This is a genomic window from Yersinia sp. FDAARGOS_228 (genome assembly GCF_002073315.2).
In the GTDB taxonomy this organism is placed as follows: domain Bacteria; phylum Pseudomonadota; class Gammaproteobacteria; order Enterobacterales; family Enterobacteriaceae; genus Yersinia; species Yersinia intermedia.
The window spans coordinates 1,614,803-2,076,175 of the sequence record NZ_CP020409.2 but is presented as its reverse complement, the minus strand read 5'-3'; the positions used below and the strand labels follow the sequence as shown (position 1 = coordinate 2,076,175).

Below are 461,373 nucleotides of genomic sequence, written 5' to 3'. Positions count from 1 at the left end.
GCCGAATAAAATAACCATTGCCCTGATTATCAATGCGATAACCTACCTGCCCTTGAATATCAACGCCAAGCACTGCCGTCGGCGCACTACGAGTGACAGCGAACTGATTATGCAAACTGATGGAGGCCGGTTTAAACAATGGCAATACGGCATACAATAAATAAACGAAAATCAGCATAAGTGTCAGCAACACGAACAAGCCGCTACCCGTCACCGCCATGTGTACCAAACGATCAATGACAGCCCGGCGCTTATCTCTCCCTGATGGTGTTGCTCTGCCTGCTCGCTGCATACTCTTCGATTGCCCCATGCCCCGTTTACTATTATCAATCCAAGCGTATATCTATACAGCCAGATGACCGAGCATCTTATGTCACTTTTGTGGCGTTTGCATGACAATGTTTTCTACTCACCATCTTTCAAACCCGTCGCTGACTGACCTGTCTGTTCCATATCGCCTTTGCGCAGTTAAAGTCTGTTAGATAGCGGTTTAACAAACAAAGTTAACTAATGATATCTGTTGGACTTTCTTGTCAATCTTTCGCAATAATGATTGAGGACACTAAATACTCCCACAATAATCTTACTGGAGTTGCAATGGGTCAGGAAAAGCTCTACATCGAAAAAGAACTTAGCTGGTTATCTTTTAATGAGCGGGTATTGCAGGAAGCAGCGGATAAGAGCAATCCACTCATCGAGCGGATGCGATTTCTTGGTATTTACTCCAATAATTTGGATGAGTTCTATAAAGTTCGCTTTGCCGATCTGAAACGGCGCATTTTGATCAGCGAGGAGCAAGGCTCTGCCGTCACCTCCCGCCATCTGCTGAAAAAAATTCAGAGCAAAGTGGTAAAAGCCGATCAAGAGTTTGACGGGTTATATAATGATCTTTTGCTGGAGATGGCACGTAATCAGATCTTCCTGATTAATGAGCGGCAAATTTCCGAAAATCAGCAAGCCTGGCTAAAGCTCTATTTTAAACAGCATCTGCGCCAACATATTACGCCGATCCTGATTAACCATGACACCAATCTGGTACAGTTCCTAAAAGACGATTACACCTATCTGGCTGTGGAAATTATCCGGGGTCAGGAAATTGCTTATGCCCTGTTGGAAATCCCATCAGATAAAGTTCCGCGCTTTGTCAATTTGCCACCAGAAGCACCTCGCCGCCGCAAGCCAATGATATTACTTGATAATATATTGAGATATTGCCTCGATGAGATTTTCAAAGGCTTCTTTGATTACGACGCGCTAAACGCCTACTCGATGAAGATGACCCGTGATGCCGAATATGATTTGGTCACAGAAATGGAATCCAGCCTGCTGGAGCTAATGTCGTCGAGCCTGAAACAGCGCCTAACGGCAGAACCGGTGCGTTTTGTTTACCAGCGCGATATGCCCAATGAGATGGTGGAGTTACTGCGCAACAAGCTGGGTATCTCGAATGATGACTCGGTTATTGCAGGTGGTCGTTACCATAATTTCAAAGATTTTATCAGCTTCCCAAATGTGGGCAAAAGCAATCTGGTTAACCGGCCAATGCCACGTCTGCGCCACATCTGGTTTGATAAATTCCGCAACGGCTTTGACGCTATCCGTGAACAGGATGTCCTGCTGTACTACCCTTATCACACCTTTGAACACGTATTGGAATTACTGCGTCAAGCCTCATTCGATCCCAGCGTATTGGCGATTAAAATCAATATTTATCGGGTCGCCAAGGATTCGCGCATTATCGAATCCATGATCCATGCCGCCCATAACGGTAAGAAAGTCACGGTAGTGGTGGAGTTACAGGCGCGCTTTGATGAAGAAGCCAATATCCATTGGGCCAAAAGCCTGACAGCCGCCGGTGTACACGTTATTTTCTCAGCACCTGGTCTGAAGATCCACGCCAAATTATTCCTGATTTCCCGCCTTGAAGGTGAGGAGATCGTGCGCTATGCCCATATTGGTACCGGTAACTTTAACGAGAAAACCGCCCGAATCTATACCGACTACTCATTACTGACCGCTGATGCCCGTATTACCAATGAAGTGCGGCGGGTATTTAACTTTATCGAAAATCCTTATCGCCCAGTCAAGTTTGATAATCTGATGGTGTCACCGCAGAACTCACGCTTAATGTTGTATCAATTGATTGATCAGGAAATTATTCATGCTCAGGCTGGAGAAAGCGCCGGTATCACCCTGAAGATAAATAATTTAGTAGATAAAGGTCTGGTAGATAGGTTATATAGCGCCTCCAGTGCTGGGGTAAAAATCCGATTATTGGTCCGTGGCATGTGCTCGTTAATCCCTAATATACCGGGGATCAGCGATAATATTCAGGTTACCAGCATTGTTGACCGTTTCTTAGAACATGACCGGGTCTACGTTTTCGAGAATAAAGGCGACAAATTGGTGTATCTCTCTTCCGCTGACTGGATGACCCGTAACATTGATTACCGTATTGAAGTCGCGGTCTCATTGCTGGACCCGAAATTAAAACAACGGGTGCTAGATATTTTAGAGCTGTTATTCAACGACACGGTAAAAGCCCGTTATATTGATAAAGAACTGAGTAATCGTTATGTACCGCGTGGTAATAGGCGCAAAGTACGTGCACAGATTGCCATCTATGATTATTTAAAAGCGCTGGAACAACCAGACGCATCGAGCTAAAACTATGCCGCTATCCAACAGTTCATCGACCGCAAAGCCGCAGGAAATTGCAGCTATTGATTTGGGTTCTAACAGTTTCCATATGGTCATTGCCCGGGTTGTTAACGGCGCGCTACAGGTTTTAGGTCGCCTAAAGCAGCGCGTACACCTGGCTGATGGTTTGGACCACAATAACATGCTTAGCGAAGAAGCCATCGAACGGGGTTTAGCCTGTTTGGCGCTGTTTGCAGAACGCTTGCAGGGTTTCTCACCAGACAATGTGTGTATTGTGGGCACCCATGCACTGCGACAAGCCGCTAACGCAGAGATTTTCCTTAAGCGGGCGGCAGCGGTTATTCCGTATCCAATAGAAATCATTTCCGGCCAGGAAGAGGCCCGTCTAATTTTTATGGGCGTCGAACACACTCAGCCAGAGAAAGGCCGTAAGCTGGTCATTGATATTGGTGGTGGTTCAACAGAGTTAGTTATTGGTGAAGATTTTGAGCCACTGTTGGTAGAGAGCCGCCGTATGGGGTGTGTGAGCTTTGCCCAGCAATTCTTCCCACACGGTGAGATAAGTAAGACCAATTTCAAACGTGCCCGTCTTGCGGCGGCACAGAAACTGGAAAACCTGGCATGGCAATACCGCATTCAGGGGTGGCAATACGCGCTGGGGGCATCCGGTACCATTAAGGCCACCTATGAAGTGTTGGTGGAGATGGGCGAAAAAGACGGTTTGATAACACCGGAGCGCCTCGAAATGCTGGTTGAGCAAGTTTTGCAATTCAAACACTTCTCAGCCCTGAGTCTGCCGGGATTATCAGAAGATCGTCAGTCGGTATTTTTACCCGGTCTGGCTATCTTGTGCGGTGTCTTTGATGCGTTAGCAGTCAAAGAGTTACGCTTATCCGATGGCGCGCTGCGTGAGGGCGTGCTGTATGAGATGGAAGGCCGTTTCCGCCATCAGGATATTCGTCAGCGCACGGCAAAAAGCCTGGCTGAGCACTACAATATTGACCGTGAACAAGCCCACCGAGTGCTGGAAACAACTGAACAACTTTATACTCAGTGGTTAGCGCAGAACACCAAGTTAGTGCAGCCGCAGCTTGAAGCGTTGTTGAAATGGGCGGCAATGTTACATGAAGTGGGTCTGAGTATTAATCACAGCGGGATGCACCGCCATTCTGCCTATATTCTGCAGAACACCAACTTGCCGGGCTTTAATCAGGAGCAACAACTGCTGTTGGCGACGTTGGTTCGCTTGCATCGTAAAGGCATTAAGTTGGATGAATTACCGCGTTTGAATTTATTCAAGAAAAAGTATTACTTACCGTTAATTCAGTTATTACGTCTGAGTACATTACTGAATAATCAGCGTCAGTCGACTACCACGCCGGAGAGTCTGCGGTTGATAACTGACGATAGCCATTGGATATTACGTTTCCCCGCTGGTTATTTGGCACAAAATAATCTGGTGCAACTGGATTTTGAGCGTGAGCAGGCATATTGGGATGATGTCGTCGGTTGGAAGTTGATTATTGACGAAGAAGAGCCAGAAGTGGTGGATGTGGTTGCCGCCAACGAGTGATCAGAATGAGTCCCGATGAGCTGACTCTCGTCAGTGATTCGGGTGACAAATCTGTTGGGAACAGATTTGAACGCTGCTTGCAGCGGCCTCAACGAGGCGAGGCCCATGGATGGGACGAGTAGTGAGAGCAGCTAACATTAATTGTGACAAACACTGCTGCAACGCCAAGAGCGAAGGGTAGGAAGGTAAATGATGAGAAGACGGCCAACAGCACAGCTAACAAAAATAATCCTACTGGTGAGCTTTCTCATTCTGTTTGGCCGTTTATTGTATGCGGCGATCGCGTCTATTTCCCATCACCAGGAGCGCAGGCAATCACAGCAGCTTGAACTCACGGTAGAGGGCGAACCACTGGGGCCACATGAGGACGATCTCAGCCCCTAGATGTTTTGTCGTTAATGTTTTAGTGCCTATCCCTACGACTTCAGGGGCAAAGGGTCGATTTCGAATTAAGGACACACTATGCCAGTGCCGATTATTCCTGTGCCAATTTCTGCCGTTATAAAGAATAAAACTAAAAATAATACGAAAAAACTGGCTGAAATACGCAACCGGATACTTTCTCTATTATTGAATAATAAGGCTTTGGTTGATGGCATTCTTGGCCGTCAGGAAGAGAAAGAAAAGCTCAGTGATGAACAACTGTCAGAGCAAACGTTAGAAATCAAAAGTCTGCTCAATGACCTGCATGCTGCGGACCTTGCGGACTTACTGGAGGCATTACCTCATGATGAACGTTTGGCACTGTGGCGGTTAGTCAAAAACGAGAAACGCGGCCAAACGCTGGTTGAAGTCTCTGAAACGGTGTGGGATACACTGATTAAAGAGATGAGTGATAAAGACCTGTTAAAAGCCATGCGCACCTTGCATGTTGATGAACAGGCTTATTTAGCTGAATACCTGCCGCGTAACTTAATGGGCCGCCTGCTCACCTCATTAGACCCGGACCAGCGCGCCCGAGTGCGGGAAGTTATCCAATATGGCCGCGATACTGTCGGTCAAATGATGGATTTCGAGCTGGTGACAGTACGTGCCGATATTACGCTGGCAACAGTGCAACGCTATTTGCGCTATCGGAAAAGTATCCCCGATGCCACGGATAAGATCTTTGTAGTTGACCGCAAGAATACCTTGCTTGGCGAGCTTCCACTGACGTCTATCCTGCTCAATGCGCCCGATGCTAAAGTATTTGAGGTGATGGATAGCAACCCGACCACGTTCCAACCCGAACAGAAAGCAGAAGATGCCGCCGGTGCTTTTGAACGTTATGACTTAATCAGTGCTGCAGTCATTGATGCCAAAGGCAAACTGATGGGTCGTTTGACCATCGAAGAGATTGTCGATGTGGTCAACGAAGAGAGCGATACCACCCTAAGACGCATGGGGGGCTTAAGCCCGGAAGAAGATGTGTTCTCCCCGGTAGGCCGTGCGGTGCGCACCCGTTGGTCATGGTTGGCAATCAACCTCTGTACGGCATTTGTTGCTTCACGCGTGATCGGCTTATTTGAAGATACCATCTCACAATTAGTGGCTCTGGCAGCGTTAATGCCGATTGTGGCGGGTATTGGCGGCAATACCGGTAATCAAACCATTACCATGATTGTGCGCGCGTTGGCATTACACCATATTCAACAGGGTAACGTGACCTTCCTAATGTTTAGAGAATTGGGCGTGGCGTTGATTAATGGTCTGGTCTGGGGCGGGATTATGGGGGTCGTGACCTATCTGCTTTATGGCGATCCAGCGATGGGTGGCGTGATGACATTAGCGATGATTCTGAACTTGCTGATGGCGGCACTCATGGGGGTTATTATCCCGATGACGATGGCCCGTATGGGGCGTGATCCTGCTATCGGATCGAGTGTGATGATCACTGCCATCACGGATACCGGTGGGTTTTTCATCTTTCTGGGACTGGCAACTATATTCTTGGTCTGACTATTGTGCTAATAAACAAATAATTAAGCACTGGGAAAGAGGAATAACACGCCACAGTGCTTAGCTATACTAAACTTTTTAACATGCCGTCTTGTCGCGGTGGCATACTCTTTATGTGATGGTTTTTTCTATCATACCTGAATATGTGCAAGCAAAATAAGGCGTTATATGGATCTTAGTGCGTCTGAAAAACCGGCACCTGACAATAAAACCATTCTCCACATTACTATCATCAGTATTGTCGTTTTTTTGTTCGCACTCTTTTGTATCCAGCTTTCTGAACGGTCAGAAAATCTCGCCCCACTATGGTTCCCGACGGCAGTCTTAATAGTCGCGCTATTCCACCACCCTGCACGCTATTGGTTATGGCAGTTATTAGCGGCAGGAATATGTATTGTTGCAGCTAATTTTATTTTATATGGTATCAGTTGGTTCCCACTCCCCCTGGTATTAATCAACCTGGTTGAAGCAACCGCCGGGGCTTGGTTACTGCGTAAATTCCTGCACGCCAAAGACCCGCTCAATAATCTGCTTAGTTGGCTCAAATTCTCGGTTTGTACCGTGATTATGGTCCCTCTGGTTAGTGGGCTGGCAGCGGCTTGGTATTTGTCCCCACAAAGCGGCAGCTTTACCCAAGTGCTCACGGTGTGGTTTATGTCCGAGGCGGTAGGGATGTTGGCCTTAGGGCCGGTCGGGTTACTTTACCGTCGGGGTTATTTCAATATCGCGACCAAATCCAAAGCACTGTTTGATATGATACTTATGATGGTAGTATCGTTATCCGCCTGCTATCTCGGACTGATTTATCTGCCGTTCCCCTTTACCTTTGTCATTATGGTGTTGATCTGGACCTCAATCCGCTTACCGCGTTTTGAGACATTTGCCATCTGCTTTATGGCAACATTACTGATCGCATTGATGCTTAATTTCAAGCTGTATACCATCCATTCCGATACAAGTCTGTCAATTCAGGCGTTCTCCTTTATCCCTTTATTAATGGTATTAATTCCACCCCATGCGATGGCGATGGTAATGCACTCCTTTCGCATGGAGAAAGAGCATATTATTGAAAGTGAAAACCGCTTTCGTAACGCGATGGAATATTCAGCCATCGGGATGGCTCTGGTGTCGCCGCAAGGCCAATGGATGCAGGTCAATAAGGCCTTATGCAAGTTATTGGGCTACAGCCAGGAGAGCTTACTGACCCTGACTTTCCAACAAATTACCCATCCAGACGATCTCTCTGCTGACTTGAAATTACTCGACGACCTCTATCACGGCCGTATCCCCAGCTATTCGATGGAAAAGCGCTATATCCGCAGCGATGGCGAAATCGTGTGGACACTACTGGTGGTCAGTGTGGTGCGGGATCACCAACAGCAACCGCTCTATTTCATCTCGCAGGTTGAAGATATTAATGAGCTGAAAAAGACCGAGATTGTTAACCGCCGCCTAATGGAGCGAATTACGCTGGCTAACGAGGCGGGGGGCATTGGTATCTGGGAATTGGATATCAAAACGCAGGTTCTCAGTTGGGATAAGCGGATGTATGAACTCTATCATATTCCGTTTAATACCCCGGTTGATGAGCGTGTTTGGCGGACACATGTTCACCCGGAAGATATCAATCGGGTTAATCGCGAATATAGCGCCGCCCTCAAGCAGCGCCAGCCATACCGTCTGGAATTCCGGCTGTTATTACCGGATGGTGAAATTGTTCATCTGCGTAATCAAGCCAATATGGTATGCGATAAAAATGGCAATATTTTGCGTCTGATTGGTACCACGCTGGATATGACGGAAATCAGAAACCTGACGGAAGCGCTGCACGAGGAAAAAGAACGGCTGCATATCACGCTGGACTCCATCGGTGAAGCGGTGGTTTGTGCCGATCAAGAGATGAAGATTACGTTTATGAACCCGGTAGCCGAGAAAATGACCGGCTGGGCAAATACCATCGCATTAGGCCAACCTGTCAACAATATCATCAAGTTGACTAACGGTGTAGACGGCGCGGAGATTGATAACCCGATAGAACATTGCCTGAATCATCGCCCCTACTCTTCACTCAATGAGTCAATGGTATTACATCATCGTGATGGCCAGTATTATGATATTCAAGAGTCGGTCGCACCGCTGAAAACATTGGAAGGTGACATTGTCGGAGCGGTACTGGTGTTTCAGGATGTCGGCGAATCGCGCGCAATGATGCGCAAACTCAGCCATAGTGCCTCTCACGATAATCTCACCGGGCTACCAAATCGCGCCAATTTTGAGAATAAATTGAAAGCGGCAATCCAAATTAGCGTCGAACTTAACCAGCAACATGCATTGGCCTTCCTTGATTTGGACTATTTCAAAGCCGTTAATGACACTGCCGGGCATCCGGCGGGAGATGCATTATTGAAAGAGTTGAGCCAGTTGATGCGCCAGCACTTACGCAACAGCGATTGTGTTGCACGCCTCGGTGGTGATGAGTTTGGCTTGCTAATGCTCAACTGCACCCTGCCCCATGCCAAAGCCATTACCCAAACTCTGGTATCACTGATTAATGGCTATCATTTCTACTGGGAAGATAAGCTCTATCGTATTGGGGCCAGCGCGGGTGTGACACAAATAAGCAGCAGTAACAATCAGCGCAGTGAAATTATGGCACAGGCCGATATCGCCTGTTATACCGCCAAACACAGTGGGCGCGGCCAGGTTTATCTCTATCAACCACGGCAAAAACAGCTATTGGCACGCCAACACGAGCTGCTAAGCAGGGAAGATGTTGAGAACATTCTCAATGATAACCAACTGGAGTTGCAACTCACCCCAACCGCGCCCCCCAGAACGCCGTTGTCTGTCTGTTTCTATCAAATCAGTTTCGAGGTTAATCGGCCACAGGGTCTTAACGTTAGTCAGGCTGATTTTCAGGAAGCCGCGCTACTCTATGGCTTGCTGCCGCAGATTGATAATTGGATCTGTGAGCAACTGTTAATGACACATGCCCAAGCTATCAAACATAAAGGGCTGGCGCTGGCTATCCCGCTGTCAGAGGTGGCGCTGCTCAAAGAAGAGTTCCGCCAATCATTGCTGACCTTGGTGCAGCAAACCGTACTGCCACCACAAAGTCTCTATTGGATGGTTGATGAATCCACATTACTGCAATACCCCTTTGCGATTGGCAATTTTCTCGCTAAATTGCAACAACTGGGCGGCAAACTTATCGTTAAAGAGTTTGGTCACAACCTGAATGATTTCGAGTTACTGGCGGATCACACTATCGATTATCTTAAATTTAACAGTGACTTAATTTCCCATATTCATATCAATCAGATGGATGAAGTACTGGTCTCTATCATTAACGGTACCGCTCAGCGGGCCAATATCGCCACTCTGGCTGGGCCAGCAGAACTCCCCCTGACGCTCAATAAACTGATAACCATCGGTGTCGATTTAGCTGACGGTCAAACCATCAGCCCGCCGCAGCCGTTGTCTGATTTACTCGACAGCGGATATTTTGCGATTAAATAGCCGGTTCATCATGTTGCGCCCTCAACCATGATTAAAAAATCACTAACATGACGATTGCCCCGCTGCCCACTATCGGGTAAAGTCGCCCCCCTTTATTTGGCCTGGGGGGCGATTATGTTCATTGGTTTTGACTACGGCACAGCAAACTGCTCAGTTGCCGTGATGCGGGATGATGCTCCCAACTTACTGGCACTGGAAAATAATGACGTCTATCTGCCCTCCATGTTGTGTGCGCCCACACGGGAAGCCGTCAGTGAATGCCTGCACCGCCACTGGCAGGTCCCCACCGGTAGCGACGAAAACCAGCAGCTATTACGCCGGGCCATGGCGTTCAATCGCGAAGAGGATATTCCGGTTGCCGCCGACAGTCTGACATTTGGCCTGTCGGCCCTCGCCCACTATATCGAAGACCCTGAAGACGTATACTTTGTAAAATCACCTAAATCCTTCCTGGGTGCCAATGGGTTGAAACCTCAGCAATTGGCGCTGTTTGAGGATTTGGTCTGCGCCATGATGTTCCATATCAAACGTCAGGCAGAATCTGTACTGGCATCAGAAATCAGTCAGACAGTGATTGGCCGTCCAGTCAACTTCCAAGGCTCTGGCGGTGAAGACGCTAACCGGCAAGCTGAAGGGATTTTACTGCGCGCCGCACAACGCGCCGGTTTTCGTGATATTGCTTTCCAGTTTGAACCGGTCGCCGCGGGGCTGGATTTTGAAGCGACGCTGACAGAAGAAAAAACCGTACTGGTGGTGGATATCGGTGGCGGTACCACTGACTGCTCGGTGCTGTTAATGGGGCCGAAGTGGCAAGGGCTGGCAGACCGCCAACAAAGCCTACTGGGCCACAGTGGTTGTCGCGTTGGCGGTAACGATCTGGATATTATGCTCGCGTTTAAACAACTGATGCCGCTGTTTGGCATGGGTGGCGAGACCGAGAAAGGGATTGCTCTGCCGTCACTGCCCTATTGGAATGCTGTTGCGACTAACGATGTTCCGGCACAAAGCGATTTCTACAGCACAGTTAATGGCCGCTTCCTGCGTGATCTGATCCGTGACGCGGCAAATCCACAGCAAGTAGAACGCCTGCTGAAAGTGTATCAACAGCGCCTGAGTTACCGTTTAGTCCGGGCGGCGGAAGAGAGCAAAATCGCACTGTCCGAACAAGCACAAGTGGCGACTACACTGCATTTTGTCGAGCCCGCGTTAGGCCAGATTATCAACCAGCAACAGCTTGCCGAAGCCATATCTCAGCCACTGCAACGGATTCAGGAACAAGTCAGTTTGGCGTTATCCACCAGCCATATCACTCCAGATGTCATCTATCTGACGGGCGGCAGCGCTCGCTCTCCGTTACTACGAGCGGCCCTGCAACAGCAACTACCGGGTATCCCGCTAGTGGGTGGCAATGACTTCGGCTCAGTGACCGCCGGTTTGGCCCGTTGGGCGCAGACCCTGTATCGCTAATGCTATTTTGATTACCCACTGCATTGTGGGTAATCAAAAAACAGAACGCATCACTTAATCGAATATCAACTGCAACCAAATCCTATCAATTTTGAATCCTAAAATTATAAAAACCAAAATCTCACATACCCTGACACTACTTTCATATTTCCTCCATTTTTATCCGGTAAATCCCCGCTAAACTAGTAACATATCGATACCCAATTGATTGCATCTATGTGCGCATAACAAAATAAACAAAAAGGACTACCGCCATCATGAAAGCTCAATCCAAACGCACTTCCAGGGTACTGATGGTACTCGGGGCGGTGGTGGCGATTATTGTTGCTGTCTTTGTCTGGCGCGACTTTAGTGCCGCCCCTGCCAGCACGCCGCCAGGTGCGCAGCCCACCGCTAACGGGACCACCACAGCCCGCGCCGGTGGGCGGCGGAATATGCCCATGTCACCGGTGCAGGCCGCCACAGCAACCGAACAAGCTGTACCACGCTATCTTACCGGCTTAGGTACCGTGCTTGCCGCCAACACGGTTACCGTGACCAGCCGAGTTGATGGCCAATTAATGGCAATCCACTTTACTGAAGGCCAGCAGGTCAACGCTGGTGACTTACTGGTGGAAATCGATCCGCGCCCTTATCAGGTACAACTGACCCAAGCACAGGGCCAATTGGCGAAGGATCAGGCCACGCTGGATAATGCCCGTCGTGATCTGGCCCGCTACCAAAAACTGGTGAAAACCGGTGTTATTTCACAACAAGAACTTGATACCCAAGCCTCGTTGGTGCGCCAAAGTGAAGGCAGTGTTAAAGCCGATCAAGGCGCTATCGACAGTGCCAAACTGCAACTGACTTATAGCCGTATTACCGCCCCCATCAGCGGTAAAGTGGGCCTAAAACAGGTTGATGTCGGTAATTACATTACCAGCGGTACCGCAACCCCCATTGTGGTGATCACTCAGACACATCCGGTTGATGTGGTCTTTACGCTGCCAGAAAGCGATATCCCCGCAATCATGCAAGCGCAGAAGAATGCAGCCCAAAATAACACTACCGTGCCAGTAGAGGCTTGGGATCGCACCAATAAACAGCGACTGGCACAGGGCTATCTGCTCAGTATTGATAATCAAATTGATACCACCACTGGCACCATTAAGCTGAAAGCACGCTTTGCCAATGACGATGACGCTCTGTTCCCAAACCAATTTGTTAATGCCCGTATCAAGGTAGATTTACTGCAAAATGCCGTGGTGGTGCCAACCGCAGCCGTACAAATGGGTAATGAAGGGAGCTTTGTCTGGATCTTAAATGACGAGAATAAAGTCAGTAAGCATCTGGTCACTACCGGTATTCAAGACAGCAAACAAGTGGTTATTAGCGCCGGATTGAGTGCGGGTCAACGCGTGGTTACTGACGGTATTGATCGCCTGACCGAAGGCTTGCAGGTCGAAGTGGTAACACCACGGGCGGCGGCGGCGAACCAGACGGGGGCCGCAGAGAAACCGACCACCGAGGAGAAAGCCACACATCGGGGCGGAAAAGCGGCGGGTAGCACTGTTCCTGCGGAGAAATCCTGATGCAAGTGATGCCTCCAACACCCGGTGGCGGGCCGTCACGGCTGTTTATTCTGCGCCCGGTTGCCACCACTTTATTTATGATTGCCATTCTGCTGGCCGGGATCCTCGGTTACCGCGCACTGCCCGTCTCTGCCCTGCCAGAGGTTGATTATCCGACGATTCAGGTGGTGACACTCTATCCTGGGGCCAGCCCAGACGTGGTGACATCATCCATTACCGCGCCGTTGGAGCGCCAGTTTGGTCAAATGTCTGGTCTCAAGCAGATGGCATCACAGAGTTCTGGTGGTGCGTCGGTGATTACGCTGCAATTCCAGCTTACGTTGCCACTGGATGTGGCAGAGCAAGAGGTGCAAGCTGCCATTAACTCTGCCACCAACCTGCTGCCCAATGATCTGCCTTATCCGCCGATTTACAGCAAAGTAAATCCGGCTGATCCGCCGATTATGACCTTGGCCGTGACCTCCACAGCCATCCCGATGACGCAAGTAGAAGATATGGTCGAAACCCGGATTGCGCAGAAAATATCGCAAGTCACCGGGGTCGGTCTGGTCACTATTTCTGGTGGGCAGCGCCCGGCGGTGCGGGTGAAACTGAATGCTCCGGCGGTCGCCGCATTGGGGCTGGACAGCGAAACCATTCGTACTGCCATCAGCAATGCTAACGTCAATTCCGCCAAAGGTAGCCTCGATGGCCCCACCCGTTCGGTGACATTGTCGGCTAATGACCAGATGAAATCTGCCGAGGATTACCGTGATCTGATCATTGCATACCAAAATGGAGCACCGATCCGCTTGCAGGATGTCGCTACCATCGAGCAGGGCGCGGAAAATAACAAACTGGCCGCGTGGGCCAATACCCAGCAGGCGATTGTGTTGAATATCCAGCGCCAGCCGGGGGTCAACGTCATTGCCACCGCAGACAGTATTCGCGAGATGCTGCCGGAGTTGATCAAAAGTTTGCCCAAGTCGGTTGATGTCAAGGTACTAACCGACCGCACCACCACCATCCGCGCCTCCGTCAGTGACGTGCAGTTTGAGTTACTGCTCGCCATTGTGCTGGTGGTGATGGTGATTTATCTGTTTCTGCGCAATGCCGCAGCCACCATTATCCCCAGTGTGGCAGTACCGCTGTCACTGATTGGGACTTTTGCCGCGATGTATTTTCTCGGTTTTTCAATCAATAACCTGACATTAATGGCACTGACCATTGCCACGGGTTTTGTGGTCGATGACGCCATCGTAGTGATAGAGAATATCTCCCGTTATATTGAAAAAGGCGAGAAACCGCTGGATGCGGCGCTAAAAGGTGCTGGTGAGATTGGCTTTACTATTATTTCACTCACCTTCTCATTAATTGCCGTATTGATTCCGTTGCTGTTTATGGGCGATATCGTGGGCCGGCTGTTCCGCGAATTTGCCGTAACACTGGCGGTGGCGATCCTGATTTCAGCGGTAGTTTCGCTGACGCTGACCCCAATGATGTGCGCGCGGATGCTCAGTTATGAGTCACTACGCAAGCAAAACCGCCTGTCACGTGCCAGTGAGAAATTCTTTGACTGGGTGATCGCCCATTATGCCGTAGCACTGAAAAAAGTACTTAACCATCAGTGGCTGACACTGGGTGTGGCACTCAGCACACTGGCGCTGACCGTGATCCTTTATCTGCTGATCCCCAAGGGCTTTTTCCCGTTGCAAGATAATGGGTTGATTCAGGGGACACTGGAAGCACCGCAATCCGTGTCATTCAGTAATATGGCGGAACGCCAGCAGCAAGTAGCCGCCATTATCCTGAAAGATCCGGCGGTAGAAAGCCTGACCTCATTTGTCGGGGTTGATGGCACTAATGCCACGCTGAACAATGGCCGGTTGCAAATTAACCTTAAGCCACTCAACAGCCGTGACGATCGCATCCCGCAGGTCATTACCCGCTTACAGGCAAGCGTCGCCGGTGTACCGGGGATTAAACTTTACTTACAGCCGGTACAGGATCTGACCATTGATACTCAACTGAGCCGGACGCAATATCAGTTTACCCTGCAAGGCACGACACTTGAGGAGTTGAGCACTTGGGTACCGAAGCTGGTTAGCCAGTTGCAGCAACAAGCCCCCTTCCAGGATGTCACCAGTGATTGGCAGGACAAGGGATTGGTGGCGTTTGTTAATGTCGATCGCGATAGTGCCAGCCGTTTAGGTATCACGATGGCAGCTATCGACAGCGCGCTATATAACGCCTTTGGTCAACGCCTGATTTCCACCATTTATACCCAAGCCAACCAATACCGCGTGGTGCTGGAACATGACGTGCAGGCCACGCCGGGGTTGGCGGCATTTAACGATATCCGCCTGACGGGTAGCGACGGTAAAGGGGTGCCACTGAGCAGTATTGCCTCCATTGAAGAGCGTTTCGGGCCGCTGTCTATCAACCATTTGAATCAATTCCCGTCGGCCACTATCTCTTTCAATCTGGCACCGGGCTATTCCCTGGGTGAAGCAGTAAACGCGGTGACACAAGCTGAGCAGGCAATTCAGCTACCGGCTGATATCACCACCCGCTTCCAAGGCTCTACGCTGGCATTTCAGGCCGCACTCGGTAGCACGCTGTGGCTGATTATCGCCGCGATTGTGGCGATGTATATCGTGCTCGGCGTATTGTATGAAAGCTTTATTCATCCGGTCACTATCTTGTCAACCCTGCCCACTGCCGGTGTCGGTGCCTTGCTGGCGCTAATGCTGACCGGCAATGAGCTGGATGTGATTGCCATTATCGGCATTATCTTGCTGATCGGGATTGTGAAGAAGAATGCCATCATGATGATCGACTTTGCGCTGGCCGCGGAGCGGGATCAGGGGATGACCCCGTATGATGCCATCTACCAAGCGTGCTTGTTACGTTTCCGCCCCATTCTGATGACCACATTGGCCGCGTTATTTGGTGCATTACCCTTGATGCTCAGCACCGGAGCCGGTGCCGAGCTACGCCAACCACTAGGTGTGTGTATGGTGGGCGGGCTGATTGTCAGTCAGGTACTGACCCTGTTTACCACGCCAGTTATCTATCTGTTGTTTGACAAACTGGCGCGCAACTCTCACGGCAAAAACCGCTATCGCCATCAGGATACTGCCGCATCTGAGTCACCCCATGGGCAGGAGCAACCGTGAAATTCTTCGCTCTGTTCATCCAGCGCCCGGTGGCTACCACCTTGCTGACAATGGCTATTACCCTCAGCGGTATTATTGGTTTTAGCTTATTACCCGTATCACCGCTGCCGCAGGTAGATTATCCGGTGATCTCGGTGAGTGCGTCTATGCCAGGGGCCGATCCTGAGACCATGGCGTCGTCAATTGCCACCCCGCTGGAACGCGCACTGGGCAGAATTGCAGGCGTCAATGAAATGACCTCTACCAGTTCATTGGGCAGCACACGGATCATTCTGCAATTTGATCTTAATCGAGATATCAACGGTGCGGCCCGTGATGTACAGGCAGCGCTTAATGCCGCACAAAGCCTGCTGCCCACTGGCATGCCAAACCGCCCGACCTATCGCAAGATGAACCCGTCGGATGCGCCCATCATGATAATGACGCTGACCTCGGATACCTTTACTCAAGGTCAGTTATATGATTTTGCCTCAACCAAACTGGCGCAGAAAATTGCTCAAACCGAGGGAGTCAGTGATGTCTCGGTGGGAGGCAGTTCCCTGCCTGCGGTGCGGGTTGAATTGAACCCCGGCGCATTGTTTAACCAAGGTGTCTCGCTGGATGCGGTGCGACAGGCAATCAGCGCCGCCAACGTCCGCCGCCCACAAGGTGCTATCGATTCCAGTCAGCAGCACTGGCAGGTGCAGGCCAATGACGAGATCAAAACCGCAGAGGGTTATCGCCCACTGGTGATTCATTACAACAATGGCTCAGCGGTACGGCTACAGGATGTCGCCACGGTGGTGGACTCGGTGCAAGATGTGCGTAACGCCGGGATGTCCGATGGTAAACCGGCGGTGCTGTTAGTGATCAGCCGCGAGCCGGGAGCAAATATTATCGCCACCGTCGACCGGATCCGGGCAGAGCTTCCGGCCCTGCGCGCCTCGATCCCCGCCTCGATTCAGTTGAATATTGCACAAGATCGCTCACCGACCATTCGTGCTTCGCTGGATGAAGTGGAGCGCTCACTGATGATCGCCGTGGCACTGGTGATCCTGGTAGTGTTCCTCTTTCTGCGCTCAGGGCGTGCCACGCTTATTCCTGCGGTTGCCGTACCGGTTTCGTTGATCGGAACATTTACCGCTATGTATCTGTGCGGTTTTAGCCTGAATAACTTGTCATTGATGGCATTGACTATCGCCACCGGCTTCGTGGTTGATGATGCCATTGTGGTGCTGGAGAATATTTCCCGCCATTTGGAAGCGGGGGTAAAACCGATGGCTGCCGCCCTGCGCGGGGTGCGTGAAGTGGGCTTTACCGTGTTGTCGATGAGTATTTCGCTGGTGGCCGTGTTTATTCCACTGCTGCTGATGGAGGGGTTACCGGGCCGTTTATTCCGCGAGTTTGCCGTAACACTGTCGGTGGCTATCGGTATTTCACTGGTCATTTCCCTCACCTTGACGCCAATGATGTGCGCTCATTTGCTACGATCACACCCGGTTGGTCAGCAACCCCGGATTCGCGGGTTTGGTAAAATGCTGCTGGCTATCCAGCAAGGTTATGGTCGCTCACTCAATTGGGTACTGGGTCATACACGTTGGGTTATGGTGGTACTGCTTTCCACTATTGCGCTCAATGTTTGGCTCTATATCAGTATCCCGAAAACCTTTTTCCCTGAGCAGGATACAGGCCGGATGATGGGCTTTATTCAAGCTGATCAAAGTATTTCGTTTCAGTCGATGCAGAAAAAGCTGAAAGACTTTATGAAGATTGTCAGTGCTGATCCGGCCGTCGACAATGTCACCGGCTTCACCGGTGGCTCGCGCACAAATAGCGGTTCGATGTTTATCTCGCTCAAACCCTTGAGTGAACGCAGTGAGAGCGCTCAGCAAATTATCACTCGTCTGCGTGCCAAGTTGGCCAAAGAGCCAGGAGCCAGCCTGTTCCTGGCACCGGTGCAGGATATTCGCGTCGGTGGCCGCCAAGCCAACGCCAGTTATCAATTTACGCTGTTAGCAGACGATTTAGCCGCACTACGTGAATGGGAGCCAAAAGTCCGCGCCGCGCTGGCTAAATTGCCAGAGCTGGCAGATGTCAACTCTGACCAGCAGGATAAAGGCTCGGAGATGGCACTGACTTATGATCGCGAAACCATGGCACGCTTGGGGATTGATGTGTCCACTGCCAATGCCCTGCTAAACAACGCCTTTGGTCAACGGCAGATCTCCACTATTTATCAGCCATTGAACCAATACAAAGTGGTGATGGAAGTCGCGCCTCAATACACTCAGGATGTCAGTTCGTTGGATAAAATGTTTGTGATTAATAGCAGCGGTCAGTCAATTCCACTGTCTTATTTCGCCAAGTGGCAACCGGCCAATGCGCCACTGTCAGTTAATCATCAAGGCTTATCTGCCGCCTCGACCATCTCATTTAACTTACCGGAAGCTGGCAGTTTATCTGCAGCAACCGCCGCCGTTGAGCGGGCAATGACCGAACTTGGGGTACCGGCCAGCGTGCGCGGCACCTTTACCGGTACTGCGCAGGTATTCCAGGAAACACTGAAATCGCAGTTGTGGCTGATTATGGCCGCTATCGCTACGGTGTATATCGTGCTCGGGATTTTGTATGAGAGCTATGTTCATCCACTGACCATTCTGTCCACACTGCCCTCTGCTGGCGTGGGCGCGCTACTGGCGCTGGAATTGTTCGACGCCCCCTTTAGCCTGATCGCACTTATTGGCATTATGCTGTTGATTGGTATCGTGAAGAAGAACGCTATCATGATGGTGGACTTTGCCCTCGACGCGCAACGTAATGGTAATCTCAGCGCCCGTGATGCTATTTTTCAGGCCAGTTTATTGCGCTTTAGGCCGATTCTAATGACCACATTGGCCGCCTTGTTCGGGGCGCTGCCACTGGTGCTAGGCAGCGGTGATGGGGCCGAATTGCGTCAACCACTGGGGATAACTATCGTCGGCGGGCTGGTAATGAGCCAGTTGCTGACGCTGTATACCACACCGGTGGTTTACCTCTATTTTGACCGATTACGCAACCGCTTTAGTAAGCAGCCGCTAATGAGGCTGGAGTAGCCTATGGCGATATACTCAGGCGGCAAGCGAGAGAACAGGTAAAAACATAATGAGAATCGGCATTACCGGAAAACTGTTTATGGCGATATTTGCTACCTGCATGCTGGTGTTGATCACGATGCACTGGGGGGTTAGAGCCAGTTTCGAGCGCGGTTTCATTGACTACATTAAACAGAGCAATGAGCAGCGCATCGCCATGTTGGGAGATGCGCTTGAGGTACAATATCAACGTTACGGTAACTGGGATTTCCTGCGTAATAATGATCAGGTGATTTATCAGATCATGCGATCTTTCGAGCAAAGCGGTGATAACAGCCGCAACCTGCCACCACGGGGCTGGCGCGCTCAGTTCTGGGTGGTCGATAATCACAATAATCTACTGGTCGGGCACACCGGTCAGGTTCCGAAAGAAGCCAGCCGTCGCGCCATCAAGGTGAATAAACTCGTGGTGGGCTGGGTGATGTCTACCCCTCCCGAAAAACTGACGCGCAATGCCGATATTAACTTTGACCAACAACAACGCCGTACCAGTTGGATTATTGTCGGTTTATCAACCCTGTTGGCGGCGGCGGTGACCTGGATTTTATCGCGCGGGATGTTGGCTCCGGTAAAACGGCTGGTGGAAGGCACACATCGGCTGGCTGCGGGTGATTTCAGCACTCGAGTGGCAGTCAGTAGCCGTGACGAACTGGGCCGGTTGGCGCAAGACTTTAACCAACTTGCCAGTTCGCTGGAGAAAAACGAGCAAATGCGGCGCGACTTTATGGCCGATGTCTCTCATGAGCTACGTACACCACTGGCAGTACTGCGTGGCGAGTTGGAGGCGCTACAGGATGGTGTGCGGCAACCAACACCTGAATCCTTGATTTCACTGCAAGCCGAGGTAGGGATTTTGACCAAACTGGTCAACGACCTGCATCAGTTATCGCTCTCGGATCGCGGTGCTCTGGCCTACCGTAAAACCCAACTGGATGCGGTGCGCTTGTTACAAATCGCCATCGCCAGCTTCCATGGCCGTTTCCAAAGTAAAAATATCACCATCACCGCCCATCTGTCTGAACAGGCGGTAATATTTGGTGACCCCGACCGATTGAATCAGCTATTTCATAATTTACTGGAAAACAGCCTGCGCTATACCAATGAGGGCGGGCAGCTTGAGATTATCGCGCAACCAGAGGAAGAGAGATTAATCTTACACTGGCAGGACAGTAAACCGGGCCTTAGCGATGAACAGCTCCAACGTATCTTTGAGCGTTTTTATCGCACCGAAAGTTCACGTAACCGCGCCAGCGGCGGCTCTGGGCTAGGGCTGGCGATATGTCACAATATTGTCGAGGCACACGATGGCAAAATCAGTGCTGAACATTCACCTTTGGGTGGCCTGCGGATTACGGTAATATTTCCGTTATTCCATTCCATAGGGTAATTCATTGTAATGCAAGAGCCACTTCAGTCTGCCAGCCAGTCTGGCTCCGTATTGATTGTTGAAGATGAACCGAAGCTCGGCCAGCTATTGGTCGATTACCTGCAAGCTGCGGGTTATCAGACCCAATGGCTAACCAGGGGAGACGAGGTAGTCGCGGCAGTCCGTCAGTCGCCACCGGCCATTATCTTGCTGGACTTAATGTTACCCGGCAGCGATGGCATTACCATTTGCCGAGAAATCCGCCGTTTCTCTGATGTGCCAATTATGATGGTGACGGCAAAAACCGAAGAGATTGATCGGTTGCTGGGGCTGGAAATTGGTGCTGACGACTATATCTGCAAACCCTATAGCCCGAGGGAAGTGGTGGCGCGGGTCAAAACCATTCTGCGCCGCTGCCGGCCGCTCCCGCAGCAGCCCAGTGAGACGGTGCCACTGCTGATTGATGAATCCCGCTTTCAGGCCAGTTATCAGGGCCACTCATTAGAATTAACCCCGGCAGAATTTCGTTTACTGAAAATACTGGCAACCCAACCGGGCCATGTGTTTAGCCGTGAACAACTGTTGAATAATCTGTATGACGATTACCGCGTGGTGACGGATCGCACCATCGATAGCCATATCAAAAATCTCCGGCGCAAGCTGGAATCACTCGATGGCGAAAAACCATTTATCCGCGCGGTATATGGGATGGGATATCGCTGGGAAGCAGAGATCTGCCGTTTACTGTAATTTCCTTATTACCCAGTCCGAATTATGCTGGAGTAAGGCGTATTAAGCTGACTTCCTATGAACGTTGACTACACTGTTAGAGGTATCAACCAATAGGAGAAACACTATGGCCATGGGTCACTATGAGATTAAGAAAGCAAAAAATGGGCAGTACCATTTCAATTTGAAAGCCAGCAATGGCGAAATTATTCTCTCCAGTGAGATGTACGCCAGTAAAGCCTCGGCTGAAAACGGCATATCATCAGTGCAAAGCAACTCTCCGCTGGAAAGCCAGTATGAACTGAAGCGTAACGTCAAAAACGAACCTTACTTCGTTTTGAAAGCAAAGAATCATCAGATTATTGGTATCAGTGAATCTTACAGTTCTGAAGCTGCCACCAAAAATGGCATTGCCTCTGTAACAAAAAATGGCCCGACCACCACAATTAAAGATTTGACGCTGTAATTTTTATTTATCTGATAGCGCTATTTTACCTACTTATCCTTATACCCAATAGATTTCAACGCGAAAATTTGCAATTTGAAAGATGATGGGAATACGCGCGGGGCAGTTGACCGCGCTTTTCTCTTTTTATATTGATCCAGATCATTTAAACCTTACAAAAATTGTGCGATGGCTGATTTTCCTGATTGGCAAGGTTACAATCCCCGGCTTTTAACCACCCCTTCGGGCGTGGTCCTGACTTGAACTCAGACTGAGAGCCGTTTATATGTCTTCATCTATCCCTTTTACCCCAGAATTATTATCGCCTGCCGGTACCCTTAAAAACATGCGTTATGCCTTTGCTTATGGCGCAGATGCGGTTTATGCCGGCCAACCGCGTTACAGTCTGCGGGTGCGTAATAATGAGTTTAATCACGAAAACCTAGCATTAGGTATTCAGGAAGCGCATGCACTTGGTAAGCGCTTCTATGTGGTCGTGAATATTGCCCCCCACAACTCCAAACTGAAAACCTTTTTGCGTGATTTAAAACCGGTGATCGATATGGGGCCAGATGCACTGATTATGTCAGACCCCGGCTTGATCATGATGGTACGCGAGGCGTTCCCGCAGATGGATATTCATCTGTCAGTACAAGCCAACGCCGTCAACTGGGCTACCGTCAAATTTTGGCAACAAATGGGTCTGACCCGCGTTATTCTCTCCCGCGAGTTATCACTGGAAGAAATTGCAGAAATACGCGCGCAAGTTCCTGATATGGAACTGGAGATTTTTGTTCACGGCGCACTGTGCATGGCCTATTCCGGCCGTTGCCTGCTGTCTGGTTATATCAATAAACGCGATCCGAACCAGGGAACCTGCACCAATGCTTGCCGCTGGGAATATAATGTTCAGGAAGGCAAAGAAGATGAAATCGGCAACATCGTGCATATTCACCAGCCGATCGCGGTAAAGAATATTGAACCAACATTGGGTATCGGCGCACCGACCGACAAAGTGTTTATGATTGAGGAAGCACAGCGCCCTGGTGAGTACATGACCGCCACCGAAGATGAGCACGGTACTTACATCATGAACTCAAAAGACCTACGCGCTATTCAACATGTGGAACGCCTGACTCAACTCGGGGTACATTCGCTGAAAATTGAAGGTCGGACTAAATCTTTCTACTATTGCGCCCGTACCGCACAGGTTTACCGCCGCGCTATCGATGATGCCGTTGCGGGCAAACCTTTTGATCCAACCTTGTTGACCACGCTGGAAGGCTTGGCTCACCGTGGTTATACCGAAGGCTTCCTGCGCCGTCATGTGCATGAAGAGCAACAAACTTACGATTACGGCTATTCAGTTTCTGAACGCCAGCAATTTGTCGGTGAGTTTACCGGTGTGCGCCGTGACGGCTTGGCGGAAGTGGTGGTCAAAAACAAATTCTCGGTCGGTGATAGCGTTGAGCTGATGACGCCAAACGGCAATATTCAGTTCATACTCGCCAGCATGCAAGATAAAAAAAGTCAGCCCGCTGATATTGCTCCGGGTAATGGCCATATCATGTATTTGCCGATCCCCGAGGACATTAATGTAGAATATGGCTTACTGGTACGTAATCTAAACGGGACAAATAGCCGAAATCCCCATGAAAAAGCGTAACATAAAGCAATAAAAAATAATGCCATCACCCAGATGGCATTTTTAGCAAATATTAGAAATAGATCACATCAATTATAATTACGCTGAGGTAACATAGCTCGAGTACAATCAAGAACTAAAAAAGTTTTAAAACAAGACTAGGAACCACCTCCTTGGCTAGCCCAATCTCCCTTGGGCTGGCCTTTTCTTTTTTACGTATCTATCCACCTGATTATTATTGAATTTACCTACTTTTTTATTATTGATGGTTCTTGTTAAGTTATTAACTAATAATAAGAAAACCGGTTTTCTGAATAACCTCACCATCAAATATTAATTATCTCCATTAAATAAACACCCTAACAAAAATAAAACCTCTTTTTATTAAACTTAACGATAATTGATATTTGCCATATTGTCGGAATAATCTCATATAGCTAAAGGCGTTAAACTCACCACCAGCAAGTGATTTGGGTGACATGTATGCCAGCCCGCAGGATGAGGCGCATTAATCCCGAATCACTTATTCAAGTAAGTGATTCGGGTGACAAATCTGTCGGGAGCAGATTTGAACACCGCTTGCGGTGGCCTCAACGAGGCGAGGCCCAAGGATGGGCCGAGTAACGAACGCCGCTAACCCCCCTACAGGTTCAAGTAAGAAGGGTATCCCCAAAGAACTTGGGCTTGCAGGTAGGCAGCAAATGAATGAATCCCGATGAGCTTACTCAAGTAAGTGATTCGGGTGAGTGAGTGCCGCTAACACCCCTGCAAGTTCAAGTAAGAAGGGGATAGGTAAAATAAACAGCAATGGGTTACTGTTACTCCTATCGCAGAAACGATTGGAGCACCTTATGACCTCAATGCCACGTACCCTTTTGATCTTGAATGGTAAGGAATCGGGTAATCTTGAAGTTCGCAATGCCGTTAAGAACTTACGTGAGGAAGGTATCACGCTTCACGTTCGAGTCACTTGGGAATATGGGGATGCGAAGCGTTATGTTGGCGAGGCAGCCGGTCTGGGGGTCGATACTGTAATTGCCGGTGGCGGAGACGGCACTATTAATGAGGTCGCCAGCGCACTGATGGGCTTACCCTCTTACAATCGGCCTAATTTGGGTATTGTGCCCTTAGGCACAGCCAACGATTTCGCTACCAGTTGTAATATTCCCCTGCACATAGAAAATGCGCTGCAATTAGCGGTCAAAGGCCGGGCTGTTACCGTTGATATCGCTCGGGTAAATGACGAACACTATTTTATCAATATGGCAACCGGTGGTTTTGGCACCCGCATTACCACTGAAACCCCCGAAAAACTCAAAGCCGTACTGGGGGGGGCTTCATATTTTCTTCATGGCCTGATGCGTATGGATACAATTAAAGCAGATAGCTGTGAAATACATGGCCCTGATTTCCAATGGGCGGGTGATGCTCTGGTGATAGGTATCGGCAACGGTCGGCAAGCCGGTGGTGGACAGCCTCTCTGCCCCGACGCACTGATTAATGATGGCTTGCTGCAATTGCGGTTGCTGACCGCAGAAGAATTGCTTCCTGCCCTACTGACCAGCGTGTTCAGTGGTGAGAAAAATAAAAATGTAGTGGAGGCCACCTTGCCTTGGCTGGAAATCACCGCCCCCCATGACATCACTTTTAATCTGGATGGCGAACCACTGGCAGGCAAACATTTCCGTATCGAGATAATCCCCAATGCAATTGGATGCCGCCTGCCACCTAATTGTGAACTGCTAGGTTAAATATTTATAAGTGGGCTTCCCAGCGGTTAGCCCATGATTCCTTTGGGCTTTATTACCCCTATCTCTCTGACAAACTTAACGCTAATCAGGCTTTAGTCTGATCCAACACATTTATTTCACGCCATAACCTTTCATTTCAATCCCATTTTCTTTTAACTTTAATTTTCACTTTGAAAGGTTTATCTTTCAAAGTGTGATCTATATGCAATAAATGAATCTGAAAAATGATTATGGTAGTTCACATGGCGACAGACAAGATGCTGAAGTTCATTCTGGTACCTCAGTATTTTGAATACCGTTTTATCACGCGGTTCCTGAAGTTTCTTTTCAAAACAAAAGTTTATAAAAACAGCCATAACCTCGATTACAGGAGAAAAAAATGATTGAACTTATAACCCATGGAGCCGAGTGGTTTATCGGACTCTTCCAAAAAGGGGGCGAAGTTTTTGTTGGCATGGTCACCGGGATTTTACCTTTATTAATCAGTTTGTTAGTAATTATGAATGCGCTAATCAAGTTTGTTGGTCAGGACAGGATTGAACGATTAGCACAGCGTTGTGCTGGTAACCCCGTTTCACGTTATCTGCTACTACCACTGATCGGCACTTTTGTGTTTTGTAACCCGATGACCTTGAGTCTTGGGCGCTTTATGCCTGAAAAATATAAACCAAGTTATTACGCGGCCGCTTCTTACAGTTGCCACTCGATGAATGGTTTGTTCCCACACATTAACCCAGGTGAGTTGTTCGTGTTCTTAGGTATTGCCAGTGGTTTAACCACATTAGGCTTACCACTCGGTCCGCTGGCTGTTAGCTACTTCCTGGTTGGATTGTTCACCAACTTCTTCCGTGGCTGGGTTACCGATCTGACGACCTCCATCTTTGAACGCAAAATGGGCATCCGTCTGGACCGTAACGTACAACTTTAATATGTAAATTAAATACATACTGTGTGGAGCAGATCATGAGTGAATTCATCAGGATTGAAAAAGGCGAAGGCGGCTGGGGTGGGCCATTAGTGTTGCCAATCGTCCCAGGTAAAAAAATTGTCTATATCACCGCAGGTACTCGACCAGCCATCATTGACCGCATCAGCGAACTGACTGGTTGGGAAGCGGTTGATGGCTTCAAAGAAGGTGAGCCGCCAGCCGAAGAGATCGCCGTGGCGATTATTGACTGTGGTGGCACCTTGCGCTGCGGCCTGTATCCGAAACGCCGTATTCCAACAGTTAATATCCATTCAACCGGTCAATCCGGGCCGATGGCGCAATACATACTGGAAGATATTTATGTTTCCGGTGTGCGTGAAAAAAATATCCATAAAGTCAGTGGAACCGATCACGCCACCGCAACGACTGCACCAGCAGAACCGGCGACAGCAACGTCAAAACCAGCGGAAACAACTACAAGCAAATCTGGCCGTGATTACGATACCAGCAAGAAAATCACCGAACAAAGTGACGGTTTGCTGGCAAAAGTTGGGATGGGAATGGGGTCGGTCGTGGCGGTGTTCTTCCAGTCAGGCCGCGACACCATCGATACCGTGCTGAAAACTATTCTGCCGTTTATGGCCTTCGTTTCAGCATTAATCGGCATCATCATGGCATCAGGTTTGGGCGACTTTATCGCCCACGGTTTAACACCTCTGGCCAGCAGCCCGATAGGGTTAGTGCTCTTGGCACTGATCTGCTCTTTCCCGCTGTTGTCACCATTCTTAGGCCCAGGGGCCGTTATCGCACAAGTTATCGGCGTATTGGTTGGGGTACAAATTGGTTTGGGGAATATTCCACCACAATTGGCCCTGCCAGCATTATTTGCGATTAATGCTCAGGCGGCATGTGACTTTATCCCGGTAGGTCTCTCTCTAGCCGAAGCCAAGCAAGATACCGTTCGTGTCGGTGTTCCATCGGTTCTGGTTGGCCGCTTCCTTACCGGCGCCCCAACAGTATTGATTGCCTGGGCAGTATCAGCCTTTATTTATCAGTAAGTATTAAATTATCGGTAATAAATTCAACGGTTAAGGATGTACGTATGAATACTATTTATCAGACAACTATTACCAATATCGGCGACAGCGCCCGCGAGGCGCTGCTTGATGACATGCTTATCACCTTCCGCGAAGGGGCGCCCAAAGATATTGAAGAGTTCTGTTTTATCCACCAGCACAGCGATACCGATGGGGAGTTACAGGCTGGCAATATTATGGAACTGGCTGACCTGCGCTATGTGATAACCGCAGTCGGCGAGGTGGCAACTCAGAACCTGCGTGAACTGGGCCATGTCACCATTCGTTTTAATGGTGATAAGCAGCCTGAGTTCCCCGGTTCTATCCATGTGATAGGGCCAACACCCAGTGATATTGCTATCGGTAGCTCACTGAAATTTATTCGTTAACTTATTTATTAATTTATACCCGATGTCATTAGCATCGTAGTTAACACTGCGGATGCTGCAAGAGCTAAGGGTATTAGCCGAAGTAATTGGAATTGCAGCAAGGCAGCAGACGAACAAATCCCGATGAGCTGACACTCGTCAGTGATTCGGGAGCATTCAACTAACACCGCTGCGGCTTCAAATACCAAGGATAATTTTGGAGGTAGTTATGTCACAAGTAGCAGTCGTTATTGGCGGTGGACAAACTCTGGGCGCATTCTTGTGTCATGGTCTTGCCGAAGCAGGGTATAAAGTTGCAGTTGCTGATTTGAATTCAGATAACGCACAGCTAGTCGCCGATCAGATTAATGCCGAATACGGCGCAGATAGCGCCCGTGGTTTTCAGGTTGATGCAACCAATGAAAGCAGCGTGCAGATGCTGGCAAAAGCAGTAGACCAAAGTTTCCATCAAACCAACCTGCTCGTTTACAGCGCAGGCATTGCCAAAGCTGCACCGATTACTGATTTCCCACTGGATGATTTTGACCGCTCACTACAGGTGAATCTGGTCGGTTACTTCTTATGTGCCCGTGAATTCTCCCGCCTGATGATCCGTGATGGCATTGCCGGGCGAATCATTCAGATCAATTCCAAATCAGGTAAAGTAGGCAGTAAACACAACTCGGGTTACAGTGCTGCCAAGTTTGGTGGTGTTGGTCTGACCCAATCACTGGCTCTGGACCTGGCTGACTACGGTATTACGGTACATTCCCTGATGTTAGGCAATTTATTGAAATCACCGATGTTCCAGTCACTTTTACCGCAGTACGCCGCAAAACTGGGCATTAAGCCGGAAGAAGTTGAAAAGTATTACACCGATAAAGTGCCACTAAAACGGGGTTGTGATTATCAGGATGTGCTTAACATGCTGTTGTTCTACGCCAGCGATAAAGCAGCCTATTGCACCGGGCAATCAATTAATATTACCGGCGGTCAGGTGATGTTTTAAGTTCGATGCTGTCTGAAAAAACAGTTTGTAGTCCCGGCGAGCGAAGGGTGACTGTTTCTAGCGGCCTCAACGAGGCAAGGCCCAAGGATGGGCTAAGCAACGAACGCCGCTAATATCGCTGCAACATCAAGTAAGAAGGATAAAATATGTCCCCCACATCCGCACTGATCAGTATTGTTATCATCGCCTGGGTACTGCAAATCATGCTCGGCTGGTGGCAAATCAATCAGTTTAACCGTGCTTTCGACCGCCTATGTCAGCACAGTAAATCAGTCGGTGTTGGCCGTTCTGGCGGGCGTTTTAAACCCCGCGTGGTGATAGCACTGGCTTTCGATGAAAATATGCGGGTCAGTGACAGCATGATGATGCGCGGCATTAGCGTGTTTGCCCGCCCACGCCCATTACCCCAGCTTCATGGCTTACATCAGCAGGATTTAATCCCGGATGTGATCTTCCCTACGGATAAAGCATGTCAAACTGCACTATTATTAGCGATTAAACCGAAATCATGATATTTTCACAATGAAAGTTATTCTTTTTCATGTGAAAGTTATGCCTGGAGAAGAGGCAATGGAAATACTTGAGCGGGGATCGTTATGAAACCAAAGCAGCGACAGGTTGCAATCTTGGAATATCTTCAACAACACGGAAAGACGGCCGTCGATCAACTCGCCGCGCATTTCTCAACCACCGGTACCACTATCCGTAAGGATTTAACCAGCCTTGAAAATGAAGGGGCGGTTATCCGTACCTACGGTGGGGTAGTATTAAATCGTGATGATATAGAACAACCCATTGACCGTAAAACCCACATTAATACGGATAAGAAAAAGCAAATTGCTCAAGCTGCCAGCAAACTGATTAAAGACGGTGATAGCCTGGTTTTTGATGCAGGTAGTACCGTGCTGCAAATGGTGCCCCACCTGACAAAATTCAACAATATCACGGTGATGACTAACAGCCTGCATATCGTCAATGAACTGGTTGAACTGGATAACGATCAGACTATCTTGATGCCAGGTGGCACTTACCGTAAAGGCTCAGCCTCTTTTCATGGTAGTCTGGCGGAGTCTGCATTTGATAATTTCAGTTTCGATAAGCTATTTATCGGTGCGGATGGGGTCGATCTAAAGGCGGGAGTCACTACGTTTAACGAAGTTTATCATGTCAGTACAGCTATGTGCCACGCCGCTAGCCGTATCATTTTGCTGGTCGACTCTTCCAAATTTGGCCGTAAAAGCCCAAATGTAGTGTGCCCGTTAAGTGCCGTTGATACCCTGATTACAGATAAAGGTATTAGCCCAGAATATTTGCAAGCACTACAGGACATGGGCATTAACATCATTCTGGTTGATAAAAATGACTAATCCGTTAATTACCTATGCCCGCGAAACACTTGAAATTGAACTGACCGAAGCGCACAAGTTGCTGTCACGTTTAGATGATAATTTTGTTCGGGCCTGTGAGTTATTGTTAGCCTGCACCGGTAAGGCTGTAGTGTCTGGGATTGGCAAATCTGGTCACATTGGTAAAAAGATTGCTGCATCGCTGGCCAGTACCGGCACCCCTTCTTTCTTTGTACACCCTGCTGAGGCATTGCACGGCGATTTGGGCATGATTGGCCCACAGGATGTGGTGATTTTTATCTCCTACTCTGGCCGTGCCAAAGAACTGGACCTGATTCTGCCATTGCTAGCGGATAGCAAAATTCCCGTGATTGCCATCACTGGCGGTAAAGAGTCCCCGCTGGCGCTAGGTGCTGCCTGTGTACTGGATATCAGTGTTGAGCACGAAGCTTGCCCGATGGGGTTGGCTCCCACTTCCAGCGCGGTTAATACCCTGATGATGGGGGACGCTCTGGCAATGGCATTAATGCGCCATCGCGGTTTCGGTGCAGAAGATTTTGCCCGCTCACATCCTGGCGGCAGCTTGGGCGCAAGGCTGCTTAATCGGGTCCATCATTTAATGAGAACCGGTGATCGCCTGCCGATGGTGCATGAATCCGACAGCGTAATGGAAGCCATGTTAGAACTGAGCCGTACAGGGCTAGGGCTGGTGGCCGTATGTGATCCAGAGCAACGGGTAGTCGGGGTATTTACTGACGGCGATTTACGCCGCTGGCTGGTAAAAGGCGGCACCTTACAACAACCATTGGGAAGCGCTATCACTCGGCCAGGCTACCGATTACCTGAGCAGTGGCGTGCAGGAGAAGCGCTGGAGGCACTGCATCAGCACCATCTCAGTGCTGCACCGGTGGTGAACCTGGACGGGAAACTGGTGGGAGCCATTAATCTGCACGACCTGCATCAAGCGGGCGTTGGCTGATATCTCCCGCGTTAGCTGTATTCACCACACAGGCCTCGCTGCTACGAGGCCGCTACAAACAGCATTCAAATCCGCCAGTAGCATTTATACTAATATAATCAATTGATTAATCTAGATAAATTCGCTTATTAGCGCCCTACCTGCATCGTTAACACTATTGAGTTTAGCATCTTTGATAAATACGCCTGAATCACCAACCATCAGTGCCAATTAGGATCTTGCTGTAACTGTTTTTTTAGCATGGCCTGGATACTGTCATCAGGGCGACCTAGCCATTGATAAGTCGCGAACTCACTTGGCTTATCAAGTGCTTGTGGCTTGTCGGCAACAGAGATACGCATTCCCCACGCCTGCCATACTTGTTTTTTATTCTGGCTAAACGCCACCCACATAAAGTTATTACTGCAATCATGAGGTTTACAAATTCGCCCCACCTTGTATTGCTGCCCTTGCCAATTTATCACCTCATAAGGTGCCGACGTCCCTGTCCCTTTGCGCGCCCATGCCGGGAGATTCTTTTGGCTTTTCACCATTTTTTGCCAGCTATTCTTATAAACCGGCTGTTGCAGCAAATCTGCCGTAGTCGTGCGGATTTGGGCGGGAGACATCTCAGCGGCTGACGTGACAGCGGCAGTTGTGGCGGCTGACTGCGCGAAGGCCCAAGAGCTGACACTGAACATCACCGCTGCAACAAGACAATGGCGGGTTTTGTTACCTCTCATTATCGAAATCCTTATTATCTGATTAATCTACTCGCCGAGCAGCGAACCTGGCTCTGTGCAACGGCTCAGCGGGCGTGGTATTGGTTTGCCTGTCTATGACCATCAACCGGCGAAAAAGTTGATCCATAGCACGAATTTTCATCCTAATTCCAGTTATACCATAATCTGTATGACAGCTTGAGTTAAGCTATGAACCAGATAGCTATTAGCCGATCACAACACGATAAAAGGCCATGCCATGTTAACCGTTGAGTTACCCGAAGAACCCGAGAAGCTGTATTACTCTGCCGGGGATGCCCACCCGCTGGCTAAGCTTGAAACGGATAAAATTATCCAGATGGTTGTCGATCTGGATGTTGCTAACTCCGACAGCGAACATTATGTTACCGGTTGGATGGGGCTAAACAGCGTGGTGGTGGTACGTAATTACCAGAATAAGCGCGGTACGGCCAACGGTTTTGTGGTGAATAAAGGCGATCGCTATCGTCTGAGCATTCAATCCATTGAATTCCGCATTCCTAAGGCTGTGTTGTGGATGAGCTTTCGCCGTAAACCTCGCACCATGGAGTTAATCACCTACGAAACATTGGGCGAGCAACCTAGCGGCATGCAGCAATACCGTAATATCCTCGATGAAGAGCTGCTACAGCAACTAGATGCTGATTGGTGCGAATTGAATGATTATCTTGGCGCAGCCTGCTGGCAACTTGAAAATGGCACGCCTTTGTGGCAGCAAACCCAGCAACAGATTACGCCGGAGGCTATCCGCCAGTTAGTCGATGCCCCTATTTTCCGCACCAAACATCTACAGGCTGATGGAGATTACGCTGGGTTCTGGGCCGGAGAGTACTTTTTTGCCGTTCGCCAACCTAGCGCAGGCAACCCCTTACCTGCGGTACAAATTTCCTGGCGTGAAGATGAAAAAGATATCGGCAGTTATCAATTTGATCTGATTAACGGTGCAGCAGGCGAGCCAAAACTCTCACTGTGTATTCGCCCGCGCAAGGGTGCGGACAGTTATCTGCTTAACCGTTTTGATGCCCATCATTTGCAACGAGCTATCGCGATGTTTGCAATGACTCAGCGCTATTTATTGGCATAAGAATCCCTGCTATTCCAATAAATAAGGCATGTACTTCATCATTGGAGTTGCAGGTAGGCGGCAAGTGAACACATCCCGATGAGCTGACTCAAGTCAGTGATTCTGGGAGTGAGCGCAGCTAACAACCCTGTAGCTTCAAAGGCGAAGGATCCCCAAAGTCATTGGAGTTGCAGGTAGGCGGCAAGTGAACACATCCCGATGAGCTGACTCAAGTCAGTGATTCGGGGGGGTGAGCGCAGCTAACAACCCTGCAGCTTCAAGGACGAAGGGGATTACCACCACTGGTGGAAATGATGCACCGGCCCTACCCCCTGCCCGACTTCAAGGGTATCGGCTTGTTCTAATGCACCTTGCAGATAGTGTTTGGCGGCATTCACCGTATCAGCCCAATCGCGGTGCCGTGGCCGCAAAGCCGCCAATGCTGCCGATAAGGTGCAGCCGGTGCCGTGAGTATGACGGGTCTTCACTCTGCGGGTAACAAAACGCTGTTCGCCTTGTGCCGTAAACAGCCAATCAGGGCTATCTTCACCACTCAGATGGCCCCCCTTCATCAATACCGCCTGGCAACCCTGTGCAAGTAGCGCCCGCCCTTGATCACACATTTGTTGCTCATCGCAAGCGGGTTGGCAATTGAGTAACGCCGCCGCTTCTGGCAGATTCGGGGTAATTAAAGCAACCTGCGGTAACAGCAATTGGCGTACTGCGTCCACGGCCTCTGGTGCCAGCAACGGATCACCGCTTTTGGCGACCATCACGGTATCCAGCACCACAAATGGGATGGGATAACGGCGCAGTTGCCTGGCAACGATATCGACAATGTCAGCGTTAGCCAGCATACCGATTTTAGCACTATCGATGCGCACATCACTGAGAACGGAATCGAGTTGAGCTGCGACAAACGCCGGTTCGATGGGATAAACTGACTGTACACCACGGGTATTTTGTGCCACCAGAGCGGTGATCACACTGGTGCCGTAAGCTTGCAAAGCAGAGAAAGTTTTCAAATCAGCCTGAATACCGGCCCCACCACTGGGGTCAGTTCCGGCAATCGTGAGCGCATTAATTCGCTTCATGAATGTCTCCCGTACTCATATCAATGGGAGTTCGAATAGCAGCAACAGCGAGAATAGCTAAAGAGAAAACGGCAGGTTGAACGAACATATTCCTCCTAACCGGCGGTCAAGAAGGCGGTACCCTAAGGTGCCGAGACTTCCCTACGCTGGCATAATCCAGATCAGGTAATACGGGTAATATCTCAGCCATGCCACTGTTTGTGGCAGGCACCCCGAGTCAGAATTGTTATTATCACGGGCAGGTGGTAGAAGATCAATCATGTATTGGTTAAACCAATGATCAATGTCGCGAAAATGCCCTGTCTGGGAGGTATAACCGTAGGATGAGCATCAAGATTCGTCAGTATCAGGAAAGTGACCGACCATTCCTGCGCACCTTGTATCTGGCATCACGTAAAGCAGCATTTACCTGGCTGGACGTTGAACGCTTTAGGCTGGAAGATTTTGATCGTTCAACGATAGGTGAAACGGTGCTGGTTGCCGTTGATGGCGATCAACACTTGGGTTTTGCCTCAATTTTTATGGAGGAGAGTTTCCTGCATAATCTGTTTATTGACCCCGTGGTGCAACAGGCCGGTACGGGGAAAGCGTTATTACAGGTAGCACAACAGCGATTTGCCAGCCACGGCTCACTCAAATGTTTGGCAAAAAACCAGCATGCGCTGGCGTTTTATCAAAAACAGGGGTGGGTGGCTATAGCTACCGGTATCAGTAATGATGGCGAATATATACTAATGCATTGGCATAATGAAAAGGTTAAATAAGGAAATATTGAATCAGAGTCAGGTAAAAACCTGATTAGCCAATTTAATCCTTTACCTAAAATAGGGGGAAAAGATAATCAACTTTCACCCAAGTTAATTAAGGATTATTTATGCAGACCATATCAAATGAATTGACTTTCACAACAACAAACCTCACACAAGAAAACATTCCATTTTCAGGTGAAAATAATAGCAGCCCAATATTAAATAGTAAAACAGAAGCCACAAACTATATTAAGTCATTAACCCAAGACCAATGCAGTAGTCAATTTAATACAGGAAACACCATTGGGGAGTTAAATGGTAGAATAAAAATACCACTTAACACGCTTGAATTTGGCAGTAGTGAAAAGCTATATTATGTTACTGCAAATATAGACTATAAAAATTTATTCTATCTCGAAAAAGGAGATGGCAATAGCTGGGATATCAATGTATTAGATATTAAAGACTATCATATTCGTCAGGTGGTTTTTATTATTGACACTGAGTTATCCTCAGCCACCTTGCCTGTTGATATGCAAATGGCGACTGAGAAAATAGAAGAGTTGAATGGAGTTAATTATGTACACTGCAATCCAATAATTAAGTTTTCTTTACATAAAGAAATATTTAACAATGATGAAATAAAGCAAAAGTCAGATTTAATAAACAATCTTAAATTCGATCCACAAAGAAAAGAAAAACTAATGGAGTTATTAGAAAATTGCTCAGAAAAGAATAGCAATTGTTCTAATAATGATGCGGTAGAACTCTGCAAAAATTTCCCTGATTTTTTTGACGATACCGATAAGATAACACCTCAAATGCAAAAAAATGCATTTGAACTGGTAAATGAGTTGGCAAAAATTTATTAATTTATAAGGGAGCCTTAGCTCCCTTATTTTAATACACTATTCCCCGCGCAGCGCCTTCACATCATCGGCTTTTATATTCAGTGCCAATTGTCCAAATTGCTGTGGCAAATAATGACTCAAACTAATAACCTGTGGCTGCGGTAATCTGCTTTTTTATCATTAATTTCTAACTTATAAACCACCGCTTGTGGGCGCACAACTGCACCAGTCTGTGCTGCTATTTCGACATGGATAATACCGTTATACATGGTACCAATCGGGCAAATAGACATGCCAGCGCAGTATTCATCCGTTGTATTTATAGAAGCAGATCATGTCTTCGCCTCCATCATTACCTCAATACGATTAAGGATATACGCCACTTGATGCCAAACTTGCTGATATTCGGTTGAGTTATAGGTATGCAAGAATTCCACCAAGAGTGCTTTAGTTTGTTGCCATATTGCCTCATCGATAGGATGGTCTTTATTTGTCTCAAAAAAGGTTTCCAGTGTTCCCACTTTTTGCAAGTAAGCATCTAATCCTGTAGTCCATTCGCTTGTATGTAACTTGTGAGAAATTTGCGCCAGCAGCCAGGGAATATAGTCACGGCTGAGACTAACATCCCATACACCAACACCTGTTGCGGACCATGTGGCATTCAGAGCACTGCAATGCATGCCTTTATCATCGGTAAGTCCATCCAGTGCACAAATGCTCTTTTCTACATCAAGCACATAGCCTAAAGCCGGACTATTAATGAATACTGCATCATGGGGGGTTCGCTCATTAAAGTTCACTGCTGCACCAATATATTCGCCTAATTTTGGCCCGGTCAGCACACCTCTGAAGTTAATATATTGTGGTTTGTCATTCATATAAAAATGTAAAATTTTATTTTTATATCCATTAACCAGATAATGATATTCCCAGTCAGCCATAAAGTACCATTTTTTGTTGTACATATTATAAGCAACACCATTATCACAACGGTATTCTAAACTATTATCACTGTAGTTGCTGCGGTGGTAGGTAAAACTAATAGCTGAAGGTTTGTCAGATCCATCATTCAATAATGAAAGGCATGAGGATTCTATTAATGCCTTACCTTCACTTAATTTATTATACGCCATCAAGTATTGAGTTTCTGCATTATAATAAATATGATTTAGGCCATCTTTATTGCCCAAATAGATATAGGTATCATCTGGTTGGTCCAAACGATGGGTAATTACCTCACGATGGTCATTTACGCCGTTTGATTCAAGCGTTTCTTTATATTGTAAAAAGGGTCTAACTGCGTTTTCCTTCCACGTATCAATAGTAGATTCATCAAACCATACCGTATTTTCATCAATGAACACACTCTGCGGAGAATGTTGATTCATCCCGCCATAAAGAATATTAGTTGGACCAGTATGTAACCTCACATAGAAGCCAATTTGATCCAATGATAAAGCGCTACCTGTTCCCAGATTAACTAATCGTAGTTTGTTTTCTACCATTTGGGGAAACCAATTTTGGCCAGAGTTATTAAAATCGCAATAGGTAAATGCCACATTTGCATCAAGATTATTACTACGCCGGTCCACCGGTGACAAGCAGTAGAGGTTACGATCAAACCCTTGCCCGATAAAGGCCGTCATTATCTGCCCTGCATGACTATAAAAGAGGTAAGAACTTTGTCCATTGGCATCAATAGGCTGACTTTGCTTAGTTAAAAGGATGCTATGACCATTGTTAACATAATAATCATAGCTGAAATATTTTTCAGGAAAAATATCTGAATGATAATTGAATATCACCCGATGGTTCTCAGAGTATAAATTTTTTGGTAATACACGATAAGAACTGATGTCTGCTGTTAATCCATACGTTGCTAACTCAGCCGCATTGGTGTTTTTATAAAATGAAGCCGCTTTTCCTAGAAAAGAATAATCACTGAACACATCAACCCGTAAATTAGAAGGGATCTTTATTGATGCAATATTGTTATTCCACTGACTAAATAGCCATTCATCTTCAGTATAATAAGGCACGCAAAATTTTGTACCATCCTCTTTTTCAGAATAATTATCTTTTGAATAAAAACAGACATTATCTTCATTACGATGGTCTGCTATTGATAGTATTGATATAAAAACACATAGGATAATTAAAATACTAATTTTAGCATTCATATTTCACCTGTTAATTATAAAGAAACCAAAGGTATCCTTTACATCACATGGGAAGGTAAGCATCACGGTTTTTATATTCACATACAGCAACCTGACTTAAAAGCGATACTCACAAAAATGCCGTTCGTTTTTTATTTATCCGTAAAGATAAAATATAAATGCTTATTTCATCGCAACCAAAGTAAAAAGCCCCCGAAAGATCGGAGGCTTAATTAATGTCACAACACTATCTTATCGACGAGTTAAGATACTTATTCCCACTCAATGGTAGCCGGTGGCTTGCCACTGATATCGTAAACTACACGGGAAATACCATTCACTTCATTGATAATGCGGTTTGAAACGCGGCCCAAGAAGTCGTATGGCAGATGCGCCCAATGTGCGGTCATAAAATCGATGGTTTCTACTGCGCGCAGTGAAACCACCCAATCGTATTTACGCCCATCCCCCATCACGCCAACAGAACGCACTGGCAGGAACACAGTAAAGGCTTGGCTCACTTTATTGTACAGATCGGCTTTATGCAGCTCTTCGATAAAGATGGCATCAGCGCGGCGCAGCAAATCACAATACTCTTTTTTTACTTCGCCCAGCACACGTACACCCAAGCCTGGGCCAGGGAACGGGTGGCGATATAGCATGTCGTACGGCAGACCTAATTCCAGGCCAATTTTGCGTACTTCATCTTTAAACAGCTCTTTCAGTGGCTCCACCAGCCCCAGTTTCATCTCTTTCGGCAAACCGCCCACATTGTGGTGAGATTTAATGACGTGTGCTTTACCAGTGGCAGACGCTGCTGATTCAATCACATCAGGATAGATGGTGCCTTGTGCCAACCACTTCACTTGATCTTGCTTACACGCTTCTTCATCAAACAATTCGACAAACACGCGGCCGATGATTTTACGCTTCGCTTCAGGCTCGTCGACACCGGCCAGCGCTGCAAGGAAACGGTCTTCGGCGGCAACATGAACAATATTCAGACCGAATTTATCACCGAACATTTCCAGCACTTGGTCGGCTTCGTTCAACCGTAATAATCCGTTATCGACAAATACGCACGTCAGACGGTTACCAATAGCACGATGCAGTAGCATTGCCGTCACAGAGGAGTCAACACCACCGGACAGGCCAAGAATCACATGATCTTCACCAATTTGCTCGCGCAGGCGAACAATGGCATCTTCGATAATCTTGGCCGGGGTCCACAATGCTTCGCAGCCGCAGATATCCAGCACGAAGCGTTCTAACAAGCGTTGGCCTTGCTTGGTATGCGTGACCTCTGGATGGAACTGCACACCATAAAAACGTTTCTCTTCGTTAGCCATAATGGCGAACGGACAGGTATCGGTGCTGGCAACCGTCACAAAATCAGCAGGGATGGCAGTGACCTTGTCACCATGACTCATCCATACATCCAATATTGCTTCGTTGGTTGGATTGATAGCATCTTTGATATCACGGATCAGTGCGCTGTCAGTTTTGATTTCAACCTGCGCATAACCAAACTCGCGCTGATTTGAACCTTCAACTTTGCCCCCTAATTGCATCGCCATAGTCTGCATGCCGTAGCACACACCTAATACCGGCACACCCGCAGTAAACACGTAATCAGGTGCGCGTGGGCTGTCGTGTTCAGTGGTGCTTTCAGGACCGCCAGAAAGAATGATGCCGCTTGGGTTAAATTCACGGATCTGAGCTTCGGTTACGTCCCACGCCCATAGTTCACAATAAACACCGATTTCACGAACGCGTCGCGCCACCAGTTGGGTGTATTGCGAGCCGAAATCAAGAATAAGGATGCGATGCTTATGAATATTTTTTGTCATGTGCGGCGTATTCCACAGAAAAATAATAAAATTAAATAGCTACCATAATTATTTATGAATCATTCCAGTCGGCGAAGCCAAGAAGTTGGTTAACGCCCGCAGCACGGCATGCGCAGTTGACACCAAGTCAATGAGCAATGCGAGCAGCGAACGATGACCAAATTCGCCGGTTTAAGCCCCTGGAATTAGCCCATGCGATAGTTAGGGGATTCTTTAGTGATAGTCACATCATGCACATGGCTTTCTTGAATCCCTGCACCACTGATACGCACAAACTCAGCTTTGGTGCGCAATTCATTGATAGTGGCACAACCGGTCAGACCCATGCAGGAGCGCAAGCCCCCCATCTGCTGATGCACAATCTCTTTCAACAAACCTTTGTATGCAACACGCCCTTCAATCCCTTCTGGTACCAGTTTATCGGCAGCATTATCAGTTTGGAAGTAACGGTCAGAAGAGCCTTTGGACATCGCGCCCAGTGACCCCATACCACGGTAAGATTTGAATGAACGGCCTTGGTAGAGTTCAATTTCGCCCGGAGACTCTTCAGTCCCTGCCAGCATAGAACCGACCATGACACAGGAAGCACCCGCCGCAATGGCTTTCGCAATATCGCCGGAGAAACGGATACCGCCATCGGCAATCACCGGAATACCGGTCCCTTCCAGTGCTTCGACCGCATCAGCAATCGCCGTAATCTGTGGCACACCAACCCCCGTAACAATACGGGTGGTACAGATTGAGCCTGGGCCAATCCCTACTTTTACGGCACTCACACCGGCATCCGCCAAGGCTTTTGCCCCTGCGCCCGTCGCAACGTTACCGCCAACGATTTGCAGGTTAGGGTATTTAGCACGGGTTTCACGGATACGTTGCAGAACGCCTTCAGAATGACCATGGGATGAGTCAATCAGTAAAACATCAACACCAGCGGTGACCAGCGCGTCGATACGCTCTTCATTACCCGCACCGGCACCCACGGCAGCCCCGACACGCAGACGGCCATGCTCGTCCTTACAGGCGTTAGGCTTGCGCTCTGCTTTCTGGAAGTCTTTTACGGTAATCATGCCGCGCAGGTGGAAGCTATCATCAACAACCAATGCTTTCTCGACACGTTTTTCATGCATTTTTTGCAAGACAACTTCGCGAGCCTCGCCTTCCTTGACGGTAACCAGACGCTCTTTCGGTGTCATCACCGCCGTCACGGGTTGGTCTAAGTCAGTCACAAAGCGCACATCACGGCCAGTGATAATGCCGACCAGCTCATAATCTTCGGTAACAACTGGGTAACCAGCGAAACCGTTACGGGCAGTCAATTCTTTCACTTGGCGCAGTGTGGTGGTTGGGGTAACAGTCTGCGGCTCGGTAACAACGCCACTTTCGTGTTTTTTCACGCGGCTAACTTCTTCAGCCTGGCGCTCAATGGACATATTTTTGTGAATGAAACCTAAACCGCCCTCTTGTGCTAGCGCAATGGCCAGACGAGCTTCGGTAACGGTATCCATGGCTGCGGACAGCATAGGGATATTTAGGCGGATAGTTGCGGTCAGTTGAGTGCCAAGTTCGGCCGTATTAGGCAAAACTGTGGAGTGGGCTGGAACCAGGAGAACGTCGTCAAATGTCAGAGCTTCTTTCTTGATACGTAGCATGGGCAATATCTCACCAAGGTGGATGTGAAAAGATAAAATATTGCCGTGGCATTATACAGAGCGTAATCGGTTGCCTCCAGCACTTTCTCATAATTTTTCTTGCCAACCGGTCTGAGGTAGGTAATATCGATCAATTAAGTGCTTGTTTTAAAATTTGATCCAGGTCACATGTCACAATCTTCCGCATCAACAATTTTTACTGTTAGCCGCCTTAATCAGACGGTACGACAACTGCTGGAAATGGAAATGGGCCAGATTTGGCTCACGGCCGAGATATCCAATTTCTCCCAACCATCATCCGGTCACTGGTATTTCACCCTAAAAGACGCCCAAGCGCAGGTGCGTTGTGCGATGTTTCGCAACACTAACCGCCGTACTACGTTTCGCCCACAAAATGGTCAACAAGTGTTGGTTAGGGCATCGATTACCCTGTACGAGCCGCGTGGCGATTATCAGTTAATTGCGGAAAGCATGCAGCCTGCCGGTGACGGATTGCTGCAACAACAGTTTGACCAACTCAAGCAACAACTGGCGGCGGAAGGGCTGTTTGATCAACATCATAAACAACCGCTGCCAAGTCCTGCCAGGCAAGTTGGTGTCATCACCTCTGCCAGTGGTGCGGCGCTGCATGATGTTCTACAGGTTTTGCAACGCCGTGACCCATCATTGCCAGTAATTATTTACCCAACAGCAGTGCAAGGTGTTGATGCTCCATTGCAGATAGTCCGTGCCATTCAGTTAGCTAACCTACGTGCCGAGTGCGATATATTAATCGTCGGGCGTGGCGGCGGGTCGCTGGAAGACCTGTGGAGTTTTAACGACGAACGGGTTGCCCGCGCTATTTTCAATAGCCACATCCCGATAGTCAGTGCGGTCGGCCATGAAACCGACATCACTATCGCTGATTTTGTCGCTGATTTACGGGCGCCAACACCTTCCGCTGCCGCAGAATTAGTAAGCCGTAACCAGATTGAGCTGGTCAGGCAAATTCAAGGGCAGCAGCAGCGGATGGAAATGGCGATGGATTATTATCTGGCGCAGCGCGGCCAGCAATTCACCCGCCTTGAACACCGTTTACAGCAACAACACCCACATTTGCGGTTGGCACGTCAGCAGACCCTGTTATTAAAGCTGCAACGCCGCCTGGAAGAGAGCGCGCAAAACCAAATTCGCGGGTTAAGCCGGCGCACCGAACGGCTCCAGCAGCGCCTCGCGCAAGTGCAACCGCAAGGGCAGATTCACCGTTACAGCCAGCAAGTGCAGCAGCAGGAATACCGCTTGCGCCAGGCATTAGAGCGCCAGCTTAATGGTTATCGGCAACGTTTTGGTATCGCCTGCTCGCAGTTAGAGGCTGTCAGCCCATTAGCAACGCTGGCCCGTGGCTACAGTGTCACGCAGACCTCAGCAGGGGTAGTGCTGAAAACCACGAAGCAGATACAGGCAGGCGATAAGCTGACGACCCGATTGCAGGACGGTTGGGTAGAAAGTGAAATCACCCAAATCAATGTGGCGAAAAAGGCTCGCCAACGGAAAGCGGCAAAAGAGTAATGCTACCCGGCTCAATTGCGGCTAGTCAAATCGTCGGCAAGTAACTAAAGTGAACGCGGCTTTTCGAAATGAGGCCGTGACCGTGCTGGCAGAAATAGTCAATTGCGCCACATGCCTTCAGTACCTGTAACGGTTTAGCGCAATCAGGGCACTCCGCCTGTGGCTGATAGTTGCCATGGCAGTTAGAGCAATGAAAGTGGCCACTTACTTCGGTCATCAGTTTTTGGCAAACCGGGCATAATGCATCCATCTATTTCTCCTTAAAAAACTACATCACCCCAAGTGATCGTAAGAAGTAAATCCCCAGCGCGGTGGTAAAAAATGAACCGACCGTGGTGATAGCAATGATATTCGCCGCCAGAGTGGCATTGCCCCCCATGGCGCGGGTCATAACATAACTGCCAGCCGCCGTTGGGGTGGCAGAGAACAGGAATATAATCCCTAATGTCGCCCCACGAAAGCCCATTAACAAGCCGCCAGCAGTCATCAATATTGGCACCACGAATAATTTAGCTGTTGAAGATAACGCTGCCACATTGGATGAACGGAACATCGCGTGCCAGTCAAGACTCGCACCGGTGCACAACAGAGCCAATGGCAATGCCAAAGCAGAGATATAACTCCCCGTTTGCACAATCACCTGAGGAAGGGGTAATTGAGTTTGTGCATAGAGTAAACCGCACAGTAGCCCAATTATCAGCGGGTTGGTCACAATGCTGCGTAGCAATGATAATTTACTGATTTTGCCGCCCTGCCCAGCTTGCAGGCTGCGAGTCAGGGTGATCACCGACAGCATATTAAATAAAATCACTGTCACCGTTAGATACATCGAGCCGAGTGCCACCCCTTCAGCACCATATGCCGTCATGGCAAAAGCCAACCCGACGATAGCGGTATTGGCTCTGAACCCTCCCTGCACGAATACACCACGCTCTTTTGGGTCTTTTACCAGCCACTTGGCGGCGACTTCCAACAGCAAGAAGGTCACTAACGTACCAATAGCGCCGTAGACAACCAAGGGTAGGTTATCCAATAAGCTGACATGATTGGTCGCGACACTGAAAAACAGCAGACAAGGGAGGGCGAGATTGAAGACCAGCTTGGTCGCACCATCACAGAAGCGATCATCCATCAAGCCAACGCGCCGTAACAGCACACCGAGTAACATCATCAGCAAGTTAGGCATCGTAACACTAAATGCAAAACTCCAGGTTTCCCAAGACATGACTGGCTTTCAACTCCCTTTGTTTACCGTTAAGCGGCCAAGGCTGCACTTTACTGACGGCGGTCATTAAATGTGCAAAAAGCGCGGAATGCCCGCGCTTTGCTGTTACTACTTACCTTTTTTCAGGTGCGACATCAAACGCTTACGTTTACGCATCTGATTTGGTGTTAATGGATTGCGCTTACCCGCAAATGGGTTCTCACCCTCTTTAAACTGGATGCGAATTGGCGTACCCATTACTTTTAGTGAACGACGGAAGTAATTCATTAGGTAGCGTTTATACGAATCCGACAGGTCAGTAACCTGGTTGCCGTGGATAACGACAATCGGCGGGTTATAACCCCCAGCATGGGCATACTTCAATTTGACACGACGGCCACGTACCAAAGGAGGCTGATGGTCTTCTTCTGCCATTTGCATAATGCGGGTCAGTAAGGATGTGCCCACACGTTTGGTTGAGCAGTCATAGGCTTCTTGAATAGATTCAAACAGATTACCCACGCCACTGCCATGTAAGGCTGAGATAAAGTGAATCCGCGCAAAATCGACAAAGCCAAGACGCAGATCCAGCATATCTTTAACCTGCGCACGCGCTTCTTCTGTCATGCCATCCCATTTGTTGACCGCAATAACAAGTGAGCGCCCACTATTGAGAATAAAGCCCAACAGCGACAGGTCTTGATCCGAAATACCATCACGAGCATCAATAACCAGCAAGACAACGTTGGAATCTTCGATTGCCTGCAAGGTTTTAATTACTGAGAATTTTTCAACTGTTTCAGTGATTTTGCCGCGTTTACGCACACCGGCAGTATCAATCAGGATATATTCACGCTCATCGCGGGTCATAGGAATATAAATGCTGTCACGCGTGGTGCCCGGCATATCATAAACCACCACACGATCTTCACCGAGAATGCGGTTTGTTAGTGTGGACTTACCTACGTTAGGACGCCCGACAATAGCCAGTTTGATTGGCAGAGTCCGTGGGTCAAAATCATCTTCTGCGTCATCTTCAGGAACAGCGTCGTCCTCAGCTTCCTGTGCAGCCCAATAAGCAGCATTCGCTTCTTCATCGGTCAATTCAACTTCAGGCTCTACAGCATCCATATAGGGTGCCATAACATCTTCAATCAACTGAGTCACACCACGGCCATGGGACGCCGCGATAGCATGAACTTCGCCTAAGCCCAATGAATAGAAATCTGCTGTAGCAGTATCTGGATCAATACCATCAGTTTTGTTGGCAACCAGGAAAGTCGCTTTTTCACGGCTGCGCAGATGCTGGGCAATACCCTGATCCGCAGGCATTAACCCCGCTCTGGCATCAACCATAAACAGGACAATATCGGCCTCTTCAATCGCCAATAACGATTGACCTGCCATCTTGGTTTCTACGCCATCTTCTGTGCCATCAATACCTCCGGTATCGATAACAATAAACTCATGACCCTCGACCTCGGCACGACCATATTTACGGTCACGCGTTAGCCCGGGAAAGTCCGCAACTAACGCATCACGAGTGTGCGTTAAGCGGTTAAATAGAGTGGATTTACCCACATTCGGGCGCCCGACCAGCGCGATGACAGGTATCATTGTTGAAGCCTCATTACTTAATTTTCAAATCATTACAGCGCTGTACCAAACCCGCAACAGCGCAGTTTTTAGAAGACAAACGGCCCCTGAATCTCAGGAGCCGCTTAAAACCCTTCGTTCTTGAACATTGCTGCGGTATTAGCGGCACTCACTAACCCGAATAACTGATGGTCTCAGTTCATCAGGGTTCATTTGTTTGCTGCCTTGCTGCAACACCAATAACGTTGGGTATTGACCTATTATTGGCCTGTTAAACAGGCACTAAATCAGGATTAACGGGTAAACGCGTATACCGTGCCGCCTCTCGCCTGAACCAGCAACTTATCGCTGGCAACCACTGGCGCACTCAGGAAGCCGGAGCTGTCTACGCTCTGTTGGGCCACAAAACGACCATCATCGGTATTCACCCAATGCAAATAACCTTCGGCATCACCTACAACCAGATACCCATTATACATCACTGGGGCAGTCAAGTTACGATGTAATAAATCGCTTTGACTCCAAAGGGTTATACCGCCATCTGTTTTCAGCGCAACAATACGGTCATTTTGATCGACCAAATAAATGCGGCCCGCGTCGACAATAATGTCATTTACTGACCCCATTTCACGCTTCCACAGGATCTGGCCGGAACGCAGATCTAATGCAGTCAAGTTACCATTGTATGCCAATGCATAAACCACACCATCGACGACCACAGGCGTGGTATCAACGTCGTTCAGGCGGTCAATTTCAGTGGTACCCGTCACTTGGGAAATACGCTGTTGCCAGATCAACTGGCCCTGTTCCATCATTACTGCACTGACGCGACCATTGTCACCACCGACAATCGCTGCACCGAATGCGACTGCTGGCGCAGATTCACCGCGCAGAGACAGCGCTGGTGTATCGAGGTTTAATGTCCACTTAATCGCACCATCTGATTCATTCAGTGCTTGCAGCATGCCATTTGATGTATGGATCAGTACCACCCCATCGCTGACAATCGGACGAGATAATGCTTCCCCCGCCACCACTGTCTGCCATGCAACCTGACCATCATCGGAATTAAGCGCATAAACTACCGCTTTCTCGCTGCCGACATACACATGCGCACCTGATGCGGTGACGCCACCAGATAGCATTGCAGAACGGTTGCTGGAAAGGAAGTTGGTTTTCTCAGACAAGTCGGTTTGCCAGATTTGCTTACCGCTGTCAGCGTCCATGGCCTTCACCAACCCTTTACGGTCAGCGGCAAAGACAGTTGTCCCCTGCCAGGCTGGGCGTAAATGGGAGTAATAATCACCGATACCGCCACCGACTGAGGTGCTCCACACTTTAGTTGGTGTGAATTGATTCTCAACTTTTGGCAGTGGTGACATGGTAACCACATCTTCTTCACTGTTAAACAGTGAACAACCGCTCAATAGGGCAACAGATACCAGTCCTACTAAGAGTGTTTTACGCAATTGCATGGGAATACCCCTTAGCTGGACAAATTATTCAATTTCATGCGCAGCAAAGCTTGCAGCGCCTGAGAAGCATTTGATTCGACGCCTTTGCTGTAAGCAGCCCGCGCACCTGCGGTGTCACCTTTGCTTAATAACGCATCGCCACGAACATCTTGGGCCATCGCAGTCCAACCATCACCCTGCACTGCATCCAGTGTTTTCAATGCGTCGTCTGGTTTCTTCAATTGCAATTGCAGACGTGCAAGGCGCAAATTAATCAGTGACAACAGATTTTCATCTTTGGTCTGACCCAGCGCCTGAGTAAGTTGTTGTGCCGCTTTATCAAACGCGTTTTGCTCAACAAAGTGATGAGCCAGCTCTAACCCGGCCAGTACGCCGTAGTTATTGTTATTGCCCTGAACAAATTTTTCAGCAAAGGCAACACCGTCGGCGCTATTCGCAGACAAAGCATTACTGGCTTGCTGATAGGCAGAGGAGGCTTCCGTCAAGACAGTGTTCTGATGACTCTGCCAGTAACGCCAACCCACTAATGCACCAATCCCGAGCACCACACCCACGGCCAGCGCTTTACCATTCTCACTAAAGAAACGGCGCACTGCATCAACCTGGTCATTTTCAGTGGTATAGACTTCCACGGTGTCTCTCTCCTTAACCCAACATCAAAGCCAGACGCGCAGCAACATCCGCTTGCGCCAGCGTTTCTTGTTCACCATTTCGCAAATCTTTTACGACCACTTGCTGTGCTGCTACTTCGCTTTCGCCAAGCATTAATGCAACACGGGCGCCCCACTTATCAGCGCGGGTAAATTGTTTTTTAACATTACCACCGCCGTAATTGGTCATTAATTTCAGCGTTGGCATAGCATCACGCAGGTTTTCAGCAAGTAGCATTGCGGCACTTTGCGTATCCTGACCAGACGAAATGACATAAACATCCACTGTCGCTGGTACCTGGAAGTCAGCATTGACGGCCTGCACCAACAGAACCAGACGCTCAAGGCCCATGGCAAAACCAACCGCAGGCGTTGCACGCCCACCGAGTTGTTCTACCAAGCCATCGTAACGCCCACCGGCACACACGGTGCCCTGTGCGCCCAGGCTATTGGTGACCCACTCGAATACCGTACGGTTATAATAATCTAAACCACGGACTAAACGCTCATTGACGGTATATGGGATGCTGGCCTGGTCTAAAAGTTCACACAGACCTGCAAAATGTTGTTTTGACTCTTCATCCAGATACTCAGATAGCTTAGGCGCATCATTAAGTAGCAATTGAACATCGGGATTTTTGGAATCCAATACTCGCAGCGGATTACTGTACATCCGACGCTTACAATCTTCGTCCAGCACCTCAACATGCTGTTCCAGGAAAGTCACCAACGCTTCACGATAATCAGCGCGTGCATCCAATGATCCAATGGAGTTCAGTTCAAGTTGCACATGCTCTGAGATACCTAAAGCACGCCACCAGCGAGCCGTCAGCAAAATCAATTCGGCATCAATATCCGGCCCTTGCAGACCAAAAACTTCTGCGCCCAACTGATGGAATTGACGATAGCGGCCCTTCTGCGGGCGCTCATAGCGGAACATCGGACCGATGTACCACAGACGCTGTTCCTGATTGTACAGCAGACCATGTTCAATACCCGCACGCACACACCCTGCGGTACCCTCAGGGCGCAGTGTCAGACTTTCGCCATTGCGATCATCAAAGGTATACATCTCTTTTTCAACCACGTCGGTGACTTCACCGATCGCGCGCTTGAATAACGGGGTCTGCTCTACAATCGGCATGCGAATTTCGCTATAACCGTAACCTGCAAGCACTTGCTTCAAGATGCTTTCAATACGCTGCCATATTGCCGTATCGGCTGGCAGGTAGTCGTTCATACCACGGATGGCTTGAATGTTCTTTGCCACGTCTGTTCTCTGTAGTTTTATACCCTGTTTACTTGAAGCAGCAACGCCGTTCGCAGCCACTCTAATTACTTTGGGCATGGTGCAAAAAATAAAGCCGATTATAGAGGCTTGCCACCCATATATTCAATGATGACAACTTGTTACCCCTACAGGCGCAATGTAAAGCGGGCTAAAACCCGCTTTTGTGCTGACCGACAACCCATGACCAGTGATGCTTACTTATCATCCAACTGATTGATTGTAATCCGATTACTTGCATCAAGCATGGATGCTTTCGCTCGAATTTTGGCTTCCAACTGGTCAATCATATCTTTGTTATCAAAGCGTTCTTTTTGGCGAACACCGTCTTCGTAGAAACCGCTTTTGTTATGGGCACCGGTCACACCGATAGTCGACACTAATGCTTCACCTGGCCCATTGACCACACAACCGATGATAGAGACATCCATAGGTGTAATCAGATCTTCTAACCGTTGCTCTAAAGCATTCACAGTACCGATAACATCAAACTCCTGGCGCGAGCAAGTTGGGCAAGCGATAAAGTTAATCCCACGGGCACGAATGCGCAAAGATTTAAGGATATCGAAACCAACTTTAACTTCTTCAACCGGATCAGCCGCCAACGAAATACGCAACGTATCGCCAATACCTTCAGACAACAACAGACCTAAACCAATGGCAGATTTAACTGAACCACTGCGCGCACCACCCGCTTCGGTGATACCCAAATGCAAAGGTTGATCGATTTTTTTGGCTAACAAACGATAGGAGTTTACTGCCAGAAACACATCGGAGGCTTTCACACTGACTTTAAACTGATCAAAATTGAGGCGGTCAAGAATGTCGACATGACGCATCGCGGATTCAAGCAGGGCTTCCGGCGTAGGTTCACCGTATTTCTCCTGAATATCTTTCTCCAGCGATCCACCATTGATACCGATACGGATGGGAATGTTGTAGTGGCGAGCGCTAGCAACTACGTCCCGAATACGGGCCTCGTTACCAATGTTACCGGGGTTAATGCGCAAGCAATCAACACCGTATTCAGCCACTTTCAGGGCGATACGGTAGTCAAAATGAATATCGGCAACCAGCGGCACAATGACATCTTTATGCTGCTTGATTAATTTAAACGCCTCAGCCGCTTCCATAGTGGGCACTGAGACTCGCACGATATCCACACCAACACGCTGTAATGCTACGATTTGGGCAACAGTCGCAGCAACATCTGTGGTTTTAGTATTGGTCATCGATTGCACTGCAATCGGCGCACCATCACCAATTGGCACTTTACCGACGTAAATCCGGGTAGATTTACGCCGGATAATTGGGGATTCGTTATGCATTACACACTCTCCTTTACAGTCGTGTAGTTTATACAACAAAGCAGTTTTTCAAAACTACAGTGGCTGTTTAGCTGAACCACTACATAGTTTGTCAAAACCACAATATTACTCTACACCGACGGTCAGGCGGGCTACGCGATTAGCCTTAATAAACTTACTCAAATCTACCGGATTACCCTGATACGTGATTGTCAGCGCACCAGGTGCACCAATAGTCAGCTTATAGGGTGACTTACCCGATAGGTTGAGGGTCGCGCCTCCTTTTTGGATGCCGCTAAACAATGTCTTCCCACTAGCATCAACAACCTGTAACCAGCAATCAGATTTAAAATTCATTACCAGTGAACCCGCAGACGCTGCGGCACCATTTACCCCAGCGTCTGCTGTGGGTAGTGGTGATTGCACAGTAGAAGCATCAGGCACATGTGCCTGACTCGGGGAAACGACCACAGACTCCGCCGGAGCCGCCCCCTGATTGGTTGCTGTTTCGACACGGTTATTTGCCGTATCTACAGGCGCTGCGCTGTTTGTTACAGGTGCAGCACCACTTGCCGTTGGTGTAGAGGCAGGCTGGCTAGTTGCCACCGGAGCCTGGGTATCTGTCGGCGCGTTAGGATCACTATTCTCATCAGACAGCGGCACAGATTGCCCGCCATTTTGCGACAACTGGGCAGAGGATTGATCAGCCATAGTGATTATCTCTGCTTGCTGCGCCTGATGATTTTGCCACCACCATGCTCCTGTCAACCCCAGCACAACCAACACAATAAGCCAGGTGAAACTCATCAACCAGCCATCACGTTTTTTATGCTTCTTCCCCAATGAAAAACTTTGCATTGGGGCCACTTTTGTTGCCCTGATTGGCGCTTGTTTTTCCAACATGGGTAACAGTTCATCTTCAGGGAGGTGAACCAATTTGGCGTAAGAACGAATGTAACCACGGTGGAATGTTGAGGCGAGATTAGCTTGCGCTTTATCCTCCTCAAGATCACGGATTGTGGATACCTTCAGACACAGACGTTCTGCAACCGTCTGCTGAGTTAGCCCTAGAGCTTCACGGGCTTGACGCAGGCGCACACCTGTCGTCTCTGTAACTGTTTGATCTTGGGAGGCTTCAGTATTCATTAGCTAGAAAATGCTGGTACTGTTTGGATTGTGGAAAACTTCGCGCAAGCTGCTTGCCATAGCGTTGAACACTATCTTGACGGCCTGCTAGCGCGGCGAAACGAATTTGTAACCATAAACTTTCAGCACTGGCCGGAAGCGTATGTTGGTAAACATCCAGTAATAGTTGCGCCTGAGCGCGATTCCCTTCTCCAAAATGCCTTTGAGCTTCTGCAAGCAGCGGCTCACCTTTATCCGGATCATACTTCAATGCCCGACTCAACAGTATCCGAGCCTGATCATTTTGATTGGCCCGTAAAAAGCAATATCCCGCGTTTTCCAGACTATCTGCAACCTGACCGTAGTCAGGCAACAACGCTGCTGCGCTAAACTGTTGTTGGGCCGGTACATACTGCCCTAAACCACACAGAAACGCACCGTAATTATTCAGTACCGTGCCATTTCCCGGCGCCAGTTTCATCGCTTGTTGATAACGCTGCTCTGCGGCACTGTTTTCACCGATACGTTGCTCGTAAAGCGCCATACCCAATTGAGCGCGATAATCCTGTGGATCAGCCTCTACAGCCTTCTCAAGATTCTGCCGCGCGGCATTAAGATCACCCTGCGCCAAATACTCTAAACCCAGTTGTAAACGCGTTTGCCCGGCGGTGGGTTGGCTAACCTTTTCCGGCGATGAGCCGGAGCAGCCAGCCAATACGGTCGCTATCAGGCAAACTCTCCACAGTCTTGTCAGCTTCATGCTTTCTCAATTGTCCTTATGTGTGAAGATACCCGCCATACTTCAAGCACATTAGCTACAGCAACGCTCACGACTTGAATTATTTAGGGTATAACTTTTTTAGTATTGAGCATCTAACAAATTATAAGTTAAATAACAATTAGTTATATAGAAGAAATCAATACTATCAATCAGACTGTCTTAATAGAGATAGGTTCACCGGCCATTTTCTTTTTCAAGGTGCGCTTGGTGCGGTCAATCACCTCACCCGCTAACTGGCCACATGCAGCATCTATATCGTCACCACGCGTTTTACGAACAATAGTGGTAAAACCATACTCCATCAATACCTTGGAGAAACGATCCACCCGGCTGTTTGAACTACGGCCATAAGGTGCGCCAGGGAACGGGTTCCATGGGATCAAGTTAATCTTACAGGGGGTGTCTTTCAGGCATTCCGCCAGTTGATGAGCTTGTTCTACACTGTCATTGATGTGATCCAGCATAACGTATTCAACAGTAACCCGCCCGCCATTGGCTTTGGATTTATCCAAATAACGCCGTACCGCAGCCAAAAAGGCTTCGATATTGTATTTACGGTTGATGGGCACGATTTCATCGCGGATATCATCCGTTGGGGCATGCAATGAGATAGCCAATGCCACATCAATCATATCACCCAATTTGTCCAACGCTGGAACTACCCCGGAAGTCGACAGGGTCACACGGCGTTTAGATAAGCCGAAACCAAAGTCGTCCATCATGATATCCATGGCCGGCACCACGTTATTCAGGTTGAGTAAAGGTTCACCCATCCCCATCATCACCACATTGGTGATTGGGCGGATACCCGTGGCTTTTACTGCGCCGATAATTTTGGCCGCACGCCATACCTGACCGATGATTTCCGATACCCGTAGGTTACGGTTAAAACCCTGTTGTGCCGTGGAGCAGAATTTACACTCCAGTGCGCAGCCTACCTGAGATGAGACACACAGCGTTGCGCGGTCACCTTCCGGGATATAGACAGTTTCAACTTGCTGATCGCCCACTTTGATGGCCCATTTAATGGTGCCATCCGTTGATCGCTGCTCTTCGGTTACTTCCGGTGCACGGATTTCTGCTACTCGCTGCAATTTGGCGCGTAGCACTTTATTGATGTCGGTCATTTGCTCGAAATCATCAAAGCAATAGTGATATATCCACTTCATGACCTGATCTGCACGGAAAGGCTTCTCGCCCATTTCAGCAAAGAATTGGCGCATTTGCTGGCGATTTAAATCGAGCAAATTAATTTTGCCAGTGACAGGCACGGCAATAGCGGGCGCGTTGTCTGTCGTAGGGACAGCATCAATTGGTGCTGATGAAGTTAATAATTGTTCAGACATGAGTTGTCGTGGCCTCGTTGTTACACTTTACGGCGCTGCGTGTTAAACCGGATAGGCTTTCGAAACGGCGATAAATAAATAATAGAACGCCCCGGGAGAGATGTCTCCACCGGGGCGCGGCATTGTACGAATTTTAGAGCATGGATTCCATGATTGGAAAGGTGTCGGGGCAACTTTATTGTTTCAGTTGATTAAATCCCGGCCATTTCTACACAGAATCAACTCATTAGCGACGGGTAAAAATCTCATCCGCAGCGAAGAAATAGGCAATTTCACGCTGAGCTGATTCAACCGCATCAGAACCGTGTACTGCGTTAGCGGTAAAACTGTCGGCAAAGTCAGCACGCAAAGTACCCGCCAGTGCGTTATCTGGGTTAGTAGCCCCCATGATATCGCGGTTGCGCTGAACGGCATTTTCGCCTTCCAGAACTTGCACCATAATTGGGCCAGAGGTCATAAATTCAACCAAACCATCGAAGAACGGGCGGCCTTTATGTTCTGCGTAAAAACCCTCTGCTTGTTCTTTGGTCAGGCGCAGCATTTTTGCAGCAATGATTTCGAAACCAGCACTTTCAAAACGCGCATAAATAGCACCAATGTCGTTATTGGCAACAGCATTGGGTTTGATAATGGAGAAAGTACGTTCTAAAGCCATGATAACCTCTATTGAATTTCTAATATTGACCGGACGTGGAACCCGCCCCGCTAACTACCCTAAATAAGGATATAAACTTGGCTGGCGAACGGTTCCTTTACTACAAAATTATGCCGACCCCTGTACAGTGGCCGCCGATTATAAGTGCGCGATTAACGCTTGCATACGGGAATCACAACATTTCATTAAAAAATATTTATCTTAATTACTCATTTTTGCGTACAACTCACACTTTGCATAAAAACCCATTTGCCATACTCGCAGTGCTTTGCAGGCAAAACGTTATTAATATCAAAGTTCATTGATAAATTGAAAGCCCACCTTTTTTTTCACAATGGCAGAGGGTTGGCTGATCACATCCGATACCAGTGCACGTTTCCCTTTTTTGGCCAAATAGCCGGCTAATGCTCTGATAGCCGCTGTACCTGCGCCTCTGATAACACCTTCAGCCGTTGGATGTAGTACATAAGCTGGATGAGTCAGCGAGCCGGCAACACCAGCATCAAACTCATTAATATCAACGGCCAGCGTGATGCTAATAACCTCTCCTGATAGACGAACGATCACATAGATATAATCGTCACGGGGTGTTATTAGCCAACTCTGCACCACGTCACTCACCAAATTCGAGGCAGAAATAACCACATCCATCCCCTCATACAGATTGGGATTGCCTATGTTTTCAATATTCGTTGCGCTTTTTAAAGTCTGCGCGGCCTCACGGTAGCGCCGTCGCCATTCTTCGATATCCGGGAGGACATGTTGCCTGGCAGCCAACGTGTCTTCGGTTGCGCCGCTAATGATTTCAATATCAAAGTGCATTTCAGGCTGTTCTAGCCATTGATTGTGTTGCCGTATTCTGGGGATGGTTTCGACAAACTCGAAATTTTGCAGTGCCAACTCATAGCGCCCTTGAGGTAGTAGCTGTGCTACTTGTGGTGTTTCGACATTAAAATCCAGATTATTGTGATGTAAATAAACAGAATAGCTAAGTTGTGAAAAATCAAATGCTGTCTTTAACAAGGCGATATTATCAATATTCTCCGCGATATAGGTTCGGACACTTTCAATAAACCGCGCATCAGTCGCTGTATCTAATGCCGCATAACCGGTATCACCTGAGCGGATAATCCGTGCAATAACCCGACCAAAATTTTCAGCGTTCCAACTATCAAGACTGTCACCAAAGAGCAGTGTAAAATCAGTCAAAATATTCAATGTCCAATCAATGCAGGGGGGAATAAGCTGGCGGCGAAAGCGTAAATGAGGGAGCACTTCATCTTTCATTGAAACTTTACAGGCCCGTGCACTGGCCGGTACTGTCAATGATTTACCGTTCATATCAGAATTAATTTGAGTCAATATACCGACCGGCTCAGTGGACAACTCAGTCAAAAACACGTCAGCAGACAACGCTTCATTCGTCATTAATTTAGGGAGGGGCTTCGAAGAACCAGATACTTGCAATATCTTATTGTTAGCGCCATTGAAAAAATCATAAGCATTAGTGACAAACCGGTCTACCTGATTACACTGCCCTTGGATAACATAATTATAAATATTAAGCAGGGGAACTAACCAACAAGCGGTTGTTCCAACCAGACTTCGCCCTTCCCTACTTTGATTTTTTTCAGCCGTCAGCACTATTTTATTTATAATTAATGGTTCAGTTACATTTGTATTGTTAATGAAAAACTTAACACTCGTTTTATCCGCATCAAACAAATAGGTAATCAGTGGATAGTAATAGACCACCTGTTCGCCAATAGACTCCATAAATTGAACTTCGAAATAGCCACCGTTAAATGTCGATAACATCGATAATGTATCGCTTTCGTTGCTCAATTTGAATATAGAACTATGACTTCTGCTTTCATGAATAAAAAAAGCCTCACGACCTATTATCTTAAATATACCACCGCCAATTATTTCTATAGAGTAATTACCTTTATCATTCAAATCAAAACTTACCAAGGTTTGTTTTTGACCTATTCGTTCATCACCCCAATATCGACCAAAGGCGTATTGTATCGGAATAATCATCCTATTCTTTACAACACAGTATTGGTCGCAAATAAAATATTCTTGCTGAGAAACCTGAATGCTGCTAATACTATAATCCATGCCTATTTTTTGCAAATCAAAAGCTGAGTAATCATCAGTCAAAGTAAAATAATCGCCACTGTAATTATCATTTTTATAAACGGTCACTTGGGTATTTTGCGGTAGTTTTATCGAACTAATTTGATCATTAAGTGGGTTTAAAACATGTGATTGTTTTCTACGGCGATCAGTATTATTGAACAGATCAATATATTCGTTACCAGAGAGGCAAATTGATTCACCTAAAAAGTTATCTTGCTCATAAAAACAGGCAGCGCTTCGAACTCTAAAGGAGCTAATTTCATTATTTAAATCAGCCCAACTGCGAGAGGAAAATAAATCAACATCATCTCTAAATGTCAATGCTTTGCCTGAGAAATCATTATTTTCGTAAACCGTGACAATCATACCTGAGGGAACAAAAATAGATGATATTTTGTCACTCCATTCATCCTTAAGATCACTTACTTCTTGCCCCTGCCCCGCACAAACTGATTTCCCCGTATAGTTATTATTAGCAAAGAAACACACTTTTTCCTCTTGAGCAGAAACGTTTTCAGTTAATATTAGCGTGAAAAATATCATTAAGTAGTTATGGTTCATCTAATAACCCCCAGAAATAAATAGCAGTGTTAAAAACCATGATATAATTACTTTATCTGGCTAATAAAAACATTGATATCATTTTATTTATCACAGGGGTGTTATTTTAATGATAAATACCAAAACCAATTAACCATTGTTATTAATTAGTTTTATCAGTATTACTATTCCATACGGAACATTATATTACCCACCTGACCACTTTCATCCAATACATTAAGCTGATAACCGCCCGGCACAGATAAGCTTTGTACCCATGACTGATTATTCTCGGTCACCGCCACCTGCTCCCCATTGAGGAACCACCAATGTTGACCTCTCCCGCCTTGCGCTACCAGGCGCAGATCAAGGTTATTATGGCCAGGTAAGCGCTTAACAACGGCACCGTCACGTATACCTAAAATCAGCAATGGGGCGGCACTGGCCTCCCTTTGTGGTGGGCATTGCTGGCTTGCTGCGGGTAACCGTTGATTGCGGCGCTCAGCCAGTGGCAACCAAGGCTCCAGTGGCAACGGCCACAGGGCCACTAGCGCTGGCTTGGCCCCTAAGCAATCCGCAGCAACCCGTTCGCCTTGCTGATTTAACCACACATTGAGTTGGCTACCCTGCATATTTTCCTGACCGGGTGCAGCCAGTGTGGGCGGTACGGTACCATCGAGCACCCAACTTTGACGCCGTTGTCGACAGTTGCTATCGCCAACCGCCAACGGTTGCCCACCCGGCCAACAAATCTCTTCCCGACTGACTGACGATGGCCTTGGATCTGACGGTAACCTGCGAATGCTTTGCTGTAACCCTGCCATCAACAGGTTATTGACCTGATTAAGTATCGGTATCGCAGTAGCATAACCAAACTGCCCGGCAACCGGAGTGCCATCTGGACGCCCCACCCACACGCCTATTGTATAACGCGCATTGATGCCAATAGCCCAAGCATCACGATAGCCGTAGCTGGTACCGGTTTTCCATGCCAGTGGTACGCTGGCTGGCAAAATGTCATCCGGTAATGGTCTGGCTTCACCGGCCATAATGCGCCGGGTAATCCATGCCGCTCCCGGCGAGAATAGCCGCCGCTCTTGTATTTGTTGCTGCGGTTCAAAGCGTAGTGTTGCCGCCACTCCGCCACGGGCAAAAGCGCTATACGCGGCAACCAATTGATCCAACCGTGAACCGGTTCCGCCTAAAATTACCGCCAGACTGGGTTCACTGTGAGAGGGGAAACGTAAGTTCAGACCACCATTGCGCAAATTGGCGGTAAAACGTTTTGGGCCATAGGCTTCCAGTAATTGAACCGCCGGTAAATTCAGCGAACGCACCAGAGCTTCACTGGCACTGACCGGCCCATGGAATCCGGTATCAAAATTGCCGGGCCGGTAATCACCAAAGCGGCGCGGCACGTCCTGAAGCAGAGATTCAGCATGGATCAGGCCGTCATCTAGTGCCATGGCATACAGGAACGGTTTGAGTGTCGATCCCGGAGAGCGCCATGCACTGACCATATCCACATGACCAAAGCGGCTATTATCCTGAAAATCCACCGACCCAAGATAAGCGCGCACCTTCATAGTGGTATGGTCAACCACCAGCAAGCCTAATGAGGTTTTCTCTGGTAGTTGGTGACGCCAGCCGGTAGCCATATCCTCCAATTGGCGCTGTAATCCGGTATCCAGCGTGGTGTGGATCACTTCGCGCTGATTACCACTGGTTAAACGGCGAGCCAGTAAAGGAGCCAATTGTGGCATCTGACGTGGTGCCAGCCAGACGTCCTCTTGTTTGATATCAGCCACATTCTTTGCGGTCCAAACCTGATAGTCCGCCAGCCGGGTTAACACTTTGTCTCGGGCAGCCTTTGCCCGTAGGGGATAGCGATCGGGGCGTAGCCGGCTGGGAGCTTGCGGTAATGCTGCCAGCAGCGCGGCTTCTGCCGCTGTTAATTGAGAGGGCGGCTTACCTAAATAGGTCCAACTGGCAGCACCAATCCCTTGCAGGGTGCCACCAAATGGAGCGCGATTAAGGTAGATCTCGAGGATTCTTTCTTTAGAAAAATGCCATTCCAACTGAAAAGTACGCCAGACTTGACGCAATTTGCCAGCTAACGTGCGCGGATGAGGGTCGATCAAGCGGGCAACCTGCATCGATAACGTGCTGCCACCTGAAAGTATCTTACCGGCGCGCAGATCCTGCCAGGCGGCACGAGCCAGCGCCAATGGGTTCACCCCAGGATGGGAGTAAAACCAGCGGTCTTCAAAAGTGAGCAGTGCTTGCAAATAATACGGCGAAACTTGATTCAACGTCACCGGATAACGCCATACGCCGTCAGCATCAGCAAAACGCCATAACGGTGTGCCATCTTCGCCTACCACTACCCGCGCTACCTGAACCTCAGCCAGAGGCAATGGCCAAAGCCTATCCGCCAGCCAAAGAGTGGCCGGAAACAACACCATAATAAGCGCTAACGCCCAGCCCATACGCCGATAGCGGGAATAGATTTTTTTGCGCATTAACCGTATTACTCCCCCTGACAGCTATTTCGCCGCTCAGGGGAAGTAAATATTCACTTAACGATTTCAAGCTGCGCCGGAGTACTCCCCAGCGCACGCCAATCGGGTACATACATCGATTCTACTTGTGGCGCAGGTACCTGGTAGATGCCTGGCGTGACCGCCCGCGCCAGATAAAGCAGCGTGGTGTGACGGTAGCCATCGACACTGACGGCAGCGACATAACGATCATCACGGAACTCCTGATGCTTGATATCGGATTGCTGCATATCCTGTAGTAGCTCAGTCACGCTGCTGGCGCTCTCCCCCAAACTGGCGCTGCTATCGCCCAGATTCTGGTTTTCCAGTTCCAGACCAGCAGGCAGCAAATCAACCACCAGCGCATCCGGCACCCGTTTATCGGCCCAAACATCCAGATGCACCAAGACTAACTCACCACTTTTCAGTTGTGATAATTGCAACGGATTGCCATCAAGCCCAATGTAACTACGGGTGATATGTAAATTATTACTGAATGGTGCCGGGGTTTGCTGCGGATATCCCACTACTGCAACGCGGCTATACAATGGTGTATCCCCCCGATTTTGCAGTTGCATCCCCGCAGCCAGTTGTGATGCCGACCAGTTTTGGTTTAACGCGGTACTTTGGGTCAGCGTCACGCTATCCGCAATTGGCTCAGCTTGTGGCGCGATAGCAACCTGCCACGGTGTTTCAGCGCCGTTCATCAAGGTGCGCCCCGCAAGGAATATAGCATTGCTCTCCTGCGTTGACAGGTAGTTGCGGCTGGTCAAGGCATCAGACAGGGCCAGCAGACGACTATCACGTGCTTGTGGCAGTAGATTGTTGTCGGTTAACAGTGCCAGAATAAGGGCATCATCGCGTATCGGGCTACCGTAATCCTCCAGCCAGTAGTCCTTATCACTGCGTGTGGTATTTAGCCCCTGAGTGATGGCTTCTTTGGCACGCGGCATGTCGCCCATCAATTTCAATGCTACCCCCAACTGCACCAAGGGTAAGCCAGAACGCGCTTCACTGTTGCGGCTATATAACTGCCGTAATGCGCCGAGCGAAGCCTGCTGCTGCTGCGCCAATACCAGCCCTGCATAGGCTTGCACCGCAAAGCGGGTATGCTTGGTTTGCTCGCTGTAACGAATTTCAACCTGATTAGGATCCTGTAAATAACGCTGTAAGCGGGTATTCGCCGCCGTCAGTGCCGCCGTTGGTACGCTGTAACCTTGTTGGCTGGCACGATACAGGAAGTCGGTGGCATAGGCGGTGAGCCAGAACTCTTCCGGGCTGTCGTTGCTCCACAAACCAAAACCACCGTTGTAGCGCTGCATACTCAGTAGGTGTTCAATCCCGACATCAATTGTCTGCCGCCGTTTTTCATCGCTATCGGCCTTGATGCCCAGCGCGGTCAACTGTGCATGGTTACTGTACAGTGAGGGATACAATCCACTGACTGTTTGCTCCAGACAGCCATAAGGATAGGCGTATAACTCACTGATATAACGAGCCAAATTAAGAGGTGGACGGCTGGTTATTAGCAGTTGGCCTTGCAATGTTTCAGCACTCAATCCCGCCGTAGCCTGCGCAGGCAAACTCCAGCTTTCACCACTGCGCAGCACATTAGCGAAATGGCGCGTTTGGGCCGGATAGGCTGGCCGCACGCCGATCTTCCAATGATGCTGGTAATCTGGCAGTTCTTCGTTTGGCAGTACCATGCCACTGATCGTCAGACCAAGATCACCCTGCCCAAACCCGTTCAGCGCCCGAACTGGGATCAGCACCGTTTTACGCTCACCGTTCGCCAGCGTAACGGACTGAGTTTGCGCGCCATTTAGCGCCAGCAAATCACTGGCGGCCAATTTCAGCGCTAAGGTTTGCGCCTGACCGGATAAATTACTTAAGTCCAGAGCCAGTTGAGTACTGTCGCCACCGGCCAGAAAACGTGGCGCTGCCAGTTGCGCAATCAATGGTGCAGCCACCACCACTTTCGACTCTGCTTTGCCGAACTCTTCATCACTCCAGGCCTGGGCCATTAAACGTAGCTCACCGTTAAAGTCTGGAATCGCCAGCTCAACGGTGCCTTCACCCTGTGCGTTTAATGTCACCGGTTGGGCTTGCTGCGCCACTATGGTCACTTCGGTAATGGGTTTCTTGCCCCCACGGGACAGCGCATCTTCCTCATCACCATCACCACCAAAACGTAAGCTGGCTAAGCGCCCTTGCCCTTCTATCAATTGCCCATAGACATCATAGCGATCGGCGCTGTAGCGCTTACGGCCAAAAAAGGCATCGTAAGGATCTGGTGTGGCGTAATCCGTAATATTCAAGATCCCGCTGTCAACGGCTGACAGTAAAACTTGCACTTTTTCCGGTAACGGCGCGCCACTGCGGCTGGCCTTCACTTTTACCGTTAAAGTTTGATTGGGCCGGATACGCTCAGGAGCATCCAATTGCAATGCCAACTTGCGGGTTTCATCCACCAACGGCAGATGCAATAAACCAATCGCTCGTTTTGGCGTCGCCTGTTGTGATTTATCACCGGGGCGAATCACTGTGGCACTGAGATACAGGTCATGCCGATTCCACTCTTTGTTAATCGGCACGTCGACCTCTGCACCACCCGCAGGAATAGTCACTTCCTGCCACCACAGCGGGCCATCGCTGGATTCCACCAGCAGATAGCCATTACCGGCAGCCGGTGCTTCAATATGTAACTTCACTTTTTCGCCCGGACGGTAAGCGGGTTTATCCAATGTTAATTTGACCTGGTCAGGACGCACCGCTCCACTGCCAGCAGTATTATCCTGCCAACTGTAACCGGCCCAAAAGCGAGAACTGCTGATCAATTCATTATCTGGGTTACTCACCTCAATGCGGTATGCGCCCCACTCCACCGGAAAACTGACTTTAGCGCTCCCGTTGGCGGTGATATTCACACTTTGCTCTGCCAGAGTCAGATCTTTTTTATCAAACAACGACTGCCAGCCGTCACTTTCTGACCACTGCCAGTAGTAATCACGCCGCTCACGTACCAACTTCACTTTAATGCCATTGGCGGCCAGTTTTTCGCCGCTGGCATTCGCATAGATAATTTCAAAATCAGCCTGCGTATCTTGATCTACCATCGCCTGCGATTTATAGCTGTCACTGCGGTAATCATAAACCTGCTGTTTATTGAACAGCGGGCGAATCCCCACCAACGCATCAGCAGGCCACACCGCTTGCTCCGCACGGCGAGTGACTGGCCGACCACCCGACTCCAACAAGCTGGCCTGTAAAATCAATTTCAGTGGCGATTGGGCATGCTGCCAACTGTTATCCACCGCAATATCTGTCTGCCCCTCGTTATCTAAGGTGGTATCAAACTCATCTAAAGTGCGGGAGAGGTTCTCTTCGATAATCGAACCAAATTCAAAACCGGGCAGTGTGGCAACAGCTTCACGCAGTGGGCGCAGGAATAATTGGCCTTGCAGACGGTTGCCCGAGGCCGGGGCACCGTATAAGTAACGGCCAGTGACGGCAAAGCTAGCTTCACTGTCAGTGGCGATCGGTTCTTTATTGGTGGCAATATCGAGCGCCATACGTTCTGGCAGAAAATCCTCTACCTTGAATTTGTACAACCGTGGTTGGTTATCACCCAAATTCAGGCGCAGTGACCACTCGCCAGTTGGGCCACCTTCAGGTAAAGCATATTGGTATTGATACAAGCCATCCTGTGGTTGCCAGGTAAAGCTGCGCACCACTTGATTATCCGGTTTGAGGATATCGACTTTAACTGGTTGGGTTGTTAGGGGTTTACCATCAGCATCGCGCAGTAACCCATTAACAATTACGGTTTCACCTGGCCGATACAGATCACGGGGGCCAAAGACAAAGAACTGCTTCTGGAAACCCTCTGGACCGGCAATATCAAACTCGGCCAGATCTAAAGCGGGTGCATTAAGGTCGATCAGACTGGTCTGCCCATTTTGCGCGGCGAGTAGCAATTTGGCGTTAGCGTTTTTTTCCAACTGCGCATGGCCCTTGCCGTCGGTTTCGGCCTGAGCCAACACCTGGCCTTTATCATCTAACAGTTGCAGTGACACGCCTTTCAACGCCGCTCCACCGGCCAATGCCTGGGTGAACACATCCATCTGGTTATGGTAGCTATGCAGCGAAACACCGATATCACTCAGGGTAAATAAGGTGGCAGCATTGGTATAGCTATAGTGACCGGCTTGCTGCATAACGGCCAGATAGACGCCGGATTCTTGTAACGGCTTGATATCGGCTAAGGGCAGCAACAGCTTTTCACGGGTATTAACCGCAGGGTTGAGATCAAAACGGCCGGTATAGACTAAATCAGCCATTTTCAGTAGTTCGTCCGATTCCCAGTTAGAGAGCGCACTGCGGTTTTGCCAGTTAGCGAGGAAGTTAGCCAGACTGCTTTGCTTAATGCGGAAGAAGTTAACATCGACGTTATCAACATTGAGCGCCATCACCGGCAATCCCTGCGCCAGTTTGCCCGGCAGCAAAGAGCCTTTGCTGGCAAAACCGACACTCGGTTTAATATCACGGGTGGTGATTTGCTGCTGTTGCTGTGCACCCAGTTGCGCGCCACCGACGCCTTTCAGCGTGCTGTCGACAGTTAACAGCAATTTACGCTCCGGTTTGAGGTGGCGTAAACGCAGCTCCATTAGATTATCGGATAGCTCCCAGGCACCGTCGATGTTGCCACTGACAGTATCAACCAAATGCACCTGCGCGGCGAAGTCCTGCTTGGGATCCAGTGGCTGCGAGAAGGTCAGTACCATGGCACTGGCCCCGTCAAGTTGCAGCTCAGAGGCATCCAGCAAGGTGAGCGGCTGGCCAGCATGGCGTTTTGCCAACTCTGCCAGTACCACTGTATCTGTGGGTTTACTCGCCGGTGTTTTTGCCGCCGAGGTACTGGCTTGAGCCGCAGGCGGTGTGACCACACCCTTATTATTGCTGTCATCACAAGCGGCTAATAACAACGCCGCAGCGATCAATATAGCCGCCCGACTCCCTTTAATTCCTGACATTAACCGACGCAAACCATTGTGATTCATATCTTGCTCCCTGGCTGATAGCAAGATTATAGCATCGGTATGAAAGGGAATATAGGGAGGGAGGAATCAAGTCATTCTCTTCATAAAAAAATGCGCATTGGCTCGCATTTATATCGCCATTTCTAAACAACGCACACCAAAAACCTATTTAATATTTTTTTAATAAAAATTAAATTATTCAGTCCACCAATGAAAGAAAAGACAGCATCCAAGATAAAAACCAATAAAATCAACACAAAAACAAGCCATCCCTCACAGAAAAATAAAATTAAAAATCAAATTAATATAAACCACCTGAATTAATATTTTAATAAATAGGAATGAGCGGCTTACCTATTTATATTTCATCCAACATTTTGTCGTTATTACCCCTTTTGAGTATTTCGTCTTTTAAACTCATCTATAAATAGGAATGTATAAAACCATGGGTCATCGCAACACATTAAATACACGTTTATTGCCGTTATCTATTTTGGTCTCATCATTGATATCTGGTGGTGCAATGGCAGTTATGCCAATTCTTACAGAACAATCTACGCTCCCGAGCATCAAACACACACCACTTTTTGCTAATGGTTCAGGCACTACTGTTATGGCGAATGCTGGCAGCGTTCTCATGCCCGCTAACACCCCCGTGATTAACACCAAAGCCCCTGAAGATATCTTGCTGGAAAGCATCTTTCCTGAAAGCCAAACAATTACACCAAAGATGATTGCCGAGGCTGAGTCGCAAATTACAACAATGCGACAGGATCACCAGCAGCAGATTAAGGATTATGAAACCAACATTGCTGCATTAGCACCGGCACAACAAAAACAAGCGAACAAAGAACTAGACTCATTTAAAGGTGTATTTGAAAAAAATATCGCGCAGTTAGAAGCCGTTGTTGCTTATGCAAAAGACAAGACCGAAGACAACAAGAACAAACTCAATGCAGCAGCAAAAGATGCTTTTACAGCCTCGCTCAATAACAAAGCGCCGGGGCAGTTCACCGCTGAAGAAGCCAACTCACTGTTTACTGCGTCATTAACCAACGATAATTCAACTATTTCGCCAGAACATGAGCAAAAAGTCACCGTAATCAAACAGCAGCAACAAGCAAGCCAAAATACTCTGACTAAGGTACAAAATTACCTGACTCAAGGTGTGATTAGCCAGGAACAAAAGGAAAAACTGGCGGCTTATTTTGCCGATAAACAAGTTAAGTTCAACGAGCTGGCTGTTGCTGAACAGGCGCATAAAAAAGCAGAAGAAGCAGAAAAAAAAGCAAGTGTTGATGTCGTACGTCTGACTCCTCAATTAAAATTTAATCAAGCAAAGCTCAAACTCGCTGAGAAAGAAAAAACTCAAGCTGAAGATAACTTAAAACAACTTGATACTGAAAAAATCTCTGCGATTAAAACTGTCGATGGAAATTGGGATGAAAATACAATAAATCTCGAACAACAACTTCAGGATTTGATTGATGATCCAAACACGCCTGTGGACAAAAAAACCAAGGCTGAAGACGCGCAAAAGGCCATCAAGGATGCAGCAGCAGCAAAACTGTTAGCTGATGCCGCAACCAAGAAACATCAGTCTGCCGACGTTGCTTTTAATGATATTGAGTTTAAGGTTACTGCTGCCAATAAGATTAAAACTGACGCTGCGGATAAGCTCGCAACCAGCACGACAGAAATGCACAATGCGACAGCAGAATTAGCTAATTTAGAGAAAGTAACGACTACGACTATTGATATACCTGCATTTGAGCAAAGAATTGCCAGCACCGAGCAACAAACTGTCGCTACAGGAACCTTTGCACTCGATACCCAAGTATCGGGCGGCACGCAAAATGTGGAAAAAGACGGCGAAATCATTGGCAGCATTGTTAGCGAAGATGGCACCGTAAAGTTGGCGCTTGGCGCATTGGCAAATAGCACTGTTATCACCAAAGGCATTATGGAAAATAACGGTGGTACGGATAAAAATACCAATGTTGGTGCAGAAGGTCAGTTGAGCCTTAAAGGGATAAGTGAGACTGAACGAGCCAAATCAGAAGGTGCGGTGATTGCTAAAGGTGGCAAGGTTACAGCCGGAGAGTATTCTTATATCAATGAGATAGTTAGCGAAGGTGATATTACCGCAACAGAGATTACTATTATTTCTAAAGCAAATATCAACGGCGGGAGCTTAACTCTACAAAATAAAGCACTCGCCATGAATACTGTACTCAATGATGGTGTTTTCACTGCTGAAACGGGTGCAGGAGCCACTGGGACGACGGTTAATGGTGGTACTTTCACGGTTAAAGATGATGCGATTGCCAACGATACCAAAGTAAGAGGCGGTATCTTTGAACTTAAATCGCGCATGCAGGCAATGAAGCTGGAAGTTGACGATGGCTTAGCACTGATTGGCGGTAAGTTAGAAGACATGCAATTAAATGGTGGCACCACGGTGTTTAATAAAGATGCCACTATCACGGGTACCATCAAGGCTAATAAAGGCAGTTTCCTGAGCGTCCATGACGGTGCAGTAACCCAAAATGCAGACCTGAATTTAGCCGGTAACATGGTGCTGGTGGCCGAAGATGCACCTTATGTCAGGCTACACCCAACTTCCCATGCGGCCTTTAGCGCCATGAATGGCAAACCCGCTAAATTCGCCTTTAAAGATGTCACGCTAGCGGGTGGCTCTATCGATATGAGCCAAACGAAAGCGCAACTGACCATGAGCTCATTGGCAGGTAACGGTAGCTTTAACCTGGGTTCAGCCCTGCACAGCCATACCACGGCACCACTGAATGTAACGGGTGATGCCAATGGTGATTTCAACGTTCAGATCGATGCCAGCGGTGTTGCTCCGGCTAACCTGAATGTCGTTGATGTGGCAGGCACCAATAACGCACGCTTTGCACTGGCTAATGGCCCGGTAGATCTGGGTAACTATAAGCACAACCTGGTCAGTGATGGTCAAGGTGGCTTCAAACTGGTAGCTGATAAAACAACCCTGACACCAAGCACTGCGGGTGTGCTGGCTGTCGCCAATACCATGCCGGTTATCTTTAATGCTGAATTGAGTTCGATTCAGAATCGTTTGGATAAGCAAAGCTCGTCGGCTAACGAAAGCGGCGTGTGGCTCACTTACCTGAACGACAGCTATAACGTGAAAGGCACCGCGACCAACTTCAACCAGAAGTTGAATGGTATGACTTTAGGTGGCGATAAAGCCATTGATTTAGGTAATGCCGTATTCAGTATCGGTAGCTTCGCCAGCTACAGCAGCTCAAATATCAAATCTGATTACCAGAGCAGCGGCAGTGTGGAAAGCAACTCATTGGGTGCTTACGCGCAATATTTGGCTAATAGCGGTTATTACATTAATGGTGTGCTGAAAACTAACCAGTTTAAACAGAACCTCAATGTGACAGCTAAAGGCGGCAGCGCCACCGGCAATACTAACTTCTCCGGTCTTGGTCTGGCCATGAAGGCGGGTAAACATATCAATATCAATGATATGTATATCTCTCCTTATGTCGCACTGAACACCTTTAGCTCCGGTAAGAGCCAGTACCAACTGTCTAACGGCATGGAAGCACAGAGCCAAGGCGCACGTTCTACCACTGGTACTCTGGGGATGAACACCGGTTATCGCTTTGTGTTGAACGCTGGTACTGAAATTAAGCCTTACGCTATCTTCTCAGTGGATCATGACCTGATGGCCAGTAACAAGGTGATGGTTAACAACGAAATGTTTGATAACAGCCTGAAAGGGACTCGTGCTAACGCGGGCGTGGGTGTCAATGTAAACCTGACCTCTAACCTGTCAATCGGTTCTGAAGTTAAAGTCTCTAAAGGTAAAAACATTGCGACCCCAATGACCATTAATATGGGCGTTGCTTACACCTTCTAAATAACACGTTAAGTTCTTCATGTAGCAATGAGAATGGTGTGTCAAAAAAGGGAGCCAGTTACGGCTCCCTTTCCTATATCGGCCTAACCTGACCCACCAACAGCGAATTAATGGCTGGTCGAGGGAATAACATTTCTCAGCCAACTGCCCCAGCGGCGCTGATAAAACGCCTGCGTATGAGTCATCAGATAGTGGCTTACCCCACGCTCTTTCTCGTTAACCAGACAGAAATCGACCGGGCGATCATCTGGTGCATGGTCACTGGCCACATTACCCGCTTCCTGAATCAGTTGATCTATTTCCTCAGGCGAGGCATCTACTTCCAAGCCAATCAGTAAGTTAGGCTGCTCATCCACACTTTTATCATGCATCAATGCCAGGAAAGCACGCCGCACCGGTTTGCGCTGGCTGAACAGTTTGATCAGGGCATCAACCATCACCGCCGGATACTCTTCCGGCTGGCCCAATAAGATTTGGCTCTCTTTATCCACACTCATTTCAGCCGGTTGGGCTAAACCGCCATTTTCCAATAGCATCGCCACTTCCTGCGGCCAAAACTCTTTACCATGTTCTGATTTCGGGTTCAGGAACAGGTGCGCACCCTGCGTCATTTCAAATAACACTCGCACTGGCATTGCAATAAAGGGCTGTTTTTCACTGTCAATCTGTTGATCTTCGGCGATATCCAGCGCCTGCTGCAACACTTCTATCGAGGTAAAGAATGGAATGACCGATTCACCATCCTGCTTTTCCCAATGCAGAATATTCACCCCATTGCCCGCAGTGAAGGTCATCTCGCTATCCTCACCGCCCGGTTCTGAGCCGGCCACCAGCACTAACACCGTGGCATCCAATAGTGTGCGGAAAAAGGCAGTACGATAAATTGACTCCGTCGCCGCCAGTTTTAACAACGACTCCAGACTCTGATCCTCATCATGGTGATGGTGATCGTGGTTATCATCGGCAGGTGGTTGTAGCAAACTCATCTTGTACTCCGAAAAACGTCGAGCAGATCGAACAAAGGGACGTCAATGCGCCCCATTGGTAGCTTACAAAGCCAAACGTAGGGGAAGCGCACCGTTCGGGTCGTAGCGGCGTGAGCTGCCGGAGTGCCCTTAGGTGTGCTAGCCCCTTCATTCACCAAACTTACTGTTTAGCTTTCGCCAACAACAGATTAGCAATGGTACGAACGCCTAAACCTGTAGCACCGGCAGACCATTGTTCAACTGCACTTTTACGGTAAGTAGCAGAGCAGTCAATATGGAGCCAACCTTGTTGGTAGTTTTTCACAAAATGCGACAGGAAAGCAGCGGCAGTGCTGGCACCTGCACTGTAAGCCGCGCCCGCTACATTATTCAATTCAGCAAAGTTAGACGGTAACTGGCTGCGATGGAATTCCGCCAGCGGTAAACGCCAGAAAGGTTCATGTTCACTTTGCGCGCTGTTCAGCAGCGCTTGTGCCAGTTCATCATCAAAGCTGAACAGTGCATGGTAGTCGTTACCCAATGCTGTTTTGGCCGCGCCGGTTAAAGTGGCAGCATCTATAATCAGCGGTGCGTTTTGTTCAGCGGCATCAATCAGGCCATCAGCCAGTACCAGACGCCCTTCAGCATCGGTATTCATGATTTCTACAGTTTTACCATTGCGGTAACGGATAATATCACCCAGTTTAAAGGCATTACCGCTAACCATATTGTCGGCACAACACAGATACAACTTCACGCGCTGTTTCAAGCCACGCGCCGCCGCCAAGGCCAAGGCACCCGTCACGGTGGCTGCACCGCCCATATCAGATTTCATCGAGTCCATGAACGCGCTCTGCTTCAGGCTGTAACCGCCGGAATCAAACGTAATCCCTTTACCTACCAGACAGGCCATTACCGGCGCATCAGGATTACCGGTTGGGTTATAATCCAATGCCAGCAATACCGGTGCACGATCAGATCCACGCCCCACGGTATAGATCCCAGCATAGCCCTGCTCACGCAGATCTTCGCCTTTAGTAATACGGTAACTGACCGCATCACACGAGACGGCACACATCAAATCAATGGCATTTTTGGCCAATTGCTCTGGACCTAAGTCTTCCGCCGGTGCGTTGATCGTGTCGCGCACCCAGTCGATAATTTTTATGCGTTGTTCCAGTTCAGTTTTTTCGTTCTCTGGCAGTTCTGCCCACTCCACACTGCGCTGACCTTTTGGCCCACGGAACCCTTGCCAGAATGCCCAACTTTGCTCCAGCCCCCAGCCCTCTCCGGCCAGTTTTATGCGTTTGATTCCCTGACCATCTATTTTGCGCGCGGCACGTTGAATCGCACCTAATTTACCGTTGCCCGTCAGGTGGATAGTCATCCCCTCGGCATCGCTACTCAACAGCGCTTTCTCGCCCCAACGGGCATCTGCCGGATTATGCGACAGGGATACTTGCATCAATTCTGTTGTCATGACAACCTCTTCATTATTATTTTTTGCTGTTATTCAGCTAGTTATACGCAGCCCTGTGTTGACTGCGGCGGACCCAATAATATTTCTTTGTATAAGGTATCAGATCAGGTAGAAAAAAGGCCGCTTTCGCGACCCTACAATACTTATTCAAACTCATCCAACCACACTAATAGAATGGCCTCTAGCACTTTTTCATTCGATTTCTGCGGATCGTCGTCAAAGTCGTCCAAAGAGCAAATCCATTGATGCATATCGGTAAAACGCACGGTTTTCGGATCGGTATCAGGGAATTTGTCGTAAAGTGCTTCGCCGATTTCTTGGGTATCTTGCCATGTTAAGCTCATATCAATGTTCCCGAGCATGGTTAATGGTATAACGCGGGATCTCAACCACCAAGTCTTCGTCGGTCACTCTGGCTTGGCAGCTCAGGCGGCTCTCCGGCTCCAGACCCCAGGCTTTATCCAACATATCATCTTCCAACTCACTGCTTTCTGGTAAGGAATCGAACCCTTCACGCACCACGCAGTGACAGGTGGTGCAGGCACAGGATTTCTCACAGGCATGCTCAATATCGATCCCATTGCGCAAGGCAACGTCGAGTATAGTCTCACCTTGGGTTGCTTCCAGTACTGCACCATCCGGGCAAAGGTCTTTATGGGGCAGAAATACTATTTTGGGCATGATTAAACCTCATCCACTGAATGACCCGCCAACGCTCGGCGAATGGAAGCATCCATCCGGCGCGCGGCAAAATCTTGCGTTTGCGTATCTAACGCTTTGATCGCAGCTTCGATTGCATGTGGGTCGTTGCCCTGCATCTGCTGCTGTAATAAGGCCATCGCCTGTGCGATAGCAGTACTCTCTTGCTCACTGAGTAATGCTGCGTCTTCTGCCAATGCGCCTTGTAAACTCTCCAGCACACGGGATGCTTCGACCTGTTGCTCCGCTAACTTACGCGCACTGACATCACTTTGCGCATTTGCCATCGAATCTTTAATCATATTGGCAATTTCATCATCAGACAGCCCATAGGATGGCTTAACCTGAATCGATGCCTCAACGCCGGTGGATTTCTCCATCGCAGTGACACTCAATAAACCGTCAGCATCTACCTGGAAAGTAACACGAATATGCGCGCCACCAGCGGGCAGTGGCGGTAGGCCACGCAAGGTAAAGCGGGCTAATGAACGACAATCTTGCACCAATTCACGTTCGCCTTGCAGCACATGGATGTTCATCCCGCTCTGACCATCTTTAAAGGTGGTGAACTCCTGCGCACGGGCCACTGGAATGGTGGTATTGCGCGGAATAACTTTCTCCACCAGGCCACCCATGGTTTCCAGCCCCAATGAGAGCGGGATAACGTCAAGCAGCAGCATGTCACTATCGGGCTTATTACCCACTAAAATATCGGCCTGGATGGCGGCACCGATTGCCACAACTTTATCGGGATCAATCGAGGTGAGCGGCGTGCGACCAAAGAATTGCCCGACTTGCTCACGCACCAGCGGCACACGGGTTGAGCCACCAACCATCACCACTTCCAGCACCTCATCAGGGGCCACTGCGGCATCTTTCAACGCACGGCGACAAGACATTAATGTGCGTTTGATTAACGCGGTGATCAGCGATTCAAACTGCCCACGAGTTATCTGCCCCTGCCAGCCAGCAACGGACACCTCTGCAACCTCAGCGTCACTCAACGCGATTTTAGCCGCGATCGCTGCATCAAGTAATTGCCGCTGAATGCCATGATCATCACGGGAGTCAATACCTGCTTGTTCACGCAGCCAATCGGCTAATAGATGGTCAAAGTCATCGCCCCCCAGGGCAGAATCACCACCGGTTGCCAACACTTCGAACACGCCGCGGCTCAAACGCAGAATAGAGATATCAAAGGTGCCACCGCCAAGATCATAAACGGCGATCACCCCTTCCTGACCTGAATCCAGGCCATAGGCAATGGCCGCTGCGGTCGGTTCATTAAGCAGACGTAATACATGTAGCCCCGCCAGACGTGCCGCATCTTTGGTACCCTGACGCTGAGCATCATCAAAATACGCCGGCACGGTGATCACGACACCATCCAGATCACCGCTCAGTGCCGCCTGGGCGCGAGCAGACAATGCTTTAAGAATATCCGCAGACACTTGGATCGGATTCACCAACCCGCTGGCAGTCTGGATCATCGGCAAGCCATTTTCACTGGGCTGGAATTGGTAAGGCAGATTAGGATAGCGCTGTACGATATCCACCAAAGAGCGGCCCATCATACGTTTAATTGAACTGATGGTATTGACCGGGTCCAATGCCGCCAGATTGCGGGCATTCCAACCAACATCAATACTATTTGCTTGATAATGAACCACTGAGGGCAAAAGATCCCGCTGCTGCTCATCAACCAGCGTTTGCGCTTTACCACTACGCACGGTGGCGACCAATGAATTGGTCGTACCTAAGTCTATGCCTGCGGCCAGCCGACGTTGATGCGGCTGCGCAGTTAAACCAGGCTCACTAATTTGTAATAAGGCCATGTTGAGCTTCCATCAATCTATACTCGTCATACTTCAAGCTGCATGTATGTTGGCTGCCATCACTCACCCAAGGCGTTATCTCAACGCCTTGGGTTCATTCACTTGCCGCCTTCCTGCAACTCGAATTATTTAGAGCATATAAAAACGTTAGTGACGCGCCCTAATAAGAAGTAGCTGGGCATTGCAGTCATCAATAAATTGATCTTTATTTATTTTTATCAATTAGATACAACTTTTCACTTCACTAAACTATCGAGATAAATCATCAAACAGGCGCTCTTCAAGTTGTTCAACCTGCTGTTGTAACTTATCCAAGAAACGCAATTTACGCACGGTATCAGCCGCCAGCTCCCACTGTTGCTTATCCAGTTGTTCCACCATTTGCTGACTGCGCGTTTGCGTCATCAACGCTAAGCGGCTACTGAATGCAGCAAGCTGTGTTTCAGCATCGGGTTTGCGCTCAATCTCATCAAGCTCTTCACGCAGTTCCAACTGCTCCATCAAAAACGCAGTATCACGCATGGTGTGCTGTTCATTACCTAAATCAAAACCCTGCAAAGATAACATATACTCGGCACGTTTTAACGGATGCTTGAGGGTTTGGTAAGCGTCATTGATGGTGGCGGCTTGTTGCAACGAGGCTAAACGCTCGCGTTCAGGCTGGTTAGCAAAACGGTCAGGGTGGAATTGACGTTGTAATTCCTGATAGCGGGTAGTGAGTTGGTTGCCGTCAACCAGATAGCGAGGCGGCAGCCCGAACAATGTGAAGTAATCCATAGCATGCTCTGGAATATAGTGATGGCTTAGCAAATATTATACAGCCCTCTTGTTATGCAAGAGAGCTGTATGAAGCACAAGTACCTGAGGTAGAAACAAAAACAGGCGTCAGACGTTAAAGCTTTCACCACATCCGCACTCACTTGAGACATTCGGATTGTTAAACTTAAAGCCTTCGTTCAGCCCTTCCTTGACGAAATCCAATTCGGTGCCATCAAGATAGACCATGCTTTTGCCGTCGATGATCACTTTCACACCTTTGTCTTCAAAAATGACGTCATCGTCGTTCATTTCATCAACAAATTCGAGTACATATGCCATACCTGAGCAGCCCGATGTTCTTACGCCCAAGCGCAGACCCAAGCCTTTACCACGGTGATTTAAAAAGGCACTGACCCGTTGTGCAGCACTGTCGCTGATTGATATCGACATACACCTTCCTCAACTCTGCTAACAATTGATAACCTATGTTACAACTACTTGGCAGTATGTTTGCTTTTGTAGTCGGCGATAGCTGCTTTAATGGCATCTTCTGCCAGAATCGAGCAGTGAATTTTGACTGGCGGTAACTCCAGTTCTTCGGCGATCTGAGTATTTTTGATCGCTTCAGCCTGATCGAGAGATTTACCCTTCATCCATTCAGTTACCAGAGAGCTGGAAGCAATGGCTGAACCGCAACCATAAGTCTTGAAACGAGCATCTTCAATAATACCGGCTTCGTTGACTTTGATCTGCAATTTCATGACATCACCACAAGCGGGTGCGCCAACCATGCCACTACCAATAGTAGGATCTGCGTTGTCGAATGAACCGACGTTGCGTGGATTTTCGTAATGATCGATTACTTTTTCGCTGTAAGCCATGTGATTACTCCTGAGTCTTAAAGTCTGGAATTAATGGTGAGACCATTCAATGCTACTGATATCCACGCCCTGTTTGAACATATCCCACAACGGGGACAAGTCACGCAGACGGCCAATGGATTTACGCACCAGCGCAATGGCGTAGTCGATCTCTTCTTGAGTGGTGAAACGCCCCAGAGAGAAACGAATTGAACTGTGAGCCAGTTCGTCGTTCATCCCTAACGCACGCAACACATAAGAAGGTTCCAAACTCGCGGAGGTACAGGCTGAACCCGATGAAACAGCCAGATCTTTCAGCGCCATGATCAGCGACTCACCTTCAACATAGTTGAAGCTGATGTTCAGAATGCCAGGTGCGCCATTCTCTAAATCGCCATTCAGGTAAACTTCTTCGATATCTTTCAAACCATTCCACAAACGCAGGCGCAATGCGCGCAGACGCGCAGCTTCGCTTTCCATCTCTTCTTTGGCGATACGGTAAGCTTCACCCATACCGGCTATCTGATGGACTGGTAAGGTGCCTGAACGCATACCACGCTCATGACCACCACCGTGCTGTTGTGCTTCGATGCGAATGCGTGGTTTACGGCGAACAAACAGTGCGCCAATGCCCATCGGACCATAAACTTTATGGGCAGAGAAGGACATCAAATCAACTTTCAATTTGCTGAGATCAATTGGTAATTTACCGACACTTTGCGTCGCATCGACGTGGAAAATGATCCCGCGACTGCGGCACATTTCGCCGATTTCAGCGATATCCTGCACCACACCGATTTCATTATTCACGTGCATGATAGAGACCAAAATAGTGTCTTCACGCATGGCCGCTTCAAGCTGTTTCAGGTCGATAATACCGTTAGACTGGGGTGCCAGATAAGTCACGTCGAAGCCTTCACGCTCCAGTTGACGACAGGTATCCAACACCGCTTTATGTTCGGTTTTACAGGTGATGATGTGCTTGCCTTTCTTTTGATAGAAATTAGCCGCACCTTTTATTGCGAGGTTATCAGACTCAGTTGCACCGGAGGTGAAGACAATCTCGCGAGGGTCAGCACCTACCAGAGCAGCAATATCATTACGTGCAATATCAACGGCTTCTTCTGCCTGCCAGCCGAACTTGTGAGAACGCGAGGCGGGATTACCGAAAATACCGTCCAGAGTCAGATACTGCATCATTTTTTCAGCGACACGAGGGTCTACCGGGGTAGTTGCTGCATAATCCAGATAGATCGGTGTCTTTATTTTTGATTCGGTCATTGCTCTTATGCTCCGTACATCACTTCCAAAACGTAAAATTCCGCAGATTCTGCTTATGCGCGCAGATTAACGTTAATCGTCTCTTGCGGTCGGCCATTAGCCGTACGGCGCGTATCGTTATTCTGACGATCCGCAACCTCTAGGATATCTTGGTTATTTACCAGCTCTGCCAGCGTGATATTGTTGAGGAAGCTGCTGATGCGCTCACTCAGATCACGCCATAAGGTGTGAGTCAGGCAACGATCACCGCCCTGACAGCCTTCTTTACCCTGACAACGGGTAGCATCGACAGATTCGTCTACAGCGGTGATTACTGCACCTACTGCGATTGCTGATGCATCTTTACCCAGCAGGTAACCGCCACCTGGACCACGAACGCTGGCAACTAAGCCATTTTTGCGTAACCGTGAGAACAGTTGTTCTAAATAGGATAATGAGATCCCTTGGCGTTCAGAAATATCTGCCAGAGGAACTGGCCCGTCCTGGGAATGTAATGCCACATCAAGCATGGCGGTCACGGCATAACGGCCTTTGGATGTCAGTCTCATAGCTAAAATTACCTGTTGGTGAAAACAAGCCAGAATTTTGACATTCTTGAGTGTTTTAGTCAACTATTTAACCTAGTAATTCACTCAAGTATTATTAACTCATTCCATTTTGAATAATATGGCAGAATTTTAATAATAACCAATTGATATAAAGCCTTATTTTTTGTTATCTAGCGCACTATTAGCCGCATCATGCTGTGGGTATTTATCCTGTTTTTCAATGGATGTCAGCATACCGCGCAAGATATTTAGCTCTTGAGCCTCTGGGCGTGCACGGGTAAACAGACGGCGCAATTTACTCATAATCTGGCCTGGATGAGCCTGTCGGATAAAACCAGTATGGGATAACACCTGCTCCAGATGCAGATAAAAACGCTCCAGATCATCCACCAAAGGATAAGGGGCTTCCTCTTCTTCTATTGCCGGTGCCGTAGCCTGCTGGCGATCAAGGAATGCTACCCGCACTTCATAGGCTAAAATTTGCACGGCCATTGCCAAATTCAATGAACTGTATTCGGGGTTTGCCGGAATCGCCACATGATAGTGGCACTTTTGTAGTTCATCATTTGTTAGCCCCACCCGTTCGCGGCCAAATACCAAGGCAACCGGAGCATGTTCTGCTTCGTGGGCGCTACGCACACCACATTCACGCGGCTCTAACATTGGCCAAGGTAAGGTGCGTGAACGAGCACTGGTACCGACAACCAGACTACACCCAGCCAATGCTTCATCTAAAGTATCGACAATAGTAGCATTACCAATGACATCGCTGGCACCAGCGGAGAGTGCAATCGCCTGAGAATCGGGTTTGACTAAAGGATTGACCAGATACAAATTGGTTAATCCCATGGTTTTCATAGCCCTGGCTGTCGAGCCCATATTACCAGTGTGTGAGGTCTCGACCAAAACGATACGAATATTGTGTAGCATACAAACTCTGAAGATAACGGGGAATCGCCATATCTTAACACAGACATATACCCAAGCTACTTCGAGTTGCAGGCAGGCGGCAACCGAGTGAGTCCCTGGGAGCTTAGATAACTAAGTGACCAGGGCAAATAAGGGCAGCCAACACCTCTGCATCTTGAAGGGTGACGGGTATAGGCATTTATCAGAACCCCTGCTATACTACGCGCCGTTTCTCGTTCTTTAACATCCTAGTGGAAGATACCCATGCATCCGATGCTGACTATCGCCATACGCGCTGCGCGTAAGGCCGGTAACCTGATTGCCAAAAATTATGAAACCCCGGACGCTGTCGAAGCGAGCCAGAAAGGGACTAACGACTTTGTTACTAATGTAGACCGTGATGCAGAACGCCTGATTGTCGAGGTTATCCGTAAATCTTACCCAAAACACACCATTATTGGTGAAGAATGCGGTGAGTTGGTTGGCGAAGACGATGATGTACAATGGGTTATTGATCCACTGGATGGCACTACCAACTTCATCAAACGCCTCCCTCACTTCGCTGTATCTATCGCTGTTCGTATCAAAGGCCGTACCGAAGTTGCGGTGGTTTATGACCCAATGCGTAACGAACTGTTTACAGCCACCCGTGGTCAGGGCGCTCAATTAAATGGCTATCGTCTGCGTGGCACCAATGCGAAAGATTTAGACGGTACTATTCTGGCGACCGGTTTCCCATTCAAAGTAAAACAACATGCGCCGGCTTATCTGCGCGTTGTGGGTAAACTGTTTGAGCAGTGTGCAGACTTCCGTCGCACCGGTTCAGCGGCACTGGATCTGGCTTATGTAGCCGCAGGCCGTGTTGACGGTTTCTTTGAGATTGGTCTGAAGCCATGGGATTTTGCTGGTGGCGAACTGTTGGTACGTGAGTCAGGCGGCATCGTGACTGACTTTGCTGGCGGTCATAACCATTTCAGTTCTGGCAATATCGTAGCCGGTAATCCACGAATTGTTAAATCTATCGTTCAAGCGATGAGCGATGAGATTAGTGATGCATTGAAACGTTAATATCATATACCCGTCATCTTTCAAATTGCAGGTGTGTTGGCCGCTCTCGTTCACCCGAATCACTTACTCGTGTAAGCTCATCGGGGTTCTCTTGTTTGCCGCCTTCCTACACCTTGAAATCTATAGGGTATATACGTTTCCAGCCATATAAAAAAGCCAGTCGGCTAATCCTGACTGGCTTTTTTCATTGTTAACTTTAGCGGCCAAAGGGCCGTATGCCGCCGATAAACTCCGGCTGGCTGGAAAGATAGAGCAGCACACCGGCAAACAGCAGAATAATCCCACCGGTTAATGCCAGCGTAGACCACGCAATTGCTCCCCAGGCCGCAGGGGCACGATTACGGCTTAAATGCACCGCCAAACGCCGCGCATAATGAACGAATAGCGCCAGTAGTGAAATGGTCAGGGATGTCCCAATTGCCATTGCTATCGCTGACAAAATTCCCCACCAGTAGACGCCGATCACTTTGGCAAATAACAACACCATAATCGCACCAGAACAGGGCCGCATCCCCATGGCCAGAACAATCGCCAGACGGGTGCGCCAGTCATTGCCAGCTTGCAACTCTTGAGCGCTGGGGAGATGGCGATGCCCACAGCCACAATGGTCACTATGAATATGGTTCGCAGGCAAAGGTTGTATACGCTGGATACTGATTTTTTGCGGTTTCACTGCTTTTATTTGCTGATAAAGACGCTTTAATGCCCGCAAACACAGCAAAATCCCCAGTGCGATAACCAGTAAAAAACTGCCCTTCTCCAACCAGAAGCTGCTTTGATGCAGATACCGTGATGAAAGCTGTAAAACACCAAGCAGTAACGTTACCAGCAAGATTGCTACACCACCTTGCAATATTGAGGCGGCAAAGGTCAGCTTCAGGCTACTTTTTAATTGTGCCGGATGGGTCGCCAGATAAGTGACAATCACCACTTTGCCATGCCCTGGCCCCATAGCATGCAATACGCCATAAATCAGGCTAAACATCATCAATGTCAAACCGGTCTGATGGGGATTGGCTTTAACCTGTTGCAGTAATTGGGCCATCTGCTGATGCATGTTCTTCTGCCAAACCACTGTTTTGAACAGCAACTCAGGCCAGTAGAGCCATGCGACCTGGGCTGCACCGGCTAAGACCAGTAAAAACAGCAATAGTGGCCATAAATTTATCAGCCAGTGCCGAGGCCGTGAAACTGCCGTGATACCTACTGACATTGTACGGTGATCCGCTGTGCAAATTGTTTTCCTAGTTCCATGTCATCTCCCGGAGAATCACTTTTATCCAACGATAATGCATACGCCTGTAACGAAGCATTGGGATTTGGGGTAAATAAGGTTAACTGGCAACGTTGCTCCATTTCGGTTGATAACCTTACCATCTTGTTACTGGCATAAGTCATATCAACAAAATAGGTCGGGTCATAAGTGGAGATAATGAACGGCTTACCTGCCAACGGTTGCGGTTCCGCCAGGGGTAACACAAATTCTAAAACTGCCTGATGCCCCTTGCGGGACAACTGATACTCTCTTGGTAAGTTTTTATATTTCACCGGCTTACCGTCGCGATAAATATCAGTAAAATAGTGCTGCCCCAGCACATTGGCCATCACTTCAGCAGCCAGTTTTTTCCAGATTTCGGAGTCACTTTTAGCATTTTCCGCATCATATAACAGATCAGCAGACGTGATTTCATCCATAGTCCATACCATTTTCATGCCCACCAGCATCTGTTTATCACTGACGAAAGTGGCGTCCATATCAATAAAACTATGGGGATGAGCCTGTGCCAACTGGCTATAAACAAAAATCCCACCCGCCAACAGCAAGGCTATCGGCCGCTTAATCACCCACAAATAGTTATGATATAACATATCAAACATTAATCAATCCTTAGATATTCTACGATATGCTCAAAATCATGGGAGCACCGGTGCCCTGTAGCATCAAACACGAAGGGAAAAACTGTGATGCAAGTTGTAAGTCGATATAAAAGCCCATTACCCCACCAAACCGAATAGAATCTCTTTTGCTATGCTTAAGCCTGATAAATAACAACACATCCATCACGGAAGGTTATATGAGCTTGGACACTACCCCTGTGCCCCAGTTATCCGATCAACCGCTATCCGGTCAACAGCGACGCTGTCATATGGTGCTGATGTTGTTCATGCCTGCGCATAAAGTACAACTGGAGGCTATCAGCCAATTCAATGGCGTTGGGCTAGCGACTACTCGGCAAGATATAACCGAGGTTGCTAATGAAATCCAGCGTTTCTACCATTTGCAACTCAATGCCGATAGCGACAATAGTTGTCTGATTCAGGGCAGCCACCTGGATAAAAGACTGTGCCTAATTCATTGGTTACGGCGTGGGCTACGCTATTGCCCACATTTCGTGGAAAATCAGTTTGCTCCCCACCTGTATCAGGCATTGTCATGGGATAACACGGTGTTATCACAGCATCTGCCACAGATAGTTAGCCAATGTGAACCCCATCTCAGTCGGCAGTTAAATGAAAAAGATCGTCAGTTTTTACAACTGTATCTGGCTTATTGTGCTTGGGAAAACCAGCAGCAGGTGTTGCCCGAGTTATCACTGACCCAGCAGCAATGGTTAGAATGCAAGCCCGCACTGGCAGCGGCTGACAGTTTGTTTGATTCATTTAATCCATTGTTAGGTCATTCGCTGAATAGAGTTGAACGGGATATGCTGATTCTGATGTTGACGATGATTAAAGCGCACAGTTATCACAGTACTCAATCGGCAGAAGATACCCGCCTAATCAACGCTATTGACCAATTGATCACGCATTTTCAGCAACTTTCTGGTATGACACTCAGTAGCAATGAAGCACTGATCAGCCAGCTTTTCGCCCATCTTGCTCCCGCTATTGAGCGCTGTTATTTCAATATCGGAATTGATAATTCCTTGCTAGAGGACGTTATCCGAAAATACCCGCTACTGTTACAAACCACGCGACAGGCGCTGGTTACTTTCGAACAGGAATATCAGATTCAATTTTCTGCTGATGAAGTGGGTCTGATTGCCATTAGCTTTGGTGCCTGGTTGATGCAGGAAAATGCATTACAGGAAAAGCAGATTTTACTGCTGACGCGGAATAACCCCGAATTGGAAGAGCAAGTGGAACAACAAGTACGTGAACTAACGTTACTGCCACTACATATTAAATATTTGCCCCACGACGTTTATCTGCAATCAGGTGCCCCGACCGGTACCACCTTGGTGCTGACACCGTATGCCGTAAGGCAACCTGAATCAACGCCCCCGCTGATTCAGGTACAATTACCGCTCACTGAGCAACAAAACAAACAGTTACGCAGTGTATTGGAATTGCCTTAACTGGCAGACTGATTGGGCACAACCTGAGGCCGGATAAACAGCACAGGGATCACAATCAATGCCATCACCCAGAACACCCCGCCCTGATAATGCTCAAACAGGAAACCGGATATCACCGTCATGACCGCAATTCCACCGCCCATCGCCAGTGCAGAATAAACTGACTGTAAACGGATCACATCCGGCCCACGCCGTGCGGCAATAAAACGCATCGCCGCCAAGTGGCAAACAGTAAACGAGCCACAATGTAAAATCTGAATCAAAATTAGCCACGGCAAGTCGGTGGTCGATGCCATCAGGCTCCAGCGGATAATCCCAGTTATCGCGGAAAGCAGTAATAAGCTGCGGGCGGTCCAGCGGCGAAACAGCACATTGCTAAATGCGAACACCAGGATTTCAGCGACCACGCCCAATGACCATAAATAACCAATGGTGGCGGCCGAATACCCCGCATCTTGCCAATAAATAGAGCTGAAGCTGTAATAACCAGCATGTGCGCCTTGTAACAGGGTCACGCAGAGTAAAAAGCGCCAGACCTGTGGTTCCGACAGCAATACCCTCCACTGGGTAGCAGCAACATTACGGTGTTTAACCTCGCCTTGCGGCATAATACTGGGCTTTAACAACGCCCCCAGTAGCATGGCGGCAATACCGAAAGTCAGGCTATAGAGAATAGCGGTGTGGCCCCAAACAGAGACCAATTTACCGGTCAATGCCGAACCGATAACAAAAGCCAGTGACCCCCACAGCCGGACCTTGCCGTAATCCATGGTTATCTGTTTCTGCCAGGTGGCCGCCAGCGCATCGGTTAGTGGCACTAATGGGCCAAAAAACAGGTTAAAGCCCGCGATCACTACCATCAACCAGGCCCAACCGTTACCAAACCAAAAACCGACGGCGAAGGCCAATGCCAGTAGTGCCAAAATTCGGATTGCTGTAACCAAATGGGAAGGATCTTTGACGCCGGGGGCAATAATCAGACTACCGAGGAAACGGGAGATTAAGCCTGCGCCCAACAAGATACCGATGGTTTCAGGTGGAATGCCTTCCCCTTGTAACCAGATGCCCCAAAAAGGCAGGAAAATGCCATAAGAAAAAAAATAAGTGAAATAGCTGAGCGACAGCCAACGTGTTGATTGCAATACCATGAATCCCTCCAGGCTCAGCCCGACACTGTGACAGAGGCCTCGCCTGCTGGCAACTTTGTCATTAGGTAAACATAGAGTTTGAGATAATCCTCACATTTAAACATTATGTTTTACAAAATAGCCACAAATTGCGCGGCCGCTATCGCATCGTTACCTTCACGCCACAGATATCAATATCAGATGTAAAAAAACCCGCATTCGCGGGTTTTTATTACAGCTATAGATCCAGCAATATTATGCGTAAACCGGTAAGCGGGCGCAGATAGCCAGCACTTTCTGTTTCACACGCTCAATGACTGCTTCATCATTGATGTTATCCAACACATCACACATCCAGCCAGCCAGTTCGCGAGATTCCGCTTCTTTGAAGCCACGGCGGGTAATTGCCGGGCTACCGATACGCACGCCTGAAGTCACAAACGGGCTTCTCGGATCGTTAGGTACGCTGTTTTTGTTCACGGTAATATTTGCACGGCCCAAGGCGGCATCGGCGTCTTTACCGGTGATATCTTTATCCACCAGATCCAACAGGAACAGGTGGTTCTCAGTACCGCCAGAAACCACTTTATAGCCGCGATCCTGGAACACTGACACCATCGCTTTGGCGTTTTTAACTACCTGATGCTGGTAAATTTTGAACTCTGGTTCCATGGCTTCTTTCAATGCTACTGCTTTACCAGCAATAACATGCATCAATGGGCCACCCTGGTTGCCAGGGAAAACAGAAGAGTTCAGTTTCTTGTACAGGTCTTCATCACCGCCTTTCGCCAAAATCAGGCCGCCGCGTGGGCCAGCCAGGGTTTTGTGCGTGGTAGTGGTAACGACATGTGCATGTGGAACTGGGTTAGGATAAACGCCTGCAGCAACCAGACCTGCTACGTGAGCCATATCCACAAAGAACCATGCGCCGATGCTGTCAGCAATTTCACGCATTTTTGCCCAATCAACGATACCGGAATAAGCAGAGAAGCCACCGATGATCATTTTTGGTTTATGAATTTCGGCCTGACGCGCCAGATCTTCATAATCAATCTGACCAGATTCATCGATACCGTAAGGCACGATATTGTACAGTTTACCGGAGAAGTTAACCGGTGAGCCGTGGGTCAGGTGGCCGCCATGGGCCAGATTCATCCCCAATACAGTATCACCGGGTTGCAGCAATGCAGAGTAAACAGAGACGTTTGCCTGGGAACCGGAATGTGGCTGGACGTTGGCGTAATCGGCACCGAACAGCGCTTTAGCACGATCAATAGCCAATTGCTCAACAACGTCAACGTACTCACAACCACCGTAGTAACGCTTGCCTGGGTAACCTTCAGCATATTTATTCGTCAACTGAGAACCTTGCGCCTGCATAACGCGCGGGCTGGTGTAGTTCTCAGAGGCAATCAGTTCAATGTGCTCTTCCTGGCGCACCACTTCTTGCTCCATTGCATGCCATAAATCTGCATCATAATCGGCAATGTTCATTTCACGCTTTAACATCCGGCTCTCCTGACTTAGCTAACAAGTTATACCTAGTGGGCTACCCGTTTGGGTTCTAGCCCACAGTGTAAACTGTTTTCCCCTCGGTAAGATAGGTCTTGACAGAGGTTTTTACGCAAACGATTGGCTCCAGACGGTGTAAGGCTTTGAGCTGTTCAGACTTCATCCAATGCAACGGAATTATCCTCATATTCAACATGTGATTTTTTCACATTCTGTGAACTAACCCGTAAGAGTAATCGCTTATAAGTAGAATCTGCATTTACAAATTAGGGCACAATCTATAAGATGCATTTAAAATACATGTATTGATTTACACACAATAATACCCAACGTAATTCGCGTTGCAGCAAGGTCGCAAGCAACGGGCTCGTAAAGGCGAAGCCTGTAGATGGGCTAAGTAACGAGAGCAGGCTAACACTGCTGTGGCGCCAAGTACCAAGGGAATAAGGAGCACACCATGCTAGATAACCAAACCATCGCCACCGTTCAATCCACCATCCCGCTACTTGCCGCCACTGGCCCCAAACTCACTGCACACTTTTATGATCGCATGTTCGGGCACAACCCCGAGCTGAAGCACATTTTCAATATGAGCAATCAGTTTAATGGTGATCAGCGTGAGGCTCTGTTTAATGCGATTTGTGCCTATGCAGCCAATATCGATAATTTGGCGGCTCTACTTCCCGCCGTTGAGCGTATTGCCCAAAAACATACCAGCCTGAATATTCAACCAGAGCACTATGCCATTGTCGGTCATCATCTCATCAGTACGCTGGATGAAATGTTCTCCCCCGGCCAGGAAGTGTTAGATGCCTGGGGTAAGGCCTATGGTGTGCTGGCGGATGTTTTTATTCAGCGAGAAAGTCAGATTTATCAACAGGGGGAGGCCAGCACCGGTGGCTGGCGCACCTTGCGCCGTTTTCGCATCATCAAAAAAGAGATGCAGAGCGAGGTGATTTGCAGCTTTGTGTTAGCGCCGCAAGACGGTGGCCCTGTGCTGGATTTCAAACCGGGGCAATATCTGGGGATTTATATTGAAGATGAGCAACTTGAATATCAAGAAATCCGCCAATATTCCCTGACAGCAGCACCCAACGGTAAGACTTACCGTATTGCGGTGAAACGTGAAGAGCAAGGCACCGTTTCTAACTATTTACACCAACAACTGCACGAAGGGGATAGTGTGCGTATCGCTCCTCCTCGTGGCGATTTCTTTCTCGATATCTCACCAGAAACGCCTGTTGCACTGATTTCCGCTGGTGTAGGCCAAACCCCAATGTTGAGTATGCTCAATACCCTTCATGATAAGCAGCATGCTGCATCAATACATTGGCTGCATGCTGCTGAAAATGGCCGAGTACACGCATTTGCCAATGAAGTCGCGGCTATTGCACAGAATATGCCTAATCTTAGCCGCCACGTATGGTACCGCGCGCCCACCGCTCAGGATATTGCCGGTGAGGATTACCACAGCCAGGGGCTGATGGATCTCAGTTCACATCAGTGGCTGGCAGCCGATCCCAATAGACATTATTATTTCTGTGGCCCGCTGGCATTTATGCAATTTGCTGGCCGACAGTTATTGGCGCAAGGGATCGCACCTGCACATATTCATTATGAATGTTTCGGCCCACATAAAGTCATATAATTATTGAGTTTCTCATGGAGAGGCTGCCGCGCCTCTCCTGCATTTCCGTTCAAAAAACACCTCTAATTATTACGTTTAAATTTGGCGCAATGTGATGTGTATCACATATATCCTGACTCATTATTGCCACGATGATACATTGGACAAGTGTGTCAATATCTATACAACTGAAAATTATCCGTATGGCTAAAATTACCCTCTTACTATTTATTACCCGCTAACATCATTAACTATCGGGTGAAATAAGGCTGAATTGACCTACCATGAGTAAGAAATTCATAAAAAAGGAAGGGTTGGCATTGGTATCAATAGCGCGCTATTTAATTGGTGAGCGCTCTGGTAATCGGCTTAAAACCATTGATGAATTATCAGAAGATTTTGGTATCTCCGTCGGTGTAGTTCAGCACGCATTAAAAGTTTTGGAAGCTGATGGGGCTATCGTCGTTGAGCGTCGAGGTCGTAATGGTACTTTGCTTATTGACCTCAATATGTCGCAGCTACTGCAACAAGCTGATTTGGGTAACATGGTATGTGCCATGCCGCTGCCTTATACCAAGCTTTATGAAGGGCTGGCCAGCGGTTTAAGAGAACAATTTACCCTACTCCCGCTCTATTTTGCCCATATGCGGGGGGCCGAAGTGCGTATCGAATGCCTAATAGACGGTGTTTACGATATGGCCGTTGTGTCGCATCTGGCAGCGAAAAGTTATCTGAACGAAGGGAAAGTATCACTGGCATTAAATCTGGGAAACGGCTCTTACGTGGATGGCCACCAGCTTATTTGCCGCCCTGGTGAACAGCACAAAATCCGGCGGGTAGGATTGGACCCGCGCTCGCCCGACCAATGTTTACTGACTGACATTAAATTTTCTGGTCAACCCATTGAACGGGTTGAATTACCTTATAGCGACTGTATCGCACATATTAGCCGTGGTGATATTGATGCAGCTATTTGGAACCTGGCTGAAGATATTCCTCATGAACATTTGCAGGCGATAAAATTACAAGGCGATGAGCGTTATATTCAGGCATCTCAGGCGGTGATCCTAACCAGGCCAGATAACCATCCGATTAAATTATTACTGGAAAAAGGCATTAATGAAGCATTGTTGCTGCACCATCAGCGGGCAGTACAGAAGGGCGAGATAGAACCTCGCTATTAATATTACTTACCTGGCTGCAAGCTAAGCCGTTTTCAGGAGGCCTACTCTTTGGCAAATTGTATTGATGCGCGTCTTAATATTCTGTGTCAATCAGGGGTTATCGATACTGATATTGGTCAAGGTTTAGATCAAGTTATCAACCGGTTAGAAAATTTTTGGCAGTTACCCGCCAGGGGTGAGCAGGGCATTATGGCCATTACGCATATGGCGAATGCATTAATGCGTACCCGCCGGGGCGAAGAGATCCATGCTTTGGATCCGGCGATATTAGCGGAAATTACCCAAAGTGAAGAGATTCACTATATCCGTGAAATCAATCAGGATTTATTGGCCTATTTTTCACTAAAACCGGCAGAAAACGAAATAGGATATTTACTCGCTAACCTTTACGGTCTATACATTTCTAGTGATATGCCCCCATTGCGCTGAAACAGCGCTTAGCGGGATGCGTTGTTGAACAACTAATATCAGAGTCTTTTTTTAGTAAATATTCAAAATAATAATAATTAAACAAAATAATTCTGCCTCAGGGAGTTAGGACATCAAATGTTTTTAAAAACCCTTTTAAAACAAAATACCAAATTAATCGATGCCGCTATCTCCTACTGGCAACAGGGGGAAATCTATCCAGATAGTTATGTTATTGACGTGGAACAAACTGAAGCTAATGCCCGTTTACTGGTTGCAACGGCCAATCGATACCAGATAAAACTGTATCTGATGAGTAAGCAGTTCGGGCGTAATCCTGAACTATGCCGCCGCCTGCTGGCATGCGGTTTTCAGGGAATGGTCGCGGTCGATTTTAAAGAGGCGCGGCAGTTATACCGCCATGCTATTCCTGTCGCCCATGTGGGTCATTTAGTGCAGCCGCCCTCAGCAATGGTAGCGTCGATAGTGCGCCAGCGGCCAGAAGTGATTACCGTTTTCTCATTGGAGAAGGCACGGGAGGTCTCTCAAGCCGCCCACCACCAACATCATATCCAACCGCTGATGCTGAAAGTATTTCAACCCGGTGATTTGCTGTATGCCGGGCAGGAAGCCGGTTTCGCATTAGAGAATTTACCCGCAACCATTGCTGCGATCAATGAAATGCCAGCGGTGCGCCTGGTCGGAATAACACACTTCCCTTGTATGTTGTATGATCCCCTATCACGGCAGACCTTACCGACGGCCAATATGCACACTTTACTGGCCGCCCGCGATATCCTACTGACGCAAGGCATTAGCCTTGAGCAAATCAACGCCCCTTCGGCCACCAGTTGCACTACCCTACCCCAATTAGCCCAGCTAGGCGTGACACACAGTGAACCTGGGCATGCACTCACCGGCACCATTCCCGCCAATCAGCATGGTAACCAACCTGAACAGATTTCCATGCTTTATCTGTCGGAGATTTCGCATCATGTCGCTGATAGCAGCTATTTTTTTGGCGGAGGTTATTATCGCCGTGGTCATTTGCAAAACGCATTGGTCTGGCATGGCAACCGCTTCACTCAAAGCGTAGTATCACCGATGGAAGATAGCAGTATCGATTACTGTCTGCGTTTGGCGGGTAAATTCCCCATTGGCAGCCCGACCATCATGAGTTTCCGCACGCAGATATTTGTTACCCGCAGCGACGTAGTATTGATTGATGGAATTCAGAGTGGCAAGCCCCGTCTACTGGGCTGTTACGACAGTCTGGGTAATCAGCTCAGGTAAAACAAGAAGCCAACGCTTTAGCCCTGGTAATATGTTCTCGTGATACTCTTATTGAATAATAGGGTTAATAAACCATATTGTTGCTGTACTGATTAATAAAACTGCCGATATAGTAGTGTCATTATCGTAAGCGATATTAATGAAATCAATCATCCTGCAATAAAAGACTGTCGATATCCGGGTGAACTTTGGCCCCTATACCGCCCTTCGTCGGAGCCTACTCGATGATCAATCCCAATGGATACACCTACGCACACGAACATCTCCACATTGACTTGTCTGGCTTCAAAAATAATCTGGACTGCCGCTTGGATCAATATCAGCCAATTTGTGACGAAATGCGTGAACTGGTGAGTAAAGGGGTGGTAAACATCGTCGAAGTGACCAACCGTTACATGGGTCGTAACCCTCAGTTTTTATTGAATCTGATGCATGACAGTGGCATAAATATCATCGCATCAACCGGTTACTACACCGACAGTTTCTACCCGCCGAAGGTGCGTACAAGTACCGCACAGCAATTGGCACAAACCATGATTGATGAGATCGAGACAGGTATTGATGGCACCGCACTGAAAGCGGGCATCATTGCTGAGATAGGCACCAGTGAGGGGGTGATTACCCCTGATGAAGCAAAAGTCTTTCATGCCGCAGCACTGACTCACCATGCAACTGGCCTGGCCATCTCAACCCATACCAGTTTCAGTACCATGGGGTTGCAGCAAATTGATCTACTCAAACAACATGGTGTACCACTTGATAGAGTGGTCATCGGCCATTGTGACCTGAAAGAACAGCCTGATCTTATTGTGCAAATGATCGATAGGGGCGTATATGTCCAATTCGATACCATCGGTAAAAATAGTTATTTCCCGGACCAACGTCGGGTCGCGATGTTACTGACGTTGGCTGAACGCGGGTTGCTGGATAGAGTCATGCTATCGATGGATATCACCCGCCGTTCACATTTAAAAGCGAATGGCGGCAGCGGGTTTAGTTATTTAGTTGATTCGTTTGTTCCCATGTTACTGGCCGCAGGGATTTCCCACGCTCAGGTGGAAATGATGTTGCGCCACAATCCTAATAAATTTTTCGCCACGCAAGGAAAGTGATTATGAAGAAGATTGGCATTGCCGGGCTGCAACGAGAGTTAATACGCGAAATGATCGAGCAGACGGCACCGAATACCTTTGAGACATTTATTCTCTCGGACATGGATGCGGCTATCAAAGTGAAAGAAGGCCAGTTGGACTATTATATCGGAGCCTGTAACACCGGAGCCGGAGCAGCATTGTCGATGGCTATCGCGATTATCGGTTATAACAAAAGCGCCACTATCGCCAAACCTGGCATCAAAGCTAAACCTGAGCAAATAGCGAAGTTGGTGACCGATGGCAAAGTGGCATTTGGCTTATCCGTCGAACATATTGAACATGCAATCCCACTGCTTATTACACAGTTGCGCTAAGGGGAGACCACCGTGGATTATATTCATATAGTTGTGGTTGCTCTACTAACAGGGATGACCGCGCTGCTTTCTCACCGTTCCGTTGCCGTGTTCCATGATGGCATCCGCCCTATTTTGCCACAGTTGGTTGAAGGTAATATGAGCCGCCGTGAAGCGGGTAGTATCGCTTTCGGTCTGAGTGTGGGTTTTATCGCCTCAGTCGGTATCTCATTTACCCTTTCGACCGGCTTACTTAACTCCTGGTTACTGTTTTTGCCGACTGACATCATTGGTGTGCTGGCAATCAATAGCTATCTGGCATTCGCACTGGGGGCCGCGTGGGGTATTTTGGCCCTTACCAGCTTACCGGCGGTTAATACTGCGCTCACCTCATTGCCAGTGAATTTTATCGGCTCTCTGGGGGAGTTGAGTAGCCCGGTGATCTCAGCCTTCGCCCTGTTCCCATTGGTGGCTATTTTCTATCAGTTTGGCTGGAAAACTGCGGTTATTTCCGCCTTTATCGTGCTGCTAACCCGGCTACTTATTATCCGCTTCACCGGGTTGTTCCCTGAATCAATTGAAATTTTTGTCGGTATGATCCTGCTTATCGGCATTGCTATTGCTCAAGACTTACGGGCAAAAAACCACTTGGGGGGTGGTGGCGGGCACTCTGTATTTGAAGAGCGAACCCAGCGAATTATTAAGAACTTACCGATGCTGGCGGTGGTGGGTGGATTAATTTCAGCCGTCGCCAGTATGAAGATTTTTGGTGGTAGCGAAGTGTCCATTTATACACTGGCAAAAGCTTACGCACCGGGCATCACGCCGGAAGAGTCATTGGCATTAATCCATCAGGCGTCGCTGGCTGAGTTTATGCGTGGCCTCGGATTTGTGCCGCTGATTGCCACCACGGCGCTGGCGACCGGTGTTTATGCCGTTGCTGGTTTCACTTTTGTGTTTGTGGTCGGTTATCTGGTCCCCAACCCCTTGCTGGCGGGGATAATAGGCGCGGTGGTGATATCACTGGAAGTGCTGATGCTGCGTTCAATCGGAAAATGGTTAGGCCGCTTCCCATCAGTACGCAATGCGTCTGATAATATCCGTAACGCCATGAACTTGCTGATGGAATACGCGCTGTTAATCGGGGCAATTTTTGCATCGATCAAAATGGCGGGTTATACCGGTTTCACCATCACCACCGCCTTATATTTCCTGAATGAAGCCATTGGTCGCCCGGTGATGAAGATTGCCGCACCAGTGGTGGCGGTGATTCTTGCCGGTATCGTGCTGAATCTATTCTATTGGCTGGGGTTATTTGTTCCAGCATAAATCCTTGGTACTTGACGTTGCAGGGGGGTCGCTTGCGGCCTACCTGCAACACCAAGTACGTCGAATTTAGGGGTAAAAAAAGCCCGCTGGTGGAAACGGGCTTATTATCACGTCAATAGGTGGGGAAATGTACCGAATGGGTCGTAGCAGTGTACACCGCCGGAGTGCCCATCGGTGCAGTCGCCAAATTTAAATCGCTTCTTCGTCTTGCTCACCGGTACGGATACGCACCACGCGTGAGACATCAAATACAAATATTTTGCCATCGCCGATTTTGCCGGTCTGGGCGGTTTGCATAATCGCTTCAACGCAGGTATCGACAATATCGTCAGCAACCACAATTTCTATTTTTACTTTTGGTAGGAAATCCACCATATACTCAGCGCCACGGTACAGTTCGGTGTGCCCTTTCTGGCGGCCAAAACCTTTTACTTCTGTCACTGTCATCCCGGTGATACCGACTTCAGCCAGTGCCTCACGGACATCATCCAGTTTGAATGGCTTAATAATCGCGTCAATTTTTTTCATGGTGAATCCCTGTTTTACCAATTCTTGCGGCCAAAGCCTGATGTAATCGGATAGCGTCTATCTTTACCAAAATTGCGGGCGGTAATACGTGGCCCGACAGCCGACTGACGCCGCTTATATTCATTGATATCTACCAGGCGGATGACCTTACGCACGATAGCTTCATCAAAACCGTCTGCGACCAAATCAGCCACCGACTTATCCTGCTCGACGTACCCTTCGAGAATAGCGTCCAAAATATCATAAGGTGGCAGACTGTCCTCATCTTTCTGATCAGGAGCCAGCTCGGCAGACGGTGGGCGAGTAATCACCCGCTGCGGAATCACATAAGAGACGGTATTACGGTATTCCGACAGTTTAAATACCAGGGTCTTTGGCACATCTTTCAGCACATCAAAACCACCGGCCATATCACCGTACAGCGTGGCATAGCCTACCGCCATTTCACTTTTGTTACCGGTAGTTAATACAATACTGCGGCGTTTGTTAGACAAAGCCATTAACACGACACCACGGCAGCGTGCCTGTAGATTTTCTTCTGTCGTATCGCGGCCAGTACCGGCAAACATCGGTGCCAGTTGGCTCATAAAGGCATCAAACATCGGCTCGATGGACAGCACATCAAATTCAATACCGAGAATTTCAGCTTCTTCTTTAGCATCGGCAATACTGATATCGGCGGTGTAGCGGAACGGCATCATCAATGCCTGAACTTTATCTTTGCCCAACGCATCAACTGCAATCGCCAAGGTCAGCGCCGAGTCAATCCCCCCGGACAAGCCCAGCACTGCGCCATTAAACCCATTTTTTGTCACATAATCACGCACCGCCAACACCAGCGCTTCATACACTTGTGCTAATGGCGGTAACTCTGCGGCAGGGGCCGTCATGGGTACCACATTGCACTCATTCAATTGCAACATGGTGGTCTGTTCCGCAAAGGCCGCTAAACGATGCGTCATATTACCCGCCGCATCGAACACTTTGGAACAACCGTCAAAAATCAGCTCATCCTGCCCGCCAATCTGGTTGAGATAAACCAGTGGCAACCCAGTGCGCTGGCAGTGGCCTGCCATCAAAGTTTTACGAATATACGGTTTTTCACGGTTATATGGCGAAGCATTGATCGACAATATCACTTCTGCACCGGCAGCTTTAGCGGCATCTACCGGGCCATCGAACCATAAATCTTCACAAATAAGCAGCCCCAACCGGTAGCCATTAAGTTCCACGACACAGCTTTCATGGCCTGCGGAGAAGTAACGTTTCTCGTCGAACACGCCGTAGTTAGGCAATTGCTGTTTGAAATAGCGCCCCAGCAATTTGCCTTCCGCAAACAGGGACAATGCGTTATACAAGTTGCCCTCTTCACGCCACGGGTGCCCCACCAGCACCGCCGTCTGCTGTGTTGCCGCCTGCAAACGATCCAGTTGTGCTTCACAACGTTGATAGAAATCATCACGATACAGCAGATCTTCTGGCGGATAACCGGACAAAGCCAGCTCGGAGAACATAACCAGTGAAGCACCCGCCTTCTGCTGCTCATTTAAGGTTTGCAACATACGTTCCGTGTTGCCTTCAATATCGCCAACCAGCCAATTCAACTGGGCTAACGCAATGGAAAGTGATCTGCTCATTTGTGTTTAAACTCTATTTCAGCTTTATCAGGGAATAATTATTACCACTAACTCACAATAATTATTCTTTAAAATCATTGGCATCCAGCTCATGGCGCGACAACAACTTGTAAAACTCGGTACGGTTACGCCCTGCCATCCGGGCAGCCTGGGTCACATTACCTGTAGTGATTTGTAGCAACTTACGCAAATAATTCAATTCGAACTGATTACGGGCTTCAACAAAGGTCGGCAATGCCGTATTTTCCCCTTCCAGCGCCTGCTCAACCAGTGCCTCACTAATGACCGGAGCCGAGGTGAGTGCGACACATTGTTCAATCACGTTGACCAACTGGCGCACGTTACCCGGCCAACTGGCGGTCATTAACCGCTTCATGGCATCGGTTGAGAAACTGCGGACAAATGGCTTATGCCGCTTAGCTGATTCACGTAACAGATGATTAGCCAGTAGCGGGATATCTTCTGAGCGCTCATGCAGCGCCGGGATCTTCAGATTCACCACATTCAAACGATAGTAGAGATCTTCGCGGAATTCATTTTTTGCCATGGCTTTAGGCAAATCACGGTGGGTGGCTGAGATGACCCGCACATCGATGCTTAAATCACGGTTGCTGCCCAGTGGGCGCACTTTGCGCTCTTGCAACACTCGCAGTAATTTAACCTGTAAAGACAGTGGCATATCGCCAATTTCGTCTAAAAACAGCGTGCCGCCTTCTGCGGCCTGAAATAGCCCTTCACGGCTACTGACCGCACCGGTAAACGCACCTTTGGCATGGCCGAATAATTCAGACTCCAACAACTGTTCCGGCAATGCACCACAGTTAATGGCAATAAAGGCTTTTTTCGCCCGAGGGCTGGCAGCATGAATAGCTTGTGCCAGAACCTCTTTACCGGTTCCACTTTGCCCGATAATCAGCACACTAACGTCAGATTGCGCCACCATTTTAGCCTGCTCTAGCAAGCGCAACATAACCGGGCTGCGGGTCACTATCTCTTCACGCCAGGTATCATCACCGGCAGGAATAGAAAGCTCTAAAGCTGCATCAATGGCTTTATATAAAGCATCGCGATCAACGGGTTTGGTCAGGAAACTGAACACCCCTTGCTGGGTGGCAGCCACGGCATCAGGGATCGAGCCGTGGGCGGTCAGGATAATCACTGGCATGCCTGGCTGATGCTTCTGAATTTCCACAAACAGCGCCATGCCGTCCATTTCATCCATCCGCAAGTCACTGATAACCAAATCTATCTTCTCACGCATTAACAGGCGCAACGCTTCCTGGCCGCTTTCAGCCGTAGTGACATTAAACCCTTCGCTGGTTAAACGCATCCCCAGTAACTTAAGTAAGCTGGGGTCGTCATCAACCAGCAGTAGATTGGCCGGTTTGCGTGGCGTCATGAGATTCCTTATTGGTGGCAGGTGGTACATCCGTTGGGGGTACCACTGGCGGAGTATAAGTATCAGCCGGTTTTTCTACCGATTGCGGAGCCGGTTTAGTGTCAGCTTGAGGTGCTGTTGGTTTGGCTTCAACTGGCTTAGCTTCAACTGGTTTGGCTTCAACTGGTTTGGCTTCAACCGGTTTAGCTTCAACTGGCTTAGCTTCAACTGGTTTAGTTTCAACTGGTTTGGCTTCAACCGGTTTAGCTTCAACTGGCTTAGTTTCAACCGGTTTAGCTTCAACCGGTTTAGCCTCTACTGGCTTAGCTGCAACTGGTTTAGTCGCCTCAACTTTTGGCTGAGGTTTAGCCTCTACCGATTTCGGCACGATGGCTGATTTGCTATCTGCATCAGTATCTGGAATTTCATTCTGCAACTGCTTGCGTGTTGAAAGCTGCCGTTCGATATCAGTCAGGTTTTCTAACTTACGGGTGGTATCCAGCAAGTTATATTGCAACCGGGTCTGGCTTTCCCGCAGGCGATCAATCTGGGCGTCCGATTCGTCTTGTAAGCGCTGATAGCGAATGCGCTCTTCTGCCAGGGAGATGCGCAGCACCTGTTGCTCACGCCATAGCTGAATCAATGGGCGCACAGCCCCAGGGACGCTTTGGCTATAATTGTTTAAACGCTCAACCACTTGGCGACGTTCCGCCATTGTCGGCTCAGCACTGCTAACTAAAATGCCCTGCTTAAAGGCCGAAGGCCATGCCGTTACCGGTAGTGACTTCGCTAATACTCGTGCTTGAGTAGAACCCAAGCGTTCAGCACAATCCATTGCCCGTAGCCAGTAAAGGGAGTTCTCCAACGTCTCTTTATCATCAAGATCCCATAACACATCGCAAGATAAGGTCCGATAATCAACAATTTTCGTTTCCGGTATGACCATCTGTACTGCTTGTGAAAAACGGCTACTGGCTGGATTATCACTACATCCAGTGAGCAAAAGTGGAGCCAGCAACAAAGCTCGCCAAAAAATACCCATAGCAGATTTAGCCGCTGGCATCGCTGCCGCAGTTGATGTCGGACATGATAAAAAGACGGTCTTTTTAATAACGCTGCTCATAGACCTTTTGTACATTATTCATTCATTCTCGGCGGTTAGTGGCAATTCAACACGAAAGCAGACCGCAGCGTAATCAACGGCCACCAGTTGCAAGTCGCCCTGCATACGTCTGATGCAGTCCTGGGCAATACTCAGCCCCAATCCACTGCCTTTGACAGCCCCTTTTCGCTGGTGGCTTCCCTGATAAAAAGGCTCAAATATCATGGTTTCTTCAGAACGCGGGATCGGAGCCCCAGTATTGGCAATATCAATTTGTACGCGGTTATTCACCCGACGGCTGCGAATCCAAATGGTACCGGATTCCTCGCCATAGTGCACCGCATTGGAGTAGAGATTATCCAATACCCGCATTAATAGTGTCGGATCTGCCCAACAAATGTCCGCCTGAAGATCCGTTTCGGTGCGCAGAGCCTTGGCCCTTGCAGGTAAACTGTGGGCTGAAATAACATCCTCGACCATTTCTGCCAGCTCAACATTTTCATGTTCACCGGGGCCGTCTGCCAGTTTACGGTTATAGTCTAATAATTGCTCAATCAATAATTGCAAATGGCGGCTACTGTTATCAAGGATAGCCACAACTTCTTTTTGATCTTGCGTCAACGGCCCGGCAACCTCATCCGCTAACAATTCAGTCCCTTCGCGCATACTGGCTAATGGTGTTTTCAATTCATGAGAGATATGGCGCAAAAACTCGTGGCGTTGTGACTCTAACCACGCTAAGCGCTCGCTGAGCCAAATAATACGTTGTGCCAGTGATCGTAACTCGCGTGGCCCTTTAAACAGCGCAGTATTACCCAATGGCCGCCCTTCACCCAAGCGATTAATCATCCGCTCAATGCCTTTAACCGGCCCGATTATCATCCGAGTGAATAACACCACTAACAGTACGCTGACTAAAAACAGCAACAGGGATTGCCAACCAAAGAATTGCCCACGTTCGGCAATATCTTTTTGTAGTTGCTGACCACGGGAGAAAATCACATCGCGCGTTGCCTGTACCATCTCAGCATTCGAGCGGGAGAACTGCTCCAACAGCGTTGACGCACTTTGTTCCGGGCCACTGTTTTTACATTTAATATCAGAAAGTTGTGCCAGTAAACCGCTCAGGGTCTGATAGTAACGGGCATCTGGCAGGATAGGGGCGTGAGTATCAAGCATTTGAGCGTACTGTTTACGCTGATGCTGATATAACTTTGCCAGTGTTGCGTCACCTAATACGCAGTACTGGCGATAGCTACGCTCCATTTCGAGCGCCACACTGGTCATCGCCTCACTGCGCCGCGCATCTGCCAGCGTAGTACGATTAATGTCGGCCGCCTGCGTGCTTAGGTGGTCAAGGCTTTGATAAGCCTGATATGCCAGCACCAATAAAGGTAACAGCACCAACAGAAATGCCATGAGCACCAATTGACGTAAAGAACGGGGGAATAAACGCCATCTTTTCAACGAAATCATCTCATTACCTATCATTCTGTGGTGATGCTAACTGACTGCGTGAGGATTACAATGCTTGTGGCCCAATTACCCGTCATATTTTAAGTTGCAGGTGTGTTGATTGCACTCAATAACCCGAATCACTGACTGATGTCAGCTCTTGGGATTAATGAGCCTCATCCTTGAGGCTCACCCTGCGGGCTAGCAGAAATACTGTTCAAATCGGTTCCCGACCGATTTGTATCTCGTTTGTCGCCTGCCCACAACTTGAAATTCATTGGGTATGTACCAGGAACAATGTCTCTTGATTGAGATAAAAAAAAAGCACCTGGCTTTGAGCTAAGTGCTTTTAATTAAGGCTGCTTGTCCATATCGTCAGATATCATCATCAGACCTGCTTTTATTGTTATTTGCAGTAAAAACGGCGAGCTTAGCTTATCTTTGACCGTAATATACCCTGAATAATTCGTGAAGTATGGCGGGTATAGATGTGACAACGGGGCAATAAATTGCCCCGTCGCAGAATATGTGGATGCCCTTAAACATCGTCTCCAGTTTGATGAAGCCGAAGCAATCATCGGGAGGATGAGACGAATAGCATCCAAACATGTCCAAAATTGATGAACCATTCATCACAGCAGGACATAGGCGGTACCTCACTCAACGTGTCGTCCGATGTTTGATAAAGTGAATTCACACGATATCGGTTTGGTGGACGATAGGTACCAGTCTTAGGCATCATTCGATGGTTTATGAAGCGCATATTCCGCTTAATCGCGGGACTATCATAATAAGTTGAATGAGCAACTGTAAGTAATAATGCAGCTTGCGTGCCAAGTTTATCAAAAAAATATTAAACCAATGATTTAAAAAGAAAATAAAATAATTAAGAAGATTATCACCGAGGTGTCACCCGCCAGCTGTCATCAATTGCCGCTGTTTTGTCGTCTATTCACGACAGCAATCCCCTGATTAAATAAATATGATATAAATCAAATGTTTATATGTCTCCTATTTGAGACAGGTTATGGAGCTATTGTCGCAATTTACCGACAAAATAATAAAGTGATTTAGAATCAACAAGTTAAAAAGTCATGATGGCATTTAATTATCCGTGTATCTCTGGCTGCCTGTTATTCTTCCCTTTGGAAGCATGCTGTTTAAATCATTATTACTTTATAAATTATGATGTTTAATAACTCACAAGAATGAGTCACGTTGATTACTTGACTCAGGTACCGACAAGAAATTGCCAACGTACAGCAAAAGAAAACACTGGTAATGGTTTATGCCCATAAGGTGATTCACAGGTATCTGCCGTGGAGTTGCACAACTTATCATTAGGAAGGTACTCATATGAAAATCAGTCTTATGATTCTCGCCAACATTATGTTGATCAATTTATCTGTAATGGCACAACCTATAACCCTTGAAGATTTACGGGTAAAACCCATACTGATAAATAATAGTCATATTCTCACTGATAATTTTTCCGTACATGGCGTGCAAACACATTATTGGCTCGAAAACAGTTCGGGTGAGATACCGATGACGGTAACGACTCTTGATCACCTGCTAATTACGACCTATCTCTATGATCAATATGATGATGAGAAAACACAGACAGCGACACTTATCGATAATCGCTCTAAGAATATGACCTTGTTTTTAGTGAACTTGCCGCCTGGGAACTATCGATTAGTTGTTACAGGATTGGCAACTGACCACCAGATTTCTAGCAAAACCTTTCATATGACATTAGCGAATCAGACCTCGGGGTATGACTCAAGTTATTAAAGATAAATGAATATATCTTAAGCCCTTATCAGCATGCGTAAAAAAGGGGCATCAACTGATGCCCCTGTTATCACAATCAAGGCTGATTCACTTAACCCAATTGCTTACGCGCATTACGGAACATACGCATCCATGGGCTATCTTCGCCCCACTCTTCTGGATGCCATGAGTTACTGACCGTGCGGAAGACCCGCTCTGGGTGCGGCATCATTACTGTTGCCCGCCCATTGGCGCTAGTCACCGCAGTAATCCCGTGAGCTGAGCCATTCGGGTTAGCCGGATAAACCTCAGTCACTTCCCCCTGATTATTCACAAAGCGCAAAGCCACCAGATTGTTCTGCTCAAGCAGCGCCAGATGTGCCGCATCACGCACTTCAACCCGCCCTTCACCGTGTGAAACCGCAATAGGCAGGCGAGATCCGGCCATATCTTGCATAAACAGCGATGGGCTATTGGCCACTTCAACCAAACTGAAACGCGCTTCAAAGCGATCAGACAGGTTGCGGACAAAGCGTGGCCAATGTTCAGCCCCTGGAATAAGTTCACGCAGATTAGACATCATCTGACAACCGTTGCAGACCCCCAATGCCAATGTTTCTGGGCGATGGAAGAAGGCTTCAAACTCATCACGAACCCGGTTGTTAAACAGAATAGATTTCGCCCAACCTTCACCCGCGCCCAGCACATCACCGTAAGAGAAACCACCACAGGCCACTAAGGTCTGGAATGATTGCAAATCAGTTCGGCCGGCCAGCAGGTCACTCATATGTACATCGATTGCATCAAACCCGGCGCGATGGAAGGCGGCAGCCATTTCTACGTGGGAGTTAACACCCTGCTCACGCAATACGGCCACTTTTGGCCGAGCCTGCTTGATGATATAGGGTGCAGCGATATCTTTTGCAGGATCAAAGGTCAGTTGGACATTCAAGCCCGGATCAGTCTCAACCTGTTTAGCCTGATGCTCTTGATCAGCACAATCAGGGTTATCGCGCAGGCGCTGCATTTGCCAGGTGGTTTCTGCCCACCACAAGCGCAGAGTACTGCGTTTCTCGCGGTATACCACCTCAGTACCACTGAGAATATCGAAACTATCACCTGCAACAGCACGGCCCAGATAGTGAACACAGTTTGCCAGACCGTGATCTGCCAGCACTTTTTCCACTGCGGCACGTTGTTCAGCACGAACCTGAATCACCGCACCCAGTTCTTCATTAAACAGTGCCGCCAGCGCGTCATCACCCAAGGTGTGAATATCAACTTGCATCCCACAGTGACCGGCAAAGGCCATCTCAGCCAGTGTCACCAGCAAGCCGCCGTCAGAGCGATCGTGGTAGGCCAATAAAGCCTGAGAGGCTACTAAGCACTGCATCGCGTTAAAGAAGCCCGCCAGTTGCTGTACATCGCGCACATCAGCAGGTTTATCACCTAACTGACGGTAGACTTGCGTCAGTGCGGTTGCACCCAGCGCATTGTGGCCTGCACCTAAATCAATCAGTAACAGCGCGTTATCGCCTCTATCGGTGCGTAACTGTGGTGTCACTGTATGGCGAACATCCTCAACACGGGCGAAGGCAGTAATGACCAGAGAGAGCGGCGACGTCATTTCGCGCTGCTCATCACCTTCCTGCCAGCGGGTTTTCATCGACATAGAGTCTTTGCCCACCGGGATAGTAATCTCCAGCGCAGGGCATAGCTCTTCGCCCACCGCACGCACCGCGTCATACAAACCGGCATCTTCACCCGGATGACCGGCTGCTGACATCCAGTTAGCTGACAGTTTAATGCGTTTTAGTTCACCAATCTGAGTGGCTGCGATATTGGTCAGTGCTTCGCCTACCGCCAAACGGGCAGAGGCGGCAAAGTCCAGCAATGCCACTGGCGCACGTTCGCCCAATGACATCGCCTCACCATAGTAGCTGTCCAGACTGGCACTGGTGACCGCACAATCAGCCACCGGAATCTGCCACGGGCCAACCATTTGATCACGCGTCACCATACCGGTCACACTACGGTCACCAATGGTAATCAAGAAGGTTTTCTCTGCCACTGCCGGTAAATGCATCACCCGTTTGACCGCATCAGCGATGCTTATCTCAGCACGTTGCACTGCATCACCCTGCGCCTGAAGGCGGGTGACATCGCGCAGCATCTTCGGCGTTTTACCCAGCAAGACATCCAAAGGCATGTCAATTGGCTGATTATCGAAGTGGCGGTCATTCAGTGTCAGATGTTTTTCTGCCGTGGCTTCACCAATGACGGCATAGGGCGCACGTTCACGACGGCAAATTTCATCAAACTGAGCCATCTGCGCAGGGGCAACGGCCAGAACATAACGTTCCTGAGACTCGTTACACCACACTTCCAGCGGGCTCATGCCCGGCTCATCATTAAGAATGTCACGCAGTTCAAAACGGCCACCACGACCACCGTCGCTGACCAGTTCTGGCATGGCATTAGACAGCCCACCCGCACCGACGTCATGAATAAATAAAATCGGATTGTGATCACCTAACTGCCAGCAGCGGTCAATCACTTCCTGACAGCGGCGTTCCATTTCCGGGTTATCACGTTGTACTGAAGCAAAATCCAGATCTGCATCTGACTGGCCAGAGGCCATGGAAGAGGCCGCGCCGCCACCCAGACCGATATTCATTGACGGACCGCCGAGCACCACCAGCTTGGCACCGACTGTTATCTCGCCTTTTTGTACATGGTCGGCCCGAATATTACCGATCCCACCGGCCAACATGATCGGCTTGTGGTAACCACGTAACTCAGTGCCGTTATGACTATTGACGCGCTCTTCATAAGTACGGAAGTAGCCCAGCAGCGCCGGGCGACCAAATTCGTTGTTAAAGGCCGCGCCGCCCAGTGGGCCTTCGGTCATGATATCCAGTGCGGTCACAATGCGATCCGGCTTACCGAAATTCTCTTCCCACGGCTGTTCAAATCCGGGAATACGCAGGTTAGAAACAGAGAACCCCACCAAACCGGCTTTAGGTTTAGCGCCACGCCCGGTAGCACCTTCATCACGGATTTCGCCACCTGATCCCGTAGCGGCACCCGGCCAAGGTGAAATTGCCGTCGGATGGTTATGAGTTTCTACTTTCATCAGGATATGCGCAGCTTCCTGATGGTAACCATAAACGCCATTATCAGGTGCAGCAAAGAAGCGCCCGACCTGAGAACCTTCCATCACCGCCGCATTGTCTTTATAGGCTGACAACACGTAATCCGGTGTGTGTTCAAAGGTATTTTTGATCATTTTAAACAGTGTTTTAGGCTGAGAAACACCGTCGATTATCCAATCTGCATTAAAGATTTTATGGCGGCAATGCTCAGAGTTTGCCTGAGCAAACATATACAACTCAATATCCGTCGGGTTGCGCCCCAGGCCGGTAAAGGCAGCCAGCAAGTAGTCAATTTCATCAGGAGCAAGAGCCAGACCCAACTTAATATTGGCCTGCTCCAGTGCACTGCGGCCCTGCGCCAAGATATCCACCCGTTGTACTGGCGCGGGTTGATGATGAGAGAATAACTGCTCTGCTTGCTGCAAATCGGTGAATACCGTTTCCATCATGCGGTCATGCAGCAGCGCCGACAATTGTTGCCATTGGCTTTCATTCAGCTCTGGGCCTTGAATATAGAAGGCCAGACCACGTTCCAGACGCAGAACCTGTGGCAACGCACAGTTGTGCGCGATATCCGTCGCTTTGGAAGACCACGGAGAAATGGTCCCCGGCCTTGGCGTAACCAGTAACAAACGCCCTTCCGGTGCGTGTTCAGGGAGAGAGGGTCCATACTTAAGCAGCCGTTGGAGTCTGGCGTGTTCATCAGCACTTAACGGGGCGCTAACATCGGCAAAGTGAACATATTCGGCGTAGATATCACTCACTAAAAGGTGAGCATCCAGGCAACGGGACAGCAGTTTGGTAATGCGAAAAGCCGACAAAGCGGGCGAACCACGCAGTATTTCCATAATCTAAGTTTCTCTCTCTTCGAAGCGACTGGAACAGCACTTCATTGGGCGCAGCATTTATTGGCGCAAAACAGGGGAAAACGCGCGCCATTATAGTGAATCTAAACCTCCGACGAAACCGTTTGCGTAGCTATTATTAATAATTGCGTCAGAAATTGTCGTTATCTCTAGAAGATGAATAGCAGATAAATAAGCTCGCAATAAAGTTGCACACTGACGATTTGTTGCGCAAAATGCCACTCCACTGGGGATTTAACCATGTCGATTCTTACTTCACAACACACACATAAAGAGCGCTGCCGAGAGATAACTATTTGACGCGCATAAAATTAAATTACTTTGTTATCGGTGTAGTTGCCTTACTTCTGGCCCTCGCGCTGTGGCCCAATATTCCCTGGCGCAGTAGTCAAGAAGGACAACTAGACCGTATAAAAGCCCGTGGCGAGCTACGTGTTAGCACGATTAGCTCACCACTTATCTACTTCACCGGAAAGGATGGCCCTTCCGGTCTTGACTACGAGCTAGCCAAACGTTTTGCCGACTATCTGGGGATTAAGCTAGTCATTACCCCGCATCATAATATTGATGACTTGTTTGATGCACTTGATAGCGATGATGCAGACATGCTGGCTGCCGGGCTAATTTATAACCGTGAGCGTCTTAATCGGGCGCGTACCGGCCCTGCCTATTATTCAGTCTCGCAACAATTAGTATATCGACTGGGTAAACCACGGCCAAAATCATTCAGTGATCTGAAGGGTCAGTTGATTGTCGCCTCTGGTTCAGCCCATATGACCACCCTCAAACAACTTAAGCAGAGCAAATATCCCGATCTTAACTGGGGATCATCCATTGATCGTTCTGGTAAAGAGTTACTGGAACAGGTCGCGGACGGCAAACTTGACTATACCTTGGGTGATTCGGTGACAATCGCCCTACTGCAACGCATCCACCCGCAGTTGGCGGTTGCTTTTGATGTCACAGATGAAGAGCCAGTCACCTGGTATTTCCAAAAGGGGGATGATGACAGCCTGTATGCCGCAATGCTCGATTTCTACAGCCAGATGGTTGAAGACGGCAGTCTGGCACGGCTGGAAGAAAAATATCTCGGCCATGTCGGTAGCTTTGATTATGTCGATACCAAAACATTCCTCTCAGCCATCGACAGTGTGTTGCCCGCTTTCCAATCCTTGTTTGAAAAACATGCCGGGGAAATTGACTGGAAACTGCTGGCAGCAATTGCTTATCAAGAATCCCATTGGAACCCGCAAGCCACCTCGCCCACTGGCGTGCGCGGTTTGATGATGCTAACCCGCGCCACAGCAGATGGTTTAGGGGTTAAAGACCGGGTTGATCCTGAGGAAAGCATTAAAGGCGGTTCCATTTACTTGCAGCGGTTGATGCAAAAAGTGCCGGAGACCATTCCAGAAGATGAGCGTATCTGGTTTGCGCTGGCCGCCTATAATCTGGGTTATGGCCACATGCTGGATGCTCGTCGCCTGACTAAAAATCAGAATGGTAATCCAGACAGTTGGGTTGATGTAAAAATGCGTTTACCCATGTTGAGTCAAAAACGCTACTACCCAAGCACCACCTATGGTTACGCCCGTGGTCATGAGGCTTATAACTATGTCGAAAACATCCGTCGTTATCAGGTCAGTCTGGTGGGATATTTGCAGGAAAGAGAGAAAAAAGCAGCCCAACATGCCGCTATCGAAGCAGAACTGGGTAAAGCTTATCCCGTTGTCGGCCCAGGCTGGTCAATCAATAACTAAGATGCTGCCAGCAGTGGCTCCGTAGAGGGAGAGGCCCACGGATGGGCCGAGTCATGGCTGACGGGTAGAGGCTTGCTGCGCGAGTTTCAACGCCTTTTGCTGCTCACGCCGTAGGCGGAAAAAAGCACTTAATTGGTGGGAACACGTCTCTGCCAGTACCCCAGCACTGACCTCTATTTGATGATTCATCCCCGGATGGTGCAAGATATCCACCAGCGAACCGGCAGCACCGGTTTTTAAATCATTGGCCCCATAGACCAAGCGACGGATCCGGCTGTGTATCATGGCTCCGGCACACATTACGCATGGCTCTAGCGTCACATATAGCGTGGCTTCCAGCAGGCGATAATTCTGCACCACCTGTCCACCTTGCCGTAGCGCCATGATTTCTGCATGAGCGGTAGGGTCGTTATCGCGAATAGATTTATTCCACCCTTCACCAATAACCTGATTACCCAGCACCAAAACCGCACCTACCGGGACTTCCCCCTCATTCTGCGCCCGCAGAGCCAGCGTCAACGCCCGCTGCATCCAGTACTCATCACTGTATTCAGCAGGTGAATCAAATTCAGAAGACAAACTTTTATCAGCAGACACATAAACCTCTCTGGTACTTTGGCGGCGTGCATTATACACAGCCAGCGACAACCGCTATACCCGTTATCTCCAATATAAAGTAGCTCAGTCCATAATGATCAGTTAATGTTCCGGCAGGATAGAAATATGAGAAGGCAAACACATGAAACTCAGTAAGAAAAATGCCGCTGTCGTGCGTAAAACCCTGAGTGGATGGGCCAGTGAAGGCGTTATCCCTGAGGAAGAGCATCAACGTCTGTTACAGAATATCGATATTCAACCTTTTGACTGGCGCAGATTAGCCGGTTACGCCTTTCTTGCTGCACTGGCTTCGCTGGTTATCGCCATTGGCAGCCTGATGGCTGATACTTTCCTGCTCAACTGGATAAGCCAGTTTTTCCGCTTCGATCCCCCGGTACGGGTGGTAGTCACTGCGATATTGGCCGCCGCTTTTTACGGTTGGGGCTTTAACCGCCGCCGGCGAGACGCCAGTAAGATCTACAGTAATGAGGCCGTACTCTTTCTCGGCGTAATATTTACCGCAGCCGCCATCGGCCAACTCGGCGTGTGGCTGGATAACGGTAGTGGGCGCATTTCAGTATTACTGCTTTTGGGTACCGTCATCTACGGTGTCGTGGGCTGGTTTGGCCGTGCGCCGTTGGTATGGCTGTTTGCCTTGCTGTCACTGGGTAATGCGTTTGGGGCGGAAACCGGTTATCTGTCCGGTTGGGGAGCTTACTGGCTGGGAATGAGCTACCCGATACGCTTTATTGCTTTTGGCCTGCTACTTTGTGCAGCGGCACTGACATTACAACCACAGTTGGCACAACGCAGGCTAGATAGGGTATCACAGGCGATGGGGCTGCTTTATCTGTTTATTGCCCTGTGGTTATTGTCTATTTTTGGCAATTACGGTGACCTGGACTATTGGTACCAAGTGCGCCAGATCGAGTTGCTGCATTGGAGCCTACTGTTTGCTATTGCTGCCAGTGTGGCTATTTGGCTAGGACTAAAGCGCGATGATGCTATGTTACGCGGGTTTGGCCTAACGTTTCTAGCCATCAACTTATATACCCGTTTCTTTGAGTTCTTCTGGGATGCGATGCCGAAAACTATTTTCTTCCTGCTGCTCGGCATCAGCTTGTGGTTATTGGGCCGACATGCCGAGCGCATATGGCGGCTTGGCCACCATGACAATGACGTCACCCACTAAAATCCAAACCGCTTAACGTGGCGAATGACTTCAATGGACGTTTATTCTAATTGCTGTAATTCGCCGCTTTTACTGACCCGCCAGCGATGCTCGCAAAAATACAATAGCGGGTTATCCTGCTTACTGTCCGAGTATCCGCTATAAAGTTTCAGCGGTGATCCCAAACGCTGTTCCAGTTGCACCACTTTCTCTGGCCCCAAACAGCGTAAAGGTAGCACCCAACCGCCATGACGCCGCGCCATGCGGCTACCGACCAGCCGCAAACGGTGAATAAATGTAGAATCATGATAAACCTGTTCCACCAGCCGTTGCGGCGAGCCGGTTATCAACCATACCTGTACGTCATGACTCTCCAAATATTGGCGCAAACGCATCACGACCACGGGAAATTCCGTCACTTTCTGGCGAAAATCATTCACAAAACGTAATTCCAGATCGTTCAAATGCGCTTCGCGCCGACCGAAGGTTATCGCCCACAGTAACAGGCTCATAGGCCAACGAGCGCAACGGCCTCCCGCCAGCAATCCCAGCCCAATCACCGGTAATAATGGGACCACCAGCAACAGATTTAGCGGCAAATGTCGCAACAGAAAACGCAAAAAACTGCCGAACATGTCCTGTTGATGCAACGTGCCATCCAGATCAAAGAAGACAATGCGTTTGGCACTTGTTGATGGTGCCTCAGCCGTCCCCTCGCACTTATTGCCAGCATGCTTAAAGGTTGATGTAGCCTGCTCTGCGCTCAAACGTTACTCCTCAGGGTCATTGAATCCCATAAACCAGGTAAATATAAAGCTTACGAGTATGGTGACAACCATCGTAGCTAAATACAACATCACTTTGCCTGTGGCACCAGGGCCAACAATCAACTGATGCTGGCTCCCTGAGTGTGAGTCTTACAATGCAGCACGCAAATAGCCGTTATGCTGCTGTAGGTCCTGACGAGCCTGCTCGGCACTCACGCCTTTCAGAATCATCAAAATGGCCGGTTTTACCTCAAACTCCGTTTGTGATAAGGCATTTTCAGCCTCTGCACGGCTGGCACCGGTGGCTTCAACCACAATGCGGCAAGCGCGATCGATCAGCTTCACGTTGGTCGCTTTCACATCGACCATCAGATTTTGATAAACCTTACCCAGTTTCACCATCGCCCCAGTGGATAACATATTCAGCACCAACTTTTGTGCAGTACCCGACTTCATACGCGTAGAGCCAGTGAGGGCTTCTGGCCCGACTACCGGTGAAATCGCAACCTGAGCTTCCTGCGCGATGGGAGAGTCTGGGTTACAAGAAATGGCCGCCGTTGGGCACCCAAGCTGGCGGGCATAACGTAGCGCACCGATGACATAAGGCGTGCGACCAGACGCTGCCAACCCGACCACCATATCAGTGGCTGTCAGCTTTAAATCTTGCAGATCCCGTACACCGAGCGCGATATCATCCTCAGCACCTTCCACCGCCTTAAGTAAAGCGCCTGGGCCTCCGGCAATTAAGCCGATCACCCTGCCATGAGGTACGCCAAAGGTCGGTGGACATTCGGAAGCATCCAACACGCCGAGCCTCCCGCTGGTACCGGCCCCCAGATAAATTAGCCGCCCACCTTGCTTTAAGGACTCTGCGGCTAAATCTACCGCTTGAACGATAGCCGGTAAGACCAAACGAATGGCCTCCGGCACTTTGCGATCTTCATCATTAAAGCAGGTCAACATCTCGAGCGTAGAAAGCTTATCCAACTCCATCGTAGCCGGATTACGACTTTCTGAAATCAATGTACCCAAATTCATGATATGTCCTTCATTGAATTTTTAATTCATAACATTTAATTTACAAATGAATATTATATTCATTTAAGCGACTATTTTCTTGCGCTATTCATCTAATGAACACAAAAAAGGGTGCTATGCTCCATCACTTGCCGTTTATCTTGAGTATTTCCGGGTATTATTTTTCCCGCATTCAGGAACTGATTTATGAGTAGTCTTCTTCGCATCCGTCAGCTTTATCCGACGCTGGCACAAAATGACCGTAAGTTAGCCGATTTCCTGCTAACCAATCCTGAGCAGGCACGCCATCTTAGTTCGCAAAAGTTGGCGCAGCAAACCGGTGTCAGCCAATCTGCGGTAGTTAAATTTGCCCAAAAATTAGGCTACAAAGGCTTCCCGGCGCTAAAACTGGCCCTGAGTGAAATTGTCGCGGCTCCAGCACAGGCTGTAACACTGCATAATCAAATCTTGAGCACTGACAGTTTGAAGATCGTCGGGGAAAAACTCCTGAGCGAGAAAGCCGCAGCACTACGGGCAACTCTGGATATCAACAGTGAACAACGACTTACGCAAGCATTAGAGATGTTATTGTCGGCACGAAGAATTATTCTGACCGGTATTGGAGCATCCGGGCTGGTAGCAAAAGATCTGGCTTATAAGCTACTGAAAATCGGTATTATGGCGGTCTCGGAAACCGATATGCATGCACAATTGGCCGCAGTACAAGCATTGGATGCGCGGGATTTACTGCTGGCTATCTCATTTAGCGGTGAACGCCGCGAGATAAATCTGGCGGCTGAAGAGGCACAGCGTTCTGGTGCCAAAGTGCTGGCACTGACCAGTTTCTCCCCTAACAGTTTGCAGCAACGTGCCGACCATTGCTTATATACCATTTCGGAAGAGCCAGCGATTCGCAGTGCAGCGATCTCCTCAAGTACCGCGCAATATGCTCTAACTGATCTATTATTTATGGCGATGATCCAGCAAGACTTGGAAAGCGCTCAGGATCATATTAAGCACAGTGCGGCACTGGTAAAAAAACTGGTCTAAGGATACCAGAGGGGTATAATCCCCCGCAGTTGAGAATACCCGACCTAAGGTAAAAGAAAGCATGGCCCTGTTGATCACTCGTAAATGTATTAATTGCGACATGTGCGAGCCGGAATGCCCTAATGAGGCAATTTCCATGGGTGCAGAGATCTATCAGATTGATCCGATGCGCTGTACGGAATGTGTCGGTCATTACGAAACACCAACCTGCCAGTTGGTCTGTCCTATCGATAATACGATTGCTATCGATCCTGCCTGGGTTGAGAGTAACGAACAACTGTGGGATAAGTTTGTCCAACTGCATCACGCCGAACGTTTGTAATACCCGCTGCAATATTCGTTTTTAATACCTACATTTGCGCATAGCAAAAAGGGCGGCATTCTCATGCACACCCTTGTTCTCTCTTGCCACGGTTAGCCGCTAACACTGTCTTAACTTTCAATAATGACGGTCGCGCAGGCATAACGCCGTTCATCGGCCAAACTTACATGCAGGGATTTGACACCCAGCTCAACGGCCAATTCTGCCGCACGTTGATGTAAATGCAATGTCGGCTTACCCAGTGCATCGTTAACGACTTCAAACTGATTAAATGCCAAACCATTACGAATACCGGTGCCAAATGCCTTAGCTGCGGCCTCTTTAACGGCAAAGCGTTTTGCCAGAAACCGAATTGGCTGTTGATGCTGCTGATAATGCTGCCATTCCGATGGGCTAAGGATACGCCGAGCCAGTTTTTCGCCACTGCGTTCCACCACGGCCTCAATCCTTGAAATCTCAACAATATCAGTGCCTAACCCCAAAATCGCCATTAACGACGCGCTTCCCGCATTAATACTTTCATATCAGTAACGGCAGCCGCCAGGCCCGTCATTACTGCCTGACCAATAATGGCATGACCGATATTCAGCTCATGCATCTCTGGTAAGGCTGCGATCGGTTGCACATTGTGATAAGTCAGGCCATGGCCTGCATTTACCTTCAATCCTTTGCCTGCGGCATAGGTCGCGGCTTTGGTTATGCGTACTAATTCAGCCTGACGCACCAAATCGGTAGTAGCATCCGCGTATGCGCCGGTATGAATCTCAATATATGGGGCACCCACGGCAACGGCTGCATCAATCTGGCGCATGTCGGGATCGATAAACAGTGACACCAGAATACCAGCCTCAGATAATCGGCTCACCGCAATGGTCATTTTATCGAGTTGACCGGCAACATCCAGCCCGCCTTCAGTGGTGACTTCCTGGCGTTTTTCCGGTACCAGACAGCAAAAGTGCGGTTGTAACTCACAGGCAATATCAACCATTTCATCAGTAACCGCCATCTCCAGATTCATGCGGGTCTGGATGGTTTGGCGCAAGATGCGTACATCCCGATCAGTGATATGGCGACGATCTTCACGTAAATGCACGGTAATGCCGTCGGCACCGGCTTGCTCGGCAATAAACGCTGCCTGAACAGGATCGGGGTAAATGGTCCCACGTGCATTTCGTAATGTCGCAATGTGATCAATATTGACGCCCAACAATAAATCAGCCATGACAGCCCTCCAGATATGGATGCATCTTTAATAGGTCAATAAGCACGCAAAGAAAGCCTGCCCTTAAACGCGTAAGTGCCTCGCAGTTTACACCGACTAGACTGTCAGCGGATAGGTTACTGTGCGGGAAAGTTGATGGTGGGCAGTTTAAAAAATGAGGGGATTGCCGCTACGGTGTGGGATCTGCTGGCGGTTTAATCACAAACTGGCGAAACAGTTCACGGCTTTTTAACGGCTTACCGCCCAGATAGGGTTTAAGGGCGATGCGGGTGAATCGCTTAGCGGCGCGTAAAGTATCAGCATCAGGAAACTCACGGTTAGCTAAGGCTGATAATTGGCGACCGGTAAAGCTATAGTGATCAACCACTAAGCTGGCGATAAATCCTTTTTCTTCCCGATAGCGGTAGGTCATGGTATCTGATATTGGCTGACCACTCCCTGCACAATGGAGAAAGTCCACACCATAACCAAGATGGGCCAATATCGCCAACTCAAACTGGCGCAGAGCATATTCAGGCGATCCATCGCTGCCTGCCAACGCCTGTAAGCAATGCAGATAATCGAAGAATAGAGCAGAGTAATTAGTTTGATGTTCTAACACGCGGGAGAGCAGCTCATTGACATATAAGCCGCTGTATAACATAGAGCCAGTCAATGGAAGAGCCAACGATACAGGCTCAGCACTGCGTAAGGTTTTAACTTCACCGCGCCCAGCCCAACGGACCAATAATGGCGTAAAAGGCTGCAAGCAGCCTTTTAGATTAGAACGGCGACCCCGTGCACCTTTTGCCAACACCCGCATACGCCCCTCCCCTTCAGTGAATAAATCCAGCATTAAACTGGTTTCACTGTAGGGCCGCCCATGCAGGACAAATGCGCGTTGCCAACCGTCCATTGGCGAGCCTTACTTCAGATCGTCGGTATAGCCTAAGCTGCGCAATGCACGTTCGTCATCTGCCCAACCTGATTTCACTTTCACCCACAGCTCAAGATGTACTTTTGCTTCGAACATTTGCTCCATGTCCTGACGGGCTTCAATACCGATGGTCTTGATTTTCGAACCTTTATTACCGATGACCATTTTCTTCTGGCCTTCGCGTTCAACCAAAATCAGCCCATGGATGTTATAACCACCGCGCTCATTTGGTACAAACTGTTCAATTTCAACCGTTACCGAGTAAGGTAATTCCTCACCCAAGAAGCGCATCAGTTTTTCACGGATGATTTCTGATGCCATAAAGCGCTGGGAGCGGTCTGTAATGTAATCTTCTGGGAAATGATGACCCGCTTCCGGCATAAGCTTGCGCACAATGCTGGCGATGGTATCCACGTTCATCCCTTTCTCAGCAGAGATAGGAACAACATCCAGGAAATTCATCTGCTTACTTAAGAACTGAATATGGGGCAACAGCTTGGTTTTGTCTGTTACGTTATCAACTTTGTTGATCGCCAATAATACCGGGCATTGTAAACTGCGCAGCTTATTAACAACCATTTCATCGTCGGCAGTCCAATTGGTGCCTTCAACGACAAAAATCACTAATTCCACATCACCGAGAGAGCTGCTTGCCGCGCGATTCATTAAGCGGTTAATGGCGCGTTTTTCTTCAATATGCAGCCCTGGGGTATCAACATAAATGGCCTGATAAGGCCCTTCAGTATGGATCCCCATAATCCGGTGGCGTGTGGTTTGCGGTTTACGTGAAGTGATGGAGACTTTTTGCCCCAACAGTTCATTTAGCAAGGTAGATTTCCCCACATTCGGGCGACCTACAATTGCAATAAAACCACAATACGTTTTTTCTACTTCGCTCATTCAAGCTCCAACTGTTTCAGCGCTTGTTCCGCTGCCGCCTGCTCAGCTTTACGGCGACTTGAGCCGGTACCTATTACCGGTTCATTCAAGCCACTCACCTGGCAGTGGATAGTAAATTCCTGGTCATGCGCTTCACCGCGAACCTGCACAACCAGATAAGAAGGTAATGGCAGATGACGGCCTTGCAAATATTCTTGCAAGCGCGTTTTTGGGTCTTTCTGCTTATCACCAGGGCTGATCTCATCTAAGCGACTGCGATACCAGTCGAGAATCAGCCGTTCAATCATATGAATATCGCTATCGAGGAATATACCGCCAATTAAGGCTTCGACGGTATCTGCCAAAATTGATTCACGGCGGAAACCACCACTTTTCAATTCACCCGGCCCAAGGCGCAAACATTCACCAAGGTCAAATTCACGGGCCATTTCGGCGAGTGTATTCCCTCTAACCAATGTGGCGCGCATCCGACTCATATCCCCTTCATCAACACGGGGAAAACGGTGATACAGCTCATTGGCGATAACAAAACTTAATATAGAGTCACCCAGGAACTCCAAACGCTCATTGTGTTTGCTATTGGCGCTACGATGAGTCAGTGCTTGCAGCAAGAGCTCCTGCTGTTGAAAAGTGTAGCCCAGCTTCCGCTGTAGCCTGTTTATTACGATGGGGTTCATGAGTTACCAATAGATCAAGAATGCGTCAAAAACTACAGCATACGGAACAGGTCTGATCCGCCAATATGCAGGACAAAGCTGTTTCGTTTGCAGTGGCTCCCATAAAGAAGCCAACTTTTATCGCTCGAAAGGTTATTCTACAACGAGTGGAAATATAATGCTGCGTTTAAATACCCTGCTTACTTGAAGTTGCAGCAGCGCTAGCGGCTTTCGTTACTCAGCCCATCCTTGGGCCTCGCCTTTACGAGGCCGCCGCAAACGGCGTTCAAATCTACTCCCAGCAGATTTGTCACCCGAATCACTGACTTTTGTCAGCTCATCGTGATTTACTCGTTTACTCGCTTGCTGCAACTCCAACGATTTTGGGTATAGCCGATATTAATGAATTCCACCAATTCGACTTAAACGAACACCCGTTGGCCATTCACCTTCTTGCTTTTCAAAACTCATCCAGATAGCCGTAGCTTTACCAACCAGATTACGTTCCGGCACAAAACCCCAGAAGCGGCTATCGGCGCTGTTATCCCGGTTGTCGCCCATCATAAAGTAATGGCCTTCCGGCACCACCCATACCCCTAACGGCTGGCCAGGTTGCTGATAATAAGAACCAATCGGATCCTGACGCCCAGGGACAGTCAGAATATGGTGTGCAACCGGCCCAAGCGTTTCAGTACGCTCGCGCAGACGCACGCCACCATCAGGCACCGCTTGGTTTGTCGGGATCTGGAAGAAGCCAGCAGAAGCCTCACCATTGCCGCTATAGCGGAATGTCTGCACAAAGTCGCTTGGCTCAGATGCACTGTAAGTAATCGGCAACGCGCTATCACAAGAAGTACCGGTATTACACGCAGGCTGAACCGTGACCTCTTTGCTGATTGGATTATAACTCACCCGGTCCCCCGGCAAGCCCACGACTCGCTTGATATAGTCCAAACGTGGATCTAGCGGATATTTAAATACCGTAATATCGCCACGTTTGGGATGCCCCGTAGGGATCAGCGTGGTTTGCGTGATGGGGTCTTTAATCCCATAAGCAAACTTCTCAACCAGAATGAAGTCACCGATCAAGAGCGTTGGCATCATCGAACCAGAAGGGATCTGGAAGGGTTCGTAAATAAACGAACGGACGATAAATACCAGAGCTAACACCGGGAAGACTGACGCACAAGTCTCTATCCAGCCAGGCTGCCTTGCTGCCTGTGCTAAAGTCTTATTATCTACAGCACAACCCGTTTGTGCCTTGATCGCCGCAGTTTGCGCATTAACAGCCGCAATTTTTGCCTGGCGAGCCGGTCCCCATTTAAACCGCTCAAAGCACCAGATAATCCCTGTCAGCAGTGTCGCTATCGCTAAAATCAAGGCAAACATGTTAGCCATCAAAACTCCTTATTTGCTGTCTTTTCCGACGTGCAGAATAGCCAGGAAAGCCTCTTGCGGTAATTCAACGTTACCGACCTGCTTCATACGTTTCTTACCGTCTTTCTGTTTCTGCAAAAGTTTCTTCTTACGGCTAACATCACCGCCATAACATTTCGCCAGTACGTTTTTACGTAACTGTTTCACAGTAGAACGAGCAATAATGTGGTTACCGATAGCAGCCTGAATAGCAATATCAAATTGCTGGCGTGGGATCAGTTCTTTCATTTTCTCAACCAGATCACGGCCACGGTATTGCGCATTATCACGATGGGTAATAAGCGCCAGCGCGTCAACACGTTCGTTGTTGATTAACACATCAACACGCACCATGTCAGAGGTTTGGAAACGTTTGAAATTGTAATCCAGCGAGGCGTAGCCACGGGATGTTGACTTCAGGCGATCGAAGAAATCGAGAACCACTTCAGCCATCGGGATTTCATACGTCAGTGCCACTTGGTTACCGTGGTAAACCATGTTGGTCTGCATACCGCGTTTTTCAATACACAAAGTGATGACGTTACCCAGGTATTCCTGTGGCAACAGCATATGACACTCAGCAATCGGCTCACGCAGCTCTTCGATGTTGTTCAACGCAGGCAGCTTGGATGGGCTATCAACGTAAACGGTTTCCTGACTGGTGGTGATTACTTCATATACGACCGTCGGTGCAGTGGTGATCAACTCCAGATCGTATTCACGCTCCAGACGCTCCTGAATGATCTCCATGTGCAGTAAGCCGAGGAAGCCACAGCGGAAACCAAAGCCCAATGCAGTAGAGCTTTCTGGTTCGTAGAACAAAGAGGCGTCATTAAGACTCAACTTGCCCAGCGCATCACGGAAAGCTTCATAATCGTCTGAACTAATAGGGAACAGACCTGCATAAACCTGTGGTTTTACTTTCTTAAAGCCAGGTAATGACTTCTCCGCCGGGTTACGGGTCAGAGTCAATGTATCGCCGACCGGTGCGCCTAAAATGTCTTTTATCGCACACACCAACCAGCCAACCTCACCGCAGTTCAGCACATCGCGATCTATACGTTTTGGTGTAAAAATACCGAGGCGTTCAGCATTATAACTCTGCCCGGTACTCATTACTTTGACCTTATCGCCTTTACGCAATGAGCCATTTTTAATACGAATTAACGATACAACACCCAGATAATTATCAAACCAGGAATCGATAATTAGCGCTTGCAATGGGCCATCAGGATCACCCTGTGGCGGTGGAATATCACGCACCAAACGCTCAAGGATATCAGGCACGCCTACGCCGGTTTTCGCTGAACAACGCACCGCATCGGTGGCATCAATGCCTACGATATCTTCAATCTCTTCAGCAACGCGCTCAGGATCGGCTGCAGGCAGGTCGATTTTATTCAAAACCGGCACCACTTCCAGATTCATTTCCATCGCGGTATAGCAGTTAGCCAGCGTCTGCGCTTCAACACCTTGCCCTGCATCCACAACCAGCAATGCCCCTTCGCAAGCCGCCAAAGAGCGGGAAACTTCATAGGAGAAGTCAACATGGCCAGGAGTATCGATAAAGTTGAGCTGATAGGTTTGACCATCTTTAGCATGGTAATCAAGGGTCACACTCTGTGCCTTGATGGTAATACCACGCTCACGCTCCAGATCCATAGAATCCAGCACTTGAGCGGCCATTTCACGCTCAGCTAATCCGCCACAAATCTGAATAATACGGTCCGACAGTGTCGATTTACCGTGGTCAATATGGGCAATAATAGAAAAGTTTCTTATGTGCTTCATTTATATGAATTTTTCTCTAGTCGTTGTCTTTAATTGATTATTGGTGGACACAGCGATGGACTCAAACCCAAAACTACCCACATAAATATGCACGCATCTTACACTGTAAGTCTGCCTCGTGAAAGGCATCACACTTAGCTTGTTAGCTGATTTGCCCTGTTAAAATGTATCAGCGCTTTACCTCACATAGTGATTGATAGCACACACGCTTAGCGCTACTCCTGGCTGATATCCCGGTAAAAACAGCTTAATACCTATAATTATATTATGGCTATAGCTTATAGCCCTTGCTGAAACCCAATATTTTACTGATAACAATCAGTGACATCGATACAATAACACCCTAACTTAGTAGGTGGATATATTTCTATTTTGCCAAACTGATTATTCATTCATTTTCGGAAAATGCTCATTTACCCGGTTGGGTAATAATCTAGAGTAGTAATGTGACTTTATAACACCAAGTGAAATATTCTCTTGGCGGACATATGGAGAATATTATGATTGACGAAGGAAAAATACTGAGCCGCCATGAGTTTAGAAAAAAAAACTCCCTAGCAACAATTGCCGCAATAATATTTATATTGGTATTTAGTTTTGTAATAATTACGCTATCAGTGACAACATCTGTTTTTTCAACCCCGTCGGTTCTTTCAATTTTATGTGTCACTATTGCAGCTATTTCGCTGAGTACCTTCCTGTATTTACGCTTATACAGTAACCCAATGTTTACCTACTTCCTTTATGAGAAAGGTGTCCGAGTCTTCAATCATCATAATGGAAATGTCTATTTTATTACGTTTAGTAAAATACAATACATTCATAAATACCATAGCGGAATAAACCCTAATGGTAAAATCAACACCATGGCATTTCGCACTTCAAAACTCCAACCATGGAATATTATAATCAATAATATAACCAATGCTTATCCTCTGATAAATACAATAATCCATCAGCAAGTCATGCATGTCGGGATAATCAGTTTGAATATGTTATCAAGAGGAAATACGATTGTATTTGATGTAATCAAAAAAAATGATAACTGGCTAAAATCACTCATATACAATGATCTTTTAAATGTCATCATGATAAAAAATGTTCCGATGGACACCACGCCACTGTCCCTTAGCGCACACTCATTAATTACAACGGAGGGTATTATCAGCATTGAAGATATTCTGCGTATCGAGACGTTACGTGAGAAACATCATGATAAAATCCGATTATTTGATGCCAAAGGTAACATGCTTTTCTCAGTAGATTACTCAGCGCTGGTCAGTGCCGACCTTTTTATTGCTTTAGTTGAGCACATGATACAAAACCGTATTCCAGCCTATCATGGGGAATAGGAAAGGGATAATTACTCTTACTGAATACGTATCGCTGTTGGTGGTAAACCGATCTGCAAAATAATCGGTTGATAATCACTCTGCCCTTCAATTCTGCTGGCTAATGTTCTGGCTAGCAAGAAACCAAGCCCCGCCCCCAAAATAGCACCAAGAGCAGTAAAAGCATCGGTGATAAATAAAGTTTGGAACAAACCACCACCCGCGATTAATCCGGCTAAAGGCGTTAAATAAACCAGAGAAGCAGAACGTAATAAGCTGCCTTCGCTAATGCCAACTTCAACCTTTTGGCCTGGCTCAAGCGGTTGCGAGATGGCTATTTGCAATTGGTGTTCCGATTCCGGCCCCAGCTCATTTAATAAATGACTACCGCATCCAGTACGCGCATTACAGCTCCCACAGCCAGACTGTGGTTCACAACGCAGCAGTGCTACACCATCTTGCCACGAGATAACCGTAGCCCATTCTTTCATCATTTAGCTGATTCCAAAACGATACTATCAGCAATACGTTTCGCGGTTGAAGGCGGCAGTTCACCCACTATGGTGATTTCAATATTATTACGCGCTTCAGTATGCACAGTTCTCCGCCCCTGACGCAAAGATTGCTCTGAAGGCGCATCTTTACCCGCTGGGTTTATATTTACTGAAAAACTGAATAAGCCATCAGAATATAACCGTGATTCGGTTGGTGCATCCATATTTGGTAATGTACGGCGGCTACGTGAAACTTCGCTAACACCGTCCGGTAACCAACGAGGAACCCAGGTAAAGTCGACCTTAGTTTTAGCCGGTAACGCCAGCAGTGGCGGTAACGAGAGTTTAACCATGTCTTGCAGAATATCCTTGATAGGTTCACCGATGGCAAAAGAAATCACACGAAACTGCTCGAGTGTTTCACCATCACGATCTAACAGATCTACCCGCATCGGGAGTTTGCTCGTTTCATCCATCCAAATAATATAGCTGTATCGCGTGCTATCACGAGCTACCACCCGAATAACCTGAGATGGTCGGTCTGCAATGCGGGCACGACCAAGTGCAATATAGTTATAGTATTTTGACAATTTTTCAAAATCGGGGAATACAATAGATGGCAATGCATCAACTATATGCTCACCAGACAATGTGAAAGCGTCGAAACCGGGTTCGAAATAACTTATTTCATTACCGCGCTGTAAAATCTCAGTACGCGGGCCATCCATACGCAGTAATTGCGCAAATGTTTTTTTATCTAGAATGGCATGCCGGTAGCGGAGGGAATCAATCCCTTGCTTGTTAACATTAATATAGGATAGCTCATAGTTGAGCGACTGGCTGGCACTGCTCATATCCTGCAACATTGCTATCGGCGTCGTTTCCGCCGAAGCAATTGTTGGCATGAGCAGGCTGCCCGCCATTAAACAGACGGAAAACCAAAGTTGCTTCATTACTGCTGCTGCATTCCTAAGGACTGAGTTCCAGGGACCTGAATAGCGGCTTGCGTTGATGTTGAAGGCTGCTGCAACACATCCGTTTGTGGCAAGCGACGTTGCAACTCAAAATCTTGCAATTGAGTCATCATATTGACGCGCCGACGTTGCTCCTGAACCTGATGTTGTTGAGACGTTCCGAAAGAACCATCAGCAGGCACACCAAAACTTACTGGTGAGGCTTTGCCCATCATCGGTAAGGTATTAAATGCAGGTGATTCTGATTGCAAATTACCGGTTTCAGGTTGGTTATATTGTTGGACACCAACAATTACCGCTAAAGAAACACACGCGGCGACACCAACCTGAGTAATCTGACTTGCCCATGGGCGGATTTTTTGCCAGAAAGGCATTTTCTGCCAGACATGAGGTTGTGGCTGAGATTCGGGCACAGCAATAGGTACAAAGCGAGCTGGCTCGTTTTTGAGTGCCTCTGCGACGCGGCTGGCGATATCCAGATGCAAGACTTCACCAACATCCCCCCGCAGGGTATCACGGATTAAATGATAGCTCTGCCAGCTTTGCTGCAATGCTTTATCTCTTGATAAAGAACCAAGCAGCTCACTATCGAGAGTTTCTCCGTCCATCAGAGCGGAAAGCTTTTCATTCTGCATGCCAAATACCCTTTATGTGTCCGCTTATCGCTGAATTAGCGGCTGAACTTTGTTATCGATAGCCTCTCTGGCGCGGAAGATACGGGAACGAACAGTACCGACCGGACAGTCCATAATCACAGCTATCTCTTCATAGCTTAGACCATCTAACTCCCTGAGTGTAATCGCCATCCGCAGATCCTCAGGAAGTGACTCTATGGTTTTAAAAACTATCTGCCTCAATTCTTCAGACAACATTAAGTTCTCAGGGTTCGATATTTCTTTCAATGCACCTGCATTTTCGTAATTTTCAGCATCATTTGCATCTACATCACTGGATGGCGGACGCCGCCCCTGAGCAACTAAGTAATTTTTTGCTGTATTCACAGCAATACGGTAAAGCCATGTATAGAAAGCACTATCGCCACGGAAAGACTCCAGCGCACGATAAGCTTTAATAAAAGATTCCTGAACTACATCAGGGACATCGCCCTGAGGCACATAGCGGGATACGAGGCTCGCAACCTTATGCTGGTATCGAATTACCAGTAAATTGAACGATTGCTGATCACCTTTCTGGACCCGTTCAACCAGCATTTGATCCGTTAACTGCTCGCTCATCCGAGGTGAACTCTCCCGAAATCTATCCCCACGCTAAAAGTAGTACTGCCAGCCATATCTTTATTTTCCTGAGCAAGCACACGCTTGGAGTTTATAAAAATTGCAAAGTTCCATGTTGCCAGATTATTTGTCTGAATATTCTTTAGACATCTTATAGCCATAGCTTTTGCTCTGGCAGATAGGCTAACATGAATTTCACTCTTCTTCTGCACACATCATACGATATGCAATCATCATCTGAACACGTTAGCGATGTATTGATCATCGGGAGTGGCGCCGCCGGTTTGTCATTGGCTTTACGCCTGGCGCCACATTGTAAAGTAACTGTTCTGAGCAAAGGGCCACTTAATGAAGGGGCCACGTTTTATGCTCAGGGGGGCATTGCTGCCGTTTTTGATGAAACTGACAGCATTAGTTCACATGTCGATGACACCCTGATTGCTGGGGCCGGGCTTTGTGACAAAGACGCCGTAGAGTTTATTGCCAGTAACGCCCGTTCTTGCGTGCAATGGCTTATTGATCAAGGCGTTCTGTTCGATACCGAAACCAATGCCAGCGGCGTAGAACGTTATCACCTTACCCGTGAAGGCGGCCATAGCCATCGCCGTATACTGCATACTGCTGATGCTACAGGTAAAGAAGTAGAAACCACACTGGTAGGTAAAGCAAGGACCCACCCTAATATTTTAGTGAAAGAACGCTGCAATGCTGTCGATCTTATCACGTCCAACAAAATTGGTCTGACAGGCACTAAACGTGTGGTCGGCGCTTATATCTGGAACCGTGAGCTTGAGAAAGTTGAAACTTTTCGGGCTAAAGCCGTCGTTTTAGCTACCGGTGGTGCCGCCAAAGTTTACCAATATACCACCAACCCAGATATCTCCTCTGGCGATGGTATCGCCATGGCATGGCGTGCCGGATGCCGTGTTGCTAACTTAGAATTTAACCAATTTCATCCTACCTGCCTATTCCACCCGCAAGCGCGTAATTTTTTGCTGACCGAAGCATTACGTGGTGAAGGTGCTTACCTTAAGCGCCCTGATGGCAGCCGCTTTATGCTTGATTTCGACCCGCGTGGTGAACTGGCCCCGCGTGATATTGTCGCCCGCGCGATAGACCATGAAATGAAGCGCCTCGGTGCTGATTGCATGTATCTGGATATTAGCCATAAACCGACTGATTTCGTGATGCAGCACTTCCCAATGATCTATGAAAAGCTGTTGTCGCTGGGTATCGATCTGACTAAAGAAGCCATCCCTATCGTACCTGCCGCCCACTATACCTGTGGCGGTGTAATGGTAGACCAACATGGGCGTACTGACCTCGATGGTTTATATGCGATTGGCGAAGTCAGCTATACCGGCTTGCATGGCGCTAACCGTATGGCTTCTAACTCTCTACTTGAGTGTCTGGTGTATGGCTGGTCTGCTGCTGAGGATATTCTTATGCGCTTACCACATGCCAAATTGGCGAAACATTTGCCTGATTGGGATGAAAGCCGTGTTGATAACTCTGATGAGCGTGTCGTCATTCAGCATAACTGGCATGAACTGCGTTTATTCATGTGGGATTACGTCGGTATTGTACGCACCACTAAACGCTTAGAACGCGCTTTACGTCGGATTAATACATTACAGCAGGAGATTGATGAGTATTATGCCAATTTCCGTATCTCCAATAATTTGCTGGAATTACGTAATCTGGTGCAAGTAGCCGAGTTAATCGTGCGCTGTGCCATGGCGCGTAAAGAGAGCCGTGGTTTGCATTATACGCTTGATTATCCTGATCAAATAGAGAACCCACAACCTACCATTCTCCACCCATAGTAGCGTTTCAGGGCGCGGTTCAATATCGCGCCCTGCTTATCTTGATTTATCACTACAACTAATAGTTGAGATAAAACTCGCTGATCAACTGACAAAACTCAGCGGAATAGACCCCCTCAGATTGGCGCAAAGCCAAATGCTGATATTCTGTCTCTCCCGGCTGGCGCGATAACGTCAATAGCATTCGATTTAACGGCTTACCAGGGCGATCCCTGATGTCTACCTGGCAGCGCACATACCAATTTTGTTGAACAGCCCGGCGGGAAAGCTCAATTCCCAAGTCGTGAGGTAAAACCACACAAAACACACCGTTCTCTGTGATAAGCTTCTCTGCACAGTTTAATAAAGCATCATGCGTTAAGGAGCCGGTGTAACGCGCAGTATCACGGGCTTCATCCCGGCAAGCGACCGCCGGAGCGAAATAAGGTGGATTACTGACGATCAGATCGTATTGATGAGAGTGGTTTTCAGCAAACTGGTGCACATCCTGCTCATAGATACAAACCCGCTCAGCCCAGGGAGATAATGCTGCATTGCTGCTTGCCTGCCGCGCGGCTTCTGGCTCCAGTTCAACGCCATCAATCAATACCTCAGATGTTGAACGCTGAGCAATCATTAGAGCAATAAGCCCACTGCCACAACCGATATCCAACACTTTACGGGCTTTTTCTACCGGCACCCAAGCCCCAAGTAGAACACCGTCAGTACCGACTTTCATCGCACAACAGTCATGTGCCACAAAGAATTGTTTAAAAGTGAAACCACCACCACGCAACGCCGGTTTTTTTTTCAATTGATCGCCCACATTAGTCACCAGAATCCATAACCGGCGTAGCATAGGACAATATGATTGAAGGGAAAAGACATCATTACCGCTTAAACAGGTGAAGAATTCGGCTAACCCGTCTATAATCGGCGCCCCAAGTAGAGGAAGACCATGACTGTAACCAATTTTTCCGAACTCGATCTCGATGAACGCCTGATTGACGCATTGCGCGACAAAGGCTATGAGCGCCCTACAGCCATTCAAGCTGCGGCTATTCCGCCAGCTATGGATGGGCGCGATGTATTGGGTTCGGCTCCAACAGGTACTGGCAAAACTGCCGCCTTTTTGCTGCCCGCCTTGCAGCATTTGCTCGATTTCCCACGCAAAAAATCTGGCCCACCACGAATACTGATCCTGACGCCAACCCGTGAATTAGCTATGCAAGTTGCGGATCAAGCCCGTGAATTGGCCAAGCATACACAGTTGGATATCGCCACGATCACCGGCGGTGTGGCTTATATGAACCACGCGGAAGTGTTTAGTGAAAATCAGGATATCGTTGTTGCTACCACTGGCCGCTTGTTGCAATACATCAAAGAAGAGAACTTTGACTGCCGGGCAGTAGAAACCCTGATTCTGGATGAAGCCGACCGGATGCTGGATATGGGCTTTGCGCAGGACATTGAAACCATTGCCGCAGAAACCCGCTGGCGTAAACAAACCTTACTGTTCTCCGCCACCCTTGAAGGTGAAGCTATCCGTGAGTTTGCGGAACGCATCCTGAATGAGCCGGTAGAGTTGGAAGCCGATCCATCTCGCCGCGAACGTAAAAAAATTCAGCAATGGTACTATCGTGCAGACAATATAGAACACAAAACCGCGCTGCTAGTGCATCTGCTCAAGCAACCGGAAGTGCAGAAATCCATTATTTTCGTGCGCACCCGTGAAAAGGTACACCAACTGGTCAGTTGGTTACGTGAGGCCGGAATTAACGCCTGGTTCCTTGAAGGTGAAATGGTTCAAGCTAAGCGTACCGAAGCAGTTATTCGTTTAGGCGATGGCCGAGTTAACGTTCTGGTTGCCACTGATGTAGCTTCACGCGGCCTGGATATCGACGATATCAGCCACGTCTTCAACTTTGATCTGCCGCTGACGTCTGACGTCTACCTGCATCGAATTGGCCGTACTGGCCGTGCCGGGCGCAAAGGTGTTGCTATCTCATTAGTTGAAGCACATGACCATTTATTGCTGGGTAAAATTGGCCGTTATCTTAACGAGCCGCTGAAGCCACGGGTTATTGATGAATTGCGCCCGACCAGCAAGGCACCAAGCGAAAAAACCACCGGCAAGCCCTCTAAAAAGGTTTTAGCAAAGCGTAAAGAGCTAAAAGAAGCCAGCAAAGAGAAGGTCAAGGTTAAGGTCCGTCACCGCGATGCCAAAAATGTAGGTAAGCGGCGTAAGCCAAAGGAAAAACCTGATACCAAGAGTGCCGATTGATTTAGCATCCTTGCGAAAAAGCCGCTTATAACAGCGGCTTTTTTATTATCAGCACTATTGCGACAACCGCAGTGTGTTTCGCACCCAAGTCGCGTATTAGCCTATCCGGCGAATATTCTGCTACTGCTGATAGACCTCAGCGAGTTTCTTCCCGCGCAGCCAGGTATTCAATTGCTGGTGCTTTTGCTGCATTTCAGCACTTTGAATATTCAAAGGCGTCATCGCAAAATATTGTTGAAAAGTTGCCCCCTGCTTGTTGCGTAATTCAGGGTCAGCTCCGGCTTTTAATAACCGTAATGCCAGGTCTGGCGCATTGGTTTTACCCGCTAAATGCAGGGGGGTATCCCCCATCCGATCAGCTATATTCGGATCAACCCCGGCAACCAACAGCAGGATCACCTGAACCCCGCGCCCCGCCATAACAGCAGCGGCCAAAGGCGTCGCCAGTGTCACACTATTGCGCACATCAGGTTTCATGCTGCCTTCAAGTAAAATTTGCATGTAATGCGCATCTTGCACGCTGGCCGCCGTATGCCAGGCGGTATCACCCTGCATCCCCGACTGAAAAGGATCAGCATGTGCTTGCAGCAACGCAGCTAAACTTTCTGGCTGTTGGTTGAGAATAGCCCACTGCATCAGTGTTACTGACCGATCACCTTGCTGCTGTAACAACTTTTCATTTGCTAACTGATGGATCTGTTTCACATCTCCGCGAACAATCGCATCAGCGATCGGCATTATCGCCGGATCAGTAAAAGCTGTATTAATATCTGTCATCGCCTGCCCCTCAAAACTGATTAATGGCATCAAAACACCGTAGATGGCATAACGCAAATGGCGCTTAACCCTCATTGCCAGTGTCGATTCAGGCATACTGCCGCTCCCAAGGTTGTTGTTCACTCATTGAGCTGATCACTTTATCAATGCTATGTGCCGATAAGCCGCGTTCAAGGTGCTTATGTGGCAGCCAGTCATCCACTCCGGTGAGTTTGTCGCTATTTGCCAGCGTGATTTTATGGCCAATCGCATCAGGAATTAGCGAGGTCGATTCCTGAGCATCTGTCAGCAAATCATATTGTTCGCTATAGCACCTTACACCGCCGTTTCCTGCGAAAATGCGTGCTTGAGTCGGGTCCATGCCAAGGCGATTTATTGTGTAGTCTGAAACACCAGCGGCATTAAATGTCACCGCAAATGTTCCACTCGCTAATGCTGCGGTCGCCGCCAAACCGCCTCCCAATGAGTGCCCAGTGATCACCAGCGCATCACCAAATGCCATTTTTGCTGTTTTACATAAAGCAACTGCTTGATTATACTGAACATCATCATAGCCAGTGGCTTGCCGGATGTTACTTAACCAATCACTGAAATCATTGGTACCCGCGAAGGATAAAACATACTGCTGACTATCACGGTAAACTCCAGCCTGAAAGCCTGAAGCACTATCAAATAAACTTGCCGGATCTATTCCCGCAGTGAGTAACTCACCATCACTCAAACGTGTAAACCCGCCGATGCTCCCGACAGCAGGAGCGTAAACATCTTTAGCAAGTAATGCTAATGAATAGTCCCCTTGCTGTGATCCTTGTCCACTAGATATCGCAACACGCTCACTCCCTATGGTGGATCCATCACTTCGTGGCAAGCTAACGTTAGCCTGCATACTGTAACAAAGCTCATTACCGGCCAACGTTGCTGCTGTAAAATGAGTTGTTTGCGCCACTGAAGGCTTGTCTGCGGTGGTAGCATCCCTCCCGACCAGTTCCGATGGATTCACTTGACTCATTAAACCTGCTAATGCAGTAGGCCCAATTAAACTGACAGATCCACTCATGCCACTCCTTGTCGAAAGATAATCCAGATAGTTACTTCGGCGTTATGAGTTTATCTATCGACACATCGGATGAGTTCTTAAATGGAAATGGTAAGATTTATTTATAAATACAGAGAAGTGTGATCGTTATCAAATTTATCGACCAATAAATAGCAGATATGAAAAAGGGAGCCGAAGCTCCCTTAAGATTTTTGAATGAATTAAACGTTATGGCAAAAATTACAGACTTTCAGTGAAAGTACGGGTAATCACATCACGTTGTTGTTCTGGTGTCAGTGAGTTAAAACGCACTGCATAGCCAGAAACACGAATCGTCAACTGAGGATATTTTTCTGGATTTTTCACTGCATCTTCCAGTGTTTCGCGGCGCAGAACGTTAACGTTCAAATGCTGACCACCTTCAACACGCACTGTAGGCTGCACTTCCAGTGGAACTTCGCGATATTCGATCTGGCCTAACTCACTGGCAGGAACTATCTGATCTTCGGCATAACCGGCTTTAGCGCAAACGCAGCGCAGTTCAGATTTTTCATCATCCAACAGCCAAAAAGAGTTCAGCAAGGCTTCATTGTTAGCTTTAGTAATTTGAATACCAGTAATCATTTGGTGCCTCCATAATGCGGATATAAATTCCAAGGGGGAGAAACTATCTTGGTTATTTGGTAAAACCATTGTTGTCTTATTGTTCTGTATACCAGCCAGACAGCCGCAATTCTTTGACTTAAATCAATCTTTCAGCCACACCAGCAACAGCTCAATCAGCAAATTTATGTTTTATATCAATTTTATCAAAAGCACTGACAGCAATTATTTTTGTAAATTTTCAACATTTTTTGCATAAAGAGGTCAAAAAAGCATCATCACGTCACAGAGTCAGGTTTAACGGTTTCACTCACCGGTTTGAACCGGTAAGCTAACGCACATCAATACTTTACAGAAACCAAGGAGAGTGTTTATGTCTGCCTCCCTTACCTGGCACGATGTGATCGGCCTGGAAAAAGAACAGCCTTACTTCAAAGATACACTGGCCTATGTGGCAGCAGCGCGCAGTGCAGGCAAGACTATCTATCCTGCACAAAAAGATGTCTTTAACGCCTTCCGCCTGACCGAACTGGATCAGGTTAAAGTGGTTATTTTGGGGCAAGACCCCTACCACGGCCCCAATCAGGCACATGGATTATCATTTTCTGTGTTACCTGGCGTGCCGGCTCCCCCCTCTTTGGTGAACATGTACAAAGAGTTGGCTACTGATATCCCCGGTTTTGAGCGCCCTAACCATGGTTTCTTGCAAAGCTGGGCTGAACAAGGGGTATTACTGCTTAACACGGTGCTAACCGTTGAAGCAGGTAATGCACACTCACATGCTAACCTTGGTTGGGAAACCTTCACTGATAAAGTCATTGCAGCACTGAATGAACATCGTGATGGAGTGATTTTTCTGTTGTGGGGGGCACATGCTCAGAAGAAGGGCCGAATCATTGATACCCAACGCCACTTTATTTTAAAAGCACCACACCCATCACCGCTGTCTGCCCATCGTGGTTTTCTTGGTTGCAAGCACTTTTCACAGGCAAATCAGTTACTAAAACAACAGGGTCAACAGCCTATTGATTGGCAACCAAAACTACCAACAGCAGAATAAACTACCAAGGTAGTTAAATAAAAAAAGGCACCCGAAGGTGCCTTTTTCACGTCAAAACACCTTAAGCTTTCGCTTTAGATACCGCAACCATCGCTGGGCGTAGCAGACGACCATTCAGCGTGTAACCTTTTTGCATCACCATCATCACATGATTTGGTTCATGATCAGCAGATTCAAGCATCGTCATTGCCTGATGAACATCAGGATTAAACGGCACATGGGTATCAGCAACAACTTCAATGCCGAATTTACCTACTGCATCAAGCAGTGATTTCAGCGTCAACTCGACGCCTTCAATCATCGAAGTCAGTTCGGCATTGGTTTTATCAGCAGTATCCAGTGCACGTTCCAGATTATCGATCACTGGCAATAATTCAGATGAAAATCTTTCCAGTGCAAACTTATGCGCTTTTTCAACATCCAATTCAGTACGACGACGGATATTCTCAACTTCAGCCTTAGCGCGTAGCAAGCTTTCGCGCTCACGCTGTACGGCTGCAGCCAACTGCGCTTCAAGCTCGGCAACACGCGGATCTACACCTTCACCCGTCTCTTGTGTCGCTTCCACTTGCTGCTCTGCTGCATTTTCCATTTCTTCCGAGACTTGCTCGTTTGGTGTTTTCTGTTCTTTACTACTCATGGATATCTCCGCGTTTTAGCATTAATCTCGCTACTTGGCTTATTATGGGGATCAAAACCGGGGATTCAAGGGAACCGGTCATAATGTGGGGTAAAAGACGCCCCCAGTAAGGAAAATCACGGCAATGAATAATAAAAGATTCAATTGTATTGGTATTGTCGGTCACCCACGGCACCCGGCTGCACTTGCCACCCATGAGATGCTCTACCACTGGTTGAACGCCAGAGGTTATGCCGTGATGGTTGAACAGCAGATCGCCAAAGATCTTAATTTAACCGATGCCGTTACCGGCAGCCTGGCTGATATTGGCCAAAAAGCTGATTTAGCCGTGGTGGTCGGAGGCGATGGCAACATGCTCGGTGCCGCACGAGTACTCGCTCGCTATGATATCAAAGTCATCGGTGTCAACCGAGGCAATCTGGGCTTTCTAACTGATTTAGACCCAGATAACGCCCAACAACAACTTTCAGATGTATTGGAAGGTGAATACCTAAGCGAACAACGCTTCTTACTGGAAGCACAAGTGACCCGCACCAATCAACAAAGCCGCATCAGCACAGCAATCAATGAAGTGGTTTTGCATCCGGGTAAGGTGGCACATATGATTGAATTCGAAGTGTATATCGATAACCGCTTCGCGTTCTCTCAGCGTTCAGACGGCCTGATCATTGCCACCCCCACCGGCTCGACGGCTTATTCGCTCTCGGCAGGTGGCCCAATCCTCACCCCCACACTGGACGCCATCGTATTGGTCCCGATGTTCCCCCACACTCTAACCGCCAGACCCTTGGTTATTAATAGTAGCAGCACCATCCGATTGAAGTTTTCGCAAATCACCAGCGACCTGGAAATAAGCTGTGATAGCCAGATAGCGCTACCGATTCAAGAAGGTGAAGAAGTATTAATTCGCCGTAGTGATTTCCACCTCAATCTTATTCATCCAAAGGACTACAGTTATTTCAATACGTTAAGCACAAAATTGGGTTGGTCGAAAAAATTATTCTAAAAAACACCGCAAGGACTTTACTGTATATAAAACCAGTTTATACTGTATTCAAATACAGCCATGTGTTTATGTACAGGAGATTTACCATGCTGGCCCAATTAACCATCAGTAATTTTGCAATTGTGCGTGAGTTAGAAATTGATTTTCAACCCGGAATGACAGCAATTACTGGCGAAACAGGGGCAGGTAAATCTATCGCCATAGATGCATTGGGGCTATGCCTTGGTAGCCGCTCAGATGGCAGTATGGTGCGTTTAGGTGCAACGCGTGCCGATATTTGTGCTCGCTTTTCACTGGCAGACACCCCATCGGCCCGCCAATGGTTGGAACATAACCATCTTGATGACAGCAATGAGTGCCTACTGCGGCGGGCTATTGGAACCGATGGCCGCTCAAGAGGCTTTATTAATGGTACAGCAGTCCCGCTGTCACAACTGCGGGAGTTAGGCCAGCATCTCATCCAGATTCACGGCCAACATGCCCATCAGTTGCTATTAAGACCAGATCATCAAAAACAGTTATTAGATGCCTACGCAGACCAACCTGCTCTGCTAAGCGAAATGAAAGCAGCCTATCAAATCTGGCACCAAAGCTGCCGGGCGCTGGCACTTCATCAACAGCAATCGCTGGAACGTAACGCTCGAAAGGAATTATTGCAATATCAGTTGAAAGAGCTAAATTCATTTGCCCCACAAGCGGGGGAATATGAACAAATTGATATCGAATATAAACGCCTGGCCAACAGTGGGCAATTGCTGTCACTCAGCCAACAAACCTTACAATTACTGTCAGATGATGAACAAAATAATATTCTCAGCCAACTCTACTCCGCCAAACATCAGTTAACTGAACTGGCTAGTATGGATGAGCAATTTAATAACCTTTTGAATATGCTAGAAGAGGCTTCTATTCAAATTAGTGAAGCCAGTGATGAATTGCGCCACTATGCAGAACAATTTGATATGGACCCTAACCGCTTGTATGAACTGGAGCAACGGTTATCTCGTCAATTAAATCTGGCCCGTAAACACCATGTAACGCCGGAAGAATTACCGTTGTTTTATCAGCAGTTGCTGGATGAGCAAGAACAGCTATCACGCCAAGAAAACGATCATGAGCAACTCAGCCATGCAGTAAATACTCACTATCAACATGCTTTAGAGATAGCTAAGCGGTTGCACCACGAGCGCCAGCATTATGCTGATGAATTGGCCGCGCTAATTACCGAAAGTATGCATGAATTATCAATGCCACATGGTCGATTCACGATTGATACCCATTTTGAGCCAGAGCACCTCAGTGCTGAAGGGGCGACCCGCATTGAGTTCTGCGTCACTACCAACCCTGGTCAACCGCTGCAAGCGCTGGCTAAAGTGGCCTCCGGTGGTGAACTGTCTCGCATCGCATTGGCGATTCAGGTGATTACAGCGCGTAAAATGGACACTCCGGCGCTTATCTTCGATGAAGTAGATGTTGGTATCAGTGGGCCAACGGCAGCCATAGTAGGCCGCCTGTTGCGTCAGCTTGGTGAATCGACTCAAGTTATGTGTGTCACTCACCTTCCGCAGGTTGCGGGTTGTGGTCATCAACATTTCTTTGTGAGCAAACAAACCGATGGCACAGAAACCGAAACCCATATGCATCGGTTAGATAAAAAAGCCCGCTTGCAAGAGTTGGCGCGCCTTCTGGGTGGCAGTGAAGTGACGAAAAACACCTTGGCAAATGCAAAAGAATTGCTCGCAGCGTAGAAAAGATTAACTTTTTTCCTTTCCAGAGGTCATACAGGTGCCCTGTAAAGGTTTCCAACTGCTGCAAGGTCTATTATCATCGTCATCCTACGCCCTAAAGGAATGTGATTACTATGCGCTGTAAAATGCTGACTGCCGCCGCTGTGATGCTTGCAATGCTTACTGCGGGTTGTTCAACGCTGGAGAAGGTGGTCTACCGGCCTGATATTAATCAGGGTAACTATTTATCACCTAATGACGCGTCCAAAATTCATAAAGGTATGACCCAGCAACAAGTGGCATATACCTTAGGTACACCAATGCTACAGGACCCGTTTGGCACTAAAACCTGGTTCTATGTGTTCCGCCAACAACCTGGCCACGAGAAAGTAACACAACAGACGTTGACGTTGACCTTTGATAGCAGCGGTGTGCTGACTGATATCAAAAACGAACCAACATTAGCAGGAAATTAATTTATCCGAAGATTGCAGAGCAGATGAAGGGAACGAATACTGATTATGGTTTTAGGCAACAAGCCGCCTAATACTTATGCAACCATAGGATAGCGTGCGCTTTTTCTTCGATAGCAGTTCAGGGCTACAATAAAAATAAGGCACAGACAGTGCCTTATTTTTTTGCCTGTTCGGCGCGTTGCCGGCGTAACTCTTTAGGGTCTGCACTCAGAGGGCGATAAATCTCAACACGATCGCCCGTGTTAAGCTTATCGCCCAGTTTTACCGGGCGGCTGTAAACACCCACTTTATTTTTTGTCAGATCAATATCTGGCCGTAACTCAAGTAAACCCGACGCTTTAATAGCATCCTCAACAGTACTGCCCGCCTCAAGTGAAACAGTGCGCAAATATTGGCGTTCAGGCAAGGCATAAACCACCTCAACGCGAATCTCAGACACTGTATACCTCTTTAGCGCGTTGAGTGAATGCCTGCACCATATTCCCAGCTAATTCTTTGAATATTTTACCAAACGCCAATTCAATCAGCTTATTGGTAAATTCAAAATCAAGGTGGAGCTCAACTTTACAAGCATCTGCACTTAATGGGGTAAAATGCCATCCACCCATTAATTTCCGAAACGGCCCATCAACCAGTTGCATATTAATGCTCTGGTTATCCGTCAATGTATTGCGTGTAGTAAATGTTTTACTGATACCTGCCTTGGCGACATCAACTGCGGCCGTCATTTCATTTTCAGTAACATCAAGCACCCGGCTACCGGTGCAACCGGGCAGAAACTCTGGATAAGAGCGAACATCATTAACCAGTTGATACATCTGTTCTACGCTAAACGGAACCAACGCAGAGCGGCTAATCTGTGGCATAACATTTCCTGTGAGACATAAAACGCGCTGATAATAGCATTTATCCACCGCCAGACAAAAAATCTGCTAGGCATTGCGTGCAACAAATGAGACAAAATGCACAGGCATCCTACGGGAAAGGATTTCATTCCCCTCGGCATACAGTATAATGATCAACACTATGACAAAGAAAAAAGCATACAAACCCGGTTCCGCAACCATTGCGCAAAATAAACGTGCCCGCCATGAATACTTCATTGAAGAAGAGTTCGAAGCGGGTCTTGCACTGCAAGGTTGGGAAGTAAAATCTCTGCGTGCTGGCAAAGCCAACATTAGTGATAGCTACGTAACCTTTAGAAATGGCGAGGCCTTCTTGTTTGGCGCCACCATTACGCCGTTGAACGTTGCGTCGACTCATGTTGTCTGCGAGCCAATGCGTACCCGTAAACTGCTACTAAACAAACGTGAGCTGGATTCTCTGCTCGGTAAAGTTAATCGCGACGGTTTTACCGTAGTTGCCCTTTCCGTATATTGGAAAAATGCTTGGGTTAAAGTTAAAATCGGTGTCGCAAAAGGTAAAAAAGATCACGATAAACGCGATGACATCAAAGATCGTGAATGGCAGCTCGATAAAGCCAGAATAATGAAACACGCTAACCGTTAAGTCTCTGGCTTATCAGCGTATAGTTCTGGTATACTACAGAAGTTCTTTGGGGCTGATTCTGGATTCGACGGGATTCGCGAAACCCAAGGTGCATGCCGAGGTGCGGAGGCCTCGTAAAAAACCGCAAAAAAAATAATTGCAAACGACTCGCAATACGAATCTGCTGCTTTAGCAGCTTAATCAGCCTAAGAAACTGAAGATTCCCTCTCTCCCTAGCCTCCGCTCTTAGGACGGGGATCAAGAGAGGTCAAACCTAAAAGAGATCGCGTGGACACCTTGCCTGTGGTGAAAGCGTTAAACCCAATCAGGATAGTTTGTTAGTGGCGTGTCCGTCCGCAGCTAACCGGCGAATGTAATGACTGGACTAAGCATGTAGTGCCGACGGCGTAGTAATTTCGGACGGGGGTTCAAATCCCCCCAGCTCCACCACATTTGATAGGACAGTGACCGGACAGTATCATATAAACCAGTGACTTATGATAAATGACCGGACGAAGCACTGACCTAGTTTGGACCAAAAAGGATACGTAAAAGATACGCGGCTCCTTTGAAGATTAAAAAGCCTCTGCTAACCCAGAGGTTTTTTTTCGCCTTTGGTTATCATATTTCGTTTCATCTGCCACGCTTTTTGTATGCCCTGTCCGGCAGTATCGCGAACATGACTGACACTGATCCGTCCCCCTATACCAATCTAACTCTAAACTTTTTATTTCCCAATTCATTATTGACAGGTAATTATAAACACCTAAAATGCTTTCTTCTCAGGTAGTAGAGCGCTTTAGCATCCCTGATTTTATTCACAACTAGAAATAATAACTATGCTGGATAATTAGCATGATAAAATCAGTCCATCAGTTGAGAGGGATTGCATCTCTTTTTGTAGTTTTCGTTCACTTAAAATTTTTACTCAACGATACATATGCACAAAAAAACCTAGGAGATATGCTATTTTCTAGTGGATACTTTGGTGTAGACCTGTTCTTCATGATTAGTGGTTTTGTTATTGTTTACTCAACTAAAAATGATGACAGCATATTATCTTTTTCAGTTAAAAGATTATTTAAAATATATCCCGTATATTTATTCTGCATGGCCTTATTTGTTGTAATAAACTACCCTAACGTAATTGAAATTGCTGTAATCAAGTCTCTTTTATTCTTACAGTTAGATTATAATTCTGCCGCACCTTTTTATGCATATAGTTTTATCATTACCGCTTGGACATTAACTTACGAGCTTATTTTTTACGTATTTTTCTTGATTGCGTTAAAAATATCACATCGTTATAGAATACTAATATCGTCAGTTATGATGTTATCTGTATTTTCCTATTTAAATATAAAATACAATGGGTATTTGACATTAGACCCAACCACCACTCTAAATTTCACAGCAAGTAATAGCATCCAAGGATTAATAAAAAACTTGGCAAACCCGATATTAATTGAGTTTATTTTAGGAATGATTGCATGTGAAATATACATGAGAATTCGTACCGACAATGAAATATTAAAATCTGCAAGTGACTTTATATTTTACTCATCATTGGGTGTTTTTTTGTTCTATACTTTTGGCGGTGGTGCATCGGGACATGGAGTTACAAACGTGGGTTTAGGTTGTTTTTTGCTCTTAGTGGCTTCTGTCATCCGAGAAAAAATAAAAGGAGTAAGAGACAATAAATACCTAAATTTTCTAGGCGATATATCCTATCCACTATACCTCATACATCCTATAATAATGGCATTTATACCATTACACAGTAACTTCTTTCAGCTATATACACAGACTTCAGGGTTTGGTAAGTTTATATACTTACTATTTTCATCAATTTTCGTATCTTATTTGATTCATATAGCAATAGAAAATAACACTTCTAAAGTAGCTAGAGCAATTATAAATAAACTCAAAACCAAAGATTAAAATTAAAAAATATAACGTGTGGATGCACACCCCACGTTATATTTTTAGTCAAATGACGAATTTCCAATCATTGATTCTATTTATAGATGTTATGGTTTTGGTATCGAGTTTATAGCAAAGGCAGGGGTAGCGTCATAGAATGCTACCCAACGGCCATCTGACGGTTCAACTTCACCCAAAAAATTAAAATTAGATGATGATTGTGGTGAGGCAAACCATGTGATTATTGTCGTCTCTGTTTCATCAGAGAATTGCACATATAAGACCATATCAACACCCCATTAAAATAAATAACTTGAAATCAAAATAGAACCAGCTTTATTGCTTGTCATATCACTTTCAAAACGATAATAGAGTGTTTGAGGTGTTATGATATCAATTGAAAAGTTACTCGCCGCATCAATACCATTCCCAGCATTAGCCCCCAATCTTACTTCCTGCCAACCAGTACCAAAGCTATCACTGCCAAGAGATATTGATGAAAATGACGCTGCTGCACTGCTACCACCTCCAACTTTGCAATTACCGTGAGCTGTTATCGCATTGAGTGGGGTGGCCAATGCAATAGATACAGCCGTAAGCGCTGCCATGGATGTACTAGCTGACACAACTTGAACAAGTGGGAATGATACTTTTCTGCCTATCAGGTAACTAACTTTAAACTGGCTTGAGGCGATAGGGGAAATACTGACTAAAGCTGATGCAGTGTATCCGGCAGGCATGCTGATGCCTGTGTTGTTGGGTTGTAAATCGCATACAGGGCCACAAAACCGCTTACTGGAGCTGTTCCGATATCCATCCCGCCAACGCCGACAGTTGCCAGGTTAATTGCCTTATTGAAGCTGCTAAGTTTGTACTGAAGCCCGCCCAAAGCAGTTTGCACAATCAGTTCATCTGCGGTGAATGTTACTGTTGCTGATGCAGCAGTAACGCTCATTTTCGCATTACGCGATGTTCCTATAACACCAGTTAGTTGTGGCAAGTGGGCGACATCACTTAAACCTAAATTTGTCAGAGCCGCCGATACTGCAGTAACTCCAGCTGCTTTAATTTCAGCCAGATTACTCGCGACTTTAAGGTATTTGGTGTTCGTTTCACTGCCAATAAGCAGCTTTATTGCTGCCAGCACCTGAGCGCGATCTGTTTTCTTTAACGTAATCCCCGCTGCCTCAACAAGTCCCGCCAGCTCTTCCTGCACGGCATCAAAGTAATCATCATCCAAAGCCGTGGCCGGTCCGCCAGTCTGTGGGTTACCACGGGTAAAGCCGTTCTTACCCGCGCCAAATTTATCAACCTGGGCGGTTGGGGTATCAATACGATGCATAAAGGGTTACTCCGGGTATAAGAAAGTCACATAGGTGTGTGAGGGGCAAAGTTTGTTAATGACGCATTCGGCAGTGGTATCGCCCCACGTTCTCAGGCTGTCGGTGCAGACAGAGGCGCAGGTCATGTCAGTTATCTGGGTGACATTCGGCATGTTGACCTGCCACCAGTAGCGCCACTCTTCTGCATAAAGCGAGTCAATACAGGTCGAGGTGCAACGAAAAACATCACTTTCAAACTGGGTAATAGTGGCATCCGGATAGCCCAATGCCGCCAGTTGTGCCAGATAAAACGCCTTATTAATCCCGCCAGTGACATTAATTTTTGCATCCAGTCGCTGCTGCCGCTGGGCTAGAGTCTGTACGCCGGGCGGGGCGCAAGAGTCCGGCAAGCCAGCTAATTGCTCATAGCGGTCAATCAACTCAGTGGTGGTGCGTGGGTCAATCTCTACCATCAAGCCATCCCCACGCCGATGGGCGCGAGAGTAAGACGGTGCAAGCCCCAGCAGTAGGGGATCATCCCCCTCCCATGCCGGGCCACGCGGCAGCAGGTTGGTTAATAACTGGCTATAACTGTCGGTTAAGTCCACGTTAGATCTCCCACAACGGGCAGCTCAGTCGCGGCCAGCGGTATATCATCGGTCGGGCTGACCAGAACGTGTTTATATTCGCCAGTCGCAATACTGATAGCCTCACTGATACGCGAGTGATCCAGTGTTCCACCCGGCACCCCATCACGCAGAAACAAGGCGCGCAACTCAGCAATGACCGCATAGCGCACTTCGGGTGTATCTGGCGTGAGGCGAATATGGAACGACACCACTTTTGCTACTGGCGCGAGAATATAGAGGCTGGCCCCCGCCACCGGAGCCAGCGGTAAGATGTGATCACGTGTAGCGGTGACCACGACGTTATCTGGGATGGGGTTTTCAAGATTACTGTTAGCTACCATCACGCCGACCGTGCCAGCCCCCATCCAGTGGCGATAAGTCCAGGCACGAGTGACGCCGGGCACCTCTTTAGCCCAGATAATGTAATCGCCATCAGCGCCACCCTGCGGGGTGTAATACCAGCGTTCGATTATTCGTGCTCGCCACTCGTCCACCGGCTCCACATCAGTACCGCCCTCGATGCTGTCAGCGGCAGCAGATGATGGCAGGCCGTTAATCGGTTGAGTCAGCACCATGCTGATACCATCGTCAGTATTACCTGCAGTGCCAGCAACAGAACAAATCACCGGTACCCGCAAAACGCCCGCAACAGCAGTCGCCACAGCGGTGGTGGTGTACTCTTGCAAATCATCACGTTGAATTACTCTGCCGGCAGGCACTTCAATACCGTTGGTGACGCCCTCCCAGCGTACAAAACCGGTCGCCGTTGCTGATTCCTTGCAGGGGCAGCGCTTCATATTGCCGTGGCGCGCTAACCAATCCTCATCACACTGATCCGGTAACAGGTTGCGGGCCAGATAGTCGATATCTACAGCGATGAATGCTCAATGGGAAAACCTTTTTAGATTTGCTTTACACACTGGAATGAGAAGTTCCGAATTATGCGCGATAAGGTGGCAAGACCTCGATCTCGTCGGCAATACAGCTCATGTAATAACGGCAAGTGTAGAGGGGGTAATCAAAGGGACTAAAACTAAAGCAGGTCGAAGAAAAATAGAATTAGACTCCGAAGCATTACTGGCAATCAAAAACCAGAAGCCCTTTACCTTTTTGCTAAATGAGTTTGTTTTTCATGATCCGAAAACGAATGAGGCTTGGGCCGGTGCTGATGCGATCAGAAAAAAAGCGTGGGTACCAACTTTGAAAAAGGCTGGCGTCCGGTACCGGAATCCCTATCAGACCAGACATACGTTTGCCACGATGCATATTAGCCAGGGTGCGAATTTATTCTGGTTAGCAGGACAGATGGGCCACAAGGGGCCGGAGATGCTTTTCAGGCATTACGGTTCGTTCCTGAAGGAATACAGTGGGATGACTGAGGAAGTACACCAAAGGAGCCGCACAGGATACGCGCCAGAAAAATAAACATTCCATAACAATAAGTTAGGGAATTACGGACGCGGGTTCAAATCCCCCCAGCCCACCAAATGTTAAACCGGTTATTACCAGATAAGTCCGGTGAAGTACGAAAAGCCCGCATCCCACTTAGGTTTGCGGGCTTTTTTGTGTCTGTAGTAGTCCGAGGAGATCCGCCTGAAACCGGCGTTTATTGGTATACGGTAAGATGTATACCAATTACAGGGAAGAATCTTGCATGGCGCGGACTACACGCCCCCTCACCCACACCGAAGTACAAAAAGCGAACGCCATCAATAAAGACCTTACCCTCCATGATGGTGATGGTTTATTTTTGTTAGTCAAAACTACTGGCAAAAAAGTTTGGCGTTTCCGTTATCAACTTCCCAACAGTAGTAAACGCACTATGATCAGCCTCGGCGCATAACTTCTCCCGCGCGCAATGGTCCCCCGCCTACGCGCTCTGACTTTATCATGCACTTTTCATGCATGACATAGAGAGCCTGCAAGCCCTTGTAGCGCGGTGTTTCAGCTGTTTTGATGCTGAGGCGTTGCATGCAAATTCATGCACTATATGCATGCAGTGCTCTTTTGGGCAGGCTAGCCAGAGAAAAAGCCCTTAAACGGCAAGAGTGAAGTGGCGAGAGCGGGAGATCCCCACTTTGAGAGGTTACAGGCGGAGTAGGATTATTAATGAATTCGTGCGTTAGAGCCGTAGCGATTTAATACTTTTCGCTCTGGTAGAATAACGACTGGAGCGGGCATGAGATGCATATTTACACTCTGGGCAACGAATATAATTGTTGCCCACAACCGAATTTAGTTTTCCACGTAGTTTTACCTACTTAATCCCTGCGATCCTTTTTATACTGCTCATATAGTTCCAACACTTTCTCGGCAAATTCATCATCTACAGTATAGAAATAGCACTCTGGTACACCTAGGACATGAGCAAACCCACACACTAACTCAAAGGTCGGTTTATGCGTTCCATGTTCATAGTGTGACAAACGTGAATAGGCGGTTGCTTCTTCAATACCGGCAAGTACACCAAGCCGTTCCTGAGTTAATTGCGCCCTGAGCCGAGCAGCTTTCAATCTCTTGGGTATCATCTATTTTTACCGTTAAAAAGACACATCGGTAATCTTTAGCATTACTCAAGATGCTTTTTCTTTAGAGTTCATAAATATGATTGAAATATATAAATTTTTCTCGTAAAAACACTTACCCATCAGCTAACTTCTGGCATGTATTCCCACGGTACTAATTCGCCATCAAATAATCGAAGAATTGCTTCGGCAAAGCTATCGTCAACTGTATAAAAATAGCACTCAGGCACATTCAATACCTTGGCAAAAGCACAAACCATTTTAAACGTAGGTTTATGTATTCCACTTTCGTACTGTGATAAGCGTGAATATGCAGTATTCTTCAGCAATACCCGCCGCAACACCTAGCTGTGTCACTCAGCCCCCGCATATATAACGGTGGGTTAACGCCCAATGAATCAGAACGATTTTTTTGGGAAAATGCTAAAGCTGTAGCGATTCTGAATATCAACACACCCCATAAGGAGAATACGATGCTGACTTACATTTTTTTCATGAAAGGTGATCAGGTTTTTACACTGGATAGCTCAGCACCTGATTTTGGGAAAAACCAGAAACGACTTTTAGACAAAGGCTACATAAAACAGTTTGAAGAACTACAAGCCGTTTCACCGGAGGCTGCTCTTGCCCGGTTTAAAGATATCAAAGGCGAAGAGTACAAAACTGAGAGTGGTTTTACCTCCGGCGCAGTCTTTACCTCTCTGATAGATGTTTTGTTGAAAAAAGGCTGACTGTTCACAACAAGTGAACAGTTTTTCTATAAATCTTTCTTTCTGAACAAGGTGACAGTATCAATCTATCATGGCGTGGTTCTAAAACATGCTCACTTAACGAATCACCCGATATAATGGAAATAACTAAAAAATACTTTAGCTTATACGGCTAGTTTGTTGATATTTAATGAATCAAATATAAATATCTATATTACTATCTTGTGCTTTTATCTGGTCTGCGTTCTCAACAACATTACTTTTCCCATCATGCTTTTGCTGCGCTTGTTGCGCCTGACGACGTAACAATTCAGCCAGTTGCTGCTGTAGCATCGTTAATTGAGCTTGAATGTTTTTTCGCTGTTCTTTTGACAAATCAATACCATCTTTGAGTTTTTGCGTAACCTCAGCGATTTTTGCGATTACATTCTGTATCTGAGTTGCCAAATCATTTCCAGCACTTGCAGTATTCTTGCCGCCATTTCCCGCCGCTGCTGCTATTGGTAAGCTCGCATTTATACCCATCGGACATATCCTTATCATTCGCTAAGTCAGTACAATGATTATCGGCAAATGGCGACTTTATCTTAATAATTTCAGCAATCCAAATATGATCCCAATCTATAGCCGCGCTGCTCAATGGCTTGTTTTAATGCCGGCGATGTCAGCACTTCTAACTCGGTCAAGCGTGGGTAACAATAGCCGCTGGTCATAAGAATGTTGTCGACAAACGCGGGGTGGCACATAATCTCGAGTGAATTAATTGCTTTTTGATCAGCATTTTCCAGCAACTGCAAAAATGTTTGTTCGGATAACGTTTCACCATAAAAACCACTATCGAACCACTCGCTGCTTCGCGGGTTATCAAGCACAATCTCATGCTGCTGTGCTTCATTGCGGTCAATACGCAGTGGAAGAGATTTCTGGTGGGCAAAAGCAACAACCAGCGGATAAATTTGCGGCAACATATGTACATGATGATGGCTGTCGATGTGAGTGGGGGCACGGCCGAAGACTGCAACAAATTTATCAAACTGAGCAGCCAACTCCTGAGCTATCTCGTCAAGATTCAGTTCACCCGCCTCGGCACGTTGCCACAACCACTTGCCCAGTTCACCGTTGGCATTAACTAATGATGGCATAGACGTTAACGGCCGCCCGTAAGTAAGAACAAAATGCATCCCTACGGGCAAAGTTGGATTTTGCTCGCTAAGTTCTGCCGCATGGTAGATATCGGCGCAGTTCATCATCGCCGTGGTGGATGAGACAATACCGTGCTGGAATGCTTCAATGATCCCGTAATTTTGACCTTTGCTTAAACCAAAATCATCAGCATTAACAATAAGTAACTTTTCCATTGTGGGCTCCTTGTTAGGCCATTTCAGCAAGAAATGTCTGGCTGGAAACTAATCGGATAACCCCTCTTTGACGCAGTTGAATTTTTTGCGATAGTTCCCTGGCGTAAAAGAGGTGAGTTTTTTGAAGTTTTTAATAAATAACGTGGTGTCGCTGTAACCTGCTTCAAAAGCAATGTCAGAGACTAAGTAATTGGTCATTTCAAGCTGAGTTTTAGCAAAGTTAACTCTAATTTCATTGATAATCTGCATCGGCGTTTTTTCGTAATAACGGCGGGTAGCGCGGGTCAGATACTCTTGGGTTTTACCAGAAAGTTCGATCATATTCACCAACGCTTTCTCACCAAACATCGATTTATCATGCATCTTGTCGATACTGCTCTTCAGCCACAGCGGAATATCGTCGTTAGTATCACTCTCTTTATGATGGCTGATGCGGTTAGTGACATAAAAAGTCAACAGTTCTACCAGTTCAGTAAGCTCATCGTCCCTAAAGTGTGGTGCAGAAATCGCCGATTCAATATAAGAGAGAAAATCACCTTTTAGGCGATAAGCCTGAGAAGCCACAACAGGCCGCGATAGCAGATGAGAATAGTGCTCTTCAAAGAAGGTTTTACTTATTCCCACATTCAGAATACGGGTGGCACCAAATTCATAGAAACTTTTGTGATGAGACCCCATGGGAATAAAAGCAAAATCACCTCGCTCTAAAAAGACTCGCTTACCGTTTATTTCCTGGAAACACATGCCGGTTAATATCAGCGTATATTCATAGTAATCATGTTGATGTAAGCCGGTGGCACTTTCCGTTTTGTTATAAATAAATAGATGAAACTCTTTTCCGTTAAAAAAGTCTTTTTGACGTACTAACCTGACTTCCATCTTATTTACCTTCACTTTCTCGTTCAAAATAGCCAATGTGTTATACAAAATTCACTGTAGCTTTCGATGCAATTCGATCAACTCATCAATTAACTCTCTGGCTAGCATCGCATTCATCAAATGATCCTGAGCATGGACCAGTACCAATGTTACTTTGGTTTTACCCTCTCCTTGGTCGGCTTCAATCAGCTTGGTCTGCACTAAATGCGCCTCATTTAGCGCCAGGCGGGATTGCGCCATCAACTCTTTCGCTTGAGCAAAGTCACCCGCCTTGGCCTGTTTCAAAGCGTTGTAGGCCAAACTTCTGGCTTGCCCCGCATTGATAATCAGCCCCATAACCACATCTTCCATTTCATCGGTAGGCTGCACATCATCCACGATTTTATCTAAATCAAACATGCTATTGTTACTCCGTAAATTAAAACCATTAATTAAAACCATGTTGCCTTGCGACATCAGCAAACCAGTAGCCACTTTTCTTTAGTGCTCGCGTCTGGTCGGCGATATTCAACCGAACTAAACCATAGCGATTTTTGTATGCATTGAGCCAAGACCAGCAATCAATAAAAGTCCACAGATGATAGCCTTTACAGTTGCTACCCTCTTGTAACGCTTGATGTAACCACTTCAGATGCGCATGAATGAACTCGATGCGGTACTGGTCATCGACCATACCCGATGGCGTGATAAACTGCTCTTCACCTTCAACACCCATGCCATTCTCAGAGATATAACACGCAATATTGTCATAATTCTCTCTCAGGTTTTTCAGGATGTCATACAGCCCTTTTTCGTATATTTCCCAGCCACGATGCGGGTTGATTTTCCGCCCTGGCATCGCATAAAAACTGAATAAATCCTCCGGCGTTTTTACCTGCCCTTGAGGGGTTGGAATATCTTTTGCCTGAACACGTCTTGGCTGATAATAGTTAACCCCTAACAGATCGATTACACCAGCCGCAATGTGCTGGCAATCACCGGATTCAATCTGTGGCAATAAGTCGTGCTCTCGCAGCAACGTGATCAGTTCGCCAGGGTAAACACCTTTGGTAACGGGATCGAGGAAGCTACGGTTAAGCAGTAAATCGGCATGATTAGCCGCAATCTGGTCTGGTGCACTGTCAGAGCGAGGATAGGTCGGGGTAAGGTTCAAAATGATACCAATCTCACCGCCCTGCTTTAATTCTCGGTAGTTTTCCACGGCTTTGGCATGGGCCAATACGCTGTGATAAGCAACGGTGACCGCACGTTTAAAGTCAACCACCCCTGGGTAGTGCAGATCGTTCAGGTAGCCTGCTTCGACGGGCACAATTGGCTCATTAAAGGTAAACCAGTGTTTAACCCGATCACCAAACAACATAAAGCAGTTTTTAGCATAACGAGCGTAGGCATCCACAACAGTACGGCTTTCCCAGCCTCCTTGTTCTTGCATGCATAACGGCATATCAAAATGATAGAGATTGATGAAAGGGGTAATGCCATTCGCCAGTAGGCTATCGATCACCGCGTTATAAAATGTGACAGCTTTAGGGTTAAGTTCACCCTCACCATTTGGCATCAGCCGCGACCATGAAATCGATGTCCTGAATGTGTTATGCCCCAATTGCTTTAACAGCAAAATGTCTTGCTGATAGTTATCGTAAAAGGTGGAGGTGTTTTCAGGGCCAATTTGACCATGAAAACGTTCCGGTGCAATTTCGTACCAATAATCGAAGATGTTTTTGCTCTTGCCATCCCGCAACGACGCCCCTTCGGATTGGGTGGCCGAGGTGGCGCTACCCCACCAAAAATCATCAGGAAATTGATACTTCATTCCGGCCTCCAGCCTTATACGATAAACATATTTAACGCTTAGAATTTCAAGCTATCAGCAATCTCTTCTTCACTTTCAACCTGACGATCAATTTCGTTCTGCGCCTTATTGGCAATTATCACGAATGGCAGATACATCAGCGTGGCGATGCCTAAGTTGAACAAGCTTAATAACATTGCGGCAATGCTGCCGTTGGTATTGAAGAAGGCACCTAAGCCGACCGGCATGGTCCATGGCGCAATATTGGTGATTGGCGGAATAAGGCCGGTGTAATACGCCACTGAAGTGATGATGGCTAACACCGGTTGAACCAAGATGAACGGAATAAAGAACAACGGGTTCATTATGACCGGCAAACCAAATAGGATTGGTTCGTTTATCTGGAAAATACTCGCCGGTGCGCCCAATTTTGCTACCTGACGATAATCCTCACGGCGGGAAGCAATAAAGATGGCAATAACCAGTCCAAGTGTTGCGCCGGTGCCCCCCAGGAAAATATAAGAGTCAACAAACGGCTTAGCCCACATATGGAATTCTTTACCGGCAGCCAGTGCCGCAGCAACGGAACCATACTGGGTATAGGTTGCAACGTTCTCCAATGCAAATGGCATCATAATGCCACTTTCCAGTGCAGATAAAGCCATCGCACCGTGTATCCCGAAGAACCACAACAGCGAGGAACACATGACATATACCCACCCCACGACACTGCCCATCTTCGACAACGGCGCTGATATGGTATCCATAATGATCTGGTGGAAGTTGGTGCCATGCAATCCAAGGGCATAAGCAATCACGCCCATGATGGAAAGAATGATAAACCCAGGAATCAATGCCGAGAAAGAACGGGAAACTGACGTCGGCACACTGTCTGGCAGACGGATAACCCAGTTACGCCGCACAATAAAGGTAAATAGCTCTGCCACCACCAAACCGATGATGATACCGGAGATGATATTAGCACCACCTAGCCAATTGGCACCGACGGCATAGGCTTCGCCAACACTGTATGGCGTCACGGTCATAAAAGCAGCAATAGCTAGCAGGGCTGCTGCCAGAGGATCGACTCTCTTCTCTTCAGCCAACGCCATGCTGATAAAGAATGGCGTCATTAGCGACATAATGCCGAGGGTACCGTTATAAACGTTACCGCCTATCGCTTTAAAACCATTAAGTGTAGTGATGGTATCGGCATCTAACCTTACACCCATCGAGAAAAAGAATGACCCGTCACCAAAACTTAAGAAAACATTGTTAATCAGTACGAACATGGCACCCGTCAGGGTTAACGGCATCAGCCGAATAAACCCATTCTTGATAGCATTAATATGTTGCTGTCTGCCTATTTTAATAGCAAAAGGCAAGATGACCTTTTCCAGAGAATTAATAAATGCGCTCACAGTGCACCCCTTATTGTTTTGCTTTTTTTATTGCGGCTACGGCAGCTTTTAATACCCCCAGTCCGTCGACTTTGCCGTATAGGAGCGCGTCGATCACTTCAACTGGCTTATTGGGGAACATTTTTGCCACTTCAGGCAACATGTAAGCGATTTGCGGCCCTAACAAAATAACATCCGCTTGAGCGCCATGTTCTGCCGCCAGTGCCTCAGGGTAAGCATTGATAATCACGGGTACGTCATACTTCTCTGCTTGCACTTTCATTTTTGAAACCAGTAGTGAGGTAGACATACCGGCTGAGCAAAATAGATAAATTTTTTTCTTTTCCATACCCAACACCTTTTGATGTTCAAAAGACACACGTTAACTATATGCCAGTGCAATGGTGAATTCCCTTTATCTGTACTTTATCGTGCCCCTTGCCCAGCCCCATTGTTTCTGGTTGTCGGCAGTATATGGCGTTAACAGTTAAGACAGTAATTCAAGTACTCACATAATCGTCTCTGGTTGACTTTTCATATTGATGCCCTTCACATTTCTAAGCAAATGCAATGTGATGTTTATCGCAAAATGATGATTCTTTTTCTTGGCGAATTAAGTTTAATATACTTACATATCATTTAGTTAATTATTATTCACATATTAGTGACGGATATTTTTCACTAGCAATAGGCGCTAGTGGCTGGCAGCAGCATTAATTAGGGCACCTTATCGGTTTGCAGAATTGTTTGAACTTAACCTTTGCCACTTTTCCATTTGCTCAGCTTGTGAGCTTTTTTTGTGGAACGAAATCTGAATGCTGTCCTCCGCATAACGCTGACAATAGCAATGAGTCGCTGATTTTCCCTTAATACTCTAAAGTTAACAGGTGTTTGCATTTTAAAGGAGCGACTAATGACGATATTCAGAAATAGAACACTGAGCTATAGCTTGAGCGGCTTGTTATTTAGCGTATTTGTTTCGATGTCCGCCTTGGCCGCCCCGGTAGTGACCGTAACAGAATTACAAGGTGGGTTGGATCATCCATGGTCACTGGCATTTCTGCCTGATAATGGGGGGATTTTAATCACGGAGCGCTCTGGGCAGTTGCGTTTGTGGCAAGCAGGGAAACCCCTATCACCGCCTTTAAAAGGTGTGCCAGACGTCTATGCCAAGGGGCAAGGTGGCCTATTGGAGGTGGCGTTATCACCAACATTTCCTCAGGATCGCCGCGTATATCTAAGTTTTGCTGAAGCGGGGGACGAGGGGAAAGCGGGCACCGCTGTGGGTTATGGTCGTCTTAATCCCCAGGGGACAACCATTGAAAACTTTAAAGTATTCTTCCGCCAACAACCTAAATTATCTACCGGTAACCATTTTGGCGGTAAATTAGCTTTTGATAAGCAAGGCCATCTCTTTATTACTCTGGGCGAAAATAATCAGCGCCCCACGGCTCAAGACTTGAGCTTACATCAAGGTAAAATTGTTCGTCTGGCACTTGATGGTAAGGTGCCGAAAGATAATCCGTTTACCAATAAGCCTCCGGCAAAGCCGGAGATCTGGTCCTATGGTCATCGCAATCCACAGGGTCTGGCGCTTAACCCATGGACTGAAGTGATGTGGGCTAATGAGCATGGTCCTAAAGGCGGCGATGAAATCAATATCCCACAGGCCGGGAAAAACTACGGCTGGCCATTAGCCACTCATGGTGTTAACTATTCAGGTTTAGCCATTCCAGAAGCGAAAGGTACCCATGTTGAGGGCACCGAGCAACCGGCATATTACTGGGAGAAATCACCCGGTATCAGTGGCATGGCTTTCTATGACGCTGCCCGCTTCCCCACGTGGCAACATTCACTATTTATTGGCGCATTGGCACAGAAGGAGTTGATTCGCTTGCAGTTGGATGGCGACAAAGTGATTGCAGAGGAGCGTCTACTGGGTGATCGCGGTGAGCGTATCCGCGATGTCCGGGTCGGGCCAGATGGTTATGTCTATCTGCTAACAGATGAGAGTGACGGTAAGCTACTGAAGGTCGGGTTGGCGGCGGGCTCATCATCCGAATAAGGGGTTTGCCCATAAAAAAGCCGGAGAACATCTCCGGCTTATCGTGTTATCACGGGCTAGCGGTCAGAAGAAGCCTGCCATAAATTAAGCTGCCCATCGGCCACATGCTGATCAATCGCCCGTAACTCTTCAGCACTAAAACTCAGGTTAGCCAAGGCTGCACAGTTTTCCTCCAACTGCTCTGGGCGACTGGCACCGATCAATACCGAGGTCACACGATTATCTTTCAATAACCAGCTCAATGCCATTTGTGCCAATGATTGCCCACGTTGTTGAGCTAACGCATTCAGTGCCTTGATACTGCGCAGATTGGCGGCTGATAGCATATTCTCCTTCAGCGAACCGCCAGCTTCTTTTTTCATTCGAGAATCATCGGGAATGCCATTAAGGTATTTCCCCGTTAACAACCCTTGAGCCAACGGGGTAAAGGCAATACAACCTACCCCCTGTTGCTCCAATGTATCTAATAAATGAGTCTGCTCAACCCAACGATTCAAAATATTGTAGGAGGGCTGATGAATAAGCAGTGGAACCTTCCATTGCTGCAATAGCTCAACCATTTTGGCGGTGCGTTCAGAAGAATATGATGAAATCCCCACATACAGTGCCTTGCCACTTTGTACCGCCTGAGCCAGTGCCGAGGCGGTTTCTTCCATTGGCGTATTTTCATCTACACGGTGCGAATAGAAGATATCAACATAGTCCAGCCCCATACGCTGTAAGCTTTGATCCAGGCTGGCAAGCAGATATTTGCGCGAACTGCCCGCACCATACGGGCCAGGCCACATGTTATAACCTGCTTTGGTCGAGATTATCAGCTCATCACGGTAAGGCTTAAAATCGTCGTGCAGCAATTTACCAAAATTTTGCTCGGCTGAGCCAGGAGGTGGGCCATAGTTGTTGGCCAAATCGAAATGAGTAATCCCTAGGTCAAAAGCTTTGCGTAATAATGTACGCTGTGACTCTAATGTATTGTTAAAGCTAAAGTTATGCCACAGCCCAAGCGATAACGCCGGAAGCTGCAAGCCACTTTTTCCACAAAAACGATATTGCATTTGGTTATATCGGGAAGGATCTGCTTGGTAGGGCATGATAGCTCCTGTCTCTACTTATCTGATTTTGAAACGGCATTTCTATTTTAACGCTATCCTTTGTCCCCGCAAGTGATACCCCCCACGCAATCGGTATAAAGTTCTATCATTGGCAGCAATAGAAATATAGTTTCATTACGGAATAATCCATGTGACAAACCATATTCCATCCCGATTATCTTCTGCGCTAATTACCCGTTCATTTATATTTTCCCCTCTGATTAAACTCGAATAAAGCATAATACTTAAGGCTGATAATTCGTCATATTCGAAAGATCCCGTCATTTATTTGCACTACAATTACCCTTACTCTGACAAATTATTATTGAGGGCATTGTTATGACTGCAATCGATGTAATGTGGGTTGGATTTGGTGGCGGTCTCGGCTCACTTTTACGGTGGTGGATAGGGCTGAGGGTCGGCAAAATATACCAAGGTAATTTTCCTCTTGGTACTTTTCTGATTAATATTTCTGGTGCATTTGTTATTGGATATCTGAGTATTCTCTTTAGTGTTGACTGGCGTGATCGCTACGGTGATTTGATCAATGCTGCGGTACTCACCGGTATTCTTGGCGGTTATACCACCTTCAGCAGCATGCAATTAGATGCAGCAAAACTGGCCACCGCCGGTGGCAGGGCGATTGCTGCCGGATATCTGATGATTTCGGTATTAGTTGGTCTGGCGGCAGCGGCATTGGGTGCCTGGTTGGCTTATTAAGCGGAGAGGGATACTATGCCAAATCTTATTATTTTAGTCTTTGTTGGTGGCGCTTTTGGTGCCATGTGTCGCGAGTTTATTATGCTAGCAGTGCCGCGACTGGCCGACGGTTTCCCAATGGATATTTTTGTCGCCAACATTATCGCAGCATTTTTATTAGGGCTAACTACCTCTTTCTTTAAAAAAGATAAAATTAATCAATATGTGCATTTGATGGTCGCTACCGGGATCATGGGTGGCCTTTCAACTTTTTCCAGTTTTGTCTTTGGTGCGGTAGAAATGATGAAAAACCCTGGCGGGATTTTAGTCTCAATCTGTTATTTGGTCGCCAGCCTCATCGTAGGCTTTATCGCTGTTGAATTAGGTTTGATGATTGGCCCTAAAGAAAAACCGAAAGACCCACCAGCAACGGCTGAATAAATATCCGTTAACGGCTAAAAATAAAACACCCTCAGTGTGAGGGTGTTTTTATCTACTACTGTAGATTAAGCTCATCAGATCAATCTAACTTCTGACAGTGACCAAAGAACATGTCTGTAATAAGATCGTTATTGATGGGATCGCCATTCAGGGTTCTAACCAATAGTTCGCTGCCGAGCAGGGGCAATGAGAACACCATATCGGGGTTGACCCGTTTAACTTTTTTCATATTCTGACTTTCATTTACCAATGCCAGCGTTTTAGTCGACTCACCTGCGATTTCTTTAGCGGCTAAAATGGTAAAGGTATTATCAGCATCACTGTTACATAAGGCGATAATATATTTTGCTTTAGCTGCTCCCGCCAATTGCAATGTTGCAACCGCTGATGGATCGCCCTCGATAATATCTGCATCGGAAGGAAATTCATGTTGACTACCGGCAGCGATAACGACAGTAACCTCATCACCCCGGTCACGTAGACCGTTATAGACATTCGCAGCCAGGGAGTTGGTACCGACAATAATAAAATGATTTTTACGTTCCACGTGAGAAATCCTGCCTTTAACTATTCGTTTGATATTATTACTGATCATCGGCCCGGCAATGGAAGAAATTGAAGCAGCAAAGACGGTTATACCGGAAAGAATCACCGTAAGAGTAAACATCCGCGCCAGCGTGGTATGGGGGATAATATCCCCAAAGCCCACAGTCGACATGCAAACGATCGCGAAATAGAAAGCTGTAGGTAAATCGGTCACGGCCGGAGCAAACTCATCGCCCATATAGAGTGTACCGAGCATGCTATAGACGATCAATGAAGCAATACTGACGACCGCAAAGAATGTGCCACTACCAAGGCTATGGTAATCAAAATCGCGCCAATAAAAAATCAAGGCAACAATAATCACAATGGAATAAGTCGTCAGTGTATTATGATCTTTCAGAATAAAGAGATTGATAGCCACAATAGTAACCAGCAACAACACAGTGAAGAACCATGCAATACGGGTTCCCATCGACAGTGCTATTGCCATCAATATCAGTACCAGACCGATCATAAATCGCGGAATTTCAAATAATTCAAGAAAACTTAATGCCTCCTTCCAAGTATTGAAATTATTGATAGCGTCGGTTGAATGAGATATCGCCCGCAAAAGTACTGGGCTTAAGACCAGATACCCATTAATTGCCACCAGTATAGCAAGGCAAAAAGGTATCGAAACTTTAGACTTAATTTCCTGTAATATTTTCATCAATAGCGTGACTAAAATTGTTATAGGTGAATTAAGTATAGATAAAAAAACGGGAAAATTCATGGTTATTTTAAAATATTTTTAATGAAAATCAAATGATAAGTTTTATGAATAGTGAGCTATTTGCCCTGATTTATAGTTATCCAATATTAGCAGGGAGTGAAATTAGATTAAAACCCAGTGGCAGCATTCACTATTGCGAGGCAGTAGATTATGACTATTAGATATAAAGTTCATTTTACACAATGTAAAGTTACCCATACTAAATAACGAAGAAATTAATCAGTTTGATTATTGGCATTAATGCTACTTATGCACGATAATACAGCCGTACTCAGGGTGACGATATCGACTAAGATGTCATAACCGATTGATGTATATCATCCTTGGTTTAACCTTGTGAATATTAAATAATATTTGACAAATAAATAAGGAAATAAGCATGTCCTACAAATCACTTCGTAATATTGCATTGACTGGTTTATTGCTTTCCGCTGCCGCGACAACCTTTGCAGCTACACCTACAACCGCTAAAGCAACGGGCACTACCCCGAGTGATATGACCTGCAAAGAATTCCTCGATCTGAATCCTAAGTCATTTACTCCGGTTGTTTATTGGGTATTAAATGATGACACTCAATATAAGAAAGGTGATTATGTTGATCTGCAAGAAACGGATACTATCGTGACACCTAAAGTAGTTGAAGTGTGTAAAAAAGCACCTGAAAGTAAACTTTCTGAAATCAAGAAAGATATCATGAGTTTCGCAAAAAAACACAACATGTAGCCAATATATAGTGCTAATAAGTAAGACACTCACTAATTAACAATGTTTAATGAGTGTCTTCTATTTTTCAAAGCACTAGCGACTTATACTTAATTTATCATAACCGCGCACATAATAATTTACTGCCGAAACTATCCAGCATAATATAAACATTCCAATTATCCAGTAACCTATCTCGCCTAAATTTTCACTAATATTATTAATCGGCGTCCAGATCCCTCCGGTTAGATTCATTTTATCTGCAATTAATCCCAGAGCCTCAATTCCGCCGATAAAGAAAGCAATAATAACCGAAGCTGCCGTGATAGTGATGTTGTAGTACAATTTCCGTACTGGCTTAGAGAAGGCCCAACCATAAGCCCCGATCATGACAAAATTATCAAGTGAGTCGATCAATGCCATCCCGGCGGCAAATAAAATTGGGAATACCATAATGGACCACAAATTCATGCCATGAGTGGCACTGGCGGCGGAAATCCCCAAAACCCCCACTTCTGTCGCAGTATCAAAACCTAAACCAAATAAGAAACCCACCGGATACATGTGCCAACTTTTATTGACCATATTAAATACACGTCTGAACATTCGGGCTAACAAACCACCATTGTTCACAACCAAGAGATCCAGCTCTTCTTCTTGATAGACATGGCCTGCTTTGACCTGTTTGAACTTTTTATATACCGAGATCAGAATGGTTAGATTAAGAAAAGCGAATAGCAGTAAGAATATCGATGACACCAGCGTACCAATCAACCCACCGGTTTCATGAAACCACGCCATATCATCTTTAAACGCCATAGCCGTCGCGGCAATAGCCAACGAGGCTAATACCACAATGGTAGAATGGCCGAGCGAGAAAAAAGTCCCGACGGCAATCGGTGTTTTACCTTGTTGCATAAGTTTGCGGGTGACATTATCAATAGCCGCAATATGATCCGCGTCAACCGCATGTCGCAGGCCAAAACTGTATGCCAAAAAAGCCATCCCCATTAGTATTGCATTATCATTAAATTCGCTAAATGCCCAAATCCAAGCCAATCCATTGACTACCAGCAAACCAATAAGCAGGTAGATAGCACGAAGTTTGGTTTGCTGATTGCCAAATGCCACTCTTTTTTCTGTCACTGTCGTCATGCTCGCACTCCAGATTATTTTCAGCCGTACAGCGATAAAATGTTCAGAGCAGAATAGCTATTGTCGATGTGCCGGCATCACATCTTTATTCGGAACCAAGAACAGCCATGAAGCTAAAACAAACGGCATGGTCAGTGTTGGAATACCAATCGGTAACAATAAGGTATTCAGCGCACCTTGAACCAACACGGTAAAAATAACCCCCACAATGGTGTAAGCCAGAACACGCCAACTGGGTTTATTAAAGGTCGAACCCAGTGCTATCGCGGTCAAGACAGCGCTGAAAGCATAAAGCCCAGCGTTGATATCGTGGGGATTAGCATTCAGGAAAGCAGCAGTGAGGATAGCTAATATCGCCCCCAAAACAGCAAAAACAGCCGCCCACAAGGATTCCACCGCCAATCCGATAACAAATAGAATCCCCCCAACCAGACTACTAAATAGGAATACCTGGGAAATACCGTTAAACATGCTGACAAAAGCATTACCGCCACCAAAGAGACTACTGGATTCTAATATTAATTGATGTGGCAAAGCCGGTGCTGGTAATCCGTTACTGTGCAAACCGCTAAAGGCGTAACTCGCCAGCAAAATGATCCAAGTGGTGAACACGAAAGGTGCGGTCAATGCAGCGACTTTCCAGGTTTTTAAAATATCGGCAATACACACAGTGGCGATTACCGACACAATACTGCCCAGCACGATGCAAGCCCATAGCACAGGAGTAACCATTAAAAATGTCGGGAGAGCCGCGCCAACCAGGCACCCGTTATAGCCATATAACCCTGCACGCCATGATTTACGGTCGCGCATGGTTAAACCGGTAAGGGTGGCAACCGCCGTACCTAAGACACAGCCATAGGCGACGGCCGGATTACCTTCACCATAGGCACCGACAAATATTGCGATAAAAAAGAATAATCCAGTGAGTGGGTTATTCTGGAACATTACCTGAGCACAGCCACGCAGAGTTGTATCAATAAATTCAATAAAAACATTCGAAGCGGCCAGTTGTGTCCAGCCAGATTGGTTGTCTGTTTTTGCATTCATTATCTTTACCCTTCTTACTTGAAGCTGCAGCGGTGTTAGCTGCTCTCACGCACCCGAATCACTTACTGATGTAAGCTCATCGGGATTCATTCGTTTGCTGCCTTGCTGCAACTCCAATTAATTTGGGTAATACCCTTCTAGCTTGAAGCTGCAACGGTGTTAGCTGCTCTCACGCACCCGAATCACTTACTGATGTAAGCTCATCGGGATTCATTCGTTTGCTGCCTTGCTGCAACTCCAATTAATTTGGGTAATACCCTTCTAGCTTGAAGCTGCAACGGTGTTAGCTGCTCTCGTTACTCGGCCCATCCTTGGGCCTCGCATTTACAATACCGGGCTACCCAACCTGAGTATTAGCGCCACAAGAACTGTTCCGGCAGCGTGATTCCGAGAATCTCCTCACGAGCGATCTTCCAGAACTGGCGAATCTCCGCCTTCACTCCGCCGCTATCGATACCCAGAGCTTTAAACACTAAACCACAGTCATTGGGTAAGCGTGTTGCCCCACTGGCAATACCGCCTTTAATATCAAAGCGGGCGGCCACCCGTGCCAAAATGCGGTCATGATGCTCTTTCGGGGTTAATAAAATCACGTTGCCGAAAGCATCAAATGTTTGCATCACACCAACAGCATCAAGGCTCTCTGACTTCGGTTCCAAAACATATTTCTCAACAAACAACTCTTTCCCAGATAAATCATGAGCCGCCACTTTCGACGAATACACATCAAAGCCGAACCGTTCTTCAGCATGATGATACTTGCGCCCAGACATCAGTATTTCTGAATAAATTGCCGTTGCCGTCGGATGAAGATTAATAGTGGTATCAGTAATAAAACGTGAATTACGGTGTGGGATCAGCGGGTCCGGCATAAACTCCAGATATCCCCCCTCTTCCACGGTAAAATTCTGTATCTGCGAGGCGTAGTTCGCATTCATCATATGAACTTTGGTTGCTGACTGAGTGGTAACATGGGCGCAAGCTCCAGCCTCCACAATCACATCAGTGGCCAGCCTGTCCCCTTGTAAAATACACCCCGAGGTAGAAATCATGGTGACACAAGGTAACTCAGGCATTTCCTCATCCCAGTACAGCGCCTTTTGCACCATCGACGGCACCCGTCTTTCCATTTCGGCCAAAATACTGCGATGTTCACGTTTGGCAAATCTCAGTTTGAGGTAGCCACTTTTCCCTACGGCCCCGCTACGCATCTGCGCCGGTTCATCCTGATATTTCGCTAATTCCGGCGCGTTAACACCTAGTGCGTGAGCGCGAACCCGTGAAGGTGTCTCCACGATATTCTGGCTCTGCGATGTCATGCATTTGCTCCTTCAGGCTGTACGTGAGTAAACAGAAAATCACGCATAATCATATCTACCAACTCTTCAATCCCCTGCCCGGTTTTGCAGTTAGTCAGAATATAAGGGCGCGTGCCACGAACCACTTTGGTATCACTCTCCATTACATCTAAACTGGCACCGACGTAGGGGGCGAGGTCAATCTTATTGATGACCAGTATGTCTGCCTGAACCAGGCCGGGGCCATTTTTGCGCGGAATTTTTTCCCCTTCAGCCACATCAATTACATAGATATAGAAGTCAGCCAGGGCCGGGCTGAAAGTCAGTGTCAGGTTGTCCCCCCCACTTTCAATCATAATCAGGTCACTGTCAGGGAAACGCTCTTCCATCTCTTCTACTGCGGCAATATTCATACTTGGGTCTTCACGCACCGCAGTATGCGGGCAGGCACCGGTTTCAACCCCAAGGATCTTCTCTTCATCCAAAATGCCTTTCAGGGTACGTTTCACCTGCTTGGCATCTTCTGTCGTTACAATGTCATTGGTAATAATCAGTGGCTTAATGCCCCGTTTAATCAGAATCGGGGTGATCACTTCAATGATGGCGGTTTTACCTGAACCTACCGGGCCACCAATACCAATGCGGGTAATCTTTTTGCGTTTATCGGTTGAATGGCTATTCACGGGGTAATCCTCTTAATTTTGATCTGGCTTTAGCTCTTCACTCGGTTAACACAAAACCAAGCACTCAGAATACTGTTTATTAATCAGCTAATTACTAAATAATCTAACGTGTGCTTTCACATGCACCGCTGCCAATACATCCACAATTGGCACATAAGAAGACATCTGATCGATATCGCCTATTTCGGCAATATCACAGAACGTTTCAATATCATGGTTCAACTCAAACAAGATGCGTTGCGTGTCGAAATGGGTCACGCGCATCAAACGCATAGCCGCACTTAATATCGTCATCGCCACACCGTATTGATGCATAACAACCACTTCCCGCTGCTTTATCCCTTGTGCAGCCATAACCACCGCCTGAGTCGCCGGATAAGTGCCTGCGGTATTGCCACTTTTTATCTGCCCCAACCACCAACTGATCAGCGGGTGCTCCACCACATGGATAGACATCTCCGCCAATTTTTTCCCCATCCGGGTTGCCATCAAGCGGCTCTCTTCATTTAACTTACGGTTATGCACTGCCCAGTCAGCACGGATGATGCCATCACGATCATCTGCCATCACGGCACGATGGGCCGCGACAACCCCCATACCATCACAGCTCGCCGCCTGCTTTAACGCAGTCAGGACAAAGCCTTTTAATGTGGGCACATCATGAACCACGCCGGTTTGAATCGCTGATTCCACACCATTGGAAAACGTAAAGGCCCCGACCGGCAGTACGGAATCACCAAATTGCATAATGCGAATCAGATCTGATGCATTCATTGCGGTGCCTCCCTGCCTGAATCAGTGTTTATGGTCGCTATCATGATCACCATGACTGTGGTCGTGATCGTGGCTATGACCATCACCATGAGAGTGAATACTGTGAATATGTAAGCCAGAGCCATGGGGTTCATCCAGAGGGCTGGCGACATGAACATGGGTATCAGTGTCTTCAGCGCCACCAAACAGCAACCGGGCTTCAGAGTTGGTCAGCAGCGGCAGAATCTCCGCCCCTTTAACAAAACGGAAAGGTAAATGCTGGAAGCCGTGGGTTCGCATGACCGAATCCATCATGGTGGTAGCAACTGTCAGCGGTACGTACACCTCATTATTTTTAGTCACCGCCTTCCAATGCTGATTACCCAATGCGTGGCCCAGTTCAAAGCAGGTTTTAATCAACTCATCCGCTGAACGGTTTTTCAGTTCACTCAAATCAATCACCATCACATCGCGCAGATGGATCTGCACCACTACGGCTACATTGCTTTCTTCATCCCATGTCAGCACATCACCATCAGCAAGTACTACATGTCTGTCGAGAGAAATACCGAGATCCAGCCCTTGCAGGGTAGATTTACGGCAGCGGCTTTTTTGCGCTTCCCGTTGGTCCAAAACCAACAGATCAACAGTGGCATTTTTAAGTTTCGCCTGCCAAACCGGATCTTTTTTCACATTGCCAAGAATGTGCTCTATCAAAATCATGTTGTTGACTCCTTGCCTGTATTTTTTAGCAAAAACCAGTTGCCCACAGTAATGAAGTCCCTTTCTGTATTATTCATCCAAATGCGCCTCCTCCTTGGCGCTAAATGATACTCACTGTGGGCAAGCTGAAGGCTGAAATAACGGGGTATCCCCCATTAAGCCAACGCCTTGCTAACCAAAGAAATAGCGCTGGTTCATTGATGCTGTTTCGATAGGTTCACAGGTGGCATGTACGCCATCCACTTTCACCGCAAAGGTTTCAGGATCCACTTCAATATTAGGGGTTTGGTCATTACGCACCAGATCATGTTTAGAAATGGTACGACAGTTTTTAACCGCCATAACTTGACGATCCAGCCCCGCTTTCTCTTTCACGCCATCGTCGAGAGCGGCTTGAGAAACAAAGGTGACGCAAGTGTCTTGCAAGGTTTTGCCCATCGCACCAAACATTGGGCGATAGAACACCGGTTGTGGCGTTGGTAGTGATGCGTTCGGGTCACCCATCGCCGCCCAGTTGATCATGCCGCCTTTGATAACCATTTTAGGTTTAGCCCCGAAGAAGCGCGGATCCCACAGTACCAAGTCAGCCATTTTGCCCACTTCAACTGAGCCAATAACATGGCTGACACCCTGTGCAATTGCGGGGTTAATGGTGATTTTTGCCACATAGCGTAGTACACGGAAGTTATCGTTATTCGGCGCATCTTCTGGTAATTTCCCGCGTGATGCTTTCATCGCGTTAGCGGTTTGCATTACACGTAGCCAGTTTTCCCCGACGCGCCCCATAGCTTGCGAGTCGCTGGAGAACATGGAGATGACCCCCATATCGTGCAGGACGTTTTCTGCCGCGATGGTTTCCGGGCGCACACGGCTTTCAGCAAACGAGACGTCAGCCGGCACATTTGGATTGAGGTTATGGCATACCATGATCATGTCGAATAGCTCAGCCTGACTGTTGACACCGTATGGCAGAGTTGGGTTGGTTGAGCTTGGCAACACGTTAGGTTGACTGGCCACGCGGATAATATCGGGGGCATGCCCCCCACCCGCCCCTTCGGTATGGAAGGTGTGAATAGTGCGGCCTTCGAATGCATCAATGGTATCTTCCACATAGCCACATTCGTTCAAACTGTCGGTATGCACGGAAACCTGAATATCCATCTCATCTGCCATGCGCAATGAGTGGCGCAGGGCATTGGCGGTCGCCCCCCAGTCTTCATGGACTTTATAGCCAACCACACCGGCAATGGCTTGTTCCAGCAAAGGGCCACGCCCGTAGGAGTTGCCTTTACCCAGAATACCCACGTTGACAGGCAGACCTTCAATAGAGCGCAACATCTGGCGAATATTCCATGGCCCCGGTGTCACGGTGGTTCCGTTGGTACCATCGGTTGGGCCAATCCCACCACCAAAGAAAGTCGCTACACCGTTGGACAGCGCATGATACGCCTGCTGTGGGGAGATCAAATGAATATGGCTATCAATACCAGCGGCGGTTAGGATCAAATGCTCACCGGAAATGGCATCAGTGCTAACACCGACTACCATGCCTGGCGTCACCCCATCCATCACACCGGGGTTACCACTCTTACCGATACCGGCAATTTTGCCATCGCGAATACCGACGTCAGCCTTAATTACCCCTAAACGGGCATCAACAATGGTGACGTTGGTTATCACTAAATCCAGCACACCATTATCGCGGGTCAGATGGTTATTCGCCCCCATCCCGTCACGCAATGACTTGCCACCACCGTAAACGGACTCTTCACCATATCCACGCAGGTCTTTTTCGATTTCGATAAACAGATTGGTATCACCCAAACGGATTTTATCGCCAGTCGTTGGGCCAAATAGACCCGCGTATTCTTGCCGAGAAATTTGAGGCATCTGTCGCTCCTTTCTTTTTCCGGTACGTGTAACGGTTTATACCCTTCATCGTGCAAATTGCAGGGGTGTCGCAACTCTTGTTAACCCGAATCACTTACCGGTGTAAACTCATCGTGACTCTCTGGTTTACCGCCGCCCTACAGCTTGAAATCTATTGGGTATCGCTGATTACACGTATGTGAATTTCTATATTAGATAAGGTGTCATTTAGACGATTTGAAACCACGTTCAGCCGCACGACGGATAGCTTCTAGCTTATCCGGGCGTTCGCTATCAGGCACCACACCCTCACCAGTCCAACCATCCACCAGGTTGTTAAAGCCATACAGTGTCTGCTTGCCACCGAAAGGGATCAGCGGAACTTCGGTTTCATCACCGGGTTCAAAACGAATTGCGGTTGTTGATGAGATATTGAGTCTCTTGCCATAAGCCGCAGCACGGTCAAACTCCAGTGCACGGTTAACTTCGAAGAAGTGAAAATGCGACCCCACTTGAATGGGTCGGTCACCGGTATTACGCACTTTAACTTTAGTTACCGGCTTATTTTCATTAAAGGTAATCGGTGTATCGGCTAAAATGCAGCCACCGAGAGGGGTATTCTGTTCTGCATTATTTTTAGTGCTTTTCTTTGCGCTCATGCTTTAATCCTCTGCAATATTCAGTTCAGGTTTTACTCGCATGTTGCCATCATTTATTTAATAGGATCGTGCACCGTGACCAATCGGCTACCGTCAGTAAAAATTGCCTCAACCTGAACATTCGGAATCAGATCAGCTACCCCGTCCATCACATCATCTTTAGTGAGAACTTTGCTGGCTTCTTTCATAACATCTTCTACCGATTTGCCATCTCTGGCCCCTTCCATTGCTGTCACTGTAATGATAGAAACGGCTTCGGGATAATTGAGTTTCAAGCCACGCGCTTTGCGTTTGAACGCCACATCAGACAGCGTGTAGATCATGAGTTTTTCAACTTCTCTTGGGGTGAGCTGCATAAGCCCTCCTGTATCAGGTTAAGAAAGTGAAAGTAAGAAAAAACCGACTCGTGCTATAACTGCTAACTTGCCTGGTCAGTAAAGGGTTATCCCTTGTTATTACTGAAAAATAAGATTTCGATGCTGGTTAATTAGCATATTTCAGAATTTAAGCGCAGCCTCCTTCCTATCTTGTTAGGCCCTTCATTTGAGTTCTGATTTTGCATTTAATTACCATCAATCTGCTGCCCGATATTTTTGCTGCGACTTAAAATAGCAAAAGAACGACTCCCCCCCCGTTACATAACAAGACATTACAATCGAGTATGATGGTGTTATCCAGCCTGGTTGATTTGTATGATGAATTTTTGATAGGTGTTTTTTACCGCTTTTAGTTATGCCGATCAATAGGTGAATGGCATCCGGTAATATTTTTTTACTAAAACAGAAAAGGATTACTGCATTTATCCACAGTGAGAAACAAACAGATGAACCGATTAAGCCTCTGTGCCCCATAGCTAATGAATCCCTTATTCAGAGCTAATTTTGGTGTGTGTTTTTTTTGTAACAGAGATGGCTACAAAACAATATATTGCTATAAAAAAAACACCTCTAACCAATATAGACCAAAAACTGGAAAATTCATCATTAATTGACAACTTAATAAAAATCACTCTACCGATGAGATTTACATTAAAAAACACCATTAAATATCAATAAGTTAAACAGACAAAGGCGGATTTATATTCATTGAAAAAAAGCATGTAAGATATACTGCATCAAAATATGATACTAAGCAGGAGTATTGAGGTAGAAACAAAATCGCACAAAACCTAGGGGTACTTACACTTATACGAACAGGTAATAATATTAACTGCCGGATAACATAATAGCGCCCCTCATGTTAATATAAACTCAAGTCATTTATATAAATTTATCTTAATGTGCTATTCCTTATGTTTACAACGTTATAGTTTCGCATTCTTATCATTACTCAAAGAGAATGTGATCTTAATCAATAAATTTGTTTTACATAATAGCCCCCCCATCATTAGGCATTGAGTTACTATAATCACCTGATATACCCGTCATACTTTAAGCTGCATGTGCTTTGGCTACACTCAATAACCCGAATCACTTACGACAGTAAGCTCGCCGGGATTAATGAGCCTCATCCTTGAGGCTCACCCTACGGGCTAGCATAAATGCTGTACAAATCGGTTGCCGCCTTCCTGCAACTCGAATTATTTAGGATATAGAGACAGGTCATTTCGCCATTATTAATTAACACTATGGTTATCCTGTTTTTATCCATGCCAAACCAGTCTGAGGCTTAGCCTCGGAGTTTAAATAATGCTTTTTTTTGCTTTCTCGTTCAGGTATCCATATGCGCGAACATACCCTTTCCAATAAAGATTTATTGTGGCTAAAAACAATAAGCCCCAAACGACGGTGTGCAGCCTCATCTAATAACACGCGCCAAATTTGCGCCTGAACATGTGCATCCAATTGTGCCGTTACTTCATCAGCAATCAAATATCGGGTGCGCGGATCCAGTGCCCGTAACAGTGCAATACGAGCCAATTCCCCCCCCGATAACTCATCAGGTCGGCGTTTCAACCAATCAGGATTAACAGCCATCCGCTCAAGCCAATCAGCATCGGGCCGCCAGGCATCATGTAAGCTCTCACCCGTCGTTCGGTAAGGATTGAAACTTTGTTCTGGGTGCTGAGGCACCAATTGAATGGGGCAATAGCCCTTTTTAGCGAGCGGTACACCATCGATTAAAATTTGCCCTGATGTTGCCGATTGCCATTGTGCTAATACACGGCCAAGGGTCGTTTTGCCAAAACCACTGGGGGCCGAAATACCTAAACGCTCTCCCGCCGTTAGAGAAAAGGACAGACCATCCCACAACAGTTTACCACCTTGAACCACCGTCAGATTATCGACACTAAACATATTCGCCCACCTCTGTCGCGGCTATATGCGGGCTAACAAATTGTTGCTCCGGCAGTGCGGCCCATAGTGATTGTAGCCAAGGGCTACCACCGTTATTCTTCAATTCTTCGGCACTCAGCGTCTCATGTAACTTACCCTGATGTAACACCGCAATTTTATCGGCAAAACGTGCCGCTAATGCCAGATCATGGGTTACCCATAGAATGCCACGCCCTTGTTGGCAAAAAGCTCGCAGGTGAGTCAGTAACTGGCAGGCATGCTCGTCGTCGAGCCATGAGGTCACTTCATCTGCCAAGATATAACGGGCATTAGTCAACGTGGCACAACTGGTCAGCACGCGCTTTGCCATGCCGCCAGAGAGTTGACGAGGGAAATCATGTACCAACCCCGGCGCAAGATTGTAGGTTTGCAGTTGCATTGCCACATCTTCCAACCGCAGTTTTACACCACTAAGCTGCGCGGCGCGGGTCATCTGTGAGCCGACTTTAATTAATGGGTTTAGGGCGCTAACCCCTTGAGGAACATAACATAACGTTTTACCACGCCGCTCAATTTTGTCCTGAGCACACAAAACATCGCCATCAAGGATAATCTCACCATGGCAACGCATATTGTCCGGCAATAAACCTAATACACTTTGCAGCAACAAACTTTTGCCTTCACCGCTACCGCCGACTAACGCCACCAGTTCCCCCGGATTCACCTCCAAAGAAATATTACTCAGCAAAGGATGCCAAGTTTTTCGCCCCAGCCAGCGATAATGAGCAACATCAATAGCGAACCTTGCAAATTTCAACATCAGGTTATCCTCACCCAGAGTTGTTGCAGCGACCGGGCAAACTGGTCAAATACCAATACCAATCCCACCAAAATCAGGCCAGGGAAAAATGCCAGCCACCATGCACCACTGCTCAGGTAACGCAGTGCATCCGCTAATAATATCCCCAACGACGGCTCATGGGGTGACAGCCCAAACCCAAGAAAACTGAGCGCTGCGCTGTGTAACACCGCATGGGGGAACATTAATAGTGTGCCAACAATCCATTGTGGCAGTAATAACGGTAGCAGATGATGACGCCAACGGTAAAAATTACTGTTACCCAACCGATGAGATAGCATCACATAATCAGTCTCACGAATACGTAAGATTTCTGCACGTAGAATCAATGCGAGCTTTGGCCAATGGGTGAGTGCTACCGCCAGAATAACGCCTTGTTTCCCGCCCCCCAACGTGAAACAGATCAGCACCAACAACAGCAAGTGAGGCAATGCCAACATACTGTCAATTAATCCGCGAATGATATAATCCAGCGTTTTATTGATAGCACACAAACTGGCAGTGAGCATCGCCAACAGCCCACTGGCAAAAGCAGCAATCAGGCCAATTTGTAAGCTGGTTGTCATGCCCTGAAAACAGCGCAACCACAGGTCACGCCCCAGACTATCCGTACCAAACCAATAAGCCGGTGATGGTGGCTGGCGGCGCGCCATCAGATCCATTGGAACTTCAATGGGGTAAATAACCCAACCATAAACGATTAAAATGGATAATAGCGCCAATGAAACGAACAGCCGGAATAACGCCCGGTTTGGGTTATAAGTCATAATTGCCGCGCAGCTCCCCTATTCAAGCGATGTAACAGTGCGTTGGCAACGCTGTTACCGCAAAAGACTAATATGGCGCAAAACATGACGATCCCCATCAGTAACGGAATATCGCCGTGAAGCCCGGCATCAATAGTGGCTTGCCCTAAGCCGGGATAGGCAAAAACTTTCTCCGCTAACAGCGAACCACCCAGTAATTCCCCCACTGAGGCAAATTGCAGACACAGTGCTGGCGTAATGGCATGGCGTAAAATATGGAAGTGAACCAATGACCAGCCCTTATCCCCCTGTGCGCGGGCATAGCGGATAAATTCGCTGTTCATCACTTCAGCAACTCTGGCGCGGGTATGCAGCGCAATGTTGCCAACACCCAATAATCCTAAAGCCAGCATTGGCAGAATGAGATGGCGCAGTTTATCGCCCCAACTGGCTATTTCAGCAGTGCTGCCGGGTGTCCATGCACAGCAAATCGGCGCCCAATTCAGCTTCACCGCAAATAATGACAGCAACAATAAACCAATCCAGAAAGTGGGCAGCGAAGCCAATAAATATGACAGGGTTGAGATCAGACGATCAGGCCAGCGATTAAGATAACGCCCCGCAGTCAGCCCCAGCAGTAGCCCAACAATGCCGGAGAATAGCCATGCCGAAAGCAGTAACGCAAACGAGGTGGCAAAACGTTCACCAATAACCTGTGAGACCGGCGCGTTATACAGCATGGAGTAACCCAAATCACCTTGCAAAACCTGAGTAAACCAATGTAGGAAACGCTGCCACAAAGGCAGATCCAACCCCCACCGCGCCGCAATCAGTGGATATTGTTCCGGTGGAACATGCAGCAGCTCACTGCCAATATAGGCGCGTATTGGGTCTACTGGGGAAAAGCTCAGCAGCGTAAAAGTGCCTACTGCGGTGATTAACAGCAGGCAAATTAAACGCAGAGTAAATAGCGAGAACCCCTTCATTACTGACAGGTCCATTTCCAGCTATCAAGGCTATTAAGCAATGACCAGGAACCATGGATTTCCGGTGCCCCCTTGCCTAAATCAACGCAATCATTAGCCAGGTAAGTATGCTGAATATTCAATAACCACGCCCATGCCGCATCACCACGAATACCGGCACCGGTCGTTCCATCCCAATCAACCTGTTGCCAAAATGGCACCGCTTGTTCCCAAGTTGGTGCGTCCAGTGCCTGTTGCAGATGTTTATCAACTACCGGATTCTGGTAGTAGCCCGGATTATAATATTCAACACCGGCAGCTTTACTGCTGTAGTGATGGTACAGCTCCATTGGATCAAGGCTACCCCAGCCAAATAACGTGGGGTTAGCATGCATATTACGTTCAACGGTTTCCCAGCTACCGGATTTCAAATCAACATCAATACCAATAGGTTTTAGCATCGAACGCAGTGCCTGGGCTAAATCGCGCCGCGTAGTATCACCGCTGGTATACCAAAGCGTCACGTTGGCCGGAACCCCACTCTTTTCCCGAATACCTTGGCTGTTTAGCTTCCAGCCAGCCTGCTCTAATATCTGTTTGGCTTGTTCGATATCACCATCTTTAATGGCCGAATCTGGGTTATTCCATGGTAGCCCCTGCACACCTGTATAGGCAGGAATCGCATGACCTTCCATAATTTGGTCGGCCAGAAGCTGACGGTTGATGGCATAGTTAATGGCACGGCGGATAGCAACATCAGCCGTTACATCATTACCAATCGGGTAACCATGCGCATCCTTTTTACCTGCTGGGGTGGTTGGGAACACAATGCCCCGGTTTTCCACACTTGGTCGGACCCATAACTTCATGTTTTTAACCGGGCCGGCCGCCATCGATGGTGGAATACGAACTACCCCTAACTGCCCACTTTGTGCTGCAGCAAAGGCGCTATCTTCGTCAAGGAAAACAAAAATCAGTTTATCGAAATCATTTTTATTACCCGCATAATGAGGGTTAGCTTCCACGATCATTTGCTGGCCAGGTTGGAAACTCACCAAACGGTACGGACCAGCACCAATAGGGTTTTGCGCATAGGTTTTGGCATTATATTTATCAGCAGAAACAATCCCCAGCGATCCCAACACATTTACAAAAGTACTTTGTGGTGCTTTCAATTGGATACGAATATTGAGGGGATCAATTTCTTCGGCGCTGAGGAAATTACCCATATCGACTTTACCGCCACTGGCAGCCGCATTGTTATAGGTAAACACCACATCTTTGGCTGTCAGAGGAGAGCCGTCAGAGAATTTGAGGCCCGGCTTGAGCGTCAGTAACCAGGTTTTACCGTCATCGCTGGTTTTATACTGGCTCAGCAGAAAATCATGCCAGCTAAGATCTTCATTTTGTTTTAGCAACGGGCTATGCAGCAGCAGATAGCTGCCGTGACTCCAGCCTAACATCGGGTCAAATCCTTCTGTGGGTTCATCACCGATAGCCAGTTGCAGCGTATGTGTTGCGGCACTAACGGGAACAGAAAAAACACTGAGTAAAGCCGCTGTTAGTAGGGTATTTCGGAGCCATAGACGTTTAGACATGAATCATCCTTTGATAAATTAGCCAGCAAATATAGGGCATTGCCTGTCAGACAAAGATTCAACAAGTAATTAAGCGTAGCACTAAACATTAATATGAGTAATTGATACCATGTTTAGCATTAATGACTAATTTTCTATTCTTTACTTGGAACTTAACAGCACTAAACTGATAAATATCAGATTTAGATGAGGAAAATCAAAGAAAACCAAGACAGTTCTAACGTTGACTATAAATAAAGTTGATCTACATCTATAAAAACAACAAAAAACATTAAATTAGATAACCGATATATTCATTATAATATCACCTTACAACATAATTCGCCGATTAGTTCCCACAAACCAAGAGAGATAGCCTATTAATTAGCACACGCGCCATTTCATCCAAGTGCTTAATTATCGCGTCATCAGTTCAATTGTTATTGCTAATCAGCAAAATATCACCAGGATAATAGGATAAGTTCCAACCAGAGATTATTTTCCACTGAGTGAAACCTATCATAATAATGAGAGAAAGAGAGTGATTGAGTAGACATTCCTTCACATCAGAATATTTTTTGTGGCAAAAACATCTTTCGCTATCCTTTACTCCCCCGCTAACATTGAACGCAAAATAGCCCCCGCATCCTTAGGCGAGAGCGTTAATATCTGGGTATACATATCGATGGACATATCACAGATTTTTTCGCGATCGGCATCAGGAGCGGCTGGATTTACGAACATCTGTAAATCATTACCGTACTGCTGCTCCATCCGCTGCACAATGGCTTTCAGTTTGCTTTCATGCTCTTGATCGGTCGGCTTTACGAACTCACCAGTAGAGGCTTTAAACAAAAGATTGATCGCCTCCAGATCACGCATTAGCAGTTCGGTAGGTAACACTTTAGTGCTATTAACTCCCCCACTGACCTGCGGGAAGAGGGCTTTAAAACAGAGCATTTCGCTACGATTATGTTCCTGATAATAGCGCAACTCTTCCAAGATAACTTGCATATAAGTAATCACATTTTCATCAGGCGCGCGCTGAATGCGTTTTACCGTTAACTCCGCAATTGTCTGCTTCATTTCGTCAATCAGTTGCTGCTCAGAATGTCCCGCTTTTATCGAATTGACAAAATTGTTAATCAGTTGAGTATACAGCACCGGGTCTTGTTGCTTTATTGTCTGTAATACGGGAACGTTTTCAAAAGAATCTTCTATTCGCGCACGATCACCGTTCCGTAGCCCGTTCGGATTAATATATTGGTAATAAATAATATTCCCGACCACAATTGGAATAATAACCAGCAGAATAGCACTAATCTTATTAAGTTTATTTCTGTTGCGTAATATTGTTGTGATACCAGACAAAACCACACCAACACCTGCGGATACCATAACCTCCGTCCAATTCACCGCTAACTCCTTTATGCTATATATTAAAGCAATGAAACTATTTTACTTACACGTATATTAAAAATATGCAGTATAGTGACCGTAGCCACTTACAGTGAATACCTAACCATTAGGCTGGTAGCTCATCTCATAAAAATAAGCGCTAAATGGCAACTCATACAAAGCTTGAGTGCTCTCCAAAAGCAAGGGGAGGATTTTTGGCTCACAGCGAGCATAGTCTTCTGTCGGATATTGGCGCTGGCAGTATCCTTGTGGGCTATCGATAAAGTTCATCTTCGGAATGCGTTTAAGCACTAAAACTTTCCCTGCGCTGCACCCCATTTGAGGTTCAATAAAAAAGAAGCTGAGCTGAGATACGAGTGCCGTAATGCTAATAGCCACCACGGCTATCCACAGATAAATAGACCGCATACAGAATTCCCGCAATGAGTAAACGCGGTTACTCTATCAGCTAACCGATAACGAGCGCCAAGAATAATAACGCCAATTGCCCTGCGCACGAAAAAACGACATGTTTACATTCATATATTACAACCACAGTTCACCGGATCACTGGGTTTATCAATGGTCAGAGTTTTAGTGTGCATCGGTAACCCCTCATCACGCCAGCCCGTTACACCACCTATCATCTCCTTAACCATATAACCAAGTTTACTCAAGTTAACGGCTGCACGGTGAACACCGTTACAGTGTGGGCCGGCACAATAAATCACAAATAATGTCTCTGGTGGATAGACTGAAAGCAAAGTAGCATCCATTAATCGATGAGGAATATTGATAGCTCCCGGTAGGTGTAGCGTGGCAAATGCCGCCTCACTACGCACATCCACCAACACAAAATCCACATTACCTTGCTGCTGGCAGGTATAGACATCTGAGCAATCAGTTTCAAATGCTAAACGCTGAGAAAAGTACTGTAATGCGCGTTCGGCACAAGCCGGTGGGGTCTGACTGACTAAACTGCTCATATGATTTCTCCATTCAATATTATAAAACACCACTTTATGAAATGGCATTAGCTGATTACAGTGGCAGACATGACAATAAACCACTGAGATACGCCAATGAATATTTCCACTGCGTCAATATCTGCCAACAGACCAAAGGAAGAGCCGGGATTAGTGGTGACGCTGGCTTACGACGGATTGTGCCTATTTGAGTTTGGTATTGCGCAGGAAATATTTGGGTTAGCGCGCCCTGAATTTGATTTTCCCTGGTACCGGCACCAAGTGGTAGGTGTAGATCAACACATCACAACGGCCAATGGTGGTCTACATATTCGAGTTGATACCGATCTGTCCCTACTGGAACAGGCTAAAACCATTGTAATACCCGGTTGGCGTAGCCCTGACTCTCCCCCTCCAACAGCACTTATCGAGGCTTTGCAGCAAGCAGTTGCACGCGGTACACGCATTATATCCATCTGTTCTGGTGTTTTTGTACTGGCGGCAGCGGGGTTATTACAGGGGAAAAGCGCCACGACTCACTGGCGCTATACCGATTATCTGGCGCAACACTACCCTGACATTCATGTCGATGCCAATGTGTTGTATGTTGATGAGGGGCAAATTATCACCTCTGCGGGTAGCAGTGCCGGTATTGATGCCTGCTTACATCTGATTACCCGTGATTTTGGGGCTAAAATTGCCAATCAGGTAGCACAGCGGTTAGTCATGGCACCCCAGAGACGGGGTGGGCAACAGCAATTTATTCCACTGCCTCTTGCCAAAGAAACGCATCGGGATATGGCAAAAATGATGCAGCAAGTGCGCGGGCAACTGGCCCATAATTGGAGTGTCAGCCAGATGGCTGCCGAATTGGCGCTCAGTGACAGAACATTTTTACGGCATTTTTCTGCCGCCACGGGCCAATCGCCCAAAATATGGTTACAGCACGAGAGAATGCACAAAGCGAAAGAATTACTAGAAAGGGATCAGATGAGTATTGCAAGAATTGCCGAATATTGCGGATTTCAGACCATTGAAGGTTTTAGAAATGCATTTCGCCAAAAAGTAGGGATCACACCTGCAGTGTATCGGCGGCAGTTTAAATATAACTAAGGGAGGTGTTCCAGAGTAAAGAATCAATATCGACAAGATTAGAAAACTAAAAACCCCGCCGTGGCGAGGTTTTTAGGTTGTTGGTAATTCTTATTTAAGAAATAAGAATAATATTATTGAGGATATTATTGTCTGCTCCGGCTTAGGCCATCATCGCTATCGCAACTTTCCAACAATAGTGTTACCAACAATACGTTTACCAAAAAAAAAATCTGACCTGAGCCAGATTTAATTACAGCTAAACGTTCATGATAGCAGTGTAAATTACAGTGCTACTACGTTTACAGCTGAAGGGCCTTTCTGGCCTTGTTCGATGCTGAACTCTACGTTCTGGCCTTCATCAAGAGTTTTGTAATCAGTGCCCTGGATTGCAGAGAAATGTACGAATACATCTTTGCTACCGTCAGCAGGAGAAATAAAACCAAAACCTTTACCAGCGTCAAACCATTTTACTAAACCAGTCATTTTATTAGACATAGAGATATTTCCTTCATTATTTGTGCCAAAACGTGGCAATTGTGGTCTGCTGATCAAGAGTTACTTATGGGGGCACTAAAGAAGGAAATTCGTCGGAGAAGTGATGTCTAAAAATATCGCTTTAACTAGGAACTGCTTTACTTAAATGGCTTACATAAATAGGTCTGTGCTACAAACCGATGAAGCTATTAACGCATGCTGAGATATTAATAGCAAGCCTTATTTATTTTGAGTATTAATGAATGATAAAAACAAATTGTGCATAAATTATGATATACCCTAAATAATTCAAGTTGTAGGAAGGCGGCAACGAAATGAACCCATGGAGTTGAGATAACTCAATGACTTGGGTGAGTAATGGCAGCCAACGCACATGCAGTTTGAAGTATGACGGGTATAAAACCAACGGTCATACATCGCCCGGATGCATCCTGTGCCGGGCTAGAAAGACAGATTCTAGCGGGTGAGGTTATGCTCAGATTTCGTTATAATGCCAATGAAAATCGGAAGCCGTCATAAAGGAAAAGCAATGACAATGCGTGAGCTTGAAGTACAGTTTCTTAATGCAATGAGTGAGTTGCAGTCAACTTTTGAGAAACAGCACCAGACATGGCAGGCAAGCTACAATGCATTAAAACATGAACTGGAGCAGTCAAAAGCACGGGAAACAGCATTGCGTGCTAAAAATGATATGTTGCTTAGAAAGCTTAACACCGCAAACACCTTGCCGGAGCAACATTCATTGGTTCGGCAAATTAAAGTGCTGGGTGCGCATCTTGACGCTCTGGCGAAAGATGCTGCCGCTTTTAATCATCATCTGAATAACCAGCAAAAAAATAGCGATAATTTCAGTGGCGATAACCCTTAAACACTTCGTTGATTTTATCTACTCAGGCGTCTTAACAGCCAGATAATTTTACGTTGTCAATTACACCTTTTACGGCGCAAAGAAACACTCAATGACGTGGATAATTATTGCTGTTTTGATCGTAGTTTTTATTGTCGGCTACCGTGTGTTGACATCCGATACCCGTAAAGCGGTGGATACACTGGCCAATTTACTGAAGATAAAACCGATTTATATTGAATCAATGTTGCAAGAAATGGGGCAACGCCAGACACAAATGTTTATCCGCTCCACCAGCAATGGCTATGCCGAGGATGTGAGAAAGGCGGCTTATCTGGTCTTTATTTACCAAACCTTTATCAAAGATCCTTCCGATGAAAATGTGATGCAATGGCGCAATACGCTGATTCGCTCACATATATCCCCAATGCTAACAGCCGAACATACCGAAGCGGCTTTGTTCTATTTCGCAGAACTGGATTTAGATGCCTTTGAATTGGCGCAATTCCGCCGACAGTATAATATGCAATTTAATCAGGAAGCAGACGCCGTATTGCATTGATTCTGGCACTACGGCGCGGTGAAATTTATTGCGCCAAGGTGGGCTAGTTTTACGGGTACATACTGTTTAGATAGCGCAATAACATTTCTCTTGAGCTAAAACCGTGGGCAATACCATAGCGGTCGTCAGCTTCACCGGCCAGATAAAGCGGAAACTCGACATACTTATCACTGATACGAATAGTTGCCGTTGGTGTGGCAAACAGCAAGCTTTTATCTTTTTGCGCGGGATGAATAACCAATGCTGTCCTGCCCATTCGGGCTTCGCGGTTAACATAAACGTAATGTTCCGCTTTGCGATAACCGTAAGCCTGATCCACTGTATAATCCCGATCAAAACCGGCATTCTCCAGGACCTTAGCCACTTCATCTGGCCGTAAATACATTTATTTCCCCTCTTTTTGACTGCTATTGAGCGACCTTACCGTAATAAATAAGGGAAACCACGTATTTATTGGCTCAAAACGACTATTTCGGAATAGTCCACACACCGGCGAGCCAAACAACACCATTTTTACCCGACTGGCGCGTTAATAATCCGTTGCTGGCGTGGTAGTGTCGCCATAGCAGTCGCATACCAAAACCGCCCGTAGCGTGTGAGCCGCCACAAAAGAGGGCTAACTCAGTTACGGATAATAAAATCTTATTCAGCCTCCCGTGAGGGCCTGTTTTCACGCCATTGCGATGGGGTCATGCCCTTAACTCGCATAAACTCGCGATTGAAATTGGATTTAGTCTGAAACCCCGCCTCTAGCATAATATCGATCACCGGTAGCCCCGTACGCATCAATAGCATCGCGGCATGATCGACCCGCAACTGATTAACGTATTGCGAAACATTTTGCCCCGTTTGCTGATTAATCGCCTGCGACACTTTGCGCGGGGCAACGCCAACTTTGCGCGCCAACGTTGACAAGTTGAGTTGGCTCTCCAGATACAGATTATTTTTCTTTAAGGTCAATAAGATGATAGAGAAAAGTGCCTCCAGCGATTCAGCTAATGGCTTATCATCCGTTACCGCCAACTCAACCGTCGGCTCTTCACGATGTGCGCTGGTCGCCAGGGTGTAGCACATCGCCAACGTAATCAGAAGATTACTGAGGCTGGCTATTAGCCCAGCCTGATTTCCGGCAAAAAATGCATAGTCGGCGCTGATAATGATATCGCCCACCCCCGACCCAATCAGCAAGATAGCCATAAGAAGCCATAAGCGGTAGCTAAGCCAACTTTTTTCCACAGCGATCTGTTGCAAACGATCCTCACCAGGACGCAAGTAAACCAGCACCGCAAGGCCATAAGACAAATAACTGATAATGACCATTGCATCGAGCCACTGCGGCGCGATCCAGACACAAATTGCCGTACCGATAGGGCCTAAAGCATGTATCCCAGGCTGGCACATACCCACCCTTCTCTCCTCGGCTGTACTGCGGAGTGCTAAATAGGTCAGCGGCGGGATAGTCATAGCGACGATAGGTTGTAAGCCATTAAACAGGGCAAGATGATAGCCGTAGCGCAAGCCAATCAACCCGCTTTGTAATGCACAAACCAGCAATAGCAGCAGTAAGAATCCGCTCTGCTTACCGGATTTAATCAAATGATAAAACAAACCAATACATAAAATTGATAACAGAAAAGAGACGGGGATCAGTGGCATAACCCTTGCCTTAACAAGTGGATATCGTGAATAACGGTTTTGTAGTGTAGACAGCCAGATAAGCGAAAACAAGCAGGTTCAGGGACTGGATCATGATCGAGGTCGCGGCTAAATTCCCTTCCCTCTAAGGTGATACAGAACTCAATCAGTCAGGATATTAAATCATGAAAAATGCTGTGCTGTGCTTCTGTTTTTTGCTGTTTTTCCCAATGGTCAGTTATGGCTGGCAAACAGCGGTTACTCACATTTCATTCAATGACACTCAACGCCAGCGCCAACTTGATAGCTTAATTTATTATCCAACGGCGAAACAGGGAACAACAACCCTACTGGCTGATAACGCCGTCTTCAACAGTATCTCGGTTTTACCTGACGCCCCCCTTGCCGCAGGCCAGTTCCCATTGGTTGTCCTCAGTCACGGCAGTGGTGGAAACAATACCAGTATGGCGTGGTTGGCAGATAAGTTGGTACAGCAAGGAATGGTGGTAGTCGCAGCCAATCATCCGGGTAGTACCACTGGCAACTCAATACCGGCTGAATCAGCACAGCTATGGTTACAAACTGAAGATATCTCTTTTATTATTAGTGCACTACTGTCTGATTCACGCTGGAAGTCGGTACTGGATAATCAACCTGTTGGGGTCATTGGCCATTCGAAAGGGGGTTACAGTGCCATTGCGGCATTGGGTGCAACGCTTTCATTTCCACGTTTCATTGCCGGCTGCCAACAGCAACCCGAACAAGCCAACTGCCAGTTTTATACCCGTGCGGACGTAAAATTAAAGGCACTTCCAGTGCGGAAATTTGAAGGGAATTATGCCGATAAACGTTTACGTTTTGCGGTCGCTTTGGACCCCGGCATGGTGCCATTTTATCAAAACAGTAGCTTGTTTCATTTAACAGCCCCACTGCTTCTGATTAATGCTCACTATTTTATCTCACCGAATATGGCACTAAATCTGGGCGGGAGTGAATGGATAAAGCAGCTTAATCCGCCGGGTATAACCACAAGGACCTTAGCCCACAGCGGCCATTTCGATTTCCTGCCAGCCTGTAAACCGACAGCCCGCGCAGTTCTGGCAGAGGAAGGCGAAGACTTTATCTGTGCAACATCAGTGACAAAAAGAGAAAAGTTACATCAACAAACGGTTCAACAGATCGTTGAGTTCCTTCATCAACAACATATTTTGCGCTGATATTGCAACATTATTAGGGTGACGCCACATGCCATCCAGACTCTGCAAGACTAAATAAAGGTGTCGGTAAGAAACAGCGCACAGGCAAGTGATACACCACATAGGGTCATCACACTGAAAATCAGTTCAAACAAATAACGATTGATCATGATGGTTAGCCTATAAAAAAAGACACCCGGCATTAACCGGGTGTCTGGAATTGGCTAGACGGTGCGGTACTCAATGGCCCGCATTCCGGCATAATTATGCAGCTGGAGCTGTTACTGATTTTTTAGCGGCTTTCTGGTGTTTCTTAGCAGCCTGAGCTTTCTGAGCTGGCGCTTTTTTCACTTGTTTTTTAGCAGCCTGTGCTTTTTGAGCTGGCGCTTTTTTCACGTGTTTTTTAGCAGCCTGTGCTTTTTGAGCTGGTGCTTTTTTCACATGTTTTTTAGCAGATTGTGCTTTTTGTTCTGTGGTTTGTTTGGTTGCTTTATGTTTTTTATGGTGAGTTGCTTTAGCTGGTGCTGCGTTTTCTGCGGCAGGAGCAGCAGTAGTGCTGGTTGCAGTTGGTGCTGCTGTAGCGGCTGCAGTAGTTTCAGCAGCGAAAGCAACAGAAGACAGACCCATGGTTGCAGCAACGATCAGCGCTAATACTTTTTTCATTTTAAAATCCTCAGAGTTTGTTTCGCTAAGCCCCCTGTGGGGCCGTTGGAAGAATCATAGAGGAATCAATTTTTCCTTTCCGTGAGTCATTGGTTTCGTAAAGTAACCAAATGTACAAAGTAATAGTGATTGTTATTTACGCTACGCATCATGCTTCACGTTATTTAAAAACAATTCGCGGTGCGGCAGTTTCATTGTGGTTAATTCTCCGCTCGCCCTCGGATTAGTCCTGAAGCACATGTCACAGCGACTTGATGGTCTATGCTTAATGTTCATCAGGCAAAATGGAGCGTCAAATGTTCAAGAAATCAGAAAAAATTGAAAGAGATCTCAATCAGGACGTGACCCTTCTGGCAGATACTCTCGACAATGTCTTGCGTTCATCAGGTGAGAAAACCAAAGAGGAGCTGACCAAGGTGCGCCACAATGCCGAAGGTGTATTACGTGATGCACGAGCACGTTTCAACGGTTCGACCAGCCTAAAACAGCATGCACGCGATGTTGCAGGTAACGCAGATGACTACATCCGCGACAAACCATGGCAAGGTGTCGGTATTGGTGCTGCGATCGGTATCGTACTGGGTGTGCTGTTAGCACGCCGTTAAAAATAATCTGATAGCCAATACACCGCCGGTATTTTAACACCCTCATTGCTGTGTCTACTTGTGTTGATAACGATATCTGGCGGTTTGGTTAATTGGTGGCCCGAGTGATACTAAACTCACTGCGGGCCAGCGCCTGAACCACCAACCCTTGCTGTCGCGCCCACCTTGCTACGGCATAATCAGCAAACCCCTTACCCAGTCGCGCCAGCAGTTGTACTCCTCCAGCTTGTTGTTCAACCTCAACCCCCCCTGCCAACTGACGCCTCAGACTTGCCGATAGCATCTCACGGTGCCCCGAGTTGGTGGCCCTATCTCTGACTTGCTGTTGAATCATCAAAAAACTACATATAGTGTGGTTGAATTAAATAAACACTAGATATAGTATTCATTTAATCACCTACGGAAATGAAACCGCAGTTGATTATCAGAGGCAGGTGGTCACAGCGCATCAACAACTCGGCTAATCCGCCTTTTCTTAACATAAAAGGTAAATACGAATCATGATAATTATTATTTACAGTAAACCTGATTGTGTCCAGTGCAATGCCACTTACCGCGCATTTGACAAACAAGGAATAGCCTATCAAACAATTGATTTAACAGAAGATTTACAAGCATTAAATCATGTGAAATCTCTTGGCTATCAGCAAGTGCCGGTGATTATTGCAGGTAATGAGCATTGGTCTGGCTTCCGCCCTGACAAAATTAATGCATTGGTTCAGGCCGTCAGTGCCTGATAAGGGTAGCGACATGAATCCGCTGGTCTATTTTTCCAGCTCTTCGGAGAACACTCACCGTTTTGTCAAAAAGTTAGCACTCCCGGCAATACGCATCCCCATTGCCGGTGCGCGAGGGAAACTACAACTTGAGCAACCCTATATTTTGTTAGTACCCAGCTATGGCGGCGGCAGCCCGATAGGAGCAGTACCGATACAGGTTATTCGATTTCTAAATGATCCACACAACCGTTCATTGATCCGCGGCGTTATTGCGGCGGGTAACACTAATTTTGGCGACGCCTATTGCCTGGCAGGGAAAATCATCTCCCAAAAATGTCAGGTTCCTTATCTGTATCGCTTTGAACTACTGGGTACAGCAGAAGATGTGGCAAATGTGCGCATGGGAGTAACTGAATTTTGGCAACGACAAAACTGAATATCACTGAACCATCCAGCAGCGAGCTTGATTATCACTCGCTGAATGCGATGCTGAACCTCTATGATGCCGATGGACATATCCAGTTTGATAAAGACCGACTGGCGGCACGCCAGTATTTCTTGCAACACGTAAATCAAAACACCGTGTTTTTCCACAATTTGCAGGAAAAACTCGATTATCTAGTCGAAGAAGGATATTACGAGAAAGAGGTACTGGAAAGGTACGATTTCAGCTTTATCAAAGGATTATTCCAACAGGCCTACAGCAAAAAATTTCGTTTCCCTACCTTCCTCGGTGCATTTAAATATTACACCAGCTATACCCTGAAAACCTTTGATGGCAAACGTTATCTGGAACGCTATGAAGATCGGGTTTGCATGGTGGCGCTGACCCTGGCAGCAGGTAACCCGACACTGGCGCAGGAACTGGTAGAAGAGATAATCTCTGGCCGATTCCAGCCAGCAACGCCGACGTTCCTCAATTGTGGTAAAAAACAGCGTGGTGAGCTTGTCTCCTGCTTCTTGTTACGTATTGAAGATAATATGGAGTCAATTGGCCGCTCCATTAACTCAGCACTGCAATTGTCCAAGCGTGGCGGCGGGGTCGCTTTCCTGCTAAGTAATATTCGTGAAGTCGGTGCGCCGATCAAAAGAATTGAAAATCAATCCTCCGGCGTCATCCCGATCATGAAAATGCTGGAAGATGCCTTTTCTTATGCTAATCAGTTGGGTGCACGGCAAGGTGCGGGAGCGGTATATCTCCATGCCCATCATCCTGATATTTTACGTTTTCTGGATACCAAACGCGAAAATGCCGATGAAAAAGTTCGAATTAAAACCCTCTCCTTAGGCGTGGTTATCCCGGATATTACCTTTGAGCTGGCGAAGAATAACGAAGAAATGTACCTGTTCTCTCCTTACGATGTAGAACAGGTTTACGGTGTACCAATGTCAGAAATCAGTATTAGCGAAAAATACCGCGCGATGGTCGATGATAAGCGTATCCGCAAAAGCAAAATAAAGGCGCGCGAGTTCTTCCAGATTCTGGCCGAGATCCAGTTTGAATCCGGTTACCCCTACATGATGTTTGAGGACACGGTTAATCGCGCCAATCCGATTAAAGGCCGAATCAATATGAGCAATCTGTGCTCAGAAATCTTGCAGGTTAATTCACCAACCGAATACAACGACGATCTTAGTTATCGCCATATCGGCAAAGATATTTCCTGTAACCTTGGTTCGCTGAATATCGCGCATACCATGGATTCACCAGACTTTGGCAAATCGATTGAAACCGCTATTCGTGGGCTGACTGCCGTGTCCGATATGAGCAATATTCGCTCGGTGCCCTCTATTGAGAAAGGTAACCAGGAATCTCATGCTATTGGCCTCGGGCAGATGAATCTGCACGGTTATCTGGCCCGCGAACGTATTTTCTACGGCTCAGAAGAAGCGCTCGATTTTACCAATATCTACTTTTATACCGTGACATATCATGCCCTCCGTGCCTCAAACCAACTGGCAATAGAACGGGGTAAGCGCTTTAAAGGCTTCGATGAATCAGATTATGCCTCGGGTACTTATTTCACTAAATATATCGAACAGCGCTGGCAGCCTAAAACCGCCAAGGTGCAGGCACTATTTGCTCAGGCCGCTATTGTACTGCCCGATCAGCAGGACTGGGCCGCATTACGCCAGTCAGTGATGGAACACGGTATTTATAACCAGAACTTGCAGGCAGTACCCCCTACCGGTTCTATTTCCTATATCAATCATTCGACATCGAGTATTCACCCGATTGTCTCGCCGATTGAGATTCGCAAAGAAGGCAAGATTGGCCGGGTATATTATCCCGCACCTTATATGACTAACGATAACCTTGAATATTATCAGGACGCTTATCAGATAGGGCCGGAGAAAATCATCGATACCTACGCGGAGGCAACACAGCATGTCGATCAAGGGCTATCACTGACCCTGTTCTTCCGTGATACCGCCAGCACCCGCGATATTAATAAAGCGCAAATTTATGCCTGGAAAAAAGGGATTAAGACCATTTATTACATCCGGTTGCGCCAGATGGCACTTGAAGGCACGGAAGTCGAAGGCTGTGTTTCTTGCTCGCTGTAATGCGCGGCACTGAATGAATAAAAATGGTTGATAAGGAAAATGATATGAGTGCAGTAAAACCGATAGCGCACGTCAGTGCCATTAACTGGAATAAGATTGAAGACGATAAAGATCTGGATGTATGGAACCGCCTGACGGCTAATTTCTGGCTGCCAGAAAAAGTCCCACTATCAAATGACATTCCTTCTTGGGCAACGCTGACACCTAATGAACAACAACTTACGATTCGGGTTTTTACCGGCCTAACACTGCTGGATACTATTCAGAATACCTTGGGTGCACCGGCACTGATTAAAGATGCAATCACCCCTCATGAGGAAGCGGTATTCTCGAATATTAGCTTTATGGAGGCGGTCCATGCCCGCTCTTATAGCTCTATTTTTTCTACTCTTTGCATGACATCTGATGTGGACGACGCCTATCGCTGGAGTGAAGAAAATGGCCCACTACAAAAGAAAGCCGATATTATCTTACAGCACTACCATAATGATGACCCACTGAAGAAAAAGATAGCCAGTGTATTTTTGGAATCATTTTTATTCTATTCCGGCTTCTATTTACCGATGTATTGGTCCAGCCGGGCTAAATTAACCAACACGGCCGACCTTATTCGATTAATCATCCGCGACGAGGCCGTACATGGTTATTATATCGGCTACAAATTTCAGCAAGGGTTGGAGAAAGTCGATAATGCTCGCCGTCAGGAAATAAAGAACTTTGCCTTCGATCTGCTGCAAGACTTATATGACAATGAAGTGCGTTACACCGAGGACCTGTATGATAAGGTCGGCTGGACCGAAGATGTCAAAAAGTTCCTGCATTATAATGCCAATAAAGCATTAATGAATTTAGGTTATGAAGCCTTATTCCCGGCCAGTCAGGCAGCGGTCAGTCCGGCGATTCTGGCGGCATTATCACCAAATGCAGACGAAAATCACGATTTCTTTTCCGGTTCAGGCTCCTCTTATGTGATCGGCAAAGCGATTAACACCGAAGACGAAGACTGGGACTTTTAAGCTTTCCCCGCCTGCGCCTCACCCTCACTTTTATGGCATAAAAATGAGGGGATCCACACCCACTGGCAGTCACAGCGAGGCTGCCGTTTATTTTGTGATGATTTAAAGCCTCAGTCACCTCGAAAACAATTCACAGCACCGTCTGCGTTTTACCTCCTTAATGAACAGACCCATAACTAAAAACTGAAATTTTCATCTCACCGCTCATTTAGGCGCAGGCCAGTGTATAAGGGGGATTCAGCGTATATATTGCGACGATAAAAATGTGATATCAGCGCGCTGAAGAGCGCCTAAGTCCAAGACTAAGCAGAGGCAAAGATCGGAGAGATATAATCAATAATGACATAAGCCATATATTGGATATACCGGGACAACATTCACACCATTAACTCACTAATTAGAGTTAACTCGGCCTATCGATATTAGACGAGACACGCACATCAAAAAAACACAATATTAACGCATGTAAATTAACAAGTTTAAAAGATATATACTGAGATAAGGACTATTGCAATTCAGATTATAAGAACATTGAGGGTTGTCTCAGATTCTCACTGTGTTAGGGTATATGGCGCTCTATTTTTTCATCAGGATAAACATTGATCGAATAAACATAATTCAAAATTGACAGAGGAATACACCAACTGCATGGCAATTAAACTCGAAGTAAAAAATTTATATAAGATATTTGGTGAGCATCCAGAACGGGCTTTTAAGCTGCTTGAATCAGGTAAGAATAAAGAGCAGATATTTGCCAAAACTGGTTTGTCCGTTGGCGTTAAAGATGCCAATCTGGCCATTGAAGAAGGCGAGATATTCGTCATCATGGGGTTATCCGGTTCCGGTAAATCCACCCTGGTACGCCTTCTCAATCGTCTGATAGAACCCACCCGTGGAGAAGTACTGATCGATGGCGAAGATATTGCCAAAATATCTGATAGTGCCCTGCGCACCGTTCGCCGTAATAAGATCAGTATGGTCTTTCAGTCCTTTGCATTAATGCCCCATTTGAATGTTCTCGATAACACCGCATTCGGTATGGAGCTGGCTGGCGTCCCTTTGCAGGAACGTCACGACAAAGCGCTGGAAGCACTGCGTCAGGTGAGTCTGGAAAGCTATGCCCACTCCTACCCCGATGAACTTTCCGGCGGGATGCGTCAGCGCGTCGGTTTAGCCCGTGCGATGGCCAATAACCCTGACATCTTATTAATGGATGAGGCCTTTTCGGCGCTAGACCCCTTAATACGAACAGAAATGCAAGATGAGCTGGTCAAATTACAGGCCAAACATCAAAGGACCATTGTCTTTATCTCTCATGATCTGGATGAAGCCATGCGCATTGGTGATCGTATCGCCATTATGCAGGGCGGCGAAGTAGTACAAGTCGGCACCCCGGATGAAATACTGAATAATCCGGCTAATGACTATGTGCGCACCTTCTTCCGTGGCGTCGATATCAGCCACGTCTTTAGTGCCAAGGATATCGCGCGCCGTCGCCCGGTATCGTTAATCCGTAAAACTCCGGGTTTCGGCCCGCGTTCGGCGTTAAAACTGCTGCAAGACGAAGACCGCGATTATGGCTATGTGCTGGAACGCGGGCAGAAGTTTATTGGCGTGGTATCGATAGATTCACTGAAAAAAGCCTTGTCTGAGAGCCAGTCGCTGGATAGTGCCTTACTGGCCGATCCGGCACCGGTTCCCGCAGATATGCCCCTCAGTGAGTTGATTTCACTGGTTGCCCAGGCGCCGTGTGCGGTCCCTGTGGTCGGTGAAGACAACAGTTATATCGGTATTATTTCCAAAGCCATGCTGTTGCAGGCCTTAGATAAGGAAACGCCAAATGAGTGATCCAATTCAAAACAGTACCCCCGTAGACAGTAACCCTTGGGCGACGGATGCGGCGGCTTCAGCAGCACCGGTAGCTACGGATACTGCCCCTCAGACACTGTCAGCCGCTGCTGACCCGTGGGGAGCGAGCATGGCCGAGGGTAGCCATGCCGCAAGCAGTGCCAGCCATGAGGTTGCTTCTCAGGCCGTTCAGAGCACTGCGACACAAAGTACCGATTGGTTGAATAGTACTCCGGCCGCTGCTCCCGAACATTTCAGCCTGATGGACCCGTTCCATAACACCTGGGTGCCACTGGATTCCTGGGTCACTCACGGTATTGACTGGGTTGTGCTGCATTTTCGCCCGCTGTTCCAGGGCATTCGTGTGCCGGTTGATTTTATTCTCAGTGGCTTTCAGCACCTGCTACTGGGCATGCCAGCACCGATCGCGATTCTGGTTTTCGCGCTGATCGCCTGGCAGTTCTCCACCTTAGGAATGGGCGTGGCAACCCTGATCTCACTGGTGGCTATTGGCGCTATTGGTGCGTGGTCACAAGCGATGGTGACACTGGCACTGGTTTTGACTTCGTTGTTCTTCTGCATTCTTATCGGGCTACCGATGGGGATATGGCTGGCACGCAGTAATAATGCCGCACGTATAATTCGGCCGTTACTGGATGCCATGCAGACTACACCGGCATTCGTTTATCTGGTGCCCATCGTTATGCTATTCGGTATCGGTAACGTCCCCGGCGTGGTCGTGACTATCATCTTTGCTCTGCCCCCCATTGTCCGGCTGACTATTTTGGGCATTAAACAGGTACCAGAAGATCTGATCGAAGCCGCTGAATCCTTTGGCGCTAATCCACGCCAATTACTGTTCAAAGTGCAGTTACCGCTGGCGATGCCAACCATCATGGCCGGTGTCAACCAAACCCTGATGCTGGCACTGTCGATGGTGGTTATCGCTTCGATGATTGCTGTCGGGGGCTTAGGTCAAATGGTACTGCGCGGTATTGGCCGCCTTGATATGGGGCTGGCCGCCGTCGGTGGTGTCGGTATCGTGATTCTGGCGATTATCCTTGACCGCCTGACCCAATCATTAGGCCGTGATCGCCGTACCAAAGGTATTGGCCGCTGGTATGCAGCCGGCCCGATTGGGCTTATCACCAAACCATTTCGAAATACTAAGTAATTTCAAATTATTACGCTCAAATTTAAGCGTAATTGTCGCAGGCAGTTTGGACATGGGCAGCGCGCAATCACCGCAGGACGTTGAGCGCTGCCACGTTCAAAATGGCAAGTAAAATAGCTTAAAAAGGAACAACTATGCGTTCGACAGGAATCTGGGCCTTAGCCCTCACCACACTGATCAGCACTCAGTTATCCGCCGCAGAATTACCGGGCAAAGGCATCACTGTCCAGCCACTGCAAAGTACCATTTCGGAAGAGACCTTCCAGACCTCTCTGGTCAATAAAGCCTTGGAAAAACTCGGTTACGATGTCCAACCGACCAAAGAGGTAGACTACAACGTTGCGTATTCAACTATCGGCGCAGGTGATGCCACCTATCTGGCGGTTAATTGGGTACCGCTGCATAACGACCAATATAATGCGGCCGGTGGCGATGCCAAATTTTATCGTCAGGGTAATTATATTGAAGGGCTGGCACAGGGTTATCTGATTGACAAAAAAACCGCTGATAAATACCACATTACCAATATTGAGCAGCTAAAAGATCCGAAAATCGCCAAATTGTTTGATGCCAATAACGATGGCAAAGCCGATCTAACCGGCTGTAATCCGGGCTGGGGTTGTGAAGCACCGATAAATCATCAGATCAAAGCGTATGGTCTGAGCGATACCGTTACCCATAATCAGGGTAACTATGCCGCGATGATTGCCGATACCATTACCCGTTACAAAGAAGGCAAACCGATCCTGTATTACACCTGGACACCTTATTGGGTCAGTGATGTATTGGTACCGGGCCGTGACGTAGTATGGTTGCAGGTTCCTTTCTCTTCCCTGCCGGATAAAACTATCGACACCAAGCTGTCTAATGGTGCGAACTACGGCTTCCCACCAAGTGTGATGCATATCGTGGCTAACAAAAAATGGGCTGAAGCTAACCCGGCTGCCGCTAAGCTGTTCTCTATCATGAAATTATCGATTAATGATGTAAATGCGCAGAACATGCGGATGCACGCAGGTGAATCGTCAGATGCCGATATTGAACGTCATGTGAATGGCTGGATTCAGGCTCATCAGGCCACCTTTGATGGCTGGGTGAAAACTGCCGCGCAAGCGGGTAATGCGAAAGCTACGCAGTAAGTCACCTGGGACAGACACTTTCAGCTATCTTTGATAGTTGCTGACAAGGTGCCAACGGCGCAGAGAATAGGCAGATCATAAAGACGCCATATTCCCTTTTAACAACAACCACCTTGCCGGTTTGAACCGCGCCATCCGTGGCGCGGACGCTTTACTTACCTGCTTATCGTGGCGGCTTATGATCTATGGTTATAGAGATCAAAGAGTCCTCGAACACGCAACATAGAGCTGACTCACCGAGAAGTAGCCGGACATGTTGCCAACGCTGAGGAAGACGACGTACCGGCTGCTGCTGCCGGTACCATACAGTTCAAACGCCCAATGGTAGTTGCTGACCCAGCCGGAACCTGTGTAGTCCGCAACACCTAAACTCCCCCACTCATCCCAAAGTCTGCCATCAGGTGCGCGCGTTCCATTTGTTCCTGTCGCCGCATTCGTCATTTTTAAATAACTTGGCACTCCGTAACTCGCCCCTAAACCGGCACAATAGGAATCAGCCTGGGCTGCTGTCATTTTGTTACTCCCGTTGTTCACAAACCAGGTGCCAATGGTGAATGAGTAAGGTGTAACTTCGTTCGTGCGCGTATCAGTAATGGTGATATTTACGGTTTGTGCGGACGCAGGTTCAGCGACGAATGTGACTACACCGGTTGCGGGGTTAACAGTGACCCACGGTGCCCGCGGGTCAGCAGCGAAAGTGTAATTGCTGTTCCCGCTGGCGCTGGTCCCGTTCATCCAAAACTGGAATGTGGCCTGACTGAAGCCGGTTTTTGGGAAGCCAGAGTCTAAGGCGAAACTGGCCCCATTTACCCGCACCACCGGTAAACTCGCAGGTACCACAAGTGTGTATGTGGCGCTGCTGAGGGTACTCGGGCTGCTGGTTGTTGGGGCCCCAGTGAGCGAGGAGACTGCTATCGGGCCACTGGCGACCACTGTCAGCGTTTTGCCTAAAAATGACGCACTGAACGGTGCCGCCAGTTGTGCTGGTGTGAGCACCACATTGTTGTACTTCCAGACCCAGGTCACGGCGGCGGTATCCAGAGAGGCACTTAACCCCGTATCACTGTCCTGGTCTTTCAATATCAGGCCGGATGCAGAAAGCCAAAAATCATTGGGTTTATGGGCTGTTCCTACTACTACATTTTGGGTCACAGCCGTGGTTCCCCCCGGGAACATCACATTGAGTAATCCCGTTGCAGTGGGAGGCCGCCCCTCAATGGTGCCTGTGGAGTGAGTCACTTTTGCCCAAACTGTCGGGGCGCTTATCGCCACCAGTATCAGCCCCACCAGCGTGGACACCGTACCTGGCCGGTAGCAGCGTTGTCGGTGTGCCCTAATGTACTGTCTGTCAGCATCAGAATAGCAGGTCTCGTTTTTCATGATTGTCATCCTTCCCGGTCTGCCTGCTATGTGCCCAAAACAATGGTTATCTGAACACTCGTCTAAGCGCAAACGCTCAGATAGCCCCTGTAGTGTCTGTCTTGAATATCGGTAAAAACAGGCCCCGAAAGGCCTGCCAGAGAGTAAAATCCTTTACTGTTTGGCGTTGTAATCGACCGCCAAACCAAAGCCCTGCACACCGTCTGGTGACACAACGACCGCCTGAGCCGCCACATTTGCCGGTACCACAAAGTTAGCATCTGGATTGAACAAGGTTTCCGGTGCTGCGGTATGGGTGGTTGCACTGCTCCCGGTAAGTTTCCATTTGTAATTGACAGTACTGGTCAGGTCGGTAGTGCCATCTGACCCGAACAGTTTGAACTGATAGGTCGCACCGACTTTCAGTTTGATATTCGCATTCTCTGTGGCAAGCAGGTTGGTGGTGAAACCAGTATCCGTGGTTGTGTAAATAGCCGGGATCAAATCGGCCCCCGGTCCAACGGGTTGGTCAGGAACCGTCGTTTCCCCTCCTCCGCCAGTATCGGTGCCGCCATCGGGTCCCGGAGTGATAGCGCCCGGTTTAGAGACATTGTCATAGGTAAGGGTGTAGCCGGTATTTAGGTCACCCGTCACGGATGTCTCCGTGATGACTGCTTTAATGATGGCCCCTAGCGCTTCATCAGGAATGACAACTGCGCTGCTGCCGCCTGCACTATCGGTGGTATCGCCAGCCAGCGCATTGGTAATCCCTGTGGTGATTTCTACCTGCGGGGCCGTACCGTTGGCGGGCACGTAGTACCAGTGTACCGTGGTCGTGGAGTTATCCGCATCACCATCAGTATCAGTGTATTTGTAGGTCATGGTAATGGTGTCACCGGTGACCGGCATCAACGGGTTAGTACCATTGGTCGCAAAGTCCACTGCGTGGATGTCAGCACCACTGGCAGATTTCAGCACCGGAATAACGCCCCGAATAGTGCCAGTCGAACCAGTCACTACCGCATAGGCACTGGTAATGGTGCCCGCGGCTATCATCAGTGCCAGAGCGACTTTCTTTAATGTAAATGTACGGGTCTTGGTGATTCTCATCTTCTGCTTTCCTTATAGAACAATGTGCACACTGATTATGCGGTGACACCATCAGTCACTGTTGCAGCGTCGTTATCCGTGACCATAGCGGCCGGGTACTTTTGTCCGCTCGGTAACACACCCGATGCAGCCCTTGGCCAGATGGCCTTACTCGAAAGTCACCTTCAGACTGAACCCCTGATCCCCCGGAATGGCCCCTGAGCTTGAAACACTGTTGACCGGTACGGTATAGCTATGAGTAGTCGCCCCTGATATCGCGCGGCCAGACAGTACTGCCGGTGAACTGCTGCCTGCCGCAGCCGCATTACTGCCGTCCAGTTGCCATTGAATGTGGCTCACCGTCGCTGTCAGGTCAGCTTCTCCCGCGTCCCATACCCCGTTACTGTTGCTGTCATCCCAGGCCCGGAACACATACGTGGCCCCCACGGTCGGGTGGACCGTCGTTGAGCGAGCGTAATCGATAGCCCCACTGCCTGCCCCCGGTGTGTCCGATGCCAGGAATATCCCGCCACTGATACCCACACCCGAGACAACCGGCCCCGGCGGAGTCAGCGTACCGCCGCCTCCCGCGCCGGTTGCGCCACTGGTGTCCAGCACCAGAATCGACTGCTGGCCGCGCAGCGGAAGACCGGTTTGGGATTGCTCCCAGATTTCCACCTTGATGGCCGACGCACCCAGTGCACTGGCTGGAATAGTGATGGTCGAGGTACCCGGTGCGCCATCAATGGCGGCGACATTGGTCATGGCCGTTATCGGCACATCAGTCCCGTTCAGGGTGTAGTACCAGACCACCGTGGACAGCGAATCATCCACATCACCCTCCGCGTCGGTGTAGTGATAGGTCATCACCACTGTGTCACCGGTAGACAGCGCACCTTGGCTGGCAAAAGTCCCGCTAAAATCCACCGTGTGCGGCAGGTTGTTTGACGCACTCAGTGACGGAGCGCTGCCCTGGGTAGCGGTGGTGGTCGGCGTACTGCCCGCCCAGACCGGACTGAGCGTACTGCCCACCAGCATCAATGCCAGTGCCACGGCATTCAACCGCAGGCTTTTTTTCATGTGTGTGGTCATTTTCATCGTCATCGTTACCCTGCATTCACTGAGGAGCCCGCATAAATGGGTCAGTAATTCACTTTCAACCCAAAGCCCTGATCACCGCAGACCACACCGCTGTTACTGCTGGCGTTAGGTCGCGGGGTAAAGGTGTACCCGGTCATGCCGGTATCATGGTTATCCAGGGTAATGGCACACCCCGCCGTATTGGTCCCGTCCAGTGCCCAATGCACCTCGTCCGCCGGAAGAGTCTCCGTGACATCCACATCATTCTCGTCAAACAGCACCACGGTATAAGTCACTCCCACCTGCGGTGCGTTGTGGGTCGTGAGTAAATCTTCCCCCGCCGGATCGCGAATTTCGGCGCGAGCCACGACAGTCTCCATCGGCGACGCAGACGTGAACGTGATGGTTTTCGCGTTGGTCACACCGTAAGCCCCGAGGTCGGTGGTAATAATAAAAGTCCCTGGCTGATTACTTATCAGCGAGCTGACGTAGTAAGTGATGCCATCACGCACCTCGGTCGCGGTATGCACCACCCGCAGGCAGGCGTCAGGAAAACCGTCCTCATCGGTCGGGCAGGTCGGGCCCGTCACCAGCGGCACTACCGCCCCGGAATAGAGACTTCTGGCTACCCAAACCGGCGCTAATGCCGCGTCGTTGATGGATTTTCCCTGATGGTCTTCCAGATGCGCCGACAACTTCACTGCGTCAGCATCCAGACCTGTGGCGGGCATCGCGCTGTCGCCATCGATGAACAATCGCCCAAGGCGTTGTTGTCCGACCCGGATTTCCACATCATTTGAGGTGGCCTGATGGCCTTTCTCGTCCACGATACTGATGGACAGGGTGTAGAGGTTGGTGGCCCCCGGCGTGGCGTCCCATGCGGGTAGTGTGATTTGCCAGCCCTGCGGGCTATTGGCCCCAGCCGTGGGCACCAGCAACAGCGGCACCGCATCACCGTGCCAACTCACACTGGTGATGCGGTATTTGCTGCGCACCAGCGGTTGCATCATGTAGACATCGCCTTCCAGCAAGGTTGCTGGCACCGCCGCCAAATCCAGCGACAGCACGGCTTTTTCTTTGTATTCCAGTACGATATCGTAGTTACGATCCACCAGGTCATACCGACTGCCTTTCAGGCTGCGCATCGCCGCCACATTGCCTGGGTCCAGTTGTTTCTCCAGTGGCGTGCCGAGCTGGTAGCTGACTTGCAGACCCAGCTCGGTATTGTTCTTGCCGTCTTTGCCCATTTTGTGGCTCACCTTCAGGGTGGCGAGCGGGAACGGGGTATAATTCACACCCACGGTCACTGCATGGGGGTCTTTTTGCAGGTTATCCTTGCCGAACAGCGCCACTTCATCACCGTAATACTGCTCATACACGGCGGATGCCCCTAACTGCTGATAGACCGGCAGGTAGCCTTGGGCGCGCACGTCAAAACCCCGTGCTGGCCGTTCCAGATAATCATCAAAGTCTTTGGAGTCTTTCCAGCCGGACAGCGGGTGATAATAGTTGCTCGCCAGCTTGAGGTTGTCGGCCCACCACTCCAGCCCCAATCCTAATCGGCTGTGATTGCGGCTGATATCCTGATCAAGGAAGGTGTTGGCACCGAACAGCCAGTCGCCCTGATCAAAACGCACCCCGGCCCCGAGATTACCAATCATCCGGTTATCCTGACGGTGCACCCCCACCTGGGAAAACGCCACCATGGCGTCGTTCTCATACCAGGGCGAAAAAAGTGAGAAGGCACTCTTGCTGAGGCTGCCGTTGTCGTCCACCGCCAGATTGACCTGGGCCTTGCCGAACTTGCCCAATAATTCCTGGGCCTGCTGGCGCAACGGGTCAACCACCTGTGCCTTGGCCTGGCCTTTCGCCCAACTTTCGGCCTGATTTTTCATCTGGTCGCTGGTCATGTTGTTCCAGTTCTGCGCCCCGACAGCGTGCGCGGCAGCCGCCGTTTTTTGTTCACCACTGCTCACCAGCGGAACGGGGTCATTACCCATACCCAGCTCCGGCAGGTTACTGGCAATGGCCTTGCCCGCCAGCGGGTCGAGCGGAAACAGAGGGGAATTGGCGGGCAACAGCAGGCTTTCACCGGCATTCAGCTCATCGCGCTTGTCCAGGCTACCGTTATTGAGTTTGCGCAAGGTGCGCAGGTCCAGACCACTTTGCAACGCAATCTGATAGAGACTGATACGGCTTTCCACCGTATAAATACGGGTAGGAGAAGACTCGGCGTACCCCATCTCGGGTATCAACCCGCAGGACAGCACACCGCCCCCGATAAGCAAGGTGGCAATAATGGACAGTCTGATGGGTTTTTTCATTGACGCGTTCCCTAGAGACGGTGATACCGCCGGACCTGGCAAACTAAAATAAGCAATAGTAAACAAAAGAAACGGTATTCCCCGCTTGCAGGGTTATTGTTAATTTATTTGTCATCGCTATTACGCGATAAAACATACCGCTGCCTGTGGAAAATAATCCATGAGTCACGCATCCAGAATAAACTGACGCGGCAAAGTTAATTAATAAATGAATATGATTTTTCTTAACCAGACAAATAACGTTAGCGCCAAGCTTTTATGAGTTCCTTACAGAAAAGCAATCTGTTGCAGATATTATTTCAGACAGACTATATCTTCTAATTTACTTTTAACAAAATATCACACCGAAATTACCATACAGATAGCAAATCATTAAATTGTTAATTAATCTCCTTGGCTTGCGAAATAAAAAACCACAAACACAAATAAACACCGATTTATATAATGCATCAGTAGCGAGGAACGCCATTTAAAACCCAACATTCACTCATTTGTTTAAAAATTAAGAATAAGAAAACAGTTCATATAACACGAGTTAGCACTCTTTAACCACATGTCGAAAGGGAATAAAAACAATATGTTTTACAACAAGTTACAAAATAATACTGAATTACCCCGATAAAAAAATCATTATTAACTGTATTTATTACAATGTAATCACTTTATTTCCACAATTAAAATCTGAAATTTCCCACAAAGAAATAGAAAAAAACACATTTTTTGCCATGTTTTATGGCTTCCCTTCTATTCTGCGAGCAACAGGCAAAAATACCCCAGGTGATGCTTTCGTTGAACAACAATATCGCATACGGACTGAATAACATATAATAGAGGTTTATTCGAAGGGAACCAGAGTTAATGATGCTGCATTCCGGTTATTTAAGAGTATTTCGGATTATCTATTAAAGATACTTTTAACACGTGGGGCTGCTGGAATTGAATAATTCGATAGTAGGGCCGGGTATTGTACTATTACTGAATCTGCTGGTTTAACCAGACGTTATGTTTACCCCGTGTTCAGCAGAACTCAATTTAGGTTGAACTGTTTTATACATCACGGGGCTGTAAATAGGATAAAAGGGAGTGGCTATATTCAGTTGCTACGCCCTTTTCAAGGCATAAGCATCATCTGACATATAAATTACGCTAGCGGCGTTTAGTCATAATGCTGCCAATATTAAATACTGTTTTTTTGGCGCAAGTATTCACTGCGGGGAAAGATAAGCACAAGTGTAAGATCTGTGGGGTTTACCCTGAGCCACAGTTACCGATGAAAGCCGTTCGCAGATTGGAAATGCGTGTCGTTTTTACTGGGCGGTAAAGTTCCCCCAATAATGTCACGAGACAGTTACATGATCGACCACAAATAAAAAACCCCAGTCTGTTTATAAGACTGGGGTCTGAATGTTGGCGGTGCGGACGGGACTCGAACCCGCGACCCCCGGCGTGACAGGCCGGTATTCTAACCGACTGAACTACCGCACCACGCTGCTGTTCCGGTTAAGAACGAGGCAGATATTACGTATAGAACGCAATCTCGTCAACATTTTTTCCAGCAAAATAAGCCGTTTGCACAGTTTTTCATCTGGAAGTCGTTTTATTCTGCATTTGCACTATCTTCCGATTCAAGCGGCATCCGCCACAAACAACTGCCGCCCTTCTTCATCACCAAATCCAAACGCGATTCATGGGCTAGCAACTCATCTTCAGCCGCATAAATTATTTTCAACTCAGATGCTGGTCGGGTAATTCGCTGAATATCTTCGGAAGAATCATTTTGCGACTGATCGCCTTCCATAGAGAAAGACAGTGACGTCTGACCGCCAGTCATCGCCAGATACACTTCAGCCAGAATTTCGGCATCGAGTAATGCGCCGTGCAGCGTTCGCTTGGTATTATCTATCAGATAGCGATCGCACAACGCATCAAGGTTATTACGCTTGCCTGGGAACAGACGGCGCGCCAATAACAGGCTATCGGTGATGGTACAGAAGGTTTCCGTTTTCGGAATATCCTGCTGCAACATACGGAACTCGTAATCCATAAAGCCGATATCAAACGCTGCATTATGAATGACTAGCTCAGCACCACGGATAAACTCAAGAAACTCAGGCGTAATATCAGCAAATGTGGGCTTATCCGCTAAAAACTCATCACTGATACCATGGACACCGTAGGCCTCTGGGTCGACCAGACGATCCGGTTTCACATACACATGGAAGTTTCTGCCGGTCAAGCGGCGGTTGATCACTTCAACAGCACCGATCTCAATAATCCGATGGCCTTCATAATGAACGCCCAGCTTATTCATACCGGTGGTTTCAGTATCCAGAACAATCTGTCTGGTCGGTGTAACTTGCATATTGCCAGTGCTCATAGCGCTCGTTTATGTCAGACTTAACGTTTAAACAGATAGGAAGAGTCTACCAGAGATGACTAAACAGGTAGAAATTTTCACCGACGGATCTTGCCTTGGCAATCCTGGCCCCGGTGGTTATGGCGCAATTATGCGTTACAAACAACATGAAAAAACCTTTAGTGCTGGCTACCGTTTGACAACCAATAACCGCATGGAACTGATGGCTGCTATCGTCGCCTTGGAAGCGTTGACCTCACCTTGCCAGGTGACACTCAGCACTGACAGCCAATATGTGCGTCAAGGTATCACACAGTGGATCCACAACTGGAAAAAGCGCGGTTGGAAAACCACGGATCGCAAACCGGTACGTAATGTCGATTTATGGCAACGGCTGGATCTGGCAATCCAAGGCCATACCGTACAATGGGAATGGGTCAAAGGCCATGCTGGCCATCCTGAAAATGAACGCTGCGATGAACTGGCACGCCTTGCGGCCAATTCACCGACACAAGACGATATTGGCTATATCCCCAACTAACTCTTCTTACCTGACGTTGCCACGGCATTAGTGGCTTTCATACACCGAATCAAGGTTGGTCGCGATAACTTTTGGTTGCGCCAACCGCACGGCTGAACCAAGGCTTACGTGCACCAAACTTCATCGGATTGAATGTCAAAGGTATAGTGCGCTTACGGGCCACAATCAGGCTGACACACCCCAATGCATGTAGATGGGTGCTGATAAAGCGCCCACCTTCTTTATGCCAGGGTAAAACGTGAAAGCACGACATATGCATAACTTCATAGTTCAGTAGGCTCAGCCAATCCAGCAAGCGCATCTGAGTAAACATTCGGCTAACGTAGGGCTGGCGCTGGCGTAATAGTGGTACCAGCTTGCCAGCACCCAATATACTTATCGGATTGAAGTTACTGATAACCAACCAGCCGTCATCGATAAGCACCCTATCTACCTCACGCAAAATACGATGTGGATCAGTGGCATAGGCTAAAGAGTGGGATAACAGACAGGCATCTACTGATTTTTCGGCAAAAGGTAACTGGTATGGGCTGGCCAGCACCTGCATATTAGTACCTTGTTCCCCCACATTAACCTGATGGGAGATAGCACATTTATCGCTGGCGATTTCCGCACTTAACTGGCCTATTTTCAACAAATGAAAACCAAAGAACTTCGGCCACCAAGGTTGTAATTGCTGTTCGAGCGCTGCGCGATAATACTCCCCCCAAGGTAACTCAGCCCAGGATGTGGGTGCATCGATCTGTTGGTGTGTTTGCGCTGGTTTCATGTTTCTACCCAATAGATTTCAAAGTGCAGGAAGGCGGCAAGCAAGTGAACCTCAAAGAGGCTCATTAATCCCGATGAGCTGACACTCGTAAGTGATGCGGATGAACGAGAGTAGCCAATACACCTGCGATTTGAAAGATGACGGGTATATTATCTTCTTTCAAGCTCAAGCGGTTGCCAACAAAAGAGGTATCCAATGAATCTTATCAGTATTCCGGCGTTTCAAGACAATTACATTTGGCTATTGGCAAACCCACAAAAACACTGCGTTATCGTTGATCCGGGGGAATCCGCTCCGGTACTGGCAGCAGTGGCCCAAGGCCAATATATCCCTCAGGCTATCTTGCTTACCCATCACCACAACGATCACGTCGGTGGTGTGGCGGAGTTACGCCGCCATTTCCCCGATATTCCCGTCTATGGCCCGCAAGAAACAGCGAATAAAGGTGCGACAGTTATCGTAAATGGGGGTGATCACCTGACAATTGGCGGCCAAAACTACACCATTATTGCCGTCCCCGGCCACACCCTTGGCCACATTGCATACTACAGCGAACCTTATCTTTTCTGCGGCGACACGCTTTTTTCCGCTGGCTGCGGCAGACTGTTTGAAGGTACACCTGAGCAAATGTATGCGTCAATTCAACGGCTCGCGCTGCTTCCCGATGAAACCTTAATTTGCAGCGCGCATGAATACACTCTCGCAAATCTTAAGTTTGCCCATTTCATTTTGCCCGCAGATGAAGATATTGCTAGATATCAACAACAAATCATGCAATTACGGGCAAAAAACCTACCTAGCTTGCCGGTAAAATTGCAATTTGAACGCAAAATTAATGTTTTTTTACGTTGCAATGACATTGATTTACAAAGGAAAATAGGCGTTATCTCGCCACCAAGCTCACTTGCTTCAGTTTTTTCTGAATTACGCGCCCAGAAAGACCGCTTCTGAGCTTTTAGTTGTGTTTTTTGTCGAAGCAAAGTATGATTGGTCGTCTTTTAAGCAACTGACATTGACACACACATGAAGACCAAAGCGATATTTCTCGCCTCAGTCTTGCTTGTTGGGTGCCAGACGTCCAGGCAGGACGTACAGGTTCCCGTACAGCATGCACAGAGTTTGTCTTCAGCAGGTCAAGAGAGTGAAGCAGGAGAGTACACAAATAGCGCCCGAGAGGGCAACGCGCGATGGCTTGATAGTGAAAGTGGCCTCGCGCAGCAAGATTTGTGGAACTTCATTAGCGACGAGCTGAAGATGAAGGTTCCGGAAAATTCCCGGATCCGTGAACAAAAACAAAAATACTTAAAAAATAAGAGCTATCTCCACGATGTAACATTACGGGCAGAGCCGTACATGTACCTGATAGTCGAGCAAATTAAGAAACGTAAGATGCCGATGGAACTGGTACTGCTACCCATAGTGGAGAGCGCTTTTGACCCACACGCGACATCATCCGCCAATGCCGCAGGGCTATGGCAGATAGTGCCGAGTACAGGTCGAAACTATGGCTTGAAACAAAACCAATGGTATGACGGCCGCAGAGATGTGGTTGCTTCTACCAAAGCAGCGCTTGATATGATGGAGCGCCTGAACGACATGTTTGACGGTGACTGGTTGTTAACAGTCGCGGCTTATAACAGTGGTGAAGGCAGAGTCATGCAAGCGGTGAAAGCGAATAAGGCAAAGGGTAAACCGACTAATTTTTGGGCATTGTCGCTTCCACGTGAAACGTCAATTTATGTTCCTAAAATGCTGGCCTTGGGTGATTTAATCAAGAACAGCAAAAAGTACGGTATAAACTTGCCAGAACCCGACAAAGACCGTGCATTAGCACGTGTTGATGTAGGTCAGCAGATACAGCTAACTCAGGCGGCTGAGATGGCGGGGATGTCACTTACTAAGTTGAAATCCTTTAATTCTGGGTATAAGCGCAATGTAACGGCACCTGATGGACATGGTCCTCGTTATATTATGTTGCCGAAAGCCCATGCTGAGCAGCTTAAAGATTCATTGGCAGATACTGATATTGCCGCCGTTCAACCAACCAAGTTGGCACAGAACAGCTCAAAATCAGCATCAAGTTCGCAGTATAAAGTTAGCTCCGGCGATACTTTATCTACGATTGCCAAGCGGTTGAATATCAAGACCAGCGATTTGCAGAGTTGGAACAACTTACGTGCCAAGAGCACCTTAAAAGTTGGGCAAACCCTGCAACTGGCAAGCAATACAAAGACCAGCAACAGCATCACCTATCAGGTTCGTAAAGGTGATTCTTTTGCCAGTATTGCCAAGCGTCACGGTGTAAACACCGACGATGTGATGCGATGGAATTCGGTAGTCAGCAAGGCTAATAGTTTACAACCAGGCTTGAAATTGACGTTGTTCGTTAACGGCAAATCAACCCCGGATACGTAGAGTCAGAATCGCGATTAAAGCTGTTAAAAAGCACCCTTCGGGGTGCTTTTTTTATGGCTGGAATTCAACCAGAAGTGGATTGTGATCAGAGGCTCGGGTCACTAATACCGACGCATCAGCAAGAGTAAGACCACGATAAAAAACAAAATCAAGCGGTCGGCCAAACGCACGGCTACGGTTATCGGCCCGGAATTCAACTTCAGCTAACCCCACAGTTTGGGCAAAGCGCTGTAAGGCATTAACTCGCTGCCGGCTCCACGCATTGAAGTCCCCCGCCAGAATCACCGGGCCGCGATGCATCGCGATTTGTTCCCCAATTGGCTCAAGTTGTTTACTGTAAACATCAACACCAAGGCTGAAATTCACTGCGTGAATGTTTACCACCATCAATAAACGGCCGTCATGGATTGAGTAAACAGTAATTAATGCCGATTTAGACAAACGCAGTAACGGTTCTCTCTCACGCAGGGGGCAACAGTAGACCGGATGGGTGGCTGCAAGCGTCATCACTCCTGAGGGGTGCTGAGGCAGCGCAAAGGCAGGCACCTGATCGGCGGCCTGATAGTGAGACGTAGCAAACCGCACCAGCTCAGGTGTAGTTTGTGCTTCTTGCAGTAGCATCAGTTGAGCATCGCGCCCGAACTCTTTGAGCACTGAGAGCCATTCCGCCCGCTGTTGCTTAAAGATATTCCACACCATCACACGCAGAAATTCAGAAGTTGGCAATGGCGCGCCTGGCGGTAACCCTAGCCCCAGTTGCTTAGCAGAACCTGGGAAAATCTGTTCAACCGGTTGACCTGCAACATATCGCATTGCGTATGTTCGTTTCGGCACTTTGATGGCCTATTCCTTATTCGAAATCACTCTGGCTCAAGAGGTAACAACAGCCGGTAGTTCACTGATTATACGCTCAGATGCTCCCGTCAGTAATTTCTTTTAGTTACGGGATTATGCTGATATTGGGGTATACAAGGAGAGATTCAATCTATGTGATTAATAATGCACTAATAAGCCTTCTATTAACAAAAAAGCCTACAGTCGCAGGCTTCAATGGATACTGTTGAGTTATCTTGCCAGAATTTAGCTGACAGCAACGTGCCGTTGGTGCTTCTTGTCCAGTTTGCCACTCAGTGTCACCAGTAATAGTGCACCAATAACAATCACGCCACCGATCCAAGGGGTCTGAGCCACCCCAACCCGGATAACGGTCTGCCCGCCGATAATCGATCCTAACGCAATCCCTACATTAAACGCCGCGATATTCAGGCCAGAAGCAACGTCAACGGCATGTGGCGTATATTCTTCCGCTTTCTGCACCACATAAGCCTGTAAACCGGGGACGTTACCAAAGGCAAAAACCCCCATGACCAGCAACGTAATTAATGCCGCAATACTGTGACTGGCGCTGAATTGGAAAACAAACAGTAAGACAGCAAGTGCGGTAAAAATAAAGCTCAAAGCAGGTACCGCACCATGGCGATCTGCGAGTTTACCGCCCCAGATATTGCCCATCGCGACCGATACACCATATGCCAGTAAGATCCAACTCACTGCTGCGGGTGAGAATCCAGCCAGCTCTTGCATCACCGGCGCAAGGAAAGTAAACATGGTGAAGAAACCACCGTATCCCAAGGCGGTAATGGCATAAATCAGCAGTAAACGTGGGTGGGTGAGCACCTGTAACTGCTGCTTTATACTGGCTGAAGCCTTATTGGGAATATTACTGGGAACCAAAATGGCACTGGCAATAATGGCAATAACCCCAATCAGTGACACCGCAAGGAAAGTCTCCCTCCAGCCAAAATGCTGGCCAATAAATGTCCCGAGCGGAACCCCGGTGACCAGTGCCACCGTTAAACCGCCAAACATGATAGCAATCGCCGACGCGGCTTTCTCCTTTGGCACCAAACTGGTAGCAATCGTCGAACCAATCGAGAAGAAAACACCGTGAGCCAGACCGGTGAGTAAACGAGCAATAACCAAAGTCTCATAACCGGGGGATTGCCAGGCTAATAAGTTACCTAGGGTGAACAAGACCATCAAACCAATCAATAACATTTTACGCGGTATACGCCCGGTTAATGCGGTTAGCACTGGAGCACCAATAGCAACGCCCAATGCATAGATTGAAACTAATAAACCAGCGGACGGCACAGAAACCCCCAGTTGTTCTGCGATGGTCGGAACCAGCCCGACAATCACAAATTCAGTGGTACCAATAGCGAATGCACTGATGGTCAGTGCCAATAATGCAAGCGGCATAATTACTCCAGAAATAGGGGTCAATTTGATAGCGGCTATTATGTCCCTATGGTTAAATAACAAAAATGCTCAAAATATCAAAATATTTTTGCTGGAGTAGCAACAATGAAAACGCATTCAGATGAACTGATTACTTTTGTTACCGTGGTGGAATGTGGCAGTTTTAGTCGTGCGGCAGAGCAACTGGATCAAGCTAATTCAGTGGTCAGCCGCACAGTAAAAAAACTCGAAGGCAAGCTGGGGGTGACGCTGCTAAATCGTACAACCCGGCAAATCAGCCTGACGCAAGAAGGCGAACACTATTTTCGGCGAGTGCAAAATATTCTGCGTGAAATGGCCACGGCGGAAAACGAGATACTCGATAATCAGTTAAATCCCAAAGGATTGCTGCGTATTGATGCTTCGACTCCAGTGGTGTTGCACATTCTGGCTCCGCTGATGGCGGAGTTTCGTCAGCGTTATCCATTGGTGACATTATCACTGGTTTCGTCGGAGACCTTTATTAACCTGATTGAGCGAAAAGTTGATATTGCCATCAGGGTGGGCACGTTACAGGACTCCACCTTACGTGCCAGAAAGCTGATGACCAGTTACCGCCATATTCTGGCCTCACCGGCCTACCTGGAACAGCATGGCACACCGCAAACGGTGGCGGATTTACAGCATCATTTATGTCTGGGGTTCAATGATTTACCAGTGTTAAATCGTTGGCCGCTCGCAGGTGCAGATGGGCAACTTTATGAAATAAATTCAGATTTAACGTCAAATAATGGGGAGACGCAACGCCGCCTTTGCCTTGAGGGGAATGGCATTGCTTGCTTATCCGATTTCATGATCAGGCGCGATCTACAACGTGGGGACTTAGTGCCGCTACTGGTGGAACATACTCTGCCCGTTGTTATGCCTATTAATGCGGTGTATTACAGTGATCAGGCTGTCAGTAACCGGCTGCGTTGTTTTATTGATTTTATCAATGAACGCCTGACACAAATGTTCCCTGCCAAATAATCCCCTACTTTTTGAAGCCAGTCACAGAGGTAGATGGCTCAGATGAAGGATTAAACCACGCTTAATCCCATCCTGGTGCCGAGCCTTCAGGGCTGGCTCATCGCTCACCGCGATCCAGCGACGCTTGAGTGCCATATCGTCAGCACTCAAGCGTAATTCCTGCGCTAACATGTTACGGGCCAGATTAGCAGCGTTGGTCAATAAGGAAACCAATGGCGGTTACGGCCAGCGGCGGATCACCAATGAGGTGTTAATACCGCCAAACGCAAAGTTATTTGTTTGGAAGAATTCGGTATCAATATAACGCCCCTCGCCCATCAGGTAATCCAGGTCACCACAGGCGGGATCAGGGTCAGTAAGATTAATGGTTGGTGCGAAACGCCCGGCCCGCATCATCTCCAGACTCATCCAGGCTTCAAGAGCACCGCAAGCCCCTAAGGTATGACCAAAATAACTTTTCAAAGAGGAAATTGGGGTCCGGTTACCAAAAACAGCCGCGGTAGCCTGACTCTCGGCAATATCCCCGCGTTCAGTTGCGGTACCATGAGCACTGATATAGCCAATATCAGCGGCAGCCAGGCCCGCGCTTAGTAACGCCTTTTCAATGCAGATTTGCATGGTCTCTTTTTGCGGTTGAGTAATATGGCTGGCATCGCAATTAGTATAAAAACCGATGATTTCACCATAAATAGTGGCACCACGTGCTTTGGCGTGATCGAGTTCTTCCAAAATCAACGTACCCGCCCCTTCACCAATGACCAAACCATCACGTTGGCGATCAAATGGCCTTGGCGATAATTTTGGTGAATCATTTAGCTGGCTGGTGGCAAACAAGGTATCAAACACTGCCGCCTCGGAAGGGCACAGTTCCTCTGCACCACCAGCAACCATCACTTTCTGGTAGCCATGACGGATTGCTTCATAGGCATAGCCAATTGCCTGACTACCTGACGTACAAGCACTTGAGGTAGGAATAACCCGCCCGCGTAAACCAAAAAATAGCCCGGTATTCACCGCCGCCGTATGCGGCATCATTTGCACATAGGTCGTGCCGGTAATATTGTTGGTGTGTTTTTCGGTTAACATCGTGGCAAATTCACTCACCGGCTTAGTGCTACCGGTAGAAGAGCCATAGGCAATCCCAGTATCCCCATTGGTAAGTACATCTTCCCCCATCAGACCCGCTTGCTCTAGCGCCAGCTCAGTGGCTCTGGTGGCCAACAAGGATACCCGCCCCATCGAGCGAATTCGTTTACGGGTGTAATGTGCAGGCACCACAAAATCATCAATCGGCGCACCTAAATGGGTATTCAGCCCCTGATACTCTTCCCACTGCGGCATATATTGCACCGCATTTTGACCGGCATAAATACGTGCTGAAATATCCACCCAGTTATTGCCAAAGGCGGTGACTCCACTCATTCCGGTAATCACAACTCTATTGGTGGCAACCATCCTGCTGCTCATACCATTCCTCCATTAATTGAGATCACCTGACGCGTGACATAACCGGCAATATCTGACATCAGGTAACTGGCTAACCCAGCCACCTCTTCGGCCTCTCCCATTCGTTTAAGTGGGATCATCCGCATGGCTTCTTGCAGCGCGATAGGCTCCATATTGATCATGCCAGTATCAATCAACCCAGGTGCAATACAATTCACGGTAATCTTGCGTTTAGCCAACTCCAGCGCCAGAGCCTTACAAGCCCCGATAACCCCTGCTTTAGCCGCACTGTAATTCACCTGACCACGATTCCCCACCACACCAGAGACCGAAGAAAGTGCGATAATGCGCCCGCCGTTACGTAAACCAATCATCGGCATTACGCAGGGGTGCAACACATTATAGAAACTGTCCAGATTAGTATGAATGACGCCATCCCAATCCTCTTGCGTCAATGCTGGGAATGCGCCATCACGTGTGATACCGGCATTATTCACCACGCCGTAGTAGGCACCATGAGTGGCGATATCCTGCTCGAGTACCTCTTTACACTGCAGCCTGTCGCTGATATCAAAACAAATCAAGCGCCCTTCACCACCCGCCTCAATAATCTGAGCCAGTGTCGCTTCACCGCCAGCAAGATCTTGGTGATAATGCACAACCACTAAAAAACCATCCGCAGCCAGACGGCGTGCGATAGCTCGCCCTATCCCTTTGCTGGCCCCGGTGACTAAAATAGAACGCTTCATGCGCCTTTCCCCAATGTAAGTTTTTTTATTTCTTCGGCATCTGGTTGATAAGTATTTAACCGACCACGAGCAACCTGCTTTCCTGCCATGTTGATACAGCACTCGAAACTGCCAATTTTTTCATCTTGCAGGATTAACTGGACGCAAACCTGAAGCTTGCTACCCGCTGGAAATACCGGTAATTCACAACTGATAGCTCGCCCACCAAGTAGCATCCCTATCGTGGGGGGTATCGCTTGTGCCAAGCCATGCCAGCCACGCCACGCGCCGATAGTTTGTGCCATTAATTCGATAGCAAACCAGTTGGGGAGGCAGCCCTGAGCATCGAGGAAAGGCGCAAGCACCCCATCCTTACTCAGCGTGACGCTGCATTCAGCCCCGTCCTCCCCTACGCTATGGACGTCATCCAGCATCACCATTGGTGATTGATGCGGTAGGTAATGTTCAGCGGAATACGCCATCAGCCGGCTCCTAATATCACACACGCGTTGTTGCCACCAAAAGCGAATGAGTTCGACAAAATAACCGGGGTTTTAAGTACTTCCGGTTTGGTGACCAAATTAATCTCGGCCAAAGTTGCATCCCAAGCACTATGAGAAAAATCTTGTACTGGTAAGGGTAAAGTCCGGCTCAACATCAGCCAGCTAAGCGCTGCCTCTGTGGCCCCAGCGGCCCCCAACGTATGCCCGGTAAGATGTTTGGTTGAACTGCAAGGTGTCTGATGACCAAAGACTCTATTCACAACCAGCGCTTCTATCTGATCATTTAACCGCGTCGCCGTGCCATGCAGATTGATATAGCCCACATCAGCGGGTTGCAATCCTGCCTGACGTAACGCCAGCCTGATAGCCTGTTCCGCCCCATGCCCTTCAGGATGCGGGGCGGACATATGCCAGGCATCGGAAGACTCCCCCACGCCGAGTAGTGCTACAGGTGAAGGCTCGCGTGACAATAAAATCAACGCTGCGGCCTCCCCCACGTTGATCCCTTTGCGCCCGGCGGCAAAAGGGGTACAACGCTCAGCCGAGAGTGACTCCAGACTATTAAAACCATTGATTGGCATACGGCACAAACTGTCAGCGCCACCGACTATCGCCGCATCGACCATTCCAGACTCGATCAAACGCTTACCGCTGATAATCGCCCGTACACTGGAAGAACAAGCCGTGGACACGGTATAACTTGGGCCATTCAACCCCAAATAACGGGAGAGGAAGATACTAGGATCACCTAACTCCTGCTGTTGATAGTGGTACCCTGGCGGAAACTGCCCGGCGACATCACCAGAACCGGGCATATATTCTCTAACTGCCCGCTCCCCCTCAAAAATACCTGAGGTGCTGGTTCCCATAATCACAGCAACCCGTGATGCGCCATAGCGAAGGATGCATGCGGAAACCTCAGGTTGAATCTGCGACAATGCCGCTAACAACAGGCGGTTATTCCGGCTATTGTGCTGCAAAAGTGGCTCGGGCAAGGCCGGTAATTCAGTATTCACCGCCCCCAGCCAGATAGGCGAATCACCCAAGAGCCACCCTTGCTGGGGTGCCATGCCGGGGGCCAGCCCGGCACGAAGGCTCGCACTCACCTCAGACAGTGAGCTACCTAACGCATTAACCATGCCAACTGCAGAGAAATAGACCATCGCAATTAGTCCTCCACATTCTGGATAGTAATACGGTAGTGAAAGACAAATTGCTCAATAGTAATTGGTTTACGGGTACTACCTGATATCTGGTAGCTAATCTCCGTCACTATTTGGTTTTTATCATCATAGAGTCTGCGTTTATCCCCTTCATCTACCAGCCGCCAATTTTCGGGTAATAACGGACGCCATGACGTGATGGGCCAATAACTCAACATAATATCGGCAAGAACCTGATTTGCTGGAGGTAATCCAACAATTTTCATAGTTTGTTCTAAATGAATACCTTGCTGGTCATAGGAAACCTTGAATAAGCGGATGCCAAGCGGCGACAGCCCAACCAAGGTTAAGCGCTGCCCATCAGCCTGAAGTAGCACTAATAATGATTGTTGCTTCCCCTGTGCTGTTGCGGTCAGTAATTGCTGCTGATTGATAGGTTGTGCCAAGACTGGTTGCGGCAAAGCGACCCGCACTCCAGGCTTAAGCCAGGCTTTAGGCTGCGTTTGGTCCGGCGAACTGGCGCACCCTACCATCAATAAGGCTAAGACTAGCAATACCCCACAGCGTTTATAATTCACGCACGCTCTCCTTTTGGCTTGGGCAGCGCCAAAGGCGCTAATAAAAAGGCTGTAAATACACCACTGCTCAGCACAATACCAAAGCTACTAATGGCTTGGGTGTGGCTGAATACCAGCATGCCGAAAGTCAGTTGAGTGGTGAACACGGCCATAAAAATAGCAAACATTGACGTGGCAGGCGTCCCTCGGGGATTGGTAAAGAACAGGGTATAATTGATGCCAATACCCAAAACCAATATTAATGCCAATAACGAGAAGAGATTCAACGAGTGGCCGGTAAGAGCAAGCACCGCCAGCCCCATCCCCAATGAAAGTAACGTCGGCGCCACACAATATAGGCCGCGACGCAGACCCAGGCGCCAGCAATAGACTACAGCGATAGCAACCACGGCAATGAGTAACAACCATGATAGATAGGCGCGGTAAAGGGAAAATAGCGTATTGAATTCTGTTTTTCTGTCAACCCAAGTCACTCCTGGCACGGACTCTGCTAACTGTTGCAGTGCCGCCGGATTACTGACACCGCTTACCGGCACCAACATCGCCGTGCGCCCATCAGGTAATGAGAGCCAAAGTAACCGCCAGCCTTCACTGACCACGGAGCCAAGCCATTGATCTGGTGTCACCCATGTCTTCTGGTTGCCTTGTGCTGGCAAGTCTGGCAGAGAAACGCTAATACCAGCCTGTTGCAATTGGTGGATAATGGCTGGCGCGGTTTGCTCAAGTAATGCCAGATTTTGCTGCTGCCGCAATAATGATGGCAACGGCAACACACGATAACTTTCAATCCATCCAGCTTTTTTCGCCTGTGATAGCTGTGGAGAGAACTGCTCCAGACGTTGCAATGCCTGCTCAGCATTATCACCATAAACAACAAACCATTTCTGGTCGCTGTGCTGGCCGGTAAGTGCCGCAATGCGCTGTTCCTGTTGCTGGAACTCACGCGGCATCGCCTGCAATTCACTGATATCGTCATTAATTTGTAATGTAGCTAACCCACTGATAGTCAAAATAATAATCAGGGCGGGCAAGCCTAAACGCAACACTCGGTTGTTTTGCCAACTGTCTAGCCACAGATGAATAAGCCTTATGCGGGGAACCGGGCGCACCGGCAACCGTTTAGCCAGTATCGGATACCAACACATCACCGTAATACAGGCGGCAGTTAGACCTGCGGCCGCAAAAACAGCCAATTGCTGCAACCCAGGGAAAGGTGCAATAAGCAGAATCAGATACGCAATTACGGTGGTGAGTAGCGCCATTGATAGTGCAGGGAAGAGTTTTGCCAAGCTCTCCAATGGAGTCGTTTGACCACCGTGCGCCATGCGGTCTGTCAGATAATAAAGTGTATAATCCGCTGAAATACCAATGATACTGGCACTCAATACCAGCGTCATTACATGGACTTCGCCAAAGACCAGTAACGTGGCAACCGCCCCAGCCAATGCCCCAATAGTTATTGATAAAAGACATAAGGCGAGTGGCAATAGCGACTTAAACATTATCAATATCAGCAGGAATACACCGGCGACGGAGATCAAACCAATGGTCGAGATATCACTTTCAGCCTGCTGACTCGCGTAGTTACTGTAAAAAAGCGTGCCGCGCTCCAAGACCTCAGTACCGGGCCAACGCTGCTGAAGCTGCTGCTTTAATTCAGCCAATGACTCAACGGTGCTACGGGCACTGGCCATATCATAAGATGAAGCGCGTAATTCACCGTGAATCAAATACCATTGGCGGCCCTGGCTATCTTTCGCCACCAGCCAGCCCTTATTGATACTTAACGCCCCACTGTTTTGTTGTTGTGCCAATTGAGAGCCACGCACCAACAGCAAGGGATCATACTGCAACTCTTTACCGCTCACACCAGCAAATGCCGAATACGCCTGCCCCAGTATCCACTGAGCCTGCGCCTCACCGCCGTGGCTTAATCGCAGGCGGGTGGCTTCATCCAGCAATACATTGCGGTGCTGAAAGAAAAAGGCACCCCACTCCTGTAAACGTTGAGCAGTCATCTCACCACTGACCTGATGCAGCGCGGGCATTTTCTGCAACTGCTGCAACCACCAGTTCACCGGAGCCAATTGGTCTTTTACTGGGCTAACCAGCCACACTAATTGGCGATCAAGGCGCTGATTAAACCCTTCGGTTAATTCGACAGGTACGCCTGCCAACTCCTGCTTGGGCAATAGTGCCAAGACACTGCTATTAATCTGGCTACGAGGGATCAGCCAGAGTAATGTTGCCAGTAATAGCAAACAGATAAATAACCAGCCGATAGCCAGTTTTCGGTGGCAATCAGTGCGCAAAAAGCTGCTGTTCGGCATGGCTCAGTATCTTAGGTTCAGTTAATTGGTTGAAAAACCGGATGTGGGTCCCATCGCCCTGCATATCTTCAATATCGATAGTTTCCAGAAAATATTGACCGTGCAACGTGATGCTTTTAAATAGTTTATCCAATGGCGTCGTTTTCGGAGTGAGCACTAACACCCAGCGATCCTGACCGCTATCAGTGAAGGCTAAGGTAAAATTCTGCTCCAAAATCGACGTATCAGCATGAAATAGTGCCGTTAATAAGTGGTTAAATTGGAACATTTGCGGATTGCTGTCAGCAGTAATAACCTGTGCGGGCTGGCCTGCCATGGTTTGTACCATGCGCTTATCGTCGAGTAGCAGTGTCAGAACGAAAGGCTGCTGCTGTGACCACCACAGCCCTTTATCACGTGAAATCAGCAGATTACCACTTGATTTTAAAGGTTTATTCATTCCACTAATACTGCGCTGCTGTTCAAACTCGGCACGCAACACCGGTTGTTCGCTAAATCGCTGTTGTAATGATGCCAGCGTTACCGCATGAGCGCTCAGGCTCAGACAGAGTAAGAGAACGGTGAATATCGATTTCATGAGGCGATACCCATTCTTTCCAGCAGTACCGGTGGTGAAACAAAGCTCATTTCTTTCGTGGATGCTTTAACGGCAACCTGAATGGTGTATCCCGTTGTCATGCGCTTCCCGCTGGTCGCATCATAAATTTGGTAACCGATACGCAAGCGATTCTCATATTCTTCAATAGAGGCACAAATATGAATACGCTGTTCAAATTCGAGCGGGGCAATGTATTTCACTCGCGTATCAACTATTGGCCACACATAGCCTGACGCCTGCATCGCGCGGTAACCATAATCAATTTGGTTCAATAAAGCCTCACGAGCAATTTCAAAATAACGGAAATAATTGCCATGCCACACCACCCCCATAGGGTCAATATCATGAAAAGGGATATTGTGAACTATCCGGGTTGTAAAACGCGGGTCATCGGGTAAATTCATGTCACTGATTTCCTTGGTTTGGCTTTTCATCGTTTAAATGCCAAAAATCATAAAAATTAAACCAATCGAGCGGCGCTAATAAACTGTAATGCTCCAGACGGGCGGCGTAACTATCCACTGTCTGTTGCAATGCCGACTGACGATTTGCTCGCGGTAATATCAATGGATCGGCGAAAGGCTCAAAATAAACATGTAATCGGGCAGCAGATGCGGGATCAATAACACCTGATGGTGCAGCCAGCCGCTCTTGCCCGCCGAGTTTTAAACCAAACATCAAAAACACCGGGCAACGCAATGCCGCAGCTAACGCAAACGGCCCAACAGGGAAAGGTGCGGGGTGGCCTAAGAAGGTGCTCCAAATGACTCTTGGTTGGTTATCTCGTTGATAAGGGCTGACGGAAGTTCTGTCACCGACAATCGCGACCCACTCCCCTTCATCCAGCTTCTGGCGTAATAAAATAGCCGTATCAGGCCCAATCGAGGTTACCTGGATAAGGTTAATCAGTGCGTGTGGGTTAATCTCCTGCATGACCTGATTAAAACGGGCGGCATGATGGGTAAAGACTAATGCATTAACTTTTACACCAACAGATAGCTCAGCCAAAGCACGACAAGATTCAATATCACCTAAATGCGATGCCAGAATTAGCGCCCCCTGACGGCTGGCGATCTGTGCTTCACAGCGCTCACGCCCAACCAAAGCCACATCTTTGCCCATCACTAAATCCCCTTGCCAGCTCGCCAGTTTATCGAGCATAGACTCACCAAACCGCATGAAATGACGGAAGCTATTTAAAGATGCCGGTAAGGGGTGATTTTGCTGTTTGGCGAAAGCCGTAAGACGTTGTAAATAATGGTTTGACGCCTGGCGCTGACGATGGCCGGTAAGCCAAAAATAGCCAATAACAGGGTATAACAACAGATTAAAAGCCGTGCGACCCAGAATTTTGTAACTGCGCAGCATCAAGCGCATCCCCCACAAACCACTGCGTTCTTTCGTTTGGGACCAATGGTGCTCGGGCTTTTGCATATTACGCTTTAGCAACGCAGGAATACGCGGCAACATGCCAAAAAATAGCCGGGTATGCATCCACGAAATACGTAAGTTGTCATGCAGCGCATCAAAATGTGAAATACCTTCTGCGGGATAAGTGACCTTTGTTGGCAAGAACCGGCTCTCAGTCCCCTGCCAATATAATCTCACCATCACCTCAGTATCAAAATCCATTCGCACCCCCAATGGGTGCCGGGCAGCCAAAGCCCGTGTTTCAGCAATCGGATAAACGCGAAAACCACACATACTGTCTTTCAGCGATAGCGATAAGGTTTCGATCCATACCCAGAAGTGAGTGATATAGCGGCCATAAAGCCGCGCCTTCGGTACAGACTCATCGTAAACCGGTCGCCCTGAAATTAGATGATGGGGGTATTTTTCCGCCTCGGCCAGCATTATTGGAATATCAGATAATTGGTGCTGGCCATCAGCATCGACTTGCAAAGCATGGCTGTAACCCTGCTTTTGTGCCACAGTCAGTCCATTCAGAACGGCATGCCCCTTCCCCCGATTTTCGGGTTGTGTTATTAGCAGCACCCACGGGTATTTCGCCGCCAGGCGTGTTAGCTCATTGGCAGTATCAACATCACTGCCATCATCAATTATCAGACACGGCAATTGATACGCAGCCAACTGAGACAACACACTCGCCATGGTCTCACCATGATTGAAACAAGGGATAACCACGCACGGCGCGAAAGACGTTACTGACATAGGGATATTTTCCCACTGCTGGCAGTTATTTCGCCTTGGACAAGGTACTTAAACATCAGCTTATGATTTGTCCGTTCCCAATTGAGTTCGAGAGTGACTTCATCGTCAGGCATCAGTGGCCGCTGGAATTTTACGACATCAATGCTTCTCACGACCGGCAACTGACCCAGTAACTGATTGGCGTAGTGCATAACCCAATTAATTTGTGCGACGCCGGGCAATATTGGACAGGTGGGGAAATGACCACTAAACCACAGTAAATCAGCAGGTAATAAGAGATCAATGCTGGCAAAGTGATCACCTGTTATTTGCTGACTGACAACGACGGGCAACATCATAAGAATAACTCCTGTAAGCGGGCATAATCACGCTTCCCTTGCGGGTTCAGCGGGATAACATCAATCACACGTAAACGACGAGGAAGCGAGACCGGATCAAGCCAGTGACGCAAAGTGCTACGTAAACTTTGCGTTAAAAAACCCAATGATGCGGCTGCCACCTGCTCTTTACCCATGTCCGTTAATACAACAACAGCAGCAATGTTTACTCTTTCGTTGTGGGTTAAGACCAATACCGTCGCATCTGCAATTTCAGGAAGTGATATTAAGCGTTGTTCTATCTCGGTTAGTGAAACACGCTTCTCTTCTATTTTAACTATCCGATCTTGACGCCCCAGTAGATAAAAACTCTGCCGGTTATCAGATAGCTCAATAATATCGTTCATCGGCACACCGGTTGATTCAGGTATCAAGGCAGAATAAACAGTGAAAGTTTTATCGCTGTTGATCTCCAAACTGACACCGGAGAAAAACTGCCATGCTTGTTCAGGTGCTGATTGGTGGCGATAAGCAATAAGACCGGTTTCAGTGGCACCATAAATCTCTGTTGGCAGTATGCCCAGTGTATTTAGGGTAGATTGTGCATCGTGATAACTGAGCGGCCCGCCCGCGGAAAATATCTGTCGACACGAAATCGGCGACAGTTTTGTATCCATACGCTTTAGAAATGCTGGGCTGCTGATAAATATCGGCGAGCAAGATTCAGGTAGTGACTGAAGTTGCTCATGATAACCGATCAATTTAGCCTGAAAGGGAATACCTAGCGAGAGAGGTAAAAAGATACGAAAAGTCAGTCCGTATAAATGTTGATGAGACACCGACGCAACAATTAATGGATTACTCTTTCTATCAAAGCGCTGTCCCCATTGAACAGCCAGCCAATGGCTTTCGGTATCCAAACTCGCAACAGATTTAACGATTGCTTTGGGAGCACCCGTAGAACCCGAGGTGAAAAGGATTAGTGAAGCAGCTGAAGGCCAATCAGGCAGTGGATGATAATCAGCCCCAATAGCGGCATGGCTTGCCACTGTAACGCTCGGGCAGGCAAGATTCAGTAACTGATCCGTCAGCATGCCATCAAACTCATGCAATTGTTCTTTGAGAACGGCCTCACGTGCATGACCGAAAATTACTGGTGTTTTTTGACAATACAGCGTAGCCAGCAGCGCGACAGTAAACCAATAACTATTTTCAAAACAGAGTGCCCAGCGCTGATTGGGTAAAAAATTAATTTTATTAAATAGATAGGTAACATCGCACCTGAATTGACTCAAAGTTATAATCTTGTCGCCGCACATAGCGATAACCAAGTCATCATCCCGAGAATGATCCAACCAATTCGCCATGGGTAGACTCACTGCTGTTGAACCCTTTTTCTGATTATCCATTCCAGACCCATCAAAGAACCAATAAGTAAATAACTCAAACCACCGTTATATAAGGCCCACAAATGCATATTGCCATATAAACAGGTTGCCAGAGCAATGGTGCCATTTACGGCAAAAAAACCGCACCATACCTGAGTCACCTTTCGGGTATAAGCCACCGCTCGAGGAGATAATTCAGGCTCAGACAGCCTCGCTAATCTTTCAATGATGGGTGGGGGGCGAAATAGAGAATAGGAAAACAGCACCAGTAAAATGATGTTTACCACAACAGGATAAAACAACAGCCACTGGGCCTTGCCTAAACCCCAACTTGCCAAAGACAGAATAATGCCAGCTAGCGCCAGTGCTTTGCCTAACCAAAGTTGTTGCTTAATTTTGCTACGCACAGCAAAGAGGCGCAAAGTAAACACCAATAGCAATATCGGTGCTAATACCTGCATTCCCCAACGCGACAAACCGAACCATACCGCCAGTGGGTAGGCTGTGAGGGCAATAACGGTGAAGATTTTGAGCAAAACAGTCAGGCGACCAATGAATAAATTACTCTGATTAGCTGTCACCTGATTTCACCATTTACGACTTGGCATTTAATAAATTGTCGACGGCATCGACAATATCTTGAACCGTCCGAACGGATTTGAACATTTCGGGCATTATTTTTTTACCCGTCACTTTCTGCAAATGCACAACCAGATCGACAGCATCAATACTGTCTAGCTCTAACTCTTCATAGAGCCGTGATTCTGGCTTGATATCAGCTTCATCAATTTCAAAAAGCTTAACCAGAAGAGCTGTAATCTGCTGATAAATTTCTTGTTTTCCCATTATGGTAATATCCTGTTAGTTACGCTGTTCAGAAATAAATTTCGCGAGCGTTTCTACCGAATAAAAGTGCTGACGCATATCTTCACTCTCTGCAGAGAGTACAACGCTATATCGGTTTTTTAGTGCTAATCCAAGTTCTAGCGCATCGATTGAATCTAAGCCTAAACCATCACCAAATAATGCAGCCTGTGAATCAATATCATCCACCGACATACCTTCCAGATTTAGGACATCAATAATTAGCTGTTTAATCTCACTACTCAGTAATTCCATTAACTCTTTCTCTTAGATTCAGGCATTAATGCACAGGTTAAATGTTTAGTAAGTCGTCGCGCAGCAAGTGCTAACGATAAATCGCTATCTTGAATAAAGTCATTACTATTGATTTTATTTTGAACAATAATATTAAATTGAGGTTTTACCGGCGGTATATTATACCATTTGAGTTCTTTCGTCAGCATCGGCGGGTTGCAATCAATATATACTACGCGAATATCACACCCACTATGAAGCGCGATATTCGCCGCACCTCGTTGCAAATTCAGTGCGCAACCAGCGGTTGTCCTGGTTCCTTCAGGAAATATAAGGATACTCCCCCCTCGGCCTAAACGCGCTTTACAGTGTGCTAATAATTTATCTGATTCGGCATTAACCAAGTACCCTGCAGATTTAATCACTCCAGAAACAAATATGTTATTTAACAATGCTTCCTTGACAATACAATCACATCTTGGCATGTGTGCCGCCAGCAGCACATAATCTAATAGGCTAGGATGGTTAGCGACAATCAGACATCCCGAGTCTTCAGAGAACAGTTCGTTATTTTCTATTCGATAATCAAAAACACCCAGAAATTTGGCAATACGCAAGAACAGTTGAAAGCTATAACGGATACTCTGCTGAGTGATCTGGGTACGTACAACTTCAGAGCGAACAATTAAACGGAGGGAGGTAAACCATAAAATAGATAATAACAGCCCACCCAAGCCAAAAAGTGCAAAGCAAAAACCAGTTGCAACCACTCGCCATAAACGATTTAGCAAAGAAGAATGTTGGGTTGCAGCTTGTACTGCAAGAGAACTGTCCATCACTGACTCCATTGCCAATTATTATGCTGACCTTGTATAACGAAGGAACTCTTTTCACTCAACCAATTACGCAGAAAGTTCAGACCCTGAGGCAATTTTGGCTCACTAACATCAACCTTAGAAATACATTCACACTGTAGATCGTCACCAGCGGTTAACAGTAATGCTAAGGCATAGGGCAGCCCTATTGGAGAAGTCTGAGAATGATAAAAATCAGGTATTGCTCCATCGAAATCAACCAATAGCACGCGCTCAGCGCCGCCAGCCAGCATTCCCATCGCTTCAACTATGCCTTGTTGAAAACTGTCGATGCCAGCGGCAAGAGATGTCACCGGCATTGTATCGTTTGCCGTAATAGTTAACCATCCTGATGCGGTATTATGCACTGACATGGCAAAATCTGTTGGCGAAATATTCTGCTGCTGATGGAGAGATTGCAATATTTTATAAGTACGCTCTAATTCCCCATGCCGGCTGGTAAATATTGCCATATCAGCCGTTGCACCCTCGAGCAATGACAGCCCTGCTTCAACAGCCAACCGGCTACCTGTGCTCATTCTTCTAGCGGACATCATAGGGATATGCGCTGACTTGGGTAGATCCCCTTGCCATCTAACCGAATGTTCACCCTCTCGCGCCCAAGCCAGCCAGAGCTCTTGCCCCCCCATACCAGGAGCTAAAGCACACCAGTTCAATATATTCAATGAATGAGTCACGATATCAGAACTTCCCAGACAGCAAAACGAGATAATTTATTCTATTTTTTGGTAAAAAGCATTTAAAAACTTTATTCATTATTCTTTGGTTTAATTATCGGCTATTCATATGGCGCTCATTTGAAAAGAAATAAGGAAAATATCTTATTTATCGGCATAAATTCCATCTTCTTTAGATAAATAATTAATTAAATCTAATTTAATTTAAAAATAAAGCACGAAACAACATAAAACATAAATTTTACATTTAGTTAAAACAAAATAAACATAAGAATATTTGTGTATTAGAATCAGTCAGAGTATTTTATCTTGGCTATTTAGCATTCTTTCGTTACGCCTCCTATGGCTAACATGAAAATTATTAATTAATTGGATCATCATGAAACTATTAAAAACACTCTTAGTCGGGTTGGTATCTATCGTATTTATTACTGGATGTGCAGGTACGACACCTATCCAAAACGTTAGCCAAACAGTAATCGGTAGTCACACAACCGCAGAAGTACAAAAAGCAATTCTGGCAGGTGGGATAAACCGTGGTTGGGTAATGATACCTGCCGCTGAAGGCGTGATTAATGGGAAGCTAATAAATCGCGACCATACAGTTGAAATTCAAATTAATTACAATGCTAATAATTACCAAATAAAATACATTGGCAGTACTAATATGGATGCCAAAAATGGAAAGATACACTCAAAATATAATCGCTGGATCGCTAACTTGAATAAAGATATCCAGATTCAACTAAATCGCCTGTCAATATAAAATCATATATAACAAATAGTTATCTAAAATCCATGCTCACCATTCAAGCTGGATCATGCTAAATGGTGAGCTATTACCTGAATTACGAGGACGTAAGCTTGCGCTACGGATATGACAAAGACCAAATCAGTGCTTTGGCGGCAATAACTGAAGCTCAGAAAATAGCTTTTGCCCCTATGCTATTTCAAGCTGCGCTTAACCTGAGAGAATCAGGAATTCTAGCCGCATTAGATGAATCAGGTAAAAATGGTATTACTCTTGATGAGCTTCAGTCGTATTGCCCACTAAGTCGATATGCAATCAGTATCCTGCTAGATATGGGGCTTAGTGGTAATATTCTCTACCAGCAGGAAAACCGATTTTATCTGGGTAAAGTTGGTCACTACTTATTGCATGACCAAATGACCCGCGTAAATATGGACTTCACACAGGACGTTTGTTATCAGGGGTTATTCAACCTAAAAGAAGCACTAGAGACAGGAAAGCCTGCCGGATTATCCGTATTTGGTGAGTGGCCAACTATTTACCCTGCCCTGAGCGAGTTGCCAACTGCCGCACGTGAAAGTTGGTTCGCCTTTGATCATTTTTATTCCGACAACGCTTTTCAGCTTGCACTAAAAGTTATTTTTGATCTTGAACCAAAACATATCTATGACATTGGAGCCAATACCGGTAAGTGGGCTTTACAATGTGCTGCCTATAACCCTGACGTGAGAATAACATTGCTGGATTTACCGCAACAATTAGTTCTCGCCAACGAGAACGTCAAAAACAAAGGCTATAGCGAGCGCATCACTACGTATCCGGTGGATCTGTTATTAGCCGATAGTTTGCCAGCAGAAGCCGACGTTTGGTGGATGAGCCAATTCCTAGACTGCTTTAGTGAAGAAAGAATCATCCATATTCTTAAGCTTATTCATCGTGCAATGAAACCTGATAGCTACGTATGTATCATGGAGATATTTTGGGATAGGCAACAATTTGAGGCTGGTGCATTCAGTTTGAATGCCTCATCTCTTTATTTTACATGTATGGCTAACGGTAATAGCCGTTTTTATCATTCAGATACTTTTTACCAGTGTTTATCTGCTGCTGGATTCTATGTTGAGAAAGATATTGATGGCCTTGGTATTGGGCATACATTATTAATTTGCCGTAAAGAGCCCGTATAACATTATGCCCTCTATCGGAGGGCTTACCTCCATGAAAAGTTAATATCCCCTCATTCCATTCCTATAATGCACCCAAGCCACTCTTATCCATACAATTATATTTATACATGTGGTAAATAACCCATTAAATTAAAATCATAAATAACACGGAGAGCGTGATGGTGGAGTAGCAATCTGACAATAAGAGAGTTGTAGTTGGATTTTGCCGCAGGGATATATGTAGCAGATCAATAATATACAAAAATTATAATGCAAAAAACCCTGAATCAGAGATTCAGGGTTTTGCAATAAGTGGCGGAACGGACGGGGCTCGAACCCGCGACCCCCTGCGTGACAGGCAGGTATTCTAACCAACTGAACTACCGCTCCACCGATTCTTTTACGTGTATCTTCCCGATACTTACCCCTTACAGGGCCAGCGCTCCGCGCTGTGCAAAACCGCTCTACGCGATTTTGTCAGTTACCAGATGTCACTCTGATAACTCGTGTTTGATGCCTGGCAGTGTCCTACTCTCGCATGGGGAGACCCCACACTACCATCGGCGCTACGGCGTTTCACTTCTGAGTTCGGCATGGGATCAGGTGGGACCACCGCGCTAAGGCCGCCAGGCAAATTCTGTCTAAACTAACCCGCTATATGTCTCCATACAGCCAGCCAGCCCAATCTCGGAACGTCGCTGAAAATATCAATATCTCTCAAACACAAAACACCTTTGGTGTTGTAAGGTTAAGCCTCACGGATCATTAGTACTGGTTAGCTCAATACATCGCTGCACTTACACACCCAGCCTATCAACGTCATAGTCTTTAACGTTCCTTCAGGGGGCTTAAAGCCCCAGGGAAGACTCATCTCGAGGCAAGTTTCCCGCTTAGATGCTTTCAGCGGTTATCTCTTCCGAATTTAGCTACCGGGCAATGCCATTGGCATGACAACCCGAACACCAGTGATTCGTCCACTCCGGTCCTCTCGTACTAGGAGCAGCCCCTCTCAATCTTCCAACGCCCACGGCAGATAGGGACCGAACTGTCTCACGACGTTCTAAACCCAGCTCGCGTACCACTTTAAATGGCGAACAGCCATACCCTTGGGACCTACTTCAGCCCCAGGATGTGATGAGCCGACATCGAGGTGCCAAACACCGCCGTCGATATGAACTCTTGGGCGGTATCAGCCTGTTATCCCCGGAGTACCTTTTATCCGTTGAGCGATGGCCCTTCCATTCAGAACCACCGGATCACTAAGACCTACTTTCGTACCTGCTCGAGCCGTCACTCTCGCAGTCAAGCTAGCTTATGCCTTTGCACTAACCTCACGATGTCCGACCGTGATTAGCTAACCTTCGTGCTCCTCCGTTACTCTTTGGGAGGAGACCGCCCCAGTCAAACTACCCACCAGACACTGTCCTCACCCCGGATTACGGGGCCGAGTTAGAACATCAAACATTAAAGGGTGGTATTTCAAGGTTGGCTCCATGCAGACTGGCGTCCACACTTCAATGCCTCCCACCTATCCTACACATCAAGGCTCAATGTTCAGTGTCAAGCTATAGTAAAGGTTCACGGGGTCTTTCCGTCTTGCCGCGGGTACACTGCATCTTCACAGCGAGTTCAATTTCACTGAGTCTCGGGTGGAGACAGCCTGGCCATCATTACGCCATTCGTGCAGGTCGGAACTTACCCGACAAGGAATTTCGCTACCTTAGGACCGTTATAGTTACGGCCGCCGTTTACTGGGGCTTCGATCAAGAGCTTCGCCTTGCGGCTGACCCCATCAATTAACCTTCCAGCACCGGGCAGGCGTCACACCGTATACGTCCACTTTCGTGTTTGCACAGTGCTGTGTTTTTATTAAACAGTTGCAGCCAGCTGGTATCTGCGACTGGCTTCGGCGCCGAGAGCAAGTCTCTTTACCTAATGCCAGCGTGCCTTCTCCCGAAGTTACGGCACCATTTTGCCTAGTTCCTTCACCCGAGTTCTCTCAAGCGCCTGAGTATTCTCTACCTGACCACCTGTGTCGGTTTGGGGTACGATTTAATGTTACCTGATGCTTAGAGGCTTTTCCTGGAAGCTTGGCATCAACTACTTCACCACCGTAGTGGCTCGTCATCACACCTCAGCGTTGATAAGCAACCGGATTTACCAAGTCACTCCGCCTACATGCTTAAACCGGGACAACCGTCGCCCGGCTAGCCTAGCCTTCTCCGTCCCCCCTTCGCAGTAACACCAAGTACAGGAATATTAACCTGTTTCCCATCGACTACGCTTTTCAGCCTCGCCTTAGGGGTCGACTCACCCTGCCCCGATTAACGTTGGACAGGAACCCTTGGTCTTCCGGCGTGCGGGCTTTTCACCCGCATTATCGTTACTTATGTCAGCATTCGCACTTCTGATACCTCCAGCAACCCTCACAAGTCACCTTCAACGGCTTACAGAACGCTCCCCTACCCAACAACGCCTAAGCGTCGCTGCCGCAGCTTCGGTGCATGGTTTAGCCCCGTTACATCTTCCGCGCAGGCCGACTCGACCAGTGAGCTATTACGCTTTCTTTAAATGATGGCTGCTTCTAAGCCAACATCCTGGCTGTCTATGCCTTCCCACATCGTTTCCCACTTAACCATGACTTTGGGACCTTAGCTGGCGGTCTGGGTTGTTTCCCTCTTCACGACGGACGTTAGCACCCGCCGTGTGTCTCCCGTGATAACATTCTTCGGTATTCGGAGTTTGCATCGGTTTGGTAAGCCGGGGTGGCCCCCTAGCCGAAACAGTGCTCTACCCCCGAAGATGAGTTCACGAGGCGCTACCTAAATAGCTTTCGGGGAGAACCAGCTATCTCCCGGTTTGATTGGCCTTTCACCCCCAGCCACAAGTCATCCGCTAATTTTTCAACATTAGTCGGTTCGGTCCTCCAGTTAGTGTTACCCAACCTTCAACCTGCCCATGGCTAGATCACCGGGTTTCGGGTCTATACCTTGCAACTAGACGCCCAGTTAAGACTCGGTTTCCCTACGGCTCCCCTATTCGGTTAACCTTGCTACAAAATATAAGTCGCTGACCCATTATACAAAAGGTACGCAGTCACACCACGAAGGTGCTCCCACTGCTTGTACGTACACGGTTTCAGGTTCTATTTCACTCCCCTCGCCGGGGTTCTTTTCGCCTTTCCCTCACGGTACTGGTTCACTATCGGTCAGTCAGGAGTATTTAGCCTTGGAGGATGGTCCCCCCATATTCAGACAGGATGTCACGTGTCCCGCCCTACTCATCGAGTTCACAGCAAGTGTGCTTTTGTGTACGGGACTATCACCCTGTACCGTGCGACTTTCCAGACGCTTCCACTAGCACACAAACTGATTCAGACTCTGGGCTCTTCCCCGTTCGCTCGCCGCTACTGGGGGAATCTCGGTTGATTTCTTTTCCTCGGGGTACTTAGATGTTTCAGTTCCCCCGGTTCGCCTTGCATGGCTATGTATTCACCATGCAATAGTGCAACGAATTGCACTGGGTTTCCCCATTCGGGTATCGTCGGTTGTAACGCTTCATATCAGCTTACCGACGCTTTTCGCAGATTAGCACGCCCTTCATCGCCTCTGACTGCCTAGGCATCCACCGTGTACGCTTAGTCGCTTAACCTCACAACCCAAAGACGTTTCTTCTGTTCAAGTCGGTTGCGCGTCGTGAATACAGCGTTGTGCGGTACTCGGAATGCTCATGAACCTTAAGTTCACTCCGCTTCCTCCGTGCCGTACGCCTTGCCTTCACTTAGCTCACACGACTCTCTTCATCAGAATGCGTATTCGCATTGCGATTATTTGAGAGACTCTAATACAGGTTAATCCTTATCTCAGTCATTCTACGGAGAGATAAGTTTCAGCTGTATTGTTTCAATTTTCAGCTTGTTCCAGATTGTTAAAGAGCAATATCTTAAACACGACTCGTTAAAGTCATCTTTAAGATATTCAGTTGATAATGTCTTTCACACATTATCGGAGTGGCGTCCCCAAGGGGATTCGAACCCCTGTTACAGCCGTGAAAGGGCAGTGTCCTAGGCCTCTAGACGATGGGGACACGAAGTTCCGATTAAACCGAAATCTAACCGTTTCGTATCAGCATGAGTCGAAACTCACAACATCAACAGGTGCTCTTGCTCATTTACATTCATCAGACAATCTGTTGTGGACACTACGCAATGCGTATCGTTAGGTAAGGAGGTGATCCAACCGCAGGTTCCCCTACGGTTACCTTGTTACGACTTCACCCCAGTCATGAATCACAAAGTGGTAAGCGCCCTCCCGAAGGTTAAGCTACCTACTTCTTTTGCAACCCACTCCCATGGTGTGACGGGCGGTGTGTACAAGGCCCGGGAACGTATTCACCGTAGCATTCTGATCTACGATTACTAGCGATTCCGACTTCATGGAGTCGAGTTGCAGACTCCAATCCGGACTACGACAGACTTTATGTGGTCCGCTTGCTCTCGCGAGTTCGCTTCACTTTGTATCTGCCATTGTAGCACGTGTGTAGCCCTACTCGTAAGGGCCATGATGACTTGACGTCATCCCCACCTTCCTCCGGTTTGTCACCGGCAGTCTCCCTTGAGTTCCCACCATTACGTGCTGGCAACAAAGGATAAGGGTTGCGCTCGTTGCGGGACTTAACCCAACATTTCACAACACGAGCTGACGACAGCCATGCAGCACCTGTCTCACAGTTCCCGAAGGCACCGAAGCATCTCTGCTAAGTTCTGTGGATGTCAAGAGTAGGTAAGGTTCTTCGCGTTGCATCGAATTAAACCACATGCTCCACCGCTTGTGCGGGCCCCCGTCAATTCATTTGAGTTTTAACCTTGCGGCCGTACTCCCCAGGCGGTCGACTTAACGCGTTAGCTCCGGAAGCCACGCCTCAAGGGCACAACCTCCAAGTCGACATCGTTTACAGCGTGGACTACCAGGGTATCTAATCCTGTTTGCTCCCCACGCTTTCGCACCTGAGCGTCAGTCTTTGTCCAGGGGGCCGCCTTCGCCACCGGTATTCCTCCAGATCTCTACGCATTTCACCGCTACACCTGGAATTCTACCCCCCTCTACAAGACTCTAGCTTGCCAGTTTCAAATGCAGTTCCCACGTTAAGCGCGGGGATTTCACATCTGACTTAACAAACCGCCTGCGTGCGCTTTACGCCCAGTAATTCCGATTAACGCTTGCACCCTCCGTATTACCGCGGCTGCTGGCACGGAGTTAGCCGGTGCTTCTTCTGCGAGTAACGTCAATCAATCGTGCTATTAACACGACTGCCTTCCTCCTCGCTGAAAGTGCTTTACAACCCGAAGGCCTTCTTCACACACGCGGCATGGCTGCATCAGGCTTGCGCCCATTGTGCAATATTCCCCACTGCTGCCTCCCGTAGGAGTCTGGACCGTGTCTCAGTTCCAGTGTGGCTGGTCATCCTCTCAGACCAGCTAGGGATCGTCGCCTAGGTGAGCCATTACCCCACCTACTAGCTAATCCCATCTGGGCACATCCGATGGCGTGAGGCCCGAAGGTCCCCCACTTTGCTCTTACGAGGTCATGCGGTATTAGCTACCGTTTCCAGTAGTTATCCCCCTCCATCAGGCAGTTTCCCAGACATTACTCACCCGTCCGCCGCTCGCCGGCAAAGTAGTAAACTACTTCCCGCTGCCGCTCGACTTGCATGTGTTAGGCCTGCCGCCAGCGTTCAATCTGAGCCATGATCAAACTCTTCAATTTAAGATTTGTTTGATTTGCTATGAGTTAACATAGCGATGCTCAAAGATTACTTTCTGCAAATATGCATTCGAACCGAAGTTCAAATGTGTACTGCTTTGGTCACTCTTCAAGACTTTGATATTTCTTCTGCCTGCCGAAACAGGCTTCGATATCGTCTTGCGAGTGCCCACACAGATTGTCTGATAAATTGTTAAAGAGCGTTCGTTACCCGTTTGCCTTTCGGCGAATCTTACGGTAACGCGGGAGGCAGATAATACGCTTTCCCGCTGAAGAGTCAAGAGTTTCTTTCGTTTCTTTCGAAGTCAAATTCATTCTTTTCGCTTCCTGACCCGGCGAAGTGTGTTTCGTTGTTCCCGGTCAGTGGAGGCGCATTATAGGGAGTTCCTGACAGCCTGCAACCCCTAATTTGAAAAAACTTTTCAACCGCTCATTAATACGGCAAAAAATGCAGATGTGGCGAAAAAGGAAACAAAAAGGGGGCGATTTCTCGCCCCCTCGAGGATTAACAATTACTGTTTGGCAATGATATGCCCGTTTTCCACGTCCAAAATAACGGGTACCCCCGGAATTAATTTGCCGGAAAGTATCTGCTGCGCCAGCGGGTTCTCGATTTCCTGCTGAATTGCGCGTTTTAATGGCCGTGCACCATAAACCGGGTCAAAACCAGTTTCCCCCAGGAACTCCAACGCAGGTTGAGTAATAGTGACTTGATAGCCACGCTCTTCCAGACGTTTATACAGCCGCTCCAGTTGAATACTGGCAATTGAGGCCAGATGCGCTCGACCAAGCGGATGGAAGACAACCACCTCATCTATACGGTTAATGAATTCAGGACGGAAGTGATGGCTAACAACCTCCATCACCATATTCTTCATTTCGGTATAACTTCTTTCACCGAAACGTTCCTGGATCAAATCTGAACCGAGGTTAGAGGTCATGATGACAACCGTATTACGGAAATCAACCGTTCTCCCCTGCCCGTCAGTCAAGCGGCCGTCATCTAATACCTGCAAGAGGATGTTGAACACATCAGGATGTGCTTTTTCCACTTCATCCAACAAGATTACAGAATATGGACGACGGCGCACCGCTTCCGTCAGATAACCACCTTCCTCATAGCCAACGTAACCCGGAGGTGCACCAACCAGCCGAGATACGGAGTGTTTCTCCATAAACTCTGACATATCAATACGCACCATGGCATCGTCGCTGTCGAACAAGAACGTGGCCAATGCTTTACATAGCTCAGTTTTACCTACACCCGTTGGGCCTAAGAATAAGAAGGAACCAATTGGCCGGTTCGGGTCTGATAACCCCGCACGACTACGGCGGATAGCATTGGATACTGCTTCAACGGCTTCATCCTGGCCAATAACACGTTTATGCAGGTCCTGTTCCATGCGCAGCAACTTATCGCGCTCACTTTCCAGCATGCGTGATACCGGAATACCCGTCCAACGCGCCAGGACATCAGCAATCTCAACCTCAGTGACACGATTGCGCAGCAACTTCATGGTTTTCCCTTCAAGCGCATTGGCTGCCGCGAGCTGTTTTTCCAGCTCAGGGATTTTACCGTACTGAAGTTCTGACATCCGAGCCAAGTCACCCACACGCCGAGCCTGCTCTAAGGTGATTTTGGCTTGTTCCAACTCAGTTTTAATATTCTGAGTCCCGGTTAGTGAGGCTTTTTCAGCTTTCCACTCTTCTTCCAACTCAGAGTACTCACGCTCTTTCTGCTCTAATTCGGTATTGAGCATTTCCAGCCGTTTTTTACTGGCGTCATCAGACTCTTTATTCAACGCTTGTTGTTCCAGTTTCAATTGGATAATTCGGCGCTCTAGCCGATCCAATGATTCTGGTTTTGAATCCATTTGCATACGGATACTGGAACCGGCCTCATCAATAAGGTCGATGGCTTTATCCGGTAGCTGGCGATCCGAAATATAGCGGTGCGACAGTGTTGCCGCTGCAACAATTGCCGGGTCGGTGATCTGCACATGATGATGCAGTTCATATCGCTCTTTCAGCCCGCGCAAAATGGCAATGGTGTCTTCTACTGTCGGTTCCGCAACATAGACTTTCTGGAAACGCCGCTCCAGCGCCGCATCCTTCTCTATATACTGGCGATACTCGTCAAGAGTGGTCGCACCGACACAATGCAGTTCACCGCGCGCTAACGCAGGTTTCAGCATGTTACCGGCGTCCATCGCCCCATCACCTTTCCCCGCGCCGACCATGGTATGCAATTCATCAATGAACAAGATCACACTACCTTCTTGTTTTGATAAATCGTTCAACACGCCTTTTAGACGCTCTTCAAATTCACCACGATACTTAGCACCGGCAATCAGTGAGCCCATATCTAATGACAGCACACGTTTATGTTTCAGGCCTTCAGGTACTTCGCCGTTCACAATACGTTGCGCCAACCCCTCGACGATGGCGGTTTTACCGACACCGGGTTCACCAATTAATACTGGGTTATTTTTGGTACGGCGTTGTAACACCTGAATAGTACGGCGGATTTCTTCATCACGGCCAATCACCGGATCAAGTTTTCCCTGCTCCGCACGCTCAGTCAGGTCGATAGTGAATTTTTTCAACGCCTGACGCTGATCTTCAGCGCCCGGATCATCGACTTTGTCACCACCACGCATATTTTCAATTGCCTTATCTATTTTGTCGGTTGTTGCACCGGCTGCCTTTAACATATCAGTCAAGGTGCCGCGGTCTTCAAGCACTGCCAGTACGAACAGTTCTGAAGAAATAAACTTATCCGCACGCTTTTGCGCTAATTTGTCACAAAGATTCAATATACGTACCAGCTCGTTTGATGGTTGAACATCACCGCCAGTACCTTCAACTTGTGGAAGACGACCTAAAGCCTGCTCAATGTCGCTGCGCAAACTGGCAACATTAATACCCGCCGAGGTCAACAATGGGCGAACCGTCCCCCCATCCTGATTGAGCAGTGCGCTCATCAAATGTAACGGTTCAATAAACTGGTTGTCGCGCCCAAGCGCTAAAGACTGGGCATCGGCGAGGGCAAGCTGGAATTTGCTAGTAAGACGATCCAGACGCATAACACCTCCGATATTGGTCAAAATTGCTACTGGAGATTAGATGAGGTCATCCCTCAAATTTTCAAGGTTATTTCGACACTATATTTAAAGTAATTCGTTATGCGTCAGCGGATCGTCCTAATTTAGTAGGTTATATCAGCCAGACTAAACTTGCCATACGTCCGGTGATTCCATCGCGCCGATATGAGAAAAATTGTTGTTTTTCACTCACAGTACAGCGATCACCACCATAAATGGCATGAATACCCGCAGCCTGTAGCCGCAAGTGAGCCAATAAATAGATATCTGCGAGATACTTGGTGCCTGAGGGAACAAAAGCTGAGGCGGATATTGGGTCGATGTTGATAAAAGCCTGCTTTACCTCTTCACCCACTTCAAACTGCTGTGGACCAATGGCTGGGCCTAACCAGGCAATAATAGAAGCAGGGGCCGCGTTAAACTGTGCCAGCGTCTGTTCAAGGACGCCAGCACATAAACCACGCCAACCGGCATGTGCGGCAGCAACTTCATCGCCCGCTAATGAACAAAACAGCACCGGTAGGCAATCTGCGGTCATTACAGCACAAACTTGCCCGGCAACCCGGCTGTAAACCGCATCAGCCTGTACATCAGCTACCGCCTTGCCATCCAGAAGCAGGACACGAGTACCGTGTACCTGCTCCAACCAGACAGGCATTTGCGGCAAGCCTGCCTGTTCAACTAATCGCTGGCGATTAATTGCCACACGGGTTGCAACATCACCAACATGGGTACCAAGGTTTAATGAATCATACGGCGATTCACTGATACCACCATGACGGGTGGTGCTACATGCCTTAACACCGGCAGGCATCGGCCAATCTGGGAGTATCAGTTGGGTACTCATTACCAATCCATCTGGTCTTTGAATTCTTCAGTATCAGCCTTCAGCGCATTTATCAGCTCAACCATATCTTCTGGTAATGCTGCATGCCATTCCATTTGTATACCACTGATAGGGTGATACAAACGCAACATGGTTGCATGCAATGCCTGACGATCAAAACCACGCAGAATAGAAATAAAGGAATCAGATGCGCCTCTTGGTGGGCGCGGACGGCCACCATAAAGCTGATCACCCACCAGCGGATGGTTAATATGAGACATATGCACGCGGATCTGATGGGTACGGCCCGTTTCTAAACGCAAACGCAGGCGGGTATGGGCGCGGAAATGCTCCATAATCCGGTAATGGGTGGTTGCTGGTTTACCCATTGGGTGCACAGCCATGTGAGTACGTTTGGTGGAGTGACGCGAAATTGGCTCATCGACTCGACCGCCCGCTGTCATATTGCCAATGGCGACAGCTTCATATTCACGGGTAATTTCACGCGCTTGCAGCGCTTCAACCAAACGCGTTTGTGCCGGAACAGTTTTTGCCACCACCATCAAACCCGTCGTATCTTTATCCAGGCGATGAACGATACCCGCGCGCGGGACATCCATGATTTCAGGATAATAATAGAGCAGCGCATTCAGGATCGTACCATCTGGGTTGCCGGCTCCGGGATGTACGACTAAACCACGGGGTTTATTAATGACCAAAATATCGTTATCTTCATAGACGATATCAAGTGGGATGTCTTGAGGCGCCCAGCGGGCATCTTCCTCAATTTGCGCGTCAATGGCGACGAGCTCACCACCCAACACTTTTTCTTTAGGCTTATTAATTGTTTTACCGTCGACTGTGACCCTGTCTTCCAAAATCCACTCTTTTATGCGAGATCTTGAATAATCAGGGAACAATTCGGCCAAAGCCTGATCTAACCGTTGACCGAGTTGAGATTCGGCCACCGTTGCGCTGAGTTGTACTTGTTGTGCCATATGCAGCTTCTTGTTCGTTAACGTTGGGTTTTGACGGCGATGCCGTTTAATATAATGTGCTATTGTATCTAGATCTTTGTCGGGAGCTTAACGGACAGTCTCCCGGAATAACACTTCGAGGATAATCAAAACGTCATGACGCGTATGAAATATCTGGTGGCTGCCGCCACGTTGAGCCTGGTGCTGACCGGTTGCTCCAGTAACAAGGACGTGGTTCCCGATAACCCGCCTTCTGAGCTCTATGCTACCGCTCAGCAAAAACTGCAGGACGGTAACTTTAAGGGAGCTATTACGCAACTAGAAGCGTTAGATAACCGCTATCCTTTCGGGCCTTACTCCCAACAGGTTCAGCTTGATTTGATTTATGCGTATTATAAATCTGCTGATCTGCCGTTGGCGCAAGCCTCAATCGATCGCTTTATGCGCCTTAATCCAACACATCCTAACATCGATTACGTATTATATATGCGTGGTTTGACTGACATGGCTCTGGATGACAGTGCATTGCAAGGTTTCTTCGGGATTGATCGTTCAGACCGCGACCCGCAACATGCTAAGGCCGCATTCCGCGATTTTAACCAGTTGATTCAAAACTATCCGAACAGCCAGTACGCAACTGATGCGCAAAAACGCCTGACGTTCTTGAAAAATCGTCTGGCCAAGCATGAACTGGCCGTGGCGCAATATTACACTAAACGAGGCGCTTACGTCGCGGTAGTTAACCGTGTAGAACAAATGTTGAGAGATTATCCTGATACTCAAGCAACCCGTGATGCGTTGCCGTTGATGGAAAATGCTTATAAACAGCTGCAACTCAATGCCGAGGCAGACAAAGTTGCCAAGATAATTGCAGCGAATCCAGCCTGAGATTATCTGGCTCGATAAAATAACAAACGGCAGCTTAGGCTGCCGTTTTCAATTCTGCCCTTTCGGCAAATTTTCACTTTACTGGTGTGGGCTGATGAAACTCACCGCATCAGACTATCGCGCTAATATCCTATCTAAAACAGAAAAATAACGCCGTTTTTAACTGAATGCATGCAATATAACTTATCGATAATGCGGCATTATAATCAATGATTCAAGCCCCCAGCCACTATTCCTGACGTTGAATCACAGTTCCCATGACCTTTGCAAAAAGTGACAAAAAAAAGTGATCTTGGTCATACATTTTGTGGGAAAGAGAGGTATGCTGAAGTTATCCAAGACGGAGCAGACAGAGAGGTAAGTCATATGACAGTCAACATTACCAGTAAGCAAATGGATATTACCCCAGCAATTCGCAAGCATGTTGAAGACCGTCTCACCAAACTGGATAAATGGCAGGCCCAGTTAATAAACCCGCATATTGTACTGTCTAAAGATCCACAAGGATTTGTTGCCGATGCAACTATCAGTACGCCAATGGGACCATTGGTTGCCAGTGCCAAACATGATGATATGTATGCTGCAATTAATGAGCTTATCGCCAAACTAGAACGCCAATTAAATAAAGTGCAGCACAAAGGTGAAGCTCGCCGCGCAGCAAGTAGTGTTAAAGAAGCCAATCTGGAGTCAGTAGATGTAGAGGAAGAAGAATCCGAGCAGGAACAATAGCCGGGACCATCCATCTCATTTCGGATCTAACGCGCCTTTGGGCGCGTTTTTTATTGACAGCAATTCAGGCTGGCGGTTAATTTAGAACTTGGTGGTTTTTTAGCACTGACTTTCTTTATTATTTTCGTGGTAGCACGCTCACTGTGACTTACGCGTAAAACAGGTAACCAGTAACGATGATCAATAAAGTGTTTTTCTTCGCATTCTTTTTTACCTTCCCCTGATTGGGAGGCGTTTCGTCGTGTGATAAAGAATGCGAAGACGAACAACAAAGCCTCCCAAACGGGAGGCTTTTTTTATGTGTATATCCTCGTCATACTTCAAGCTGCATGTGCATTGGCTATCTTCCTGCTGCTCGAATTATTTAGGGTATAATCATTCAGAAAAATAAGGCAAATCCCTATGACCGATAATCCATTACTGGTGCTACGTGAACGCATCAGCGCACTAGACTTAAAACTGCTCGCCTTGCTGGCAGAGCGGCGTGAATTAGCAGTGGATGTCGCTAAAGCTAAGCAGCTTCATCATCGCCCTATTCGCGATAAAGAACGTGAACGTGATTTACTGGATGCACTGATAACTGCCGCTAAGCCCTATGACCTTGATGGATTCTATGTCACCCGTCTGTTCCAACTTATTATCGAAGACTCGGTCTTAACTCAACAGGCACTGTTACAACATCAGCTTAATCAAACTGCCCTGCATTCTGCCCGTATCGCTTTCCTTGGCCCGAAAGGTTCTTATTCACATCTGGCTGCACGTCAATATGCCGCTCGTCATTTTGAGCAACTGATTGAATGTGGTTGTCAGAAATTCCAAGATATTTTCACTCAGGTAGAAACCGGGCAAGCGGATTACGCAGTCTTACCGATAGAGAACACCAGTTCCGGCTCTATTAATGATGTTTATGATTTACTGCAACACACCAGTTTATTCATCGTCGGGGAAATAACTAACCCTATTGACCATTGTGTTCTGGTGGCAACTGAAACCGACCTGAGCAAAATCGAAACCGTATACAGTCATCCACAACCTTTCCAGCAGTGCAGCCAGTTCATTAACCGTTTCCCTCATTGGAAAATTGAGTATTGCGAAAGCACTGCTGCAGCGATGGAAAAAGTGGCACAAATAAACTCGCCGACAGCCGCCGCCTTGGGCAGTGAAGCCGGTGGTGCGCTGTATAATTTGCAGGTGCTGGAACATAATCTGGCGAATCAGCAACAAAATATCACTCGCTTCATTGTTCTTGCCCGCAAGTCGATTGAAGTTTCTGAGCAAATACCGGCTAAAACCACCTTAATTATGGCGACAGGTCAGCAATCAGGGGCACTGGTTGAAGCACTATTAGTGCTGCGAGATCACGGCATCATTATGACGAAACTGGAATCCCGGCCGATTAATGGCAATCCGTGGGAAGAGATGTTTTATATTGATGTGCAGGCTAATTTACGTTCCGATTCGATGCAAAAAGCACTGGCAGACTTAGCCCCCATTACCCGCTCGTTGAAAATACTGGGTTGCTACCCAAGCGAGAACGTGGTCCCGGTCAATCCAAGTTAACGCAGTTTTTGAGGTTCACACCGCTTAGGATTTACAAGGCCCAAGGATGGGCCTTGTAACAAGTGCAGAAATGGCGGGTATAATTACAGGCGGCTGTCGTTCGCCTGGCGCAGCAATGAACGGCTTTCCACCAGAAAACGCTCTGCATAATCGCCAAACCAGTGCTCGACTTTCTGAAAACTTTGGACAAAGGCTTGTTTATCACTCTGCTCGAGCAAGGTAATCGCTTCACCAAAGCGTTTATAATAACGTTTAATCAGCGCCAGATTATCTTCTGAAGACATAATAATATCGGCGTAGAGCTGTGGGTCTTGCGCAAACAACCGCCCAACCATCGCCAGTTCCAGGCGATAAATTGGTGAAGACAGTGCCAACAATTGCTCCAGTTGCACGTTTTCCTCAGCCAGATGTAGCCCATAGGCAAACGTCGCAAAGTGCCGTAATGCCTGAATAAACGCCATGTTCTGATCGTGTTCAACAGCACTGATGCGGTGCAATCTTGCCCCCCATACCTGTAACTGCTCTAACAGCCACTGATATGCTTGTGGGTCGCGACCATCACAATACACCACCACTTGCTTTGCCAGACTGCCCACATCAGGGCCAAACATCGGATGCAGGCCCACAACTGGCCCGTCATGAGCAGCCAGCATGGCTTGCAGCGGTTTGTTTTTCACTGAAGCGAGATCCAATAAAATGCAATCTGGCGGTAATTTTGGCAATCGCCCAATCACTTCTTCAGTGACATGAATAGGTACGCTAACAATCACCATACCGGCATCCGCCAGAATGGACTCGGCCTGTGGCCAGTCCTCTTGCTCCAGCGTTTTCACCTGATAACCAGACAAGCCCAGCATGCGGCTGAATAAACGCCCCATCTGCCCTTGCCCGCCGATAATGACTACGGGCCGCAACTGTGGGCACAAGGTTTTAAAACCTTTGTCATTCTCGCTGGTATAAGACTCTCGCATTACCCGACGCAATACATCTTCAATCAAATCCGGTGGTACGCCTAAAGTCTCAGCTTCCTGTCGGCGTGAGGCCAGCATCAAAGCCTCACGATCTGGAACATAAATAGGCAAACCATAACGGCTTTTAACTTCACCTACTTCTGCTACTAAATGCAGGCGTTTAGCCAACAAATCCAACAGTGCTTTATCGACTTCATCAATTTGATCGCGTAAAGCGGTCAGTTCAGCCACCATACTTACTCTTCCTCTACAGTCCGTGCCGCCAGCACTGAACGCAATTCTTGGTGCATGCCACGTAACAGGGTTTCGGTACTTTCCCAGTTAATACAGGCATCGGTCACTGAAACACCGTAGTGCATATCTGCACGGGGTTGTTCAGATGATTGATTCCCTTCGTGGATGTGGCTTTCCAGCATCACACCGGTGATAGAACGATTACCCGCCTTGATCTGTTCAACCACAGATTCAGCGACGGCAGTCTGGCGACGGTAGTCTTTATTCGAATTACCATGACTGCAATCTATCATTAAGGATGGAGTGAGTCCCGCATCCTGCATCTGTTTTTCACACTGAGCGACATTTTGTGCACTGTAGTTAGGGGTTTTGCCACCACGTAAAATCACATGACCGTGTGGATTACCTTGGGTTTGCAACAAACAAACCTGACCGGATTGATTAATCCCCATAAAGCGATGGGGCATAGCCGCCGCACGCATGGCATTGATTGCTGTGCCCAGGCTGCCATCAGTGCCGTTCTTGAATCCAACTGGCATGGATAAACCAGATGCCATCTCACGGTGAGTTTGTGATTCGGTAGTACGCGCACCAATTGCTGACCAGCTGAACAAATCACCCAGGTATTGCGGGCTGTTCGGATCCAGTGCCTCAGTTGCCAGCGGCAACCCCATACCCACTAAATCCAGCAGTAATCGACGGGCAATATGCAAGCCTGCTTCCACATCGAAAGAACCATCCATTGCTGGGTCGTTGATAAGGCCTTTCCAACCGACGGTGGTTCTTGGTTTTTCAAAATAGACACGCATAACGATATATAGGCTATCACTCAACTCCGCTGAGAGTGATTTCAAACGACGCGCATAATCCAGAGCAGCATCCACATCGTGGATCGAACATGGGCCACAAACGACTAATAACCGTGGATCTCGTCCTTGAACAATGTCAGCAATAGTTTTGCGAGCAGATTCAATCGCATACTGATCATTGCCGCTCAAAGGAAACTGGGCTTTCAGTTCTTCCGGGGTTATCAGTATTTGTTCGGCACTGATATGGACATTATTGAGCGCATCTTTTTGCATGATCATATTCTTTACCCTATCTCTGTTTAGCGGATGTCGTTTAGCGTATTTATCGTTTGATGGGGTACACAATACCATGACGTGTAAAGTTTTCAATCCATATGTGTAAATAAATAATTACCACACCTTTATTACCCTATTTCAGTCTGACTTTTGCGGTAAGTCGCAGTTTCTGCACATGGTCCCAACCGCCCTCAGAGGTCATGATAGAATGCGGAAAATTTGTGGAGGCTGTATGTTAAGAGTCATCATCGTCGACGATGAACAACCTGCGCGTGAAGATTTACGCGAAAGACTGAGTGAAGAACACGATATTGAGATCGTCGCCGAATGCAGCAATGCACTGGAAGCAATCCCTGCAATCCAGCGCCTACAGCCCGACGTGGTGTTTCTCGACATCCAAATGCCAAGAATTAATGGCTTGGAATTGGCATCAATGTTGAATCCAGAAAACATGCCACACATCGTGTTTGTTACCGCTTACGATGAATATGCCATCCGCGCATTTGAAGAGCACGCCTTTGACTATCTGTTAAAACCACTCGATCATCAACGATTGGTAAAAACACTAATACGCTTAAGACGCGGCCTGAGTGTAAATAATAATTTACAAAAAATCACCGAACCTATGCTGCGACATATCCCCTGCTCTGGCCATAACCGCATTTTTTTGCTGAAAATTGAGGAAGTAGAATACCTAAGCTCCGAACTTAGCGGGGTGCATGTCGTAGGGACAGTACAATCGGGCTATACCCAGCTATCACTCAAAACACTCGAAGAAAAAACACCATTTATCCGCTGCCACCGGCAATATATGGTAAACACTGAGCAGTTGGGAGAGATTCAACTGATGGATAATGGGTCAGCCGAAGTAATTACTCGAAGCGGCAGACATATCCCGGTGAGTCGCCGCTACTTAAAATCACTGAAGGAGAAATTAGGTATTAGTTGAAGGATGTGGCTGTTGAAAATCGCAGAGGATCCCACGACGGGTTATACCCTTTCTCAATGCATGCCAATCATTAACAGTACGGCGGGGCCAACTCAAAAGGAAAACCGACCATAGGTTGTGATCCAATTGATAAAATTAATGAGTTAAAACGCAGAAAAATAAGTGGCATTAGAAAATCAATACATTAATTTAATACAAAAATAACACATTACTTTCACAATTAGACTGTATATCTCATACTTTCCTCTTTATGCCACTTTAATTAATTATAAAAGTCCAGACTGATATAAAAATAGAGACAGATCTCAGATTTAATTAATTACATAACTAAACAATACTCCCTTGATATTAGCCAAGTTTTAATCAATGCAATCTGTGCTCTGATAGAGAAAGTCGAGTAAGAGCCATGCTCATTGCTTAAAACCAGCGAATATCTAACCGAATTTCATTCATGTTGGAAGCAAGGGAACGTTATGATAACACTACAATTTATAATTATAATTATATGTCTACTACTGGGGACACGCTACGGAGGTATGGGGCTGGGGTTAATAAGTGGTATTGGCTTATTTATTCTGACCTTTATCTTCGGACTAGAACCAGGTAAACCACCAGTAGATGTAATGCTCACCATATTAGCTGTTATTGGTTGTGCATCTGTATTACAAACTGCCGGTGGATTAAATGTAATGATGCAATTTGCCGAGCGCTTATTACGCCGGCATCCTCAGCATATTACACTACTGGCTCCATTCACAACGTGGTCATTAACCTTTTTATGCGGCACCGGGCATGTTGTTTATACTATGTTCCCGATTATTTCTGATATAGCTATTAAGAAAGGTATTCGCCCGGAACGACCAATGGCCGTTGCATCCGTGGCATCTCAAATGGCGATTACCGCCTCACCTGTATCAGTAGCTGTCGTATCATTAGTATCAATTATTGGTGCCAATCACGGTATCGGCCATGCTTACAGCATTTTGGAAATTCTGGCCGTATCAGTCCCAGCCTCTTTAGTTGGGGTACTAATGGCAGCCTTGTGGAGTCTGCGCCGGGGTAAAGACCTGGATAAAGACCCAGATTTTCAAGAAAGAATTAAAGATCCAGAGCAGCGCTCCTTTATTTATGGTTCAACAGATACATTATTGAATCAGGTTTTCCCGAAACAAGCCTATTGGTCTACCTGGATATTCTTCGCCGCTATCGCAATAGTCGTATTACTGGGTGCTTTTGCTGAGCTGCGCCCAGCCTTTGAAGTGAAGGGCAAATTACAGTCACTGTCGATGAATCTGGTTATTCAGATGATGATGCTGATAGCCGGTGCAGTTATCTTGATGGGCTGTAAAGTTAAACCTAGTGATATCTCTAACGGTGCCGTATTTAAAGCTGGCATGGTTGCTATCTTCTCGGTATTCGGTGTTGCCTGGATGAGTGATACCTTCTTCCAAGCCCATATGGGTGATTTGAAACTGGTATTGGAAGATGTCGTGAAAAGTAAGCCTTGGACTTATGCCATTGTTCTGTTCTTGGTTTCCAAGCTGGTTAACAGCCAAGCGGCAGCACTAGCCGCAATAGCACCAATGGGCCTGCAACTTGGTGTTGATCCTAAAATGTTGATTGCCTTCTTCCCTGCTGCTTATGGCTACTTTGTTCTGCCAACCTATCCAAGCGATCTTGCTTGCATCGGTTTTGACCGTTCAGGTACCACCAAGATTGGTAAGTTTATCATTAACCACAGTTTTATCATTCCAGGACTTATCGGTGTTATTAGTTCATGTATCACCGGTTACCTACTGGTAACGACCTTTATGTAATTACCCGGTTTATAGATGATATGCAAAGAGGCCAGCTCACAATGAACTGGCCTCTTTAATTTTGTGGCATAAGAATTTCATTCTGTGAACACAATATCTGTTTTTATTACTTTATTACTCACAGTAAAAAGTTGATACACTCTTTTTATTACATTTTAAGAATTAACTCATCGGAAAAACCTTCTTATTATAATTAATTATTCAATCTGAAATATCTTCTGATTTAGTTGGATCACAACTGCTACAATGCGGGCCGCAGCACAAAAATCATTTTTTTCACCATGGGCCTATTATGTTTTCTTTGCGTCATACCAAGGCGTTGCCGTTTTATATCAGCGCAATCGCTTTATCCCTCATCAGCACGTCAGTTCTTGCTGATGCGGCTGTTTTTACTGCCTTAGATGATCCAGCTACAGCCAAGAAGAGCTTTGATGGTACTGTCGAGGCTGGTTATACCGCACAATCAGGAAATACCACTAACTCAACGTTGACAGCTAACTCAACGTTAACTTGGTTCCAACCTAACACCGCCTATAGTTTGTGGGGAGCCGCGCGCAATACCAGCGCTAACAATCAACGCTCTTCTGAACGTTATCAGCTAGGCGGGCGTACCCGCTATAATCTGACTGATAGTAACTACCTGTTCGGGCAAGCCAGTTGGCTGAATGATCGCTACAACGGTTTTGACTCCCGGTCGGTGTTAACTACCGGTTATGGTCGCCAGATTATGACTACTCCGTTGCACAACCTGCGGGTGGAATTTGGTCCGGGTGTTCGTCACGATGAATTCTATGGTGGTGGTCGAGCCACTAAAGCATTGGCTTATGGCGGTGCAAACTATACCTATCAACTGACTGATAACACGGTATTTAGTGAAGGGGTTTCTGCATTAGCGAACGAAGAAACTACGTTGAACTCTGAAACTGCGTTAAACGTTGCAATCAATAAAAGCTTCGCTCTGCGCTTAGCTTATGTTGTGACTTATAACACTAAGCCACCTGCCAGCGCGCCTAAAAATACTGATACCACAACATCAGTCACGCTGGTTTACGGCCTGTAATCATCTGTTAGTCTCTTTAGCGTGGTGTGATGCCACGCTAATTACCCCCAGTTCTCCTTCCCATTCCCCCCCCCACTTATCGCGCTAAATCTCTGTCGCCATTTTGTAGCCATTGAAATAAAAAAAGGGGTCAGCCAATGGCTAACCCCTTCATAACTATTAACTTTTGGATGCAGCGCTAGCTGTATCTTAGTTAAGACGCTCTTTAATACGAGCAGACTTACCAGTACGCTCACGCAGATAGTACAGTTTCGCTTGACGAACGGCACCACGACGTTTCACAGTAATGCTGTCGATTACTGGGGAGTGAGTTTGGAATACACGCTCAACACCTTCGCCGTTGGAAATTTTACGAACGGTGAACGCAGAATGCAGACCGCGGTTACGAATAGCGATAACCACGCCCTCGAATGCCTGCAGACGCTTTTTAGAACCTTCAACAACCCATACCTTCACTTCCACGGAATCACCCGGACGGAATGCAGGTACATCTTGCTTCATCTGCTCTTGTTCGATTTGCTTGATAATATTGCTCATAATAAGTCTCTTACCCTAGGTAAACTGATATATCAGGAAGTTGGCACGCGGCACAACACTCCTTTCATAGTTCTGTTGCTTCAGGGCTTGTGTTCCCGTTGGAACTCAGCCAGCAACACCATTTGCTCGTCAGTCAGAGCTAGGCTTTCTAGAAGTTCAGGTCTTCTAAGCCAGGTACGGCCCAGCGACTGCTTTAAGCGCCAGCGACGAATCTCGGCATGGTTACCCGACAGTAATACTGGCGGAACTTCCATCCCTTCTAACACCTCAGGACGAGTGTAGTGTGGACAATCCAGCAATCCATCAACAAAGGAATCTTCCTCTGCTGAAGCCTGATGACCTAGCACTCCCGGGATAAAGCGGGATACTGAATCTATCAGAGCCATTGCTGGCAACTCGCCACCGCTGAGAACGTAATCACCAATTGACCATTCTTCATCAATTTCGGTTTTCAGTACGCGCTCATCAACACCTTCGTACCGACCACACACCAGAATCATCTTCTGATTGGTAGCCAGTTCGCAAACACCCTGTTGGTCCAGTTTGCGCCCTTGAGGTGACAGATAAATCACCTTTGCTCCCTCGCCTGCCGCTGCTTTTGCTGCATGAATGGCTTCCCTTAGCGGTTGCACCATCATCAACATTCCCGGGCCACCGCCATATGGGCGGTCATCCACGGTACGATGCCGATCGTAGGTAAAGTCACGAGGACTCCAACACTGCACGCTCAGCAGGCCATTTTTTACTGCCCGGCCAGTTACCCCGTAATCGGTTATTGCGCGGAACATCTCGGGAAACAGGCTAATAACACCGATCCACATCGCTTTGTTCCACTCACTTTTGCCGTTTAATTCGGAGGTCAAAAACCAGGATCCCAATCTACCTCAACACGTTGAGCAGTGAGATCGACTTTCTTGATAACCTGCCCATGAAGAAACGGGACCAACCGCTCCTTCATACCGAATGCATCTTTCAGGTTTGCCTTCACTACCATCACATCGTTAGAACCGGTTTCCATCATATCGATGATTTTACCCAATTCGTAACCCGTGGTTGTTACTACCTGACAGCCCATAAGGTCTTTCCAGTAGTAATCATCCTCTTCTAGTGCGGGTAGTTGCTTGGAATCTACGATAATTTCGCAATTAGTCAGTAAATTCGCGGCATCCCGATCGTCAACACCTTTAACTTTGATGATCAGATCTTGACTGTGGCGCTTCCAGTCTTCCAACTCGACATGCTGCCACTTACCGGCCTGCTGGATAAACCACGGCTGGTAATCAAAAATGCTTTCGGCGTTTTCGGTGGATGAAAATACTCTGAGCCAACCGCGAATGCCGTAAGTTGAACCCATTTTACCGAGTACAATCGGCTGATCGGGAACCACTGGATTGAGTTGCTTGCTCATAATAACCACCACCGCGACAGATTAAGCTGCTTTCTTAGCGTCTTTGATCAGCGCAGATACGCGATCAGAAACTGTTGCACCCAGGCCAACCCAATGTTCGATACGGTCCAGGTCCAAACGCAGAGCTTCAGCCTGACCAGCTGCGATCGGGTTAAAGAAGCCTACACGTTCGATAAAACGACCGTCACGAGCATTACGGCTGTCGGTCACTACTACTTGATAGAACGGACGCTTTTTAGCGCCGCCACGAGCCAAACGAATTGTTACCATAACATCCTCTTTAGTTAATAAAACAACTGGACCCCATCGGGGAACGGGGTCCAGTTGCAATATAAAAAGCCCGAAAATTTTACTCATTTTGGCGCAAAAAGCAATCTAAAGCGTAGATTCCTATGCGCTAGTTTTGGAATGAGTGCAATCTTCTTCGTTTACCGCCGTTTTCAGCGGGAAATCTTTACTCACCTCACACCGGTTTACCTCACAGTGTGAAATATCCCCTTCGTACTTGAAACCGCAGGGTTGTTAGCTGCGCGCACTAACCCGAATCACTTACTTGAGTAAGTTCATCGGGATTCGTTTACTGGCCGCCAACCTGCAACCCAATTACTTTAGGTATGACATTTAGCGGCCTGGGAAACCCGGTGGCATCATACCCTTCATGCCACGCATCATTTTAGCCAAGCCACCATTTTTCATTTTCTTCATCATGCGCTGCATTTCATCAAACTGCTTAAGTAAGCGGTTAACATCCTGCACCTGCACGCCAGAACCGGTAGCAATACGGCGCTTACGCGAGCCTTTGATGATCTCTGGTTTAGCACGTTCTTTCAGCGTCATCGAATTGATGATGGCCTCCATACGAACCGTCACCTTATCGTCCATCTGTGATTTCACGTTTTCTGGCAACTGACCAGCACCCGGCATTTTACTCAACATGCTGGCCATACCGCCCATATTGCGCATTTGCTTCAACTGATCAAGGAAGTCGTTGAGATCGAAACCATCACCTTTTTTCAGCTTGGTGGCCAGTTTCTCCGCTTGTGCACGGTCAACTTTACTTTCGATATCTTCAATCAGCGACAGCACGTCGCCCATCCCCAGAATGCGTGAAGCCACGCGATCCGGGTGGAACGGCTCCAGGGCATCAGACTTTTCGCCCACGCCCAAGAATTTGATCGGCTTGCCGGTAATATGGCGGATAGACAGAGCCGCACCACCACGGGCATCACCATCAACTTTAGTCAGCACCACACCGGTGAGCGGCAACGCTTCGTTGAATGCTTTCGCCGTGTTAGCAGCATCCTGCCCGGTCATTGCATCGACAACAAACAAGGTTTCAACCGGATTAATCGCGGCATGAATCTGTTTGATCTCGTCCATCATCGCTTCATCGACGTGCAAGCGACCGGCGGTATCGACAATCAGAACATCATAAAACTTGAGTTTTGCCTGTTGCAGAGCACGATTAACAATATCAATCGGCTTTTCTTGTACATCAGACGGGAAGAAATCAATATCAACACCCTGTGCCAGCGTCTCCAACTGTTTGATCGCCGCAGGGCGATACACGTCGGCAGACACAACCAGCACTTTTTTCTTCTGTTTTTCTTTAAGGAACTTACCCAGTTTGGCCACACTGGTGGTTTTACCCGCCCCTTGCAGACCCGCCATTAACACCACTGCTGGCGGTTGAGCGGCCAGATTCAGTTCGTTATTGACCTCGCCCATGGCGGCGATAAGTTCATTTTTAACTATTTTGACGAATTCTTGGCCTGGCGTGAGGCTTTTATTCACCTCATGCCCGACAGCGCGCTCTTTTACCCGGTTGATAAAGTCACGAACCACCGGCAGGGCTACGTCAGCTTCCAGTAACGCCATGCGAACTTCACGCAGCGTTTCTTTAATATTTTCTTCTGTCAGCCGGCCACGGCCGCTGATATTGCGCAATGTGCGCGACAATCGATCAGTTAAGTTCTCAAACATTGTCTCATACTCAACGTGGAAACAGGCCGCTCTGGCGACACAATGGGGGGATTATAACACGAAGCTTAAACGATCTCTGCCCTCACGTCGGAGAACGGTTGGAGAGGGACGCGCTCAACGCTATACTGGCTATCTAATTCACTTAGCCGATGCCCATATACCGCTATGCCCGTGTTCTCCATTTTGGCTTTGATCGCTTATTCGCTCAGCCTGGGCCTGATTGTCCCAAGCCTGGTGCAGAAAAATAGTGCTTACCGTCGGTTAGCGCTGGTTTCTGCCGTCGTGGCTCTAGTGTGCCATGCAATTGCCCTGAAGCATCAGATTTTTGATGTCGGTGGAGGCCAAAACCTCACTTTATTAAATATTGGTTCCATCGTGGGGCTGATGATCTGCACTATCATGACTATCGTCGCCTCCCAGGGGCGCGGTTGGTTCTTACTGCCGATTGTCTATAGCTTTGCCATGATCAACCTGGCCCTTGCCAGCTTGCTACCGGGCGAATTTATTACGCATTTGGAAGCTAGCCCTACCATATTCGTTCATATTGGGTTAGCGCTTTTTGCCTACGCAACACTGATTATCGCGGCGTTGTATGCATTACAACTGGCTTGGCTCGACTATCAGTTAAAAAATAAAAAACTGACATTTAATGCAGACATGCCCCCATTGATGAGCATTGAACGTAAAATGTTCCATATCACCCAGATTGGGGTGGTATTACTGACGCTGACGCTATGTACTGGTTTACTTTATATGGACAACATATTTAGTAAAGAAAACATCCATAAAGCGGTGTTATCGATCATGGCTTGGTTTGTCTATATTGTTCTATTATGGGGCCATTACCATGAGGGCTGGCGCGGGCGTAGAGTGATTTGGTTCAGCTTTGCTGGCGCATTTCTGCTTACGCTGGCTTATTTCGGCAGCCGCTTGGTGCAAGAAGTTCTGGTTTCCTAATCATTTTCTAAGCCATCCGCAGATGGCCCAGTTGCACTGACAGAACCATCATCGCAATTAAGGAACACAGTGTTGGATCACGTATCAACTAGCACGCTGATCATTATTCTGGTCATTATGGTCGTGGTCTCGGCTTATTTTTCCGCCTCCGAAACCGGTATGATGACCCTTAATCGCTACCGTTTACGCCATTTATCCAAACAGGGTAATCGCGCCGCACGGCGGGTTGAGAAACTATTACGACGCCCCGACCGTCTGATAAGCCTGGTGTTAATCGGCAATAATCTGGTTAATATTTTGGCATCCGCCCTGGCAACGATTGTCGGTATCCGCTTATACGGGAGTGCCGGGGTTGCAATAGCAACTGGGGTACTGACTTTTGTGGTGTTGATTTTTGCTGAAGTGATGCCGAAAACTATCGCGGCACTTTATCCTGAGCGTATCGCTTTCCCCAGCAGTGTATTACTGGCACCGTTGCAAAAAATCATGCTGCCGCTGGTGTGGTTACTCAATACCATCACCCGTGGGCTAATGCGGTTGTGCGGTATCAGAGGGAATGTGCACAGTAGCGATGCAGTTAGCAAAGATGAATTGCGCAGTATCGTAAATGAATCTCACTCCCAAATATCCCGCCGTAATCAAGATATGTTGATATCTGTACTGGACTTGGAAAAAGTGACAGTTAGCGACATCATGGTGCCACGCAATGAAGTCGTCGGTATTGATATCAATGATGACTGGAAGTCAATCATGCGCCAGCTAACCCACTCGCCACATGGTCGCATCGTGCTGTATCGCCAGTCATTGGATGATTCCATCGGCATGTTACGTGTGCGGGAAGCCTATCGGTTAATGACTGAGAAAAAAGAGTTCAATAAAGAGAATTTGCTGCGCGCAGCCGATGAAATCTACTTTATTCCAGAAGGCACACCACTGAATGTGCAACTGGTGAAGTTCCAGCGAAATAAAGAGAAAGTCGGCATGATTGTCGATGAATATGGGGATATTCAGGGGTTGGTGACTGTTGAAGATATTTTGGAAGAGATCGTCGGTGACTTTACTACATCAATGTCCCCAACACTGGCAGAAGAGGTCAATCCGCAAAGTGACGGTTCAGTACTCATTGATGGTAGTGCCAGCGTTCGCGAACTGAACAAAGCGTTCAACTGGTCACTTCCTATCGATGCCCGTACGATCAATGGCATGCTGCTAGAAGAGCTACAAGAGATCCCACAGGTAGATGCTCAGGTCCGTATCGGCAATTATCTAATTGATGTCCTGGATGTGCAAGAGAACATGATTAAACAGGTGCGCGTCACCCCGATTGTGTCTCAAGGCAGCGCCACATAACTGCTTAATCAATGCGGTTAGTTAACATAAAAAAGACGCCTTATCAGCGTCTTTTTTGCGTTCGCCCGCTGAAAACTAAATATGTAATTCAGACAGTTTTTCTTTTGGCAGTGCCAGTTCTTCGTTGTGGTTAATTCGCACATCACGTTCAAGAATACCTTTGGCAATCTCCTGCGCTTCTTCCAACGAGTGCATGTGATAAGTCCCACACTGATATTCATTCAACTCAGGAATTTTCCGTTGGTCGGTTACCTTCAACACATCTGCCATTGCCGCTTTCCAGGCATCAGCAACACGTTGCTCATCCGGTGTGCCAATCAGGCTCATATAGAAACCTGTACGGCACCCCATTGGTGAGATATCGATAATCTCAACACCGTTACCATTGAGGTGGTTACGCATAAAACCAGCAAAGAGATGCTCCAGTGTATGAATCCCGCGCTCCGGCATCACTTCTTTATTTGGCACACAGAAGCGCAAATCAAATACAGTTATCTCGTCGCCATGAGGGGTTTTCATCGTCTTAGCAACACGCACAGCCGGTGCTTTCATAATGGTATGGTCTACGGTAAAGCTATCCAATAATGGCATTTGGTCACCTCCTCATAAAAAAATAATTTTTTATCTGATCTTTTTTCGCAATCCGTGAAACTTTTTCGAATCCCGCGCGTCTTAATATGTGAAAGACGCGCATTTGTTATCATCATCCCTGTTATAGAGATGTTAATTTGGCCACAGTAATGTGGCCTTTTCTTTTTACTGGCCACCATGAAGTAGCAAATACTCTTCAAAGCTTAGCTGATCTTTGAGTTCAAGATCACGCTGGCGTTGCCATGAAGCATCTCGCTCTGCACTCAATTGCTCTTCAGTTAGCAACTCCAATGGCTCACTTTGCAGCATCTCCTTGTAGCGCTCCGCTAATTCAAGGCCAACACCACCAATACCACCTTCTTTCATCGCGTGCAAAATACGCGCAGAGAACGTCAGACTCGGGTCGTCAAACGACGCGACAAGTTCATCGCACACTTGCTGATATGCAGTGCTATCTTTACCATCCAACACTTCTGCTACACGACGCAGATCGGCAAACAGATCCTTGCCCACCTTTTCCAACGGCGCACGAGTATCATTACACCCCATGCCGATAGTCTGCCCCGGTTTACGCCCTTCTAAAATAACGCGATTCCAGTTTTTGCGTGTGCATAGCAATTCGTCACTGCTCATTTCTGGCGCATCAGCTAATACACACCAAATCAGGAATAGATCGAGGAACCGTGCTTGCACAGCATCAACACCAATCGGTGAGAATGGGTTAATGTCCAGAGAACGCACTTCGATATATTCAATACCACCACGTAGCAAAGCATCTGATGGTGATTCGCCAGCCCGGGTAACCCGTTTTGGCCGAATCGGGGCATACAGTTCATTTTCAATCTGCAATACATTGCTATTTAATTGCAGATGACGATCGCCCTCTTTTAGCCCCAGAGCTGCGTACTCTTCTGATGGCGTTTGGATTGCACGTTTTAGCCCTGCCACATAGGTGTGCAAGTCATTAAACGTAATACCCAAATTGCTTTGTGATTTATTGGTATAACCTAAGTCACTCAGGCGCAAAGAGGTGGCATATGGCAAATAACACATCCCTTTATCATTACGCTCAAATGGCAATGCCGTCTCACGCCCTTGCAGGAACGATGAACAAATAGCCGGTGAAGCACCAAACAGATACGGGATAACCCAACCAAAGCGGTAGTAGTTACGAATCAGTCGGAAGTAACCTGCTGAAATCTCCTCCTTACCACTTTTTTCATCGGTAACACCTGCCCACGCCTGCCAAAACTCCAACGGCAAAGAGAAGTTATAGTGCACACCAGAGATGGTTTGCATCAACGCTCCGTAACGGTTTTTTAAACCTTCACGGTAAAGTGTTTTGAAACGGCCAATATTTGAAGAGCCATACTTAGCCAATTCAATATCTTGCTCAGCCCCAATAAAGCAAGGCATGCTGAGCGGCCACATACGCTCATCACCCAGTTTACGTGCGGTATAACGGTGGATATCACGCAAAAAAGTCAACAGATGGTCAATATCACCATCTACGGGAGTAATGAACTCCAGCAATGCCTCAGCAAAATCAGTGGTAATCCATTGATGTGTCAGGGCTGCACCCAATGACTCTGGATGACCCGTCGAGGCTAATTGGCCATCGGCAGTCACTCTCAATGTTTCCCGCTCGATACCGCGACGGATCCCTTTCAGGGCTTTAGGGTGCGCTTCCAGCCAAGTTAGCGCGTGTGATACATCCGGGATCAAATCGACCTCCCGCTCTTGAAAACCATAACTCGTCAGCATACTGAAACTGCATAGAGGTGACTACGTAAGTTTGTCACATTCTTTACTGCCACCAGGCGATTCCTTGTAACGTAATTACCGTTAACACGATATAACGCAATGCTTTTCCCAAACACAGGAAAAAAACCACAAGACCCCAGGGCATACGCAACCAGCCTGCTAACACACACATCAAATCGCCCACTATCGGTAGCCAGCTCAATAACAAAGCTGCTGGGCCAAAACGTTGGAGCCAGCCTAATGCTGTACTCATCCCCCGCTGTGGCTTTAGCTCCGGTAATAAACGCCCTATAACAACATTAGTTAGCCCCCCAAGGGTATTCCCGACAGTGGCAGATAACACCAGCATCATTGCCGGCGCACTACCTGCCGTTAATAGGGTGACTAACAGAATTTCAGAATTTCCGGGTAAGAGCGTCGCACTGAGGAAGCTACTCCCGAATAAAGAAGCAATAGCGAGCGTACTACTCACAACAGGCGCACATCAACTATTGCCATGTTGGCCCTTTTAGCCGCTTCAACACCAAAGTCAGCATCTTCGAAGACTATGCATCTTTCGGGCCGCACGCCGAGTAACTGTGCACAGCGTAAGAATGTTTCAGGCTCTGGTTTATGTTTGGTGACATCATCTGCACCGACAACAACCTCGAAATACCCCCGCAGGCCCAGATGACACAAGAGCATCTCTGCCATAGCATGCTCGCTTCCTGTCCCTACAGCCATAGGTTTACGCCCATGATAGGCTTTAACCACGTCTATGAGCGGCAGAGGCTTCACATTATCCAACAGCATCGTCTTCACTAATGCCGTTTTCTCAGCAGCCAATAAATGAGGATCCACATCCGATTGATGATTAGCAATAATCACCTGGGCAATTTTCCAGGTCGGTGCGCCATTCAAAGCCACCATCGCTTGTTCGTCGAAATGCATACCATAAGGTCTTAGCACCTGACGCCAGGCCTGACGATGTGTGGACTCAGTGTCCAGAATGGTGCCATCCATATCAAAAATCAGGCCTTCGTAGCGATCGTACATCGTGACTCCGCGACTAGGGATAAAATGAAAAGCTACTTTATCGCAAACTAACTAAATTGTCGCTCACTGTATAATCATATGAAATTGCTTGATAAATAATAAATTCAGCTTAATAAAGTTGCTATTTGATATAGAGGAAACCGATGAGTTGAAGCGTTGACTACGAGATAAGAGAATTCAAGTATTTTGTTTTGCGGGGCAATAGGGAACAAGAAGCAAGCCCAGAAAGCAGAAAACCCCGCCGTAGCGAGGTTTCTTAATATGGTGCACCCAGGAAGATTCGAACTTCCGACCGCTCGGTTCGTAGCCGAGTACTCTATCCAGCTGAGCTATGGGTGCGATTTTTATTTCTAATTTTACGGAGGCGTTTCAGCAAGTGAAACTTAACAACAAGATGTATGACCTAGAAGATGGTGCACCCAGGAAGATTCGAACTTCCGACCGCTCGGTTCGTAGCCGAGTACTCTATCCAGCTGAGCTATGGGTGCAATTAATTCTTTGACACTACCTGATGTTCATTTGACTATTTCACCATACTGCAAAATATGGTGCACCCAGGAAGATTCGAACTTCCGACCGCTCGGTTCGTAGCCGAGTACTCTATCCAGCTGAGCTATGGGTGCATAGTAAATGGCGGTGAGGGAGGGATTCGAACCCTCGATACAGCTTTTGACCGTATACTCCCTTAGCAGGGGAGCGCCTTCAGCCTCTCGGCCACCTCACCATACGCTTCTTTCGAATCGTGCCTGACTTGCTTTTTAAGAAAGCTCATCGGCACTGCGTGGCGCACATATTACTTTCCCGCACTTATAAGTCAAACAATTTTTCCCAACTCACGTTCATTTGCACAATTCACACACAACATGACCAGTTTGACGTCAAAAAGAGTGTTTTATCAACAGGCAAGATAGTGTTTATCGCCACGTAATCCGATAGAAGAAAAATCAAATTCTCACAACCGCCCGATTAAACAGGCCGAAAACAGAAAATTATTACGGCAAGAGAAGGTAAAAAGGAAATAAAACAGTAGAACTGAGGAGAATAGACAGCAGTAGCGCCTCGTGTAACACGAGACGCTGCTTCAAAATCAGTAAGTCGTAGGTTGAGACTTTTCTGCTTGGATGCGTTGGTAGATTTCTTCACGGTGAACAGAAACTTCTTTCGGAGCATTTACACCAATTCGAACCTGGTTGCCTTTAACCCCTAATACAGTAACCGTAACCTCATCGCCAATCATGAGTGTTTCACCAACTCGACGAGTCAGAATAAGCATTCTTTGCTCCTTGAAAAATTAAAAGAGTCGGGTCTCTCAGTTTCCCCGCCATTATCCATCATACACCGTGAAAACGTAAGCCATCACATTCACATAAAATGTAAGTAGCTTGGTCGAGTCTCTAACTAATACAAGTTTAGCTGAAGCAAACAACTTTGCGTTTAACTTTGTTTTCGAACTATGACATGAAAATTGAAAAACGCCATACCCAGCATAGAGATATGGCGTATTGATTTAATAGATCATTACTTACTTATAATCGGGATGCTACCCAAGCTTCCACGCCTGCCAATGCTGATGGCAATGCCTGAACGTCGGTACCACCCGCTTGAGCCATATCAGGCCGCCCACCGCCCTTACCGCCTACTTGCTGGGCAATATCTGCGATTAACTCACCCGCTTTTACTTTACCGGTAAGATCTTTGGTTACACCCACAATCAGGCTGACTTTATCATCTGCTGTCGTTGCCAACACAATAATGGCCGACCCCAGTTGATTTTTAAGATCATCAACCATAGTCCGCAGCATTTTTGGTTCAACATTGTCTAACTGGCTGACGAGCAATTTCACGCCATTGATCAGCTTCGCATTGGATGACAATGAAGCACTTTCCTGAGCAGCTTGTTGATCTTTCAGTTGCTGCAATTCACGTTCTAGCATTTTGCTGCGATCTAACACGGCGCGGACTTTATCTGCCAAGTTATGGCTATCACCCTTCACCAGATGGGCGACATCTGCAAGCAAGTCAGTTTGCTGGTGTAGCAGTGCAATTGCACCTTCTCCGGTCACTGCTTCGATACGACGGATACCTGCCGCAGTGCCTGATTCAGACAATATGCGGAACAAGCCAATATCACCAGTACGGCTGGCGTGAATACCGCCACACAGTTCAGTTGAGAAATCGCCCATGGTTAGAACTCGCACCTGGTCGTCATATTTCTCACCAAACAGGGCCATCGCCCCTTTTTCTTTTGCCGTATCCAATTCCATTACTTCCGTCTGGACTGGCAAGTTACGGCGAATTTGCTCGTTGACCAGATCTTCTACCTGACGAATTTGTTCTGGTTTCATGGCTTCAAAATGAGAGAAGTCAAAACGCAGATACTTGTCATTGACTAACGAGCCTTTCTGAGCAACGTGCTCACCCAGTGTTTTACGCAATGCAGCATGCAGTAAATGGGTTGCTGAGTGGTTTAAACGAATACGGTTACGGCGTGCGACGTCAACCTGGGCGTCAATACTGTGGTTCACTCGCAGGGTGCCTTGAGTCAATTGCCCCAAGTGACCTATAGCCTGGCCATATTTCTGAGTGTCCGCTACCGCGAAGGTTGCAGTCGCATTTTTAAGTTCGCCTTTGTCGCCAACCTGGCCACCAGACTCACCGTAAAACGGCGTTTGATTCAGTACAACAACCGCCTCTTCACCGGCATTAATTTCATCAACGGCTTCTCCGTTGCGGAACAATGCGGTGACGGTAGCTTGTTGATGAACATGGTCATAACCGGAGAACTGGCTGGCGCTATCAACACGGATCATGTTGTTATAATCGGCACCAAAGCCACTGGATTCACGGGCACGACGACGCTGAGCTTCCATCGCTTGCTCAAAACCAGCTTCATCCACTTTCAGATTACGCTCACGGCAAACATCAGCAGTTAAATCAACCGGGAAGCCGTAAGTATCATATAAGCGGAAAGCCGTCTCACCATCAAGGGTATCACCGGTCAATTTACTGAGTTCTTCATCCAGTAGGGCTAAACCACGCTCTAAGGTACGCGCAAACTGCTCTTCTTCTGTTTTCAGAACGTGTTCAACCATCGCCTGCTGTTGTTTCAATTCATCAGCAGCAGATCCCATCACGGCAATCAATGGAGCAACTAATTTATAGAAGAACGTCTCTTTAGCACCCAGAATATTGCCATGGCGAATAGCGCGGCGAATGATACGGCGCAAAACATAACCACGGTTTTCATTCGACGGGATAACCCCATCAGAAATCAGGAAGGCACAAGAGCGAATATGGTCAGCGATGACACGCAGCGACTTACTAGAAAGATCGGTGGCACCGGTGGCTTGCGCCACGGCCTTAATCAAATCGCGGAACAGGTCAATCTCATAGTTAGAATTAACATGCTGTAATACCGCTGCAATACGCTCAAGCCCCATACCAGTATCAACCGAAGGCTTAGGCAGTGGCAGCATAGTGCCATCTGACTGGCGGTTAAACTGCATGAAGACGAGGTTCCAGATCTCAATATAGCGATCGCCATCTTCTTCTGCCGATCCAGGAGGACCGCCCCAGATATGGTCACCATGGTCAAAGAAAATCTCAGTGCAAGGACCGCATGGCCCGGTATCACCCATTTGCCAGAAGTTATCAGATGCAAAGGCACCGCCTTTGTTATCACCAATACGGATGATACGTTCACGTGGAACGCCGACTTCGTTGGCCCAGATTTCATAAGCCTCGTCATCAGTTTCGTAAACGGTTACCCAAAGTTTCTCTTTCGGTAAGTTAAACCATTGTTCGCCAGTTAATAATTCCCAAGCGAAATTGATGGCATCATGCTTAAAGTAATCGCCAAAACTGAAGTTACCCAACATTTCGAAGAACGTATGATGACGTGCGGTATAACCTACGTTTTCAAGGTCATTATGCTTACCACCCGCTCGCACACAGCGCTGAGAGGTCGTCGCACGGGAGTAGGCCCGTTTATCCAAACCTAAGAAAACATCCTTAAACTGGTTCATCCCGGCATTGGTAAACAGCAGCGTTGGGTCATTATTAGGGACCAAAGAGCTGCTTGATACAACCTGATGTCCCTTGCTATGGAAGAAATCGAGAAACGCTTGACGAATCTCAGCGGTGCTCTTGCTCATAATTGTCCCGGAAACAAGCTAAAAGAATAGCCCGTGAGCTAATCGTGTACCAATAACCGGCAACACAATGAGTCAACTCACGAACCAAAAGTGGGAATAAGATAAATTTTCTTCGAAGGGAAGTAAAATCCCGCGTGCATTCAATCGACAAAATCATTGTAAATAGACTGAATTTCTTCTTGGAAGAAGCCACGATAGAGGAGATAACGCTGAACTTTTGCCTTTTCTTTCCATTCTACAGGCAAAGTTTCACTAAATTTACGCTGTGCAAGCTCTTTTGCAAGTAAACACCAGTCGATTTCACTGATTTCAAAAGCGGCTTGAATTCGTTCTTTATCGACCCCTTTTTGCATCAATTCTGAACGGATACGTTGTGCACCATAGCCTTTGCGGCTACGGCTATTAATGTAACTGGTGGCAAAGCGGGAATCGTCTAACCAATCGTGTTGGTAGCAATAGGCAATAACTTGTTCGATAGCTTGAGGATCAATATCTTCGACGGGTTTGTCATTTTCATTGTTGGCGCGCCGGCCCCAATTCCCTTTTGCCGAAAAAGGTTGGGCTGCCAGCTTACGGCGCAGCTCCGATTCACTATGATCACGCTGAGAGAGTAGTCTCATGGCGCGGCTTAACAGGTCATTCATATACCCTTCTTACTTGACGTTACTGCTGTGTTGGCGGCTCTCACTCACCCGAATCACTGACAAGGGTCAGCTCATCGGGACTCATTCGTTGGCTGCCTTGCTGTAACCCCAATTACTTTGGGTATTACCCTTCTCACTTGACGTTACTGCTGTGTTAGCGGCTCTCACTCACCCGAATCACTGACAAGGGTCAGCTCATCGGGACTCATTCGTTGGCTGCCTTGCTGTAACCCCAATTACTTTGGGTATTACCCTTCTCACTTGACGTTACTGCTGTGTTGGCGGCTCTCACTCACCCGAATCACTGACAAAGGTCAGCTCATCGGGACTCATTCGTTGGCTGCCTTGCTGTAACCCCAATTACTTTAGGTATTACCCTTATAACTTGGCGTTACTGCTGTGTTGGCGGCTCTCACTTGAGGTTCTAGCGATGTTAGCAGCTTCAATTGCGGTAGGTAATACCCTTCCTATTTCCGGTGTTACAGGCAAGTACGGATTCTGATTACTTTGGGGATGAGCAGGAGTGGAGGGCTGAATACAAATCGCTATTGGCTCAAGCGACCCAATTGATGGGCCGCTTGTTAACTACTTAATCTGCTAAGACTAATGCGCTGTTTTAACCTTATTAATTAAAACTCTTCGCTAGTTTCATCAGTTTCATCGGCAAATGCTGCTGTTGCTACAGGTTGTTCGCCATTCCCACCGTTAAGTAGCATTTCACGCAGTTTTTTATCCAACTCTGCCGCAACCGCTGGGTTTTCTTTTAAATAGTTGCTGGCATTCGCTTTACCTTGACCAATTTTGTCGCCGTTGTAGCTATACCATGCACCGGCTTTCTCAATCAGTTTGTGTTTAACACCTAAATCAACGAGCTCGCCGTTAATGTTAATGCCTTCACCGTACAGAATCTGGAATTCAGCTTGTTTAAATGGCGCTGCAATTTTGTTTTTCACCACTTTGACGCGAGTTTCGCTACCAACAACCACATCGCCGTCTTTTACTGCACCAATACGACGGATATCTAAACGTACAGACGCGTAAAATTTAAGTGCGTTACCACCGGTGGTAGTTTCAGGGTTACCAAACATAACGCCGATCTTCATACGGATCTGGTTAATAAAGATCAGTAAGGTATTAGCATTCTTCAAGTTACCGGCTAGCTTACGCATAGCCTGGCTCATCATACGTGCCGCAAGGCCCATGTGAGAGTCGCCGATTTCACCTTCAATCTCGGCTTTAGGTGTCAATGCAGCAACGGAGTCAACGATGATAACGTCAACCGCGCCAGAACGAGTCAAGGCATCACAAATTTCCAATGCTTGCTCACCGGTATCTGGCTGAGAACACAGCAGATTATCAATATCTACACCTAATTTTTTGGCATAAATTGGGTCAAGAGCATGCTCGGCATCGATAAATGCACAAGTCTTACCTTCACGCTGTGCGGAGGCAATAACCTGCAACGTCAGCGTTGTTTTACCTGATGATTCAGGGCCATAAATCTCAACAATACGCCCCATTGGTAAGCCACCGGCTCCCAATGCGATATCAAGAGAAAGAGAACCGGTAGAGATGGTTTCAACATCCATTGAGCGGTCTTCGCCAAGGCGCATGATAGAGCCTTTACCGAATTGTTTTTCAATTTGGCCCAGTGCTGCTGCTAACGCCTTTTGTTTATTCTCATCAATAGCCATTTTTACTCCCTCTCTGGTATGCCGGGGTTACCCCTACCATTACCACTGAATGTTGTTTTGTGCAGGAAATTACCGCTAATTATACTGTACAATCATACAGTATCAAGCCTATTTTTACAGAAAATCATCGAATAGTGTTTGTAGTGCGAAAACAGCCGCTTGCAGCCTTACTGCATCACGATCACCGGGGAAAATCTGTTTGCATGCTAAAATCTGCCCTTCACGTGCAGCGAAAGCAAACCATACCGTACCAACCGGTTTATCCGCACTGCCGCCATCAGGCCCGGCAATGCCACTAATAGACACCGCGAAGTCAGCATTCGCTTCTCTCAATGCACCGAGCGCCATCTCCCGCACCACTGCTTCACTCACAGCACCATAATTTGCCAACGTGGTTTCGCTCACGCCCAGCAGATCGTGTTTGGCCGCATTACTGTATGTCACGAAACCACGGTCAAAGTACGCTGAACTCCCCGCAATATCAGTTAATGCTTTAGCCACCCAGCCACCCGTACAGGATTCAGCACAGGTCACCCAGGCACCACGGGCCTTTAGCTTATCGCCGATTGCAATACTGAGCTGGCGTAATTGTTTCTCGCTCATTGTTGCCCCCTACTCTAATAAAATCTCCCGCCGCCGATAGTAGCACTTCTTTAGCCCGTAACGGCAACCACTGTCAGTTATGCGAAACGTCTCGCAAGGAGGAATGAAAAAAGCGCTTTCCCGTACAAAGCTTTACCTCGCAGGCTCAAATGTTAGTATCAAAGGGGCTATTCGAATTTTTCGGCAACGTAGGATGCGGCGAGTTGCATCAGTGGTACTGGATATTTATCCGGGATGATGAACTAAGGACGAGATAGTGAAAAAAACGCTTAACGCCTTCTTCCCCCTTTATAGTGCAACCGTTTTGATGTTGCTGGGTTCAGGCTTATTGACGACCTATATTTCGCTAAGGTTGACCGCCATCCATGTCTCAGGCGCATTAATTGGGGCAATTATTGCCGCAAATTATATTGGTCTGGTGATCGGTGGCAAGGTCGGCCATTTTCTGATAGCCCGTGTAGGCCATATTCGCGCTTATGTCGCCTGTGCCGGTATTATCACAGCGGCAGTGTTAAGCCATGGACTTACTGAATACATCCCCGCATGGGTAGTTCTGCGCTTGATTATTGGCCTTTGTATGATGTGTCAGTTTATGGTGCTGGAAAGTTGGCTCAATGATCAGGCCGCCTCTAATCAGCGCGGTATCGTGTTTGGTGTTTATATGGCTGCAACCTATGCCGGTATGGCATTGGGCCAGGTGGTATTAATGCTCCAACCTGAGTTGGGTTTGAGCACCCTGATGATTATTGCGCTATTTTTTGCCCTTTGCCTGGTGCCTGTAGCCCTGACAACGCGCAGTAATGCCCAACAAATGTCCCCAGCCCCCATGGAGCTGAAATTCTTTATCAGTTCAATTCCCAAAATACTGGCATCAACGTTGGTAATTGGCATGATTGTCGGCTCCTTCTATGGGCTGGCACCGGTCTATGCCAGCCTGCAATCGCTATCAACGCAGGAGACCGGCCTGTTTATGGCATTATCTATCTTTGCCGGTTTAGTGGCCCAGTTTCCTCTTAGTTGGTTGTCTGATCGCTATAACCGCACGCTATTGATCCGCATTAACGCATTATTACTGGCATTAACTGCACTGCCGCTGGCTTTGGTGCCCCATATCTCGTTCCATTTCTTACTGGGTCTAGGGTTTGTCGTCAGCATGTTGCAATTCACCCTCTACCCATTGGTGGTCGCTCTGGCTAATGACCTGATTGCACCAGAGCGGCGAGTGTCGCTGGCGGCATGTTTACTGATGTCATTTGGCGTTGGTGCCAGTATCGGGCCGCTCGCTGTAGGTGCCCTGATTCAGCCCCTGGGTGGCAATATTCTGTATGCATTCTTCGCACTGTGCGGTGTGGGCCTGATAACACTGAGCAGAACGGTGAAACAGGATCAGGACGAATTTGTTAACGATGCGCCGGTGCCACATATGGCAATACCGGACAGTCTGGTCAGTTCCCCGCTGTCGCCAGCGCTGAACCCTAGCTTTGACGAGCAAATGATCCAGGATGTTATGCCGCCGCCTGATCAACAAGAAGAAGCAGAGAAAACAGAGGAATCGCCATCAACCGGCACACCTAATGCCCCGTAACTCGGAGGTGATAGGGGGATCGGTTTGTTTGTACAAGCTCCCTAACGTTAAAATTCGGTTCGGCTTGTTATTTATTCAGCTTTGAATAAAAATACCAGCATCAGGTATTTAGCGGGGCGGAACCATGTCGAGACAAGATGAACAACGGTTGCTGGTGAAAATCGCCACGCTGTATTACACCGAAGGTATGAAGCAATCTGAAATTGCTGACAGCCTGCATTTATCTCAGTCTTTTGTCTCCCGAGCGATAACCCGTTGCGTTAAAGAAGGGGTGGTAAAAATCAGCGTGATTCAACCTGCTAATATGTTTATTGGTATCGAATCACGGATTCAAAAACACTATGGAATCGATCAGGCCATTGTGGTGGATATTGCTGATGACGCCAACCCAGCCCAGATAAAGCAAGCTATTGGTTCTGCTGCTGCCCACTATATGCAAACCAGTATTCGCCCAAACGATATGGTGGGGATCTCGTCATGGAGTAGCACTATCCGGGCAATGGTTGATAACCTTCACCCGCTCAATATCAAAACCAGCGGAGTTATCCAATTACTAGGTGGAGTTGGCCCCAATGGTAATGTGCAAGCCACGCTGTTAACTCAAGCATTAGCCACTATTTTAAATTGCCCGGCTTACTTGCTGCCCGCTCAAAGCATTGAGCGTTCCACTGAAGATCGCGCACGCCTGATATCCAGTGGTGAAGTTGCTGATGTGGTAAATAAATTTGCCGAAGTTGATCTGGCATTGGTGGGAATTGGTGATCTGGAACCATCACAACTATTGAGGAACTCCGGTAACTATTATCACGGAGAAATGCTCCAGTTGCTGGCAGAACGAGGGGCGGTGGGTGATTTATGTCTGCATTATTTTGATGCTGCTGGCAATGCGGTACTCAGTGATGAAGAAGATCCGGTGATTGGTATGTCGCTACCACAACTGCGCGCCTGCCCCCGGGTGGTAGCGCTGGCCGGAGGGGTAGAGAAAAGTGCCGCCATTCGTGGCGCACTGACGGGTAACTATATTGATGTATTGATTACCGATAGGTTAACCGCCGAAACCTTACTTTAGAGCGGCGGAGCTTAGCTAGTCGCCGCCATGATGACTTGCCGTACCCTCCCTGGTGCGGCATTTGATAACGTCATTGAAGCTAAAGCGGCGACTTCCCATGCCAGTAACAATCAACACCCAGATACTTACTGAATGCTTCTTGCAATACCTGAGCTGTCGCTGAATGGTTCATCGCCACATGGTGTTCAAAACCGTTATTACAGATATGCGTAAGTAAACTTTCCAGTTGTGGCACTTCCACCACCGCACGGCAACCCACGGTATCTAACTCGTCACTGACAGAACGCCCTTCACCGACATAGGCCCGAACCTGGCCGGTAAAATCATCAGAAGAGAGGCGGAAATAGGTTAATGGCCCGGACTTCATGCGGCCATGGACAGCACCGCATGTATTTTCACAACCCACCGTTGTTCCGATAATATCAGCGGTACCCATGGTGGAGCTTTCCAGACTTTCACTGGCAAAGTTGCCACAGTGGAATAACACGCATTTATCGCGCTCTGCGCCAAAGTTATTATTCCAGTCAGCAATTGAGGCCGGCGCCAGTGAGCAACTCGCCAATGCATACATCGATAGCGCCCCCATCACATCCACTTCGCAGGCACTTGGCATCAGTTGCCCAGACATCACGCTCATAATGGAACAAACGTTGATACCTAAATTCTGTTGCAGCGAGGTCCAGCACTGCATGGCGGTGGTATCGATATCGTTGGCAATAATCCATTCACTGATAACCACAAACAGTTTCGCCATTTTGTGTAACTTATCTTGTGGGATGGCACTGGTGTCACCATTGGCTTTTAACAACACCAGTTTTTCACCAACACGAATATCGTTATCACTGAGATTAGCGACGCGGAAGAACACTTCGGATAAATCGAGAGTTTCAACCGTAATGCCCAAACTCTCCAATAACTTCTCGCTGTAACGCACAGTATTAAAGTTAGTTGGACGAGCACCAATAGCCCCGACACGCACCCGCTTCATGGCATGTACCACACGGCACAGTTGTACAAATTGCTCCACGTCGTGGCTAAATATTTCGCTGTTTAAGCTACAAACATGCTGCTTGGTCAATGTGAATGGAATGCCATATTGGCGCAGGTTATTACATAGTGATATTTTACCGCAGAAGCTGTCGCGACGTGTCGCCAGCCCCATTTTATCCAGCGCATCTTCTTCAGCCTGTACTAATACCGGTACTTTAAGGCCTGAGAGGCGAATAGCATCTGAGACACTTTTTTCATCACCAAAGTTGGGCAGAATCACGACTACACCATGGATCTCTTCGCTGTGCTTACGGAATAACTCGGCACACACGTTGGCATCACGCCAGTTTTCTACTCCCCCCAAGGGGGTTTGCTCTTCATTGAGCATAATGATGTTGATGCCCAGCCTATCGAATAGCGCCTGAGCATCACGGCGCGCGTCAGCCACCAGATAGCTTGGGAAAAACCCCCGGTTGCCGATAATCACCGCGAAAGTTAACTTACGAGGTATTGCTGACATATGCTTACTCCTAGTGTGGGTTATTTCGGCTGAAAACGCGCGCGCGCGATGGCCGTTTGCCAGAGGCTATAGTTATCTTGCATCTCCGCACTTTGAGCGCGCGGTTCGATGTATTCCACTTCACGGGGAAGTGCAGCTAATTGCTGGTTATCCTGCCACCAGCCCAAGGTTTTCCCGCCTAAATATGCCGCCCCCAGAGCCGAGACTTCGGCGGTATGGTTGCGTATCAAGGTGCGCTGTAACAGGTCGGCTTGAAATTGCATCAGCCAGCGGTTGCTGGTCGCCCCACCATCTACCCGCAGCCGTTCAAGACGATGGTTACCGGCCAGCTCCATGGCAAAAAAGACGTCGGCTATTTGGTAGGCGACCGACTCTAACCCGGCGCGAGCTAATACCGCAGGGGTAGTGGCATCGGTCAGGCCACAGAACAGGCCGCGAGCCTGGCTATCCCAATAAGGTGCCCCCAATCCCGAGAGGGCTGGAACAAAATAAACCCCCTGATTACCTGACTGACTTTGCGCCATCTCGGTCAAATGCGCTAAATCCGTGATACCTAGCATGCGTGAAACCCACGCCACACCCGAACCGGTATGCGTGATATTGCCTTCGAGGGCATAACGTAATTCCCCGTTATGCCAGGCGATGGTGGTACTCAGACCGTGACTCTGTGTCACCGCCTGCTTCACGGTGGTCATCAAGGAAGAGCCGGTGCCATAGGTCGCTTTGATTTCGCCCGCCCGGTCGCCCCCCTGCCCATAGAGTGCGGCGTGGGAGTCGCCGATTTGTGCCACAATCGGTACCCCTGGTGGCAAGCCAGTAATACCGGTATTACCGGTGTGTCCATGGATAGCCGCCGAGGGTAATACCGCAGGCAGACAGAGACTGGGAATACCAAATAGCGCCAGCAGGTCAGGGTCCCATTGGCCGGAATGAATATTAAACAGTTGGGTACGGGCTGCATTGGAGAAATCGGTCGAGAAACTTTGGCCGCCACTGAGCTGCCAGGTTAGCCAGCAGTCGATAGTCCCGACGCACAGTTCACCGTAAGCCGCTCGCTCCACACCACGCGGGATTTCTGCCAGCATGCCGTGAACCTTGGCTGCCGGAAACAGCGGATCAATTTGCAATCCAGTGCGTTCGGCAATCATTGCCGCTTCCGGTAACTGGCTTAGCGTTTGACAGAAAAGCTCCGAGCGCCGACATTGCCAACTCACCACTGGCGTCAGTGGTGTGCCGGTTTCCCGCTCCCAAATCAGCACCGACTCACGCTGGTTACTGATGGCAACACCGGCCACCCGCGCACCGGCCAACTGATTCAGACAGCCTTCAATTGCCAAAGATACCGCCTGCCAGATAGCCAGCGGGTCCTGCTCTGCCCAGCCGGGCCTTGGGTGATTCAGCACAAGAGGCACTGAAGCCTTCGCCAGAATCTGCCCGGCCGTGTCCACCGCAATGGCTTTGGCATTGGTGGTGCCTTCATCAATAGCCAGAATAATCGGCGTTGACATGATTACTCTCCTCGGCAAAACCGCAGCGCACGAGCGACAATGCCTGCCGCATCAAAACCATGCCAGGCGCGCATATCTGCCCTGTCGGCAGCAATCGCATAGCCGCCATCAGGAATACCTAATCTCACCAATGGGATCCCGCTGCCCGCTTCGGCCAACACTTCAGCCACCAAACTGCCCACACCACCATTAATGTTATGCTCTTCGATGGTAATCACCCGCTGACTCTTCTGGAGAATGGCTAACAGTTGCTGAGTATCACACGGGCGAATAGAAGAAACGTTGACCACCGCAGCAGAAACGTTGTTATCCGCCAGTATTGCAGCCGCACTAACAGCCTCATGCACTGTAGAGCCCATCGCAACCAGAGCAATATCCTGACCATCCTGCAAGACATCAATCTGCCCCGGAGCAAAGCGGTAGTGTTCATCATGGAGTTGTGGCAAGGATTTGCCGTCCAGACGAATATAGACCGGTCCCTGATGTGCGATAGCATAATCAATTATTTGACGGCACTCTTGCGGGTCAGAGGGAGCATAAATTTCGATATTGCCAAAACCACGTAAGATAGAAATATCATCGATACAGTGATGGGTACTGGCCAACGGCCCGTAACTGGCACCGGAATTGAGGCCGAACAATTTGACATTGCTGTTGTTGTAGCAAACATCGATTTTCAGTTGTTCATTGGAACGTGAAATCAGGAATGGCGCAGCATTACAGGTTACTGCAACTTTCCCGCCCATAGATAAGCCCACGGCTGTGCCGACCATCGCTTGTTCGGCAATACCTACGTTAACCACGCGATCAGGGAAGCGGGCAGTAAACGGCCCGATTTTCGCCGTCGAGGTGGAATCAGCCACCACCGGAACCAGATCAACACCGTTATCCACGGCTTTGATAAACTGCTCAACCATTACTGAGGCCAAATGTTCTGCATTACTCATCGCTCAATTCCTCCAGTGCCAGATCAATTTCAGCACCTTTCGGCACCCGGTGGTGCCACTCCACGCGCCCTTGAATAAAGGAGATACCGGCACCTTTTTCGGTGTTGGCAATCACCACATTGGGTTTACCCTTGGGTTGTAATGCCTCCAATGTTTCCACCACCGATTGCATGTTATTACCCTGGCATTCCGTTACTTCTAAACCAAATGCACGCCATTTATCCGCCAACGGGTCGGTATTCATAATTGACTTGGTGGTGCCCGCCAGTTGGAGTTTATTTTTATCGTTAATGATTATTAGATTGTCTAATTGATAGTGAGCAGCCACTAATGCGGCTTCCCAATTACTGCCTTCGGCTAACTCACCGTCGCCGGTCAGAACAAACACTCGGCGTTTGCTGTTGGCGCGTTTTGCCGCCAATGCGATCCCGACCGCGACCGGCAAACCATGTCCTAGCGCGCCGGTATTTAATTCGATCCCCGGCGTTTTATGTTTTACCGGATGGCCCGGCAGATGGGAGTTAGCGTGTTGATAAGTCGCCAACCATTCCTCTGGGAAATAACCCGCTTCCGCCAGACAGCAGTAATAACCACCAACGGCATGGCCCTTAGATTGCACATAGATATCGCGCTCAGGATCAGTTAACCGGTCAGGTGCGCAATTAAGGATGCGGAAATAGAGTGCGGTCAGAATCTCTACCTGCGAAAGATCAGCACCGGTATGCCCCCCTGCGGGGCTGTTCGCATTAAGCAGGACGATCCGGCGGCGGATAGCCCGCGCCTTTCTCACCAGCTCATCGATTGACAGTGAATACGGATTCATGACATTACCTCTCTTATATTTTCCTTCGCCATTGAATTTTTACTCATTGACGAATATTTATTCCTGATGGTGCTAAAAAATAGCTTTCATCAAGCCTGACCGGAAATCTTCCTCCGGCGTTACCTCTTCAGTGTTCTGCGGTTCAGGGCAAGGTGTTACCCCATCAGCCCATTAGCCGTTATGGTTCTTTATGCCTGCTCGCTTTTGCCCACTTGCGCGACTACGCTGGCTTTTTGCGACACAATTGCTGCTTTGTGCTGCATACGGTTTTGCATTTGATCGATAATCACAGCCACAATAATCACGATACCTTTGATAACCATTTGCCAGAATTCGCTGACCCCCATCATCACCAGCCCGTCAGCCAAAATACCGATAACAAATGCGCCGATCAGTGTACCGAGGATGGTGCCACGGCCACCGGCCAGAGACGTCCCCCCCAACACCACAGCCGCAATGGCATTCATCTCAAAGCCACTGCCGTTCGCAGGGTGGCTGGCCACCAGTTGAGCGGAAACAATGATCCCGGCAATTGCCGCACAGAAACCGGAAATGGTGTAAACCCAAACTTTAACCTGCCGGACTTTAACGCCTGACAGTTCGGCAGCTCTCTCGTTATCACCGATAGCGTAGACATGGCGACCAAAAGGTAGGCGACGCGCTACATAGGCAATCACCAGAGCCAAAATGAACATGATCCAGATAGCGATCGGCAAACCCAGTAACGTGCCGGACCCGAGCAGATCAAAACCGGTGTTTCCAAGTTGTGGATTGCCCTGTAAGCCTGGGAAGGTTTCACCGCCAGAAATCAGCATCGCCGCACCACGAACCACATACATGGTGCCGAGGGTGCAGATAAACGGCGCGACGTTATAGCGGGTTATGATCCAACCATTGACCGCGCCAATCAGTGCACCGATGACCAATACCACCGGAACCACCACCCAAACACTGGGGAAAATGGCAATACCAAACATCGGTAATACAATACCTTGGGTGATCATCCAGCCCGCAATCATGCCGCACAACCCCAAGGTTGCCCCGATAGAGAGGTCAATCCCTGCGGTGATAATGACAAACGTGATGCCCAGTGCGAGGAAGGCATTGATCGCGATATGCTTCACCATAATGATCAGGCTGCCCGTCGCCAGAAAGCCCGGAACCATCACAGAGAAGAAACCAAGAATCAAAAACAGGGCAATAAAGGTGCGCATCTTGAGCAGAAGCAGCAGCATATTTTCCCGTGACCACGACGCGCCACCGGGCCGGTGACTCGCCAACGCAGTGCCAGTTGTTGCTTTCATCATTCGAACCCTTGTGCGCTTGCCGTAACCAATGCCGATTCACTGGCCGACTGACGGGATAAGTTCGCGGTCAGCTTGCCATTCGACATCACCAGTATGCGGTCAGATACCGCCATGATCTCTTTCAGATCAGAGGTTGAGAACAAAATACCAATCCCTTGTTCAGAGAGTTTCACCATCATTTCAAACACATCAGCTTTCGCCCCGACATCAATACCTCGCGTTGGCTCATCCAACAGCAGAATGTTTGGACTGGTCAGTAATGAGCGGCCAATGACGACTTTTTGCTGATTGCCACCACTGAGCGCCTGAATTTCCACTTCCGGTGAAGAGACTTTGATAGACAGGTCGCCAATCACCGAGGCAACCACCTGTGATTCACTCTCCTGCCAGATGGCAAAGCGGTGTTTCAACCGACGCCATAAGCTGGAAATGGTCAGGTTATTCGCCACCGATGACACGGGGAAAATACCGGTTTTTTTACGGTCTTCCGGTACCAGGCTCATCCCCAGACGGATACGCTCTGCCGTTGAGGTTTTGGCATTAATCGACGTACCATTGAGCCGGATAGTGCCAAGATAGTTCTGTTGCGTACCCAGCAGGCATTCAAACAATTCGGTACGCCCCGCCCCCATCAACCCATAGATGCCGACAATTTCACCCGCCCGCACTTGCAATGAGACCTGATTCACTACCGTGTTGCCGGATTCATTGATTAACGTGACGTTATCAACCTCCATCATCGGCGCACCGAATGTACGGTCCGGGTGAAGAAAACTGGAAACCGGATCACTACCCAGCATTTCACGCACAATCCACGGCACATCAATATCTTTTACCGCAGCTTCGGCCTGAAAACGGCCATCACGTAAAATAGTGATGTAGTCACCAATCGCCATTAACTCTTCCAAACGATGTGAGATATAGACGATGGAAACACCCTGTCGCGTCAGTTCGCGAATAACCCGAAACAGGATATCAACTTCGGTTTTACTCAACGCCGACGTCGGCTCATCCAGAATGAGAATATCCGCCTGTTCTGCCAGCGCCTTGGCGATTTCAATCAATTGCTGTTGGCCTACTTTCAGGTTTGATACCATCTCTTTAGGCGAAATGACTTGATCAAGACGCGCCATTAACTGTTCAGCAATCAGCTCCTGCGCCGCCTGGTTAATGGGTTTCAAACCTTGTTGAATCTCACGCCCCAAAAAGATGTTTTCCGCAACATTGAGGTTTTCCGACAGGTTCAGCTCCTGATGAACCATGCCAATACCCAGTGCCGCTGCCTCACGAGTATTAGCAATACTCACCGCGTTACCATTCAGGTAAATTTGGCCGGATGTTTGTTGCTGTACCCCAGCCAAGATCTTCATTAAGGTAGATTTCCCGGCACCATTTTCGCCGATAATCACATTAACTTTGCCGCGATAAACGTTATAACTGACAGCATCTAGCGCCAATGTGCCAGGAAAACGCATTGAAATGTCCTCAGCATGCATGACGATGTCAGGTCTGTGGTCCATTAGTGGCTCTCCTTATTCACACTGAGCGGCACACCGTTGCTCAGGCCGGTAGGGGTGAGTGTCACCGCTGCCAATACCTCGACTTGCTGCCCGATCCAACTGGCATCGGGTTTTGCCACATCCTGCAAAGCACGCTTGCTTAATGCTTTAGAGAGCTGGGCGTATTGCACCTGATTTTTAAAATCTTCGAAGCGGATAAACGTTGATGCATCACGAATGGCATTACCTTTGACGATTGGCCCCACTTGCAGCACTTGCTCGTCACCGTCAATAGCCAAACGAATCAACCCTTCCCGCCCTTCTGTGTCTACCGCCACCACTTTGCCGTTAAAACGAACAAAACGACTTTGGCTATTTTTCCCTGCTGCTGGCTGACTTTGTTGCTGCTTTACCTGCTGCCAACTGAGTGCATTGCTATTGGCAAACGGCATAACTTTACTCACCCAAATGGTGGAAGCGACTTTGTCCGGTGGCTGGTTATAGTCGCTGACCACCGCGTTAGGATCGACTGGCAGAATCGGTTTACCGTTTTCATCCAAATCAACCACGGTACAAGCCACCAGCACAGTGCTGATAACCAACAAACCGCCTGCTTTCGATAAGGCACTGAACCACATACTGCCTCCTGTCAGGAGGGGCGATTACGCCCCTCATTCTTAAACCATGGTTTTAATAACCGGTGATTATAAGATGGGTGTTTCAGTCGCGATTATTGTTTCAGTGCAAAGACATTCAGATTCTTGGCATTGTTTTCATCAATCAATACGCAATCCATCAGTTGCTTTTCTTCCAACCCGGTTTTGCCAGTTTTCAGATATTTATCAGCCTGCACCACCGCCATCTGAGCTTGTGCCCAACCCGGCTGTAATACAGTGGCTTTGATATTGCCTTTGTTAATGATGGAATCGCGGACATAGTCACTGCCGTCAAAGCCGACGACGATGACATCATTACGGCCCGCTGCTTTTAATGCAGCTTCTGCACCGAGTGCCATAGTGTCGTTACCGGAAATTACCCCAGTGATATCTGGGTTAGCCTGCAAAATGGACTCCATACGGTTGAACGCTTCAGTCTGGCTCCAGTTTGCAGTCTGTTGGGCAACCATCTTCATGTCGCTATGTTCGTCGATCACGTCGTGATAACCCTGTGAACGAACATGAGCGTTGGTATCGGACTCACGGCCGAGCAATTCAACATATTTGCCTTTGCCACCCATCAACGTAACGAATTTCTCAGCGCCGAGTTGTGCGCCTTGATAATTGTTCGACACGATTTGTGATACTGCGATTCCAGTTTCATTGATTTCACGGTCAATCAGGAAAGTCGGAATACCGGCCGCTTTGGCTTTTTTCAATGGCCCGATAGTGGCATCTGATCCGGCGTTATCCAGAATGATCGCTTTAGCCTTACGAGCGATGGCAGTTTCCAGTAGTTGGTTTTGTTTGTTCACATCATCATCATGGGAAGCCACCAGTACGGTGTATCCCAGTTCCGTGGCTTTGGCTTTAGCGCCTTCCGCCTCCGCTTTAAAGAACGGATTATCGTGGGAGGGGGTGATAATGGCGATCAGGCCGTTACTGGCGGCACCAGCAACACTCGCCATTGAGATCAATGCTGCGGTAAGACAGGATTTCAGTAGGGTATTTTTCATTATTTTTCTCCGCATTGAATATATATTCACTATTAAATTTATATTCAATGTAATAATACAAACGCCTCGCAGCTTGTCCAATGTGAGTGCAAGGAAAGTAGAAGCCGGTCACAAATTAGTCGACACGGATAGAGAGATAGCTCGGATAAAAGCCGCTTAGATAAGAATGTAACAGTACAAAAAACGGATTGATTATTTCACTCGAATGTATAAAATTTTATACATACATCAAGGAGTGATGAATGATTGGAAAAATAATCGATTGGCGTGGTAGTTCACTTGAGGATCTGAAGGCTTTCCCAGAAAGTGCTTGTGCGGTAGCGGGGAAGCAACTACGCAATATCCAGCATGGTATCGAACCTAATGATTTCAAACCAATAAATGACTGGGGAGCTGGGATTATTGAAATACGGTTAGATGATAATTCCAAAGCTTATCGTGTTGTTTATATTGCTAAATTCGAAGAGAAAATTTACGTATTACACAGTTTCCAAAAAAAATCGCAAAGAACCAGTCAGAAAGACGTCAATATTATTAAGGTTCGTTATAAAGAAGTTATTCATGAGCGGAGAACAAAAAATGATAGATAAAATTGATACAGCATCACGTCACATCACTACCGCTGGAGACAATATTTTTACTGACTTAGGCTTTGCTGATGACAAAGCAACTCAATTGTTAGCGGAGTCAAATGCAGAAATTGAACAGGCTTTAGCAATGAAAAAAGCGCTCATGACATCTATTGCCAATTGGATTAAATCAGAAGGAATACGGCAAGTGGACGCAGCCACATTATTACATGTGTCGCGTCCGAGAGTTTCCGATGTTGTTAATCAAAAAACTGAAAAATTCACTCTTGATTCTCTGATTAGTATGGCTGGCAATATTGGCAAAAAAGTGACACTCGTTATTGAATAAATAAATTCTGAGTCAGCGATATAACTCAATCACCGCAGGCGTCACCTGTAATTCGTGTTGCCAATGGGTCAATGTCAGGGTCGTTAACTCAGCCAACCCCTGATAAAACGGGTGCCCGGCATCAGATTGCAGTAAAGCGAGATAACGATACCCCCACGGTAACAGGTGCTCTGCCAGTAAGACCGGTAAATCCGCCGGTTGATGTTCTGCCAGCCAGGCCGCCATCATCAGCAATAAGCCGAAATGATCCTCTGGCTCTTGCTGCTCCAGTGTCACTTCCACTTGCTGCTGCGCCATCCAATCACGCAGTTTGAGCGTCGAGTCGCCAAACAGGACATTTTCTTTATCCAGATAAACCGATCCCCAAGGGGGAGCGGGCAGCGCATATGGGCCAATAAACAGCCGCTGCCAAGCCTCTTCCAGAGTCTCATCTGATTTGTCTTGCGCCAATAAAGCGGCAATGGGCATCAGTTGAGTTTCCAGGCCATAAGGCCACTGGGCTACCCACTCACCACTGCTGAGTTGCGCCACAATATCACTGCACGCCGGACTGTCCGGTTCACAATAAAACAGCGCACCCAATACGTGACCGGTCAGCGCAATTTGTTGATAAGTCATATTGTTTTCAACCATTTTGTTACCTCAAGAGCGTGATCAATTCGCTATCAAACGGGTGAAGCATTGCGAGCAAAGCCACATTGGGCGTAAACCCAACATGAGCTTTGCTCAGTAGCCATCAGGCTATATTTAACCGCCGATTGCCATTCCGACCGTCATATGCAACCCGTAAAACACGCCACGGCCAATTAGCTCACCCGCAAAGATAAGCAGCATAGCGAAGATCATGCCAAGCGTCATCGGTGTGCGACCTCTGATTAACGGACAGATCCAGCAGCCCAGCCCCAGAACCAGCAACACCAAACGCCACACCATCAGTGTGCCGTAGTGGGGAATAAGCTCAGAAGCTTGCTGTACCGAGCTGTAAATCATCGACAAACTGGCCGCCTGCATAATGACACTGGCAATACTGATAATCAGTGCCAATACACTGATCATCGGTAGTTGCAGCATCATTCGCCCATTAATCCCGGCCAGTTGTAACAACAGATAACCCAACATCGGGCCGCCAATCAAGGTGGTAAGAACAAAGCCTAGCGGGGTATAGAGGTTGTCCCAAGTGGGAACAGTATTAATGGAATAGACTCGACACATGGCATAGACAAATACCACGCCCAGCACCATAGCGATCACTAGCCAGATCTTGCCGAGTACCGCAGGCATTTTACCCAATACAGTCAACAACCAGTAAAAACCCGCCACCGCAAAGAACAGTGAACCGGCGGCTATTTCATTACTGAGCGCCGACTCGCCAATGCGGTTCAATGAATTGAATGCTCGCAGTGGCGAACCTAAATGCAGTGTCGAGGCGATAAAAGCCAGCGCCATCAGCACCCACAGTACCAACATGCTGCGGTGAATTCGCTGTTGCTGCCCGTGATTCAAACCACCGAATATCAGCGCCAGCCCCAGCACTATAAAGCCGCCGACCACGCACTGCCCCAGTACCGTAAAGACCATTAGTGGCCATTCATGCCATCCCATGCCCATATTATACCTCCTTCGGATTTGCCAGATGACCGGTGGTATCTCTGACCGGACGGCTGTTGGCATTAGGTTTCACTACGATATTCGGCAGCGTGAAATGGGCTGCTGGCAATGGTGCGACTTCGGCCAAATCACCGTATTTCTCGCGTAATTCATCGATAGGGGCCATATCCAACGCCCGCAGCGGGCAGGAATCGACACAAATCGGTTTCTTACCGGCAGCAACTCTTTCATAGCAGCCGTCACACTTGGTCATATGCCCTTTGGCTTCGTCATATTGCGGCGCACCGTATGGGCATGCCATATGGCAATAGCGACACCCAATGCAAATGTCTTCGTTTACCACAACGAAACCATCATCACGCTTATGCATTGCGCCACTCGGACATACCTTGGTACAGGCGGGATCACTACAGTGATTACAGGCGATAGAGAGATAGTAAGCGAACACATTTTGGTGCCATGCACCATTATCTTGCTGCCAATCCCCACCGGCATATTCGTAGATACGCCGGAAGCTGACATCGGTAGATAAGTTTTTGAAATCCTTACAGGCCAACTCGCAAGTTTTGCACCCAGTGCAACGGCTGGAGTCGATGTAAAAACCATATTGCGTCGTCATCAGTCAGCTCCTTATGCCTTGGTAACTTGAACGAGGTTGGTATGGGATGGATTCCCTTTCGCCAACGGAGAAGGCCGCTGAGTGGTCAATACGTTAATACTGCCCGCGCGATCAATGCGTTTCTCATCCGGGCTATACCACGCCCCCTCACCCAGAGCCACAACCCCTGGCATCATGCGCGGTGTAACTTTGGCGTTAATCTGAACTTCGCCTCGGCCATTGAAAATACGCACCATATCGCCATTTTTGATATCACGCTTGCGGGCATCCATAGGGTTAATCCACATTTCCTGACGGCAGGACGCTTTTAAAACATCGACGTTGCCGTAGGTGGAGTGGGTTCTGGCTTTGTAGTGAAAACCCGTTAACTGCAATGGATACTGCTGATTGAGCGGGTCATCGTAGCTTTCAAAACCGGCGGCATAGACCGGCAGCGGATCGATAACATCGTCTTTTTGCAGTTCCCACGTGGCGGCAATCTGTGCCAGCTCGGCAGAATAAATCTCAATTTTTCCTGATGGCGTGGTTAACGGATTGGCAATAGGGTCTGCGCGGAACGCTTTGTAGGCGACATGATGCCCCGCCGGATCACGTTTTTTAAAGATACCTTGTTCACGGAACGCCTCAAAAGAAGGCAGTTCAGGAATGGCCTGTTGCGATTGTTGGTAAAGATGGCGTAACCACTCTTCTTGCGTGCGCCCTTCGGTAAATTGCTGCTCCACCCCCATGCGTTTTGCCAGTTCGGTGGTCATTTCATAGATGTTTTTACATTCAAAACGCGGTTTGATGACTTGATCGGCAAAAATCACATACGCCATATTGCCGCTGGAAGCGTCAAGGCAGAAGTCCATCTGCTCAGAGGCGGTGCAGTCAGGCAGGATGATATCGGCGTATTTAGCTGACGAGGTCATGTGATTATCGATAACCACCACCATTTCACATTTTTTATCATCTTGCAGAATGTCGTGGGTACGGTTGATTTCTGAGTGCTGGTTAATCAAACAGTTACTGGCGTAATTCCAGATAAACTTGATGGGAACATCCAGTTTATCTTTACCGCGCACACCATCACGGGTAGCGGTCATTTCTGGCCCGCGTTCAATCGCGTCAGTCCACAGGAACATCGAAATACTGGTTTTAACCGGGTTTTCCAGTGTTGGCATACGGACAAACGGCAAACCGTAAGAACCTTCGCGGGCACCAGAATTACCACCATTAATGCCAACGTTACCGGTCAAGATCGCCAGCATGGCAATGGCTCGACTGGTATTTTCACCGTTGGAATGGCGCTGCGGCCCCCACCCTTGTGCAATATAAGCCGGTTTCACCGAACCTATCTCGCGCCCCAGTTTAATGATTCTTGCGGCTGGGATACCGGTGATGGCTTGCGCCCATTGTGGTGTCTTGGCGGTTTCATCTGCGCCCTGCCCTAAAATATAGGCTTTGTAGTGGCTATTTTTTGGCGCACCTGCTGGCAGGGTTTTCTCATCGTAACCAACACAATATTTATCGAGGAACGGCTGATCCACCAGATTCTCGCTGATCATCACATAGGCCAAGGCCGATGCCAGTGCCGCATCGGTACCGGGCCGCAACGGGATCCATTCATCTTCTCGACCTGCTGCGGTATCGGTATAGCGTGGATCAATCACAATCATCTTGGCATCGGATTTCTCCCGCGCCTGCTCCAGATAGTAGGTGACCCCACCGCCACTCATGCGCGTTTCAGCCGGATTGTTACCAAACAGCACCACCAGCTTACTGTTTTCGATATCGGAGGGACTGTTACCGTCAGCCCAGCCACCGTAGGTGTAATTCAGGCCAGCAGCGATTTGCGCGGTACTGTAGTCACCATAATGATTAAGGTAGCCACCACAACAATTCATCAGCCGCGCCAATAGCGTCGATCCCGGTGGCCATGAGCGGGTCATGGTGCCACCTAAGGTACCGGTGCCATAATTCAGATATATAGCTTCGTTACCATATTCCTTAATGATGCTTTGCATGCTGCCCGCAAGGGTGTCGAACGCCTCTTCCCATGAGATGCGCTTGAATTTGCCTTCCCCGCGCGCGCCAATACGCTTCATCGGGTATTTCAGGCGGTCAGGGTTATATACCCGGCGGCGCATAGAGCGGCCACGCAAACAGGCGCGCACCTGATGCAAGCCATCAAAATCATCATCGCCAGTGTTGTCGGTTTCGACATACTTGATTTCGCCATCAACGACATGCATACGTAGCGGGCAGCGGCTACCGCAGTTGACGGTACAGGCACTCCAGATCACTTTGCCATCATTGGCTGGATTTATTGCCGATTGCACAGCACGGGCGGTGCGGGAGAACGGGAGCGAAAAGGCCCCTGTTGCCATGGCAAGACTGCCGATAAGCGTAGTTTGGACCAGTTTTCGGCGTGTAACTTCTGCCGTTAATAGCCGGGATTCGTTGGTCTCTTTCATAAGATTCCCACTTGGTTGCATTCCAGAAAATGAACAACATCCGTGATGGATGAAATCCGATTAATTCAAAAAAATGAGTAATTCTGCGGGGGGAAGTTGTGTCATGAATGAGAGCGCAGTGGCCCAGCTACAGCAATTATTATAGTTAGGATGATGGATAGTTCTTCCCGCCATAATAACCTTACCGCTTATGTGGGGAACAAGAATTGTCTGGTATCAATAAAGCAGTGAGGATTACCCTACTCTCACTGCTTTATGATGAATCTGTGACAAATAGCCGTTCGGTTTAACAAGCCTGATGATACAGCGCCATAATTTCATCAATCGACGCTTCACGCGGGTTACCGCCGGTACATACATCCGCGAAGGCTGCCGCAGCCAGCGCCGGAATATCATCGGCCAGCAGACCCACCGCGCTCAGGGATGACGGAATACCAATATCACGGTTCAATTCAATTACTGCCTGAATGGTTCGCTCACGAACCTGTGCCAATGGCCCACTCAGGGCATTGTCGAGGCCCATCGCCATCGCGATTTGACGGAAGCGTTCACCGGTATAAGCGGCGTTATAACGCATGATATAAGGCAGTAAAATAGCATTGGCGACACCGTGCGGCATGTTGTAAAACGCCCCCAGAGGGTGTGCCATACCATGAACCAACCCCAGCCCTACGTTTGAGAATCCCATTCCGGCGATATACTGCCCAAGAGCCATATCTTCGGTGGCGGCGGCATCACCCTGCACGGAAGCCCGTAGTGAACGGCTGATGACTTCAATGGCTTTAAGATGCAAAGCATCCGTCAATTCCCACGCCCCTTTGGTCAGATAACCTTCGATGGCGTGAGTTAAAGCATCAACCCCGGTCGCAGCTTTCAGTGCCGCTGGCATACTGTCCATCATGTCCGCATCAATAAATGCCACTGCCGGAATAGCATGAGGGTCGACGCAAACAAATTTGCGCCGCCGCTCTTCATCGGTAATCACATAGTTAATGGTCACTTCTGCCGCAGTACCGGCGGTGGTTGGAATAGCCAGAATCGGTACGCAAGCGTTGCGGGTGTCAGCCACCCCTTCTAAACTGCGCACATCGGCAAATTCAGGATTATTGATAATAATGCCGATGGCCTTGCTGGTATCTTGTGGCGAACCACCGCCCAGCGCGATGAGATAATCAGCCTCGCTTTGGCGAAAAACAGCCACACCTTGTTGTACAATGGCGATTGTCGGGTTGGGCGTTACCGCATCAAAGATGGCAAAATCCAGGCCGGCCTGTTCCAAGCGTCTGATTAGGCAAGCCGCGACACCGCACTCCATCAGTATTTTGTCGGTAACCACCAACGCTTTTTTATATCCCCGCCGTATAACCTCATCGGTAAGCGCATCCAGTGAACCGCGCCCAAACCACGCCATTTCGTTTAAAATCATTCTGTTCATCACTGATTCCTCTCGGTATTTTAACCCACACGCTAATCTTCAACCCGTAAACCGTAGGTTTTGAATTTCTCCAGTACCACGCTGATCTCTTCTTTGGATAACACCGGCACCTCATCGACAATCGGCAAGATAGCCAGCAGCAGTGTTGCCAACACCTCGACTTCATGGGCAAGCCACAACGCTTTGGCCAAATTCTCCTCACATGCAATCAGGCCATGGTGCTGCAACAGCGTGGCCTTGCGGTGCTTCATCGCCACGGCGACATGTTCAGACAGCGCTTTAGTACCAAAAGTGGCGTAGGGCGCACAGGGGATATCATCGCCACCGGCAGCAGCAATCATGTAATGAATCGCAGGGATCGAGCGGTTAAGAATTGATACTGCGGTGCAATGAACCGAGTGGTTGTGTACCACCGCATTGGCGTCTGCCCGGGTATGATAAACCGCCTGATGAAAACGCCACTCACTGGAAGGGACTTTGCCAGGCTCATGGTGACCGCTGGCATCGATATAAACAATATGCGACTCCGTAAGCTTGTCGTAGGCAATACCGGAAGGCGTAATTAAAAACCCATCCTGATAGCGCACACTAACATTGCCAGCCGTCCCTTGATTCAACCCTAAGCGGGTCATTTCCAGGCAAGTATTGATAATATCGCGCGCCAGTGCTTCTCTCTTCATTTGTTCCTCTCTTAAGATGCAAATACCTAAATATAAAAATGCATTGAATAATGGATGTAGACGAATAAACCTTAATAACTGTGGATATATCTTTCGCTCATTTAGTTAAACTGAAAAATAAAGCACACCAAAATGTGAGCCATGTCATGACTATTCATGACTTCATCGTGATTTAGATCTTATTTGTTTACATGAAATGTCCGTTTGAAAAAACAATATAGGCAAACGGTCAAATGACGCTGAATGATTAAATACCGGGCTATTTCTCGATAACTGACCGTTTGTGACAGAAATAGAACAATCGGTCATTAGCTATGTGTGTTTGAAACACAATTCATTTCAAACGGTCATGAAATGTTTTTATTTAAAGTGACTGTCATCACAAAATATCAGCATTGAGTTACCAATGTGATTCAGCTCATATTTTTTAGCGATTTTTACCTTATAAAGAACGGGACTTATCGCAATGAGGGTATTTAAATTTGTCACTCAGGCAATTATGGCTCGCCAGAGAAAGTATCACTCATTAAACAAAGAATAACTCCGTCGAACATTACAAACTTTCGGACTATTGAAGTATCTGACGAGGGCATTATGGGAAATATTTTAATACAAACAGATAGCACTAAAATTTCCGCCTCGGTAAGTGACGAGTCGGCAAATAAAAAAAGATATCTGATTCCTTTCGCATTACTGTGCTCACTGTTCTTCCTTTGGGCAGTAGCAAACAACCTAAATGATATTTTGTTGCCTCAGTTTCAGCAGGCGTTCACCCTGACCAACTTCCAAGCTGGGCTGATTCAATCCTCCTTCTATTTTGGCTACTTCTTGATCCCAATACCTGCCGGGATCCTGATGAAAAGGTTTAGCTATAAGGCGGGGATCATTACCGGATTACTGTTCTATGCCTTTGGGGCGGCGTTGTTCTGGCCGGCTGCCGAGACGATGAATTACACCTTGTTTTTAATTGGTTTATTTATTATTGCTGCCGGTTTAGGTTGCCTGGAAACGGCCGCCAATCCTTTTGTTACCGTATTGGGGCCAGAAAAAACCGGCCACTTTCGTATTAACCTAGCACAGACCTTTAACTCTTTCGGTGCCATTATTGCAGTGGTGTTCGGCCAAAGCTTAATACTCTCCAATGTGCCCCACCAAACACAAGAAGTGCTGGATAAATTGTCTGCTGCGGATTTGAATAGTTATCATCATAGTTTAGTAAAAGCTGTTCAATTACCCTATCTGATTATTGTTGCGGTGGTGATTTTTGTTGCGTTATTAATTTTGATTACCCGTTTCCCGGCAATAAAAAGTGAATCGGATGATACGCATAACGGTTCTTTCTTTGCATCACTACCACGGTTATTAAAGATAACACATTGGCGCTGGGCAGTATTAGCACAGTTCTGTTATGTCGGCGCACAAACCGCATGTTGGAGTTATTTAATTCGCTATGCCATTGAAGAGTTACCTAATATTACACCGGGATATGCGGCTAATTATTTAACGGCTACCATGGTATGTTTCTTTATCGGCCGATTCAGTGGCACCTGGTTAATTACTCGCTTCGCACCAGAGAAGGTTTTAGCCGCTTATGCATTTATCTCTATGTTGTTATGTATTATCTCTGCAGCTTTCGGCGGACACATTGGGTTATTAGCACTCACCTTGTGCAGTATGTTTATGTCAATCCAATACCCAACCATATTTTCATTAGGCATTAAGAATCTAAATCAAGACACTAAATATGGTGCATCTATTATTGTTATGACTATTGTCGGGGGTGGCATCGTCACCCCAATTATGGGATTAGTTAGCGATGCAGCAGGGAACATACCTACGGCTGAAATTATCCCTGCTTTATGCTTTGCCATTATCTTTATTTTCGCCAAGTACAAAACGGTTCCCGTTAATTAATAATACGGGTAACGGATAAATTAACATTAAATTCTTGCTACTGAACACAAGGACCAATAATGAAACAGACAATTCAATTACCTAAAATTGGCATTCGCCCGGTCATTGATGGACGCAGAATGGGCGTACGTGAATCGCTGGAAGAGCAAACCATGAAAATGGCCCGTGCCACCGCAGAGTTTCTGCAAGAAGTGGTACGTCATCCTTGCGGCACGCCCGTTGAATGTGTCATTGCTGATACCTGCATTGCCGGAATGGCAGAATCCGCCGCCTGCGACGATAAATTCAGCGCACAGAATATTGGGCTGACCATCACGGTGACACCTTGTTGGTGCTACGGCAGCGAAACCATTGATATGGACCCGTTCCGCCCGAAAGCTATTTGGGGCTTTAATGGTACCGAACGCCCTGGCGCGGTCTATCTGGCAGCAGCACTGGCGGCGCACAATCAAAAAGGATTGCCAGCCTTCTCCATTTACGGCCATGACGTGCAGGATGCTAATGACACGCGTATTCCTGCTGATGTGCAGGAAAAACTGCTGCGCTTCACTCGTGCAGGTTTAGCGGTTGCCAGCTTAAAGGGCAAAAGTTACCTCTCCCTCGGTGGCGTATCCATGGGGATTGCCGGCTCCATTGTTGACCATAACTTCTTTGAATCCTGGTTAGGAATGAAAGTGCAAGCGGTCGATATGACAGAATTGCGCCGCCGCATTGATCAGAAAATCTATGACGAGCAAGAGCTAGAACTGGCGTTGTCATGGGCGGATAAAAACTTCAAATACGGGCCGGATAAGAACGCAGAACAATACCGCCGTTCACCGGAAAGCAGCCGCGCGGTACTGCGTGAAAGCCTGCAAATGGCGCTCTGTATCCGCGACATGATGCAAGGTAATCCAACGCTGGCAACGAAAGGTTTTGGTGAGGAAGCCTTGGGCTATAACGCCATTGCTGCCGGTTTCCAGGGGCAGCGCCACTGGACAGATCAATATCCAAATGGCGATACCGCTGAAGCCTTGCTGAATAGCTCGTTCGACTGGAACGGCGTGCGTGAACCGATGGTTGTCGCCACCGAAAACGACAGTTTGAACGGCGTGGCAATGCTATTTGGCCATACTCTGACCGGCACCGCGCAGATCTTTGCCGATGTCCGTACCTACTGGTCACCGGAAGCAGTACAGCGGGTCACCGGCCATCAACTGGAAGGGGCTGCCGAACACGGCATTATCCATCTGATTAACTCAGGTTCTGCCGCGTTGGACGGCACTTGCCGCCAAAACGATGCGCAGGGTAAACCTACCATCAAACCACACTGGCAAGTGAGCCAACAAGAAGCCGATGCTTGTCTGGCAGCAACCGAATGGTGCCCAGCTATCCATGAATACTTCCGTGGCGGCGGTTTCTCTTCGCGCTTCCTGACCCGTGGCGGTGTGCCATTCACCATGAGCCGTATCAATCTGATTAAAGGTGTCGGGCCGGTATTGCAAATTGCCGAAGGCTGGAGTGTCGAATTACCGAAATCCGTTCACGACACGCTGGACAAACGTACCGATTCAAGTTGGCCAACCACCTGGTTTGCTCCACGCCTGACCGGCAAAGGGCCATTCAGTGATGTTTATTCGGTAATGGCGAACTGGGGAGCTAACCATGGCGTGCTGACCATCGGCCATGTCGGGGCAGACCTGATTACACTCGCCTCAATGTTACGCATCCCGGTATGCATGCATAACGTCGAAGAAGAAAGTGTTTACCGGCCAACTGCGTGGGGCGCGCACGGTATGGATATCGAAGGGCAGGATTACCGTGCCTGCCAAAATTACGGCCCACTATACAAAAGATAATGTGATGTTTGAGCAGGCTCGTAAGTGTGGAGCACTTCTCACCTAAGTCATAAAACAACCCTTGCTGTCAGCAAGGTGAATGAAGGGTTTATTGTGCCCAAGGGTTTTAGCGGTTTACGCCGTTATCGCCCGGCGGCACACATCCCCTTCGTTGCGCGTTATCCGCCCCGTGGCAAGACATTTTCTGCCTGACAGCAGTAACAGGAGCACTTATGAAGCGCGATGTGGTCATCGTTCTAGATTGCGGCGCAACCAATATCCGGGCGATCGCAGTCGATCCTCAAGGCGTGGTGGTAGCAAAAGCGGTAATGCCCAACCACAGCCAACCCGATCCGGCTAATCCACAATGGCAGTTGTGGCCGCTCGATGGGATCTTGCACAGTTTCGCTCAGTGTTGCCGCCAATTAATGCCACAGATTCATCAGGATAAGATCCATGGCATGACTGTCACTACCTTCGGTGTAGACGGTGCATTGGTAGATGCCAACGGCAAAATGCTGTACCCCATTATCAGTTGGAAATGCCCGCGTACCGTGGCGGTGATGGAGAGTATCTCCCGCTATATGTCTGCTGAAAAGTTACAGCAAATATCCGGTATCGGTCAGTTCAGTTTTAACACCTTATACAAGTTGATTTGGTTACAGGAAAATCGCCCCGATTTAGTTGAACAAGCCCATGCCTGGCTGTTTATTTCATCTTTAATCAACCATCGCCTCACCGGGGAATTTACCACCGACCGCACCATGGCTGGCACCAGCCAACTGTTGGATGTCAAACGTGAGCAATTCAGCAGCACGATTTTACAAAAGATAGGTATTCACGCTGATTTATTCCCACCGATGGTGGCCGCCGGTGAAATCATTGGTCAACTATTGCCAGATATCGCCGCTGAGTTAGGGTTACCCGCGGGTTTGCCGGTGATATCAGCCGGTCACGATACCCAGTTTGCACTATTTGGTTCGGGTGCCGATTTGGATCAACCGGTGCTGTCATCCGGTACTTGGGAAATCCTGATGGTTCGGACTCCAAAAGTGAATACGACGCTATTGCCACAATTTGCCGGTTCCACTTGTGAACTTGATAGCTGCCCAACGTTGTTTAACCCTGGTTTGCAATGGCTGGCTTCAGGGGTATTGGAATGGGTGCGGCAGTTGTACTGGCATGATGAAGCCAGTGCCGAGGTCTACCAGCAAATGATTAGCGAGGCCGGGGCTATCGTGCCTGGGGCAAATGGCGTACGCATGAATTGCAACCTGCTGGGCAGTGCTCAGCATCACCAATCGGGCGGCTGGCAAGGGGTCTCGCTGGCGGCGCGCCGTGGGCACTTTTACCGTTCTGCGTTGGAAAGCCTTGCCTGGCAGTTAAAAAGCAATTTGTCATTACTCGAAGAAATTGGTGAATTCCGTACCCGCGAACTGCTGCTGGTTGGCGGCGGTAGCCGTAATACCTTGTGGAACCAGATCAAAGCCGATGTGCTCAATCTGCCCATTAAAGTGATCGATGAAGCTGAAACCACGGTTTTGGGGGCGGCGTTGTTTGTTTGGAGTGCCACTGGCTATTACCGCAGTGCTGAACAAGCGCGGGAGCAGGTCAATTACCGCTATCAATACTATCAGCCTGGCGAGCAACAACCGCTTTATCAGGCACTGAGCGACAGCCCATATCCCATTATTGAAGGAGCCATTCATGCTTAAAACCATCTCGCCATTACTGTCACCACAACTGCTAAAAACACTGGCGGAAATGGGGCACGGTGATGAAATAATCTTTTCAGATGCCCATTTCCCGGCGCACGCGATTGGAAAAAACGGTGGCCCATTGGTGATTCATGCCGATGGCTTATCTGTTAGTGCATTGCTAGCAGCCACCATTCCGCTATTTGAACTGGACAGCTACGCACCACCATTGGTGATGATGGCAGCGGTGGCAGGCGACACCCTTGATGCCTCAGTTGAAAAACGCTATTTACACGCCTTGTTTGGTAGCCAAGAAGCGTTGCCAGTAGAGCGCATTGATCGTTTTGCGTTTTACCAGCGCGCTCAGCAAGCCTATGCCATCGTCATCACCGGAGAGACCGCCAAGTACGGCAATATTCTGTTAAAGAAAGGGGTGACGCCTGTTTTTTAAACCCGAGATCACGTAACCTCACCCCTTTAGCCATGTACTCTTTGTTGGTATTAACTGATGTGTTGGTATTAACCAATATATTAATATCAACCAATGTATACATGGCTTTGCTGACGGAGAGGATCATGAAAGCGTCTCGTCACCAGAAAATCCTGCAACATATCAAACAACATGAAACGCTGACAACCGCCGATCTGGCTCAGTTACTTGAAGTCAGCCAAGAGACCATTCGCCGTGACTTGAACGAGTTACAGGCGCAAGGGCTGATCATCCGCCAGCACGGGCGCGCCAAAAGCATTAAGCGTGCCACCAAAGACAGCGGCGATCCTTTTACCACCCGCCTAAAAAGTCACCTGTCCAGCAAAGCCAGCATTGCTGACCATGCCCTGTCACTGATTGACAGTGGAATGGTGATCGCATTGGATGCCAGTTCCACCTGCTGGTATTTAGCCAAAAAGCTGCCCGATATCGATATAACGGTGTTTACCAATAGTGTACGGATTTGCCAGGAATTGGTGAAACACCAAAATATTGAGTTAATCAGTGCCGGTGGCCGCTTACAGCGTAAATATGCCTGCTACGTTAATCCCGCACTCTTTTCACTGCTAAAAACCATCGAAATTGATCTGTTTATTTTCTCGTGCGAAGGTATTGATGCCGATGGCATCTTATGGGATTCAAACCCGTTTAATGCCGAATTTAAGACCATGCTGTTAAAGCGTGCCACCCAATCCATTTTACTGATCGACAAAAGTAAGATGTGCCGAACGGGAGAGGTAAAAATCGGAACGCTGGATGATGTAGAACAGGTCATTTCCAATGTAGATGCAGAGTAACTGATGGCGCAGACTCGCACTACGCCACTAAGTTGCCATTCACCTTACTGACCGTAATAGGCTTTTGCACCATGCTTGCGCAGATAGTGTTTATCCAACAATGTTTGCTGCATGTTAGCTACTGCTGGCTGAAGCTGATGGGTAAACAGGTTCATATAAGCAATCTCTTCCAGCACTACCGCGTTATGCACGGCACTGGCCGCATTGCTACCCCAGGCAAACGGGCCATGACCATTAACCAGAACCGCCGGAATTTCCCCCGCACTTAACGCCTGATGGGCAAAGGTTTCGACAATGACATTGCCGGTTTCATATTCATAGTCACCGGCAATTTCGGCATCAGTCATAAGGCGGGTGCATGGGATGGGACCATAGAAATAATCAGCATGGGTTGTGCCTAATGCTGAGAGCGACATTCCCGCCTGCGCCCAAATGGTGGCATGGCGAGAATGGGTGTGGACAATACCACCTATTTCGGGAAAGGCCCGATATAGCACCAGATGGGTATCGGTATCAGAAGAAGGTTTTTTATTTCCCTCCACCACCTCACCGGTTGCCAAATCCACCACCACCATGTCATTCACACTCATGGTATCGTATTCAACACCGGAAGGTTTAATCACCACCAACCCGCGCTCGCGATCAATACCACTAACATTCCCCCAAGTAAACGTGACTAATTTATATTTCGGTAACGCTAAATTAGCCTCAAAAACCTGCTGTTTTAATTGTTCTAACATAATGCCACCTCATGAAATAGTATTAAGTACGGTAATTAATAATCAGAAAAATGCATACAGCTTCGTCAGGTTATTTAATCACTGTTTGTGAACATACAAATGCCATCTGTGGTGTCATTGGCAATTGAACCGATTACCGCGAGAACACATTAATTAAAAATAATAATTAACTGACAGTAGTGAATTAAAAACCATTATTTAGCGCAGGATTGACCATGCAAAAAAACAACACCCGTCTGCAAACTAACCTAACCCTATTTATGACTAAATTAAAGGGGATAGAGTACCGTCCCGCCCCAAAACAGAAGCAAACAATCAGACTCGGTCATAATCGGTCATTAAATCAATGCCCGAATCTGTGTTTTCATTACCAAAATTGACTATCAGTAAGACAAAGAAGCCCTTTATATGAGATTTGCATCACATCACCAATAGAAAACAAGGCAACAAAAAAACAAAATATGCGAAATTTGTCACATAAAGTCAGGGGAAAACACCGCTTAAAGCAATACTTGAATTCAGTCACTGTATAAACAGCAGATAAATACCAATATATCACCATCGTATTTGAAGCCGCAGACGTGCTACCTGCAATACCAACGGCTTCAGGTATAGCAACATGAATGTTATGGGTGCTTTTTAGCATTAAGCGCTAAGACAATTTTTGAGGTAAATATGTTACAAGCCGAACGCTATAAAATCATCTGTAGCCATGTGCAGCAGCAAGGCTCAGCGCTGGTAACTGAGTTATCTGTCTTATGCCAGGTCTCGCAAGAAACTATTCGCCGTGACCTGACGGTGCTGGAAAAAAAGCAAAAACTGATCCGTAGCTTTGGTGGTGCGGTGGCACTGGATGGCCCAGACCTATCAGTCATTGATATTAAAGAGACCCACTACAGCCTTAATGCTATTGATCGGGCCGAATCTTTCCGTAAGCGTACGGAGGAACACCCTGATACTAAAATGAAAATTGCTAAAGCAGCGTTACAATTTATTCATCCGGGCGATTGTATTTTACTGGATAACAGTAGCTCTTGTTGGTTTCTGGCACGGCAAATCCCGGACATTGAGATTACCGTCGTCACCAACTCGGTGAAGATTATCCAGGCACTGGCCTGCCGTGACAAAGTACGCATTATTGGTATTGGCGGTGAGTATTCTGCCCGCCATGATGATTTCCATGGCCCGGTGGCGGAGAATGCCATACGCAATTTCCAGATCAATACCTTTTTCTTCTCTTGCCAAGGGATTAATCAGGAAAGTGGGGTGCGTGATGGTAATGACATTAACGCCAAGTTAAAACAAGTTATGCTACAAGTCTCGGGGCAAAAAATATTATTAGCCGACTCCAGTAAATTTGACCAGTACGCATTTTGTAAAATATGCATGCTGGATGAAGTCGATATTCTTATTACGAATAGATTAAGTTCACAAAATTATCGCAGTGATAATCCAAAATTAAATATTATTGAATCAGATAAGTAATAAATTATTCATCGGAATAATGCGTCAACACCAGTGAAATTGTCACACAATAAAAAATAAGCCAAGTTGCCTTATATCAATATAAGGTCGGATGTCTTGATGCTTTCTAAAATGGTTCTTTCAGAGGATTTAATAATGAAAAAGTTAATCTTACCCTGCTTAATAACCGCATTAATTTCTTCCCATGCTGCCTGGGCGGATGACAGTAAAGTCCCACAAAAAGCCAATAAGCCATTCACTATGGGCGTAGTAGTAAAAGTGGGGGGTATTCCTTGGTTCAATGTGATGGAACAGGGCATTAAAGAAGAAGGTAAAGCTCTGGGTGTTAATGCCTGGCAAGTCGGGCCAACCACCGCAGACCCCGCCGAGCAAGTCCGTGCTATTGAAGACTTGATTGCCAAGAAAGTCGATGTGATTGGTGTGGTGCCAAATGATGCCAAAGTACTGGAACCAGTACTGAAACGGGCGCAGGAAGCAGGCATTAAAGTCATTACTCACGAATCACCAGGCCAAACCAATGCTGACTGGGACTTTGAGCTGTTAGACACCCAAAGCATGGGCGCTAACCATATGAAAGATATGGCGCAATGCATGGGTGAGGAAGGCAAATATGCCATGTTTGTCGGTAGTTTGACTGTGCCACTGGTGAATGAGTGGGCCGATGCTGCCATTGCTTATCAAAAAGCACATTACCCAAAAATGGTCCTGGTTGAAGACCGCTTCGGCGTCGCAGAATCGGTGGATGACTCCATGCGTACCGCCAATGACTTACTTTCTAAACATAAAGATCTGAAAGGCATTATGTCCTTCGGTTCACAAGGCCCGATTGGAGCTGGCCGCGCAATTGATAAACGTAAGAAAAACGACACTACCTGCGTATTCGGTACCTTCACACCGGGTCAAGGCATCAAGCTGTTAGAGAAAGGCGCTATTGATGGCGGCTATATTTCCAATCCAATGGTGGCCGGTAAGGTATTCGTGCAAGTCGCAACCGCTATGATGAACGGCGAGCCAATTAAAGACGGCGTCAAACTGGGCGATATGGGTGAAATCAAAACCAAGGGGAATACCATCCTCAGTGATAACCCGGAAAAACTGGATGTAGAAAATACCAAGCGTCTGGTCAAGCTTGGCCTGTAAGCACAACCCAAGCTAAAAAAACATCGCTGGGCACTGCCCAGCGCTTATTTCGGTCCGCAGTGTTGAGGCCGTTTTCCGGGGAACTGCACTATGACTAATATTTCTGATGCTGATAAAGGAGTGCCGCTTATCACGCTAAAAGAGCTATCAAAAAGCTTTGGCGGACATCAGGCACTCAAAAATATCACTCTGACGTTGAATAAAGGTGAAGTGCACTGTTTAGCCGGGGCCAATGGCTGCGGCAAAAGTACGCTGATAAAAACCATCAGTGGTGTGTATGCCCCTGATGACGGTAGTGAAATTATTATCGACGATAAATCATACCCACGTTTAACCCCTGATCGCGCTCGTGATTTGGGGGTACAGGTTATCTATCAAGACTTGTCGCTGTTCCCTAACCTGACAGTGGCAGAAAACATTGCTTTCGAATACAACCTAAAGGGCTACTTCGGTTGGTTTAGCAAAACCAAAATCAAACAGAAAGCCTGTCAGATTTTACAAGAATTGGCCTTTACCATCGACCCCGATGCGTTGGTACAAAACTTACCTATTGCTCAACGTCAGCAGGTTGCTATTTGTCGCGCACTGGTTGCTGATGCCCGCTTGGTGATTATGGATGAGCCAACCGCGTCTCTCACCCGAACAGAAGTGAATCAGTTGCTGCGCACGGTGAATTACCTGCGCGACAAGAACATCACCGTGGTGTTTGTCAGCCACCGGTTGGATGAAGTGAAAGAGATTTCGGACCGAATTACCGTCATTCGCGATGGCGAGAAAGTGGGAACCTGGCCGGCAAGCGATCTTTCCGTGGGGCAGATTACCGAGCTGATGACCGGTTTAACCATTACCCATGAGCAGAAATTACCGAATGCTGAATTGGGCAAAGTAGTATTGCAGTTAGATAATCTCAGCCGCAAAGGGCAGTTTGAGAATATTTCCTTTAGTCTGCATCGCGGTGAGGTATTAGGGCTTTGTGGCTTGCTCGGTTCCGGGCGCACTGAACTGGCGTTGAGTCTGTTTGGCATCACTCACCCTGATAGCGGCGAGATTGCTATTGATGGCAACCCGATTCACATCAAAGACAATACCCGCGCCATCGAGCTGGGGATTGGTTACGTCTCTGAAGACCGCCTGACACTCGGTGCGGTACTGCCGCAATCGGTCGCCGACAACATGATGCTGTCGATCTTGCAACGTATTCGCACCCCGCTCTACCTGATTGATGAAACGAAAAAAGCGGATCTGGTGCAAGAATGGGTAAAAGATTTAGACATTAAAGTCATCAACCCCGATAACCCACTGTCCACCTTATCCGGCGGTAATCAGCAAAAAGTGGTGCTGGCCAAATGGATTCTCACCAAACCGAAAGTACTGATTCTTGACTCCCCTACCGTGGGCGTCGATATCGGTGCGAAAGACAGTATTTACAAACTGATCCACCGCCTGTCAGGTGTCGGTATTTCGGTGCTGCTTATCTCCGACGAAGTGCCAGAAGCCTATTACAACTGTGATCGCATCCTGCACATGAAACAGGGGCGCATCGTCAATGAATTGATCCCGAATCAAATTACTGAACAACAGCTTGCGGAGGCCATCAATGCCTAATATCAGCAGACTCAAACCGCAATCCGTTGAAGGGTGGCTGGCCTGGGTTATCGTCATTATGCTGGCCCTGTTCTCCCTGCTTAGCAGTGAGTTTCTGTCTATTCAAAACCTGCTGGATCTGACGGAAAGCTATGCCGTCACCGGCGTCTTTGCCCTCGGGCTTTTTGTGGTGCTAGTGACCGGTGGTATTGATATTTCCTTTGCCGCCGTGGCTTCTGTAGTGCAATACGTGGTGGCATCACTGCTGCTCAATGACGTGATTGCCAGCCCGCTATTGTGCCTGGTTATCGCCGTTTCCATCGGCGTGTTGCTCGGTTTCGTTAATGCGATACTGATTTACTATCTAAATATCGTTTCCATCATTATCACCATCAGTATGCAATCGGTGCTGTTTGGCATGCTGATGTGGATAACCAACGGTCACAGTATTTATGACTTGCCGGACTGGTGGATAACCCAGCGATCCATTCTGCCCTTTACCGTTGATGGCGAGAGTTACCAGATTGGCTTGCCGCTGGTCATTATGCTCGTTATTGCCCTAATTACCTGGCTGCTACTGAATAAAACCCATATTGGCCGTCAATTATATGCCGTCGGCGGTAGCCCTGAATCCGCACGCCGCATCGGTATTCGCGTGTCACTGCTTTATCTGTTCGCCTATGGCTATTTAGGGGCAACGGCAGCAATCGGTGGCATGTTGCAAACCTACCGCATGAGTGAAGTGGTGCCGAGTGCGCTGGTGGGTGGCGAGTTGGATGTTCTGGCTGCAGCCGTGCTCGGCGGTGCCAGTTTGTCCGGCGGACGCGGCTCGGTCGTTGGCACACTGATGGGCGTCTTCCTCATTGGTATTCTGAAAAATGGCCTCAACCTGATCGGCGTTTCCAGTTACTTCGTCAACATTGTGATTGGCGTGGTGATCGTCGCCGCCATTTGCGTCACCCATTACAAGAAACGCAAAGAAACTGATGTTGGCTTTGTCTGACAGGGGCTTTTTATGAAAAAGAACACGTTTTTCCATATCGACGGCACCATCTCCGGCTTACTGAGTATTTGCTGTCTGGCAACACTGGCTTTCAGTCTGGCTATGCCCGGTCACTTCTTTACCGAGAACACCTTTTTGAGCATCGCTTTCCAATTGCCGGAGTTGGGGCTGCTGACTTTTGCCATGTTTGTGCCGATGCTCAGCGGCGGGCTAAATCTGTCCATCATCGGCACAGCTAACCTCACCGGCCTGTTTATGGCCTGGTTGCTGATTCAATATGTTCCGGCTGATGCCAGCACCGCGACACAACTGATGTGGCTGGTGATTGCCTTGCTGGGGGCGGCGCTGATTGCCGTCATTATCGGCACGCTAACCGGGCTGATGATCGCTCGCATTGGTGCGCACCCGATTCTGGTGACATTGGGCAGCATGACCATTATCAGCGGGATCGGGGTTTATCTGACCAAAGGGGCAGCACTCAGTGGTATGCCGCCCATTGTGCGCAGCATGGGATCAGAGGTGGTGATGGGCATCCCTATCCCGATGATTATTTTTGTCGTCGCCTCACTGCTGTTGGCACTGATATTAGGTAAAACACGGCTGGGTAAAACCATCTATATGTGCGGCAGCAATATCAACGCCACCTGGTTCAGTGGTATCCGTACTGACCGCGTAATGATTGCCATCTACTCCATTTCAAGCCTGTTATGTGTGTTGGCGGGCCTGATTATGATGTCGCGTTTTAACTCAGCACGTATGGGATATGGCGACTCTTATTTGTTACTGACCGTGCTGGCTATCGTGCTGGGGGGGACTAATCCGTTCGGCGGAGTAGGGAAAGTCAGCCATGTGTTTTGTGCGCTATTGGTGTTGCAGGTCATCGCCACCGGCCTGAGCCTACTGGGTGTCAGCCTGCACTTCAATCTGGCGGTTTGGGGGATCACACTTATTTTCGCACTGGCCTTTAAGTTTTTCAAAGAGAAATGGAAAGCCAAACGTGCCATGAAAAATAACCGATTGAAACACTTCAGTAAGATGGCAATAGGGAAAACAGAATAATGCGAATTCACCCATTAGGAATCTATGAAAAAGCACTGCCTGTGGGCACCAGTTGGGTTGAAAAGCTGGCGGTAGCAAAGTCCTGCGGTTTCGATTTTGTCGAGATGTCGGTTGATGAAAGCGACGAGCGACTGGCCCGGTTAAATTGGAGCCGCGAGGAACGCATGGCAGTTATTAGCGCTATCCAACAAACCGGGGTGAGAATTCCAACACTGTGCCTGTCGGCACATCGCCGCTATCCCTTTGGCAGCCGTGATGCTGCTACCCGTGAGCAAGCACACACTATCATGTTGCAAGCTATCCGGCTGGCGCAAGATCTGGGTATTCGCACCATTCAACTGGCGGGTTATGACGTTTATTACGAGCCACAAGACAGCGAAACTATCCGCCGTTTTGAACAAGGTATGGCATGGGCAGCACAGCAGGCAGCGGCGGCACAAGTGATGTGTGCGGTAGAGATCATGGACACACAGTTTATGAATTCCATCAGCAAGTGGAAGGCATTGGACCGCAAAATTGGCTCGCCATGGTTTACCGTGTATCCCGACATTGGCAACCTCACCGCGTGGGGCAATGAAGTGGATTCTGAACTGGCAAGTGGCATTGACCGAATTGCGGCTATCCATCTGAAAGATACTTTTGCCGTCACCACAGATTGCCCTGGTCAATTTCGTGATGTGCCCTTCGGTGAAGGCTGTGTCGACTTTGTTAGTCTGTTTAAAACACTGCGGCGTCTGAACTATCGCGGCACCTTTCTGATTGAAATGTGGACCGAGAAATCTGCCGAACCATTACTAGACATCATCCATGCCCGCCACTGGATTGAAGACAAAATGCGGCTGGCTGGTTGGGGTAACGATACCTTACCGGCTGCATGCTAAGGAGCCATAATGAGCCACTATTTTCTCGGCATTGACCTTGGCGGCACAGTAACCAAAGCCGGGATTTATACCGCCGAAGGGGGCGAGATTGCGGTTACAGAGCAGGCTCTGCCGGTGCTAAGCCCACAGGCAGGGTTTTGTGAGCGTAATATGGAGGCGTTATGGGCGGCAACTTGCCAGGTTATCCGCCAGACCCTCAATAATGCACAGGCGGTAGCAGGTGTATCGGCTGAGCAGATTCACGGCATCAGTTTCTCTGCTCACGGCAAAGGGCTGTATTTGGTGGATAAACAAGGCCAACCGGTGCGCCATGGCATTGTTTCTTCCGATTCCCGCGCACAGGCGTTGGTTAACCGCTGGCAAAAAGAAGGCAAAGCAAACCAAGCTTATGCACTCAGCCTACAACAACTGTGGCCATCCCATCCGGCGGCCCTGCTGCGTTGGCTTAAAGAGAACGAACCGGAAAACTATCACCGCAGCGGTTATGTGTTAATGGCGCATGACTATATCCGTTATCGCCTGACGGGCGAGTTCACCATTGAAGAGACTAATATCTCTGGCAGTAATCTTTATAACCAGTACAGCGGCAATTTTGATCCGCAACTGATGAAAATATTCGCCATTGAGGAAGTCGCCGAGAAAACCGCACCGATTATTGGCTCTGCGGATCTGGCAGGCTATGTCAGTCAACAGGCGGCACAGGCCTGCGGCTTAAGACCCGGTACTGCGGTATTCGGTGGTATGTTTGATGTAGTCGGTGCGGCGTTAACTTCCGGCTTGCATGACAGCCACCAGCTCAGTGCCGTGGCGGGAACCTGGTCAATTGCGACTCGTGTATTCGAAGGCGTACAGCCATCCGACTACCCTTATGTGTGGGGGAAATATTGCATCCCCGGCACTTACTTTGTTCACGAAGGCAGCCCAACCTCCGCCAGTAATCTGGCGTGGTTTGTACAGCAATTCCTACCAGATTTGCCCGACAGCTATCAAACACTCAATCAATGGGCTGAGTTGGGTTATGCGAAGTCGGAAGATTTGCTGTTTTTCCCGTGGCTATACGGCTCCAATTACAGTGCCAATCTTAGCGGTGGTCTGTTGGGGCTGAGCGGGCACCATACTCGCCAGGATATTGTTTACGCTATTTATCAGGGGATTGTTTTTTCGCATCTGTTGCATCAAGACAAGATTCTGGCGCTGGGTGATAACACCGACTGCATCCGTTTCAGCGGCGGCCCTACTCACTCGGCCATCTGGATGCAAATGTTTTGTGATGCCAGTAATTTGCCATTAGAAATTGTCGATATTCAGCAATCCGGTTGCCGGGCTGCGGCCCTGTGTGCGGCAGTGGGAAGTGGCTATTATCGCGGTTTTGAGGACGCCATCACTGCCAGCCCGCCGCCGATCACCCGCCTGCTACCCAATGCTGAAAAACACCGGATATTGAGAGCGCGTTTTGACAAGTTTAAGTGCATTGCCGAGGCATTAAGCAGAGTCATGTAGCCGCATCACAGGCAGAATTTAGCGATAAAATACACGCTTATCACAGTGGTATATGCTAAGGGTCTGACAGTGTCCCACCATCATCCTGCCAGAACCATCGATAAGTGCGGAAAATGAGATCCACCCTTTATAAAGAGGGTGGAGCCGTCGCCTCGCACTGACAATCTATAGTAAGATCATCGCCAAAGTCATGTCCCCAAAGAGATTAGAGTGGCAGGTAGGCGGCAAATGAGCGCCGCTAACAATCTTGCTATTTCAAGTTCGAAGGGGAAAGTAAAAATATATCGGCTTGGTTTACTAACGCTTGTTTCTGTTATCGAACGCTTTCGCTAACTGATGTTGAATGTGAGAAAAATATGTCAAACAAACCGTTCCACTATCAGGATCCCTTCCCGTTAAAGGAAGATGATACTGAGTATTACCTTGTCAGTAATAATCACGTCTCGGTTACCCAGTTTGAAGGCCACGACATGCTAAAAGTCGAGCCAGAAGCCCTGACCCTCCTCGCCCAACACGCTTTCCACGACGCCTCATTCCTGCTGCGCCCCGCTCACCAAAAGCAAGTTGCCGCTATTTTGGATGACCCAGAAGCGAGCGAAAATGATAAATATGTTGCCCTGCAATTCCTGCGTAATTCGGAAATTTCCGCCAAAGGGATTTTACCAACCTGTCAGGATACCGGCACCGCAATTATCGTCGGTAAAAAAGGCCAACGTGTTTGGACTGGTGGCAATGACGCGCAAGCCCTGTCACGCGGCGTGTATAACACCTTTATTGAAGATAACCTGCGCTACTCGCAAAATGCGGCGCTGGATATGTACCAAGAAGTGAACACCGGCACCAACCTGCCAGCACAAATCGACCTGTACAGCACTGAAGGCGAGGATTACAAATTCCTGTTCGTTACCAAAGGTGGCGGTTCAGCCAACAAGACCTATCTGTATCAGGAAACCAAGGCGCTGCTGTCCCCAGGCAAGTTGAAAGAGTATCTGGTAGAGAAAATGCGCACCTTGGGTACCGCGGCCTGCCCGCCATACCATATCGCCTTTGTGATTGGTGGGACGTCGGCTGAAAGCACTCTCAAGACCGTCAAGTTAGCCTCAACCAAATATTATGACGGCCTGCCGACTGAAGGGAATGAGCACGGGCAAGCTTTCCGTGATACCGCGCTGGAACAAGAGCTACTGGAAGCGGCACAGGACTTAGGTTTAGGCGCACAGTTCGGCGGCAAATACTTTGCTCATGATGTGCGGGTGGTGCGTTTGCCGCGTCATGGCGCATCCTGCCCTGTCGGGATGGGGGTCTCCTGCTCTGCCGACCGTAATATTAAAGGCAAGATTAACCGCAAAGGGATTTGGCTGGAAAGGCTAGAGCAAAACCCAGGGCAATATATCCCTGAGCATTTGCGCCAGAGTACCGAAGGCAAAGTGGTTAAAATCGACCTTAACCGCCCAATGGCTGATATCTTAAAAGAACTGTCCCAGTATCCGGTATCAACCCGCCTGTCACTGAGTGGGACGATTATTGTTGGCCGTGATATTGCCCATGCCAAATTAAAAGAACGGTTGGATAACGGCGAAGGTTTGCCGCAATACATTAAAGATCATCCAATCTACTACGCCGGGCCGGCCAAAACACCGGAAGGTTATGCATCAGGTTCCCTCGGGCCAACCACAGCGGGCCGCATGGATTCCTACGTGGATCTACTGCAATCCCACGGCGGCAGCATGATCATGCTGGCAAAAGGCAACCGTAGCCAGCAAGTGACCGATGCCTGTCACAAGCACGGCGGCTTCTATTTGGGCAGCATCGGTGGCCCAGCCGCAGTATTGGCACAAAACAGCATTAAGAGTCTGGAGTGTGTGGAATACCCTGAACTGGGTATGGAAGCCATCTGGAAAATTGAAGTGGAAGACTTCCCAGCCTTTATCTTGGTAGATGATAAAGGTAATGATTTCTTCCAACAGATCCAGGCATCAAGATGTAACCGCTGCGGTTAACAGTAAAATCCAACCTCGGTGGTTTCACCGGGGTTGGGTTTATTACACATAAAAAGTTTACAGATAAAAAGCAGATAAAATTTCGAATAGTTTTTAAGCACCCCACTGGTGCAATTTATTAACCGCCATCACTCTCTTCACGATGCTCTGCATGGATAATATCGCCACTTTGCTTTTCATTATCCACAGTTAGCGCCGACAGCCTGCCCCAAACGAATGAACCATTTCCGTGCAACGTAAAGCCCTGATTTAGTGCAACGAATTTCAATTTTACTATTTGATTTTTATTGAAAATTCTTCGTTGACAATAACTCTGATTACTTTTTATAGTGACCCTGACTTCTCCGCAAGAACGCCAACGTTGTCGGCTTGTGGTTATGGCAATAGAGCCCTCGCAATGTCATCTGACTTTGCCGGGCTTTTTTTTTGGCTTTTTTTCAGACCCACTTTTTTAACCAATATCAGGGGTACTTATGTCCAGAATAAAACGGTCAAGAATAAAATGTCATTACGCTGCACTCTCAATCGCGCTGGCAACTGCATTTGCCGTGACCTACTCAGGTATGACGATAGCGGCAGAAAAACCGGTGAAAATTGGTTTATTGGAAGATGCTTCCGGTAACTTTGCTTTACCGGTTATCCCCAAAATTCATGCCACAGAACTGGCAGTAGAAGAAATTAATGCCAAAGGCGGCATACTCGGACGCCCAATCGAGTTGGTCAAATACGATACGCAATCCGATAACACCCGCTTTCAACAAATGGCTCGCCGCTTAATTAAAAATGACAAAGTGGATGTGATATTCGGGGCGTTTTCCAGTGCCTCACGCGAAGCTATCCGCCCGATCATGGATCGCGAAAAACAGCTCTATTGGTATAACAATCAGTATGAAGGCGGCGTGTGTGACTCCAATGTTTTTGTCACCGGTGCCGTGCCTGAACAACAGTTCTCAACTTTGATCCCGTGGATGATGGAGAAGTACGGCAAAAAAGTTTACACCATTGCTGCCGACTATAACTTTGGGCAAATCTCGGCTGAATGGGTGCGTAAAATTGTGGAAGAGAATGGCGGCACCATGGTGGGTGAGGAGTTTATCCCGCTGAGTGTTTCGCAATTTGGTCAAACCATTCAGAACATCCAGAAAGCCAAACCTGATTTCGTGATGACCTTACTGGTCGGGGCGAACCAATCCTCTTATTACGAACAACAAGCCGCTGCAAAATTGAACTTGCCGATGGGTAGCTCGGTTAACGTCGGCCAGGCTTATGAGCACAAACGCTTTAAAGCGCCGGCACTGAAAGATATGTATATCACGGCTAACTACATTGAAGAGGTGGATAGCCCCGCCAGTAATGATTTCAAACAGCGTTTCCACGCCAAATTCCCGAATGAACCGTACATCAATCAGGAAGCGGCCAATGCCTACGACGCAGTTTATCTCTACAAAGCAGCCGTGGAGAAAGCGGGCAGTACCGATCGAGATGCCGTGCGTAAGTCACTGGAAAGTGGTGATATCTGTACCGACGGCCCTTCAGGGAAAGTTTGTATCGATCCGAAAAGCCATCATTTGAGCCACACCATCTATTTGGCTCATGTCAAAGATGACCACTCAATCGAGATCCCTAAAGTGTGGGCGGATATCAAACCTTATTGGTTAGGTGAAGCCGGTTGTAATTTACCGGTGAAACCCGATAACAGCCAATACACCCCATCATCTCCACCGAAAAAAGCCTGATTTATTCGGCCGATAACAAAGTTGATAAGCAGGGAGATGTGCCGAATGGGTCCCTCTTAGTTTCAAATACAAGTGCGTGCGCCGCCGGAGCGCCCATCGGTGCAGTCGCCCCGCCAGTCTGCGGACTTTATCCGCTACAGCAGGCGATTTTGTAGGGAAGTGACCGCCTCGTGCGGGCTTCCCTGTGTTATCCATTTTCAATTGTGTCAATCAGGACACCAGGGATTGCCAAACGATGTTAACGCTATCCTTTCTCTATTCGGTGATTTATCAGTTTGGCGATAACTTCGCCTATCTGGTGCTGGCAGCACTGGGGCTGGCGGTTATTTTTGGCATGATGGGCGTGATAAATCTGGCGCACGGCGAATTCATTATGTGTGGTGCTTATGTCACCATCCTGATGAACAAAGCTGGCTTGCCACTGCCCTTCGCCATGCTCGCCGGTACCTTAGCGGCGGCGTTCTTCGGCGGGGTGGTCGAGCGCCTTGTGGTGCGCCATCTCTATGGCCGCTTGTATGATTCGGTGGTAGCGACGTGGGCTATCAGCCTGATTGTGCAGCAAAGTATGTTGCTGATCGCCGGCCCATCACTGGAGGGGCTGTCTACGCCTTTCGGCTCCTTTACCCTTGGCGAATACTCGTTTGCCACTTACCGCGCATTACTGCCTTTTTTCGCCATTGCCATATTAATGGTGCTCTATTGGCTGTTCTTCCACACCAATTACGGCGTTTGTGCCAGAGCTACCATTCAAAACGCCCGCATGGCCTCCTGTCTGGGGTTAGAAACTGATCGTATTTATACCCTGACATTCGCGCTGGGCGCAGGGCTGGCGGGGCTGGCAGGGGCGATTTATGCCCCGACGCTAACCGCCGTGCCCACCATGGGCAGCAGTTTTATTGTTCAAGCCTTTGTTTCGGTGGTGGTCGGTGGCGCCAATGTACTTGTTGGCACCATTCCTGCAGCGATTGCCTTAGGTGCGATACAAACCGGGCTGAACTCTTGGTATGGGCAACTGGCGGGGCAAATTGGCTTACTGGTCACCGCTGTCTTGGTTATCCGCTTACTGCCTAACGGTATTGGCAGCCTGTTTACCCGTAACCGCTAGGAGCCTAATGTGACAATGACCTCTGTTAATTTATCGACGGTGAAGCAACGCACGCCGTCCACCACCCGGCTGGCGGCACTGTTAATTCTGGCCGGTGCACTCGCACTGCCGTTAGTGGTCGATAGCGCCATGATAGGCGACTTCTCCTACTTCCTACTCTGGACCTTCTGTGCCATCGGATTGGCAGCAATGTGGGGGCATGGCGGCATTTTATCTTTCGGGCAGACCGCCTTCTTTGGCCTTGCCGGTTACACCTATGGCGTGATGACGCTGAATTTTGGCGATGGGGTACTCTCCACCTGGTCAGGTCTGGTCATGGCATTGCTGGTGGCTGCTGCCGTAGCGGCGGCACTGGGTTATCTAATGTTTTACGGCGGGGTGACCGGTATTTTTATCGGTATTGTGACGCTCTCCTTCACGCTGGTATTGGAAACCTTTATGTCCCAGACCGCTGGCCCGCAATGGGCTATCGGCAGCGCACGACTGAATGGGTTTAATGGTATGTCAGGTATGCCGCCACTCTCCTTACCGTGGTTTGGCGGCGAATTACTGACACTGGAAGGCAATGCGTTCTACTACCTGATTATTGTGCTACTCGCGGGGGTTTACTGGGCTGTTCGGCGCTTATTACGCTCTGATTTTGGCCTGACACTGGCCTCTATCCGTGAGAACCCACGTCGGGCAGAAATGCTCGGTATTGATATCCGCCGCTACCAATTACTGGTGTTCGTGCTGGGTGGCGTGCTCTCTGGGTTATCCGGTGCACTTTATACCCTGTGGGGTTCTTACATTACTCCCTCTTCCATGGGGCTAACCGCCGCCGCGATGCCGGTTATCTGGGTAGCGACCGCTGGGCGTAAAAACATTTTCGGCACGGTCGTCATCACTGCCCTGCTGGTGTGGTTATCCCAATGGTTGGCTATCTATGGCAGCGAATACGCCATGATCCTGCTGGGCGCCATTCTGCTGTTTGTTGTGCTGGCCGCCCCTAATGGCCTATTACCTTGGCTGGCAGAGAAAATCACCCGCTTGTCTGCTGCACGTCAAAAGAAAGGGGAATCGCTATGAATCAGGCATCGCAGGATCTGATCCTCGAAACCCGTGGGCTGAGTAAGCGCTTCGGTGGCATTCAGGTTATCAATAAGGTCGATTTGCAAATACGTCGCGGTGAAGTGCGCTGTGTCATTGGCCCGAATGGCGCCGGTAAAAGTACCTTTTTCAAATTACTGACTGGCGAACATACGCCAAGTGATGGGGATATCCGTTTCTTCAATCGTCGGCTGAATACTTTAGCGCCGTTTCAGCGCATCAGGATGGGCATGAGTATTAAGTTTCAGATCCCCGGTATTTTCCCTGAATTGACCGTTGAGCAACATTTGCAATTGTCGCTCAGCCACTTACGCCCAGAGGTTCGCTCACAAGCGGTCAGTGTTGATGAACTACTCGAACGCTTTAAGCTCAGCGCTGAATACCATCAGTTGGCCGGTAACTTGTCTCACGGCAAAAAGCAGTGGCTGGAAATTGCGATGGCCGTGTCGCTGCAACCGACGTTGCTAATGCTTGATGAGCCGGTGGCGGGCTTATCTATTGATGAAACCTATCTCACTGGCGAGCTGATTAAGCAAATGCAGAGTGATGGTCTGACGCTGATGGTCGTGGAACACGACATGACATTCGTGCGCCAGATTGCCTCACAAGTCACGGTCCTCCATGGCGGGCAGGTTTTTGCTGACGGTAATGCCACCGACGTGCTGGCCCGTGAGGATGTGGCGGATATCTATTTGGGGAAAGCGGTATGAATAACGTGGTGTTGCAAATAGAAGGGCTGACCGGCGGTTATGGCGGTGGGCAAGTGCTTAATGGCGTAACACTGCAACTGCACGCTGCAGAAGTCTTAGGTTTGATTGGCCGCAATGGGGTGGGGAAAACCACACTGATGCGCACCTTAATTGGTGCGGTACCGACGAAACAAGGCAGCATTTTATTGGGCGAGACTGATATCACCCTAGCCTCACCGCAGCGCCGTGCTCGCTTGGGGATCGGTTACGTCCCGCAAGGGCGTGAAGTGTTTGCGGGCCTGACGGTGGCAGAGAACCTGCAAGTCGGTATGCAGTTTGTGCGAGAACACCGTGAGTTTGCTAAAGACGTGCTGGAACGGGTGCTGGATTACTTCCCCATCTTGCGCCAAAGACTCAAACAAAAAGCCGGCACCATGAGTGGCGGCGAGCAACAACAATTGGCTATCGCCAGAGCCTTGGTCGGCTCACCCAAAGTGTTACTGCTGGATGAACCCTCAGAAGGTGTTCAACCCTCTATCGTCCATATCATTGCCGATACCCTGGTGCGCATTGCCCGCGAACTGCATGTGGCAGTGATTCTGGTTGAGCAGGATATCGCCATGATCCAACGGGCCGCACAACGGTGCGCGGTGATGGACAAAGGCCAAATAGTAGAAAACCTGACCCAACAACAACTTTCTGATGATCTTTTAATGCGCCGTCATCTGGCTTTGTAACCGGATGCCTCTATACCCTAAATAATTTGAGTTACAGGAAGGCGGCAACAAAATGAATCCAATAATTTGAAATAATTCAATAAATTGGGTGAGTGATGGCAGCCAATGCACATGCAGCTTGAAGTATGACGAGTATATTACGTGGAGAATTGCTAATGAAATGGCTCGAAGAATCAATCATGGTCAAACGCGGTGTTGGTGCTGGGCGTAAACCAGTGACCCATCATCTGACCGAAGAGATGCAAAAAGAGTTTCACTATACTATCGGCCCCTACTCAACACCGGTGCTGACCATTGAACCCGGTGATCGGGTGATTGTTGATACCCGCGATGCCTTTGAAGGTGCCATTAGCTCAGAGCAAGATATTCCGAGCCAACTGCTCAAAATGCCCTTTCTCAACCCACAAAATGGCCCGATCATGGTCAATGGTGCCGAGAAGGGGGATGTGATTGCGGTTTATATCGAATCCATGTTGCCGCGTGGCGTTAATCCGCACGGCATCTGCGCCATGATCCCCCATTTTGGCGGGCTGACCGGAACAGACCTAACCGCCATGCTCAATGACCCGCTGCCAGAAAAAGTGCGCATGATTAAGCTCGACAGCGAAAAGGTCTACTGGAGCGAGCGCCACACCCTGCCCTATAAACCTCACATTGGCACCCTGAGTGTGTCGCCAGAAATTGACTCCATCAATTCACTCACGCCGGATAATCATGGCGGGAATATGGATGTCCCGGATATCGGGCCGGGAAGTATTACTTATCTGCCAGTGCGCGCCCCCGGAGGCCGCCTGTTTATTGGTGATGCTCATGCCTGTCAGGGTGATGGTGAGATTTGCGGCACCGCAGTGGAATTCGCCTCAATTACCACCATCAAAGTGGATTTGATTAAGAACTGGCAACTCTCCTGGCCACGAATGGAGAACGCCGAAACCATCATGAGTATCGGCAGTGCGCGCCCGTTAGAGGATGCCACCCGCATTGCTTATCGTGACCTGATTTACTGGCTGGTGGCCGATTTTGGTTTCGAACAATGGGATGCCTACATGCTACTGAGCCAATGCGGCAAAGTGCGGCTGGGCAACATGGTCGACCCGAAATACACCGTCGGCGCCATGCTGAATAAAGCGCTATTAGCGTAATAGAGGCTATTAGCCCCCTAAAAAGCGTTTATACCCAAGTAACATCGAGGTGCAGGCAGCCAGCCTCCCTGCATCTTGCATGGGTAACGGGTATATCGCCATTTTCAACAGTATAAGCAGGTGCATATGGGTTCAGATACACCGGTCAACATTGGCTTACTGTACTCCTTCAGCGGTGTGACGGCGGCACAAGAGTTGTCGCAATGGCGGGGAGCAACACAGGCTATTGCCGAAATTAACCAAAATGGCGGCATCAACGGCAGGCCACTGAATGCGATTCATTTTGACCCACAATCTGACGATACGCAGTTCCGTGCCTTGGCCGAACAATTGATCGTTGAACATGAGGTCAATGTGATTTTTGGCGGCTACACCTCCAGTAGTCGCAAAGCCATGTCACCCGTCGTCGAAAAGTACCGTCGGCTGCTGTTTTACTCGCAACTGTATGAAGGCTTTGAGTTTTCGGAGAATATTTTCTACGGCGGCGCAGCACCTAATCAAAACTGTGTACAACTGGCAGACTATCTCACCGGGCAGTTCGGTGCGCGGGTTTATTTGATTGGTTCCCGCTATATTTACCCTTACGAATGTAATCGCAACATGCAGGAGTTAATTCTGCAACGCCACGATGGCGCGGTCATTGGCGAGCGCTATTTAGATCTGAATGCACCTTATGAGGCGTTTTTGCCCATCATCGAGGAGATCACCAAAAAGCAGCCCGACTTCATCTTCAGTACCGTGGTTGGTCAAACAGTCCCCTTCTTGTATCAGGCTTATCAGGCTGCGGGGCTGGATCCTGACCGCATGCCAATTGGCAGTCTGAATACATCAGAAACCGAGATTTCCATTATGGGGGCGCAAGTGGCACAGGGCCATTTCAGTTCAGCCCCCTATTTCCAAAGCATTAGTACCAAAGCAAATCAATCAGCACTTAAACAATTCCATCAACAATTCGGGCCGGAACTCACCACCGACATGAATTGGGAAGCCACTTACAGCCAGGTGCATCTGTTTGCCAAAGCCATGGCAGAATGCGGCAGCGACCATATTTTCCCACTTTCTGCTGCACTGCGTGGGAGCCAATTTGATGCCCCTCAAGGCCGCATTCGTATTGACCCGCTGAATCAACATACTGGACTGTATCCACGCATTGGTATGGCGAATGAGCATGGGCAATTTACCATCGTGCAGGAATCTCGCCGTATCGTCGAACCCGATCCCTATATGACTAATCAGATTCAGGGCGATTGGGTCACGAAGTTAACGACCGTGGGGTATCCACATGCGACCTAGCGATAGCAGAATCAGTGCGACCGCCCTATTACTCAGCCGTGGGATCCGTTGTGTGGTGTTACATCCCGATGATGAAGACGGCGCAACCCTCACTAATCATTTACGCCGAATGGGGTTTAAGGTTCAGGCTTTCTGGCCTATCCCTGAGCAACTCCCCGCCGATACGGATCTGATTTTTTATGCATTACAGTCAGATAACCCGGAACCGGATGTGTCATGGCTCAACCCTAACAAACATGCCCTGATAGCAGTTATTACCTATGAAAATCCGACGTTTATTGATCAAGCACTCAATATGGGCGCGGGCACCACGATAACCACTCCCATTCGTGCCTCAGGCTTATTGTCGGCCATGGTGTTTGCTTTACACCATGCCCAGCAGCAGCGGCAGATGAGTGATCGAATAGAACGGCTGGAGAAAAAAGTGTTGGGGGTTCGCCAGGTCAGTGAGGCCAAAGCCATCCTGATGCGGATGCACAGCATTGGTGAAGAGCAGGCTTACGAGATCCTGCGCCATCAGGCCATGGATAAGCGCATTACCGTCGAAGAGATCTCGTGCGCATTGATTCAAGCCAACGATATTTTCTCTTGGACCACTCCCAGTGCAGTCCATAGCCGGAAGAATTGAGTTTAATTGCCGCTATGTGCCAAACCTAAAACTTATTATTTATGAGGATAATCATGTCGATAACGCCTTTTCTTGCAGCCGCAATTCAATTTGAACCCTTAATGTTTGCCAAAGAAGCGAATTTGCGTCAGTTACTGGCATTGGTAGAACAGGCAGCACAGAAAGGTGCACGTCTGATTACCACGCCAGAAATGGCGACCACCGGTTACTGTTGGTTTGATCGACAGGAGATTGCGCCGATGGTCGAAACTGTCCCCGGTGAAAGCACCGCCCGCTTCGCGCAACTGGCACAGCGTTATCAATGCTATATCGTCTTAGGGATGCCAGAAGTGGATCCGCAAACAGCGCTGTATTACAACAGTGCGGTACTCATCGGGCCGCAAGGGGTGATTGGCTGCCATCGCAAAAGCCACCCCTATATTTCAGAACCTAAATGGGCGGCTGCGGGTGATGTCGGGCATCAAGTGTTTGATACACCGCTGGGGCGTATTGGCATGCTGGTCTGTATGGATATTCATTTTCCCGAAACTGCCCGTCTACTGGCACTGGATGGTGTTGATGTCATTTGCCATATCAGCAACTGGCTGGCAGAGCGCACTCCGGCCCCTTACTGGATCAGTCGGGCAATGGAAAATGGCTGCTATCTGTTGGAAAGCAACCGCTGGGGATTAGAGCGCGGCGTGCAATTTAGCGGTGGCAGTTGCATCATTGAACCTGATGGCAACATTGCGGCGGTGGTGGATGGCGGCGATGGAGTTGCTTATGCCGAAATTGACATCAAGCGTAGCCGTCAGCGCCAAGTGTTAGGCGAATTGGTGTTTGAGCAACGCCGCCCTGACTATTATCACGCGCTATTAAGTGACAGTTTTTTATGGAACCCTCAGGATTTCTTTGGGCTTTACGGGCAACGGCCGTTGCCGCCCGGTAAACAGAGCCGTATCACGGTAGCGCAGTTCTCCCCAACAGAACGGGTGGAAGACAATTTGGCAGCAATTACCGCCCTGACAGAAGAGGCAGTGTTACAGCAAGGCAGTGAACTTATCGTGTTCCCGGAGTCAGCCCTGACCGGTTATCTCGCAGGTGCGGCTCAGGCCCAAACACCAGAAAGTCCCGCAGTGCAGGCGTTGGCTCGTCTGGCCATAAAGTTACGGGTATATCTGGTAGTAGGAATGGCCGAAAAACAACAGGATAAGTGTTACAACACCCAGATTCTGTTGGGGCCGGAGGGGGTCATTGGCACCTATCGGCAAATACATTTGTCTCGGGCACATCAAGCTTGGGCTAGCGCTGGGGAGCACTGGCGCGTATTTGATACTGCGCTCGGTAGAGTTGGATTGCTGCTGGGCCATGACGCACTGTTACCCGAATCCGCACGTATTTTGGCCCTGATGGGATGCGACATTATCGCCTGTTCCGCCGCACTTCCTGCGGGGTTCACTGCTGCGCATGCGGGCAGTGCCGTGGTGCAAAATTATCCGATCCCAATGGGAGCCGACCCGCTACACTGGCACTTATTCAGAACCCGCGCGGGGGAAAATAACCTTTATCTGGCCTTTGCTAATGCTGTCGATGATCTCAATGAGCGAGGAGGATATAGCGGAATATTCGGGCCGGAAACCTTCACTTTCCCACGCCTTGAGCGGCTACTTTGGCAAGAAACGCAAGCTGTAACACAAACCATTAATACCGCGTCTCTCGCCGGCAGCCCCTACCCAACCAATGTGGTGCGCCGTAAAGATCTGGTCACCATGCGCCAGCCCCATCACTACAAACCGTTACTGAATTAGTCCCTTTCCCTGACTAACCCCGGTTAAGTATTGCCGGGGTTGGTGCTATAACCGCGCTATTTTGCACATATGTGCAAAACCCACCACATCACGCAAAATAAAAATGTGATCACAAGCCAAATTTTGTCGTCAAGATCGTTGATGCACACAAAAACCCTATTTCAATTTATTTAATATAAATCAATTCATTAAGCATGAGTGCACATTTGTGCGATAACTAAAGTGGATAATAACGTTTGAATTGATTTTTTATGGAAGATATTGAGAGGTATTCGTTATTTTGTGCTTTTGACTTCAAAAATGGAAAGTGATTATATCAAGCCATAGATAACTTAATGATATTTGCACAAATGTGCAAGAGGTTGAGAATGGAAAAGAGCGACGATCTGCGCCTGATGGTGAAAATTGCACAAATGTATTACGAGCAAAACTTCACACAAGCGGAGATAGCACGCGCGCTCGGTATTTATCGCACCAGTATCAGCCGAATGCTAAAAAAAGTACGCGAGCAGGGCATTGTTACGATTTCAATCAATTATAACTATAACGAGAATTTGTTACTGGAACAGCAGTTGAAATCGCGCTTTAAATTACGTGAGGCGATTGTCGTCTCTTCAGAGCACGATCAATCGCCAGAACATCAGTTGATATTAATGGCAAAACAGTGTGCCGCCTTGCTGAACCGAATTATTGAGAATGGCGATATCCTCGGCTTCTCTTGGGGCAGTGCGATTGCCACCTTGGTTGAGCAAATGGATACATCACCGGTATCGCGTCAGTTAACCTGTATCCCGATGGTGGGTGGCCCCTCAGGTAAACTGGAAAGCCGTTATCATGTGAATACACTGGTTTATAGCGCCGCAATGAAATTAAAAGGCGAGTCATTGTTGATCGATTTCCCGGCAATTTTGGAAAAAAGTGTTATTCGTGATGGCATTGTGCAATCTCAGCATTATCAGGCTATCGCTGACTACTGGCAGCGGCTGGATATCGCTATATTCGGTATTGGTTCACCCAATATCTCGGGTAATTCCACCTGGCGTGCTTTTTATGGCAGTGATGTTATTGATCACTTTAATGACCGACAAGTTGCTGGTGATATTTGTTCGCGCTTTTACGATTTACAGGGCAATCCGGTGGAAACCTATATTAGCGATAAGACAATTACCATCGACTTAGAGAAAATTAAAAAAGCCCGTTACTCCATCGGTATTGCACATTCTCATGAAAAAATCAGCGGGATCATCGGAGCAATTAAAGGGAAATATATTAATAGTTTGGTGACTACCAAAGAAACCGCTGAGGAGATACTCAGACTGACGGCATAAAATTCAGCTAAAGAAATACAATGAGGGAAGGTTTACTGTCAGTCATGATTAACTTTTCCTCTTTATACAAAAAAATCAATTAATCGCACTTTAGGGTGTGTGGTTAAGTATTAGCAAAATTCAGAACGGCAGGAATATCCGATGGGTGATTGGTTTACATTTAAACATAGCGTGATAAGAGGTGACTATTATGGTTAGTGTCATTTTTTGTGCTCACGGTGATTTAGCGGTTTCAATGCTTAATTCCGTCAATATGGTGTATGGCGCAACACAAAATATTACCCCGCTGTTATTTAACCGTGGTGAAAATGCCGAAGATTTAGTGACAAAAATGCAAGATGTGATAGCACATAGTGACGGTTACTCTTGGCTAATTGCGGTTGATTTGCAGGGTGGCAGCCCGTACAACGCGGCCACCCGGTTGGCATTCAACAATCACAACATTCAAGTTATCAGTGGGTTATCACTACCGTTGGCGCTGGAGATTGCTGATAACCAGCACTCGATGGCAGCAAGAGAACTGGCTGATTACTTACTGGATATTGGCGCGCAATGTGTGCAGTCATTCCACCACTTACAGAATGTCGAAGAAGAAGAAGAGGCCGACTTTATATGAAAATCAATCTGGCAAGAATTGACGACCGACTGATTCACGGTCAGGTCACCACGGTATGGGCGAAAGAGGCCAAAGCCGGGCGGATTATTATCTGTAGCGACGAAGTCTATAACGATGATATTCGTAAAACGTTATTAAAACAGGCAGCACCGCCGGGAATAAAAGTAAACGTGGTTAACATCGAAAAGGCCGTCGCGGTTTACCACAATCCTAATTACAGTAACGATACGGTTTTTTATTTATTTACCAATCCGACCGATGTTTTACGACTGGTGGATCAAGACGTAAAAATTGAAGTTATTAATATTGGTGGCATGGCATTTAAACAAGGTAAAAGGCAATTAACTAAAGCAGTATCGGTTGATCAGGAGGATATTAAAGCCTTTTATGCCTTAGCTGAACGTGGCGTACATTTGGATTTACGGGTAGTCACTTCTGACCCGCAGGTAGATGTGATTAAAAAGATACGTGAACTGGAGTCTAAATAACAATATTTAGCACAACCGACAAATAATAACGCAGGTTTTATTAAACATTTAAATCCGCTTACTCAACCTGGGCAATGAAACTATTTAATGATAATCCAAGGCGATAGTAGCCAAGGTTAATAGGAATATATTGCCGAAAGGGGTCCACCATGGAAATAAGTTTAGTACAGATAATCTTAATCTTTATTTTCTCATGCATCGCCGGTATGGGCAGTGTGCTGGATGAATTTCAAACTCATCGGCCATTAATCGCCTGTACCATTACTGGCCTGATTCTCGGTGATATGACCACCGGCGTTATTCTCGGCGGTACCTTGGAATTGATCGCCCTTGGGTGGATGAACGTCGGTGCGGCGCAATCTCCCGATTCCGCCCTCGCCAGTATCATTTCAACCATTCTGGTCATTGTCGGCCATCAAAACATTGCCACCGGGATTGCTATCGCCCTACCCGTGGCGGCAGCCGGTCAGGTGCTGACAGTCTTCGCCCGTACCATTACCGTGGTTTTCCAGCACGCAGCAGATAGGGCCGCAGAAAAAGCCAACTTTGCCATGATCGACTTAATGCACGTCTCAGCCTTACTGGTTCAGGCTCTGCGTGTAGCGATACCGGTTTTGATCGTATCCATCTTTGTCAGTGCCGATACCGTCAGTCACATGCTCAGCGCGATCCCAACCGTGGTCACCCATGGGTTACAAATCTCAGGCGGATTTATTGTGGTGGTCGGTTACGCCATGGTGCTCAACATGATGGGCGTGAAATACCTTATGCCCTTCTTCTTCCTCGGTTTTATTGTCGGTGGCTACCTTGGTTTCAGCCTGCTCGCCTTTGGTGGCATCGGCCTGATTATTGCCTTGCTATATATCCAGTTAAATCCTTTGTATCAGAAACCGGCGGCCCCTGCGACGTCAGCCAGCCACGCCAAACTTGATGAATTAGAAGATTAGGAGACGCTGAAATGAGCACACCTCACAAACAATTAACTCGCTCTGATCTGTTTAAAATGTTCTTACGCAGTAACTTACAACAAGCCTCTTTTAACTATGAACGTATCCACGGCTTAGGTTTTTGCTATGACATGGTGCCCGCAATCAAGCGTTTGTACCCACTGAAAGCAGATCAGATTGCTGCTTTAAAACGTCATTTGGTGTTCTTCAACACTACTCCCGCAGTCTGTGGCCCGGTCATTGGGGTGACGGCGGCGATGGAAGAAGCGCGAGCCAATGGGGCCGACATTGATGAAGGGGCAATTAATAGTCTGAAAGTCGGGCTAATGGGGCCATTAGCCGGGGTCGGTGACCCATTAATCTGGGGGACGTTACGCCCAATCACCGCAGCCTTGGGGGCTTCGCTGGCGCTAAATGGCAACGTGCTAGGCCCGATCTTGTTCTTCTTATCCTTCAACTCTGTTCGTCTGGCATTGAAATGGTTCGGCCTGCAATACGGCTTTTCCAAAGGGGTCAATATCGTCAAAGACCTTGGCGGCAATCTGCTACAAAAGCTGACGGAAGGCGCGTCCATTCTGGGCCTGTTTATCATGGGAGTTTTGGTCACTAAATGGACCAGCATCAATGTGCCACTGGTCATTTCGAAAACACCGGCACAGGACGGCAGCACGGTAACCATGACGGTGCAAAACATTCTGGATCAGCTCTGTCCCGGCCTGTTAGCACTGGCACTAACCCTGTTAATGATGCGTTTACTCAAACGTAAAATTAACCCTATCTGGCTTATCTTCTCCTTGTTTGGCCTTGGAATTTTAGGCTCATGGCTTGGCATTCTTTCCTGATTCATGCCAAGGAGATTTTTTTATTCGATTTGCTGTTTTTTTATCTTTAAAAATGATTGAGGTGGTTCCAAATGAAAACCAAAGCATTGCGTTTATATGGTAAGAATGACCTACGACTGGAAAGCTTCACCTTACCGGAAATAAATGATGATGAAATTCTGGCAACGGTAGTGACCGACAGTATTTGTCTTTCTTCGTGGAAAGAAGCCAATCTGGGAGCTGAGCATAAAAAGGTGCCGGATAATGTGGCAGAAAATCCGATTATTATCGGCCATGAATTTTGCGGCGATATTTTACAAGTAGGTAAAAAATGGCAGCATAAATTTAAATCCGGCAGCCGTTATGTGATTCAAGCCAACTTGCAATTACCCGATCGCCCTGACTGCCCAGGCTATTCATTCCCTTACGTCGGCGGCGAAGCCACCCATGTGGTTATCCCTAATGAGGTGATGGAACAAGACTGCCTGCTACCTTATCAAGGTGAAAGCTACTTCGAAGGTTCCTTGGTAGAACCGCTTTCTTGTGTTATCGGCGCATTTAACGCCAATTACCATCTTATTCCCGGCACTTACCAGCATAAAATGGGCATAAAAGCCGGTGGGAATGTGTTAATTCTCGGCGGTACCGGCCCGATGGGATTATTGGCCATTGATTACGCACTGCACGGGCCAGTCAATCCACAATTACTGGTGATAACTGACCGTCACCAGCAAAAACTGGATTATGCCGCCCGCCTGTATCCGAGCGAATCATCAACAGCAGTACATTATCTCAATACCAAACAAACAGAGGATCAGTTTGAGCGTTTAATGGCACTAACTGGCGGCAAAGGCTATAACGATATATTTGTCTTCGTACCTTCTGCAGAATTAGTCACCCTGGCTTCAAGCTTATTGGCACCGGACGGCTGCTTTAATTTCTTTGCCGGCCCGCAGGATAAGAATTTTATGGCATCGGTTAATTTCTACGATATCCATTATTCATTTACCCATTATGTCGGTACCTCTGGCGGTAATACCGATGATATGCGCGAAGCAGTAAAATTAATTGAAGCGAAGAAGGTGAATGCCGGCAAAGTGGTCTCCCATATTCTGGGTTTAAATGACGCGGCAGAGACCACCTTAAATCTACCGCAGATTATTGGCGGTAAGAAATTGGTCTATACCGGTAAAAATATCCCGCTGACGTCATTGAGTGAGTTGATGAGCCAATCACAAGAGCTGCCGTTATTACAGGAACTCCAGGCTATTTTGCGCAAAACTGACGGTTTGTGGTCGAAAGAAGCAGAAGATTTTGTTTTGGTGCACGCCCAAGAGATTTAACCTTTTGACTGGGGCGGCAAATAGCCACTGTCGCCCTCAACTCACTCCGGCAGATGTTTCGCCGTTGATTCATCGGTGGTTGCATCATTCTCCACCGCGCTCAACAACACATCCAATAAACCGGGGAAACGGGCATCGATATCATCGCGTCGCAGTGATAGCAAACTCTCGCGCCCGCAAGGCCGCTGCCAGATAACACCGCTTTCCCGCAATACGCGCCAATGATGGGTCAGGGTGGATTTAGACAACCCTTGCACTAACGTACCACATGCATGCTCCCCACCAGCCGCCAACCTACGTACTACCGCTAACCGCAGCGGATTACCTAAAGCCGTCAGCACATTTTCCAGCCGGATCTGCTCACGCTCAGGGTGATTTGCAATCATAGTATTCCTATAGATAAGTGACAGGCCAGCGCCTGATTTAGCCACTGCTACGCACCTTAGCGCGGCAATATAGCCTATACGCCATCTCGACCCTACAATTAATTCTCATGCAATGCTGAAAGCTACCCAGCCGTTGTACGCCGTCAGTATTGCATATTTTAAGAACAAATGATTAAATTGTACGTGTATATTCGTACAATTGGACTATACTGCTTTCGACTGATTGATCAACCAAGATCATAACTTAACAACTTCCCGGCAGAGCAGCAAACCGCCCGCCCCGAAATTGCCATTATCTTTTAAGGACTTAATATGGCACGTAAAACTCCTATCGAGCGCTATCGCAACATCGGTATCTCCGCCCACATCGACGCCGGTAAAACAACCACCACTGAGCGTATTCTGTTCTACACCGGCGTCAGTCATAAGCTGGGTGAAGTGCATGATGGTGGCGCGACAACTGACTGGATGGCTCAGGAGCAGGAACGTGGCATTACCATTACATCGGCTGCCGTGACCTGCTTCTGGAAAGGTATGGACCGTACCTTACCGGAACACCGTATTAATATTATCGACACCCCTGGGCACGTGGATTTCACCATTGAGGTGGAACGCTCCATGCGGGTACTCGACGGTGCAGTCATGGTGTATGACGCGGTCGGTGGCGTACAGCCACAATCAGAAACGGTTTGGCGTCAGGCTAACAAGTACCGTGTGCCACGATTGGCTTTCGTCAATAAGATGGACCGCCCAGGTGCTGATTTCTTCCGCGTCAGGCAGATGATGATTGACCGCCTGAAGGCCAATCCAGTGCCGATTGTGATTCCGATCGGCAGTGAAGAACACTTTATCGGTGTGGTGGATCTCCGTTTGATGCGAGCCATTATCTGGGATGAAGCGTCTCAGGGTATGACATTCAGTTACGCCCCGATCCCGGAAAACTTGCTGGCAACCGCCAATGAGTGGCGCGAGAAGATGGTCGCTGAAGCGGCTGAAGCCTCCGAGGCACTCATGACCGAGTATCTGGAGACCGGTGACCTGACGCTGGAAGAGGTCACCCTGGGTCTGCGTATCCGCACCATTGCCGGCGAAATACAGCCCATGATGTGCGGCAGTGCCTTTAAAAACAAAGGTGTGCAACGGATGCTGGATGCAGTGGTTGAATTGATGCCGTCACCGGTTGATATCCCGCCGGTCAGTGGCACCGATGAAGATGGCAATGAAGTCAGTCGCCGCGCCGATGATAATGAAAAATTCTCGGCACTGGCATTTAAACTGATGACTGACCCCTACGTCGGCCAGTTAACATTCGTGCGGGTTTACTCTGGTGTGTTGCGTAAAGGTGATAGCGTTTATAACCCGATCCGCGGCAAAAAAGAGCGCATTGGCCGTATTGTTCAGATGCATGCCAATAACCGCATTGAAGTTGATGAAATCTGCGCCGGCGATATTGCGGCCTGTGTCGGTTTAAAAGATGTCACCACTGGCGAGACGTTGTGTGACCCGGATGCCGTGATTACCTTAGTACGGATGGAGTTCCCCGAACCGGTGATTTCGCAAGCGATTGAACCGAAGACCAAAGTCGATCAGGAGAAAATGGGGATCGCATTACAACGGTTGGCATCAGAGGATCCGTCGTTCCGTATCCGTACTGACGAAGAATCAGGCCAAACCATTATTTCCGGTATGGGCGAGTTACATCTGGAGATAATTGTCGATCGGATGAAACGTGAGTTCGGTGTGGAAGCCAATATCGGTAAACCACAGGTGACCTACCGCGAAACCGTGCGTAAAACCGTGACTGACGTCGAAGGCAAGTTTGTGCGGCAGTCTGGTGGTAAGGGGCAATATGGCCATGTAGTCTTTACCCTCGAACCGCAGGAAGCGGGCAGTGGCTTTGCGTTTGTTGATGCAACTAAAGGCGGTGTGGTCCCCCGTGAATATATTGGTGCGGTAGAGAAAGGGGTACTCGAAGCCACCAATACCGGCGTATTGGCCGGTTACCCGGTAGTGGATGTGAAAGTAACACTGACTTTCGGTTCCTATCACGAAGTGGATTCATCGGAACTGGCGTTTAAAATGGCCGCCATCTTTGGTTTTAAAGAAGCGGTCAAACAGGCGTCACCGGTGATTCTGGAACCCGTGATGAGTGTGGAAGTAGAAACACCGGAAGAGTACGCCGGTAACGTGATGGGCGACCTTTCTTCTCGCCGTGGCTTGGTTCAAGGCATGGAAGAGATGATTGGCGGCGGGAAGATTATTCGTGCAGAAGTGCCGTTATCCGAAATGTTCGGTTACTCCACCGTGCTGCGTTCCATGTCGCAAGGCCGTGCCACCTATACCATGGAGTTCAAGCACTATGCTGAAGCACCACGTAATGTCGCCGATACGATTATTGCCGCACGGGGCAGTAAGGGCTAAACGTTAAACCGCAGTAACATACTCAGCCGCCAGTGGGAAATTTTACGCTGGCGGCCTTTAATTGGCTAGATAGCAACCCGCCGGCTAATCTCTACCACTTGATCGCTGGGTAAATGATAGTAATCAGTCACATGAGTGCAATTTCTGACCATAAAAGCAAAGCTGCTCCGTTGCCATGCCGGTAATCCCCTGCCATCTTCACGGCCCACAATGGTTTCATGGCCTAAATAATAGGTCACATCATCCAGCTCAAACTGACAATCCATATCGGCAATACGTTGTAATAATGCTGGTATATGCGGCCGCTCCATAAAACCGTATTGTGCCGTTCCGCGCCAATAATCTGGCGCTTGCTCGGTCATCACCAGCCGTTCTGCCGCATCCGCCCGTGGAACATTCAAAATAGTGATCGTCAGTGATAACACTTTCTGTTGTAGGGCGCGATTACGGGCCACATGCCAGCGCATGACTGGGGGAATATCATTCTGAGTGCGGGTCAAAAACACCGCAGAACCCGATACTCGAGGGATATTTTTATCGCGAATTTTAGTAAAGAATTCATCGCTTCCCACCACTTTCTCGCTGATAGCGAGTGAGGTTGCTTTAACCCCTCGGTGCCATACCAACATCACAGTACAGACCACAGCCGCCAGCAGCAGCGGGATATAACCGCCATCCAACACTTTGATGAGATTAGCGATTAAAAAGCTGGTATCGATAATCAGAAATCCCCCCGCCACTAACATGCTGGTTGCTAAATTCCAACGCCATATCTTGCGCATAGCGACAAATAACAAACCAGACGTCATCAACATCGTTAACGACACTGCAATACCGTAAGCTGCGGCCAGGTTTTCAGAGGATTTAAAGAATACAGCCAGAAATATAGTCACTATCATTAATAGCCAATTGATCGTGCCAATATAAATTTGCCCATAGCTCTCTGCTGCTGTCTGCTTAATCCGCAAACGAGGTAGCCACCCTAATTGAATCGCCTGGCGGGTCATGGAAAACGCGCCGGTAATAATCGCCTGACTGGCAATAATGGTCGCGAGTGTTGCCAGAATCACCAAAGGAAGTTGCATTACCGGCGGGCACAAACGGAAGAAAATATTATGTGAAATATCAGCACCGGCTAAAATCAGCGCCGACTGACCGGCATAATTAAGTAACAGACTGGGAAAAACCAAACCGAACCACGCCATCCAGATAGGTTTTTTACCAAAATGCCCCATGTCCGCATATAAGGCTTCCGCCCCAGTGACACACAGGAAAATACCGCCTAATACCAGAAAGCTGGCAAGGCCATTGGAGAACAAGAACTTGATGCCATAGTATGGATTAATAGCCAGCAACACTGCTGGGTGTTGAACTATCCCCCATATTCCCAGCCCCGCAATAGCGAAAAACCACAGTGCCATGATTGGGCCAAAAACTTTGCCTATTTTCGCGGTACCAAAAGGCTGAAGAGCAAATAACGCAACCAAAATAATTACTGTCGCAGGCAAAATATAGGGCTGAGCGTCTGGAAGAACAATTTTTAGACCTTCAAGGGCTGAGAGCACAGATATCGCTGGCGTAATGGCACCATCACCGTAAATTAATGCCGCACCGAGTAAGGCAGAAAAAATAACCCACTTGTTCCCCTTCCCCTTACGTACCAACAGCGACATTAAGGCCATAATGCCCCCTTCACCATTGTTATCAATACGCATGGCGAAAACGGCATACTTTACTGAGGTAACCAGAATCAGGGTCCAGATAATCAGTGATAACAAACCCATTATCACCGCAGGTGTCGGGTTATTTCCTGACAGCAACAGGACGGTTTTCAGTGTGTAGAGAGGACTGGTACCGATATCACCGAAAACCACGCCGAGCGCGCCGCCCGCGAGCACGATCCCGCGAGGTGACTTTTGAGTGGCTACGCGATTGGCAGCCAGTGCCATATTGTCCATTACAACATCCCTTTATTTGTTTACTCCACTATAGCGCAAGGAGTTATTTAAATTCCTCTATGAACAATATAGACACAAAAAAAGTCAGCCACACAACTCGCGGGGCTGAGACTAAATGGCAATAAACCGGAACTGACGGCACGTTATCGGTATATTTTTCAGCAAAAACAAACGAGGCAATACTGTGCCCCGTTTGTTTAACTTCATAATGCGGCCAACAAGGTCAAATATTCGCCGCCGCGAGATATTTTTTCATCTCTTCGGCAGGTACCATCCCACCGCCGGTGGCCCAAACCAGATGGGTCGCATTCTGCATTTTCTCAGCACTAAAGTGGTTATTGCTTAAATAGTCAGAACACTGACTTACCCGCGCCGCACCTGGCATTCCCGCCAGTGCCGAAGGCTCCAACTGAATACCTTCATCGCGATTTAGCAATCCGAGCAGATCGTACATCTCAGCATCACTTAAGGTATAAAAACCATCCAGTAAATGTTCCATCGCGCGGCCAACAAACCCTGATGCCCGCCCTACCGCCAAACCATCTGCGGCGGTGATGTTGTCGATACCAATATCCTGCACGGAGATACCATCATGCAGGCCAGTATAGACACCTAATAGCATGCACGGCGAATGACTCGGTTCGGCAAAAATGCAATGCACATGGTCACCAAACGCTAGCTTCAGGCCGAAAGCAACCCCGCCAGGGCCACCACCCACACCACAAGGCAGATAAACGAACAGCGGATGGTTTTCATCAACCACAATCTGCTGCTCGGCAAACTGTTTTTTCAGCCTGCTGCCTGCCACCGAGTAGCCCAAAAAGAGTGTTGGCGAGTTCTCATCGTCGATAAAGAAGCAATTCGGATCAGATTCTGCCTCTTTGCGCCCTTGTGCCACCGCCACGCCGTAGTCCTGTGCATACTCAACTACATTTACGCCGTGTTCACGCAGTTTGCATTTTTTCCATTCACGCGCATCGGCAGACATATGTACACTGACACTGAACCCCAGCTTGGCACTCATGATGCCAATCGACATCCCCAGATTACCGGTAGACCCCACCGCGATGCTGTACTGGCTGAAAAATTGGCGGAAATCATCTGAGAACAGTTTGCTGTAATCATCGGTTTCGGCCAATAACCCAGCCTGTAGCGCCAACTTTTCAGCATGGGTTAACACTTCATAGATGCCGCCACGCGCTTTAATCGAACCAGAAATCGGCAGGTGGCTATCTTTTTTTAATAGCAGTCGACCGCTAATTTCAACGCCGTATCGCTGTTGCAACGTCTCTTTCATGGTGGGAATCGCCACGATATCAGATTCAATAATACCGTGGGTCTTTTGTGTTTCAGGGAATGCCTGACACAGATAGGGCGCAAAGCGTTGCAGCCGTGCCTCGGCATCCGCCACATCCCACTGCGTTAATCCAACATATGGCAATCCCTCTGCCAATGTGGTCGATAACGGGTTAAACCAAGTGACCTCCTCTAAATTGATAAGCTTTTTGACCAAAGGAAAGTCGGTAATTAATTTATCAATTTCAGTGTGTTTCATAGCATGTCTCTTTTCGGTCATATGATGTAAGAAAGTAGGAAGGTCGTACCTAATGCGATCACCGAGGCGATGAAAGTCGCGGTGGTGTAATATTTAAATGTCTCATTAAGGGTGGCACCGCAGTATTGCTTTACCAACCAGAATAGCGAGTCAGTGACGATGGTGAAACCAATGGCACCGGAGCCAATCGCCAAGGTGATAATTTCTGGGCTGACATTGGGATACATCGGTAATATCGGTGCCACTATCGCCGTCGCCCCCATCATTGCTACCGTAGCCGAGCCAACCGCCGCATGCAGAATCAAGGCCACCAACCAGGCCAGTAGAATCGGGTGCATATCCAGATTGGATAAAATCACTGCCAGCGTATCTGCCAAACCACTGGCTTTTAATATGCCGTTAAAAGCCCCACCGGCACCGATAATCAACAGGATATTAGCAATCGAGGAGAAACCATCTTCGGTTTTAGCCAGCAGCGCACTCATACCCATATTTTGACGAATGCCCAGCATGTAGTAGGCCACAAACGCGGCAATAAACATGGCGGTAATGGGGTTACCGATAAACGATAATACTGAATATAACGGAGTGCCTTTTTCCATATTCAGTTCTGCGGCGGTTTTCGCCAACATCAGAATAATGGGCAGTAACACGGTAAATAGAGTTGCCCCCAAAGAGGGCAATTCATCTTCATTGCGCACTTTAATTTCAGAGAACGCTTGCGGTACTGCTTTAAAAGGCAGTCGATTACCCACTAACCGTAAGAATAACGGCCCACCAATTAATGATGCTGACAGCCCAACCACCAGCCCGTAGACAATCACAGTGCCAATGTCAGCCCCTAAAGCATTGGTGACATACATGGCTGCCGGATGCGGTGGCACCACACAGTGAACGGCCATTAGCGCCGTACACAACGGGATTGCCAGTTTTAATAGCGAGGTATTGGTCTTTCTTGCGATGGAAAAAGCCAGTGGAATCAATAACACCACACCCACTTCAACAAATAGCGTAATGCCACAGATCAACCCAACTAACACCATCGTGACATCAGGTGATAGCCAGCGGCAACGTTGTAAGGTGATACCGATGCGCTCTGCCGCACCCGATACCTCCATCATTTTGCCTAAAATGGTGCCCAGCCCGATCACTGCGGCTAAAAAGCCCAGCGTCCCGCCAATCCCACTTTCAATGGAATTAACCATCTCAATGGGATTCATGCCCATTAATAGCCCGACATAAAAACTGGCTAATAATAGCGCCAGAAAAGGATGTATTTTCAGTTTTACAATGGTGAAAATGATAATAATGATACTTGATAATAACGTACCCACTACCCATATTTGTGAGTCCATAGCCAACCTCATCTAATAATAAGTTCTATCACTATTGAATAAGAATTAGCCGGGTCTGACAAATGATGAAAATCCAGCTTCAGATGAGCTAGATTGGCCCAAATAGGTAATATCGGTCAAAGTTTTATGATTTATTCAGGTTTGCATCACATTAGATAACCCTAAACATCTGCTCCAGCAATAAATACGGTATGCTATTGGGTCAAAAATGATTGTCTGAGCCGCCGCCATGTACCCGGAAAAAAGCTATATCACCCGTAATAAGCTGCTTAATGGTTATCAACTATCCAAACTCTATACCTTTGAAATTGCCGCGCGGCACAGCTCATTTGCACTGGCGGCTGATGAGTTATCCATCAGTCCCAGTGCCGTTAGCCACCGGATCAATAGCTTGGAAGAGGAGTTGGGGTTCAAACTGTTCCAGCGTTTTCATCGTAAAGTGGAACTCACCAGCGAGGGGGAACGCGTCTTTTGGGTACTCAAATCGTCGCTGGAGTACCTGAATCAGGAAATTTTGGAGATAAAAAATCAGGAGTTGTCCGGTACATTAACCGTCTATTCTCGGCCATCCATCGCCCAATGTTGGCTGGTACCAAAATTGGCGGACTTTGCCCATCGCTATCCGGCCATTAGCCTGAATATTCTGACCGGCAATGAGAATGTTAACTTTCAGGGCGGCGGTATTGATTTAGCGATTTATTTCGATGATAAAACGCCGGAGAAACTGTCATATCAACACTTGATGGATGAATCGATGGTCCCCGTATGCAGCCCGGAATATGCGGAAAAACATCAGTTACACGGTAATCTGATCAATCTGCGGCAGTGCACCTTGCTGCACGATCGGCAAGCCTGGAGCTATGACTCCGATCGCAGTGAGTGGAATAGTTGGAGTCAGCAAATCGGTTTTGATCTTGATCCCACCCAGCGCAGCATGGGGTTTGATCGCTCCGATTTGGCGATTATCGCAGCCATAAATCATGTTGGGGTGGCGATGGGCCGTAAAAAGCTGGTCAACAAACGGTTGGAAAACCAAGAGTTGATTATGCCGTTTCCCGACATGGAAGTCAGATGTGAACAACGCTATTACATTTCAACATTATCCGATCGGCAATGGCCGAAGATTAACGCGTTTATTCAGTGGCTTAAGAAGATGGCTGATGAGTCCTGAGGTGCAGGCGCTCCCTCGCAGAAGCGCCTGACGCGATTACGACATCTCGGCAGCTTTTTGCGCCAAATCACGGCTATAGTGGCGGCTGGCATCTACCAGCATATGGGTATAAGCGGTTTTTTCGCAATCAGTGGTCAAATCCTCAGTGTTCAGTGTTTCCAGAATCCGGCCATGTTGCATCACCGCAACCCGATGACAAAGGTGAGCAATAACCCCCAGATCATGAGTCACCATCAGATAGGTTAGCTTCTCCCGCTGTTGCAACTCAGCCAGCAGATTGAGGATCTCAGCCTGCACTGACACATCGAGAGCAGAGGTTGGTTCATCCAGCAGCAATACGCGCGGCTCAAGAATCAACGCCCGCGCAATGGCGACGCGCTGGCGCTGCCCACCCGATAGCTGGTGGGGATAGCGCTGGCGAAACTGCCGGTTGAGGCCCACTTTATCCAAAATAGTGTCGATCCGTTGGTCGCGATCACCAATGCCATGGATAATCAGTGGCTCAGACAAAATATACTCGATGGTATGGCGCGGATGCAGCGAGCCATAGGGATCTTGAAACACCATCTGAACATGGCGGCAGCGATCACGCTCAATGCGGTGTGCCAAAGGGATCTGATTCAAGGTTAGCTGACCGCTCCAATGGTTAAACAGCCCCGCCAGGCATTTCAGCACTGTGGTTTTACCCGAACCGGACTCCCCAACCAAGCCAAAAATCTCACCATTATTCACCGTCAAATTAACATCAAACAGCACCTGATTCTGCTGGCTGCCTTCACCAAAAATAAGGTTAAGGTTATTGATTTCAATCATCGCATTTGCAGACATAACAGGCTCCTTAACCATTCATCCAGGCCGGATCACGCACCATAACCGGCAAGCGATCACGGCGGTTACCAATATCTGGTAATGCATTTAGCAAACCACGGGTATAGGGATGTTGCGCCTGATCAAGATCACAGGCCGCGATCGACTCCACGACCCGCCCGGCATACATCACCAGCACCCGATCGCAGAAACTGCGCACCAGATTGATATCATGACTAATAAAGATCAGCCCCAAGCCACGCTCTTGCACCAAATCATCCAGCATCGCCAATACCTGCAAGCGCACCGAGACATCCAGTGCCGACGTTGGCTCATCAGCAATCACCATTTCCGGCCCGGTTATCAGCATCATCGCTATCATGATGCGCTGCCCCTGCCCGCCGGATACCTCGTGTGGATAAAGGTGATACACCCTTTGTGGCTGTCGGATACGCACCACATCAAACATCGCCAATACGCGCTCGCGCGCTTCCTGCCGCGAGACTTTATGGTGCGCCAGATAGGCCTCTGCCACCTGATCACCCACGCACACCACCGGATTGAGCGAGTATTTTGGATCCTGCATAATCATCGACATACGCTTACCGCGCACTTCACGCATATGGGCTTCACTGGCCTTCAGCAAATCCACTTCGGCAAAGCGCAACCTATTGGCGTGGATCTGTGCACTGGCCGGATGCAGCTTGAGCAGCGCCCGCCCAACCGTAGATTTACCCGAGCCGGACTCACCGACAATCGCCAGTTTCTCCTTACCAAGGGAAAACGAAACACCACGCACCGCGTCGGTCACCTGTTTGCCATTGACGAAGCTAACCCGCAGGTCATCCACTTCCAGCAAAGGCACTGATTTATTCTGTTCTGGGGTCAAGAATGTCACGTAGGCCATCTCCTAGGAAGTTAAATGCCAGGCTGTTCAGCAGAATCGCCAAACCAGGAATTGTCACCAGCCACCAGCACTCCATCATGTAACGGCGGCCACTGGAGATCATCGCCCCCCACTCAGGGTCCGGTGGCTGAGCGCCCAAGCCGAGAAAGCCCAGACCAGCGGCAGTCAGAATGATACCGGCCATATTCATGGTGATACGGATGATTACCGACGGCAAGCACAGCGGCACAATGTGACGCAGCAAGATCCGCAGCGGTGATGCGCCCTGTAATTTCACCGCAGAAACAAAGTCTGCATTGCGCAAAGAGAGGGTTTCCGCCCTTGCCAGACGGGCAATCGGCGGCCATGCCGTCAGGGTAATAGCAATAACCACATGCTCCAAACCGGGGCCTAATGCAGCGACAAAAGCCAGCGCCAGCACCAGGCTCGGGAATGAGATGAAAATATCGGTAATACGCATCAGGATACTGTCGACTTTACCGCCGAAGTAACCCGCTACCACCCCCAGTAACAGGCCGATTGGCCCAACAGTCACTGACACTAGCGCCACGATATACAGCGTGGTACGGGCACCATAAATCAACCGGCTATACTGATCACGGCCAAACTCATCGGTGCCAAACCAGTGTTGGCTACCGGGTGCCTGTAGTGAGTTATTGAGATCTTGCGCCAATGGATCATGGGTCGCCAGCCACGGAGCCAAGAATGCCACCACTAACAGCAAACCGATGATAGCGACACCAATAGCCGTCAGCGGGTTACCCATTAACAAACGGAAGAAATTAACTACCCGCCGTAGCCCGCGCTTCCATCCCTGAGGTTTCATCTCAGGGCGCGCTACGACATTATCGGGTTCAGAGGAAAGCATCATTGATTCGTCCTCGGGTCGAAGATCTGATACAGCATGTCAGACAGTAAATTCAGTGAAACAAAGATCAAGCCCACCAGTAATACACAGCCCATCACCGCATTCATGTCACCCAATAACAGACTGCCCGTCAGATAAGAGCCAAAACCGGGCCATGAAAAGACGGTTTCGATTAAGACTGCACCTTCCAGTAATGAGCCGTAGGCCAGTGCCACCACGGTCAGCAATTGCACCAGAATATTGCGGAATGCATGGCCCCACAGCACCTGAAACTCCGACAATCCTTTCACTTTGGCGGTAATAATGTATTCCTGTGACAACTGCGCCAGCATAAAACTGCGGGTCATACGGCTGATATAGGCCAGCGAGTGGAAACCGAGAATAGTGGCGGGCAGCACCAGATGGTTTACCGCGCTGCGAAACACCTCCCACTCCCCCGCCAGCGCCGAATCAATCAACAATAAGCCGGTGCGGCGATCAACTAAACCGTCGTAGGCCATATCTACCCGACCCGCGCCACCCACCCAGTTTAGCCAGGCGTAGAACACCAACAGGCCCATCATGCCCACCCAGAAAATCGGAGTTGAGTAGCCCGCCAGACTGATAAACCGCACCACATAGTCGGCAAACTTGCCGCGACGTGCTGCCGCCATAACCCCCAACGGGATACCGAGACCAGCCCCGACCAGAATCGCCATGGTTGCCAGCTCAATGGTGGCTGGGAAGACTCGGATAATGTCATCTACTACCGGGCGACCAGTGAGTAAGGCATTGCCCAAATCACCGTGGATCAGTGAGTTAAAATAGATAAAGAACTGTGACCATAGCGGTTTATCCAGCCCCAATTGCAGGTAGACCTGCTGATAGGTACTTTGATCCGCATCCTGACCCACAATCGCCAGTACCGGATCAATCGGCATCACTCGACCAATAATAAAAGTAAGAATCAATAAACCGAATAAGGTCACGGCCACTTGCAAAAAGCGCTTCGATAAACGCCGCACGATCCCGTGCGGAGCTATCCAATCTGAAACATTCATGCTATCTCCCCCAACATACAGCGGCTTAACGCTGCTTATACACCTGTAACAGGCGGGTTGTGGTCGACGGATGTGGCACATAATCCATCACGTCTTTACGCACGACGACCGAATCAACCATTTGGGAAATTGGCAAAATGGCTGGGAACAGCGCGTCATAACGCTGCTGAACTTCAATGTACATCTGCTTCTGTTTAGCCGGATCTTTTTCGATTAACGCGTTGTCGATCAGCGAGTTGAGTTGTTGATCATAGAATGAAGTGCGCCAGCCCTGGAAGTTGGTCAGTTTGGCGGCATCGCTGTTATCGGGGTTATAAGCAATGGAACGCAGGCTGGAATGCGGATGCGGATCAACACCGCCACCACCACGGCCCACCAGCATATCGAACTGACGATCACGCATTGCGCCATATACTTGATTACCGGTGCCCGTCAGAATTTTGGCCTGAATCCCTGCCTGTGCCAGTGTCGATTGAACCGAAGTAGCAACATTAATAAACGGCGGATCAGACAATACCCGCAGGGTGGTGGTGAAACCGTCTGGGTAGCCAGCTTCCGCTAACAATGCTTTAGCTTTCGCCACATCCAACTTGTAGCCGGGATCCGGTAGCGTGACATCCATACCCTTCTGGATTGGCCGCTGATGGAAGATGCCATACCCCGGCATAATAGTTTTATTAATACCATCATAATCAACCAGGTAGCGCACCGCTTCCCGTACTTTTGGGTTGGCGAAGTGCGGCTCTTTCAGGCTCATCGCGACATAATAAATAGTACCGCGCTGGACTTCATCGACCTGGATTTGCGGATTACTTTTCAGCGCATTGATATCCGGTACCGACATCCCGCTGGCGATATCGATATCGCCCTTTTCAATCATTAAGCGCAGCGCCTGTGACTCAGTCATGTGGCGGAATATCACCCGCTTCATTTTGGCGTCACCTTGCCAGTAATTATCTACCCGGCTGATACGTAACACATCTTTTGCCTGCCAAACATCCAGTTTGAATGGGCCAGAACCCGCTTCATTGGTGGTCAGCCAACCATTACCCCAGTCACCGTTTTTCTCATGCTGCATGACGGTGGCGCGATCAAGGATCGACCCACTGCCTAAAGTACCCAATGAATAGATCACCAGCTTGGGATCGGTGGGTTTCGGTAACTCAACTTCGACCGTCAGTGGATCTTTGGCGCGGATCAGTTGCTCCACGTTATCGGCGGTAAAACCGTAGGATTTCCAGGTGGTGGCCTGTGCCAAATTCAGATGCATCAAGCGGTTCATCGACCAGGCAAAATCTGCCGCCGTCACGGGATTGCCGGAGTGAAACTTCATACCATCACGCAACGTAAAGGTGATCAACTTACCGTCATCACTGATTTTCCACTCGGTGGCAGCACCGGGCAGCACCTTACTGGGAGTGTGTGGATCCAGTTCCACCAAAGAGTCGTACAGGTTAACAATGATAGCGACAGCATCATTGCCGGTCATGGCTGCCGGATCGAGCGACAGCAGGTTATTCATATTCATACCAACAATCAGTTGGTCATCGGGGGTTTTAGCGACACTGACGCCGGTCGACGTCAGGGTGATCAGTAGGGTAAGGAGGAGTGTTCTTACTATTATTATCGCGTTCATGGACCATCTCCGGTAAGAAAAGGCTAGATCTGAAGGCTTGTTTTTATAGGTCGAGACAACATTTATTGAGATAACGGCTTATAGCGATAATGACGCGGTTAAGCATCATTCAGCGCTCAAAGTGTTAGCTGCGATATAGTCAAAATTGATATCCTCTCCCAAACCGGAGCGGGTCGGCAGAGAGACATAGCCATCACTGTCCATCGGGTCAATGATGCTATTGAGATACGCAGCAGGCTCGTCATAATCCAGGAATGGATGCAGCAACCCACGTTCATACCAGCGACAGTTACGGATTGCACCCACGACCGCCAGATTCGGCGCGCCATTACCGTGGATTTCACAATCCATGCCGAACGATTCCGCCAGATGAGCCACTTTCAGGCAAGGCGTAATACCGCCCACGCCTTGGACACCAGCGCGTAAAATATCGCAGGCACCGGCCTTCACCCAATCAGCACGGCTAAAGTATTTACCGGCCAGGCTTTCAGGTCCGATAATGTCAATTTGCAGGTTTTCCCGCAGCCAGCAGTAAGAGGCCATGCTCTGCTCTTCCATCGGCTCTTCAAACCAACTGAAATTAAGTTTTTGCAGTTCGCGACCAATATAGAGGGCGTCGCTGCGGCTGTACCAATGGTAGCCATCCAACATCAGAGCAATATCCGGGCCGACGGCTTCACGTACCGCCGCACAAGCACGAACATCCATCTGCGGACTTGGCGCAAAAGAGACTGGCGGCATCCAGGTATGCAGCTTAATACCCTTATAGCCACGGGCGACCAGTTGCTCGGCAAAGCGCGCATACTCATCCGGGGTCGACAATCCACCCGCTAACTCATCACCACACATGGTGCTACCGTAAGCCAATACTTTGTCGCGATATCCGCCCAGCAGTTTATAGACCGGCTGACCCAATTTGCGCCCCAACAAATCCCAAATGGCCTGCTCGGCAATAGCCAGCGCCCGGTCGGTTAACTGATTGGCACTGCCGCGCTGCCAATGCACCAAATCATTCCATAACCGTTCGCGGTCAAACGGGTTTTGCCCAATCAGAACTTTTTTAAAGAAGCTATTGATGATGTGCGGGCGAATCACTTCCGGTGGTGCAAATGCATAACCGCAATCACCTTCGTCAGTGGTCAGCGTCAGCATCGCCATTTTGGCTAAGGACTCTGCGCCTGGATGCGAGTGCCCTGCGGTATCAGAAACACGCCGGGTCGGATAAGAAAAAACGGTTACATCTACTGATATTATTTTCACCTGATTACCTGCCTTTAGAATTCATTGAGTTTCTGGTCTGTTAACGCAGTAAACCCATATTTTTTATAATGATTTAACTCACCTTAAATAGTAAAACATCAGATCTATTTAAATGGAATGTCATTTCACCTTACCAGTATTGAAGATAAGCCTTCATTAGTCATTAGGAGATTGGCTGCAAAATTGGCAATAAAGGCGTGTTTTTTTAGGCAACTGCACAAATTATTGTGAGCAGCATCACGGTGACAGGAGGAAAAGGCCGGTGGGGGGATATATTCCGCGTCAATGACGAGGATGACTCCCCGCAATACCGGTTATTATTTGATGTCCTCGCTATAAATAGCCAAGCAGTAAAGGGAGGGGGGGTCTCCTCCCTGATTATTCGATAAACACGTTGATAACAAAGCCAAGAAAAGCGGGGTGTTGCCCGCCATCCCTGCGTAATTCAGGATGGCTAAGGCCAAGTGCATTTGAGCAGGCTATCTGAATTAGGCCGTCAATCCGCCGTCCAATACCAGTGTTTGCCCAGTCATATAGCGGCTGTCATTGCCTATCATAAAAGCACTAACACGGGCGACTTCTTGCGCATCACCTAAGCGCCGTAGTGGTATCTGTTTACGCAAGCCTTTTAAGGCATCGGCAGGCATCGCACGCGTCATATCGCTGTCGATTATCCCCGGCAGCAGGCAATTAACCCGAATACCAAAGCGCCCCATCTCCAGTGCCAATGAGCGACCAAGGCCAATCATTGCGGCTTTACTGGCACCGTATGCACTCTGCCCAACATTGCCTTTAATAGCGGTTACCGACGACATTAGCAACACTGCGCCCTCGCCCTGCATGATCATCGGTGGCAATAGGTGCTTATTCCAGTAGAAAATGGCGTTCAAATTGGTGTTCATCACATTGCGCCAGTTATCACCATTTTGCTGAATATGCAGACCATCACCGGTCATACCTGCATTATGGATTACCGCGCCGGGCGCACCATACTTCGCCAGCAGTTGTGGCGCGAGGTGGTCAACATCCGCTTCGTCGCTACCATCACAACGATAGTGAGTTACCCAGCCGGGCAACCCCGCACAGCTTTCTATCACATCGTGACTCTGTTGCTCACCACTGCGCCAGGTAAAGACCACATTCCACTCTTTGGCCAGTTCTTCAACCAAAGCACGGCCAATACCACGGCTGCCGCCGGTAATTAATACCCATTGCCTACTCATAATATTATTTCTTCTGTTCTGCTAACTTTTGGCAAAGCTCGCCTAAAGTCATATCTGGATTTTCCATAAACATTTCCGCGTTCAGCGTCGCCCCGAATTCGCGCTTTGCCAGCACCATCAGTTCGACATAATCGAGGCTGTCGAGTTTTAGCTGATGCAGCGGCATATCCGGTGACAACGCTGACATGTCCAGATCTTTGGCGTCAGACAACATTTCACAAACGGTGTCATAGACGTGTTGATACTTTTCCATGGTTTTATCCTTATTTAGTGCGCGGTTAATGACCGCGTTTTTAATGTTACAGCGGTGGTAATTAATGCCCCGGCATCTAAGCGAGCCTGAATAGCGGCGCGCAATACCCAACCCTCATCGGCATTACCGACGATAAGTGTTGGCTCGATGCTGTAGCGCAATGCGCCACGGACAAATAAATTCGGGTTATTGATGCCCATAAACTCAGTACTGAAATGCACATCATGGTGAGTCTGGATGACAGGCACATGCTTAAAGACATCAATCAAGGTACTCGCCTGAATGCCCGGTAACACCTGCCTGGCGGTGGCCAGTGTTTGTGGGGCGGCGACCAATAATTTAAATAGCAATGCATCGAAAAACCCCCAGCATTCAGCAGGTTGCGTGGCGTCCCCTGGATACTGTTGGCTTAACTGATAAAGGTTATCCGCCGAGAGGACCGACCAATGCTCGCTTTCTGCCCATACCAACGCCGGTGCGCTGCGCAATTTGCTGTTAAAACAGTTTTCTCCAGTGGCAATATCCACCAGATTGCCACTGGCTTGCCCTGCCCCTTGCTCAAGTTGCAGGGCGTAGGGGGTATTGCACAGAACCGGCTGACGTAAACGGGTGTTAAAACGCAGAAAATCCGTTGCAGGCAAGCAGGGTAATAACCCAGCACTGAGCTGATATTTGATATCTAACATCGCACGCATCCCGTGGACGGTAAGTGCCTGTTGGCCGAACCGTTGTGCATGTTGCAGATCAAAATGGATCGGGTTGTAATCACCGGAAAACGCAGCCCAACGCTGCGCATCACTGAGGGTGTAGTTGAATATCATGCTTAATCCAGCCCAATAACCAAGGCAGCATTGGCACCACCAAAACCGAAACTCAAGTTTAGGGTATTGCGCAATGCTTTAGGCCGATGCCCCTCGCTGATGTAATCAAGGTCGCACTGCGGATCAGCATTTTTCAAATTACAGGTTGCGGGCATTATCTGGTGTTGAAGCGCTTGCAGGCAGATTATCGATTCAAAGCTACCCGCCGCGGCAATCAGGTGGCCGGAATAAGATTTGGTACTGGACAATGGCGTAGTATAGGCCGCCTCACCAAAGGCTTGCTTAATGGCTTGGGTCTCATTGAGATCGTTAAGCTGGGTCGAGGTACCGTGCAAGTTCACGTAGTCAATTTCATCAGCACTCAAACCGGCCTGTTGCAAGGCGTGACGGATAGTCTTCACCCGCGCCACCCGATCTTCCGCCGGTGCGGTGAAATCAAATGCATCAGAGTAGTTACCGTAACCTTTGATCTCACCGAGGATGGTGGCACCGCGTGCAATTGCGCCGTCTCGTTCTTCCAGACACAGTACCGCCGCACCTTCAGACAGCACAAAGCCGTTGCGATCCAAACTAAACGGGCAACTGGCTTTGGTGATATCGTCTTGCTCGCGCGCCAGTGCACCCAGAATATCGATATTCCATACTGCGGCATCGCTGCGCAATGATTCACCCGCCCCTGCCAGCATCATCGATGCCCGACCGCTACGGATAATTTCAAATGCATCACCGATGGCAATGGTACCGGTAGCGCAGGCGGCTATCGGTGAGTTTTGGTAGCCGCGTAACCCCCAATACAGGCTGCACGCCGCAGTGCCCGCATTGGGCATTGAGAGGAAGCAGCCAAAAGGCGTACCCAGCCCGGTTGCCAGGTAGCCTTCATAGTTGTCATGTGTCTCATCCTGCCCCGCCCAACCGCTGCCAATGATGGTTCCGCAGTCTAGCAAGTCATAATAAGCCTCAGGTGATTGCTCGGCGAAGGCCATCCCCATCGCCTCTTTCGCTGCCGCCAGTACCAGGCGAGCATAACGCGGTAGGCGGCGGCGAATAGCCGCAGGCACTGATTTCAGATTCGGCTCAGCATCAAGCAAACCAAAAAAGCGCGACTTGATACCCTGCTCAGATTTATCGTAATAACGATAACCCAATTGATAGTCCATAATCGCCGCCCAGCTCTGCTGTGCCGTCATCCCCATGGGAGTCACGCTGCCATAGCCGGTTACCACCACGCGGCGCTGTTTATTGGTATTTGTCATGATTTAATTCCTTTACTTTCCCTGCTGTTATCAACACCGCCCCCTAGCGCTAACCACAGTTTCATGGTGGCATTCAGGTAGTTATATTGAAGTTCGAGCAAACTGGTTTCACTGGTCAGCAGAGCATCCTGCGCATCCAGTAAGGTCTGAAATGAAACGGCACCTGCTTGATATTGGCTGTTGGTCAGAATTAGCCGACGTTGGCTGAGTTGCAGGTTTTGCCACTGATTCTGTTTTTGTTGCTGATAGCTCAGCCGTGCTGTCATCGCGTCATCGACATCTTTCAAGGCGCTATATACCTTGCTGCGAAACTCGACGGCCGCCAATTTCACTTCCAGCTTTGACTGGTCGATGGTGAGCTGCACAGTGTTCCATTGGAGGAAAGGCAGTGCGCTGTTGACACTGAGTGTCCGGCTCGGGTTGCTAAACCATTGTGAAAACACCGCACTACCGGCATCTAAACTGGCTCCTAGCGAAAGGGTCGGGTAGAAATTCAGCTTGGCAACATCAGATCCGGCTAAGGCTGCACGCAAGCGCCACTCCGCCGCCTGCACATCAGGCCGTTGAGCAATCACCTGTAACGGTAAACTTTCCGCTATTGCAACTTGCTGCTGTAAATCCAATGACTTGCGTTCAGCATGACGATAATCAGGTGCGCGGTTAAACAGCAGTGCCATGGCATTACGTGCGGCTTCCCGTAGTTGTTCGAGATTTTGATACTGATTTTGTCTATCCAACAGGGCTTGTTGCGCCTGTAACAGTTCAATTTCACTGGCATCCCCCGCCGCCAGACGCGAGCGCACTATGTTGAGCGTATCTTGCGCAATAGCCAACGCCGCCTGTTGATAGCCCAACTGCTGGTTAAATTTAGCAATCTGCCAATAGAGATCCGCAGTGGTCCCAATCAGTGACAGTGCAGTTTCCTGCCGGTCCTGTTCGGTCGCATTGACCAGCCAGGCGGACTGCTCACGGGCGCGGGCCAGTTTGCCCCACAAATCCAGCTCATAGCTCAGACCAAGCGAGGTACTATAACTCTCTCGCGGCTGGGTATTTTCATTCAGCGAACGGGTATTACTGCCCGCACCGGTCAAGGTGATATCTGGCGTCAAATTGGTATTAGTCAGCCCTGCCGTCAGCCGCGCTTGTTGTAATTTCAAACCTGCGGCGGCCAGATCGTTGTTGCTGACCAACATGCGGCTGATGCTGTTAGACAGTTGTGGATCGTCGAAATTTTCCCACCAATGCACACTGTGATGCAGGTAACCCCCGCCAGTATCTTTAACCCGCCACTCCTCAGGAACCGACAGCATGGGGCGCTGATAATCGCTTTTCAGTAATGAACCGCAGCCGGTTAACAGCAGCATGATAAGTCCTACATTAATCAGTCTGCTCATTCTCGTGCCAGTGCCTCGGTCGGGTGCAAACGGGCGGCATTACGCGCCGGGAAAAAGCCAAATCCTAGCCCGATAAGCGCAGAGAAACTGCACGCCAGCACTAACGGCGGCCAGGTAAAAATCATAGTGAATTCTTGGGTAACCCACGAGAAAATCACCCCCGCCAGCCCTGAACCAATAATCCCAATCAGGCCACCGAGAGTACAGATAACCACCGCTTCAATCAGAAACTGGATCATGATGTCGCTGGGGCGAGCGCCAACTGATAAGCGAATACCAATTTCATGGGTCCGCTCAGTCACCGACACCAGCATGATATTCATTACCCCCACCCCACCCACCAACAGTGAAATAGCGGCAATGGAGGTGATCAGCAATGTCATCGAATCAGAGGTTTTCTGAATCGCTTTGCTCATCTGGTCATTGCTCAGAATGAAAAAGTCCCGCTGGCCGTGGGCCATCTCCAGCACCGTCTCGACCTCGCGCTGCACCTCATTCAGGTTGTAACCCTCACGTACCCGCACGGTGATTGATTCCAGTGGAATATCACCTGAAATACGCTCGGTAAGTGAGGTATAAGGCATCCAGGCGGCCAATAATCCGCCAAATGACGAACCATTACGCTTGGCGACCCCGATCACCCGCAGAGGAATACCATCGAGTTGAACAATTTCGCCAATTGGATTTTCCCCGACAGCAAATAGGGTGTCGCTGAGTTCAGGTTGCAAGATAACCACCGGCTCACGCGCATTGACGTGGCGCTGGGTAAAACCATCGCCCACAGTAAAACTCAGCCCTTTTACTTGAAAGAAACCGTTACTGACCCCAGAGAGCGAAACCATCACTTGTTTGTCGCCACGCACTGCGGCAACCATCTTGCTCACCACCGGTGACAAGCTATCGACATAGGGTTGCTGGCTAAGTAATGCCACATCTGCCTGCGTGAGTGCGCGCTCAAAATCAGGGCGCGGTTTATCCCAGCCCAATCCGGGGCGAATATCCAGATTACTGGTACCCAGTTGACTGATTTCACTTAGAATTTCCTGACGTGCACCTTCACCCACCGCCATGGAAGAGACCACCGACGAGATGCCAATAATAATGCCCAACATCGATAAGAAAGCACGGATGCGATGCCCAAGCAGTGAGCGCCAGGCCATTTTGATAGCTTCCCTGACACTCAACCACCAGTGTGGCCGGCCCGTTGCCAGCGTGGCGGGCAACGCGGCGTGAACAGCCTGCGTCTCAGACGCCTCATTATGGCGATCAGCAATGATTTCACCGTCGCTTATCTCGATAATGCGCTGAGCCTGATTAGCGATATTACGATCATGGGTCACGATAATAATGGTGTGGCCGGACTGATGCAGACCATGCAATATTCCCATCAACTCTTGCCCACTGGCTCTGTCGAGCGCACCGGTCGGCTCATCGGCCAAAATAATACCGGCACCATTCATCAGGGCGCGGGCAATACTGACACGTTGCTGTTGCCCGCCCGAGAGCTGTGCTGGTTTGTGTAACAGGTGCTGACCAAGACCTAAGCGGCGCAATAAGTAGGTCGCACGAGCCTGACGCTCAGTAGACGGCATCGCGGTGTAAAGTGCCGGAATGACCACATTCTCCGTTGCCGTTAAATACGGCATCAGGTGGTAGCGCTGAAAAATAAAACCGATGTACTGGCTTCTTAATTGCGCCAATTGCTCACTGCTGGCCTGCCGGGTAGCGATGTTATGAATCGACATCTCCCCCTGCGTTGGCTTATCAAGACAACCAATGATATTCATCAGCGTCGACTTACCCGACCCGGAAGCGCCGATGATCGCCACCATTTCGCCGCGACCAATCGATAGCGAGATATCTTTAAGCACCGCGACCGATTGGCTACCCGACGCAAAATGGCGATAAATGCCATTAAGCTCGATCAACGGACGCCGGGAATCAACGGTATTAGCGCGCATTGATGACTCCTGAAGGTGCACCCATTAGCACCACCTGATCACCCTGCTGCAATCCTTCTTTTACTTCGGCATATTGATCATTACGCAGACCGAGCAATACCTCACGAACCACCGTTTGTTTGCCTTGGATGACTTGAACCCGATAGCGCTTATCTGACTGTTGACTCCCCAGCGCGGACAACGGTACTCGCAACACATTTTTCGCCTGCGCGGTGATAATGAATACCTGCGCCGTCATTGATGTGCGCAATAGTCGCTCACGGTTGGCAATGCTGAATATGCCATTGTAATAAACGGCAGAAGGTTGCTGACTGTTAGATGCGCCGGCACTCTCTTCGCGCAAGCTTTCTGCCGACGCTTCCTGAATAGCATCCATCCGGCTCTCATAGCGGCGCTCAGGGTCAGCAACCACATAGAACCATAGCGGTTGCCCAACGTTGACTTTGAGAATATCGGTTTCTGAGATACGGGTGTGAACCGTCATGGTATCGACATTCGCCAGAACCAAAATTGTCGGCACGGTTTGTGAGGAAACAATGGTTTGCCCCTCTTTAGTGACAATCCCCAGTACTTCGCCGTCAATTGGTGCCATGATGCGGGTAAAACCCAGATTGGCTTTGGCGGTTTCCAGTGACATTTGGCTTTGCACAATTTGCGCTTCGTTAACGTGCAATTGTGCTAACTGGCTGTCGTATTGCGCCTGCGCTTTTTCGAGCGCACTTTTCACACCAGAACCTTCTGTTGCCAGGGTCTGTTGACGACGGAATTCAAGCAGATATTGGCGTAACAATGCCTGGCTCGCCTGCTTCTGTGCCTGCGCGCTCTGTAATTCAGCTTCCGATTTACGTAACTCGTTTTGCTGTAAGGTTGGGTCTATTTCAGCTAACAATTGGCCACGAGTGACGCGATCGCCCTGTTTAACATAGAGTTTGGTTAGCTGCCCGTTGACCTGCGCGCCGACATTCACCTGCAATGAGGGTTTTAAGCTGCCGGTTGCCATGACGTTTCGTTCGATATCACCGCGACCAATAGTTTCGGTTAATTGCGTTACATCCGGCTCGCTATTAGCTAACCACAGCACTCCCCCACCGCCGATAACTAACAGCAGGGTAATAAGCAGGATCAGGAGTAAGCGTGGTTTGTTGTTCGCTATGTTTATACGCATGATTAACCCGCAACCGGTGTCAGGTGGCTTAACGCCGCAGATTGCGCAAAACGCGCCAACTGGCCGTCATTCAAGCGGAATACACGGTCAAACATGGGTAAGACACGTTCACTGTGTGTCACAGTGATCAGTGTTTTCTGATATTCCCGGCAATGTGCTAATAAGGTCTGCATCACCTGATGGGCGGTGTTTTCATCCAGATTGGCAGTAGGTTCATCTAGCACCAATACCGGGCAATCACTGTACATCGCTCTGGCTAGCAATAGCCGCTGGCGCTGGCCTAAAGAGAGCGCGGCATGGCTTTCACGTACCAAGGCGCTAAGGCCACCGGGCAACTTATCGATAACCGAGGTGAGTTGCAGCCCTTGGAGTGAACGCTCAATACGTTGGCGCTTTTCAGCATCGACATGCCCATCAAACAAAGTGATGTTTTGTAATACCGAGGCATTAAACAGGATATCTTCCTGGCTTTGCAGGAAGAACAAGGCGTGGGCCTGCTGAAAATCTACCGGTTCCCCATCCACCAATACCTGCCCTTCCTGTGGTGGCATCAAGCCCGCCATCACTTTCAACAAGGTACTTTTGCCCGCACCGGATTCCCCGATGATCGCCACACTTTGCCCGCGAGTCAGTGACAGCGACAAATTGCGCAATACCGGCTGACTGGCGTCATAGGCAAAACGGATATTCTGATAGACCAATTGGCGGGTAAATGCCGGGATCGCCGGTGGGATCGGTGAATCGCTGCTTGAGGGTGTTGCCTGCCCGGCAGGGAACAGATCACGGGCACGGATATCAATGACATGCAGTTGGTTTTTCTGCAAAATGGCATAGAAGATCTTGGTGATATACGAGGTAAAGATCTCACGGACAAAGCTATAGGCAAAGAATTCCCCCAAACTCAGCGTCCCCTGCTTCAACAATGGCAGCGCCAGCAGCATAAAGAACACCATTTCCAAGCTGCCGATCAGTTGATACAGACTATTTTTGACCTGATCGTAAATTTTCTTTTTCTGTAATGCACTGAATAATGAAAGCGCCAGACTGGCAAACACCCCTTGGCGTTGACTGGACAAACCGGCTGATTTAATAGTGGAAAAGCCCTGAATGGTTTCCAGAATAAAATCACTTTGCTCAGCACCTTTTACTTGTAACTGTTGGGTATAGTAACGGTCACGGTAGATGGCCCAAATACTGATAAGCCCCATCAGCATCACGCCGACGGCGGAAACCATCGCCAGCACCGGGCTCATATAGCACATCACTGCCAGCGCAATAGCACCGATTATCCAATCGGTACGCAGGCCGTTATCCAGTTCGATTTTTTGCGTAGCCGCCATTTGCCAATTGGAGAAGCGGCTGAAAATGTCACCCGGTGCGCGTTTATCAAAAAAGTTAAGTGAATGATTGAGCAAACGAGAGAAGCCAGCGACACTATTTAGCACCACAAAGTGTTTGATATAACGCTCGGTGATATATCGCACGCAAAAAGCGAGTGATGTCGATACCACAAAAGCCAATAGGAAATAGAAATAAGGGAAGTCTTTATCACCCGCGGAAGAAAATACGTCATTAATGGCGCTGCTGACCATGGTCGGCATGATAAATAGCGTCAGTGAGATCAAAAATGCCAGCGTCATCAGCCAATAGATGCCACGAACACTGGCGGTCTCTTTCAAGCTCATGCAGTCCAGCGCGCTCAACCGCGTACTGTGCTCAATCTTCTTCAGCGCCTCTGGGTCTGCGGGCGTTTCTGGATCCAACACCAAGGCATAACCGCTGATTTCCGCTTTCAAAGCATCCATTGGCAACAACTGCTGACCGATTGCCGGATTCATCACACAGACATAGTTACCTTTACGGTAAGCAAGTAACACGTAGTGGTTCGCGCCATAATGCAAAATGGCGGGCAGCGGTAAGGCGGACAACTCCTTATGCTCAAACACCACCGGGTAAGCAGGTATCGCCAATTCAGATAAAATAGTACAAAGCGTAGCTAATGACGTGCCGTGCGCCGAGGCAGGATAACGCTCCCGTAAGCTTTCCAACGGCGCATTGATGCCCTGCGTCTGTGCCAGCATCGCAATACAGGCTAAACCGCATTCATTGGTTTCGCTTTGAAAAACCTGGGTCGGGATTATCTTTTCCATTTTCTACTATTCTTTATGAGTGCCATTATTCATTAATAAAAAATAACGAATGTGAGTGCCATAACAGCCAATCTTGCGGATGCTGCGTCATTGATGTTTCAATCAATTCGGGTAATTTACTTTTCACTTCTCGCGCGCTAAGCGCAGGATATATATTTATTTTTATTTCTTTGTCGTAATACAAATAATAAAAAACCACCTGAGCGGAAAGCGCTCTAGCGATACGAATAATGCCACTGTGTAAATTGGCTGGGCGGTTGAATAATTGGCAGGATATTTTTGCCGTTTCAGCCATCTGGTTATTGACGGTGTAATCCGGCGTAATATCCGGGAAAATCATAATATTGCGCTTATGCTCGGCCGCTTCCATGATGGCTTCCATCAGGTTACCGGCGATTGCGCGGCTGTCAGCATGGATGGAACAATAAGAAATATTCACCCCGCCCATCTGCCGCGCCTGCTCTTCATATGCCTCGGCGCTGGCTGAAACCACCACCGTCGCCTGACCGGGATAAGCATTAGCCCCCACCATGCCAGCGAGCACATCAGAAACCATATGCAGCGGCGCTAAAATAACCGGTGAACCAGCCTCATGCAGCACACGAACCTGGCTATCTAACTGCTGAGTACATGCCGCTAACTGAGCTAAAACCCGCCGATTTTGACCATAAGTCGCCGCCAACTCCAATACCTGACGGCGCTGGGCGGTACGCATAAAACGCTGTGCTGATGGACTATTGCTGCCATTCAATAAGCACAGGCTGTTAGCCGCCGCTACGCGCGCCAGATTCTTCTGTCGCTTTGGCATCAAACCTAAAGCCCGGCGCAAAGCACCGAGCATCAGTAAGAAACGATAATCACCGTGCCGTAACAGCCAGCAAGCCAGCTTGGCCTGTGCACGGGTGAGTAACCGCCCACTCAACGCCAGCTTGTCGAACTGGTTTCTCCAGGCAAAGTAACCCCATACAGCTAACAGCCTCATTATTTCTCCAGCGCCTTGTCGTGCTCGAGTAATGACAAGAGATGATCCGAGAACGCAGGGAATTCTCTGTCCTGCAACGCTATCCATTTTTTGCCAACAATAAAGCTCGGGGTGGCGTCTATCTTGTAATGCGCGGTCACTGCCACCATATAGGCGAGCAACGCTTTCACTTCAGCGGATTGGCTGACTTGCTGATATTTGGCGACATCAATGTCATTGGCTTTTAGCCAAGTTTCGAGCTGGCTGTTATCACTCAGGTCAATGTTGTCTTCCAGTACCGCTTTGTATGCGCTTTGGCGGTGCTGCGGTTCAATACCCATGACGGATAAGGTGGCGAAAATAGGTGCGAAACGCCCCAAGCCGGTGGTTTTATCACTACTGATATGCAGGCGAATAAAACGCGTCCCTGCTGGCATGCGGTTTTCTAATTGGGTGACATTATCTTCATTGATGGCGCAGTAATGGCAGCCATAAGAGAAAATCTCAATAATGCTTTTATCGTCTTTGATTGGGCTGTTTTCAATGTCGCTGTTGCTGACAGCAAACAAGCTTTCCTGCGCATCCTGATTGAGGACGAAATAGTGGAAATAGGCGGTTGTTATCAATGAAGAAATAAGGATAACCAACAGTGTGTAGCCTATAAAGAATCCCTTACTCCTAAACATATTTTTTTCAGTAGACATAATTAGTTCTATTCACAATCAGAGTTCAGGTAAGACATAAATAGAGTCAAATGACATTTATGTCCGAGAAACAAATTTTCTAATATTTAGTTAATACGAAAATTCTTGAATTTAAGTATCGACAGTGATTTTAAAAAAATCAGGCAAGTACAGAAATCCCTCCCACACTTGCCTGGGATACGATTAAATATCGATAAAAATTAACGAATACTTAATTAACGGCAGTTAGCAATATTGCTAGGTGCAGAAGTAGTGCTTAATACTTTACCGTGTTTATCAGTACAAGTAGTCACTGCCATACAAGTTGCAGTTGTACCGCTGGTCTGCCACTGGAAAGTATCTTTACAAGTTTGACCAGTACCGCCAACGATTGTATTTGCAACTGCCATGTTCATTTTTTTCATGAGAAAACCCTTAAAAGAAAAATTTATAGCCTATTTATTTAATAGCCCATTGAAGTATGCGTTTCATTTTAGATTATAGACTAACACCTAACTAATCTAACGCAACAGCGTTATACTATATTAACGCAACATATTACAACTTAAAAATAGCATTTATTTAATCTTGGATGAGATATAAATAAATGCCATGGGATATTCCTGCCATATAAAAATAACAGTAAAACAACCCAATTTATGAATATAAAAACAGCCAAGTCAAAGCACTATTTAATATTCATAATCATCATGCACTCAGGTAATGAATGCATATAATTCTACATTTAGAAGTAAGACATAATAACGACTCCACTACCGCTAAATGTACCTGCGTCAGGCAATGCTGGCGCATGAAGTGTTGATTCTATCGGGAAAGGGGTATTACCTATAGCTGCCGTTACCGTCACGCCATTGGATAGGTCTTGCCCTGACACTTTTAAGGTTGAAGTTAGATTGCCATTTTGCCCAAGATTAATACTTTTCCCGCCGACCAGCGTTAATTTCACCGATGTTCTGGCAGTACAGTTGATAATGAGCGGTTCACTTTTTATCGCACCATCAACATTTTGCTGATTAAGTGAACCGTGATTGATATAGACATCATTGGTAACTTCGCAGGTTTCTGGCGTTGGAGGAACCGCACCACAATAAGAGCCGGGGATCTGATTACCGGTAAAGTTTAAATCACCAGTCCCTTGCCAATAGAGAATACCAAAACAGGTGTTTGATGAACTCAATACAGGAGTCGTGGTGCTCCAACTTCCAGAAGCACCATTGCGACTGACAAACGCATCTCGCATGGTCTTCGCCGTTGCTCCTTGAGAAACAATGACTCGCGTTGATGCCCCGCTCGGGTTAACACACCGTTCAGCTTCAAGAGTGGAGTAGTGACATATCGCCACAGAACAAGATGAGGAGGTACAAAGTACGTTACTCAACTCCTCAGTCGGCCAGGAGAATGTTCCAGTATATTGACCACCTGTTCGCGTTTGTGTCGAAACCCAGGCACTCGCTTGGCTATAAAGCGGAAATAAAAACAGCACGCAAGCGATTAGCCAGCAATATTGATGACTTAATCGCATATTAGGCTTTGTCATTCGTTTAAGTTCCATGGTTTCTATCAGCACTTAAGCTGTTGATAATAAATTCCAGCATCAACATATTGGTATTGAAATAAAATCGGGGAGAACTCACCACTCAATAATATTCCAGACTAAAGGTTGCTACCGCATTAAATTCGCCACGCTGAATGGTTCGTTGAGCAATAGCATCTGGTTCACCCTGAACATAAGCTTTCAAAGTGATAACATTCCCCCCAGCACTCAATAAAATCTCATCACTGCTTTGATTCAACGGCAAAGGTTTACCTGTTGGCGTTTCAAGGCCAATGGCTACGCCCATATTATTGCTACTACCGTTAACAGCTAATAACCCCGGTAAATTAACGCTATCATTGCCAGTAAACATGATTTTCGCAGTCGTACCCAGAGTAATATCGCAATCGACCAAATGTATTTGAAACTGCTTACCCAAGGTTCGTTGATTCGAATAGAGATATTTATCGACAACAGTACCAAAACCCAACGTAATAGTTTCATCTCCTGGGCGTATAGTGCATGGCTCGGCAACTAAAGCACCATGAAAACGCATATTATCGACCGCCAAAGTCGGTAGCACCCAAGTGATATTCAGAATCAGAATAGCCAGAATATATCGCCAGCGACGCATCGGCAGATTTCCATTATCCATCAGTTGATCCTATTGATAATCCACTAATAATGTAGCGGTTGCCTCAAAGGCACCTTCACTTAATGTTGCACCCGATGCTTTAACTGGTACCACCTGAAATACTGGCGGGTTGTTATTGTCATAAACAACACGAGTATTAAGTGCAAAAGGCACACCGTTTTTCAGCAGACGAATACCTAAATTAGGGATATTGGTTTGTAGCGCCGTAGCATCAAATGTGGTGACTGATGCACTGATAATCGTCAAGCCCAAATCCATGCCGGGAATTGCCGCACCACAGGTAACACTGTAAGGCACAGCCTTGGTGTAGTTGGTGCCATCAATCTTGTTCACGCCCAGATTTTCCCCAAAAGGCACATCTATCGTATTGCCCCCATTAATCACACAAGGGGCGGGGTTAATTAATGTCCCCGTGAACAACATGTCATCCGCATACGCCAGCGTGCTACTCAGTGTCAGTACTACCGCAATGGAACAACGCGATATCAGTGATCCGTTTTTCATTACTGATACTCCACAACCATGGTTGCTGTACCGTAAAAATTGCCCGCACTCAACGTTGCACCAGGTTGTTTGACCGGCACGGCCTTCAACACCGGGATAGTTGGATAGGAAAAGTTGAAAGTACTATTCAGTGACAATGCTTGATCATTACGTAGCAATTTGATCCCCAGTGCCGAATTATTCGTGCTCAAGACACTGGAATCAAAACCCGCCCCATTGCCTTTAATCGTCATTTTCAGCGCATTGGATACTGCCCCAATACAATTCAATGTATAGGTCACCGGCTTCATATACTGAACACCATCAACTTGTGAAGTCAGAATATCGTCGCCAAAACCGACGAGAATGGTGCCGGTATTGTTAATCACACAGGGCGGAGGATTAATTAATGTGCCGGAGAACAACATGTTGTCCGCATAAGCCACCGTATTGCCAAGAGCTAGCACCGCCGCAAAGGAACAACGTGAAATCAGTGAGTTAATTTTCATTACTGGTACTCCACAACCAGGGTCGCTGTGCCGGAAAAATAGCCCGTGCTCAACGTTGCATTTGTTTGTTTAACCGGTACCGCCTGCAATACAGGAATATTCGGATAGGTAAAGTTAGATGCCGTATTCAGTGGGAATGACTGCCCATTACGTATCAACTTGATCCCCAGACCTGAATTGCTCGTCTTCAAGACAGTGGTATCAAAATTTGCCCCATTACCATTAATGCTTAATTTCAGTGCATTAGAGGCGGCCGAAGTACAGTTCAATGTGTAATTCACCGGCTGCATGTAGTTAGCACCATCAATATTTGATGTCAGGATGGTATCGCCAAAATTAACGTTGATAGTGTTGTTACCGTTAATCACGCAAGGTGGCGCGGCAAAAATGGAGACCGAAACATTGACTGTCGCGGACTTATTTAATGCCCATGCTGAGCTACTTAACAACATTGTCATTACAGCGGCCGTTGCCCCTACGATGGCTGTCATCCCAAAGATGGACGTCATGGCCCGCCGGGTAACTATTCCCCTACAAACAACAGTCATCCCATATTCCTTATTCATCGTTCAGCCTGACATCCGCCCAGTCTTCTTATGCGCTGTACCGCAATACACTGTTATTTGATACGTTCCACAACAGAACACGTGCTACCTGTACAACCAAATATCAGTTTTGGTCGGCCGCCAAAGTCATTGACGTAAGTCAGTACCGGTTTACTGCCTAACGCACCTGCGCTAACGTCCAGCATGGCCTGCGCTTTTGGTGCGATCATCAGCGGCTTAAAGCCGTCTGCCGTTTTCCCAGCTTTGCTGTCACTGGCATCGACCAACGTGATGTAATACGGTGTCGGGTTATTAACCTGAAAACGATCGCCCTGACGCGTTAGCTGTAACTTCTCTTGCCAAGGTGTCGACATATCGGCCTTTTGTGGCACGATGCTAACTGGGCGGTAGAAAAGTTTGATGCGCGTTTGCAAGGCAATCTGTAACGTGTTGGGCTTTTCCGTCCGGGGTGGAATTTCACGCAGGTTAAAATAGAACAAGGTTTCCCGGTCTTGCGCCAACTGGCTCACCGCAGGCAAGGTTTGTACTTTTAGCTGACTAAGAGCACCCGCTTCTACTCGTTGAACCGGAGGAACAACCGTCAATGGCGTATTGATTTTGTTACCCTGCTCATCCTCGATCCAACCCTGCGCCAGATAAGGCAACTGCTTATTCTGGTTGCTGATATTCAGACTGATCGATTTATCGCTGCCATTAAGGATCACACGGGTTCTATCCAGCGCAATCGCTGCTGTCGCTTGCTGAGCCATAAGTGCCGTCACCAGAATCGCCGTGATATGCAGTTTATTATTCAATTTCATTACTTTTCCCTTCAATTAATCCTGTCAGAACCTGGCGGCACCGAGATATAGCGGTTACCTGAACCGGCTTTAGCCATCTGGCCTATTTCTGAAACTTATTATTGTGCTACTGGGGGTTTATCCCCCGGTACTATCGGATGACAAGGCAGTAGCAGATTCACCAGCACTTGCGGTGAAATCACCGTCGGCAGTGTGATGTTGCATTGCGCTTGTCCATTCCAGTGTACTGACATGGTTTCACCGGCTTTGATACCACTGAGATAGGTAGAACCATCGTCGTTAACAATGCCGGTTTCTTGCTGGTTTTCATTTAATACGGTGGCCCCAAATGGTGGTGAGGTACCATCAGCCATACGTAACATAGCCATCGCTTTTTCACCGGAAATCACATTAAAGCGACGATAACCAATCGCCCCTTCAGTCAGAGTCATCTGTGCTACTGATCCGGTGACCTCAACGTTGTCGTTCAAGTTGTCAATATCAACGCTAGCCCGGTTGCGGTAATAACTATTCACATCACTGACCACAGCTTTACCAAAGTGGTTGGTTTTCACCGTTGAGCCATATCCCTGAACCGGCACATCAGCAACACCTTGGGTATCGAGCAACAAACGCGTACCACCAATAGTATTGGCTCGATGTAATGCGGCACCTTCAGCCGTCAGCGTTGCCCCCCCTTGAATACCCACACCAACAGAAGAGTATTGCCCTTCCTGATAACTGGCGTTGGCATTGATATCCGCGCTATTACCCATGTGGTTATAGTTACCACTCACCAATACTCCGCTACGTGCTACACCGGTATTAAGCTGGTAACTGTTATGGTCATCCAGACGATCGGCATATCCCACCCGTTGAGTGTTTTCGCGCCCGCTGACCGTGGCGCTGTAGCTCACCGTCGCACTGTTACCGAACGGCATAGACAAGGACAAATACACCCCGTCATCATTGCTGTTGTTATACCGGTTACGGTATGCCGACAATGACATACTGATGTTCTTCACTTTGCCAATGTCGAAATAGCGCGCTAACGACAAGTTATAGCGGTCATTCGCTGAGCGTTCCCAATAGGTCTGATGGCTGTAATTCAGATAGGCACTTAGCCCTAAATCACTAAACTGTTGGTTGAAACTGATGGTATACATCTCTTTATTCCCACCAATGCTTCCCCCGCGATAACGTGCATTCAGATAGTCAGTCATGCTCATAAAGTTGCGCTCAGAGAAGCGATAACCCGCAAAAGTGACCTGACTGCCCGTTTCCTGGAAGTTTTTCGAATAGTTGACTCGGTAAGAACCACCACTCAAGGTGCCTTGATCGGGTAAAGTAGCCCACGATTGAGTCATATCAACCGACAGCGCACCAAACTCCATCAAATCACGCCCAACCCCCATGGATGCAGCTTGATATTCGTTTTCGCCACCAATTCCGCCGCCGTACAATGACCAGCCATTGTTGATCCCCCAGGAAAATTCCCCAGTGGCAAATGCCGGTCCTTCAGCACTATGGCTAATATCCGACGGCTTACCGGCAGCTACGCGATAGCGCACCATACCGGGGCGGGTCAGATAGGGAATACTGGCTGTATTCACTTGGAATTGCTGTACTTGTCCGTCAAGCTCTTCGACTCGCACATCCAAGGTGCCGGACACAAAACTGTTCAGGTTCTGAATACGGAATGGGCCCGCAGCCACCAGAGTTTCACTCAATACACGGCCCTGCTGGCTAACGATTACCCGCGCATTGGTACGGGCAACCCCGCTAATCTCCGGTGCATAGCCACGCATATTTGGCGGTAACATATTGTCATCGGTCGCTAAACTCGCCCCGCTAAAGCGGAAGTTGTCAAAAATCGCTGAGTTTAGAAAATCTTCACCCAACGTGAGCTTGGCGCCCAGGCTCGGTATTGCGCGATAGGCGTAATAACGGCTCCAGTCCCATTGGCGTTCAGTCTGAGTACCGGAAGCCTGATCAATACGCGACTGCCAGTCAGCACGAAACCGCCAGGCACCTAAGTTAGCCCCGGTGGTTCCGTTACCACTTAAGGTATTGTTACTACTATTGCTTACTTCCTGGCGATTCAGTTGCCCTAGCAGGTTGTAGTCAAAAATAACCCCAGAGATCCCCTCTTCCCAGCGAGAAGGCGGATCCCAATCGGGGGCACTGTATTCCAACCAAGCTTGAGGTACGCTCAGATAAAGTGATGATGTCGCCAAATCGCCTTCCACAGTCATACCGGGTAAGCTTTTGATATCCAAACATTCACCATTACGCCACCAGGTCAGTCGCCGGGCACTATCTTCTTTCAATGCCAGCAGCTCAACCAACTGCGGTGATAAACAGGCCTCACTTTTTTTAGGATCTTGTTCCGATGCATAAAACACCACCGGCTGCTCATTGATTTCCTGTTTATTCATATGAACCAATAAGTTATAATTCCCCGGCATGATAAAACCGCGCTGGGAGAACTGGCTCAGATCGATATTGGCGCGATCCTTGGTATCCAATACATCAGTATTAAACTGAATATCATCACTGGTTTGCGCCCCATAAGCATTGCCACTTAATGCAACGGCAATCAAAATGCGCAATAAATCACGACGGGCAGCACCGTTGGTGATGGAAGGAGCGGATACCATGGAATATGTCACCTTACTCATTGAAATCAGTAATAATCTAATTTGAAATGAACACTGGAATAATAAGCTCCAGCACGCAGGACCTTGCCATTGCCCACTAAACGCAGGGCATAATTGAGTTTCATATCGGTAGGGATAATATTTATCTCAGGTGACGGTACGCCAGGCGTAGTGGTATTGCCTTTGTCATCAACAATTTGTATTGCAATCCCTTCAGCATCACCGTAAACAGCAAAATTATTGCCGTCCGCAGCACCGTCAAATGACACCGCGAAATGCTGGCGATTAGACTTCTCAGGATCCGCATTAGCCAACCGACAATCCAGTAGGCGAATCTCAAATGGATGCTCATTGCCCACGCCGTTTTCAACCAATTGACTTATGGGTAAGATCGCCATATCAATGGTCTGTTCCAGGCTTCCGGGGTCTATCGCACAGGCAGTGTCAGTAATACTTCCTTCCATACTCACGCGGCCCCAATCTGTTTTCATGGGATCAGCCAATACCGATAGACTCACCAAAGACACCATCAGTAAGGAAGGAGGCACTAGCAAAAAAAATGACCTGGACATAAATCACCTAGCTCATCCAACACATATCTCTTTCAAGAGGAAAAGACATGCGGAAGAATCCGCATGTCCAATTAAAAAAGGGGGTGCTTATTGATAAGCCAGCGTGAAGTCTGCAACGCTGTAGAAGTTACCTGGTTTGATCGCGTCAGAAGCAGTGCTGCCCTGCAGGTAAGCAGAGAAAACCAGAGTGTTGTTTTCGCCGACCAGAGTCTGACCAGCAGTTGGTTGACCCAGAGAAACAACAGAACCAGAACCATCAGTGATGGCAATACCAGCACCTTCAGCTTCGCCAGTGAAGCCCAGCAGGCCAGTTACGGCTGTTGATTCCATGCCGCTGAAAGTAGTAGTAACAGTGTCCAGAGTCGTAATGTCACAGTTTTCCAGTTTGATCTGGAAGTTACGTGGCGTTGATTTGCCACCATTCTGCAAAGCAACATTAGAGATCTGACCCAGGTTTACAGTCTGGTCAATTGACTCAGGCGCGATTGAGCAAGGTGCATCAATAATTGAACCAGTAAAAGTCACAGTACCGTGACCCTGATCAGCGGCGTTAGCCATAGAAGCAAAACCTAATACCAAACCTGCTGCCAAGATCGTTTTATTCAGTTTCATTACGTGATTCCTTTATACACAATTAAAATTTAATACGCTGATTTGCCTTGATAAAGCCAAGACAAATACTGCATAAAAGTTGTTTTAAAATACAAATGCATGTTGCTTCTTGCCGTTAAAATACCAAATGACAAGCTGAGAACTGCATAGAGCCATAAAGTCAACATGTGGGAATTAGTAACCAGCCACACATTAAAAAAATGCAAATAACGTTTAAAGCTCTTTTTTGTTCGAGGCAGATAATACAAATATAGACTTCCAGTTGATAGATATTTAATTCAAATAGATAAAATTCAGAGTGTTTAACTTAATTAATTACAGTAATGAAACAAAATCGATAAGATTGATCGATAAACATTATACCCTCGACACATAAAACTCCAAAAATAAGCATGTCGACACATTTGATCGCTAAAGAACGATTTGCCAAAATTAATGATTGCTTATTTCACACCCCAATTTATAATCGACATTAAATTCTTAACACTTTATACCAGAGAGCATAAAAACCTTGGCAATAGCCTAATATATCCGTATTGACACATTGATAAACGCATAGTGTAACTGAGTATTTTTGTATATAAACGCTTAACCAACCCAAAAACAAAGACACCAAGCAATTGATTTTAATGAAATTTACTGAAAAAAGCCAAAAGCACCACTTATTTATCCAGGAGGATCAAAAACCCTATTTATTTTATGGAGTAAAAAAATAAAAAGAAGTTAAATTTAATGTCTATGATACGTGTAAAAAACACAGAATATAAAAAAACAAAAAAATAAATAAGAACTCAGCCGCTTTAATGTAAGAACAGTCACCAAGCTCGTAGGAAATGTCTTTATAAAATGTAGGATGCACTATTTGCAAATGCAGAATATAGGTAAATTAAAGTCGCACATTCTTAATATATAAATCAAATGGAGTAAAAATAATGAAACCGAAGAGTCAGAGAAAAGAAGAAGTAATGGGTATCTTGGAAGATCACTGTAACTCTTTAAAAGAGCAGTTTACTGATTCTCCTCCTCCGGTTATTAATTGGCCGAAAACCAGAGAGCTTGCGGATAAAGCACAATTAGATATTTATACCGCAAGGTTAGTGTTAATGAAGCTAGTGGATGAGGACAGGGCCAGAATGTCAGAAACCAAGGTGATGAACTCATTACGCTGGTTTGTTGCGCACCCTGAAAAAAAATAAAACAGCCATCAACTTAGGGTAAACATACTGTTTTTCAGCAGGATATCGGCTCAAAAGTGATAATGAGTCACGGTTGATTGCTGCCAGACACTCCCCCGTTGAGCCGTTATAACCCCAATATTGGACAATGAGTTAACCCGTTGCCGTAAGACACTGCGTTAGCTATATAAGTTACTTGTTGATAGAAAAATGAAACTTTGTTTACCCCCATCTATAAGACCCACACTCTCAGAACAAGGGCTCAACCTTGTTGTTATGGTGCTGATGGCCATTACCTTTGCCACCATGATGCACTATGAAATCAACCGAGGAGGGGCTGGGCTTCATCTTCCTGCCAATATAGTCATCTGGGCCATGATGGCGCTGCTGACGATAACACTCTATTTACCCCATACTAAAGCCATTCAGCTTGTGAACCCTCCCGGCCGTTTGTGGCTGCTGTTTGGTGCCTTGATGATAAGCCTGCCGGGGCTATTTCCTGCCTCACTACAACATATCGCTGCCTGGTTACCGCGGATTTTAGGCCTGTGGGGCGGGATAATACTGCTACTGGGGCTGTTCCGCCTGAAACTGAATGTAGTCCTGCGACAGAGATGGCTGGTGCTCATACTCTTATCAGCCTGGGGGCAAGCAGTACTGACTCTGCTGCAATTTTTTGTTTTTACATCCGATAATTGGATGGAATTTGATAGTGCGCAGCGCCCTTATGGCATATTCCAGCAAACCAATGTGCTGGCCAGTTATCTGGCAACGGGTTATAGCATTGCAATCTATCTGTTTATGCTAACGGGCAATCGGGCAGTCCGGGGTATCAGCATACTTACCCTGCTGGTATTCCCAGGCTTATTGGTGCTGTTGCAATCGAGGATCGGTTGGGTTGGCGGGATAGCAACCTTGCTATTGCTGTCGCTATATTACTGGCGTCAGCGACAAATAGCCTGGGTGTGGCTAAGTAGCCTGCTGAGTTTACTGACCGCCGTTTATCTGTTGGAACAGATGAATATCGGTATGCATGTATCCAAAGATGCCAGCAACACCGAGCGCTGGCTGATACTGCAATATACCTGGCAGATGATACAACAGCACCCATGGCAGGGCTGGGGATACGGTAGTTTCGAGTCAGGCTTTGCCCATGAATTGGCGAAGAACGGGCAGGTTCCTGGTTACTTAACTTATCCTTCCCACCCTCATAATGAAGTGTTTTACGGTTGGGTTGAGGGAGGCATTGCCGCGCTGATCGGGATGTTGCTATTGGCAATCGGCTATGTGAAACCGCTCTTAATGCAACCAAAAACCGTTCTCCCTTTGTGGATTCTCACCTTGCCGATTGCGTTGCATTTGATGACCGAGTTCCCCCTTTATCAATCAGCAGCCCATTGGTTAGTGCTTATTTTGCTTGGCCGCCTGATGGTAACGGAAGATATGCTGCAATCCACCACATGGGTGCCAACCCGCTGGCAACAGTGGCTACACACTGCCATTATTTTATCGGCCTTATGCACTCTAGTATTTATGGTGACAGGCTTTAAAACCGGCCGGGTGCTCACACTGACCGAAAGAAGCGGCTTGGTTGACATGCAGCCTTTAGATAGCCTGACCAATCCCTATATCCAATGGGAAAGGTATCAATACATAAGATATATTAATCTATTATTGCAATTTAACCAGCACCCTGACCCGCTGTTATTGAGTCAATTTAGGGTATGGGCAGAGCAGTACATTCAACTGCACAATGATCCTAATGTTTATCAAAGTCTGATCATGATTGCTCGGTATCAGAAGGAAACAGCACAAGCCGATCAGTGGTATCAAACTGCTCACGCTTTATTCCCCGCCAATCCTGCCTTTCAATAACGCCTACCTTATCAGCCATCAGAATATTACCTGGCCCCTAAATCAAGGGGCTTATCTGCGCCGTTTGCGAGCAGCCTCGAGTTTTTACCTATGTCAGTTTTAGGGCTGCTGGGCTAGTATATCGGCTGGAAAAAGGACTTGATGAACGGTTGCAATTACACCCCCTTCTGTTTCAAGCTCATAGCTTATTTTTATCGGCTGTTGTGCCGGCATTGATAGCGAGATTTCCGTGTTAACCGTAAAATCATGTGATAGCTAACGATAATAATAAAAATCACAATTAACTTTAAATTCAATGGACTATAAATCATAACCACATGAATAATACCGATAAACTCGATTCTCACACCCCAATGATGCAGCAGTACTTTTTTTGAAAGTTAATTTATTGATAAACATAGAATAAATATCCAATTATCGATTTTGGTATACCGATGGGCTACATTATTCGGCGATAAAAACTTGTTATTCATTCGGCTCAATTCCCTGCTTGCGAAACTATTTACGGACAAATTCCTTGAACCAATTGCCGAGACTTACACCGTCTTTTGCTACGACCTAATCAAGCTGAGCGAGTAGCTCAGGCGAGATACGTATTTGGAAGCTCGGAGACTTGCCTGCCGATGAAAATTTTTTTTCGTATCGCATTAAATCGCCGAATCAATATAACCCAATGAAAAAAATGGTTTAATGAGAAATATTTTGGTTGAGTCGCCTATGATTTCAAAAGTGTGAGGTATACAGGAAAACGATATAGGTGTGATAGAAAGCAAAAATGATCGGGAGCTAGAAAGGTGAAAGCCCACCAGCGGTGGGCTTTCGACTGCGCTTTGCCTTTACAATGTGTGCAACCAGAACCTACAAAGAGGGGAAGTAGACAACACAGGCATCGAGTTGATAAAAGAACCTTACACAAAAGAGTGCAAACTGTCAATATATAATTTATATTAATCTAAAAAAGGAGGATAGAACCTTGCCGAAAACCACTAACTATACACCAATCTTAGATTTGGTCTCGCTTCCAAGAATAAACAGTTATCAAATAACCTTTCAAACTTCTAACGATTATGAACTCTATGGAGCCTATCTATGGTGCCAGCAAGTTGGTGGGAATTTATACCCTTTAATTCAAAATTTAGAAATTACAGTTAGAAATACTATAGACAATGCTGCGAAGAAAAGATTTGGCGATTATTGGTGGAACAAGATCTATTGTAATAAGAACATCAACTCGACTAATTTTATGAAAAAAATTGATTCAGCTATTGATAAGCTGGACAGGGAATGGATCGATTTTGAGAAAAGAAGATTAGGTTTAAAGCCGTGGGATAATTTACCCGCAACAAGCATTATACCTACATGGTCTCACGATAAAATCATAGCAGCAACCGATTTCTCAGCATGGCATTATATTTTGAATAAAGAGTTTATCTCAAAAAACCCTGGGATGAATGATAAATATCTTTGGCCTAAGTCTTTAAGCGCTGCGTTCAAAAATTATTCATCTATTAACCCTGACCAATCAAAAATAAATAAAGAATTAAGCGATTTGATATTTGATTTAAGACAATATAGAAATCGATTATTTCACCATGAACCGCTCTGGGTCAAAGCGCCAACAGTAACAAGTCCTTCCACCGCAATTGATACTATAAGAGCAAAAATCAATAATATTGAAAAAGTCATTTATGCAATTGACACAAGAAAACTCGATATATTGAATAAAGTAGGTTTGTTTAACAAAGTCAGAAGAGTATGCACGATTGAAGAGCTTGAAATATATACTTATGTTAAAAAACCTGAAAGATTGACAAAAAAACAAAGCAGATTGTTTAGAGGAATATATTCCAAGTCATCAAACAACAACGAATCAATACTTCTTATGCACTCAGATGTAAGTTATATTCTAAATAGGTTTAGATGAGCAACCTATTAAATAAAAATAAATTTAAATTCAGATGGAGAAAGAAATGATCAGTAGAGGCTCAGAATGGAATAAATGGGATCTTCATGTCCATACTCCTGCATCAGTTTTGAGAAACGAATATAGAGACGACTGGGATAAATATATTGTTGATTTATTCACTAAAGCTATTGAAGAAAATGTAAAAGTAATAGGGATTACTGATTACTTTTTCATAGATGGATATAAAAAAATAAAAAATGACTACTTATCTAACCCTCAAAAAATGGAGCAATTGTTAGGTGCTGAAAAGTATGAGTTAGTGAAAGAAATAAAGGTATTACCAAATATCGAGTTCAGAATTGATAAATTAGTTATCGGAAAAGAATCAGATTTAAAGTGGAATAGAAAAGTAAACTACCATCTCTTAGTATGTGATTCTATTGCCCCAGAAATCATAGAAAAAGAAATTATAAACTGTCTGAAATTTGATTTTTATTCAGAACCAGGTGCCAGAACAGACAGAAGAAATTTCACAAAAGAAAATATAATCGAATTTGGCGAAAAACTATGCCAACATCAAGATAGTTTTGCTGGACAAAATCCTTTATTTGTAGGGATGATAAATTCATGCTTCAATCTTGATGAACTCAAAGAAATATTAAACACGAACGGAAAATTCAAAGGAAAATACATATTAGCTTTACCAGCAGATGAAGATCTAAGTAAAGTCAGTTGGAAAAGTCAAGGCCATGCTGTTCGGAAGCATCTCATAATGCAATCACACATGCTCTTCACTTCAAATAGTGGCACTATTGATTTTTGCAAAGGTGAAAAGCACGAGACGATAAAAGATTATTTGAGAGAGTTTGGAAACCTAAAACCTTGTGTTTGGGGTTCAGATGCACACTCCTCAGATAAGATGTTTAAACCTGACGATAATAGGCATACCTGGATAAAAGCTGATCTCAGCTTCGATGGGCTGAAACAAATAATATATGAGCCTGAGTCGAGAGTTAAAATCCAAGAGTCTCACCCACAGACAAAAGCCGGATATCAAACTATATTAAGAGCAAGATTCATATGTGAAGATAAAAAGTTCCCCAAGGACTGGATATATTTCAATAAAGATTTGAATACAATAATAGGTGGAAAATCTTCTGGGAAATCACTCTTACTTTACTTCATTGCAGCGACTATAAATAAAAATGCTGTTTTAGAAAATATAAACTTAGCTGACACCGACAACTATGATACAAAAGGTATTGACTTTGAGGTAGAGTGGGATGATGGAAGTATTAGTTTGCTCTCTAACTTAGAAGATACAAAACCTATAACTTATATACCTCAATTATACATTAATAAACTGGCAGAAGCTGAAGGAAAAAATCAGCTCAAAAAACTTATCGAGTCGATTCTGAAGCAGAATAGAGATTTTAATGAATTTAGTGAAGTTAAAGACTCTGAAATTAAGTCAAAAAACAAAGAGATAAAGGAAAAAATTGAACTCCACCAGTCATTCTCAGATAATTACACAACATTATGTGATGAAAGAAATAAGATTGGTGATAAGGCCTCGATTGAAAAAGAGATCAGCTCATTAGAAGAGCAATGTAAAAAATTAAGAGAAAAGTCAGGGTTCAATCAGCAAGAAATAATAACATACAATAAACTCAATACCATTATAAAAAACTCTGAGAATAGATTGAGAATAGTTGAGAACTATCGTTTAAATTCCACAAAACTAATAACTGGTCTACACGAAAGGTTTTTGGATTACACTAATGCATTAAAATCTGATTTAGCATCCTCGTTAAGTGTTGCAGATACTGCTATTTTTTCAAAAAAATACTATGCCATTATCGAAAAGGGTATGGACAATATTCGTTTAGAAACTCAAAAGTATTTTGATTTGAAAATAAATAAAACCCCGGAACTTATCGATAAAATAACAGGGATAAAAGAAAAATCAGAGTTAGAGATCAATCCTTTATTGTTAAAAGTTAAGGAGAAAGAAAGTCTCGACTTATTTACCAAAAAGATAAGTATCGAAAGGGAAAAGTTGAGTAAAATAAATGGACTGCAACAAGTAATAGACAAATTATTATTAGATGCAAAAGATAATCTTTCTAATCTACAAAATAATTATGCAGAATTGATGTCTTTATATCAAGACTTTCTGATTGAGTTATCATCCGAACAATATAGCATTTCTGATGATATGAAAATAATCCCCAAGCTGAGCTTTAATAAAGATGGATTTGGTAAATTCATAGATAATTTTGACATGAGAGGAAATTTACAACTTTTAATGGGTGATGCATATGACCCTAAAGAACTTTTTGCTTTTGATGTAGAAAACCATATAGAACAAATCAACACGATTTTAGCGAATACAAAGAAAGAAACATGTCCAAAAGTGAAGAAAGGGATTACTAAAAAGGATATCTTTTATACACTCTACGATGACTATTTCTTTATTGATTATGAAATCATTTATAATAATGATGAAATATTAAAAATGTCTCCAGGTAAAAGAGGATTAGTTCTTTTGAATTTATTGTTGCATCTAAGCAACGCATCACATCCGATACTAATAGACCAACCAGAAGATAATTTAGACAACAGAACCATATATGAACAGTTGAATAAGTTTATTAAACAGCGAAAAAAAATGAGACAAATATTATTAGTTACGCATAATGCAAACCTTGTTGTTTCTGCTGATTCAGAATGTGTTATTGTTGCAAACCAAACTGGTCAAATTAAAGATGGTGAGAATGAAGAGTATCAGTTTGAATATATCGTCAATGCACTTGAAAATACTTTTGAAAAAGTACAGGATACTTGCCTCCTAAAGAGTATGGGTATAAGACAACATGTATGTGAAATTCTGGAGGGAGGTCAGGATGCATTTAAAGAAAGAGAAATAAAATATGGCCTAAGATTTTAAATTATATATAGGAATATTTGCAAGGTATGACTAAGAGAAGCTCCGCTTCTCTTGTCCCTTGCTTTTTTCGCCGTTCCGTTGAAAAAAGAAAATCAAAATCTAAGCACGAAGATTGACATACACTGTATTTCTAATATAACTGTATTATAAGTGTTGCAAAGGAATTGCTCACTATAAGCGAATACAAACATACAAATATGAAAAGGAGTTTCTATGAGTAAAACAATTACCTTATCCTATACAGATTTCAAGCCAGCCTGCGATCATAAATCCCCTACTCAATCGTTGCGAATACACTGTGTCAGTGTTCGATTTAACAAAGAAGAATTAGAGACCCTTAATTCCAGTCGTGGAAACAAAAGTAAAGGCGAATGGCTTCGATTAACCTCTCTTGATAGGTTTCCTCCTGTCGTTCCTGCTATAAATGTTGAAGCCTGGAAATCATTGTCTGACATATCCCAGAAGCTAAACCGCCTTATAAGCCATCTTGATGCCAAAAGCAGTAATAGTGAGCTAACGAAAACAGAGATCTTCGCAGTAAAGAGACAGATTAATGAGCTTCGTTCGTGCCTTATAGCTTCTGAACCATCCGTCAGGTAATTCTCGCATGAAAGGGATGCAACGGATTAAAAGACACAAAAACTTTATCAATGTCGTGAAGTATGTGTTGAAGCCTGGTTCTCACCATAGTGAAGCTCCCATTGTGATAGGGGGCAACATGACAGGTGATTGTGTAAAGGAACTGATCTCAGAGTTCGACACAGCAAGTATGCTCAGAACCGACATAGCAAAACCCGCATGGCACAACTCACTTAGATTGCCTTGTGGAGATAAGCTAACCCAAGAGCAGTGGGTTAAAATTGCTGACGATTACATGAAGCAGTTAGGTTTCAGTGACACTCACCTTCGTTGTTATGTCCTACACGATGATGCCGCTGGTCAACACATACATATCATTGCCAATCGAGTAGATTCCTTGTCTGATAAGGTTCACTTGGGCAGACATGAAAGTCTTATAAGTGGTCGGATAATTTCCGAACTTGAAATCGCTCATGGCCTTACTAAAACCCCAACAGTAAGAACACAACTGAAGCAAACAAAGCGTAAGCTTTCACGCAATGAAGAGATGCTTTCTCAACGGACAGGCTTGCCCTGTCCCAAGAAATCCCTACAACAAATCATTGATAAATGTTTGACGGATAAACCCAATCTAGAAACTTTTATCAAAAGAATCGGAGAAGCTCAGGTTTCCTGGACGGCGAACGTCTCAAAAACAGGAAAAATGAACGGGTTCTCATTCTCCTACCGCGATATAGCTTTCAAAGCTTCACAATTGGGTAAGAGCTACTCTTGGGCGAATCTTCAAAAGCTTCTCAACTACGAACCTGAACGCGACAACTCGCTACTGTTGCATACCAGGCCAGTTGCTCCTGCTCCTGCTCCTGCTCCTGCTCCTGCTCCTGCTCCTGCTCCTGCTCCTGCAAAAATGGTATTCAACACAGTCAGGGAAGCACTAACCATTTCTGAGAAAATTGCTTCTCTCGATTCAAAAATTGATGTTAAGGAGGATAAACGCAAACGCATAATCAACGCCGTTTTCGATTTACAAAATTCACAAAGAAGTAAATCTGCAAACGTTACTCGTTTTAACTCATGGCTCTTATTGATTAACTTATTGAAAAAAGTAGGTTTCTCTTTATTGTATCCAGTCAGAAACTTTAAGAACATCTTCACTGTTCACCGCTTTCCCCCTCCTGTTCGTTCTCAGTTTACTGCAAATCTTAAACAACAAAGATAACAACCAATTTCATCGGCCTGAAAGCAACCATATCGAAAGTAGGGATTAATCCATTGATTTCACGAGATTGATCGATCGGTTTAACAGATCGATAGTTTATTCTTGATAGGTCATGCCTATCATGAATGCAACATCGATCGGTACAAACGTTTTTACTTCAGTCTGATAAACATCGAAGATTCATCGAGATAAGCCTAAACACAATCAAAAATTGTCTATATGGGAAATAAAATGAAAAAATATACTTTGGTTGCAGCAGTTATAATTTCTTCTTTCCTGCTTGCAGGTTGCGATAGCGAACCATCTGAGCAAGATATATCTGTGGCATTAAATAAATCGATTGAAAGTGGGAATTCTGCAATTCGAGCCATTAATCCAAATGCATCACAAGAAATGCTCAGAAAACTTAACTCTGTTAAGAAAATTGATTGTGCAAAAGAATCCGATAAAAGTTACAAGTGTAATGCAGAAATAAACATCAATAATGAAAATAGAACAACCCCGATAAGATTACTCAAAACTGACGATGGCTGGAAAGTGATCGGCAATTAATGATTAATTCCCTTATAAAAAGCTCCCTTCTGGGAGCTTTTTTTCTAAATCATCACAACCTTGCTCTCTTTCTCGAACTTCCCTTATTTAGAATCTCTCTACTTATCTCACGCTGCTCATACTGAGCTTTCAATTCAACGTAGACTTGTTCTAATCTTACTTGATTTACTTCGATGTAATCTACCAGTGCATTTAGTTGAAAAAAAAGAACCTCTTTATTTTTTAATGTTTTGATAAAATTGCTTTTCATGCATTTGAACACGCTACTAAACATTTGCATTATATTATCAATGTTACTAATCGAACTACTATAAGTAGCTTGAGGGTGGAAGTATTTGAGATGATAGCCCACGAAGATTAAATACAAATTATAAGTGAACATCCCATCACCGGAAGAGTATGTATCAGTAATATATTTATCAATAAGTATGATAAATTGCTCTTCTTTAGATAGAGTTTTATTTTCTTTTGTCATATGGTTGCTTCCTTGCAATCTATTATTGTCATCCTGACTATTTAAATTTATCATGTTTTCAACAAAGATCAATAGGCAAAAGTTATCATAATGAAAAATAATTATTCCCCTCTTACTTTTAACTAATTTGATCTTCTCTAATACACTTACTATATGCAACCATTTGAAGATCTCTAACCATAATAAGCAATCTAGAATTCTCATCAGCTAACCTTGCATTTTCTGACTCTAATTTGGTTATTCTATTTGCAGCGTGAGCGATAGTTTGTGGTTTTTTAACAGGCACTACAACAGCGTGTTCCCTATGCTTTATATTCTTATATGCATATAGAATTGCAGGGTGACGTGAAAGAGCTTGCCTTGTTGGTCTTTTGCAGAAATATTCACAAAGAGAATCACACACCAAATCCCATTTTATATCTTTACCTTCCCAACTATTTATTTTGTCTAAAATAAATCTAATATCTTCATCACTAAATTTTTTACTCATTATCAACCTCTCTTGTATAATAATTTATTAGATAATTTATGTTTTTATTAATATCATCAATTTCTTTTTTAAACATGTTCTGACTCCGTAAATCTATTTCACTATAATATAACTCACATGTTCGGTTTAAAGATTCCAGGTATGCTCTAATCTTCGAAATAATTTCAAATTTTGCACTTACGTCAGATATGATTTCATCAGCATACAGCACTCTTCTCTCATCCTCTCTTAACTCCTCAGCACTTCTATTATCATAAACTTGGTTTTGTGTAATATTACGCCTGCCCGACCAAAATGCTATTTCAATGTCAGATAGTATAGAACGTTGAACAAGAGTATTTAAAAGATGCCTTGGCTGATGACTTCTAAACACCTCTTTCATACCTTCGGGTTGTAATGATTTATGGCGTTGAAAGAAATTAAGAGCATTATGTTTTCCTTTCCCAGACCTTGCTTTGAAATCGGCATGAAACATTTTTATGGTTGCAGGCAAAGCTTTGAATAAATCAGTTCCTTTCTTCATATGTAATTGATCTTTATTCAACAGAAGGAGTTGATTGCTTAAATTTATTGTTTTATTAGAACTACTCCAGGAATCTTGGCTCTGTTCATATTTTACAATTTCTTCCCAAAGTTCTTTTGCACTTATACTTTCACTTTCAATTCTCGCTAAAATTTCTTTACTATATATATTTAAACTATCCTTATTTTCTACATTTATTAAATTGTAAAACTGCTTGCAGAAAGAAGTTTCGTTAGGGTTTACACCCAATTTTTCATAAAATCTAAACTCCCCCTGCTCACGAATTGATACGATCAGCCTTGCTGATTTTGATAACATTTTCAGCCTTTGAATTGCTAACTTTGCAACTGGCCTCATATTACTGGGAATCCATTTTATACTCTCACCATAACCCTTTGCACAGTAATAACGAATACCATAGCTTAGGTTACCAGAAGAATCTTTACCCTCAACTTCACAATCAACTTCCAGGCTCATGATCTCAGATATTCGAGTGGGAGCACAAAGAAGTAATGCGATAACTGCACTGGTAAAAATATCTCTCTCATTTTTGCAGTTAGAATAGAACACTCTACCAGTGAAATCTATTACTTCATCTTCCGGTAATTTCTTTTTCACTCCATTTTCTGCCGGAATATTTCTCATGGGCAGGTAGGAATTCTTCCTTAACCTAACACTCCATACATTAACTCGCGGATGCAAAATATTATTTAAGATTAAAATCCCCAACATTTCCTTTAAAGCTTTTTCAATTGCACAAGCTCTATCAAGTGAATATTTTCTCACAGCGCATTCAACTATGTAAGTTATAACTTCATTGTTAATGTTAACTATATGAGGTGCGACTTTCAATATTTCAAATGAATACTCCATAATTTTTATTGTTGATAAATATATTAGAGTCTTATGAATATTAGGGAAGCACTCTCGATATATTAAGCTTTTAGCTAACTCTTGAAAATGATTTGTCATATTAACTTTACTTCCCTCGTGAAGATTTAACTGTTTAAATGCAACTCCTCTGCCCCAAGACAAATCAAACCAATTAATTACGCCATCTTCATCAACCTGCTTTTTTACACCCTTAGAAAAAATCTCGAAAGCAGTATTATTAATAACATTCATAATTCACCATCCATATTGTTAGAGAAATTAACTAATGAAATAACTTTAGTTTCTATAACCGAAACAAATTCAGACATTGTGTCCACTTCAGGTCCTTCAGAATAATCGGATATTAAAGTCTTAGTGTGCTTTATTATGGACATGAGATCGTTATTTATCTTTTGCTTGGTGTCATTAACTGTAGTTAAAAATGATGACGCATAGGGTAGTATCAAATCATTGATTGCTTCGTCTATTCTAAAAGAAAATTCTTCATTATTTTTTGCATAACATAAAACTGATTTCAAATTTGTATGATCCAGGACTTTAGCCACTACATTTAATCCATATCCCTTTTGTGCAACTCTTGTAGCCAAAGTGGCCCTTAGCTGACGCGAATTGATCGTGGGCATACTGTCATTGTTTAAATCGTTAACGGTCCTATAAACAGACTTAAGTCTTTCTGTTATTTTTTTTGAATTCATATGCAAGTTAGTGAAGTTGTTTTCATAAAGTTTCTTCAAATCGTATGTAACGTTAAAAAAATAAGAGTCTATGAACAAAGGTAGATTTTCAAGCTCCTCATGACTTAACTTTTTATCTAACTCATTCTCTATAAAATCTTTAATAACTGCTTTTAATTTAGATAAAGAATTGTATAGGTTAGCACCAACCTTAACTTCAGTGAAATAGCTCCTAAACCTTCCTCCTTGTTTTATTCTTGGCATTTTTAAATAGCCGACTTCATTTTTAGAATAAAGATCCTTTCTTTTAAGTTGAGCGATTTGCATGGGTCTCCTTCCCGTATATATCATTAGCATGACCATTAGATAATCTTTCATGTTAATGTCACCAGAATTATATCTTTCTGTAATTTTACTAAGAAACCCTACTAATTCTTTTTCGATTAAGGGTCTTGAACTTATACCCTTTTCAATCTTTCCTGTCGTTCTATTAGGTTTGTCTATTTTCCAATTTGACACCAAGTCTAAAACTTCTTTGTTCAATAACTCTTCATGCAATTCATGAAACTTAATCAGGAAATATTTGAGACTTTCTACATGTGTATAGCTCGATTTATAATATGCATTATAAAACCTTTTAACCACCCCATATTCAAAGCTTTTCAATACACCTTTATTGAAGTTAACCAATTTATTAATAGCGAAGAAAAACTTTCTCGTATAAGCTGAACTAAAATTTACTGCGGTGTAAGCAAGGGTTTCTTTTATGCGGTTTAATAAATATTTACTTACTTTTCTGTCAAACTGTAAAAAGTTCAACTTAACATCTCTACTCAAAACCCAACAACTATCGTTAATGTCAAATTCGTTTTCGCTGTCTTTTGTTTTTAATACCGAGTAATTTTCTTGAATCAATGTTTTCATCAATACCTCCTTCTAAATTTTTCGTTATTATTTTGCTTGTAAGATCCATATCTTCGAATGCCTTCAATGCTTGCTCATGAATATATCGATTATTATAAATCAGTTCGGAATTAGATTTAATGGCCCAACCCATTCTTAAACACCTAATTACATTCAATTGATATATTTTATTTACATCAGTTACTCCGATATATTTTAAGTTATATATATGATTCCAGGTATGTCTCATCGTATGGCCTGTAAAATTGCGAAATTCTGGACCCAGAATTTGTATTTCTCTTATTTTCCTTATTATTTTATTATATGCACTAATCGTAAGGGGTAATCCTTCTGTAGGCCCGCATTTGTGAGTGACGAAGAGGTAATCATGCTTTCTTTTTTTTGTGTAGAAAACTCTATCTTTTTCAATATATTCATTAATTGAATTGGTGAGTTTTTTACTAATATTCAAATCTCGTTCCAACGTTTTTACGAGAGGTTGTATGATCCTTGGGTCCTCTGGTGTATTCACCCTTTTAGTAATTCTCAGAAATTTCTTTTCACTATTGAAATCGGTAATCCTTAAATTAAGAAGCTCTCCTCCACGCATTCCCGTTTCATGTAGCACAAGTAATATTAATTGATTCCTCACTCTACTGCCTTCATCATAAGGATTATTGTTATTAGAAGGCTCTAAACATTTAAAAAGCTCTGCCACATTCTCGACCTCTAAAGATTTAAAATTATCGCTAACATACAATTTTGATTGAATTTTTGGCTTGTGTTTCTGAACATTCGACTTAAACATTTCAATAATCGATTTTGTCTCATTTAATGCACCACAATAATATGATTCGTAATACCAAGAAATATAGTCACTAATAACAGCAAGTCTATAATGCAAGTTATCGGCGTTAAATTTCCCATATCCATTAATTTCTAAAACCTTTTTATCTTTCCTTTTTAACTTTAGACTTTCGGTTAAGGAGTATAGTTCTGTATAAGTTAAAAGCGTCTTTTTTTTCATTCTTTCTTTTAAGTTGATATTAAGTTTCACCAAATACTCCTCAAGCAGTATCAAAATATAGGCGTTTCTTAATATAGTATTGAAGGACTTTCCTTTTACTCTGCTTAACAGCGTTAGATAAATATTATTGTAATAGAGTGGCAAACCCGTTTTTGTATCTAATATCATACAAAATCGCTCACCTGTTGCCGCCTTTATTTTCCTCACCAAATAATTCCCAGTCATATTTACCCCCTAAATATTTTCATTTATTAGGTAACATAAATCTTTAGCAAGTTACAAATTTATTTTAAATATTTTTTACACACCTTATATAACTTGTCCCAATGAGAGAGTCGGCCATATTTTCACCTTAAGGTGAAAATATAGTCCCCTATATTTACTTTGTGGAAGTAATCTTTTGATTTCAAATAACATTTAAATACATTGTATACAGTAATGTAAAAGTAATTACCTAACCTTTGGATTATTCTTTACAGGTTAAGGGGGGATTCCTTTCTGCTTATCTGAGAACAACTAAAACCTTTATAACTGCAGGTTAAAACCAGATACTTAAATAAAATGTAAAACGTTACACAAAGACAGTGATTAAACCTACCCATTTTTTCCAAAATAATTAGCACTCTCTTTTTTAATGTATAGCTATATTATACATGGCTATTTTGATTGGTTTATCACTGAGAATTAAAACATGATACAATACTATCCTGTTTATGAATGCATTTGCTAAGGAAGGTTTGTCATGAAGAGAGTAGTGAAATCATTTTTAATTGGATTACCGATTATTATCGGAGCTGCTGGTTCTCTTTTCGGAATATATTCATATTTCTTTCCTAACCCACCAGATATGCACAAGAAAGACGATATAATTGGAACCTGGACAGCAAATTATTCATATTCGTATGATGACAAGAAAATTATTGTCAATATAAAGGACAAGACATCTTATTTTTCTAATGGGAAATATAACGTTAGCGGTAAAATGTCTTACAAAGCGGATAAAATTGATAACTCTGATATTTATGTTTCTTATTTAATTAATGGTGCAGGCGATTGGGAGATCAATGACAAAGAATTAATTATTTCTCTAAACAATTTGAAATCAACGCCTGAGAAAGTTATTTACAATGGCGAAAGTATAGATCTTAAAGACTTATCTCTATTAGAAAATATCACACACAAGAAGTTCCCGGCAGTTGAAGACATGATAGCTAATGGTGCAAGTCAATCATATAGAGTAATAATTGATAACCATAACTATAAAAAACTCGACGCTATAAATCCCTTTGGAAATAATTTTAACATTGAAATGTTTAGAGAGAAATAAGTTAACATTATGTTAGATACTATTTTAGGTTATAAATGTCAATGTCATTCTGATGTTAGAGTGCCACTTTGAATTAAATTGAAATAGAGAAATTGATTTGCACGTATTTCCAAAAAAATTCTCTACTATTTTCTACTAGTAGAGAACGTTAATCGCTAATGATTATTCAATTAAAAAGCACTTGGTATTTAATTAGGAATTATATAAATAGATGGATATTGTAAATAGGCATTAATACTATCACCTCTATTTACTTTTAATATAGCATTTATGGTTATTGAGAGTGTCGTCATCTCAACTCCAGTATGAAATATTGCGTACCTGGGCAAATATGTTGGATTTATTACCATACGCTCTTTTTGATAAAAGTTAAAATGATAAATGATGCCTGAATTTTTATCGATTGCAGAAAATTTGCTATCAGGGATACTAATTAGATTCAGTTCAATATCCCCATAGTAAATTGGAATATTGTCTTTAAAACTATCATTTTCAACAATCATTTTAATAAACGTTAGTGTTGCCCTGTAGATTAAGCCATTATTACGTGCAACATACATACCAGCTTTAGCACTTCCTCCTGATGCCGCGATACCCCCGCCTAACCATTGATAATGATTGCCATTTGGTAACGTTACAACCGTATTAAGCCCTAGTTTCCTAAGTCTACCTCTGTCTTTATCTTCGATTATAGGTGAAATATCTTTAGCATATTTTACCTTATTATCTTCGATTAAATAAGGCCACTCTATATCAATGATTTCTATGGGCTTACTACTTGACCACAATTCTGATGAATGCTCGAATATACCTATACAATAAACTTCATCATCAGTAATATATGCAACTAGCAAGGGACCAGATCTCTCAGAGAAATAATTCCCCCTTTTGTCTCTTTCAAAATCAACCCCCAAGTGAAGATGATATATTCCGAAATCCAAATGCATTCCATCATTAAATTTTGGATTGAAGATCTGTTTGCTAAGATGTGGATTTAAATCTTTTCCATTTAGTATATTAGATCGTAGATTTGCATACCCTTTCTTTTCTTTATCTGGGCATTTGAAGTCAACGGATTCGATAATTATTCTTTTCTTTTGAGGTATAAGAGTGTGATAAATATTAATTAAAGTGTCTATAGGACTTACATCTAAATCACAAAGTTTAATCCCATACCTTTCATTTAGTATCTTTATAGATATTTCATGCCTATCCTTAAAAGGACAAAATTTTATGTTGTATGGGATATATGTTAACTCTCTTTCCATGCTAAAATTCCTTATTCAACCAACATAATAGTTGTTGTAAACTCATAAAAAAAATACACTTTATGATATTTGAGAAAAAACCCACTTATTTCAAATTTTTTTCATTCATCATTTTGCCATATTAAAATATCATCCAGCATATGTCTTTCCTGTTCAGCCTCCGATGCAAGAACCATATTGTTTAATGCTGATGTAAATACTAAGTGCCAGATAGTCCGTCCGTCTTTATTATCCCATTTCTTAAAGAGAGCTTCTTCTATTGAGAGCCAGATCACTTCTGCATTAGGCTCAGACAGAAGTTGTCTGAAATCATCATCAGGGATAGTCAGTCCATGTGATATAATTTTGTTTGCAGAACCACTATCGTTGGTCATTTGCCAGAAGGGTTGAGGTTCAGTGAAATCACTCAATGAGGTGAAAGTTAGGCCTCTAATCTGAGCTGCGTGCATAGTATTTTTGACTTTGTGGCCATCTCGCCAGGAGCGAAGATCTCCAAGAACATAATTTATCCGTTGGTTTCTCGCTTTACTGTCTTCTGATTGATACTGAACGTAAGGTGGTCCACCACCATTTTGTCGATATCGAGCAAGCGTTTTGATACTAATACCGAGAAACAAAGCAGTGAGTTCTGCATTAAGTGTCGTTTCATCTGGCATATTACCAAATAGTTTCCAGACTTCTGAAAGATCTCGCAGAGTTTCTACAACACTCATCCCTTACTCCTTGTGTTCTGACAACTGTGGGTATTTGGAAGAAGCCAATAGTGCATTGTATAACTTAGGTGCAGTCAACAGCATATGCAATTTAATACGTTGAAGAGCCTCAAAAATGCGATCCTGGTCAGGTGTTGCATAACGCTCTGTAGGATCAGTGGTGTTCCTATGATTAAGCAATCTTTTAACCACAGCATATGATGTAAGCTCTTCTGCAACACGCCCAAACGTTCGCCGTAGGTCATGCATTCCAAGTTTGATAATACCTGCTTCTTGGCACAAATTTTCCCTCAAACTTTTGGAGTCGGAGTAATGACCATCTTTGCTTCTTGGTGAGCGGGCTGGAAATACCCATTTTCACTTATCTGAGCGAGTTTCGGTGCCAGTAACGATATCATACCTGTCCTCAATTTTAGCTTAACCGACACGGCCATAATTAATTGGTTGTGTTTTTCCGCATACATCTAATCATAGAGTATTAATTTCATTAATTATAAAATCCCCATGAAACATTAAATTAATCTTTAACGTTGACTTTAGATTTATTTCACGATAGATATTAGTAATTACCATATGTTTATAGAGGTGCTATATGAATAAAATAAAAATACAGTTTTTTAGTGAAAATGATGATATTGATGAAACAGATTTTTCCCAATCCAAGAATAATTACGATGATGAGTTATTTCGTGAATATAGAGAATTTTTATTCAGAGACGCAAATAATAACATTTACAGGAGAAAAATAAAGATACCTATAGTATCCTTAATTCAAGAAAATACGATTGTTAATTTTGTTGAAAAAGATAACTATGTAATACTTTCTTTTAATAACGAATACCCAAAAGAAAATGATATTATAAATGAACCCGATAGCCATTACAGAAAATCGGGCAACATTCGCCGTCTGTTGTCTCCAGGTGAAAACAATGGGAGGCTATGTGATATAGATCTCCCATTAGAAAATTTAAAAGACCAATATAAAAGTTATATCCGAGTTTCTTTAACTACTCAGGGCGATAGCGAGGGTTTAGTTTAACTAATTCATCTTCTGCTTTTTGCAGTGTTTCAAATGGTCCAATTTCGTCTGTTGGATCATTTTTATTAACAAGGAAATATTCATATTCATCCTTATCTTTTAGATTACTCTTTTTCTTAAGCCTCTTATCGATATAGTATTCTTTTGACTTACTTTTGTATGAGCCTGTTTTCATTTCTTCTACATTCCTTTTGAGTTAAGAGCTGTTTCGATAGTTTGCTTTTCCAATGCAGCATTTGAGCTTTTAATTATGTAATTTAAAACCTAATTAAACAAGTTATTCCATTTCTTTCTTTCATCGACATTAATCCAATCCATAAAGAGAGCTTCTTCTATGGAGGTCCAAATTACTTTTTTATTAGGTTCTTTCAGTAGCTGTCTGAAGATATCATCAGGAGTAGTTAATGCATGAGATATGATTTTTAGCACCACCATTAGTAATCATTTGCCAGAAGGGTTGATGTTCTGTGAAATCACTCAATGAGGTGAAAGTTAAACCTCTAATATGAGCTGGGTGCATTGTATTGCTTACTTTGTGGTTATCTCGCCAAGAACGAAGATCTCTTAAGAGAAAATTAATACGCTGATTTCTCGCTTTACTGTCCTCAGACTGCTATTGAATATATTGTGGTCCACCGCCATTTTGTCTATACTTGGCTAATGATTTTACGCTGATGCCGGGATAAAGTGATGCTAACTCCACGTTGAGCGTTGCATCTTCGGGCATATCACCAAACAAGCGCCATATCTCTGACATTTCTCTCAGTGTTTCAATGATCTTCATATTTCTCCCGACAAAAAAGAGTGTATCTACAACTAACCATCAACTCTTCTTAGATAAATCATCGTTCACCGATAGAAAGAATTCGCCTAAAATTTTCTTCTAATTTATATTCAACAGTGTCTGAATCACACCCCCATATTTCGGATATACCTCTAATGGCTTTATCAACATCCCAAGGGAATAAATTTTTCCCACTGAATTTTGCGAAAGGTGCATCTGTCTCTGTTAACAATCTATCTTTTGGTATTAATCCTATTATCTCTTTTCCTTTTTTTGAGTTTAACATTGCAGGACCAACTGAGAACCAGGCCCCAATATCTATGGCTTTATCCAGCTCCGTTTTTGTGCCAGTAAACCAATGAAATATTGGAACTCCATCAATGCCTTTCAATTCATTCACAACTTTATCTGCACTACCTCGTGAATGTATTGACATAATCTTCCCGCCCCGATGATGAATCTCTCTTAAAATATGTCTAAAAACTTTCAGTTGGATCTCAGCATGTTTTTTATAATCTTGTCCACCATCAAGTCCTATTTCGCCAACATACTTTACTTGGGGTAGCAAAATATCAAAGATAGCTAACTCCTCGTGCCGCAAGTGTGCCAACTCAGGATGAAGTCCTAAAGCAGTTTTTATTCTTTTACAACCAGAAACAAGCCTATTGCTACCAATATACGCTTTCGGTGTAGTCGTGACAGAAAGGACATATAGTCCTTTCCTATCACATTCATAAATAATATCCTTTGGATCTTTGTATAGATCCAAATGACAATGCATATCAAACTTCAAACTAATCTTTCCTTTTTCAAGAAAGTTTCTACTTCTTGTAATCCTTCAATGAATACATCTTCATACTTGCCAATATCCTGCTCTTTAAGCTTTCCAGATTTCAATACCCACGCCTTCAAATTTCTTTTTTTAGCATTTTCAATAGCCATTATCACTGAAAAGATATCATCTCTTCCATCTTGTTTATTTTTAACAAAATTAAGTAAATTAGCATATGAAGCTTGATGATATGTTATTGATTCTTTTACTCCCCCTCTTAATAGGGAGGCTCGCCTAATCATACAAGGCACACAGTAGCCACATTGCTGATGCTTTCTTTTCCAATGACTGCACGAAACTGTAGAATCAACGATATCAGCAAGTGTATTCTTATCTTTGCATTCACTAACCATTTGTCCTTTTGTTTTAAATTGGTACGGGTTAGTAAACTTCATCTTAAAACCAACGTTATCAAAAATACCCTGTATCATTTCGATAAAATATGGATGAGTAGTTCTTGTGCTAAGAGAGCCAATTCTTCGATTTGTTAATGGTGCATTCAAAGAAATAAAACCATTTTCAGGAACATATATCGATATATTATTTTTATTATTAGCTTTCATCACAGCATCTGCACCAACAGCAGCAAATGCTAAGAAATTTAAGCTACGTGTTCTCATCGTAATATCTCTTTGCATTCCCCTTCCTATAGGATTTGCACTGGTGCAAAGCCTTGAAAAAGTGCCCTTACCTTTGATTCCTTTTGATATTTGTTCCTGTTTTGCCTTATCTCCTTTGTACGAATGACTTATTAATAACGGTTTCTCACCTGTTGTTAAAATATCAATAACGCCAATTGCACTGTCTAATCCACCAGAAAACAGAGAAATACAATCTAATCCATCTAAATTTATTAATCTACGTCCATTGACTGGTTTAAATGGAACAGGAGGTTTCATTCCATCTTTTTTAAAATCAAAACTCCAGACATCTCCACTTAAAAACTGTAATGCTTTTTCAAGATATGTTTTATTCTTTATCCAGACAGTTGGATTGATGACCCTAACAGATACGTTTATATCCCGTGTCCAACCATCAAAGCAATCATCACGAACTATAAAGGTGTCTGCGGCTGTCACAGCCATTGATATTGTAAGAAAATCCATTACCTCGTCTGATATTTGAACTCCTAATCTTTTAATTGCGTCATATACAGGCTTTCCTATTGTTGCAATATCATTTCGAGGTTTTATTCCATTTTTGGCAATGACTCCATCTCGCGAATAAATTTGAACTGAAATAGTAGAATCATTCGATGCTGGCAAACGACTATAATCATGGTCTATATAAATATTCATTCGCTATAACCCTTCCATTCATCCCATACTTCGGTAATTACATTTTTTTGAATATCAATAATATCTTGTTTTGAAAAAGACCTAATGTTTTTACTTATTTTAGGCTCCATATAGTTATCAACTACTGCACTTATATACTCATGCAAATCATTTTCTGCATTCTGCAATTCTTTCGCTGACTGTGCATTGTTCCAAGCTTTCCCTGCGTCCATTGTAACTTGAATGAAAATACTATCAGTTAAATAACAAATCATGGTTTCAATAAGAACATCGTCTGTAATGTCTTGTGGGTTAAATGTGGCCTTCCCATTTAAAGCTTCGACTAATGCATCATTCATTGATGTTTGTATTTTATCAGCATCCTCGCTCCCTTCTGAGAGGGCCTGTGATATTCTTGCAATTGCGTCTTCACATGAGAGTCCATTGAGGCTATTTAAGTCAATAATAGGATTATTGCTTGAATCGTTTACAACCCCATCATTTAGTAATTCAAATAATCCACCACCAGCACCTACAATATTACCCAGTCGCTCATTAGCAGAACTACCACCACCTGTTACTTGTCGGGAGTAACGGCCAAGCGCACCTTTGAGAGAATCTCTATCTCTGCTACGAGCAAACCTGCCAAATAGTGTTCTAAATCCACTTAAGTTTTTGTTTTCCCCATTTTTTGCCTGATCTGCCCAAGGTGGAACAAGGGCATTTCCATTTTTAGGTCCTTTACTAGACTGTGATGTTCCCATTATGCTTCCTTATTTATACCAATTTTTATCTTTAACGAGTACCTTCATCCAGGGAGGTTGCTCACTTAGACCACCTATAAATCTTTTAAGACTATTTGCAGCTTCTATATTATTATCAGCAACCAAAACGGCACCAGCAAAACCCACTGGTTGTTTATTCCATTCTGTTATACTTCTTAGGTGTTCAATTAACCCTTCGATAACTTGAGGGAATTCATCTTTTGAAATATCCTTTAGTGCTTGCACGGCCGCCGGAGAACTCTTCCTACTGGTAGATATCAATACATTTAAGGCATCTCTGGCCTTTGGTGACAAACCTATTACATAATGTCCTGCTGGCATAGTTTCTCTAGATAAATATACAGCAGCTCTTAAATCTTTATCACTCAGCCTGGGTTCTAGTTGTAACCATTTCAATATAAATTCACTTGTTGCTTCGTCTTTTCTCCATGCATTAGGGACTGAAAGTGGCAATTCCTCTAAGTTTTTACTTTCTAACTCACTAAATATTTTTTTGAAATTCTTATTAGAGTCCACCATAGAATATAATGCGTTGGCGGCTTCTTCACCTGCACATCTTTCAAATATTACCAGTTTCGTTATAACGTTTTCGTCTAATGAAATTTTTCTTCTTTTTGCAATGTTAGATCTCATTTTCACGATATTGAGCAATCTTTTAACTATTCTTGGATTGCCATGTATTATCGGTGATGTAGCGAAAATAGGTGCAATTCTATCTACTTGGTCATATGCTCTGGCTAATTCGGTATTATTATCGCTTTTTAAGATCCTAAGAGCATCTTCCTTCTTCATTGGGTCTTCATGCCATGACTCTTGAAGGGATTTTTCTAACGCTGCTCTTAACTCCTCAATCAAATTTTCCTCGACCCCTTCATTTACTGCATGAAGCATAAAAAGATAAGACCTTATTTCAAGAAGCCCAGTTCTAGGAACTCTGATTGGAACTTGTATTAGTTTATCTAAATAATCAATATGATGTCTTGCAGATGTTCCTTTAAAGTATTCTGATACAGAAGTTCTTATCATATCTTCATCGGCAGCAATGACAAAAGCGGTATTTGGTAGAAATAGAAAAAGTCGAATAGCCTCTAAAGTTTGTATCGCATTATTAGGTAAGCAACGATCTAGATTATCAATAAACACTATAAGGTTCTTATTTAGATCATTTAAAATACCGCTATACTCTTCTCTAAATAGATTTATTTGCTGAGGAGGCGTTAATACTTCTCTGTCCTTAATCAATCCACTTTTTGCTATCTCATTCCCTGTATTAACTGCATCTTGATATGTATTTTCATTGACGCCACCACTTACTATATTTTTAATTGCCCCTAATCCGCGCGAGAGCATTCCCCCTGTAGGGATTCCATGTGCCAAAGCAAGTCCTTCTAGGGTTAATCCTAATGCTCTTACTTTATCTACACGATTGAATAAACTAAATGTTCTATCAACCAAGCTCTGATTACCTTGGGCTGCCTCGTTAAGCTTTGTTGCAATAACTTCTAATAGAGCTGCTCTTGCATCATCATATCCCTGATATAGCCAAGCATCAAAATTTACTACTAAAACATCCTTACCTCCTTCTTCGTTTATTTGTTTTTCTATTATTTTCAGCAACGATGATTTTCCAGCGCCCCAATTACCAAATATCCCAATAGACACAGGTAGCATATTTTTCGAATTCAATATATCTACAGCTAAACTGGACACCTCACCAAAATTTAAATAATCAATGCTCGACTCTACATCAGACCACATACTCTTCTCCCTATAGTTATGCATTTGGTCGATCTATGTATCCCTCTTGTTAATCATTCCAAATAAAATGATTAGCATGTTCATTAGTCATCGTTGAAATTGTTAATTATTGGATGATGTTTTTCTGATTTCAGCAATGTCTCATATAACTTAGGGGCTGATTTAAGTATATGCAATTCAATTTTTTGCAGTGCTTCATAAATACGATCTTGGTCTGGTTGTGCATACCGTTCTGTGGGATCAGTGGTATTTCTATGGTTAAGTAGTCTTTTCACAACAGCGTATGACGTTATTTCCTCAGCCACACGTCCAAATGTTCGCCGTAGATCATGCATCCCAAGCTTAGCGATGTGGGCATCCTGACAAAGATTTTCCCTCAAGCTTTTACTGTCTGAGTAATGACCACTTTTGCTTTTAGGGGAACGAGCTGGAAAAACCCATCTGAGTTTATCTGGGTGTTTTTCTGTATCAATTACAATAGTTTTCCGTTCTTCGAGAATCTTTCGGGCAGCGTCACATACTGGCAGTTCATGGTCATTTCTATTTTTTGTATCATGGAAACGAATGATACCCTTATCCAAATCTACATAGTTGCTCGTCTTTGCTTCCTCATCAGTGAGAACTTCACGCCAGCAAAGCGAAGCTGTTTCTTCCTTCCTTGCTCCCAACAACACAGTTAGCAGCAAATAATCGCAACCAAGTCTATTCAGACTACGCTTGTTATATAGTGCGTTGAGAAATTGGCCCAGAGTATCTTTTGCGGAAAGTGGATTCCTAACTCCCTTTGCTCGGTAGCTATCTTCTAGTTCAGAGCGCGTCCGAAATTTTTTTTGAACTTTTAAAATATTGAAAGGATTATAGGATAATGAAGGTGCTCGTTGCTGGGTCTGGGCGTTTCCCGCTTCAATTTCAATCGCGTGTTTAACGGCTACATTAACCCATCTGAACGTCTGCTCCGCTGCTGTTCTCGCTCTAAGCGCAATCTCGTCAAATTTCCGTAGAATCTCATTCCCCGTTAACTCTTTAACACGGAACCCAGCCCAATCCAAAAGACGGTGTTCTGCCTTGTTAAGGACCGTTAACGTATTAGGCTTTGCAGGCTTAGCTCTTCCCTGCAGATGGTTTCTGTATTGAGCGAATACCTCCCCAATAGTTAGTTCAGCAGCATCCATCTCGCGTTTAATAGCACTTGGGTTTCTTTTAGTAGCCTTGATGCTCTGGACAATATTGCGAGCTGCATCGCGGGCCTGATCAATACTGACGAAATCAGACACATTACCTATCGTCGCTCTGATAACCTCGGATGGTGCTTTGCCACCTGTAGTGGGACGATTACCAGGGGATGACACTCTACGCTGGATGATGTAAGTCTTTTTAGTAGCGCTGACTTTGACACCAAAACCTACGGGTGAATCGCGATGATTATCAGTGATAAGATATGGTTTCAAACTTAGGTTAGGTGCATAAATGACTTCTCCTTTTGAACTCAGTTCCGGCTTCACATTAATTGATAACTTATTGATTACAATGGACTGGCTCAAAGTCATTTTCACGATAGTTGCCTCATGTATTCTTAATGGTGCGGGAATGTATTCTTGATAGTAGCTAGAATACTTCTGGCATACAAATTCTTGGATTTAGATGAGTTTATCAGGGTTTCAGTTGAGGCCACTTGAGCACACTAAAGACTTATAAAACGAGCAAAATCAATATGAAAGAGTCTGCAGGCATGGACCTATCAACGCACACCCCAATGATGCAGCAGTATCTTCGGCTCAAGGCCCAGCATCCTGAAATCCTATTGTTCTACCGGATGGGGGATTTTTACGAACTATTCTACAGTGATGCCAAGCGAGCTTCACAGCTACTGGATATCTCACTCACTAAACGGGGAGCCTCCGCAGGTGAGCCGATTCCGATGGCTGGGGTACCTTATCATTCGATAGAAAACTATCTGGCGAAGCTGGTTCAGTTAGGTGAGTCCGCTGCAATTTGCGAGCAAATCGGTGATCCGGCCACCAGTAAAGGCCCGGTTGAGCGCAAAGTAGTGCGTATCGTGACACCAGGAACGGTCAGTGATGAAGCTCTGTTACAAGAACGCCAGGATAATCTGCTGGCGGCCATCTGGCAGGATGCGCGCGGCTTTGGCTATGCAACGTTAGATATCAGTTCCGGTCGCTTTAGGGTTGCGGAACCCGCTGATCTTGAAACCATGGCAGCCGAGTTGCAACGAACTCATCCCGCAGAATTGCTTTACCCAGAAAACTTTGAGCAAATGTCGTTGATAGAACATCGACATGGCTTACGCCGCCGCCCATTATGGGAGTTTGAGCTAGAAACCGCCCGTCAGCAGCTTAATCTGCAATTCGGCACCCGTGATTTAATCGGGTTTGGTGTAGAGCAGGCCCACCAGGCACTGCGTGCCGCGGGCTGCCTACTGCAATATGTCAAAGATACCCAACGCACCTCCCTGCCCCATATCCGTGGTTTAACCATGGAGCGCCAGCAAGATGGCATTGTGATGGATGCCGCGACCCGTCGTAATCTTGAACTGACTCAGAACCTGTCTGGTGGGTCTGAAAATACGTTAGCTGCTATTCTCGATTGCAGTGTGACCGCAATGGGCAGCCGCATGTTGAAACGCTGGCTGCATATGCCGGTGCGCGATATCAAGGTATTAAGCGATCGCCAACAAGCAATCGGTGGCTTGCAAGATATCACTGCCGAACTGCAAACGCCGTTGCGTCAGGTAGGCGACTTAGAACGTATTTTGGCGCGTTTGGCGCTGCGCACTGCGCGCCCAAGAGATTTAGCGCGGATGCGCCATGCTTTCCAGCAATTGCCGGAGATTCACCGTCTACTGCAATCGGTGGATGTTCCCCACGTGCAAAACTTGTTGTCACAAGTCGGTCAGTTTGATGAATTACAGGATCTGTTGGTGCGGGCAATTGTAGAAGCGCCGCCAGTGTTAGTACGTGATGGGGGTGTCATTGCGCCGGGTTATAATGCTGAACTCGATGAGTGGCGGGCTCTGGCCGATGGTGCTACCGATTATCTGGATCGGCTGGAGATCCGTGAGCGTGAAAAGCTGGGCCTGGATACACTGAAGGTCGGTTTTAATGGTGTCCATGGCTATTACATTCAGGTAAGCCGTGGTCAGAGCCACTTGGTTCCGATTCATTATGTGCGTAGACAAACCCTGAAGAATGCTGAGCGTTATATCATTCCAGAACTGAAAGAGTATGAAGATAAGGTTCTGACCTCTAAAGGCAAAGCGCTGGCGATTGAAAAAGGGTTATATGAAGAGATTTTTGATCTTCTGTTGCCACATCTGCCTGAATTGCAAATCAGTGCCAATGCGTTAGCAGAACTGGATGTACTGGCGAATCTGGCTGAAAGAGCAGAAACACTCAACTACAACTGCCCAACCCTGAGTGATAAACCGGGGATTAAAATTACCGGTGGCCGCCATCCGGTCGTCGAGCAGGTTCTCAGTGAACCCTTTATTTCTAACCCGTTGACGTTATCACCTCAGCGACGGATGCTAATCATTACCGGCCCGAATATGGGGGGTAAAAGTACCTATATGCGCCAAACAGCCTTAATAGTCTTGCTGGCGCACATGGGGAGTTATGTTCCAGCGGAAAGCGCTATCATTGGTCCGGTTGATCGCATATTTACCCGCGTAGGTGCCGCTGACGATCTGGCTTCAGGCCGTTCCACCTTCATGGTCGAAATGACAGAAACGGCCAATATCCTGCATAACGCCACGGAGCAAAGTCTGGTGCTGATGGATGAGATTGGTCGTGGGACATCCACTTATGATGGTCTTTCGCTGGCTTGGGCTTGTGCTGAAAATCTGGCGAGCCGTATTAAAGCGATGACGCTGTTCGCCACTCATTACTTTGAGTTAACGACTCTGCCGGAAAAAATGGAAGGTGTGGTAAACGTCCATCTTGATGCGATGGAACACGGCGAAACCATCGCCTTTATGCACAGTGTGCAGGATGGGGCTGCCAGTAAAAGTTATGGTCTGGCGGTCGCAGCGCTAGCCGGAGTGCCACGTGATGTCATTAAGCGGGCACGGCAAAAACTGAAAGAGCTGGAGTCATTGTCTAATAATGCAGCAGCCAGCAAGATTGATGGCTCACAACTGACATTGTTAAATGAAGAGACACCACCTGCCGTTGAAGCACTAGAGGCTCTGGATCCAGACTCACTGTCACCACGCCAGGCATTGGAATGGATTTATCGCCTGAAGAGTATGGTGTAAACAGGCATAAAAAAACGGTGAACATCTGTTCACCGTTTTTGTGTTTCATAAGAATAACTCTCTATACCCTAACTAATTCGTATTGCAGAAAGGCGGGTACATTTATTTATTCGCGGAACAACGCCTCGATACTCAAGCCTTGTGTTTGCAGAATTTCACGCAAACGACGTAAGCCTTCAACCTGAATCTGGCGGACACGTTCGCGCGTCAAACCAATTTCACGGCCAACATCTTCCAGTGTTGCTGCTTCATATCCTAAAAGACCAAAACGACGGGCCAGCACTTCGCGCTGTTTAGCATTCAATTCAAACAGCCATTTAACGATACTTTGCTTCATATCGTCATCTTGCGTTGTATCTTCTGGACCATTTTCATTTTCGTCAGACAGAATATCTAACAAGGCTTTCTCTGAGTCGCCGCCTAACGGTGTATCAACAGAAGTGATACGCTCGTTCAGGCGTAACATACGGCTCACGTCATCAACCGGTTTGTCGAGTTGCTCGGCAATCTCTTCAGCGCTCGGTTCATGATCCAATTTATGAGAGAGTTCTCGTGCAGTACGCAAATAAACGTTTAATTCTTTAACAATATGGATAGGTAAACGGATAGTCCGGGTTTGGTTCATTATCGCCCGTTCAATCGTTTGACGAATCCACCAAGTGGCATAAGTGGAGAAACGGAAACCGCGTTCAGGGTCAAACTTTTCCACCGCACGGATAAGACCAAGGTTACCCTCTTCAATCAAATCCAGCAGCGCTAAACCGCGATTACTGTAACGGCGGGCGATCTTCACCACCAACCGCAAGTTACTTTCAATCATACGCCGACGTGAAGGCACATCTCCGCGCAATGCACGCCGGGCAAAATAAACCTCTTCTTCTGCGGTTAACAGCGGCGAATAACCAATCTCACCAAGATAGAGCTGCGTCGCGTCCAGCACTCGCTGGGTAACACCTTGCGCCAACAGCTCATCATCTGCTAACTCGCTTTCAGTAGGTTCATCTTCTACTAATGCTTTTTCATCGAAAATTTCAGTTTCCGTACTGTTTTCATCAAAATCAGCATCTTCATGCAACTCGTTAACTTTCAGCGTATTTTGGCTCATATGCTGCTCCTACCCGTGAATCCGGCGAGCAGAATACAGCGTATTCTGCCCAATCTATCGCTGCGGAAGGTAACGCAGCGGGTTTACGGATTTCCCCTTGTAACGAATTTCAAAATGCAATCTAACTGAACTGGTTCCGGTGCTACCCATGGTTGCTATTTTTTGACCCGCCTTCACTTCTTCTTGTTCCCGGACCAGCATTGTATCGTTGTGAGCGTAGGCGCTCAGGTAATCATCATTGTGTTTGATGATAATAAGATTACCGTAACCACGCAGTGCGTTCCCAGCATACACAACTCGCCCGTTTGCTGTAGCGAAGATGGGTTGCCCACGAGAACCGGCGATATCTATCCCTTTATTGCCCCCTTCGGAAGCAGAGAAGCTATCGATCGTTTTACCCTCAGTCGGCCATTTCCAGCTACTAACTGGACCACCATTACTGGTTGGATCGCTGATGGTACTGCTTGGCGCGGTAACAGGTGCGGTTGTAGCGACAACTGCCCCTGACGCTGGTAACATTTTACCAACATTCTGTTTACCCGAGTTTCCAGAATACGCGCTAGTTGATTGAGAATCAACCGTTGTAGTTGTGTTCTGAATATTTGCTGGCGGTTTTGTCATTCCGCCTGATGTGGCATCGGTCGCGGCCAACATTCCACCACCAGACCCATTGCCTAACTGAATAGATTGGCCAACATTCAGACTGTATGGCTCAGCAATATTGTTTTTTGCTGCCAGATCACGGAAGTCATTCCCGGTTATCCAGGCAATATAAAACAGCGTGTCACCACGCTTAACGGTATAGGTATTACCGTTGTAACTTCCTTTGGGGATACTGTTGTAACTACGGTTATAAACGATGCGACTACCTGAGCTATTCGTATCCGAGCCACTTAGCATGGTCCCTGAACGCTCACCGCCAACACTGCTGATTGGCGCAGATGTTGAGGAGTCATTAGTACAACCTACCAACCATAAACTCATAACCGTACATGCCGCAACCCGGCGTAATGTAATCATTGGGCTTCCCGTGCTCATGCTTCCCCCATGACAGCAATAATAAGCGATATATCCAAAATACCTTTTACACTGTAGTTAAAGTGGTCAGTTAACGACAGTTAAAACACCATGCCGAATACGACTATTCCACTCATTTTTGAGTATTAAAAGGTTCCACAGCGCAGGCCAAGACACATGCTGACTCGCACTGAAGAAACAAGATACAGAAGCGCGCATGCTATCAATACCGCGCCTGCCATACCATAAAATTTATGTTACTGATTTTCGGCCAATCTTTAGCACAAAAAAACTGCACTTCGACTTTAGTTAAAGATTAAGACTGAAATATACCCTAAATAATTCAAGTTGCAGGGAGGCGGCAATTAAGCGCAGCCAACACACATGCGGTTTGAAGTACGAAGGTATAAAGACATTTATTCAGGCCAATTCACCTTTAACTAAAGGCACAAAGCGCACTGCCTCTACCGTCTCAATTTGGAATTCATTGTTCCGCCGTTGCACACATTTCAAGGTTTGAGCCTGCTCCCCAACGGGAAGAACCAATATCCCACCGTCATCCAATTGCTCAAGTAGGGCATTTGGAATCTCTGGCGGAGCGGCTGTGACAATGATCGCATCAAATGGCCCGCGTGATGCCCAGCCTAGCCAACCATCACCATGGCGAGTAGAGACATTATGCAGATCCAGTTGCTTCAGGCGACGTTTTGCCTGCCACTGTAGCCCTTTGATTCGTTCGACTGAACAGACGTGTTCGACTAAATGCGCCAAAATTGCGGTCTGATAGCCAGAACCGGTCCCTATTTCTAATACCCGAGAAGTCGGCGTCAATTGCAACAACTCTGTCATCCGCGCCACCATATAAGGCTGGGAAATAGTTTGCCCTGAACCTATAGGCAGGGCTGTATTCTCATACGCCTTATGGGACAACGCCTCATCAACAAAACGCTCGCGCGGCACCGCTTCGATCGCCTGTAACAAGCGCTCGTCGTGAATACCTTGCTGACGTAACAGCATCAACAATGTCTGCATGCGTTTATTTACCATTCCCCATCACCCTAGGTGTTTGCTAACCAGTAATATTGGCTAACCAGTTTTCAACTACGTCTTGCGCCGCATAGGCGGTTAAATCAACTTGAAGTGGGGTTATAGAAACATAACCTTCTTCAATCGCAGCAAAATCAGTGTCCGATGCCACATCAAATTTCTCACCCGGTGGCCCAATCCAATAGAGGTCTTGCCCCCGAGGGTCTTGTTGACAAAATACCTGCTCTGCCGGATGGCGGCTACCACATCGTGTGACTCGAATACCTTTAATTTCAGATAAGGGTAAGTCAGGTACATTAATATTAAGTATCTTACCGGTGCGCAACGGCTTTTGTTGTAAAGCACGCAATAAACGGCAAGTCACTGCCGCTGCGGTAGCATAATGCTGATGACCATTGAGTGATACGGCCAGAGCAGGAAACCCTAAATGCCGCCCTTCCATCGCGGCGGCCACCGTACCTGAATAGATAACATCATCACCCAGGTTCGGGCCAGCATTGATACCGGAAACCACGATATCGGGCCGCGGGCGCATTAACGCATTTACCCCCAGATAGACACAATCAGTTGGAGTGCCTTGCTGCACGGCGATATCACCGTTGGATAATGTGGTAATGCGCAATGCACTATCCAGAGTCAGTGCATTGGAAGAGCCACTGCGATTGCGATCTGGGGCAACGATTTGTACCTGCGCGAACTCGCGCAATGCAGAGGCAAGTGCTTGTATCCCTGGCGCAGAAATACCGTCGTCGTTACTCAGCAATATCCGCAGCATCGGCATTATCCTGATTCATTATTTCTCTTACCACACTGGTGGCAAAACTGCCTGCGGGTAACCAGAAACTAAGTTCAAGGGTTACGTCATCCCACCAGTTCCACACCATATTCTGTGGTTTTAGTAGTACCGCCCGGCGGGCACCTTCAACACGCTCACGCTTAATCAACGCCAGTAATTCGCTTTGATCCACCAGACATGACTGCTCGAAAGCCAATGCTTCGCCCTGCGTTCCCAGTTCACCGTCGCCCGGTAGTGGCGCTGTCACATTCAATTCACCCGCATCAACGCGCTGCTGTAACGCTGCTAATTCATCAGCGCCGGCCACAAACCAACTGCCGCGACCGGATAACTGTAAGGCGTCACCTGCCAGCACCGTAGTTGCTTGCTGTTGTGACAAACGGAAACTGCTAATCAGGTTGAACATTGCACTACGGCTGGCGGACAAGTAAAAACTGCGTTTACTGCGCTCTTTAACCCGAATTTCATTATTCGCCCACAGGCGAGCCTGCACCAGATTGTTACCCCCACGGCCAAAGCGCTGGCTGCCGAAATAGTTGGGAACGCCCTGTGCGGCTATCTGTTGCAAACGTTGTTCTACATCCTGACGATCAGTGATATGGCGCAATACCAGGGTAAAAGCATTGCCTTTCAGTGACCCAATGCGCAGCTTACGTTTCTGCCGCACTGCTTCCAGCACTTCACACCCTTCCAGCTCGAACGTAGCGAGATCCGGTGCTTCTTTGCCCGGTAGGTGCAAACAGAACCACTGCTCTGTGACGGCGTGGCGATCTTTCAACCCCGCATAGCTCACCAAACGCGGATGAAGCTTGGCAAAACGCGCCAGATAATCAGCAACAAATTGCGTATTACAGCCATTTTTGCGAATACGGATCAGCAAATGCTCGCCTTCACCATCCGGTTCAAAGCCTAAATCCTCGACCACCACAAAATCTTCGGGATTGGCTTTTAAAATGCCACTCGCTTTAGGTTTGCCGTGCAGCCAGGTTAGATTTTCCATGTCCATCGTTATGCCTTAACCCTGTTATGCTTTAACCAAAAGCGCCACTGCTTCACATGCAATACCCTCACCACGGCCAGTAAAACCAAGTTGTTCCGTGGTGGTAGCTTTTACGTTGATATCATCCATATGACATTGTAGGTCTTCCGCCAAATGCACGCGCATTTGCGGGATATGGGGTGCCATTTTAGGCGCTTGGGCAATAATGGTAATATCCAGATTACCCAGCCGGTAGCCTTTTGCCAGAATACGGCGATAAGCTTCACGCAACAAAGCACGGCTATCCGCACCTTTAAATGCCGGATCGGTATCAGGGAACAATTTGCCGATATCACCTAACGCAGCCGCGCCCAATAGTGCATCGGTAGCAGCATGTAATGCGACATCACCGTCGGAATGCGCCAAGAGGCCCATCTCATATGGGATACGCACACCGCCGATAATCAGTGGGCCAGCTCCGCCAAATTTATGAACATCGAAACCATGACCAATTCGCATTAATTGCACTCCTTATAATGCCTTTGTTACTTGAGGTTGCAGTAGCATTAGCAGCGCTCACTCACCAGAATCACAATGACCGGGCCAAACCTGCTGGAATTTACTGGCTGCAACACCCATTATTTGGGCTATTGCCGTTGGGTTAAATAAAACTCAGCCAGCGCCAAATCTTCAGGACGTGTCACTTTGATATTATCCGAACGACCAGACACTAATATCGGATGATAGCCGCAATGTTCTAATGCAGAAGCTTCATCAGTGACCACTGCCCCTTCTCGCAGGGCGCGGGACAAACATATTTTTAATAACTCAAGCGGGAAAAGTTGAGGTGTAAGGGCATGCCACAGCGCTTGGCGATCTACAGTATGGGCAATGGCCGGATGAGCGCCAATTTGAACAACAGCCTCACTGCGCTTCATGGTGTCACGTACCGGTGCGGCCAGAATGCCCCCGACATGGCTATGGCCGATAATCGACAGCAGCCTTTCAAGATCATCAAGATGCAAACAAGGGCGAGCTGCATCATGAACCAGTACCCATTCAGCAAGCCCCGCACATTGTAAACCAGCCATTACGGAATCAGCCCGTTGCTCACCACCATGAACAAGCGTGATACGCGGATCTTGCGCGATAGGTAGCGTTGAAAACTGCGTGTCCTGCGGATGTATCACCACGATAATGCGCTGGACGCGAGGATGACAAAGCAAAGAAAAAATAGCGTGTTCAATGATTGTCTTGCCAGCCACAGTTAAATACTGTTTAGGGCAGTCAGTCTGCATACGGCTGCCAATACCCGCAGCCGGTAATACCGCAATGACGTCAGGAAGGGAAACTGCAAAATTACTCATTATTTATTATTGCGCGTTATTTGGCGTCGAAGGGATACCCGCATTACGTCTGGCTTGGTCAGGAACCAGACGATAGAAACTTTCGCCGGGCTTGATCATACCCAGTTCGTTACGTGCGCGCTCTTCGATAGCCTCTTGACCACCATTTAAATCATCAATTTCAGCAAATAGCTGATCATTCCGGGCTTTAAGTTTGCCGTTATTGGCCTCTTGCAGCGCCACGTCATCCTTAACCCGTACAAAATCATGAACACCATTCTTGCCCAACCACAGTGAATACTGTAACCAGCCAAGTAAAATCAGCAATAGTAGTGTAAGTTTCCCCATTCCCGCCCCCTGAAAAACTGCCTAATCATCCCACAACTTTTCGTCGGACTCCACTCTGTGACGGAAATAGGTCATAAAGCTCAGATTAAGGACGACTTCCAGCAAAAATACCATGCAAATCTACAAAATGTCATTAATTGCTGGTTTTGAGCGCACGAGTGTCCTGCTGTTATTGCTACTTATCGCCCCCAACAAATCATGCAGAGATAAACACTGCAAAAACTGTTTTTGGCATTAGCTTATGCCAACCCGCAAGTTAGAATTGCATATTTAATCTCGCTAAAAACAAATAAACCCTATTACAGTTGAGTTTACATGTATAAAAGTATATTTTTATGCACTCAAACTGCATAAATAAAAATCACACTTTCACTCGTTGCTACTTTTTACCGGGAGATTCACATGTTTAAACGTTTAATGCTGGTCGGGACTTGTCTGGCAGCCGTATTGTCGGCGGGCAGTGCTATGGCAGTTGAGCCGACTTATGTTGTCGGTTCCGGTGGTACCTACCGCCCATTTGAGTATGAAAATAGCCAAAAACAACTGGAAGGTTTTGATATAGATATCATCAAAGCCATCGGCAAAGCTGAAGGTTTTCAGGTCAAATTGGTGAATACGCCGTGGGAAGGAATTTTTGCCACGTTAGGCTCCGGTGATCGCGACATTATCATTTCCGGTATTACGATTACCGACAAACGTAAGCAAATGGTTGATTTCTCAGATCCTTACTTCCCAGCAGAACAAACTATCGTCGTGGCTAAAGGCTCTAAAGTTAATTCCATTGCGGCACTGAAAGATCTGAATGTTGGTGTGGTGAACTCAAGCACCGGCGACATCGTGGTATCCGATGTTTTGGGTAAAAACAGCACTGCGATCAAACGCTTCGATAACACGCCACTGATGCTGCAAGAACTCTACGAAGATGGCATCGCTGCCGCCGTAGGTGATGTAGGTGTTGCCAAGTTCTACCTGAAAACCCACCCGGAGAAAGCATTTGAACTGGTTTCCGATACCAAGTTTGAGCGCCAATATTTCGGTATTGCGGTGGCGAAAGGTAATGAAGAATTGCGCACCAAAATTAACAGTGGTTTGCAGAAAATCATTGCTGACGGCACTTACGCCAAAATCTATGAAAAATGGTTTGATGCACAGGTACCAACACTGCCAGCGGCAACCCAACCAGCAAAATAACCCTTTCTTATATATGCCACCGTTGCGTGAATGCGCGGTGGCTTGATTGACCGGATCACCCTATGTCAGGATTTCGTTGGGAAATCATTCAGGAATACGCCCCACTGTTTATGGACGGTGCCTGGATGACGATTAAGTGCACCATTATCTGTGTGATTCTTGGCACAACCTGGGGGTTAACCCTCGGTCTGGGCCGTCTGGCGCAAGCGCCTCACGGTATCTGGAAGCCGGTATTGTATTATTTCGTTCAATGGCCAGTGCGCATCTATATCAGTGCTATTCGTGGCACACCCTTATTTGTGCAGATAATGGTGGTGCATTTCGCGCTAGTGCCACTGTTTATTAACCCACGGGATGGCATTCTGGTTACTAATGGCATTATGTCTTCTGATTTTGCCAGAATGCTGCGCTCAGATTACGGTGCTTTTTTATCTTGCGTCGTGGCTATCACGCTAAACGCCGGTGCTTATGTTTCTGAGATCTTCCGCGCGGGCATTCAGTCAATTGATCGCGGCCAGATGGAAGCCTCTCGCTCATTGGGAATGAGTTACGGCAAAACGATGCGTAAGGTTATTCTGCCTCAGGCTTTCCGCCGGATGTTACCGCCACTGGGTAACAATGCCATCGCTATCGTAAAAGATTCATCGCTGGCGTCCGCGATTGGCCTGGCTGACTTAGCCTATGCCGCTCGCACCGTCTCCGGTGCTTATGCGACTTATTGGGAGCCATACCTAACCATTTCGCTGGTTTATTGGGTTATCACATTCTTACTTTCGCTGTTAGTGCGGCATATGGAAAAGAGGTTCGGTAAAAGTGATTCACGTACATAACCTACAGAAACAATTTGGTGAAACCCATGTGTTGCGCGGTATCTCTTGCGAAATTCAGCCAAAAGAAGTGGTTTGCATCATTGGCCCATCGGGTTCAGGTAAAAGCACGTTTTTGCGCTGTATTAATGCGTTAGAAACGTTATCCGGGGGGGAAATAACCGTTAATGGCTTTGAGATCCATAACCCGAAAACCGATCTCAACCGTATGCGCGAAAGCGTTGGTATGGTATTCCAGCGTTTTAATCTCTTCCCTCATATGACGGTGTTGGAAAACCTGATCATGGCACCTATCGATGTTAAAAAGCTGCCACGAGCGCAAGCCATAGAACGGGCCGAATTGTTGCTACGTAAGGTGGGATTACTCGATAAGATTGATGCCTATCCCAGCAGCCTGTCTGGCGGGCAACAGCAACGCGTCGCCATTGCCAGAGCCTTGGCAATGGAACCTAAAATCATGTTGTTTGACGAACCAACTTCAGCGCTAGACCCGGAGTTAGTCGGTGAAGTGCTGGCGGTGATGAAAGCATTGGCACTGGAAGGGATGACCATGGTAGTAGTGACACATGAAATGGGCTTTGCCAGAGATGTCGCCGACCGGGTACTGTTTATTGATCAAGGGGTGATACAAGAAGAGGGGCAACCGGAAAAAATCTTTACCGCCCCCACTAACCCGCGAACTCAGGCATTCCTCAGTAAGGTGCTTTCAGCGCAAGGGTAAATTGTTGCTGCGTGAACCTGTTACAAATTGAACCTGTTACAAATTGAAGCGGGCTATTATCGGATGAAACGAATAGCCCGCCGATTTACTCACCATCCGGTAAGAAATGAAAACAGCATCCAGAATAAACACAAGACTGCAATACCACTCCCACCAATGGTAAATAAGAGATTACCGCGCAATAACACACTCAAAACAATACCGATCAGCACTGAAACTGGCATCAGCGCCAGAAAGAACGGCCAAGTGTACAGCAGGAAGAAGACGGTATTGGGGCCATAAACAAAAAAAGGTATCGCAAACGCCAACCAATAGAAAACAAAACCTGTAACGCCACCGAGAAAGGAGTATGGCGGTTCCTCCCTTTCGCGCTGTTCGTCGATAGTAATTTGGGTGATATTCTGCATAGCAATCCTGTGGGCACAGTTTACCGGCACACTCTAAGGGCGTTTTGCCGGTAGCCATAAGTATAGATACCCAATGTAATTAGCATAACAGGCAGGTAGCAAGCCAATACATCCCGATTCGCTTACACAGTCAAGTGATTCAGGTGAGTGCGTGCAACTAACAACCCTGTAAGCTTCAAGCACGAAGGGTAACATTTAGGATTTGATAATAGCTCGACCACGCAGTACGTCTAACAATTGTTCAATCAAATTTGTTACTAATTGTTCACCCGGCAAATGAATATCAGCGTGTCCAGGTGCTTCATAAATAGAGTCAATGCCGGTAAAATTTTTCAGTTCACCAGCACGGGCTTTTTTGTACAAACCTTTTGGGTCGCGGGCCTCACAAATAGCCAACGGCGTATCCACAAATACCTCAATAAACTGGCCTGATGCCAACATATCGCGCACCATTTCCCGTTCGGCCCGATGAGGGGAAATAAACGCCGTCAACACGACCAGACCGGCATCTACCATCAGTTTGGCGACTTCCCCAACGCGACGAATATTCTCGCGCCGGTCAGTATCAGAGAAACCCAAATCACGGCATAAGCCATGGCGCACATTGTCGCCATCCAGTAAGTAAGTGCTAACACCACGAGCAAACAGTGCCTGTTCCAATGCACCGGCAAGGGTGGATTTCCCTGAGCCAGATAAACCGGTAAACCACAACACCACCCCTTGATGCCCATGCTGTTGCTCCCGATCCTCTCGGGTTACCGCATGGGGGTGCCAGACGATATTCTCATCGGCCGGCAGAGCGCCCTGCTCATTAGCACCATACGTTTTCAACTGATCGGCGTGCACGTTATTTACCTCCTAACAGATCGCGTGCGCCCCAATGTGGGAAGTGGCGGCGAACCAAAGCATTCAGCTCTAACTCAAATGTACTGAATTCAGTCGTTTCCTGGTAAACCGATGCCAACGTTTCACGGATTAGCCCCGCGCCAACCGTGACATTAGTCAGCCGATCAATAAAGATCATGCCACCGGTATCCCGATTGCGTTGATAACTGTCGAGCACCAGCGGTTCATCGAATGCCAGTTCAACCAAACCAATGCCATTAAGTGGTAGGCTTTCGACTACCCGCTGGGTCAATGAGTTTATTTCCACCTGATATTGAATATTTTCCACCCGCGCACGGGTCTTTTTCCCCGCCACTTTGATGTCATAACTTTGGCCCGCGACCAAAGGCTGCTCCGCCATCCACACCACATCCACCAGCGCATTTTGCGCCGCTGTTAAGGTCTCACTGGCATCAACCAATAAATCGCCACGGCTGATATCCACTTCATCAGTCAATACCAAGGTTATGGCTTCGCCGGGGATGGCTTGCTCCAAGTCACCATCAAAAGTAACAATGCGTGCCACATTTGACTCCACACCGGACGGCAGTACTTTTACTCTTTGCCCAACGCGCACCACGCCAGCAGACAGCGTGCCAGAATAACCACGAAAATCCAGGTTTGGCCGGTTGACGTACTGCACCGGGAAGCGCAGCGGCTGCTGACGGCTGGCATTGACCACATCAACACTTTCCAGCACTTCCAATAGTGTCGGGCCGGAATACCAATTCATTTTCTCGCTCGGCGATGCCACATTATCGCCATCCAGCGCAGATAGAGGGACAAATTTGATATCGAGATCCGTCGGTAGCTGCTCGGCAAAACTCAGGTAATCTTCTTTAAATTGTTCGAAGACACTTTCCTGATAGCCCACCAGATCCATCTTATTCACCGCCACCACCAAATGGCGGATCCCCAGCAACGTAGTGATAAAGCTGTGACGGCGAGTTTGATCCAACACCCCTTTGCGGGCATCGATCAACAAAATCGCCAGATCGCAGGTAGAAGCCCCGGTCGCCATATTGCGGGTGTATTGTTCATGCCCTGGCGTATCTGCGATGATAAATTTACGTTTCTCGGTTGAGAAATAGCGATAAGCCACATCAATAGTGATGCCCTGCTCACGCTCGGCCTGCAAGCCATCAACCAACAGCGCCAGATCCAGTTTTTCACCCTGGGTGCCAATACGCTTACTGTCGGTGTGCAACGTTGATAACTGGTCTTCGTAGATTTGGCGGGTATCATGCAGTAAACGCCCAATCAGGGTGCTCTTACCGTCATCCACACTGCCGCAGGTCAGAAAACGCAACATCGTTTTATGCTGTTGGGCATGCAGGTACGCTTCTACTCCCCCCTCGTTGGCAATCTGCTGGGCGATAGAAGTATTTTGTAAAATCATCGATTTGTTCTCTGAAACTGGCTGCTCATCGACAACGGACTGGTTTTGTAATTTCGTGCTCATTGGGCGCTCCTCAGAAGTATCCCTGACGCTTTTTAAGCTCCATCGAGCCGGATTGGTCACGGTCGATCATTCGCCCCTGACGCTCACTGGTGGTAGAGATAAGCATCTCTTCAATGATGGCAGGTAAGGTTTCAGCCTCGGACTCTACCGCGCCAGTCAATGGCCAGCAGCCCAAGGTGCGAAAACGCACCATCTTCTGAGTAATGACCTCACCCGGTTGTAAATCAATCCGGTCATCATCCACCATCAGTAACATGCCATCACGCTCAACCACCGGACGAGGCTTTGCCAGATACAGTGGAACAATGTCGATTTTTTCCAAGAAGATATATTGCCAAATATCCAGCTCAGTCCAGTTGGACAGCGGGAACACGCGGATACTTTCACCTTTGTTAATTTGGCCGTTGTAGTTGTGCCACAGTTCCGGGCGCTGATTTTTTGGATCCCAGCGATGGAAGCGGTCACGGAACGAATAAATACGCTCTTTGGCGCGGGATTTCTCTTCGTCACGCCGTGCGCCACCAAATGCAGCATCAAAACCGTATTTGTTCAGTGCTTGCTTCAAGCCTTCGGTTTTCATGATATCGGTGTGTTTGGCACTGCCGTGAACAAACGGATTAATGCCCATCGCCACCCCTTCCGGGTTGCGGTGAACCAGTAACTCGCAGCCAAATGCTTTAGCGGTACGGTCGCGGAATTCATACATCTCGCGAAATTTCCAACCGGTATCTACATGCAATAACGGGAATGGCAAATTACCGGGGAAGAAGGCCTTGCGCGCCAAATGCAGCATCACAGAGGAATCCTTACCGATAGAATAAAGCATCACCGGATTACCGAATTCAGCGGCCACTTCACGGATGATATGGATACTCTCCGCCTCCAATTGCCGCAAATGAGTGAGTCGTTTTTCGTCCATAACAGATCCTTTATGCCAAATTCACGACTGACGGGCTGATAGCCTGTTCAGTCTGCGGTTGTTGCCCGAACCAGGCTATTTGGTGATGTAAATTCACCACTTCACCGATAACCAGCAGTGCTGGGGTCGGTGCCTGATGTGCTAATGATTCAAGTTGTGCCAGAGTGCCCGTCAGAACCTGTTGGTCTGCACAAGTGCCCCGGCCAATAACGGCTACGGGGGTAGTACTTGCCCGACCATGGGTTATGAGCTGACGGCTAATCTCAGCGGCTTTCACCGTTCCCATATATATCGCTAAAGTCTGGCGGCCTCTGGCCAGTGCCTGCCAATCCAAATCATCGCCATCGGCGCGGCAATGCCCGGTAATAAAAGTTACGCTCTGAGCATGGTCACGGTGTGTCAGGGGGATACCCGCATAAGCTGTCGCCCCGCTCGCTGCCGTCACTCCCGGCACCACCTGAAACGCGATACCCGCACGCGCCACCATTTGCAGTTCTTCACCGCCACGGCCAAAGATAAACGGATCCCCCCCTTTCAGCCGCACTACCCGTTTCCCCTGCTGCGCCAGCGAGACAATTAATTGATTGGTTTCTTCTTGGGCTACCGAGTGTGCTCCCGCCCGTTTGCCAACACAGATACGTTCAGCATCACGCCGCACCAGATCCAACACTTCCGGGCTAACTAAATGGTCATACAACACCACATCAGCCTGCTGAATCACTTGCAGGCCACGTAATGTCAGCAAACCTGGATCACCAGGTCCTGCCCCCACCAAGGCAACCTCGCCTTGAGTACTGCGCTGCCCTTCCAGTTCCCGTTGTAATTCATCTTCGGCTTGGGCTAACTGACCACGGCTGATCAGACTCGCAAAGCGGCCACTAAAGGCATTTTCCCAAAAGCGACGGCGCGCGCCCATCGAGGCGATATGCTGTTTAACCCGCCCACGCCAGCGCCCGGCAACGGCAGCCATATCACTCAGACTGGCAGGTAGCAGGGCCTCTAACTTCTCACGCAATATCCGCGCCAGCACCGGCGCTTGACCGGCAGAGGAGATAGCCACCACGAGAGGGGAGCGATCGACAATCGACGGGAAGATAAACGAGCAGCGGGGTTGATCATCAACCACGTTAGCCAAAAGATGTCGTTGATCAGCGGCGGTAAAAACAGCGGCATTCAGCACGGTATCGTTCGTGGCAGCAATCACCAAAAAAACGTCATCCAACTGTTCCGGCAAAAAAACCTTTGCCAGCCAGTTAATCCGGCCATCCTGAGACTGTTGTTCAAGTTCAGATGAAAGAGCCTGTGCCACTACCCTCACCTGTGCACCCGCGCGGTGGAGTAAATCAATTTTTCGCGCAGCGACTTCGCCGCCGCCAACAACCAATACTGGGCGCTGTTTCAAGTCGGCAAATAGAGGTAGATAGTCCACAACGTCCTTCAATTACATGATAAAGCGTAGGGTGACTATAGGGGGGGGGCATGGCCTTATGAAATGACGAAAAGTAATTACAAGTTCCATAATGATATATAGGCGTAACAGCATGGCTTGCAGCTAAGTTAGCCAATATGCACTCAGGGCGATTTTCTTACTTGCTGACATAAAATTTCTACACTTTAGGAAGTATACAAATTGTCTATTGGTGTAGACAGTTTCATACTAAGCACCGGAAAGAGCTGTATTGTCCATGCTGCGAGGCATGGCCCAGACTATAACAAGGATATTTCGGTATGTTTTCCCGCCGTCGCCTAAAGTGGGCACTATTCACCCTGTGTTTCAGTACCGTCTTACCGTTGCATGCCGCTACGACTCAGCCCGTTGGTCGAATCGCTGAACAACACATCCGCCATATCAGCACCTACTTTCCCGGCCGTATGGCGGGTAGCCCGGCAGAATTACTGGCTGGTGAGTATATCAACCACCGTTTTCAGCAGATGGGTTATCAAAGTAACCTGCGGGGTTTTAATACCCGTTATCTGTATACCAGTAAAAATGGCAAACAAAGCTGGCGAACACTGAGTGCTACCTCGGTGATTGCCGCTCGCAACATAACAACACTCGGTAAAAAACTGGCGACTGGCAATGCGGATGACCAGAAACAGATAATTATCATGGCGCACTTTGATACCTACACACCGCAAAGTGATAAAGATTTAGATAAAAATCTGGGTGGGCTGACGCTACAAGGTGTTGATGACAATGCCGCCGGTGTCGGCGTTATGCTGGAACTGGCTGAACAACTGAAAAACACACCGCTACGCTATGATTTGCGTTTTGTGGCACTCAGCGCCGAGGAGATAGGTGCACAAGGTGCCGAGAACTATCTACAACGAATGAGTAAAACGGAGAAAGCCAACACACTGCTGGTGATCAACTTAGATAGCCTGATTACCGGTGACCGGCTCTATTTTAATGCCAGTAACCAGCCTTCAGCCATTGCAGCAAGAGATCAGGCACTCACACTGGCACGTCGGTATGGTATCACCGCCACCACAGTAAAAAACCAAATTACCTCTCCCTGTAGGGCGGATAAAAATATCTTTTATAGCGCCGGATTACCGGTGTTATCTGTTGAAGCAAGCAACTATAGCTTGGGTAACAAAGATGGTTGTCAGCAACGGGCCATCAGTAGCCACTTTCCTCAAGGTATCACCCGACATCAAAGCCAGCTAGATAACTTAAATTATCTGGATAAGTACTTACCGGGTCGTATTAGTAAACGTTCACACGATAGTGTGAAAATATTGTTGCCCCTGATACAAGCGCTCGCTGCCGATAAAAAATAATATGGGCTTTGCGTAACTTCGCGCAAAACACCGATAAAAACCAATAAATTCAACGTCAGGGTGATCATTATGATCGCCCTTTTTCGTGCTTTTCACGTATAACTCTTGGTGGGTATGGTACCCATAATTAATTGACTCAATCTCGCTGGTAGGTATGATACCCACCAGCGACTCACCAGGAGGTCACATGGAGAGTGGCGAATTAATAAAGCGATTGCAGGATACGGGCTGGCAAATCAGGGGTTGTAAAAAAACCAATGGCGGTAGCCATGTCACGATGTGCAAACCGGGTGTACGCAAGATCATTACGCTGCCCCATCCGCGCAAGGATACATCCAAAGGTGTTCTGCGGCAGGCTCAGCAGATTGCCGGAATTAAATTGATTTAAACAAAGCCGCATACCCTAAATCATTCAAGTTGCTGGAAGGTGTGAAGTCACCAGGGCGATAAATCGCAGGGAGCCGCCTCCACACATATGGTTTGAATCATGGCGGGTATAAACGCTTAGGGAGTTAACCATGATCTACCCTATTTTTATTTTCAGTACCACTGAAGGATTCGATGGATATTTTCCCGATCTTGACGGTTGTTTCTTTGCTGGCAATACCTTTGCCGATATCAGTAAAAATGCCGAAGAAGCCTTTGCTGTTCATATTGAAGCACTGATGGATGAAGGTTTTCCATTACCCACGCCTCCGAAAGATCCACAACGTTACATTGGGGATCCCCGGTTAAAAGAAGAAGGGGGGATTTTGGGGTTTGTTGAGATTGATCCGGCCAAATATGAAAGTAAGTCAGTCAAATTCAATCTGACTATGTCGCAAAATCTGCTGACCGCCATTGATAAGTTTATCGCCACACACCGGGGTTATAAGAACCGTAGCCAATTTCTGGCTGAATTAGCGCGTGAGAGAATCATCAGCTAATAGATAATAAAAATGAGGGCGCAGGTAGCGCCCTCTGACCACTGATAAAATCAAATGAAGGGGGAGCGTGCTGTTGCGCGCAGGCGTTACGCATCAATCGCCGGAGCGCCCATCGGGGGCGGTCTACTTTTCACTCACTGAGCTGTAACACTCACAGGGCTATAAATAGCGTTGATATTAGCCTCAGCCTTCATGCAGGCCGCATTCGCGTTTCAAACCAAAGAAGCGAGTTTCCTCTTCGCTCATTCCCGGTTCCCATTTACGGGTGGTATGAGTATCCCCAACCGATAAGTAACCCTGTTCCCAAAGAGGGTGATAGCTCAGGCCATTTTGGGTCAGATATTGGTAAATCTGCCGATTATCCCAATCGATAATCGGTAGCAACTTGAAGACACCGCGCTGAATGGCTAACACCGGTAGCTGCGCCCGGCTGCCTGATTGTTCACGGCGAAGACCAGCAAACCACGTTTGAGCGCCCAGAGTCTCCAGTGCCCGATTCATGGGTTCCACTTTGTTCAGATCATTGTAACGTTCAATACCCTCGACGCCCTGCTCCCACAGTTTGCCGTAACGGGCTTCCTGCCAAGCCGGGCTATGTGGGGCACGAAATACCTGCAAGTTAAGCTGAAGCTTCTCGGTCAAGTCATCAATAAACTGATAGGTTTCTGGGAATAAGTAACCGGTATCAGTGAGAATGACCGGAATATCAGGGCATTGCCGTGTAACAAGATGCAAACAAACGGCGGCCTGAATACCAAAGCTGGAAGAAAGCACAAATTCGGCCGGTAGATTTTCCAATGCCCAGCTCACCCGCTCTTGCGCGGTAAAATGCTCAAGTTGACCGTTAACCAATGCCAGTGCCGCCGCTTGTTCCGCTTTCGGCAGGGCATTAAGTTCACTCAAGTTAAATTGGCTCACACCGCCTCCTGTACGTCATAAAAATCACGGGCTGAATCAATCACTGGGGCAATCACACCAACGCGAATCACAAAGTCACCGAAACCTTCATCAGCATGGCGCTCTTTTGCCCAGCGCCCAACCAACAGATCAGTAATCGATAAAATCTCATCTTCGGTGATATTTTCACGATACATCCGCGGTATCCGCGTGCCTTCCCGGTTGCCACCCAGATGCAGGTTATAACGACCAACGGCTTTACCCACCAGCCCTACTTCTGCCAGTAAAGCACGGCCACAACCGTTCGGGCAGCCAGTCACTCGCAGAACGATATGTTCATCAGCAATACCGTGGCGCTGCAAAATACCCTCAACTCGGGTCACAAACTCCGGCAGGAAGCGCTCCGCTTCTGCCATTGCCAGTGGACAGGTTGGGAATGAAACACACGCCATGGAGTTCTCACGCTGCGGGCTGACACTGTCATCCATCAAGCCATGCTCACGGGCCAACGCTTCAATACGGGCTTTATCTTTTTCCGGCACCCCTGCCACAATCAGGTTCTGATTCGCAGTTAAGCGGAAATCACCCTGATGGATTTTAGCAATTTCTGCCACACCGGTTTTCAGGCTACGACCGGGGTAATCTAGCAAACGACCATTTTCGATAAACAGGGTTAGATGCCATTTCTTATCAATGCCTTTCACCCAGCCGACGCGATCACCACGACCGGTAAATTGATAAGGCTTAATAGCACTGAAACTGACGCCTGCGCGCTTTTCAACTTCCGCTTTGAAGGTTTCTACCCCTACTCGCTCCAGCGTATATTTGGTTTTAGCATTTTTGCGATCGGTACGATTACCCCAATCACGTTGAGTGGTAACAACCGCTTCAGCGATAGCCAGCGTGTGCTGTAGCGGAATGTAGCCAAATTCACTCGCTTTACGGGGATAGGTATTCTTATCACCATGAGCAATAGATAGCCCACCGCCGACCAACACGTTAAAGCCAATCAGTTTGCCTTTATCAGCAACAGCCACAAAGTTGAGGTCATTGGCGTGTAGATCCACATCATTTTGCGGCGGAATAACAACTGTGGTTTTAAATTTACGCGGTAAATAGGTTGCTCCGAGAATCGGCTCTTCATCGGTGGTCGCCACTTTTTCCGCATCCAACCAAATTTCGGCATAAGCACGAGTACGCGGCAGCAAATGCTCAGAAATCTTTTTCGCCCATTCGTAGGCTTCCTGATGTAACACTGACTCCACGGGGTTCGACGTACACAGTACATTACGGTTTACATCGTTTGCCGTCGCCAACGCATCCAGCCCCAATTGATTAAGCAACTGATGAGCCGGTTTAACATTGCCTTTCAAAATGCCATGGAACTGGAATGTCTGGCGGTTGGTGATACGGATGCTGCCGTATAAGGTGTTATCCGCCGCAAACTTATCAATTCCCAACCATTGCTGTGGGGTAATAATCCCCCCCGGCAAGCGGCAACGTAGCATCATGGCATGACGCGGTTCCAGCTTCTGTTCGGCGCGTTCAGCACGAATATCGCGGTCATCCTGCTGGTACATGCCGTGGAAGCGGATCAACAGGAAGTTGTCGCCATTGAAACCACCCGTTAGACCGTCATTCAAGTCTTTGGCAATGGTCCCACGCAGGAAATTACTTTCCGACTTCATACGCTCGCCATCAGAGAGTTTTCCGGCAACGACTAATGGCCCTGGGTGTTTTTCATTCATCAGTACACATCCCGCTGATAACGGCGCGCCAGGCGCAGCTCACTTAAATATTCATCAGCCTGCTCGGTATCCATTGCACCGTGCTCAGCCACCACGTCCAGTAAAACTTGCTCAACGTCTTTGGCCATGCGGTTAGCATCGCCACAGACGTAAATGTGGGCACCTTGTTGTATCCAGTTCCACAGTTCTGCGCCCTGTGCACGCAGTTTGTCTTGTACGTATATTTTATGGGCCTGATCGCGCGACCAAGCCAGATCAATGCGGGTCAGCAAGCCTTCTTTAACATAGCGCTGCCATTCAACCTGATAGAGAAAATCCTCGGTGAAATGGGGGTTACCAAAGAACAACCAATTCTTGCCACTGGCACCATCAGCCTCACGCTGTTGCATAAAGGCGCGGAAAGGCGCAATACCGGTACCGGGACCAATCATGATCACTGGCGTTTCCGGGTTAGCAGGCAAGCGGAAGTTATCGTTATGTTCGATAAAGACACGAATATCACCTTCCACTTCCAGCCGATCAGCCAAATACCCTGATGCCCCTCCGGTACGTGGCCGCCCATCAATGTCATAGCGCACCACACCCACGGTGATATGTACTTCATTTTCAGTCTCAGCCTGTGAGGACGCAATGGAGTACAGGCGCGGCGTCAGTGGCCGTAACAGCGCAATCAACTGATCAGCATTGAGATCAGATGGCGCCTGTCTGACCATATCAACGATCGGGGTATTTTTGGCATATTGTTGCAGCGCCGGTTTATCTGCCAGCAACGCAATCAGCTTCTCATCACGGGAAAGTGCCGCATACTTATCAACGATCAGCGTGGTGTTTTGCGTCAGTTCAAAATGGCTGCGCAATGCCTGTGCCAGTGGCAGATTCTGCCCGTCGACACTGACTTGTTCATCGCCTTTAAGCCACAACAGGGCGAGCAACTCGTCTACCAGTGCCGGGTCGTTATCAAACCAGACCCCCAGAGCATCACCGGGTTGGTAACGCAGACCTGAATCAGCTAAATCTATTTCAATGTGGCGAACATCTTTTTCGGAGTTACGGCCTGTCACTTTTTGCTGCACCGATAATTGTGCAGTCAGTGGTGCCGTTTTGCTGTATGGGCTGGACGTTATTTCATCCACGGCACCACTTTGTGTTACTGCCGCCGCAGTTGCCGATTGTGCAGGCACCCGTGCCTGTAACACTGCAACGATTTGCTGACGCCACTGTTGTGCCGATTCCTGATATTCCACATCCGCATCGACACGATCCAATAACCGCTGAGCACCAAGTTCCGCCAATTTGCTGTCGAAATCTTTACCCGCTTGGCAAAAATGTTCGTAAGACGTATCCCCTAGCCCAAACACAGCAAAGGTGGTTTCCAGCAATTTAGGGGCTTTTTTTGAGAATAGAAATTTGTGTAATGCAACCGCTTCTTCCGCAGGTTCACCTTCGCCCTGAGTGGAGGCAACTACAATTAACAGGCGTTCTTGTGCAATTTGCTTAAACTTATAATCACCTGCATTGACTAAATTGACATTAAGTTTAGCCGCCAGAAGGTCATCGCGTAGCTGTTCCGCCAAGCGGCGTGCATTCCCTGTTTGAGAGGCAGATATCAGAGTTATCGTCAGCGCTGGCGAAAGCGCCGCCGCTGGGGTTGCAGCCGCACCTGGCTGTTGATTAACCATGCCCCAGAAATAACCGGACAACCATGCCATTTGGGTTGGGGAAAACTCACCAACCGCCGCCTGTAAGCGGGCTAACTGCTCCGGCGATAGCGGAAGTAAAGAAGTAGGAGGAACCTGAGTCGTCATTGCAGTACGCATTCCCTTTAGCTTTAGCCAGTGTCAGCCGATCTATTTTCAGCACAGATTTCTTAATGTTTGTAAGGTTAACCATCCCGATAATAACAATTAAAGAAGCGATGGAAATAATAAATAACCAAAACGACTAAGCGGTTTTTCAGGTAATGGATATGAGTTAAAGTGTTCAACTTATTAAGAAAATTTTCATCCGCCCAGGCCAAACCGTTAATTTACTACGTCTGCATATAAATCAGTAAGCTACGAGTAAGAAGCTGGGTTGGCAGGGGCCAATAAGCGCTCCCCTTGATGCGCTTTCATAGCCAGTAGCGGTGCTTTCCGGTACTATGCGGCGGTTTTTTGAGTCAATAAGGTCAGGACTATGAGCACCACTCTATTTAAAGATTTTCAATTTGAAGCCGCTCACCGGCTGCCCCATGTTGCGGAAGGCCATAAATGTGGCCGTTTGCACGGTCATTCATTTATGGTCCGTATCGAGGTTACCGGTGAAGTGGATGCTCACTCCGGCTGGGTGATGGATTTTGCTGATCTGAAAGCAGCATTTAAACCTATTTGGGAACGACTGGATCACTACTATCTGAATGATATTCCTGGTTTGGAAAACCCGACCAGTGAAGTGCTGGCCAGTTGGATTTGGCAACAGCTTAAACCGCAGCTACCAGAACTGAGCGCAGTGATGGTGAAAGAGACCTGTTCTGCGGGCTGCGTTTATCGCGGCGAATAAATCGCTCCCCAAAGTCATTGATCTTGCAGCAAGGCAGCATGCGCTGGCCCGCAGGGTGAGGCCCATGGACGGGCCGAGTAATGAACGCCGCAACACCGCTGCGGCGACAAGGACGAAGGGGATTAAGCGATATTTAAATACTTATGCGTCTGCATCGACAGCCGCCAATTCTTGGCAATGCAGGTTTCTATACAGAGCTTGGTGGCGTCGTCTTTCTGGCTGATGGGTTGTAGCGCAATAATCCGCTTTTTGTCGTCATCTAGCGTGGCAAGTAGCACCTCTAATGCCTCGATATCCCGCATGCGGCCAACCGGATGTTTAATCTCATCGGCGCGTTGCAATGCTTGAGGCAATACTTTCAGACCACCACGCATATTCACTTTTGGCGAAACCGTCACCCACGTCGTCGCTGAACTCCGGACATCATGCGTGCCGCTGGTTTCAATCTGGCAGCTATAACCGGCCTGCTCCAACAATGAGGTTAAGGGGAACAAGTCGTAAATAGCGGGTTCTCCACCAGTGATGACAACGTGGCGTGCGGTATATCCCTGCTGAGAGAAAATATCTAATAGCTGCTGTGCGCTGGCCTCCCCCCAGGCATCACTTTCTGCGGTTTTAACCATAATGCGCTGCATATCGACTTCCCGATCGGCTTCCTTTTCCCAAGTGTGTTTGGTATCACACCAGCTACAACCTACCGGGCAGCCCTGCAAGCGCACAAAGATCGCCGGTACACCGGTGAAGTAACCCTCGCCTTGCAAGGTTTGGAACATCTCATTAATCGGGTACCGCATCTGTATCTCATCGTCATTAAGGTCAATGAGCGATTATCGCAGATTCTCTGGCTGTGACCAAACTGGCAAGGCAATTGCCCGAAAAAGGGGCTGCCAGTTTGGCTGGTATCAGAGTGTTACTCAATCACGCCACAAGCCATACGCGCACCGCCACCGCCTAGCGGCATTGGATGATCGGCATAGTTATCACCACCGGCATGAATCATCAAGGCATGCTGTTTCAGTTCAGAGAGTGATTTCAGGCGTGGAGCTAATACCTGATAAGTCGCGCTGCCATCAGCATTCACAACCAGCCCCGGCAAATCCCCCAGATGCCCTTTATCATTATAAGGCCCAAGGTGTACGGCCGTTTTTTGTGGATCAAAATGGCCGCCGGCAGCAAGTGCTGGCACGGGTTTACCGTCTTTCTGCCCTGGAGCACAACTTGGGTTTTCATGCAGATGGAACCCATGTATCCCCGCCACCAACCCGGTCAAATGAGGCGTGAACAGTAAACCATAAGGCGTTTCAGTCACTGTCACCGTGCCCAGAGCCTTGCCATTACCTTCAGGGAGTGCTTCGTTCATGGTCACCGTAACGCCCGCAGCCAGCACACTGCTGGTAAAAAGCATCGCTGGCAACGTTAAATATTTCAGTTTCATCCGTTATCTTCCTTTATGCATTATTGCCGAATCATTCGGGTACACATTAATGATAACGGGTGATGAATTATCTGCACGGCAGCAGTGTAAGAGATGTGAAGCCGATGTGTGGGGTTGGTGAGATTCAGATTAACCCGCAAAGGTAAGCAATTGGTAACAAGAGGCTAATTTACAAAAGTAACAGATCAACTCGCTTAAAAACTAAAAAACCTCAACGCACGGCCAGCATATTACCGAGGCTTAACCGCCCTATGCCATAAAAAAACCCGCCTATTAAGGCGGGTTTTATCAACAAACTGTTTTACGAAAGGTAAAGCACAGTAATTACTGGCCTTTCACTTCTTTCAGACCGTTGAATGGTGCGCGGTCGCCCAGCGCTTCTTCGATACGGATCAGTTGGTTGTATTTAGCAACGCGGTCAGAACGGCTCATTGAACCCGTTTTGATTTGGCCTGCTGCGGTACCTACTGCCAGATCGGCAATGGTAGCATCTTCGGTTTCGCCAGAACGGTGAGAGATAACCGCGGTGTAACCTGCATCTTTCGCCATCTTGATAGCAGCCAGAGTTTCGGTCAGAGAACCGATCTGGTTGAATTTGATCAAGATAGAGTTAGCAACACCTTTCTCGATGCCTTCTTTCAGGATCTTGGTGTTGGTTACAAACAGGTCGTCACCAACCAGTTGGATTTTGTCACCCAGAACTTCAGTCTGGTATTTGAAGCCAGCCCAGTCAGATTCGTCCAAGCCATCTTCGATGGAAACGATTGGGTACTGTTTGGTCAGGTCTTCCAGGAAGTGAGTGAACTCTTCAGAAGTGAACGCTTTGTTGCCTTCGCCAGCCAGAACATATTTGCCATCTTTGTAGAACTCAGATGCCGCACAGTCCATAGCCAGAGTAACGTCTTTACCCAACACGTAGCCTGCTTGTTTTACCGCTTCAGCGATAACAGCCAGTGCTTCGGCGTTAGAACCCAGGTTTGGTGCATAACCGCCTTCGTCGCCTACCGCTGTGTTCATGCCTTTAGACTTCAGAACTTTAGCCAAGGTATGGAACACTTCTGAACCGATGCGAACCGCTTCTTTCAGAGTTTTAGCGCCTACTGGCTGAATCATAAACTCTTGAATATCAACGTTGTTATCAGCATGTTCGCCGCCGTTGATGATGTTCATCATCGGCAGTGGCATAGAGAATTTGCCTGGGGTGCCGTTCAGTTCAGCAATGTGCTCGTACAAAGGCATGCCTTTAGACGCTGCTGCTGCTTTCGCTGCTGCCAGAGAAACAGCCAGAATGGCGTTAGCACCAAACTGGGATTTGTTCTCAGTACCGTCCAGATCGATCATGATTTTATCGATGTTGGCCTGGTCTTTAGCATCTTTACCCATAACTGCCTGAGCAATTGGGCCATTTACTGCGGCAACGGCTTTCAGAACGCCTTTGCCCAGGAAACGGGATTTGTCACCGTCACGCAGTTCCAGTGCTTCACGGGAACCGGTAGAAGCACCTGATGGTGCAGCAGCCAAACCAACAAAACCGCCTTCCAGATGAACTTCAGCTTCTACAGTTGGGTTACCACGGGAGTCGATGATTTCGCGACCGATGACTTTAACGATTTTGGACATTAGATTTTCCTCAGTACAAGTTAAACTAAAACTCCAGACAGAGGGGGCGACATCGCTGCCGCCCCTTCTATCAAATATTTTATTTCACCTGGCGCTTCTGATAATCACCAGCCGCTTTAACAAAGCCGGCGAACAACGGGTGACCATCACGTGGCGTCGAAGTAAATTCTGGATGGAACTGACAAGCCACAAACCACGGGTGGTTTGGTAACTCGATAATTTCCACCAGTTTGTTATCCGCAGAACGCCCTGCTACACGCAACCCGGCGGCTTCAATCTGCTTCAACAACATGTTGTTTACTTCATAGCGATGACGATGGCGCTCAACGATGGTAGGTTCGCCATACATCTGACGTACCAGGCTACCTTCGATCAGGTGACATTGCTGCCCACCCACCCGCATGGTACCGCCCAAATCGCTATCTTCCGTACGTACTTCAACGTTGCCGTCTTCATCACGCCATTCGGTGATTAATGCAACCACCGGATACTTACAGTCTGGCACAAATTCTGTGGAGTTTGCGTTTTCCATCCCCGCTACGTTGCGGGCAAACTCCATCAGTGCAACTTGCATACCCAGGCAAATGCCCAGATAAGGAATATTGTGTTCACGGGCATAACGCGCCGCCAGAACCTTGCCTTCCACACCACGGTAGCCAAAGCCACCTGGGATTAGAATAGCATCCAGCCCTTTCAGCATCTCTTCGCCGCGCGTTTCTACATCTTGCGAATCGATTAGCTTGATGTTCACCGTTAGGCGATTTTTCAGCCCACCGTGTTTGAGCGCTTCAATCACAGATTTATAGGCATCCGGCAATTCTACGTATTTGCCAATCATCCCAATGGTCACTTCGCCACCTGGATTCGACTCTTCGTATAATACCTGTTCCCATTCTGCGAGATTTGCTTCAGGACAAGTTAAGCTGAATCGTTTACAAATATAATCGTCAAGGCCCTGTGATTTCAATAGCCCTGGGATTTTATAAATAGAATCAACATCTTTTAGCGAGATAACCGCTTTTTCTGGCACATTGCAGAACAAGGCAATTTTAGCGCGTTCATTAGCAGGAACTACGCGATCAGAACGGCAAATCAGCACATCGGGCTGAATACCAATGGACAGCAGCTCTTTTACCGAATGTTGTGTTGGCTTGGTTTTCACTTCACCAGCCGCCGCCAGATAAGGAACCAGCGTCAGGTGCATGTAAAGGCTGTGTTCGCGGCCCACTTCCCACGCCATTTGACGAATGGCTTCGAGGAATGGCAGGGATTCGATATCACCTACGGTACCGCCGATTTCAACCAATACCACATCATAGCCTTCGCCACCTTCAACGATGCGCTCTTTGATAGCATTGGTGATATGAGGAATAACCTGAATGGTTGCACCTAAGTAGTCGCCACGGCGTTCTTTGCGTAGAACATCGGAATAGATACGACCAGCGGTGAAGTTGTTGCGACGGGTCATTTTAGTGCGAATGAAGCGCTCATAGTGACCTAAATCCAGATCGGTTTCAGCACCATCATCGGTGACATAAACTTCCCCGTGTTGAGTCGGGCTCATGGTGCCTGGATCCATGTTAATATATGGGTCCAATTTCATCATAGTAACCTTGAGGCCACGGGCTTCAAGTATAGCCGCCAGAGAGGCTGCGGCAATGCCTTTACCCAGAGAGGATACGACCCCGCCGGTCACAAAAATATAATTAGTTGTCATGCTGAACCTGAGAGTTTAGGTTTAAAGACGATGGAAGAACCAAGACGGGAAAGTAGTATACTCGAACCTTGGTTTCGCTACAAACTATCTCCGCGCCAGTGGCCGTTTTCGCGCCCAAAACCGCGCGGAACATCGTCTCGCTATCCGTTATAATTCAATATATTAACGCAATTAAAATTCAACAACCATCGGTCAAATGAATTAAAACACCTTAAATTTCAGTTTCTTGCTTTTTAACTTGCTGCCAGGCCGCTTCCATTTCTTCCAGCGTGGCGCTCTCCATGGTCCGACCTGATTGTATAACTATTTGTTCTACCTGGCGAAAACGCCGTTCAAACTTGCGGTTAGCAGCTTGTAAGGCATTTTCAGCTTTATGGCCTAAATGACGCGATAAGTTAACCGTAGCAAACAGCAAATCGCCAATTTCTTCACCCAGTTTATCTTGGTCCACCACCGCTTGCCGCGCTTCGAACATCACTTCGTCGATCTCTTCGTAGACTTTGTCCAGCACCGGGCCAAGAGTGTCCCAATCAAAACCAACCGCCGCGCAGCGCTTTTGGATTTTATGGGCTTTCATCAATGCCGGCAGTGCATCGGGAATATCATCCAGTGCCGAATACAGAGCTTTCTCCGCCCTTTCCTCGGCTTTACGCGATTCCCAGCCCGCTAGCGCAGCCTCACTGCCAATCGCTACGTCAGTGGCGTTTAGCGCCGCATTAGGGAATACATGCGGGTGACGACGCTCCAGTTTATCGCTGATGGCATGACAAACATCATCAAACGCAAACAATCCCTGTTCCTGCCCCATCTGAGAATAAAACACTACCTGGAACAGCAAGTCGCCTAACTCATCACGTAAATCGTCAAAATCCTTACGCGCAATCGCGTCAAGCACCTCGTAAGTTTCTTCTAATGTATAGGGCGCGATAGTGTCAAATGTCTGCTTACGATCCCACGGACAGCCGTGCTCCGGGTCACGTAAGGTACGCATAATGTCCAACAGACGTTGCAGGGCTAAGGCGGTGGAGTCAGGGGTAGTTACTGGCTGGGTCATCTCAATTTATTCACTTTTTTGCTTTTTAAAATTCGAGGCGTAGCGAGCGCAGGCAGATTGATTGCAGCCAGCGCACAGCCCCCGGAGCGTACACGCAGTACGTAAGGAGGGCGAGCACTGCCCAATATCAATATGCCAAAGCGCAGTAGCCGTCCAGATCAAAAAAATTAATTGCCGTGTAGCCGACGGGCATCTATCACATCCGGCAACTGATTCAGCTTGGCTAATACCCTACCCAGCACCTGCAAGTTGTAGATCTCGATATCCATATCGATGGTAGCTACCATCTTTTTGGTATCGCTGCGGCTGGCAACACCCAGTACATTAACCTTTTCGTTCGCCAGGATGGTGGTGATATCACGTAGCAAACCGCTGCGATCATTGGCGGTCACTCGCACCACTAATGAATAGCCACTGGAGTAACTCTCGCCCCAAACCGCATCAACAATCCGCTCTGGCGCATGAGACTGCAATTCAGCCAGTTGTTCACAATCAGCACGATGAATGGATATCCCCCGCCCTTGGGTGATAAAGCCAATAATCTCATCACCGGGGATAGGCTGGCAGCAACGGGCGATATGGTGCATCAGATTGCCAACGCCTTCGACCACAATACGCCCGCTGTCTTTGCTGGCGTTACGTGGTGGCGGCTGATGCTTATTATTCAGATGACGTAATGCTTCTAAATCAGCCTCTTCCGCTGTGGGCTTATTCAGTTTGCCTTGCAGGAAGTTAACCATCTGGTTTAGGCGGATATCACCGCCGCCAATGGCCGCCAACACTTCATCCATCGAATTCATGTTATAGCGCGGAACCAGTAGCTTCTCAGCCTCTTTCAAGCTGATATCCATATGCTCTAGTTCGTCGTCCAGCATCTGCCGACCGGCAAGAATATTCTTGTCTCTATCTTGTTTTCTAAACCAGTTATGGATCTTAGATCGCCCACGACTGGTAGTGACGTAACCGAGGTTAGGATTCAGCCAGTCACGGCTTGGATTGGGTTGCTTCTGAGTGATAATTTCAATCTGATCACCCATCTGCAATTGATAGGTAAACGGCACAATTCGGCCACTGATTTTAGCACCAATGCAGCGGTGCCCCACATCACTGTGAATATGGTAAGCAAAGTCGAGTGGGGTCGAACCGGCAGGTAAATCAATAACATCGCCTTTCGGGGTAAACACATAGACCCGGTCGTCAAATACCTGGCTGCGCACTTCATCCAGCATCTCGCCGGAATCTGCCATCTCTTCCTGCCAGGCAATCAGCTTACGTAACCAGGCAATACGCCCTTCATAGCCAGAACGACCTGCCGCCACTGCACCTTCTTTGTACTTCCAGTGAGCAGCAACCCCCAGTTCAGCATCTTCATGCATCTGGCGGGTACGAATCTGAATTTCCAGCGTTTTCCCACGCGGCCCGAGGACTACAGTATGAATTGACTGGTAGCCATTGGGTTTAGGGTTAGCGACGTAATCATCAAACTCATCAGGCAAATGACGGAAATGGGTATGTACAATCCCCAATGCGGCATAGCAGTCTTGCAAACGCTCTACCACCACTCGCACGGCGCGCACATCGAATAACTCATCGAAGGCCAACGATTTTTTCTGCATCTTGCGCCAAATGCTGTAGATATGCTTGGGGCGGCCATAAATATCAGCTTTGATACCTTCATCAGCCATTGCTTTGCGCAATGAAGCCACGAAGTCATCAATAAATTGTTCACGATCGATACGGCGTTCGTGAAGCAATTTGGCAATTTGTTTATATTCATCTGGATGTAGGTAGCGAAAGCAGAAGTCTTCCAACTCCCACTTAATCTGGCCGATACCCAAGCGGTTAGCCAACGGGGCATAAATATTGGAACACTCTTTAGCCGCCAGCACCCGTTCATCTTCCGGCGCATCTTTTACTTCACGCAGATGGGCAATACGCTCAGCCAGCTTAATGACCACACAGCGAAAATCCTCCACCATCGCCAGCAGCATACGACGCACATTATCCACTTGCTCAGAACTCATGGAGTCGTTGTGAGTGGCTTTTAACTGGCGGATAGCGTCCATATCACGCACGCCATGCACCAGATAGGTGATACCCTTGCCAAATTGCTCAGTCAGGGTGGTTTCATCCACCACATTGGCATCCACCAGTGGGAACAGTAGCGCCGCGCGCATACTGTCGTTGTCCATGCTCAGAGTGGAAAGAATTTCAACCATTTCAAGGCCGCGCCACAACAATAACGAGGCATCAGGATGGTTTTGCGTCTGTTGCTCACAGTAACGCCAGGTTTCGGCCAATCGCTCACCTGACTGCGGATTAGGAAGCCCCAAGCTGGCGATCCAATCGTCGAGAGCAAACTCACCCGCCGGATTCAAATGTGCACTTCGTACCGCAACCATAACTTCTCCCTACTTTGCGACCCCTGGCTCCTGCATGAACAGCGCCATAGATTCAAGATGCCCGGTGTGGGGAAACATATCCAACATTCGCACCTGAGCAAGACGGTAACCGGCGGCTAACAACACCTGACTATCCCGTGCCAGCGTAGTGGGATTACACGAAACATACACCACCCGCTTTGGCGCCAGTTTGACTATATGTGACATCACCCCGGCAGCACCTGCGCGAGCGGGGTCTAATAATACTTTATCGAATCCTTGTGTCGCCCACGGCTGGCGGCTGATGTCGGATTCAAGATTTTCATGGAAAAATGACACGTTGGCTAATGCATTGCTCTGCGCATTATACTGCCCATTCGCCACCAGCTCCGCAACTCCTTCCACCCCGACAACCTCACGCGCACGCTTTGCCAACGGCAACGTGAAATTACCCATACCGCAGAAGAGATCCAGTACCCGCTCGTCAGGTTGTACATCAAGCCATGCCAGAGCCTGGGCCACCATTTGTTGGTTGACCGTATCATTAACCTGAATAAAATCCCGTGGATGAAATGCTAAGCGTAGACCGTCTATTTGGTAATAGGGATCCTCACCAACGAGTTTTTCCAGATTCTCGCTGTCAGCGGCCAGATAGATGGCAACCCGTTCCCGCTGGGCAAAATCAGTTAGCGCTGCGCGATCTACGTCATTAAGGGTATCAAGGTGACGTAAAACCAGCAACGGCCCATTATCAGCCAGCACCAGTTCCACATGCCCTAACCGGCGCACAGCCTGCAAGGCAGATAAGCACTGATAAAGCGGCTGTAGCAGTCGTTCCAATTCAGGCCGTAAGACAGGGCAGTGCTTTACACTAACCAAGTCGTGAGATTCGGTTTGATGGAAACCCATTTGCAATCGCTGCTGTTTGGGTTGATAGAGTAAACCCAACCTCGCTCGCCGCCTATAACCATACTCTGGCCCACAGATAACCGGGCCTAATGCAGGGCAAGCCCCCGTCGCGTTAACAAGCAGCCGCCTGAGCGAATCTGCTTTGCTATCTTGCTGTAGCTGGCTACAAGCGTGCTGCTGCTGACAGCCTCCACAAATTCCAAAGTGAGGGCAAGGAGGAGTCACTCTTTCACTGCATTGGTTCAACAAATGTTTAAGTTTACCGCGACTATACTGGCGTTTTTGCTCGATCAGCTCAATTTCAGCTTGCTCCCCCGGTAGAACCCCAGGGATAAAAATAGCTTTGCCTTTCTCGCGTGCAACCCCCTGACCAAAGGGATCAAGAGAATTTACTGTCACAGTTATCGTTTGTCGGGTCGTCACACGTCGGTTTGGAGAGTAGAATTGCGCCATATTGATTGATTGATCAAGCATCGGTTTTGTAAGCTGCTAATTCTCCCACATTGGAATACCATGACCAAATACAGTCTTCGCGCGCGCATGATGATTTTAATCCTGGCCCCCACGCTGCTTCTTGGGCTGTTACTCAGTACTTCCTTTATGGTTAACCGTTACAATGAACTTCAAAAACAAATAGTTAATGCTGGTTCTAATATTATTGAACCGCTGGCGGTTGCCAGTGAATATGGAATGACCTTCCGCAACCGCGATACCGTCCGTCAGTTGATTAATCTACTTCATCGCCGTCACTCGAACATTGTTCGGTCAATATCCGTTTTCGACGCAGATAACAACCTTTTTGTCACATCTAACTATAATTACAATTCCTCACAATTAAGGTTACCCAAAGGCGATTCTATCCCTGATTCGCTGATGCTCTCTTATCGTGGCGACTCGCTGATTATGCGGATGCCTATTGTCTCGGAGTCCAACTTATCCAGTGATAGAGCCTCGGATGCGGATATAACCCATCGGCCGCTCGGCTATATCGCCATAGATTTGGATTTACAATCGGTGCGTTTACAGCAATACAAAGAGATCTTTATCTCAACCCTGCTGCTGCTGTTTTGCATGTGTGTGGCCATTTTGTTTGCTTATCGCCTGATGCGGGATGTGACTGGCCCAATCCGTAACATGGTGAATGCTGTTGACCGTATCCGCCGTGGGCAATTGGATAGCCGGGTCGAAGGGCATATGCTCGGTGAGCTGAACATTCTGAAAAATGGTATCAATTCGATGGCGATGTCGTTGGCGGCCTATCACGAAGAGATGCAACAAAATATCGATCAGGCCACGTCAGATTTACGCGAAACATTGGAACAGATGGAGATACAAAACGTCGAGCTGGGGCTGGCAAAAAAACGTGCACAGGAAGCCGCACGTATTAAGTCTGAGTTTCTGGCTAACATGTCCCACGAACTGCGAACTCCACTAAATGGCGTTATTGGCTTTACACGTCAAACGTTGAAAACCTCGCTAACGCCAACGCAAACAGACTATTTGCAGACTATCCAACGCTCAGCTAACAACCTGTTATGCATCATTAACGATGTTTTGGACTTTTCCAAACTGGAAGCCGAAAAACTCATTCTTGAGCACATCCCCTTCCCTCTGCGTGGTGCACTGGATGAAGTCATTATCTTGCTGGCACACACCGCACATGAGAAAGGGCTAGAACTGACACTGCATGTAAATAATGATGTCCCCGAACAGCTCGTCGGGGATGCAATGCGTTTGCAGCAAATTGTCACGAACTTGCTTGGTAATGCGATTAAATTCACCGAACAGGGCAATATTGATATTCTGCTTGCCGTGCAGGCTAAAACGGATCAGCAAGTCACACTGGTAGTAGAAATTCACGATACGGGCATTGGTATTTCCGAGTCACAGCAGGCCCAGCTATTCCAAGCTTTTCGTCAAGCGGATGCCAGTATCTCCCGCCGACACGGAGGAACCGGCCTTGGGTTGGTCATTACCGAAAGATTGGTCAAAGAGATGGGGGGCGATATCAGCTTCTACAGTCAGGTGGATCGCGGCTCAACCTTTAGGTTCCATCTCACATTGGATCTTAACGAAACAGTCTCTTATCGCCATCCTGATATGTCGTACTTAGAGGGGAAAACGCTAGCCTATATTGAGCGCAATACTTGTGCAGCAAGGGCCGCGTTAGATATTCTGAGTGTCACGCCCTTGCAGGTCACTCATAGCCCGACATTAGCGCAATTACCGCGCCAACATTATGATTTCCTGCTGGTTGGGGTACCCATTCCGTTCCGTAATAATATGGCGGTTCATCAAGATAAACTGGTCGCGGCACTGAAAATTTCCGAACATGTGATTCTGGCCCTGCCCAGTCAGTCACAGGTTGAGGCCGAGCAACTTAAACAGATGGGTGCCAAAGCTTGTCTGGTCAAACCCTTGTCATCAAATAGATTAATTCCATTGCTGTTGTCTGAAGAACCCCATGCTGAATCCCCCGTAGTGGAACAAACGGATAAACCGGCTAAATTACCGTTTAAGGTGATGGCAGTTGACGACAATCCAGCTAACCTAAAACTCATTGGCACCCTGCTTGAAGAACAGGTCGAAGAGACCGTGTTGTGTGACAGTGGCGCGAAAGCCATTGCCTATGCCCGAGAAAATACGCTGGATATCATTTTAATGGATATTCAAATGCCTGAAATTGATGGTATCCGTGCCAGCGAAGTCATTCATCAGATGTCCCATCATCTGGATACCCCCATTATTGCCGTCACCGCCCACGCCGTAAGAGGCCAGCAAGAACAGTTGTTAAAACTGGGGATGGCAGACTATCTGGCAAAACCGATTGATGAAACCCGATTGATACAGGCACTTTCCCGCTTTCAGCACGATAGTTCATCCCCCCTTCCAGCAGAGGCAGATCACCTGTTGGCACTTCAATCTGAATGTGAGGGAGCAATAGATTGGTCACTGGCAGTCAGGCAAGCTGCCAATAAAGAGGCTCTCGCCAGAGACCTTTTAATGATGTTATTAGAATTTATGCCACAAGTGGTAGGTAGCGTGCAGGCTATATTGGCAGGCAATCATGACAACGACATTCTGAACCTAATTCATAAATTCCATGGCAGTTGTGCGTGTAGCGGAGTGCCACGGCTGAAGCAATTGTGCATGACAATTGAGCAGCAATTGCGTCAACAAACTGATTTACAAGACTTACAACCTGAATGGCTGGAATTATTAGATGAGATAGAGAATGTTCGCTATGCGGCCAAAAGCTATTTAGGTACTGCTTAGCACACCTCCGCTTCAGCATAAAAAAGGGCACAGTCATAATGAACTGCGCCCTTTTGGCGTTATTAATGCCGATTACTGCATTAATAAATAGAGTGAAGTATCACCACGCTGAATATTCAGCGCCAGTACTGATGGTTTGGTATCAAGGATCTTCCGCAGCTCACCCAGATTTTGAACTGGCTGCTGGTTAATCCCCATGATGATATCGCCTTTTTTCAGGCCAATACGTGCAGCGGCAGTGCCGGCTTTCACGCTATCAACTTTCACACCTTTTTTACCATTAACATCAGAGTTGCTCAGCTCTGCACCTTCAATTCCAGTATAGAGATTACCGGAATCAACCTGAGTTTGGCTGCTCTGCTCTAAGGTCACTTCCACATTGACAGGTTTACCGTCACGCAACAGACCTAAGGTCATTTTACTGCCTACTGGCAGAGTACCAATTTCAGCACGGAAACCTGCGAAGCTATTGATGGCTTTACCATTCATGCTAACAATAACGTCACCAGCTTTTATCCCGGCTTTAGCCGCCGCAGATTTTGGCAAGACTTGACTGATAAAGGCACCTTTCTGCGCATCAACTTTCATGGCTTTGGCCAGCTCAGAGTTCAGCTCAGTGCCCATAATGCCCAGCTCACCACGTTTAACCTGACCGAATTCAACCATTTGAGATGTCAGGTTTTTCACCATGTTACTTGGGATAGCAAAACCAATACCGATGTTACCGCCGTCCGGTGCCAGGATCGCAGTGTTGATCCCAATCAATTCACCGTTCAGATTGATCAATGCACCACCGGAGTTCCCGCGGTTAATTGCGGCATCAGTCTGGATAAAGTTTTCGTAGTTTTCCACGTTCAGACCACTGCGCCCCAAAGCAGACACGATACCGGATGTTACGGTTTCGCCCAGACCATATGGGTTACCGATAGCGACGGTATAATCACCCACGCGCAATTTATCAGAATCTGCGATTTTAATTGCCGTCAGATTTTTAAAATCTTTTAACTGCAATAACGCGATATCAGTTCGCGGATCTTTACCGATCACTTTTGCTTCATAGCTACGGCCATCACTCAGTTTGACGCTGATTTTAGTTGCATTATCTACCACGTGGTTATTGGTGACGACATAACCCTTGGCAGCATCAATAATGACACCTGAACCGAGTGCCCGGAAATCCTGCTTGCCAGGAGCTCCCCCTTTACCGCCCTGCTCACCCTGACACATCGGGGAGCCTTGGAACGGTGAGCCGTCCTGACAGAACGGAGAGTCATCACCAAAGAATTGCTGGAACTGTGGTGGCACGCCACCTGCACCTGCATTGCTAACCTGGGTGCTCCCCTCCACGTTGATGCTCACAACAGAAGGCATCACTTTCTCTAGCATTGGCGCCAGGCTAGGGAGCTGCTGGCTGCTAGAAGACGCCGTCTCTGCCGAAATAGCAGAAGAAACCGGCCCCATGGCTAAACCGATGCTCAATGCCAATGCACTTAACACTAAAGTTGCTTTTTTCATGTATTCTGGTTCTCGCTGTACAATTAATAATGAGTTAATAAATGGTATATATACCCAAAGAAATTGAAGTTGCAGCTGACAACTCGGCAGCGTCAAGGACGTAAGGGTATAACTGACTTATATCCAAAACCATTGACGTAGCAGCAAGCCAGCGATCGGGTGACCCCCAATGAGTTAACTAATGCTCAATGATAGGGGGGCAAGTAACGAAAGCTGCTCACTACGCGCAATGCCAAGTAAGAAGGATATAGCCGTCATGCATAGTAAGATTAAATATGGGGGATGAAGTTCACGGAACCAATAATTGGAATAGTAAAAAATATTGTCCGTCTTTACAAAACTACAGTTAATTAAACGGGCAATTTACTTTACTTGCATACTATTCCGCAGCCATCAACCGCCGATACTCATCGTAGGCATAAAGGTCTGTCATACCACTGATATAATCCTGAATTAAGCGAGCACGATAATAATATTCATATATCTCATGTTGTTCTGGCGATAAATTCCGTAACCGCTCTGTCGATTCTGCATAAGCCAAACGATGTTTAGTGGACAATTTATGGAACAATCGAGTCTCAATTGGATACTGGCGGTGGCTGTCCTCTGCTACAAGCTGTGTAAAGGCCGCCTGCGGCATAGATAATAGCGGGCTATAAATATCAAGCAACCCACTAATAACTCTATATCCTTGTAATTCAAGCTGTTCTACTTCGGGATGATTAAAAACATGTTTTACTGCCACCTTTTTAAAAATTTGCAGTAATTTACACGCAGGGCTGGAATCTTCTAGCAATGCCTGATTAAACGAGCCAGAAAATACTGTGGGTAAATTTTCAATAAACCGTTGTGCCGCATGAGGAACTAATTTCCCGACAGTATTTACCCGTAAATACATAAAGAATTGATCTTCCGAACTGCGCCGGCCTTGCCCACGACCTAATTGCCGGAATGCGCCACCAACAACTTTATCAAACAAGTCGCCATGGGTAACTTCGCCCCACTCTTGCATCATATGATCATAAAGTTGTTCAACGCTGAAAATACTTTTTTCTACTGCATCCTCTAAGTCAGCAATACAATAAGAAATATCATCCGCAGCTTCCATAATATATGTCAGAGGGAAACGATTGAACTCCCCCATATTGAGTTCGCGACGTAAATCTTTAACATAATCTTCTTCAGCAAGATAAAATCCTGGTTTCTTCATCAAATAGTGATGAGAAGCAGGAATATCATCTGACCAATAAGCCGGTTTAGTATATTTAAGAATGCAGCCCACTTGAGCATAAGTCAGATTCAGTTTTAATAAACTGTAAACCAAACGAATGGCTTGTGCGTTACCTTCAAACTGGCTTAGGTCATGGCGGATTTTACTGCGCAGAGTATTAAGCTCTGTTTCCCCTTCCCGCAGCCTTAGCGCGTTAACCTGACAATGATCCTTGCCACGTGGTTCAGCACCACCGCCGTTAGGGTCCATCTGTTTTGTAAACCAGTTATTGATCGCTGACTCACCAAAATGGCCAAAAGGTGGATTACCGATGTCATGCATCAGGCAAGCCATTTCCACTATACTTTCAAAGGGATCAAGCAGCTTATCCAGCCCATAGGCCGTTATTTTTTTATCTTGCTTAAACCGATTAAGGATCTCTTTGGCAATATAGCGCCCCACCTGCTGCACTTCCAACGAATGGGTTAAACGACTGCGGACAGCGGCATTGCGCTCCAGTGGGAAGACCTGCGTTTTTTGCTGTAAACGCCGAATGGCAGCAGAATTAACAATCCGACCGCGATCACTTTCAAATACCCGGGTAATGTCATATTCATCTTCTGCCGAACTGGATTTACCAAACGGCCGCTGAAAACTGATTTTCTGCTTAAAATCGATCCCGGACATGTTATCCCCCTGATCATGTAATACAAACAGTGATACCGGCTCCTGCCAGTAGATGCAATTGATTACGTATGAACTGCGGCACATTACGCATTATCTTTGCTGAGCTACCCGAATATCTCACTTAACTGATAAACTGTGCGCTGATAATTACAGCTTAATCCACTTTTTAAAATCAACGGGTATCCATATGAAAGTAGGCATTATTGGTGCAATGGAGCAAGAAGTTACCTTGCTGCGTGATAAAATTGAAAATCGCCAAACCTTGACACGTGCAGGCTGCGAAATTTACACCGGTAAACTCAATGGCGTGGATGTCGCATTGCTAAAATCCGGCATTGGTAAAGTCTCTGCGGCCATGGGAACGACGTTGCTATTAGAGCATTGCCAGCCAGACGTGGTGATCAATACCGGCTCTGCGGGTGGTTTAGCCTCCAGTTTGAAAGTGGGTGATATTGTCGTTTCTAACGAAGTTCGCTATCACGATGCTGATGTAACCGCATTCGGCTATGAACCAGGCCAAATGGCGGGTTGCCCTCCCGCTTTCATTGCTGATGCTGAGTTGATTGCGCTGGCAGAAAGCTGCATTAATCAATTGAACTTACATGCAGTACGCGGACTGATTTGCAGCGGCGATGCCTTTATTAATGGTTCCGCCCCTCTGGCCCGTATCCGCGCGGTCTTCCCGTCGGTGGCAGCAGTGGAGATGGAAGCCGCCGCTATCGGCCATGTTTGCTATCTGTTCAAAACACCTTTCGTTGTGGTACGTGCGATTTCTGATGTGGCGGATCAAGAGTCGCACCTGAGTTTTGAAGAGTTCTTAGTGGTCGCCGCTCAGCAGTCGACGCTTATGATCGAAGCCATGTTAACCACACTGGCTAATCGTAATTAATGATGCGCGTCAGTATTTCCTCCCTATCACGAGCAACAATAATTTTGTTGCTCGGCCTGTTTTCACTTGCCCTGTATGCACCATTAGCAGTGGCGGTCGAGCGGATTATCAGCCTATCCCCCAGTACCACCGAGCTGGCTTACGCGGCAGGATTAGGCGATAAACTGGTTGCAGTAAGTGCTTACTCTGATTACCCGGAGGCGGCTAAAAAGCTTGAGCAGGTTGCATCCTGGCAAGGAGTGAATGTCGAACGTATTTTGGCATTAAAGCCAGACTTGATCCTTGCGTGGCGTGGCGGCAATCCACAGCGCCCACTTGATCAACTCACCGCCTTTGGTATTCCAATTTTCTATTCTGATCCGGTAAATATGGATCAAATTGCTGGTGATCTGGATAAATTGGCGCAATACAGCTCGCATCCTGAGCAGGCCCGCCAAGCGGCGGCTCAACTTCGTCAGAAGGTCACTGAATTACGTCGCCACAATACCCGTAACCCGCCTTTGCGTACCTTTTTACAATTTGGCACTCAGCCCCTGTTTACCAGTTCTGGGCATACGCTACAAAGTGAGGTTATTTCCCTGTGTGGCGGAGAAAATATTTTTGCTGGCAGCCGCGTTCCCTGGCCTCAAGTCAGTCGGGAACAAGTCATGACACGCCAGCCACAAGTGATTGTGGTCAGTGGTGACCAGCCACAAGCTGATAATGTCAAAGCCTTCTGGCAACCTCAGCTTGCAATTCCTGTTATAACGCTGAATGAGGACTGGTTTAATCGTTCGGGTCCGCGTATCCTGCTGGCCGCTGAACAGTTGTGCCAACAAATGGCCACCCTTCAATCCCCCGTGGCGGAGTCACATTAATGCTGGTTTATTGGCTGGATATTTTAGGTACTGCGGTATTTGCTATCTCTGGTGTGTTGCTGGCAGGGAAGTTGCGAATGGACCCGTTTGGTGTACTGGTCCTAGGGGTGGTGACGGCTGTTGGTGGGGGAACAATCCGCGATATGGCCTTGGCCAATGGCCCGGTTTTTTGGGTGAAAGATCCTACTGACTTGGTGGTTGCAATGGTGACCTGCCTGGCGACCATTTTGTTGGTACGACAACCTCGCCGAACACCGAAATGGATCCTGCCGGTACTTGATGCTATTGGTTTGGCAGTGTTCGTCGGTATAGGCGTCAATAAAGCCTTTGCTGCTGGTGCCAGCCCGTTAGTGGCTATCTGTATGGGTGTTATAACCGGAGTTGGTGGTGGGATTATCCGCGATGTATTAGCCCGTGAGATCCCAATGATCCTGCGCACTGAAATTTATGCTACCGCCTGCATTATTGGTGGCATAGCCCATGCTACGGCGTTCTATACTTTTGGTATGCCATTACAACAGGCGATGATGCTGGGCATGGTAATTACCCTCGGCATCCGGCTTGCAGCCATCCGCTGGCGTTTAAAACTACCCACGTTTGAAATAGAGCACTAACTAATAGAGTGATTGGTTTAATTTGTCTGATCTAAACCTTCAGGTTTTTAAAAAATTAACTGGTATCGCTATCTAAAATAATGGGCGTAACAGTTCAACAACCAACGAATGACAAATCGGCCAAAAGCGATTTGAACAGCATTTATGCTGGCCCACAGGGTAAGCCCCAAAATGAGGCTTATTAATCCCGATGAGCTAACCCAAGCCAGTGGTTCGGGTAAGTGAATGCAGCTAACGCGGCTGTTGCGCCAAGGACGCAGGATAAATTAAATGCTGAAAGAGGAGCCGCAACCACAAGTACTCTTCGCATTCGGGTTCGTCACGATAAAGCGTGAGCCTTCCAACCCTTCAGTGTAATCTACCGCACCGCCGACCAGATATTGTAGGCTCATCGGATCAACCACCAATTCAACGCCTTGCTTTTCGATAGTCATATCACCATCGTTGATTTGATCATCGAAAGTAAAACCATATTGAAACCCGCTGCATCCGCCACCGGTAATATAGACCCGCAGCTTCAGATTCGGATTTTCCTCATCAGAAATCAGCAGTTTAACTTTCTTAGCTGCTGCCTCAGTAAACTGTAGGGGCAGTACTGTTTCATCGCTCATACTCATCACTCCCAACCGGTGTTCGAGTTGCAGGTTACTACAATGGCAGCCTGATCTAATCATCAATTATCTAATACCTGAGTAATTCATTCAAGTATTGCTGGCTAATGTTATATATTATCTACCTGTTTGAGTACCACTTTCAACCACCGGTTGCTGTTGTCCACTCGAAGATGCAGCCTGCTCTTGTCTTAGTAATGTGCGGGCTAAAATAGCTGAATACAAGGGTTTACCCCCCATAAACTGTGCTATTAATGTCGCGCCCAAGCAGGTCACTATCATCGGTAAAATAAGCTGATAATTATCGGTCATCTCCAACACCAAGACGATCCCAGTGAGTGGCGCGCGTACCGATGCAGCAAACAGCGCGCCCATCCCAGCAATAGCAAAAGTCCCTGCCTCAATGCCGTATTGGGGGAAAAAGTGCGCGCAAGATAAGCCAAAGGCAGTGCCCAGAATGGTTCCTAAGGCCAGCATTGGAGCAAATATCCCACCAGGTGCACCAGAACCAAAACACAAAAGTGTAGTGATGACTCGAGCAATAAAAATAAATAGCAACATGCCGATACTAAAGTTACCGGCTGCCGCAATTGGGATTAATGCAAAACCGCCCCCCACAGCCTCGCCGTGAATCAATGCCAATAAGCCACACATTCCCCCTAGCAGGCCACCAATCAAAACCAATTTGCGCCAATCGCCACCATGGAAGCGCATGAACATATCTTGAGTACGGAATATCAACGCATTGAACATCACACCTATGGCACCGAAAATAATTCCCAGCACAAGATAAAGCCATAAGGTATCCAGTGGCACTTCGCTCATTTTACCGACATCAATAACCGCATGTTCGCCGTTAAAATAGCGGTAGACGATAGTAGAGGTTATCACCCCAACAAATACGGCTTTGATTGATACCAGACTGTAGCGGAACTGGGAGCGCATCTCTTCAATAACGAACAAAATCCCCGCCAGCGGGGCATTAAAGGCTGCGGACAACCCTGCTGCGGCACCGGTTGCCAGCAATGAGTGACGTGCCTCAGGGCTACGCAAACGGAAAATATCGACAACCATGCGCCCGCTGTTGCCCCCCATCTGCACCATCGGCCCTTCCCGGCCTAACACCATGCCTGCCCCTAATGTACCAAGGCCACCAATAAATTTAACCGGAATAACCCGCCACCAGCGCACTGGCCGCATCTCTTCCATTGCCCCTTCGATTTCAGGAATGCCTGAACCACCAGCCTCAGGAGCAAAACGACGCACTAGAAAATAACCCACCATCGCTAGCAGCGCTGACATAACGAAAGCCAACGGCCATACCAAAATTGCGTAATCTGCGACTTTGGCCAGCGTTGCTAACCTTTGTTGTTGGATCCAATCGACACCGCGGTCAAAAGCCACAGCCAGTAAACCGGTCACAACCCCGACTACACCCGCCATGATAAGAATGAGCAACGGTGTTTTATCACGATTAACTAATGCTCGAATAAAACGACCACGTTTGAGTTCAGTAACACCTTCACCAGGCATCGGTTGTGTTGAATCAGTCATAATTAGTATATTTATCAATCAAATAATAAGTAATACGAATGAAAAGTAGTTCTGAGTTTAGCCTACATCATCATGATGCGCCTGCTTAAACGCCGATGAAACGCGCTAACTCATAACGTAACTTTAGCCACGATAGTTTCAAATATGCGGCACGTCGCGCAAGCTAACAGTTAATTATGCCCAATCATTTGATAACCGCGGCCAGTTCTTTAGAATAAGCACCATTGTCATGGCTGATGTTAACAACGCTAGTATTATCAAAAATAGTTGTTATTAACCTGATGTTATTCAAGCTAATGTTATTAAAACTAATATTATATCAGCCAATATAGCCAAACCCAATTCAGGAGCCAGTTTATGAGTAAGTCCGAAAGTCTGTATGCCCAGGCACAGCAGGTGATCCCAGGTGGGGTTAACTCTCCGGTGCGTGCATTCACCGGTGTCGGTGGCATCCCATTGTTTATTGAGCGTGCTGACGGCGCCTATCTATTTGATGTTGATGGTAAAGCCTACATCGATTATGTCGGTTCCTGGGGCCCAATGGTTCTTGGTCACAATCATCCGGCCATTCGTCAGGCCGTAATTGAAGCTGTCGAGCGCGGTCTCAGCTTTGGCGCACCAACAGAGATGGAAGTCAAAATGGCTGAGTTGGTGACTGAACTGGTGCCAACCATGGATATGGTTCGGATGGTTAACTCCGGTACCGAAGCCACCATGAGCGCCATTCGTCTAGCCCGAGGCTTCACTTCCCGCGATAAAATCATCAAGTTTGAAGGTTGCTATCACGGCCACGCCGACTGCCTATTGGTAAAAGCAGGATCAGGCGCATTGACCCTCGGTCAACCAAACTCTCCGGGGGTACCGGCTGATTTTGCAAAGCACACACTGACCTGTACTTATAACGATCTGGCCTCTGTACGTGAAGCCTTTGAGCAATACCCACAAGATATCGCCTGTATCATTGTTGAACCTGTCGCTGGCAATATGAACTGCATACCACCGCTGCCGGAATTCCTACCGGGACTGCGCAAGCTGTGTGACGAATTTGGTGCATTGCTGATTATTGATGAGGTCATGACAGGCTTTCGAGTAGCGTTAGCTGGAGCGCAGGATTACTACAATGTCATTCCTGACTTAACCTGTCTGGGGAAAATTATCGGTGGCGGTATGCCGGTGGGTGCTTTCGGTGGTCGCCGCGATGTTATGGAAGCACTGGCACCGACTGGACCGGTTTATCAGGCGGGTACTCTATCCGGGAACCCTATAGCTATGGCTGCTGGCTATGCCTGTCTGACTGAAGTGGCACAAGTAGGTGTTCATGAAACCCTGACCGAGTTAACCGATTTACTGGCAACTGGCCTGCTCGACGCCGCACAAGCAGAGAATATCCCGCTGGTGGTTAACCACGTGGGTGGCATGTTTGGTATCTTCTTTAGCAATGCGCAAACTGTCACCTGCTATCAAGATGTTATGAATTGTGATGTTGAGCGCTTTAAGCGTTTCTTCCATTTGATGCTGGAAGAAGGCATCTATCTTGCTCCGTCTGCGTTTGAAGCCGGTTTTATGTCCGTTGCACATAGCAAAGACGATATCCAGAAAACCGTCGATGCTGCCCGCCGGTGTTTTGCCAAGCTTTAATCTCTATAGATACTATAACCACCGCCAAAACGCTGGAGGTGGTTATAAATTAAAGACTGGAGGCTAAATGTGTTTAATTAATTTAATGCCGATTAACGGTATAAAGTAATTCTGATATTGCTACATGCTGTGGAATATCACCACCACTACTGCCATTCCAACTTGGCCCCATAGGGAGTGTAGGCATTTTAACGTTAACTGGCTGATAATCTATTATATTACGGGTTACTGGTTGAACAGTATCAATGTGCGTCTTCAGAGAAGAAGTTAACACACCGGAAATGAGTAACGCACCAAAAGCCGTCACTATTAGGCCATATATTAATAATATATTAATCAATAATCAATAATCTATCATCAACACCATACAAGAAAGACCTATTTCTTTGATGAGTTAATTCAGTCATCTTATTTCTCTCCAATTTAATTACCACTAAATAATGAGTAGAATAATCAGACAAACCAATAACTTAAAAATAATTTATATTACATTATTTAGCTTGATAATATACAGGTAACTATCTAATTGATAATCATAATTAGCGTCTAAGGAACGCGATGATTTTTCTGCCTGATTTTTTCACACTACCATATAAAAACTCATGAGCAATACTTTATTATTTATTAAATTTAACTGAGTTGAGTTTAAATATAATTAACCATGCATATGATATTTTTTTATTTATAATGTTTTTAAATATAATAATTATTAAATGATATTACTATAAACCAATCCAATATCCTCCATATCATCGGCTCATAATTAATAGCTCGATGATATGTTTGATAAAAATCTAACTACGGTTCAGAATCCATCTTCAACCGAAGCAGATTATTGACATAATAAACGCTTACCGCCCTTGTTTACGCAATAAATAAACAAAGTAAGGAGCGCCAATAAATGTGGCCAACAACCCGGCGGGGATTTGGTTCGGGAACAACAGCATACGGCCACACCAGTCGGCAAATACCATCAGCAACCCACCTAAAATAGCCGCGATAAACAGTTGTGGAATGGCTCGGCGAAAGCCCAGCATACGCGCCATATGTGGTGCCATCAGCCCGACAAAACTTAAAGGCCCAACCGTCAGGGTAGCAGCGGCGGTTAAAATAGCAGCCAATAACAAAATGGCTAACCGGCTAGGTGCAAGCGCCATACCCAGTGCTCTGGCGGTGACACTGCCCAATGGCAAAATCATTAACCATCTGCGGCACAGTGGCGCTAATGCAATCAGCACTAAAGCAACTAAACCGGTTGTTACTGCCTGCGTGCCATTAACCGAGTAGGTAGAGCCAGAAATCCACGCCAGCAAGCCGCGCATACGTGGATCGCCACTGGCCAGTAACATAGTGATTACCGTGGTAAAGGCGGTGCTCAGTGCTATCCCTGCCAAGAGCATTCTGCCTGGAGAAAACCCGCCACGACCAGCAACGACCAGAATCAACAATAACGTGGCCGCAGCCCCTAAGCTCCCGGCGGGCAACAACCATAGCAACGCATTACCTGGCACAATAAACATCATGACTACCACGCCGAAAGAAGCGCCAGAGCTGATACCCAGAACTTCGGGGCTAGCCATTGGGTTGCCCGTCAGTTTTTGGATTAAGGTCCCCGCTACCGCCAGCATCATACCGGCCGATAATGCCGCGAGCACACGTGGCCAGCGCCACTGTAACACTGCCTGAAGTTCATCACCGGTAATCCAATGCCAGCCCTGGCTATCGCGACCCAACATAAGCGCTACCGTCAACCCTGCCAGCAGTAACAGCAAACCACCACTTAGCCATAATCCCAAATGCTGCCGTTCAGCGGGAACATTATCGCCAAAATCCATATTAGGTGCGGTAGCACTATGTAACCGTGGTAGTAGCCACAACAGTAGTGGCGCACCGATCAAGGCGGTCGCCGCACCGGTAGGGATCTCCCGCCAGACTTGCGTCAGCCAGATGATGCTCTGATCGGTAACCCAGAGCAGCAACGCCCCGACTATCGGTGCCAGAATCAAGCGCTGAGATAACCGCCGAGCACCAAAAATTTTCGCCAACAGCGGCGCAAATAGACCGATAAACCCAATGACTCCGACTGCATTAACTAACATCGCACTGAAAATAATTGCTACACCCAGCGCACTCAACCGCGCCAGTGATAACCCCAATCCCAGATTACGAGCAATACCATCATCTAGCCCCAATAGGGTTAATGGACGTATCAGTAAGGCTGCCAATATGCAGGTAATCACCAAGCGTGGCAGAATAAATTGCACCGTACTCCAATCCTGCTGATTCAGTGCGCCACTGCTCCATAAGAACAGCCCCTGCAACTGGTCATAGTTAAATAGTGCCAACAGACCATTAACTGCACCACAGTACAAGCCAAGAACCAGACCGGCCAAAATTAGGGTGACTGGCGAGAGGCGCTTCCCCCAGGCGACACCAAATACCAACGCACCGATGATCATACCACCGGCCATTGCTGCCAGTTGGCGGGTCAATTCGCCACCGGGTAGCATCCATAGTGTCGCGACGGTCAGCCCAAGTTGGGCACCCGCCGCGACACCGAGTGTGGCGGGTTCGGCCAATGGGTTACGCAACACTTGCTGGAATAGAACACCAACTAACCCTAACCCCGCACCGGTGAGCAGTGCGACAACCAACCTCGGTAGCTGGCTGTAATGGAATAACATCTGGCGCACATCATCGTTGTCTGGCCGCCACAACGCTTCGGCCCATAATGAAACGGGCAATAATTGGCGCAGATTATATAGCGTCAGTGCCACAGCAATTATCAATAACAGCCCAAGTAAGCCTGCGGGCAGTAACCCGCTCTTGCGCGGATGGGTTGCCATCATGATGCGTTACCCCATGCCTGCGCCAAAAGACGCACAAAACGCATGGCAGACAACGTGGAGCCGTAGAACCACACCGGCGGCACTATTCGTAATTGGTTTTGACGCACAAACGACATGGATTGCCACAACGGTGTGCGAGCAACCTGTTGTAACATTTCACGATTACCATGATCAAAGCAGATGGCGCGGCCCTGTTTTATGGCCGCTAAACGTTCAATACCCACGACTGAGCTACCCCAGAGATTGGTTTCTCCCTGCCAGGCATTTTCAATATTCAGTTGGTCCAATACATCCTGGAATAGGCTGCCTTTGCCGATAACCAGCGCATGGCGAGTGTCCAGCAGAGTAAACATCAGTAGTGGTGCCTGGCGGGTCTGATACAAACGTTGACGAGCTACCTGCATAAAGTGAGTAAAGTCAGCAATATGCTGCTCCGCAACCGTTTCTAGCCCTAGCCGTTGGCCCAGCGTGCGTAATGAGTTCCGACCAACCACCAGCGGTGAACTACCCGCTTCATTAAAGGCAAAACTCATCGAGGGAGCGATAGGCGCAAGTTTTTCCGGCGAAGGGCCAAAGCCTTGCGACATCAGGATTAGCGACGGTGCCATTTGCTGTAGCAGTTCCAGATTAGGCTCAGTGCGCTGGCCCACATCAATAACGCTGGCAGGCAATTTAGGATCTTCAACCCATAAGCGGTAATTATGGGTATCAGCCACACCATAAGGCGTAACCCCCAATGCCAACAGTAACTCAGTGGGTAACCACTCTAATGTGACAACTCTATTGACATCAATCTTGCCGCTATTCTGCGCCCAGCCGGGCAATGACAGCAGTAACGGCGATAATGCTAATGCGGTAAGCAGTCTGCGCCGGGAGTGATCTGGCATCGAGCAATGGGATTCAACCATGGATAAATGAGCTGTCATTAGTACACGAAGCTTACCGGCGCACCACCGGCCGGATGCGGTAATATCCCCATTGGGATACCGTAGATTTGCGCCAATACTTCTCCCTGCATCAGGCTGTCAGCCGCCCCTTGTGCAATCATCTCCCCGCCACGCAACGCCACCAAATGGTCGCAATAACGGGCAGCCATATTAATATCATGCAACACGGCAATGACCGTCAGCCCGCGTTCACGGCTGAGACGTTGAATTAACCCTAAGACTTCTACCTGGTGGGCAATATCCAGTGCCGAAGTCGGCTCATCGAGCAACAGGCAGCGGCTATTTTGCGCCACCAGCATGGCTAACCAGGCACGCTGCCGTTCGCCACCGGATAAGCTGTCAACCAACCGACTAGCTAAGGGTTTTAAATCAACCAGCGCAATAGCCTCTTCTACTTGTTGGCGGTCTTCCTGACGAAAACGTCCCAACACGCCATGCCACGGATAGCGGCCTATTGCCACCAATTCGCGCACCGTCATCCCTTCAGCCGCCGGTAGCTGTTGTGGCAAGTAAGCAACCTCGCGGGCAAACGCTTTACTGTCCCACAGTGCTAGTGGCACATCATTGAGTAAGGCTTCGCCACTTGATGGGGGCTGATGGCGACCCAGCATTTTTAATAGTGTTGATTTACCGGAACCATTATGGCCGATAAGCCCGCAGACTTTACCTTGTGGGAATGTCAGTGACAGTGGCTGTAATAAGGTTCGGCCGGGAACCGAAAAACTCAGCTCACGGAGGATAAAAGTGCTGGATTGGCTTGCCTGTTGGTCCAAGATGGTGCCCTGCGATTAAAAGTTAACGGGTTTAACAATTATTGCGACCCGAACGTTATCGAAAAATAGCGAGAAAGTGAATCGAAACGATAATAATTATCAAAGTGAAATAATTATCAAAGCAGGTAGTTTATGCGTAACCTGCGACGAACTGCAAGCGCTAAGCCAGTCGATTGAGTAGTAAGAAATGAGAGGATAAAGTGCAGAGGCAAAACAGTGGGGTGTGGAGCATGAATAAACTGGCACGGTCGCGATAACCGTGCCAGTGGGTTGAATGTTACTGGCCGAACATATCTTTTATCCAGCCCGCGACGCCGTCGCCTTCGGCTTGCGGTTGTGAAGCGGGCTGAGCCGCCTTACACAACCCTTGTGGATTCTCAGTCCAGACAGGAATAGTGCGCATACCACCAGCCTCGCCACAGACAAAGTTACCCGCCGAGTCAATGCTCATTTCGCTAATCCCTTCCGGTGGTTGCAACACCAATGGCAGCGGAGTCTGGTTCTCCAAATAGCGGCGATACAAGGTTAGTGCACCATTGGCACCGGTCAGTTTTGCCGGGCCGTTATTGTCACGCCCAACCCAGGCAATCGCCACTTCCTTGCCATCAATACCGGCAAACCAGCTATCTCGCAGGTCGTTGGTGGTACCGGTTTTGGCCGCCAGTGTGTATTTGGAGAATTTCACCGACAGCGAACGAGATGTCCCACGGGCCACCCCTTGTTGCATCGCATAAAGTGTCAAATAGGCCGCCTGAGCAGGTACCATGCGTTCCGCCTGCGGGAAGCTCTGATACAGCACGGTGCCATCTTCGGCAATAACCGAACGCACCGCCGATAACGGTGCACGGTTACCGCCACTGGCGATAGTCTGATACTCCTGTGCCACTTCAACTGGAGTCAGGTCAATCGCCCCCAATAACATGGCTGGAACTGGAGTAATAGCAGCTTTCGGGATCCCTAATCGCTGCAACATGGCGCTGATTTGATCCAGCCCAACTGACATGCCTAAATTGACCGTCGGCACGTTCAGCGAGTTAGCCAGCCCATCAACCAACATCACCTGACCACGGAACTGGCGATCATAGTTTTTTGGCTGCCATGATGAACCGTTTGGTAACTTGATCGACAATGGTTGATCAGATAACCACGTGTTGAGGCGGTATTTATCTGGCTCACTCAATGCCGTCAGATAAGTGGGTGGCTTGGCAAGAGAACCCACTAAACGGCGAGCCTGCATTGCACGGTTAAAGCCTGCATACTGCGGCTGTGCTCCGCCCACCATGGCACGAACTTCACCACTGAAGCGGTCAACAATCACCATCGCCGCTTCCAGATCATCCAAATGACGAGCGGCTTTCAGCGCTGGAATGCCGTCTTCAATGGCTTTTTCTGCCGCATCTTGTGATACCGGATCCAGTGTGGTGAAGATCTTCACACCAGATAGATCGTTAATCTTGTCACCCAGTTTCTGTTGCAGCTCCTGGCGAACCATCTGCATAAAGGCTGGCTGAGGAGTAATCACACCGCCTTTGGGCTGTACCCCCAACGGGCGGGCACTGAGCATGGTGTAAAGTTCTGCATCAATCACACCTTGGTTCTGTAACAGGCGCAACACCAGATTGCGGCGTTCAAGTGCCAGCGTTGGGTTACGCCATGGGTTATACAGCGATGCCCCCTTCACCATGCCCACCAGCATGGCTTGCTGATCAAGACTCAGTTCATTTACCGGGCGACCAAAGTAATACAAGCTCGCCAGCGGGAAACCACGGATCTGATCACTACCACTTTGGCCGAGATACACTTCGTTCAGATACAGTTCCAGAATCCGGTCTTTGCTGTAACGGTAATCCACCAACAGAGCCATATAGGCTTCGTTAAGTTTGCGCCACAGTGAACGCTCGTTGGTCAGGAACAGGTTTTTCACCAATTGCTGCGTCAGGGTACTGCCGCCTTGTACCGCTTTACCGGCAGTCAGGTTGGCGACTACTGCGCGGCCAATGGAGTACGGGCTGATGCCATCGTGCTCATAGAAATGGCGGTCTTCAGTTGCCAGCAAAGTATCGACTAACAAATCAGGGAAACCGGCACGCGGCACGAACAGACGCTGTTCACCGTTAGGTGATTGCAACATGGTGATCAACTTAGGATCAAGGCGCAGGAAGCCGAAATCACGCTGATTATCCAGATTTTGGATTTGGGCCAGACGATCGTTTTTAAACACCAAACGCGCACGGATCTGGCCCTCTTTCGCATCTGGGAAATCAAATGGGCGGCGCAAGATATCAATACTATCGCCCTGAACCGTGAATTCACCTGGGCGGGTCATACGGGTAACCTGCCGGTATTGCATCCCTTCCAGCAAATCGACCATCTCTTTTTTGCTGTAGGACATCCCCGGTTCAAGGTTAACCATGCGGCCATACACGGCGGCTGGCAGTTGCCAAACTTTGCCATCGATACGGCTGCGAATTTGCGAATCGAGGTAAACCCCATAAATAGCCAACACCACGGCACCGACTAAAAACAGTTTGATAAATAAGCCAAGCCAGCGGCGTTTTTTACGGGGCGGACGTGATGCTACCTTTCTTGGCATCGGCTCTTCCTCGTCATCGTAGTCATCATCGTCGTGCTCTTCGTCATCTAAATAGTCTTCTTCTTCGAACTCATCTTCATCACGCCGCCGGCGCAGTGGCCGTTTCGATGCGGCTTTGGGTAAGGCTTTTTTGCCCTTGCGCCCTATTGGCTCGCGGTCATCCCCAGACATGTATTTCTCTCCACGCGCATTGGCGATTATTGCGGCTTAATGTGTTCCCCAATTTATCGAATAGAAAGGGGAAACATCTGAAATTATTGGCTCTGATACTTCTTGGTCCTGCGCGTTGGCCGGGTATTGGCAGGATCATCCGGCCAGACATGTTTGGGATAACGCCCTTTCATCTCTTTTTGCACCTCCCGGTACGCCCCTTGCCAGAAAGCGGCTAGATCACCCGTAATCTGTAATGGCCGATGTGCCGGAGAGAGCAGTTCCAGCACCACCGCCACCCGCCCGCAGGCCAGCATCGGGCTGTGTTGTTCACCAAAGACCTCCTGCAAACGCACCGCCAGTACCGGTGGCCGCTCGATATAATAACGGATTGGCAGGCGGCTCCCCGTGGGCACAGTGTAATGAGTTGGCAGCTCAGTATCCAGCCGTTGACGTAACTGCCAGCTCAATAAGCGGGTTAATGCCTCGCTAATATTCACTTGCCGCAATCCACGTAAAGCCCGCACGCCGGACAGCGACGGCTGTAGCCACAGCTCAAGTTTACTCAGCAAACTGTCATCATCCATCGCGGGCCAAGATTCCTCTGGTAGCCAGCGGGCAGCACATTGTAATCGAACGCGTAACTGCTCGGCATGTTCATCCCAATTGAGCACCTGCAACCCTTGCTCGCGTATCCAGTTAAGTAACGCCGATTGCAATGCCTCATCGCTCGGCTTGGCTAACGGTTGCGCTCGTAAGGTCAAACGCCCGATTTGCCAGCGTCGCCAGGCACGTAGCGTACCCTTTTCTTCATCCCATTCCACCACCGTCCGCTCGTCGACTAACCGGGGTAATTGTTTTACCAGTTGTTCAACATCAATCGGCAATGCCAGCAAAATGCGCGCATCCGGCCCGCTGTTGCTTTGTAATAAGTTGGCAACCACCAGCCAGGGAGTACGTGATAGCGCCTCATCCTGAGCCATTGCAGCGCCCATACCGTTCGCCAACAGGTAGCGCCCATCCAGCCCCCTCTGCTGCGCGATGCGATCAGGGTAAGCCAGTGCCAGCAATTGGCCGGCGATATTACTGTCCACATTACCTGAACGGCAGTTGACTCTTTGCGTTAATTGCCGTGCCCGACGCTGCCAGTGAGATTGCGGCCGACTAAGCCAATCGTGTAAATCAATCTGGTCAGAACGGGGGGGTTCTTCCAAAATGGCAGCCAGCAATGCCGCTGTTGCCAGCGCATCGGGGCTTTGCCCAGCGGCAAAGCACAACATGGCCGCCAAACGCGGTTCACACCCCAAACTCGCCATGGTGCGCCCCGTCGCGCTAAGGTGGCCGTGGGTGTCGATAGCCCCTAACCGCATCAATAAGTCACGCGCGACGATGAGTGCCGCCTGTGGCGGTTGATCCAGCCAGCTCAGTTGCGCCGCATCCTGACAGCCCCAATTCAGCAGTTCCAACCATAAACTGCATAAATCGCTGTTGAGGATTTCCGGTTCACTGTATTGTGCCGCTCGCTCGGCCTGCTCTTTCGCAAACAGATGCCAACAGATACCCGGTTCCAGCCGCCCGGCACGCCCCGCACGCTGAATCATTGAGGCCTGACTGATACGCTGGGTGACTAATCGGGTCAGGCCATTCTTAACATCAAAACACGCTACCCGCTCCAAACCACTGTCCACGACTAACCGGATGCCTTCGATGGTCAAACTGGTTTCGGCAATATTAGTCGCCAGCACCACTTTGCGCCGCCCGGCAAGAGCCGGTTGAATCGCTTTCTGCTGTTCACTGAGCGGCAGCGCGCCATACAGCGGGCAAAGGTCTGTGTCACTGGCAACTTCACCGTGCAAGCGCTCCATTACGCGATGGATTTCACCGACGCCGGGTAAAAATAGCAACAAAGAACCGGATTGCTCATTTAATAAGCGCTTAACCCGACTGGCAACGCCATCCTCAAACCGTTCATGGCTTGATAGCGGCTGATAGCGGCAATCGACGGGAAAGCTGCGCCCCGCCGAGACAATGGCTGGCGCACAAGGGAGTAACGAGGAAAGACGCTGGTTGTCCAAAGTCGCGGACATGATTAACAGCTTCAGGTCATCGCGCAACCCCTGCTGCACATCCAGCAATAGCGCCAACGCTAAATCAGCCTGCAAACTGCGTTCGTGGAATTCATCGAGGATCACCAGTGAGACACCCGTTAGTTCAGCATCCTGCTGGAGCATGCGTGTCAGGATGCCTTCGGTCACCACTTCCAAACGCGTATCCGGCCCGCTTTTGCTTTCAGCGCGCATCCGATAGCCTACCGTCTGACCGGGTTGCTCCCCCAGTTGTTGCGCCAGGCGGTAAGCCACATTTTTCGCCGCCAACCGCCGTGGTTCCAGCATGATAATCCGCCCCGGCAACCCACTGTATTGCAGGATTTGCAACGGTAACCAGGTCGATTTCCCCGCGCCGGTCGGGGCATGGAGTAAGACTTGCGATGAGGCTTGCAACGCAGAGAGTATCTCGCTGAGCACTTCACTTACTGGCAAAGCAGTCACTGTCGCATCACGCTCTTTCTGGTTCACCACCACATTTGTCTCCATGCTCTACTTTCATCATCAGTCATTGTAACATCATGGCCGTAGAGCGTATTTAGCCGAGTGATTATGCCAACAGATGATAGATACCGTTGATAAAACTAAAACAAGTCTCCGTCGCATGTTCTTTGCCCTGGCACTGCCTGAAGCCATACAGCAAGATATTGTGCAATGGCGGGCGGCTAACTTCCCACCAGAGGCTGGTCGCCCTATCGTGGCCGCTAATATGCACCTGACACTGGCATTTCTTGGCGAGATAAGTGCCGCCAAAGCGCAGGTATTGCAGCAGCAAGCCGGGCGTATCAGCCAGGCTGGCTTCAGCGTAACCTTAGATGATGTCGGCCATTGGCCTGGCTCAGGCGTGATATGGCTCGGCTGTAAAAATCCGCCCCGAGGTTTGTTGCAGTTGGCGCAGTTGCTGCGATCTCAGGCAGCACGCAGTGGTTGCGCCCAAACGTCACTGCCATTCCACCCCCATGTGACTTTGTTGCGTGGTGCTACCCGCCCGGTGGTGATACCGGCTAAAACCAATAATCAACGCTTGTGCGTAGACCATTTCTCACTGTACGAGTCAGTATTGGTGCGGGGTCGCACCCGCTATACCAAGGTACAAAGCTGGCCACTGGCCAGCGGCGAAAGGAAACCTGATGACGTCTAACCCTCAGTTGTTATCTTTTAACCCACGGTTACAGCCCGCCACACTTATCCTGCGGTATAAACGCTTTTTAGCTGATATTGTGACACCCGCAGGAGAACGATTGACCATTCATTGCGCTAATACCGGAGCAATGACGGGTTGCGCGACACCCGGAGATACTGTTTGGTATTCAACATCGGATAACCCGAAACGCAAATATCCCCACAGTTGGGAACTAACGCATACTCAAAGTGGTGATTGGATTTGTGTAAATACCTTACGTGCCAATGAGTTAGTCAGCTCTGCGATAGATAAAAACCATATTGTTGAATTATCTGGTTACACTTCTGTCAAAAGAGAGATTAAATATGGAGACGAGAACAGCCGTATAGACTTGTTATTGCAGGCAGAAAATAGGTCTAACTGCTATATTGAAGTCAAGTCGGTTACCTTATTACAGCAACAGTGTGGGTATTTCCCGGATGCCGTCACCCTACGGGGTCAGAAGCATCTCAGGGAGTTACAAAGCATGGTTGCCGGCGGTCACCGGGCGGTACTTTTTTTTGCCGTATTGCATACGGGCATCAGGCAAGTCGCTGCGGCCCGACACATTGACAATCGCTATGCAGAATTGCTGGCCCAGGCTCAGCAAGCAGGAGTGGAGGTTATTTGCTACGGTTTTCAACTATCGCCTGACGGTATTGCGCTGGACGCCCGCTTACCGTTATTACTGGCCGAAACGCTCTCACCAACAAGCGCTGAATAAAGAAGCGATTATTGGAGAAAGTTGTTCGCCAAATACGCCTTCCTTCACACCATTGTCAAGCAGGCGACAGGAATAATTGCTAACCTACCTTCCTTCTGGTATTTATAGCGGCCTGATTTTTCCCCGTCTTGGGGATTTCGATAGTGCGTATGAATGTAGGAGAAGCATCATGCAAGAAGGGCAAAAACGTAAAACCTCGTCCTTGAGCATTCTCGCCATCGCTGGGGTAGAGCCGTACCAAGAGAAGCCAGGCGAAGAGTATATGAATGCCGCCCAGTTGTCGCATTTCAAGCTGATTCTTGAAGCGTGGCGCAACCAGCTCAGGGATGAAGTGGATCGTACTGTATCGCACATGCAAGACGAAGCTGCTAATTTCCCTGATCCGGTAGACCGCGCTGCGCAGGAAGAAGAGTTTAGTCTTGAACTTCGTAACCGCGACCGCGAGCGTAAACTGATTAAAAAGATCGAAAAAACGCTGAAAAAAGTCGAGGATGACGATTTCGGTTTCTGCGAGTCTTGTGGCGTAGAGATTGGTATTCGCCGTCTGGAAGCACGGCCAACTGCAGATTTGTGCATTGACTGTAAAACCTTGGCCGAAATCCGCGAAAAGCAGATGGCAGGCTAACTGCATACCCAATGAAATTGGCGTTGTAGATAAGCAGCAAGCGAACGACAAATTGGTTATCAACCATTTTGAACAGCACTTGTGCTGGCCCGCAAGTTGAGCCTCTGACGAGGCTCATAATCCCGATGAACGAGCGACGGTAAGTTATTCGGGCAAAAGGCGTAGCTAACAGCCCTACAGCACCAAATACGAAGGGTATAACACGGTGCCAGAGTCACCTCCGGCACCGTATCTATTACGCGGAATTCCCTTCCCTTTTTATGTCCGAAGATATCAATACGCAACAGCCCAGTGTTCGGCAACATTATGTTCAGCAACATAAGTACGTGGGCCGTTTTGCCCCGTCCCCGTCTGGTGATTTACATTTTGGTTCACTGATTGCCGCACTTGGGAGTTACCTGCAAGCCCACGCTCAACGCGGGAGTTGGCTGGTTCGCATTGAAGATATTGACCCCCCTCGAGAAATCCCCGGTGCTGCTTCCCGTATCCTGACGGCATTAGATCACTATGGCCTCCATTGGGATGGTCCGGTTATCTATCAGTCCCAGCGTCATGAAGCCTATCGCGCCACATTAGACTGGTTGCAACAACAAGGCTTGAGTTATTACTGCACATGTACACGCAGCCGCATTCAACAGCTAGGTGGGTTCTACGACGGTTATTGCCGCGATCGTCATTTGCCTGCTGATGGTGCCGCCATTCGTTTGCGACAAACGCAGCCGGTTTATGCCTTTTATGATAAATTACTGGGCGAGTTGCATGCTGAATCTGCGCTAGCGCAAGAGGATTTTATTATCCGCCGCAGAGATGGCTTATTTGCTTATAATTTAGCTGTCGTGGTTGATGATGCGTTTCAAGGCGTGACTGAGATTGTGCGTGGGGCTGATTTGATTGAACCTACCGTGCGCCAAATAGCCCTCTACCAGCAGTTACAACAGCCGGTTCCCGACTATTTGCACTTGCCATTGGCATTGAATCATGACGGTAATAAGTTATCCAAGCAAAACCATGCAACACCCCTACCGGGTGGCGATCCGCGCCCGATTTTGGTTGATGCATTGAAGTTTTTGCATCAACCACTGCCAGAATGCTGGCAAGATCTTGATTTAACGTTATTATTACGTTTTGCAGTCGAAAATTGGACGTTGGCAGCAATTCCGCTTCACGGGGCAATGGCAGTCACTGAAAACACAACGGCATTCTCAAAGGAAGCACGGTGAGCTATGATTAGCCGCTGTTTTTCTGTAGTTCTGTTATTTATTAGCCACTATCGAGGTGTACCATTTTTACCCGAGTAGCCAATTTCTGCCGTAAGGTACTGATTCGTGATGATAAATCAGATCGCGATAACAAAGCTGTCCGTGATGACACGGCCCGTGATGGCAGTGCGCGTAAAGATAAAGTGCCCGGTGAAGATAACGTGGCCCGCAAAGAGAAAAGGCCTGCCAGAACAAATACTGGCCGCAAGAATCATGCGGTGCCTGCTTCACAACAGAGTCTGATGACGATTATTCCGCGAGATCAGCACAATATTTCCCGTAGAGAGATCAGCGATAATGCGCTGAAGGTTCTCTATCGCCTGAATAAGTCAGGCTATGAAGCCTATCTGGTTGGCGGCGGCGTCCGCGACCTGTTACTGGGCAAAAAACCGAAAGATTTTGATATCACTACCAGCGCAACACCAGAACAAGTGCGGAAACTATTCCGTAACTGCCGCCTGGTTGGCCGCCGTTTCCGCCTGGCCCATGTTATGTTTGGCCCGGAAATCATTGAAGTCGCCACTTTCCGTGGTCACCATGAGCAACAACCGGCAGAAGATAGCGACAAGAATTCTTCTCAGCAGGCGCAAAATGGCATGCTGCTGCGTGACAATATTTTCGGCACAATCGAAGATGATGCTCAACGGCGTGATTTCACCATTAACAGCCTCTACTACGGTATTTCTGATTTTGCCCTGCGTGATTACACCGGCGGCTTGCGTGATCTGAAAGAAGGTATTATCCGGCTGATTGGTGATCCTGAAACCCGTTACCGTGAAGATCCCGTGCGAATGCTGCGTGCTGTGCGCTTTGCCGCCAAATTGGATATGACGATCAGCCCGGAAACCGCTGAACCGATCCCACGCCTGGCCTCATTACTGCACGAGATCCCGCCAGCGCGCCTGTTTGAAGAATCACTCAAACTGTTGCAATCGGGTTATGGTTATAAAACCTATTTAAAACTGTGTGAATATCAGTTGTTCCAGCCGTTATTCCCGCTGATTGCACGCAACTTTACTGAGTTGCATGACTCGCCGATGGAGCGCATTCTGGTTCAAGTGTTAAAAAACACTGACCACCGTTTGCATAATGATCAACGCGTCAACCCTGCGTTCTTATTTGCAGCTATGCTTTGGTATCCGCTGATTGAACATGCGCAGAAACTGACGCAGGAAAGCGGTTTAGCGTATTACGATGCTTTTGCACTGGCAATGAACGATGTGCTGGATGAAGAATGCCGTTCGTTGGCCGTTCCAAAACGTATTACTTCGTTGGTACGCGATATCTGGTTACTGCAACTGCGCCTGTCTCGCCGTCAGGGTAAACGTGCGCACAAGTTGATGGAGCATCCAAAATTCCGTGCAGCCTATGATCTGTTAGCACTGCGGGCTGAAGTGGAAAATAACCATGAATTGCTGCGTCTGACACAATGGTGGGGGGAATTCCAGGAAGCAACACCGCTACAGCAGAAAACCATGTTGAATACGTTAGGGGCTGATCCGGCACCGAGGCGCTCTCGCCCTCGTCGCCCACGTAAGCCAGCAGCGCCACGCAAAGAAGGGGCATAATTCGTATCATGATCCGGGTCTATATCGCGTTAGGCAGTAATCAGTCCATGCCACTGCAACAGGTTAAAACCGCTCTGGAAGCATTGGATCATCTGCCACGCACTCGGTTAGTTGCATGTTCGCCATTTTATCGCACCAAACCGTTAGGCCCACAAGATCAGCCGGATTTTCTTAATGCCGTGGTAGCGTTAGATACATCACTGCCACCTGAGCAACTGTTAGACCATACCCAAGCCATTGAACGCAATCAGGGCCGGGTAAGAAAAGAACAGCGCTGGGGGCCACGAACGCTGGATCTGGATATTATGCTGTATGGCTCACAGGTGATAACAACGGATCGCTTGATTGTGCCGCACTATGGTCTGAAAGAACGTGAGTTCATGCTCTACCCGCTGTCTGATATCGCACCTGACCTGATTTTCCCCGATGGCGAGGCATTATCAGCTCGCCTTAAATGCGTGGATAAAAATGGTCTGGTGCCTTGGTAAGGCATACTTGCCAAATTCAACACATAATATCCCTATCTGATATCCCCTCCATCTTAACCCCTTGTCTCAGGAGAAAGAGTGATGAAAAGCACCACCATGAGCCACTTGCGTCAATGGAAACAAGAAAAGCGTAAGTTCGCTACATTGACCGCCTATGATGCCAGTTTTGCCCAGTTGTTTGCCGAGCAGGGTATTGAGGTACTGCTGGTGGGGGATTCGCTTGGTATGACGCTACAAGGGTTCGACTCAACGCTGCCGGTAACCACCGCTGATGTGGCTTATCACACCCGTGCAGTGCGTCGTGGCGCGCCTCATTGCCTGTTATTGGCAGACATGCCCTTCATGAGTTATGCCACACCAGAACACACATTCATCAATGCCGCAGAGTTGATGCGCGCCGGTGCTAATATGGTCAAACTGGAGGGGGGGAGTTGGCTGTGTGATACCGTGCGCATGCTGGCTGAGCGTGCCGTACCGGTGTGTGGCCATCTGGGGTTAACCCCACAATCAGTTAATATTTTCGGTGGCTACAAAGTACAAGGCCGCGAAGAAGTTGCCGCTAACCAACTACTGAAAGATGCGCTGGCACTTGAAAATGCGGGAGCGCAATTATTAGTACTGGAATGCGTACCGGTAGAACTGGCAAAACGGGTTAGCGAAGAGTTAGCTATTCCAGTGATTGGTATTGGTGCTGGCAATGTCACTGATGGGCAGATACTGGTTATGCATGATGCGCTGGGCATTACTGGCGGTCATACCCCTAAATTCAGTAAAAATTTCCTGGCACAAAGTGCAGGTGATATTCGCGCCGCCATTAAGCTGTATATTCAAGAAGTTGAAAGTGGTGCCTATCCGGCGGAAGAACATACATTCCAGTAACTTATTGTTGATAAAATATTTAGGGGAACAAGGAATGCTGATTATTGAAACCCTGCCGCTATTGCGCCAGCAAATTCGCCGTTGGCGTCAGGAAGGTAAGCGAGTTGCACTGGTGCCAACCATGGGTAACCTGCATGAAGGGCATATGACATTAGTGGAAGATGCCAAAGCTCGCGCCGATGTGGTGGTAGTGAGTATTTTTGTTAATCCGCTGCAATTTGAACGCCCGGATGATTTAGCCCGCTACCCACGCACATTGCAGGAAGATTGTGAAAAGTTGACCCGTCATGGTGTGGATCTGGTATTCGCTCCTGCGGCAGTTGATGTCTATCCAGCCGGTCTGGAAAGCCAGACCTATGTCGACGTCCCTGCCCTGTCTACTATTTTAGAAGGTGCCAGTCGCCCCGGTCATTTCCGTGGTGTCGCGACTATCGTCAGCAAACTGTTCAATCTGGTGCAACCGGATGTTGCCTGTTTTGGCGAAAAAGATTATCAGCAACTGGCGCTGATCCGTAAAATGGTGGCGGATATGGGCTATGACATCAATATTGTCGGGGTGCCGATTGTGCGGGCGAAAGATGGCCTGGCGCTGAGTTCCCGCAATGGCTATCTGACGGCTGAAGAGCGAAAAATCGCCCCGCAACTCAATAAGATAATGCAAGCGTTGGCCGAGAAACTGACCTTGGGTGAAAGGCTGATTGATGATTTGCTGGCTGATACCGCAGAGCAATTACGCCATGCCGGTTTTACCCCAGATGAGTTGTTTATCCGTGATGCTCATACCTTGCAGCCGTTAACCGTAGACAGTCAACAAGCCGTTATTCTGATGGCCGCCTGGCTGGGTAAAGCGCGCCTGATTGATAACCAACAGGTTGATTTGCTGAGTTAACCGCTAATTGCGGTGAATACCGGTATAGCCCAGTTTTCACCGCATATCCCCCTTCCTTGGTCCTTGTATTCTTCACCACATAAGGTGTTAACCCGAAAGCATTTTCCCTGCCTTTTGTATGTAATACATCGCATAAATAAAAGGGGATTGAAGATGGGAATTAGGGTTGGAAATCATCTGTTTTCCACTGAGATTAGTCACTCAGTCATCGCAAATATAGCGCAAAACACAACATCACCATTGATGAGTCTATGGGAGAGAATAAAGGACTTTTTCTGTTGTACCCATCAGGCTGAAGCATTGGATTGTCTCTATCAACTGTACCATCCTCTGAATAATACCGATGGAATGAACCTGGAGGAAATTCGCAGCAACATAGCAAAAACCTTTAATCAATTAAAACAGTTCGCAGCACCAGGATATAAAGATAGATTTTCTCAGCCTAAGGGGTCTAATAACCAAGAGCAACATTTCACTATTACTGGTGAGAATAGCGAATTTATATTAAATATTAGCATTGACATTAGCACCAATAGATACTCAATCGCCGCCCATAATTGCACCAAAGCATCCCTATTTTTGCAACCAACACCGGCACAAGCAACCGAGAGACTATGGGATAGTGGGTTTGATAACATAACCCTGTTCAGCTATCCTCAGCCCCGTTTTAAACCCCTGTTTTTATCACTCAATCGCTGAGTCATAGACAAGCGGTATAAAATCAGCAAAACTGGATGCTTCTCCCTAAATCAATCGATGATGGGATAGGATGCCAGACTTATTCTGGGTAATAACCGGGGTCAAAGGTAAGAGTTATGATACGCACTATGTTGCAAGGCAAACTGCATCGGGTCAAAGTCACTCAAGCTGATTTGCACTATGAAGGTTCCTGCGCTATCGATCAGGATTTTCTGGAAGCCGCTGGCATTCTGGAATACGAAGCCATTGATATTTATAACGTTGATAATGGTCAGCGTTTCTCAACTTATGCCATCGCCGCCGAACGTGGTTCACGGATTATCTCGGTGAACGGTGCCGCAGCACGTTGTGCTTGTGTCGGTGATAAGCTGATCATCTGTTCCTACGTACAGATGTCTGATGCTGATGCCCGATTGCACCACCCTAAAGTGGCGTATTTTGAAGGCCAGAATCAACTGCAACGCAAAGCCAAAGCGGTACCGGTTCAAGTCGCTTAGTTGCCCTTCATACGTGTAGTTGCACCATAAAAAAGGCGCTTAAACAAAAGCGCCTTTTTCACACCGTAAAATCATACCAGCCAGCAGCTAATCTGATTCCATCACCGCCGGTGCAGCAGGTATCGATACTTGACCCGGCTCATTGGCAATACGTGCGGCCATGGTCGGTATTGAATCAGTCCGTAAAATATACAATCGCTTAAGCGTATACGGATTATCGCCCGGTTTTACCTTACCTTGCATGGTAGTCACCGCTAAATGGAACCCTGCATTCTTTGCGGCATCAATAGCGGTTTGGTTAAAGCCACCAAAGGGATACGACAGAAAAATCACGTGCGGATTAAATTGAGATAACGCTCTTCGTGAGTGTTCAAAGTCAAAAACAATATTGTGATAAGAACGGCTCAATAAGATAGGGTTACGTTTATTATCAGTCCGGTGTAAAAAATGGGTATGAGACTGAACATCAAATACATCCTGAATCTCTTTCAGTTCAGAAATACTCATAAACTGTAATGAGTCAGGGTTCCATTTTTGTGGATGGCGCTTAATGCGTGATGAAATAATAAACGCAGTGGCCCGGAAGCCGTTTTCTTTCAAAACCGGATAAGCGTAGCGGTGAACCGATTTAAGGCCATCATCAAATGTCAGGACGACAACTTTCGCGGGCAGATTAATCTTGTTATTGAGATAACCTTCAAGCTGATAGAGCGAAATCGTGTCGTAACCTGTCTGCTTGAGATAGGTCATCTGGTTACTGAATGCCGCATCAGAGGTGGTCGTTGATGTGTTGAGGAAACGTTTATTTTCCTCATTTTTCAACATATGGTGATAGGTCAAGATCGGAATGCCATTATCGATTTCAGCATCGGCACTACTCACATACCCTAAACGATCGCCGATATTCACCTGATACCAAGTATTCCCTAACCGATCTTTCAACTTACCTATAATAGGGTAGCGCAAGTTATCTACCAGCGTAGCAAACTGCTCGCTGCGCACATCCGCCGCCAGATAAACCGGGGTTTCACGCTTGATCAGTATATTTTGATTTGGCAGCGGTTTATTCAAATCGCCCAAGATATCGTTGGTTTTTCGTTCTTTGTTGATATCTTTTAAATCGTCTTTATCAATAAAGCCGATACCATTGCCAAATTTAAATTCATAGTATTCTGCAGCGGCTGGCAAAACCTGGATAAGTTGGTCTTCTTTAATTTCACCGACAGGAATGACCTTCTCACCAACCAGTGAGTATATTTCGCTATCACGCTGTGCAACCATAAATTTCGGCGTAAGAGTTGCTTGATCAGGTAAGAGATCTGCATGGGTTGCCGGTATCATTACCGACATGACAAGACCGAGTAGCATCCCAATAGCTATTCTGTTTTTATGCCACATTATCGTTCTACTTATGCGCATTTGGCGCTGCATTGAAAAGGGGAAAATCCGGTGCGCCAGCATAGCACGAGACGCAGGAAGTTGAGAAAGATGATATTAGATGGAGACATTATTTATTACGATTAAATTCCAGCATTAACAACAATTAACTAACTAATAATTCACGATCAATCTTTGCTAATAACCAAAGCCATTGGCGTTACAGCAAGGCGGCAAGTCAGCGCATCCCGATGATGCTTACATAAGTAAGTGATTCGGGTAAGTGAACGTAGCCAACACCGCTGTAACGTCAAGGCCGAAAAGAATACCCAAAGTCATTGGCGTTACAGCAAGGCGGCAAGTCAGCGCATCCCGATGAGCTTACATAAGTAAGTGATTCGGGTAAGTGAACGTAGCCAACACCGCTGTAACGTCAAGGTCGAAGGGTATTAGGTACGTAGCCCACGACCACGCTCTATCAAATACCAAGCCCACGCATAAAACACCGCGATGAATACCACCAAAACACCAATGGTCAGTACCAGTGGTACATCTGAGATACCGAGGAACCCATAACGGAAGCCGCTGATCATGTACACAATGGGGTTTAGCTTCGATACCGCCTGCCAGAATGGTGGCAGTAATGATAGTGAGTAAAAGACCCCGCCCAGATACGTCAAGGGGGTTAGCACAAAAGTAGGTACCAGGCTGATATCATCGAACGTCTTGGCAAATACCGCATTCAGTAACCCACCGAGGGAAAACAGAATGGCCGTCAGCATCAATGTCAGAGCAATCATTGACCAAGAGTGGACATGCAACGGTACGAAGAACAGCGAGATAATCGTTACCAGAATACCGACACAGATCCCACGGGCGACCCCACCGCCGACATAACCAATAATCACAATATGTGTGGGGACCGGTGCTACCAGCAACTCTTCGATACTGCGCTGGAATTTAGCACCAAAGAACGATGCCGCGACGTTAGCATATGAGTTGGTGATCACCGCCATCATAATCAGGCCAGGAACGATAAATTGCATATAATCAAAACCGCCCATATCACCAATTCGGGCACCAATCAGGTTACCGAAAATAACGAAATAGAGCGACATGGTTATCACCGGTGGTACCAGTGTTTGAATCCAGATACGTGCAAATCGCGTGATTTCTTTGATCCAAATACTCTGTAATGCTACCCAATAAAGGCGGGTCATGCTTTCTCTCCCCCGTTACCATTAACCAAGGTGACAAATAACTCTTCCAGACGGTTGGCCTTGTTACGCATACTTTGTACCTGAATACCCTGAGCGTTCAGTTGACTGAATAAACCATTCAGACCTTGCTCACGCTTAACATCAACCTCCAACGTTGAGGTGTCCGTCAGGCGATAACTATAACCTTCCAGCTTAGGTAGCGGGCTTTTAATACCTAAATCAAAAATAAAGGTTTCTGACTCAAGTTTGCCAAGTAACTGTTTCATGGTGGTATTTTCCACCAACTCACCATTTTGGATAATGCCAATGTTACGGCACAGCATTTCTGCTTCTTCCAGATAGTGGGTAGTCAGAATGATGGTAGTCCCCTGCGCATTCAGCTCTTTCAGGAACCCCCACATTGAGCGGCGCAACTCGATATCCACCCCAGCAGTAGGTTCATCGAGGATCAGCAACTTTGGCTCATGCATCAGCGCACGGGCAATCATCAAACGGCGCTTCATCCCGCCCGACAGCCGGATAGCCCGCTCATTGCGTTTGCTCCACAAATCCAACTGAGTGAGGTATTTCTCCGCACGTTGCAACGCTTCGCGCCGTGTGACACCGTAATACCCAGCTTGGGTAATCACAATTTGCAACACCGTCTCGAATGGGTTGAAGTTAAACTCCTGTGGCACTAACCCAAGTTGGCGTTTGGCATTCACGATATCACTATCAATATCATAACCAAAGACCTGCACCTTACCGGACGTTTTGTTCACTAATGAACTGATAATGCCAATGGTGGTAGATTTACCCGCGCCATTCGGCCCAAGCAAGGCATAAAAGTCACCTGCCTCTACGTGCAGATCAATGCCACGCAGCGCATGAACGCCGCCAGCATAGGTTTTGGTCAGTTGCGTTATTTCCAGTGCATATGTCATAAGTAAAAAAGAACCTTATTCTATGAGTTTCTCAGCGATAACAGCATGTCTATGCCTTGCTTAACCCACCTATCAGGGCAAGTTACGGGGAGCAAAAGGGATCATGTGTAGAGATACCGAGAAGATATTACGCAGACGAAAATTGCGCGATCAACAGGGCCACTGTTCCGATTTCAAAATCGTCATCCTTGCCGTATATTATCTTATCGCAATCCGTTCATTACAGGCTATTTACATTAATGAAAGAAATAGAGAAGCTCCTCGCGAATAATGACATCTGGTCAAACACTATCAGTAAAGATGACCCCGATTTTTTTGAACACTTGGCGCAAGCCCAGAAACCCCGGTTTCTGTGGATTGGCTGTTCAGACAGCCGCGTCCCCGCAGAGCAGCTAACCGGGCTGAAGGCAGGTGAATTATTTGTTCACCGTAACGTTGCCAATCTGGTTATCCATACGGATCTGAATTGCCTGTCGGTTGTACAGTACGCTATTGATGTTCTACAGGTCGAACACATCATTATCTGTGGTCACCTTGGTTGTGGCGGTGTCGAAGCGGCGATCAAAGGTGAAGAGATGGGCCTTATCGATAACTGGTTACTGCATATTCGTGATCTTTGGTATAAACACAGCTCACTGCTGGGTGAGTTACCACAAGAAGAACGCAGTGATATGTTATGTAAAATCAACGTTGTGGAACAAGTCTATAACCTGGGTCATTCGACTATTGTCCGTTCCGCCTGGAAACGTGGGCAGAAAGCCATGATTCACGGCTGGGTCTATGGTATTGAAGATGGCAAACTGACTGATTTGAAAGTCTCGGCCACCAGCCTCAGTAGCCTTGAAGTCCTTTACCGTGAAGCGATGGCAAAGTTACTGCAACCTAACAGAAAAGACTGAACAGCCGCCAGGGAGGGTGTTCAAGCACACCCTCTCCCATCCCTAAATGCTGCTAAAGACACTCGAACTCAAAATATTGACGTGCAGTGACCAGCGGCAAATAAGGCGTAGCGAGCTAAGTCAGTTTGAGTGCGCCCAGCACGCAAGAACCGGAGCGTACACCATGACTTTATAAATCATGGCTACGTGAGGATTCTGAGTACTGCGTAATCTCAAAATGGCGACGTACAGTAGCCGCTCCTGATCACTCGTCAAACATCACGACTTTGCCTACATACGGCAAATGCCTGTAGCGCTGGGCATAATCGATGCCGTAACCCACAACGAACTCATCAGGAATGGTGAAGCCAACCCACTCGACTGGCACTTGCACTTCACGACGCTCTGGTTTATCCAGCAACGTGCAGATAGCCAATGATTTTGGCCCACGCAATTGCAGAATTTCACGCACTTTACTTAATGTATTACCGGAATCGATTATATCTTCAACAATCAGCACATCTTTACCACGAATATCTTCATCCAAATCTTTCAAGATTTTCACATCTCGCGTGGTACTCATGCCATTGCCGTAGCTGGAGGCCGTCATAAAATCGACTTCATGAGAAACATCAATAGCACGGCATAAGTCAGCCATAAACATAAATGAGCCACGGAGCAACCCCACCAGCACCATTTCACTGCCACTGTCACGGTAGTGTTCGGAGATTTGGCGGCCTAATTCGGCAATTCGGGTTTTGACTTCCTGTTCGGAAATCATGACTTCTACAGTGTGTTTCATAGGTATTCACGTCGCTTTTTTACGTTGCTTGCCGGAAGAAAGCCGCTGAGTTTACCATAGCCTGAGCCATGTTGCGACGGACTCACCCGCCGCAAACATAACCTGTTGATACGCCTTAAGCGCTGACGGTAAAGCCCAGCATCATGCCAGTATCTTCATGTTCCAACATATGGCAGTGCGCCATATAAGGCGTACTGGCAGGAGCAAGGTGACTAAAACGCACCAATATCTCACTGCGCGCACCTTCCACTCGCACAATATCTTTCCAGCCTCGGCGATGCTCTGCTGGTGGTTTACCATTTTCTGTCAAAATACGGAACTGTGTCCCGTGCACATGGAAGGGGTGTAACATCATGTCGCCTTCACCAGAAACGGTCCACTTCTCAAATTTCCCGAGCTTGGCATCAAACGCCGGTTCAGTCATCGAGAATGCTTTACCGTTAATCATATTGGCGTGGCTGAAATCAAAAGCCGCCTCGCCTTTCATTGCGCCATGATCCATACCTTTCATATTGCCGCTCTCCATACCGGCCATATTGCCGTGACTCATACCATTCATGGCTCCGGTACCCATGTTCATGCCAGCCATGGCTTGCATACCATAACGGCTCATCAGCGCTTGCATCCCTAGCATATCCAATTTTGGATCCATCATCAGTTGCAACCAGCGCTCTTGCAGGCCTGCGGCATCGGCTAATGCCGGTATCACAACCAGCGAATCAGGTAACACCTTGCTACCTGCGGCCAGTGATGGCTGAATACGCAATACCGGTAATGGTTTATCGAACGGTGCCAACGTCATGCCCATCTGTTTCACCGGCAAGGTAACCAGATCAAGCGGCTTGCCATCAGCGGTATCTACCAGCACCTCAAAACGTTCGCCCATCAATATAGGTAACTCACGTACGGCTACCGGTTCGGCCAGTAAGCCACCGTCGCTGGCAATCACATACATCGGGCGGCCATCGCTGAGAGCCAGGTTAAGGGAACGGGCATTACAGCCATTGAGCAGTCTTAGTCGCACCCAACCGCGCGGGGTGATTTGCTGCGGATAGTGTGCCCCGTTGGTAAACATCCGATCGCCAAACCAACCAACAGCCGCAGTCATCACATCTAACTGATAGTCAATCTGCCCATCTTTACCCAGTAATTTATCCTGTAAAATAACGGGGATATCGTCTACACCCCACTGCTTCGGCAGAGGAAGTTTTTCGCTATCACTGTCATCAATCAGTACCAACCCACCTAACCCCATGGCCACCTGATGGCCAGTTTTCCCGTGAGTGTGAGGATGGAACCAGCAGGTAGCCGCGGGTTGATCGACACTAAAAGTAATCTGCCGGGTTGTGCCGGGTTGAATCAGTGCCTGTGGGCCACCGTCCACTTCGCCGGGGATTTCCAGACCGTGCCAATGCACCGTGGTCGCTTCTGGTAGGGAGTTGGTGACATCAATAGTGACTGGTTTGCCTCGTTGCAAACGGATGGCTGGCCCCAATAGATTACCATTATAGCCCCAGGTCTGCGTCGCGGCGGAAGGCAACCAGGCCACCGTACTGGTCTGGATATTCAGGTTAATCTTTCCATGGGCATCGGGCTGGAGCAAAGGCGGAATAGGGAGCGGTGAGAAATCTGCGGCTAAGGCCGCGCGGCTCCATAAAGGTAGTGAAGTGGCGGCTCCAAGAGCTGCCGTTAATTTGATAAAATCACGGCGATGCATGGTCGTCTCCATTCTGTATAATAAGTGGGTGCCTGCAAGACACAAAAACAGCAGTCTGTGAGCTTAAACCCTCCCCTTACTGGAAGGTCAAGATGTAATCAATCACTCGGTGAATCAATCCACGTAAAGTAAGTGATTCGGGTGACAAATCTGCCATCAGTGGATTTAAACGCTGTTTACAGTGCTCTTACCTGGCGCGGATACGAACGTAACTCCCCCTGCGTTCAAGTATAAAGGGCATAATAAAATTTACTCTGGACCATCACAGTGTGATAACGTCTGTTAACAATAAATAAGCCTGTTTCCGCTATGAAAAGAACAACGTTAGTTATGCTGCTGCTTACTCTGTGCGGATTTTCATCCGCCAGTTCTGCATTAAGTGAATCCGAAGCAGAAGATCTTGCGGATCTGACTGCGGTATTTGTCTATCTGAAAAATGATTGTGGTTATAACGAATTACCCAATAACGAAATTAAGCGGGCTATCGTCTATTTTGCTCAACAAAATCGTTGGGATCTGCGTAACTACAATAGCTTTAATATGAAAGCGTTAGGCGAAGATAGCTATCGCGACCTGCGTGGTATCGCTATTCCAGTTCCTACCAAATGCAAGTCTCTGGCCCGTGACTCTTTGAGTTTATTGGCTTACGCAAACTAACGATCCCGCCTTTACCCTTTCAGTCTGTAATTCCACCGTGCAACCTCATCCAGAGTTGGCTATGATGTTGCCCCCATTTTTCATGGCTGTTACTGCGAAGGAGAAGCCCCGAACATGTCACAGAAAGAACTATGGTATGAAACATTACATGCCAATTTCGGCCAGTATTTTTCAGTAGAAAATGTGCTGTACCGCGAGAAAACCGAGCATCAGGATCTGGTGATTTTTGACAATCCCGTGCTGGGCCGTGTCATGGCACTGGATGGCGTGGTTCAAACCACTGAGCGCGATGAGTTTATCTATCACGAAATGATGACTCATGTGCCTTTACTGGCCCACGGTCAGGCGAAAAAGGTGCTTATCATTGGTGGTGGCGATGGTGCGATGCTGCGCGAAGTCAGCCGCCATAAAAATATCGAACAGATTACCATGGTGGAAATTGATGCCGGTGTCGTGGCGTTCTGCCGCCAATATCTGCCAAATCACAGTGCGGGTGCCTATGATGATCCGCGGTTCACATTGGTTATTGATGATGGTGTTAACTTCGTTAACCAGACCACTGAAAAATTCGATGTTATCATCTCCGACTGTACCGACCCCATCGGCCCAGGGGAAAGCCTGTTTACCTCCGCTTTCTACGAGGGATGCGCCCGTAGCCTGAACCAAGGCGGCATTTTTGTGGCACAAAACGGTGTCTGCTTCCTACAACAGGATGAAGCCGTGGATAGCCACAATAAGCTTAGTCACTATTTCAGCGATGTCAGTTTTTATCAGGCAGCAATTCCGACATATTACGGCGGTATCATGACCTTCGCTTGGGCAACTCAGAACCCATCGCTGCGTCTGTTAGATCTGCCCACCCTGCAACAGCGTTTTGCCAATGCGGGCCTGACCTGCCGCTACTATAACCCAGCTATTCATGTCGGCAGCTTTGCCTTGCCACAGTATCTGCTGGATGCCTTAACGGCCAAACGTTGATAATCCGTAAGGAGGTGAACTAAATTGTCCAAGCTTAAACTACACGGCTTCAACAACCTGACCAAGAGCCTGAGTTTTTGTATTTACGATATTTGTTATGCCAAGACCGCAGACGACCGCGATGGCTATATCGCCTACATTGACGAACAGTACAATGCCAACCGCCTGACCGAGATCTTGAGCGAAACCTGCTCGATCATTGGCGCGAATATATTGAATATCGCACGTCAGGATTACGACCCTCAGGGAGCCAGTGTCACCATTCTGGTTAGCGAAGAGCCGGTCGATCCGTGCGATGTTGATACCTCTGAGCACCCCGGCCCGCTACCAAATGCAGTAGTGGCCCATCTGGACAAGAGCCATATCTGTGTCCATACCTATCCAGAAAGCCACCCTGAAGGGGGGTTATGCACTTTCCGCGCAGATATCGAAGTCTCAACCTGTGGCGTAATTTCACCGCTTAAAGCCCTGAATTACCTTATCCACCAGTTAGAGTCCGACATTGTTACGATGGATTATCGTGTGCGGGGTTTTACCCGTGATATCAATGGGGTTAAGCATTTTATCGATCATAAAATCAACTCGATTCAGAACTTTATGTCAGACGATATGAAATCGTTGTATTACATGATGGATGTGAATGTTTATCAAGAAAACATCTTTCATACCAAAATGATGTTGAAAGACTTCGATTTGAAGCATTACCTGTTTAACGCCAAGCCAGAAGAGCTGAACGCAGAAGAACGAGAACGTATTACTCGCCTGTTATACAAAGAAATGCAGGAAATTTACTACGGGCGTAATTTGCCAGAAATGTGATAAATTGCTGATAATCATTTGTATTTATAGGTTATTAATCAATAATAAGTCACAAAGAAACTGATTAACCGGGCATGGTTCTTTTTGCCCGGTTATTCCCTCCACTGCAAGGAATGGCCCCTCGAATGAACCGCCTCCCCACCCTGTATGGCATCATTGCAATCCTGCTTTGGAGCATGAGTGTCGCTTTAACACGCGGCCTATCTGAAACATTGGGTCCGTTTGGCGCGGGGGCGGCAATTTATAGCGTGAGCGGGATGTTGGTGTGGTTGGTGGCGGGTAAACCTACGCTGCGTGGGCAGCATCCAGCTTATCTGTACGGTTGTGGTTTGCTATTTGTGGTGTATATGGTGGCATTCGCTTTGGCTATTGGTATGGCTAATGACCGTCAGCAGACACTGGAGATTGGCCTGATCAATTACCTGTGGCCAAGTTTAACCCTGCTATTAGCGGTTCCGCTGCTTAAACTGCGCGCCCGTTGGTGGTTATGGCCGGGCGCAGCACTGGCTCTATTCGGTGTAATCTGGGTAGTCAGTGGGGGGGACGGGCTAGATATCGGCGTATTGAGTGCCAATGTCAGCAGTAACCCACTGGCCTACAGCCTGGCACTTATCGCGGCGTTCACCTGGGCGGCTTATTCCAATCTGGTTCGTTTGTACAGTCAGGGGCCAGGGGCGTTGCCGCTGTTTTTACTCGCCTGCGCCCTGTGTTTGTGGGTCATGTTCTTTATGCTGACCCCCGGCAAGTTGCATTTCACCCAGCGCGCCACCTTTGAGCTATTACTGATGGGCGCCAACACTGCGCTGGCCTATCTGTGTTGGGATATTGCCATGAAAAAGGGCAATGCCACATTAGTGGCTGCGTTGTCCTATTTCACACCACTGCTCTCGATATTGATTGCCAGCTTGTGGCTCAATACCCAGCCCTCAGCCGCGTTCTGGCCCGGAGTGGCGATGGTGGTGGTCGGTTCTCTGCTGTGCTGGTCTGCCAGCCGCAATCCCCTTCGGACTTGAAGCCGCAAGTAGGTAGCGACTCCAAGTTCTTTGAGTAAATATTTTATTTAGAAATGATGAAGCTACGATAGCCTTTCAATACCAATAGAAAGTCTTCTAACCCGCACAGGCAGAGGCTTTCTTCATCATAGTAATTCATGCCCTCTTCCATCTCATCACCGTCAAGATCCAGTTGATTGGCACGAACCATCACTTCTTCCCCATCCAGCCACAACGTATATTCATGGCCGGTCAACTGCCACTGCCGCTCACTGCCCTTCACTTCCATGGCGGCGGCTTCAATTTGATCCAGTTTCGCCAAATCGCCCTTAATCTCTTCATTGAGCCAATGGCCGATCACTTCATGTCCCATGGAGAATCTGACCAGTACTTGCCCTGTTAGATCACGCAAGAATTCATAGTCCATAGCATGCCCTCCTGATGCTCTTATAATTATTGTAACCGTATTTAGCCCACCCACTTGGCGCAAGCTCGCAAAGCCGGTAAATACCGCTAAGATTTCACTACCAGACGATTTGTTTAAAATAGAAACGGGAGGCCATTGGCCTCCCGTCAGATACGGATTATACATCATACCCAACGTAATTGGTGTTACAGGTAGGCGGTAAGCTAACAACCCTGTAACGCCAAAGACAAAGGGTATCGCTGTTTAGACGGCGGTTTGGAAGATAACACCGTCAGCTTTATCAGTATATTGGCTCAACTGATCGAAGTTCAGGTAGCGATAAGTATCCTCTGCGGTCTTATCAACCTGAGCCATATAAGTTTGATATTCCTCAGGCGTTGGCAAACGCCCCAGCAATGACGCGATCGCCGCCAGTTCTGCCGAAGCCAGATAAACATTCGCGCCGGTACCCAAGCGATTCGGGAAGTTACGGGTTGATGTAGAAACAACCGTCGCACCATCCGCAACGCGAGCCTGGTTACCCATACACAGTGAGCAGCCTGGGATCTCAATACGGGCACCACTTTTACCAAAGACGCTGTAGTAGCCCTCTTCGGTCAACTGCGCGGCATCCATTTTGGTCGGCGGTGCAACCCACAAACGTGTTGGCAATTGGCCTTTGTGTTGATCCAGCAACTTACCTGCCGCGCGGAAATGGCCGATGTTGGTCATACAAGAACCGATAAACACTTCATCGATCTTGCTATTCGCCACATCAGACAATAAGCGGGCATCATCTGGATCGTTTGGCGCACACAGAATAGGTTGCGTGATATCAGCCAGATCGATTTCGATCACCGCTGCATATTCCGCATCGGCGTCGCCTTCCAATAGATTTGGATTCGCCAGCCAGCTTTCCATACCATTAACACGGCGCTCCAACGTACGACGGTCACCGTAGCCTTCAGCAATCATCCACTTCAACAAGACGATATTGGATTGCAGGTATTCGATAATCGGCGCTTTATCCAGTTTAATGGTACAACCGGCAGCAGAACGCTCAGCAGAGGCATCAGCCAGTTCGAACGCTTGCTCGACTTTCAGCTCTGGCAAACCTTCAATTTCCAGAATACGGCCAGAGAAGATGTTCTTCTTACCCTGTTTCTCAACCGTCAGTAAACCTTCCTGGATTGCGTAGTAAGGAATAGCATGCACCAGATCACGCAGAGTGATACCCGGTTGCATTTCACCTTTAAAACGCACCAATACAGATTCAGGCATATCCAGCGGCATTACGCCGGTTGCTGCTGCAAAGGCCACCAGACCAGAACCTGCCGGGAAGGAGATCCCAATAGGGAAGCGGGTATGGGAATCACCACCAGTACCCACCGTATCTGGCAACAGCATGCGGTTCAACCACGAGTGGATGATGCCATCACCTGGGCGCAGTGATACACCACCACGGTTCATAATGAAATCAGGCAAAGTATGATGAGTGGTCACATCAACAGGCTTAGGATAAGCGGCAGTATGGCAGAATGACTGCATCACCAAATCGGCAGAGAAGCCCAGACATGCCAAGTCTTTCAGCTCATCACGGGTCATCGGGCCAGTGGTGTCCTGTGAACCGACCGAGGTCATCTTAGGTTCGCAGTATTCACCTGGGCGCACGCCTTCAACGCCACATGCGCGACCAACCATTTTCTGTGCCAGCGAGAAGCCTTTATTGCTTTTGGCAACCGGCTTCGCCACACGGAAGACTTCGCTAACTGGCAGACCCAGTGATTCACGAGCTTTGGTGGTCAAGCCACGGCCAACGATCAGTGGAATACGGCCACCAGCGCGTACTTCATCTAGCAATACGTCTGTTTTAAGCTCGAAGGTTGCGAGTATCTCACCGGTATCATGGCGGCGTACTTCGCCCAAATACGGGAAGATATCAATCACGTCGCCCATATTCAGATTGGCAACATCCACTTCAATTGGCAGCGCACCAGCATCTTCCATGGTGTTAAAGAAGATCGGGGCGATTTTGCTGCCTAGCACCACGCCGCCGCCGCGTTTGTTTGGCACATGAGGGATGTCATCACCCATAAACCACAACACGGAGTTAGTGGCGGATTTACGGGAAGAGCCAGTGCCGACCACATCGCCGACGTAGGCCAACGGGAAACCGATTTTGTTCAGTTCTTCGATCTGTTTGATCGGGCCTACACTACCTGGTTGATCCGGGTGAATACCTTCACGGGCATTCTTTAGCATCGCCAAGGCATGTAATGGAATATCTGGGCGTGACCAGGCATCTGGTGCCGGAGACAAATCATCGGTGTTGGTCTCACCGGTCACTTTAAATACTGTGACAGTGATCTTATCGGCTAACGCAGGGCGGGAGAGATACCATTCGGCATCGGCCCAGGATTGCATCACCTTCTTGGCGTGTGGATTACCTGCTTTGGCTTTTTCTTCCACATCGTAGAAGTTATCAAACATCAGCAAGGTGTGAGATAACGCTTTGCCCGCAATCGGGGCCAGCTTTTCGTTATCTAACGCATCAATCAGCGGATGAATGTTATAACCACCCTGCATGGTGCCAAGCAGTTCAATCGCTTTTTCAGCGTTAATCAGAGGGGAGCTGGCTTCGCCCTTGGCTATCGCCGCCAGGAAACCGGCTTTAACGTAGGCTGCTTCATCAACACCAGGTGGAACACGGTTGATCAGCAGATCTAACAAGAATTCTTCTTCGCCCGCAGGCGGATTTTTTAATGATTCAACCAGCGCGGCCATTTGTGATGCATCTAATGGTTTGGGGACGATGCCCTCAGCAGCACGCTCAGCTACGTGCTTACGGTATTCTTCTAGCACGACTCTCTCCTCGCTTTTATTGTCATTTATACCCATCATCTTTCAAACCGCAGATGTGTTGGCTGCTCTCGCTCACCCGAATCACTTACTTATGTAAGTTCATCGGGACTCTCTCGTTGGCCGCCTGCCTGCACCTTGAAATCTATTGGGTATATTTCCAGGCTATCAGTAGCCACCAGCCATCATCACTGATGCACCAGGTGTAGGTAAGATGCCCAGTTTCGCTCAGCCAGCATATCAGTATTTGAACTCAGTGTTAATTCGTTCACATAAAAGCAACATTAAATTTTTGCTGAATCGTTGAGCGCAGTGTAATCACCTGAAGTATTGATAGCCGCTCTCAGTTAGCCCCCTACTGCAGGGCAATTCCCGCAAAAAACATCGCTGTAAGATAACCATAGTAAATGAATGGATACCATCTCTCTGTGAGGATCTCGTGCTATCGATATGACTTTTAGGGCGATAAATAACGAAGGGAAAATATTGTGGCGATAAATGAAACAGAAACAGCCGATAATGACTGTTTCTGCTTTGCCAAAAGACGTTATGCCCCTGGTAGGAAGGGCATTTAGAATTGGGTATTCAAGCTAACAAAATATGTCCGGCCCGGTTCATTGTAAGTCGCCGCTCCCGCCCCCGCGATACCGGCTACGTTCTGAGCATTCCCGGCACGGAATTGGCGCTTGTCGAACAGGTTTTCAATCCCGGTGGTGACACTGACATTTTTTGTCACTGTATAGCTAGCACTGAGACCAAAGATGGCATAAGGGCTGACTTCATTACGTGCCGTACCTGTGACCGGCAGACCTTGATAGTCATACTTTTTCGGCTTCTGACGCCCATACCAGGTCACGGTGGATAGCAGTGACAAATCATCAGTTGCCTGCCAGTTCAGTGAACTATTTAAGGTAAACTCCGGCGTAATCGATAAGTAATCGCCGGTGCTTTTGTTCTTCGACTCCAGCATGTAGGTCAGATTACTGCGCCATTCTACCGTCTCGGTGAATGGTACGGTCAGGTTACCTTCCAGCCCTTCCACCAATGCTTTCGGCACGTTACTCCATTTGAAGATATCGGAATTAGCATAAGCACCGGTACCACCACTGGCAGTCCCAAGGGAGACCAAACCCGGCTCAATCTTATTACGATAATCATTACGGAAATAAGTGATACCAGCAATAATGCCGTCATCGTGAAACTCGAACCCGATCTCTTTGTTTACGCTGGTTTCAGCAGACAGAGAATCATTGCCCATCAAGTAGCAACTGCCGCCACCGCCATAGCAACCTTGACCACGGCTATACAGCAGATAGTTCGGATTGGTTTGATAGAGGTTTGGCGCTTTATAGGAACGGGCGATACCCATTTTCATGGTGAAGTAATCACCCAGTTCCTGTGACAGGTTCAGGCCCGGACTCCAGTTACTTCCCGCCGTGCTGTGATGATCAAAACGCAGTGCTGGGGTGAGCATGGTGGTATCCGTCAACTCGATATTATCCTCAACAAATACCGAGGCTATCTGCGCCGAGCTACGAGTATTGCGCCCAGTCCCTGTCAAGCCGCTGACACTGCCACCCTCACTCGTTGTTTGGGTATTGGAACTGGGGTCGTTCATTTTCTGGTCATTCCATTCCGCCCCCACGGTCAGCACCTGATTAACACCCAATTCAAATGGAAGGTTAATCTCAGAGTGGGCTAAATAGTTGTCCAACTTGATAGTACTGAAATATTTATTTGAGAATATGCCTTCTGTACCCCCCGCCAGCCCCTCATTAATTCGTGAGTTACGCGTATCCTCATACTGAAAATAGGAGGTTGTACTGACGCCGTTATCCCAAAAACCACGGTGTGTTAGCGAGAAATTATCGCGGTACATAACGTTAGTTTCCGCACCATATAAGCTGCGAACAATGGCATTGCTGTTCGTGTTTTGCGTATCGCCGGCATAAATATTCCCCTGACGGCTATAACCTGCCTCGAACTCCAGAGATTGGCCTTGGGCGAATTCCCAACGCAGTAACCCGTTGATGTCTTTATTTCGTACCCCTTCACGGCCAGCAGGCAGTGTCCCAGCCTGGTTACCGGTACGGGCAGATTCATGACCTGAGTTAATATTCCAATCATCAGCATCGGTTTTATTATAGCCACCGTATAGGCGGAAGCTGACAGTATCGCTTAACGGCCCCATCAGACTGAAGTCGGTACGGCGGGTCGCCCCTTCCTCACTGTGCTGCGGCATATTCATGTAGGCGTTCCAACTACCGTGTAACTCTTTATCCGGTTGTTTGGTGATGATATTCACCACGCCACCTGCGGCACCGTTGCCATAGCGTGCCGCTGACGGGCCGCGTAAGACTTCGATTTTATCAACCATGTTCGCGGGAACCCAGTTGGTGTCACCACGGGTATCACGTTCACCACGCCAGCCATAACGCACCGCATTACGGCTCGAAACCGGTATGCCATCGATCATAATCAATGTATTTTCTGGCCCCATACCACGAATATCAATTTGGCGATTATTGCCGCGTTGACCACTGGCGGAATTACCGGAAAGGTTAACGCCAGGCATGGTGCGGATAATTTCGGACAGATCATTCGCGGGTGGCCGTTTGCGGATATCGTCTGCGGTGATGGTTGATGCCCCCAGCGCTTGACGAACTTGCTGCTGAGCGGTCACCACCAGCGTATCACCGGTGGTTGCCGCCCCATCTGCCGCGGTAGGTTCTTGCTGCGATGTGGTGACGGTTGTTTGCGCTGTCGTCTGTGTCGCTGCTGTGGACTCAGTTTGATTTGCCGCTTGAGTTTGTGCCCAGAGCGGAGTCGATATGCAGATACCCATCAATGTCGTCAGAGAACGCCGTTGCCATTTTACTTTCATTACATTTTCCCCTGATGCAAAAAAGCCCACAGCAAATATCCGCACAGTAAAATCTCTGGCAATCTATTCATGGGGCAACAAAAACGAACAAGATTGATAATTATTTTCATTATCAATTCATCGCGCTAATTGTTACATTTGCATGTAGGAAAAAGGTTTGTGCAAACAGCAAATCTGTTTGTCATAACGTCAATGTCAGTGGAGAGTTCATCATGTCGACGGTGAAGAAAAACAAATTGCTCAATGTCTCTCCCTCATCCAAACCGATTTATCGTGAACAAATTGTGCAACAATCGAATCTGGTTGCCAGTGATTATCAACTGAGCAGCGTGAAGTCATTGCCCACTGACCCGGTATTGTTTGGCGATTTTCAAGTATTGCGTCTGAACCCACATCTGATTTTACATACCGCGAATGTCACCAACCTCTGTGATATCAAGACACAAAGCCGGCTTAATCCAGCACTGAAGCTAGCTATTGTGGTTAACGGCAGCGCGCATGTCTCATTCGGCGGTCAACAGTTGCATTTGCAGGAAAAAGGCGATGCTTCGTTGGTTTCGTTAACTGAAAACACCCTGTTTACCCGCCACGGTAAAAACAACCGTCACGAGCGCACGCTAACACTGACTTTTGACCGTGAATGGCTGTATGGCGATTTGCTGCCACAAGCTGGCGCATGGGATACGCTGTATAACTTTACCCAACAGCACCTGGCGATTCATTTATGGCGTCCATCGGTTCACTCGCAAGCCATTGCTCAGAAAATAGCGAGCGCCAAACCCTTTTCAACGCCACTGGAGCGACTGCAATGGGAAACACAATGTATTGGGCTGATCATTGAAGCGTTCAGCTCACTAGAGCAGCAAGCTCAGCAGCAAAATAAAATCTCATTACGCGGGTTGAACCGGGTTCAGCAGGTACGTGACTGGCTGGAAAGTGGCGAGGCTGACCACCTATCGATGAGTGAATTAGCCAGTCTGGTGAATATGAGCCAGAGCACGTTGCAGCGACGTTTTCGTGAAAATTACCACATTACGGTATTTGAATATCTGCGCCATTGTCGTTTAAAGCGGGCCATGCTGGCATTACAAAAAGAAGGGATCAGTATCGATCAAGCCGCCGCCATTGCTGGCTATACCAGCCCGGCCAATTTTGCCACCGCACTGCGGCGTACCTTTCATATTTCACCCAGTCAACTACGGGCGGGGCCAATGTTTGATCGATAAGAAAAACAAGTTCAATAAAAATACCTGGGTGATAGAAACCTTTAAACAAAAAAACGGCCCCTGTTAAGGAGCCGCTTCATTATCTTACTGTATCCGCAAAAAATTATTTCTTTTTCGCTTTCGGGTTAGGCAAGTCGGTAATGCTACCTTCGTAGATTTCCGCTGCCAGACCGACAGATTCATGCAAGGTAGGGTGAGCATGGATGGTCAATGCGATATCTTCCGCATCACAACCCATCTCGATCGCCAGACCGATTTCACCTAACAGTTCACCACCGTTAGTCCCGACAATGGCACCACCGATAATACGGTGAGTTTCTTTGTCGAAGATAAGTTTAGTCATACCGTCTGCGCAATCTGAAGCGATAGCACGGCCCGATGCCGCCCACGGGAAGGTGGAGGTCTCAAAGCTGATGCCTTTTTCTTTCGCTTCTTTCTCGGTCAGACCCACCCATGCGACTTCAGGTTCAGTGTATGCAATAGATGGAATGACTTTCGGATCGAAGTAATGTTTCAGGCCGGAGATAACTTCAGCAGCAACATGGCCTTCGTGCACACCTTTATGTGCCAGCATTGGCTGACCCACGATGTCACCGATAGCAAAGATATGCGGCACGTTGGTACGCAGTTGTTTATCAACGTGGATAAAGCCACGCTCATCAACTTCTACGCCAGCCTGACCGGCATCCAGCAATTTGCCGTTAGGTACACGGCCAATAGCTACCAGAACGGCATCATAGCGCTGTGGTTCTGCTGGCGCTTTTTTGCCTTCCATCGTGACATAGATACCATCTTCTTTGGCTTCTACCGCCGTCACTTTGGTTTCCAGCATCAGGTTAAACTGCTTGCTGATGCGCTTGGTGAAGACTTTCACCACGTCTTTATCAGCAGCCGGAATAACCTGGTCAGCCATTTCTACCACATCAATTTTCGAGCCTAGCGCATGGTAAACCGTACCCATTTCCAGACCGATGATGCCCCCGCCCATAACCAGCAGACGTTCAGGAACGGTTTTCAGTGCCAGTGCATCAGTTGAGTCCCAAACTCGTGGGTCTTCATGAGGAATAAATGGCAGTTGGATTGGGCGAGAACCGGCGGCGATAATCGCGTTATCGAAGGTTATCGTAGTTGGGCCATTTTCACCTTCAACCACTAAGGTGTTCGCGCCAGTAAATTTACCAAAACCATTAACCACTTTGACTTTACGGCCTTTAGCCATACCTGCCAAACCACCGGTCAACTGATTGATAACTTTCTCTTTCCAGACACGGACTTTATCAATGTCAGTTTTAGGCTCACCAAAAACGATACCGTGTTCAGCCAGCGCCTTAGCTTCTTCGATAACTTTGGCAACGTGCAACAATGCCTTGGAAGGGATACAACCCACATTCAGGCAAACACCACCCAAAGTAGAGTAACGCTCAACCAGAATGGTTTCTAAACCTAAATCCGCGCAACGAAAAGCAGCAGAGTACCCTGCTGGACCTGCCCCAAGTACCACGACCTGAGTTTTAATTTCAGTACTCATCATGACCTCTTAATTGTTTGTCCGGCGGGTCAGACATCATTTTGAAATCTATCGAATATATTAGGCTAATTAATTTCATAACGCCCTTCATCCACCGGGACGCTTGCACCGCGAGCAGTTTACAGAATTGTTAATAATCTGAAAAGCAACATCGAGTGACGAGTGTCTCAACAACCCTAATCTATATAAAAACAAGGCCGGCACGAAGCCGGCCTTGGCGATTACATCACCAAACGGCGAATATCAGCCATAATGGTCGCGATATAGGCTGCGAAGCGAGCACCTGCTGCGCCATCGATCACACGGTGGTCGAAGGACAGAGACAGAGGCAGCATCAGACGTGGCGCAAACTCTTTACCATTCCAGACTGGCTTCATGGATGATTTAGACACACCCAAGATAGCCACTTCTGGCGCATTGACGATTGGCGTAAACGCCGTTCCGCCGATACCGCCCAGGCTGGAGATAGTGAAACAACCGCCTTGCATGTCAGATGCAGTCAATTTACCATCACGCGCTTTCTTGGAAATAACAGATAGCTCGCGAGACAACTCGACAATACCCTTTTTGTTCACATCACGGAACACTGGAACAACCAGACCGTTAGGGGTATCAACCGCCACACCGATATTGATGTATTTCTTCAGTGTCAGTTTCTGACCATCTTCAGAAATAGAGCTGTTGAAACGTGGGAACTCTTCCAACGCCTTGGCAGCCGCCTTCATCAGGAACACCAGTGGGGTGATTTTCAGATCCTGTTTTTTCTTCTCAGCTTCGATGTTCTGTTGCTTACGGAACACTTCAACTTCAGTGATATCCGCTTCATCGAATTGGGTCACATGAGGGATCATGACCCAGTTACGGCTCAGGTTCGCACCAGAGATTTTCTGGATACGGCCTAATTCAACTTCTTCAATCTCACCGAACTTGCTGAAATCAACTTTCGGCCAAGGCAGCATGCCCGGCAGACCGCCGCCAGTGGCAGCAGTTGGTGCTGCTTCAGCACGTTTGACCGCATCTTTCACGTAGGCCTGAACGTCTTCGCGCAGGATACGACCTTTACGGCCGGTACCTTTCACTTTCGCCAGGTTTACGCCAAATTCACGCGCTAAACGGCGGATAACCGGCGTGGCATGCACGTAAGCGTCATTCTCAGCGAACTCGCCTTTGCTCTCAGCTTTCGCGGCGGGAGCGGTGGCCGCTTTAGCCGGTGCCGCAGCAGGAGCCGCTTGCTGGGCAGGCGCGGCAGCAGGGGCTGCGCCTTCCACTTCGAACACCATAATCAGCGAGCCGGTTTTAACTTTGTCGCCAGTGCTGATTTTGATCTCTTTAACTGTACCCGCAAACGGTGCCGGTACTTCCATTGAAGCCTTATCGCCTTCAACGGTGATCAGTGATTGTTCAGCGGCAACTTTATCGCCGACTTTAACCATCACTTCAGTCACTTCAACTTCATCGTCGCCGATGTCTGGCACGTCGACATTTTTAACCGCAGAGGCTGTTGCCGCTGCCGGTGCTGCTGCCGGGGCTGACTCAGTTGCCGCAGCGGGTGCCGCAGCACCTGCCACGTCAAATACCATGATAAGAGAACCGGTGCTGACTTTATCGCCAGTGCTGATTTTGATCTCTTTAACGGTACCGGCGAATGGCGCTGGCACTTCCATAGAGGCTTTATCGCCCTCTACAGTGATCAGTGATTGTTCAGCCGCAACAGTGTCGCCCACTTTGACCATAATTTCGGTGACTTCAACTTCGTCAGAACCGATATCCGGCACCGCAACGTCTTTCGCAGCACTGGTCACAGAAGCCGCTGCCTGAGCAGGGGCTGCCACTTTCTCTTCCGCTTTCGCAGGTGCCGCAGCGGCACCTGTTGCTTCAAAGATCATCATCAGTTTGCCGGTCGCGACAGTATCGCCAACTGCAATTTTGATTTCTTTAACTACGCCCGCCTGCGGTGATGGGACTTCCATGGAAGCTTTATCACCTTCAACGGTGATAAGTGACTGTTCCGCTTCAACGGTATCGCCTACTTTCACCATAATTTCGGTGACTTCCACTTCATCTGCACCGATGTCTGGTACGTTAATTTCAATAGCCATTTGTTCTTTACCTCTTATGCCAGACGCGGGTTAACTTTATCGGCGTCGATACCAAACTTGGTAATTGCTTGTGCAACTACGCTGGCGTCGATGTCACCGCGTTTAGCCAATTCACCCAGAGCTGCAACCACAACGTAAGAAGCATCAACTTCGAAGTGGTGACGCAGGTTCTCACGGCTGTCAGAGCGGCCGAAACCATCTGTACCCAGAACGCGGAACTCGCTGGCAGGAATGAAGTTACGAATTTGTTCAGCGAACAGCTTCATGTAGTCAGTTGAAGCAACTGCTGGTGCGTCGTTCATGACCTGAGCCACATAAGGAACACGTGGCGTTTCTGTTGGGTGCAGCATGTTCCAACGCTCACAATCCTGACCATCACGAGCCAGTTCAGTGAATGAAGTTACGCTGTACACATCAGAACCAACACCGTAGTCGTTAGCCAGAATCTGAGCCGCTTCGCGAACGTGACGCAGGATTGCACCTGAACTCATCAACTGCACTTTGCCTTTGCTACCTGCAACAGTTTCCAGTTTGTAGATACCTTTACGGATACCTTCTTCTGCGCCCTGTGGCATTGCTGGCATGTGGTAGTTTTCGTTCAGCGTGGTCAGGTAGTAATAGACGTTTTCCTGCGCTTCGCCGTACATACGCTCCAGACCGTCATGCATGATGACAGCAACTTCATAAGCATAAGCTGGATCGTAAGAGATACAGTTCGGGATAGTCAGTGACTGAATGTGGCTATGACCATCTTCATGTTGCAGACCTTCACCATTCAGAGTAGTACGACCTGAAGTACCACCGATCAGGAAGCCACGCGCCTGTTGGTCACCCGCAGCCCAGCACAGGTCACCGATACGCTGGAAACCGAACATGGAGTAGTAGATGTAGAACGGGATCATTGGCAGATCATTGGTGCTGTATGAGGTCGCAGCAGCCAGCCATGAAGAGGCAGCACCCAGTTCGTTGATCCCTTCTTGCAGGATCTGGCCTTTCTCGTCTTCTTTGTAGTAAGCAACCTGTTCACGGTCTTGCGGGGTGTACTGCTGACCATTCGGGCTGTAAATACCAATCTGACGGAACAGACCTTCCATACCGAAAGTACGCGCTTCGTCAGCAATGATTGGAACAATTCTGTCTTTGATAGATTTGTTCTTCAGCATCACGTTCAGCACACGCACGAAAGCGATAGTGGTAGAAATCTCTTTATTCTGCTCTTCCAGCAAGGAGCTGAAATCTGACAGCGCAGGGATTTCCAGCTTCTCAGTGAACTTAGGCATACGGGTTGGCACATAGCCTTCCAGCGCCTGACGACGTTCGTGCAGATATTTGTTTTCTTCAGAATCTTTATCGAAGGTGATGTAAGGCAGTTTTTCGATATCAGCATCGGCAACTGGCACATTGAAACGATCGCGGAAGTGGTGAACCCCTTCCATGTTCATTTTCTTCACCTGGTGAGCAATATTTTTACCTTCTGCTGTTTCGCCCATGCCGTAACCTTTAATGGTGTGGGCCAGGATAACAGTAGGTTTACCGGTGGTTTCTTGTGCTTTTTTCAGTGCAGCAAAGACTTTCTTCGGATCATGACCGCCACGGTTCAGAGACCAGATCTCATCGTCGCTCATGTCTTTCACTAATGCAGCAGTTTCAGGGAAACGGCCAAAGAAGTGTTCGCGGACATACGCACCGTCTTTGGATTTAAAGGTCTGGTAGTCACCATCCAGTGTTTCGTTCATCAGTTGGATCAGTTTACCGCTGGTATCTTTACGCAGCAGCTCATCCCAACGACTCCCCCAAATCACTTTCAGCACCTGCCAGCCAGCACCACTGAAGATACCTTCCAGCTCATTGATAATTTTGCCGTTACCAGTAACCGGGCCATCAAGGCGCTGCAAGTTACAGTTGATAACGAAGACCAGGTTATCCAGTTTTTCACGGGTCGCGATGGTGATCGCACCTTTGGATTCTGGCTCATCCATCTCGCCGTCGCCCAGGAAGGCGTACACGGTCTGTGCTGCAGTGTCTTTCAGACCACGGTGATGGAGGTATTTCAGGAACTTGGCCTGATAGATTGCACTGATTGGGCCAAGGCCCATAGATACAGTTGGGAACTGCCAGAATTCAGGCATCAGTTTCGGGTGCGGGTAAGAAGATAGCCCCTTACCATCAACTTCCTGACGGAAGTTATCCATTTGCTCTTGAGTCAGGCGGCCTTCAAGGAAAGCACGTGCGTAAACACCTGGAGAGATGTGACCCTGGAAGTAAACCAGATCGCCGCCGTCTTTTTGGTTACGAGCGCGGAAGAAGTGGTTGAAGCAAACCTCGTAGAAGGTAGCGGAAGACTGGAAGGATGCCATGTGGCCGCCCAAGTCCAGATCTTTCTTCGACGCACGCAACACGGTCATCACGGCATTCCAACGGATAGCGCTGCGAATACGACGCTCAAGCTCCAGGTTGCCAGGGTAAGCGGGTTCGTCTTCTACCGGGATGGTGTTGATGTAATCACGGCTGGCAGAACCTGCCGCAACGCTCACACCACCTTTACGGGCTTCGCCCAAAACCTGATCAATCAGATACTGAGCACGCTCAACACCCTCTTCACGGATGACCGATTCGATCGCCTGTAGCCAGTCGCGGGTTTCGATCGGATCCACGTCATTATTTAAACGTTCTGACATGGTGGTATTCCTTATCTGTTTCTAATGGTTTATTTGGAGCCTATCTTCCTGTGCTTTAACCCCAGGCTAAAGCACGTGCCCTGGTGAAAACACCGGAAGATAGGCCCATCAGTTTAGTTGCCGCTAATAATTCTCAAATGAGAATAACTACCCAACGAAATTGGAGTTACGGCAGCGCTGCCAGAGAACGAATCTCGATGAGCTGACCCAAGTCAGTGATTCGGGTGAGTTCACGCAGCTAACAACCCTGTAGCTTCAAGTACGAGGGGTATAAAACGAGTTATTGAGGTCTTGCAGAGGCGCAACCTGAATGATTCGTTTCTAGTCCTTGCGCTGTTGGAGCCGACGCAAAGATCGCTCACGGCGACTGTGCTCCCGACTGAGGTCCAACAGAATCTCCTCAATAAACGCCAAGTGACGGTGTGAAGCTTCGCGGGCTTTCTCTGGCTCGCGTGCCACAATCGCCTCAAAAATCCCGGCGCGGTGACTGCTTACTGTTGCCAGCATTTCGCGGCGCGAGTAAAGCAATTCAAAGTTCTGTCTTACGTTTTGTTCCAGCATCGGCCCCATGCAACGCAGTAAATGCAGCAAAACCACATTATGCGCAGCCTCTGTGACAGCCACTTGATACTGCATAACGGCATCTGCCTCAGCATCTAAATCGCCGTTATCCTGCGCTTGCTGAATAACAGTATGGCATTCACGGATACGTTGCAGATCTTCATCAGTGCCGCGCAATGCTGCATAATAGGCAGCAACACCTTCGAGGGCATGACGGGTTTCTAACAGATCGAATTGTGCTTCTGGATGGTCAGCAAGTAGTTCTGCCAGCGGATCGCTAAAGCTTTGCCACAGATTGGTTTGCACGAAAGTCCCGCCCCCCTGACGACGCAATAGCAGTCCCTTAGCTTCTAAGCGCTGAATTGCTTCTCGCAAAGAAGGTCGGGAAACATCAAATTGCTTCGCCAACTCGCGCTCAGGCAGTAATTTCTCACCAGGGCGTAGCGTCCCTTCCAAGATCAGGTATTCGAGCTGCTGCTCGATGACATCTGATAATTTGGGCTGACGTATTTTGTTGTAGGCCATAATTTGTGTAAGTCGCGCTGTAAGCCGTATTGAGTGAATCGTCTCTGCGAGTAGCGCGGAGTCAATTGGTAATACCAATTTCAAAAACGTGACGATAAAGTAACAAAGTATTCACTAGCTGTCCATACGGACCTTGACCAAAATCATGAAACCCAGCACATTTTAACAACTTCACCGATAAAGCAATGCAAAGTGATAACGTAGCAGTGGTAATACCATTACTTGATATGAGCGAGTTTTAACTTTTATGAAACGGATAATTAGGCAAGCTGAAGCGGTAAAGTTATTTTATTTGTGAATATAAAACCTATAAACTTGAATTTATATTCAAAACAAAATAAGAAAAGTCTGTATCCCTCTGTTTCGCCCCTTAAAACTGGTATGACCATTATAAAAATGGCTCACTGGTGGCTTTTTAACCAAAAAAAGCGCATTCCTACTTTTCCTCAAAACAACAGCTTGATCACGCATCAACATTTTTCTTGCCGTTTTGGCTAAAACTTCGCCGATTAAAATAAAAAGCAGATGCAATAATTCTCGCCTACCACTATTCTCTTTTAAACGGTAGCCTAAAGAGAAAATTCCCAGAAAAGCCACCGTAAACAAAATAATACAAATAATGTAATCAAAACCTTACGCATAGCAAACAGCACCTATTTATACCCAATAGATTTCAAGTGGCGGGAAGGCGGTAATCCCAAGGATGAGCCGAGTAACGAGTACAGCCAATACATTGCAGTTTGAAAGATGACGGGTTTGCCAGCTAAAAGTGACAACGACAGAGGATGCAACAATGAGTGTTCAACAAGAAGGTGCAGAGCTAAAGCGGGGGCTTAAAAACCGCCACATACAGCTTATTGCCTTAGGTGGCGCAATTGGTACCGGATTATTCCTTGGTATCGCGCAAACCATTCAAATGGCGGGGCCTTCAGTGCTACTGGGGTATGCAATCGGCGGCTTTATCGCGTTTCTGATTATGCGCCAGTTAGGAGAAATGGTAGTCGAAGAGCCAGTAGCGGGTTCTTTTAGTCACTTTGCTTACAAATATTGGGGGAACTTTGCCGGTTTCGCTTCCGGTTGGAACTACTGGGTACTGTATGTGTTAGTGGCGATGGCCGAACTGACTGCTGTAGGTATCTATGTACAATATTGGTGGCCGGAGATCCCGACATGGGTGTCAGCGGCGGTCTTCTTCTTAGCCATCAATGCCATCAACCTGGCGAATGTCAAAGTGTATGGTGAAATGGAGTTTTGGTTCGCCATCATTAAAGTGGTCGCTATCATTGCAATGATTCTGTTCGGTGGATGGTTACTACTTAGCGGGCAAGGCGGCCCGGAAGCCACTGTGACTAACTTGTGGGCACAAGGCGGCTTCTTCCCTAACGGGATCATGGGCTTGGTTATGGCCATGGCGGTGATCATGTTCTCCTTCGGTGGCCTTGAGTTAGTTGGGATTACCGCCGCAGAAGCAGAGAACCCTGCTAAAAGCATCCCCAAAGCAACCAATCAGGTTATCTACCGTATCCTGCTGTTCTATATCGGTTCTCTGGCAATCTTATTATCACTCTACCCATGGGGGAAAGTGGTCGAAGGCGGCAGCCCATTTGTACTGATCTTCCATGCATTGAACAGTAATGTGGTTGCAACTGTATTGAATATCGTGGTACTGACAGCGGCATTGTCGGTCTATAACAGTTGTGTTTACTGCAATAGCCGCATGTTGTTTGGTTTAGCCAAACAAGGCAACGGCCCGAAAATGCTGCTGAAAGTCGATGGTCGCGGTGTACCTGTTATTGCGATCGCCGTCTCTGCATTTGCCACCGCTTTCTGTGTATTGATTAACTATCTGATCCCAGGCCGTGCCTTCGAATTACTGATGGCACTGGTGGTATCGGCGTTGGTAATCAACTGGGCGATGATTAGCCTCGCGCACCTTAAATTCCGTGCAGCTAAAAACCGCCAAGGTGTTATTCCACAGTTCAAAGCGTTCTGGTATCCGTTCAGCAACTACCTGTGCTTGCTGTTCCTAACCGGCATTTTGATCATTATGTATCTGACTCCGGGCATCCAGATTTCTGTGTTGTTGATTCCAGCTTGGGTATTGCTACTGGCTGTTGGCTATATCCTGAAAAATCGCAACCAACGCGCGAAATCCTGATAGCAGAAAAGCAGGTTTCTCTGGGGAATTTGACAACATCATAGCTAACGGGTCAGCCACAGCGCTGGCCCGTTTATTTTATTGTTTAACAAAACCATGTTCGACTGACTCGCCATCCTCGCATCAAAACCATCAGTTAGGATAAACAAGGTATGCCGCTTTTCGGCAAGCCCCCGCAGATAACCACGCGTGAATCTGGCAAAATTCTCACATTAATAAATGCAGGCTAATTCATCATATTCCATTGAGATGGCACTGACCGAGTACAAACTCTCCGGCCAGTGCCGTAAATCAGAAAACTACACCAGTGCACCATAAATAGTCAGTAAAGCCACCACTACAATCACCGTTAGTGTCACTTTTCGTGCCAACGAGACCGCAGCTCTTGGCGTCTGTACAGGGTCTAAATGAGGCTCACGAGCCAAAGAATACTGCGCC

399 protein-coding genes, 7 tRNA genes, 3 rRNA genes, 1 other RNA gene, 7 pseudogenes, 1 riboswitch and 1 other annotated feature (2 of these 419 only partly in view) are annotated in these 461,373 nt (G+C 47.6%); of the genes and pseudogenes, 156 read left to right on the top strand and 261 right to left on the bottom strand.

The annotated features are described in order from the left end of the window. Nucleotides 1–292, bottom strand: partial view of an ABC transporter permease subunit gene (locus tag A6J67_RS09495; protein WP_080608147.1) — the 5' end (the start) only. Its footprint begins 1,895 nt before the window's first position; 292 of the gene's 2,187 nt are visible here — the first part of the coding sequence; the start codon lies at nt 290–292; the stop codon falls past the left edge of the window. Between the two features lie 305 nt (nt 293–597). Here A6J67_RS09495 and ppk1 point away from each other — a divergent pair, with 305 nt between their 5' ends. The 21 genes from ppk1 (at nt 598) to gutQ (ending at nt 30,639) form a co-directional block, all read left to right on the top strand. Beyond that, nucleotides 598–2,667, top strand: a complete 2,070-nt coding sequence (ppk1, locus tag A6J67_RS09490; protein WP_005183973.1) for a polyphosphate kinase 1 — start codon at nt 598–600, stop codon at nt 2,665–2,667. 4 nt (nt 2,668–2,671) lie between these two features. Continuing rightward, nucleotides 2,672–4,234: an exopolyphosphatase gene (ppx, locus tag A6J67_RS09485; protein WP_005183975.1), complete on the top strand. Its 1,563-nt coding sequence runs from the start codon at nt 2,672–2,674 to the stop codon at nt 4,232–4,234. 192 nt (nt 4,235–4,426) lie between these two features. Further along, on the top strand, nt 4,427–4,618 hold the full coding sequence (locus A6J67_RS09480) for a YfgG family protein (protein ID WP_032906020.1): 192 nt from the start codon (nt 4,427–4,429) through the stop codon (nt 4,616–4,618). A gap of 78 nt (nt 4,619–4,696) precedes the next feature. Next, complete coding sequence (mgtE, locus tag A6J67_RS09475; RefSeq protein ID WP_005183980.1) at nt 4,697–6,172, top strand: magnesium transporter; 1,476 nt, start codon at nt 4,697–4,699, stop codon at nt 6,170–6,172. Between the two features lie 168 nt (nt 6,173–6,340). Then, nucleotides 6,341–9,691: a diguanylate cyclase gene (locus A6J67_RS09470; protein WP_050288373.1), complete on the top strand. Its 3,351-nt coding sequence runs from the start codon at nt 6,341–6,343 to the stop codon at nt 9,689–9,691. Nucleotides 9,692–9,805: 114 nt separating this feature from the next. Further along, nucleotides 9,806–11,158, top strand: coding sequence for a molecular chaperone (gene yegD, locus A6J67_RS09465; RefSeq protein ID WP_032905993.1), 1,353 nt, complete (start codon nt 9,806–9,808; stop codon nt 11,156–11,158). 257 nt (nt 11,159–11,415) lie between these two features. Then, nucleotides 11,416–12,729 carry an MdtA/MuxA family multidrug efflux RND transporter periplasmic adaptor subunit gene (locus A6J67_RS09460; RefSeq protein WP_050296769.1) on the top strand — a complete coding sequence of 438 codons (1,314 nt, stop codon included), beginning with the start codon at nt 11,416–11,418 and terminating at the stop codon, nt 12,727–12,729. Further along, nucleotides 12,729–15,887, top strand: coding sequence for an MdtB/MuxB family multidrug efflux RND transporter permease subunit (locus tag A6J67_RS09455; RefSeq protein ID WP_050296770.1), 3,159 nt, complete (start codon nt 12,729–12,731; stop codon nt 15,885–15,887). Before A6J67_RS09460 ends, A6J67_RS09455 begins: the two co-directional genes overlap by 1 nt. Further along, a complete protein-coding gene (gene mdtC / locus A6J67_RS09450; protein WP_050296771.1) occupies nt 15,884–18,958 on the top strand; it encodes a multidrug efflux RND transporter permease subunit MdtC in 3,075 nt (1,024 codons plus the stop codon). The genes A6J67_RS09455 and mdtC overlap by 4 nt, the downstream gene beginning before the upstream one ends. Before the next feature lie 49 nt (nt 18,959–19,007). Beyond that, nucleotides 19,008–20,384, top strand: a complete 1,377-nt coding sequence (gene baeS / locus A6J67_RS09445) for a two-component system sensor histidine kinase BaeS (protein WP_005183994.1) — start codon at nt 19,008–19,010, stop codon at nt 20,382–20,384. 9 nt (nt 20,385–20,393) lie between these two features. Further along, the gene (baeR, locus tag A6J67_RS09440; RefSeq protein ID WP_005183995.1) at nt 20,394–21,113 is read left to right on the top strand and encodes a two-component system response regulator BaeR; all 720 of its coding nucleotides are present in this window, start codon (nt 20,394–20,396) and stop codon (nt 21,111–21,113) included. 106 nt (nt 21,114–21,219) lie between these two features. Continuing rightward, entirely contained in the window at nt 21,220–21,558 is a 339-nt protein-coding gene (locus A6J67_RS09435; RefSeq protein WP_050296772.1) for a YegP family protein, read from the top strand. A 325-nt stretch (nt 21,559–21,883) separates the two neighbouring features. Then, on the top strand, nt 21,884–23,203 hold the full coding sequence (gene yegQ, locus A6J67_RS09430; protein ID WP_230857930.1) for a tRNA 5-hydroxyuridine modification protein YegQ: 1,320 nt from the start codon (nt 21,884–21,886) through the stop codon (nt 23,201–23,203). Nucleotides 23,204–24,042: 839 nt separating this feature from the next. Beyond that, entirely contained in the window at nt 24,043–24,933 is an 891-nt protein-coding gene (gene yegS / locus A6J67_RS09425) for a lipid kinase YegS (protein ID WP_072088772.1), read from the top strand. 379 nt (nt 24,934–25,312) lie between these two features. Beyond that, nucleotides 25,313–25,861, top strand: coding sequence for a PTS glucitol/sorbitol transporter subunit IIC (locus A6J67_RS09420; protein WP_004877312.1), 549 nt, complete (start codon nt 25,313–25,315; stop codon nt 25,859–25,861). A 35-nt stretch (nt 25,862–25,896) separates the two neighbouring features. Then, complete coding sequence (locus A6J67_RS09415) at nt 25,897–26,919, top strand: PTS glucitol/sorbitol transporter subunit IIB (RefSeq protein ID WP_032906002.1); 1,023 nt, start codon at nt 25,897–25,899, stop codon at nt 26,917–26,919. Between the two features lie 44 nt (nt 26,920–26,963). Further along, nucleotides 26,964–27,326 (top strand): PTS glucitol/sorbitol transporter subunit IIA, encoded by a 363-nt coding sequence (gene srlB, locus A6J67_RS09410; protein ID WP_005184017.1) that lies wholly within the window; start codon nt 26,964–26,966, stop codon nt 27,324–27,326. Between the two features lie 208 nt (nt 27,327–27,534). Continuing rightward, nucleotides 27,535–28,314: a sorbitol-6-phosphate dehydrogenase gene (gene srlD, locus A6J67_RS09405; protein ID WP_005184019.1), complete on the top strand. Its 780-nt coding sequence runs from the start codon at nt 27,535–27,537 to the stop codon at nt 28,312–28,314. A gap of 146 nt (nt 28,315–28,460) precedes the next feature. Further along, nucleotides 28,461–28,826, top strand: coding sequence for a transcriptional regulator GutM (gene gutM, locus A6J67_RS09400; protein ID WP_080608146.1), 366 nt, complete (start codon nt 28,461–28,463; stop codon nt 28,824–28,826). An 84-nt stretch (nt 28,827–28,910) separates the two neighbouring features. Next, entirely contained in the window at nt 28,911–29,681 is a 771-nt protein-coding gene (gene srlR / locus A6J67_RS09395; RefSeq protein WP_005184024.1) for a glucitol operon DNA-binding transcriptional repressor SrlR, read from the top strand. Next, nucleotides 29,674–30,639, top strand: a complete 966-nt coding sequence (gene gutQ / locus A6J67_RS09390; RefSeq protein ID WP_042568406.1) for an arabinose-5-phosphate isomerase GutQ — start codon at nt 29,674–29,676, stop codon at nt 30,637–30,639. Before srlR ends, gutQ begins: the two co-directional genes overlap by 8 nt. A gap of 200 nt (nt 30,640–30,839) precedes the next feature. Here the strand turns inward: gutQ and A6J67_RS09385 are convergent, their stop codons facing one another. Beyond that, nucleotides 30,840–31,361 (bottom strand): inhibitor of vertebrate lysozyme family protein, encoded by a 522-nt coding sequence (locus A6J67_RS09385; protein WP_050296774.1) that lies wholly within the window; start codon nt 31,359–31,361, stop codon nt 30,840–30,842. Between the two features lie 238 nt (nt 31,362–31,599). Here A6J67_RS09385 and A6J67_RS09380 point away from each other — a divergent pair, with 238 nt between their 5' ends. Further along, entirely contained in the window at nt 31,600–32,463 is an 864-nt protein-coding gene (locus A6J67_RS09380) for a hypothetical protein (RefSeq protein ID WP_050296775.1), read from the top strand. 272 nt (nt 32,464–32,735) lie between these two features. Here A6J67_RS09380 and thiD read toward each other — a convergent pair whose 3' ends face one another. Further along, nucleotides 32,736–33,536 (bottom strand): bifunctional hydroxymethylpyrimidine kinase/phosphomethylpyrimidine kinase, encoded by an 801-nt coding sequence (thiD, locus tag A6J67_RS09375; RefSeq protein ID WP_042568409.1) that lies wholly within the window; start codon nt 33,534–33,536, stop codon nt 32,736–32,738. Nucleotides 33,537–33,657: 121 nt separating this feature from the next. Then, nucleotides 33,658–33,761, bottom strand: a riboswitch (TPP riboswitch). 98 nt (nt 33,762–33,859) lie between these two features. Here thiD and A6J67_RS09370 point away from each other — a divergent pair. Further along, nucleotides 33,860–34,300, top strand: coding sequence for a GNAT family N-acetyltransferase (locus tag A6J67_RS09370; protein WP_050296776.1), 441 nt, complete (start codon nt 33,860–33,862; stop codon nt 34,298–34,300). Between the two features lie 110 nt (nt 34,301–34,410). Continuing rightward, nucleotides 34,411–35,157 (top strand): hypothetical protein, encoded by a 747-nt coding sequence (locus A6J67_RS09365; protein WP_080608145.1) that lies wholly within the window; start codon nt 34,411–34,413, stop codon nt 35,155–35,157. A 116-nt stretch (nt 35,158–35,273) separates the two neighbouring features. On the opposite strand, the gene A6J67_RS23450 is transcribed toward A6J67_RS09365, so the two are convergent. The 4 genes from A6J67_RS23450 to guaB form a co-directional block, all read right to left on the bottom strand. Then, a complete protein-coding gene (locus A6J67_RS23450) occupies nt 35,274–35,429 on the bottom strand; it encodes a hypothetical protein (protein ID WP_172668561.1) in 156 nt (51 codons plus the stop codon). Nucleotides 35,430–35,468: 39 nt separating this feature from the next. Further along, the gene (locus A6J67_RS09360; protein WP_050296778.1) at nt 35,469–37,316 is read right to left on the bottom strand and encodes a hypothetical protein; all 1,848 of its coding nucleotides are present in this window, start codon (nt 37,314–37,316) and stop codon (nt 35,469–35,471) included. 251 nt (nt 37,317–37,567) lie between these two features. Next, entirely contained in the window at nt 37,568–39,145 is a 1,578-nt protein-coding gene (gene guaA, locus A6J67_RS09355; RefSeq protein WP_005191891.1) for a glutamine-hydrolyzing GMP synthase, read from the bottom strand. A 185-nt stretch (nt 39,146–39,330) separates the two neighbouring features. Continuing rightward, a complete protein-coding gene (gene guaB / locus A6J67_RS09350) occupies nt 39,331–40,794 on the bottom strand; it encodes an IMP dehydrogenase (protein WP_032907814.1) in 1,464 nt (487 codons plus the stop codon). A 168-nt stretch (nt 40,795–40,962) separates the two neighbouring features. On the opposite strand from guaB, the gene xseA reads away from it, so the two are divergent. After that, complete coding sequence (gene xseA / locus A6J67_RS09345; protein ID WP_005191895.1) at nt 40,963–42,342, top strand: exodeoxyribonuclease VII large subunit; 1,380 nt, start codon at nt 40,963–40,965, stop codon at nt 42,340–42,342. A 25-nt stretch (nt 42,343–42,367) separates the two neighbouring features. On the opposite strand, the gene A6J67_RS09340 is transcribed toward xseA, so the two are convergent. The 14 genes from A6J67_RS09340 to A6J67_RS09270 form a co-directional block, all read right to left on the bottom strand. After that, nucleotides 42,368–42,592 carry a zinc ribbon domain-containing protein gene (locus A6J67_RS09340; protein ID WP_005191897.1) on the bottom strand — a complete coding sequence of 75 codons (225 nt, stop codon included), beginning with the start codon at nt 42,590–42,592 and terminating at the stop codon, nt 42,368–42,370. An 18-nt stretch (nt 42,593–42,610) separates the two neighbouring features. Next, nucleotides 42,611–43,567, bottom strand: coding sequence for an AEC family transporter (locus tag A6J67_RS09335; RefSeq protein ID WP_050084740.1), 957 nt, complete (start codon nt 43,565–43,567; stop codon nt 42,611–42,613). Nucleotides 43,568–43,675: 108 nt separating this feature from the next. Beyond that, the gene (der, locus tag A6J67_RS09330; RefSeq protein WP_005191901.1) at nt 43,676–45,163 is read right to left on the bottom strand and encodes a ribosome biogenesis GTPase Der; all 1,488 of its coding nucleotides are present in this window, start codon (nt 45,161–45,163) and stop codon (nt 43,676–43,678) included. Between the two features lie 272 nt (nt 45,164–45,435). Further along, nucleotides 45,436–46,617, bottom strand: coding sequence for an outer membrane protein assembly factor BamB (gene bamB / locus A6J67_RS09325; RefSeq protein ID WP_050073506.1), 1,182 nt, complete (start codon nt 46,615–46,617; stop codon nt 45,436–45,438). A gap of 11 nt (nt 46,618–46,628) precedes the next feature. Continuing rightward, nucleotides 46,629–47,249, bottom strand: coding sequence for a YfgM family protein (locus A6J67_RS09320; protein WP_042568413.1), 621 nt, complete (start codon nt 47,247–47,249; stop codon nt 46,629–46,631). 13 nt (nt 47,250–47,262) lie between these two features. After that, on the bottom strand, nt 47,263–48,537 hold the full coding sequence (hisS, locus tag A6J67_RS09315) for a histidine--tRNA ligase (protein ID WP_032907818.1): 1,275 nt from the start codon (nt 48,535–48,537) through the stop codon (nt 47,263–47,265). 215 nt (nt 48,538–48,752) lie between these two features. After that, nucleotides 48,753–49,883, bottom strand: a complete 1,131-nt coding sequence (gene ispG / locus A6J67_RS09310; RefSeq protein WP_050296779.1) for a flavodoxin-dependent (E)-4-hydroxy-3-methylbut-2-enyl-diphosphate synthase — start codon at nt 49,881–49,883, stop codon at nt 48,753–48,755. 105 nt (nt 49,884–49,988) lie between these two features. Then, entirely contained in the window at nt 49,989–51,008 is a 1,020-nt protein-coding gene (gene rodZ, locus A6J67_RS09305) for a cytoskeleton protein RodZ (protein ID WP_032907819.1), read from the bottom strand. Then, a complete protein-coding gene (pilW, locus tag A6J67_RS09300; protein WP_032907821.1) occupies nt 50,998–51,747 on the bottom strand; it encodes a type IV pilus biogenesis/stability protein PilW in 750 nt (249 codons plus the stop codon). Before pilW ends, rodZ begins: the two co-directional genes overlap by 11 nt. Before the next feature lie 170 nt (nt 51,748–51,917). Further along, entirely contained in the window at nt 51,918–53,114 is a 1,197-nt protein-coding gene (locus A6J67_RS09295) for a bifunctional tRNA (adenosine(37)-C2)-methyltransferase TrmG/ribosomal RNA large subunit methyltransferase RlmN (protein ID WP_050073504.1), read from the bottom strand. A gap of 226 nt (nt 53,115–53,340) precedes the next feature. Further along, nucleotides 53,341–53,769: a nucleoside-diphosphate kinase gene (gene ndk, locus A6J67_RS09285; RefSeq protein WP_005191925.1), complete on the bottom strand. Its 429-nt coding sequence runs from the start codon at nt 53,767–53,769 to the stop codon at nt 53,341–53,343. Nucleotides 53,770–54,060: 291 nt separating this feature from the next. Beyond that, nucleotides 54,061–56,475, bottom strand: a complete 2,415-nt coding sequence (locus tag A6J67_RS09280; protein WP_042568415.1) for a peptidase inhibitor family I36 protein — start codon at nt 56,473–56,475, stop codon at nt 54,061–54,063. Nucleotides 56,476–56,639: 164 nt separating this feature from the next. Further along, nucleotides 56,640–58,976 (bottom strand): peptidoglycan glycosyltransferase PbpC, encoded by a 2,337-nt coding sequence (pbpC, locus tag A6J67_RS09275; RefSeq protein ID WP_050296781.1) that lies wholly within the window; start codon nt 58,974–58,976, stop codon nt 56,640–56,642. Nucleotides 58,977–59,029: 53 nt separating this feature from the next. Beyond that, on the bottom strand, nt 59,030–64,054 hold the full coding sequence (locus A6J67_RS09270) for an alpha-2-macroglobulin family protein (RefSeq protein WP_050296782.1): 5,025 nt from the start codon (nt 64,052–64,054) through the stop codon (nt 59,030–59,032). A gap of 424 nt (nt 64,055–64,478) precedes the next feature. On the opposite strand from A6J67_RS09270, the gene A6J67_RS23445 reads away from it, so the two are divergent. Next, on the top strand, nt 64,479–67,949 hold the full coding sequence (locus A6J67_RS23445) for an autotransporter outer membrane beta-barrel domain-containing protein (protein ID WP_192945367.1): 3,471 nt from the start codon (nt 64,479–64,481) through the stop codon (nt 67,947–67,949). 107 nt (nt 67,950–68,056) lie between these two features. On the opposite strand, the gene sseB is transcribed toward A6J67_RS23445, so the two are convergent. From sseB to trmJ, 11 genes are all read right to left on the bottom strand, one after another. Continuing rightward, nucleotides 68,057–68,935 (bottom strand): enhanced serine sensitivity protein SseB, encoded by an 879-nt coding sequence (sseB, locus tag A6J67_RS09255; RefSeq protein WP_042568419.1) that lies wholly within the window; start codon nt 68,933–68,935, stop codon nt 68,057–68,059. Between the two features lie 160 nt (nt 68,936–69,095). Beyond that, nucleotides 69,096–70,394, bottom strand: coding sequence for an aminopeptidase PepB (gene pepB / locus A6J67_RS09250; RefSeq protein WP_005191941.1), 1,299 nt, complete (start codon nt 70,392–70,394; stop codon nt 69,096–69,098). Nucleotides 70,395–70,537: 143 nt separating this feature from the next. Continuing rightward, complete coding sequence (iscX, locus tag A6J67_RS09245; protein WP_005191944.1) at nt 70,538–70,738, bottom strand: Fe-S cluster assembly protein IscX; 201 nt, start codon at nt 70,736–70,738, stop codon at nt 70,538–70,540. A gap of 1 nt (nt 70,739) precedes the next feature. Beyond that, nucleotides 70,740–71,075 (bottom strand): ISC system 2Fe-2S type ferredoxin, encoded by a 336-nt coding sequence (gene fdx / locus A6J67_RS09240; RefSeq protein WP_004713939.1) that lies wholly within the window; start codon nt 71,073–71,075, stop codon nt 70,740–70,742. A 2-nt stretch (nt 71,076–71,077) separates the two neighbouring features. Then, nucleotides 71,078–72,928 carry a Fe-S protein assembly chaperone HscA gene (hscA, locus tag A6J67_RS09235; protein ID WP_050073495.1) on the bottom strand — a complete coding sequence of 617 codons (1,851 nt, stop codon included), beginning with the start codon at nt 72,926–72,928 and terminating at the stop codon, nt 71,078–71,080. Nucleotides 72,929–73,177: 249 nt separating this feature from the next. Next, nucleotides 73,178–73,705 (bottom strand): co-chaperone HscB, encoded by a 528-nt coding sequence (gene hscB / locus A6J67_RS09230; RefSeq protein WP_032907957.1) that lies wholly within the window; start codon nt 73,703–73,705, stop codon nt 73,178–73,180. 108 nt (nt 73,706–73,813) lie between these two features. Next, nucleotides 73,814–74,137: an iron-sulfur cluster assembly protein IscA gene (gene iscA, locus A6J67_RS09225; protein WP_005192709.1), complete on the bottom strand. Its 324-nt coding sequence runs from the start codon at nt 74,135–74,137 to the stop codon at nt 73,814–73,816. Between the two features lie 44 nt (nt 74,138–74,181). Then, on the bottom strand, nt 74,182–74,568 hold the full coding sequence (gene iscU / locus A6J67_RS09220; protein WP_005159510.1) for a Fe-S cluster assembly scaffold IscU: 387 nt from the start codon (nt 74,566–74,568) through the stop codon (nt 74,182–74,184). A 30-nt stretch (nt 74,569–74,598) separates the two neighbouring features. Continuing rightward, nucleotides 74,599–75,813: an IscS subfamily cysteine desulfurase gene (locus tag A6J67_RS09215; RefSeq protein WP_032907967.1), complete on the bottom strand. Its 1,215-nt coding sequence runs from the start codon at nt 75,811–75,813 to the stop codon at nt 74,599–74,601. 68 nt (nt 75,814–75,881) lie between these two features. Beyond that, entirely contained in the window at nt 75,882–76,376 is a 495-nt protein-coding gene (iscR, locus tag A6J67_RS09210; protein ID WP_004707916.1) for a Fe-S cluster assembly transcriptional regulator IscR, read from the bottom strand. Nucleotides 76,377–76,532: 156 nt separating this feature from the next. Further along, on the bottom strand, nt 76,533–77,306 hold the full coding sequence (gene trmJ, locus A6J67_RS09205; RefSeq protein WP_050073494.1) for a tRNA (cytosine(32)/uridine(32)-2'-O)-methyltransferase TrmJ: 774 nt from the start codon (nt 77,304–77,306) through the stop codon (nt 76,533–76,535). Between the two features lie 243 nt (nt 77,307–77,549). Here trmJ and suhB point away from each other — a divergent pair, with 243 nt between their 5' ends. Then, nucleotides 77,550–78,353, top strand: a complete 804-nt coding sequence (suhB, locus tag A6J67_RS09200; RefSeq protein ID WP_005192722.1) for an inositol-1-monophosphatase — start codon at nt 77,550–77,552, stop codon at nt 78,351–78,353. A gap of 196 nt (nt 78,354–78,549) precedes the next feature. On the opposite strand, the gene A6J67_RS09195 is transcribed toward suhB, so the two are convergent. Both A6J67_RS09195 and A6J67_RS09190 read right to left on the bottom strand, forming a co-directional pair. Continuing rightward, nucleotides 78,550–79,566, bottom strand: coding sequence for a nickel/cobalt transporter (locus A6J67_RS09195; RefSeq protein ID WP_032907959.1), 1,017 nt, complete (start codon nt 79,564–79,566; stop codon nt 78,550–78,552). Beyond that, nucleotides 79,557–80,231 (bottom strand): DUF1007 family protein, encoded by a 675-nt coding sequence (locus A6J67_RS09190; protein ID WP_050296784.1) that lies wholly within the window; start codon nt 80,229–80,231, stop codon nt 79,557–79,559. The genes A6J67_RS09195 and A6J67_RS09190 overlap by 10 nt, the downstream gene beginning before the upstream one ends. A 197-nt stretch (nt 80,232–80,428) precedes the next feature. Here A6J67_RS09190 and csiE point away from each other — a divergent pair, with 197 nt between their 5' ends. After that, nucleotides 80,429–81,712 (top strand): stationary phase inducible protein CsiE, encoded by a 1,284-nt coding sequence (gene csiE / locus A6J67_RS09185; RefSeq protein WP_032907961.1) that lies wholly within the window; start codon nt 80,429–80,431, stop codon nt 81,710–81,712. Here the strand turns inward: csiE and A6J67_RS09180 are convergent. Beyond that, complete coding sequence (locus tag A6J67_RS09180; protein ID WP_050073492.1) at nt 81,709–82,860, bottom strand: 3-phenylpropionate MFS transporter; 1,152 nt, start codon at nt 82,858–82,860, stop codon at nt 81,709–81,711. The two genes, csiE and A6J67_RS09180, sit on opposite strands and share 4 nt — an antisense overlap. 234 nt (nt 82,861–83,094) lie before the next feature. Further along, entirely contained in the window at nt 83,095–84,348 is a 1,254-nt protein-coding gene (gene glyA, locus A6J67_RS09175; RefSeq protein ID WP_042568425.1) for a serine hydroxymethyltransferase, read from the bottom strand. 460 nt (nt 84,349–84,808) lie between these two features. Here glyA and hmpA point away from each other — a divergent pair, with 460 nt between their 5' ends. The 7 genes from hmpA (at nt 84,809) to A6J67_RS09140 (ending at nt 91,639) form a co-directional block, all read left to right on the top strand. Further along, a complete protein-coding gene (gene hmpA / locus A6J67_RS09170; RefSeq protein WP_050073491.1) occupies nt 84,809–85,999 on the top strand; it encodes an NO-inducible flavohemoprotein in 1,191 nt (396 codons plus the stop codon). Between the two features lie 263 nt (nt 86,000–86,262). Beyond that, nucleotides 86,263–87,162 carry a GntR family transcriptional regulator YhfZ gene (gene yhfZ, locus A6J67_RS09165; RefSeq protein WP_005192736.1) on the top strand — a complete coding sequence of 300 codons (900 nt, stop codon included), beginning with the start codon at nt 86,263–86,265 and terminating at the stop codon, nt 87,160–87,162. Nucleotides 87,163–87,210: 48 nt separating this feature from the next. Further along, nucleotides 87,211–87,591 carry a PRD domain-containing protein gene (locus A6J67_RS09160; RefSeq protein WP_005192739.1) on the top strand — a complete coding sequence of 127 codons (381 nt, stop codon included), beginning with the start codon at nt 87,211–87,213 and terminating at the stop codon, nt 87,589–87,591. A gap of 117 nt (nt 87,592–87,708) precedes the next feature. Then, complete coding sequence (locus A6J67_RS09155) at nt 87,709–88,863, top strand: YhfX family PLP-dependent enzyme (protein WP_050296785.1); 1,155 nt, start codon at nt 87,709–87,711, stop codon at nt 88,861–88,863. Nucleotides 88,864–89,087: 224 nt separating this feature from the next. Beyond that, nucleotides 89,088–89,975, top strand: coding sequence for a phosphotriesterase-related protein (locus A6J67_RS09150; protein ID WP_042568428.1), 888 nt, complete (start codon nt 89,088–89,090; stop codon nt 89,973–89,975). Nucleotides 89,976–89,977: 2 nt separating this feature from the next. After that, nucleotides 89,978–90,331, top strand: coding sequence for a DUF2620 domain-containing protein (locus A6J67_RS09145; RefSeq protein WP_005192751.1), 354 nt, complete (start codon nt 89,978–89,980; stop codon nt 90,329–90,331). 12 nt (nt 90,332–90,343) lie between these two features. Next, nucleotides 90,344–91,639, top strand: a complete 1,296-nt coding sequence (locus tag A6J67_RS09140) for a YhfT family protein (protein ID WP_074010342.1) — start codon at nt 90,344–90,346, stop codon at nt 91,637–91,639. Nucleotides 91,640–91,828: 189 nt separating this feature from the next. Here A6J67_RS09140 and glnB read toward each other — a convergent pair whose 3' ends face one another. The 5 genes from glnB to A6J67_RS09115 all read right to left on the bottom strand — a co-directional run bounded on the left by glnB (nt 91,829) and on the right by A6J67_RS09115 (nt 97,760). Then, a complete protein-coding gene (gene glnB / locus A6J67_RS09135) occupies nt 91,829–92,167 on the bottom strand; it encodes a nitrogen regulatory protein P-II (RefSeq protein WP_002231018.1) in 339 nt (112 codons plus the stop codon). Nucleotides 92,168–92,181: 14 nt separating this feature from the next. Continuing rightward, nucleotides 92,182–93,804, bottom strand: coding sequence for an NAD+ synthase (locus tag A6J67_RS09130; protein ID WP_005192759.1), 1,623 nt, complete (start codon nt 93,802–93,804; stop codon nt 92,182–92,184). A 61-nt stretch (nt 93,805–93,865) separates the two neighbouring features. Next, nucleotides 93,866–95,203: a two-component system response regulator GlrR gene (glrR, locus tag A6J67_RS09125; RefSeq protein ID WP_032907964.1), complete on the bottom strand. Its 1,338-nt coding sequence runs from the start codon at nt 95,201–95,203 to the stop codon at nt 93,866–93,868. Further along, nucleotides 95,166–96,245, bottom strand: coding sequence for a two-component system QseEF-associated lipoprotein QseG (gene qseG, locus A6J67_RS09120; protein WP_080608476.1), 1,080 nt, complete (start codon nt 96,243–96,245; stop codon nt 95,166–95,168). Before qseG ends, glrR begins: the two co-directional genes overlap by 38 nt. Before the next feature lie 78 nt (nt 96,246–96,323). Further along, a complete protein-coding gene (locus A6J67_RS09115; protein WP_032907966.1) occupies nt 96,324–97,760 on the bottom strand; it encodes a sensor histidine kinase in 1,437 nt (478 codons plus the stop codon). Nucleotides 97,761–99,095: 1,335 nt separating this feature from the next. On the opposite strand from A6J67_RS09115, the gene A6J67_RS09110 reads away from it, so the two are divergent. Then, the gene (locus tag A6J67_RS09110; protein ID WP_050288391.1) at nt 99,096–99,536 is read left to right on the top strand and encodes a hypothetical protein; all 441 of its coding nucleotides are present in this window, start codon (nt 99,096–99,098) and stop codon (nt 99,534–99,536) included. A 91-nt stretch (nt 99,537–99,627) separates the two neighbouring features. Here A6J67_RS09110 and purL read toward each other — a convergent pair whose 3' ends face one another. After that, on the bottom strand, nt 99,628–103,518 hold the full coding sequence (purL, locus tag A6J67_RS09105) for a phosphoribosylformylglycinamidine synthase (RefSeq protein WP_080608144.1): 3,891 nt from the start codon (nt 103,516–103,518) through the stop codon (nt 99,628–99,630). A 314-nt stretch (nt 103,519–103,832) separates the two neighbouring features. Here purL and mltF point away from each other — a divergent pair, with 314 nt between their 5' ends. Beyond that, entirely contained in the window at nt 103,833–105,293 is a 1,461-nt protein-coding gene (gene mltF / locus A6J67_RS09100) for a membrane-bound lytic murein transglycosylase MltF (RefSeq protein WP_080608143.1), read from the top strand. A gap of 51 nt (nt 105,294–105,344) precedes the next feature. Here mltF and tadA read toward each other — a convergent pair whose 3' ends face one another. After that, a complete protein-coding gene (gene tadA, locus A6J67_RS09095; RefSeq protein WP_032907019.1) occupies nt 105,345–105,929 on the bottom strand; it encodes a tRNA adenosine(34) deaminase TadA in 585 nt (194 codons plus the stop codon). 103 nt (nt 105,930–106,032) lie between these two features. Between tadA and A6J67_RS09090 the strand changes: the two genes are divergently transcribed. Continuing rightward, the gene (locus A6J67_RS09090) at nt 106,033–107,082 is read left to right on the top strand and encodes a hypothetical protein (protein ID WP_050084691.1); all 1,050 of its coding nucleotides are present in this window, start codon (nt 106,033–106,035) and stop codon (nt 107,080–107,082) included. 41 nt (nt 107,083–107,123) lie between these two features. On the opposite strand, the gene yfhb is transcribed toward A6J67_RS09090, so the two are convergent. The 3 genes and pseudogenes from yfhb to murQ all read right to left on the bottom strand — a co-directional run bounded on the left by yfhb (nt 107,124) and on the right by murQ (nt 108,866). Continuing rightward, nucleotides 107,124–107,738 carry a phosphatidylglycerophosphatase C gene (gene yfhb, locus A6J67_RS09085; protein WP_072088778.1) on the bottom strand — a complete coding sequence of 205 codons (615 nt, stop codon included), beginning with the start codon at nt 107,736–107,738 and terminating at the stop codon, nt 107,124–107,126. A 93-nt stretch (nt 107,739–107,831) separates the two neighbouring features. After that, nucleotides 107,832–107,930, bottom strand: a pseudogene (locus A6J67_RS23660) (PTS N-acetylmuramic acid IIB subunit / PTS N-acetylmuramic acid IIC subunit); the annotation flags it as partial. Nucleotides 107,931–107,978: 48 nt separating this feature from the next. Then, entirely contained in the window at nt 107,979–108,866 is an 888-nt protein-coding gene (gene murQ, locus A6J67_RS09075; protein WP_042568434.1) for an N-acetylmuramic acid 6-phosphate etherase, read from the bottom strand. A gap of 186 nt (nt 108,867–109,052) precedes the next feature. Here murQ and A6J67_RS09070 point away from each other — a divergent pair, with 186 nt between their 5' ends. Together A6J67_RS09070 and A6J67_RS09065 are read left to right on the top strand one after the other, a co-directional pair. After that, the gene (locus A6J67_RS09070; protein WP_005188617.1) at nt 109,053–109,895 is read left to right on the top strand and encodes a MurR/RpiR family transcriptional regulator; all 843 of its coding nucleotides are present in this window, start codon (nt 109,053–109,055) and stop codon (nt 109,893–109,895) included. Nucleotides 109,896–109,956: 61 nt separating this feature from the next. Then, entirely contained in the window at nt 109,957–110,217 is a 261-nt protein-coding gene (locus A6J67_RS09065; RefSeq protein ID WP_032906988.1) for a YfhL family 4Fe-4S dicluster ferredoxin, read from the top strand. Between the two features lie 110 nt (nt 110,218–110,327). Here A6J67_RS09065 and acpS read toward each other — a convergent pair whose 3' ends face one another. The 7 genes from acpS to lepA form a co-directional block, all read right to left on the bottom strand. After that, the gene (gene acpS / locus A6J67_RS09060; protein WP_032906989.1) at nt 110,328–110,708 is read right to left on the bottom strand and encodes a holo-ACP synthase; all 381 of its coding nucleotides are present in this window, start codon (nt 110,706–110,708) and stop codon (nt 110,328–110,330) included. Continuing rightward, a complete protein-coding gene (gene pdxJ / locus A6J67_RS09055) occupies nt 110,708–111,439 on the bottom strand; it encodes a pyridoxine 5'-phosphate synthase (RefSeq protein ID WP_005188623.1) in 732 nt (243 codons plus the stop codon). Before pdxJ ends, acpS begins: the two co-directional genes overlap by 1 nt. A gap of 169 nt (nt 111,440–111,608) precedes the next feature. Continuing rightward, the gene (gene recO / locus A6J67_RS09050) at nt 111,609–112,334 is read right to left on the bottom strand and encodes a DNA repair protein RecO (RefSeq protein WP_005188626.1); all 726 of its coding nucleotides are present in this window, start codon (nt 112,332–112,334) and stop codon (nt 111,609–111,611) included. Nucleotides 112,335–112,343: 9 nt separating this feature from the next. Beyond that, on the bottom strand, nt 112,344–113,255 hold the full coding sequence (gene era, locus A6J67_RS09045; RefSeq protein ID WP_032906990.1) for a GTPase Era: 912 nt from the start codon (nt 113,253–113,255) through the stop codon (nt 112,344–112,346). Then, nucleotides 113,252–113,932, bottom strand: a complete 681-nt coding sequence (gene rnc / locus A6J67_RS09040) for a ribonuclease III (protein WP_032906991.1) — start codon at nt 113,930–113,932, stop codon at nt 113,252–113,254. Before rnc ends, era begins: the two co-directional genes overlap by 4 nt. Before the next feature lie 378 nt (nt 113,933–114,310). Next, nucleotides 114,311–115,309 carry a signal peptidase I gene (gene lepB, locus A6J67_RS09035; protein ID WP_005188633.1) on the bottom strand — a complete coding sequence of 333 codons (999 nt, stop codon included), beginning with the start codon at nt 115,307–115,309 and terminating at the stop codon, nt 114,311–114,313. 9 nt (nt 115,310–115,318) lie between these two features. After that, nucleotides 115,319–117,118: a translation elongation factor 4 gene (lepA, locus tag A6J67_RS09030; protein WP_005188636.1), complete on the bottom strand. Its 1,800-nt coding sequence runs from the start codon at nt 117,116–117,118 to the stop codon at nt 115,319–115,321. A gap of 500 nt (nt 117,119–117,618) precedes the next feature. On the opposite strand from lepA, the gene A6J67_RS09025 reads away from it, so the two are divergent. Continuing rightward, a complete protein-coding gene (locus tag A6J67_RS09025; protein ID WP_042568436.1) occupies nt 117,619–118,470 on the top strand; it encodes a hypothetical protein in 852 nt (283 codons plus the stop codon). Nucleotides 118,471–118,487: 17 nt separating this feature from the next. On the opposite strand, the gene rseC is transcribed toward A6J67_RS09025, so the two are convergent. From rseC to rpoE, 4 genes are read right to left on the bottom strand one after another with little or no spacing between them, the layout of a single operon-like run. Further along, nucleotides 118,488–118,943 (bottom strand): SoxR-reducing system protein RseC, encoded by a 456-nt coding sequence (gene rseC / locus A6J67_RS09020; RefSeq protein ID WP_050296787.1) that lies wholly within the window; start codon nt 118,941–118,943, stop codon nt 118,488–118,490. Then, nucleotides 118,940–119,896, bottom strand: coding sequence for a sigma-E factor regulatory protein RseB (rseB, locus tag A6J67_RS09015; protein WP_005188643.1), 957 nt, complete (start codon nt 119,894–119,896; stop codon nt 118,940–118,942). Before rseB ends, rseC begins: the two co-directional genes overlap by 4 nt. After that, nucleotides 119,896–120,552: an anti-sigma-E factor RseA gene (gene rseA, locus A6J67_RS09010; RefSeq protein ID WP_032906996.1), complete on the bottom strand. Its 657-nt coding sequence runs from the start codon at nt 120,550–120,552 to the stop codon at nt 119,896–119,898. The genes rseB and rseA overlap by 1 nt, the downstream gene beginning before the upstream one ends. A 24-nt stretch (nt 120,553–120,576) precedes the next feature. Next, nucleotides 120,577–121,152 carry an RNA polymerase sigma factor RpoE gene (gene rpoE / locus A6J67_RS09005; protein WP_005159396.1) on the bottom strand — a complete coding sequence of 192 codons (576 nt, stop codon included), beginning with the start codon at nt 121,150–121,152 and terminating at the stop codon, nt 120,577–120,579. Nucleotides 121,153–121,376: 224 nt separating this feature from the next. On the opposite strand from rpoE, the gene nadB reads away from it, so the two are divergent. After that, nucleotides 121,377–122,978 (top strand): L-aspartate oxidase, encoded by a 1,602-nt coding sequence (gene nadB, locus A6J67_RS09000; RefSeq protein ID WP_005188647.1) that lies wholly within the window; start codon nt 121,377–121,379, stop codon nt 122,976–122,978. A 58-nt stretch (nt 122,979–123,036) separates the two neighbouring features. On the opposite strand, the gene trmN is transcribed toward nadB, so the two are convergent. Further along, nucleotides 123,037–123,783, bottom strand: a complete 747-nt coding sequence (gene trmN / locus A6J67_RS08995; protein ID WP_032907020.1) for a tRNA(1)(Val) (adenine(37)-N(6))-methyltransferase TrmN — start codon at nt 123,781–123,783, stop codon at nt 123,037–123,039. A gap of 132 nt (nt 123,784–123,915) precedes the next feature. On the opposite strand from trmN, the gene srmB reads away from it, so the two are divergent. Beyond that, entirely contained in the window at nt 123,916–125,241 is a 1,326-nt protein-coding gene (gene srmB / locus A6J67_RS08990; protein ID WP_005188653.1) for an ATP-dependent RNA helicase SrmB, read from the top strand. 120 nt (nt 125,242–125,361) lie between these two features. On the opposite strand, the gene A6J67_RS08985 is transcribed toward srmB, so the two are convergent. The 3 genes from A6J67_RS08985 to grcA form a co-directional block, all read right to left on the bottom strand. Next, the gene (locus A6J67_RS08985; protein ID WP_032907021.1) at nt 125,362–126,018 is read right to left on the bottom strand and encodes an ankyrin repeat domain-containing protein; all 657 of its coding nucleotides are present in this window, start codon (nt 126,016–126,018) and stop codon (nt 125,362–125,364) included. Between the two features lie 88 nt (nt 126,019–126,106). Beyond that, nucleotides 126,107–127,075, bottom strand: a complete 969-nt coding sequence (locus A6J67_RS08980; protein ID WP_080608142.1) for a DUF2974 domain-containing protein — start codon at nt 127,073–127,075, stop codon at nt 126,107–126,109. Between the two features lie 219 nt (nt 127,076–127,294). After that, nucleotides 127,295–127,678, bottom strand: a complete 384-nt coding sequence (gene grcA / locus A6J67_RS08975; protein WP_005188661.1) for an autonomous glycyl radical cofactor GrcA — start codon at nt 127,676–127,678, stop codon at nt 127,295–127,297. Nucleotides 127,679–128,030: 352 nt separating this feature from the next. Here grcA and ung point away from each other — a divergent pair, with 352 nt between their 5' ends. Next, entirely contained in the window at nt 128,031–128,717 is a 687-nt protein-coding gene (gene ung, locus A6J67_RS08970; protein ID WP_050084674.1) for a uracil-DNA glycosylase, read from the top strand. A gap of 61 nt (nt 128,718–128,778) precedes the next feature. Here ung and grpE read toward each other — a convergent pair whose 3' ends face one another. Continuing rightward, nucleotides 128,779–129,357, bottom strand: a complete 579-nt coding sequence (gene grpE, locus A6J67_RS08965) for a nucleotide exchange factor GrpE (protein WP_005188665.1) — start codon at nt 129,355–129,357, stop codon at nt 128,779–128,781. 124 nt (nt 129,358–129,481) lie between these two features. Here grpE and nadK point away from each other — a divergent pair, with 124 nt between their 5' ends. From nadK to bamE, 3 genes are all read left to right on the top strand, one after another. Then, nucleotides 129,482–130,363 carry an NAD(+) kinase gene (gene nadK / locus A6J67_RS08955; RefSeq protein ID WP_042568440.1) on the top strand — a complete coding sequence of 294 codons (882 nt, stop codon included), beginning with the start codon at nt 129,482–129,484 and terminating at the stop codon, nt 130,361–130,363. 86 nt (nt 130,364–130,449) lie between these two features. Further along, the gene (gene recN / locus A6J67_RS08950) at nt 130,450–132,111 is read left to right on the top strand and encodes a DNA repair protein RecN (RefSeq protein ID WP_050073481.1); all 1,662 of its coding nucleotides are present in this window, start codon (nt 130,450–130,452) and stop codon (nt 132,109–132,111) included. 113 nt (nt 132,112–132,224) lie between these two features. Further along, nucleotides 132,225–132,566 (top strand): outer membrane protein assembly factor BamE, encoded by a 342-nt coding sequence (gene bamE, locus A6J67_RS08945; RefSeq protein WP_019212230.1) that lies wholly within the window; start codon nt 132,225–132,227, stop codon nt 132,564–132,566. Nucleotides 132,567–132,720: 154 nt separating this feature from the next. On the opposite strand, the gene A6J67_RS08940 is transcribed toward bamE, so the two are convergent. After that, a complete protein-coding gene (locus A6J67_RS08940) occupies nt 132,721–133,005 on the bottom strand; it encodes an RnfH family protein (RefSeq protein WP_042568442.1) in 285 nt (94 codons plus the stop codon). Then, nucleotides 132,998–133,432: a type II toxin-antitoxin system RatA family toxin gene (locus A6J67_RS08935; RefSeq protein WP_005188672.1), complete on the bottom strand. Its 435-nt coding sequence runs from the start codon at nt 133,430–133,432 to the stop codon at nt 132,998–133,000. The genes A6J67_RS08940 and A6J67_RS08935 overlap by 8 nt, the downstream gene beginning before the upstream one ends. 160 nt (nt 133,433–133,592) lie before the next feature. Here A6J67_RS08935 and smpB point away from each other — a divergent pair, with 160 nt between their 5' ends. From smpB to A6J67_RS08920, 3 genes are all read left to right on the top strand, one after another. Then, complete coding sequence (gene smpB / locus A6J67_RS08930) at nt 133,593–134,075, top strand: SsrA-binding protein SmpB (RefSeq protein ID WP_032907022.1); 483 nt, start codon at nt 133,593–133,595, stop codon at nt 134,073–134,075. 48 nt (nt 134,076–134,123) lie between these two features. After that, nucleotides 134,124–134,504: a transfer-messenger RNA gene (gene ssrA, locus A6J67_RS08925) on the top strand. 405 nt (nt 134,505–134,909) lie between these two features. Then, nucleotides 134,910–135,995 (top strand): acyltransferase family protein, encoded by a 1,086-nt coding sequence (locus A6J67_RS08920; RefSeq protein ID WP_050296789.1) that lies wholly within the window; start codon nt 134,910–134,912, stop codon nt 135,993–135,995. Nucleotides 135,996–136,276: 281 nt separating this feature from the next. Here A6J67_RS08920 and A6J67_RS08910 read toward each other — a convergent pair whose 3' ends face one another. The 4 genes and pseudogenes from A6J67_RS08910 to A6J67_RS08895 form a co-directional block, all read right to left on the bottom strand. Next, a complete protein-coding gene (locus A6J67_RS08910) occupies nt 136,277–136,717 on the bottom strand; it encodes a hypothetical protein (protein ID WP_050296791.1) in 441 nt (146 codons plus the stop codon). Further along, nucleotides 136,687–137,319, bottom strand: a complete 633-nt coding sequence (locus A6J67_RS23440) for a hypothetical protein (protein ID WP_050296792.1) — start codon at nt 137,317–137,319, stop codon at nt 136,687–136,689. The genes A6J67_RS08910 and A6J67_RS23440 overlap by 31 nt, the downstream gene beginning before the upstream one ends. A 6-nt stretch (nt 137,320–137,325) precedes the next feature. Continuing rightward, nucleotides 137,326–137,907 (bottom strand): YmfQ family protein, encoded by a 582-nt coding sequence (locus A6J67_RS08900; RefSeq protein ID WP_050296793.1) that lies wholly within the window; start codon nt 137,905–137,907, stop codon nt 137,326–137,328. Continuing rightward, nucleotides 137,898–138,794 (bottom strand): annotated as a pseudogene (locus A6J67_RS08895) (baseplate J/gp47 family protein); the annotation flags it as partial. The gene A6J67_RS08900 and the pseudogene A6J67_RS08895, both read right to left, overlap by 10 nt. Nucleotides 138,795–138,801: 7 nt before the next feature. Between A6J67_RS08895 and A6J67_RS08890 the strand changes: the two are divergent. Together A6J67_RS08890 and A6J67_RS08885 are read left to right on the top strand one after the other, a co-directional pair. Beyond that, nucleotides 138,802–139,353, top strand: a pseudogene (locus tag A6J67_RS08890) (site-specific integrase); the annotation flags it as partial. A 229-nt stretch (nt 139,354–139,582) separates the two neighbouring features. Next, nucleotides 139,583–139,768 (top strand): annotated as a pseudogene (locus A6J67_RS08885) (integrase arm-type DNA-binding domain-containing protein); the annotation flags it as partial. 421 nt (nt 139,769–140,189) lie between these two features. On the opposite strand, the gene A6J67_RS08880 reads toward A6J67_RS08885, so the two are convergent. Further along, entirely contained in the window at nt 140,190–140,456 is a 267-nt protein-coding gene (locus A6J67_RS08880) for a helix-turn-helix domain-containing protein (RefSeq protein WP_032907008.1), read from the bottom strand. 119 nt (nt 140,457–140,575) lie between these two features. Then, nucleotides 140,576–140,810: pseudogene (locus A6J67_RS08875) on the bottom strand (helix-turn-helix domain-containing protein). 116 nt (nt 140,811–140,926) lie between these two features. Between A6J67_RS08875 and A6J67_RS08870 the strand changes: the two are divergent. Beyond that, nucleotides 140,927–141,184, top strand: coding sequence for a hypothetical protein (locus A6J67_RS08870; RefSeq protein ID WP_032907010.1), 258 nt, complete (start codon nt 140,927–140,929; stop codon nt 141,182–141,184). 174 nt (nt 141,185–141,358) lie between these two features. On the opposite strand, the gene A6J67_RS08865 is transcribed toward A6J67_RS08870, so the two are convergent. The 7 genes from A6J67_RS08865 to A6J67_RS08835 form a co-directional block, all read right to left on the bottom strand. Beyond that, entirely contained in the window at nt 141,359–141,688 is a 330-nt protein-coding gene (locus A6J67_RS08865) for a FlxA-like family protein (RefSeq protein ID WP_042568445.1), read from the bottom strand. A 71-nt stretch (nt 141,689–141,759) separates the two neighbouring features. Continuing rightward, entirely contained in the window at nt 141,760–142,521 is a 762-nt protein-coding gene (gene chbG / locus A6J67_RS08860) for a chitin disaccharide deacetylase (RefSeq protein ID WP_005188778.1), read from the bottom strand. Nucleotides 142,522–142,569: 48 nt separating this feature from the next. Next, nucleotides 142,570–143,400, bottom strand: coding sequence for a transcriptional regulator ChbR (gene chbR, locus A6J67_RS08855; RefSeq protein WP_032907012.1), 831 nt, complete (start codon nt 143,398–143,400; stop codon nt 142,570–142,572). Nucleotides 143,401–143,451: 51 nt separating this feature from the next. Further along, nucleotides 143,452–143,799, bottom strand: a complete 348-nt coding sequence (chbA, locus tag A6J67_RS08850; protein WP_005188783.1) for a PTS N,N'-diacetylchitobiose transporter subunit IIA — start codon at nt 143,797–143,799, stop codon at nt 143,452–143,454. A 28-nt stretch (nt 143,800–143,827) separates the two neighbouring features. After that, a complete protein-coding gene (locus A6J67_RS08845; protein ID WP_050296795.1) occupies nt 143,828–145,213 on the bottom strand; it encodes a glycoside hydrolase family 1 protein in 1,386 nt (461 codons plus the stop codon). Between the two features lie 38 nt (nt 145,214–145,251). After that, nucleotides 145,252–146,613, bottom strand: coding sequence for a PTS N,N'-diacetylchitobiose transporter subunit IIC (gene chbC / locus A6J67_RS08840; RefSeq protein WP_005188787.1), 1,362 nt, complete (start codon nt 146,611–146,613; stop codon nt 145,252–145,254). 10 nt (nt 146,614–146,623) lie between these two features. Further along, a complete protein-coding gene (locus A6J67_RS08835; protein WP_032907013.1) occupies nt 146,624–146,941 on the bottom strand; it encodes a PTS sugar transporter subunit IIB in 318 nt (105 codons plus the stop codon). 564 nt (nt 146,942–147,505) lie between these two features. Between A6J67_RS08835 and A6J67_RS08830 the strand changes: the two genes are divergently transcribed. Next, entirely contained in the window at nt 147,506–148,657 is a 1,152-nt protein-coding gene (locus A6J67_RS08830; protein ID WP_050074256.1) for a PQQ-dependent sugar dehydrogenase, read from the top strand. Between the two features lie 56 nt (nt 148,658–148,713). Here A6J67_RS08830 and mgrA read toward each other — a convergent pair whose 3' ends face one another. Continuing rightward, nucleotides 148,714–149,748 carry an L-glyceraldehyde 3-phosphate reductase gene (mgrA, locus tag A6J67_RS08825; RefSeq protein WP_050084651.1) on the bottom strand — a complete coding sequence of 345 codons (1,035 nt, stop codon included), beginning with the start codon at nt 149,746–149,748 and terminating at the stop codon, nt 148,714–148,716. Between the two features lie 339 nt (nt 149,749–150,087). On the opposite strand from mgrA, the gene A6J67_RS08820 reads away from it, so the two are divergent. Together A6J67_RS08820 and crcB are read left to right on the top strand one after the other, a co-directional pair. Next, nucleotides 150,088–150,468 carry a fluoride efflux transporter FluC gene (locus tag A6J67_RS08820; protein ID WP_032907016.1) on the top strand — a complete coding sequence of 127 codons (381 nt, stop codon included), beginning with the start codon at nt 150,088–150,090 and terminating at the stop codon, nt 150,466–150,468. 15 nt (nt 150,469–150,483) lie between these two features. Next, on the top strand, nt 150,484–150,888 hold the full coding sequence (gene crcB / locus A6J67_RS08815; protein WP_005188803.1) for a fluoride efflux transporter CrcB: 405 nt from the start codon (nt 150,484–150,486) through the stop codon (nt 150,886–150,888). Nucleotides 150,889–150,967: 79 nt separating this feature from the next. On the opposite strand, the gene kch is transcribed toward crcB, so the two are convergent. Continuing rightward, the gene (kch, locus tag A6J67_RS08810) at nt 150,968–152,143 is read right to left on the bottom strand and encodes a voltage-gated potassium channel protein (RefSeq protein ID WP_005188807.1); all 1,176 of its coding nucleotides are present in this window, start codon (nt 152,141–152,143) and stop codon (nt 150,968–150,970) included. Nucleotides 152,144–152,585: 442 nt separating this feature from the next. Here kch and hdeB point away from each other — a divergent pair, with 442 nt between their 5' ends. Beyond that, nucleotides 152,586–152,930: an acid-activated periplasmic chaperone HdeB gene (gene hdeB / locus A6J67_RS08805; protein ID WP_050074254.1), complete on the top strand. Its 345-nt coding sequence runs from the start codon at nt 152,586–152,588 to the stop codon at nt 152,928–152,930. A gap of 75 nt (nt 152,931–153,005) precedes the next feature. On the opposite strand, the gene A6J67_RS08800 is transcribed toward hdeB, so the two are convergent. The 17 genes from A6J67_RS08800 to A6J67_RS08715 all read right to left on the bottom strand — a co-directional run bounded on the left by A6J67_RS08800 (nt 153,006) and on the right by A6J67_RS08715 (nt 169,906). Further along, complete coding sequence (locus tag A6J67_RS08800; protein ID WP_005188818.1) at nt 153,006–154,064, bottom strand: HoxN/HupN/NixA family nickel/cobalt transporter; 1,059 nt, start codon at nt 154,062–154,064, stop codon at nt 153,006–153,008. Nucleotides 154,065–154,121: 57 nt separating this feature from the next. Further along, nucleotides 154,122–155,114 carry an urea transporter gene (gene yut / locus A6J67_RS08795; RefSeq protein ID WP_005188821.1) on the bottom strand — a complete coding sequence of 331 codons (993 nt, stop codon included), beginning with the start codon at nt 155,112–155,114 and terminating at the stop codon, nt 154,122–154,124. Between the two features lie 353 nt (nt 155,115–155,467). Then, nucleotides 155,468–156,433, bottom strand: coding sequence for an urease accessory protein UreD (locus A6J67_RS08790; RefSeq protein WP_032907018.1), 966 nt, complete (start codon nt 156,431–156,433; stop codon nt 155,468–155,470). Next, a complete protein-coding gene (gene ureG, locus A6J67_RS08785; RefSeq protein ID WP_005188826.1) occupies nt 156,430–157,095 on the bottom strand; it encodes an urease accessory protein UreG in 666 nt (221 codons plus the stop codon). Before ureG ends, A6J67_RS08790 begins: the two co-directional genes overlap by 4 nt. 87 nt (nt 157,096–157,182) lie before the next feature. Further along, nucleotides 157,183–157,869, bottom strand: coding sequence for an urease accessory protein UreF (locus A6J67_RS08780; protein WP_005188829.1), 687 nt, complete (start codon nt 157,867–157,869; stop codon nt 157,183–157,185). 21 nt (nt 157,870–157,890) lie between these two features. Further along, a complete protein-coding gene (ureE, locus tag A6J67_RS08775) occupies nt 157,891–158,571 on the bottom strand; it encodes an urease accessory protein UreE (RefSeq protein WP_050084642.1) in 681 nt (226 codons plus the stop codon). A 171-nt stretch (nt 158,572–158,742) separates the two neighbouring features. Then, entirely contained in the window at nt 158,743–160,461 is a 1,719-nt protein-coding gene (locus A6J67_RS08770; RefSeq protein ID WP_005188833.1) for an urease subunit alpha, read from the bottom strand. 203 nt (nt 160,462–160,664) lie between these two features. After that, nucleotides 160,665–161,099: an urease subunit beta gene (locus tag A6J67_RS08765; protein ID WP_005188835.1), complete on the bottom strand. Its 435-nt coding sequence runs from the start codon at nt 161,097–161,099 to the stop codon at nt 160,665–160,667. 53 nt (nt 161,100–161,152) lie between these two features. Further along, nucleotides 161,153–161,455 carry an urease subunit gamma gene (locus A6J67_RS08760; RefSeq protein WP_002215288.1) on the bottom strand — a complete coding sequence of 101 codons (303 nt, stop codon included), beginning with the start codon at nt 161,453–161,455 and terminating at the stop codon, nt 161,153–161,155. 1,275 nt (nt 161,456–162,730) lie between these two features. Continuing rightward, nucleotides 162,731–163,396: an ABC transporter ATP-binding protein gene (locus A6J67_RS08750; protein WP_032907545.1), complete on the bottom strand. Its 666-nt coding sequence runs from the start codon at nt 163,394–163,396 to the stop codon at nt 162,731–162,733. After that, entirely contained in the window at nt 163,389–164,195 is an 807-nt protein-coding gene (locus A6J67_RS08745; RefSeq protein ID WP_005190686.1) for an ATP-binding cassette domain-containing protein, read from the bottom strand. The genes A6J67_RS08750 and A6J67_RS08745 overlap by 8 nt, the downstream gene beginning before the upstream one ends. Beyond that, nucleotides 164,195–165,001, bottom strand: coding sequence for an ABC transporter permease (locus A6J67_RS08740; protein ID WP_032907546.1), 807 nt, complete (start codon nt 164,999–165,001; stop codon nt 164,195–164,197). Before A6J67_RS08740 ends, A6J67_RS08745 begins: the two co-directional genes overlap by 1 nt. Beyond that, nucleotides 164,998–165,966, bottom strand: coding sequence for an ABC transporter permease (locus A6J67_RS08735; RefSeq protein WP_072088766.1), 969 nt, complete (start codon nt 165,964–165,966; stop codon nt 164,998–165,000). Before A6J67_RS08735 ends, A6J67_RS08740 begins: the two co-directional genes overlap by 4 nt. Then, nucleotides 165,966–167,543, bottom strand: coding sequence for an ABC transporter substrate-binding protein (locus A6J67_RS08730; RefSeq protein ID WP_042568451.1), 1,578 nt, complete (start codon nt 167,541–167,543; stop codon nt 165,966–165,968). The genes A6J67_RS08735 and A6J67_RS08730 overlap by 1 nt, the downstream gene beginning before the upstream one ends. Before the next feature lie 585 nt (nt 167,544–168,128). Then, the gene (locus A6J67_RS08725; RefSeq protein WP_032907548.1) at nt 168,129–168,938 is read right to left on the bottom strand and encodes a hypothetical protein; all 810 of its coding nucleotides are present in this window, start codon (nt 168,936–168,938) and stop codon (nt 168,129–168,131) included. A 102-nt stretch (nt 168,939–169,040) separates the two neighbouring features. Continuing rightward, complete coding sequence (locus tag A6J67_RS08720; RefSeq protein ID WP_005190694.1) at nt 169,041–169,349, bottom strand: hypothetical protein; 309 nt, start codon at nt 169,347–169,349, stop codon at nt 169,041–169,043. A 110-nt stretch (nt 169,350–169,459) separates the two neighbouring features. After that, nucleotides 169,460–169,906 (bottom strand): rhodanese-like domain-containing protein, encoded by a 447-nt coding sequence (locus tag A6J67_RS08715; protein ID WP_050089790.1) that lies wholly within the window; start codon nt 169,904–169,906, stop codon nt 169,460–169,462. Between the two features lie 96 nt (nt 169,907–170,002). On the opposite strand from A6J67_RS08715, the gene ftrA reads away from it, so the two are divergent. Next, nucleotides 170,003–170,998: a transcriptional regulator FtrA gene (ftrA, locus tag A6J67_RS08710; RefSeq protein WP_005190701.1), complete on the top strand. Its 996-nt coding sequence runs from the start codon at nt 170,003–170,005 to the stop codon at nt 170,996–170,998. 264 nt (nt 170,999–171,262) lie between these two features. Here the strand turns inward: ftrA and A6J67_RS08705 are convergent, their stop codons facing one another. Beyond that, nucleotides 171,263–171,475: a cold shock domain-containing protein gene (locus A6J67_RS08705; RefSeq protein ID WP_005275958.1), complete on the bottom strand. Its 213-nt coding sequence runs from the start codon at nt 171,473–171,475 to the stop codon at nt 171,263–171,265. A gap of 529 nt (nt 171,476–172,004) precedes the next feature. Here A6J67_RS08705 and A6J67_RS08700 point away from each other — a divergent pair. Both A6J67_RS08700 and A6J67_RS08695 read left to right on the top strand, forming a co-directional pair. After that, nucleotides 172,005–172,343: an MbeD/MobD family mobilization/exclusion protein gene (locus A6J67_RS08700; protein WP_032907551.1), complete on the top strand. Its 339-nt coding sequence runs from the start codon at nt 172,005–172,007 to the stop codon at nt 172,341–172,343. A gap of 91 nt (nt 172,344–172,434) precedes the next feature. Beyond that, nucleotides 172,435–172,884, top strand: coding sequence for a DUF1198 domain-containing protein (locus tag A6J67_RS08695; protein WP_005190710.1), 450 nt, complete (start codon nt 172,435–172,437; stop codon nt 172,882–172,884). 49 nt (nt 172,885–172,933) lie between these two features. On the opposite strand, the gene A6J67_RS08690 is transcribed toward A6J67_RS08695, so the two are convergent. Together A6J67_RS08690 and A6J67_RS08685 are read right to left on the bottom strand one after the other, a co-directional pair. Further along, entirely contained in the window at nt 172,934–173,269 is a 336-nt protein-coding gene (locus A6J67_RS08690) for a DUF2002 family protein (RefSeq protein WP_005190713.1), read from the bottom strand. 257 nt (nt 173,270–173,526) lie between these two features. Beyond that, a complete protein-coding gene (locus tag A6J67_RS08685; protein WP_050089796.1) occupies nt 173,527–174,540 on the bottom strand; it encodes a helix-turn-helix domain-containing protein in 1,014 nt (337 codons plus the stop codon). 164 nt (nt 174,541–174,704) lie between these two features. Between A6J67_RS08685 and A6J67_RS08680 the strand changes: the two genes are divergently transcribed. Then, nucleotides 174,705–175,736 carry an alpha/beta hydrolase family protein gene (locus A6J67_RS08680; protein WP_042568454.1) on the top strand — a complete coding sequence of 344 codons (1,032 nt, stop codon included), beginning with the start codon at nt 174,705–174,707 and terminating at the stop codon, nt 175,734–175,736. 243 nt (nt 175,737–175,979) lie between these two features. Here A6J67_RS08680 and asr read toward each other — a convergent pair whose 3' ends face one another. Next, nucleotides 175,980–176,378 (bottom strand): acid resistance repetitive basic protein Asr, encoded by a 399-nt coding sequence (asr, locus tag A6J67_RS08675; RefSeq protein ID WP_050074240.1) that lies wholly within the window; start codon nt 176,376–176,378, stop codon nt 175,980–175,982. 296 nt (nt 176,379–176,674) lie between these two features. Here asr and A6J67_RS08670 point away from each other — a divergent pair, with 296 nt between their 5' ends. Further along, nucleotides 176,675–176,983, top strand: a complete 309-nt coding sequence (locus A6J67_RS08670) for a DUF883 family protein (protein WP_032907552.1) — start codon at nt 176,675–176,677, stop codon at nt 176,981–176,983. Between the two features lie 88 nt (nt 176,984–177,071). Here A6J67_RS08670 and A6J67_RS08665 read toward each other — a convergent pair whose 3' ends face one another. Next, entirely contained in the window at nt 177,072–177,317 is a 246-nt protein-coding gene (locus A6J67_RS08665; RefSeq protein WP_087784936.1) for a hypothetical protein, read from the bottom strand. 166 nt (nt 177,318–177,483) lie between these two features. Here A6J67_RS08665 and nrdH point away from each other — a divergent pair, with 166 nt between their 5' ends. From nrdH to proX, 7 genes are all read left to right on the top strand, one after another. Next, nucleotides 177,484–177,720, top strand: a complete 237-nt coding sequence (gene nrdH / locus A6J67_RS08660) for a glutaredoxin-like protein NrdH (protein ID WP_005190740.1) — start codon at nt 177,484–177,486, stop codon at nt 177,718–177,720. A gap of 13 nt (nt 177,721–177,733) precedes the next feature. Next, a complete protein-coding gene (gene nrdI / locus A6J67_RS08655) occupies nt 177,734–178,138 on the top strand; it encodes a class Ib ribonucleoside-diphosphate reductase assembly flavoprotein NrdI (protein WP_005190743.1) in 405 nt (134 codons plus the stop codon). Then, nucleotides 178,120–180,270 carry a class 1b ribonucleoside-diphosphate reductase subunit alpha gene (gene nrdE / locus A6J67_RS08650; protein WP_050296797.1) on the top strand — a complete coding sequence of 717 codons (2,151 nt, stop codon included), beginning with the start codon at nt 178,120–178,122 and terminating at the stop codon, nt 180,268–180,270. The genes nrdI and nrdE overlap by 19 nt, the downstream gene beginning before the upstream one ends. Before the next feature lie 44 nt (nt 180,271–180,314). Beyond that, entirely contained in the window at nt 180,315–181,286 is a 972-nt protein-coding gene (nrdF, locus tag A6J67_RS08645) for a class 1b ribonucleoside-diphosphate reductase subunit beta (protein ID WP_032907556.1), read from the top strand. A 648-nt stretch (nt 181,287–181,934) separates the two neighbouring features. Next, nucleotides 181,935–183,134 (top strand): glycine betaine/L-proline ABC transporter ATP-binding protein ProV, encoded by a 1,200-nt coding sequence (gene proV, locus A6J67_RS08640; protein WP_005190752.1) that lies wholly within the window; start codon nt 181,935–181,937, stop codon nt 183,132–183,134. Beyond that, complete coding sequence (gene proW / locus A6J67_RS08635) at nt 183,127–184,308, top strand: glycine betaine/L-proline ABC transporter permease ProW (RefSeq protein ID WP_050074232.1); 1,182 nt, start codon at nt 183,127–183,129, stop codon at nt 184,306–184,308. Before proV ends, proW begins: the two co-directional genes overlap by 8 nt. Nucleotides 184,309–184,442: 134 nt before the next feature. Next, the gene (gene proX, locus A6J67_RS08630) at nt 184,443–185,447 is read left to right on the top strand and encodes a glycine betaine/L-proline ABC transporter substrate-binding protein ProX (protein ID WP_042568459.1); all 1,005 of its coding nucleotides are present in this window, start codon (nt 184,443–184,445) and stop codon (nt 185,445–185,447) included. A gap of 198 nt (nt 185,448–185,645) precedes the next feature. On the opposite strand, the gene A6J67_RS08625 is transcribed toward proX, so the two are convergent. The 6 genes from A6J67_RS08625 to dnaQ form a co-directional block, all read right to left on the bottom strand. Then, nucleotides 185,646–186,827 carry a hypothetical protein gene (locus A6J67_RS08625; RefSeq protein WP_050074230.1) on the bottom strand — a complete coding sequence of 394 codons (1,182 nt, stop codon included), beginning with the start codon at nt 186,825–186,827 and terminating at the stop codon, nt 185,646–185,648. 153 nt (nt 186,828–186,980) lie between these two features. After that, nucleotides 186,981–187,916, bottom strand: a complete 936-nt coding sequence (locus tag A6J67_RS08620) for a SinI family autotransporter-associated protein (RefSeq protein ID WP_226967889.1) — start codon at nt 187,914–187,916, stop codon at nt 186,981–186,983. 147 nt (nt 187,917–188,063) lie between these two features. Beyond that, nucleotides 188,064–188,975, bottom strand: a complete 912-nt coding sequence (locus A6J67_RS08615) for a SinI family autotransporter-associated protein (protein ID WP_226967888.1) — start codon at nt 188,973–188,975, stop codon at nt 188,064–188,066. Nucleotides 188,976–189,037: 62 nt separating this feature from the next. After that, nucleotides 189,038–191,299, bottom strand: a complete 2,262-nt coding sequence (locus tag A6J67_RS08610) for an inverse autotransporter beta domain-containing protein (protein ID WP_080608140.1) — start codon at nt 191,297–191,299, stop codon at nt 189,038–189,040. A 1,408-nt stretch (nt 191,300–192,707) separates the two neighbouring features. Next, nucleotides 192,708–192,784, bottom strand: a tRNA-Asp gene (locus tag A6J67_RS08605). 112 nt (nt 192,785–192,896) lie between these two features. After that, the gene (gene dnaQ / locus A6J67_RS08600) at nt 192,897–193,661 is read right to left on the bottom strand and encodes a DNA polymerase III subunit epsilon (protein ID WP_042570022.1); all 765 of its coding nucleotides are present in this window, start codon (nt 193,659–193,661) and stop codon (nt 192,897–192,899) included. A 70-nt stretch (nt 193,662–193,731) separates the two neighbouring features. On the opposite strand from dnaQ, the gene rnhA reads away from it, so the two are divergent. After that, on the top strand, nt 193,732–194,196 hold the full coding sequence (gene rnhA / locus A6J67_RS08595; protein ID WP_005190796.1) for a ribonuclease HI: 465 nt from the start codon (nt 193,732–193,734) through the stop codon (nt 194,194–194,196). A gap of 49 nt (nt 194,197–194,245) precedes the next feature. Here the strand turns inward: rnhA and A6J67_RS08590 are convergent, their stop codons facing one another. After that, nucleotides 194,246–194,965 (bottom strand): class I SAM-dependent methyltransferase, encoded by a 720-nt coding sequence (locus tag A6J67_RS08590; RefSeq protein ID WP_005190798.1) that lies wholly within the window; start codon nt 194,963–194,965, stop codon nt 194,246–194,248. 195 nt (nt 194,966–195,160) lie between these two features. Here A6J67_RS08590 and gloB point away from each other — a divergent pair, with 195 nt between their 5' ends. Further along, nucleotides 195,161–195,916 (top strand): hydroxyacylglutathione hydrolase, encoded by a 756-nt coding sequence (gloB, locus tag A6J67_RS08585; RefSeq protein WP_050074220.1) that lies wholly within the window; start codon nt 195,161–195,163, stop codon nt 195,914–195,916. 72 nt (nt 195,917–195,988) lie between these two features. After that, the gene (gene mltD, locus A6J67_RS08580; protein ID WP_042568464.1) at nt 195,989–197,380 is read left to right on the top strand and encodes a murein transglycosylase D; all 1,392 of its coding nucleotides are present in this window, start codon (nt 195,989–195,991) and stop codon (nt 197,378–197,380) included. Nucleotides 197,381–197,431: 51 nt separating this feature from the next. Here mltD and A6J67_RS08575 read toward each other — a convergent pair whose 3' ends face one another. Together A6J67_RS08575 and A6J67_RS08570 are read right to left on the bottom strand one after the other, a co-directional pair. Beyond that, on the bottom strand, nt 197,432–198,214 hold the full coding sequence (locus A6J67_RS08575; protein WP_071843441.1) for an endonuclease/exonuclease/phosphatase family protein: 783 nt from the start codon (nt 198,212–198,214) through the stop codon (nt 197,432–197,434). Nucleotides 198,215–198,460: 246 nt separating this feature from the next. Beyond that, nucleotides 198,461–199,642, bottom strand: a complete 1,182-nt coding sequence (locus A6J67_RS08570) for an MFS transporter (RefSeq protein WP_050074212.1) — start codon at nt 199,640–199,642, stop codon at nt 198,461–198,463. A gap of 105 nt (nt 199,643–199,747) precedes the next feature. Here A6J67_RS08570 and yafC point away from each other — a divergent pair, with 105 nt between their 5' ends. Further along, nucleotides 199,748–200,650, top strand: a complete 903-nt coding sequence (yafC, locus tag A6J67_RS08565; protein ID WP_050074210.1) for a DNA-binding transcriptional regulator YafC — start codon at nt 199,748–199,750, stop codon at nt 200,648–200,650. A 21-nt stretch (nt 200,651–200,671) separates the two neighbouring features. On the opposite strand, the gene A6J67_RS23435 is transcribed toward yafC, so the two are convergent. Genes A6J67_RS23435 through A6J67_RS08480 form a run of 17 tightly spaced genes read right to left on the bottom strand, consistent with a single transcriptional unit; the run spans nt 200,672 to nt 214,523 of the window. Then, nucleotides 200,672–200,851, bottom strand: a complete 180-nt coding sequence (locus A6J67_RS23435) for a hypothetical protein (RefSeq protein ID WP_032907561.1) — start codon at nt 200,849–200,851, stop codon at nt 200,672–200,674. A gap of 18 nt (nt 200,852–200,869) precedes the next feature. After that, a complete protein-coding gene (locus A6J67_RS08555) occupies nt 200,870–202,105 on the bottom strand; it encodes a beta-ketoacyl-ACP synthase (protein WP_005190817.1) in 1,236 nt (411 codons plus the stop codon). 8 nt (nt 202,106–202,113) lie between these two features. After that, nucleotides 202,114–202,845 carry a 3-ketoacyl-ACP reductase FabG2 gene (locus A6J67_RS08550; RefSeq protein WP_050074209.1) on the bottom strand — a complete coding sequence of 244 codons (732 nt, stop codon included), beginning with the start codon at nt 202,843–202,845 and terminating at the stop codon, nt 202,114–202,116. Beyond that, nucleotides 202,842–203,306, bottom strand: a complete 465-nt coding sequence (locus A6J67_RS08545; protein ID WP_050296800.1) for a hotdog family protein — start codon at nt 203,304–203,306, stop codon at nt 202,842–202,844. Before A6J67_RS08545 ends, A6J67_RS08550 begins: the two co-directional genes overlap by 4 nt. Beyond that, a complete protein-coding gene (locus A6J67_RS08540) occupies nt 203,306–204,490 on the bottom strand; it encodes a beta-ketoacyl-[acyl-carrier-protein] synthase family protein (protein ID WP_050296801.1) in 1,185 nt (394 codons plus the stop codon). The genes A6J67_RS08545 and A6J67_RS08540 overlap by 1 nt, the downstream gene beginning before the upstream one ends. A gap of 5 nt (nt 204,491–204,495) precedes the next feature. After that, nucleotides 204,496–205,023, bottom strand: coding sequence for a DUF3261 domain-containing protein (locus A6J67_RS08535; protein WP_005190824.1), 528 nt, complete (start codon nt 205,021–205,023; stop codon nt 204,496–204,498). 41 nt (nt 205,024–205,064) lie between these two features. Further along, nucleotides 205,065–207,398, bottom strand: coding sequence for an MMPL family transporter (locus A6J67_RS08530; protein ID WP_042568470.1), 2,334 nt, complete (start codon nt 207,396–207,398; stop codon nt 205,065–205,067). Then, complete coding sequence (locus tag A6J67_RS08525) at nt 207,370–207,975, bottom strand: LolA family protein (RefSeq protein WP_032907566.1); 606 nt, start codon at nt 207,973–207,975, stop codon at nt 207,370–207,372. The genes A6J67_RS08530 and A6J67_RS08525 overlap by 29 nt, the downstream gene beginning before the upstream one ends. Further along, on the bottom strand, nt 207,972–208,400 hold the full coding sequence (locus A6J67_RS08520) for an acyl-CoA thioesterase (protein ID WP_005190831.1): 429 nt from the start codon (nt 208,398–208,400) through the stop codon (nt 207,972–207,974). The genes A6J67_RS08525 and A6J67_RS08520 overlap by 4 nt, the downstream gene beginning before the upstream one ends. Nucleotide 208,401: 1 nt before the next feature. Next, the gene (locus A6J67_RS08515) at nt 208,402–210,168 is read right to left on the bottom strand and encodes a glycosyltransferase family 2 protein (RefSeq protein ID WP_050074208.1); all 1,767 of its coding nucleotides are present in this window, start codon (nt 210,166–210,168) and stop codon (nt 208,402–208,404) included. Next, the gene (locus A6J67_RS08510) at nt 210,159–210,506 is read right to left on the bottom strand and encodes a hydroxymyristoyl-ACP dehydratase (RefSeq protein ID WP_032907568.1); all 348 of its coding nucleotides are present in this window, start codon (nt 210,504–210,506) and stop codon (nt 210,159–210,161) included. The genes A6J67_RS08515 and A6J67_RS08510 overlap by 10 nt, the downstream gene beginning before the upstream one ends. Next, the gene (locus A6J67_RS08505; protein ID WP_162484282.1) at nt 210,503–211,852 is read right to left on the bottom strand and encodes an AMP-binding protein; all 1,350 of its coding nucleotides are present in this window, start codon (nt 211,850–211,852) and stop codon (nt 210,503–210,505) included. Before A6J67_RS08505 ends, A6J67_RS08510 begins: the two co-directional genes overlap by 4 nt. Nucleotides 211,853–211,860: 8 nt before the next feature. After that, the gene (locus A6J67_RS08500; RefSeq protein ID WP_005190845.1) at nt 211,861–212,454 is read right to left on the bottom strand and encodes a hypothetical protein; all 594 of its coding nucleotides are present in this window, start codon (nt 212,452–212,454) and stop codon (nt 211,861–211,863) included. Between the two features lie 13 nt (nt 212,455–212,467). Continuing rightward, complete coding sequence (locus A6J67_RS08495) at nt 212,468–212,719, bottom strand: acyl carrier protein (protein WP_005190847.1); 252 nt, start codon at nt 212,717–212,719, stop codon at nt 212,468–212,470. A 15-nt stretch (nt 212,720–212,734) separates the two neighbouring features. Beyond that, a complete protein-coding gene (locus A6J67_RS08490) occupies nt 212,735–212,992 on the bottom strand; it encodes a phosphopantetheine-binding protein (RefSeq protein ID WP_032907570.1) in 258 nt (85 codons plus the stop codon). Next, a complete protein-coding gene (locus tag A6J67_RS08485; RefSeq protein WP_005190850.1) occupies nt 212,992–213,807 on the bottom strand; it encodes a lysophospholipid acyltransferase family protein in 816 nt (271 codons plus the stop codon). The genes A6J67_RS08490 and A6J67_RS08485 overlap by 1 nt, the downstream gene beginning before the upstream one ends. Then, nucleotides 213,807–214,523 (bottom strand): beta-ketoacyl synthase chain length factor, encoded by a 717-nt coding sequence (locus A6J67_RS08480; RefSeq protein WP_032907571.1) that lies wholly within the window; start codon nt 214,521–214,523, stop codon nt 213,807–213,809. Before A6J67_RS08480 ends, A6J67_RS08485 begins: the two co-directional genes overlap by 1 nt. Nucleotides 214,524–214,902: 379 nt before the next feature. Here A6J67_RS08480 and A6J67_RS08475 point away from each other — a divergent pair, with 379 nt between their 5' ends. Further along, entirely contained in the window at nt 214,903–215,289 is a 387-nt protein-coding gene (locus A6J67_RS08475; RefSeq protein ID WP_042568476.1) for a hypothetical protein, read from the top strand. Between the two features lie 62 nt (nt 215,290–215,351). Beyond that, nucleotides 215,352–216,461 carry a methyltransferase gene (locus tag A6J67_RS08470; RefSeq protein WP_042568477.1) on the top strand — a complete coding sequence of 370 codons (1,110 nt, stop codon included), beginning with the start codon at nt 215,352–215,354 and terminating at the stop codon, nt 216,459–216,461. 292 nt (nt 216,462–216,753) lie between these two features. Here the strand turns inward: A6J67_RS08470 and A6J67_RS08465 are convergent. The 8 genes from A6J67_RS08465 to rluD form a co-directional block, all read right to left on the bottom strand. After that, nucleotides 216,754–216,830: transfer RNA gene (locus A6J67_RS08465), tRNA-Asp, on the bottom strand. Nucleotides 216,831–216,955: 125 nt separating this feature from the next. Then, a 5S ribosomal RNA gene (gene rrf, locus A6J67_RS08460) occupies nt 216,956–217,071 on the bottom strand. Between the two features lie 113 nt (nt 217,072–217,184). Then, nucleotides 217,185–220,091: ribosomal RNA gene (locus tag A6J67_RS08455) — 23S ribosomal RNA — on the bottom strand. 359 nt (nt 220,092–220,450) lie between these two features. Beyond that, nucleotides 220,451–220,526, bottom strand: a tRNA-Glu gene (locus A6J67_RS08450). Nucleotides 220,527–220,662: 136 nt separating this feature from the next. Then, a 16S ribosomal RNA gene (locus A6J67_RS08445) occupies nt 220,663–222,205 on the bottom strand. The 16S, 23S and 5S rRNA genes sit together here with 2 tRNA genes alongside, the layout of an rRNA operon. Before the next feature lie 509 nt (nt 222,206–222,714). After that, complete coding sequence (gene clpB, locus A6J67_RS08435; RefSeq protein WP_005182068.1) at nt 222,715–225,288, bottom strand: ATP-dependent chaperone ClpB; 2,574 nt, start codon at nt 225,286–225,288, stop codon at nt 222,715–222,717. A 130-nt stretch (nt 225,289–225,418) separates the two neighbouring features. Further along, nucleotides 225,419–226,153 (bottom strand): purine nucleoside phosphorylase YfiH, encoded by a 735-nt coding sequence (gene yfiH, locus A6J67_RS08430; protein ID WP_050296864.1) that lies wholly within the window; start codon nt 226,151–226,153, stop codon nt 225,419–225,421. Next, nucleotides 226,153–227,130: a 23S rRNA pseudouridine(1911/1915/1917) synthase RluD gene (gene rluD, locus A6J67_RS08425; RefSeq protein WP_005182065.1), complete on the bottom strand. Its 978-nt coding sequence runs from the start codon at nt 227,128–227,130 to the stop codon at nt 226,153–226,155. Before rluD ends, yfiH begins: the two co-directional genes overlap by 1 nt. Before the next feature lie 135 nt (nt 227,131–227,265). Here rluD and bamD point away from each other — a divergent pair, with 135 nt between their 5' ends. The 3 genes from bamD to pheA all read left to right on the top strand — a co-directional run bounded on the left by bamD (nt 227,266) and on the right by pheA (nt 230,286). Continuing rightward, nucleotides 227,266–227,997: an outer membrane protein assembly factor BamD gene (gene bamD / locus A6J67_RS08415; RefSeq protein WP_032905545.1), complete on the top strand. Its 732-nt coding sequence runs from the start codon at nt 227,266–227,268 to the stop codon at nt 227,995–227,997. 366 nt (nt 227,998–228,363) lie between these two features. Next, a complete protein-coding gene (gene raiA, locus A6J67_RS08410) occupies nt 228,364–228,726 on the top strand; it encodes a ribosome-associated translation inhibitor RaiA (protein WP_005182060.1) in 363 nt (120 codons plus the stop codon). A 175-nt stretch (nt 228,727–228,901) separates the two neighbouring features. After that, nucleotides 228,902–229,026: a sequence feature (Phe leader region), on the top strand. Between the two features lie 102 nt (nt 229,027–229,128). After that, entirely contained in the window at nt 229,129–230,286 is a 1,158-nt protein-coding gene (gene pheA, locus A6J67_RS08400) for a bifunctional chorismate mutase/prephenate dehydratase (RefSeq protein ID WP_005182057.1), read from the top strand. Nucleotides 230,287–230,369: 83 nt separating this feature from the next. Here the strand turns inward: pheA and tyrA are convergent, their stop codons facing one another. Further along, a complete protein-coding gene (gene tyrA / locus A6J67_RS08395) occupies nt 230,370–231,491 on the bottom strand; it encodes a bifunctional chorismate mutase/prephenate dehydrogenase (RefSeq protein WP_005182054.1) in 1,122 nt (373 codons plus the stop codon). Between the two features lie 2 nt (nt 231,492–231,493). Then, the gene (locus tag A6J67_RS08390) at nt 231,494–232,573 is read right to left on the bottom strand and encodes a 3-deoxy-7-phosphoheptulonate synthase (protein ID WP_042568480.1); all 1,080 of its coding nucleotides are present in this window, start codon (nt 232,571–232,573) and stop codon (nt 231,494–231,496) included. A 235-nt stretch (nt 232,574–232,808) separates the two neighbouring features. On the opposite strand from A6J67_RS08390, the gene btsR reads away from it, so the two are divergent. The 3 genes from btsR to A6J67_RS08375 all read left to right on the top strand — a co-directional run bounded on the left by btsR (nt 232,809) and on the right by A6J67_RS08375 (nt 236,402). Continuing rightward, the gene (gene btsR / locus A6J67_RS08385; protein ID WP_042568481.1) at nt 232,809–233,525 is read left to right on the top strand and encodes a two-component system response regulator BtsR; all 717 of its coding nucleotides are present in this window, start codon (nt 232,809–232,811) and stop codon (nt 233,523–233,525) included. A 473-nt stretch (nt 233,526–233,998) separates the two neighbouring features. Continuing rightward, the gene (locus A6J67_RS08380; protein WP_032905544.1) at nt 233,999–235,342 is read left to right on the top strand and encodes an anaerobic C4-dicarboxylate transporter; all 1,344 of its coding nucleotides are present in this window, start codon (nt 233,999–234,001) and stop codon (nt 235,340–235,342) included. A gap of 292 nt (nt 235,343–235,634) precedes the next feature. Further along, nucleotides 235,635–236,402 carry a YdiY family protein gene (locus A6J67_RS08375; RefSeq protein WP_005182041.1) on the top strand — a complete coding sequence of 256 codons (768 nt, stop codon included), beginning with the start codon at nt 235,635–235,637 and terminating at the stop codon, nt 236,400–236,402. A gap of 189 nt (nt 236,403–236,591) precedes the next feature. Here the strand turns inward: A6J67_RS08375 and rplS are convergent, their stop codons facing one another. The 5 genes from rplS to ffh all read right to left on the bottom strand — a co-directional run bounded on the left by rplS (nt 236,592) and on the right by ffh (nt 240,330). Beyond that, nucleotides 236,592–236,939, bottom strand: coding sequence for a 50S ribosomal protein L19 (rplS, locus tag A6J67_RS08370; RefSeq protein ID WP_005182038.1), 348 nt, complete (start codon nt 236,937–236,939; stop codon nt 236,592–236,594). 80 nt (nt 236,940–237,019) lie between these two features. Then, complete coding sequence (gene trmD / locus A6J67_RS08365; protein WP_005182033.1) at nt 237,020–237,760, bottom strand: tRNA (guanosine(37)-N1)-methyltransferase TrmD; 741 nt, start codon at nt 237,758–237,760, stop codon at nt 237,020–237,022. A 38-nt stretch (nt 237,761–237,798) separates the two neighbouring features. Further along, the gene (rimM, locus tag A6J67_RS08360) at nt 237,799–238,347 is read right to left on the bottom strand and encodes a ribosome maturation factor RimM (RefSeq protein WP_032905542.1); all 549 of its coding nucleotides are present in this window, start codon (nt 238,345–238,347) and stop codon (nt 237,799–237,801) included. Nucleotides 238,348–238,368: 21 nt separating this feature from the next. Beyond that, a complete protein-coding gene (rpsP, locus tag A6J67_RS08355; RefSeq protein ID WP_005182026.1) occupies nt 238,369–238,617 on the bottom strand; it encodes a 30S ribosomal protein S16 in 249 nt (82 codons plus the stop codon). 351 nt (nt 238,618–238,968) lie between these two features. Next, on the bottom strand, nt 238,969–240,330 hold the full coding sequence (gene ffh, locus A6J67_RS08350; protein ID WP_005182022.1) for a signal recognition particle protein: 1,362 nt from the start codon (nt 240,328–240,330) through the stop codon (nt 238,969–238,971). A gap of 165 nt (nt 240,331–240,495) precedes the next feature. On the opposite strand from ffh, the gene A6J67_RS08345 reads away from it, so the two are divergent. Next, nucleotides 240,496–241,287, top strand: coding sequence for an inner membrane protein YpjD (locus tag A6J67_RS08345; RefSeq protein ID WP_005182020.1), 792 nt, complete (start codon nt 240,496–240,498; stop codon nt 241,285–241,287). Between the two features lie 72 nt (nt 241,288–241,359). Beyond that, nucleotides 241,360–242,637, top strand: coding sequence for an HlyC/CorC family transporter (locus A6J67_RS08340; RefSeq protein ID WP_161597800.1), 1,278 nt, complete (start codon nt 241,360–241,362; stop codon nt 242,635–242,637). 75 nt (nt 242,638–242,712) lie between these two features. Here A6J67_RS08340 and luxS read toward each other — a convergent pair whose 3' ends face one another. The 13 genes from luxS to pncC all read right to left on the bottom strand — a co-directional run bounded on the left by luxS (nt 242,713) and on the right by pncC (nt 253,122). Next, nucleotides 242,713–243,228, bottom strand: a complete 516-nt coding sequence (gene luxS, locus A6J67_RS08335) for an S-ribosylhomocysteine lyase (protein WP_005182014.1) — start codon at nt 243,226–243,228, stop codon at nt 242,713–242,715. Between the two features lie 165 nt (nt 243,229–243,393). Further along, nucleotides 243,394–244,992 (bottom strand): glutamate--cysteine ligase, encoded by a 1,599-nt coding sequence (gshA, locus tag A6J67_RS08330; protein WP_005182010.1) that lies wholly within the window; start codon nt 244,990–244,992, stop codon nt 243,394–243,396. Between the two features lie 43 nt (nt 244,993–245,035). Next, entirely contained in the window at nt 245,036–245,464 is a 429-nt protein-coding gene (locus A6J67_RS08325; RefSeq protein ID WP_032905541.1) for a YqaA family protein, read from the bottom strand. Further along, complete coding sequence (yqaB, locus tag A6J67_RS08320) at nt 245,461–246,027, bottom strand: fructose-1-phosphate/6-phosphogluconate phosphatase (protein ID WP_005182003.1); 567 nt, start codon at nt 246,025–246,027, stop codon at nt 245,461–245,463. Before yqaB ends, A6J67_RS08325 begins: the two co-directional genes overlap by 4 nt. A 262-nt stretch (nt 246,028–246,289) precedes the next feature. Beyond that, nucleotides 246,290–246,366: transfer RNA gene (locus A6J67_RS08315), tRNA-Arg, on the bottom strand. Between the two features lie 72 nt (nt 246,367–246,438). Next, nucleotides 246,439–246,515, bottom strand: a tRNA-Arg gene (locus tag A6J67_RS08310). 58 nt (nt 246,516–246,573) lie between these two features. Beyond that, nucleotides 246,574–246,650 (bottom strand) — tRNA-Arg (locus tag A6J67_RS08305). Between the two features lie 8 nt (nt 246,651–246,658). Beyond that, nucleotides 246,659–246,751, bottom strand: a tRNA-Ser gene (locus A6J67_RS08300). 363 nt (nt 246,752–247,114) lie between these two features. After that, nucleotides 247,115–247,300: a carbon storage regulator CsrA gene (gene csrA / locus A6J67_RS08295; RefSeq protein WP_002209449.1), complete on the bottom strand. Its 186-nt coding sequence runs from the start codon at nt 247,298–247,300 to the stop codon at nt 247,115–247,117. A 253-nt stretch (nt 247,301–247,553) separates the two neighbouring features. Next, nucleotides 247,554–250,181 (bottom strand): alanine--tRNA ligase, encoded by a 2,628-nt coding sequence (alaS, locus tag A6J67_RS08290; RefSeq protein WP_005181993.1) that lies wholly within the window; start codon nt 250,179–250,181, stop codon nt 247,554–247,556. A 140-nt stretch (nt 250,182–250,321) separates the two neighbouring features. Next, nucleotides 250,322–250,825: a recombination regulator RecX gene (recX, locus tag A6J67_RS08285; RefSeq protein WP_042568482.1), complete on the bottom strand. Its 504-nt coding sequence runs from the start codon at nt 250,823–250,825 to the stop codon at nt 250,322–250,324. A 629-nt stretch (nt 250,826–251,454) separates the two neighbouring features. Beyond that, nucleotides 251,455–252,519, bottom strand: coding sequence for a recombinase RecA (recA, locus tag A6J67_RS08280; RefSeq protein WP_005181988.1), 1,065 nt, complete (start codon nt 252,517–252,519; stop codon nt 251,455–251,457). Between the two features lie 114 nt (nt 252,520–252,633). Continuing rightward, complete coding sequence (gene pncC / locus A6J67_RS08275; RefSeq protein WP_042568483.1) at nt 252,634–253,122, bottom strand: nicotinamide-nucleotide amidase; 489 nt, start codon at nt 253,120–253,122, stop codon at nt 252,634–252,636. A gap of 256 nt (nt 253,123–253,378) precedes the next feature. On the opposite strand from pncC, the gene A6J67_RS08270 reads away from it, so the two are divergent. Both A6J67_RS08270 and A6J67_RS08265 read left to right on the top strand, forming a co-directional pair. Continuing rightward, the gene (locus A6J67_RS08270; RefSeq protein ID WP_005181985.1) at nt 253,379–254,707 is read left to right on the top strand and encodes an MFS transporter; all 1,329 of its coding nucleotides are present in this window, start codon (nt 253,379–253,381) and stop codon (nt 254,705–254,707) included. A 124-nt stretch (nt 254,708–254,831) separates the two neighbouring features. After that, complete coding sequence (locus A6J67_RS08265) at nt 254,832–255,776, top strand: sugar-binding transcriptional regulator (RefSeq protein WP_005181984.1); 945 nt, start codon at nt 254,832–254,834, stop codon at nt 255,774–255,776. Nucleotides 255,777–255,855: 79 nt separating this feature from the next. On the opposite strand, the gene A6J67_RS08260 is transcribed toward A6J67_RS08265, so the two are convergent. The 8 genes from A6J67_RS08260 to A6J67_RS08225 form a co-directional block, all read right to left on the bottom strand. Further along, the gene (locus A6J67_RS08260) at nt 255,856–257,286 is read right to left on the bottom strand and encodes an L-fucose/L-arabinose isomerase family protein (RefSeq protein ID WP_105165825.1); all 1,431 of its coding nucleotides are present in this window, start codon (nt 257,284–257,286) and stop codon (nt 255,856–255,858) included. A 20-nt stretch (nt 257,287–257,306) separates the two neighbouring features. Beyond that, on the bottom strand, nt 257,307–258,794 hold the full coding sequence (locus tag A6J67_RS08255) for an FGGY family carbohydrate kinase (RefSeq protein WP_005181981.1): 1,488 nt from the start codon (nt 258,792–258,794) through the stop codon (nt 257,307–257,309). Between the two features lie 2 nt (nt 258,795–258,796). After that, nucleotides 258,797–259,741: a transketolase family protein gene (locus A6J67_RS08250; protein WP_032905540.1), complete on the bottom strand. Its 945-nt coding sequence runs from the start codon at nt 259,739–259,741 to the stop codon at nt 258,797–258,799. Continuing rightward, nucleotides 259,734–260,564: a transketolase gene (locus A6J67_RS08245; protein WP_005181977.1), complete on the bottom strand. Its 831-nt coding sequence runs from the start codon at nt 260,562–260,564 to the stop codon at nt 259,734–259,736. Before A6J67_RS08245 ends, A6J67_RS08250 begins: the two co-directional genes overlap by 8 nt. 188 nt (nt 260,565–260,752) lie before the next feature. Beyond that, entirely contained in the window at nt 260,753–261,868 is a 1,116-nt protein-coding gene (locus tag A6J67_RS08240) for an ABC transporter permease (protein ID WP_032905539.1), read from the bottom strand. Continuing rightward, complete coding sequence (locus A6J67_RS08235) at nt 261,868–263,391, bottom strand: sugar ABC transporter ATP-binding protein (RefSeq protein WP_032905538.1); 1,524 nt, start codon at nt 263,389–263,391, stop codon at nt 261,868–261,870. The genes A6J67_RS08240 and A6J67_RS08235 overlap by 1 nt, the downstream gene beginning before the upstream one ends. Next, complete coding sequence (locus A6J67_RS08230) at nt 263,391–264,008, bottom strand: DUF2291 family protein (protein WP_050086417.1); 618 nt, start codon at nt 264,006–264,008, stop codon at nt 263,391–263,393. The genes A6J67_RS08235 and A6J67_RS08230 overlap by 1 nt, the downstream gene beginning before the upstream one ends. Before the next feature lie 92 nt (nt 264,009–264,100). After that, on the bottom strand, nt 264,101–265,042 hold the full coding sequence (locus A6J67_RS08225; RefSeq protein WP_032905537.1) for a D-ribose ABC transporter substrate-binding protein: 942 nt from the start codon (nt 265,040–265,042) through the stop codon (nt 264,101–264,103). A 242-nt stretch (nt 265,043–265,284) separates the two neighbouring features. Between A6J67_RS08225 and A6J67_RS08220 the strand changes: the two genes are divergently transcribed. Continuing rightward, complete coding sequence (locus A6J67_RS08220; RefSeq protein ID WP_050072589.1) at nt 265,285–265,632, top strand: type II toxin-antitoxin system RelE/ParE family toxin; 348 nt, start codon at nt 265,285–265,287, stop codon at nt 265,630–265,632. Next, nucleotides 265,622–265,960 (top strand): helix-turn-helix domain-containing protein, encoded by a 339-nt coding sequence (locus A6J67_RS08215; protein WP_032905536.1) that lies wholly within the window; start codon nt 265,622–265,624, stop codon nt 265,958–265,960. Before A6J67_RS08220 ends, A6J67_RS08215 begins: the two co-directional genes overlap by 11 nt. Nucleotides 265,961–265,972: 12 nt before the next feature. Here the strand turns inward: A6J67_RS08215 and dmsD are convergent, their stop codons facing one another. The 6 genes from dmsD to A6J67_RS08185 form a co-directional block, all read right to left on the bottom strand. Beyond that, nucleotides 265,973–266,578 (bottom strand): Tat proofreading chaperone DmsD, encoded by a 606-nt coding sequence (gene dmsD, locus A6J67_RS08210; protein WP_005181966.1) that lies wholly within the window; start codon nt 266,576–266,578, stop codon nt 265,973–265,975. A gap of 129 nt (nt 266,579–266,707) precedes the next feature. Then, on the bottom strand, nt 266,708–267,568 hold the full coding sequence (locus A6J67_RS08205; protein ID WP_050296862.1) for a dimethyl sulfoxide reductase anchor subunit family protein: 861 nt from the start codon (nt 267,566–267,568) through the stop codon (nt 266,708–266,710). Nucleotide 267,569: 1 nt separating this feature from the next. Beyond that, nucleotides 267,570–268,187 (bottom strand): DMSO/selenate family reductase complex B subunit, encoded by a 618-nt coding sequence (locus A6J67_RS08200; protein ID WP_005181957.1) that lies wholly within the window; start codon nt 268,185–268,187, stop codon nt 267,570–267,572. An 11-nt stretch (nt 268,188–268,198) separates the two neighbouring features. Further along, nucleotides 268,199–270,643 (bottom strand): dimethylsulfoxide reductase subunit A, encoded by a 2,445-nt coding sequence (gene dmsA / locus A6J67_RS08195; protein WP_050086421.1) that lies wholly within the window; start codon nt 270,641–270,643, stop codon nt 268,199–268,201. A gap of 286 nt (nt 270,644–270,929) precedes the next feature. Next, complete coding sequence (fucO, locus tag A6J67_RS08190; RefSeq protein ID WP_050296861.1) at nt 270,930–272,081, bottom strand: lactaldehyde reductase; 1,152 nt, start codon at nt 272,079–272,081, stop codon at nt 270,930–270,932. Between the two features lie 29 nt (nt 272,082–272,110). Then, nucleotides 272,111–272,758: an L-fuculose-phosphate aldolase gene (locus A6J67_RS08185; protein WP_050072585.1), complete on the bottom strand. Its 648-nt coding sequence runs from the start codon at nt 272,756–272,758 to the stop codon at nt 272,111–272,113. A gap of 594 nt (nt 272,759–273,352) precedes the next feature. On the opposite strand from A6J67_RS08185, the gene fucP reads away from it, so the two are divergent. The 5 genes from fucP (at nt 273,353) to fucR (ending at nt 279,473) form a co-directional block, all read left to right on the top strand. Continuing rightward, nucleotides 273,353–274,672, top strand: a complete 1,320-nt coding sequence (gene fucP / locus A6J67_RS08180) for an L-fucose:H+ symporter permease (protein ID WP_005181949.1) — start codon at nt 273,353–273,355, stop codon at nt 274,670–274,672. Between the two features lie 59 nt (nt 274,673–274,731). Further along, complete coding sequence (gene fucI, locus A6J67_RS08175; RefSeq protein ID WP_005181947.1) at nt 274,732–276,510, top strand: L-fucose isomerase; 1,779 nt, start codon at nt 274,732–274,734, stop codon at nt 276,508–276,510. A gap of 212 nt (nt 276,511–276,722) precedes the next feature. Continuing rightward, on the top strand, nt 276,723–278,204 hold the full coding sequence (gene fucK / locus A6J67_RS08170; protein WP_032905534.1) for an L-fuculokinase: 1,482 nt from the start codon (nt 276,723–276,725) through the stop codon (nt 278,202–278,204). After that, complete coding sequence (gene fucU, locus A6J67_RS08165; protein ID WP_032905533.1) at nt 278,197–278,637, top strand: L-fucose mutarotase; 441 nt, start codon at nt 278,197–278,199, stop codon at nt 278,635–278,637. The genes fucK and fucU overlap by 8 nt, the downstream gene beginning before the upstream one ends. Before the next feature lie 125 nt (nt 278,638–278,762). After that, nucleotides 278,763–279,473 carry an L-fucose operon activator gene (fucR, locus tag A6J67_RS08160; protein ID WP_032905532.1) on the top strand — a complete coding sequence of 237 codons (711 nt, stop codon included), beginning with the start codon at nt 278,763–278,765 and terminating at the stop codon, nt 279,471–279,473. A gap of 44 nt (nt 279,474–279,517) precedes the next feature. On the opposite strand, the gene A6J67_RS08155 is transcribed toward fucR, so the two are convergent. After that, nucleotides 279,518–280,213, bottom strand: a complete 696-nt coding sequence (locus A6J67_RS08155) for an L-ribulose-5-phosphate 4-epimerase (protein ID WP_005181939.1) — start codon at nt 280,211–280,213, stop codon at nt 279,518–279,520. Between the two features lie 675 nt (nt 280,214–280,888). Between A6J67_RS08155 and A6J67_RS08150 the strand changes: the two genes are divergently transcribed. The 8 genes from A6J67_RS08150 to fumA all read left to right on the top strand — a co-directional run bounded on the left by A6J67_RS08150 (nt 280,889) and on the right by fumA (nt 290,865). After that, nucleotides 280,889–281,698, top strand: coding sequence for a DeoR/GlpR family DNA-binding transcription regulator (locus tag A6J67_RS08150; protein ID WP_005181936.1), 810 nt, complete (start codon nt 280,889–280,891; stop codon nt 281,696–281,698). A 135-nt stretch (nt 281,699–281,833) separates the two neighbouring features. Next, nucleotides 281,834–282,838, top strand: a complete 1,005-nt coding sequence (locus A6J67_RS08145) for a substrate-binding domain-containing protein (protein WP_005181931.1) — start codon at nt 281,834–281,836, stop codon at nt 282,836–282,838. 90 nt (nt 282,839–282,928) lie between these two features. After that, nucleotides 282,929–284,443 carry a sugar ABC transporter ATP-binding protein gene (locus tag A6J67_RS08140; protein ID WP_050296859.1) on the top strand — a complete coding sequence of 505 codons (1,515 nt, stop codon included), beginning with the start codon at nt 282,929–282,931 and terminating at the stop codon, nt 284,441–284,443. Next, nucleotides 284,436–285,425 carry an ABC transporter permease gene (locus A6J67_RS08135; RefSeq protein ID WP_050089274.1) on the top strand — a complete coding sequence of 330 codons (990 nt, stop codon included), beginning with the start codon at nt 284,436–284,438 and terminating at the stop codon, nt 285,423–285,425. The genes A6J67_RS08140 and A6J67_RS08135 overlap by 8 nt, the downstream gene beginning before the upstream one ends. A gap of 12 nt (nt 285,426–285,437) precedes the next feature. After that, nucleotides 285,438–286,484: an ABC transporter permease gene (locus tag A6J67_RS08130; protein WP_042568491.1), complete on the top strand. Its 1,047-nt coding sequence runs from the start codon at nt 285,438–285,440 to the stop codon at nt 286,482–286,484. Continuing rightward, nucleotides 286,484–287,365 carry an L-ribulose-5-phosphate 3-epimerase gene (locus A6J67_RS08125; protein ID WP_032905530.1) on the top strand — a complete coding sequence of 294 codons (882 nt, stop codon included), beginning with the start codon at nt 286,484–286,486 and terminating at the stop codon, nt 287,363–287,365. The genes A6J67_RS08130 and A6J67_RS08125 overlap by 1 nt, the downstream gene beginning before the upstream one ends. A gap of 9 nt (nt 287,366–287,374) precedes the next feature. Further along, nucleotides 287,375–288,865 carry an FGGY-family carbohydrate kinase gene (locus tag A6J67_RS08120; protein ID WP_050296858.1) on the top strand — a complete coding sequence of 497 codons (1,491 nt, stop codon included), beginning with the start codon at nt 287,375–287,377 and terminating at the stop codon, nt 288,863–288,865. A 356-nt stretch (nt 288,866–289,221) separates the two neighbouring features. Next, on the top strand, nt 289,222–290,865 hold the full coding sequence (gene fumA, locus A6J67_RS08115; protein WP_005181917.1) for a class I fumarate hydratase FumA: 1,644 nt from the start codon (nt 289,222–289,224) through the stop codon (nt 290,863–290,865). A 118-nt stretch (nt 290,866–290,983) separates the two neighbouring features. Here fumA and A6J67_RS23430 read toward each other — a convergent pair whose 3' ends face one another. Beyond that, on the bottom strand, nt 290,984–291,133 hold the full coding sequence (locus A6J67_RS23430) for a hypothetical protein (RefSeq protein WP_155407342.1): 150 nt from the start codon (nt 291,131–291,133) through the stop codon (nt 290,984–290,986). Between the two features lie 301 nt (nt 291,134–291,434). Between A6J67_RS23430 and A6J67_RS08110 the strand changes: the two genes are divergently transcribed. The 15 genes from A6J67_RS08110 to A6J67_RS08040 all read left to right on the top strand — a co-directional run bounded on the left by A6J67_RS08110 (nt 291,435) and on the right by A6J67_RS08040 (nt 306,614). Next, nucleotides 291,435–292,601, top strand: a complete 1,167-nt coding sequence (locus tag A6J67_RS08110; protein ID WP_032905571.1) for an urea ABC transporter substrate-binding protein — start codon at nt 291,435–291,437, stop codon at nt 292,599–292,601. A gap of 235 nt (nt 292,602–292,836) precedes the next feature. Further along, nucleotides 292,837–293,706, top strand: a complete 870-nt coding sequence (locus A6J67_RS08105) for an ABC transporter permease subunit (RefSeq protein WP_005181910.1) — start codon at nt 292,837–292,839, stop codon at nt 293,704–293,706. 9 nt (nt 293,707–293,715) lie between these two features. Further along, the gene (locus A6J67_RS08100) at nt 293,716–294,774 is read left to right on the top strand and encodes an ABC transporter permease subunit (RefSeq protein ID WP_050072576.1); all 1,059 of its coding nucleotides are present in this window, start codon (nt 293,716–293,718) and stop codon (nt 294,772–294,774) included. Then, entirely contained in the window at nt 294,771–295,505 is a 735-nt protein-coding gene (locus tag A6J67_RS08095) for an ABC transporter ATP-binding protein (RefSeq protein WP_032905528.1), read from the top strand. Before A6J67_RS08100 ends, A6J67_RS08095 begins: the two co-directional genes overlap by 4 nt. Beyond that, nucleotides 295,502–296,221: an ABC transporter ATP-binding protein gene (locus A6J67_RS08090; protein WP_042568494.1), complete on the top strand. Its 720-nt coding sequence runs from the start codon at nt 295,502–295,504 to the stop codon at nt 296,219–296,221. The genes A6J67_RS08095 and A6J67_RS08090 overlap by 4 nt, the downstream gene beginning before the upstream one ends. A 155-nt stretch (nt 296,222–296,376) precedes the next feature. Then, on the top strand, nt 296,377–297,363 hold the full coding sequence (locus tag A6J67_RS08085) for an acetamidase/formamidase family protein (RefSeq protein ID WP_032905525.1): 987 nt from the start codon (nt 296,377–296,379) through the stop codon (nt 297,361–297,363). 126 nt (nt 297,364–297,489) lie between these two features. Then, on the top strand, nt 297,490–298,656 hold the full coding sequence (locus A6J67_RS08080; RefSeq protein WP_050296856.1) for a transporter substrate-binding domain-containing protein: 1,167 nt from the start codon (nt 297,490–297,492) through the stop codon (nt 298,654–298,656). Then, on the top strand, nt 298,646–299,284 hold the full coding sequence (locus tag A6J67_RS08075; RefSeq protein ID WP_042568495.1) for an ANTAR domain-containing response regulator: 639 nt from the start codon (nt 298,646–298,648) through the stop codon (nt 299,282–299,284). Before A6J67_RS08080 ends, A6J67_RS08075 begins: the two co-directional genes overlap by 11 nt. 53 nt (nt 299,285–299,337) lie before the next feature. Continuing rightward, nucleotides 299,338–301,071, top strand: a complete 1,734-nt coding sequence (locus A6J67_RS08070) for a nitrilase-related carbon-nitrogen hydrolase (protein WP_050296855.1) — start codon at nt 299,338–299,340, stop codon at nt 301,069–301,071. A gap of 368 nt (nt 301,072–301,439) precedes the next feature. Next, on the top strand, nt 301,440–302,399 hold the full coding sequence (locus A6J67_RS08065; protein ID WP_005181885.1) for a sugar-binding transcriptional regulator: 960 nt from the start codon (nt 301,440–301,442) through the stop codon (nt 302,397–302,399). Between the two features lie 190 nt (nt 302,400–302,589). Further along, complete coding sequence (locus A6J67_RS08060) at nt 302,590–303,015, top strand: PTS sugar transporter subunit IIA (protein ID WP_050296854.1); 426 nt, start codon at nt 302,590–302,592, stop codon at nt 303,013–303,015. Continuing rightward, the gene (locus A6J67_RS08055; RefSeq protein ID WP_050296853.1) at nt 303,012–303,503 is read left to right on the top strand and encodes a mannose/fructose/sorbose PTS transporter subunit IIB; all 492 of its coding nucleotides are present in this window, start codon (nt 303,012–303,014) and stop codon (nt 303,501–303,503) included. The genes A6J67_RS08060 and A6J67_RS08055 overlap by 4 nt, the downstream gene beginning before the upstream one ends. Before the next feature lie 149 nt (nt 303,504–303,652). Then, nucleotides 303,653–304,450 (top strand): PTS mannose/fructose/sorbose transporter subunit IIC, encoded by a 798-nt coding sequence (locus tag A6J67_RS08050; protein WP_050072572.1) that lies wholly within the window; start codon nt 303,653–303,655, stop codon nt 304,448–304,450. An 11-nt stretch (nt 304,451–304,461) separates the two neighbouring features. Then, complete coding sequence (locus tag A6J67_RS08045) at nt 304,462–305,292, top strand: PTS system mannose/fructose/sorbose family transporter subunit IID (protein ID WP_080608137.1); 831 nt, start codon at nt 304,462–304,464, stop codon at nt 305,290–305,292. Nucleotides 305,293–305,363: 71 nt separating this feature from the next. After that, nucleotides 305,364–306,614, top strand: coding sequence for a zinc-binding dehydrogenase (locus tag A6J67_RS08040; RefSeq protein ID WP_080608136.1), 1,251 nt, complete (start codon nt 305,364–305,366; stop codon nt 306,612–306,614). Nucleotides 306,615–306,655: 41 nt separating this feature from the next. Here the strand turns inward: A6J67_RS08040 and A6J67_RS08035 are convergent, their stop codons facing one another. Continuing rightward, nucleotides 306,656–307,000: an ArsR/SmtB family transcription factor gene (locus tag A6J67_RS08035; RefSeq protein WP_005181869.1), complete on the bottom strand. Its 345-nt coding sequence runs from the start codon at nt 306,998–307,000 to the stop codon at nt 306,656–306,658. A gap of 312 nt (nt 307,001–307,312) precedes the next feature. On the opposite strand from A6J67_RS08035, the gene fusA reads away from it, so the two are divergent. Continuing rightward, a complete protein-coding gene (fusA, locus tag A6J67_RS08030; RefSeq protein WP_005181867.1) occupies nt 307,313–309,421 on the top strand; it encodes an elongation factor G in 2,109 nt (702 codons plus the stop codon). Nucleotides 309,422–309,486: 65 nt separating this feature from the next. Here fusA and A6J67_RS08025 read toward each other — a convergent pair whose 3' ends face one another. From A6J67_RS08025 to dsdX, 3 genes are all read right to left on the bottom strand, one after another. Beyond that, a complete protein-coding gene (locus tag A6J67_RS08025) occupies nt 309,487–311,370 on the bottom strand; it encodes a potassium transporter Kup (RefSeq protein ID WP_050089293.1) in 1,884 nt (627 codons plus the stop codon). A 232-nt stretch (nt 311,371–311,602) separates the two neighbouring features. After that, entirely contained in the window at nt 311,603–312,934 is a 1,332-nt protein-coding gene (locus A6J67_RS08020; RefSeq protein ID WP_005181859.1) for a D-serine ammonia-lyase, read from the bottom strand. Nucleotides 312,935–312,951: 17 nt separating this feature from the next. Then, nucleotides 312,952–314,289, bottom strand: coding sequence for a D-serine transporter DsdX (gene dsdX / locus A6J67_RS08015; protein WP_042568502.1), 1,338 nt, complete (start codon nt 314,287–314,289; stop codon nt 312,952–312,954). A gap of 229 nt (nt 314,290–314,518) precedes the next feature. Between dsdX and dsdC the strand changes: the two genes are divergently transcribed. Further along, on the top strand, nt 314,519–315,460 hold the full coding sequence (gene dsdC / locus A6J67_RS08010) for a DNA-binding transcriptional regulator DsdC (protein ID WP_050089255.1): 942 nt from the start codon (nt 314,519–314,521) through the stop codon (nt 315,458–315,460). 36 nt (nt 315,461–315,496) lie between these two features. Here the strand turns inward: dsdC and A6J67_RS08005 are convergent, their stop codons facing one another. The 26 genes from A6J67_RS08005 to A6J67_RS07880 form a co-directional block, all read right to left on the bottom strand. Continuing rightward, nucleotides 315,497–316,273, bottom strand: a complete 777-nt coding sequence (locus A6J67_RS08005; protein ID WP_042570024.1) for an ABC transporter ATP-binding protein — start codon at nt 316,271–316,273, stop codon at nt 315,497–315,499. A gap of 25 nt (nt 316,274–316,298) precedes the next feature. After that, entirely contained in the window at nt 316,299–317,174 is an 876-nt protein-coding gene (locus tag A6J67_RS08000) for an ABC transporter ATP-binding protein (RefSeq protein WP_080608135.1), read from the bottom strand. Next, on the bottom strand, nt 317,137–317,940 hold the full coding sequence (locus A6J67_RS07995; RefSeq protein ID WP_226715641.1) for an ABC transporter permease: 804 nt from the start codon (nt 317,938–317,940) through the stop codon (nt 317,137–317,139). Before A6J67_RS07995 ends, A6J67_RS08000 begins: the two co-directional genes overlap by 38 nt. A gap of 101 nt (nt 317,941–318,041) precedes the next feature. Then, the gene (locus tag A6J67_RS07990; RefSeq protein WP_032905513.1) at nt 318,042–319,082 is read right to left on the bottom strand and encodes an ABC transporter permease; all 1,041 of its coding nucleotides are present in this window, start codon (nt 319,080–319,082) and stop codon (nt 318,042–318,044) included. A 25-nt stretch (nt 319,083–319,107) separates the two neighbouring features. After that, a complete protein-coding gene (locus tag A6J67_RS07985) occupies nt 319,108–320,718 on the bottom strand; it encodes an ABC transporter substrate-binding protein (RefSeq protein WP_032905511.1) in 1,611 nt (536 codons plus the stop codon). Between the two features lie 105 nt (nt 320,719–320,823). Further along, nucleotides 320,824–321,978: a mandelate racemase family protein gene (locus tag A6J67_RS07980; protein ID WP_005181837.1), complete on the bottom strand. Its 1,155-nt coding sequence runs from the start codon at nt 321,976–321,978 to the stop codon at nt 320,824–320,826. A 488-nt stretch (nt 321,979–322,466) separates the two neighbouring features. After that, complete coding sequence (locus tag A6J67_RS07975; protein ID WP_050072569.1) at nt 322,467–323,201, bottom strand: SDR family NAD(P)-dependent oxidoreductase; 735 nt, start codon at nt 323,199–323,201, stop codon at nt 322,467–322,469. Between the two features lie 4 nt (nt 323,202–323,205). Next, nucleotides 323,206–323,454 carry an acyl carrier protein gene (locus A6J67_RS07970; protein ID WP_050072568.1) on the bottom strand — a complete coding sequence of 83 codons (249 nt, stop codon included), beginning with the start codon at nt 323,452–323,454 and terminating at the stop codon, nt 323,206–323,208. A gap of 14 nt (nt 323,455–323,468) precedes the next feature. After that, nucleotides 323,469–324,275: a MaoC/PaaZ C-terminal domain-containing protein gene (locus A6J67_RS07965; RefSeq protein WP_005181828.1), complete on the bottom strand. Its 807-nt coding sequence runs from the start codon at nt 324,273–324,275 to the stop codon at nt 323,469–323,471. A 2-nt stretch (nt 324,276–324,277) separates the two neighbouring features. Beyond that, complete coding sequence (locus A6J67_RS07960) at nt 324,278–325,528, bottom strand: beta-ketoacyl-[acyl-carrier-protein] synthase family protein (RefSeq protein WP_042568506.1); 1,251 nt, start codon at nt 325,526–325,528, stop codon at nt 324,278–324,280. Further along, nucleotides 325,525–326,922, bottom strand: a complete 1,398-nt coding sequence (locus tag A6J67_RS07955; protein ID WP_050296850.1) for an efflux transporter outer membrane subunit — start codon at nt 326,920–326,922, stop codon at nt 325,525–325,527. The genes A6J67_RS07960 and A6J67_RS07955 overlap by 4 nt, the downstream gene beginning before the upstream one ends. Continuing rightward, nucleotides 326,919–328,883: an ABC transporter permease gene (locus tag A6J67_RS07950; RefSeq protein ID WP_050296849.1), complete on the bottom strand. Its 1,965-nt coding sequence runs from the start codon at nt 328,881–328,883 to the stop codon at nt 326,919–326,921. The genes A6J67_RS07955 and A6J67_RS07950 overlap by 4 nt, the downstream gene beginning before the upstream one ends. Continuing rightward, a complete protein-coding gene (locus tag A6J67_RS07945) occupies nt 328,873–330,048 on the bottom strand; it encodes an efflux RND transporter periplasmic adaptor subunit (protein WP_005181812.1) in 1,176 nt (391 codons plus the stop codon). Before A6J67_RS07945 ends, A6J67_RS07950 begins: the two co-directional genes overlap by 11 nt. A 2-nt stretch (nt 330,049–330,050) precedes the next feature. Then, nucleotides 330,051–332,198 (bottom strand): peptidase domain-containing ABC transporter, encoded by a 2,148-nt coding sequence (locus A6J67_RS07940; protein ID WP_050296848.1) that lies wholly within the window; start codon nt 332,196–332,198, stop codon nt 330,051–330,053. A gap of 25 nt (nt 332,199–332,223) precedes the next feature. Next, on the bottom strand, nt 332,224–333,180 hold the full coding sequence (locus tag A6J67_RS07935; RefSeq protein ID WP_050296847.1) for an ABC transporter: 957 nt from the start codon (nt 333,178–333,180) through the stop codon (nt 332,224–332,226). Beyond that, nucleotides 333,180–333,806, bottom strand: coding sequence for a DsbA family protein (locus A6J67_RS07930; RefSeq protein ID WP_074010356.1), 627 nt, complete (start codon nt 333,804–333,806; stop codon nt 333,180–333,182). Before A6J67_RS07930 ends, A6J67_RS07935 begins: the two co-directional genes overlap by 1 nt. Before the next feature lie 272 nt (nt 333,807–334,078). Beyond that, nucleotides 334,079–334,267, bottom strand: coding sequence for a DUF4762 family protein (locus A6J67_RS07925; protein ID WP_005167317.1), 189 nt, complete (start codon nt 334,265–334,267; stop codon nt 334,079–334,081). Nucleotides 334,268–334,587: 320 nt separating this feature from the next. After that, a complete protein-coding gene (locus tag A6J67_RS07920; RefSeq protein ID WP_032905504.1) occupies nt 334,588–335,400 on the bottom strand; it encodes a hypothetical protein in 813 nt (270 codons plus the stop codon). A 100-nt stretch (nt 335,401–335,500) separates the two neighbouring features. After that, entirely contained in the window at nt 335,501–336,052 is a 552-nt protein-coding gene (locus tag A6J67_RS07915) for a fimbrial protein (protein ID WP_050089247.1), read from the bottom strand. 9 nt (nt 336,053–336,061) lie between these two features. Beyond that, entirely contained in the window at nt 336,062–336,556 is a 495-nt protein-coding gene (locus A6J67_RS07910) for a fimbrial protein (protein WP_042568511.1), read from the bottom strand. Continuing rightward, nucleotides 336,556–337,044, bottom strand: coding sequence for a fimbrial protein (locus A6J67_RS07905; protein WP_050072560.1), 489 nt, complete (start codon nt 337,042–337,044; stop codon nt 336,556–336,558). The genes A6J67_RS07910 and A6J67_RS07905 overlap by 1 nt, the downstream gene beginning before the upstream one ends. Continuing rightward, a complete protein-coding gene (locus A6J67_RS07900) occupies nt 337,044–337,592 on the bottom strand; it encodes a fimbrial protein (protein ID WP_042568513.1) in 549 nt (182 codons plus the stop codon). The genes A6J67_RS07905 and A6J67_RS07900 overlap by 1 nt, the downstream gene beginning before the upstream one ends. 71 nt (nt 337,593–337,663) lie before the next feature. After that, the gene (locus A6J67_RS07895) at nt 337,664–338,410 is read right to left on the bottom strand and encodes a fimbria/pilus periplasmic chaperone (RefSeq protein ID WP_005181782.1); all 747 of its coding nucleotides are present in this window, start codon (nt 338,408–338,410) and stop codon (nt 337,664–337,666) included. Between the two features lie 98 nt (nt 338,411–338,508). Next, the gene (locus A6J67_RS07890) at nt 338,509–341,049 is read right to left on the bottom strand and encodes an outer membrane usher protein (protein ID WP_042568514.1); all 2,541 of its coding nucleotides are present in this window, start codon (nt 341,047–341,049) and stop codon (nt 338,509–338,511) included. A gap of 26 nt (nt 341,050–341,075) precedes the next feature. Next, complete coding sequence (locus A6J67_RS07885; protein ID WP_192945371.1) at nt 341,076–341,579, bottom strand: fimbrial protein; 504 nt, start codon at nt 341,577–341,579, stop codon at nt 341,076–341,078. 129 nt (nt 341,580–341,708) lie between these two features. Beyond that, complete coding sequence (locus A6J67_RS07880) at nt 341,709–342,233, bottom strand: fimbrial protein (RefSeq protein WP_005181762.1); 525 nt, start codon at nt 342,231–342,233, stop codon at nt 341,709–341,711. 932 nt (nt 342,234–343,165) lie between these two features. Here A6J67_RS07880 and A6J67_RS07875 point away from each other — a divergent pair. The 7 genes from A6J67_RS07875 to A6J67_RS07840 all read left to right on the top strand — a co-directional run bounded on the left by A6J67_RS07875 (nt 343,166) and on the right by A6J67_RS07840 (nt 352,489). Then, nucleotides 343,166–343,429: a faeA-like family protein gene (locus tag A6J67_RS07875; protein ID WP_032905500.1), complete on the top strand. Its 264-nt coding sequence runs from the start codon at nt 343,166–343,168 to the stop codon at nt 343,427–343,429. A 264-nt stretch (nt 343,430–343,693) separates the two neighbouring features. After that, a complete protein-coding gene (locus A6J67_RS07870) occupies nt 343,694–345,283 on the top strand; it encodes a PglL family O-oligosaccharyltransferase (protein WP_301280537.1) in 1,590 nt (529 codons plus the stop codon). 973 nt (nt 345,284–346,256) lie between these two features. Then, complete coding sequence (locus A6J67_RS07860; protein WP_192945366.1) at nt 346,257–347,207, top strand: Abi family protein; 951 nt, start codon at nt 346,257–346,259, stop codon at nt 347,205–347,207. Between the two features lie 46 nt (nt 347,208–347,253). Further along, a complete protein-coding gene (locus tag A6J67_RS07855; protein ID WP_105165823.1) occupies nt 347,254–350,139 on the top strand; it encodes a TrlF family AAA-like ATPase in 2,886 nt (961 codons plus the stop codon). Nucleotides 350,140–350,352: 213 nt separating this feature from the next. Next, entirely contained in the window at nt 350,353–350,739 is a 387-nt protein-coding gene (locus A6J67_RS07850; RefSeq protein WP_050323211.1) for a hypothetical protein, read from the top strand. 7 nt (nt 350,740–350,746) lie between these two features. Next, a complete protein-coding gene (locus A6J67_RS07845) occupies nt 350,747–351,937 on the top strand; it encodes a relaxase/mobilization nuclease domain-containing protein (protein ID WP_080608128.1) in 1,191 nt (396 codons plus the stop codon). Between the two features lie 231 nt (nt 351,938–352,168). Then, on the top strand, nt 352,169–352,489 hold the full coding sequence (locus A6J67_RS07840) for a cell wall-binding protein (protein WP_080608127.1): 321 nt from the start codon (nt 352,169–352,171) through the stop codon (nt 352,487–352,489). A gap of 52 nt (nt 352,490–352,541) precedes the next feature. On the opposite strand, the gene A6J67_RS07835 is transcribed toward A6J67_RS07840, so the two are convergent. The 5 genes from A6J67_RS07835 to A6J67_RS07815 form a co-directional block, all read right to left on the bottom strand. After that, nucleotides 352,542–352,964 carry a hypothetical protein gene (locus tag A6J67_RS07835; RefSeq protein WP_080608126.1) on the bottom strand — a complete coding sequence of 141 codons (423 nt, stop codon included), beginning with the start codon at nt 352,962–352,964 and terminating at the stop codon, nt 352,542–352,544. 118 nt (nt 352,965–353,082) lie between these two features. After that, nucleotides 353,083–353,454, bottom strand: a complete 372-nt coding sequence (locus A6J67_RS07830; protein WP_050323215.1) for a hypothetical protein — start codon at nt 353,452–353,454, stop codon at nt 353,083–353,085. After that, nucleotides 353,447–355,102, bottom strand: coding sequence for a hypothetical protein (locus tag A6J67_RS07825; protein WP_080608125.1), 1,656 nt, complete (start codon nt 355,100–355,102; stop codon nt 353,447–353,449). Before A6J67_RS07825 ends, A6J67_RS07830 begins: the two co-directional genes overlap by 8 nt. After that, nucleotides 355,099–356,469 (bottom strand): site-specific integrase, encoded by a 1,371-nt coding sequence (locus tag A6J67_RS07820; RefSeq protein WP_080608124.1) that lies wholly within the window; start codon nt 356,467–356,469, stop codon nt 355,099–355,101. The genes A6J67_RS07825 and A6J67_RS07820 overlap by 4 nt, the downstream gene beginning before the upstream one ends. Beyond that, nucleotides 356,405–357,700, bottom strand: a complete 1,296-nt coding sequence (locus A6J67_RS07815; protein WP_226967887.1) for a tyrosine-type recombinase/integrase — start codon at nt 357,698–357,700, stop codon at nt 356,405–356,407. Before A6J67_RS07815 ends, A6J67_RS07820 begins: the two co-directional genes overlap by 65 nt. 517 nt (nt 357,701–358,217) lie before the next feature. On the opposite strand from A6J67_RS07815, the gene A6J67_RS07810 reads away from it, so the two are divergent. Then, nucleotides 358,218–358,802: a hypothetical protein gene (locus A6J67_RS07810; RefSeq protein ID WP_080608123.1), complete on the top strand. Its 585-nt coding sequence runs from the start codon at nt 358,218–358,220 to the stop codon at nt 358,800–358,802. Between the two features lie 188 nt (nt 358,803–358,990). Here the strand turns inward: A6J67_RS07810 and A6J67_RS07805 are convergent, their stop codons facing one another. The 3 genes and pseudogenes from A6J67_RS07805 to A6J67_RS23655 form a co-directional block, all read right to left on the bottom strand. Next, nucleotides 358,991–360,070: a hypothetical protein gene (locus A6J67_RS07805; RefSeq protein WP_080608122.1), complete on the bottom strand. Its 1,080-nt coding sequence runs from the start codon at nt 360,068–360,070 to the stop codon at nt 358,991–358,993. Between the two features lie 101 nt (nt 360,071–360,171). Next, on the bottom strand, nt 360,172–360,783 hold the full coding sequence (locus A6J67_RS07800) for a hypothetical protein (RefSeq protein WP_080608121.1): 612 nt from the start codon (nt 360,781–360,783) through the stop codon (nt 360,172–360,174). 3 nt (nt 360,784–360,786) lie between these two features. Beyond that, a pseudogene (locus A6J67_RS23655) lies at nt 360,787–361,194 on the bottom strand (integrase); the annotation flags it as partial. Nucleotides 361,195–361,375: 181 nt separating this feature from the next. On the opposite strand from A6J67_RS23655, the gene A6J67_RS07790 reads away from it, so the two are divergent. Beyond that, the gene (locus A6J67_RS07790; RefSeq protein WP_080608120.1) at nt 361,376–361,822 is read left to right on the top strand and encodes a hypothetical protein; all 447 of its coding nucleotides are present in this window, start codon (nt 361,376–361,378) and stop codon (nt 361,820–361,822) included. Here A6J67_RS07790 and A6J67_RS23260 read toward each other — a convergent pair. From A6J67_RS23260 to A6J67_RS07765, 7 genes and pseudogenes are all read right to left on the bottom strand, one after another. After that, nucleotides 361,791–361,997: a hypothetical protein gene (locus tag A6J67_RS23260; protein WP_125461916.1), complete on the bottom strand. Its 207-nt coding sequence runs from the start codon at nt 361,995–361,997 to the stop codon at nt 361,791–361,793. The genes A6J67_RS07790 and A6J67_RS23260 overlap by 32 nt on opposite strands. A 5-nt stretch (nt 361,998–362,002) precedes the next feature. Further along, nucleotides 362,003–362,606, bottom strand: a pseudogene (locus tag A6J67_RS23650) (hypothetical protein). A gap of 58 nt (nt 362,607–362,664) precedes the next feature. Next, entirely contained in the window at nt 362,665–363,399 is a 735-nt protein-coding gene (gene qatD, locus A6J67_RS07785) for a Qat anti-phage system TatD family nuclease QatD (RefSeq protein WP_105165822.1), read from the bottom strand. Further along, nucleotides 363,396–364,736 (bottom strand): Qat anti-phage system QueC-like protein QatC, encoded by a 1,341-nt coding sequence (gene qatC, locus A6J67_RS07780; RefSeq protein ID WP_080608119.1) that lies wholly within the window; start codon nt 364,734–364,736, stop codon nt 363,396–363,398. Before qatC ends, qatD begins: the two co-directional genes overlap by 4 nt. Then, nucleotides 364,733–365,479 carry a hypothetical protein gene (locus tag A6J67_RS07775; protein WP_080608118.1) on the bottom strand — a complete coding sequence of 249 codons (747 nt, stop codon included), beginning with the start codon at nt 365,477–365,479 and terminating at the stop codon, nt 364,733–364,735. The genes qatC and A6J67_RS07775 overlap by 4 nt, the downstream gene beginning before the upstream one ends. A gap of 9 nt (nt 365,480–365,488) precedes the next feature. Next, the gene (locus A6J67_RS07770) at nt 365,489–367,258 is read right to left on the bottom strand and encodes a P-loop NTPase fold protein (protein WP_080608117.1); all 1,770 of its coding nucleotides are present in this window, start codon (nt 367,256–367,258) and stop codon (nt 365,489–365,491) included. 83 nt (nt 367,259–367,341) lie between these two features. Then, a complete protein-coding gene (locus A6J67_RS07765) occupies nt 367,342–368,811 on the bottom strand; it encodes a site-specific integrase (RefSeq protein ID WP_080608116.1) in 1,470 nt (489 codons plus the stop codon). A gap of 176 nt (nt 368,812–368,987) precedes the next feature. Between A6J67_RS07765 and mutS the strand changes: the two genes are divergently transcribed. Next, nucleotides 368,988–371,531, top strand: a complete 2,544-nt coding sequence (gene mutS, locus A6J67_RS07760) for a DNA mismatch repair protein MutS (protein WP_404810489.1) — start codon at nt 368,988–368,990, stop codon at nt 371,529–371,531. 106 nt (nt 371,532–371,637) lie between these two features. On the opposite strand, the gene rpoS is transcribed toward mutS, so the two are convergent. From rpoS to ftsB, 8 genes are all read right to left on the bottom strand, one after another. Next, nucleotides 371,638–372,636, bottom strand: coding sequence for an RNA polymerase sigma factor RpoS (rpoS, locus tag A6J67_RS07755; RefSeq protein ID WP_005181660.1), 999 nt, complete (start codon nt 372,634–372,636; stop codon nt 371,638–371,640). A 54-nt stretch (nt 372,637–372,690) separates the two neighbouring features. Beyond that, nucleotides 372,691–373,656 (bottom strand): murein hydrolase activator NlpD, encoded by a 966-nt coding sequence (gene nlpD / locus A6J67_RS07750; RefSeq protein ID WP_005181658.1) that lies wholly within the window; start codon nt 373,654–373,656, stop codon nt 372,691–372,693. A 417-nt stretch (nt 373,657–374,073) separates the two neighbouring features. Then, nucleotides 374,074–374,700, bottom strand: a complete 627-nt coding sequence (locus A6J67_RS07745; RefSeq protein ID WP_042568533.1) for a protein-L-isoaspartate(D-aspartate) O-methyltransferase — start codon at nt 374,698–374,700, stop codon at nt 374,074–374,076. Nucleotides 374,701–374,722: 22 nt separating this feature from the next. Then, nucleotides 374,723–375,475 carry a 5'/3'-nucleotidase SurE gene (surE, locus tag A6J67_RS07740; protein WP_072088679.1) on the bottom strand — a complete coding sequence of 251 codons (753 nt, stop codon included), beginning with the start codon at nt 375,473–375,475 and terminating at the stop codon, nt 374,723–374,725. After that, nucleotides 375,453–376,502, bottom strand: coding sequence for a tRNA pseudouridine(13) synthase TruD (truD, locus tag A6J67_RS07735; RefSeq protein WP_050296844.1), 1,050 nt, complete (start codon nt 376,500–376,502; stop codon nt 375,453–375,455). Before truD ends, surE begins: the two co-directional genes overlap by 23 nt. Before the next feature lie 18 nt (nt 376,503–376,520). Continuing rightward, nucleotides 376,521–376,994 carry a 2-C-methyl-D-erythritol 2,4-cyclodiphosphate synthase gene (ispF, locus tag A6J67_RS07730; protein WP_032905486.1) on the bottom strand — a complete coding sequence of 158 codons (474 nt, stop codon included), beginning with the start codon at nt 376,992–376,994 and terminating at the stop codon, nt 376,521–376,523. A 128-nt stretch (nt 376,995–377,122) separates the two neighbouring features. Continuing rightward, nucleotides 377,123–377,842, bottom strand: a complete 720-nt coding sequence (gene ispD, locus A6J67_RS07725; protein ID WP_005181645.1) for a 2-C-methyl-D-erythritol 4-phosphate cytidylyltransferase — start codon at nt 377,840–377,842, stop codon at nt 377,123–377,125. A gap of 6 nt (nt 377,843–377,848) precedes the next feature. Further along, nucleotides 377,849–378,169: a cell division protein FtsB gene (ftsB, locus tag A6J67_RS07720; RefSeq protein ID WP_005181642.1), complete on the bottom strand. Its 321-nt coding sequence runs from the start codon at nt 378,167–378,169 to the stop codon at nt 377,849–377,851. 402 nt (nt 378,170–378,571) lie between these two features. On the opposite strand from ftsB, the gene A6J67_RS07715 reads away from it, so the two are divergent. The 3 genes from A6J67_RS07715 (at nt 378,572) to A6J67_RS07705 (ending at nt 380,908) form a co-directional block, all read left to right on the top strand. Next, entirely contained in the window at nt 378,572–379,360 is a 789-nt protein-coding gene (locus A6J67_RS07715; protein ID WP_005181638.1) for a basic amino acid ABC transporter substrate-binding protein, read from the top strand. A 62-nt stretch (nt 379,361–379,422) separates the two neighbouring features. Next, nucleotides 379,423–380,190 (top strand): amino acid ABC transporter permease, encoded by a 768-nt coding sequence (locus A6J67_RS07710; protein ID WP_005181636.1) that lies wholly within the window; start codon nt 379,423–379,425, stop codon nt 380,188–380,190. Then, complete coding sequence (locus tag A6J67_RS07705) at nt 380,174–380,908, top strand: amino acid ABC transporter ATP-binding protein (RefSeq protein WP_042568534.1); 735 nt, start codon at nt 380,174–380,176, stop codon at nt 380,906–380,908. Before A6J67_RS07710 ends, A6J67_RS07705 begins: the two co-directional genes overlap by 17 nt. A gap of 89 nt (nt 380,909–380,997) precedes the next feature. On the opposite strand, the gene A6J67_RS07700 is transcribed toward A6J67_RS07705, so the two are convergent. From A6J67_RS07700 to cysG, 5 genes are all read right to left on the bottom strand, one after another. Further along, nucleotides 380,998–381,315, bottom strand: coding sequence for a DUF3561 family protein (locus A6J67_RS07700; RefSeq protein ID WP_005181632.1), 318 nt, complete (start codon nt 381,313–381,315; stop codon nt 380,998–381,000). 195 nt (nt 381,316–381,510) lie between these two features. Then, nucleotides 381,511–382,161: an adenylyl-sulfate kinase gene (cysC, locus tag A6J67_RS07695; RefSeq protein ID WP_005181631.1), complete on the bottom strand. Its 651-nt coding sequence runs from the start codon at nt 382,159–382,161 to the stop codon at nt 381,511–381,513. Nucleotide 382,162: 1 nt separating this feature from the next. Beyond that, on the bottom strand, nt 382,163–383,662 hold the full coding sequence (cysN, locus tag A6J67_RS07690) for a sulfate adenylyltransferase subunit CysN (RefSeq protein WP_192945364.1): 1,500 nt from the start codon (nt 383,660–383,662) through the stop codon (nt 382,163–382,165). Between the two features lie 10 nt (nt 383,663–383,672). Further along, nucleotides 383,673–384,581: a sulfate adenylyltransferase subunit CysD gene (cysD, locus tag A6J67_RS07685; protein WP_004706274.1), complete on the bottom strand. Its 909-nt coding sequence runs from the start codon at nt 384,579–384,581 to the stop codon at nt 383,673–383,675. 10 nt (nt 384,582–384,591) lie between these two features. Next, nucleotides 384,592–386,010, bottom strand: coding sequence for a siroheme synthase CysG (cysG, locus tag A6J67_RS07680; protein WP_005181629.1), 1,419 nt, complete (start codon nt 386,008–386,010; stop codon nt 384,592–384,594). A gap of 299 nt (nt 386,011–386,309) precedes the next feature. Between cysG and A6J67_RS07675 the strand changes: the two genes are divergently transcribed. From A6J67_RS07675 to A6J67_RS07660, 3 genes are all read left to right on the top strand, one after another. Next, the gene (locus A6J67_RS07675) at nt 386,310–387,365 is read left to right on the top strand and encodes an aminopeptidase (protein ID WP_005181628.1); all 1,056 of its coding nucleotides are present in this window, start codon (nt 386,310–386,312) and stop codon (nt 387,363–387,365) included. Between the two features lie 187 nt (nt 387,366–387,552). Further along, on the top strand, nt 387,553–387,753 hold the full coding sequence (locus tag A6J67_RS07665) for a type II toxin-antitoxin system HicA family toxin (RefSeq protein WP_005181624.1): 201 nt from the start codon (nt 387,553–387,555) through the stop codon (nt 387,751–387,753). A 130-nt stretch (nt 387,754–387,883) separates the two neighbouring features. After that, a complete protein-coding gene (locus tag A6J67_RS07660) occupies nt 387,884–388,291 on the top strand; it encodes a type II toxin-antitoxin system HicB family antitoxin (protein WP_050072548.1) in 408 nt (135 codons plus the stop codon). A 183-nt stretch (nt 388,292–388,474) separates the two neighbouring features. On the opposite strand, the gene A6J67_RS07655 is transcribed toward A6J67_RS07660, so the two are convergent. From A6J67_RS07655 to cysJ, 3 genes are read right to left on the bottom strand one after another with little or no spacing between them, the layout of a single operon-like run. Beyond that, nucleotides 388,475–389,209: a phosphoadenylyl-sulfate reductase gene (locus A6J67_RS07655; RefSeq protein ID WP_042568537.1), complete on the bottom strand. Its 735-nt coding sequence runs from the start codon at nt 389,207–389,209 to the stop codon at nt 388,475–388,477. Then, nucleotides 389,206–390,936 carry an assimilatory sulfite reductase (NADPH) hemoprotein subunit gene (gene cysI / locus A6J67_RS07650; RefSeq protein ID WP_050072547.1) on the bottom strand — a complete coding sequence of 577 codons (1,731 nt, stop codon included), beginning with the start codon at nt 390,934–390,936 and terminating at the stop codon, nt 389,206–389,208. The genes A6J67_RS07655 and cysI overlap by 4 nt, the downstream gene beginning before the upstream one ends. Next, nucleotides 390,936–392,741: an NADPH-dependent assimilatory sulfite reductase flavoprotein subunit gene (gene cysJ, locus A6J67_RS07645; RefSeq protein ID WP_080608114.1), complete on the bottom strand. Its 1,806-nt coding sequence runs from the start codon at nt 392,739–392,741 to the stop codon at nt 390,936–390,938. Before cysJ ends, cysI begins: the two co-directional genes overlap by 1 nt. 370 nt (nt 392,742–393,111) lie before the next feature. Between cysJ and queD the strand changes: the two genes are divergently transcribed. After that, nucleotides 393,112–393,474, top strand: a complete 363-nt coding sequence (gene queD / locus A6J67_RS07640) for a 6-carboxytetrahydropterin synthase QueD (RefSeq protein WP_005181601.1) — start codon at nt 393,112–393,114, stop codon at nt 393,472–393,474. A gap of 122 nt (nt 393,475–393,596) precedes the next feature. Here the strand turns inward: queD and queE are convergent, their stop codons facing one another. The 7 genes from queE to rlmD form a co-directional block, all read right to left on the bottom strand. Continuing rightward, the gene (gene queE, locus A6J67_RS07635) at nt 393,597–394,268 is read right to left on the bottom strand and encodes a 7-carboxy-7-deazaguanine synthase QueE (protein WP_080608113.1); all 672 of its coding nucleotides are present in this window, start codon (nt 394,266–394,268) and stop codon (nt 393,597–393,599) included. Nucleotides 394,269–394,384: 116 nt separating this feature from the next. Beyond that, a complete protein-coding gene (gene sodC, locus A6J67_RS07630) occupies nt 394,385–394,909 on the bottom strand; it encodes a superoxide dismutase family protein (RefSeq protein ID WP_005181596.1) in 525 nt (174 codons plus the stop codon). A gap of 324 nt (nt 394,910–395,233) precedes the next feature. Further along, complete coding sequence (gene eno, locus A6J67_RS07625) at nt 395,234–396,529, bottom strand: phosphopyruvate hydratase (protein ID WP_005181593.1); 1,296 nt, start codon at nt 396,527–396,529, stop codon at nt 395,234–395,236. A gap of 79 nt (nt 396,530–396,608) precedes the next feature. Further along, entirely contained in the window at nt 396,609–398,246 is a 1,638-nt protein-coding gene (gene pyrG, locus A6J67_RS07620) for a glutamine hydrolyzing CTP synthase (RefSeq protein WP_005181590.1), read from the bottom strand. A gap of 211 nt (nt 398,247–398,457) precedes the next feature. Then, nucleotides 398,458–399,300 (bottom strand): nucleoside triphosphate pyrophosphohydrolase, encoded by an 843-nt coding sequence (mazG, locus tag A6J67_RS07615; protein ID WP_050296842.1) that lies wholly within the window; start codon nt 399,298–399,300, stop codon nt 398,458–398,460. Nucleotides 399,301–399,467: 167 nt separating this feature from the next. After that, nucleotides 399,468–401,702 (bottom strand): GTP diphosphokinase, encoded by a 2,235-nt coding sequence (gene relA / locus A6J67_RS07610; protein WP_005181587.1) that lies wholly within the window; start codon nt 401,700–401,702, stop codon nt 399,468–399,470. Between the two features lie 9 nt (nt 401,703–401,711). Further along, complete coding sequence (gene rlmD, locus A6J67_RS07605; protein WP_050296841.1) at nt 401,712–403,043, bottom strand: 23S rRNA (uracil(1939)-C(5))-methyltransferase RlmD; 1,332 nt, start codon at nt 403,041–403,043, stop codon at nt 401,712–401,714. 60 nt (nt 403,044–403,103) lie between these two features. Between rlmD and barA the strand changes: the two genes are divergently transcribed. Further along, entirely contained in the window at nt 403,104–405,866 is a 2,763-nt protein-coding gene (barA, locus tag A6J67_RS07600; RefSeq protein ID WP_032905479.1) for a two-component sensor histidine kinase BarA, read from the top strand. Between the two features lie 72 nt (nt 405,867–405,938). On the opposite strand, the gene degP is transcribed toward barA, so the two are convergent. Together degP and dgt are read right to left on the bottom strand one after the other, a co-directional pair. Continuing rightward, complete coding sequence (gene degP / locus A6J67_RS07595) at nt 405,939–407,381, bottom strand: serine endoprotease DegP (protein WP_042568542.1); 1,443 nt, start codon at nt 407,379–407,381, stop codon at nt 405,939–405,941. 379 nt (nt 407,382–407,760) lie between these two features. Next, nucleotides 407,761–409,278 (bottom strand): dGTPase, encoded by a 1,518-nt coding sequence (dgt, locus tag A6J67_RS07590; RefSeq protein WP_032905552.1) that lies wholly within the window; start codon nt 409,276–409,278, stop codon nt 407,761–407,763. A gap of 187 nt (nt 409,279–409,465) precedes the next feature. Here dgt and mtnN point away from each other — a divergent pair, with 187 nt between their 5' ends. The 3 genes from mtnN to A6J67_RS07575 are packed head-to-tail and all read left to right on the top strand — an operon-like array spanning nt 409,466 to nt 411,638. After that, nucleotides 409,466–410,167 carry a 5'-methylthioadenosine/S-adenosylhomocysteine nucleosidase gene (mtnN, locus tag A6J67_RS07585; RefSeq protein WP_050072539.1) on the top strand — a complete coding sequence of 234 codons (702 nt, stop codon included), beginning with the start codon at nt 409,466–409,468 and terminating at the stop codon, nt 410,165–410,167. Then, nucleotides 410,167–411,024: a vitamin B12 ABC transporter substrate-binding protein BtuF gene (gene btuF / locus A6J67_RS07580; protein ID WP_050296840.1), complete on the top strand. Its 858-nt coding sequence runs from the start codon at nt 410,167–410,169 to the stop codon at nt 411,022–411,024. Before mtnN ends, btuF begins: the two co-directional genes overlap by 1 nt. Continuing rightward, the gene (locus A6J67_RS07575) at nt 411,024–411,638 is read left to right on the top strand and encodes a TRIC cation channel family protein (protein WP_032905477.1); all 615 of its coding nucleotides are present in this window, start codon (nt 411,024–411,026) and stop codon (nt 411,636–411,638) included. Before btuF ends, A6J67_RS07575 begins: the two co-directional genes overlap by 1 nt. A gap of 266 nt (nt 411,639–411,904) precedes the next feature. On the opposite strand, the gene erpA is transcribed toward A6J67_RS07575, so the two are convergent. Continuing rightward, complete coding sequence (gene erpA / locus A6J67_RS07570; protein WP_004706254.1) at nt 411,905–412,249, bottom strand: iron-sulfur cluster insertion protein ErpA; 345 nt, start codon at nt 412,247–412,249, stop codon at nt 411,905–411,907. Nucleotides 412,250–412,366: 117 nt separating this feature from the next. Beyond that, a complete protein-coding gene (gene clcA / locus A6J67_RS07565; RefSeq protein ID WP_005181571.1) occupies nt 412,367–413,803 on the bottom strand; it encodes a H(+)/Cl(-) exchange transporter ClcA in 1,437 nt (478 codons plus the stop codon). Nucleotides 413,804–414,160: 357 nt separating this feature from the next. Between clcA and hemL the strand changes: the two genes are divergently transcribed. Next, complete coding sequence (gene hemL / locus A6J67_RS07560; protein WP_042568545.1) at nt 414,161–415,441, top strand: glutamate-1-semialdehyde 2,1-aminomutase; 1,281 nt, start codon at nt 414,161–414,163, stop codon at nt 415,439–415,441. Between the two features lie 851 nt (nt 415,442–416,292). Here hemL and fhuB read toward each other — a convergent pair. From fhuB to hrpB, 5 genes are all read right to left on the bottom strand, one after another. After that, the gene (gene fhuB / locus A6J67_RS07555; protein WP_072088681.1) at nt 416,293–418,290 is read right to left on the bottom strand and encodes a Fe(3+)-hydroxamate ABC transporter permease FhuB; all 1,998 of its coding nucleotides are present in this window, start codon (nt 418,288–418,290) and stop codon (nt 416,293–416,295) included. After that, nucleotides 418,287–419,177, bottom strand: coding sequence for a Fe(3+)-hydroxamate ABC transporter substrate-binding protein FhuD (gene fhuD, locus A6J67_RS07550; protein ID WP_390898227.1), 891 nt, complete (start codon nt 419,175–419,177; stop codon nt 418,287–418,289). The genes fhuB and fhuD overlap by 4 nt, the downstream gene beginning before the upstream one ends. A 38-nt stretch (nt 419,178–419,215) precedes the next feature. Next, a complete protein-coding gene (gene fhuC / locus A6J67_RS07545; protein WP_080608112.1) occupies nt 419,216–420,010 on the bottom strand; it encodes a Fe3+-hydroxamate ABC transporter ATP-binding protein FhuC in 795 nt (264 codons plus the stop codon). A 277-nt stretch (nt 420,011–420,287) separates the two neighbouring features. Next, the gene (gene mrcB, locus A6J67_RS07540) at nt 420,288–422,774 is read right to left on the bottom strand and encodes a bifunctional glycosyl transferase/transpeptidase (protein WP_005181556.1); all 2,487 of its coding nucleotides are present in this window, start codon (nt 422,772–422,774) and stop codon (nt 420,288–420,290) included. Between the two features lie 83 nt (nt 422,775–422,857). Then, nucleotides 422,858–425,347 (bottom strand): ATP-dependent helicase HrpB, encoded by a 2,490-nt coding sequence (gene hrpB, locus A6J67_RS07535; protein WP_050072533.1) that lies wholly within the window; start codon nt 425,345–425,347, stop codon nt 422,858–422,860. Nucleotides 425,348–425,420: 73 nt separating this feature from the next. Here hrpB and thpR point away from each other — a divergent pair, with 73 nt between their 5' ends. The 10 genes from thpR (at nt 425,421) to panD (ending at nt 433,648) form a co-directional block, all read left to right on the top strand. Beyond that, nucleotides 425,421–425,999, top strand: a complete 579-nt coding sequence (gene thpR / locus A6J67_RS07530; RefSeq protein ID WP_042568547.1) for an RNA 2',3'-cyclic phosphodiesterase — start codon at nt 425,421–425,423, stop codon at nt 425,997–425,999. Further along, nucleotides 425,989–426,744: a DNA/RNA nuclease SfsA gene (sfsA, locus tag A6J67_RS07525; protein WP_032905472.1), complete on the top strand. Its 756-nt coding sequence runs from the start codon at nt 425,989–425,991 to the stop codon at nt 426,742–426,744. The genes thpR and sfsA overlap by 11 nt, the downstream gene beginning before the upstream one ends. 169 nt (nt 426,745–426,913) lie before the next feature. Next, nucleotides 426,914–427,369: an RNA polymerase-binding protein DksA gene (gene dksA, locus A6J67_RS07520; protein ID WP_002209354.1), complete on the top strand. Its 456-nt coding sequence runs from the start codon at nt 426,914–426,916 to the stop codon at nt 427,367–427,369. Nucleotides 427,370–427,629: 260 nt separating this feature from the next. Next, on the top strand, nt 427,630–428,589 hold the full coding sequence (gene gluQRS / locus A6J67_RS07515; protein ID WP_080608111.1) for a tRNA glutamyl-Q(34) synthetase GluQRS: 960 nt from the start codon (nt 427,630–427,632) through the stop codon (nt 428,587–428,589). A gap of 281 nt (nt 428,590–428,870) precedes the next feature. Beyond that, nucleotides 428,871–430,196: a polynucleotide adenylyltransferase PcnB gene (pcnB, locus tag A6J67_RS07510; RefSeq protein WP_230678691.1), complete on the top strand. Its 1,326-nt coding sequence runs from the start codon at nt 428,871–428,873 to the stop codon at nt 430,194–430,196. 8 nt (nt 430,197–430,204) lie between these two features. Next, entirely contained in the window at nt 430,205–430,684 is a 480-nt protein-coding gene (folK, locus tag A6J67_RS07505) for a 2-amino-4-hydroxy-6-hydroxymethyldihydropteridine diphosphokinase (RefSeq protein WP_005181536.1), read from the top strand. Between the two features lie 81 nt (nt 430,685–430,765). Further along, on the top strand, nt 430,766–431,563 hold the full coding sequence (gene panB, locus A6J67_RS07500; RefSeq protein ID WP_005181535.1) for a 3-methyl-2-oxobutanoate hydroxymethyltransferase: 798 nt from the start codon (nt 430,766–430,768) through the stop codon (nt 431,561–431,563). Between the two features lie 34 nt (nt 431,564–431,597). Then, nucleotides 431,598–432,452 (top strand): pantoate--beta-alanine ligase, encoded by an 855-nt coding sequence (panC, locus tag A6J67_RS07495; protein ID WP_042568549.1) that lies wholly within the window; start codon nt 431,598–431,600, stop codon nt 432,450–432,452. Between the two features lie 153 nt (nt 432,453–432,605). After that, on the top strand, nt 432,606–433,151 hold the full coding sequence (locus A6J67_RS07490; protein WP_050072532.1) for a hypothetical protein: 546 nt from the start codon (nt 432,606–432,608) through the stop codon (nt 433,149–433,151). A gap of 116 nt (nt 433,152–433,267) precedes the next feature. Then, nucleotides 433,268–433,648, top strand: a complete 381-nt coding sequence (gene panD, locus A6J67_RS07485; RefSeq protein WP_032905470.1) for an aspartate 1-decarboxylase — start codon at nt 433,268–433,270, stop codon at nt 433,646–433,648. An 87-nt stretch (nt 433,649–433,735) separates the two neighbouring features. On the opposite strand, the gene A6J67_RS07480 is transcribed toward panD, so the two are convergent. The 3 genes from A6J67_RS07480 to A6J67_RS07470 form a co-directional block, all read right to left on the bottom strand. Next, a complete protein-coding gene (locus A6J67_RS07480; RefSeq protein WP_050296838.1) occupies nt 433,736–435,046 on the bottom strand; it encodes a polysaccharide deacetylase family protein in 1,311 nt (436 codons plus the stop codon). A 428-nt stretch (nt 435,047–435,474) separates the two neighbouring features. After that, a complete protein-coding gene (locus tag A6J67_RS07475) occupies nt 435,475–436,245 on the bottom strand; it encodes an ABC transporter permease (RefSeq protein WP_032905468.1) in 771 nt (256 codons plus the stop codon). Further along, nucleotides 436,242–437,168 (bottom strand): ABC transporter ATP-binding protein, encoded by a 927-nt coding sequence (locus tag A6J67_RS07470; RefSeq protein ID WP_005181512.1) that lies wholly within the window; start codon nt 437,166–437,168, stop codon nt 436,242–436,244. Before A6J67_RS07470 ends, A6J67_RS07475 begins: the two co-directional genes overlap by 4 nt. 239 nt (nt 437,169–437,407) lie before the next feature. Between A6J67_RS07470 and can the strand changes: the two genes are divergently transcribed. Next, complete coding sequence (gene can / locus A6J67_RS07465) at nt 437,408–438,067, top strand: carbonate dehydratase (protein ID WP_005181509.1); 660 nt, start codon at nt 437,408–437,410, stop codon at nt 438,065–438,067. Between the two features lie 244 nt (nt 438,068–438,311). Here can and hpt read toward each other — a convergent pair whose 3' ends face one another. Next, complete coding sequence (gene hpt / locus A6J67_RS07460) at nt 438,312–438,848, bottom strand: hypoxanthine phosphoribosyltransferase (RefSeq protein ID WP_005167149.1); 537 nt, start codon at nt 438,846–438,848, stop codon at nt 438,312–438,314. Between the two features lie 115 nt (nt 438,849–438,963). Then, nucleotides 438,964–440,565, bottom strand: a complete 1,602-nt coding sequence (gene cueO, locus A6J67_RS07455) for a multicopper oxidase CueO (RefSeq protein ID WP_080608110.1) — start codon at nt 440,563–440,565, stop codon at nt 438,964–438,966. Nucleotides 440,566–440,874: 309 nt separating this feature from the next. On the opposite strand from cueO, the gene A6J67_RS07450 reads away from it, so the two are divergent. The 4 genes from A6J67_RS07450 (at nt 440,875) to yddG (ending at nt 444,032) form a co-directional block, all read left to right on the top strand. Beyond that, a complete protein-coding gene (locus tag A6J67_RS07450; protein ID WP_032898327.1) occupies nt 440,875–441,222 on the top strand; it encodes a YacC family pilotin-like protein in 348 nt (115 codons plus the stop codon). A 114-nt stretch (nt 441,223–441,336) separates the two neighbouring features. Beyond that, nucleotides 441,337–442,200: a polyamine aminopropyltransferase gene (speE, locus tag A6J67_RS07445; RefSeq protein WP_005181497.1), complete on the top strand. Its 864-nt coding sequence runs from the start codon at nt 441,337–441,339 to the stop codon at nt 442,198–442,200. A gap of 24 nt (nt 442,201–442,224) precedes the next feature. Next, on the top strand, nt 442,225–443,019 hold the full coding sequence (speD, locus tag A6J67_RS07440) for an adenosylmethionine decarboxylase (protein WP_005181495.1): 795 nt from the start codon (nt 442,225–442,227) through the stop codon (nt 443,017–443,019). A 125-nt stretch (nt 443,020–443,144) separates the two neighbouring features. Next, nucleotides 443,145–444,032: an aromatic amino acid DMT transporter YddG gene (yddG, locus tag A6J67_RS07435; RefSeq protein WP_050089220.1), complete on the top strand. Its 888-nt coding sequence runs from the start codon at nt 443,145–443,147 to the stop codon at nt 444,030–444,032. Nucleotides 444,033–444,075: 43 nt separating this feature from the next. On the opposite strand, the gene yacL is transcribed toward yddG, so the two are convergent. From yacL to A6J67_RS07415, 3 genes are all read right to left on the bottom strand, one after another. Continuing rightward, nucleotides 444,076–444,438: a protein YacL gene (gene yacL / locus A6J67_RS07430; RefSeq protein WP_032905467.1), complete on the bottom strand. Its 363-nt coding sequence runs from the start codon at nt 444,436–444,438 to the stop codon at nt 444,076–444,078. Between the two features lie 243 nt (nt 444,439–444,681). After that, nucleotides 444,682–447,279 (bottom strand): bifunctional aconitate hydratase 2/2-methylisocitrate dehydratase, encoded by a 2,598-nt coding sequence (acnB, locus tag A6J67_RS07425; protein ID WP_005181489.1) that lies wholly within the window; start codon nt 447,277–447,279, stop codon nt 444,682–444,684. Nucleotides 447,280–447,847: 568 nt separating this feature from the next. After that, nucleotides 447,848–450,160 (bottom strand): TonB-dependent siderophore receptor, encoded by a 2,313-nt coding sequence (locus A6J67_RS07415; RefSeq protein ID WP_032905466.1) that lies wholly within the window; start codon nt 450,158–450,160, stop codon nt 447,848–447,850. Nucleotides 450,161–450,372: 212 nt separating this feature from the next. On the opposite strand from A6J67_RS07415, the gene A6J67_RS07410 reads away from it, so the two are divergent. After that, a complete protein-coding gene (locus A6J67_RS07410; protein ID WP_005181485.1) occupies nt 450,373–451,386 on the top strand; it encodes a helix-turn-helix domain-containing protein in 1,014 nt (337 codons plus the stop codon). A gap of 103 nt (nt 451,387–451,489) precedes the next feature. Here A6J67_RS07410 and lpdA read toward each other — a convergent pair whose 3' ends face one another. From lpdA to pdhR, 4 genes are all read right to left on the bottom strand, one after another. Beyond that, entirely contained in the window at nt 451,490–452,914 is a 1,425-nt protein-coding gene (gene lpdA / locus A6J67_RS07405) for a dihydrolipoyl dehydrogenase (RefSeq protein ID WP_050086092.1), read from the bottom strand. A gap of 221 nt (nt 452,915–453,135) precedes the next feature. Then, nucleotides 453,136–455,013, bottom strand: coding sequence for a pyruvate dehydrogenase complex dihydrolipoyllysine-residue acetyltransferase (aceF, locus tag A6J67_RS07400; protein ID WP_050288116.1), 1,878 nt, complete (start codon nt 455,011–455,013; stop codon nt 453,136–453,138). Nucleotides 455,014–455,027: 14 nt separating this feature from the next. After that, entirely contained in the window at nt 455,028–457,691 is a 2,664-nt protein-coding gene (gene aceE, locus A6J67_RS07395) for a pyruvate dehydrogenase (acetyl-transferring), homodimeric type (protein WP_042568555.1), read from the bottom strand. A 321-nt stretch (nt 457,692–458,012) separates the two neighbouring features. Beyond that, nucleotides 458,013–458,777 (bottom strand): pyruvate dehydrogenase complex transcriptional repressor PdhR, encoded by a 765-nt coding sequence (pdhR, locus tag A6J67_RS07390; RefSeq protein WP_005181476.1) that lies wholly within the window; start codon nt 458,775–458,777, stop codon nt 458,013–458,015. Between the two features lie 793 nt (nt 458,778–459,570). Here pdhR and A6J67_RS07380 point away from each other — a divergent pair. Beyond that, nucleotides 459,571–460,935, top strand: coding sequence for an amino acid permease (locus A6J67_RS07380; protein WP_005181472.1), 1,365 nt, complete (start codon nt 459,571–459,573; stop codon nt 460,933–460,935). A gap of 299 nt (nt 460,936–461,234) precedes the next feature. Here A6J67_RS07380 and ampE read toward each other — a convergent pair whose 3' ends face one another. Further along, nucleotides 461,235–461,373 carry the end of a beta-lactamase regulator AmpE gene (gene ampE / locus A6J67_RS07375; RefSeq protein WP_042568556.1) on the bottom strand. The gene runs 716 nt beyond the window's last position, so the window shows 139 of its 855 coding nt (coding positions 717–855); its start codon lies off the right edge, out of view; the stop codon is at nt 461,235–461,237.

Bases quoted from the DNA above. Each gene is read 5' to 3' on its own strand.
- ppk1 (WP_005183973.1), top strand. From the start codon at position 598: ATGGGTCAGGAAAAGCTCTACATCGAAAAAGAACTTAGCTGGTTATCT.
- ppx (WP_005183975.1), top strand. From the start codon at position 2,672: ATGCCGCTATCCAACAGTTCATCGACCGCAAAGCCGCAGGAAATTGCA.
- A6J67_RS09480 (WP_032906020.1), top strand. From the start codon at position 4,427: ATGAGAAGACGGCCAACAGCACAGCTAACAAAAATAATCCTACTGGTG.
- mgtE (WP_005183980.1), top strand. From the start codon at position 4,697: ATGCCAGTGCCGATTATTCCTGTGCCAATTTCTGCCGTTATAAAGAAT.
- A6J67_RS09470 (WP_050288373.1), top strand. From the start codon at position 6,341: ATGGATCTTAGTGCGTCTGAAAAACCGGCACCTGACAATAAAACCATT.
- yegD (WP_032905993.1), top strand. From the start codon at position 9,806: ATGTTCATTGGTTTTGACTACGGCACAGCAAACTGCTCAGTTGCCGTG.
- A6J67_RS09460 (WP_050296769.1), top strand. From the start codon at position 11,416: ATGAAAGCTCAATCCAAACGCACTTCCAGGGTACTGATGGTACTCGGG.
- A6J67_RS09455 (WP_050296770.1), top strand. From the start codon at position 12,729: ATGCAAGTGATGCCTCCAACACCCGGTGGCGGGCCGTCACGGCTGTTT.
- baeS (WP_005183994.1), top strand. From the start codon at position 19,008: ATGAGAATCGGCATTACCGGAAAACTGTTTATGGCGATATTTGCTACC.
- baeR (WP_005183995.1), top strand. From the start codon at position 20,394: ATGCAAGAGCCACTTCAGTCTGCCAGCCAGTCTGGCTCCGTATTGATT.
- A6J67_RS09435 (WP_050296772.1), top strand. From the start codon at position 21,220: ATGGCCATGGGTCACTATGAGATTAAGAAAGCAAAAAATGGGCAGTAC.
- yegQ (WP_230857930.1), top strand. From the start codon at position 21,884: ATGCGTTATGCCTTTGCTTATGGCGCAGATGCGGTTTATGCCGGCCAA.
- yegS (WP_072088772.1), top strand. From the start codon at position 24,043: ATGCCACGTACCCTTTTGATCTTGAATGGTAAGGAATCGGGTAATCTT.
- A6J67_RS09420 (WP_004877312.1), top strand. From the start codon at position 25,313: ATGATTGAACTTATAACCCATGGAGCCGAGTGGTTTATCGGACTCTTC.
- A6J67_RS09415 (WP_032906002.1), top strand. From the start codon at position 25,897: ATGAGTGAATTCATCAGGATTGAAAAAGGCGAAGGCGGCTGGGGTGGG.
- srlB (WP_005184017.1), top strand. From the start codon at position 26,964: ATGAATACTATTTATCAGACAACTATTACCAATATCGGCGACAGCGCC.
- srlD (WP_005184019.1), top strand. From the start codon at position 27,535: ATGTCACAAGTAGCAGTCGTTATTGGCGGTGGACAAACTCTGGGCGCA.
- gutM (WP_080608146.1), top strand. From the start codon at position 28,461: ATGTCCCCCACATCCGCACTGATCAGTATTGTTATCATCGCCTGGGTA.
- srlR (WP_005184024.1), top strand. From the start codon at position 28,911: ATGAAACCAAAGCAGCGACAGGTTGCAATCTTGGAATATCTTCAACAA.
- gutQ (WP_042568406.1), top strand. From the start codon at position 29,674: ATGACTAATCCGTTAATTACCTATGCCCGCGAAACACTTGAAATTGAA.
- A6J67_RS09385 (WP_050296774.1), bottom strand. From the start codon at position 31,361: ATGAGAGGTAACAAAACCCGCCATTGTCTTGTTGCAGCGGTGATGTTC.
- A6J67_RS09380 (WP_050296775.1), top strand. From the start codon at position 31,600: ATGTTAACCGTTGAGTTACCCGAAGAACCCGAGAAGCTGTATTACTCT.
- thiD (WP_042568409.1), bottom strand. From the start codon at position 33,536: ATGAAGCGAATTAATGCGCTCACGATTGCCGGAACTGACCCCAGTGGT.
- A6J67_RS09370 (WP_050296776.1), top strand. From the start codon at position 33,860: ATGAGCATCAAGATTCGTCAGTATCAGGAAAGTGACCGACCATTCCTG.
- A6J67_RS09365 (WP_080608145.1), top strand. From the start codon at position 34,411: ATGCAGACCATATCAAATGAATTGACTTTCACAACAACAAACCTCACA.
- A6J67_RS23450 (WP_172668561.1), bottom strand. From the start codon at position 35,429: ATGTCTATTTGCCCGATTGGTACCATGTATAACGGTATTATCCATGTC.
- A6J67_RS09360 (WP_050296778.1), bottom strand. From the start codon at position 37,316: ATGAATGCTAAAATTAGTATTTTAATTATCCTATGTGTTTTTATATCA.
- guaA (WP_005191891.1), bottom strand. From the start codon at position 39,145: ATGACAAAAAATATTCATAAGCATCGCATCCTTATTCTTGATTTCGGC.
- guaB (WP_032907814.1), bottom strand. From the start codon at position 40,794: ATGCTACGTATCAAGAAAGAAGCTCTGACATTTGACGACGTTCTCCTG.
- xseA (WP_005191895.1), top strand. From the start codon at position 40,963: ATGTCACAATCTTCCGCATCAACAATTTTTACTGTTAGCCGCCTTAAT.
- A6J67_RS09340 (WP_005191897.1), bottom strand. From the start codon at position 42,592: ATGGATGCATTATGCCCGGTTTGCCAAAAACTGATGACCGAAGTAAGT.
- A6J67_RS09335 (WP_050084740.1), bottom strand. From the start codon at position 43,567: ATGTCTTGGGAAACCTGGAGTTTTGCATTTAGTGTTACGATGCCTAAC.
- der (WP_005191901.1), bottom strand. From the start codon at position 45,163: ATGATACCTGTCATCGCGCTGGTCGGGCGCCCGAATGTGGGTAAATCC.
- bamB (WP_050073506.1), bottom strand. From the start codon at position 46,617: ATGCAATTGCGTAAAACACTCTTAGTAGGACTGGTATCTGTTGCCCTA.
- ispG (WP_050296779.1), bottom strand. From the start codon at position 49,883: ATGCATAACGAATCCCCAATTATCCGGCGTAAATCTACCCGGATTTAC.
- rodZ (WP_032907819.1), bottom strand. From the start codon at position 51,008: ATGAATACTGAAGCCTCCCAAGATCAAACAGTTACAGAGACGACAGGT.
- pilW (WP_032907821.1), bottom strand. From the start codon at position 51,747: ATGAAGCTGACAAGACTGTGGAGAGTTTGCCTGATAGCGACCGTATTG.
- A6J67_RS09295 (WP_050073504.1), bottom strand. From the start codon at position 53,114: ATGTCTGAACAATTATTAACTTCATCAGCACCAATTGATGCTGTCCCT.
- ndk (WP_005191925.1), bottom strand. From the start codon at position 53,769: ATGGCTTTAGAACGTACTTTCTCCATTATCAAACCCAATGCTGTTGCC.
- A6J67_RS09280 (WP_042568415.1), bottom strand. From the start codon at position 56,475: ATGAACCATAACTACTTAATGATATTTTTCACGCTAATATTAACTGAA.
- pbpC (WP_050296781.1), bottom strand. From the start codon at position 58,976: ATGCGCAAAAAAATCTATTCCCGCTATCGGCGTATGGGCTGGGCGTTA.
- A6J67_RS09270 (WP_050296782.1), bottom strand. From the start codon at position 64,054: ATGAATCACAATGGTTTGCGTCGGTTAATGTCAGGAATTAAAGGGAGT.
- A6J67_RS23445 (WP_192945367.1), top strand. From the start codon at position 64,479: ATGGGTCATCGCAACACATTAAATACACGTTTATTGCCGTTATCTATT.
- sseB (WP_042568419.1), bottom strand. From the start codon at position 68,935: ATGAGTTTGCTACAACCACCTGCCGATGATAACCACGATCACCATCAC.
- pepB (WP_005191941.1), bottom strand. From the start codon at position 70,394: ATGACAACAGAATTGATGCAAGTATCCCTGTCGCATAATCCGGCAGAT.
- iscX (WP_005191944.1), bottom strand. From the start codon at position 70,738: ATGAGCTTAACATGGCAAGATACCCAAGAAATCGGCGAAGCACTTTAC.
- fdx (WP_004713939.1), bottom strand. From the start codon at position 71,075: ATGCCCAAAATAGTATTTCTGCCCCATAAAGACCTTTGCCCGGATGGT.
- hscA (WP_050073495.1), bottom strand. From the start codon at position 72,928: ATGGCCTTATTACAAATTAGTGAGCCTGGTTTAACTGCGCAGCCGCAT.
- hscB (WP_032907957.1), bottom strand. From the start codon at position 73,705: ATGGATTACTTCACATTGTTCGGGCTGCCGCCTCGCTATCTGGTTGAC.
- iscA (WP_005192709.1), bottom strand. From the start codon at position 74,137: ATGTCGATATCAATCAGCGACAGTGCTGCACAACGGGTCAGTGCCTTT.
- iscU (WP_005159510.1), bottom strand. From the start codon at position 74,568: ATGGCTTACAGCGAAAAAGTAATCGATCATTACGAAAATCCACGCAAC.
- iscR (WP_004707916.1), bottom strand. From the start codon at position 76,376: ATGAGACTGACATCCAAAGGCCGTTATGCCGTGACCGCCATGCTTGAT.
- trmJ (WP_050073494.1), bottom strand. From the start codon at position 77,306: ATGCTACACAATATTCGTATCGTTTTGGTCGAGACCTCACACACTGGT.
- suhB (WP_005192722.1), top strand. From the start codon at position 77,550: ATGCATCCGATGCTGACTATCGCCATACGCGCTGCGCGTAAGGCCGGT.
- A6J67_RS09195 (WP_032907959.1), bottom strand. From the start codon at position 79,566: ATGTCAGTAGGTATCACGGCAGTTTCACGGCCTCGGCACTGGCTGATA.
- A6J67_RS09190 (WP_050296784.1), bottom strand. From the start codon at position 80,231: ATGTTTGATATGTTATATCATAACTATTTGTGGGTGATTAAGCGGCCG.
- csiE (WP_032907961.1), top strand. From the start codon at position 80,429: ATGAGCTTGGACACTACCCCTGTGCCCCAGTTATCCGATCAACCGCTA.
- A6J67_RS09180 (WP_050073492.1), bottom strand. From the start codon at position 82,860: ATGGTATTGCAATCAACACGTTGGCTGTCGCTCAGCTATTTCACTTAT.
- glyA (WP_042568425.1), bottom strand. From the start codon at position 84,348: ATGTTAAAGCGTGAAATGAACATTGCCGATTATGATGCAGATTTATGG.
- hmpA (WP_050073491.1), top strand. From the start codon at position 84,809: ATGCTAGATAACCAAACCATCGCCACCGTTCAATCCACCATCCCGCTA.
- yhfZ (WP_005192736.1), top strand. From the start codon at position 86,263: ATGAGTAAGAAATTCATAAAAAAGGAAGGGTTGGCATTGGTATCAATA.
- A6J67_RS09155 (WP_050296785.1), top strand. From the start codon at position 87,709: ATGTTTTTAAAAACCCTTTTAAAACAAAATACCAAATTAATCGATGCC.
- A6J67_RS09150 (WP_042568428.1), top strand. From the start codon at position 89,088: ATGATCAATCCCAATGGATACACCTACGCACACGAACATCTCCACATT.
- A6J67_RS09145 (WP_005192751.1), top strand. From the start codon at position 89,978: ATGAAGAAGATTGGCATTGCCGGGCTGCAACGAGAGTTAATACGCGAA.
- glnB (WP_002231018.1), bottom strand. From the start codon at position 92,167: ATGAAAAAAATTGACGCGATTATTAAGCCATTCAAACTGGATGATGTC.
- A6J67_RS09130 (WP_005192759.1), bottom strand. From the start codon at position 93,804: ATGAGCAGATCACTTTCCATTGCGTTAGCCCAGTTGAATTGGCTGGTT.
- glrR (WP_032907964.1), bottom strand. From the start codon at position 95,203: ATGACGCCACGCAAACCGGCCAATCTACTGCTGGTTGATGACGACCCC.
- qseG (WP_080608476.1), bottom strand. From the start codon at position 96,245: ATGCCAGCGGCTAAATCTGCTATGGGTATTTTTTGGCGAGCTTTGTTG.
- A6J67_RS09115 (WP_032907966.1), bottom strand. From the start codon at position 97,760: ATGATTTCGTTGAAAAGATGGCGTTTATTCCCCCGTTCTTTACGTCAA.
- A6J67_RS09110 (WP_050288391.1), top strand. From the start codon at position 99,096: ATGAAAATCAGTCTTATGATTCTCGCCAACATTATGTTGATCAATTTA.
- purL (WP_080608144.1), bottom strand. From the start codon at position 103,518: ATGGAAATACTGCGTGGTTCGCCCGCTTTGTCGGCTTTTCGCATTACC.
- A6J67_RS09090 (WP_050084691.1), top strand. From the start codon at position 106,033: ATGAAACTCAGTAAGAAAAATGCCGCTGTCGTGCGTAAAACCCTGAGT.
- murQ (WP_042568434.1), bottom strand. From the start codon at position 108,866: ATGAATTTGGGTACATTGATTTCAGAAAGTCGTAATCCGGCTACGATG.
- A6J67_RS09070 (WP_005188617.1), top strand. From the start codon at position 109,053: ATGAGTAGTCTTCTTCGCATCCGTCAGCTTTATCCGACGCTGGCACAA.
- A6J67_RS09065 (WP_032906988.1), top strand. From the start codon at position 109,957: ATGGCCCTGTTGATCACTCGTAAATGTATTAATTGCGACATGTGCGAG.
- acpS (WP_032906989.1), bottom strand. From the start codon at position 110,708: ATGGCGATTTTGGGGTTAGGCACTGATATTGTTGAGATTTCAAGGATT.
- pdxJ (WP_005188623.1), bottom strand. From the start codon at position 111,439: ATGGCTGATTTATTGTTGGGCGTCAATATTGATCACATTGCGACATTA.
- recO (WP_005188626.1), bottom strand. From the start codon at position 112,334: ATGGACGGTTGGCAACGCGCATTTGTCCTGCATGGGCGGCCCTACAGT.
- era (WP_032906990.1), bottom strand. From the start codon at position 113,255: ATGAGCGAAGTAGAAAAAACGTATTGTGGTTTTATTGCAATTGTAGGT.
- rnc (WP_032906991.1), bottom strand. From the start codon at position 113,932: ATGAACCCCATCGTAATAAACAGGCTACAGCGGAAGCTGGGCTACACT.
- lepB (WP_005188633.1), bottom strand. From the start codon at position 115,309: ATGGCTAACATGTTTGCCTTGATTTTAGCGATAGCGACACTGCTGACA.
- lepA (WP_005188636.1), bottom strand. From the start codon at position 117,118: ATGAAGCACATAAGAAACTTTTCTATTATTGCCCATATTGACCACGGT.
- A6J67_RS09025 (WP_042568436.1), top strand. From the start codon at position 117,619: ATGATTGACGAAGGAAAAATACTGAGCCGCCATGAGTTTAGAAAAAAA.
- rseC (WP_050296787.1), bottom strand. From the start codon at position 118,943: ATGATGAAAGAATGGGCTACGGTTATCTCGTGGCAAGATGGTGTAGCA.
- rseB (WP_005188643.1), bottom strand. From the start codon at position 119,896: ATGAAGCAACTTTGGTTTTCCGTCTGTTTAATGGCGGGCAGCCTGCTC.
- rseA (WP_032906996.1), bottom strand. From the start codon at position 120,552: ATGCAGAATGAAAAGCTTTCCGCTCTGATGGACGGAGAAACTCTCGAT.
- rpoE (WP_005159396.1), bottom strand. From the start codon at position 121,152: ATGAGCGAGCAGTTAACGGATCAAATGCTGGTTGAACGGGTCCAGAAA.
- nadB (WP_005188647.1), top strand. From the start codon at position 121,377: ATGCAATCATCATCTGAACACGTTAGCGATGTATTGATCATCGGGAGT.
- srmB (WP_005188653.1), top strand. From the start codon at position 123,916: ATGACTGTAACCAATTTTTCCGAACTCGATCTCGATGAACGCCTGATT.
- A6J67_RS08985 (WP_032907021.1), bottom strand. From the start codon at position 126,018: ATGACAGATATTAATACAGCTTTTACTGATCCGGCGATAATGCCGATC.
- A6J67_RS08980 (WP_080608142.1), bottom strand. From the start codon at position 127,075: ATGAGTGGATCTGTCAGTTTAATTGGGCCTACTGCATTAGCAGGTTTA.
- grcA (WP_005188661.1), bottom strand. From the start codon at position 127,678: ATGATTACTGGTATTCAAATTACTAAAGCTAACAATGAAGCCTTGCTG.
- ung (WP_050084674.1), top strand. From the start codon at position 128,031: ATGTCTGCCTCCCTTACCTGGCACGATGTGATCGGCCTGGAAAAAGAA.
- grpE (WP_005188665.1), bottom strand. From the start codon at position 129,357: ATGAGTAGTAAAGAACAGAAAACACCAAACGAGCAAGTCTCGGAAGAA.
- nadK (WP_042568440.1), top strand. From the start codon at position 129,482: ATGAATAATAAAAGATTCAATTGTATTGGTATTGTCGGTCACCCACGG.
- recN (WP_050073481.1), top strand. From the start codon at position 130,450: ATGCTGGCCCAATTAACCATCAGTAATTTTGCAATTGTGCGTGAGTTA.
- bamE (WP_019212230.1), top strand. From the start codon at position 132,225: ATGCGCTGTAAAATGCTGACTGCCGCCGCTGTGATGCTTGCAATGCTT.
- A6J67_RS08935 (WP_005188672.1), bottom strand. From the start codon at position 133,432: ATGCCACAGATTAGCCGCTCTGCGTTGGTTCCGTTTAGCGTAGAACAG.
- smpB (WP_032907022.1), top strand. From the start codon at position 133,593: ATGACAAAGAAAAAAGCATACAAACCCGGTTCCGCAACCATTGCGCAA.
- A6J67_RS08920 (WP_050296789.1), top strand. From the start codon at position 134,910: ATGATAAAATCAGTCCATCAGTTGAGAGGGATTGCATCTCTTTTTGTA.
- A6J67_RS08910 (WP_050296791.1), bottom strand. From the start codon at position 136,717: ATGCCTGCCGGATACACTGCATCAGCTTTAGTCAGTATTTCCCCTATC.
- A6J67_RS23440 (WP_050296792.1), bottom strand. From the start codon at position 137,319: ATGCATCGTATTGATACCCCAACCGCCCAGGTTGATAAATTTGGCGCG.
- A6J67_RS08880 (WP_032907008.1), bottom strand. From the start codon at position 140,456: ATGATACCCAAGAGATTGAAAGCTGCTCGGCTCAGGGCGCAATTAACT.
- A6J67_RS08870 (WP_032907010.1), top strand. From the start codon at position 140,927: ATGCTGACTTACATTTTTTTCATGAAAGGTGATCAGGTTTTTACACTG.
- A6J67_RS08865 (WP_042568445.1), bottom strand. From the start codon at position 141,688: ATGGGTATAAATGCGAGCTTACCAATAGCAGCAGCGGCGGGAAATGGC.
- chbG (WP_005188778.1), bottom strand. From the start codon at position 142,521: ATGGAAAAGTTACTTATTGTTAATGCTGATGATTTTGGTTTAAGCAAA.
- chbR (WP_032907012.1), bottom strand. From the start codon at position 143,400: ATGGAAGTCAGGTTAGTACGTCAAAAAGACTTTTTTAACGGAAAAGAG.
- chbA (WP_005188783.1), bottom strand. From the start codon at position 143,799: ATGTTTGATTTAGATAAAATCGTGGATGATGTGCAGCCTACCGATGAA.
- A6J67_RS08845 (WP_050296795.1), bottom strand. From the start codon at position 145,213: ATGAAGTATCAATTTCCTGATGATTTTTGGTGGGGTAGCGCCACCTCG.
- A6J67_RS08835 (WP_032907013.1), bottom strand. From the start codon at position 146,941: ATGGAAAAGAAAAAAATTTATCTATTTTGCTCAGCCGGTATGTCTACC.
- A6J67_RS08830 (WP_050074256.1), top strand. From the start codon at position 147,506: ATGACGATATTCAGAAATAGAACACTGAGCTATAGCTTGAGCGGCTTG.
- mgrA (WP_050084651.1), bottom strand. From the start codon at position 149,748: ATGCCCTACCAAGCAGATCCTTCCCGATATAACCAAATGCAATATCGT.
- A6J67_RS08820 (WP_032907016.1), top strand. From the start codon at position 150,088: ATGACTGCAATCGATGTAATGTGGGTTGGATTTGGTGGCGGTCTCGGC.
- crcB (WP_005188803.1), top strand. From the start codon at position 150,484: ATGCCAAATCTTATTATTTTAGTCTTTGTTGGTGGCGCTTTTGGTGCC.
- kch (WP_005188807.1), bottom strand. From the start codon at position 152,143: ATGAAAATATTACAGGAAATTAAGTCTAAAGTTTCGATACCTTTTTGC.
- hdeB (WP_050074254.1), top strand. From the start codon at position 152,586: ATGTCCTACAAATCACTTCGTAATATTGCATTGACTGGTTTATTGCTT.
- A6J67_RS08800 (WP_005188818.1), bottom strand. From the start codon at position 154,064: ATGACGACAGTGACAGAAAAAAGAGTGGCATTTGGCAATCAGCAAACC.
- yut (WP_005188821.1), bottom strand. From the start codon at position 155,114: ATGAATGCAAAAACAGACAACCAATCTGGCTGGACACAACTGGCCGCT.
- A6J67_RS08790 (WP_032907018.1), bottom strand. From the start codon at position 156,433: ATGACATCGCAGAGCCAGAATATCGTGGAGACACCTTCACGGGTTCGC.
- A6J67_RS08780 (WP_005188829.1), bottom strand. From the start codon at position 157,869: ATGAATGCATCAGATCTGATTCGCATTATGCAATTTGGTGATTCCGTA.
- ureE (WP_050084642.1), bottom strand. From the start codon at position 158,571: ATGATTTTGATAGAGCACATTCTTGGCAATGTGAAAAAAGATCCGGTT.
- A6J67_RS08770 (WP_005188833.1), bottom strand. From the start codon at position 160,461: ATGCCTCAAATTTCTCGGCAAGAATACGCGGGTCTATTTGGCCCAACG.
- A6J67_RS08765 (WP_005188835.1), bottom strand. From the start codon at position 161,099: ATGAGCGCAAAGAAAAGCACTAAAAATAATGCAGAACAGAATACCCCT.
- A6J67_RS08760 (WP_002215288.1), bottom strand. From the start codon at position 161,455: ATGCAGCTCACCCCAAGAGAAGTTGAAAAACTCATGATCTACACGCTG.
- A6J67_RS08750 (WP_032907545.1), bottom strand. From the start codon at position 163,396: ATGTTTAGTGTCGATAATCTGACGGTGGTTCAAGGTGGTAAACTGTTG.
- A6J67_RS08745 (WP_005190686.1), bottom strand. From the start codon at position 164,195: ATGTTGAAATTTGCAAGGTTCGCTATTGATGTTGCTCATTATCGCTGG.
- A6J67_RS08740 (WP_032907546.1), bottom strand. From the start codon at position 165,001: ATGACTTATAACCCAAACCGGGCGTTATTCCGGCTGTTCGTTTCATTG.
- A6J67_RS08735 (WP_072088766.1), bottom strand. From the start codon at position 165,966: ATGAAGGGGTTCTCGCTATTTACTCTGCGTTTAATTTGCCTGCTGTTA.
- A6J67_RS08730 (WP_042568451.1), bottom strand. From the start codon at position 167,543: ATGTCTAAACGTCTATGGCTCCGAAATACCCTACTAACAGCGGCTTTA.
- A6J67_RS08720 (WP_005190694.1), bottom strand. From the start codon at position 169,349: ATGCGGTCTATTTATCTGTGGATAGCCGTGGTGGCTATTAGCATTACG.
- A6J67_RS08715 (WP_050089790.1), bottom strand. From the start codon at position 169,906: ATGAGCAGTTTAGTCAGTCAGACCCCACCGGCTTGTGCCGAACGCGCA.
- ftrA (WP_005190701.1), top strand. From the start codon at position 170,003: ATGAATATTTCCACTGCGTCAATATCTGCCAACAGACCAAAGGAAGAG.
- A6J67_RS08705 (WP_005275958.1), bottom strand. From the start codon at position 171,475: ATGTCTAATAAAATGACTGGTTTAGTAAAATGGTTTGACGCTGGTAAA.
- A6J67_RS08700 (WP_032907551.1), top strand. From the start codon at position 172,005: ATGACAATGCGTGAGCTTGAAGTACAGTTTCTTAATGCAATGAGTGAG.
- A6J67_RS08695 (WP_005190710.1), top strand. From the start codon at position 172,435: ATGACGTGGATAATTATTGCTGTTTTGATCGTAGTTTTTATTGTCGGC.
- A6J67_RS08690 (WP_005190713.1), bottom strand. From the start codon at position 173,269: ATGTATTTACGGCCAGATGAAGTGGCTAAGGTCCTGGAGAATGCCGGT.
- A6J67_RS08685 (WP_050089796.1), bottom strand. From the start codon at position 174,540: ATGCCACTGATCCCCGTCTCTTTTCTGTTATCAATTTTATGTATTGGT.
- A6J67_RS08680 (WP_042568454.1), top strand. From the start codon at position 174,705: ATGAAAAATGCTGTGCTGTGCTTCTGTTTTTTGCTGTTTTTCCCAATG.
- asr (WP_050074240.1), bottom strand. From the start codon at position 176,378: ATGAAAAAAGTATTAGCGCTGATCGTTGCTGCAACCATGGGTCTGTCT.
- A6J67_RS08670 (WP_032907552.1), top strand. From the start codon at position 176,675: ATGTTCAAGAAATCAGAAAAAATTGAAAGAGATCTCAATCAGGACGTG.
- A6J67_RS08665 (WP_087784936.1), bottom strand. From the start codon at position 177,317: ATGATTCAACAGCAAGTCAGAGATAGGGCCACCAACTCGGGGCACCGT.
- nrdH (WP_005190740.1), top strand. From the start codon at position 177,484: ATGATAATTATTATTTACAGTAAACCTGATTGTGTCCAGTGCAATGCC.
- nrdI (WP_005190743.1), top strand. From the start codon at position 177,734: ATGAATCCGCTGGTCTATTTTTCCAGCTCTTCGGAGAACACTCACCGT.
- nrdF (WP_032907556.1), top strand. From the start codon at position 180,315: ATGAGTGCAGTAAAACCGATAGCGCACGTCAGTGCCATTAACTGGAAT.
- proV (WP_005190752.1), top strand. From the start codon at position 181,935: ATGGCAATTAAACTCGAAGTAAAAAATTTATATAAGATATTTGGTGAG.
- proW (WP_050074232.1), top strand. From the start codon at position 183,127: ATGAGTGATCCAATTCAAAACAGTACCCCCGTAGACAGTAACCCTTGG.
- proX (WP_042568459.1), top strand. From the start codon at position 184,443: ATGCGTTCGACAGGAATCTGGGCCTTAGCCCTCACCACACTGATCAGC.
- A6J67_RS08625 (WP_050074230.1), bottom strand. From the start codon at position 186,827: ATGAAAAACGAGACCTGCTATTCTGATGCTGACAGACAGTACATTAGG.
- A6J67_RS08620 (WP_226967889.1), bottom strand. From the start codon at position 187,916: ATGAGAATCACCAAGACCCGTACATTTACATTAAAGAAAGTCGCTCTG.
- A6J67_RS08615 (WP_226967888.1), bottom strand. From the start codon at position 188,975: ATGAAAAAAAGCCTGCGGTTGAATGCCGTGGCACTGGCATTGATGCTG.
- A6J67_RS08610 (WP_080608140.1), bottom strand. From the start codon at position 191,299: ATGAAAAAACCCATCAGACTGTCCATTATTGCCACCTTGCTTATCGGG.
- dnaQ (WP_042570022.1), bottom strand. From the start codon at position 193,661: ATGCAAGTTACACCGACCAGACAGATTGTTCTGGATACTGAAACCACC.
- rnhA (WP_005190796.1), top strand. From the start codon at position 193,732: ATGACTAAACAGGTAGAAATTTTCACCGACGGATCTTGCCTTGGCAAT.
- A6J67_RS08590 (WP_005190798.1), bottom strand. From the start codon at position 194,965: ATGAAACCAGCGCAAACACACCAACAGATCGATGCACCCACATCCTGG.
- gloB (WP_050074220.1), top strand. From the start codon at position 195,161: ATGAATCTTATCAGTATTCCGGCGTTTCAAGACAATTACATTTGGCTA.
- mltD (WP_042568464.1), top strand. From the start codon at position 195,989: ATGAAGACCAAAGCGATATTTCTCGCCTCAGTCTTGCTTGTTGGGTGC.
- A6J67_RS08570 (WP_050074212.1), bottom strand. From the start codon at position 199,642: ATGCCGCTTGCATTATTGGCACTGACCATCAGTGCATTCGCTATTGGT.
- yafC (WP_050074210.1), top strand. From the start codon at position 199,748: ATGAAAACGCATTCAGATGAACTGATTACTTTTGTTACCGTGGTGGAA.
- A6J67_RS08555 (WP_005190817.1), bottom strand. From the start codon at position 202,105: ATGGTTGCCACCAATAGAGTTGTGATTACCGGAATGAGTGGAGTCACC.
- A6J67_RS08550 (WP_050074209.1), bottom strand. From the start codon at position 202,845: ATGAAGCGTTCTATTTTAGTCACCGGGGCCAGCAAAGGGATAGGGCGA.
- A6J67_RS08545 (WP_050296800.1), bottom strand. From the start codon at position 203,306: ATGGCGTATTCCGCTGAACATTACCTACCGCATCAATCACCAATGGTG.
- A6J67_RS08540 (WP_050296801.1), bottom strand. From the start codon at position 204,490: ATGGTCTATTTCTCTGCAGTTGGCATGGTTAATGCGTTAGGTAGCTCA.
- A6J67_RS08535 (WP_005190824.1), bottom strand. From the start codon at position 205,023: ATGGTAGGGTGCGCCAGTTCGCCGGACCAAACGCAGCCTAAAGCCTGG.
- A6J67_RS08530 (WP_042568470.1), bottom strand. From the start codon at position 207,398: ATGCCGAACAGCAGCTTTTTGCGCACTGATTGCCACCGAAAACTGGCT.
- A6J67_RS08525 (WP_032907566.1), bottom strand. From the start codon at position 207,975: ATGAAATCGATATTCACCGTTCTCTTACTCTGTCTGAGCCTGAGCGCT.
- A6J67_RS08520 (WP_005190831.1), bottom strand. From the start codon at position 208,400: ATGAATTTACCCGATGACCCGCGTTTTACAACCCGGATAGTTCACAAT.
- A6J67_RS08515 (WP_050074208.1), bottom strand. From the start codon at position 210,168: ATGTCAGTAACGTCTTTCGCGCCGTGCGTGGTTATCCCTTGTTTCAAT.
- A6J67_RS08510 (WP_032907568.1), bottom strand. From the start codon at position 210,506: ATGATGTTGCCCGTCGTTGTCAGTCAGCAAATAACAGGTGATCACTTT.
- A6J67_RS08505 (WP_162484282.1), bottom strand. From the start codon at position 211,852: ATGGCGAATTGGTTGGATCATTCTCGGGATGATGACTTGGTTATCGCT.
- A6J67_RS08495 (WP_005190847.1), bottom strand. From the start codon at position 212,719: ATGGGAAAACAAGAAATTTATCAGCAGATTACAGCTCTTCTGGTTAAG.
- A6J67_RS08490 (WP_032907570.1), bottom strand. From the start codon at position 212,992: ATGGAATTACTGAGTAGTGAGATTAAACAGCTAATTATTGATGTCCTA.
- A6J67_RS08485 (WP_005190850.1), bottom strand. From the start codon at position 213,807: ATGGACAGTTCTCTTGCAGTACAAGCTGCAACCCAACATTCTTCTTTG.
- A6J67_RS08475 (WP_042568476.1), top strand. From the start codon at position 214,903: ATGAAACTATTAAAAACACTCTTAGTCGGGTTGGTATCTATCGTATTT.
- A6J67_RS08470 (WP_042568477.1), top strand. From the start codon at position 215,352: ATGGTGAGCTATTACCTGAATTACGAGGACGTAAGCTTGCGCTACGGA.
- clpB (WP_005182068.1), bottom strand. From the start codon at position 225,288: ATGCGTCTGGATCGTCTTACTAGCAAATTCCAGCTTGCCCTCGCCGAT.
- yfiH (WP_050296864.1), bottom strand. From the start codon at position 226,153: ATGAGTACCCAACTGATACTCCCAGATTGGCCGATGCCTGCCGGTGTT.
- rluD (WP_005182065.1), bottom strand. From the start codon at position 227,130: ATGGCACAACAAGTACAACTCAGCGCAACGGTGGCCGAATCTCAACTC.
- bamD (WP_032905545.1), top strand. From the start codon at position 227,266: ATGACGCGTATGAAATATCTGGTGGCTGCCGCCACGTTGAGCCTGGTG.
- raiA (WP_005182060.1), top strand. From the start codon at position 228,364: ATGACAGTCAACATTACCAGTAAGCAAATGGATATTACCCCAGCAATT.
- pheA (WP_005182057.1), top strand. From the start codon at position 229,129: ATGACCGATAATCCATTACTGGTGCTACGTGAACGCATCAGCGCACTA.
- tyrA (WP_005182054.1), bottom strand. From the start codon at position 231,491: ATGGTGGCTGAACTGACCGCTTTACGCGATCAAATTGATGAAGTCGAT.
- A6J67_RS08390 (WP_042568480.1), bottom strand. From the start codon at position 232,573: ATGCAAAAAGATGCGCTCAATAATGTCCATATCAGTGCCGAACAAATA.
- btsR (WP_042568481.1), top strand. From the start codon at position 232,809: ATGTTAAGAGTCATCATCGTCGACGATGAACAACCTGCGCGTGAAGAT.
- A6J67_RS08380 (WP_032905544.1), top strand. From the start codon at position 233,999: ATGATAACACTACAATTTATAATTATAATTATATGTCTACTACTGGGG.
- A6J67_RS08375 (WP_005182041.1), top strand. From the start codon at position 235,635: ATGTTTTCTTTGCGTCATACCAAGGCGTTGCCGTTTTATATCAGCGCA.
- rplS (WP_005182038.1), bottom strand. From the start codon at position 236,939: ATGAGCAATATTATCAAGCAAATCGAACAAGAGCAGATGAAGCAAGAT.
- trmD (WP_005182033.1), bottom strand. From the start codon at position 237,760: ATGTGGATCGGTGTTATTAGCCTGTTTCCCGAGATGTTCCGCGCAATA.
- rimM (WP_032905542.1), bottom strand. From the start codon at position 238,347: ATGAGCAAGCAACTCAATCCAGTGGTTCCCGATCAGCCGATTGTACTC.
- rpsP (WP_005182026.1), bottom strand. From the start codon at position 238,617: ATGGTAACAATTCGTTTGGCTCGTGGCGGCGCTAAAAAGCGTCCGTTC.
- ffh (WP_005182022.1), bottom strand. From the start codon at position 240,330: ATGTTTGAGAACTTAACTGATCGATTGTCGCGCACATTGCGCAATATC.
- A6J67_RS08345 (WP_005182020.1), top strand. From the start codon at position 240,496: ATGCCCGTGTTCTCCATTTTGGCTTTGATCGCTTATTCGCTCAGCCTG.
- luxS (WP_005182014.1), bottom strand. From the start codon at position 243,228: ATGCCATTATTGGATAGCTTTACCGTAGACCATACCATTATGAAAGCA.
- gshA (WP_005182010.1), bottom strand. From the start codon at position 244,992: ATGCTGACGAGTTATGGTTTTCAAGAGCGGGAGGTCGATTTGATCCCG.
- yqaB (WP_005182003.1), bottom strand. From the start codon at position 246,027: ATGTACGATCGCTACGAAGGCCTGATTTTTGATATGGATGGCACCATT.
- csrA (WP_002209449.1), bottom strand. From the start codon at position 247,300: ATGCTTATTCTGACTCGTCGAGTTGGTGAAACACTCATGATTGGCGAT.
- alaS (WP_005181993.1), bottom strand. From the start codon at position 250,181: ATGAGCAAGAGCACCGCTGAGATTCGTCAAGCGTTTCTCGATTTCTTC.
- recX (WP_042568482.1), bottom strand. From the start codon at position 250,825: ATGAATGACCTGTTAAGCCGCGCCATGAGACTACTCTCTCAGCGTGAT.
- recA (WP_005181988.1), bottom strand. From the start codon at position 252,519: ATGGCTATTGATGAGAATAAACAAAAGGCGTTAGCAGCAGCACTGGGC.
- pncC (WP_042568483.1), bottom strand. From the start codon at position 253,122: ATGAGCGAGAAACAATTACGCCAGCTCAGTATTGCAATCGGCGATAAG.
- A6J67_RS08265 (WP_005181984.1), top strand. From the start codon at position 254,832: ATGTCGAGACAAGATGAACAACGGTTGCTGGTGAAAATCGCCACGCTG.
- A6J67_RS08260 (WP_105165825.1), bottom strand. From the start codon at position 257,286: ATGTCAGCAATACCTCGTAAGTTAACTTTCGCGGTGATTATCGGCAAC.
- A6J67_RS08255 (WP_005181981.1), bottom strand. From the start codon at position 258,794: ATGTCAACGCCGATTATTCTGGCTATTGATGAAGGCACCACCAATGCC.
- A6J67_RS08250 (WP_032905540.1), bottom strand. From the start codon at position 259,741: ATGAGTAATGCAGAACATTTGGCCTCAGTAATGGTTGAGCAGTTTATC.
- A6J67_RS08245 (WP_005181977.1), bottom strand. From the start codon at position 260,564: ATGAATCCGTATTCACTGTCAATCGATGAGCTGGTGAGAAAGGCGCGG.
- A6J67_RS08240 (WP_032905539.1), bottom strand. From the start codon at position 261,868: ATGAAAGCAACAACTGGCACTGCGTTGGCGAGTCACCGGCCCGGTGGC.
- A6J67_RS08235 (WP_032905538.1), bottom strand. From the start codon at position 263,391: ATGGACCACAGACCTGACATCGTCATGCATGCTGAGGACATTTCAATG.
- A6J67_RS08230 (WP_050086417.1), bottom strand. From the start codon at position 264,008: ATGTGGTTCAGTGCCTTATCGAAAGCAGGCGGTTTGTTGGTTATCAGC.
- A6J67_RS08225 (WP_032905537.1), bottom strand. From the start codon at position 265,042: ATGAAAAATACCCTACTGAAATCCTGTCTTACCGCAGCATTGATCTCA.
- A6J67_RS08220 (WP_050072589.1), top strand. From the start codon at position 265,285: ATGATTGGAAAAATAATCGATTGGCGTGGTAGTTCACTTGAGGATCTG.
- A6J67_RS08215 (WP_032905536.1), top strand. From the start codon at position 265,622: ATGATAGATAAAATTGATACAGCATCACGTCACATCACTACCGCTGGA.
- dmsD (WP_005181966.1), bottom strand. From the start codon at position 266,578: ATGACTTATCAACAAATTGCGCTGACCGGTCACGTATTGGGTGCGCTG.
- A6J67_RS08205 (WP_050296862.1), bottom strand. From the start codon at position 267,568: ATGGGCATGGGATGGCATGAATGGCCACTAATGGTCTTTACGGTACTG.
- A6J67_RS08200 (WP_005181957.1), bottom strand. From the start codon at position 268,187: ATGACGACGCAATATGGTTTTTACATCGACTCCAGCCGTTGCACTGGG.
- dmsA (WP_050086421.1), bottom strand. From the start codon at position 270,643: ATGAAAGAGACCAACGAATCCCGGCTATTAACGGCAGAAGTTACACGC.
- A6J67_RS08185 (WP_050072585.1), bottom strand. From the start codon at position 272,758: ATGAAGAGAGAAGCACTGGCGCGCGATATTATCAATACTTGCCTGGAA.
- fucP (WP_005181949.1), top strand. From the start codon at position 273,353: ATGGGAAATATTTTAATACAAACAGATAGCACTAAAATTTCCGCCTCG.
- fucI (WP_005181947.1), top strand. From the start codon at position 274,732: ATGAAACAGACAATTCAATTACCTAAAATTGGCATTCGCCCGGTCATT.
- fucK (WP_032905534.1), top strand. From the start codon at position 276,723: ATGAAGCGCGATGTGGTCATCGTTCTAGATTGCGGCGCAACCAATATC.
- fucU (WP_032905533.1), top strand. From the start codon at position 278,197: ATGCTTAAAACCATCTCGCCATTACTGTCACCACAACTGCTAAAAACA.
- fucR (WP_032905532.1), top strand. From the start codon at position 278,763: ATGAAAGCGTCTCGTCACCAGAAAATCCTGCAACATATCAAACAACAT.
- A6J67_RS08155 (WP_005181939.1), bottom strand. From the start codon at position 280,213: ATGTTAGAACAATTAAAACAGCAGGTTTTTGAGGCTAATTTAGCGTTA.
- A6J67_RS08150 (WP_005181936.1), top strand. From the start codon at position 280,889: ATGTTACAAGCCGAACGCTATAAAATCATCTGTAGCCATGTGCAGCAG.
- A6J67_RS08145 (WP_005181931.1), top strand. From the start codon at position 281,834: ATGAAAAAGTTAATCTTACCCTGCTTAATAACCGCATTAATTTCTTCC.
- A6J67_RS08140 (WP_050296859.1), top strand. From the start codon at position 282,929: ATGACTAATATTTCTGATGCTGATAAAGGAGTGCCGCTTATCACGCTA.
- A6J67_RS08135 (WP_050089274.1), top strand. From the start codon at position 284,436: ATGCCTAATATCAGCAGACTCAAACCGCAATCCGTTGAAGGGTGGCTG.
- A6J67_RS08130 (WP_042568491.1), top strand. From the start codon at position 285,438: ATGAAAAAGAACACGTTTTTCCATATCGACGGCACCATCTCCGGCTTA.
- A6J67_RS08125 (WP_032905530.1), top strand. From the start codon at position 286,484: ATGCGAATTCACCCATTAGGAATCTATGAAAAAGCACTGCCTGTGGGC.
- A6J67_RS08120 (WP_050296858.1), top strand. From the start codon at position 287,375: ATGAGCCACTATTTTCTCGGCATTGACCTTGGCGGCACAGTAACCAAA.
- fumA (WP_005181917.1), top strand. From the start codon at position 289,222: ATGTCAAACAAACCGTTCCACTATCAGGATCCCTTCCCGTTAAAGGAA.
- A6J67_RS08105 (WP_005181910.1), top strand. From the start codon at position 292,837: ATGTTAACGCTATCCTTTCTCTATTCGGTGATTTATCAGTTTGGCGAT.
- A6J67_RS08095 (WP_032905528.1), top strand. From the start codon at position 294,771: ATGAATCAGGCATCGCAGGATCTGATCCTCGAAACCCGTGGGCTGAGT.
- A6J67_RS08090 (WP_042568494.1), top strand. From the start codon at position 295,502: ATGAATAACGTGGTGTTGCAAATAGAAGGGCTGACCGGCGGTTATGGC.
- A6J67_RS08085 (WP_032905525.1), top strand. From the start codon at position 296,377: ATGAAATGGCTCGAAGAATCAATCATGGTCAAACGCGGTGTTGGTGCT.
- A6J67_RS08080 (WP_050296856.1), top strand. From the start codon at position 297,490: ATGGGTTCAGATACACCGGTCAACATTGGCTTACTGTACTCCTTCAGC.
- A6J67_RS08075 (WP_042568495.1), top strand. From the start codon at position 298,646: ATGCGACCTAGCGATAGCAGAATCAGTGCGACCGCCCTATTACTCAGC.
- A6J67_RS08070 (WP_050296855.1), top strand. From the start codon at position 299,338: ATGTCGATAACGCCTTTTCTTGCAGCCGCAATTCAATTTGAACCCTTA.
- A6J67_RS08065 (WP_005181885.1), top strand. From the start codon at position 301,440: ATGGAAAAGAGCGACGATCTGCGCCTGATGGTGAAAATTGCACAAATG.
- A6J67_RS08060 (WP_050296854.1), top strand. From the start codon at position 302,590: ATGGTTAGTGTCATTTTTTGTGCTCACGGTGATTTAGCGGTTTCAATG.
- A6J67_RS08055 (WP_050296853.1), top strand. From the start codon at position 303,012: ATGAAAATCAATCTGGCAAGAATTGACGACCGACTGATTCACGGTCAG.
- A6J67_RS08050 (WP_050072572.1), top strand. From the start codon at position 303,653: ATGGAAATAAGTTTAGTACAGATAATCTTAATCTTTATTTTCTCATGC.
- A6J67_RS08045 (WP_080608137.1), top strand. From the start codon at position 304,462: ATGAGCACACCTCACAAACAATTAACTCGCTCTGATCTGTTTAAAATG.
- A6J67_RS08040 (WP_080608136.1), top strand. From the start codon at position 305,364: ATGAAAACCAAAGCATTGCGTTTATATGGTAAGAATGACCTACGACTG.
- A6J67_RS08035 (WP_005181869.1), bottom strand. From the start codon at position 307,000: ATGATTGCAAATCACCCTGAGCGTGAGCAGATCCGGCTGGAAAATGTG.
- fusA (WP_005181867.1), top strand. From the start codon at position 307,313: ATGGCACGTAAAACTCCTATCGAGCGCTATCGCAACATCGGTATCTCC.
- A6J67_RS08025 (WP_050089293.1), bottom strand. From the start codon at position 311,370: ATGGCACTGGCTGCCAATCGCGTAGCCACTCAAAAGTCACCTCGCGGG.
- A6J67_RS08020 (WP_005181859.1), bottom strand. From the start codon at position 312,934: ATGAAACACACTGAAATTGATAAATTAATTACCGACTTTCCTTTGGTC.
- dsdX (WP_042568502.1), bottom strand. From the start codon at position 314,289: ATGGACTCACAAATATGGGTAGTGGGTACGTTATTATCAAGTATCATT.
- dsdC (WP_050089255.1), top strand. From the start codon at position 314,519: ATGTACCCGGAAAAAAGCTATATCACCCGTAATAAGCTGCTTAATGGT.
- A6J67_RS08005 (WP_042570024.1), bottom strand. From the start codon at position 316,273: ATGATTGAAATCAATAACCTTAACCTTATTTTTGGTGAAGGCAGCCAG.
- A6J67_RS08000 (WP_080608135.1), bottom strand. From the start codon at position 317,174: ATGGCCTACGTGACATTCTTGACCCCAGAACAGAATAAATCAGTGCCT.
- A6J67_RS07995 (WP_226715641.1), bottom strand. From the start codon at position 317,940: ATGGGTAACCCGCTGACGGCTATTGGTGTCGCTATCATCGGTTTGCTG.
- A6J67_RS07990 (WP_032905513.1), bottom strand. From the start codon at position 319,082: ATGAATGTTTCAGATTGGATAGCTCCGCACGGGATCGTGCGGCGTTTA.
- A6J67_RS07985 (WP_032905511.1), bottom strand. From the start codon at position 320,718: ATGAACGCGATAATAATAGTAAGAACACTCCTCCTTACCCTACTGATC.
- A6J67_RS07975 (WP_050072569.1), bottom strand. From the start codon at position 323,201: ATGAGTAGGCAATGGGTATTAATTACCGGCGGCAGCCGTGGTATTGGC.
- A6J67_RS07970 (WP_050072568.1), bottom strand. From the start codon at position 323,454: ATGGAAAAGTATCAACACGTCTATGACACCGTTTGTGAAATGTTGTCT.
- A6J67_RS07965 (WP_005181828.1), bottom strand. From the start codon at position 324,275: ATGATATTCAACTACACCCTCAGTGATGCGCAGCGTTGGGCTGCGTTT.
- A6J67_RS07960 (WP_042568506.1), bottom strand. From the start codon at position 325,528: ATGACAAATACCAATAAACAGCGCCGCGTGGTGGTAACCGGCTATGGC.
- A6J67_RS07955 (WP_050296850.1), bottom strand. From the start codon at position 326,922: ATGAGCAGACTGATTAATGTAGGACTTATCATGCTGCTGTTAACCGGC.
- A6J67_RS07950 (WP_050296849.1), bottom strand. From the start codon at position 328,883: ATGCGCGCTAATACCGTTGATTCCCGGCGTCCGTTGATCGAGCTTAAT.
- A6J67_RS07945 (WP_005181812.1), bottom strand. From the start codon at position 330,048: ATGCGTATAAACATAGCGAACAACAAACCACGCTTACTCCTGATCCTG.
- A6J67_RS07940 (WP_050296848.1), bottom strand. From the start codon at position 332,198: ATGGAAAAGATAATCCCGACCCAGGTTTTTCAAAGCGAAACCAATGAA.
- A6J67_RS07935 (WP_050296847.1), bottom strand. From the start codon at position 333,180: ATGAGGCTGTTAGCTGTATGGGGTTACTTTGCCTGGAGAAACCAGTTC.
- A6J67_RS07925 (WP_005167317.1), bottom strand. From the start codon at position 334,267: ATGAAAAAAATGAACATGGCAGTTGCAAATACAATCGTTGGCGGTACT.
- A6J67_RS07920 (WP_032905504.1), bottom strand. From the start codon at position 335,400: ATGACAAAGCCTAATATGCGATTAAGTCATCAATATTGCTGGCTAATC.
- A6J67_RS07915 (WP_050089247.1), bottom strand. From the start codon at position 336,052: ATGGATAATGGAAATCTGCCGATGCGTCGCTGGCGATATATTCTGGCT.
- A6J67_RS07910 (WP_042568511.1), bottom strand. From the start codon at position 336,556: ATGAAAAACGGATCACTGATATCGCGTTGTTCCATTGCGGTAGTACTG.
- A6J67_RS07905 (WP_050072560.1), bottom strand. From the start codon at position 337,044: ATGAAAATTAACTCACTGATTTCACGTTGTTCCTTTGCGGCGGTGCTA.
- A6J67_RS07900 (WP_042568513.1), bottom strand. From the start codon at position 337,592: ATGACTGTTGTTTGTAGGGGAATAGTTACCCGGCGGGCCATGACGTCC.
- A6J67_RS07895 (WP_005181782.1), bottom strand. From the start codon at position 338,410: ATGAAATTGAATAATAAACTGCATATCACGGCGATTCTGGTGACGGCA.
- A6J67_RS07890 (WP_042568514.1), bottom strand. From the start codon at position 341,049: ATGGTATCCGCTCCTTCCATCACCAACGGTGCTGCCCGTCGTGATTTA.
- A6J67_RS07885 (WP_192945371.1), bottom strand. From the start codon at position 341,579: ATGGTGTCTTTGGTGAGTCTATCGGTATTGGCTGATCCCATGAAAACA.
- A6J67_RS07880 (WP_005181762.1), bottom strand. From the start codon at position 342,233: ATGAAACTGAATAAAACGATCTTGGCAGCAGGTTTGGTATTAGGTTTT.
- A6J67_RS07875 (WP_032905500.1), top strand. From the start codon at position 343,166: ATGAAACCGAAGAGTCAGAGAAAAGAAGAAGTAATGGGTATCTTGGAA.
- A6J67_RS07870 (WP_301280537.1), top strand. From the start codon at position 343,694: ATGGCCATTACCTTTGCCACCATGATGCACTATGAAATCAACCGAGGA.
- A6J67_RS07855 (WP_105165823.1), top strand. From the start codon at position 347,254: ATGATCAGTAGAGGCTCAGAATGGAATAAATGGGATCTTCATGTCCAT.
- A6J67_RS07850 (WP_050323211.1), top strand. From the start codon at position 350,353: ATGAGTAAAACAATTACCTTATCCTATACAGATTTCAAGCCAGCCTGC.
- A6J67_RS07845 (WP_080608128.1), top strand. From the start codon at position 350,747: ATGAAAGGGATGCAACGGATTAAAAGACACAAAAACTTTATCAATGTC.
- A6J67_RS07840 (WP_080608127.1), top strand. From the start codon at position 352,169: ATGAAAAAATATACTTTGGTTGCAGCAGTTATAATTTCTTCTTTCCTG.
- A6J67_RS07835 (WP_080608126.1), bottom strand. From the start codon at position 352,964: ATGACAAAAGAAAATAAAACTCTATCTAAAGAAGAGCAATTTATCATA.
- A6J67_RS07830 (WP_050323215.1), bottom strand. From the start codon at position 353,454: ATGAGTAAAAAATTTAGTGATGAAGATATTAGATTTATTTTAGACAAA.
- A6J67_RS07825 (WP_080608125.1), bottom strand. From the start codon at position 355,102: ATGAATGTTATTAATAATACTGCTTTCGAGATTTTTTCTAAGGGTGTA.
- A6J67_RS07820 (WP_080608124.1), bottom strand. From the start codon at position 356,469: ATGAAAACATTGATTCAAGAAAATTACTCGGTATTAAAAACAAAAGAC.
- A6J67_RS07815 (WP_226967887.1), bottom strand. From the start codon at position 357,700: ATGACTGGGAATTATTTGGTGAGGAAAATAAAGGCGGCAACAGGTGAG.
- A6J67_RS07810 (WP_080608123.1), top strand. From the start codon at position 358,218: ATGAAGAGAGTAGTGAAATCATTTTTAATTGGATTACCGATTATTATC.
- A6J67_RS07805 (WP_080608122.1), bottom strand. From the start codon at position 360,070: ATGGAAAGAGAGTTAACATATATCCCATACAACATAAAATTTTGTCCT.
- A6J67_RS07800 (WP_080608121.1), bottom strand. From the start codon at position 360,783: ATGAGTGTTGTAGAAACTCTGCGAGATCTTTCAGAAGTCTGGAAACTA.
- A6J67_RS07790 (WP_080608120.1), top strand. From the start codon at position 361,376: ATGAATAAAATAAAAATACAGTTTTTTAGTGAAAATGATGATATTGAT.
- A6J67_RS23260 (WP_125461916.1), bottom strand. From the start codon at position 361,997: ATGAAAACAGGCTCATACAAAAGTAAGTCAAAAGAATACTATATCGAT.
- qatC (WP_080608119.1), bottom strand. From the start codon at position 364,736: ATGAATATTTATATAGACCATGATTATAGTCGTTTGCCAGCATCGAAT.
- A6J67_RS07775 (WP_080608118.1), bottom strand. From the start codon at position 365,479: ATGGGAACATCACAGTCTAGTAAAGGACCTAAAAATGGAAATGCCCTT.
- A6J67_RS07770 (WP_080608117.1), bottom strand. From the start codon at position 367,258: ATGTGGTCTGATGTAGAGTCGAGCATTGATTATTTAAATTTTGGTGAG.
- mutS (WP_404810489.1), top strand. From the start codon at position 368,988: ATGGACCTATCAACGCACACCCCAATGATGCAGCAGTATCTTCGGCTC.
- rpoS (WP_005181660.1), bottom strand. From the start codon at position 372,636: ATGAGCCAAAATACGCTGAAAGTTAACGAGTTGCATGAAGATGCTGAT.
- nlpD (WP_005181658.1), bottom strand. From the start codon at position 373,656: ATGATTACATTACGCCGGGTTGCGGCATGTACGGTTATGAGTTTATGG.
- A6J67_RS07745 (WP_042568533.1), bottom strand. From the start codon at position 374,700: ATGGTAAATAAACGCATGCAGACATTGTTGATGCTGTTACGTCAGCAA.
- surE (WP_072088679.1), bottom strand. From the start codon at position 375,475: ATGCTGCGGATATTGCTGAGTAACGACGACGGTATTTCTGCGCCAGGG.
- truD (WP_050296844.1), bottom strand. From the start codon at position 376,502: ATGGACATGGAAAATCTAACCTGGCTGCACGGCAAACCTAAAGCGAGT.
- ispF (WP_032905486.1), bottom strand. From the start codon at position 376,994: ATGCGAATTGGTCATGGTTTCGATGTTCATAAATTTGGCGGAGCTGGC.
- ispD (WP_005181645.1), bottom strand. From the start codon at position 377,842: ATGAGTAATTTTGCAGTTTCCCTTCCTGACGTCATTGCGGTATTACCG.
- ftsB (WP_005181642.1), bottom strand. From the start codon at position 378,169: ATGGGGAAACTTACACTACTATTGCTGATTTTACTTGGCTGGTTACAG.
- A6J67_RS07715 (WP_005181638.1), top strand. From the start codon at position 378,572: ATGTTTAAACGTTTAATGCTGGTCGGGACTTGTCTGGCAGCCGTATTG.
- A6J67_RS07710 (WP_005181636.1), top strand. From the start codon at position 379,423: ATGTCAGGATTTCGTTGGGAAATCATTCAGGAATACGCCCCACTGTTT.
- A6J67_RS07700 (WP_005181632.1), bottom strand. From the start codon at position 381,315: ATGCAGAATATCACCCAAATTACTATCGACGAACAGCGCGAAAGGGAG.
- cysN (WP_192945364.1), bottom strand. From the start codon at position 383,662: ATGAGCACGAAATTACAAAACCAGTCCGTTGTCGATGAGCAGCCAGTT.
- cysD (WP_004706274.1), bottom strand. From the start codon at position 384,581: ATGGACGAAAAACGACTCACTCATTTGCGGCAATTGGAGGCGGAGAGT.
- A6J67_RS07675 (WP_005181628.1), top strand. From the start codon at position 386,310: ATGTTTTCCCGCCGTCGCCTAAAGTGGGCACTATTCACCCTGTGTTTC.
- A6J67_RS07665 (WP_005181624.1), top strand. From the start codon at position 387,553: ATGGAGAGTGGCGAATTAATAAAGCGATTGCAGGATACGGGCTGGCAA.
- A6J67_RS07660 (WP_050072548.1), top strand. From the start codon at position 387,884: ATGATCTACCCTATTTTTATTTTCAGTACCACTGAAGGATTCGATGGA.
- cysI (WP_050072547.1), bottom strand. From the start codon at position 390,936: ATGAATGAAAAACACCCAGGGCCATTAGTCGTTGCCGGAAAACTCTCT.
- cysJ (WP_080608114.1), bottom strand. From the start codon at position 392,741: ATGACGACTCAGGTTCCTCCTACTTCTTTACTTCCGCTATCGCCGGAG.
- queD (WP_005181601.1), top strand. From the start codon at position 393,112: ATGAGCACCACTCTATTTAAAGATTTTCAATTTGAAGCCGCTCACCGG.
- queE (WP_080608113.1), bottom strand. From the start codon at position 394,268: ATGCGGTACCCGATTAATGAGATGTTCCAAACCTTGCAAGGCGAGGGT.
- sodC (WP_005181596.1), bottom strand. From the start codon at position 394,909: ATGAAACTGAAATATTTAACGTTGCCAGCGATGCTTTTTACCAGCAGT.
- eno (WP_005181593.1), bottom strand. From the start codon at position 396,529: ATGTCCAAAATCGTTAAAGTCATCGGTCGCGAAATCATCGACTCCCGT.
- pyrG (WP_005181590.1), bottom strand. From the start codon at position 398,246: ATGACAACTAATTATATTTTTGTGACCGGCGGGGTCGTATCCTCTCTG.
- mazG (WP_050296842.1), bottom strand. From the start codon at position 399,300: ATGACCCAGCCAGTAACTACCCCTGACTCCACCGCCTTAGCCCTGCAA.
- relA (WP_005181587.1), bottom strand. From the start codon at position 401,702: ATGGTTGCGGTACGAAGTGCACATTTGAATCCGGCGGGTGAGTTTGCT.
- rlmD (WP_050296841.1), bottom strand. From the start codon at position 403,043: ATGGCGCAATTCTACTCTCCAAACCGACGTGTGACGACCCGACAAACG.
- barA (WP_032905479.1), top strand. From the start codon at position 403,104: ATGACCAAATACAGTCTTCGCGCGCGCATGATGATTTTAATCCTGGCC.
- degP (WP_042568542.1), bottom strand. From the start codon at position 407,381: ATGAAAAAAGCAACTTTAGTGTTAAGTGCATTGGCATTGAGCATCGGT.
- dgt (WP_032905552.1), bottom strand. From the start codon at position 409,278: ATGTCCGGGATCGATTTTAAGCAGAAAATCAGTTTTCAGCGGCCGTTT.
- mtnN (WP_050072539.1), top strand. From the start codon at position 409,466: ATGAAAGTAGGCATTATTGGTGCAATGGAGCAAGAAGTTACCTTGCTG.
- btuF (WP_050296840.1), top strand. From the start codon at position 410,167: ATGATGCGCGTCAGTATTTCCTCCCTATCACGAGCAACAATAATTTTG.
- A6J67_RS07575 (WP_032905477.1), top strand. From the start codon at position 411,024: ATGCTGGTTTATTGGCTGGATATTTTAGGTACTGCGGTATTTGCTATC.
- erpA (WP_004706254.1), bottom strand. From the start codon at position 412,249: ATGAGCGATGAAACAGTACTGCCCCTACAGTTTACTGAGGCAGCAGCT.
- clcA (WP_005181571.1), bottom strand. From the start codon at position 413,803: ATGACTGATTCAACACAACCGATGCCTGGTGAAGGTGTTACTGAACTC.
- hemL (WP_042568545.1), top strand. From the start codon at position 414,161: ATGAGTAAGTCCGAAAGTCTGTATGCCCAGGCACAGCAGGTGATCCCA.
- fhuB (WP_072088681.1), bottom strand. From the start codon at position 418,290: ATGATGGCAACCCATCCGCGCAAGAGCGGGTTACTGCCCGCAGGCTTA.
- fhuD (WP_390898227.1), bottom strand. From the start codon at position 419,177: ATGCCAGATCACTCCCGGCGCAGACTGCTTACCGCATTAGCATTATCG.
- mrcB (WP_005181556.1), bottom strand. From the start codon at position 422,774: ATGTCTGGGGATGACCGCGAGCCAATAGGGCGCAAGGGCAAAAAAGCC.
- hrpB (WP_050072533.1), bottom strand. From the start codon at position 425,347: ATGGAGACAAATGTGGTGGTGAACCAGAAAGAGCGTGATGCGACAGTG.
- thpR (WP_042568547.1), top strand. From the start codon at position 425,421: ATGATAGATACCGTTGATAAAACTAAAACAAGTCTCCGTCGCATGTTC.
- sfsA (WP_032905472.1), top strand. From the start codon at position 425,989: ATGACGTCTAACCCTCAGTTGTTATCTTTTAACCCACGGTTACAGCCC.
- dksA (WP_002209354.1), top strand. From the start codon at position 426,914: ATGCAAGAAGGGCAAAAACGTAAAACCTCGTCCTTGAGCATTCTCGCC.
- gluQRS (WP_080608111.1), top strand. From the start codon at position 427,630: ATGTCCGAAGATATCAATACGCAACAGCCCAGTGTTCGGCAACATTAT.
- pcnB (WP_230678691.1), top strand. From the start codon at position 428,871: ATGACGATTATTCCGCGAGATCAGCACAATATTTCCCGTAGAGAGATC.
- folK (WP_005181536.1), top strand. From the start codon at position 430,205: ATGATCCGGGTCTATATCGCGTTAGGCAGTAATCAGTCCATGCCACTG.
- panB (WP_005181535.1), top strand. From the start codon at position 430,766: ATGAAAAGCACCACCATGAGCCACTTGCGTCAATGGAAACAAGAAAAG.
- panC (WP_042568549.1), top strand. From the start codon at position 431,598: ATGCTGATTATTGAAACCCTGCCGCTATTGCGCCAGCAAATTCGCCGT.
- A6J67_RS07490 (WP_050072532.1), top strand. From the start codon at position 432,606: ATGGGAATTAGGGTTGGAAATCATCTGTTTTCCACTGAGATTAGTCAC.
- panD (WP_032905470.1), top strand. From the start codon at position 433,268: ATGATACGCACTATGTTGCAAGGCAAACTGCATCGGGTCAAAGTCACT.
- A6J67_RS07480 (WP_050296838.1), bottom strand. From the start codon at position 435,046: ATGTGGCATAAAAACAGAATAGCTATTGGGATGCTACTCGGTCTTGTC.
- A6J67_RS07475 (WP_032905468.1), bottom strand. From the start codon at position 436,245: ATGACCCGCCTTTATTGGGTAGCATTACAGAGTATTTGGATCAAAGAA.
- A6J67_RS07470 (WP_005181512.1), bottom strand. From the start codon at position 437,168: ATGACATATGCACTGGAAATAACGCAACTGACCAAAACCTATGCTGGC.
- can (WP_005181509.1), top strand. From the start codon at position 437,408: ATGAAAGAAATAGAGAAGCTCCTCGCGAATAATGACATCTGGTCAAAC.
- hpt (WP_005167149.1), bottom strand. From the start codon at position 438,848: ATGAAACACACTGTAGAAGTCATGATTTCCGAACAGGAAGTCAAAACC.
- cueO (WP_080608110.1), bottom strand. From the start codon at position 440,565: ATGCATCGCCGTGATTTTATCAAATTAACGGCAGCTCTTGGAGCCGCC.
- A6J67_RS07450 (WP_032898327.1), top strand. From the start codon at position 440,875: ATGAAAAGAACAACGTTAGTTATGCTGCTGCTTACTCTGTGCGGATTT.
- speE (WP_005181497.1), top strand. From the start codon at position 441,337: ATGTCACAGAAAGAACTATGGTATGAAACATTACATGCCAATTTCGGC.
- yddG (WP_050089220.1), top strand. From the start codon at position 443,145: ATGAACCGCCTCCCCACCCTGTATGGCATCATTGCAATCCTGCTTTGG.
- yacL (WP_032905467.1), bottom strand. From the start codon at position 444,438: ATGGACTATGAATTCTTGCGTGATCTAACAGGGCAAGTACTGGTCAGA.
- A6J67_RS07415 (WP_032905466.1), bottom strand. From the start codon at position 450,160: ATGAAAGTAAAATGGCAACGGCGTTCTCTGACGACATTGATGGGTATC.
- A6J67_RS07410 (WP_005181485.1), top strand. From the start codon at position 450,373: ATGTCGACGGTGAAGAAAAACAAATTGCTCAATGTCTCTCCCTCATCC.
- lpdA (WP_050086092.1), bottom strand. From the start codon at position 452,914: ATGAGTACTGAAATTAAAACTCAGGTCGTGGTACTTGGGGCAGGTCCA.
- aceF (WP_050288116.1), bottom strand. From the start codon at position 455,013: ATGGCTATTGAAATTAACGTACCAGACATCGGTGCAGATGAAGTGGAA.
- aceE (WP_042568555.1), bottom strand. From the start codon at position 457,691: ATGTCAGAACGTTTAAATAATGACGTGGATCCGATCGAAACCCGCGAC.
- pdhR (WP_005181476.1), bottom strand. From the start codon at position 458,777: ATGGCCTACAACAAAATACGTCAGCCCAAATTATCAGATGTCATCGAG.
- A6J67_RS07380 (WP_005181472.1), top strand. From the start codon at position 459,571: ATGAGTGTTCAACAAGAAGGTGCAGAGCTAAAGCGGGGGCTTAAAAAC.